Below are 452559 nucleotides of genomic sequence, written 5' to 3' on the forward strand. Positions count from 1 at the left end.
AGTTCTCGCGTCCCGCACGGTCGAGGCCGAGGATGCCGATATGCCCGACGTGGTGATGGCCACACGAGTTGATGCAGCCCGAGATCTTGATCTTCATCTCGCCGATCGTCCGGGCATAGGCCGGGTCGGCGAAATGTTGGGCGATGTCCTGCGCGATCGGAATCGAGCGCGCGGTGGCGAGCGCGCAGTAGTCGAGGCCCGGACAGGCGATGATGTCGCCGATCTGGCCCGCATTGGCAGTGGCGAGTTCCACCTCGCGCAATGCCGCGTGGACGGTCGCAAGGTCGCGGCGGGCAACGTGCGGCAGGATGAGGTTCTGTTCGTGGCTGACCCGCAGTTCGTCGTGCGAGTACCGCTCGGCCAGATCGGCGACGACGCGCATCTGGTCGGCGCTCGCATCGCCCGGAATCGCGCCGACGGCCTTAAGGCTGATCGTGACGATGCCGTAGCCCGGAACGCGGTGCTGGGCGACGTTGCTGTCGCACCAGGCGGCGAATTCGGCGTTTTCGGCATACGCTGTGGCGAAATCGGCATCGTGCTGGGCGAATTCCTCGAACGCGGGCGGGGCGAACGCGGCTTCAATCCTCGCGACGACCGCCGGATCGGGCACGAGCGAAGGTCCGCCGCCGAGTTCGAGCAGGCTCGCGAACTCGGTCTCGACCTGTTCGCGGAAGGTATCGAGACCTTCTTCCTTGACGAGGATCTTGATCCGCGCCTTGTACTTGTTGTCGCGCCGACCGTGGAGGTTGTAGACGCGCAGGATCGCCTCGAGATAGGCGAGGAGCTGCACCTTGGGCACGAAGTCGCGGACCACGACGCCGACCACCGGCGTCCGGCCGAGGCCGCCGCCGACGATCACCTCGTAGCCCGGTTCGCCCGCATCGTCGCGCACCATCCGGAGCCCGATGTCGTGCGCCTTGGTCACCGCTCGGTCGTTGGGCGAGCCGGTCACCGCGATCTTGAACTTGCGCGGCAGGAAGGCGAATTCCGGGTGGTCGGTCGACCACTGGCGGATGAGCTCGGCAGTCGGGCGCGGATCCTCGATCTCGTCGGCCGCGGCGCCGGCGAAATGGTCGGCGGTGACGTTGCGGATGCAGTTCCCGCTGGTCTGGATCGCGTGCATCTCGACGTCTGCCAGCGCATCGAGAATGTCTGGCAGGTCGGCGAGCTTGGGCCAGTTGTACTGGATGTTCTGCCGTGTGGTGAAATGGCCGTAACCCTTGTCCCACCGCTCGGCGATCATCGCCAGCTGACGCATTTGGGCGGAACTGAGCGTGCCGTATGGGATGGCCACCCGCAGCATGTAGGCATGCAGCTGAAGATAGATGCCGTTCTGCAGGCGCAGCGGCTTGAACTCGTCCTCGGTCAGCGCGCCCGAGATGCGGCGGGCGACCTGGTCGCGGAAGGTCGCGACCCGCGCCTTAACATAGGCGCGGTCGAACTGGTCGTATTCATACATGGTAGGAGCTTCCGTCGAATTGCTGCGCGTCGTGGGCTGCTTGCCGACCAAGGTCGGGGCGCACGGTCGGCCCCCGGTCGCGGATGATTTCGCGCAGTGCCGTAGGGCGCGGGGCTTCGCCGTCGTCCAGCGCCACGTCGATGAGAGCCACGTCGATAACTTGCGGTTCGCGCGGGGCAGCCGCGATCAACGCCTCCAGTTCGTCCGAGTCGTCCGACACGGCGGCGAGGCTGCGATCGAGGCCCCAGGTGCCGTTGCGTTGGAGATAGACGACCTGCCCGCCCAGCAGGTCGTTGGCGCTCGCGATCTTGGGGCTAGCGGCTTTGGGCATGGGCCGGGTTCCTTTGGCTGGGCTCGGGGCGGGCGGCGTTGCTGCGAACGCTGCGCGGCGCGATGCCGAGATAGAGAATGGCGGGGCCGACGATACCGGCGGCGGCCATCGTTTCGGGAAGGTCGGCCAGTGTCGCGACCGCTTCGCGCCGGTCGGCGCGCGAGATGTTCTCCACCACGGTGACGGGGGTTGCCGGATCGGCGCCGTGCATCAGCAGCCGCCCCTGGATGAAGCGTGCCGCGCGGACGCCCATGTAGACCGCCGCGGTCGCCCCGGGGGCGGCGAGGCCGCGCCAGTCGTGTTCGGCGAACCCGTCGATATCGTGTCCGGTGAGGAACCTAAGGCTCTTGTTCCGCCCGCGCCGGGTGAGCGAAAGGCCGAGCTCCGCCGCCCCGGCGACCGCGGCGGTGATGCCGGGGACGACCTCGAACGGGACGCCGGCTGCGTCCAGCGCCTCGACTTCCTCGTCGAGCCGCCCGTAGACGCCGGGGTCGCCCGATTTCAGGCGGACGACGACATTGCCCGCCTGCGCCTCGGCGACGATAAGCGCGTTGATGTCCTCCTGCTTCCAGCTGGGGCCGAACGGCATCTTGCCCACCGGCAGGAAGCGTGCGTCCCGGCGCGCAAGATCGAGCACTTCGGGTGAAACCAGCCTGTCGTAGACGATCACATCCGCCTCGCGCAGCAGGCGGTGGGCCTTGCGGGTGAGCAATTCGGGATCGCCGGGTCCGGCACCCACCAGCGCCACGCGGCCGGTTACAGGGGCGGTCTCTTCTGCGAGCATCCGGTCGAACGCGCCGATTACCGCATCGCGCCCGCCGCTGCGCCATGCAGTTGTACCTGCGGCGCCGAAGAACCGCGCCCAAAAGGCACGACGGCGCGCGCCCGCGGGCACGGCGGCGGCGCGGCGGCGCAACGTACCGGCAACGCGCGCGAGCGGACCGGTCTCGGCGGGTAGCATGTCCTCGATGTCGGCGCGCAGGCGCGTCGCGAGCATCGGTGCGGTTCCCTCGCTGCCGATCGCCACGATCACCGGATCGCGGTCGACGACTGCGGGGGTGAGGAAATCGCACTCCTCCGGCGCGTCCACCACATTGACCAGTGTGCCATTGGCCCGCGCAACCTCCAGCGCCGCGCGTGTACCGGGATCGGCGGTCTCGTCGGCGAGGTAGATCGCCTTCGCGCCGTCCACGTCCCCTTCGGAAAGCGGCCGGCGGTGGAGCGTCAGCACGCCGCCGGCTTCCCACGCGAGAACGTCGGCTCCCGGCTCGGCATCGAACACCTCGATCGCAGCGGGCGTTTTCAGCAGCAGGCGCAGCTTGGCCACGGCCGCCGGTCCGGAACCGGCCACGACGACGCGGGCACCGTGCATATCGAGGAATACGGGGAGATAGCGCATCGCAGCGATATAGAACCATATCCCATATCCTTCGACCTGACTGGTCAAAGAAGGAAAATTCTCCTAAGAACGGAGGCTCACCGCAACCGCTATCTACAATTCGATCGGAAACCGGAATGCCCGTCAGGATCGATACCCTCGACCGGAAGATCCTCCGCCTGCTGCAACAGGACGCAACGCGCCCGCTCGACGAGATTGCGCAGGAGGTGGGTTCTTCGAAGACCCCCGTCTGGAACCGCATCCGGAAGATGCGCGAAGCTGGCGTCATCGACCGGCAGGTCGCGGTTCTCGATCCGGCCAAAGTCGGGCTGGGAAGCTGTTTTTTCGTACTGGTGCGCACCGCACGGCACGACGCGGAATGGCTCGCATCGTTCACCAGCGCGCTCGAAGCGCGGCCCGAAATCGTCGAGGCGCACCGGCTAGCAGGAGAGATCGACTACCTGATCAAGGTCCGCGTGGCGGACGCGGCGGCATACGACCGGTTCTACCGCGCGCTGATCGAGGACGTGAGCATCTTCAGTGTGACCGCGCTTCTGTCGATGGAAGAGATGATTGCCACCACCGCGCTACCGCTGGGCGAACCGGAGGGCTGAGAACGCAAGAGCCGACGTTCGGGTCGCGAGACATGCGGATTCCTATCGGGCCTGCGGCGCTGGTCTGGCCGATGCCTGAGGCGCCGGCCCCGCCCGGTTGGCCCGCGTGATGCTCCAGACCGTATTCGATACGTCGTCGGCCACCAGCAGTCGCCCGCGCGGAGCGTCGTAAAGCACGCCCACGGGGCGGCCCCGCGCTTCGCCGTCCTTCAGGAAACCGGTGAGGAAGTCGACCGGGTCGCCTGCCGGCCTTCCGCCGCGAAACGGCACGAAGACGACCTTGTAGCCGGACCGGTCGTTGCGGTTCCAGCTACCGTGCTCGCCCACGAAGGCGCCTTCGGCGAACTGCCCGCCCATTCCGCCGTCATTCGTGAAAGTGAGACCCAGCGCGGCAACATGGCTGCCAAGGGCATAATCGGGCTTGATGGCCTTTGCGACCATATCGGGTTTCTGGGGATGGACGCGCGGATCGACGGTCTGGCCGTAATAGCTGTAAGGCCAGCCGTAGAACCCGCCTTCGCGCACCGATGTGAGGTAATCGGGCACGAGTTCGGGGCCCAGTTCGTCACGCTCGTTGACGACCGACCACAGGCGATTGCCCCATGGATCGAACGCAAGCGCGGTGGGGTTGCGGATGCCGCTGGCGAAGATGCGGCTCGAGCCGTCGGCAGGATCGACCTCCCAAATGACCGCGCGATCCTCTTCGGCATCCATCCCGCGTTCGCCCACGTTGCTGTTGGAGCCGATGCCGACGTAGAGCCGGCTGCCATCGGGGCTGGCGGTCAGCGCCTTGGTCCAGTGATGGTTGATCTTCGCAGGGAGGTCGGTGACCTTTTCGCCCGGCGCGGTGATGGCGGTCGCACCCTCGGTATAGGGGAAACGCATTAGGTCCCCCTGGTTGGCGACGTAGATTGCCCCGTTCACGAACGCAAGGCCGTAAGGCGCGTCGAGGCCCGATATGAAAGTGGTCTGGAGATCGGTCCGCCCGTCGCCATCGCTGTCGCGCAGCAGGGTGATGCGATCGCCGCCCTTGACCGGGCTCTTGCCTCGGCTCTTCAGGAAACCCGCGACGATGTCCTTCGGCCGCACCTTGGGCGCGTGGCCGCCAGACCCTTCGGCCACCAGCACGTCGCCGTTGGGCAGCACGAGCATCTGACGGGGGATCTTGAGGTCCTGTGCGATGGGGGTGACTGTGTACCCTTGCGGAACCGTCGGCAGTTCGCCGTTCCAGCCGGTCGGCGGCGCGATGGCGATTGCGGGTATCAGGCTGTCGGCCTGCTTCGGCAGGGTGGGCGACTGGCCGGTCTGGTCGAGCCCCCGGGACGACGGCGAACAGGCTGCGACGAGAGCGATCAGCGGCAGGGCCGCGAGCGACAGGCGGTTCATGTGCGGGTCTCCCGAACTGTGGTTCCGGAATGGAGCAGGAAGGCTGCCACGATGGCGAGGATGGCGCAGACGGCCGACATGACAACACCCGCCGTACCGACCGACGCCCACCCGTCCTTGGAATGCTGGAAGGCGTTGATCACCCCGACCACGAACATCACCGCCACGACGACGAGGTACAATGAGCCCCTCCCCCGGGCCCGGCGTGCTTTACCGAAGAAAAACGACACGAGCGCCCATGCCAGCAGCAATCCCGCGAACAGATCGGCACCGGCTATCAGCCACTGCGAAAAGTTGGTCCACTGGATCACCGACGTACGCAGATACGTGATGTCGGAAATCAGTGCCGCGGGATACAGGGCGACGGGGAAAGCGAGAAGGATCGCGTGGATCGGGCTGGCAAGCGAGGCGGATTTCGCTCCGGGGTCTGGCATCGGAAACTCCGGTTGAGTGAGTACCTACGCAATGAACCCGCGAAGAGCCGGAAAGGTCCGCGCGCGGACGTCAGCCGACCGCGGCGGGAATACTGCCGAAGATTACAGCGACGGCCGCAATGCCGACGGACGAGGCGAAGATACGGCCGGCGCCCTTTCGCGATCGCCACCGCCACAGCAATGCCAGCGCGGCGAGGGCCCCGAGAGTTGCGACGAGGGCGACCAGTCTCGCCGCGTCGTCGCCGGGAAAGATGCTGCTCGATCCCCAGAGGATGGAGAAATGCAGCGCCCAGACGACAAACGCCCATGCCGTGCCCGGCCAGTCGGTCGTTTCGCTGTAATCGTCGGCCATCGCTACGCCCCCGGCACGAACCGCACGATCAGCGCGGTCGCGAAACCCTGCACCGCGACGTAGCCGATGAACCGCGTCACGATGTCGAGCGTGACATTGGCGGGGCCCGACACGAGCCCCCGTCCGCTGCGATAGCCGAGATAGAGGGCCATGATGACCGCGATCGCGGCGCATACGCCTTGGAAGGCGACGAGTGCGAAGACCGTTGCGCCCTGGCCGGTTGCAGAAGGTTCGAGCCCGACGTCGGACCACCCGCTCCAGTCGAGCCATGCGCCCGCAGCCAGCGCAGCGCTGGCAACCGCACCGAGCAGCCAAGGGCCCTGTCCTGGGAACACGCCCTTCGCCGAACGCGCGAGCATCATGCGCGAACCCCGCGCCAGCAGGAATGCGGCGACAGCGGAACCGGTGACCAGAGCGGTCTGCCACAGCGGCGGCGGGGCGATCCATACCTCGGGGTGGATGCCGTAGAGGTAGAGGTAGCCGAACACTGCCATGAAGGCGATCATGCCCATCACCACCATCAGCGTGTTGAGCGCCCACCAGCCGTGGCTGGAAGGGCCGGTGATGGCGACAGGCAGCACGATCCCCGCGCCCACGTCCGCCTCCTCGTGCTTCAGCGGGCGATCGGTCTCCCACAGCCAGCGCAGCACGCAGGCAATGGCGACAACGCCGCAGAACAGCGAGAAGCCGTAGGCCTGCACCGTTAGCGACAGGAAGTGCAGGGCGGTGCCAACCGCGGCCGCCAGCGGCCAGGGCGAGGGGCCGGGCATGATCTGGAGATACTGCGGCTCGGCATTGATCGGGCTGGTGATCAGCGTCTCGCGCAGGCCCGTGGCGCTGCCGGGAAGGAAGTAGCGCCCTTCCTCCACTCGCCGGGCAAGACCGGGATCGTGCCACAGCGGCTCGCGGCTGTTCACGAGCGGGATCGAGCGCGTGGAATAGAGTCCCGTCGGCAGCCATTCCAGCGTGCCGCCGCCATAGACGTTGCCCGCCTCCTCCTCCGCCGAGAAGCGGAAGTTGCGAAAGAGATCGACGATGAACAGCAGCACGCCCGCCGCGATGACGAAGGCGCCGACGGTGGAGACGAGGTTAAGCAGGTCCAGCCCGCGATCGGGCAGATAGGTATAGACCCTGCGCGGCATTCCCATGAGGCCCGTCAGGTGCATCGGCAGGAAGGTCACGTGGATGCCGGCAAAGATCAGCCAGAAGACCCAGCGGCCCACACGCTCGCTCAAGGGCCGCGCGCTCGTCATGCCGAACCAGTAGTAGAACGCGCCGAACATCGGCAGCACCATGCCTCCGATAAGCACGTAGTGGAGATGCGCGACGATGAAGTAGGTGTCGTGCGCCTGCCAGTCGAACGGCACCATGCCCACCATGACGCCCGTTAGCCCGCCCATCACGAAGACCAGCAGCCCGCCGACTACGAACAGCGCAGGCACGGACCAGCGGATCTTTCCGCTCGCCAGCGTGGCGATCCAGCAGAAGACCTGGATGCCGGCGGGAAGGCTCACCGCCATGCTCGCCGCGCTGAAATAGCCGGTGGAGACGCGCGGCATTCCGGTAGCGAACATATGGTGCGCCCACACACCGAAACTGATGAAGCCGGTGGCGATGATCGCCAGCACGTTGAGCCGGTATCCGACCAGCTCGGTGCGCGCAATGGTGGCCACCATCATGCTCATCAAGCCCGCCGCGGGGAGGAAGATGATGTAGACCTCCGGATGGCCGAAGAACCAGAACAGGTGCTGCCACAACAGCGGATCGCCGCCGCGCGTGGGATCGAAGAACGGCCAGTTGAAGGCCCGCTCCAGCTCCAGCAGCAGGGTGCCGAGGATGACGCTCGGGAAAGCGACCACGATCATCACCGCGAAGACCAGCATCGCCCATGCGAACACCGGCATCCGCGACAGCGTCATCCCCGGCGCGCGGGTGCGCAGGACACCAACGATGATCTCGATCGCGCCGGCGATGGCGGAAATCTCGATGAAGCCGATGCCCAGCAGCCAGAAGTCGGTGTTGATTCCGGGGCTGTAGGCGATGGAGGTGAGCGGCGGGTACATGAACCAGCCGCCGTCGGGCGCAAGGCCCACGAACAGCGAACAGAAGAACAGGAGGCCGCCTACGAAATAGGCCCAGAAGGCATAGGCCGACAGACGCGGGAAGGGCAGGTCGCGGGCGGCCAGCATCTGCGGCAGCAGCAGCACCCCGATCGCCTCTACCATGGGCACCGCGAACAGGAACATCATCACCGTGCCGTGCATGGTGAAGAACTGGTTGTAGGTATCGACCGGCAGGAATTCCTGCATCGGCGCGGCCAGCTGCACCCGCATGCCCAGCGACAATACGCCCGCCAGCACGAAGAACAGGAAGGCCGTGCCGACGTAGTAGATGCCGATGTAGTTGTTGTTGACCGCGGTCAGCAGCTGCCAGCCGGTGGGCTTGCACCAGATGCGTTCCAGCTCCTCCAGCTCGCCTTCGGGGCGAGGGCCTTCGGTCGGGAAGCGGTCGTAGAGAGAGTGATCGAAACCCGTCTCGCTCATCGCGGCGTGTCCAGCCAGGCGGCGATGGCCTCAACCTCTTGCGCGGACAGCATGTCGTAGCTCGGCATCCGGTTGCCCGGCTTCACCGCCTGGCTGTCGGTAATCCAGCCCTGCAACGTGCCCCGATTGTTAGGCAGAACCCCCGCTCCCAGGGTAAGCCTGCGCGAGACGTGGGTGAGGTCGGGGCCGGACAAGCCATTCGCCGCAGTGCCCTCTACCCGGTGGCAGGCGGCGCAGCCGTTGGCGAGAAACAGCGCCCCGCCATTGGCGGCGGCCGGAACTGGCCCGGCGGCTGTCCTGCGCTCCAACGCGGGCAGGCTGCCCGGGACCTTCTGCTGTTCGGTGAGCAGCGGCGCGCCGATGCGCTCCCCGCCAAGAAAACGGCGATAGTCCGCATCGTCGTGCGCGGCGACGACGAATCCCATCAGCGCATGCGGCCCTCCGCAGAATTCCGCGCACACGCCGCCGTATCGCCCGGCCTTGTCCGCCTGCACCTTGAGGAGGTTGGTGCGGCCCGGGATCATGTCCTCCTTGCCCGACAGGTTCGGCACCCAGAAGCTGTGGATGACGTCCGCACTCTTCAATTCGAGGACGACCGGGCGGCCCACCGGCAGGTGCAGTTCGTTGGCATCGCGCAGCACGACGCGGCCTGCGGCATCGAGGTATTCGACGTCCCACCACCACATATGCCCCGTCACCCGGATACGCTGTTCGTCGCCGCGAATGGGATCGGTCAGCGAGGCGGTGAGGGTCAGCCCCCAGACCAGCAGCCCGGTCAGCACCACGCCGGGAAAGGCGACGCCCATGATCCAGATCAGCTTCTCCCCGCCCAGTTTCGCCTTCCACTTCGCGGGTCCCGCCAGCGCCACGTACAGCGCCGCCGCCACGATCGCGGTCACGATGGCCCCCATCGCAAACAGCGCCCAGGCAAGCACCGTCACGCTTTCGGCGTATGGACCTGCTGGATCGAGAACGGGCGGCGGCCAGCCCCACCATGCGTCGAAAGCGGTCGAAGCGTCAGTCATCGGAGATACCATAGAGATAGGCGGCGACATCGCGCGCCTCGGATCGGGAAATCGGCATGGCGGGCATCGTGCTGCCGGGCTTGGCGACGGGCGCGTTGCGGACGAACGCGGCGAGGTTGGCCGGCGTGTTGGGGAGCGCGCCGGCGATGGGCCCCCGTCCGTCGAAGGCCGTCAGGTCCGGGCCCGCGCGCCCCTTGGGCCAGTCTATGTCGGGAAATGCGTGACACGCCGCGCACCCCGCCGCGGCCACGACCGTACGGCCACGCTCGATGGCCGCGGGTTCGAAGTCGTGCCGGCCTTCGGGCGGCGGCTTGCATCCTGCCGCGGCGGCTGCCAGCAATACGGCGATGGCGAGCTTCACCCACTGCGGGCGGGCCGGACAGTCAGGAGGTGGGAAACCGGTTCGATGAAGCGATTGTCCTGTCTTGCCGCGCCGTTTTTCGTCCTGACGACAAGCGCGTGCTCCTCGCCCGCGATCACCGCCGATCTGTTCGCTGCGACCGGCGAGACGATCGCTTTCAGCGGCGGTGCGGCCGGGGCGGCGGGAGCGTGCTCCACGTGCCACGGGACGCGCGGAGAGGGCGACGGCAACCTCGCGCCGCGAATCGCGGGGCTCGACCAGGGTTACGCGCTGCGCCAACTCGAACACTTTGCCTCCGGCGCCCGCCGGCACCCCCAGATGCAGTGGATCGCCGGTCGGCTCGATGGAGACGCCCGCGAGAAAGTCACCGCTTACTACGCGCAAATGGACTGGGCTACGCTGGACGCGCTGGAAGGGGCCGCGCCATGTGCGGGGGCGATCCTCTATCACGAGGACCTTCCGCCCAAGGGCGTCGCATCGTGCGCCAGCTGCCACGGCGCCGACGGGCTCGGCAACGCGGGCAATCCGCCGCTTGCGGGGCAGAGTGCGGCGTATCTGGAACGCCAGCTCGATGCGTGGGCGACGGGCGAACGGTACGGCGACGGCGGGGCGGCAATGACAGCCATCAGCCGGTCGCTCCATCCGGCCGATCGGCGAGCGGTGGCGGCGTATGCCGCGAACCCAGCGGGTGCTGGCGATGGTCGGTCAGTTCCGGAAACATGCCTTCGAGCACGTCGTCCCGATCGATGAAATGATGCTTGAGCGCCGCGAGGGCATGCGCGGGGACGAGCAGGGTGAGCAGGATCACCGCAGCGACGTGGACGTCCATCGACCAGTCGAGCACGCGGAACTGCCACGCCCGCGACAGGTCGTAGAACGGCATCGGCGGGACGGGGATGAGACCCGCCAGATATAGCGGACGCGCCGGCTGGATCGCCGACCACATCGCCCAGCCGGACAGTGGCAGGATCGTGAAGAGCGCGTAGAACACGCCGTGTGTCAGATGCGCGATGTTCGAGGGCAGGCCGGGCTTGTCCGCGTCGTTGATCGGACCGGGAACGATCAGGCGCCAGAGCAGCCGCAACACCCCCAGCACGAGCAGCGTGAGCCCGATCTGCGAATGGAGCGCATAGGCAGCCAGCTTCTCGCCCCCGACGAGATAGCGCTGGATCCACCATCCCGTGCCGAGCTGAAAGATCACCACCGCGGCCATGATCCAGTGGAACGCGACGCCCACAGGCGTGTAGCGGCCGCGGCTGCGATAGCGCTGCGCCCATGCCCCCAGCCTGCTCGTCATGCGGCGCGGGGCTGCGGATCCGGGCCGAGGGCCCGCCATAGCCTGGCCGAGGCGAACAGGAGGTAGAAACCGCCGCCGACGACCCACATCACCAGTCCCGCGATTTGCTGATCCTCGAGCGGCGTCAGGCCCCAGGCGGCAATCGTGCCAAAGTGCGGTGCGTAGAGCGCCCGTCCTGCGAAGACGAGCAACGCACCCAAGACGCCCATCTGGACCATCTGCGCCAAAAGGCTCGCTCCCGCCTTCAGCGCGCCCGACCGGCGCACGGCCGCCCACCATGCCGCCGCGCTGGCGGTGATCGTCACCTGCATCGTCCAGAACACCGCATCGTTCGACATGGCCAGTTCGTAGAGAGTCGGCAGGTGCCATGCCCAGAACACCGCCGCCTGGACCAGCGTGGCCGCCCCGAGCGGCAGGGGCGGATAGACCTTCTTGCCGACGGCAGCGACCAGCAGCGGCGCAAGCACGAACGCCAAAGCCAGGTGATGGACCGACCGCGCTACGAACAGCGCCGATCCGAGCGCGCACAGGGGAGTCACGAACAGGATGACCATGGCTCCGACGAAACCGACTTGGCTGCGCATCGTGCGGGGCGAGTATCTCGCTCCCGCGACGATCAAGGCGGCCAGCATCGCCAGCAGAACCGGGTCCCAGTTCCAGTGCATCAGCCAATGCGCCGGGCTTGGCGCCTCCCCGCAATACGGGCTCCAGCTCGTCGCGTGCGCGGTGGGCGTCGTCTCCATCCCCGACTGATTACCCGATGGCGCGCCTCGTTCAATTCCTTCGTCCACGGATTCTGGATCTAACGGGAATATATCCGAGCTACCGTGGAAGGGATTACAATCCTCTCAAGCGCCCTACATCATGGTCCAGATCGGACATCGGCCAACGAAAAGGAAAACGGGTCGAGTTTTCGCAGCTGTGGCTGAAAACCTTGATCCACTGGTCGGGACGAGAGGATTCGAACCTCCGACCCCCACACCCCCAGTGTGATGCGCTACCAGGCTGCGCTACGTCCCGAGACCAGTGGAGCGCGGGCCTATAGGGTCGGGTTTTGGGCATGGCAAGCGCCGAGGCGAGCGTTGCCTCGCGGCCACACGTCCGCCTCGATTGCTCTCGCCCGGCGATGCTGCTAGGCGCGCGGCCATTGCCGGGGGCGGGTTCGCGCCTACCTTCCGCCTATCCTTCCCTTCGTTCGAACGGACCGAACAGACGATGCTCGATATTCTCGCCGCCGCCACCACCGCGGCCGCGCCTCCGGTTTGGATCAGCTGGCTGCCGATCGTCGGCATGATCGCGATCTTCTGGTTCCTGCTGATCCGCCCGCAGATGCGCCAGCAGAAGGCGCACCAGGCCAAGGTCGCGGGACTGAAGCGGGGCGACCAGGTGGTCACCGCCGGCGGTCTCGTCGGCAAGGTCGTGCGGGTGGACGAGCACTACGTCGATCTCGAACTGGCGCAGGGCGTCAAGGTGAAGGCGGTCAAGGCCACCATCGGCGACGTCATCGCGCCGGGCGGCACCGCCGCCGCGAACGACTGACGGCGGAGACCGACACCCCATGCTCGATTTCCCGCGCTGGAAGAAGGTCTGGCTGTGGAGCCTGATCCTCCTCGTCTCGATCGCGTCGCTGCCGTCGATCGCCTCGCTGTCGGGGCTGAACTGGCCCGATGAACTGCCCGATCCGGCGGTCAATCTCGGCCTCGACCTTGCCGGCGGTAGCCACATCCTGCTCGAGGCGGATGCGCGGCAGCTTTCGATCCAGCGGCTCGAAACGATGGAAGAGTCGGTTCGCACCGCGCTGCGGCAGGCGAAGCCCGCTGTCCGTATCGGCGACGTGTCGACGCAGGGCAATCGCCTGAGCTTCATGGTCGAGAGCGCGGCCGACGTCGACCGGGCGCGCGAGGCGATCCTGCCGCTCGTCAACGGCACCGGCATGACCCGCGAATGGTCGCTGAGCGTCATCGACGAGACACGCTTCGTGCTGACCCCGACCGAGCAGGGCAACACCGCCGCGCTCGACCAGGCGATGGACAGCGCCAAGGACGTTATCGACCGCCGCATCAACGCCATCGGCACGCTGGAGCCGACGATCATCCGCCAGGGCGACGACCGCATCGTGGTCCAGGCCCCGGGGCAGGAAGACCCCGAGGCGCTGAAGGCGCTGATCGGCCAGACCGCGAAGCTGGAATTCAAGCTCGTCGACGAGAACGCCCTGCCGAGCGACATCGCCGCAGGCAACGCGCCGGCGGGCAGCCAGATCTTCCCCTTCGCCGACGGTACGCCGCAGGCGGGGCAGGGCATCGCCGTGCGCCGGCTGGGCGGGATCAAGGGCGACAGCCTGACGAACGCGCAGCAGGGTTTCAGCCCGCAGGACAACAGCCCGGTCGTCAACATCACCTTCGACCAGCAGGGCGCGGCCAAGTTCGCCCGCCTGACCACCCAGAACGTCAACAAGCCCTTCGCCATCATCCTCGACGGCAAGGTCCTGTCAGCACCCAACATCAACGAGCCGATCCGCGGCGGTACCGCGCAGATCAGCGGCGGCTTCACCGTCGACGGCGCGAACCAGCTCGCGATCTCGCTGCGTTCGGGCGCGCTTCCTGTCGACCTGAAGGTGATCGAGGAACGGACCGTCGGGCCCGATCTCGGCGCCGATTCGATCCGCAAGGGCCTCGGCGCGATGGCTATCGGCACCGGGCTGATCCTCCTGTTCATGGTCGTCACCTACGGCCGCTTCGGTGTCTACGCGAACCTCGCGCTGGTGCTGAACGTGCTGATGATCCTGGGCATCATGGCGGCCTTCAACGCCACGCTGACGCTGCCCGGCCTTGCCGGTTTCGTGCTGACCATCGGTGCGGCGGTGGACGCCAACGTGCTCATCAACGAACGCATCCGCGAGGAACGACGACGTGGGCGAAGCGTGGTGGCTGCGGTGGAAACCGGCTACAAGGAAGCCAGCCGCGCCATCTACGACGCGAACATCACCAACGTCATCGCCGCGACGCTGCTGTTTCTGTTCGGGCAGGGCCCGGTGAAGGGTTTTGCCGTCGTCCTCGTCATTGGTGTGATCACCTCGATGTTCACCGCCGTCACCATCACCCGCATGTGGGTCGCCGGTTGGCTCCGCCGCACGCGCCCGACCGACATCAATATCTGAGGAGGGCGCGGACATGAAACTGCTCAAACTCGTTCCCGACAACACCAACATCCACTTCCTGGGATGGCGGGTGCCGTTCTTCGTCGTCTCGGCATTGCTGATCGTGGCAAGCTGGGGCCTGGTGCTGACGCAGGGCCTCAACCTCGGGGTCGATTTCGTCGGCGGACAGATGATCCGCGTGACGTTCGTGGGCAAGGCCGACGCGCCGGTCGGTGCGATGCGGACCGAGATCGAACGGCTCGGCTACGGCGACCCCATCATCCAGCGCTTCGGTCAGCCCAACGAGGCCTCGATCCGGATGAAGCTGCCGGAAGGGTCCGACGCGCGCCCCGATCTCGCGAACACGATGGCGGAACGGATTACATCCGCGCTCAAGGCCGCGCATCCCGAGGTGCGAATCGACGGCGTCGATTCGGTTTCGGGCAAGGTATCGGGCGAACTGTTCCGCACCGGCCTGCTGTCGCTGCTGGCGGCGATGGTTGCGATCTCGATCTACATCTGGATCCGGTTCGAATGGCAGTTCGGTGCGGGCGCATTGCTGGCGCTGTTCCACGACGTGTCGCTGACTCTGGGGTTTTTCGCGCTGACCCAGCTCGAATTCGACCTCAACATCGTGGCCGCGATCCTGACCATCATCGGCTATTCGCTCAACGACACGATCGTCGTCTACGACCGCATCCGCGAAAACCTGAAGAAATATCGCAAGATGCCGCTGCCCGAACTGCTCGACCTGTCGGTCAACGAGACGCTGGCGCGCACCGTGATGACCTCGCTGACCCTGCTGGTCGCGCTGGTCCCGCTGGTGCTCTTCGGGCCGGCCAGCCTGTTCGGCATGGCTGCGGGGATCACGCTCGGCATCTTCGTCGGCACCTACAGCTCGATCTACATGTCGGCGCCGCTGCTGGTCTGGTTCGGGGTGCGGGGCGACAGCTTCGTTCCGGCCGAAACCAAGGTGGACCGGGCCGAACAGATTGCCCGCGGCGAAGCCTGATGGGGGCGGCTCAGCCCGGCAGGGTTTCGTAATAGGCAGCCAGCGCGGCGGCGTTGCTCTGCCAGCTGAACCGGTCCGCCATCGCCGCCGTCGCCTGCCGTAGCGGGGGGTCGGAAATCACCAGCCCCACGCCTTCCGCGATCGCGGCGGGGGTGCGCTCGACAATCACGCCAGCTTCGGGAGCGGTTACGACCTCGCGTGCGCCGCCGGCATCCGTGATGACCAGCGGCGTGCCGCAGGCGAGAGCTTCCACCCATGCGTTGGCAAGGCCCTCGCTCGCCGAAGGCAGGACCATCGCATCGGCCGCCGACAGCACGAGCGGCAGAAGATCGTGGTCGAGGCTGCCGAGGAAATGCACCCGCCCGGCAACGCCCCGTTCGGCGGCGAGGGACCGTAAAGCCGCCTCGTCGTCACCCCGGCCGACCAGGACCAGCTGCGTATCGGGGGGCAGGCCGTCCAGCGCCTCGATCACCAGTCGCTGCCCCTTGCGCGGGATGAGTGCGCCCACCGTAGCGAGCACCGGGGCATTGTCGGGCAGGCCGATCGCAAGTTCTCGCGACAGGCGGCGGCGGAGCTGGGTATGCTGGAGGGGGCGGAAGCGATCCCGGTCGAGCCCGGTGTAGTGAAGCGCGATCTTGTCGGCGGGCAGGCCCAGTGCGGCCATGTCTTCGGCGAGCGCGCCGCATACCGCGAGGAGGCCCGCTGCCTGCTTTCCGGCGGCCAGGATCTGCGGCCGGGTGTCGGCGCGGGCGCCCCAGTAATGGATGTCCGCCCCGCGTGCCTTGATCGACAGCGGCAGGCCGAGGTCGGTAGCTACGCGGGCGGCAGCGGGCCCGTCGGGATAGAAGAACTGCGCGTCGACGACATCGAACGGCGTTTCGGCATGGAGGCGGCGGGCGAGCGGCAAGATTTTGCGCACGATGAGCCCCGGATTGTACCGGGCGCCGAACCGGGGGATCGTGCGGAAAGTCGGGCGGTGCACCGCAACGCCGTTCTCCATCCCTCCGGTCGCGGCCTCGCGCGCGGCCTTGTACCGGCCCAGCGCCACGGGGGGCAGGGCGATCGGGTTGATCACGGTCACCGCCCAGTCGCCGCGTTTCGCCAACGCTTCGAGACTGCGCGCGACGAAAGTGCCGAAGCGCGGGTTCGCCGCGTTGGGATAGAGCGTGGAGATCGAAAGCGCGCGGCGCATCGCTCGGTCCCTACAGCTTGCGCACGAGCATTTCGGCGACTGCGATCCACGCCGGATCGTCGACCACCTGCTGCTTCTGCCCGGCGCCCACCGGCAGTACGCCGAAGCGTCCGCCCTGCCGGTCGATCAGCCTGCCGAACGCGAACCGCCCGCCCTTGCGCGGGACGAGGACATCGCGGTTGATCGCCTGCCCGGCGTTCGCAGGCGCGATCTGGCGAAGCCATAGCTGGTCGCCCGCCCGGTATTCGCCCGCGCTGGTCTCGATCGACAGCACGACGCGGATCTCGTCGCCGCCGAGTTCGGTCGGCAGCAGCGCATCGCGCGGGGCTGCGAGCGCATCCGGCCCGCCGTCGCCCAAAGTCGCGACGATCTGCGCGCGGGCGTTCGCCTCGGCACGGATTAGCGTTTCCGGATCGACGCCGAGCGCGGATGCGATGCGGTCCATCCATCTGATCGACAGGTTGCGCATCCCGGTTTCCAGCCGGCCGATGGTTTGCGGCGTCGTCGGCGGGTCGCACGCCTCGGCGAGTTCGGCGAGAGTCATGTTCTTTTCGCGGCGAATGTCGCGAATGCGGTTGATCATCGGGCACCTGTAACCAAATCGGTTTTCTCTTTCCTACAGGTAATCCGCTTTGGCAAGACAGGTTTCGTAGCCGAGGAGAACACGATGCGCGAACTGGTTGAACGCGAACTCACCCCCGAGGGTCCCCGCCGCTGCGGCGGAGTCGGGAAGGGCGGGCGTTCGGTGACGGTCAACCTCGCCGGATCCCCGATCGCATGGCTCCATGCCCGCGGCCATCTCGACGACCGCCTGTTCGATGCGGGCGAGCGCCTGCGCGCCGATTACGAACGGGCGCAGATGGCCCCCAGTGTCACGATGCGGTGGGACCCGGTGCGGGTGAGGACGACGGGCGATGCCGGCCTCACGCCGGGCGAAAGGCAGATCGCCGCTAAGGCGCGGTTCGACGGCGCGCTAGCCGCGGCGGGGCGCGGGCTCGAGGACGTGTTGTGGCGGGTCGTGTGCGCCGGCGAGAGCCTGCCCGACGCCGAACGTTCGCTCGCGTGGCCCGCGCGGAGCGGCAAGCTGGTGCTCCGCCTCGCGCTCGACCGGGTGGCCGAGTTCTATCGCATTTCCTGATCCCGCCGGGCCGCTGCGTCGAGCGCGGCCATGCGCCGCGCGGCGGCGATCGTCTGGATCATGAACACCGCGACCATCACGATCGCCGCCGCCCCGAAGATGTAGTCGAACGGTCCGAGCCCGGCGAACCAGCGCGCGTCGGGGCCGACGATCCACATCGCGATCGTCAGCGCGATCAGAATCAGGCGCAGCTCCGTCGGCCCGGCGCCGAGGTGCGACATGGGGAATTCGCCCGCGACCTTGGCCATGATGAACGTGTGCGCCATGAGCATGAAATAGGCCGCCGTCGTCAGCAGCGCGACCTCCGCTTCTACGTACGGGCTGAAACCGATGCCGACGAACATCACGAGCGCGCCGAACACGTCGGCACTGTGATCGACGAGGTAGCCGTAGCGAGGCCGCTCGATCCGCCGGAACCGCGCGATCGACCCGTCGAGCGAGTCTCCGAACCAGTGGACGACATAGCCACCGATAGAAAGCGCGAGCCAGCCAACCGCGAACGTGCTCATCGCATAGCCGAAGCCGATGCACAGCGTGGCGAGGATCGCCAGCCCGGTCAGCCCGTCGGGCGTCACCCAGGCCGGAAGCCGCGGGCAGATCCACGCCAGCAACCGCTTCTCGCTGGCGGCAAGAAGGTTCTGCTGGATGCGCTTTGGCGGCGGTGACACTTTTGTCATCGACCCGCCCCTGCGCCCTGCAGGCCTCATGGGCAAGGGGTTTGACGCCGGAACCCGCGCCGCCCCTCGCGGCTTGGTCCTTCGAAAGGACCTGTCATGAAGCTTTACTATTCCCCCGGCGCCTGCAGCCTCGCCAGCCACATCGCCCTCATCGAAGGCGACGCCGACTACGAGGCGGTGAAGGTCGACCTGAAAGCGCACAAGACCGAATCCGGCGAGGACTACTACGCCATCAGTCCGCGCGGATATGTCCCCGCCATCGAGACCGAGGACATGGGCCTCGTGACCGAGAACCCGGCGGTGCTGCCCTATATCGCGCAGCAGACCGCGCGCCTGCCGCAGGGCAAGGACATGTTTCGCCTGCTCGAGTGGATCGGCTTCGTCGGTACCGAGATCCACACAGGCTATGGCCCGCTGTTCGGCGGCGCGGGCGACGACGAGCAGGCCGAGGCGAAGGAGAGCCTGGCGAAAACCTATCGCCTGGCGGACCGGCTGATGGACGGCAACGATTGGCTGGTGGGAGACGCGCCGACGGTGGCCGACAACTACCTGTTCGTAACGCTGCTGTGGGCCGACAAGTTCGGCATCGAGGTCCCCGAATCGCTCGCCGACTACCGCAAGCGCAACCTGGAACGCCCGGCGGTCAGGCAGGCGATGAAGGACGAGGGATTGAGCTAGCCCTCGACCGCCTCGGCGAGTTCCAGCCAGCGTTCCTCGGCCGCGTCCTTTTCGGCCCGGGCATTGGCCACGCCCTGGCTGATGTTGGCGAACCGCTGCGGGTCGCTGGTGTAGAGCGCAGGGTCGGCGAGGATGTCTTCGCCCTTCGCAATGGCCCGCTCCAGTTCCTCGATCCGGGCCGGCAGCAGTTCGTAGTCGCGCTGGTCCTTGTAGCTGAGCTTCGCCGCGCGCGGGGGCGGCGGGGGAGGGGGCGGCGGCGCGGCATCCGCCCGCGCGGACCTCGCCGCCGGCGCGTGCCGTTCGCGGCGGCGGGCCACCCAGTCCTCGTATCCGCCGGCGACCACGTCCACCGTCCCGCTGCCGTCGAGCCCAAGCGTGACGGTGACAGTCCGGTCGAGGAAGTCGCGATCGTGGCTGACGATGAGGACGGTGCCGTCGTAGTCGGCGATCACTTCCTGCAGCAGGTCGAGCGTTTCGAGGTCGAGATCGTTGGTCGGCTCGTCGAGCACGAGGAGGTTCGACTTGCGCGCGAATTCGCGGGCCAGCAGCAGCCGGCTGCGCTCCCCGCCCGACAGCGTGCCGACCTTCGCATCGACGATGGCGGGGTCGAACAGGAACTCCTTGAGATAGCCTTGCACATGCTTCTTGCCGTCGCCGACCTCGATCCAGTCGCCGCCTTCGGCCACCACATCCCGAACGCTCTTTTCAGGCGACAGCAGGCTGCGCTGCTGGTCGATCATCACACCGGTCAGCTTCTGCGAGATGTCGATGGTGCCGCTGTCTGGTTCGAGCCCGCCGGTCAACATACGTAGCAACGTCGTCTTGCCGGCGCCGTTCGAGCCGACGATGCCGATCCGGTCCCCGCGCTGGATGCGCAGCGAGAAATCGCGGATGATCTTCCGGTCGCCGAAGCTTTTGGACACCTTGTCGGCGACGATGACCGACTTCGACTTGAACTCGGTCTCGGTCGCGAGCTGGAGCTTGGCGGCACCCTGCGGGCCCATCATCGAAGCGCGCTGGGCGCGCATCTGCCACAGCTTTTCCAGACGGCCCTGGTTGCGCTTGCGCCGCGCGGTGACGCCGCGTTCCAGCCAGTGCGCCTCGATCTTCAGCTTCGCGTCGAGCCGTTCGGCGTTGCGCGCTTCTTCGGCGTATACCTGTTCTTCCCACGCCTCGTACCCGCCGAATCCGACATCCTTGCGCCGCATCGCGCCGCGGTCGAGCCACATCGTGGTCGTGGTGAGGCGCTTGAGGAACGTGCGGTCGTGGCTGATGACCACGAAGGCGCCCTTGTACCGGCTCAGCCAGTCCTCCAGCCAGTCGATCGCGCCGATGTCGAGGTGGTTGGTCGGCTCGTCCATCAGCAGCAGGTCGGGATCCTGCGCCAGCGCGCGGGCGATGGCCGCCCGGCGCTTCTCGCCGCCGCTGGCGGTCGACGCTTCGCGTGCCATGTCGATGCCGAGCTGGCCGGCGATCGCCTCCACCTCGTGCACCGCAGGCGCATGCTCCCCCGAAAGCGCCCAGTCCATCAGAGTCGCATGGCCGGCGAGATCGGGCTCCTGTTCCAGCAGCACGATGCGGGTGCCGGGCTTGACCTTGCGCAGGCCGCGGTCGGCCTCGATCCGGTCGTCGATCAGCTTGAACAGCGTCGTCTTGCCCGCTCCGTTGCGGCCGATCAGCGCGATGCGGTCGCGCGGTCCGATGTGGAGGTCGAGGTCGCTGAACAGCCAGCGCCCGCCCTGTTGCAGGCCCAGGCCTTCCCAGCTGAGGATCGGAGGTTGTGCCATGGCGGGCGCGGCCTAGCCGCACCGGGTTGGCGGAACAAGTCGGTTCACCGGGGCGTAACCGGGGGCAAGGCACCTGCACCGCCAAAGGAGACCCACCCACATGATCCGTACCATCGCCTCGACCCTCGCCGCCGCCACTGTCGCCGCCGCCATCGCGGCGCCTGCCGCCGCCGCCGACGTACAGGTCGCCTCGCAAGGGCCGGTGGTCGAACTGTCGGTGACCGAGACGGTCAAGGCCCGGCCCGACATCGCCAACGTCAGCGCCGGAGTCACCACCAACGCTCCGACCGCGGTCGCCGCGATGGCGGCCAATGCGCAGGCGATGGACGCGGTGATCGCGCGCATCAAGGCGCTGGGCGTGCGGGCCGAGGACATCCAGACCGCCGGCATCAATCTTGGCGCACAATACGATTACGACCAGGCCGAACGGCGCCAGGTGTTCCGCGGCTATCAGGCATCGAACCGGGTCAGCGTGACCTTGCGCGACGTGAAGCGCACCGGGCCGGTGCTCGATGCGCTGGTCGCCGTCGGTGCGACCGACATCGGCGGACCGGATTTCTCGATCGACGACGACACCGCCCCGCGCGCGCAGGCCCGCAAGGCCGCCTTCGACAAGGCGCAGGCGCAGGCGACCGAGTATGCGCGCTGGGCCGGCTACACCGGCGTGCGTGTGCTGTCGGTCAGCGAAGCGGTCAATCCGGGGCGCCCGATGCCGCAGATGATGGAGGCGCGCGCCGTGTCCGCCGATGCCAAGAGCACGCCCGTGGAGCCGGGCCTCGTCGGCACCGCCGTCACCGTTTCGGTGACATTCGAGATGACGCGCTGATCGCCTGAACGGGCAGCGGGGCCCACATTCACGGGTTGTTCAATGCGCCGTGGCTAGGCACGAAGTCGTCATGAAGAAGATGGTCGCACCCTTCGTATCGGCGGTTCTTGCCGCCACCCTGGCGCTCCCCGCGTCGCCCGCGCTCGCCCAGCGCAACGATCAGGGCGAAGCGCGCAAGGAGATGCGGGCGGGCAACGTGCTCAGCCTGCGCCAGATCGAAGGGCGCGTGCTGCCGACGATGCCGGGCAGCGAATATCTCGGCCCGGCCTACGATTCGACCGCGATGGCCTACCGCCTGAAATTCATCAAGGATGGCCGGGTGACCTATGTCGACGTCGATGCGCGGACCGGCCGGGTGCTCGGCGTATCGCGATAGGCGGTCTTTCGGAAACCGCCGGCTCGGTTGACGCGTTCATCTTGCGCGCCCACATCCGGGCCGGAAGATAACGGGGACCACTCGCCCATGCGCATCCTGATCGTCGAGGACGAACCGCCCCTCGGCAAGCAGCTCAAATCCACGCTGGAGCAGAACGGCTATGCCGTCGACCTGTCGACCGACGGGGAGGATGGGCATTTCCTCGGCTCGACCGAGGAATACGATGCGGTGATCCTCGACCTCGGCCTGCCGGAAATCGACGGGCTGACGGTGCTGGGCATGTGGCGCAAGGAAGGGCGCAAGTTCCCCGTCCTCGTGCTGACCGCGCGCGACAGCTGGTCCGACAAGGTCGCCGGGCTCGATGCCGGCGCGGACGATTATCTCGCCAAGCCGTTCCAGACCGAGGAACTGATCGCCCGCCTGCGCGCGCTGATCCGCCGGGCCAGCGGCAACACCAGCAGCGAGCTCACCGCCGGCCCCGTCCGCCTCGACACCCGTTCGGGCCGCGTCACGCTGGACGGCGAACCGGTCAAGCTGACCGCGCAGGAATACAAGCTGCTGAGCTACCTCATGCACCACAAGGGCAAGGTCGTCAGCCGCACCGAACTGATCGAACATATCTACGACCAGGATTTCGACCGCGATTCGAACACGATCGAGGTCTTCGTCACCCGCATCCGCAAGAAGCTGGGTGCGGACGTCATCACCACCATCCGTGGCCTCGGTTACAGCCTCGACGACCCCGACGAACAGCCGCGCGCCAACTGATCCGGCAGGCCCCGCCGCGGCACCCGCCGCGGACGGCCAGCCGGTGACGGTCGCCGCGGCTGCTCCGACGCCGGGCCCGGGCCATACCGGTAGCCTGACGCGGCGCATCATGCTGATCGCGTTCGGCTGGATCGCGATCCTGCTGCTGGCCGGCGGTTTCGCGCTCGACCGGACGCTGACCAACCTCGTCGAAAAGAACTTCGACGACCAGCTCGGCTACATGCTCACCGCGATGATCTCGTCGGTGGAGATCGTTCCCGACGGGTCGGGCGAGGTCTATTTCATCCGGCCGTTGGGCGACCAGCGTTTCCTCGAGCCCAACAGCGGCCTCTACTGGCAGATCACCGGCAAGGGGCAGGACGACTACCTCAGCCGCAGCCTGTGGGACCGCACGCTGAAGGTCCGCGCCGAACCCGGCAACGCGGACACGCAGATTTACGATTCCGACCAGTTCGCGGGCGAACCGCTGCGGATCGCGGAACGCGCGATCATGCTGCCCGGCAGCGATACGACCTGGACGTTCGCCGTCGCCTCCAGCCGGGGCGAGCTCAATTCGCAGATCGCCCGCATCCGCTCGATCCTGTACTGGAGCTTCGCGGTGCTGGGCTTCGGCCTGTTCGCGATGGCGATGGCGCAGACGTGGTACGGCCTCGGCCCGCTGCGGCGCGTTCGCAAGGCGATCCAGACGATGCGGGTCGGCGGGTCCAACCGCGTCACCGATCCGCTGCCGCTTGAGGTGCAGCCGCTGGTCGAGGAACTGAACGCGCTGCTCGCCCACTCCGAACGGCAGGCGGAAGAGGCGCGTACCCACGCCGGCAACCTCGCCCATGCCCTGAAGACCCCGCTCACCGTCATCAACAACGCCGCCACCGCCCGGGCCGACGACCTGTCGGAGACCGTCATCCGCGAATCGGGCACGATGCGCCGTCACGTCGACCATCACCTCGCTCGCGCGCGCGCCGTGGGTCGCCGGGCGGTGGGCCATGCCAACACGCCCGTCTGCGAAAGCGCGGAGGCGGTGCGCCGCGCGGTGGAGCGGCTCTATCCCGACGTCCGCTTCGACATCGCCGGCAATCGCAAGGCCGCCGTCGCGATCGAGCGGCAGGACCTCGACGAAATCCTCGGCAACCTCATCGAAAACGCGGCCAAGTACGGCGGCGGCAGCGTCTTCGTCACCGTCGATGCCGAACCCGAGGCCGCCGAGTGCGCGATCTGGGTGGAGGACGACGGCACCGGCATTCCCGAGGCGGAGCGCGTCCGCATCTTCGATCGCGGCGCGCGGCTCGACACCGGCAAGCCCGGCACCGGCCTCGGCCTCGCGATCGTGCGCGACGTGGCGGAAATCTACGGCGGCTCGGTCACCCTGGGCGAGAGCGAGGATTTGGGTGGATTGATGGTCCGGCTCGGTTTGCCCCGCGCGGGGGCGGGGGTATAGGCGCCGCCTCCTGACCCGGGCGGAGATGTTGGCATGAGCGATGCGATGCGCCGGACGATACCGGTCGCCGTTCTCGCCGCCGCCATCGCGATCCTCGGCGGACTGTACCTGTCGGGCCAGCACGGCGCGTTCGCATGGATCATGCGTCACTGGCTGGTCATGTTCGACATGCCGCCTTTCGCCGACGCGGAAGGAATGCTGGGCGCGATCGAGTGCGAGCGGGCGGGGATCGAGACCTATCTCGGCAACCCCTGCGATCCGAAGGCGCGGCCGTTCGTCTACACCCCGACGTGGAAGCTGCTGACCGCGCTGCCGGTGACCCGCGCCTGGACGCTGCCGGTGGTCGCGGTGTCGATCCTCGCGTTCCTCGCCGCGCTGTGGGCGCTGCCGCCTGCGAAGGATCGCCGCGGGCTGGCGTTCCGCATTGCCGCCGTCCTGTCGCCGAGCACGCTGATGGCGATCGAGTACGGCAACAACGAGATGCTGATCTTCGCCCTCGCGGTCGCGGGCGCGATTCTTGTTGCTCGGAGCTGGACGGCGCGCGTGGCCGCCTACGCGGTCTTCTTCCTACTCGGGCTGCTGAAGTACTTCCCGTTCACCGCGCTCGCCCTCGCGCTACGCGAGCGACCGGCGCGCCTGTTCGCGGTGAGCGCCGCGACGGCGCTCGGTCTCGCACTGTTCGCCGCTCTTGCGGGCGAGCAACTCCGCCTCAGCCTCGCGAACATCCCCAGCATGTCGGCCATGAGCTACGTCTTCGGGGTCAAGAACTTCTCCGACCTGATGACGGCCTCGGGTGTGACGGGACCGGTGCCGGTTTTCGTGCGCGGGATCCTTACCGCGATCGTCGTGGGCGGGGCGGTGGTGTTAGCATTGAAGGCCGAAGTCCGTTCGGCGGCCGGGTCGCTCGACGAAGGCACGCGCATCTTCCTGTTGGTGGGCGGCATCCTTACCGTATCGGCCTACCTTCTCGCGCAGAACGTCGCCTACCGGCAGGTGCATATGCTGATGGTCCTGCCCGCCCTCCTCGCCATCGCCGCGCGTGAAGGGAGCGACCGGCGCTGGCGGGCGCTGCCGTGGATCGCGGTCGGCCTGATGTACGCCTTCACCATCCGCATGGGCATCCGCGCCCCGTTCGGCGAGGACACGCCCGCGTTCGCGATCCTGACCCTCGCGGGCTTTTTCGCGCGCGAGCTTGCGTGGCTGGTGCAGGCGACCGTCGTGCTCGCGCTGGTGATCGCTGCGTTTCCGCCCGTGCCCTTGCTCGAGCGACTGCGGACCTTGCGCCCGGTGCGCTAGCCGCCTGCCGGCCGGCCTGCGCGATTATGATGCCGGATCACCTCGTCGATCACGAAGCGGATGAATTTCTCGCTGAATTCGGGGTCGAGGTCCGATTCCTCGGCCAGTTGACGGAGCCGGGCGATCTGCGCCGCCTCGCGCGCGGGATCGGCGGGGGGCAGGGCGTTGGCGGCCTTGTGACGGCCGACCGCCTGGGTGATCCGGAACCGTTCGGCCAGGATGTGGATCAGCGCCGCGTCGAAATTGTCGATGCTCTTGCGATAGGCGGCGAGGGTCGCGTCGGAGGCGGCCGCGGCGGACGGTGTGTCGGGTTGCTCGGTCATCCGCCGGGCACGATAGCGGCGATTCCGTGCTTGCCAAGCAACCCGCGCTTTCGCATGGCCAAGCGGTGACTGCCGATATCGTCCCGCTCAAGCGCCGGTCCGACCGTGCGCCGTCGCTCGATCCGATGCTCGCGCTGACCGCGCAGGGCATGAACGCGGTGAACGCGGTCATCCTCGACCGGATGCAGTCGAAAATCCCCCTCATCCCGGCGCTCGCGGGCCACCTGATCTCGGGCGGGGGCAAGCGGCTGCGCCCGATGCTGACGCTCGCCGGGGCGGAGCTTGTCGGGTATTCGGGCAATCGCCATCACAAGCTCGCCGCCGCGGTCGAGTTCATCCATACCGCGACGCTGCTGCACGACGATGTCGTCGACGGCAGCGACCTCAGGCGGGGCAAGGCGGCGGCCAACATCATCTTCGGCAATCCCGCCACCGTGCTCGTCGGGGATTTCCTGTTCAGCCGCGCGTTCGAGCTGATGACCGAGGACGGCAGTCTCAAGGTCCTGCGCATCCTGTCGAACGCCAGCGCGGTCATCGCGGAAGGCGAGGTCGACCAGCTGACCGCGCAGCGCCAGATCGAAACCAGCGAGGAACGCTACCTCTCGATCATCGGGGCCAAGACCGCCGCCCTGTTCGCCGCCGCCAGCCGCATCGCGGCGGTCGTGGCCGAATGCGACGAGCGGGCCGAGCAGGCGCTCGACGACTACGGCCGCAACCTGGGCGTGGCGTTCCAGCTCGTCGACGATGCGATCGACTACGATTCGGATGCGACGACGATGGGCAAGGCGCGCGGCGACGACTTCCGCGAAGGCAAGATGACCTTGCCCGTAATCCTCGCCTACGCGCGCGGAGACCAGGACGAACGCAAGTTCTGGCAGGACGCGATATCCGGCCGCCGCGAGGGCGACGATGCGCTGGCGGAGGCGACCCGCCTCATCGCGCGCCACGACGCGGTCGAGGCGACCCGCGAGCGCGCCCGCCACTTCGCCGCCCGCGCGATCGACGCGCTGTCGATCTTTCCCGACGGTAACGCCCGCCGCGCGATGGCCGAAGCCGCCGAATTCGCGGTGGCCCGCGGGTACTGACTTACGCTTTCCTACCGCCCGCGCAATGTGGCAGGCCAGGCCGATGCACCGTCGTGTTCTTTCCCTGCCCCTTATTCCTGCCATGCGCGGGGACGAGGACAGCGCGATGGCTAAGGTGACAAACGCGACAGCCCGAAACGCTGGTTTACAGATGATTCAGGCGGGTCAGGGTTTGCGGAAAAGCACCCCGATCAGTGTGACACCGTGACCGACCTGCCCATCCACGCGGTTCTGCCGGACCTGCTAGCCGCGCTGCGCGAGGCCACCGGAGCGGTGCTGATTGCGCCGCCGGGGGCGGGCAAGACGACCGCGGTCGCGCCGGCGCTGATCGGCGAGGCATGGTGCGCCGGTCAGGTCATCGTCACCTCACCCCGCCGGGTCGCGGCCCGCGCTGCGGCCGAACGAATGGCGGACCTGCTGGGCAAGAAGGCGGGGCAGACGATCGGCTACGCCACCCGCATGGACACCCGCCAGTCCGCCGCCACCCGCGTGCTGGTCGTGACCGAGGCGATCCTCGTCAACCGGTTGCTCGACGACCCCGAGATGGCGGGCGTCTCCGCGATCCTTTTCGACGAAGCGCACGAGCGGCATCTCGACGGCGATCTGGGGCTGGCGCTCGCGCTCGAAAGCCAGGCCGTCCTGCGCGAGGATTTGCGCGTGCTGGTGATGAGCGCCACCATCGACGGCGCGCGGTTCGCGCGGATGCTCGGCCCCGATGCGCCGGTGATCGAGAGCGCGGGCAAAGCCTATCCGCTGGATATCAGGTGGTTGGGTTCGGACCCGCGCAAGCGCACCGAGGACGCGGTGGCCGATGCGGTCGCGGTCGCCTGGCGCGAAGAGGACGGCGATGTCCTGGCGTTCCTCCCCGGCGTCGGCGAGATCGAGCGGGTGCGGGAGCGGCTGGAGGGGCGGCTGCCGGACACCGCGATCCTGCCGCTGCACGGGCAGGTGGATCCCGCCGGCCAGCGCGCCGCGATCCGGCGCGACCCGAACGGGCGGCGGCGGGTGGTGCTGGCGACGAGCATCGCGGAAACCTCGCTCACGCTCGACGGCGTGTCGGTGGTGGTCGACAGCGGCCTTGCCCGGCGCGCCGAGTTCGACAAGGCGGCGGGGACCACGCACCTCGTCACCGGCCGGGCGAGCCAGGCTGCCGCGGCCCAGCGCGCCGGGCGGGCGGCGCGGCAGGGGCCGGGCGTCGCTTACCGATTGTGGGAGGAAGCCGCGCACCCCGGCCGCCCGCCCTACGATCCGCCAGAGATGCTGACCGCCGATCTTGCGCCGCTGGTGCTATCGCTGGCGCGCTGGGGAGCGGGCGATCCGGCGGCGCTCCCGTGGCTCGACCCGCCGCCCGCCGCGAGTCTCGCCGCAGCCCGCTCACGGCTGCAGGCACTTGGGGCGCTGGGAGCGGACGGGCGGATCACCGACCGCGGACGCCACCTCGCCGCTCTGCCGCTCGACCCGGCGCACGCGGCGATGGTCCTGGCCGGCGCGCAGGCCGGGGAAGGGGAAGCCGCCGCGCGGCTGGCCCTGCTGCTGCAGGAACGCGGCCTCGGCGGGCGGGGGGAAGACCTGGACGCGCGCCTGCGCCGCTGGTCCGCCGATCGCTCGCCCCGCGCCGAGGCGAGCCGCAAGCTGGCCGCCGGCTGGGCGCGCAAGGCCGGCGAACTCGTCGGAAAGGCTCGGGAGGAATGCGCTCCGCTCGCGGTCCACCTGCTTGCCGGGCTGCCGGACAATCTCGCGCGCCGCCGCGATCCCTCGGGCGAGCACTGGCTGTCGGCCGGCGGGCGCGGCTACCTACTCGATCCGGCCAGCCCCCTCGCGCGGGCGGAGTGGCTCGCGATCGGCGACGCGCAGGGTTCGGCCCGGGGCGCGCGCATCACCGCCGCGCTGGCGCTCGATGGGGCCGACGTGGAGCGCTGGCTGGCCGGGCGGATTGAACGGCGCAGCGTGCTGTCGTGGACCGGCAGCCGGGTGGACGCACGACTGGAACGGCGCATCGGGGCGATTACGCTCGCCAGCGGGCCCGACCCGTCTCCAGACGGCGGGGCGGTTGTCGACATGCTTGTGGACAAGGCGCTGGAAAACCTGTCGACGATCGTTCCGCGCGACCTCGCCGCCCGGGCGCGGTTCGCGGGGCTGGATGCACTATCGGACGCGGCCTTGCGCGGCAGCGCCGATCTCTGGCTGCGGCCTTTGCTGGAGGGGCGCCGCGATCTCGATCTGCCGCGCGGCAGGGTGGTCGATGCACTTCTCGGCCTGCTCGACTGGGACGCGCGGCAGCGGCTCGACAGGCTGGCCCCGCGCGAGTTCGTCTCTCCGGCCGGAACGTCGCACGCGATCGACTACGCCGGCGACGATGCCCCGGGCGTGGAGGTCAGGGTGCAGGCGCTGTTCGGGCTCGACCGGCAACCGATGATCGGCAGCACGCCGCTGCTGCTCAAACTCACCAGTCCGGCCGGTCGCCCCATCCAGTCGACGCGCGACCTGCCCGGGTTCTGGCGGGGCAGCTGGCGCGATGTCGTGAAGGGCATGAAGGGCCGCTATCCCCGGCACCGCTGGCCCGACGAGCCGTGGACCGAAAAGCCGAGCCTCAAGACCAAGAACGCCTTTTCCCGCTCCGAAAGCTGATTTAAGGGACCCGCCATGGCCGCACGCATCTATCAACGCCCGAAAACCGCCATGCAGTCCGGCAAGGCGCTCACCGACCAGTGGATTCTCGAGTTCGAGCAGTCCGAGGCGCGCGAGGCCGATCCGCTGATGGGCTGGACCGGAAGCGGCGACACGCAGGCGCAGGTCGTCCTGCGGTTTCCGAGCAAGGAAGAAGCGGTCGCCTACGCGATCAAGTACGGCATCGCCGCCCGGGTCCACGCCACGCCGCCCAAGACGCTCAAGATTCAGGCCTACGCCGACAATTTTCGCTGATTGATTTTGGCGCGCGCCGCCGCCATATGCCGGCCCGGGAGTCGGTCGGACGTTTGCGTTCGCTCACCGGGTCAGGTCCGGAAGGAAGCAGCCCAGGTGGATTGCGACGGGTCGGCCGGCTCCTATTCCTCATGACATTCCGCGCGCCAGTCCCTAGCTTCAGGGCATGACCGATTCCGGGGACATGTTCGGCGACAGCCCCGCCGAGGAACAGGACGACGCGCCCACCGCCGCCGAACTCGAGGCGGCAGGGCAAAGCGCGATGTTCGGCGACCCCGCGCACGCGCCGACCCCTGCGCCCACACCGGCGGCGGCGCCGGTTCCGCAGGCGGAAGCCGCTTCGAACCAGCCTTACCGGGTCCTTGCTCGCAAGTACCGGCCGCAGACTTTCAGCGAGCTCATCGGGCAGGAGCCGATGGTCCGCACGCTCGCCAATGCGATTAAGCGCGACCGGCTGGCGCACGCGTTCCTGATGACCGGCGTGCGCGGGGTCGGCAAGACGTCCACCGCGCGGCTGATCGCCAAGGCCCTGAACTGTATCGGACCGGACGGGCAGGGCGGCCCGACGATCGATCCGTGCGGCCAGTGCGAGCCCTGCCGCGCCATCGCGGAAGGTCGTCACATCGACGTGATCGAGATGGACGCCGCTTCCAACACCGGCGTCGACGACGTGCGCGAGATCATCGAGGCGGTGCGCTACGCCGCGGTTTCGGCGCGCTACAAGATCTACATCGTCGACGAAGTCCACATGCTGTCACGCAACGCGTTCAACGCGCTGCTCAAGACGCTCGAGGAACCGCCGGCGCACGTGAAGTTCCTCTTTGCTACGACCGAGGTCGAAAAGCTGCCGGTTACCGTGCTCAGCCGGACCCAGCGGTTCGACCTGCGCCGTATCCCCGCCGAGCTTCTCCAGCAGCATTTCGCTAGCGTCTGCCGCCAGGAAGGCGTCGAAGCCGAGGACGAGGCGCTGCACCTCATCGCCGGCGCGGCGGAAGGCTCGGTTCGCGACGGGCTGTCGATCCTCGACCAGGCGATCGCGCATGCCGATCTCGATACCGACGGCAAGGTCACCGCGGAGCGTGTGCGCGAAATGCTTGGCCTCGCCGACAAGGGCGCGCAGCGGAGACTGTTCGCCTGCCTGCTCGAAGGCGATGCGAAGGGGCTGATGGCGGCGCTAACCGACCAGTACGCGCTCGGCGTCGAACCGCTCGCGCTGATGCGGTCGCTGATGGACCTTACCAATCACATCGCGGTAACGCAGGTCGGCGGCAGCGGCGCTGATGCGCCCACCGCCGAAGAGCGCGCCACGATCGAGGAATGGGCGGGTCGCCTGTCCCCCGGCCAGATCCACCGGCTGTGGCAGCTCCTGCTCAAGGGCTATGACGAGGTGAAGGGCGCGCCCGACCCGCTCGTCGCCGCGCAGATGGCCCTGCTGCGGGCGCTCCATGCCGCCGACATGCCGGATCCGGGCGGGCTGGCGAAGAAGCTCGAGGAACTGGCCGCGCGCGCCGCCGCGACTGCTGCAGCAGCTGCGCCGGCATCCGGTGCCGCCGCCGCCGTCGACGACACGCCCCCGCCGGCCGCCGCGATCGACTGGGCCGAACTCGTGGAGCGGATCGAGCGCGAGACCGGTTCGCTCCATCTCGCCTCCCGCCTCCGCATGCAGGTGCGACCCGTCGAGGTGATGGAGGGCAAGGTCGTCTACGCCCAGCCGGGCAGCTTCGCCGACGACCTGCAACCCGAATTGAAGCAGGCCCTGCTCGAACTCACCGGCCACCGCTGGCAGGTCGAGAAGGTCGCCGAAGGTGGCGAGCCCACGCTCGTCGAACGCCAGCAGGCCGTGAAGGCCGATGCGGAGGCGAAACTGCGGGCCCATCCGCTGGTGGAAGCGACCTTCGCCGCGTTCCCCGACGCCGAAATGCTGCCCGACGATGAGGGCGGCACCCAATCAGTCCCATGGAGACGAAACGCATGAAATCGATGGAAGAAATGCTCGCCGCCGCGCAGCAGGCCGCCGAAACGATCCAGCAGCAGATGGGCGACGCCCAGGCCAAGCTCGACAGCATGGAAGTCGAAGGCACCGCAGGCGGCGGCCTCGTGAAGATTCGCGCCACCGCCAAAGGCCGCATCCTTGGCGTCAGCATCGACGATTCGCTGATCGTGCCCAACGACAAGGGCATGCTGGAAGACCTCGTCGCCGCGGCCTTCAACGATGCGCGCGGCAAGGCCGACCGGGTTGCCGGCGAAGAGATGGCCAAGATCCAGAGCGGCATGGGCCTGCCGCCCGGTCTCAATATCCCGGGACTCGGCTGACGCGCCTGCGCGTGGTACGGGTAGCGAAACGAAACTCGAGAGGACTGGCGCGATGGCTACGATGATGAACGACAATGCGGCGGGCAACGATGCCGACATCCGTGCGCAGGTGTCCGACGAGGAATGGGCGGTCCGCGTCGACCTCGCCGCCGCCTATCGCCTCGTCGCGCACTACGGGTGGGACGACCTCATCTTCACCCACCTGTCGGCCCGCGTGCCGGGGCCTGAACATCATTTCCTCATCAACCCCTACGACATGATGTTCGAGGAGATCACCGCCTCCAGCCTCGTCAAGATCGACACCGAGGGGCAGCCGGTGATCCCGACGACCCATCCGGTGAACCCGGCGGGCTTCACGATCCATTCGGCCCTGCACATGAACTGCGAAGATGCCCACGCGGTGATGCACCTCCACACACCCGACGGGCAGGCGGTGAGCGCGATGTCGGAAGGGCTGCTCGAACACACTCAGACCGGCATGATCGCGCGGCACGACATCGCCTACCACGACTACGAAGGCATCGCGACCGACCTCGAGGAACGCGAACGGCTGGTCGAGGACATGGGCGACAAGCACGCGATGATCCTGCGCAACCACGGCACGCTCGCCATCGGCCGGACGGTCGCCGAGTGTTTCCTGCGGTTGTACTTTATCGAACGCGCGTGCACGGCGCAGGTGCGGATGCTGAGCGCCGGGCGGGAGAACCTGAACAACCCGCCGCAGGGCACGCCGGAAAAGGTCAGCCAGCAAAGCGCTGCGCCCGGCATGAACGCGGTCGCCAACATCCTCGCGTGGCCGGCTCTTCTGCGCAAGCTCGACCGGCTCGATCCCTCGTTCCGCAACTGATCGGGGTTAAACCGTTCCTAATCCGGACCCGCGTGGTTAACCGGATGTAACCGGCGGCGGGTTCGCGCCATGCAGTGCGCATGGCGCTTTCGCTGCTCATCGCCGCGCTCGCAGTTACAAATCCCTCGGGAGATGGGGAGGCGCGGGGCGTCGTGCAGGTATCGCTGCAGGTGATGGCAGTCTGCCGGGTTTCCGTCGCAACGGTACCGGCGGAAGGCCTGCCGACCCGGCGCCCGGCGGTCGCGTGTCCGGACCGGGTGCCCCGCACCCTCACCGTAATCGAGCCGCCTCCGCCTCGACCGATGGTCATCCGCGCATCGCTGGCGAACCCGTACGCAGCCCCCGAGCCGCGCATCGTCGCGGTCGATTTCTAGGCGTCCACAGCCCCGCCCCGGGCGGCCATTGCACCCCTGCGGCGACGACCCCATATCCTTCCGCCAAGGACGGATATTCACCCATGAACCAGCTTTTTCCCCTTCTTCCCCTGCGCGATATCGTGGTCTTCCCCGGCCAGGTCGTCTCGCTCTTCGTCGGCCGCGACAAGTCGGTCGCCGCGCTCGAGGCGGCTATGGAAGGCGAGAAGGACATCTTCCTCGTCGCTCAGCTCGATCCCGGAACCGACGATCCTTTGGACGACGACCTGTACGATACCGGTGTCGTCGCCCAGGTGCTCCAGCTCCTGAAGATGCCCGACGGCACCGTGCGCGTTCTGGTCGAGGGCACGGCGCGCGCCGCGCTCGTCGCCATGCGCGCCGAAGGCAACTTCGTCGTCGCCGAGGTGGAGCGCAAGGAACCCGAAACCGCCGCCGGAAGCGAAGTCGTCGCGACGATGCGGCAGGTCGTCGAACAGTTCGGCGACTATGCCAAGCTCAACAAGAAGCTGGGCGAGGGGGCCGGGCAGGACCTCGGCGACATCGACGATGCGGGCGAGCTTGCCGATACCATCGCTGCCGCCCTGCAGGGCAAGGTCGCCGACAAGCAGGCGTTGCTGGTCGAACGCGACCCGCTGAAGCGGCTGGAAATGGTCATGAGCTTCATGGAGGGCGAACTCTCCGTGCTGCAGGTCGAGCGCAAAATCCGCGGCCGCGTGAAACGGCAGATGGAGAAGACGCAGCGCGAGTATTACCTCAACGAACAGTTGAAGGCGATCCAGAACGAACTGGGCGGCGGCGACGGCGAGGACGGCGACGAGATCGCCGAACTGACCGACAAGATCGCCAATACCAAGCTCAGCAAGGAAGCCCGCGCAAAGGCGGAGAGCGAGCTCAAGAAGCTCAAGACCATGCAACCGATGAGCGCCGAGGCGACCGTCATCCGCAACTATCTCGACGTGCTGCTCGGCCTGCCGTGGGGCAAGAAGAGCAAGGTCAAGAAGGACATCGCGAAGGCGCAGGCCGTTCTCGACGAGGACCATTACGCCCTCGAGAAGGTCAAGGACCGCATCGTCGAATATCTCGCGGTGCAGGCGCGGACCAACAAGCTGAAGGGGCCGATCCTGTGCCTCGTCGGCCCGCCGGGTGTGGGCAAGACAAGCCTCGGCAAGTCGATCGCCAAGGCGACGGGCCGCGAGTTCGTGCGCCAGTCGCTTGGCGGCGTGCGCGACGAGGCCGAGATCCGGGGCCACCGCCGCACCTACATCGGATCGCTGCCGGGGAAGATCGTCTCGAACCTCAAGAAGGCGGGGACGAGCAATCCGCTGTTCCTGCTCGACGAGATCGACAAGCTGGGTCAGGATTTTCGTGGCGACCCCGCCTCGGCGCTGCTCGAAGTGCTCGATCCGGAACAGAACTCGAAGTTCCAGGATCACTATCTCGAGCTCGATCTCGACCTAAGCGACATCATGTTCGTCACCACCGCGAACAGCCTGAACCTGCCGCAGCCCCTGCTCGACCGGATGGAGATCATCCGGCTGGAAGGGTACACCGAAGACGAGAAGGTCGAGATCGCCCAGCGCCATCTCGTCGCCAAGCAGGTCGACGCGCACGGACTCAAGGACGGCGAATTCACGCTGACCGAAAACGCGCTGCGCGACCTCATCCGGTACTACACGCGCGAAGCCGGCGTCCGGACCCTGGAGCGCGAGATCGCCCGGTTGGCGAGAAAGAGCCTGCGCCGTATCCTCGAAGGCAAGGACACGGCCGTCACCATCACGCCGGATAACCTGGGCGAGTTCGCGGGCGTCCGGAAGTTCAAGCACGGCGTTTCGGACACCGAGGCGCAGGTGGGTGCGGTCACCGGCCTCGCCTGGACCGAAGTCGGCGGCGAACTGCTGTCGATCGAGAGCGTCACCACGCCGGGCAAGGGCGAGGTCAAGACGACCGGCAAGCTGGGCGAGGTGATGAATGAAAGCGTCGCGGCGGCCTTCAGCTTCGTGAAGGCCCGCAGCCCCGCCTACGGAATCAACCCGCGCATTTTCCAGCGCAAGAACATCCATATCCACCTGCCCGAAGGTGCCGTCCCCAAGGATGGACCGAGCGCCGGTATCGGCATGGTGACGTCGATCGTCTCCACCCTTTCGGGGGTCGCCGTGCGACCCGACGTGGCGATGACCGGCGAGGTTACCCTGCGCGGCCGGGTCCTGGCCATTGGCGGCCTCAAGGAGAAGCTGCTCGCGGCCCTGCGCGGCGGCATCAAGACGGTCCTTATCCCGGAGGAGAACGTCAAGGATCTGGCGGAGATTCCGCAGGCCATCCGCGACGGGCTCGAGATCGTTCCTGTCAGCCATGTCGACCAAGTGCTCGAACGCGCGCTGGTCGCGCCGCTCGATCCCATCGACTGGACCGAGGCGGACGATCTTGCCAGTCAGCCGGTGCCGCCTGCCGGGGGGGAAGGCGCGACCGCGCACTGAAATCGACCCGACGCTACGGAAACGGCATCCGACGCGCGAAATCGTCCGGATACCGTCCAAGCCGGGATTTGCCTTTGACTCGGGACTGAAATGCCTTTCAAGTCCTGCGCTTTCATAGCGGGCCGATTCTGGGCAGGCATCGCCTGGCGAACGGTCGACGCCAAGGGGGCAGGAATGAACAAGAACGATCTCGTGGCGGCTGTCGCGGAAACAGCCGGTCTTTCCAAAGGCGACGCGGCCAGCGCGGTCGAAGGCGTGTTCGACGCCATTACGGGTGCGCTGAAGAAAGGCGACGAGGTGCGACTGGTCGGCTTCGGCACGTTTACCGTGGCGCGCCGCAAGGCGTCGACCGGGCGCAATCCGCGCACCGGCGAACCGATGAAGATCAAGGCGTCGAACCAGCCCAAGTTCAAAGCCGGCAAGTTGCTCAAGGACAGCGTGAACTAGCGTATCGCGCTGGGGACGCGATCGGCGTTCCTATGCGGTGCGGCTGGCTACCGCGTAGAGCGCCACGGCGGCGGCGTTGGAGACGTTGAGGCTTTCCATCACTTCCGCAATAGGTAGCCGGGCGAGCGCATCGCAGTGCGCGGCGATGTTGTGCCGCATCCCTTCTCCTTCCGCCCCCAGAACCAGCGCGACCTGGCCTGCGGGCAGCGCCTCGGCCAGTGTCACATCGGCTTCGCCCGCGAGACCGATGCGCCAGTAACCGGCCTCGGCCAGTTCCTCGAGCGAACGGGCGAGGTTCACCACGCGGACCCACGGCACGATTTCCAGGGCGCCGCTGGCGCTCTTGGCCAGCACGCCCGATTCGGGCGGGGCATGCCGGTCCTGCGTCACGATCGCCGCCGCGCCGAACGCCGCGGCCGAACGCAGGATCGCGCCGACATTGTGCGGATCGGTCACCTGATCGAGCACGAGCACCGGTCCGGTATCGTCATCGAGCACATCGGCCAGGAACACGTCCTCGAGCGGAGCGCATTCCAGAACGAGGCCCTGATGCGGTGCATCGCGAGTGACGAGACGGGCGAGGTCGGCACCGTCGGCCCATTCGACCGGAAAATCGCTCGGTAGTTCGCCGTCGAGCGACGCGACCCCTTCACGGGTCGCCCACAGCTTGCGATGCTGCCGCTCGGGGTTCTTGAGTGCAGCCTCGACCGCATGGCGGCCCCACAGGCGAACCTGCCCGGTGCTCGCGCGTCCCGATCCGCGACCGCCCTGCATGCGGCCCGCCCGTCCGCGCATCGCGCGTTTCTGTTGTCCCTTCGCCATCGTCGGCGCCCTGCCAGCAGGGCGGTTGACAGGCAAGCATCGCTTCGCCATTGCGCGCGTCTCTCGGCCGGCCGGCCCCTGCAAGGGGGTCATCCCAAACGATCCGGCAGGCCCTGTGTGGACAGGTGGCCGAGTGGTTAAAGGCAGCAGACTGTAAATCTGCCCGCGCAAGCGTACGCTGGTTCGAATCCAGCCCTGTCCACCATATCTTTTCCGCAGATGGGCGGCTTTACTTGCCGCCGGCGGGTGGGGGCGTGCAGAAACGGTTATGGACAAGAAGATACCGACATCTCAGGCGGGGCGGGCCCGAGAAACGCGGCGTCAGCGCAAGCTGTCGCGCATGGCGAAGGGCGGGGTTGCGGCCGTCACCTTGATCACGACAGCGATGTGGGGATATCTGTTCCTCGTCAACTAAAGGACGATCTAACCAGATCGATTGCACCGACGAGCGAGTTTCGCGTTCGCCTTCCGCCTACGTGGCGACTAGGAGCCACAAGTCATCATGCTAGGCGCAATTCGACCATTCGCTAACGAGCGCATCACGAAGGATCAGTCACGCTACTTCGATGCGTGGCGGGGTGGCTCGGCCATTGCCGTCTTGCTTGGTCATATCGTCCCGCTCTATTTCGATGGCGAACGTCTTTTTCCGGCGATGGCTGGCGCTGCCGTCATGGCCTTCTTCTGCATCAGTGGCTTTTTCATTCACAAGTCGATTGTGAGCAAGCTGCGTGCCGATGGTCTGGATTGGCGCAGCTATGGTGCCGCGCGCATCAACCGTATCGTTCCGACATTCGTTTTCGCTCTCGTGATAACCTGGGTTTGTTGGGCGATCGCCCCGTATGTATTTGCCAGCGGCACGCGTGCATTCGTCAATCCCACGGTCCGCGAGGTCATCTCTCTCGAAGGGTTCTGGCGAACCGCGTTCTTCCTCAACAATTTCCTCGGGTATACGGTCTCGGCCAACGGCCCCTTGTGGTCGCTGTCGTACGAAGTCTGGTTCTACTTCGGGGCGGCAGCGCTGGCTGCGGGGCTGGCCGGGAATAGGATGGCTTATGCGGCCCTTCTCGTCATCGTGGTTCTGATCATCCTCAACCCACTGTTCATCGTCTGGGGCTTTTTCTGGGGCATGGGGGGAGTCGTCTCGATCCTTCATGCAAACGACAAGCTGCCAGCTGTGTCCGGGCGCTTCTCGGCGGCGGTCGCGTTGCTGCCGGCGATCGGGATCGTGGGCGTGATCCTTGCTCCCGACGATCTTGCCTACTGGGCAACCCCTGTCTTCCAGATGTTGTTCGGTGTGTGGTTTATCGTCCACATGGTTCGGGCCTTGACCGTCGCTGCGCTGCCCAAAGCTCCTCGTATGGTGGCAGCAGCGGCTTACTCGTACACCCTTTACGTGATCCATTTTCCACTGACATTGCTTGCTTACGGCATCAACGAAAGTCCGTGGTTTGCCGTGATTGCAGGCATTGCCATTTTGGGTTTCGCGGCTTTGGTGGGCCCAAGGATTGAATCTATCTCCATCCTGCGCCGACGGCGGCCATCCCCCGTCGTGTCGAGCTAGAGAGGCTCGCCGTTCGACGAATTGCACCATCCTTCGTCGACGGTTGACCTTGTCCCAGTGCTGGCTCGAGACTAATCCGCGACGATGACCAATCCCGTCATCTCGGCCACCGGCCTCTTCACTCCGCCAGAAACGATCTCGAACGAAGAGCTCGTCGCAAGTTACAACGCCTATGCCGAGCGGTTCAACGCCGAGCGGCATGCCGAGATCGAGGCGGGCGAGACACAGGCGCTGGAGCCGAGCTCCGTCGAATTCATCGAGAAGGCGAGCGGCATCAAGGCGCGGCACGTCATGGACAAGGCGAGCGTGCTCGACCCCGAGACCATGTGCCCGCGCATCCCGGAGCGGGCCAACGACGAACTGTCGATCATGGCGGAAATCGGGGTGGCGGCGGCGACCCAGGCGCTCGAAGCGGCTGGGCGCGCGCCCTTGGAGGTCGATGCGGTTCTGTGCGCCGCGTCGAACATGCAGCGCGCCTATCCCGCTATGGCGATCGAGATCCAGCATGCGCTGGGGATCGACGGATTCGGGTTCGACATGAACGTCGCGTGCTCGTCGGCCACTTTCGGCATTCAGACGGCCGCCGACTACATTCGTGCGGGCAATGCGCGCAGCGTGCTGGTCGTCAGCCCGGAGATCACCAGCGGCCACCTCAACTGGCGCGACCGGGACAGCCATTTCATCTTCGGCGACGTCGCGACCGCCGTATTGGTCGAAAGTAGCGACATGGCCCCGGCCGGGCACTGGGACATTCTCGGCACGAAACTGAAGACCGTCTACTCCAACAATATCCGCAACAACTTCGGCTTCCTCAATCGCACGGCCCCTGGCAGCAGCGACACCGCCGACAAGCTGTTCGTCCAGGAAGGACGCAAGGTGTTCAAGGAGGTCGTGCCGATGGTCGCGGCGATGATCGTGGAGGAAGCGGAGCGGCTCGGCATCGATCCGCACACCCTTCGCCGCCTGTGGCTTCACCAGGCGAATGCGGGGATGAACCGGCTCATCGCGCAAAAGGTGCTCGGGCACGAGGCGACGGCCGACGAGAGCCCGACCGTGCTCGACACGTACGCCAACACCTCCAGCGCCGGTTCGATCATCGCCTTCCACAAGCATTCGTCCGACCTTGCGGCGGGCGACACGGGCCTCATCTGCTCGTTCGGCGCGGGGTATTCCGCCGGCACCGTCTTCGTGCGCAAGGCGGCTTAGGCTTGTGAGCGGCTGCGCGACGACCTAAGCCTTCGCCGATGGCCGGAGAGATACTCGACAACAAGGGTCGCGGCGACGCGCACTGGCGCTGGCCTTCGGTTCATCCGGAAGGGCGCAAGTTCGCGCTGATCACCGGCGCGGCCAGTCTCGTCACCGCCGTCCTAGCATGGGAAACGATCGCGTGGCCGCTCGCCTTCCTGATGCTGGGCGTGCTTGCGTTCTTCCGCGATCCGGAACGGGTCGTGCCGCAGGGCGACAACCTCATCGTGTCGCCTGCCGACGGGCTGGTGTCGCTCATCGCGGAGGTCGAACCTCCGGCCGAACTGCGGATCGACGACGGCAGCGGCGCCCCGGGTCTGGGAGCGGGACCGGTTACCCGCATTTCCATCTTCATGTCGGTGTTCGACGTCCACATCAACCGTACCCCCATCGGCGGGACCGTGAGGCGGGTCGTCTACATCCCCGGCAGGTTCATGAACGCGGACCTCGACAAGGCGAACGAGGAAAACGAACGCCAGCACATTCTGGTCGAGCGGGCGGATGGTATTGCGGTCGGGTTTACCCAGATCGCCGGTCTGGTGGCGCGAAGGATCGTGCCGTTCGTCAAGCCCGGCGACATGGTCGCAGCCGGGCAGCGGGTGGGCCTGATCCGCTTCGGCAGCCGGGTGGATGTTTATCTCCCCGCCGGGACCAGCGCGAAAGTCGTACTGGGTCAGACGGTGGTCGCGGGTGAAACGGTGCTTGCGGAAAGCGGCACGCAGATACTGATCGAAGGGGTGAGCCAGTAATGCCGGACGAAACGCCGAGGATCGGCCCGAAGGCGGCAGAGGATGAGATTCCGCTGCGACCACGCGGCAGGTCTCGCGGGCTGGCCATGCGGGGCGTGGTACCCAACGCGATCACCGCGGCGGCCATGTGCGCCGGGCTGACCGGTATCCGGTTCGCAATCGGCGGAATGTGGAAGGAGGCCGTTTTGGCCGTCGTCCTTGCCGGCGTGCTGGACGGGATCGACGGGCGAATGGCGCGGCTGCTCAAGGCACAGTCGCGGTTCGGGGCGGAGCTCGACAGCCTCGCCGATTCGCTCAGCTTCGGCACGGCGCCCGCGCTGATTCTGTTCCTCTGGTCGCTCGGCGATCTGACCCGGCTCGGCTGGTTTGCCGCACTGGCGTTCGCAATCGCGGGGGCCCTGCGGCTGGCACGCTTCAACGCGCAGATCGACGTGAAGGAGCAGCCGCACAAATCGGCGGGTTTCCTGACCGGTATTCCCGCGCCGGTGGGGGCGGGGCTGGCGTTCCTGCCGGTCTACCTGTGGCTGGCGACTGGCGAGCCTCTGTTCCGCGATCCGCGCCTCGTGGCGCCGTGGACCGCGTTCGTCGGATTCCTGATGATTTCCAATCTCGCCACGCTCAGCTGGGGGCGGATGCGTCCGCGCAGCGACGTGCGGCTGGCGGTAATCGCGATCGTCGGTCTGGTGTTCGCGGCCCTGTTGCTGGAACCGTGGTGGACGTTGTCGGCGATCTGCCTCGGCTATCTCGCCACGATGCCCTGGTCGATCGCGCGTTATGCGCGGATCAAGCGGCAGCGCGCAGCGGCCGCGAGACCTGTGCCCGAACCGTTCGACGCTGCGACGCGCGATTTGCACTGACGGGGCGAAGGACCGGCATCGCCGCATGCCCGGCGACATCGGCGAACGTCACGGTAATCCGCCGGTCGCTCGCCAAACGAACCATGTCGCCCCGAAACAGCCGGAATGCATTCCGGCCGCGAATAGCTGCGTCCGCAAGCGCGAATGCACTGGCGACGGCGACGGTAGCGAGCAAAGCGATGGACAGGACGGCGATCATCGGACGGTACCTTCTTGGCGACCCCGGCTGTTCGTCACGATGTTGACAGCCTGTGGACGACTAGTGGAAAACCTCACGTCGAGGGCGGTTCCCGCGACTCGTTCCAATGTTCCCTTTTTGTTCCCCTCCGTCAAGCGATTACGCGCCAGGCGAAGGCTGATGTGCGACGAAACGAGGGTGGATTTTTCCCTGCGCGGTCGCTAAGTGCCCCGCCGTCGTCGGCGAATCCCCTTGGATCGCAGCAGGCAAATCCACATGGAGAGCACCATATACCGGTGCCGCGCGGCGGGATCACCGCCCCGGTTCCAGCTCTCCAGAGGTTCAACCGGAAAGGAATTACCTATGGCGGCTCCGACCGTCTCCATGCAGCAACTCATCGAGGCCGGCGCGCACTTCGGCCACCAGACCCACCGCTGGAACCCGCGGATGAAGCCGTACATTTTCGGCGCCCGCAATGGTGTGCACATCATCGACCTGTCGCAGACCGTGCCGCTGATGGCGCGCGCGCTCGACTTCATCCAGGATACCGTTCGTTCGGGCGGCAAGGTCCTGTTCGTCGGCACCAAGCGCCAGGCGCAGGAGCCGATCGCCGAGGCCGCCCGCCGTTCGGGCCAGCATTTCGTCAACCACCGCTGGCTGGGCGGCATGCTCACCAACTGGAAGACGATCTCGGGCTCGATCCGCGAACTGAAGAACCTCGAGGAAATGCTTTCGGGCGACACGAGCGGCCTCACCAAGAAGGAAGTGCTCAACCTTACCCGCAAGCGCGACAAGCTCGAGCTCTCGCTCGGCGGCATCCGCGACATGGGCGGCGTGCCCGACGTGATGTTCGTGATCGACGCGAACAAGGAAGACCTCGCGATCAAGGAAGCCGGCGTGCTCGGCATCCCAGTCGTCGCGGTGCTCGATTCGAACGTCGATCCCAGCGGCATCGCCTTCCCGATCCCGGGCAACGACGACGCTGCGCGCGCGGTGCGCCTCTACTGCGACGCGGTCGCCGAAGCGGCCAGCACCGGCAAGGGCAAGGCCACCGTAGATTCGGGCGAGGACATCGGCGCGATGGCCGAGCCCCCGGCCGAAGCCGCCGCTGCCGAAGCGTAAGAAGCGCTTCCCACACCTGACCAGGCGCGCCGGGACCCAGCGTCCCGGCGCCGCAACCGTTTAAGAAGGAATACGATCATGGCCGCTTTCACCGCCGCCGATGTCAAGAACCTGCGCGAGAAGACCGGCGCGGGCATGATGGATGCCAAGAAGGCTCTCGAAGCCTCCAACGGCGACATCGAGGCCGCGGTCGACGCGCTGCGCGCCAAGGGCCTTGCCACCGCCGCCAAGAAGTCGAGCCGCACCGCGGCCGAGGGTCTCGTCGGCGTGGCCGTCGAAGGCACGAAGGGCGTGGCCGTCGAAGTGAACTCGGAAACCGACTTCGTCGCCAAGAACGACCAGTTTCAAGACTTCGTCCGCAAGACGACCGAGGTCGCGCTGAACGAAGGCGCTGCCGACGTCGAGGCGCTGAAGGCAGCCGCCTATCCGGGTGGCGGCACCGTCGCCGAGAAGCTGACCGACAACGTCGCGACCATCGGCGAGAACCAGCAGGTCCGCCGCATCAAGCACGTCGAAGTGTCGAACGGCGTCGTCGTGCCTTACGTCCACAATGCCGCCGCGCCGAACCTCGGCAAGATCGGCGTGCTGGTGGCGCTCGAAAGCGAAGCCGATGCCGCCACGCTCGAGGCGCTCGGCAAGCAGCTCGCGATGCACATCGCCGCCGCGTTCCCGCAGGCGCTGAATGCCGACGGCCTCGACGCCGAAGTCATCGAGCGCGAGCGCAAGGTCGCTGCCGAAAAGGCCGCCGAAAGCGGTAAGCCCGCCGAAGTCCAGGCCAAGATGGTCGACGGCGCCATCGCCAAGTTCGCCAAGGAGAACGCTCTCCTCAGCCAGCTGTTCGTGATGGACAACAAGACCTCCATCAGCGACGTCGTGGCCAAGGTAGGCAAGGACGCCGGTTCGCCTATCGTGCTGAAGGACTACGTCCGCTTCCAGCTCGGCGAAGGCATCGAGAAGGAAGAAAGCGACTTCGCCGCCGAAGTCGCCGCGGCGGTCAAGGGCTGATCGCTCGGGCGCTGCGCCCTCGATCTTTGCTACCGTTCACGGCCGCCGGAGCGATCCGGCGGCCGTTTGCGTTGCGACAGGACGCACGTCGATCACCCATATCTCGGGCTGGGTGAACAGGCGAAACGGCAGTACGCTCGTTCCCAGGCCGGCGCTCGTGACGAGGGTGTTGCCGCGTTCGCGTATGACGCCGCAGGCATATTTGCCGCCGTATCGCGAGTTGGTGACCGGCGCGCCGCCCCACGGCCAGCCGATCTGTCCGCAGTGTGTGTGTCCGGCGAGCATCAGGCCCGTGTCCGCCGAGAGGCGCGGGAAGGGATCGGGACTGTGGCTGAGGACCACGCCGCCGCGCCCCATTCTGGCCAACTGTCCGGCGACCCGCCCGACCCGGGCATGGCCGGTATAGGCATCGTCGATCCCTGCCACCAGCAGGCCGCCGACGTTGGCGACCTCGTTGCGCAGCGTGCCTATGCCGATGCGCGCCAGTTCGCGTTCCAGTTCGCCTGCATCGCGCCAGTGGTCGTGATTGCCCGGCACCGCGAGCCGCACCGTGCGCCGGTCGAGACCGGCCAACGGGGCGACAGCCGCGCGGGTCGAATAGCGACGGGTGGCGAGCCAGCGATCGGTGACGAAGTCGCCTGCAAAGAGCACGAGATCGGGCTTCATCGCGTCGACCTCCGCCGCGATCCGCGCGAGCCGCGACGGCGGCATGTCGGGCGCTGCAACGTGCAGGTCGCTGAGGAGGACGATCCGGCGCGGATTCGCGGGACCGGCCGCCATGGGGACGGCTACAGACAGATGGCGGGTCACTGGGTCGCGCATCGTGTCGTGCCAGGCCCTCGCGACCAGCGTAACGGCAATCGCCGCGACGAGGACAGCCCAAAACCGCCATCCGGGCTTTCCCTTTGCTTGCCACATGCTTCATGGCTAAGGAGCCGCAACCCCAGTCGCAACACGGAAAAATCACGCCCCATGGCCTTGCCCCCGATGAAACGCGTGTTGCTCAAGCTTTCGGGCGAGGTGCTCATGGGCGGGCAGCAGTTCGGGATCGACCCGTCGTTCGTCATGGAACTGGCGAAGGAAGTGAAGGCCGCGAAAGAGACCGGCCTCGAAATCTGTCTCGTCATCGGCGGGGGCAACATCTTCCGCGGCATGGCCGGGGCGGCGCAGGGCATGGACCGCGCGCAGGCCGATTACATGGGTATGCTGGCCACCGTCATGAACGCGCTCGCGATGCAGAGCGCGCTCGAACAGCTCGGCGTGCAGACCCGCGTGCAGTCGGCCGTGCAGATGGACACGGTGTGCGAACCGGTGATCCGCCGGCGCGCCGAAAGGCACCTCGAGAAGGGGCGCGTGGTGATCTTCGCGGCCGGTGTCGGCGCCCCCTATTTCACGACCGACAGTGGCGCGGCGCTGCGCGCGGCCGAGATGCGCTGCGACGCGCTGCTCAAGGGCACCAGCGTCGACGGGGTGTACGACAGCGATCCGAAGACGAACCCGCAGGCGCAGCGTTTCGAAACCGTCACTTACGACAGGGTGCTGGCAGACAATCTCAAGGTGATGGACGCTTCCGCCGTCGCGCTGTGCCGCGACAACGGCATCCCGATCGTGGTCTTCTCGATCCGCGAACAGGGCAATCTGGCCAAGGTGCTGGAGGGGCGGGGTGTCCAGACGATAGTGCAAGGAAGCTGATCATGGCGAAATACGACAAGTCCGATATCGAACGCCGGATGAAGGGCGCGGTGGAAAGCCTGAAGGGCGACCTTTCGGGCCTGCGCACCGGGCGCGCGAATACCAGCCTGCTCGATCCCGTGGTGGTTGAGGTCTACGGCGCGATGATGCCGCTGAACCAGGTGGCGACCGTCTCCACGCCGGAGCCGCGCATGCTGAGCGTGCAGGTGTGGGACAAGTCGAACCTCACCGCGGTCGAGAAGGGGATCGCCAAGTCGAACCTGGGGCTCAATCCGATGATCGACGGCCAGACTCTGCGCCTGCCGTTGCCCGACCTCACCGAGGAGCGTCGCAAGGACCTCGCCAAGATCGCCGGCGAATACGGCGAGAAGGCCAAGATCGCGATCCGCAACGTCCGGCGCGACGGGATGGAAGCACTGAAGGACGACGAGAAGAAGAAGGACATCTCCGAGGACGACCGCAAGCGGTCGGAGGACGAAGTCCAGAAACTGACCGACGCGCACGTCGCCGACACCGACAAGGCGGTCGAGGCGAAGGTGAAGGAAATCCTCTCGCAGTGACGCGGCGGGGAATCGGAGACGGTTGATGGGCGAGGGGGCGGAGGGCGCGCGCCACGTCGCCATCATCATGGACGGCAACGGTCGCTGGGCGAAGGCCCGGCACTTGCCGCGCGCCATCGGCCACCAGCGCGGGGTGGAGGCGGTGCGCAAACTCGTGCGCAGCCTCAAGGACACATCGATCGAGTGCCTGACACTCTATGCCTTCAGTTCCGAGAACTGGAAGCGCCCGGAGGACGAGGTCGGCGATCTCATGAACCTGATGCGCAAGTTCGTGAAATCGGACCTGCCGGAGTTCATATCGAACGATGTGAAGCTGCACATTCTCGGGGATTGGCGGGGACTTGCGCCCGATATCGTCGAAATGCTCGAGGATGCGCTGGAACGCACCAGCAACGGGTCGCGCACGCTGGCGGTGGCCCTCAACTACGGCTCGCAGCAGGAGATCGCGCGGGCCGCGAGCGCCGCGGCGCGGGAAGGCGACATCACGCCCGACGCCATTGCGCGGCATCTCGATACCGCGGCGCTGCCGCCGCTCGACCTGCTGATCCGAACCAGCGGGGAGGTGCGGCTGTCGAACTTCCTGCTATGGCAATGCGCCTATGCCGAGATGATGTTCGTCGATACGCTGTGGCCCGATTTCACGCCCGCTCATCTTGCGGAAGCGCTCGAACAATTCGCGGGTCGGGAGAGACGATATGGCGGACGTTGAGCCGGCAGAAACCCCCGCTCCGGCGAAGAAGAGCGACCTTCCCGTTCGGCTGGCTTCCGCCATCATCATGCTGGCGGTGGCGGTCACGGCGCTGGTTTTCGGCGGCAGGATCTTTGCCGGTTTCGTCGTTTGCGTCACTCTTGCGGCATTCGCCGAATTTGTCCTGCTCATCGTCGGGGCGACCCGCAACATACCCTACCGGCTGGCGGCCATCGTGGCCGGCGCGCTCTATTTCGCGGCCGCGGCGGGCGTGCTGGCGGGGGCGGGCGATTTTCTCGTCGTTCTCATAGTCGGCGCAGTCGTCTTCACCGATACCTTCGCCTATTTCGTCGGTCGCGCCGTCGGCGGACCCAAGGTCGCCCCGTCGATCAGCCCGTCGAAGACATGGGCTGGCCTTTTCGGCGGCATGGTCGGCGCGGCGCTCTGGGTCGTCCTGTGGGTGGTGTCGATCGACGGCGGGATCGTCGGCCCGCGGTTCGAACTCGGCTTGGCACTGAGCGCAGAAAATTTGGGGTACGCGGCATTGCTGGGCGCCGGGCTCGCGATACTAGCGCAAATGGGCGACTTTTTCGAAAGCTGGCTCAAGCGCCGTGCGGGGGTGAAGGATTCCTCGAAGCTCATCCCCGGTCACGGCGGCGTGTTCGACCGGATCGATGGGATGATTCCCGTCGCGATCGCGGTCGGCATCCTCGGCTGGATGTGGGCCAACTGATGCGGACGCTGACCGTTCTGGGCGCGACCGGTTCGGTCGGGGCATCGACCCTCGACCTAGTTCGTCGCAACCGTGATCAATGGCGTGTGGTCGCGCTGACCGCGAACTGCAATGTCGAGGAACTCGCCGCGCTCGCACGCGAATTCGGCGCCGCCATCGCGGTCGTTGCCGACGAAAGCTGCCTGCCCGCCTTGCGCGAGGCGCTTTCGGGCACCGGCATCGAGACGGCCGGCGGCGCGGAGGCGCTGGTGGATGCGGCATCGCGCGAAGCGGACGTCACCGTCGCAGCAATCGTCGGCTGCGCTGGCCTCGCCCCGACGATGGCGGCGATCGAGCAAGGACGCACGGTCGCGCTCGCCAACAAGGAGGCGCTGGTATCCGCGGGCGAGGTGATGACCGCCGCCGTCGCGAAGCACGGCGCGATTTTGCTGCCGGTCGATAGCGAGCACAACGCGATCTTCCAGTGCCTTGCCGGAAACCGGATCGAGGACGTGCGCAGGATCACCCTAACCGCCAGCGGCGGGCCCCTGCGGACATGGAGCCAGGCCCGGCTCGACGCGGCGACCCCGGCTGAGGCCGTCGCCCATCCCAACTGGGACATGGGCGCGAAGATCAGCGTCGATTCCGCCACCATGATGAACAAGGGGCTGGAATTCATCGAGGCGCACCACCTGTTTGCGGTCGGCCTGGAAAAGATCGGCATCGTGGTCCACCCGCAAAGCGTGATCCATTCGATGGTCGAATATCGCGACGGGTCCACGCTCGCGCAGCTCGGCCCCAGCGACATGCGGGTTCCGATCGCGAGCTGCCTGGCATGGCCCGGCCGGATGGACACGCCGATGGACCCGCTCGACCTGGCGGCCATCGGCAGCCTGACGTTCGAGGCACCCGACGAGGTTCGCTTCCCCGCGACGCGCCTCGCGCGCGAGGCCGCGCAGGCGGGCGGCGCGGCGCCGGCGGTACTCAACGCCGCGAACGAGATCGCGGTCGCCGCTTTCCTCGCCGGCAAGATTGCGTTCACCCGGATCGCCGTAACGGTCGAGCGGACCTTGGATCGCTCGCTCCCTTCCGCGCCGCAGACGCTCGACGATGTGCTCGCCGTCGATGCCGAGGCGAGGGCATGGGCGGGCGCATTGCTGGAGACGACCTGACTTGATCGAATCGCCGCCTTTCTGGCTCTACATCGTCGGGTTCCTGTTGCTGCTGGGACCTCTCGTGACGGTTCACGAATTCGGACACTACCTCGTCGGCCGGCTGTTCGGCGTGGGGGTGGAAGCGTTCTCGGTCGGCTTCGGGAAGGAAGTCGCGGGCTTCACCGACCGGCGCGGCACCCGCTGGAAGCTGTCGCTGCTGCCGCTGGGCGGATACTGCCAGTTCAAGGGCGACATGAACCCCGCCAGCATCCCCGATGCCGACGCGATTGCAGCGATGGGGCCGGGCGACCGGGACGGCAGCTTCCATCATGCCCCGCTGTGGCAGCGCGCGCTCATCGTGGCCGCCGGACCGGTGACCAACCTGATCGTGGCGCTCGCCATTTTCGCCACCTTCAACGCATCGTACGGCCGGGTGGAGGCACCGCCGGTGATCGACCGCTTCGCTGAAGGGTCGGTGGCCCAAGCCGCCGGGCTCCAGATCGGCGACCGCGTGGTCGCGCTCGACGGCGCCCCTGTGGACGACTTCATGACCATCAAGCAGGAGGTCGCACTCTATCCGGGCAAGCGGATGGTGCTGACCGTCGAGCGCGACGGGGCAAGGCAGGACATACCTCTGACCACCGGATCGACCACGGTCAGTGACAAGTTCGGCAACGAATCGCGCATCGGCCTTCTGGGCATCTATGCGGTCGAACCGCGGATGGTGCCGATGGGGCTGGGCGAGGCGGTGAGCCATGCATTCGTTCAGAGCGGTCAGGTCATCGATATGATGATCGTCGGCGTCGGGCAGATCGTCACCGGTCAGCGATCGGTCGAAGAATTGGGCGGGCCGATCAAGATCGCGAAGTATTCGGGCGAGCAGCTCAGCCTCGGCCCGCAGGCGTTCGTATGGTTCGCCGCGCTGATCTCGCTTAATTTGGCATTCATCAACCTGTTGCCAATTCCTGCCCTCGACGGAGGACACCTGGCTTTCTACGCGGCCGAAGCGGTCCGCCGGAAACCCATCGGTGCTCGCGGTCAGGAAATGGCGTTCCGTGCCGGCGTGGCGGTAATCCTCGCGCTGATGCTGTTCGTTACGATAAACGACCTGCTGTCGCTGCCGATCTTCGGCCGGTAGCGGGCGAAACACGAGGATCGCTCGCGGGCACAATACCCTTGCGCCGCTTGATCGGGGACCTGCTATCGGGCAAGGGGCGGCGCACCTGCCGCCGGACGCCCGGTGCGGCAATCGGCGCACGGCACATCTATTCCCGCGCACGACTAAAACTGGATTTGGACGGAGTCCCTTCTCGATGATGGCACGCGACGCTGACACCCCTCAGGGGGCCGGCACAAGCACCCGCCCGGCGGCCAGGCTCATGCTGGCGCTACTCGGCGGAACGGTGCTCGGCGGAATGCCGACGCCCGCCGCGGCGCAGGATACCGCGCCCGCCACCGCGGCTCCGGCTCCGGTCGCGCCGGCAGCCGCGACCCCGCAGGGCGATACAATCCGCACCATCGGCGTATCGGGGGCCCAGCGGCTCGAGCCCCAGACGATCATCAGCTACATTCGCCTGCGCCCGGGTCAGGTCTACACCCAGGCCGCCGCCGACCAGGCACTGAAGGATCTGTACGCGACCGAGCTGTTCTCGAACGCGAGCATCGTGAACAACAACGGCGAAGTCGTGATAACCGTGGTCGAGAACCCGGTGATCAACCGCATCGTGCTGGAGGGCAACAAGCGGCTGAAGGAGGACAAGATCCTCCCCGAGATCCGCCTCGCCCCGCGCCAGATCTTCACCCGGTCGAAGGTTCGTGCCGACGTGGCGCGCATCGTCGAACTCTACAAGCGGCAGGGCCGCTTCGCCGCGACGGTCGAACCCAAGATGGTCGAACTGTCGCAGAACCGCGTCGATGTGGTTTTCGAGATCGACGAGGGTCCCAAGTCCAAGGTCCGCCAGATCAACATTCTCGGCAACGAGGCGTTCTCCGACGGCGAGCTGCGCAGCGAGATGGTGACGAAGGTGTCGAGCCTTCGCAATATCCTGTCGTCGGGTACCAGCTACGATCCGGATCGCCTCGCGTTCGACCAGCAGAAGCTGCGCCAGTTCTACCTGACCAACGGCTACGCCGACTTCCGCGTCGTGTCCGCCGTCGCCGAGCTGACGCCCGACAAGCGCGACTTCATCATCACCTACGTGGTCGAGGAAGGCGAGCGATACAAGTTCGGCGATCTCGCCGTGAAGAGCGAGCTGCGCGATTTCAATCAGGACGCGCTCGAGCGCAACCTTCCGATGAAGACCGGCGACTGGTACGATGCCAAGTCGGTCGAGGACACCAGCGAGCAGTTCACCGAGCTGGCCGGTACCTTCGGCTACGCCTTCGCCGACGTCGAGCCCGAGTTCCGCCGGAACAAGGAAGACCTCACGATGGACGTTACGTTCGTCCTGAAGGAGGCGCCGCGCGTCTATGTCGAGCGGGTCGACGTCAACGGCAACACGCTGACGCAGGACAAGGTCATCCGCCGCGAATTCCGCATCCTGGAAGGCGACGCGTTCAACTCGCTGCAGGTGAAGCGGTCGGAAAACCGCATCAGGTCGCTGGGATACTTTCAGGAGAACTTCGAGATCGCACAGCGGCAGGGCACCACGCCCGACCGCATCGCGCTCGAGGCCAACGTGGAAGAGCAGGCGACCGGCCAGCTGCAGCTGTCGGCGGGCTTCTCCTCGATCGAGAGCTTCATCCTCGCCGCCTCGATCCAGCAGCGCAACTTCCGCGGCCGCGGCCAGACGGTCGGCGCGGGCGTGAACTACTCGCGCTATTCCAAGAGCGCGAACCTGAGCTTCGCCGAACCCTACGTGTTCGACCGCAACATCTCGGCGGGCGTCGACATCTACCGGCGCGATCTCAACAGTTTCAACTACCTCAACAACGATCGCAACACGACCTTCCAGCAGACCACCACCGGCGGCCAGCTGCGGCTCGGCGTGCCGCTGACCGAGTACATGTCGGCGATCGGCAGCTACACGCTGAACTTTGACGACGTGTCACTCGACCAGTCGCAGTTCTTCACCGACCGGCAGACCCCGGGCCTGCTGGAATGCGATCCACTGCTGGCGGGCCGCTACCTGTGCGAAGCGGTGGGCAAGCGCACCAGTTCGATCCTTGGCCTGACGCTGGCCTACGATTCGCTCGACAGCCGCCTGCGCCCGACGAGGGGCCGCTCCGCCTCGATCACCGGCGAGTTCGCCGGGCTCGGCGGGTCGGTGAAGTACGCCCGCGTGCGCGCCAACGCGGCGCAGTACTTCCCGCTCGGCAAGGGGTTCATTTTCGGGCTCCGCGCGGAAGGCGGCGCGATCAAGGGGCTGGGCGGCGACAGCGTGCAGTTGACCGACCGCTTCTTCCTCGGCGAACCGCAGATGCGTGGTTTCGACATCCGCGGCGTCGGCCCGCGCGTGCTGCGCCAGCCGATCGTCGATTCGGATGGCGACGGGGTTCCCGAGATCATCACCGATCGCAACCGGGTGTCGGACGACGCGCTGGGCGGTAATTACTACTACCTCGGCCGCGCAGAACTTGAAATTCCGCTCGGAAGCTCGGTCAAGGAACTCGGCCTTCGTCCGTCGGTCTTCGTCGATGTCGGGGCGTTGTGGGGCGCGCGCAATCCGCAGCTCCAAAACAGCCCGTTTCCGGGCGGGATCAACTTCGCCCAGCGCGACGCAGCGGGCAATCCGCTGTTCACGCAGGTCGTTACGAACGCCGACGGCACGACCTCGACCACGATCGTGACCACCCCGACGGCGCCGAACGGCACGGCGAACACGCCGCTGCTCAACAACATCGCGCCTTTCCAGGAAGTCTATCTCGGCGACACGCCGTCGCCGCGCGTTTCGGTCGGCATCGGCGTCAACTGGAATTCGCCCTTCGGTCCGTTCAGGATCGATTTTGCCCAGGTCCTGTTGAAGCAGCCCGGTGACGACACCAAGCGCTTCACGTTCAACGTAGGAACTCAATTCTGATGAACACCTTCACCAAGTCCCTCCTCGCCGCCGGCGTCGCAATCGCCGCCGTCTCGCCGATCGCCGCAGCGCCCGCCGCCGCGCAGGTGGTCAAGGGCATTGGCGTCGTCAGCCTGCCGGCGGTCGTCGCCAACTCCAACGCTTACAAGACCGCCGAGCAGCAGCGCCCGGTGACCTACAAGGCGCAGTACGACCAGGCCGAGGCGCGCCGCAACGCCATCGCCGCGCAAATCCAGCCGCTGATCACCAAGTTCAACGCCGACCGGCAAGCGAACGCCAACAACCCGGCGCTCGCCAATCAGGCGCAGGCGATCCAGCAGATCCAGCAGTCGGGCCAGCAGGAACTGCAGCAGCTCGTCCAGCCCATCGCGCTCAGCCAGGCCTACGTGACCGAGCAGATCGAGGACAAGCTCGACGCCGCGGTGCAGAACGCCGCGAAGCGCAAGAACATTCAGCTGATCCTCGACCCGACGCAGGGTGCTGTGCTCTATGCTGACGCGGCGTACAACATCACGCAGGACGTGCTGAACGAACTCAACACCCTGCTGCCGAGCGCGCAGCTCGTCCCGCCGCAGGGCTGGCAGCCGCGCCAGATCCGCGAACAGCAGGCCGCCGCCGCTGCCGCCACCGGCACGCAGCCAACCGCTCCGGCGACCAATCCGCCGGCCGCCACCGGCCGCTAAGCCGCGAAGACGGGGGCAGGGCCAATGAGCGAGGACAAGGCGGGCAGCCCGGATACGGGCGGCTACGACATCCGCAAGGTGCTCAAGGCCCTGCCGCACCGCTATCCGCTGCTGCTGGTCGACCGGGTGAAGTCGATCGACCTGGGCGAGCGGATCCACGCGGTGAAGGCCGTCTCGATGAACGAGCAGTTCTTCCAGGGACACTTCCCGGGCCGACCGATCATGCCGGGCGTCCTGCAGATCGAGGCACTGGCGCAGGCCGCCGGCGTTCTCGGCATCGAGACGTTCGAGCTTGCCGGCACGGGCAAGTTGGTCATCTTCATGGCCATCGAGAACGCCAAGTTCCGCAGCCCCGTCGAGCCGGGCTGTCTGCTCGACCTCGAGGTGGAGTTCACCCGCAAGTCGACCCGCGTCTGCAAGTTCAAGGGCCGCGCGAGCGTCGACGGCAATACGACGTGCGACGTCGAGTTCACAGCGATGATCGCGGACGCGCCGGCGGATTGACGCGGCTTGCTTTTCCTGCGCGCCCCCGCTAACCGCGCGCCTTTCCCACCACAGCTGGACCGGTCGGAACCGTTCCGAGGCTACGGAGACTTGCGATGAAGACCGAGGGTCACCCCGACTACCACACCATCACGGTCAAGATGACCGACGGCACCGAGTTCCAGACGCGCTCGACCTGGGGGTCGGAAGGCGACGTGATGACGCTGGAAATCGATCCGACCAGCCACCCGGCCTGGACCGGCGGCAAGCAGCAGCTTCAGGAAGGTGGCCGCGTGGCCGCGTTCAACAAGCGCTTCGGCGGGCTCAGCCTCAAGAAGTAAGCGGCGCTTGCGGCGAATCGAACGGGGCGGTCCTGCGGGGCCGCCCTTTTCGTTTCATACCGGCTCCAGGGGGCGGCGCGGGCCTTCGGGCAACCGGATTTCGATCATATCACCCCTCGCGATCAGTCCGCCTGTCTCGACGATACCCATCACCCCGCACTTGCGCACGAGCGAACCGTCGGACCGTTTGTCGATCATCTGCGCGAGCAGCCCTGGCATGAACGCTTCGATCTGCCGGCAGGGGTTGCGCAGTCCGGTAATGCGAATCACCGCGCCACCGATTGTCAGGCGGGCACCCTCTGGCAAACCCAACAGGTCTATCCCGCGCGTCAGCACGTTTTCGCCGAGGTCTCCGGCCCGCAACGCGAACCCCTTGGCGGACAACTCGTCGAACAGTTCGGCATGGATCAGGTGTACTTGGCGCAGGTTCGGCTGGGTGGGATCGATCCGTACCCGCGAAAGGTGCTGGACGGTTGCGCCTTCGTGCGCATCACCCTCGACCCCGAGCCCCTCGACGAGCGTCAGGTGGTCGCACGGCTCCTTCGAGAACCCGTGCCGGCCGCTCATCGCAAGTCCGGCGACATGGGCGCCCGTCACCATCCCCACGGCTTTTCGCGATACCATTTCGTGATGACGTACTTCACGCCCTTCCGCACTTTCATGCCATGGTGGAGGGTGTTGGGATTGGGGCGGCCATCGGGGCGCATGTTGTTCCACGCCAACAGCTTGCCCGCTTCGGGCTGGACGATCTTCTTCACGGTGCCGAATCGGGTGCCGCCGCCGGCCTCCACCTCGTTGAGGTAAATCATGAAGGTCCAGGTCCGTTGTCCCGCGACCGAGCAGTACTTATGCCAGTCGGCGCCGCCGGGCTCGAAATAGTCGGTGTGTGCCTTGAATTCCTGCCCCACGGCGTAACGCTGGCCCTGCACGGGCTCGCCATAGGCCGGATCGATGCGATTGAACGCGACGAGTCGCGCTTCGAGGTCCTGCACCGCCGGTTCGGCCGGATCGAGATCGCAGGTTTCGCTGGTCCGGAAGTACTGATCTCCGTTCGCATCGGCGATCGTCGAGGGGCGGCGGTTCGCATCGATCAGCTCGATCAGGCGCGCACAGGTCTCGGTTGGCAGAAAGGCGCGCTGCTGGAAGAGTTCGAGTTTCGCGAAGGGCGAGCGCTGCACGCCGGGCGAGGCGAGCAGGATGGCAGCGGAAGATTCGCCGGGGCCGAGCATGGCCGCGCGATAGGACAGTTGGCCGCGCGAAACAATCTTGCGTCGGCGAGTGTCTGGCGCAGTTTTCGCTTTGCAAATCGCCTGCTGCGTGCAACAGGCGCTCGCCCCTGTCGGAACCGCCTTGACGGACCGAAACGCGCGTCTAAGGCCCAGCGCCTCATGGCATGCCCGGGGCATGTGGCGATCGTAGCTCAGTTGGTTAGAGCGCCGGTTTGTGGTACCGGAGGTCGCGGGTTCGGATCCCGTCGATCGCCCCATTTTCCCCGTATTTGCCGCACGATAGCAGCGCGATACGGGGCGACATTTCCATGACGGCTTTCTGGACCGAAGCGGATTACGACGATCACGAACTGGTCGAGGTCGTACGCGACGCGAAATCCGGCCTGACCGCGATCGTCGCGCTGCATTCCACGCATCTCGGCCCCGGCGCTGGCGGCACCCGGTTCTGGCATTACCCCGATCCCAAGGACGGCCTGCGCGACGCGCTGCGGCTGAGCCGCGGGATGAGCTACAAGAACGCGATGGCGGGGCTCCCCATGGGGGGCGGCAAGGCCGTGATCCTGGCGGACGAAGACCGGACCAAGACGCCCGAGCTGCTCGCCGCGTTCGGCGACGCGGTCGATGCGCTGGGCGGCAAGTACGTGACCGCCGAGGACGTGGGCATCAGCGAAGCCGACATGGTCGCCGTGTCGCAGCGCACCAGTTATGTATCGGGCCTGCCGGTGGGTGAGGGGCAGGCGGGCGGCGATCCGGGCCCGTTCACCGCGATGGGCATCTATCACGGTATCAAGGCGGCGGTCGCGCACAAGATGGGCCGCGACGATCTGGGCGGCGTGCGGGTGGCGCTGCAGGGTACCGGTAGCGTCGGCGGCGGTGTGGCCCGCCTTCTGGCGAAAGACGGCGCGAAGCTCGTCGTCGCCGACGTCGACGAAGCGCGGGCGAAGACGCTGGCAAAGGAAGTCGGCGGCGAGGCGGTGGCGCCCGAACAGATCATGTCGGTCGCCTGCGACGTGTTCAGCCCCAATGCGCTGGGCGCGATCCTTGACGAGGAAGGCATCGCCCGGCTCGACTGCACCATCGTGGCGGGCGGGGCGAACAATCAGCTCGCCCGGCCTCAGCACGGCAAGCTGCTGGCGGAGCGCGGCATCCTCTACGCTCCCGACTACGTCATCAACGCCGGCGGCATCATCTCGGTCGCGCTGGAGTACCTATGCCGGACGGACGGCAACCCGTGCGACATCAACGAGGTGCGCAAGCGCATCGCGCTGATCCCCGAGCGGTTGAAGGCGATTTGGCAGGAAAGCGACGAAACCGGCGTGTCGGCCGATGTCGTCGCCGACCGGATGGCCCAGAAGCTGATCGGTCGCTAGAAACCGCCCGATCGCGGGCCGCGGGGGCCGGTTATCCTTGCCCCTGTCCGGGGCTGCCCGTAAGGCGGCACCGACGGTCATTCGATGCACGGTTTTGCCAATCCCACCCGCTTCCTGAAGCTCGCCCGGCCGCTGACGCCGTGGCTTCTGGGTGCGGGTCTCCTGCTCGCGGGCGGAGCCCTCGCGTGGGGTTTCGCGGCTGCGCCGGCCGAACGCCTGCAGGGTGAGACGGTGCGCATCCTATACGTTCACGTACCTGCCGCCTGGCTGGGCATGGCGGGATGGACCGCGATCGCCGGCGCGAGTCTGGCCGAGATCGTCTGGCGCCATCCGCTGGCCGCCATCGCGGGCCGTGCTGTGGCAGTGCCGGGCGCATTCTTCGCCGCGCTTTGCCTTGCCACCGGATCGTTGTGGGGCCGGCCCGCGTGGGGCACGTGGTGGGAATGGGACGGGCGGCTGACCAGCATGCTGGTGCTGCTGTTCCTGTACCTGGGCTACATAGCGCTGGCGGGCGCGACCGCGCGCGAGGGCGGGTCGAGCCGGATACCCGCAATCTTCGGCATCGTGGGCGTGGTGAACGTCCCGATCATCCATTTTTCGGTCCTGTGGTGGTCGTCGATCCACCAGCCGCCCAGCATCTCGACCGGCGGGTCCGCGATGGCAGCCGAATTCCTTGTGCCATTGCTCGTCGCCACGCTCGGCTTCACGCTGCTGTTCGCGGCTGTCGTGCTCATGCGGATGCGCGCGCTGATCGCCGAGACACAGGCCGAGGCGCGGCTGCGCCGCCGCGCGCGGGACGCCGGCTGATGCGCGAGATGCTCGACCCCTGGCCGTTCGTGTGGGCTGCCTATGCTCTCGGCATCGCGGGCACTCTGGCGCTCGTCGGCTGGAGCTGGTTGGCGATGCGCCGCGCCGAACGCCGCCGGGACGGAGAACGCCGATGACCGCCGCAGAGCGCCGTCTCGCCCCCAAGCACCAGCGTCTGGCGCTGGTCGTCGGCGCGCTCGTGGTGCTGATTTTCGCCGCCGTGCTCGCCACATGGGCGCTGCGCAGCCAAGCGAGCCTGTTCTACGTGCCCAGCCAGATCGTGAAGGACCCGCCCGCCGCAGGGCACGCAGTGCGCCTCGGCGGGATGGTGGAGACGGGATCGCTCGTCACCCGCGAAGACGGGGTCACGATCGACTTCGTGGTGGGCGACGGCACGGCCCGCGTGCCCGTGCGCTATTCCGGCATCGTGCCCGACCTGTTCGTGGAAGGCTCGGGCGTGGTCGCGGAAGGCCGGATGCAGGCGAACGGAACGTTCTTCGCCGATACCCTTCTCGCGAAGCACGACGAGAACTACGTGCCCCGGGAACTGGAAGACATGACCGCCGCCCAGAAAAAGGCCATGGTGGCCGAGACTACCCGGTGATCGCCGAGTTGGGTCTCGCCGCACTGTGGATGGCCGCGGCGCTCGCCGCGCTGCAACTGGTGTCAGGGGTCCTTGCGGCCCGGTCCGACAATCTCGAAATCGCCGCGACGGTCCGGCCGGCGGCGGTGATGCAGGGCGTCCTCTGCGCGTTTTCGTTCGCGATGCTGGTGTGGCTGTTCGCGCGCACCGACCTGTCGGTGAAACTGGTGGCGGCCAATTCGCATTCGCTGAAGCCGATGATCTACAAGCTCGCCGGATCGTGGGGCAACCACGAAGGCTCGATGCTGCTGTGGGTCACGGTAATGGGGGCGGCCGGCGGTCTCATCGCCCTGCTCGAGCGGCGGTTGCCCGAGCGTACGATGCAGGCGACGCTGGCGACGCAGGGTTTCGTCGCACTGGGTTTCTACGCCTTCCTGTTGTTCAGCTCCAACCCGTTCGAGCGGTTGCCGATGCCCGCGGTGGAGGGCAATGGCCTCAATCCGCTGCTGCAGGACATCGGCCTCGCGTTCCACCCGCCCACGCTCTACCTCGGGTATGTCGGGCTGTCGGTGGCGTTCAGCTTCGCGGTCGGCGCACTGGTGACGCGGGCGGTGACGCCGGACTTCGCCCGCGCGATGCGGCCATGGGTGCTGGGGGCATGGATTTTCCTCACCGTGGGCATCACGGCGGGGAGTTACTGGGCATACTACGAGCTCGGCTGGGGCGGCTGGTGGTTCTGGGACCCGGTCGAGAACGCTAGTCTGATGCCATGGCTGGCAGCGACCGCGCTGCTCCATTCGGTCTCGGTCCTCGCGGCGCGCGATGCATTAAGGGCCTGGACGATCATGCTGGGGGTCGTCGCGTTCTCGATGAGCATGGTGGGCACCTTCCTCGTGCGCTCGGGCATCCTCACGAGCGTACACGCCTTCGCAGTCGATCCGGAGCGAGGCACGTTCATCCTCGTGCTTCTGGCGATCTATATCGGCGGGGCGCTGGCGGTCTTCGGCCTGCGGGCGGGCACGATCTCCGAAGGCGAACGGTTCGCGCTGGTGAGCCGCGAGGGCGCGCTGGTGGTAAACAACGTGCTGTTGTCGGCGATCCTCGGCGTCGTGCTGCTCGGCACGCTCTATCCGCTGCTGACCGAGGCGTTCGGGGTGCGGGTATCGGTCGGTCCGCCCTATTTCGATCCGGTAGGCGCGCTCTTCGTGGTGCCGATGCTGCTGGTCATGGCGGCCGGGCCGTTCCTGCGCTGGCGGCGCGACCGCGTGGGCCGGGTGCAGAAGCCACTGATCTTGGCGGGCGTCGTCGCGATTGCAGCGTTCGTCGCTGCCATCGCGAGCGGTATCGGCGTGCTGCCCATCCTCGGGCTGGCTCTGGGTGCAGGCTTGGCGGTGGCAAGCGTATTGCCCCTGCGCGGACGCAATCTGCGGCGATTGCCGCTGGCCACATGGGGCATGGTTATCGCACATCTCGGCATCGCGCTGTCGCTGCTCGGCATGGCGAGCGACAGCGCCTATTCGCTGGAGAAACTGGCGGCGGTCGCGGTCGGCGATGTTACGGGAGTGGGCCCGTGGCAGATCCAGCTTGCCGCGGTCGAGCCAGTGTCTGGCCCCAACTGGACCGCGCTCGAGGCGAACCTCCTCGCCAGCTATCGCGGCGGTGAGCCGATCACGCTCGCACCGCAGGCGCGCAGTTTCTGGCAGCCCGTGCAGGAAACCACCGAAAGCGCGCTGGCTACGCGCTGGAACGGCCAGCTCTACGCCGTGCTCGGCAAGGCGGCGGAGGGCGGTCGCTGGCAGGTGCGCTTGTGGTGGAAGCCGTTCGTGACGCTGATCTGGCTGGGCGGCATGATGATTGCGCTGGGCGGGCTTCTCGCGCTGCTCGGCCGCCTGCGCGACGACCTGCGCCGGCGGACGGTCCAGCGCAAGGCGGCGGAGCGGCGGGCCGACCGGGCGGAGTTGACGGCATGAGGGGATGGCGCTTCTTCGTGCCGCTGGGGCTGTTTTCGCTGTTCGTCGGCATCGCCGGATATCAACTGACGCAGCCTCGTGAAGAGTTCGTCGAATCGGCGATGATCGGTCAGCCGATGCCGCAGTTCGCCATGCGCGCTGCCGTTCCGGATCGCCCGGGCGTATCGCTGGCCGATCTGAAGGACGGCAAGCCCAAGCTCGTGAACATTTTCGCCAGCTGGTGCGTCCCGTGCGCTGCCGAGGCGCCGCAACTCGCCGCACTCGAGGCGCGCGGTGCGACCATTGTCGGTATCGCGATCCGCGACCGGCCGGAAGACGTCGCCGCGTTCCTGCAGCGCTACGGCAATCCCTACACCCGCATCGGCGCGGACGACGTCAGCGAACTGCAACTCGCCATCGGCAGTTCGGGCGTGCCGGAAACCTTCGTCGTCGATGGCAATGGGATCATCCGCTTCCAGCACATCGGCGACATCCGTGAGAACCAGGTCGACATGATACTGGAGAAACTGCGCGAGGCGGGCGCGTGAGGGTCGCCGCGGCGTTCTTCCTTGCCGTCGCAGCGCTGCCGCTGGCGGCGCAGGATTCGATGCCGCCAGCGCCCTATGCCTATCGCCAGCTCGACGACCCGGGGCTGGAGGCGCGGGCGCAGGGCCTCATGGAATCGCTGCGTTGCCTCAAGTGCCAGTCGCAGAACATCGCCGACAGCGATGCCCCGATGGCGGGCGATATGCGTCACCAGGTCCGCACCCGCATCGCGGCCGGTGAGGAACCGGAGGCGATCCGCGCGTGGATGATGCAGCGCTACGGCGACTATGTCAGCTACGCACCGGTCGTCAGCCGCACGACCTGGCCGCTGTTCGCGGGGCCGATCGTGTTGTTGGTGCTGGCTGGCGGTCTGCTTTGGCGACGGTTCGGGACGCGGCGATGACGTTCGTTCCCGTTATCGTGCTGGCGGCGCTGACCTTCGCTTTCGCGGCGCTCGCCCTGCGGCTGCCAAAGAGCGGCTGGGCGCTGACCGGGGCGGCGCTGCTCGCGGGTCTTGCGGGATACGCCCTCCAAGGATCGCCGGGACAGGCCGGGGCACCGAAGGCCGCGGTCCGCAACCTTTCGCGCGAAGGCGAGACGCTCGTCGAGACCCGGCGCGCGCTGTTCGGGCCGATTCCGGACAATCGCTTCGTAACCGTGGCCGACGGGTTCGCCCGCCGTGGCCAGTTCGGCGATGCGGCGGGAATCCTGCGCGGTGCGATCGACCGGTCGCCGCGCGATCCCGAAGCCTGGCTTGCGCTCGCCATCGCGCTGACCGAACAGGCGGACGGGCGACTGACCCCCGCCGCGCTGTTCGCCTACGATCGCGCACAGCGCTTCGCACCCGGCAATCCGGGGCCTAGCCTCTTCCTCGGCGTGTCGCTTATCCGGTCGGGCCGTTTGCCCGAGGCGCGGGTGCTGTGGGCCGAGATGCTGGCCAACGCCCCTGCCGATGCGCCATGGCGCGCGGCCATGCAGGAGCGGCTGGACCGTCTCGACAACCTCCTGGCTGAAACCGGCGCCCGGTAACATGGCGCAATTTGCGCGTGATTGCGGGCCGGAGTTGCCGGTGCTAAGCGCCGCCGCCTTCATGGCAGGGATCGATTCCTAAATGAGCCAGCCGCACTTGAACGGTGCTGGGGGCGAGAAGACCGCTAGCGCCAAGGTAAAACTGGCCGTCGGCGCGATCGGCATCGTCTTCGGCGACATCGGCACGAGCCCGATCTACGCTTTCCGCGAAACCTTCGTCGGGCATCATCCCCTGACGCTCGACACGCTGCATCTGATGGGGGTGGTCAGCCTGATCTTCTGGGCGATGACGATCATCGTCTCGATCCAGTATGTCACGATCCTGATGCGCGCCGACAACAAGGGGCAGGGCGGCACACTGGCGCTGGTCGCGCTGATCTCCCAGAAGATCGGCGGTACGAGCCGCGGATGGATTGCGATCATGCTGGGCGTCTTCGCGACCGCGCTGTTCTACGGCGACAGCATGATCACGCCGGCGGTGTCGGTGCTGTCGGCGGTCGAAGGCCTGACGACGGTGGAATCGAGCCTTGCGCCTTTCGTGATCCCCATCGCGCTCGTGCTGCTGATCGCCCTGTTCCTGCTGCAGCGGCGCGGAACCGGCACCATCGGCAAGCTGTTCGCACCGATCATGCTGACCTACTTCGCCACGCTGGCGGGGCTCGGCATCTATCACATATCCGGCAATATCGGCGTGCTCGAAGCGCTGAACCCGTGGTACGCGGTGCAATTCTTCATGACCGACAAGCTCCTCGGTTTCCTTGCGCTGGGATCGGTCGTCCTTGCTGTCACCGGGGCCGAGGCACTCTATTCCGACATGGGGCATTTCGGACGCGGTCCCCTGCGCATCGGCTGGTTCGGCTTCGTCATGCCCTGTCTGCTGCTCAATTACTTCGGCCAGGCGGCGATGATCATGAATCTCGAAGCCTCGGCCGCGGCGGAGGCGATCAAGAACCCCTTCTTCGTCATGGCGAGCGAGAGTTTCCGACTACCGCTGGTTCTGCTGGCGACTTGCGCCACCTTCATCGCCAGCCAGGCCGTCATCACCGGTGCGTTTTCGGTGACGCAGCAGGCGATCCAGCTCGGTTTCATCCCCCGCTTGTCGATCCTTCACACCAGCGAGACCGAGCATGGCCAGATCTACATCCCGTTCGTGAACTGGGTGCTCATGATCGCGGTCATCCTGCTCGTCGTCACCTTCCGCAATTCGTCGAACCTTGCGAGCGCGTACGGTATCGCGGTGACGGGCGCGATGCTGATCGACACCTGCCTGATGGCGGTGCTGTTCGTGGCCGTATGGCGGTGGAAGCTGTGGTCGGCGCTCGCGGTGGCGGCAGTCTTCTTCCTGGTCGACGGCAGCTTCTTCGGTGCAAACCTGCCCAAGGTGCCCGACGGCGGCTGGTTCCCCCTGCTGGTCGGCGCCATCGCGTTCACCCTGCTGACGACATGGGCGCGCGGGCGCAAGCTGATGCGCGACCGGATGAGCGAGGTGGCCCTGCCGATCGCGATCTTCGCAAAGAGCGCGCGCAATTCGGCGACCCGCGTGCCCGGGACGGCGATCTTCATGGCGTCCACCAGCGGCGGCGTGCCGAGCGCGCTGCTCCACAACATCAAACACAACAAGGTGCTGCACGAGCGTGTCGTCATCCTGACCGTGCAGATCGCCGACGTGCCCTATGTCGATCCGGCCGAACGGTTCGAAATCTCTTCGGTTGGCGACGGCCTCTACCGCGCGATCCTGCACTACGGCTTCATGGAGGAGACCGATGTGCCGGCCGCACTCAAGGGCATGGATCAGTGCGGCGGCATGTTCGACATGATGCAGACCAGCTTCTTCCTCAGCCGCCAGACGCTCATCGCCAGCAAGCGGCCGGGCATGGCAATCTGGCGCGAGAAGCTGTTTGCCTGGATGCTGCGCAATTCGGCGACCGCGATGGCGTTCTTCCGGCTGCCGTCGAACCGGGTGGTCGAACTCGGTAGCCAGGTTGAAATCTGAATCGAACCGCCGCCTAGCCGGTGGGCGGGGGCGTTTCCTCTTCTTCCTTCAGCCCCTCGGCAGCGAGGCCATGCCGCATCAGCATGGGGATCTGGCTGAAGGTAAAGAGGAACGACAGCGGCATGAACACCCAGATCTTGGCCCACAGCCAGTCTTCGAAGCTGATTGTCAGCACGAGCGCTTCGTTGAGCGCGGCGAGGAAGAGGAAGAACACGCCCCAGTTTCGCGAGAGCTTGAGCCAGCCGGCCTGATCGAGCCCTTCGAAGGCGGCTTCCAGCAGCACCTGCAACATGGCGCGCCCCCGCGCGTAGCCGACAAGCAGGATTACGCCGAACGCGACGTAGAGTACGGTCGGCTTGGCCTGGATCACCCGCTGGTCGCCGGTCCAGATGGTGATGCCGCCGAACACCACGATAAGCGCAGTCGAGAGCCAAAGCATCGGCGAGACCTTGCCGAACCGGAACTTCGAGAACAGCAGTGCGGCGACAGCGGCGACCATGAACGCACCGGTGCTCTTGACCACCGCCGCGACCTGCCCGGCAATATTCTCGCCATCGGGTTTCGACCACATGTAGACCGCCAGGAAGACGAGCAGCGGCCCGTAATCGACCGCGACGTTGAGCCAGCCGGACGGCTTCTTCGCAGGCTCGCTCATGCCACCCCCGCAATCACGCGCGCGACGAGGTCGGGGTCGAACGGGCGCAGGTCGTCGATCTTCTCGCCAACGCCGATCGCGTGGATCGGCAGGCCGAACTGTTCGGCCGCGGCGACCAGCACGCCGCCGCGCGCGGTCCCGTCGAGTTTGGTCATCACCAGCCCGGTCACCCCGGCAACCTCCTTGAAAATTTCGATCTGCGAGAGCGCATTCTGGCCGTTGGTCGCGTCCAGTACCAGGATCACGTCGTGTGGCGCCTCGGGGTTGAGGCGGCCGAGCACGCGGCGTATCTTGGCCAGCTCGTCCATCAGTTCGCGCTTGTTCTGCAGGCGCCCGGCGGTGTCGACGACTAGCGCGTCGATGCCTTTGTCGGTCGCTTCCTTCACCGCATCGAACACGATGGAGGCGGGATCGCCGCCTTCCGGCCCCTTGACGATCGGCACGCCGACCCGCTCGGACCATGTGGCGAGCTGGCCGATCGCGGCGGCGCGGAACGTGTCACCGGCGGCCAGCATCACGCCATAGTCGTCCTCGGTCAACCAATGCGCGAGCTTGGCGATCGTCGTCGTCTTGCCGCTGCCGTTGACGCCGATCACCAGCACGACCTGCGGGCGGGGGAAGGCGGTGATCTCGAGCGGCTTGGCAACCGGGCGCAGGATCGCCGCGATTTCCTCGGCCACCGCTTCCTTCAGTTCGCGTTCGGTGACGTTGAGGCCGAAGCGCTGTTCTGCCAGCTTGTCGCGAATGCGGCGCGCGGCGGCGGGTCCGAGGTCGGACATGATCAACGCGTCCTCGACATCGTCGAGAGTCGCCTCGTCGAGCTTCGCGGTGCCGACGACGCCGGTCAGGTTCTGGCCGAGCCGTTCGGAGGTCTTGCGGAAACCCCCGAAGAGCCGTTCGGACCAAGTCGGTTCGCTCATGCGAGCAGGCCTTCCTCGATGCGGGTGGGAGTGATGGTGACGATCGTGCCGGGGCGTGTGCCGGTCGGCAGGCGGACGCGCGCGAACTCGGGCGAATGGCCAGTCCCGTCCCTCTCGGCCAGCACCGAAAGCGGCGTGCCGACCAGGCCGGCGAGCCAGCGCGCGCGCTCTTGCGCGACGGCCGCCCGCAGTTCGGCGGCGCGGGTGCGAATGGTCTCGTGCTCGACCTGCGGCATCCGGGCGGCGGGGGTGCCGGGGCGGGGGGAGTAGGGAAAAATGTGCCCGTGGACGATGGCGAGGTCACGCACGGCCGACAGGTTCGCCGCATGGTGATCGGAGGTTTCGGTCGGGAAGCCGGCGATGAGGTCCGCCCCGATAGCGATCCCCGGGCGCGAGGCGCGCAGCCTTTCTACGAGCGCGACGGCATCTCCCCGCAAGTGCCGCCGCTTCATGCGCTTCAGGATGAGGTCGTGGCCGTGCTGCAGGGAGAGGTGGACGTGCGGCATCACGCGAGGCTCGTGCGCGATGCGTTCCTCCAGCACCGGATCGATCTCGATCCCGTCCAGTGAGGAAAGCCGCAGCCGCGCCAGTGTTGGAAAGGCATCGAGAATTGCCGTGACGAGCCTGCCGAGCCGTTCTTCGCCGAGGTCGTGGCCCCAGCTCGTCAGATCGACGCCCGTGAGCACGATTTCCGCAGCGCCGCGCGCCAGGTCGGCCTCGACCGCGCGCAGCACGTCCGCGACGCCGATCGAACGGCTCGGTCCGCGGCCCTGCGGTATAACGCAGAACGTGCAGGCGTGGTCACAGCCGTTCTGGACCGCCACGAAGGCGCGGGTGTGGGCGCTCGTCGATGTCGGGGCGCTTGCGGACGCGTTCCATGCCCGGGGGTCGAGCTTCGCCGCATTGGCGACGAGACCGTCGACTTCGGGCATCGCGGCGATCGCCTCGCGCTCGATCTCGGCGGCGCAGCCGGTCACGAGCAGGCGCGCATCGGGCCTGGCCTTGCGCGCCTTGCGAATGGCTTGCCGCGTGTGCCGCACCGCCTCCGCCGTGACAGCGCAGGAATTGACGACGACCGTATCGGTCTCGCCCGCCAGCATTCCCCGGATGCGCTCGCTTTCGGCGAGGTTCATCCGGCAGCCGAGGGTCACCACTTCGACGCTCACGCGAAGTCGCCCCAATCGAAGGAGCCACGGAAGCTCTCGGCAGCCGGCCCGGTCATGGCGATGCGTCCGTCCTCGCCCCACTCGATCTCGAGCGGTCCGCCGGGCAGCGTTACGACCGCCGCGCGCCCCTCGACCAGGCCGCGGCGAATGGCCGCGACCGTCGTGGCGCAGGCACCGGTTCCGCACGCACGCGTCAGCCTCGCGCCGCGTTCCCAAACCTTGAGCGCAATCTCTGCAGGGCCGGTCACCTGCGCGACGTTGACGTTGACCCGGGCGGGAAACAGCGGGTCGGTCTCGATCAGGGGGCCGAGCCTTTCGATCGGCACGGCTTCGAGGTCGTCCACGAAGAACACCGCGTGGGGATTGCCGACGTTGACCGCGACCGGAGCCTCGAGGCCTTCCCATCCGACCGGCATCGCGAGCGTATCCACCGCGTAGGCGAGGGGGATCGCATGCCATTCGAAACGCGGCACACCCATGTCGATCCGCGCACCGTGACCGGTGGGTTCGACCCGTATCGTGCCGCCGGCGGTCTCGACGGTTGCCGGTTCGCCATGAAGAAGGGCGACCGCGCGGCTGGCGTTGCCGCACGCCTCCACCTCGCCGCCGTCGGCGTTGAAGATGCGCATCCGGAAATCGGCGACAGCGGCGGGTTCGAGCAGGATCAGCTGGTCGCAGCCGATCCCCGTTCGCCGGTCGGCCAGTGCAGCGGCAGAGGCGCGCGAGATCGGCGGGATCGCCTGCTCCCGCGCGTCCAGCACGACGAAGTCGTTGCCGAGGCCGTGCATCTTGATGAAGGGGACCCGCATTGCGGGGGCGGCTCTATGCGGGGCCGGCTGCCCTGTCGAGTGGCGCGATGCCCGGCTCCTGGCGGGCGAGAGCGGTCAGCCGGTCTTGCGAGCGCGATCCGCCAGAGCGGTTTCGGCCGCGATTTCGGCTTCGCGCGCGGCAAGCAGACCCGCTTGCGACAAACGCTCGCGTACGGCGTCGGCCGTTTCGGGCTGGCCATAGAGATAGCCCTGGCCCTTGAGGCGACCCATCAGCTTCAGCTTCTCGAGGATCTGCGGATCCTCGATCCCTTCCGCCGTGATGGGCAGACTCAGCCCGTCCCCGATGGACACGATCGCGCGCACCAGCTTGTCGCTGATTGTCCCGTCCTTCAGCTCGGACACGAAACTGCGATCGATCTTCAGCCGGTCGAAGGGCAGGGTACGCAGTTGCGCGAGGCTGGAATACCCGGTGCCGAAATCGTCGAGGCTGATCGATACGCCTTGGTTCTTGAGGCTCGTAATGAGCGAGCGCACGACGCCCACGTTGTCGTGGAGGCAGCTTTCGGTGATCTCGATGTCGAGCCGGTGGGGCGGGAAAGCGTGCTTAACGAGCAGCTTGAGGATCTTCTGCGAGAACCACGGATCGCGCAGCTGGAGCGGCGAGATGTTGACCGACAAGGTCAGTCGGGGGTCCCAGCCTTTCGCCTCGGCCAGCGCCTGGTCGATGAGACATTCGCTCAACGTCCCGATCACGCCGATTTCTTCGGCGACCGGGATGAAGACGTCCGGGCTGACGAGCCCGAGCCGAGGCGAGTTCCACCGCGCCAGCATCTCGAAGCCGGTGAGTTCGCCGGTTTCGAGGTCGATTTGCTGCTCGAAATAGGGAACGAATTCGCCGCCGGCGATGCCCTTGCGGATGCCGGTCTCCAGTTCGCTGCGGAAGCGCAGTTCGCTTTCCATCGGTTCCTCGAACCAGAAGTAGCGGTTCTTGCCCTGCTTCTTGGCGTGATACATCGCGATGTCGGCGCGGTGGACCAGCGCCTGCGCGTCAGCGGGCGGGCCGGGCTGGGCCGGATCGGGGGCGTTTCCAGCGATCCCGACCGACACGGTGACATCCATCGACAAGCCGTCGTGTTCCAGCGGCTGGGCGACCCGTTCGATCAAAAGGGCGGCGAACTGGTCGATCCGGTCGGGGCTGCCGGCGTCGTACGGCACGACGCAGGCGAATTCGTCGCCGCCCAGCCGCGCCAGCAAGCCGTCGCGCGGCAGCAGCGCCGCGATGCGCGTTGCCGTCACCTTCAGCAGCGCATCTCCCGCGCCGTGTCCGTTGAGATCGTTCACCGTCTTGAAGTTGTCGAGATCGACCATGATGAAGGCGATTGAGCGCCCGTCCGCGGTGGTCGTGGCGACGAGCGCGTCGGTCGCGGGAGCGATGCTGCGACGGTTGAGGCTGCCGGTCAGCGGGTCGGTCTCCGCGAGCTGGCGGGCGAGTTCCTCCGCCTTCCGCCGCTCGGCGATCTCTTGAGTGAGATCGGAATACCGCCGCCAGCCGAAGATCACGAGCGCGATGTTGAGCAGCAGTGCGTTGACCAGAAGCGGATCGGGCGCTTTGCCCGTGCCCATCAGCGAATGGACCGCCTGGGGCAGGACCATCCCGCCGGTGCCAACGAACAGCAAGATGGCGGCGACCGCGATACCCAGCGCGACGAGGTCTCGCTGGGCCTTGTCCATCGGCTGCAACGGGTCAGTCCGCTCAGTTTGTCCGTTGTCGGTGCCCGGCACCCATACCCCCTCGGTGTTGCGAAGGGCGGCGTATCGCCTATTGCGCTGAAAAATCCGTTAAGCCCGCTTCGGGCCGAACGAGAGGAACCGAGACTTGCCGCGCTACTGGCTGATGAAATCCGAACCCGACGCCTACAGCTGGGACGATTTGGTCGAGGAAGGGGAGGGGACGTGGGATGGCGTCCGCAACTACCGTGCGCGCAACAACCTCGCCGCGATGGAGGTGGGGGACCGTGCGTTCTTCTATCATTCGAATATCGGCAAGGAGATCGTCGGCATCGTGGAAATCAGCGTTGCGGGCAGCGCCGATCCGACCGATGAAACCGGCAAGTGGGCGGCGGTGAAGGTTAAGCCGGTGGAGAAGCTGGCGCGGCCCATTACGCTCGCCGAGATCAAGGCCGACCCCGCGCTCGAAAGCATCGAACTGCTTCGGCTGTCGCGCTTGTCGGTCGCGGAATTACGCCCACAGGAATGGGACTACATCGTTGCGCTTTCTCGCAGGCAAGGTGGAACCGGCCCCGCATGACATTCGATGTATGATCGAAGCCAACGACATCATGTCGCGGCTACGAGAACGAAGGAGAATGATCATGGGTGAACTCACCGACAAGGCGAAGGGTCTGGCCAACGAAGCGGTCGGCAATGCGAAGCAGATTTCGGGCAACGAACAGACGAAGGCCGAAGGCGTCGCGCAGGAGCGCAAGGGCGAAGCCCAGCAGGCCAAGGGTAGCGTGAAGGGCGCTTTCGGCGACAAGGTCTGATCTCTTCCTATTAAACGAACGGGGCCGTCCTTCGGGGCGGCCTTTTTCGTATGCGCGTCCACGGAGCGGGGGATTATCCACAGGGCCGGATGAACGAACACCCTTAATGTCCCGCGTCGCAACAGTGCCGGCGACGCGGGGAGCGCGATGGTTACCGATGCGTTAAGACCGCATCATGCGACGCTCTCTCGTACTCACTGACGAACAGGCCCGGCATCCCTTCAGGGCCAGCCTTCCCCCCCACGTCTGCCGAGGCGGCGAAGTGGCGATGCTGCGACCGTCCTGGATCCTGACGCGGGACGACGTGCAAGGGTTCGTCGGCGCCTATTTCGCGAGCCTTGCCGCGGTCGCGGTCTTCATCGCCTAGACCGGCTGCGCGGTCCGCTCCGCGCGCAGCAACAGCCAGCCGAGCCACGCTGAAAAAAGACACATCGCCGCACTGAGCAGCAGGTGGTGGACGATGTCGACACCCAGCGCCGACAACCCGGTCGCCAGCAACGAGCCCATTACCATCGCGCCGGAATTGACGATGTTGTTCGCCGCGATCGTCCGGGCAGTCTGACTCTTGGGTACGAACGTGGTGAGGAACGCGTAGAGCGGGACCACGAACATGCCCCCCGCGATCGCGATGCCGAGCAGGCAGACGAGCAGCGGAACGGCCATAGGATGCGCGATGAAGGCTGGCACGTCGAGCAGGGTGCCCGGCGGCTCGGCCGGCCAGGCACGGCAGACGAAATAGAACGCCAGCACGAACGCCCCCATCGCCACCACCGATACCGGCGAATAGCGGGCCGAAACGGTGCCCTTGAGCAACGCGTTCACCGAAACCGAGCCGATCGCGACACCGATCGAGAAGATCACCAGAAACAGGCTCGCGACTTCCTTCGAAGCGGTCAGCACGTTCTTTGCCAATGGGGGAAACTGGATGAACAGCACCGCGCCGATGGTCCAGAAGAAGCTGATCGCCATGATTGCGAGGAAGACCCGCCGGTCGTGGCTGGTGTTGCGCACCAGCGCGATCGAGCTTCGCAGCACGTGGTAATCCAGCGGCTCGACCTCCCCTTGCGCGGGGGCGGGCGGGACATGGCGCGAGACGAGGTAACCGACGATGGCCGTCGCCACCACGCCCACTGCCGCGGCCTCTACCGGGATCCATCCTGCCAGGATCGTCCCGAACAGGATCGCGATGTAGGTTCCGGCCTCGACCAGTCCGGTGCCCGCCAGCACCTCGTGGTCTTCCAGGTGCTGCGGAATGATCGCGTACTTGATCGGGCCGAAGAAGGTGGAGTGCACCCCCATCGCGAAAAGCGCGACCATCAGCAGCGGAATGGCGAACGCCTGCACCGCGATCCCGCGCCACGCGAGGTAGAGACCTGCCGCGCCCACGGCCATAATACCGATCTCGGCCGCCTTGATGATACGGATGATCCTGGCCTTGTCGCGCATGTCGGCAAGCTGCCCGGCCAGCGCCGACAGCAGGAAGAACGGCAGGATGAAAATCCCGCTCGCGACCGCGCTGAAGGTCCCCTCCGCGCTTTCGGAATTGTAGACGCTGTAGACCACGAACAGCACCATCGCGGTCTTGTAGAGATTGTCGTTGAAGGCGTTGAGCAGCTGGGTGACGAACAGCGGCAGGAAATGCCGGCGGCGCAGCATGTGCGTTGTAACGGTCATGCGGGTCCTTCGGCCATCTCGTCCGGGCGCGGTCTAGCGGCTGGCTTCGGCGCGGCAAGGACAAAGGCGTATCCGCCCTGCGATCGGGGCGCGGCGTCACACATACCGCTCCCTTTTTTTGCGATACGACGCGGGGGGTGATTGCCCTCGGCAGGAAGGTCGTTTCGGGTGCCGAAAATGTAACCTTCCGCATGACGGTCCGATCGGTCCGCCAGCCGGTGGACCCCTTGCGGGCAAATCAGGGGCGGGGGATGCGCAACCATGACCGGTCCATCGCAAATCCGGCTTCTGTAGGAAAATCGATTTCTTGCCGCTAAGGACCGGCGCGATGCTGACGCTGCCCAACCTCCTGACCCTCAGCCGCATCTTCGCGGTGCCGCTGCTCGCGTTCCTGCTCTGGTGGCCCGAATGGCGCGTCGGCTACGGGGTGGGGTTCGTCCTCTACTGCGTGATCGGGTTCACCGACTACCTCGACGGCTATCTCGCCCGGGCGCAGGGTACGGTGTCCAAGCTCGGCCAGTTCCTCGATCCCATCGCCGACAAGATCATGGTCGCCGCGGTGATCCTCGTACTGGCGGCGCAGGGCTATATGCGCGGGCCTTACGTGGGCGATCTCCACGTGATCGCCGGGCTCGTTATCCTCATCCGCGAGATTGCCGTGTCGGGCCTGCGCGAATTTCTCGGGCCCTTGCAGGTCTCGATGCCGGTATCGCGTCTCGCAAAATGGAAGACGACGTTCCAACTCGTCAGTCTCGGCGCGCTGATCCTCGGCGGTGCGGTGCATGGCCCGCCGTGCCATTCACTGTTCGAGAACTGCGGGACGATCGGCCGGAACTGGATCCACCTCGTCGGGCTCGTGACCCTGTGGGGTGCCGCAGCGATGACTCTCGTCACGGGCTGGGACTATTTGCGTGTGGGCCTCAAACACATGGATTGACCGCCGGCGCGGCGGTCCGGGACTTGTCCGCGACGAAATCGCGTTAACACCTATTGGCTAACCCCGCGCCGGTTTGCTTGGGCGTGCAACATGTCCGGCAAGACCCATCTCGACCCTATCGTCAGCCCGCGAACCTTCGAGGTGCTCGGCGTGGTCCTTGCGCTCATGGGACTGCTGTTCCTCGTCTCCGCTCTGCGGATCGGATGAGCTAACCTGCGCGCAATTCGTCGGCGAGCAGGCGAAATTCGTCCGCCCGCGGGGAGTTCTTGCGCCACACCAGCGCGATCTCGCGGCTGGGCGCCTTGCCCTTGAGCGGCCTGGCGACGACTTCGGTATCGTGCAGGATGCCGGCATCGATCGCCATTTCCGGCAGCATCGTGAGGCCGAGCCCGTTGTCCACCATCTGCACCAGCGTGTGGAGCGAGGTGCCGATCATCGTGGCCGATCCGCGCAGTTCGGGCCGGTTGCACGCGGCGAGCGCATGTTCCTTCAGGCAATGCCCGTCTTCCAACAGCAGCAGGCGCCCCTCGTCGATCGAGGCCGGCGCGATCTCGGCGGGTGGATCGCGCGGGTCGTTCTTGGGAAACGCGACGAACAGGCGGTCGTCGGCGATGTGCGCGGTCTCGACCTCGCCCGTGGCATAGGGCAGCGCCATCAGCACGCAGTCGGCACGGCCGTGGTGGAGGCTTTCCAGCGCATCGCCGGTGGTCTCCTCGCGGAGGAACAGCTTGAGGGCGGGGCGCTCCTTGCGCAACCGGGGCAGCATGCGCGGCAGCAGGAACGGCGCGATGGTGGGGATCACGCTCATGCGGAGTTCGCCCGACAGCGGCTTGCCGCTCGCCTGGACGAGGTCGGACAGCTCCTCCGCCTCGCGCAGCAGCCGGTGGGCCTTGGCCACCACCTGTTCGCCGAGCGGGGTGAAACGCACGACCCGGCGGCTGCGCTCGACCAGCGTCACGCCGAGCAGCGATTCCAGTTCGCGGATGCCGGCGCTGAGCGTCGACTGCGACACGAAGCTCGCCTCCGCCGCGCGACCGAAATGGCCATTTTCGTGCAGCGCGACGAGGTACTGGAGCTGCTTGATCGTGGGGAGGTAGGTGGTCACTCGGCCGAGACGGCTTCGGTGGAGGAAGCGGCGGGCTCTTCCTCGATCCGCGTCATCTTGAGCCGGCCTTTCTCGACCCCGAAGCCGAGCCGCCCCTCGACCAGTTCGAGCGCGTCCTTGCCGAACACCTCGTAGCGCCAGCCCTGCAAGACCGGCAGGTCGCGGGCTCCGGCGGCCAGCGCTTCCATTTCGTCGCTGCGGGTGAGCAGGCGGGCAGCGACGTCGATCTCGCGGGCGCGGATTTTCAGCAGCAGCTTGAGGAGGTCGGCCACCAGCGCGCCTTCCTTGCCCAGCGGCGCGCCGCGCTTGGGCTTGTCGGGCATTTCGTCGGTGGGCAGCGGCTCGGCCTTTTCGAGGACTTTCATCAGCCGCTTGCCGATGTCGTTGTCCTTCCACGCCGCGCTGAGCCCGCGGACCTTCACGAGGTCGCCCTGCGCCTTGGGCGGGTGGCTGGCGAGATCGGCCAGCGTCTCGTCGCGCATGATGCGGCCGCGCGGGATGTTCTTGTGCTGGGCTTCGCCCTCGCGCCACGCCGCGAGCGCCTTGAGGCGGCCGAGTACCGTGGCATTGCGGCTGGGCGCGCGGATGCGCTGCCACGCCTCGTCGGCGTTGTTGGCGTAGTTCGCGGGATCCGCGAGCTTCTCCATCTCGGCATCGAGCCACACGCCGCGGCCGGTCTTGAAGAGTTTCTTCAGCAGCTTGGGGAAGATCGCCGAAAGGTGCGTGACGTCGCCGATCGCGTATTCGATCTGGCGGTCGGTCAGCGGGCGGCGGCTCCAGTCGGTGAAGCGCGCACCCTTGTCGACGGTGAAGCCCAGCCAGCTTTCGACGAGGTTGGCATAGCCGATCTGTTCGGACTGGCTGACTGCCATCATCGCGATCTGCGTGTCGAAGATGGGGTGCGGGGTCTTGCCGGTGAAGTTGTAGACGATTTCCACGTCCTGCCCGCCGGCATGGAAGACCTTCAGCACATCCTCGTTGTCGCACAGGAGATCCCACAGCGCGGTGAGGTCGATGCCGTCGGCCAGCGGGTCGATCGCCGCGGCCTCTTCCGTATTGGCGATCTGCACCAGGCACAGTTCGGGCCAATAGGTGTTCTCGCGCATGAATTCGGTGTCGACGGTGACGAAATCGCTGGTGGCGAGTCGTCCGCACAGGTCTTCGAGCGCGGCGGTCGTGGTGATCAGATCGTGTATCTTCATCGTTCTTTTCTCTGGTCGGGCGGAGTACCGCCCCCGAGACCGCTGCTCGGCTTGACAAAGCCGGAGCGTTCCCCTGTTAGCGCGCGCTGTTTTTGCCTAAGGGCCAGCGCGCGACGCGCCCCTAGCGCCTTAGCCCCGAAATTGGAAAGATTTTAGATGCACGCCTATCGTACCCACAACTGCGGCGCCCTTACGAAGGATGCCGTCGGCGAGACCGTCCGTTTGTCGGGGTGGGTGCACAACAAGCGCGACCACGGCGGCGTGCTGTTCGTCGACTTGCGCGACCATTACGGCATCACGCAGGTGGTGGCAGACAGCGACAGCCCCGCGCTGCCGGTGCTCGAGAAACTGCGGCTGGAATCGGTCGTGACGATCGACGGCTCGGTAAAGGCGCGTGCCAATGCTGCGGTAAACCCCAACCTGCCGACTGGCGAGATCGAGATCTTCGCCCGCGATGTCACCGTGCAGAGCCGGGCCGACGACTTGCCGCTGATCGTCAACAGCGCGGAGGATTATCCCGAGGAGACGCGGCTGAAATACCGCTTCGTCGACCTCAGGCGCGAGCGGGTGCACGCCAACATCGTGCTTCGTTCGAACGTGATCGCCTCGCTGCGCCGCCGGATGATCGAGCGGGGCTTCACCGAGTTCCAGACCCCGATCCTCGGCGCGTCGAGCCCCGAAGGCGCACGCGACTACCTCGTGCCCAGCCGCCTCCACCCGGGCCGGTTCTACGCGCTTCCGCAGGCGCCGCAGATGTTCAAGCAGCTGCTGATGGTTGCGGGCTTCGACCGCTATTTCCAGATCGCGCCCTGCTTCCGCGACGAGGACCTGCGCGCCGACCGCAGCCCCGAATTCTACCAGCTCGACTTCGAGATGAGCTTCGTCACGCAAGACGACGTCTTCAACGCGATCGAACCGGTGCTGGCCGGCGTGTTCGAGGAATTCGCGAACGGTAAGGCGGTGACGCCCGCCGGCAGCTTCCCGCGCATTCCCTACCGCGAGGCGATGCTGAAGTACGGCAGCGACAAGCCCGACCTGCGCAACCCGCTGATCATCGCCGACGTTTCGGACCACTTCGCGAGTTCCGGCTTCGGCCTGTTCGAGAAGATCGTCGGCACCGGCGGCGTGGTCCGCGCGATCCCCGCGCCCGCGACCGCCGACAAGAGCCGCAAGTTCTTCGACGAGATGAACGATTGGGCCCGCCGCGAGGGGTACGCGGGCCTCGGCTACGTCACCCGAAAGGGCGGCGAGTTCGGCGGCCCAATCGCCAAGAACCACGGGACCGAGGGCATGGAGAAGCTCTACGCCGAACTGGGCCTGGGCGAAGACGACGGCCTGTTCTTCGCCGCGGGCAAGGAAAAGGACGCGGCCAAGCTCGCCGGTGCCGCGCGCACCCGTGTGGGTGAACTGCTCGATCTCATTCCCGACGACCGTTTCGACTTCTGCTGGATCGTCGACTTCCCGATGTACGAATACGACGAGGACGCGAAGAAGGTCGACTTCAGCCACAACCCGTTCTCGATGCCGCAGGGCGAGATGGAGGCGCTGGAAACCAAGGACCCGCTCGACATCCTCGCCTGGCAGTACGACATCGTGTGCAACGGCTACGAACTGTCGTCGGGCGCGATCCGGAACCACAAGCCCGAGATCATGTACAAGGCGTTCGAGATCGCCGGCTATTCGAAGGACGATGTCGACGCGAACTTCTCGGGCATGATCGAGGCGTTCAAGCTCGGCGCCCCGCCGCACGGCGGCTCGGCGCCCGGCATCGACCGCATCGTCATGCTGCTGGCCGACGAGCCCAACATTCGCGAGGTCATCGCATTCCCGCTGAACCAACGGGCGCAGGACCTGATGATGGGCGCGCCGAGCGTGGTGTCGAACAGACAGCTGCGCGACGTGCACGTCCAGCTCGACGCCAAGGCGCGCGAAGCGGCGACGGCGGCTCCGGCGGGCGAGGCGACCGACATGAACTCCACCGCCACCGACCGCGACGAAACGCCGCAGGGCGAGGGCACCTGATCCGTCCCGGACCGCAACGCCGGGCACTTGCGCTCCCCATCGCCGTTCATTAGGGCGACAGGCAACCAACCACTCCCCACGGAAGAGGGCACTTTTATGAGCGATACCGCCGAACGCGTGCAGAAGATCGTCGTCGAGCATCTCGGCGTCGAGGCCGACAAGGTCACCCAGGAAGCCAGCTTCATCGACGATCTGGGCGCCGACAGCCTCGACATCGTCGAGCTGGTCATGGCCTTCGAGGAAGAATTCGGTGTTGAGATTCCCGACGACGCGGCCGAGAAGATCAGCACCGTCGGCGACGCGACCAAGTACATCGAAGAGCACAAGGGCTGATTGCCCATCCCGCCGTGCTCGCCTGACGGCAGTCGGCGGGGCAGGAACAGGCTCGACCCCTCGCGGGGTTCGGGCCTGTTGCGTTTACGGAGAGAAGCATGCGCCGAGTGGTCGTAACCGGACTGGGCCTCGTCACCCCGCTGGGTGCCGATGTCGAAACCACGTGGGACAACCTGATCGCGGGCAAGAGCGGGATCGGTCCGATCACCCGCTTCGACGTCAGCGACCAGAAGGCCAGGATCGCCGGCGAGGTGAAGCCGGCCGACCACGAATGGGGCTTCGATCCCAACAAGCGCGTCGACCACAAGGTCCAGCGCCAGGTCGACCCGTTCATCGTATATGCGATCGACGCCGCCGGCCAGGCGATCGAGGACGCGGGTCTCGAGGACATGTCCGACGAGATGAAGGAGCGCGCGGGCGTATCGATCGGTTCGGGCATCGGCGGCCTGCCGGGCATCGAAAGCGAATCGCTGGTGCTGGCCGAAAAGGGCCCGGGCCGCGTATCCCCGCACTTCGTCCACGGGCGGCTCATCAACCTCACCAGCGGGCAGGTCTCGATCAAGTACGGCCTCATGGGCCCCAACCACTCGGTCGTGACCGCGTGCAGCACAGGCGCGCACTCGATCGGCGACGCGGCGCGCATGATCAAGGACGACGACGCCGACATCATGCTGGCCGGCGGGGCGGAATCGACGATCAATCCCATCGGCATCGCCGGCTTCGCGCAGGCGAAGGCGCTCAACATGAGCATGAACGACGATCCGACCCGCGCCAGCCGCCCCTACGACAAGGGCCGCGACGGCTTCGTCATGGGAGAGGGTGCGGGCGTGATGGTGCTGGAGGAATACGAGCACGCCAAGGCGCGCGGCGCGAAGATCTACGCCGAAGTGGTCGGTTACGGCCTGTCGGGCGATGCCTACCACGTCACCGCCCCCCATCCCGAAGGGAAGGGCGCAGAGCTTGCCATGAAGATGGCGCTGCGCAAGGCCGGGATGGGACCGGGCGACATCGACTACGTCAATGCGCACGGCACCAGCACGATGGCCGACACGATCGAACTGGGCGCGGTGAAGCGCGTGCTGGGCGACGACCTGGCGGGTGCCTCAATGTCGTCGACCAAGAGCGCGATTGGACACCTGCTCGGCGGCGCCGGCGCGGTCGAGGCGATCTTCTGCGTGCTGGCGATCCGCGACCAGGTCGTGCCGCCGACGCTCAACCTCGACGACCCGGACGAGGGTACCGAGGGCGTCGATCTGGTGCCGCACCACGCGAAGAAGCGCGAGGTCGAGGCGGCGCTGTCCAACAGCTTCGGTTTCGGCGGCACCAACGCGAGCGTGATCTTCAAGAAGGTCGACTGAGGTGAAACGCCTCGTCATCGCGGGGGCAATCGTGGCCGCGCTTGCGCTCGGCTGGTTCGCGTACGGATGGTACGGCTCGTCTTCCGTCGAGAAGCCGACTGCTTTCACGGTGCCCGACGGGGCGACGCTGACCTCGGTCGCGGGCAAGCTGGAAGAAGACGGGCTGATCGGTTCGAAGAGCGGGTTCCTGCTGCGCGCCAAGATCCTCGGCAGCGGCGACCCGGTGCAGAAGGGCGAGTTCGAGATACCTGCCGGCGCCAGCGCGGCGACGATCCTCGACACCCTGCAGCACGGCATGACCATCCGCCGGTTCGTCACCGTGCCCGAAGGGCTGCCGTCGATCATGGTCTACGAACGGTTGATGGCCGAACCGCTGCTGACCGGTCCGATCCCGGTGCCGGAAGAAGGCACGGTTCTGCCCGACACCTACGACTTCGAGCGCGGCGAACCGCGCGTGCGTGTGCTCGCGCGGATGCAGGCGGCGATGAAAAGCTACCTCGCCGAGGCGTGGTCGAAGCGCAAACCCGGCATAGCGGTCTCGACCCCGCAGGAGACGGTGACCCTGGCTTCCATCGTGGAGAAGGAAACCGGCGTCGCCAGCGAGCGGCGCATGGTCGCCGGGCTTTATTCCAACCGCGTCAAGCAGGGGATGCCGCTGCAGGCCGACCCCACGATCATTTACCCCATTACCAAGGGCAAGCCGCTGGGCCGCCGCATCCGCCAGTCGGAGATCGCCGCGGTCAACGGGTACAACACCTACACCATGAGCGGCCTGCCCAACGGGCCGATCACGAACCCGGGCCGCGAAAGTATCGCGGCGGTGCTGGATCCGGCGCCGACGCAGGCACTGTACATGGTGGCGAACGGCAAGGGCGGGCACGTGTTCGGCAACACGCTGGCCGAGCACAACGAGAACGTGCGCAAGTGGTTCGAGATCAGGCGCGCCCGCGGAGAGCTCGACTGACCGGCGGCATGGACCACGCCGCGCCCCTGATTGTCACGGCGGAACTGCCCGAGGCCATCCAGTCCCGCGCCGACCAGCTTCGCACCGCGCATTTCCCGCCGGACCGAAACCACCTCAGGGCGCACGTCACCCTGTTCCACGCCCTGCCGCCGAGCGCCGAGGCCGAAGTGCGCGATGCGCTCGCCGCCGAAGCGCGGGCGAAGCCGGTCCCCGCCCGGCTCGACAGCGTGATGAACCTGGGGCGGGGGACGGCGTTCAGGATCGAGAGCCCACAGATGCTCGCCTTGCGCGAGCGGCTGGCGGACCGGTTCCACGGGCTGCTCACCCCTCAGGACGAGCACAAGCCGCGGTTGCACGTGACCGTCCAGAACAAGGTCGCTCCGTCGGAGGCCAAGGCGCTGCAGCAGCATCTTGCCGCCGGGTTCCAGTCGCGCGATTTCGCCTTCGCGGGCCTCGCCTTGCATTACTATCGCGGCGGACCGTGGGAGACGGTCAAGCGCTGGTCATTCCGCGGTTGACCGGCGGGAAAGCCCGACCTAAAGGCGCGCCCTGCCCGGAAGGGTGAGGACTGGCGGAGTAGCTCAGCCGGTTAGAGCAGCGGAATCATAATCCGCGTGTCGGGGGTTCGAGTCCCTCCTCCGCTACCAGTCCTTCTTTCACCGATCCCCGAATTTCGGCGCGCGTCTGCCGAGAAACGCATCGACCGCCTCGACATGGTCGGCGGTGTGATGGCTCAGCGCCTGGTAGGCCGCGGCCATTTCCAGGTGCGTCGGTAGTTTTTGGTCCATGCCTTCGCGCATCAGGCGCTTGGCCATGCGGGTCGCGTGACCGGGGTTGGCGGCGATGGAGCGGGCGATCTCCTGCGCGCGGGGCAGCACCTCGCTTGCCGGCACGACATCGCCGGTGAGGCCGTAGCGCATCGCGGTGGCCGCATCGATCGTCTCTCCGGTCAGCGTCATGCGGCTGGCATTCGACAGTCCGACCACCCGCGGCAGCAGCCACGCGCCGCCCCCGCCTGGGATGATGCCGAGCTTGACGTAGCTTTCGGCCACGACCGCGTCGTCCGCCATCACCCGCACGTCGCACATCAGCGTGATGTCGAAGCCGAGCCCGATGGCGTGCCCATTGATGGCCGCCACGACCGGCACCTCCAGTTCCCACAATGTCTTGCCGATGGTCTGCACCGTTGTGCGATAGTGGGTGCGCTGATCGAACGGAGTGCCCGCGAAAAGGCCGGTCTTCTCCTTCATCGACTTGACGTTGCCACCCGAACAGAACGACTTGCCCGCGCCGGTCAGCACCATCGCCCGCACGCTGCGGTCGCGCGCCAGCCGCTCACCCAGCGCGACGAACTCGGCGCTCTGTTCGGGATCGGTGATCGCGTTGCGATCCTCGGGGCGGTTCATGGTGACGGTCAACACCGCGCCGTCTTGTTCGATGGTCAGGAAATCGGCCAAGTCTGCTCTCCTCTGCCCGCGACGCTAGGGGGCTGGCGCACGCGCTGGCAACGGGTATTGTCGCCGCCGTGTTCGCCAGCTTCACCTTCGCGCGCATTCCCGCCGACTACGAGGACTTGCGGGCGACCGCGCGGCGGCTGGCGAAGGAGGCGGTGGCCGACCGGCCGATGGACGTGTGCGCGCGTTCGTGGTCGGGATACGATGCCGAGTTCAGTCGTAAACTCGGCGCGGCGGGCCTGCTCGGGCTCACCCTGCCGAAGGAATACGGCGGCGGCGGGATGGGGCCGTTCGCGCGGTTCGTGGTGGTCGAGGAATTGCTGGCGGCGGGCGCGCCGGTGGCGGCGCACTGGATCGCCGACCGGCAGAGCGCGCCGCTGATCCTCAACTTCGGCACAGAGGCGCAGCGGCACGCGTATATCCCGGCGATCTGCCGCGGCGAATCGCTGTTCGCGATCGGGATGAGCGAGCCGGGCTCGGGCTCCGATCTCGCTTCGGTGCGCACCCGCGCCGAACGCCGCGGAGACGGCTGGCGTCTCAACGGCCAGAAAATATGGACCAGCGGCGCGATGCATGCCGACCGCATGATCGCGTTGGTCCGCACGTCGGGCAGTGCGGAGGACCGGCATCGCGGGCTCTCGCAAGTGATCGTCGACCTGCATGCCCCGGGCGTCACCGTGCGCCCGATCAAGGACTTGGCGGGGGACGCGCATTTTGCCGAAGTGTTCTTCGACGACGTCGCGCTGCCGTCCGATGCGCTGGTGGGCGAGGAGGGTCAGGGGTGGCAGCAGGTCACCGCCGAACTCGCTTTCGAACGCAGCGGGCCGGAGCGGATATACTCCAGCGTCGTGCTGCTGGACGGCTGGCTGGCTCACCTGCGCAGCACCGGGCGCGCGGACGCGGCGACGACTGCGCTGGTCGGCGGGATGATCGCCCGGCTGGCCACGTTGCGCGCTATGTCGATCGCCTGCACCGCGCTGCTGGAGGCGGGGGAGAGCCCGGTGGTCGAGGCCTCAATCGTCAAGGACCTCGGCACTGCGTTCGAACAGGACTTGCCCCTTGCGATCGCCGACAATCTCGCCTCGCATCGGGACGAGCCGGTGTCGGACGAACTGAGGCGCACGCTCGAATACGTCACGCTCGTCGCGCCGAGTTTCTCGCTGCGCGGCGGCGCGCGGGAAATCCTGCGCGGAATCATCGCGCGCGGGTTGGGGCTACGGTGATGGACCGGTCGGAACTTGCCCAACCGTTCGAGCGGATGATCGCCGGCCTTTTCCCGCCGGGACGCGTGCGCGAAGGCAATGGCTGGGACGCCGAGCGGCGGGAGATCGAGGCGTCTGGTTTCCTCGACCTGCTCGCCGGTGACGATGCGCTGGCCTTCGACCACGCGGTGCCCTTGTTTATCGTACTCGGCCGCCATGCCGCGCCGCTCGGTATCGGGCGCGAGATGATCGCGCGGGGCGGGCTGGGCGATGGGGCCGAGGCGATTCTGCTCGCCGCCGCGATCGCCGGGGCGGGGGAGCGGGTGCTGGAAATGGCGGTTGCCTACGCCAACGACCGCGTGCAGTTCGGCAAGCCGATCGGCAAGCAGCAGGCGGTGCAGCAGAACCTGGCGCTGATGGCCGAACACGTCGTCGCGGTGCGGCTGGCGGCCGAGCTGGCGGCGGCGGACTTTCCGGACGGCGGCGCGATGAAGGCGGCGGTGGCCAAGGCGACCGCGTCCGAACTCGCCCCGCGCATCGCCAGTGCCGCCCACGCGGTATGCGGCGCGATGGGCATCGGGATGGAGCACGATCTCCAGCTGTTTACCCGCCGCCTGCACCAGTGGCGGGCGGAGGCGGGGTCGGAAACGCTGCACTCTCGCGCGCTCGGCATCGCGGTGCTGGCGGATGATCGCAGCGCGGTCGACTGGGTACGGGCCGAGGTATTCCGCGAGGCTTAGCCGTATCGGCCCTTCTTCGGACCGAGATAGCCGAACAGGTACGCCGCCACTTTCCGCATCTGGATTTCCTCCGACCCTTCGGTGATGCGATAGCGGCGGTGGTGGCGGTAGATGTGCTCGAACGGCTTGTGCCGCGAATAGCCGATGCCCCCGTGAACCTGGATGGCGCGGTCCGCCGCCTGCCCGACCAACCGGTTCGCCCAGTAATTGCACATGCTGATCTTGTCGGAGATCGTCTTCTCGATCTCCTTGTGCGGGATGTTGTCCATCTCCCACGCGGTCTTATAGATCAGCAGCCGCAGCATCTCGATCTGCGTGGCGAGTTCGACGAGCGGAAACTGGATCGCCTGGTTCTTCGCCAGTTCCTCGCCGAATGGCTTGCGCGCCCTCGCGTACTTCACGCTTTCCTCGACGCAGAATGCCGCCGCGCCGAGGCTGCTGGCCGCCTGCCGGATGCGGTTCTGATGGACGAAACTTTGGGCGAGGCTGAGCCCGCGACCTTCCTCGCCGAGGATCGCACTGTCGGGCACCCATACGTCGGTCACCGACAGACGCGGATGGTCGGTGGGCATGTTGAAGGTCCACATCCACTCCTCGATCTCGAGGCCGGGGGTGGGGTTGGGCACGAGGAAACACGTGATGCCCCGCGCATCGCCGTCCTCGCCGCTGGTGCGTGCGAACATGGCGCAGTGGGTGGCGACGTGCATCCCGGTGATCCACATCTTGCTGCCGTTTATAAGCCATCCCGGTTCACCGCCACGCTCTTCGCGAACCGCACGGGTTTCCATCCATGTCGCGTCGCTGCCGTGGTCGGGCTCGGTCAGGCCGAACGCGACGCGCCGGGTGCCCTCGAACCCGCCAAGGATGAACTCCTGCTTCTGCGCCTCGGTGCCGAACTCCTCGAACATGGCCACGAACGGGAAGTTGCCGACGATCGAATGTTCGTTCTGAAGGTCGTTGTGGAGGCCAAGGCCGCGCGCCGCGAAGCGATCCCGGATGACCGCCATGGCGAGATTGCTGCCGTCCTTCCCGCCGTACTTCTTCGGTGCGGAGAAGCGCCAGTGACCCGCCGCGTCGGCCAGCTTGCGGCTCTCGCGCAGCAGGTCTTCCCAATCGTGCCGAGGCAGGCCGCCGGCTTCGAAATCGGTTCGCGCGTATTCCCGCCGGTGATCGAAGAACCGCATGTTGTCGCCCGCGTTCTGCAGCGGCTCGATTTCCGCTTCGACGAAAGCGACGAGTTCGGCATAGTAATCCTCGATCTCGCGCGGGATGGTGAAATCCATTATCCTCTCTCCTCTGTCCGCGAGGCTGAACCGCGGGGGCGGATCATGCAAGGGTCGGTTGCAGGGGAAAACCGGTAATGCGTCACGTCGAATGGAAGCGGATGGGGCACGGCGGGCTGGAGCTCTTCGCGCAAGGATGGTTGCCGGACGGCGAGGTGCGCGACGTGATCGCCATCGCGCACGGGTATGCCGAGCATGGCGGGCGCTACACGAACCTCGTCGATCGGCTCGTGCCCGCCGGCTACGCGCTCTACGCGCAGGATCACCGCGGGCATGGTCGCAGCGCCGGCCGCCGCGCGCTGGTGGACCGGATGGGTCACGTGATCGAGGATTTCCACGGCTTCGTGGACGACGTACGGGCGCGCCACGACGGGATGCCGGTCAAGCTGCTCGGCCATTCGATGGGCGGCAACGTGGCATTCGGATACGCGCTGCGCTGGCCCGAGGATCTGTCGGGCCTCATCCTCAGCGGGCCGTTGATTGGCGGAAGCATGCCGGCGGTACAGCGCTGGGTGCTTTCGGCGCTGTCTGCTGTCGCACCCCGTACCGGCATGATCGCCCTGCCGCCGGAAGGGGTTAGCCGCGATCCGGCGGTGGTGGAGGCATACGTGAACGATCCGCTGGTCACGACCGGCAAGGTCGCCGCGCGGACGGCGCACGAGATGTTCTCGGCGGTGGCGCGTTACCGCAGTGCCGCGCCGGGAATGCAGGTGCCGGTGCTGATCCAGCACGGCGATGCCGATGCGCTGGTGCCGATCGCCGGGATGCGGGAGGTCGCAGGCATCATCGGTTCGCCCGACAAGACGGTGATCGAGTATCCCGGCCTGTACCACGAGATCTACAACGAACCGGAGAAAGACGCGGTTATCGGCGACCTGCTCGATTGGTTCGAAGCGCATCCTAAACAAGCGTGAATGCGTTCCGCTCCTCGCCGTCGTTGGTGAGGGTGACAGCCCTGCCGAGCGGATCGTCGGCCACCATTGCGGCCACCGTTTCCGAATCGTCACTGCGGGCGATGAAGCGGCGGCCGTCGGGCAGCGAGCCGATGGCGATGGCGTAGGTCGGGCCCTGCTTGCCGTAGACCACGGTGTAGGTGTCGATCGTGCCCGGACCTTCGACCAGTCCGGCGACCTCCGGCGCCCCGTCGTCGGGGCGGGGCGCGTCGCTCCAGCCCGGAAAGTCCGCCGGGTCGGTGGAGAGCACCATCGCGGCGTACTTGCTCTGAAACCCGCCGTTGGCGCCGACGAGGCCATAGCCCCCCGGCTGCTCGCGCAAGCGTTCGACCATGCTGGCGATCGCGTGGCTCGAATACCCGTTGCCCGCCCCGCCGAAATACGGGAGCCCGCCGGTCACCGTCAGTCCGCGCGGGTCGTCCTGCGACAGGTCGAGATGATCGATCGCGGTGGAGAATACCGCGACCGGAAAGCAGGAGTAAAAGTCGAGCGCGGCCATGTCGGCCACCGCCTTGCCGCTCGCCGCCAGTGCCGCATCGAGCGCGGCGGCGGCGGCAGGGTGGGCGCCCGGATCGGCGCGCTCGAGGATGTCGGGCTCGGACGCCTTGGCCGCGCCGTGAATGTAGACCCACTTGTCCTCCGGCACCCCGGCCTCGCGCGCGGCCTTCTCCGACATCACCAGCATCGCGGCGCCCATGTTCACCTGGTCGCGGGCGACCACTTTAAGCGGGAAGGGATCGGCGATCATCCGGTTCTTCGGCGTGATCATGGCGATGTCCTCCCCGCTCAGCGGATCGCTCGCCGCGCTTGAGTACGGGTTCTCCGCCGCCACCGCGCTGAACGGCGCGAACAGTTCGCCCATCGCGGCGCGGTAGTCCTCGCGGCTCATGCCGAGCCGTGCACGGCGGGCGTTCTCCTGCACCGCGTAGGCGATCGGCGCGCTGACTATACCGTGGACGATGCCCTGCCGGGTGAGCATCCGTTCCGGCCCCCGGTCCTCCATTTCGCCGTCGTCGGTCTCGGCCCAGTCGCGGGTTTCGCCCTGCGAAGTGAGGTGGCGGGTGTTCGAGATCGCCTCCGCCCCGAACACGATTCCCGCCGCGATCTCTCCGTTGGCGACCCGTCCGGCCATCTCGACCAGCGCGGTCACTGGCGACTGTCCGCCGACCGCTTCGAGGATGGCCAGCTTCAGCGTTACCCCCACCCGCCGTGCGACCGCGAGGGGAAACTTGTCGGGCTTGCCGAAGGGGGAGGGCGCCGCGCCCGAATCTTCGAAGGTGCGGATCGCGTGTGCGACCTCAATCAGCGGGCGCAGGTCCACCGAAGCGCCGGCATCTTCCAGCGCGGTTTCGGCCGCCGCGGCGGCCAGATCGGCGGCGGACAGGCCCTGCCAGCCTTCCTCGCCGATCCGTTCGACCACCTGGCCGACGCCGACGATCACGGGGGTGAAGTTCTCACTCATGTCACGCTGTCACACGGTCCAGGGGGAAGAGCGTCGCCTTGGGCGCTTTCGCGTCGCCTTGCGGCGCAAACTGCCGCCTTGGCAGGCAAGGTGTCGCCTTCGGTCGGGGGGAGCGGGCGGGCATGCGCATGTCATGCCACACCCGCCGCCCGGTAGGAAAGCGCGCCGCCCCGATCAGGCGAACTTGCCCGCCTTCGCCTTTTCGCGCAGGTAGTCGCTGACCGGCAGGTCGTGCTTCTCCAGCCCGCTGACGACCGTGTCGAGCCCGATGGTCTCGGCCCAGTGCATCGGGCCGCCGGTGTAGAGCGGCCAGCCGTAGCCGTTGATCCACACCACATCGATGTCGCTGGCGCGCTGGGCCATGCCCTCTTCCAGGATCTTCGCGCCTTCGTTGACCATCGGATAGAGCAGTCGCTCGCGAATCTCGTCCTTCGAGATGTCGCGCGCCTGCTTGCCTTCCTTCGCGGCGAAGTCGGCGATGATGCCCTTCACCTCGTCCGACGGCGTGCGGTTGCGCGCCTCATCGTAGTCGTAGAAGCCCTTGCCGTTCTTCTGGCCGAACCGGCCCGCGGCGCACAGCGCCTCGCGCACCGTGGTAACCTTCGACGGGTCGCGGTGCCAACCGATGTCGATGCCGGCAAGATCGCCCATCTGGAACGGACCCATGGGGAAGCCGAATTCCAGCAGCACGTCGTCGACGTCCCAGTAATTCGCGCCTTCCATGATCAGCGCGTTGGCCTGTTCCTGCCGCTTCGACAGCATGCGGTTGCCGATGAAGCCCGGGCACACACCCGACACCGCCGCGACCTTGCCGATCTTCTTGGAGAGCGCCATCGAGGTGGCCAGCACGTCGTCGCGGGTTTCGCGCCCGCGCACGACCTCCAGCAGCTTCATCACGTTGGCGGGCGAGAAGAAGTGGAGGCCTATGACGTAGCCGGGCCGCTTGGTCGCGGTGGCGATTTCGTCGATGTCGAGATAGCTGGTGTTGGACGCGAGGATCGCGCCCTCCTTCACCACCTCGTCGAGCTTGGCGAAGACCTCCTTCTTCACGTCCATGCTCTCGTAGACCGCCTCGATCACGAGGTCGCAGTCGGCTAGGTCGGCGTAGTCCAGCGTGGGGGTGAGCAGCCCCATCGCGCCTTCCACCTGTTCGGCGGTCATGCGCCCGCGCTTGGCCGTGTTCTCGTAGTTCCTGCGCATCGTGCCGGTGCCGCGATCGAGCGCGTCCTGCTGCATCTCGAGGATGGTGACCGGGATGCCGGCCGACAGGAAGTTCATCGAGATGCCGCCGCCCATCGTGCCCGCGCCGATCACGCCCACCTTTCTGATCGGGATCAACGGGGTATCGGCGGGCACATCGTCGATCTTGTTCGCGGCACGCTCGGCGAAGAAGTAGTGGCGCATCGCGGCGCTCTGGGTGCCGGTCATGAGCTTCATGAACAGCTCGCGTTCCTTCTTCACGCCTTCGGCATAGGGCATCTCGCCCGCCGCCTTCACCGCCTCGATCGCGGCGTTGGGCGCGTCGAAGCCGCGGATCTTTCGCGCCTGCTTGTGGCGGAAGTCGTCGAACAGGGCGGGGTTCTTCACGCCGTCCTGGTTCGCGGTGCCTTCGCTGGCGCGCGGGACGGGCTGGCCGACCTTGCTGCGCGCGAAGGCGACCGCGTCGGCTTCCAGGCTGTCCTCGCCGACGATGGCATCGACCAGACCGATCGCTTCGGCTTTCTTCGCCGAGATCGGATCGCCGCCGACGACGAGGGGGAGGGCAGCTTCGGCCCCGACGAGGCGCGGCATGCGCTGGGTGCCCGCGGCGCCGGGTATGAGGCCGAGCTTCACCTCGGGCAGGCCCAGCTTCGCGCTCGGCACCGCGACACGGTAGTGGCACGCAAGCGCGACTTCGCACCCGCCGCCCAGCGCCGTACCGTGGATCGCGGCGACGACCGGCTTGTCCGATGCCTCCATCGCGTCGAGCGTTTCGGGCAGGCTGGGGCCCATCGGCGGCTTGCCGAATTCGGTGATGTCCGCGCCGGCGAAGAACGTGCGCCCATCGCAGCGGATGACGATGGCCTTCACACCGTCGTCGGCAAGGCCCGCTTCGATCTCGCGCTTGAGGCCGGCGCGGACCGCCTGGCCGAGCGCGTTCACCGGCGGGTTGTTCGATACGACGACGAGGACGTCGCCCTCGCGGTGGGAGGTGATGGGGTCGGACATGTGTGCTCTCCTCAGGCGCGGCTGTCGGTGATAGCGGAATTGATCAGCGTGCGAAGCTGGCGTCGGATGGGGTAGGCGCTGGAGGGATAGACCTGCGTCATGAAGACCATCGTCACCTTCTCGACCGGATCGACGTAGAACGCGGTCGAATATGCGCCGCCCCAGTAGTATTCGCCCATGCTGCTGGGCACGAGGGTCCTGGCCGGATCGATCACGGTGGCGAAGCCGAGGCCAAAGCCCACGCCCGCGTTGTTGCTTTCCGAAAACAGGCTTTGCGACAGCTGGGTCAGGTCCTGGCCGCCGGGCAGGTGGTTGGCGGTCATCAGGTCCAGCGTCTTGGGCCCGACGATCCACTTGCCGCCGGCCTCGCCGCGATTGACCAGCATCGTCACGAACTTCTGGTAGTCGGCGATCGTCGATACGAGCCCGCCGCCGCCGCTGTCGAACTTGCCCGGGCGGCCGAGGTTGCTGGTGGGCCCGGCGTCGATCATCTTCGCCGCCTTGCCGGGGACGTACTGGTAGGCGTCGACCAGCCGGTCGAGCTTGTCCTCCGCCACGCCGAACGCGGTGTCGTCCATGCCCAGCGGGTCGAAGATGTGCGCCTTGAAGTATTCGCCCAGCCGCATGCCGGACAGGCGCTCCACCGCGACGCCGAGCACGTCGGTCGAGACCGAGTAGTTCCAGCGTTCGCCGGGCGAGAATTCGAGCGGGATCTGGCTGAGCCGCGAGACCCATTCGTCCGATTCGAGATGCGCGCGGGCGAAGTCGAAGTTGTTCTTGCGATACGCCGCGTCGACGTTGGTGCGGTTCTGCAGGCCGTAGCTGAAGCCCGACATGTGGCTGAGCAGGTGCGCGAAGGTCATCGTCCCGGCCGCCTTGCCCGGCGCGAACGGCATATCGCTGCCGCCGCCGCCCGCGAAGACCTGCAGGTTGGCAAATTCGGGAAAGACCTTGGTCACGGGGTCTTCCAGCGCGACCTTGCATGCTTCGACCAGCTGCATGAACGCGATCGAGGTGACCGGCTTGGTCATGCTGGCGATGCGGAACAGGGCATCGTCGCGCAAGGCCTCGCGCCCTTCGCCCATCGTGCCGAGCTTCGACTGGAACACCGGCTCCCCGTCACGCGCCACGACCAGCTGCGTCATCGGCAGCTTGCCCTTCGATACGTATGCCTCGTCGAGGAACCGTTCGATCCGCGCGAGGCGGTCCTCGTCGAATCCCGCGCCCTTGGCGCTACCCAGTCCGAACACCGGCATTCTCCCGATTCTTGTCGTTGCCCGCTGACATACCCGCCTTTCCGGCAGCCGCAACCGCCCTGTTGTGCGGGGCGGCATACCTTTCTTCGGAATTTGCGGTTGCGCGCGGAGGGCTAAGGCGTAATCTCCCGTTCGAAAAGACATAGCCGGAGAGGGCGCTTATGACTGAACAGACCTTGGCGGACGCGATCGGCTTCGTCCCGCCCCCGGGATTTCCCGCGGCGAGCCGCGCCGAAATCCGCGACCGACTGACGGCCCCGGGCGAGCGGTTCGAGATGGAGACCGTCGAGATCCGCGGCGTACCGACGCGCGTCTGGAAGAACGCGCCCGACAACCTGCGCGCGCTGATGGCGCTCGCTCGCATGCACGGCGACACGCGCGAGGCGTTCGTCTACGAGGCCGAGCGCGTGACCTACGCCATGTTCCACCGGGCAGTGGCGAAACTGGCGCACGAAATGCGCGAACGCGGGGTGGCCAAGGGCGACCGCGTCGCCATCGCGATGCGCAACCTGCCCGAATGGCCGGTCGCGTTCTTCGCCGCGGTGACGCTGGGCGCGGTCGCGGTACCGCTCAATGCGTGGTGGACGGGGCACGAGCTTGCCTACGGCCTCGCCGATTCGGGCACGAAAGTGCTCATTTGCGACGACGAGCGGTGGGAGCGGATCGCGCCGCACACGGCCGAAATTCCCGACCTCGCGCATGTTTTCGTCACCCGCGCGGATGACCACCTCGCCGCCCCGGCAGAACGGCTCGAAACGCTGATCGGTGCGCCTCCGACGTGGTCCGGCCTGCCCGACGACGAAATCCCTCACGAGGATATCGCGCCCGAGGACGACGCGACGATCTTCTACACCAGCGGCACCACCGGCCAGCCCAAGGGCGCGCTCGGCACGCACCGCAACCTCGTCAGCAACATCTTTTCCAGCGGGTATGGCGCGGCGGTTGCGGTCCTGCGGCGTGGTGACGAAATACCCGAGCCTCAGCCGCGCACGACGCTGACGGTCATCCCGCTGTTCCACGTCACCGCCTGTTCGGCCGGCCTGATGGGGCTGGTCGCGGGCGGCAGCAAGATGATCTTCATGCACCGCTGGGAGCCGGAGGAGGCGATGCGCATCATCGAGCGCGAGAAGGTTAACGCCACCGGCGGCGTGCCGACGATCGCCTGGCAACTGCTCGAGCATCCCAACCGCCACAAGTACGACCTCTCCAGCCTCGAGGCGATCGCCTACGGCGGCGCGCCCTCGGCGCCCGAGCTCGTCCGCAAGATCCGCGAGGAATTCGGCGCGCTGCCCGGCAACGGCTGGGGCATGACCGAAACGATGGCCACCGTCACCGGCATCTCCAGCGAAGACTACCTGATGCACCCCACCAGCTGCGGTCCGGCTGTCGCGGTGGCGGACCTCAAGATCATGTCGGAGGACGGCAGCCGCGAACTGCCGGTGGGCGAGGTCGGCGAGCTCTACGCCCGCGGGCCGATGGTGGTGAAGGGCTACTGGAACAAGCCCGAGGCGACGGCCGAGACATTCATCGACGGATGGGTCCGCACCGGCGACCTCGCGCGGCTGGACGAGGAGGGGTACTGCTACATCGTCGACCGGGCCAAGGACATGATCCTGCGCGGGGGCGAAAACATCTACTCGTCCGAGGTCGAGAACGTGCTCTACGACCACCCGGCCGTCACCGACGCCGCGCTCGTCGGCATTCCGCACCCCACGCTGGGCGAGGAACCGGCCGCCGTCGTCCACCTCGCGCCCGGGACGTCTGCCACCGAGGCCGAGCTGCAGGCATGGGTGGCCGAGCGGCTCGCCCGCTTCAAGGTGCCGGTGCGTGTGGTCTTCGTCCACGACACCCTGCCGCGCAACGCCAACGGCAAGATCCTGAAGAAAGACCTGAAAGCATTGTTCGAACCGGAACCGGCGGTTACCTAGGGTCTTATGGCGGGGAGGGGACAGGCGAAGGGGGAAACCCGGCGGTACGAACGCCGGCGCGAGGACGTGATCCACGCGGCCTCCGCGCTTATCAACGAGTTCGGGGTCAAGGGCACGACCTTCGCCGGCCTCGCTCGCGCGGTGGGGCTCAACGCCACCAGCATCACCTACTACTTCGATCGCAAGGACAAGCTGGTCGTCGCGGTCTACGAGGCGACGCTCGACTGGCTGGAGGACGCCGCCCGGACGGCCGCGGCCGAAGCCGATCCCGCCGCCCGCCTGCGCGCGTTCATCGCCGCGCATGTCGCACTGCGCAAGCGCATCCGCGACGGCGAGAAGGGGCTCATCACCTCGCTCAGCGAAATCCGCACGCTGGACGAGGAGGCGCAGGCCCCGCTGCTCGACCGCTACGGCCGCATCGTTCAGACAGTACGCGGATTTTTCGGCGGGGATGGCGACGACGGGCGGCGCACCGGGCCGCAGCGCGCGCTCGACACCGCGCGGGCACACGTGCTGCTGGAAGCGATGTTCTGGTGGCCGGTCTGGGCGCTGAGCTACTCGGTCAACGATTTTGCCCGGCTGGAGGCGCGGATGTTCGACATCCTGTCTCGCGGCCTCGCGGCGAATGCGGGCGAATGGGCCCCCCGCGCGCTCGACCGCGCGGAATGGCGGACGCAGGAGGGTGACGGCGACACGGTCGAGGCGTTCCTGCGGTCGGCGACCGTGATGATCAACCAGCGCGGCTATCGCGGGGCATCGGTCAACCGCATCGCCTCCGCGCTCGGCGTCACCAAGGGCAGCTTCTACCACCATCACGAAGCGAAGGACGATCTCGTCTTCGAATGCTTCGAGAAGAGTTACGACCGGCTGTCGGCGGTGCAGATCGCCGCGCGCGACGGCGATGCTTCGGCCGGCGGTTCGGACGGGTGGACCCGCATTGCCAGCGCGCTGGCCGAACTGATCGACCTGCAGTTCCGCGACCCAACCCCGCTGCTGCGCACCGCCGCGTTGCAGGCGCTGCCGATGGGCGAGCGGGGCAGCGTGGTCGTCCGGTCGAACCGGCTGGCCAACCGCTTTGCCGGAATGATCGCCGACGGGATCGCCGACGGCAGCGTGCGCGCGGTGGACCCGATGGTGGCGAGCCAGATCATCATGCCGGCCTTGAACGGCGCCTACGAGGCCCGGGCCTGGGCCGCGCGCCAGCCCGACCCGGCGACCGCCGTGCGGCTCTACGCCTGGACGCTGTGCGCGGGCCTGTTCGCCGACCCGCCCGAGCGGGGCTGACCCCGAACCGGGCTGACCTAGGCTCGGGCTGACCCCCTTCGATCGGCGAAACGAGAAGGGCCGGACGGTTTCCCGCCCGGCCCCTTCCGTCATGCTCGTCCGATCAGAACGCCTGCGAGATCGCCACCTTGGCCGTGAAGCCGAGCGGGGTCGCGGTGAACGGATCGTAGTTCTGGTCGAGACGCGCGAACGGCGGATCCTCGTCGAGGATGTTCTGCAGCGATACCGCCAGCGTGGTATCGGTCGGCAGGGTCAGACGGTAGGTCAGGTCGACGGTGGTGAAGGGCTTGATCTCCTTGCCCGTCGTCACCGAAGCGCCTGCCAGCGCGCCCGGGTTCGGCCCGAAGATCGCCGCACCGCGCTGGTCGGTGTAACCGTCGATGTAGTTGACCTGCGCCCGCAACGACTGCCGTCCGAAGTCGGCCTGGAGGAACGCGTTGCCCTTCCATTCCGGCAGCGGATAGGCCGTGGTCTGGTAGTTGAGCAGGCCGACCGCATCGAACGCGGGCTGCACCAGGATGCCTTCCACGGTCACGTCGCTGGTCTTGTATTCGATCACGTAAGTGCCTGCGACACCGGCGGTGATCGAACCATCGCCCGCAAACGGGAGGCTGTAGCTGGTCTGGAAGTCGATGCCCGACGTGCGAATCTTCGACGAGTTGACGATCTGGGTCCGCAGGCGCTGCACGTTGCCGATGCCGCAACCCGCCGCCGTGAAGGTGAAGCGCGATTGCAGGGCGGCATATTCCGGATTGTTGCAGTTCGCGCTGCCGGTCGCGCCGAACAGGGCGTTGACGATGCCCTGCACCGGTTCGCCTTCGATCGGCCCGTCGAGGTCGTAGCGGAAGTAATCGACCGTCGCCTTGAACGCGCCGGTGTCGACGATGACGCCGGCGTTGTAGGTCGTCGCGCTTTCGGGTGCGAGGTTGGGATTGCCGCCCACGTCGATCGCGCGGAACGACGAGCCGATGATCTGCAGCGAGGTGAGGTTACCGGCCAGCTGCTGCGACGGCGGACCGCGGAACGTGGTACCGGCACCGGCGCGCAGGGCGAGCCAGTCGGTGACCTGAAACTTCACGCGGCCCTGCGGGTCGAAGGTGGACCCGACGTTGCCGCCGTAATCCTCGAACCGCGCGGCGAGCTGGACCTGGATGCGATCGGTGACGGGGAGCTGCAGCTCGCCGAACGCCGCCCAGATGTCGCCGGAGGACGATCCGTTGCGGTTGGTGCCGAGGAAGCCCAGTGCACCCGTCTGCTGGGAACAGATCGCGCCGGTCGTCAGGGCCGAGCCGGGGCAGGGGAAGAAGTCGAGGTTGCTGACGTAGTTGTAGCGCCGCTGATAATCGTTCTTGCGGTACTGCCCGCCGATCGCGAATCCAATTCCGCCGCCCGGCAGGGTGATGCCCGTCTGGCCGGAGAGGACGACGTCGGCGACGATCTGTTCGGTAATCGCCCGCGTGCCGGTATCCTGGAAGAAGTTGTCGATGGTGCCGAGGTCGTTGATGAGACCTGCGCCCGGGGTCAGGTTGAACCCGGCGGGGTTGCGCGTGCCGGCGTAATTCGGATTGGTCTCTCCGGTCGCGGCGTTCACTTGAATAGCGGTCGAGAACGGGTTGTAGAACGTGCACCCGTTCGTTCCCGCCAGTGCGGCGAGCTGGGCGGCGGTCAGCCCCGCGCGCGACTGAGGCGATGCGTAGGCGCACGCTCCGCCGAACCCGGCCAGCGCGTTCTGGAACAGGTCGCCGAAGGTGTCGGTGCCGCCAAAGAAGCGGTCGTACTGGCTGTAGGTGCCGCTGACGGTGAGATCGAGCGAGGGGGTGAGTTCGGTGCGGAACTCGGCGCTCAGAAGGACTTCGTCCGAAATACGCGGCGATGTTGCCGAGCCGCGTTCGTTATCGCCGAAGAACAGCGGGTTGCCGCCGAGCAGCGCGGGACGGAACAGGACCGGGAATGCGGTGGCCGGCTGGCCGGGCGCGCAGCCCGCGGTAGCTCCGTAGAGGGCGCAGTAGTCGCGCAGCGCCGGAGAGTAAGCCGGGATGACGAACAAACCGAGGCCCGCTGCCTGCGCCGGGGTGGTGATGCCGCCCGCCGGAATGCTGGTCAGGCCGTTCGCGGCGTAGCCCGAGGGCGGCAGCGTCGGCAGGTAGCTCGGCGAAGTGGTGATCTGCGTTTCCGAATGACCCCACAGCGCGTTGAAGCGCAGCTTGGAGCTCGATCCGATGTCGAATTCCACGTCGCCGAAGAACTGGAAGCGCTCTTCCGGTTCGACCAGGTTACCGAACAGGCCGTACTGGTTGAAGCAGCGGTCGGTGGTCGAACCAGGCAGGCTGCGGAAGCCGCCTAGCGCGACGCAGCCTTGGTCGGCGGAGAACACGTTGCCGCCGACGAACGGACCGTTGAAGTCGAAGTTGCCCGGGTTGCCGCCCCCGGTCCATCCGCCCTGCGGGTTGTTCGGATAGGGCTGGATCACGAAGTCGCGGTCGAGCGTCTGCAGTTCCGACCGGCGCTGGTAGCCGGCCGACACGAAGAAGCGCAGCCCATCGACATCCTTGCCGAAGCTGACCGCGCCGCCGTAGTCGCCCTTCGACCCTTCGATGTAGCGATAGTCGCCCGAAACGAGGAAGCCGTCCTGGTTGGTCTTGGTGATGAAGTTCACCACGCCGCCGATCGCATCGGAACCGTAGGTCGCCGCCGCGCCGTCCTTCAGCACTTCGATCCGGCCGATCGCCGCGCTCGGGATCAGGTTGACGTCGACGATGGGGATGCCGCTGCCGCCCGAAGGCACGATGCGGCGGCCGTTGAGGAGGACGAGCGTGCGCTGCGGGCCTAGACCGCGCAGGTTGACCGAAGCGACGCCTTCGTTGCCCTGTGCGCGCGCGTCGAACTGGTTCGCGTCGCCGATGATGCCGTTCGAGGTGGGGAGGTTCTTGATGAGGTCGATGACGCTGGGCGACCCTTGCTTCGCCAGTTCCTCGGAACTGATGACGTCGATCGGGGCGGGCTGGTCTTCGGTGTTGCCGCGGATGAGCGTGCCGGTGACGATGATTTCCGGTTCCGCCTGGGGCGGCGAATCGTCGTTGGCCGCGGTACCGACCTGTGCGTATGCCGGCGCCGCCGCGAGCCCCATCGCGAGTGCGAAACCGGCACACGTGTGGCGCAAAGATGTCTTGATCATCAGGTCCTCTCCCATACGAACGGTTGTTTGTGGCGCCTTGTGGCGGCCAATACCCGTTTCTCGAAATTGAATGGCAGTTGAGTGCTGCTGTCAAGCAACAATCGAAGGTTTTACGTAGGGGAACATACGATTTGCACCGGTCTGTTGGCATGCAGACACGCCAGACCCCGATCAACTAACTTCCGATATGCCGTCCGCGCGGTTCGCGCACCGCGAAGATCATCAGGCCGAGCGCTCCGGCGAGCGATGCCAGCACGAAAGCGAACAGCGGGCCGAACCCCGCCGCGGCCACCAGCAAACCCGCCAGCACTGGTCCGATCGCCGCCACCGCGCCTTCGGCCGTGGTCACGAAGGCGAGGCGCATCGGGATGTCCTCGTGGGCGCCGAATTCGAGGACGATGGTCGTCGCAGCCAGCATCCAGCCCGATCCGCCGAGCCCGAGCAGGGCGAAGGCGGCGTAGAACATCCACGGCGCGCCCGCGACGATCAGCAGCACGACGCCCGCCGTCACCGCCACCAGAGACAGGATATAGACGATCCGGAAGCCCAGCCGGTCGCCCATCGGCCCCCAGAGGAGATTCGAAAGTGTATCCGCGCCGAGGAACGCGAAGCTGAGCGCGCCGACCAGCGCGCCGCTGAGCCCCAGCTTGGCGCCGGCGTAGATCGTCCAGAACGGCCCGCCGATACGGATCGAGGTGGCCAGCGCCTGCGCCGCGATGAAGCGGGCGAAGTCCCGGTCCTCGAGCAATTGCGGAAACTGGCGGATGCGTTCCTTCAGCGGGATGACCGGCCGGCTGGCGGGGGCAGGGGGCTCGCGGATCATGAACTGGAGCACCAGCAGCCCGGCGCTCGTAAGGAGGAATGCGAAGAGGAACGTGGTCGAATACCCGTTGCCGAGCCATTCCTGTTCGATGAACCAGTGCCCGGCGACCCAGGCGAGGACCGCGGCGATCGTGCCGCCGGCCATGTTGCGATAGCCCTGCAGCCGCCCGCGCCGCTCGATCGGGATAACCTTGGCCATGATCATCTGGAAGGCGACCCGCTGCGCCCCGTTGAAGAAGCCGAGGACCAGGAACAGCCCCAGCGTCACCCACACCAGCGCGCTGCCGGTGAGCGTCCACCCGGCGATCGCCATGCCGAGGATCGCGAGCCGCATCATCGAACCGACGCGGATGGAGTAGGGCAGGATATAGCTGCGATGCTCGATCCGTGCGCCGCTGAGGATCGGGCTGACCGTGGCGCCGGCCTGGAGCAGCGCGGTGCCGAGCCCGACCGCGGCCGGGTTGCCGGTGATCGCCATCAGGTAGGCGGGGATGATCGTGGGCGCGTAGATGAGCCGGAACCCGGTCATCCCCAGCACGCCGTGGACGAAGTTGGCCGTGTAGTTCTTCTTGAGGTTCGCCTGCACGAACGCCGCGTGCTGCGCGAACGCGTCCCCGCCGCCGACGACCCGTGTGCCGCCGGGGGCGAGGACGCCGTCCTCGATCGGTTCGACCGGGGTCAGTAGCCCGCCAGCGACGCGAACCGGTCGCGCAGGTAGCTGGTCGAACCCCAGCTAGCCTCGAGCACGCGGGCGCGCTTGAGGTAGAAGCCGATGTCGTATTCGTCGGTCATGCCGATGCCGCCGTGAAGCTGCACGCCCTCGCGGCTCATGGTGTGGAGCACGCGATTGGCCTCCGCCTTGGCGACGCAGGCGGCACGCGGGATGCCGTGGCCGCTGTCGAGCGCCTCGAGACCACCTTCGACCGCGCTGCGCATCATCGCAAGGTCGCCGAACAGGTCCGCCATGCGGTGCTGCAACGCCTGGAAGCTGGCGAGCACCTGGTTGAACTGCACGCGCTGCTTCAGGTAATCGAGCGTTACGTCGAAGACCTGCTGCGCCATGCCGAGCATCTCGGCCGCGGTGAGGATGCGCGCCCGGTCGAGCACCTTGTCGGCGAGGTCGTCGCCGCCGTCCGCCAGTTTGTCAGCCGCTGCACCGTCGAAGGTGATGGTGGCATGGCTGCGCATGTCGGTGAGCTTGCGGTCGGACAGAGTCACGCCGTCGCCCTTCTCGACCAAATAGAGTCCGTCGGCCGCCGAAACGACGAACAGCGAGGCACCGTGCGCTTCGTGCACGAAGGCCTTGGTGCCGCTGAGCTTGCCGTCCGAAACCGAAGCCTCGGTCTTGCCGCCGTGGTGCGCGCCCTCGTCGAAGGCGAGTGTGCCCACGACTTCGCCGCTGGCGAGCTTCGGCAGCCATCTGGCCTTCTGTTCGTCCGATCCGCCCAGCACGATGGCGCTGGCGGCCAGCGTCGTGGCGACGATGGGGCTCGCCGTCATGGTCTTGCCGAGTTCCTCGACCACCAGGCCTGCGCTCATCCAGCCGAAGTCGCTGCCGCCGTGTTCTTCGGGGATGACGACGCCGGCCCAGCCCATCTGGGCCATCGTGTTCCACGCGTCGGGAGAATACCCCTCGGCGGGCTTTTCGGTGCGGACCTTGCGCCAGGCGGTGACGGGGCTTTCGTTGGTCGCCCAGTCGCGCGCCATGTCGCGCAGCATTTCCTGTTCTTCGTTGAGAATGGCCATTTCGCGCGGCTCCTTACTGGTGGTCCAACATGCCGAGCACGCGCTTGGCGATGATGTTGTTCTGGATTTCGGTGCTGCCGCCGTAGATCGTGGTCGCCTTGCCGAAGAGCCACGCACGCACGCCGGCGAGTTCGGCTTCCTCGAAGCCGTCGCCTTCCCAGCCCAAACCTTGCAGGCCCATGATCTCGATCATCAGTTCGCTGCGTTCCTGACCGAGCTTGGTGCCGAGCTTCTTCAGGACCGAGCTGATCTCGCTGACGCCGCCGGCCGCCTTGCTTTCCTCGACCGCGCGCTTGGCGGTGAGGAGGAAGCTCTGCCAGCGGATCTCGAAGTCGGCGATCCGGTCGCGCAACACGGGATCGGCGATCTGGCCGTCGTCGCCGGTTTCGGCATACTTGCGGGCCGCGTCGGCAAGGCTCGAACCCATCAGGCGGGCCATGCTGCCGCCGCCCGACAGGTTGGTGCGCTCGTGCTGGAGCAGGCGCTTGCCGATGGTCCAGCCCTGGCCTTCCTTGCCGACCAGGTTTTCCTTGGGCACCTTCACGTCGGTGAAGAACGTCTCGCAGAACGGGCTCATGCCGCTGATCATCTGGATTGGGCGAACCTCGACACCCGGCGCGTCCATGTCGATCAGCATGAACGAGATGCCGTTGTGCTTGTCGGATTTGTCGGTGCGGACGATCGCGAAGCACTTGTCGGCCCACTGGCCCCCGCTGGTCCAGGTCTTCTGGCCGTTGACGAGGTAGTGGTCGCCCTTGTCCTCGGCGAAGGTCTGCAGGTTCGCGAGGTCCGAACCGGCGTTGGGCTCGCTATAGCCCTGGCACCAGCGGATCTCGCCCTTCGCGATCGGCGGGATATGCTCGCGCTTCTGCTCCTCGCTGCCGAATTCCAGCAGGGTGGGGCCGAACATCATCACGCCCATGCCGCCGATGGGGTTCCAGGCGCCGGCGCGGGCCATTTCCTCCTGCAGGATGCGGGCCTGCTTGCGGTCGAGGCCGCCGCCGCCGTATTCCTTGGGCCAGGTGGGCACGCCCCAGCCTTTCGCGCCCATCGCCTCGCGCCAGGCCTTTTCGGCCGGGCCTTCCTGCGCCGGTCCTTCGACGGTGGCGAGGGCGTTGCCCTTGCCCTTCAGTTCGGGGGGGAAGTTCTTCGCGATGAACTCGCGCACTTCCTCGCGGAAGGCGTCGTCGGTATTCGCTTCGCGGGGTTCGGCCAGGGTCGCCATGATGTGTCTCTCCTCAGGTCGTCGGACGGGCGGTCAGCGGGCGGGCGCGCCAAGCGGCGCGTCCTGCATATCGCGGGCTTTTGCCTCGGCTTCTCGTGCGCGCAAGCGTTCCACGTTGGCAAGATGTTTCGCCTCGTTGATCGGATAGAACCAGATGATCAAGCAGCCGATCGCCCACAGGCCAATGACCATCGGTACGTAGTGCGCGATCAGGCTGTCGGTCATAGCGCGGGTGACGAGCGACGGATCGACCCCGGCAGGAAACTGCGAGGTTTCGAGCACGAAGCCGGCGGCCAGGATGCCCAGCCCGCCCGCGCACTGCGTGGCGAAGCTCGACGCCGCGAAATAGATGCCCGCGTTGTGCCTGCCGGACGTGACCGCGTCGTCCTCCACTACGTCGGCCAGCATGGCGGCGGTCATCATCAGACTGAGCGCAACCATCGTGCCGTAGACCGCACCGATCAGCAGCAGCGTGGGCAGCAGCAGCGGGTGGCCGGGCGGGAAGAACAGGTCGAAATAGGTCAGCCAAAGCGGACTGGTGCCGAGCGTGATGCCGATGAGCGCCATCCACAGCGAGGTGTTGCGCTTGCCGAACCACTTCGTGACCTTCGGCGCGAGCGGCAGCGCGATGCACACCGCCAGGAAGCTGTCGAGAGTGAGCAGGGCGAGCTGGCCCGAGCTGAGCTGGTAGACGTAGGTCCCGAAATAAAGCGAGGTAGCGCCGTAGAGGCCGATAGCGGTCCATTTGAGGACGGCGAACCCGAACACGGTCAGGAACGCGCGGTTCTTGAATGCGGTGCCCATTTCCTTGAGATGCGACAGCAGGCTGCCGCCCGCCTCGCGCGCATCCGCCGTGCGGATGTAGGGGATGCGCGAGCGCGTGCCCCATGCGCAGACAAGGATGCTCACCAGCATCAGCAGCGCGCCGGTGATTGCGAACGGGACGTAACCGGCCGGATTGAGCTGGCCCTTGGGATATTCGGGCGTCGCCACGAAATAGAACTTCAGCGCGAAGGCGGTGAACGCGAAGGTGCCGGCATAGGCAAACCAGTAACGCAGGCCATAGAGCTTGCTGCGTTCGTTGTAGTCCTGCGTCAGTTCGCTGCCGAGTGCGTTAGCGGGAACCTGGTACATGCTCATCGCGGCACGGGCGAGCGCGGCGAAGCAGAAGATCCAGACACCCATCGCGAAGTCGGACAGGCCTGCCGGCGGGAACCAGGTCATGCCGAAGAAGAACGCCGCCGGCACGGCGGCGGCGTAGATGTACGGGTGCCGCCGGCCGTGCTTGGATCTGGTAAGGTCGGATATCCGCCCGATCAGCGGATCGACTACCGCATCGACCAGCAGCGTGAGCGCGATCGCGGTCGACACGACCGACGCCGACACGCCCAGGACCTGGTTGAAATAAAGCAGCAGGTAGGTCGAGAACGCCGCGCTCTTGATGCCGTCGGCGATCGAGCCGAACCCGAACGCGACCCGGGTGCCGCGCTTGAGCGGCGGAGCTTCGGCGGGGAATTCGGCGGCGGCGGCGGCGGCGGTTGCGGGGGCGGTGGTCGCGGTCATGCCGCCATCTCCGCGGCATCGGCAATGTCGCCGACGGGGTCGGGATAAAGCTCCATCGCCAGCGCGCGGCGTTGCAGCAGCGAATAGTCGGGGAACATGGGATCCTTCACGTCGCGGTAGGCTTTGAGATGCTGTTTCGCGACGGTGACCTTGTGCACTTCTGTCGGACCGTCGGCGATGCCCATGACCATTGCGGCGATCAGCCCGCCGACGAAGGGCATCTCGTTCGACACGCCGAGGCTGCCGTGGATGTGGATGCACCGCTTGGCGATATCGGCGTAGACCTTGGGCATCAGCGCCTTTATTGCGGCGATGTCCTTGCGCACCCGGCGATAGTCGTTGTGCCTGTCGATCGCCCACGCGGTCTTGAGCACGAAAAGCTTGAACTGTTCCAGTTCGATGTAGCTGTCGGCGATGTCGAATTGCACGCCCTGGTAATCGGCGAGGGTGCCCGTGCGGGTGGTCCGGCTGACCGCGCGGCGGCTCATCTTGTCGAGCAGCTTCCGGCAATTGCCGACGGTGCGCATCGCATGGTGCACCCGCCCGCCGCCGAGGCGGGTCTGCGAGATCGCGAACGCGCCGCCGCGTTCCCCGAGCAGGTGGTCGGCTGGCACGCGCACGTCGGTGTAGCGGACGTAGCTCTCGCTGCCGTTTTCCTGTCCGTAGACGCCGACGTTGCGGACGATCTCGACGCCGGGCGTGTTGATCGGCACGATGAACATGCTCATCCGCTCGTGCCGGGGCGCGTCGGGATCGGTGACGGCCATCACGATCAGGAATTCGGCCCACTTGCCGTTGGTCGAGAACCACTTCTCGCCGTTGATCTTCCAGTGGTTTCCATCCTGTTCGGCGCGCGTGACGAAATTGGTGGGATCGCTGCCGCCTTGCGGTTCGGTCATGGAAAAGGCGCTGACGATGCGATTGTCGAGCAGCGGCTGGAGATACTGCTCCTTCTGTTCCGGGGTGCCGTAGTGCGCGATGATCTCGGCATTGCCGGTGTCGGGCGCCTGGCACCCGAACACGATCGGCGCGAACGTAGCCCCGCCGATCAGCTCGTTCATCAGCCCGAGCTTGACCTGGCCGTAACCCTGTCCGCCGAGTTCGGGGCCGAGGTGGCAGGCCCACAGGCCCGCGTCCTTCACCTCCTGCTGCAACGGGCGGACGAGCGCGTTCCTCCGCTCGTTCTTCACGTCGTAGGGGTGGATGCCGAGATGGCCGAGCGGCTCGACCTTCTCGGCGATGAATTCTTCCATCCAGTCGAGCTTGGACTGGAATTCGGGATCGGTTTCGAAATCCCAAGCCATCAGGTTCTCTCCTGCGTCGGCACTTTCGTGCGCCGATCGCGAATCGAGCATACCCGTTTTTGGAAAAGCCTCAAGCGTCTCCGCTCAGACCGTCGATCCGCCGTCGACCACCATCGTCTGCCCGGTCGTCCAGCTCGCTGCCGGGCTGCACAGGTATACTGCAAGGCCGGCGATATCGTCGGGCTCGCCCAGCCGGCCCATGGGCGTGCGCGCGACGGCAGCCTTGGCGGCTTCCGGATTTTCATAGAGAGCGCGGGCGAAATCGGTCTTCACCAGACCCGGCGCGATGCCGTTGACGCGGATACCGTGCTTGCCGTTTTCGACCGCGTAGTTGCGCACGAGCTGGATGTCGGCCGCCTTCGTGATGGCGTAGGCGCCGAGTACGGGAGTACCGCGCAGTGCGCCGATCGAGCTGATCACCAGGATCGCGCCGTCCTGCTTTGCGCGCATGTCGGGCAGGGCGAGCTGGATCAGCCAGTGGTTCGAGACCACGTTGTTCATCAGCGTCTTCTGGAACACCCCGTCCTCGATCGTATCGAGCGAGCCGTAGTGCGGGTTCGATGCCGCGTTGCAGACGAGGATGTCGATCGAGCCGAGCATCTCGCGCGTTTTCTCGACGAGGTTTTGGAGCGCCTCCTTCGACGAAATGCTCGCCGCTATCGCCACCGCGCTGCCTTCGCCGCATTCGGCATTGATTGCCGCGGCCACTTGCTCGCACGCATCCTGGTTGCGGCTGGAGATGACGACCTTCGCGCCGCGCTGCGCCAGCCGTTCGGCGATGGCCTGACCGATCCCGCGCGAGGAACCGGTGATGATGGCGACCTTGCCGGTGAGGTCGAACGGATCGTTCATGGCGTCTCTCCCTTTTTATCGAGAGATACCATGTGTTCGAATTGCCGCCCGCGCAAGGCCGCCGTCATTGTCAGGCGGCGACGACTTCCTGTTCGATCTTGCCGAAGATCGAATGGCCGTCGGCGTCGCGCATCTCGACCGAGACGGTGTCGCCGGGTTTCATGAACGGTGTCGTCGCCTCGCCGCCGGCGATCGTTTCGATCATGCGGATTTCCGCGATGCAGGAATATCCGGCGCCGCCCTCGCTCACCGGCTTGCCCGGACCGCCGTCTTCGCCCTTGTTGCTCACGGTGCCCGACCCGATGATCGAGCCGGCGCACAAGCTGCGCGTTTTCGCGGCATGGGCGACGAGGTCGGCGAGACTGAAGGTCGCCTCCTGCGCGGCGTTGGCTCGGCCGAAGGGCTGGCCGTTGTAATCGACCATCAGCGGCAGGTGGATGACGCTGCCGGACCACGCCTCGCCCAGTTCGTCGGGCGTCACCGCGACGGGGCTGAAGGCGCTCGCGGGCTTCGACTGGAAGAAGCCGAACCCCTTGGCGAGTTCGCCCGGGATCAGACCGCGCAAGGATACGTCGTTCACAAGCATCAGCAGCTTGATGTGACCCGCGGCATCCTCGGCGGACACGCCCATCGGCACGTCGTCGACGATGACGGCGATCTCGCCTTCCATGTCGCAGCCCCATGCCGTGTCCCCGAGCGGGATCGGATCGCGCGGGGCGAGAAACCCGTCGCTGCCGCCCTGGTACATCAGCGGGTCGTGGTAGAAGCTCTCGGGCACCTCGGCGCCCCGCGCCTTGCGCACCAGTTCGACGTGGTTGATGTAGGCGCTGCCGTCGGCCCACTGATAGGCGCGGGGCAGCGGGCTCATCGCGTCGTGTTCGTGAAACCGCCCGCACGGCACGCTCCAGTGCTCGACATCGCGGTAGAGCGCCTCGAGGTAGGGCGCCACGCGCTCCCAGTCGTCGAGCGCGGCCTGCATCGTGGGCACGATGTGTTCGGCCGAGGAATAGCGGGTGAGATCCTTCGAGACGACGACGAGCCTGCCATCGCGGCCGTGCTTCAATGATGCGAGTTTCATGCGGGCCTCGTTCCTTCGGGATTGTCCGGCTGGTTGTCGGGGTGCGCGCGCCGGAACGCGGGCAGGGTGAGGCATGCGGCCTCGATGCGGGAGATGTGGGGGTAGGGTGCCATGTCGTAATCGAACCGGCGCGCGTTGTAGACTTGCGGCAGCAGCACGACTTCGAACAGGCCGGGTGCTTCGGTCACGAAGTCGCCGGTGTCGATCTGGGCCAGCCGCGCCTCGACCGGGGCGAACGTCCGCTCGAGCCAATGGTGGTACCACGCGCCGACCTGATCCTGCGAAGCGCCGAACTCGGCGGCGAGGTACTTGAGCACCGGCAGGTTGTTCACCGCGTGTGTTTCGGTCGCGATCGCGTAGGCGAGTTCGCGCACCGTAAAACGGTCCTCGATACGGGCGGGCAGCAGCGGCGGCTGCGGATAGGCTTCGTCCAGCCATTCCAGCTGTGCCATCGATTGCGCCCGCTCGCGCCCGTCCGCTTCCAGCAGCGGGACCGAACCGAACGGATTGTGCGCGAGGTAGCCTTCGTCCTTCTGCTCGGCCTTCACCAGGTTGACCGGCAGGTATTCGTAATCGAGGCCCTTGAGGTTCAGCGCGATGCGCAGCCGGTAACTGGTCGAACTGCGGAAATAGCCATGCAGCTTCATCAAAACGCCGCGATCCCCGTGATTGCGCGGCCGAGGATCAGCGCGTGAACGTCGTGCGTGCCTTCGTAGGTGTTGACTGTTTCCAGGTTCACCATGTGGCGGATCACCTGATACTCGCCGGAAATGCCGTTGCCGCCGTGCATGTCGCGGCTCTTACGGGCGATATCGAGCGCCTTGCCGACATTGTTGCGCTTGACGATCGAAATCATCTCGGGCGCGAAGGCGTGCTCGTCCATCAGGCGGCCGACCCGCAAGGATGCCTGCAAGCCCAGCGCGATTTCGGTCATCATGTCGGCCAGCTTGAGCTGGTAGATCTGCTTGCCGGCCAGCGGGCCGAACTGCTGCCGGTCGAGCCCGTACTGGCGCGCCGCGTGGTAACAGAACTCCGCCGCGCCCATCGCGCCCCACGAAATGCCGTAGCGCGCGCGGTTGAGGCAGCCGAACGGTCCTTTCAGGCCCTGCACGTCGGGCAGCAGCGCATCGGCGCCGACCTTCACCTCGTCCATCACGATCATGCCGGTCGTGCTGGCGCGCAGCGAGAGCTTGTTGTCGATCTTCGGCGCGGAGAGGCCCGCTATGCCCTTCTCGAGCACGAACCCGCGGATACCGCCGCCGTGTGCCTCGCTCTTGGCCCATACCACGAAGACATCGGCGAACGGGGCGTTCGATATCCAGGTCTTGCTGCCCGAGATCGAGTATCCGTCGCCGTCCTTCTTCGCGAAGGTGCGCATCGAGCCGGGGTCCGAACCGGCATCGGGCTCGGTCAGGCCGAAGCAGCCGATGAGGTCGCCGCTGGCAAGGCCGGGAAGATACTTCCTGCGCTGCTCTTCCGAGCCGTAGGCGTGGATCGGATACATTACGAGGCTGGACTGCACGCTCGCCATCGAGCGGTAGCCGCTGTCCACCCGCTCGATCTCGCGCGCGATCAGGCCGTAACTGACGTAGTTGGCGCCCGCGCCGCCGTACTCCTCCGGCACCGTCGCACCGAGCAGCCCGGCGCGGCCCATCAGGGGGAACAGTTCGGGCGCATCGACCTCGTTCGCAAAAGCCTCGATCACGCGGGGCTGGAGTTCGCTCTGCGCGAAGGCGTGCGCGGCATCACGGATCATCCGCTCGTCCTCGCTCAGCTGCGAGTCGAGGTCGAACGGGTCTTGCCAGTCGAATGGTTTCATCGCGCCAGCCTTTGCAGGCCTGACGGCGCGATGCAAGCGGCCCAAGTCGGGTGGCGGCGTCAGGCGGCGGCCAGGGCCTCGCGCATGGTTGCGATGATCTCGTTCGGCGGGCACGGCTTGGACAGCGCTCGCGCCTGCGGATAGCGGCCGCTGACCTCGCGCGGGGTCACCTCGCCCGAATGGAAGATCACCGGAACGTTCGCAGCGAAGAGCCTGTCGGCTAGCGGATAGACCACGCCGTCGTCCAGCCGGACGTCGAGAATCGCGAGGTCCGGACGGCGCCGCTCGAGCGATTCAAGGGCCGAACTTGCGGTGTCGTAGGGCCCTTCGACCTCGTAGCCGGCTTCCTCCACGGTGTCGCACAGGTCGACCCCGATGATGAGTTCGTCTTCGGCGACAAGGACGCATTGAAGGGACATGGGCGGCTCCGGTTCGATGGGCGGGGATATGCGATTAACCGAGACTAACCTCCGTCAGGCCATTCAGTTCCCGCTTGCCGGAATGTCCGTCATTGCGCGCCGAACTGCGCTTCGTAAGACGAGCGGTCACCTTCCTCGAGGAGGCGCGCCTGCTCCACCCAGCGATCCCGCCGGATGCGGCCCTGAAACCGGCCGAGCTGTCCGTCGATCCGGTCGATGTCGCTGTCGGTCCACGCCGCGATCTGGGCGAGAGAGGTCACGCCGAGTTCGTTGAGGGTCGTTGCAAGTTTCGGGCCCAAGCCCTTGATCTGAGTCAATTCCTGCGCTGTGTCCTGCCGTTCGCGCGCGCTTCCCGCCGCGGCCGCGACGGCAGCGCCGGCACCGCCGATGGCGCCGGGCACCGCAGGCACCACGACCGCCTCGCCGGCGACCGGTGCGGCATCGATCAGCGCCTGGTTGCGGGCGGCGGGGGCAGCCCCTTCATCCAGCGTGTCGCGGCGATCCACCGTCACCCGGGTCTTGCGGTTGGCGAGCAGGAACCACCAAAGCAGCGCCAGCGTGAGGACCGCGCCGATGACGACGTAGAGCCCATTGGTGGACAGGAAATCGTTCATGTCTTCAACTCCGTAGAGGAAATGTCTTCGACCGGGTCGAGGTTGCGGCGGAATAGCTTGCGGTCTTCGGGCCCGAAACCGTAGCGCCAGATCACGAAGCCGTAGGCGGCGAGGATGGCAGGGATGCCGAATGCCAGTTCCGCCCATTCCGGCAGACGCACCACCAGCCATCCGACCACGATCGCCGGGGCAGCCGCCCAGACCAGCGCCCAGCGCCAGTTGTTGATCGGCTGTCCGAGAATGCGCGCAAGCAACCGCGACTTCACCAGCGATGCCGCGCCCAATGCCAGCATCAGCGCGGCGGCGGCGCCTGCGGCCTTGTACGTCTCGGGAAGGCCCAGACGCTCGATACCGAGCATCGCCGCGATCGTCAGCGCCGCCTGCAGTGCGATCGTGGCGACCGAGATCGCGAGGTTGCGGACCCGCGCGACGTAGATCAGCGCCGCTTCCGATACCACCGCCGTGGCCGCCACGACCTCGGCCGCGAGGAGGAAGGCGAGCGCCCCCGTACCGCCCACGAAGTTCGGCCCGACGAGGCCCATGACCCCTTCGCCCGGAATGCCGAGCGCGAGCGCGATACCGGCCTGCGCGGCGGTGATCCAGAAGCCGACCTGGCATACCTGCTGCGCGATCGCGGCATAGTTCTTCGTGCGCAGGTTGCGGGTGATGACGGGGCCGAGGATCGGCTCGAAACTGGTCTTCAGTTTCTGCGGCAGCGAGGCGACCTGCTGCGCCACGTAGTAGACGCCGACCGCACTCGGCGCGGCGAACAGGCCGAGGATGAAGATATCGAGCCGCCGCGTGCCCCACTCGATTGCATCGGCAGTGGCGAGCGGCAGGGCGCGGGCGGTCAGCCGCGCCATCTCGCGCAGGCGGGGCCGCCACTGCCGCGGCAGGCCGTACGTCTTCAGGAATGACCACAGGCCCGTCGCCAGCCCCGCGTAGATCGACACGAGATAGGCCAGCGACAGCCCCGATCCCGGAATGACGAACCAGAACGCCAGCGCCGACAGCGACAGTGTCCACGGCAGCACGATCGAGCGGGCGCGCACGGTCGTCGCGATGTCGAAGCGATAGGCCTGCGCCGCCAGCACGATCTCGGTCAGCGCATAGGCCGGGATGGCCAGCACGATGAGCTTGTCGATGCGGGTGTACTCACCGCTCGGGAACATCGGCGCCGGGACCAGCCAGAAGAACGCCGCCACCACCAGCCCGCTGAGAGCGGCGACCAGCATCCCGTCGAACACGAGGTTGGCGGGCCGTGCGTCGGGATCCTCTGTCAGGCGCTGCGCGAGGCCGCGCTTCTCGCCCATCGAGCAGACCAGCCCGGCGATCTCCACCACCACCAGCGCCGAGGCGTAGCGGCCGAGTTCCGCCGCGCCGTAGAGCCGGCCGGCGATGAACAGGAACGGCAGCATGCCCGCCAGCCGGACCACGAAGCCGAGGAAGTTCTGCCGCCCGCCCTTGGCAAGGGCCGCGATGTCGTCGCGGTCTCCGCTGCCGGGTTCGGGTTCCGGCGCCGGCGGGGCGGCGCGTGCCGGGCCGCTCAAGCGTCGGTCTCGGCGGTCAGCGGGCGGGCGAGGAGGCCGGCCACGATCTCGCCGGCGGGCGCGCCGCCGAGCAGGCGATAGACCGCCGCGACGATGGGCATGGCGACCCCATGACGGGCGGCGAGTTCGGTCAGCACGGGCGCGGTATGCGCGCCTTCGGCCACGGTGCGCCGGTCGGCCATCAGCGTGGCCGCGTCTCCCCCTTCCCCGAGTGCCTTGCCGAGGCTGAAGTTGCGGCTGGCGGTGGAGGAACACGTCAGCACGAGGTCGCCGAGCCCGCACAGGCCCGCCAGCGTCTCGCGTTCCGCCCCCAGCGCCTCGCCGAAGCGCAGCATCTCGGCATAGCCGCGCGCGATCAGCGCGGCGCGGGCATTCTGGCCGAGGCCGAGCCCGTCGACCACGCCGCAGGCTATGGCGAGGACGTTCTTCACCGCGCCGCCGATCTCCGCCCCGGTGACGTCGTCGGAATAGTAGGGGCGGAACGCCGGGCGGGCGATCACGGGGTGCAAGCGTTCCCACTGTGCCTCGCCCCCGCCGCAGGCCAGCGTGACGGCGGTGGGAAGGCCGGCGGCGACCTCGTGCGCGAAAGTCGGGCCGGAGAGGACCGCGATCGCGCTGTCCTTCGCGGCATCGCGCGCGACGTGGTTCATCAGCCGCCCGGTGCCGGCCTCGATCCCCTTCGAACACAGCACGATATCGGCCGGATGCGCGGGCATCGCGCCGAGCACGGCGGCCAGATGCTGCGCCGGTGTGACGGCGAGGAGCACGTCCAGCCCCGCCATCTCGGCCAAGTCGCCGGTCGCGCGAATCGTGGGCGAGAGGGCGGCCGAGGGCAGGAACAGGCTGTTGGAGTGCCCGGTGTTGATCTCGGAAACGAGTTCGTCCTCGCGCGCCCAGATCAGCACGTTGCGTCCGTCGCTGGCGAGCATCTGCGCCAGCGCCGTACCCCACGCACCTGCACCCAGAACGCCGACGGTCCCGTTCCCGTTCATGCCTTGTAGCCCGCGCCGCGCACCGGTTCCGCGTGCGGGTCGAGCGGCCAGCGCGGCCGGGCGGCCATATCGAGCGGGGCGAATTCGGCGCCCGTGGCCAGCCGTTCCTGCCCGGCCCACGCGATCATCGCGGCGTTGTCGGTGCATAGCGCCGGGGGCGGCGCGGAGAACGCCATGCCGTGGCGCGCGGCAAACGCTTCGAGCGCCGCGCGCACCGCCGCGTTCGCCGCGACCCCGCCGGCCACTACCAGCGCGGGACAGGAGGGTCCGCTCTCGAGCGCGCGGTCGAGCCGGTCGATCACGCAGTCGATCGCCGCCTGCTGGAAGCTCGCGGCGATATCGGCGGCGGCGTACCGTCCGCTTTTGTGCGCGCGCAAGACCGCGCTCTTCAATCCGGCGAAGCTGAAATGCGGTTCCGCGCTGCTCTTCAGCGGGCGGGGCAGGGGCACGGCGACCGGATCGCCCGCGCGCGCCAGCCGCTCGACCGCCGGGCCGCCGGGGAACCCGAGGCCGAGGATCTTGGCGGTCTTGTCGTATGCCTCGCCGAGCGCGTCGTCGATCGTGGTCGCGAGACGGCGGAATTCCCCGACCCCCTCCACGCGCAGGATCTGGCAATGCCCGCCCGACACCAGCAGCAGCAGGTAGGGAAACCCGAGCGCGGGATCGGCCAGCCGGGGCGACAGCGCGTGCCCTTCCAGATGGTTGATCGCCAGCAGCGGCACGTTGGCCGCCATCGCCAGCGCCTTGGCGCTGACCAGCCCGACCATGACCCCGCCGATGAGGCCCGGCCCGGCGGTGGCGGCAATCGCGTCGAGGTCGGCAAGCGCCACGCCGGCATCGGTCAGCACCCCTTCGATCATCGGTGCGAGCCGTTCGGCATGGGCGCGCGCGGCGATTTCCGGCACCACCCCGCCATAGGGGGCGTGCGCCTCGTCCTGGCTCGCGATCCGCTGGGCAACGATCGTGCGGTCGTGCGCGACCAGCGCCGCCGCGGTTTCGTCGCAGCTCGATTCTATCCCGAGGACCAGTCCCATCGCGGGTTTTCCTTAGCCCTTTGCCCCGCTACGGCAAGCGTGCCGCATGTCCAGTACCGTCCAGCTCCGCCTCGGCACCCGCCGCTCCCCGCTCGCCATGGCGCAGGCCGAGGAGGCGCGCGCCCGCCTGTGCGCGGCGCATGGGTGGAGCCAGGAGCAGGTCGAACTGAAGCCGGTGACCGCCAGCGGCGACCGGGTGCAGGACCGCCCGCTGGCCGAGATCGGCGGCAAGGCGCTGTGGACCAAGGAACTCGACCAGTGGCTGGCCGAAGGGTGGATCGATGCCGCGGTCCATTCGCTGAAGGACGTGGAAACGGTCCGACCCGATTTCCTGTGCATTTCCGCCGTGCTGCCCCGCGCCGACGTGCGCGACGTGCTGCTCGGCGCGGCAAGCGTGAACGCCATTCCCGAAGGCGCGCGGGTAGGCACCAGCGCGCCGCGCCGCGCCGCGCAGATGCTGCATCGGCGGCCCGATCTCGAAATCGTCGGCTTTCGCGGCAACGTCGCCACCCGCATGGCCAAGCTGGCCGCGGGGGAAGCCGACGTGACTTTGCTGGCGGCGGCCGGGCTCGATCGGCTGGGCAAGACCGGCGTCGGCCATCCGCTGGAAGTCGACGACTGGCTGCCCGCCCCGGCACAGGGGGCGATCGGCATCGAATGCCGCAAGGGCGATGCCCGCGTGCGCGAGGCGCTGACCGCGATCGACCATGGCCCCAGCCGCGCAGAGGTGATGGCCGAACGGGCACTGCTGCGGGCGCTGGGCGGCAATTGCCACTCGCCGATCGCGGCGCACAGCCGCACGTCCGACGATACGATCGCGCTGCGCTGCGCGCTCTACAGCGGCGACGGGGCGGAGCGGGTGGAGGGCGCGATGACGCTGGCGGTTGGCGACACCGATGCGCCTGCACGGCTCGCCGCGGACCTGCTGGCACGGGCCACGCCGGGCATCGCTGCGCTATTCTCGCCGCCGAATTCACCCGATACCGTAATGGGCGGATGACCCGCCCGCTGGTGATCGTCCGGCCCGAACCGGGCTGTTCGGCCACCGTCGCCGCCGCCCGGGCTGCCGGTCTGGAGGCGATCGCCTCGCCGCTGTTCGAGATCGAGCCCGCCGGCTGGACGCCGCCCGATCCTGACCAGTTCGATGCGCTACTCGCCGGAAGCGCCAACGCGTTCCGGCACGTGAGCACGGGACTGTCGCGGCTTGCGGCACTGCCGGTTTACGCCGTCGGCGAGCGGACATCGGAGGCGGCGCGCGAGGCGGGCTTCACGGTGGCCCGGACCGGGAACGGCGACATGCAGGCGCTGGTCGACGCGCTTTCGCCGCCGCTCAGGCTGCTGCGGCTCGCGGGCGAGGTGCGGACCGAGATCGCAAGTCCTCCCGGCATCGAGGTCGCCGAGTGCGTCCTGTACCGCGCCGCACCGCGGGTATTGGCCGAAGAGGCGGCGCGTGCCCTTAGGGAGGGGGGCTGCGCCGCGCTCCATTCGGGGGAGGCCGCGCGCCGCTTCGCGCACGAATGCGACCGGCTGGACATACCTCGCACTGACGTCGCGCTCGTCGCCCTGTCGCCGCGTATCGCCGGGGCGGCGGGGGCGGGTTGGGGGGCCGTCCGCACGGCGCCCGAGGTGTCGGACGCGGCCCTGCTGGTCTTGGCCGCGCAGTTGTGCCAATGACGGCGACGGGATTGTGCCCGGTGGGCACGGGGTCGTAGAACGGAACCGAATGCAGGATTACTCGCCCGAAATTTCGGCGAAGGACCGGCGCGGCGCGTCGCCTTCGCTCAAGCCAGTGCTGATTGCCGTCCTGGCATCGTTCGCGCTGGGTGCCGCGGTGGTCGGATACTTCGCCTGGAACGGCTATTTCGCACCCGCTGCCGAGGCGCCCGCACAGCTGGCTTCCGAACCGACGTCGGCATCGTCGGCAATGCCCGCGCCGAGCCCCACCCCGAGCGCGAGCGAAGTCGCCCGTGCCGACGCCGCGGTGCAGCGGGTGGAGGAGACCCAGGGCGGGCTCGACCAGCGCATCGCCGCCGCCGAGCAGCGGATCGCCCGGCTAGATTTGCAGGCGCAGGCCGCCTCCGGTAATGCCGCGCGCGCCGAAGGGCTGCTGATCGCCTTCGCCACCCGCCGCGCCATCGAGCGCGGGGCGGAGCTGGGCTATCTCCGCGATCAGCTGCGCCTGCGGTTCGGCGATGCGCAGCCCAACTCGGTCCGCACCGTGCTGGATTTCGCGCGCAATCCGATCACCCTCGACGTGCTCGTCGCCCGGCTCGACGGGCTGGGGCCGCAATTGCGTGCCTCGGACAGCCGGCCCTCGCTCGCCACGCTGCGCCGCGAGATCGCGAGCCTGTTCGTGATCCGGCGCGAGACGACCCCGTCGCCGATGCCGACGCGCCGGTTGGAACGGGCACGATATTTCCTCGAAAGCGGCCGGGTGGACCGGGCGATCGGCGAAGTCGAGCAGCTGCCGGGTGCCGATGCCGCGCGCAGCTGGATCGCCGATGCCACCCGCTATGCCCGCGCGCAGGAAGCGCTCGACCTGATCGAGACCGCCGCCGTCAACGAACCGCGCCGCCTGCGCAACGGAGCGGGCGAGGCGATCGAACAGCTGTCGCCGGTGCAGGCCGCGGCCGACGGCGAGAGTTGAAGCCCGAAGGTCGGATCAGCCCGCGAGTAGTTCGGGGAGCTGCCCCGACACGCCGCGCGCCTCGTCCATGAACCACGTCTTGAGCGGAGCGGCACGCTGGACACCCGCCATGCCGAGGCGTCGCACCGCGCTCGCCGTCCTGCCGGGCACACCGAACAGGCGGGTGAGCCCATCGGTCGCCATCGCCACCATCATGCTGTCGAGCCCGCGCCAGCGTTCGTAGCGGGCCAGCACCTGCGCATCGCCCGGTTCGAGCCCGAGCCGCATCCCCTCCGCCATGCATTCGACCAGCGCGCCCACGTCGCGCAGGCCGAGATTGAGGCCCTGTCCCGCGATCGGGTGGATGCCGTGCGCCGCGTCGCCGACGAGGGTGAGGCGGTCCTCCACGATCCGCGCGGTGTGGTGGAAGCCCAGCGGAAACGAACTGCGCGGCCCGATGTCGCCGACCGCGCCGAACACGTCGCCCATGCGCTTCACCACTTCGGCATGAAATGCCCGGTCGCCGAGCTTGAGGACGCCGGCGGCATCCTTCTCGTCGACCGTCCACACGAGCGCGCTGCGGTGGCGGCCCTCGGCATCGTCGCGCATCGGCAGCAGCGCGAACGGGCCGGCGGGCCAGAAGATTTCCCACGCCACGCCGCCGTGCGGGCGTTCGTGCGACAGCCCGGCAACGATGGCCCGGTGGCCGTAGTCCCACTTGGCGATGCCGATGCCGGCCTCCTCGCGGGTTGGCGAGCGGCGCCCCTCGGCCGCGATCATCAGGTTGCCCGCCAGAATGCGTCCGTCCGCGAGCGTGACGGTCACGCCGTGCGGTCCGCGATGCCGGTTGGCGATTTCGGAATGGGGATGGAAGGCGATCAGGGGCTCGCCCTCCGCCGCCTCGTACAGCGCGAGGCGCAGGCGGCGGTTCTCGAACATCCGGCCGAGCGATCCCTCGTGCGGGTCGGGCTCGAAATCGATGCGCCCCGGCTTCAACTGGTCGCTGACCGCGATCTTCGCGATGGGACTGGCGAAGGGTTCGAGCGAGGGGTGGAGGCCGATGTTGCCGAACAGGTTCCAGCTGGCGGTCGAGATCGCGCTCGCCCGCCCGTCGAAGCCTTCGGCCACCAGATCGGCCGGATCGGCGCGGTCGACGACGTGGCTCGAGATGCCCTTCTTCGCCGCGGCGAGCGCGAGCGTCATGCCCACGAGCCCGCCGCCGAGGATCACGAGATCCCTGCGGTCCGTGTCGCCCGCCGCGCTCATGCCGGGCATGTGCTGGCCGCGCCGCCGTCGAGGTCGATGCAGCGGCCGTCCATCTCGTCCGCCGGGATCGGCAGGCCCAGCACCGCCATCAGCGTCGGCGCGATGTCCACCGTGCGCGCGGGCAGCGGCTGTTCGAAGTGGGTCAGCCCCTTGCGCCAGAACAGGATCGGCACGCGGCGGTCGTAATCCCACGGGCTGCCGTGGGTGGCGACATAGCCCGGGCCGGGACGCGGGATCGGCGTGATCATCGGCTGCAGCACTACGACGAGGTCGCCCGAACGGCCGGGCATGTAGGAGGCGCGCACCCGCTCGATCACCGACCATGCGCGCGGATCGCGGGCGGTGGGCAGCGGCGTGGCGGCCAGCTCCTCGCCGGTGAAGACGGCAGCGATATCGCCGCGCCCCGCGCGTTCGTGCAAGGCCGCCACGACCCGCGCGCGGTCCGCGGCGGGAAGGGCGGGGTCGAACCAGACGTCGCCCGATGCCGAACCTTCGGCGAAGATCGGCCCCGCGATGCCGAGCTCGGCCGTGAGAGCGGCGGCGAGCTTCGACGGCGTCCATTCCTCGCCCACGCGGTGCGCGTCGGGCTGTCCCTGCTCGCTCGCGCGCTCGGGCAGGTCGAGCCCGCCATGATCGGCGGTAAGCACGACTACGTAGTCGGTCCCCCGCGCATCGAGGAACTGGAAGAATTCACCCAGCATCGTGTCGAGCGCGGCGACCTGGATGCAGGTTTCCACGCCGTTGGTGCCGAAGGAGTGGCCGATGTAGTCGGTCGCCGACAGGCTGACCGACAGCACGTCGGGCACCGCATCCGCGCCGAGCTGGTGATTGTCGACCATCTTCTCCGCGAGTGCGATCGTCGCTTGGTCGAGCCGGGGGGAGCGCACCCAGCCATTGCCGTCGCCCGGCTGGAAGGCGAACTTGCCGTCGCCCACCGTCATGGAGCCGACCGGGATTGCGCGATCATGGCTGGTGCACCACGCAGGCACCTCGAACGGGCCGGCCCCTTGCGCCACCAACGCGGCGACCGCATCGCTCGCGGCCTGTGCGTCGGGCTCCATCGTTCGGCCGGCGAGGGTGGCGAAGCCGTTGCCCTGCCGCCAGTAGACCGCGTCGGTCGCGGTGCCGCCCATCATCAGCGCGCCGCGATCCTTGCCTGATACCGCGACGTTGCGGCTCGTGGGCCAAACTTTCTTTAGCCTTTCGCCCAAGGTCGGCACGAGCAGGTGGACGGGCGAGGCGGTGTAGCCTTTCTCGGGCCGGTTGCCCACGTCCTCGGCACAGTAGACATCGCCCAGCTTGCCGTCGGCACCCCTGGCCAGCCAGCTGTTGGCGATGATCCCGGTGCGCGCGGGGTTGGCGCCGGTCAGCAGGGTCGAGTGGCCCGGGCAGGTTTCGGTCGCGGCGTGCGCCTGGTAGCCGGACGGGAAGACCACGCCGCCCGTCAGCCGCGCGAGCCCGCCGGTGTAGTGATCGCGGTATTGTTCGAAGATGTCGGACGAGAACTGGTCGACCGAGATCGCGACGACGAGCCGCGGCGCGGTCGGCGAAACGGGCGCGGCGGCGGCCGCCTTCGCGCGCGGGGCGGCCGCCTTTTGCTTCGCCGCCACCGGCGATGCGCTCGCCATCAGGGCGGCGAGGGCGGCAGCGATCGGGGCGAGGTGGCTGAGGCGCATGGGCTTCCTTCGAACGAGGCGAGTCGCGCCGCTGGACGACGCGGGGGTGCCCCATTAGAGCGGCATTGACCGCGCGCGCAACGCCCGCGGTCGAGCCAGGGAGCCGCTTTGCCGATGATCGCCTGCCGACGCCTGCCGGTGCTGGTGTGCGTGCTGGCGTGCCTGATGCTGCTCGCCGCGATCGCGGCGGGCTCGCCCGCGGCGGCGCAGGGGCGCCCACCGCACATCGCCGCGCGGCTGGTGGCCGAAGGACCGGCGGTGCCCGGCCAGTCGCTGACGCTGGCCATCGCCTTCGACCCGGAGCCCGGCTGGCACGGATATTGGAGCAACCCGGGCGACGCCGGCTACGGCATGACGCTGGACTGGGACCTGCCCGCCGGATGGACCGCCGGCGCGCCGCAATATCCGGTTCCGCAAAAGCTCCTGATCGGCGGGCTGATGAACCACGTCTACGAAGGGCCGTACGCGGTGCTGGTCGACGTGGCGGTGCCCGCTGGCACCACCGTCGGCGGCGCGGAGCGAATCGCGGTCGATGCCAACTGGCTCGAATGCACAGACACGATCTGCGTGCCTGCGCAGGCGCGGCTGACGCTGGACATCCGGACGGCGCAGCGGCCCGAGGCGGCCTTCGACGGCTGGCGCCGGGCGATTCCCGCGCTGCTCGACCGCGAGGTCGATTATGCGATCGAGGGCAAGCGGTTGCGGATAGCGATTCCGCTGCCGGCTTCGTTCGACCTGCCCGATCCGCACGTGTTCGTAAGCTCTCGCGACGTCGTCGATTACGCCGCCCCCCAGGTCTTTCGCCGCGACGGCAACATGCTGGTGGCCGAAATCCCGCTCGGCGAAACCATCGCGCCGCCGGCCGAGTTCGGCGGCATCCTGTCGTTCGGCAACGGCAACGGGGTCCGCTTCACCGGAACGCCCGGAGCGGTGCCGGGCGGCGGGACGCTGATCCAGGCGGGCGGCGCGGCGGACACCGGCCCGCTGTGGCTGCTGCTTCTGGGCGCGCTGGCGGGCGGGCTGCTGCTCAACGTCATGCCCTGCGTGTTCCCGATCCTCAGCCTCAAGGCGCTGAGCCTCGCGAAGAGCGGCGAGAGCAATGCGCGGGCGCGCAGCGAGGGGCTGGCTTATACCGCGGGTGTCATGGCCGCGACGCTGGCGCTGGGTGCGCTGCTCTTGGCCCTGCGCGCAGCGGGCGAGCAGGTCGGCTGGGCGTTCCAGTTGCAGGAACCGGCGGTCGTCGTCGCGCTGCTCGTGCTGGCGACCACGATCACCGCCAATCTTGCCGGGCTGTTCGAACTGCCGAGCCTGTCGGTCAGCCGCGGGGGCAAGCCGATGGGATCCTTCGCGACCGGGTTGTTGGCCGCCTTCGTGGCGACGCCGTGCACGGGGCCGTTCATGGCCGCCGCGATGGGCGCGGCGCTGCTGCTGCCGTGGGCGCAGGCGTTGCTGCTTTTCGCGATGCTTGGGCTGGGGCTGGCGCTGCCGTTCCTGGCTCTCGGCTTCGTCCCGCCGCTGCGCCGGATGCTACCGAAGCCGGGCCCGTGGATGGAGCGGTTCCGCCGCGTGCTGGCGGTGCCGATGGGCCTGACCGCGCTGGCGCTGGTATGGCTGTCTTGGCGGTTGGGGGGACCGGTGTTTGCGTTCAGTGCGGCGGTGCTGGCGCTTGCCGTCGTCGGGATCGCAGCCGCGCGACGCGGCAATTTCAAACTGCCGGGCGGCAATGCCGCGATCGCCTCGCTGGGCATCGCGCTGCTGATGGCGGGGCTCGCCTACAAGAGCTTCGAGCCACCCCGTCAGGCGGCGGAGAGCGGGCTTATCGCCGCCCAGCCGTTCACCGAAGCGCGGCTTGCCGAAGCCCGTGCCTCGGGCAAGCCGGTGTTCGTCTGGTTCACCGCAGACTGGTGCCTGACCTGCAAGGTCAACGAAGCCGCCGCGATCGAGCGCGAGGCGACCAGGGATGCGTTCGAGAAGGCCGGCGTCGTCGCGCTGGTCGGCGACTGGACGCGGCGCGATCCGGCCATCACGCGCTTCCTCTCGGCGCGCGGGGCGGCCGGGGTGCCGCTTTACCTCTGGTACGCGCCGGGAGGTGAAGCGGAGGTCCTGCCGCAAGTGCTCACGCCCGACATGCTCGTCAGCCGGGCGGCGGCACCGGCGAAGGGGTCTGCGGCGCAGGAAGCTGCGGCGACGGTTCCACCAGCGGCTCCAGCGCGGACGGCTGCCCGCTAGCTTCGGGCGAATCGAGGCGGCGGCACCGCTCGATCAGTTCGCCGGGCTTGCCGCTGCCTTGCAGCACCAGCGTGCCCGCGCCGGGGATCGTCAGCTCCAGTTTGCGCGTACCGGTCAGCGCGTCGAGCCGGGGGTCGGCGGGGGTGTAGTGGCCCTGCCACAGCCAGCCCCGACCCGCGTCGTGCGCGTCGATCATCAGGCGTTCGACATGGCCGTTGCCGACCAGCGCCATCATCCCCTTGGCGTGCGGGTCGGTCCGGGCGAAACGGGTGACCGACAGCATTCGCTGCGGCCCGTCGCCCGTGCATTCGAGCGCCAGCAGCGGCGCCTGTCCCGGCTGGCCGAAGACGATCCGTTCCGGGCCGCCGCTGCCCGCCCAGATCGCGCCTTCGACCTGCGGCGACTGCATCATCACCGCGGGCCCTTCGGCCGCGCCGCCGAGCTCGATGCGCTCGACATAGCGGTCGCTCGCCGGGGGGCGGCAGGAGGCGAGTGCCGCCAGCGCGGCCGCCGTCAGGATCGCGGACCGTCTCACCGGGCGCGGATGAAGGCGCGCACGTCCTGCGACAGCTTGCGCCGGTCCTCGTCGCGGACGTACATCATGTGGCCCGCGTCGTAGTACTTGTACTCGATCCGGTCCTGCGGGAAGCCGGTGCGGCTGAGCGCGTATTCGGCGGCGAAGAACGGCGTCGCGAAATCGTACCACCCCTGGCCCACGAATATGCGCAGGTCCGAATTCTCGCGCATCGCCTTGCCGAGATAGGGCGCCACCGTGAGGTAGGCGTTGCTGTCCCGCCCGCCGGCGAGCTTCCAGTCCCACGGCCCGACGTTGCCGATGGTGACGTATCGCTGGTCGGTGACGTAGCCGATGTCGTCGCGCATCCACGCGTTGATCGCCGCGGCATAGCCGCCGTCGATGCCGTAGAAGCTGGGATCGTTGTCGGGCGTCTCGCCCGCGCTGTCGTAGTCCGTGCCGGTGTAGCGGCTGTCGAGCCTGCCGACGGTCAGCCCGCGGTCGCGCAGCAGTTCCTTGTAGAACCGCCCGCTGGTGACGCGCAGGTCCGCGCGCTCGAGATAGTCTGGCGACAGGCCGGTGAAGCGGGCAAGCTCGGGCAGGATCGCCGCGCGTTCGGCGGCGCTGGCGTTCTGGCCCTTCAGCAGGAACGAGGCGTAGGGGCCGATGGCGAACCGGCGGGCGTCCTCGACGAACTGGCTTACCGACGGCGCGGTCGCCTTGCCGTGATAGAGCGCAGTCGCCGCCATGCTGGGAAGCGTGGTGACGTAGCCGAGTTCCGCCCCTTCGGTCTCCGCCCCTGCGCCGAAATCGAGCACGGTGGAGATGAGGATCACGCCGTTCAGCGCGACGTCGTTGTATTCGCCTTCCAGTTCGTTGACGACCGCGGCGCTGCGGGTGGTGCCATAGCTTTCGCCGCCGAGGAACTTGGGGCTGTTCCATCGGCCGTTCTTGTCCAGCCATTGGCGGATCACCTGGGCGACCGATTTGGCGTCCTTGGTCACGCCCCAGTATTCGCTGCCCTTGGTATCGCCGATCGTATGGCTGAAGCCGGTGCCAACGGGATCGATGAAGACGAGGTCGGTGACGTCGAGCAGCGAGTCCGGGTTGTCGAGGATGGGATACGGCGGCCCGCCGTCGTCCTTTGCATCCGAGGGGATCGCGACCCGCTTGGGCCCGAACGCGCCCATTTGCAGCCAGACCGAGCCCGAACCCGGGCCGCCGTTGAACAGGAAGGTGACGGGCCGCGACGGATCACGCGGCTCGGCGATGTAGGCGGATGTGACGATCGCCGCCTTGGCCGCGCCGTCTTCGCCCTTCAGCACCTGTTCCTCGACCGTGGCGGTATAGCGGACGGTGCGGCCGCCGAACGTGCCGGTGAAGGTCTTGGCCGCGCTGTTGGGCACGTAGGCTTCGGGGGCTTCGGGCGCCGCCCTGGATTTGTCCTCGTCGGCGGCGGAGGCGGGCAGGGCCAGCGAGAGCGCGGCGACGGCCGCAAGCGTACGTGCGAACATGGCCGCGCTATGGCAGCGGCGGGGCGGGGCGGCAATCGGCTTGCCCGGTTACCGACAGCTTACGGCTTCCCGCCCATCCGCTTGTAGCGTGTCTTGCCGAAGCGGTCCTTGCGCGTGCCCGGCTTGCCTTCGTTGCTGCGGCCGACGATCGGCGCGCGCTTTTCGGCGTCGGGAATGCCGAGTTCGTCGCTCTCAAGACGCCGAATTTCATCACGCAGGCGACCCGCTTCCTCGAATTCGAGGTCGGCGGCGGCATTGCGCATCCGCTTTTCGAGATCCTGGATGTAGGCGCGCAGGTTGTGTCCGACGAGGTTGTTGCGCTCGGCATCGCCGGTCGAAACGGTCACCCCGTCCTGCGCCGCGGTGTGGGCGACGATGTCCTGGATGTTGCGGATGATCGTGGTTGGGGTGATGCCGTGCTCGGTGTTGTATTCTTCTTGCTTCGCCCGCCGCCGTTCGGTCTCGGCCATCGCGCGTTCCATGCTGCCGGTGATCCGATCGGCGTAGAGGATGACCTTGGAATCGACGTTGCGCGCGGCGCGGCCGATCGTCTGGATCAGCGAGGTTTCCGAGCGCAGGAAGCCCTCCTTGTCCGCGTCGAGAATGCACACCAGCCCGCACTCGGGAATGTCGAGCCCTTCGCGCAGCAGGTTGATGCCGATGAGCACGTCGTAGACGCCGAGCCGCAAGTCGCGGATCAGTTCGATGCGTTCCAGCGTCTCGACGTCGGAGTGCATGTAGCGCACGCGCACGCCCTGTTCGTGCATGAACTCGGTCAGGTCCTCCGCCATGCGCTTGGTCAGCGTGGTGACGAGGGTGCGGTAGCCCTTCTGCGCGGTCGCCTTGCACTCGGCGATGCAATCCTGGACCTGGTCCTCGACCGGGCGAATCTCGACCGGCGGGTCGATCAGGCCGGTCGGGCGGATGACCTGTTCGGCGAAGACGCCGCCGGTCTGGTTCATCTCCCAGTCGCCCGGAGTGGCGCTGACCGCGAAGGTTTGCGGGCGCATCGCGTCCCACTCGTTGAAGCGCAAGGGGCGGTTGTCGATGCAGCTCGGCAGTCGGAAGCCGTATTCGGCCAGCGTCATCTTGCGGCGGTGGTCCCCCTTGGCCATCGCGCCGATCTGCGGCACCGTCTGGTGGCTTTCGTCGACGAACAGCAGCGCGTTCTCGGGCAGGTATTCGAACAGAGTCGGCGGCGGTTCGCCCGGAAGGCGGCCGGTGAGGAAGCGGCTGTAATTCTCGATGCCGGCGCAGCTGCCGGTGGCGGCAATCATCTCGAGGTCGAAGTTGGTCCGCTGTTCCAGCCGCTGGGCCTCCAGCAGCCGGCCTTCGGCGTGCAGTTCCTTGAGCCGCTCCTCCAGCTCGAACTTGATGGCGGCGCTCGCCTGTTTCATCGTCGGGCCGGGCGTGACGTAGTGGCTGTTGGCGTAGACACGCACGCTGTTGAGGCTCGCGCCCTTCTGGCCGGTCAGCGGGTCGAACTCCGAAATCTCCTCGATCTCGTCGCCGAAGAAGCTCACCCGCCAGGCCATGTCCTCGTAGTGCGAGGGGAAGATCTCCAGGCTGTCGCCGCGCACGCGGAAGTTGCCGCGCTGGAAAGCGGCGTCGTTGCGCTTGTACTGCAGCGCGACGAGCTTGCGGATGATCTCGCGCTGGTCCTCGCTCGCGCCCTTCTTGAGGTCGAAGATCATCGCCGAGTATGTCTCGACCGAGCCGATGCCGTAGAGGCAGCTCACGCTCGCGACGATGATCACGTCGTCGCGTTCGAGCAGCGCGCGGGTGGCCGAATGGCGCATCCGGTCGATCGCCTCGTTCACCGAGCTTTCCTTCTCGATGTAGGTATCGCTGCGTGGCACGTAGGCTTCGGGCTGGTAGTAGTCGTAGTACGAAACGAAATACTCGACCGCGTTGTTCGGGAAGAAGCTCTTGAACTCGCCATAGAGCTGCGCGGCGAGGATCTTGTTGGGCGCGAGGACCAGCGCGGGGCGCTGCAGTTCCTCGATCACCTTGGCCATCGTGAAGGTCTTGCCGCTGCCGGTCACGCCGAGCAGCACCTGCGTCTGTTCACCGTCGCAGGCGCTGGCGGTCAGCTCGGCGATCGCGGTCGGCTGGTCGCCGCTGGGCGTGTATTCGCTCACCAGTTCGAACCGCTTGCCGCCCATCGATTTCTCGGGGCGCTGCGGCTTGTGGGGGACGAATTTGTCGGAGGTATCGGGCTCTTCGAGGCCACGACGGATGACGAGCTCGCTCATGCGGCGGATATGGGGAACGGATGCCGAACGGGCAAGGCGATTGGCGAGAGCGGCGCGAATTGCTAGCGAGGCCGCCAGCCAACCGGAGATACCCTGCCATGTCGAAGCCGCTCGCAGCCGTCGCTGCCGTCCTCGCGCCCCTGTTCGTTCTGGCCGCCTGTGGCAGCGAGAGCGAACCTCGTACCGCGGAAGAGGTCGTCGCCGAGGCGGGCAAGCTCGAGAAACCGCGGCCGGGGCAGTACGAAACGCAGGTCGAACTGCTCGAATTCTCGGTCCCGGGACTGCCGCCGAAGCAGGCCGAACAGCTGCGTTCGATGATGGGCAACGTGCAGGAAAAGGCGTCGTCCTACTGCCTGACCCAGGCCGAGGCGGACAAGGGCTTCGAGGACTCCATCCGCAAGATGACCGAAGGCACCGGCGGGATGAAGTGCGAGTTCGACAAGTTCGATGCCGGGGGCGGCAAGCTCGACGCCGCGCTGTCGTGCACCGGCGGTCAGGGGCTCAATTCGACGATCACGATCGACGGAACGACCGGGGCCGAGGCATCGACGATGAACGTGCGCATGGCGCAGAAGGCGCCGATGATACCCGGCGGCGAGGTGGTGATGCGGATGCGCATGGATTCCAAGCGCACGGGGGATTGCCCCGCCTGACGGGCAGCGCCGTGTGAAACCCCGGCGGACGACCTGCGTTCATGTGGAACCACTAGGCTCCCCGGACATGCAAACACTGGCTCCACGTTTCGACTACGCCGCGGCACGGCACGAACTGGCCCGCCGTATCGACTTGGCGCGCGAAGCCGGGCCGGACGATGTGGCAGGCCCACCAATCCGGCGGTTCATCGGCGAGTTGTCGGTCGTCGCCGAGCCCTTCCGCCGCGTTCTGCGAAAGCATCCGCAGGTGAAGGCCGCCCGGCCGCGCACCGTAATGTTGCTTCCGGGTTTCGCGACCCATCCCGTACGCATGCGCTACATGGCGCGGCGGCTGGAGGCGGCGGGGCACACCGTGAAACGCTGGGGCCTCGGCTTCAACTGGGGGCCGAGCGAGGACAACGTCGCGGTCCTCGAAGACCGCCTCGAAAGCCTCGCCGAGCGGCACGGCGGCCCGGTCCATCTCGTCGGCTGGAGTCTGGGCGGACTGTTCGCGCGGGAGATCGCCAAGCGCCGTCCGCACGCGGTGGCCAAGGTCGTGACGATGGGCTCGCCGTTCTCGTACAGTCCGCGGGCGAACAACGTCTGGCGGGCGTATCACTTCGTGACCGGGCATCGGGTGGAGGAGCCGCCGATGGAGATCGAGCTCGCCGGCAAGCCGCCGTGCGAGACGGTAGCGCTGTGGAGCCCGCGCGACGGGATCGTGCATCCGCGCGCCGCCAGCGGCCGCCCGGGGGAACGCGACCGCGCGGTGGCCCTGCGCTGCACGCATATGGGTTTCGCGTGGGACCCGCAGTCAATTTCGGCGGTGTTGCGGGAACTCGACAATTCCTGAATAGCTGTCCCCTGTGATGAACACGCCGACAGGGGGGGCAGCGAACAGGCCGATGACGGTCGATACCGAACCGTTCGACGAGATGCGCGACCCCGCCGGGGCCGTGCGTTCGGCCTATGCCGGATACGCAGGCTGGTACGACGAGCAGGACCAGAAATGGCTCCAGCGCAAGCACCAGGAAGCCGAAGGCGTGTTCCGCCGCACCGGCATCACCTTCAACGTGTACGGCGAGGATGCGGCAGAGGAGCGGCTGATCCCGTTCGACATGGTGCCGCGCATCGTCTCGGCCGCCGAGTGGCGCAAGCTCAGCCGCGGCATCGAACAGCGGGTCCGGGCGCTCAACGCGTTCATCCACGACCTCTACCACCGGCAGGAGATCATTCGCGCGGGGCGGGTGCCCGAACGCCTGTTCCGCGACAACGAGGCGTGGCTGTCGGACATGGTCGGGTTCACCCCGCCGGGCGGCGTCTACACCCACATCGTCGGCATCGACCTCGTCCGGACGGGACCCAACGACTTCTTCGTGCTGGAGGACAACGCCCGCACGCCCAGCGGCGTCTCGTACATGCTCGAGAACCGCGAGACGATGATGGCCATGTTCCCCGAACTGTTCACCCGCGTGGCGGTGGAGGCGGTTTCGGACTATCCGATGCGGCTCGCCCGCAGCCTTGCCGCCTGCGCGCCCGACAAGACGCAAGGCAAGCCGCGCGTCGCGGTGCTGACGCCGGGCATCTACAACAGCGCCTATTACGAACACGCCTTCCTCGCGGACCAGATGGGCGCCGAACTGGTCGAGAGCGCGGACCTGCGCGTCATTGGCGGCCGCGTGGCGATGCGCACGACCGGCGGGTACGAACCGATCGACGTGCTCTATCGCCGGGTCGACGACGAGTATCTCGACCCGCTGAGCTTCAATCCCGACAGCATGCTGGGCGTGCCGGGCATCATGGACGTTTATCGCAGCGGCGGGATCACGATCGCCAACGCGCCGGGCACGGGCATCGCCGACGACAAGGCAATCTATTCGTTCATGCCCGACATCGTGGAATTCTACACCGGCGAGAAGCCGCTGCTTCCCAATGTCGAAACCTGGCGCTGCGCCGATCCCGAGAGCCTGAAGTACGTGCTCGACAACCTCGCGGACCTCGTCGTCAAGGAAGTGCACGGATCGGGCGGCTACGGCATGCTGGTCGGCCCCGCCGCCAGCCGGCGCGAGCTTGCCGATTTCCGCCGCAAGCTGGAAGCGCGGCCCGACAACTACATCGCGCAGCCCACGCTTGCGCTGAGCACCTGTCCCGTCTTCGGGCGCAAGGGACTGACGCCGCGCCACGTCGACCTGCGCCCCTACGTGCTGGTCTCGCCCGACCGGGTGGAGATCACACCGGGTGGGCTGACGCGCGTCGCGCTGAAGAAGGGCAGCCTGGTGGTCAACTCGTCGCAGGGCGGGGGGACCAAGGATACCTGGGTGCTGAAGGACTGATGGCCGGGGATCGCACATGCTAGGGCGCACCGCCAACGGACTGTTCTGGATGTTCCGCTATCTGGAGCGGGCGGAAAATACCGCGCGCCTGCTCGACGCCGGATTCCGCATGGCGCTGACCCGCGACATCGTGAGTGCGGAGGAGGAATGGCGGTCGGTCATCCACGCCGCCGGGCAGAACCAGGCCTACCGCGCTAAGCACGGCACCTTCACCGGCATACAGGTGTGGAACCATATCCTGCGCGACAAGGACAACCAGGGCAGCGTGCTCGAGATGATGCGCTCGGTCCGCACCAATGCGCGGATGGTCCGCAACGCGATCTCGGGCGAACTGTGGACCGCGGTCAACGAAAGCTGGATGGAGCTCGACAAGGCGCTGTCGAGGCCGGTTACCCAGGGCACGGTCGGCGAGGTAATCGCGCTCGTCCGCCGGGCCGGGACGCTGGCGCACGGCGCGATGGTGGGCTCGATGCTGCGCGATTCCGGATACCATTTCGCCCGCGCCGGTACGCTGGTCGAGCGGGCGGACAACACCGCGCGCATCCTCGACATGAAGTATTACCTGCTGCTGCCGTCGCTGAGCTACGTCGGCACCGCAATGGACACGGGTCAGTGGGACCAAATCCTGCGTTCGATCTCGGGCGACCGGGCCTATCGCTGGCTCAACGGCGGGCAGAGCGATCCGCGCGGCATCGTGTCGTTTCTCGTCTCGGACGGCCGCTTCCCGCGCAGCCTCGCCTACAGCCACACGATGCTGCGCGACAATCTCGACGCGCTTGCCCGAATACACGGTCAGGACATGGAATCGAGCGCGCTGAGCGGCGCATCGGCCAAGATGCTGGCGGAACTCACGATCGAGCAGATCTTCGACCAGGGGCTGCACGAATTTCTCACTGGCTTCACCCGCGCCAACGCGGAAATCGCCCGCGCGATCGCCGACGACTACCGGTTCCTGCGGTGAGCGGGAGGGAGACCCCATGAGACTGGCGATCCGCCATACCACGAGCTACCGCTTCGCGGACCCGGTCAGCCACGCCTTGCAGCGCCTGCGGCTGACGCCGAAAACCACGCAGGGTCAGTCGATCATCTACTGGTCGATGGATTACACGAACGCGAAGGCGGAACTCGAGTTCGAGGACCAGCATCACAACACGGTGACGCTCATCTCGGTCGACGAGGGCGCGCGCGAGGTCACCGTCACCTGCCACGGCACGGTGGAGACGAGCGACCACGCCGGCATTATCGGTCGCCATGCCGGCCACCTGCCGCTGTGGAGCTTCCTGTCGCAGACGCCGCTCACCCGGCCCGGGCCGCGGATCAGGGCACTGGTGCGCGAACTCGACTTTTCCGACCAGCGTCGCCTCGAATTCCTCCATTCCCTGTCGTCGAAGATACGGGACGAGGTGCACTACGTGACCGGGCGCACCGGGGTCCGTACCACGGCCGAGGAAGCCACGGTCGCGCGCAACGGGGTCTGCCAGGATCACGCGCACATCTTCATCGGTGCCGCGCGCAGCGTCGGGGTGCCGGCACGGTATGTTTCGGGTTATCTCATGATGAACGACCGGATCGACCAGGAAGCGACCCACGCCTGGGCCGAGGCACACGTCGACGGGCTCGGCTGGGTCGGGTTCGACATATCCAACGGGATCAGTCCCGATCCCCGCTACGTGCGCGTCGCCACGGGCCGCGACTACCGCGATGCGGCACCGATCACCGGCATCAGCTACGGCGCGGCGACAGAGGATCTCCACGTCGATCTGGCGGTCGAACAGCAAAAGCAGGACCAGCAATGACTTATTGCGTGGGCATGGTGCTCGACAAGGGGCTCGTCCTCATGAGCGACACCCGCACGAACTCGGGCGTCGACAACATCTCGGTGTTCCGCAAGATGATGAGCTGGGAGGGGCCGGACCGCATCATCACCGTGATGACCGCGGGCAACCTTGCCACGACGCAGGCCGTCATCAGCCAGCTGGAAGAACGCACCAAGACGCCGGGCGAACGGCGCAACACCGTGTTCGACGCGCCGACGATGTTCCAGGTCGCGACCGAGATCGGCCGGCTGCTGCACGAGACGATCGACGACCGGCAGGTCGCCAACGGGGCAGACGGGCGCGGCCGCTTCACCGCCTCGATGATCGTGGCGGGCCAGATCAAGGGCATGGAACCGCGGCTGTTCCTGATCTATCCCGAAGGCAACTTCATCGAGGCGAGCTGGGACACCCCGTTCTTCCAGATCGGCGAGACCAAGTACGGCCGGCCGATCCTGATCCGCGCCTACGACCGAACGATGAGTTTCGAGGATGCGGTCAAGCTGCTTCTCGTGAGCTTCGATTCCACGCTCAAGGCGAATCTGTCGGTAGGCCTGCCGCTCGACCTCATGGTCATCGAACGCGACAAGTTCACTGCGACGCATCAGCGACGGATCACGCACGAGGACACGTATTATCAGGCCATATCGCAAGGGTGGGGCGAAGCGCTGAAAAACGCTTTCACCGAACTGCCCGATTATACTTTCTATAGCGGCGCATCATCCGAAAATTCTTAATTTACGTAAAAGACAATTTTGATTTGTTCATATTCATCGAGACGCATCCAGTACGGAGTTAGATGTATTGGGTTAACTTCGGGTCTATCCGAAGTTTTACCTAGGTATAAACATCCATTTCGGTGTTCGACCGCAATTGATCCAGTGCGATGCTGCGGCATCATAGGCGGCATGAGGGAACGCCACATCATCCATTTCGTCGACCCCGATGTCCGCTTTCGCGCCGAACTGGCCCGGACCGCGTTCACGATGGGTCATCACGCAGAAGTCTACGCCGATCTGGACGAACTGTGCGAACATCCGCCCCAGCGCGGCGTGGTTATAGTGCGGGACCGCGCCGGGAGCGACGCAGCGGAACTGCTGGACGTGCTGTCACGGGCCGGGATCTGGCTTCCGCTCGTACTGATGGACGACGCGCCGCGAACATCCGCCGTGGTCGCCGCGATCAAGGGCGGGGCGCTCGATTACCTTCCGCTGCCCCTGCGGCAGGACCGGCTCGAAGCCATCCTTGCGCGCATCGGAACCGAAGCGCAGGAGCACGCCGAGGCGCGCCGCCGCATGATCGAGGCGCGCAGCCGGATCGACAACCTGTCTCACCGGGAACGCGAGGTTCTCGACTGGCTGGCGCTCGGCAGCAGCAACAAGGCGATCGCCCGCGAGCTCGAAATCAGTCCCCGAACCGTGGAAATCCATCGGGCCAACATGATGACCAAGCTGGGCGCGCACCATGCCGCAGAGGCTGTGCGGCTGCGGATCGAGGCGCGACTGGGCTAGGAACGATCTATCGGCAGAAGCCGCTGCCGGTCGCTTCCAGATGGAAATGGTCGCGGTGCGCGGCGTTGTAGCCGGGGCCGAGGATCGTGCCGAAGCGTTTGCAGGCGCTGGCGTGGACCGTCCGCAGGAAACGCTGCTCGTCGAAACTGCCCTCGCTCCAGTCCCCGAGCACGCTCACGCGCCGTCCGTCGGCGAGGATGAAGGCAGAGACGTCCACCGCCTGCGCGGTCGCGTGGGCCGACAGGCGGCTGCTGCCCGCGACCGTGCGACACGAATAGCTCCCCATCGTCTCGATCCGCACGAGCGGGCTACCGAGCACCTCGCGCGCTGCGCGGTCGACGCCGAACCGGGCCCAGGCGGCCAGCGTATCTGCAAGCGGACACGATACGGGGCCGAGGTTGGTCACCTGGAAGCGCGCGTCGTCGCCCTGCAGCCCGGTCAGGCTGACCGTGCCGACATTGGCGCAGCCGGCCCCGAAATACCGATCGGGGAGCGGAGTGAACGACGCGTTGCGCGCGCCGAGCTCGCCCAGGCACACCCGCGTGTCGGGACTTGGTGCGAAGGCCCGCGGTGTCGCCTGGGCGACGGGGCGGGTGGGCGCGCGGCCGTCTGGCACCACCGATCCGCATGCGGCCAGCGCGAGCAGGACGAGGGGGGCAAGGCGGCGCAGCATGGCCGCACTCTCCGCCACCGATGGTTAACAGGGGCCTAAGCGGTCCGGACGGGTTCCGCGGGTACGCTATCGCGCCGGGTCGCCATGCTGACGGCGACGATCGCGATCCAGGCCGCGATGAACCCGGGAATGATCTCGTAGATACCTTCCCCGCCCATGAACGAGGCGTCCCAGCCGTTGGCGATCCACACGATCACGACCACCGCGCCGGTCACCAGGCCCGCAAGCGCGCCCGCGCCGGTCATCCTGCGCCAGGTGAGGGCGAGCAGGATCATCGGGCCGAACGCGGCGCCGAAACCGGCCCAAGCATGGGCGACGAGGTCGAGGACCTTGCTCTCGGGATCGGAGGCGATGACGATCGCGGCAAGCGCCACCAGCGCGACGCACACGCGCCCGACATTCACCGCCTCGCGCTCGCTTGCGCTCTTGCGGAGGAACAGGCGGTAGAAATCCTCCGTCAGCGAGGACGATGAGACGAGCAGTTGCGAACTGATCGTGCTCATGATCGCAGCCAGCAGCGCGGCATAGAGGAAGCCGGTGACGAGCGGATGGAACAGAAGGTTGGCGAGGAGCACGAAGATCGTTTCGGGATCGTCCAGAACCAGGCCGTTCCGGTCCACGTAGGCACGTCCCGCCAGACCCAGGCCGACCGCGCCGAGCAGGCAGACCGCCATCCACGTCATGCCGATGTTTCGCGCGGTCGCGACTTCGCGGACCGAGCGGATCGCCATGAACCGCACGATGATGTGCGGCTGTCCGAAATAGCCCAGTCCCCACGTCACCGCGCTGAGCCACCCGAGGGCGGTGACCCCTTGCGAGAAGCTCAGGAACCCGGGCTGCGCTACGGCGGCGATGCTCTGGCCCGAGCTTCCCCCTTCGCCGAACATCACCACCAGCGGCATGATGACGAGCGCGAGCAGCATGATTACGCCTTGCACGAAATCGGTGAGGCTGACCGCGAGGAAGCCGCCGATCATGGTGTAGGCCAGCACGACCAGCGCCGTGATCCAGATGCCGGTAATGTACCCGCCGCCGATCGCATCGGAGAACGCGCTCACGAACAGCTTGCCGCCACCGACCAGCCCCGCCGCGGTGTAGACGGTGAAGAACGCCACCACGATCACCGCGCTCGTCACCCGCAGCGCGACGGCATGGCTGGGAAATCGATTTGCGAGGAATTCGGGGATCGTAAGGGCGTTGCCCAGTTCCTCGGTCTGCTTGCGCAGGCGGGGTGCGACGACGATCCAGTTGACGAACGCACCGACGAACAGCCCGATGCCGATCCACGCTGCGCTCAGCCCGGTGAGATAGAGCGCCCCCGGCAGGCCGAGCAGCAGCCATCCTGACATGTCGCTGGCGCCCGCCGACAGCGCCGCGACCGCTGGCGACAGGCTCCGTCCCGCCAGGAGATAGCCCTCGCTGTCCGCCGTCGACTTGCGCCAGGCATATACGCCGATGGCAAGCATGAGAGCGAAATAAAGGACGAGGGAAACGAGGACGCCGGTCTGCATGGCGCGAGGTGTTAGCGCCGCGCGGAAAGGCTGGCTAGCCGCGGACCGGTTCGGCACTATGCCGACGCGAGGGGGTGGCGCGCGGTCGTCTCGAGCGTTTTTCCGGTTGCCATCGCGTGCGTCCGGGAGCGCGGTTGACCCCGCCCGCCCGATCCCTATGCACCTCCCCATGACCGATCCGGCCGAGCTTTCCCCGCCGCCGCCGCTCGCAGACCTCGCAGCCCGCGGCCCTGTGGCACTATTCGTCGATTTCGACGGTACCCTGATCGACATCGCGCCAACGCCGCAGGGCATTGCCGTTCCCGAGACCCTGGCTAAAGATATCGCTCGGCTATCGGACCGCCTCGGCGGCAGGCTGGCGATAGTCAGCGGCAGGTCGATCGACGATCTCGAACGCCACCTGGGACCGATGGCGGTGGCCTGCGCCGGATCGCATGGCGCGTCACGGCGGTTGGCCGACGGAACTATGCTCGGGGCTGAAGCCGATGAATTTCCCCTGGTGGTCGCCGATGAAGTCGCTGCTTTCGCCGCCGCCAACGGGGTCGACTACGAGCGCAAGATCCATGGGGCCGCGCTCCATTCGCGCCTGATGCCTTCGATGGAGGTGCGCTGCGCGATTTTCCTCGACGAACTGGCGGAACGCCATTCGCTCGACGTGAAACGGGGCAAGATGGTGGCAGAGCTCGTCCGCCCGGGAGCCGACAAGGGTTCGGCTGTACGGGCCTTTGCCGCCGTCGCGCCGTTCGCCGGGGCACAGAGCGTATTCATCGGGGACGATGTCACTGACGAAGACGGGTTTGCCGCGTGCGAGGCCATCGGGGGCTTCGGCATCGCGGTCGGCAGCCGAGATACGGCGAATGCACGTTACGCCCTTGCCGATCCCGACGCGGTCTACCAATGGCTGGGCCTGTGATGGATACGCATTCAAGTCTCGAACTCTGGCCCGTCGGCAACTGTCAGGTCTCCGGTCTGATCGACGATCGAGCCGGTCTTGTGTGGGGTTGCATTCCGCGGGTCGATGGAGACCCGGTGTTCTGCGCGCTGCTTGGCGGCGAGAGGCAGGACCAAGGGGTGTGGCGGTTCGAACTCGACGGGCAGGTTTCCGCGACGCAATCTTACGTACGCAACACTCCGATCCTGGTCACGCGGCTGGAAGCGGATGATGGCAGCGCTGTCGAGGTCAGTGATTTTGCTCCCCGGTTCGAACGATCGGGCCGCATGTATCGCCCGGTCGCGTTCGCGCGCATCGTTCGCCCGGTCGCGGGATCGCCCCGGCTGAAGGTCTCGCTGAAGCCGATGCACGGCTACGGGGCGCAAGTCGCAACCACGACGAGCGGCACCAACCACGTCCGTTATCGATGCGGCGATGAGACGATGCGGCTCTCTACGGACGCTCCGGTGGGATATGTGCTGGAAAGCCGGAGCTACCGGGTCGAAAGCGACCAGCATTTTTTTCTTGGTCCCGACGAGCCGTTCGTCGGCAACCTGCGCGCCGAAGTTCGCGCGATGGAAGAGCAAACCCGCAAGTACTGGCAGTTGTGGGCTCGCGGCCTCGCCACGCCGCTCGAATGGCAGGACGAGGTCATCCGCTGCGCGATCACGCTCAAGCTGTGCCAGCACGAGGAAACCGGCGCGATCGTTGCCGCACTCACCACATCGGTACCCGAGGCATCCGGATCGATGCGCAACTGGGATTACCGGTTCTGCTGGATTCGCGACAGCTATTACACCGTGCAGGCCCTCAACCGTCTCGGTGCGCTCGACGTACTGGAAAAATACCTCGCGTATCTGCGCAACATCGTCGACGGGGCGCAGGGCGGACGCATCCAGCCGCTCTATTCCGTCATGGGCGAGAGCGAGCTGGACGAGGGGTTTGCCGAGCATCTCGGTGGCTATCGCGGCATGGGTCCGGTCCGGGTGGGCAATGCTGCCTACATGCAGGTCCAGCACGACTGCTACGGCCAGGTCGTCCTGCCGACGGCGCAGGCCTTCTTCGACCGGCGTCTGCTGCGCATGGCCGACGAGCGCGACTTTGCCAGCCTCGAGCAAGTGGGCGAAATGGCCTGGAAGATGCACGACCAGCCAGACGCTGGCTTGTGGGAATTCCGCACCCGTCAGGAAGTGCACACCTATTCAGCGGTCATGAGCTGGGCGGCGTGCGACAGGCTTGCCAACGTCGCACGGCACCTGGACAAGGACGAACGGGCAGAGTTCTGGTCAGCCCGGGCCGATGCCATCCGCACGAAGATCGACGCCGAAGCGTGGGTCGATGACGGTGAGGACGGCGGTCACTACGGCGCCAGTTTCGAAAGCGACTACCTCGACGCCAGCCTGTTGCAGCTCGCCGAACTGCGCTTCTGCGATCCGAGCGATGCCCGCTTCAAGTCGACATTCGCCCAAGTGGAAAATGCGCTGCGCCGGGGCGAGCACATGCTGCGCTACGCCAAGGAAGACGACTTCGGCACCCCTGAAACGGCGTTCAACATCTGTACTTTCTGGCTGATCGACGCGCTCGCGCGAAGCGAGCGGACCGAGGAAGCGCGCCGGCTGTTCGAAACAATGTTGGGTCATACGACCGCATCGGGCCTTCTGTCGGAAGACATGGATTTCGAAACGGGCGAGCTTTGGGGCAACTTCCCTCAAACTTATTCGCTCGTCGGCGTGATAAACTGCGCTGGGTTATTGTCGAAAAGCTGGAATACGGTTCGATGACCGTATCGTGAGTCGTCTTGTCGTCATCTCCAACCGCGTCGCAGTGCCGAACGCACGCGGAGCGGCGGGCGCTCAGGGAGGGCTGGCGGGCGCGCTCAATGCGGCGCTGAAGGATGCGGGCGGTCTGTGGTTCGGATGGTCTGGGGAGGAGGTCGACGAGCCGTCGACCGACCCGCATGTTGCCACGTACGATGGTGTCGAGATGGCGACGATCGACCTGTCGCCGCAGGATGTCGAAGAATACTATTTCGGCTATGCGAATTCCACGCTGTGGCCGCTGTTCCACTACCGGATCGATCTGACGAAGTTCGAGCGCGAAACCGGACGGGGATACGAACGGGTCAACGAACGCTTCGCTGCCAGCGTGGCACCCCTGTTGCGCGCCGACGACCTCGTCTGGGTTCACGACTACCACCTCGTGCCGCTTGGCGACCGCCTTCGCAGCCGGGGGTGCGGCAATCGGATGGGTTTCTTTCTCCACATCCCCTGGCCGCCGACCCGCTTGCTGGTGTCGCTCCCCTACCATAAACGACTGGTGCGCAGCCTGCTGGCGTACGACGTCGTCGGGTTCCAGTGCGACGATTGGCTCGACAGTTTCCTGCACTACTGCCGTACGGAACTAGGCGCGGAGGTCGACGTGGAAACCGGACGGATCGCGATCGACGGTCGCGAAACCATCGCGCGGGCATACCCCATCGGGATCGACTTCGACCATTTCACTGCCGAGGGTCGGACTGGCGAAGCGCGCCAGATGGAACAGCGGGTGATATCGAGCACGCGGCGCCGGACGGCGATGATCGGCGTGGACAGGCTCGATTATTCGAAAGGCCTTCCCGAACGGCTAGACGGGATCGGCCGCTTCTTCGATCGCTATCCCGAACGTGTGCAGGATCTCGTCTTCATCCAGATCGCGCCCCCCAGCCGGATCGACATCGAAAGCTATCAGCACATCCGCGCGGAGCTGGAACGGAAGACCGGACAGATCAACGGCGCGCGAAGCCGCGTCGATCTCGTCCCTATTCGCTACGTCAACCAGGGCCACACAATGGCCGAACTGTACGGTGCCTATCGCGCCAGCAAGATCGGCCTCGTGACACCGCTGCGCGACGGGATGAATCTTGTCGCGAAGGAATACGTCGCTGCGCAGGATGCGGACGATCCGGGCGTGCTGATCTTGAGCCGGTTCGCCGGTGCGGCCCAGCAGCTCGGCATTTCGACGACCGGCGCGCTGCTCGTAAACCCGCACAGCGCCGACGAGATCGCCGATGCCATTCGCGATGCGCTTGCGATGCCCCTCGATGAACGCAAGGCGCGCTGGCGGCCGATGTTCGAGTGCGTACGCGACGAGAACGTAAAGGCGTGGACCGCCGACTTTTTGCACGACCTCAAGCGAAACTGACTTCGGGCCGCGCCACTCGCCGGCGGCGTGTCAGCCCGCCTTGCGGCTGGCCTTCTTGCGCTCGTGCGGATCGAGGATCGCCTTGCGGAGGCGGATGCTCTTCGGCGTCACCTCGACCATCTCGTCGTCGTCGATGTACGCGATCGCCTGTTCCAGCGTCATCACGGTCGGCGGGGTCAGGCGGATGGCGTCGTCCTTGCCGGTCGAACGGAAGTTCGTCAGCTGCTTCGACTTCATCGGGTTGACTTCGAGATCGTCAGGCTTGGCGTTTTCGCCGATGATCATGCCTTCGTAGATCTTCGCCTGCGGACCCAGGAACAGGATGCCGCGTTCTTCGAGGCTGTTGAGCGCGTAGCCCACCGCCTCGCCGGTGCCGTTGGAGATCAGGACGCCGTTCTGCCGGCCCTCGATCGGGCCCTTGTAGACGTCGTACTTCTCGAACAGGCGGTTCATGATGCCGGTGCCGCGGGTGTCCGACAGGAATTCGCCGTGGTAGCCGATCAGGCCGCGGCTGGGCGCCGAAAAGCTGATGCGGGTCTTGCCGCCGCCCGACGGGCGCATCTCCGTGAGCTCGGCCTTGCGGCGCTGCATCTTCTCGACGACCGTGCCCGAGTGCTCGTCGTCGACGTCGATCACGACGGTCTCGTACGGCTCCATGCGTTGCGTGCCATTGGGGCCGTCTTCCTCGCGGAACAGCACGCGCGGGCGGCTGATGCCGAGTTCGAACCCTTCGCGGCGCATCGTCTCGATCAGCACGCCGAGCTGGAGTTCGCCGCGCCCGGCGACCTCGAAGCTGTCCTTGTCGGCCGCCTCGGTCACGCGGATCGCGACGTTGACTTCCGCCTCGCGCATCAACCGGTCGCGGATCATGCGGCTCGTCACCTTGTCGCCCTCGCGGCCCGCGAGCGGAGAGTCGTTGACGGCGAAGCGCATCGACAGCGTCGGCGGGTCGATCGGTTGGGCGGCGATGGGCTCGCTCACCGAAGGATCGGCGATGGTGTTGGCGACGGTCGCCTTTTCGAGGCCCGCCAGCGCGATGATGTCGCCGGCCTCTGCGCTGTCGACCGGCACCCGGTCGAGCCCGCGATAGGCGAGCAGCTTTGTCGCGCGGCCGGTTTCCAGCACGTTGCCGTCCATGTCGAGCGCGCGGATCGGGTCGTTGACCTTGATCGAACCCGACTGGACCCGGCCCGTGAGCACGCGGCCCATGAAGTTGTCGCGATCGAGCAAGGTGGCGAGGAAGGTGAACGGTCCGCTCTTGTCGAGCGAGGGCGGCGGCACGTGTTCGACGATCTTCTCGAACATCGGCGTCAGCGTGCCTTCGCGGCGTGCCGGATCGTCGCTGGCGTAGCCGTTGCGGCCCGAGGCGTAGAGCACCGGGAAGTCGAGCTGCTCGTCGTTCGCGTCGAGGCTCACGAACAGGTCGAACACCTCGTCGAGCACTTCCTGGATGCGTTCGTCCGGGCGGTCGACCTTGTTGACCACGACGATCGGACGCAGGCCCAGCGCGAGCGCCTTGCCGGTCACGAACTTGGTCTGCGGCATCGCGCCTTCGGAACTGTCGACCAGCAGGATCACGCCGTCGACCATGCTGAGGATGCGCTCCACCTCGCCGCCGAAGTCGGCGTGGCCGGGGGTGTCGACGATGTTGATGCGGACATGCTCGTCCGAACCTTCCGGCGCCCACTCGACCGAAGTCGGCTTCGCAAGGATGGTGATCCCGCGTTCCTTTTCCAGGTCGTTCGAATCCATCGCGCGCTCTTCGACGCGCTGGTTGTCGCGGAAGGTGCCGGACTGGCGGAACAGCTGGTCGACGAGCGTGGTCTTGCCGTGGTCGACGTGGGCGATGATCGCCACGTTGCGGAGGTTCATTGCGATGTCTCTTGTGGTCGGCGAGCGAACGGGTGGCCCGCAAATTCGGCGCGCCCCTAGCCGAGCACGCGCGTGAGGGCAACCGTCCGGCGTGTGTCGTTGCAGCCACACTTCGACGGGGGACAGGATGAGACCGACGAGCGTGCTTGTGCCGCGCGGTGAGCCCCATTAGTGACTCGCGTGTCAGCAAGCGGGCGGACGCCGGCGCGAAAAGCGTCGACGGCGCCCGAAGTACGGTAGAGGATTGACGCTTCCCATGATCAAGAATTCCGCACGCGCCGGTTCGGCACGCTATGTCCTGCTCGCCGGTGTCGCCGTGCTGGCGATGCCTTCGCTCGCCCACGCTCAGAATGCCGAGGCGCAGGCCGAAGTGCAGGAACAGGTCGACAGCGATCGCGACAACGTCGACGACGCGCGCGACGCCCAGACCGGCAACGAGATCGTCGTCACCGCGACCAAGCGCGAACAGACGCTGCAGGACGTGCCCGTTGCGGTCAGCGTGACCACCGCCGAAACGATCGAGCGCGCGCAGATCCGCGACATCGCCGACCTCGCCTCGGTCGTGCCCTCGCTGAAGGTCAGCCAGAACCAGAGCCAGTTCGCCACCCGCTATTCGGTCCGCGGCTTCGGCACCGACGGCAACAACCTCGGCCTCGAACCCTCGGTTGCCATGTTCGTCGACGGCGTCTACCGCAGCCGCGCGGTCGCGCAGATCAGCGACCTTCCCGACATCCAGCGTGTCGAGGTCCTGCGCGGTCCGCAGTCGACCCTGTTCGGCAAGAACGCCAGCGCCGGCGTGATTTCGATCGTCACGCGCGAGCCGAGCTTCCGCCTGCGCGGCAACGTCGAGGCGAGCTACGGCAACTACAACGCGGTCGTGGTCAAGGGCTACCTCTCGGGCCCCATCACCGACACGATCGCGGCCAGCATCGCGGCCGGCTACAACCGCCGCGACGGTTACCTGACCAACGCCTTCAACGGCGATGACGTCAACAACCGCAACCGTTACTTCGTGCGCGGCCAGATGCTGTTCGAGCCGAGCGACGCGCTCAAGTTCCGCCTGATCGCCGATTACGACGCGATCGACGAGAAGTGCTGCGGTGTCGTCAACCTGCGCCAGTCGGCGGCGACCAACGCCATCCGCGCGGTCGGCGGCAACGTGAACGATCCGAACCGTCCGTTCGACGACATCATCTTCTCCGACGTCGTCCCCGACAGCAAGGTCCGCAACTACGGCATCTCGGGCCAGCTCGACTACGACTTCGGTGGCATGACGCTGACCTCGATCACCGCCTATCGCCAGACCAAGCTGAACGCCGATCAGGACGTCGACTTCACGAGCGCCCGCTCGGCTTCGGGCGCGAACGTGGGCCAGGCCAAGCTCAAGACCTTTACTCAGGAACTGCGCCTGGCGAGCGACTTCGAGGGGCCGTTCAATTTCCTTCTCGGCGGCTACTACTTCGACGAGAAGGTCGATACCGCTGACCAGATCATCTACGGCGAGGATTTCCGCGAGTACGCGAACATTCTCATCGGCGGGCCGGTCACCTCGCCGCCCAACGACTTCGCGGTCGATGCGCTCGAGGCACAGTTCAGCGCGCTGACGGGCCGGAATCTGATCAACCAGTTCTTCCAGCCGGGGCAGGGGTTCTTCAACCGCATCGAGCAGAAGGACCGCGCCTACTCGATCTTCGGTAACGTCGATTTCGCGTTCACCGATGCGATCACCCTGACGCTGGGCGCGAACTACACCAACGACCGCAAGAGCATCGTCACCAATTCGCAGAGCACCGACGTGTTCTCGGGTCTGGACCTCACGGCGATCCGCAACACGGCGACGTCGTTCGGCATCGCGCAGACGATCGGCGGCATCCTGGGCGTTCCGGGCGGCATCGCCTCGGCCGCGCAGGTGGCCGGGTTCGCCGGCTTGCAGCCTGCCGCGTTCGCGGCGATCCAGGCCGGAGCCGCCGCCGCGACGGCACCGATCCTGGGCCTGCGCCCGCTGCAATTCCTGCCGCCGTTCCAGAACTGCCCGAACGCTGTCGAATCGTGCAGCTTCAAGGATGGCGACTTCAGCTACAGCGCCCGACTGGCGGTCGAACTCAGCAACACGCTGAACGCCTACGCAAGCTACGCCACCGGCTACAAGGCGGCGAGCTTCAACCTGTCGCGCGACAGCCGGCCGACCGCGGCGGATGCCGCTGCCTTGCGTGCGGGCGGTCTTGCCGTGACCAACCTCGCCTCAGGTTCGCGCTTCGCCGAGCCCGAGGATTCGGAAGTCTACGAAATCGGCCTGAAGGGCAACTGGGGCATCGCCGCGGCCAACCTCACCTTCTTCCGGCAGACCATCAAGAACTTCCAGACCAACGTGTTCACCGGCACCGGCTTCATCTTCTCGAACGCCGACAAGCAGCGCACGACCGGTGTGGAATTCGACGGCTACGTCCGCCCGACCGACGCGCTGACGCTGAGCCTGGCGGTGACCTACCTCGATCCCAAGTACGTCAGCTTCGTCAATTCGCCGTTCGGCGATCTGTCGGGCCGCGAAGTGCAGGGCATCGCGCGGCTGTCGTCGGTTGTCGGCGCACAGTACGACCTCGAGATGGGCAATGGAGACAACCTGATCTTCCGCGGCGACTTCAGCTACGCCTCGCCCACGCAGGTAGTCGAAGGCCTGCCCGGCTTCATCACGACGAACGCGAACGGCACGCGCAACTTCGAGACCGGCCGTGCCGCCGCCCGTCCGTTCCAGACCGAGGTCAACGACCTCAACGCGTCGATCACCTATGCCTTCGACATGGGCCTGGAACTGAGCGTGTGGGGCCGCAACCTGCTCGACGACCGGAACATCACGACGATCTTCGATTCGGTCGCGCAGGCCGGCTCGATCTCGGGCTACACCAACCAGCCGCGCACCTACGGCGTCAGCGGCCGCTTCCGCTTCTGATCGCTGCGCTTCAACGGCAACGAAGGAGGGCCCCGATCGCGGGGCCCTTTTTTGTTGCGCGGTGACCGGCGTTGTGGTCGTCTTCGTCGCGGGGTGCCGGAGGGGCGGCACACGAACGGGGGGTCGATCATGCGTCTGGGCGTATCGCAAATCATGTCGGAAACGTTCGCCATCGCGCGGCGGCGTTTCTGGAGCTTGCTGGGCATGCAACTCACGTGGTTCGCGATCCTGATCGGGCTCATGATCGTATCGATGATCGCCATCGGGGGCGGGGCGGTGGCCTTCGGAAGTCTCCTGTCCGATGCCGAGATTGTCGGCCCCGGGGCGGGCATCGGGTTCCTGTTCGGAATGCTGGTCCTTTACGCCGGCTACCTCCTGATAGCCTGCGCGCAGTATGCAGCGATGTGCACGCTGGCTTCGCCGTTGCGACGTGGCGGTTTCGGCGATGCATTTTCCAGCGGCATACGGTCGGCCCCGACGTTGCTCGTGGTCTTCATCGTGATGATCGTCGGCTACTTCGTCGTGGCCTTCGCCCTTTCGGCGGTTGGAGCGCTCTTCGCGGCGCAGAATTCGGCGCTGTCGCTCGTATTCGGCCTGCTGGTTCTCGCCGTCTTGATCTGGCTCGGTTCGCGCCTCGGCATCGTCCTGCCGATCGTGCCGGTGGACGGGGTGCGCAATCCGATTCGCGCGATCGGCCGGGCCTGGTCGCTCACCCGCGGTAATGCCGTGCCGATCTTCCTCGCGTTCCTGGTGTTCGTGGTCGTCGCCGTGGTCCTGATCGCCCTTGCGACGGTGCCTTTCATGGGGACGCTCGCCGCGCTCGGGCTGGACGGCAGCGGCATGCCTTCGGACGCTGCTGTCGGCGGCGGGGTGGTCGCGATGTTTCTTCTGCTGATGCTGGCGGGCGTGGTGATCGCAATCCTCTATGCCGCGCTGCTCTCGGCGATCCACGGGCTGCTCGCCGGCGGGACGCAGGCGGCCGAGGTCTTCGAGTGAGCTAGAGCGCGCGGAGCGCCTGCGCCGGTTTCGCCCGCAACAGCGGCAGCGCACCGGCGACGGCGAAGGCGACCACCAGCGCCAGACCGGCGCCGAGCACCGCGGCGACCCAACCCCAGGCGGGCAGCCATTCGAACTCGAACAGCTGCGTGACCACGTACCACGCCGCCCCGAGCCCGATCGCCAGCGCCACGCCGGCGAGTATCAGCGCCAGCGCGCCGTATTCGGCCAGTGCCAGCAGCATGACCTGCCGCCGGCTCGCGCCCAGCACGCGCAGGACGACCGTGTCGTAGGTCCGCTGCGCACGCGCCGCCGCGATCGCGCCCAGCAGTACCGCGAGCCCGGCCAGCACCGCGACCGAGGCCGCCGCCAGCGTGGCCAACCCGACTTGGGAAAGCAGGTCGCGCGCCTGCCGCAGGACCGGACCGGTCTCAATCACGCTGGAGGAAGGAAAGGCGCGGACGAGATCGCGCAAGAGCGTGCCTTTCACGGCCCCGCCTGCACCGTCGGGCAGCTGGATCGTCGCTGCCATGTTGTGCGGCGCGTCGCGCAGTGTGTTGGGGCTGAACACGAGGACGTAGTTGAAGCCCATCGTCTGCCAGTCGATCCGCCGCAGGGACGCGACCTTCGCTTGCCGCTCCACCCCGAGCACACCGATGGTGAGGTAGTCTCCGACCTTCAGCCCGACCGCGTCGGCGAATTCCTCGTCCACCGACACCAGCGGCTCGCCGTCGTAGAACGGACCCCACCATTCCCCCTCGATCACGGTATTGCCCGGGGGAACGTCGTCGGCATACGTCAGGCCGCGCTCGCCGCGCAGCGCCCACGCCCCTTCGGGCAGGTCGTCGCCCAGATCGGCGACGCGGGTCATGGCGTCTTTCGGTCCGTAGGCGAGGATCGCGCCGCGCAGCGCGGGCACCGCACGCAGGCCTGCGCCGGGGGCACCCTGCTGCACGATCGTGTCGAACTCGCGCAGGCGATCCTTTGGCAGGTCGAGCACGAAATAGTCGGGCGCCTGCGCCGGCACGCGCTTGGCAATCGTGCCGTCGATGCTGGTCTGCACCGCGGCCAGGAGGACGAACGCGCTGAGGCCGAAGCCGAGCGCCGTCACCAGCGTGCCGGTCGCCGCGCCGGGGCGGTGGAGATTGGCGAGTGCCGCGCGCCACAGCGGGTCGCGCGGGCGGGGGAGGCGGGCCGCCCCGCGGCGGATCGCCCAGCCGATCCCCGCGAGAAGGGCGAGCGCGCCCGCTGCCCCGGCCAGGAAACCGGCGGTGAGCATCGGCTGCCGCGCGGTCCCGAGCGCCAGTGCGACGATCGCGGCAAGGCCGCCGAGCACGGGGACCAGCGCCGCGCGGTCGCGGGCAAGCGGGCTCACCCGCTGGCGCATCAGCGCCATCGCTGGGAAACTGCGCGCCCGTACGAGCGGCGGCGCGGCGAAGACGAGGGCGACGAGCAAGCCGTAGGCCAGGGCGGTGAGCAGCGCGACCGGCGCGAAGACGATCCCGGTGCCCACCGGCAGCAACCCCTCCAGAGCCTTTGCCAAGAGAGGTGTTATGGCGACACCCGTCGCGATGCCGGCGAAGCTGCCGACCAATGCCGCTGCGCCGATCTCCATTGCATAAATGCGCGCGATGTCGCGGCTCGTGGCGCCCAGCACCTTGAGGGTGGCAATACCCTGTCGCCGGGCATCGAGATACGAGGATACGCCGCCGCCGATGCCGATGCCGGCGATCACCAGCGCGGCGAGGCCCACGAGCGTCAGGAATTCGCCCATCCGCCCGACGAAGCGGTCGGCGCCGGGGGCCCCGCGGTCGCGGGTGCGGATTTCGAACCCGGCGTCGGGAAAGCGGGCCTTGAGCGCGTCCTCGGCGACCTGCGCATCGCGCGTGCCGGAAAACGCGACGTTGGTCTTGGTCCGGTACATCGCCCCCGGCGCGGTGAGGCCGGAGGCGGCGGGCACGTCGGCTCGGACGATCACCGTCGGGCCGAGCTGGAATCCTTCGCCGAGCCGGTCCGGCTCCGTCTCGAGTATGCCGCCGACGGTGAGATCGCCGGTCCCGATCGAGAACCGGTCGCCGGGTTTCACGCCCAGGCGGTCGGCCGCCCCTCGCGCCAGCCACGCCTGCCCCGGCGGCGGTGCGCCGATCCGTTTGCCGTTCGCGAGCGTGGCCGTGCCGAAGAGCGGCCAGCGATCGTCCACCGCCTTCAGTTCGACGGGGGCGGCGGCTTCGCTGGTCGAGGCCATGGCCTGCATGCGCGTGCCCTGGCTGACGGTGCCGAGGTCCCGCAGCGCGGCGACCTCCTCGGGCACGAGCGGGCGTTGCCAGACCGCCACCTGCAGATCGCCTCCGAGAAACTCGCGGCCGCGGTCGGTCAGTTGCCGTTCGATGGTCCCGGTCAGCGTGCCGATCGCGGCGAGCGCGCCCGTTCCCAGGAACAGGCAGACGAGCAGCAGGCGAAGGCCGCGAAAACGAGCCGACAGGTCGCGGCGCGCGATCCGCCAGGCGGCAGTCCAGGTCATCGGCGCGGGCTCACTTCGCGACGTCGCTCGCGATGCGGCCGTCGGCAAGGGTGATCACCCGGTCGCAACGCTCGGCGAGTTCGGGATCGTGGGTGATGACCAGCAGGGTTGCGCCGGTTTCCGCGCGGCGGGCGAGCAGCAGGTCGACGATCGTGTGCCCGGTCGCGCCATCGAGGTTGCCGGTCGGCTCGTCGGCAAAGATGAGGGCAGGGCGCGGCGCGGTGGCGCGGGCGATCGCGACCCGCTGCTGCTCGCCGCCCGAAAGCTGGGCGGGATAGTGGTCGAGCCTGTGGCCGAGCCCGACCGCTTCCAGTTCGGCGCGGGCGCGCTCGCGGGCGTCCGCCATCCCGGCCAGTTCCATCGGCGTGGCGACGTTCTCGACCGCGGTCATCGTGGGCAGGAGATGGAAGGCCTGGAGCACGATGCCGATCCGGCCCCGCCGGGCGTGCGCGAGACCGTCCTCGTCCATGCCGGTGAAATCCGCACCCCCGACCTCCAGCGAACCGCCGCTCGCGCGTTCGAGGCCGGTCAGCACCGCCATCAGGCTCGACTTGCCCGATCCCGACGGACCCAGCAGGGCGACGACCTCGCCCGCCGCGACATCGAGGTCGATACCCTTGAGGATCTCGACCGGCGCCGCGGCGCTGCCGAGCGTGAGGGTGAGATCGCTAGCCGAAATCGCCGCGCGGGGACTTGTGGTGGGTTCGGGGGTTGTCACTGGCATGCGATGGCATAGCTGGGGCTTTATGGCGAGAATGCGAAGGGATTTGTCGATGCGAATGGGCCGTTTGCCGATGGTAGTGGCGACGTTGATGGCCGGTGGCCTTGTCTCGGGGTGTAAACAGGACGCTCCGGCGGAGCCCGTGACGACGATATCCACCGAGCCGTCGGCCCCTGTGGCAAAGCCCTCTGCCAGCGAGACGGCAGGGGAGGAGCTCACCGTCCTTGCCTTCGGCGATTCGCTTTTTGCCGGATACGGTCTCTCCGATCCCGGCAGGCTCAGCTACCCGGCGAAGCTCGAGGCGGCGCTGGATGCGAAGGGTCGCAACGTGCGCATGGTGAACGCCGGCGTATCGGGAGACACCACGGCGGCCGGGCGCCAGCGGCTCGCCTTCACGCTCGACAGCCAGAAGACAAAGCCCGACCTGGCGATCCTGGAACTCGGCGGCAACGATCTGTTGCGCGGCCTGCCGCCCGAACAAACGCGGGCGAACCTGGCCGCCATGCTCGATACGTTCAGGCAGCGGGGCATCCCCGTGGTCCTGTTCGGACTGGAAGCGCCGCCGAATTACGGGCCGAAGTGGCAGGAACAGTTCGATGCGGTCTACGGCTCGCTCGCGCGCGAATACGACGTGCCGCTGGTGCCGTTCGTGACCGAGGCGGTCTTCGCCCGGCCGATCCTGCTGCAGGCCGACCGCGTCCATCCGACCGCCGAGGGGGTGGACCAGCTCGTATCCCTGACGGCGGACCGGATCGCGGCCGCGCTGCCGGATCGCGACTGAGTGCACCTGGCATTCCTCGCGATCGTCGTCGCCGCGCGCCAGCACGGCGAGACGGCGGTGATCGCGCGGATGCTGAGCGAGGACTACGGCCTCGTCGCCGGGTACGTGGCGGGCGGGCGCGGGCGTCAGCTTCGCCCCGTCGTAATCCCCGGCAACCGCGTGGCGGCCGAGCTGAGCGCGAAGAGCGATAGCCAGTTGCCCTTTCTGAAGCTCGAACTCGTCGAAAGCCGCGGACCGTGGCTGGGCGAACCCTTGCCCGCCGCCGCGATCGCATGGGTCACCGCGCTTACCGCGCTCGTACTGCCCGAACGCAACCCGTATCCCCGGCTCTACGCGGCGCTCGGCGCGACGCTCGATGCGATCTGCCACGCCCCGTCGGCAAGGGGGTGGCTGCGCGCGGTGATCGCCTACGAGGCGCTGGTGCTGCGCGAACTCGGTTACGGCGGCGTGGCCCCACCGGCGGAAGCCGAACTTGACGCTCTGTTGCAAATCTTTGCCCGGCAGGCTGCGCCGCTTTCACGCTACCTGCTTGCCGACCGCAAGGCCGATGGTATGGCCGCCCGCGCCATGCTGGGCGAGCGGCTGGAGAAACTGAGGGCATGAAAATCGCGGTGTTTCCCGGCGACGGGATCGGTCCCGAAGTGACGCGCGAAGCGGTGCGCGTGCTGGAGGCGCTCGACCTGCCGGGACTGACGCTGTTCGAAGGCGACGTCGGCGGCGCGGCCTATGCCCGTCACGGCCATCCGCTGCCGCCCGAGACGCTGGCCATGGCGCGCGAGGCCGATGCGGTCCTGTTCGGCGCGGTCGGCGATCCGGCGTGCGACGGGCTGGAGCGGCACTTGCGGCCCGAACAGGCTATCCTGGGCCTTCGGGGCGAACTGGGGCTGTTCGCCAACCTGCGCCCGGCCACATGCCAGCCGGGGCTCGAGAACATGAGCGCGCTGCGCCCCCAAATCGCGCGGAGCATCGACCTCCTCATCGTGCGCGAGCTCAACGGCGACGTCTATTTCGGCGACAAGGCGCTCGAAACCCTGCCCGACGGTCGCCGCCGCGGATGGGACATGATGTCCTACGCCGAGGACGAAGTCCGCCGCATCGCCCATGTCGCGTTCCGCGCGGCGCAGGGCCGCAAGGGCCGCCTGTGCTCGATCGACAAGGCCAACGTCCTCGAAACCAGCCAGCTCTGGCGAGACGTGGTGAGCGAGGTGGCGGGCGAATACCCAAATGTCGCGCTCGACCATATGTACGTCGACAATGCCGCGATGCAGCTCGTGCGCGATCCCGGCAGGTTCGACGTCGTCGTGACCGGTAACCTGTTCGGCGACATCCTGTCCGATCAGGCGAGCATGTGCGTGGGATCGATCGGCCTCCTCGCCAGCGCCTCGCTGGGCGAGCGGGCGACCGGGTACGGGACCTTCGGTCTCTACGAACCGATCCACGGCAGCGCGCCGGACATCGCGGGCGAGGGGCGGGCGAACCCGATGGCGACGATCCTGTCGGCCGCCATGATGCTGCGCCATTCGTTCGGGCGTGAGGCGGAGGCCGCGCGGGTCGAGGCGGCGGTGGCGCGCGCCTTGGCGGACGGGGTGCGCGGCGCCGACCTCGGCGGCAAGGCGGACACGGTGAGCATCGGCGACGCGGTGATCGAACGCCTGTGACCCTGCAACTCGGCATCGTCCTTCCCACCTACAACGAACGCGGCAACCTCGCCCGGTTGATCGCGCGCCTCGACGTGGCTCTCGTCGGTATCGGCTGGGAAGCGATCGTGGTCGACGACAACAGCCCCGACGGCACCGCCGACGAAGCCCGCGGCATCGCCCGCGAGGATCCCCGCATCCGCGTACTCGAGCGGATCGGACGGCGCGGACTTTCGTCGGCCGCGATCGAGGGGATGTGCGCCACCGCCGCGCCGGTGGTGGCGGTGATGGACGCCGATCACCAGCACGATCCCGCGCTGTTGCCCGCAATGCTGGCCGCGATCGAGAGCGGGGAGGCCGACCTCGCCTACGCCTCGCGCTTCGCGGAAGGCGGCTCGGCCGCCGGGCTGTCGAGCCGGCACCGCGAGAAGGGCAGCCGCATCGCCAATCGCATCGCCAACAAGGTCACCGGCATCGAGCTGACCGATCCGATGAGCGGCTATTTCATGCTCCGCAGCGCGACCCTGCGGCAGGACGCGCACCGGCTGTCGGGCGTGGGTTTCAAGATCCTGCTCGACATCCTCGCGACGATCCCCGGCCCGCTGCGGGTGCGCGAATTTCCCCTGCGCTTCGCCGCGCGGGCGGAAGGGGAAAGCAAGCTCGACCGGACGGTCGTGTTCGAATTTCTCGTCGGGCTGTACGACAAGTGGCTGGGCAAGATCATTCCCACGCGGTTCGCGCTGTTTGCGACCATCGGCGGGCTGGGCGTGTTCGTGCACATGGCGGTACTCGCTACCGTTCTCGCCGCGCTCGGCCAGCAGGCGGAATTCGGGCGCTGGATCACCGCGTTCGACGTGGGCCAGACGATCGCTGCGCTCACTGCGATGAGCTTCAACTTCGCGCTCAACAATGCGCTGACCTACGCCGACAAGCGGCTGGTCGGGGCGCGGGCGGTTCTCGCCGGATGGCTCCGATTCGCGCTGACCTGTTCGGTCGGTCTGCTCGCGAACATCGGGGTTGCGGCGCTGCTCGTTCGGATGGGGTTCCACCAGTATCCCGCCGCTCTCATCGGGATCGTGATCGGATCGGTGTGGAACTACGCGCTGTCGAGCCGCTTCGTCTGGGGCCGCTTCTGACCTAGCGCCAGCTGTCGACCCACATCCATTTTTCGAACCCGCGCGCATCCGGCAGCGGCGCGGCGCTGAGGATGGGGTAGAACCAGGCGAACATGGCGGCGGAACCGGCCAGCACCGTCCACGAGAGCCAGCCCCAGCCCTTCCGGCGCAGCGCGTCGAGCGCGATCGCCAGCGCGGCGAGCAGCGCCATGCTGGGCACGAAGTAGTGATAGTAGAACTGGATCGGCTTGGCCGCGACGATCCAGAACCCCAGGCTGGCGGCATAGATGATTGCAACGGCGAGCGCGTCCCACCGGCGGTGCGCGATGCCGGCCCAGGCACACCAGATCACGGCCGGGAGCCCGGCCAGCATCGTCAGCGGATTGCCGATCAGCAGCACCCCGCGCTGCGCGCCGTCGACCGCTTCATAGAGGTACCAGATCGCCCGGCGGTCGACGATCCAGTCGCTCCAGATGCTCTGGTAGGGATGCGGCTTGACGACCGATTCCTGCATCTTGAGCATCATCTGATGCAGGCCGACGAACCCGCCGTCGGGCAGGTCGGCCGGAGCGATGAGCCATGCGGGAAGGTACGTCAGGGCATAGACCGCAAGCGGAACCAGCCCGAGCCATACCGCCGCTTCGGGCAGGCGGATGCCGGGAACGGGCGCGCCGCGCCTGCCGACAAGCCCGCTCCAGCCGCAGGCGTGAAGGCGAATTGCGAGAAACGCGAGTCCCGGCAGGGGCGCCAGCGGGATGGCGTTCCACTTGGTGCCGAGCGCGAGACCCAGCGCGATGCCGGCGAAGGCGAGGCTGCGGCGGCCATGCTCCGGCTCGCGCACCGCGGCGGCCATTTGCCAGAAAGCGACCGCGAGACAGGCGACCATCACCGCATCCAGCATCGCGATACGGCCGTGGACGAAGAGCATGAAACCCGTCGCGAGGAGAATCCCGTAGGCGAGGGTCGCGAACCGCGACTGGCCCGCGAACCACAGCGCGCGCATCGCGGCGAACAGCGTGAGGGTCGCTGCGAGTGCGGCGGGAAGCCGCCAAGCCCAGGGGGAATCGCCGAATGCCTCGATGCCGGCCGCCAGCACCTCCTTGCCGAACATCGGGTGTTCGCGATTGAGCCAGTCCGACCCTGCCAGAATGGCCCGCGCGGCAGGCAGGTAGTGGATTTCGTCGAAGTAGGGCTTGGTCGGAATGCCCAGCCGAATGGACAGCAACGCAAGGAATGCGAACGCGATCGCGGCGCACCAGCCGATGGGATCGAGGGGGCGGTGCAATCTGTCGGTCATCGGGAAAAAGCGGTTAGTTTGGCATCCTTAGGCGCGCAACCTCTGACCGGCGGCATCGGACGAATGCGATGGTTTACAGCTGATTTGCGACGAATTGTGTGGAATTTGGAACCGATTGTGGCATAGCGGCTTCTACCGGCATCGAAATCGTCACGGATTTCGTGAATACAGTTCGTGCCGGCGATTCGACTGTTGGGATCCAACGCGTTCTCGGCGATCGAGTCGAAGAAGAGTTTCAGAAGGGGAATACAATGTCGTTTCGCAAACTTTCGCTTGCCACCGCTGCGGTTGGCCTGGCGATCGCGCCGGTCGCCGCGCAGGCTGCTCCGGCTCGCACTGCCGCTCCGATCGAAGAAGCCAGCGACATGGGCGGCGGCACGCCGACCTTCGCGATTATCGCCGCGCTGATCATCGTCGCGCTCGCGGTCGTCGTCGCCACCAAGGACGGTGACGATCCGGTCAGCCCGTAAAGGGTACTGTCCGACGCGAACGGATATTTCGAAAGCGGGGCCCCAAGGGTCCCGCTTTTTCGTTGTGTCTGGCTTGTGCGCGATCGCGCGCGGTCCGCGGGTCGAGAGTCCTGCGCCTTCGCGGCTGCAAAGCCGGTTTTGTTTGCGCCGCCACGCACGCACGCTCTAGACGCGCCGCCATGAAGAAGACGAGCGGAACCGACCGCACCGTGACGCGCCATTGGCGCCCCGCCACCCGCGCCGTACGCGGCGGGACATGGCGCAGCGAACATGGCGAGACGAGCGAGGCGCTGTTCCTCACCTCGGGCTACACCTACGACGATGCCGCCACGGTTGCCGCGCGCTTCGCCGGCGAGGCGGACGGCATGACTTATTCCCGTCTTCAGAACCCGACCGTCGCCATGCTGGAAGAACGCATCGCGCTGCTGGAGGGGGCGGAGGCCTGCCGCGTGCAGGCGAGCGGAATGGCGGCCATGACAGCCGCATTGCTGTGCCAGGTGTCGGCCGGAGACCACGTGGTCGCGGCGCGCGCCGCCTTCGGCAGCTGCCGCTGGCTCGTCGATCACCTGCTTCCCCGCTTCGGGGTGGAAACCACCGTTATCGACAGCGCGGTCGACGGCGAATGGGACGCCGCGATCCGCCCGAACACCAAGGTTTTCTTCTTCGAGACACCGGCCAACCCGACACTCGACGTCGTCGACCTCGGCTACGTCTGCGACCTTGCGAAGGCGCGCGGCATCGTCACCGTGGTCGACAACGCGTTCGCCTCGCCCGCGTTGCAGCGCCCGATGGAATACGGCGCCGACGTCGTCGCCTACAGCGCGACGAAATTGATGGACGGGCAGGGCCGGGTGCTGGCCGGCGCGGTATGCGGTTCGCAGCAGTTCGTCGACGACGTCTTGCTGCCCTTCCAGCGCAACACCGGGCCCAACCTGTCGCCGTTCAACGCGTGGGTCGTGCTGAAAGGGCTCGAGACCCTTGCCATGCGGGCGAAGGCACAAAGCGTCTCGGCGCTCGAGATCGGCAAGCTGGTCGAGCCGCGCGTCGCCCGCATCCTCCACCCCGGCCTGCCGAGCCACCCGCGTCACGAACTCGCCGTGCGGCAAATGCCCGACGGTACCGGACCGATCTTCGCGTTCGAGGTACCCGGCGGACGCGAGCAGGCCTTTGCCGTGCTCGACGCGCTCCAGCTGGTCGACATATCGAACAACATCGGCGATTCGCGCAGCCTGATGTGCCATCCGGCCAGCACGACCCACGCCGGCCTCAGTGCCGAAGCGCGCACCGAGATGGGCGTCACCGAAGGCTTGCTTCGGATAAACATCGGGCTGGAGGACGTCGCCGACATTGCCGAAGATCTCGACCAGGCTCTGTCGGCAGCGGGGCTCTAGGGCGTTCCAACGACTGCCGTAAATCGGCTGTGGCGAACCACCGCGGCTAAATCCGCCGCACGGCCGCGCGACTCAGGCACGCAAACGGGCTCGCGCCACCCAGCGCGACTTCGAAACCATGGTCGGTACGAGCGGTCGGCAAGCGGATCGCCATGATACGCAGCGCATCGTTTATAATGCTCGCAGGTCCCGGATCTGCGCCGGGTCCCCGCAATCCCGCTTGCCAGCCGCGCTGTAGCACGGCAGGTTGACGCAAACGTAAAGCGGGAGACGAAAGCGATGGCCTTCAAGACGCGGATCACCGAGATGTTCGGGATCGAGACCCCGATCATGATGGGCGGGATGACGGGCGTCGGCTACGGCGAACTCGTCGCCGCGGTTGCGGAGGCCGGCGCGCTCGGTTTCATCACCGCGCACATGTTTCCCAGCGGGGCGGCCCTGAAAGAGGAGATCGAGAAGGTCCGCGGTCTCACCGACAAGCCGTTCGGCGTGAACCTGACTCTGCTGCCGTCGATCAACCCGATCCCCTACGACGAATACCGCGAGGCGATCATCGAGAGCGGCCTCAAGATCGTGGAGACGGCCGGTCGCGCGCCGACCGATCACCTGCCCGCTTTCAAGGAAGCGGGCGTGAAGGTCATCCACAAATGCACCAGCGTGCGCCATTCCGAAAGCGCGGTGCGCAAAGGCGTCGACGTGATCAGCATCGACGGCTTCGAATGCGCGGGACACCCGGGCGAGGACGACGTCGGCCTTGTCGTGCTGCTGCCCGCCACCGTCGATGCGCTGCCCGACACGCCGATCGTCGCCAGTGGCGGCATGGCCGACGGGCGCAGCCTCGTCGCCGCGCTCGCGCTGGGGGCCGATGCGGTCAACATGGGCACACGCTTCTGCGCCACGCAGGAAGCGCGCCTTCATCCCAACGTGAAGCAGGCGATCGTCGACAACACCGAACTCGACACGGTGCTGGTCGGGCGCAACCTGCGCAACACGGCCCGTGTGGCGCGCAACAAGGTGTCGGAGGAAGTCGCCACGATCCAGCGCGACCCGTCGACGACGTTCGACGACGTGAAGCACCTCATGTCCGGCGCACGCGCGCGCGAAGCGGTGGACCAGTACGGCGACATTCACGGCGGCATCTGGTCGGCAGGGCAGAGCCAGGCGCTCGTCCATGACATCCCGACGTGCAAGGAACTCGTCGCCAACATCATGGCGCAGGCCGAAGCGGTGAAGGGGCGGCTGGACCGCGCGGCGGCCTAGAAAGGGCTGGCTGGGGCGGCAGGATTCGAACCTGCGAATGCCGGTACCAAAAACCGGTGCCTTACCACTTGGCGACGCCCCAGCAGCGAGGCGCCCCTATAGCTGCGTTGTGGCTTAAGAAAAGACCCGGTTCGGATTCGCAGCCGCGAAGAGGCGAAGAAGGCTCGCTGGCGAGCGAATCCTGCCGCCCCAGCCAGTTTTTCCTGCCGACGCTCCCCTTCAGTCGTCGGCAGGCTCCAGCGACCGCCAGCGAACTTTCTCGAGCACCGACGGATCCTCGATGGCGTCGAAGTCGGCGGCGGAATGACGTTCGGCCATCTTGCCGGTGTTGACGATGCGGCCGCGGCGGACGGCGGGGCGGTCCTCAAGCAGGCGGACCCAGCGCGCGACGTTCTCGTATTCGTGCATCGACAGGAACGTCGCCGCATCGTTGTAGGCATCCCCGCGTATCAGCGCGCCGAACCAGCCGTAGCTCGCCATGTCGGCGATCGAATACTCGTCGCCGCCGAGGTACTCGGTCTCGCCGAGGCGGATGTCCGCAACCGAAAGAATGCGCTTCGTTTCCATCGCGTAGCGGTCGATCGGGTATTCGAATTTCTCGGGCGCGTAGGCATAGAAGTGGCCGAAACCGCCGCCGATGAAGGGGGCGGTGCCCATCTGCCACATCAGCCAGCTCAGCACTTCGGCCCGCGCGAGGTTTTCGCGCGGCAGGAACGCGCCAAACTTTTCCGCCAGGTGGATGAGGATCGCGCCGCTTTCGAAGACGCGGAACGGTTCGGCGCCGCTGCGGTCCTCCAGCGCCGGGATCTTCGAATTGGGATTGAGCGCGACGAAGCCGCTGCCGAACTGGTCGAGCGCGCCGATGTCGATCTTCCAGGCATCGTACTCCGCACCGGAATGGCCCGCGGCGAGCAATTCCTCGAACAGGATCGTCACCTTCTGACCGTTGGGGGTGCCGAGCGAATAGAGTTGGAAGGGATGCTCGCCCACGGGCAGATCCTTCTCGTGCCGCGCGCCGGCGGTCGGCCGGTTTATTGCGGCGAAGCGTCCGCCGTTCTCCTTGTCGTGCGTCCAGACCTTGGGCGGGGTATAGGCGGCATCGGCCATCGGCATCGCATCCTTTTTAACGAGATAACGCCTGCCAAGGTGGCCGGGGGAGAACGGAACCGCAAGCGCGCATCGCCGTTCATCGAATGATGGTCGCCAGCAAGCTCATCTATGTCGACGATAATATGCCGGGCATCACCCGCAAGAAGAGCGGGCGCGGCTGGTCCTATTACGACGCCAAGGGCAAGCTGATAACCGATCCCGACGAGCGCGACAGATTGAACAGGGTGGCGTTGCCGCCGGCTTACACAGACGCTTGGTTCTGCCCGGGTGGCAACGGCCATATCCTCGCGACCGGCATCGATGCCAAGGGCCGCAAGCAGTATCGCTACCACCCCGAGTTCCGCACCGCGCGCGAGAGTGAGAAGTTCGACGGCTGCGTGAGTTTCGGCAGCCTGCTGCCGCTCGTGCGAAAGAGGGTGGAGGACGATCTCAAGGTGAAGTCGCTGACGCGAGAAAGGGCCATTGCCAGCGTCGTGAGATTGCTCGACCTCGGCGCGATCCGCATCGGAAACGATACGTACGCCAGGACGAACAAGAGTTTCGGTGCCACGACGCTGACGCAGAAGCATGCCGTCGTGAAGGGTCACACTTTGCGCTTCCGCTTCCGGGGCAAGCACGGAGTGGAACGCGACCTCGTCCTCAGCGACCGCAACCTCAGCCGCGTCGTGCGCGTTATGCAGGATTTACCGGGCCAGCGCCTGTTTCAGTACGAGACCGACGACGGGGAGCGACGCTCGATCGGATCGAGCGACGTCAACGAATACTTGTGCGAAACGATGGGTGAACACTTCACCGCCAAGAGCTTTCGCACGTGGCATGCCAGCGTCCTCGCATTGAAAGTACTGGCCGAGGCGGAGGGGCAGTTGACGCTGAAGGCGCTGCTGCAGGAAGTCGCCGATCATCTCGGCAACACTCCGGCGGTCACCCGGCGCAGCTATGTTCACCCCGCGGTGATCGCGTTGGTCGATGGCCAACAAAAGTGGCGCGACAGCCTCAAGATGCCGCGCGAAACGAAATGGCTGAGCCGGGAAGAGAGAGCTCTGATCGAACTGCTCGAAAGCGGACCCAAGGCTGCCAAGCTGCTCGCTGCCGCCTGATCATCGGATGGTATCGCAAAGCGAAGTCGATGGATGATGCGCGACGGTTGGCGGTCGAGGACGGACCCGTAACGGCAAACCATGGCGAAACTGGCGGCCCTGATGCACATCTCAAGCAGCCGCTCGCGCAACAGACGCATGCAATGCATACTGTCCCGCCAGTCCGCTCGGCCACGCTGGCGAACTGAAGCAAGTCGAACGGTCCTGAGTCCGATTGCACTTCCCTCCGCCGCGCATACCGGCTCGTGTGTAGTTCGTGGCACAGTATGGTACTCGCCAAATTCGAGGAGCGTGGCCGAACCCTATGACCAGTCCATTCACCGCCGAAACGTTCGAATCCGCCATTCCGCATGCGACCGCGGCACGCGCGAAGGCTGTCGTCGATCGGGCGCACGATCGCGGAATGTCTCTTGCCAGTGCCGAAAGCTGCACCGGCGGCATGCTCGCAGCGCTACTGACCGATATTCGCGGACGAAGTCACGTCTTCGAATGCGGGTTCGTCAGCTATTCGGACCGGGCGAAGACCGATCTGCTCGGGGTGGACGCCGCGATACTGGCTACCGACGGCGCCGTCAGCAAGGCGGCCGCCATAGCCATGGCTACCGGCGCGCTCGATCGAAGCCGTGCGGATATTGCCGTGTCGATCACGGGATTTGCAGGGCCCGGCGCTCCCGATGACGAGGAGGGACTCGTTCATTTCGCCTGCGTGGTTCGAGATGGTCGATGCAACCACAGGGAGGAGCACTTCGGCCCGATCGGCCGGCCTGGGGTGCGCATCGCGGCGCTTGATGTGGCACTTGCGATGTTGGATGAGGTTCTATCCCTATGACCGAATCCCATCCGTTCTATTCGCTCCACACGCATGGCATGGTCCGCGTGGCCGCCAGCACGCCGCAGGTCCGCACCGCCGATGTATCCTTCAATCGCGACGCAATCGTGGCGGAGGCGACGCGGGCGCACGAGGCGCACGTCGACCTGCTCGTCTATCCCGAACTGTGCCTGTCGTCCTACGCGATCGACGATCTTCATCTGCAGCGCGCGATGCTCGATGCGGTCGAGCGGGCGGTCGGCGATGTCGTCCCCGCGAGCCGCGATCTCCGTCCGCTCCTGCTTATCGGTGCGCCGCTGCGCCACAACGGGCGCATCTACAACTGCGCGCTCGCGATCCATCGCGGACGGCTGCTGGGTGTCGTGCCCAAGAGTTTCCTGCCGAACTACCGCGAGTTCTACGAGAAGCGCTGGTTCGCCAATGGCCGGCAGATACAGGGGATGGCGATCGAGGTGGGCGGCGACACGGTCCCGTTCGGCACCGACCTCATCTTCGCGGCGGAGGAACTGCCGGGCTTCCGGGTGGGCGTTGAAATCTGTGAGGATTTCTGGGCGCCTATCCCGCCTTCGACCTACGCCGCGCTGGCCGGGGCGACGATCCTCGCCAACCTGTCGGCCAGCAACATCACCATCGGCAAGTCGGACGAGCGGCACCTTCTCTGCCGGGCGCAGTCGAGCCGGGCAGTCGCGGCCTACATCTACTCCGCTTCGGGCCACGGGGAGAGCACCACCGACCTCGCGTGGGACGGGCAGGGCATGGTGTACGAACTGGGCGACCTCATGGCGACCAGCGAACGTTTCGCGTTGCAGCCCGAACTCTGCATCGCAGACGTCGATTGCGATCGCATCCTGTCCGATCGTATGCGGATGCAGACGTTCAACGATGCGGCCGAGGAAGCCGGCCGCCCCGAGGACGTATTCCGGATCGTTTCCTTCTCTCACGAACCGACCTTCGCCGATGTCGGCCTCGTTCGCCCCGTCCGCCGGTTTCCCTTCGTGCCAAACCGGCCCGAGAAGCTCGACGAGGACTGCTTCGAGGCGTTCAACATTCAGGTCGACGGGCTCATGCGGCGCATCGAGTCGACGAAGTCCAGAAGCCTCGTCATCGGCATAAGCGGCGGGCTCGACAGCACCCATGCGCTGATTGTCGCGGCGAAGGCGTGCGACCGGCTCGGCCTCCCGCGGTCAACCATCCGGGGCTACACGATGCCCGGCTTCGCGACGTCCGAGGGGACCAAGTCGAACGCCTGGCGGCTGATGCAGGCGATCGGCATCACCGCCGACGAGATCGACATCAAGCCTGCCGCGACCCGTATGCTGGAAGATATCGGACACCCTTGGGCCGACGGCGAACCGGTCCACGACACGACGTTCGAAAACGTGCAGGCTGGCCTTCGCACCGACTACCTGTTCCGACTCGCCGGTCAGCATGGCGGCTTCGTGATCGGCACCGGCGATCTCAGCGAACTGGCGCTCGGCTGGTGCACGTACGGCGTGGGCGACCAGATGAGCCATTACGGGGTCAACTCCGGCGTGCCCAAGACGCTGATCCAGTATCTCATCCGCTGGACCGCACGCACGGACCAGTTCGATGCGGAGACCGACGCGGTGCTGGAGGATATCGTCGGCACCGAGATCAGTCCCGAGCTCGTTCCCCCCGGAGCCGACGGCGCGATGCAGAGCACCGAGAGCATCATCGGACCTTACGAACTCAACGACTTCTTCCTCCACCACACGATCCGGTGGGGACAGACACCGTCGAAGGTCGCGTTCCTGGCGTACCACGCCTGGCGCGATGCGAGCCGGGGCCGGTGGCCGCTGGCGTTTCCGGACGAAGCAAAGCACGAATACGATCTCGCGACGATCCGGCACTGGCTGGAGAATTTCCTCCGCCGGTTCTTCGGTTTCAGCCAGTTCAAGCGGAGCGCGCTGCCCAACGGGCCGAAGGTGAGTGCGGGCGGTGCGTTGAGCCCGCGCGGCGACTGGCGCGCACCGTCCGACGCGGTGGCCGATGTCTGGCTCGACGAACTGCGCGAAAATGTGCCGGCGGGTTGAGCCGTCCGGCACGAATCGCCGTATGTTCCGTTGAGTTGCCAATGAACACCGGACCCGCCTGACATGGCCACGCTCACGGCGATTGCGACCGCGGTGCCCGATCTCGACTTCGAGGCCGACTATCGCCGCTGGGCGGTGGGCAAGCTCGAATCCACGCGCGAGGCCAGGCTCTACGAGCGGATGGCCGACCGTTCGGGTATCGAGCATCGCTGGTCGGTACTCGCCGAAGAAGATGCGCGGCTGGGCGAGGGCGTGGGTTTCTACGGCGGGGATGCGCCCACCACTGCGGCCCGAATGGCGATCTATGCGCGTGAAGCGCCCGAACTGGCGCTGCGCGCCATCGCCGGCCTGCCCGAACTCGGCGACCCGACCCATATCGTGGTGGCGAGCTGCACAGGGTTCGTCGCGCCGGGCATCGATCAGATCATCGCCCGCCGACTCGGTCTCGGCGACGATGTCGAGCGGGTGCTCGTGGGCTTCATGGGCTGCTACGCAGCGGTGACCGCGCTCAGGACGGCGCGGCATATCGTTCGGTCCCAGCCCGGCGCACGCGTCCTCGTGGTGACGGTCGAGCTGTCGAGCCTGCATCATCAGGACGAGGTCCAGCTCGAACCGTTGCTGATGGGCGCGCAGTTCGGCGACGGCGCTGCCGCCGCGATCGTTACCGATCGCGAACCCGGCCTCGCGCTCGGCGACGGCATCTCCGCCGCGCTCGAGGACAGCGACGAGCTGATCACCTGGCGGATCGGCGACACGGGTTTCCATATGCGCCTGTCGGGCGAGGTACCCGGCCGCATCGCCGCGGCGCTCGCCCGCTCCGAAGTGCGCGCGCGCGTGACCGGCGGGGCGGACCCTGCCGAAATAGAGGCATGGGCGGTCCACGCGGGTGGCCGCTCGATCCTCGATGCGGTGGAAAAGGGACTGCACCTCGCCCCCGACGCACTCGACGATTCGCGCGAGGTTCTGCGCACGTGCGGGAACATGAGTTCCTCCACACTCATGTTCGCGCTGAAGCGGATCATGCGGCGCGAGCCGGCCAGCGGCGTCGCGCTCGCGTTCGGACCCGGCCTTGCGATGGAGGGGTTCCGCTTCGGCCACACCGGCGGGTGAGCGGGCGTGCTTGAACAGCGCGCCATGGCCGAAGAGCTGATGGACGACCCCGCGCTCGACGCGGGTACCTATACCGACGTTCTCCGCGATCTGGCGCAGGTCAACACGTTGACGATGGCGCGGCGGCCGACGCTCGCCTTCCTCGAGCGAGCCATCGGATCGCGCACGTCGTTCGCCCTGCTCGATGTCGGTTTCGGCGATGGGGACATGCTGCGCGCCATCGCGCGCTGGGCCGGGCGCTGCGGCATCGTCGCCCGTTTGGTGGGCGTCGACCTCAATCCGCGCAGCGTTGCCGCGGCGCAAGCCGCCACGGCCCCGGGCAGCGGCATCGAGTACCGCGCCGGCGACTACGCCGACCTCGCTGGCGAGGGGTGGGACTGCGTGGTCTCCAGCCTCGTCGCGCATCACATGACGCGGGCCCAGCTCGTCGCCTTCCTGCGATTCATGGACCGCGAGAGCGCGCACGGCTGGCTGGTCAACGATCTTCACCGCCACGGTTTTGCATATGCGGGCTGGCCGTTGCTTGCTGGGCTGATGCGCTGGCACCCCATCGTGCGGCATGACGGTCGGTTGTCGATCGCGCGCTCCTATCGACCGGCGGAATGGGCGCCGATCCTTGGCGATGCGGGCATCGACGGCGCGCGGGTCTACCGGCAATTCCCCTTTCGCCTATGTGTCGAGAAGCTGCGACGATGACGCCCATCGTTCTAGGTGCCGGGCCCGCGGGCAGCATGGCGGCGATCCACCTCGCTCGCCGGGGCACCGCACCGATCCTCATCGACCGCGACGCGGCGGTCGTCGATGCGCTGTGCGGCGGCTTCCTCAGCTGGAAGACGGCCGAGCGGCTGCGCGCGGTGGGCATCGGGCCGGTCCAGCTGGGCGCGCATCCGGTCGATACGCTGGCGCTTATCGCCGGCCGGTCGGAAGCGACGGCGGATCTCCCGTCCCCCGGCTTCGGCCTGTCGCGGCACGCGCTCGATACCGCGCTGCGGCGCCGGGCCGTAGGGGAGGGGGCAAAGCTCGAGATCGATCGCGCCCGTTCGGTCGCCCATGGCGTGGTGGAAGGCGAGGCGCGCGAATGGCGCTCCGACGCGATATTCCTCGCCAGCGGCAAGCACGACGTTCGCGGGTCAACCCGGCCGCGCGAGGACGGCGATCCCGCGCTCGGCCTGCGCATTCGTCTGCCCGCCCACGAACGGCTGCGAGCGCTGCTGAAGGGACGGATCGAACTGCACCTGTTCCGCGGCGGCTACGCCGGCATCGTCCTGCAGGAAGACGGCAGCGCCAACGTGTGCATGGCGCTGCGCAAGTCGCTGCTGGCCGAAGCGGGCGGCGGACCGCGCGCGCTGTTCGGCCGCCTCGCCGATGCCAATCCGCATTTTGCCGAGCGCATGTCCTTCGCGCCGGACGATGCGCAGATCGATACGGTCGGTTCGGTGCCCTACGGCTGGATCGCGCACGATACCGATCCCGGCCTCTGGAGGCTGGGTGACCAGGCGGCGGTGATACCTTCGCTGGCCGGCGAGGGCATGGCGATCGCGATGGCGAGCGGCGAGGCCGCCGCTGCAGCCTTCCTCGCCGGCGAGGATGCGCGGACCTTCCAGCGCGACTTCGCTCATCGCGCGGCCCGGCCGGTGGGTACGGCCAAGCTGGTGTGGCGCGTCGCCGAAACGGGGCCGGGTGCGCGCGTCCTCGGCTGGGCCACGCGCGCGGTGCCCTCGCTTGCCCGCGCCGCGATGGCGCTGACGCGGATCTAGAGCTTCATCACCCAGCCGTGCGGATCGGGCGCTTGCCCGCGCTGGATCGCCACCAGCCGTTCGCGCAGCTTGCCGGTGAGCTGACCGGGGCCACCCGAACCGATCGTGAATTCTCCCTCGGGTCCCTCGACCCGGCCGACCGGTGTGACGACCGCGGCTGTACCGCAGGCCATTGTCTCGATCAGCTTCCCGCTCTGGGCATCGGCGCGCCATTGGTCGATCGAATAGCGTTCCTCGCGGATCGTGAGGCCTTCGTCCCGAAGCAGGCGGATCAGACTGTCGCGAGTGATGCCAGGCAGGATCGTGCCGCCCAGCGGCGGGGTGACCACGCTTCCGTCGTCGAACACGAAGAACAGGTTCATGCCGCCCAGTTCCTCGATCCACTTGCGTTCGACCGCGTCGAGGAAGACGACCTGGTCGTGTCCCTTCTCGATCGCTTCGGCCTGGGGGACGAGGCTGGCGGCATAGTTGCCGCCGGTCTTGGCCGCGCCCGTACCGCCCGGCGCCGCGCGCACATAGTCGCGGCTGACCCAGATGCTGACCGCGGGAACGCCCGACTTGAAATAATTGCCCGCCGGGCTCGCGATCACGAGGAACTTGTATTGCCTGGCTGGCCGCACGCCGAGGAACGCCTCGGACGCGAACATGAAGGGCCGCAGATACAGCGATCCGCCATCGACGGTGGGAAACCAGTCGGCGTCTTTCAGCACCAGCTCGCGGCAGGCGGCGACGAACAACTCTTCGGGCATGTGCGGCATCGCCAGTCGGTCGGCCGACCGGTTCATGCGCGCGGCGTTCTCCTCGGGCCGGAACAGCGCGAAGCTGCCGTCGGGATGGCGGTAGGCTTTCAGCCCTTCGAAGATTTCCTGCGCGTAATGGAGCACCGCGCAGGCCGGGTCGATCGACAGCGGCTCGCGCGGGCCGATGCGGGCGGAATGCCAGCCTTCGCCGGCGGTATAGTCGACCGTCACCATGTGATCGGTGAAGACGGTGCCGAAGCCCGGGTCGGCGATCGCCTGCGCGCGGGTTTCGCCGGGCACTGGGGCGGGGTGGGGCAGGTGTTCGAAGTCCATCCGCGGCGGTTAGGACCGCCGGCCCGCGTTCGCAAGCCGGGCAATCGCGAGCGTTGCAGGACGCGCAAAATGAGAAGGGCGGCTTGCGCCTTGCGCAAACCGCCCTTCGCATGGTCAGCGGCCGGTGCGGCCGCCCACGAAGCCTCTATCGGCGTTGGAGACTACCGATAATGCTCCGCGAGAGTCGTCACCGACCTCCCTGCTGAACCATGAGACATCGGATCACCTCCTTTCGCGCTTAGAAAGCCAGACCGCCGTTTCACCGGGGCCGAGTGCCGCGTGGGTCGCTGGCCTCGAGGAGGAATGTGAGTTCTTCGCCGCTTCAACACAAGCCTTGAAAATAACTTTTTCACTGTCAGTATCGAGCCTTCCGGCCCGCCAGATTTGCGGGCCGTTTTGCTATCCGCGGCAGTCCTCAATCACGCGCGTGATCTCGGGCCAGCTGGGCAGGTAAAGCGCAGGCTGACCGGCGACCTCGACCGCGAAGCGTCCTTTCGAAAACGCGATGGCATCGAGAAGCGGATCGCTGGCCCCGAGGGTTGCGACGAGCGAGGGCAGGTCGCCCCCCGGGGTCGCCGCTACCGCGCGGGTGGCCGTTTCCGTGCGGATGGTCATCGGAACCGGGCCGCTCGCGGCACCTGCGCGGGCCAAGGTCACCCGGCGCTGGCCGAGCTGGCAGGTGACCGCGAAACGCGCATCGGCACCGGGCTCTCCGAACAGTGCGCGCGTGGTGCCGCCGCCGGTGCGGTAGTACCAGTCGCCGGGCGTCTGCGGCGCGTCCATCCACGTATCGAAGGTCGGCACCGGTGTCGGCACGGCGACGGGCGGCGGCGTCGGGCGTGCCGCCGGCGGGGCCGGAGTGGGCTCCGGCGCGGGCGCGGTGCACGCCGCGGCGGCCATCGAGGCGAGCGCCACGAGGGGCCATTTGCAGTCGGTGGGGCGAAAACGCATGATATCTCCCGGTTCCACGAGGGTCCAACGCACGCTAGGCGACGAAAGGTCCATGGGAAAGAAGCGCCTCGACCAGTTGCTCCACGAACGCGGCCTGGCGGAAAGCCGGAGCCGCGGGGCCGCGCTCGTCATGGCGGGCGTAGTGTTCTCGGGCACGCGCAAGCTGGAGAAGCCGGGACAGCAGATTGCCGAGGATGCCGAGATCGACGTGCGCGGGCGCGATCATCCGTGGGTGAGCCGCGGGGGGATCAAGCTGGCGCATGCGATCGAGGCGTTCGGGCTCGATCCGGCAGGTGCGACGGCGATGGACATCGGCAGTTCCACCGGCGGCTTCACCGATGTCCTGCTGCAGGGGGGCGCGGCGGGCGTCTTCGCGGTCGATTCGGGCACCAACCAGCTCGCCTGGAAATTGCGGCAGGACCCGCGCGTGACCGTGCTCGAGCAGACGAGCGCCCGCATCCTCACCGCCGACCTGATCGACGCGCAGTGCGATTGGGTCGTGTGCGACGCGAGCTTCATCGGCCTTGCCAAGGTGCTCGAGGTGCCGCTCGCTCTCGCGGCGCCCGATTGCCGGCTGGTCGCGCTTATCAAGCCGCAGTTCGAGGTGGGGCGCGAGGAAGTGGGCAAGGGCGGCGTCGTGCGCGACCCCGCGCTTCATGCACGGACGTGCGACGACGTGCGCGCCTGGCTCGAGCAGAAGGGCTGGGCGGTCGACGGAATCGTGCGCAGTCCCATCACGGGACCGGAAGGCAATGTCGAGTTCCTGATCGTCGCGCGGCGCGGTACCGTTGCGCCCGCCTCGCTCGTCGGTCACACATCGGGCGACGATTCGGCTTCGATGGAGTCTCCATGACCGCTCTCGCATCGCGTGGCCAGTTGCGCGCCAGTTTCATTCGCTGGGCGCTGTTCACCGTGCCGCTGGTCCTGCTGCTCGGGTTCCTGTCGGGCCAGTTCGGCGGCGATGCACGAAGTGCGTGGTTCCAGTCGCTCGACAAGCCCGCGATCTTCCCGCCACCGATGTGGTTCGGGATCGTCTGGTCGATCCTTTACGTGATGATGGGTCTCGCCCTCGCGATCGTCTGCGCCGCGTGGGGCGCGCGGGGGAGGACCACGGCGATCGTTGCTTTCGCCGCCCAGCTGCTCGTCAACCTCGCCTGGTCGCCTGTGTTCTTCGGCCTGCACGACATTCGCGCGGCGATGATCGTGATCGGTGTGCTCGACGTGCTGGTGATCGTCACCATCGTGCTGTTCTGGCGGGTGCGCCGGTCGGCGGCGCTGCTGCTGCTGCCGTATCTTGCGTGGATCCTGTTTGCGACCGCGCTGAACTGGCAGTTCCTAGAGCTCAACCCCGATGGCGGGACCGATGTCGAGAACGGCGCGCAGCAGCGTTACGAATTCTGACTTGCAGGGGCCGCGGGCGCGCTCCACATAGCGTGCCATGCAGAGCGAAAACCCCATCATCGCCGATCTCGTGAAATTGGCGAATGCCGCCGCCGGAACCGTCGCGGGCGTCACACGCGAAGCGCGCGAGGCGGGCCGCGAACGCGTGAAGGAAGCGCTGGGCGGGATGGACTTCGTCAGCCGCGAGGAATTCGACGCAGTGAAGGACATGGCAGCCCGGGCGCGGTCCGAGGCCGATGCCTTGTCCGCCCGCGTGGCGATGCTCGAAGCGCGCCTCGCCGCGAAGGACTGATCGCGCTCGCAGCGCTGGCCTGATAAAAGGCAGTTCGCGGAACCCGTTTCCTTCCCGCCGCTTGATCGGTTGGAAGGATCGTTCGCGATGTTCACCCAGCTCAATCCGCCGATGCCGCTTCACGTTCTCGACAAGGGGGACGGGCTGGCGTTTGGCGTCATCGACTACGGGCCGGAGCACAACCTGCTCTGGATCACCGCCATCGACGCTACCGGGGAAATCTGGTGCGCGCCCAATCCGCAGGTGCGGATGCAGGCGAACTGGAGCCTGGGGCGCGGCAGAAGCCCGGCGGTCGCCGCCTCGAAGGACCGAATGGCAGCCAAAAATGCCGGTCTGACAGAGATCTGCGCCGATTGCTCCGACGTGATGGAGACGGCCACCTAGCCCTCCCTCGTTGCGGCTCCGTCGGCCACTCGCCACACGGCGGCGCGGCCCAGGATCGGTTCGAACGGAGCGGTCTCGGTGCCGGTGAACCACACTTGGGCGCTGCTCGCCGCTAGCCGGTCGTAGAGCGTTTCGCGGCGTACCGGATCGAGGTGAGCCGCCACCTCGTCGAGCAGCAGCACCGCCGGTCGGCCGCGCGAGGCAAGCCCCGCGTGCGCCAGCGTGATCGCGATCAGCAACGCCTTCTGCTCGCCGGTCGAGCACAGTGCCGCGGGCTGGTTCTTGCCTGCCATCGTGACCACTAGGTCGGCCCGGTGCGGCCCCTCCAGCGTCCGTCCGGCGGCGCGATCGCGCGAGCGGGCGGCGCGCAGGGCGTCGGCGTCGATCGAGCCACCGGGGGCCAGCGCCAGATCGGGACGGGCGAAAGGCTCGGACGGCAAGTCCGCGAGTTCGCCGGACAATGCCTCCACCAGCCGGGATCGTCCCGCGGCGAGCATCGTGCCGGCTTCGGCCATCTGCGCCTCCACACCCTCGAGCCACAGCGGGTCGGACGCTTCCTCGGCAGCCAGCAGCCGGTTGCGTTCGCGCAAGGCAGCGTCGTACCGGGTCGCGCTGCGAGTGTGCCCGGCGTCGAGCGCGACCGCCATCCGGTCGAGCCAGCGGCGGCGGTCACCCGCGCTACCGGTGAACAGGCCGTCCATCGCCGGGGTGAGCCATGCCAGCGCCAGCCACTCGCCCAGGGCGACCGCGCTCGCCTCGGCCCCGTTTATGCGAACCTGCCGCCGGGCGGGCCGCGCGGGATCGGTGAGGGTGCCGAGCCGCACGGGCTCGCCGCCCTCCGCCGCGAGGGAGGCGCCGATGGTGAACCCGCCGGCGCCAGCGCTCGACGCCATCTCGCCGATCGGTGCGCGCCGGAGCCCGCGCCCGGGGGCGAACAGCGACAGTGCCTCGAGCACGTTGGTCTTGCCCGCGCCGTTGTCGCCGACGAGCAGGTTGAACGCCGCCGTGCCGCCCAACGTCGTGGCAGAATGATTGCGAAAGCTGGAAAGAGTGATGCGATCGAGGGCCATGAATTGGCTCGTTTCCTAGCCGCGCGTCGGCGGTTGCGACAGCCGCGAAATCGCCGGTCCCAATGGTTCGGAAAATTTCCCAACCTTGAGCGAAGCATTCATCGCACGTTTATCGTTGCGTATGTGGAAACCGCGGAAATCCGCCATTCTCGCGAATTGGCACGGTGCTTGCGAAGTTTGTTGCATCGGAAGGATGGTCCTCCCGACACCGATTGAACAAGGAAATTACCATGTCTCTTCACAACAAGCTCGCCGCCGGTTTCGCTTCGGTCGCCTTCAGCGTCTTCATGCTCGCCTTCGCCATCGCGCCGGTGATGCAGAGCTCGGCGATCGTCGCGGGAAACCTGGCATGAGCAATCTCGACCGCCAGCGCCCTGCCGTTGCACCGTCACGGCAGGGCTTCCGCCTCGACAAGGGCAACGGCAAGGTCTTCGGCGTCTGCGCCGGAATCGGCGACTATTTCGGCATAGAGCCGATGTGGGTCCGCATCGGCTTCGCCGCCGGTACGATCCTCGGTTTCGGGACCTTCGCCCTGGTCTACCTGGCGATCGCGCTGATCGCCGACTGAGGGAGCCCTTCCGGGGGCTCCCTCCACATTTCACATCGCGCTGATGCCGCCGTCGAGCTTGAGTTCGGCCCCGGTCATGAAGCTGGACTCGTCGCTGGCGAGGAACAGCACGCCATCGGCGATTTCCCGCGGAACGCCGACCCGCTTCAGCGGAATCTGCCGCGCCAGTTTGCTCATCACCACATCCTTCGGATGGCCCGAGCTTTTCGTAATGCCGTCGAGGATCGGCGTGTCGACGAACGTGGGGTGGACCGAATTGCAGCGGATGTTCCAGCCCATCTTGCCGCAGTAAAGCGCGACCGATTTGGACAGCATCCACACCGCCGCCTTGCTGGCGTTGTATCCCGGCATGGTGTCGCTGGCGATCAGGCCGGCGATCGAACTGATGTTGACGATGCTGCCGGGCTGGTGATCCTTCATCAGCGGCAGCGCCTTCTGGCAGCCGAGAAAAACCGAATCGACGTTGATCGCGAAGCCGCGCCGCCATTCTTCGAGCGTGCATGTTTCGATGTTGCCGCGCACGCCGACGCCTGCGTTGTTGACCAGGACGCTGAGACCGCCGAGCTCGTCGCGCGCCGTTTCTATGGCAACGTCCCAGTGGTCGGGGTTCGTGACGTCGTGCTGCATGGCGAAGGCCGTCCCCGCGCCGTGGGCGCGGTTGATCCGCGCCGCCGTTTCCTCCGCCCCCGCACCGTTGACGTCGGTGCAGAGTACACGCGCGCCTTCGCGCGCCAGCGTTTCGCAATGGGCCGCGCCCAGGCCCTGCGCCGCACCCGTCACCAGGGCCAGCTTGCCCGCTACCCGTCCTGCCATCCGTTTTCTCCCGCCAGCAGCAGACCCATTATTCGAACGTCGATGCCGAGGCCTGCTTTCCTGCGGTCTTCGACGAAACCGGCCAGCCCGGCAAGGGGGACGCGCCGGACGGTGATGTCCTCGCCTGCCACCCCGCCGCCGGGGCCGACACGGCGGAGCCCGGTCGCACGCACCAGCGTGAAGCTCTCGCTGACCATTCCGGGCGAGGAATAGAATTCGCCGCCATCGATTAGGCGGTCGGCGCGCCAGCCGGTTTCCTCTTCCAGCTCGCGGCCCGCGGCGGCGAGCGGATCCTCGCCCTCGCTGTCGTCGTGATCGCCGATGAGGCCGGCGGGCAGTTCGAGGCACACTTTGCCGAGCGGCACGCGGTATTGTTCCACCAGCAGGACGTGACCGTCTTCGATCGCCAGGATCACCGCCGCCCGGATGTTGCGCGCCCGGGCGACGTATTCCCACCGTCCGCGCTTTTTCGCGACGACGAACCGGCCTTGCCAGACGATCTCCTCGGGCTCGTCCCGGTCGGCGGTCATACCTCGATCAGCCGGTCGGGCAGTTCGTTGACGTCGTTCTCGTGGCGCACCGCGTGTTCGGCGAGCACTGTACCGACATCGGCGATCCCGGCGGTCAGCCCCTCGGCGATGCGCCCTTCGCGGATGTGGACGAGCATGTCGGCCATCGCATCGCCCCAGACGTCGGCGGAAACCTTTTCGGCAATCGCTTCGTCGGCGACGATCTCGGCGCGGCGCTCGCGCATGGACAGGTAGATCAGAACACCGGTGCGACCATGCGTGCGGCGTTCTGCCCCGACCTTGAAGTGCCGGACCGCCGCGTCGCGCACGCGGGCTTTCTTGACCGGCGGGGGGACGAGGGCGAACCGCAGGGGCTGCCACATCTGGACCAGCCAGACCGCGGCAAGCTTGGCCACGACCACCAGTAGCGCGAGGCCGAGGAGACCCCTTTCGGTCCACTCGCTGTTCCAGTCGCCCAGCAGCCAGTCGACCCTTGCCAGGAAGAAGTTTGGGAAGGCGGTCAGCAGGGCGAGGGCGGTCGTCGCCGCGACGATCGCCCAGCCGAGCTGGATGTCGCTGTAGCCGTCCGACCGTTCGGCAAGCACCGTCACGATCTCGCCCGCGGTATGCTCCTCCGCCGCGGCCACCGCGGCCGAGACCGCGTCGTGCTCGGCATCGCTGAGGTATCCCATCGTCATCGGTCGCTCACCATCCACCGCTCGCACCGCCGCCGCCAAAGCTGCCGCCGCCGCCCGAAAAGCCACCCCCACCCCCGCCGAAGCCGCCGCCGCCGCCCCAGCCGCCGCCGCGCGAACCGCCGCCGAGGATGGACTTGCCCGCTTCCCACACCACGATGTCGCCGATGGTGCTGCCGGTCAGCGTGCCGTTGTGCCGCCGCCCGCGTTTGCCCCCGCGCATCAGCGGCAAAATGAAGAAGAACAATATGAAGGCGATCCAGATAATCATGCCGAACGGAATGCCGTCGCTTTCCGCCGGGGCGGTCGCTTCCTGCGCGACGCGAGCCGCCTCTTCCGCCGGCAATTCGAGTTGCTTAATGATCTCGTCGGCGCCGGCGACGATGCCGCCGGGCAGGTCGCCTTCCTTGAACCTGGGCAGGATGGTGTTCTGGACGATGAGGGTCGAATATCCGTCGGTCAGGTAAGGTTCGAGGCCATAGCCGACCTCGATCCGCACCTTTCGGTCGTTGGGCGCCACGAGGAGGATCACCCCGTCGTTCCGTTCCTCGTCGCCGAGGCTCCAGTAGCGACCGAGCCGGTAGCCGTAGTCGGCAATGTCGTAGCCTTCGAGGCTCGGAATGGTCGCGACCACGAACTGGCGCTGTGTGCGCCGGTTGAACTGGTCGAGCTTGTCCGACAGCGCCGCTTCCGTTGCGGGGTCGAGTACGTCGGCATTGTCGAGGACCGACGCCGTGCCCCGCTCGGGAAACGTCTGCGCGAACACGGGCGACGCGAACAGCGCCGCCCCGAGCATCGCCAGCGAGGCGAGGAAGTGCGCCACCGCGCGCATGATGGGCTCAGCGGGCCGCCGTGGCGGACCCGTTGGGCGTCATGTCGAGGGTTGGGGCGACTTCGGCGCCGGGCGTAACGGACTTGTAGGGGACCAGCGGCTCGCTGCCGTAGATCACGTTGGCGCCGATCGCGCTCGGGAAGGTGCGGATCTCGGTGTTGTAGTCCTGCACCGCGGCATTGTAGTCGCGGATCGAGATGCGGACCTTGTTCTCGATCCCCTCGAGCTGGCCCTGCAGCATCTGGTAGTTCGTGATCGACTTCAGGTCCGGATAGGCTTCGAAGTTCGCGAGCAGTCTGCCGAGCCCGGCGCCGAGCTGGTTCTGCGCGGCCTGATATTCGGCCATCTTGGTTTCGTCCGTCAGGTCGTTCGCGTTGATCTGGACGCTGGTCGCCTTCGCGCGCGCTTCGATCACGTCGGTCAGGATGCCGCGTTCCTGTTCGGCGGCGCCCTTGGCAACCTCGGCGAGGTTGGGGACGAGGTTGGCGCGTTCCTGGAACGTCGCCTCCACGTCGGCCCAGCGCGCCTTGGCGGCTTCTTCCTTGGTCGGGATCGAGTTGATCCCGCAGCCTGAGAGCCCGGCGGCGGCGAGCGCCACGATTCCGGCGCGGCGAATGGCGGTGAAGGTCATTGCGGCAAACCCCTTTGTCACAAGAACGCCGGACGGTGCCGGCCTGTATTGCAGCCCTAGCACACCGGCTTGCGCTTGCAACACGGACGCGTATCACAGACGATGTCGAAGATTGGATAGCGGGGGGCGAATGCTACAGGAATTTCGCAAGTTCATCGCGAGGGGCAATGTTCTCGATCTCGCGGTCGGGGTGATCATCGGAGCGGCCTTTGGGAAGATCACGACATCGCTGACCGAAAGCATATTGATGCCCCTGATCGGCTGGATTTTCGGCGACGTGGATTTCTCCCGCTTCTTTATCCGGCTCGGGGAAATCCCGGCGGATTATAGCGGCGATCCCGGCAACTATGCGCAGTTGAAGGAAGCCGGTGTGGCGATGATCGGCTACGGCGATTTCATCACCCAGCTGATCAACTTCCTGATTATCGCGTTCGCCTTGTTCCTCATCGTGCGCAGCGCGAACAAGGTGATCGAGGATATCGAGGCCAAGCAGAAGGCGGCCGACGATACTTCGCAAGTGCCGGACGTACCGACCAACCCGGAACTCGACGTCTTGAAGGAAATCCTGGCCGAGATGCGCAAGGACGATCCAGCCACTTCACATTAAGCCGCCATCCCCTATATCGGATCGTGCCGGCTTCGGCCGGCTATGGCGATAAATTGCGGTGTGCAATAGATACAGCGGACCCGGGGGCAGTACCCGGCGGCTCCACCAAATCCTCGATTGTCGCGGGGATCATGGGGCCGAACCAGGATCGACGTGTATTGAAAAGCACTGTTTTTGCTCGGGCTGAGTAACCCGCAAATAGGCTCACAACACACAAGTGCCAACGACAACGAAGCACTTGCTCTCGCTGCGTAACCTGACGGCCTAACGGCCTGATCTTACAAAGCGTTGAGCACGGTTCGGACCGAACCGGGTAACAGAATCGGAAACCGGGGGCCCGGGGCGGGCCTAGCAACAGAACCGCCCCACCTTATTCTCATCGACGGGTCGGGACGGGGCGCCAAGCTAAGTCGCGACGATGTCTGCCTCGCGTCTTTCCTTCTCGTAGCGCAGGCAGTCGAAAATCTTGGCCCCGGCCAGGAACACCGATCCTGTCGCCGTGAGGAACAGTATCTTGCCGCCGAAGCCCGGGAATTGGTCGAGGTAATGCATGCCGCGCTCGCATGCGCCCAGCGCCAGCGCGAAGATCACGAGGCACGCCTCGAACCGGGTCTTGATGACGAACAGGCGGCCTAGTTTCTTGAGCATGAGTCCCGGCAGATTTCCTTAACGAGGCGAGGAGCAAAACCCGTGCCATCGGCGGGTTCGCGCGCCTCGCGACGGTTAACGCATCCGGGAGTGTAAACGAGGCCGACGATGTGTCGAGCGCGTTAACCGAGTTCGTGCAGGCCCAGCGCTTCGAGGAGCGCGCGGCGCGCACCCACGACTGTCTGGACGAGCGACGCGCGCCCGAGATCGGCGGGATCGATCTGTTCGGGCCAGGTCTCGGCGATCGTCTTCTCGATCGCATCCGCCTTCGCGGCGTCCAGCAGGAAGCGCGGATCGATCGTCGCGAGGTCGGCGACGACGCGCAGCCGCAGACAGGCCGGGCCTCCGCCATTCGCCATCGACTGGCGGACGTCCACCGGCAGGACCCGACGGATCGGGCCGTTGCCGGCGAGCATGGCCTCGCACCAGGACCAGACGGCGGCGCTGGCGCGGCATTCGGACGGCACGATCAGCGCCTGTCCGCCGTCGGGCAGGGTCACCAGCTGCGCGTTGAAGAGATAGGTCCGGATCGCCTCCTCGAGCGAGACGGCGGCGGACGGCACCTCGACCACCTCGAGCGCAGGGAAAGCCGCCCGCATCGCCTCGTAAGCCGCCGCCTGATCGGCGAATGCCTCGGCATGGGTGAACAGCACCCGCTCGTTGGCGACCGCCACGACGTCGTTATGGAACGCTCCGGCGGCGATGGCGGCAGGGTTCTGCTCGACGAAGACGGTGCGCGCCGGTTCGAGGCCGTGCAGGCGGGCGACCGCGCGGCTGGCCTGTTCGTGCTGGCGGGCCGGGAAGGCGCCGCCGGTGCGGCCGTAGACGAACACCTCGACCCCTTGGGCATCGTGAGATTCGCACAGGCGCATGTGGTTGGCGGCGCCCTCGTCGCCGAAACTCGGGGGGACCGGATCGTGCAGCGCGAAATGTGCCCGGTCCGCGAACGCGAGCGCAAGCTGGCGGGCCGTGTCGCGCCACTCCTGCGCCCGGTGCGGCATCGTTACGAGATTGGCCGGCGTGATGTGGCACCGGCCATCGGTAGTGTCGGGCGCAGGGCTGACGGTCGCCGCATTCGCAGTCCACATCGCGCTCGCCGACCACGCCGCCGCGGTCAGCGCGGGATCGGAATTCCCGCCGCTCGCGCCCATGCGCCGCAAGTAATCGCCGTTGGGCCGGGGCAGGGGAACGAGGAAACCCTGCGCCAGACCGAGCGCCATGTTGTGGCGCATCTTGGCGAGACCCTGGAGGGCCGCGGCACGGGGGTAGCTCGTCTCGCCGGCGTTCTTGGTCGCGGCGAGGTTGCCGAGGCTGAGCCCGGCGTAATTGTGGCTCGGCCCGACGATCCCGTCGAAATTGATCTCGACAAGGCCGCTCACCGCGCCACGCTCCAGACCTCGTCGCCGTCCCCGACACCGAGCGCGGCCGCGGCCTTGCGATCGATCGCCACGGTGCCGTCCGGCCCGAAGTCGCGCATGCCGTAGGCTGCGCGGAAGTCGCCGAGAGTACCGGTCGCGATGATCGCGCGCTCGCCGATATCGAGGTTGGCGTCGGTCACCCGGCCCGGCCGCGCGTCGCGGATCGACTTCACGTCGTCGGTCCGCGCGGTCATCGTCGGGCCGCCGTCGAAAATGTCGACGTAGCCGTCGAACCGGAATCCCTCGTTCTCCAGCATCCGCATGGCCGCACGCCCCGTGGGGTGGGGCATGCCGATCACGTCGCGCGCATCGTCGTCGAGCATCGCGACATAGACCGGGTGCTTGGGCATCAGGTCGGCAATGAACTGGTTGCCGTTGATCGCGTTGAAATAGTCCGCTTCCTGGAAAGTCATGCCGAAGAAACGCCCGGCGACACCGTCCCAGAACGGCGATCCGCCGCGCTCGTCGATGATGCCGCGCAGTTCGGCCAAGATCCGGTCGGCGAAGCGCTGGCGATGCATGCGGATGAACAGGTAGCGGCTGCGCGCGAGCAGCAGGCCGAGCCCGCCCGCGCGCTCGTTGGGGTGCAGGAACAGCCCGCCGACCTCGCACGACCCCTCGAGGTCGGTGACGAGGCTGAGGAGGTCCGCGCGCACCGTGCGTTGCAGTTCCTGCGATTGCTGGGTGAGGGTATTCTTGCGGTAGGAATAGAATGGCCAGCGCTGGCCCACCTGCGTCATCAGCTGGCAGGTACCGCGCACGTCGCCGGTCTCGCTATTCTCGAGCACCAGGACGAACTGTTCGTCGGCGAGCGCGTCGTCGGTGCGGGCGAAGGCAGCCTCCGCCCGTTCGAGCTTCCCGCCGAGGGAGGCGCGGTCGGCGGGCAGGTTGGTGAAGCCGCCGCCGGTAAGCTTGGCCATCTCGTACAGCGGTTCCAGGTCGTCGACGCGGGCGGCGCGAAGGCGGAAGGTCAAACGGTTTCTCCCGAAGCGATGCGAGCGAGGACGAGCGCCGACAGCGCGGCCCGCTCGGCCAGGCTGGGCACGATCATGAATTCGTCGGGCGAATGGATGGCACCGCCGCGCACGCCCATCGTGTCGACCACCGGCACGCCGCAGGCCGCGATGTTGTTGCCGTCGCATACGCCGCCGGTCGATTTCCAGCCGATCTCCTGGCCGAGTTCCGCTCCGCAAGAGCGCACGAGATCGAACAGGCGCTGGGCGCGTTCGTCGACCGGCTTGGGCGGGCGGGTAATGCCCCCGTGGAGGTGGATGCCGACTTCGTGCTGCGCCTCGATGCTGCGCAGCAAAGCGTTCAGATCGCTTGCGAACGTCTCCGCGGCCTCGACCGATTTCGGACGTATGTTGAAACGCAGGACCGCGTGGTCTGGCACCACGTTGTTGGCCGATCCGCCGTCGATCTTCGCCGGGTTCACCGACAGCGCATCATGCGTCATCGCCTTCAGGCGGACGGCAAGGTCGGCGGCGGCCACGATCGCGTTGCGCCCGTCCTCGGGATTGCGGCCCGCATGGGCGGACTTTCCGGTCACGATCACCGAATAGTTGCCGCTGCCGCCACGCGCATGAGCGAGCGTGCCGTCGGGCAGGGCGCTCGGCTCGTAGGTGAGGGCGGCGTACTTGCCCCGGGCCAGCTCCGCGATGAGGGCCGACGACGACAGGGACCCCGTTTCCTCGTCGGAATTGATCATCACGTCGTAGCCCAGCGACTGGCCCGCGCGGGTCGCTTCCAGCGCCTTCAGGGCATGGAGGATGACCGCGATGCCGCCCTTCATGTCGGCGAGCCCGGGGCCGTTCAGCGTCTCGTCGTCGAGCCACTGCTGGTCCTGGAACGGGTGATCGGCCGGGAACACGGTGTCCATGTGGCCGGTCAGGATCACGCGACGCTCCGCATCCGGGCGCACGCGCAGCACGAGGTGCTGGCCGTGTGCCTTCTCAACTTCGCTCCCATCCGGGGCGACCGCGGTGACCGGCGCGGGGTCGACCATCTCGATCTCGCCGGGGAGGGCGGAGAAGGCATCGGCCAGCATTGCCGCCTGCCGGGCCAGTCCGTCCAGATTGGCAGTGCCGGTGTTGACCGCGCTCCATGCGCAGGCATCGGCGAGCATCGCGTCGCCGTCGATGGCGTCGGTGAACAGGGCGGGAGAAGGTTTCATCGGCAACGGTCCCTAGCGAGCCGCCGCCCGGCGTCCAACCCCCCGGTTGCAAAGTGCGGAGGGCTTGGCCATAGGCGCGGCTCGTTTCCTCCCCGGACGACCGACCAGACCCGCGCGCCGTTCCACCGCGAACGCGCGCCCGAAGAGTGCGAGGGACGAATGATCGACAAGTGCGGTTTGCAGGTGGACGCGGCGCTCGCGGCGTTCGTCGAGGAAGAAGTGCTGGCCCCTCTCGGCGGCGATCCGGACGCGTTCTGGCAAGGTTTCGCCGACCTTCTCGCCGAGTACGCCCCCCGCAACCGCGCGCTGCTGGAAAGGCGCGAGGAACTGCAGGCGCAGATCGACGACTGGCATCGCGAGCGGCGCGGACAGCCGCACGATGCGGCGACCTATCGCGCGTTCCTGGAGGAGATCGGCTACCTCGTACCCGAGCCGGGCGAATTCGAGATCGGCACCCGCAACGTCGATCCCGAGATCGCGACGATGGCGGGTCCGCAACTGGTGGTGCCGGTCCTCAACGCGCGCTTCCTGCTGAACGCGGCGAACGCGCGGTGGGGCAGCCTGTACGACGCGTTCTACGGCACCGACGCGCTGGACGCACCGCCCGCGAGGCCGGGCGGCTACGACAAGGCGCGGGGCCAGGCGGTGATCGACCGGGTGCGCGCGTTCCTCGACGAGACATTTCCGCTCGAGGGCGGGCGCAGCTGGCGGACGATCTCCGGCCAGCAGGACGTAATGCTGGCCGACCCTTCGCAGGCGGCGGGCACCACCGCACGCGGGCTCATGTTCGTCCACAACGGCTTGCACGTCGAGGTCGTGTTCGATCGCGACACGCCGGTCGGCCGCGAGGATGCCGCGGGCATCTCCGACGTGGTGCTCGAAAGCGCGCTGACCACGATCGTCGATCTGGAGGATTCGGTCGCGGCGGTCGATGCGGCGGACAAGCTTGCCGCCTACCGCAACTGGCTCGGCGTGATCCGCGGGGACCTCAGCGAGACGTTCAAGAAGGGCGGCAAGAGCATGACCCGCCGCCTCGCCGACGACGTGCAGGTGGGCGACCGGACGTTGCCCGGCCGCAGCCTGCTGTTCGTGCGCAATGTCGGGCACCTGATGACCAACCCGGCGATCCTGCTGCCCGACGGCAGCGAGGTGCCGGAGGGGATCATGGACGCGGTGATCACCAGCGCCATCGGTGCGCACGACGTGCGGGGCCTCGGCAAGTGGCGCAACAGCCGTGCGGGAAGCATCTACATCGTGAAGCCCAAGCAGCACGGGCCGGAGGAATGCGCGTTCACCGACGACCTGTTCGATGCGGTCGAGGACCTGCTCGGGCTCGAGCGGCACACGATCAAGGTCGGCGTGATGGACGAGGAGCGGCGCACCAGCGCCAACCTCGCCGCGTGCATCCACGCGGTGCGGAACCGGATCGTGTTCATCAACACCGGTTTCCTCGACCGGACCGGCGACGAGATCCACACCTCGATGCAGGCCGGCCCCATGGTCCGCAAGGCGGAGATGAAGGCGAGCGACTGGCTCGTCGCCTACGAGGCGCGCAACGTCGCGATCGGCCTCGCGCACGGCCTTTCGGGCAAGGCGCAGATCGGAAAGGGCATGTGGGCCGCGCCCGACATGATGGCCGACATGATGGACCAGAAGATCGGCCACCTGAAGGCGGGCGCGAACACGGCCTGGGTACCCAGCCCCACCGCCGCGACGCTCCACGCGCTGCATTACCACACGATGGATGTGTTCGCGCGCCAGAAGGACCTGCCCGAGGCGCCGGGCCTCGACGCGCTGCTGACCATTCCGGTCGCCCGCGGCACCAACTGGTCGCAGGACGAGGTGCGCGAGGAACTCGACAACAATGCGCAAGGCTTGCTCGGCTACGTCGTGCGCTGGGTCGATGCGGGCGTCGGCTGTTCCAAGGTGCCCGATATCCACGACGTCGGGCTGATGGAGGACCGCGCGACCCTCCGGATTTCGAGCCAGCACATGGCCAACTGGCTGCTCCACGGGGTCTGCACGCGCGAACAGGTGATGGAGTCGCTGCGCCGCATGGCGGCCAAGGTGGACGAACAGAACGCCGGCGATCCGGGTTACGTCCCGCTCGTCGGGAACGAGGACGGCCCGGCCTTTCGCGCTGCGATGGATCTCGTGTTCAGGGGCGTGGAGCAGCCGTCGGGTTATACCGAACCGTTGCTGCACCACTGGCGGCAGGTCGCCAAGGCTAGTTGAGTAGGCGGGCCACCGCGACGAATTCGGCCACGCTCAATGTCTCGGCCCGGCGCTGCGGATCGATCCCGAGCATGTCCAGCGCATCCAGCGCGCCGGGCACGCCTTTCAGGCTCTGGCGGAGCATCTTGCGACGCTGGCCGAAGGCGGCTTCGGTTACTCGTTCGAGAATACGGACCGAAACCCCCGCCGGCATCGCTGCAGGTTCGACGTGGACGATCGCGCTCATCACCTTGGGCGGCGGTGTAAAGGCGCTGCGGTGAACCTTCATCGCGAGAGCGGCGGCACTGCGCCACTGCGCGAGGACGGCGAGCCTGCCATAGGCGCCGGTGTCGGGAGCCGCGACGACCCGCTGGGCGACCTCCTGCTGGAACATCAGTGTCAGGCTGGTCCAAAAGGGGGGCCAAGGTTCTCCGCCCAGCCAGCGCACGAACAGCGCGGTACCGACGTTGTAGGGCAGATTCGCGACGACGGCGTAGGGCTCGCCCATCAGCGCGTCGTGGTCGAGCGTCATCGCATCGCCTTCGATCACTCGCAGACGGCCCGGGAAGGACGCTTCCAGTTCCGCGAGGGCGGGGAGGCAGCGCTTGTCCATCTCGATCGCCGTCACCCGAGCGCCCGCCCGCAGCAATGCCCGGGTAAGGCCGCCGGGGCCGGGCCCGATCTCGAGCACAGCCTTGCCCGCCAGATCTCCGGGGATGGCGGCGATGCGGTCGAGCAATTGCTCGTCGAACAGGAAGTTCTGGCCGAGCGCCTTGCTGGCAGACAGGCCATGGCGCGCTACGACTTCGCGCAGCGGTGGAAGGGAGGGCGCCGGTTCAGCCACGGGCCGCCCGCCGGACCGCGCAGTCGCCCGCCATCCGGATCGCCGCGATCGTCGCACCGGCGCTCGCGCGGCCGGTCCCCGCGATGCCGAAGGCGGTGCCGTGATCGGGGCTGGTACGGATGATCGGCAGGCCGAGCGTGACGTTCACCCCGCTGTCGAAATCGAGCGCCTTCAGCGGGATCAGTGCCTGGTCGTGATACATGCACAGGGCGACATCGTAGTCGCCGCGCATGTGGGGCGCGAACATGGCATCGGCCGGATGCGGACCGGTGGCGTCGATCCCGTCGGCTCGCAGCGCCTCGATCGCCGGGCGGATGGTGCGGGCTTCCTCGTCGCCCATGCGGCCATCCTCGCCCGCGTGGGGGTTGAGCGCGGCGATGGCGATGCGCGGGTGCCGGATGCCGAAGTCGCGGGCCAGCGCTTCGGCGGCAATCCGCGCGCGGCGGCGGATGAGGTCGACGGAAACCATGTCCGGAACCTTCGCCAGCGCAACATGGACGGTAAGCGGGATGGTCCGCAGCTGCGGTCCGGCCAGCATCATCACCGCGTCCTGCGCTGCGATGCCGCAGGCCTGCGCGACGAACTCGGTCTGGCCGGGATGATGGAAGCCGACCGCGGCCAGCCGGGCCTTGGCGATGGGCCCGGTGACGAGTGCGCTGGCTTCGCCCGAGACCGCGAGCGCCGTCGCCGCTTCGAGGCTGGCCAGGGCGAGCGCGGCGCCGTCCTCGTCCGGTTCGCCGGGGCGCCAGGCGCCGTCGAGGCTGCCGAGCACCGGCAGCGCGCGCGGAAAGACCTCGGCCACTTCGGCCAGCGATGCGATCGGCTGGATGGGCAGGGCGAGCCCGCGCGATGCCGCCGCGCCCGACAGCAGGCGAACTCCGCCGACCACGGCGAAAGGCGCCAGCCCTGCGCGTGCAGCCTGCGACCAAGCCTCGGCAACCAGTTCGGGCCCGACGCCCGCCGGATCGCCGAGCGATACGGCGATGGGCGCGCCGGGACGTGCGGGGGTCAGTTGTATTCGATCACCGCGTCGTTGCGCAGGTCGCGCAGATAGCGCTGGGCGCGCTTGCCGATGCGCTCGTCCTCGAGCTGGTTCATCAGTTCGTCGAAGTTCGGGCCGGTGGCGACCTGCGGATCGTCGCGACCGCACAGCATGAGGACGCTGACGCCCTCCTCGATGCCGCCGAAGGGCGCGGTCGTCTGGCCGATCTGCAGGTCCGCAACGAGCGACTGGATGCCCTCGGGCAGCGAACGCAGCACGATGCCGTCGCTGCTGGCGACCCGTGCACCCATCGTCTCGCCGACCTGCTCGGCGCTGGCGCAGCCGCGCATGGAGCGCACGCCGTCGATGAACTTCGCGAGTTCCGTCTGCGCCTCGCGCTCGGAAATGCCCTTGGGGAATTCGTACGAGATCTGCTTCAGGCTCAGCACCGCATCGCGCGGGTCGGCGGTCAGCACGGCCTTCTTGTCGATGAGGTAGAGGATGGAATAGCCGCCCGAGTTCTCGATCGGGCCGACGAGCTGGCCGGGCTGCATCTGCCGTGCCGCGACGGCCAGTTCGCTCGGCAGCATTTCCAGCCGCACGAAGCCGAGATCGCCGCCCGCTGCCGCGGTCGAGCTTTCGGAGAACTGGCGGGCGTAGCCGAGGAAGCTGCCGCCCTGCTTCAGCTGCTCGATGATGCGCGCCATGTTGGCGAGCACCTGTTCGCGAGTGTCGGGGGTGGCCGACAGCCAGATTTCGCCGAGACGGAATTCCTCGGTGCCGCGGCTCGCCTCGAGGCGGGCCATCATCTCGTTGACCTCCTCGCTCGAGACGTTGACGAACGGCGCCACGTTGCGGCGCAGCAGGCGCTGCCACGACATTTCGCCCAGGATTTGCCGCTTGAGCGACGTCGGCGAGGAGCCGATGCCGGTGAGGTAGGTGTCCATCGCAGCCACGTTCTGGCCGAAGTTCTGTGCCGCCACGCGGGCGTAGGTCTGGTCGACCTCGGCCGCCGGAACCTCGATCTCCTGCGCCCTGGCTTCCTGAATCTGCAGCGTCTCGTCGATGAGGTTGCGCAGCACCTGCACGCGCAGGCGCGCCTTTTCCTCGTCCGAGATCTGGCCCTTGGATGCCGCCACCAGCAACGCGATGCGCTGGTCGACGTCGGTCCCGGTCACGATCTGGCCGTTCACCACCGCGGTCGGCTTGCGCACGTTGGGATCGCCGGGCCCGAGGATCGCGGCGTTGGCGGGCAGGTCGAGCTGCGTACTGCCGACCTCGGCCCCGGCGCCGACGGACGCCGCGTCCTGCGCGGAAGCCGCGATCGGCGCGGTCGCGAGAGCGAGGGTGGCGATGCTGCCGAGAAGTCTGGAAGCGAAAGTATCGATCACGCGTGGGTCCGTTTTGCGATGGTGCGCGCAGGCACCGGCCGATTTCCGCCGGTTGGGACCGGACGGCTTAACCGTAGCTGAGTGTTCGCGCAGCGTTAGCGCCTCGCGTGCGAAGTGCCAACTACCTGAAACCGAGGTTCCTGAGGGCGAAGTAGAACTGGAAGGTGTTGCCCTTGCGCGCGTCGCCCTGGTCCAGATAGTCGCGCCGCCACGTCGCCCCCAGTTCGAGGCAGTCGTCCTGGTAGGCGACGCCGAGCCGGGTGCGGACCGGCTGGAAGCCGTCCGACGTCAGCCGCGGATCTTCTTCCCGGTCGGTCAGGTTGAACACGCCCGAGCCGAAGACCGACCAGTATTGCGCGAATGCGAAGCGGCCCGCCAGGCGCAGTTCCTCGCGGTCGCGCAAGTCCTCGATCAGCGGCGAGATGTCGCGGTTGAGGCGCAAGTATCCGGCCTCGATATACGTCCGCTGCGATCCCACCGTGGCGTCGATCTCGTTGCGGCGCACGGCGAGGCTGTCCTTGTCGAGCCGGAAACGGTGGGTCAGCTTGATGAAGTCGCGATAGCGCACGTCGGTGCGGCCGACGAAGTCGCTGACCCGTTCGCTGAGACCGGTGCCGTCGGGCAGAATGCTTTCGCGATTGTTGAGACGGTAGGACTGGCCGATGGTCGTATCGATGCGCCAGTTGGGGAAGGTGAGCTGCCAGTCCACGCCGTAGGTGATGCGCGGCCGGTCCTCGATCCGATCGTACCCGGGAAAGCGGTTGAGTGCGAAGAGGTTGGTGTCTTCCAGATCGACGGCGCGGGCGTCTTCGTTGGGAACGGCGAGGTTCTTGATCGGCGGGCTGAGGACGAGCTGCACCCGCGGTGTGAGAACCTGCGTGCCGCCGAAGGCCGGGCCGACGAAGGGCCACTCGATGTCCGCCGCAGCTAGCGCCACGCCGCGCGTTTCCCAACCCGGATTGCCGCGATAAATCGCGGTGGAGGTGAGGAAGTTGTCGTCGGAATGATAGATGTCGCCGCGCACCAGCGCGGTCAGCGTCAGCAGCTGGCCGAGGCCGGTGACGCGCCGCAAATCCCACTTCGCCCCTGCGAACGCACGCTGCGTATCCTGCCCGTCGGGCCGGTGCAGCGCGAGTGTGTTGGCCTGTATCTCCACCTTGCCGCCCGCCAGGAACGGCGTGTCGAACCGGCGGCGGTAATCGATCAGCGGCAACGCCACCGGAACCTGACCCTGGGGGACCCCCAACCGCAGGGTCTGGGTCGAGAAACCCGATATGCCGAGATAGGAATCGGCGTCGATTCGCTCGACCTCGATCATCGAGCGCAGGCGGTCGTCGCGGCTGATGTCGTACCGGCGCAGGAAGGTCCGGTCGGACGCGCGGCGGATCGAGTAGTTGGCGCTCCAGTTGGGGGTGAGCTGAAACCGGCCGTTGGTGAAGATGTACCCGCGCAGCGCGTCGTTCCCGCTGGCGGTCCCGCCGAACGGGTCGAGCCGGCGGCTGTAGGTGAGGTAGCCCGTTGCCTGATAGGCGCCGTACCGCGTCAGGTGGCGATACTGCCCGCTCACCATCGGCGGCGCGCCGGTGAACAGGTAGGCGCCCAGCGTCAGGTCCTGGTTTTCGGCGAAGTTGAAGTAGTAGCTGCCCGAGATCTCCAGCCCGTTGTTGCGCGAGTACTGGAGGTCGGGAACGAGGAAGCCCGAAACAGGCCGTCCGTCCGTGCGGATGGCGAGGCCGGGCAGGGGAATCAGCCGCGCGCCGAACAGTTCGAGGTAGGCCCCCGAAAAGCGCACCCGCTTGTCGTCAGGCGAATAGACCACCCGGTCGGCGGTGATTCGCCAGCTCGGTTCCTTGGGACAGCCTTCGGTGTCGACCACTTCGCACCCGGTATAGGCGGCGCGCACGAGATCGAGCGTACCGTCGGCCATGCGCGAACCGCTCGCCGCGGCGAGACGCCCGCCTTCGCGCAGCGCGAGAAGCAGATCCTCCATCGCGCCGGCTTCGAACTGGTCGGTCAGCTCGATGCGGCTGGTGAAGAGCTGGTTGCCGTCCTCGTCCACGAAGCGGACATCGCCGGTGCCGACGATCTGCCCCGTCTCGCGGTTCCACGTCACGTTGTCCGCGCGGACCGATTTCTCGTTGTTGCGCAGCACCACGTTACCGCTGGCCGTGACGGTGTTCGAATTGTCGTTGTATTCGAGGGCGTCGGCCTCGAAGTTGATCTGGCGCTCGCTGCCCGAAGGCGGCGGCGCGCCGGTTTCGCTGATCGGCGGGATCGGCGTCGACAGCTCGGGCGGGGTCCCTTGCGGATTCTCGGTCGTGCCCATGCCGGCGGCAGGGCCAAGCGGACCTTCGGCATCCTGTGCGCGGACCGGGGAAGCCGTAGCGAGCGCAAGCGCGAGCGCGGCCCCGCTCGCAGCCCAAACGGGCAGGCGGCGTGCCAAAGCCTGCTGCGGTCCTCTGATCGCGGGGAGCATCGCTTGCCTATCGCAGCACTGCCGCCTAATCGCAATCGCCATCCTGACACTCCAGCGCACGCAAATGCGCTTTTGCCGCGACCGTCGCGGCCAGACCGAATCCGGAGAGCCCATGCAGATCGAATTCGCCGCCACCCGTCCCGACACCACCCCGATCCTCGCCCGCATCGTCGCGCAGGACGACCTGCCTGGCGATCTTCCCGCGACGGTCGCCGAAGGGGCAAAGGCCGCGCGCTTCAAGGGGCGGCCGGGGCAGGTGTTCGACGGGTTCGCCGAACACGAGGGCTCGGTGGTGCGCGTGGCGCTCGCCGGGGCGGGCAAGCCAGGCGACGAGGCACGGATCGCCAACCTCGAGAAGGCGGGCGGCGCGCTGTCGGCCAAGTACGCCGCTTCGGGTGCGGACAGCATCGCGGTGGACCTTGCCGGCTTCACCGCGGAGGAAGCCGCCGCAGTCCTGATGGGGTTGCGCCTGCGCACGTGGCGGCACGATCGCTACCGCACCAAGATGAAGGACGAGCAGAAGGTCACCCTGCAGAGGGTCGTCGCGGTCGGCGCGCCCGACGGCACCGAGGCGGCCTGGGCCGATGCGAGCGCGCTCGCCGACGGGATCGAGCTCACCCGCGAGCTCGTGACCGAACCGGCGAACGTGATCTATCCCGGCAGCTTCGTCGACCGCGTCCGCCCGCTCTACGAAGCGGCGGGGCTCGAAGTGACCGTTCTGGGCGACGCCGAGATGGAAGAACTCGGCATGGGCGCGCTGCTCGGCGTGGGCTTGGGCTCGGAGCGCGAATCGCGGCTGCTGGCGGTGAAATGGAACGGCGGCGAGGCGGGCGCACGGCCGATGGCCTTCGTGGGCAAGGGCGTTACGTTCGACACCGGCGGCATATCCATCAAGCCGGGACCCGGCATGGAAGACATGAAATGGGACATGGGCGGCGCCGGTGCGGTCGCGGGCGCGATGCTGGCGCTGGCGAAGCGCAAGGCGAAGGCCAACGTCGTGGGCGTCATGGGCCTCGTCGAGAATATGCCCGACGGCAAGGCGATGCGCCCCGGCGACGTGATCACCAGCATGAGCGGGCAGACGATCGAGGTGCTCAACACCGATGCCGAAGGGCGGCTGGTGCTGTGCGACGCGCTCCACTGGGTGCAGGAGGAACACGATCCGGTGGCCGTCGTCGACTTCGCGACGCTGACGGGGGCGATCATCGTTTCGCTGGGGCACGAGCACGCCGGGCTGTTCTCGAACGACGACACGCTGGCCGACGCGCTGACCGCCGCGGGCCGGGAATGCGGCGACAAGCTATGGCGGATGCCGCTGGCCCCGGCCTACGACAAGATGATCGATTCGCCGATCGCCGACATGAAGAACATCGGCGGGCGCGATGCGGGCTCGATCACCGCGGCGCAGTTCCTCCAGCGCTTCATCGGCAAGGACGCATCGGGCAAGGATCGGCCCTGGGCGCACTGCGACATCGCGGGCACCGTGTGGTCCGCCAAGCCCGGGGCGACCCACGAGAAGGGCGCGACCGGCTTCGGCGTGCGCCTGATCGACCGCTACGTCCGCGACGTGCTCGAGAGCTGATGCGCTCGGCGCCCCAAGCAGCGAAGCGATAGGGCGCGAGCGGTGCCCAGGATGCGCAAGAAGGCCGACCTGCCGAGCAAGAACTGCGCGGCGTGCGGCCTTCCCTTCGCCTGGCGCAAGAAGTGGGAACGGGACTGGGACAACGTGAAGTACTGTTCCGACCGCTGCCGCAAGGCGAAGGCCGCCGCTTCGCCCTCGAGTAGCGAAGCGGCTGGCCCCGAAACATCATGAAGCTCGATTTCTGGCAACTGTCGCGCGATCCGGTCGAGGCGGTGGTAGCCCGCATCGCGCCGCGCGTGCTGGATGGCGGCGACCGGCTGCTGGTGGTGGACGGCGATGCCGAGCGCCGCGCCGCGATCTCGCGCGCGCTGTGGGCGGAAGGCGGCTTCCTCGCCAACGGCGAAGACCATGCCGCGCGCCAGCCGATCCTCCTGTCCGGCGAATGCACGGCCGCGAACGGCGCGCGGACTGCGGTGTTCGCCGACGGCACCTGGCGCGAGGAGGGGGCGGGCTTCGAACGCACTTTCCTGCTGTTCACGGCCGCTCAGGTCGCTGCTGCGCGCACCGTCTGGCGGCAGTTCGACGGACGGGACGACGTGACCCGCAGCTATTTCGAACAGGACGGCGGCAAGTGGGTGAAGCGCGCCTGAGACGGCTCGCGCTTGCGCGCCGGGCGGGGCGGGGCTAGGGGCGCGCGCAAATCCCCCACCATTGCAACCCGAGGACAATCCCATGGCGGTTACCCGCACCTTTTCGATCATCAAGCCCGATGCCACCCGCCGCAACCTGACCGGTGCGGTCACCAAGATGCTGGAAGACGCCGGCCTGCGCGTCGTTGCGTCGAAGCGCATCCAGATGACCCGCGAACAGGCCGAAGGCTTCTACGCCGTGCACAAGGAACGCCCCTTCTTCGGCGAACTGTGCGAATTCATGACCAGCGGCCCGGTGGTCGTGCAGGTTCTCGAAGGCGAAGATGCCGTGAAGCGCAACCGCGACGTGATGGGCGCCACCAACCCGGCCGACGCCGACGAGGGCACCATCCGCAAGACCTTCGCCGAAGGCATCGAGGCGAACTCGGTCCACGGATCGGACTCCGAAGAGAACGCCAAGATCGAGATCGACTACTTCTTCCAGCCCGACGAAATCGTCGGCTGAGCCGGCGCGAAGCGGCGCTTCGCGATGCTGGCAGAAATGTTGAGCCGATAGGACTCGAAACCGCCCCCGACCCCGTGGTATGCACCTTGCATGCTCTGGGGAAGGGGTCGCAAGTGCAAGGCACTCGCCGAGCGGTTCGCCGCTGCCGCGAACGCGCGCGACATCGATGCCATGCGCGGCCTTGTTACCCCCGATTTCACCTACATCGACAGCTGGCGTGAAGGCGTCGAGGGGCGCGAGATATTCCTCGCCGCGGCGCAGGCGCTGTTCGCCGCCGATCCCGACTTCCGGATCGAGATCGAATCAATCAGTTTCAGCGATCCTTACGTCCTGATGCGCGGCTGGGCGAGCAGCGGGATCGCCGAATACGGCCGCCGCCGCGCAGTCTGGCGGGCGCGCTGCGAAGACGGGCTGCTGGGCGAATGGCAATCGTGGGCCGAAGGCGGGCCCCCGGCAATGAGCCGCGCCTATTCACCCGCCAAGGTCGTCGATCTGTCGGCCCGGGCATCGGAAAAGCCAGCCGCCCCGTGATCGCGCGCCTGCTGGCCGAGAAGGGCTTGTTGCCGCTCGGCCGCCGGCGCCGTCGCCTCGCCTTCGCCCGCAGGTATGTCGCGGCGTTCAACGACCGGGACTGGGTGCAGGTCGAACGCATGCTGGCGCCGGAATTCCGCCACATCGACACTGTCGGCGACGTCGTCGAAGGGCCGGCACGCTATATCGAGGCGAGCCGGCGACTGGCCGAAATCGCGCCGGACGTCTCGATCGTCGTCGACGACATGGCCGTCGGGCGCGACCAGCTCTACTTGCGGGGCAGACTGGTGTCCGCCATCGCAAAGCTCGACGAGGCGACCGTATGGCAGGCCGAATTCGCGGGCGAACGATTGCGGACGCTGCGCCTCACCCGGCCGCACAACACAGTGCCGCTTTCGCGTCTGCTTGCCGACTAGCGTGGACCCCTCGAGCCGGTGTCCGCCGGCTACGGCCTCAGGTCTCCGCGAACCGTCGCAACATCGCCGCGTGGTTGCGGTGGTCGGCGTCCCGGTCGAGCGAGCGTTCGCGTTCCATGCCCGCCAGCGCGGCCGGGCTCAGGCGCAGGCCGAGGGCGGTGTAGGTCGCTGCGATGGCCTTGCGCCAGTCGGCATTGAGCGCCTCGAACCCGGTCACCGCGACCGGTCCCTCGAACGCCCGCAGCGCTTCCGCCATCCGCTCGTCGCGCAGGGCGATCTTGCGATGCCATTCGGCCTCGATCGCGGCGAGGTCGGCATGGTCCGACTGGAACGCCGACTGGCTGGAGACGAGCGACACGCTGCTCGCCCAGACGCCGCTTTCGTCGCGGTCCGACGCGGCAACGCGCGCACCGGGCAACTGCGCGAGGAGGTCCGGCAGATCTTCGGTGAATTGCGGGCACTTCAGCACGCGCGGCCGGTCGGTATTGCCGCGTGTCGCCGCATCGGTGCGCAGGATGCGCGCGAATTCGCGGTAGACCGGCACCGCGCCTTGCGCCTCGCTCCACGCGACGTAGCCGGGAATCCGCCACTGCGCCTCGAACGCGCAAGGGTTGAGCGCGGCGGAAAGCCAGCCGATCTCTTCGTCCGCCCGTGTCGCGCCGAAGGGATGCAGCGTGTCGAGCCAGGGGTTGATCCGGCGCGCGACCATCAGCGCCGCCGTTCCCTTCAAAGGGCGCAGGTCGGGCGAGCGCGGGACCGGATCGAAGCTGTCGCAGAAGCGGGTGCCCGCATGCGCCGGATCGGCTGCAAGCAGGCGGTGGAGCCGGGTGGTGCCGCTGCGCATCTGGCCGACCACCACGATGGGCGGCGCGATCTCGGTGCGCGCAAGTTCGGGCCGCGTGCGCCAGAGCCGGCCGAGCGCATGGCGCTTGCGGATCGCGGCGGTGAGCTGGCCGTAGGCGAGGGTATGGCCGAGCGGGTTGAGCGCCGCTTCCTCGCGCAGCGACCGGCACAACCGGTCGAGCCGATCGCGGAAATCGGCCACGTCCTCCGCACTGCGCTCGCCGCTTTCGTCTTCGGGTGCGAAGCCCCGGCTGCCGATACGCCAGAGATAGTCGGGGTCGAGCGGCGGCTTCTCGTCGATGCCGAGACGCCAGATGGCGGCGATCGCTTTGCGCGCGAGACGGGCGGTCCGCGAGACCGCGAGCGGGTGGGAGCGCATCAGAACGGGTCGGCCGCGTCCATCAGCGCGGTTAGTTTCTTCGGCGCGACCGCGCGCCAGCTGCGCGCGATGCGTCCCTCGACCGCGTCCCAGTCGGTATCCCCCAGGTCCAGCCGGGCGGCGATCCAGTCGTCACCGAAATAGGCGGGGCGGAAATATCGTTCGGGGTCGTTCTCGATCAGCTGCGCCTGTTCGTCCGGCCCGCCAATCTTGGTCAGCAGCGCGATGCGCCCGTCGCCATGACGATCGACCGAGACCCAGGCGAACTTCTTGCCATTCTCGATGCCGAAGCACGGCATCCCGTGGCTCGTCGTTTCTTCCGCGCGGGGCATCGCCATCGCGCGCTCGCGCACCTTGTCCACCAGCCAGTCGGCATCGAACGGGCGCGAGACGTATGCGGCGAGGACGCGCGGGTAGAGCTGGTGCTCGGCGATGCGTACCCGCTCGGCGAGGCTCGCTTCGGTATCGCCCGGCATCACCGCGACCCGCGCCTGGCCCAGGACCTCGCCCGCGTCGAGTTCATCGGTGACGAGATGCACGCTGCATCCGGCATGGCTGTCGCCCGCCTCGATCGCGGCGCGATGGGTATGAAGGCCCCGGTATTTCGGCAGGAGCGAGGGGTGGATGTTGAGCATCCGGCCCTCCCACGCGCGGACGATGTCGGATCCCAGCACCCGCATATATCCCGCCAGCGCGACGTACTGCGCGCCCGCCTCGCGGATCGCGGCATCCATCGCGGCATCGTGCGCGGGCCGGTCCATGCCCCGGTGCGACAGCGCGAAGGTCGCCGTCCCCTCGGCCCCGGCGAGCGCGAGCCCGGCGGCGCCCGGATCGTTGCTGGCCACCAGCACGATCTCGAACGGGGCGTCGGGCTGACGGCTGGCATAGAGCAGGGCGGCCATGTTGGTGCCGCTGCCCGATATCAGCACGGCGACCCGCGCCTTCCTCACCGTCATCGTTCGAAACCCTTCGCGCGGAACCGATTGTTCCGGTAACGGCTTGTGGCAGCACATGGGACCCCCGCTCAAGCCCCGCCCGGAAGATATTCCGTATCTCCGCAGACTCGGGTGGACGATCGCGATCGCCGCCGCGCTGCTCGTCGTCTGGCGCGCATCCGACCTCCTGCTGCTCGCGTTCGGCTCGGTAATCGGGGCGGTGGTGTTCCGCAGTGCCGCGGGGCTCTTCCGCCGGTTCGGCATCCGCAATCACGGCGCGTCACTGGTGCTCGGGGTGCTGATGTCGCTCGGCATCCTGGGCGTTCTCGTCTACCTCATCGTGGTCCAGTTCGGGACCGACATCGCGCAGATGATTGACAACCTGCCGCAGATCATCGCGTCCATCGAAGCGACCATGAGCACGACCCCGGTGGGCGAGGCGATCGTCCGCGCGGTGGAGGCGGCCGTCGCCGGCAGCGCGATCGCCGACCGGCTCGGCACGCTGGCGGCGGGCACGGCCGAAGTGCTGCTGAACTTCCTCATCGTCATCATCGGCGCGCTGTTCCTCGCGGGCAATCCCGGCCCCTACAAGCGCGCGGTCGTGCTGCTCACCCCGCCCGCGGGGCGCCCGATGATGGAGCGCGCGATCGGGAAGATGAGCATCGCGCTGCGCCTGTGGCTGAAGTCCAAGCTCATCTCGATGACCGCGATGGCGGTGCTGATCGGGGGTTCGCTGTGGCTGGCGGGGCTGGAGAACTGGGCGGCGCTGGGGCTGCTCGGCGGCCTCAGCGAGTTCATCCCCTACGTCGGCCCGGCGGTCGCCATGCTGCCCGCCATCGGCCTCGCCGCGGCGCAGGGCGGGGACGTTCTCACCTATACGTTGATCGCCTTCGTCGCGGTGCGGGTGATCGAAGCGTGGCTGATCACGCCGTTCGTCAACAAACAGGTGGTCGACATTCCGCCCGCGCTGACGCTGTTCACGATCCTGGGAGCAGGCGCGGTGTTCGGCATCTACGGAGTGTTCTTCGCCGGGGCGCTGCTCGTGGTGGCGTTCGTGGGCGTGCGCGAGATCTATTTGCGCGACACGTTGGGGGAGGACATCGACGCGATCCCGGAGGATGCCGCGACCTGATCCGGCCGCTCAAGCGGTGTGAACGGCCTCCCAAGCCTCGCGCGCCGACCATGTTTCGGCCGACCCGCGAACGGTGCACCCGCGTGGCCCCTCGATAACCTCGCCGATGCGGATCACGCTTTCGCCGTTGGCTTCGAGATCGGCCGCGACCTCGCGCGCCATGTCGGGCGCGACGGCGAGGACCATCCCGATCCCGCAGTTGAAGGTGCGGGCCATTTCGCCCGGCTCGATATGGCCCTGCGCCTGCAGGAACGCCATCAGGCGCGGTTGCTCCCACGCGTCGGCGTCGATCACCGCGTGCGCGCCTTCGGGAAGCACGCGTGGAACGTTCTCGAGCAGGCCGCCGCCGGTGATGTGGGCGAGCGCGTCGATTTTCCCTGCGCGCACCAGCGGCAGCAAGCTCTTCACGTAGATCTTCGTCGGCGCGATCAGTGCGTCGATCAGCAGGACTTCGGGGTCGAACAGGGCGGGGCGGTCGAGCCGCCAGCCCATGTCCTCCGCGAGCCGGCGGACGAGCGAGTAGCCGTTCGAGTGGACCCCCGAACTCGCCATCCCGAGAAGGACGTGCCCGGGCCCGACCCGGTCGCCGGTCAGCTGCTCGCCTCGCTCGACCGCGCCGACGCAGAACCCGGCCAGATCGTAGTCGCCGGCCGCATACATCCCGGGCATCTCGGCGGTCTCCCCGCCGATGAGCGCGCAGCCTGCCTGCCGGCATCCCTCGGCGATGCCCGCGACGACGCGCGTCGCGACGCCGTTCTCGAGCTTGCCGGTGGCGAAATAGTCGAGGAAGAACAACGGCTCCGCGCCCTGGACGATAAGGTCGTTCACGCACATCGCAACGAGGTCAATGCCGACGGTGTCATGCCGGTTCGCCTCGATGGCGAGCTTGAGCTTGGTGCCCACTCCGTCGTTCGCGGCGACCAGCAACGGATCGCTGTAACCGGCCGCCCGCGGATCGAAGAACCCGCCGAAACCACCAAGCTCGCTCGTCGCGCCGGGGCGGGCAGTGCTCTTCGCGAGCGGCCCGATGGCGCGGACGAGAGCATTGCCCGCGTCGATCGACACCCCGGCCGATTCGTAGGTATAGGATTTGGGCGCATTGGATTTGGGCGGGGGACCGTTCGATGCCATGCGCCCGCACTGACGCATTCGCGCTTGGATTTCCATGCCCGTTTGGGCAAAAGGCCGCCAGTTTTCCCCATGACCGCCACCGTCACCCTCCTCCGCGACCCGCGCCGCGCCCTCCTGATCGGAACCGTCGGGCTCGCGTCCGCAGCGATCCTGGCGCTCGCCGGACAGGCGCTGGTGGCGCAGGTGGCGGGCGACCGGGGCATCGCGGCGGTGGCCTCCTCCGGCGACATCGTGATCGGGGGGGTCGAAGTCGACGTGACCGGCAAGAGTGCCGAGGATGCGCGCGACGAGGGCTGGCGCGAGGCGATGAAGCTTGCATGGAAGAAGGCCGGCGGTCCGGCCATTCCCGACGGCCAGCTCTACGGCCTCGTATCCTCGGTCGTCATCGAGCACGAGGAACTGGGGCCCAACCGCTACATCGCGCGGCTCGGCGTGGTGTTCGACCGCGCGCGTGCCGGCGGCCTGCTGGGGCGGGGCGGCACGGTCACCAATTCGGCGCCGATGCTGCTCGTGCCGGTGCTGATGACCGGCGGGGCCAATACCGTCTACCAAGTCCGCAACCCATGGCAGCGCGCCTGGGCCGAATACCAGCCCGGCGCGAGCAGGGTCGACTATGTCCGCCCGTCGGGCGCGGGCGGCGATTCGCTGCTCATCACCTACGGCCAGACTGGCCGCCGCAGCCGCACATGGTGGCGCAACGTGCTCGACCAGTTCGGGGCGAGCGACGTCCTCGTAGCGATCGCGCATCTCGACTATGAGTACCCGGGCGGCCCGGTGAAGGGGCGCTTCACCGCGCGCTACGGGCCCGACGACGAGTATCTCGGCACCTTCACCATGACCGCGCCCAGCCAGGCCACGCTCCCCGCCATGCTGGACAAGGCGGTGCTGCGGTTCAATTCGATGTACGAGGCCGCGCTGGCCGACGGCCGCCTGAAGCCCGACGCCACGCTGAACCTCGGCGCGCCGCAGATCGACCCGGCGATCCAGCAACTGATCGAGATGGGCCGCGCGGCCGAGGCGCAGGAGCGCGCCGACCGCGCCGCTGCCGCCGCCGCGCGCGCAGCGCGCGATGCGCCCGCGCCGACCGCCGTGCCGTCCTCCGACACGGCGCCCAACGCCCCGGCCGCGAACATGGGAAGCTACATCGTCCAGTTCGCGACGCCCGATGCGGGCGCGTTCGATGCCTCGCTCGCCGCCGTGCGCGCCGCGCCGGGGGTGCGCGCGGCCGCCGCGACCAGCACCGCCATCGGCGGCACTTCGCTGATGAGCGTGGTCTACAGCGGGACGGCCGCCGACCTCGCGGCCGCGCTGCGCTCGCGCGGGTTCACCGTGCGCCAGTCGGGCAACGCGATCTCGATCAGCCGCTGATGGCCGGGCAGATCGCCCTGCCGCTGCCGATGCGGCGGGCGGACGATCCGTCGCGCATCGTCGTCGGCAATGCCAACCGCGCCGCGGTCGACGCCCTGGCCGACCCTTCGCAGTGGCCCTTCGCGACCGCGATCCTCGCGGGCCCGCCCCGCAGCGGCAAGACCCTGCTCGCGCGGTGGGCTGGGCGAACGGATGGGGTAGAGGTCGTCGACGGCGCCGATGCGGCCGACGAGACCGCTTTGTTCCACCGCTGGAATCGCGCGCAGGAAAGCGGCACCGCGCTCCTCCTCGTCACCGATCGCGACCCGTGGGATATCGCGCTTCCCGACCTGCGCAGCCGGCTGGGCGCAGCGCTCCACCTCGCCATCGGCGTGCCCGACGACGACATGGTGGCCGCCCTGATAGAAGCGCATGCCGATGCCCGCGGCCTTGTCTTGGGCGAAGGCGCGCTTACCTATCTCGTGCCGCGGCTCGAACGCAGTTTTGCCGGGATCGAGGCGGTCGTCACCGCGATCGACCGGCTGACGCTGGAGCGCAAGGCGCCGCCGACGCTGTCGGTCTGGCGCGATGCGCTCGACGCGGTGCAGGGGGCCGAGCAGCCCCGCTTGCTTTGACGGCCGGTTGGTGGGAGATTCGCGGACAATGTTCGATGCGCTGACATCCTACCTGGATTCGATCCGCGCGCGCGATCCCGCGCCGCATTCCCGGTGGGAGATTCTGCTCTATCCCGGCGTCCTCGCGCTCGGCCTGCACCGGGTCGCGCACTGGCTGTACGAGGCGAAGCTCTATTTCCTCGCCCGGCTGGTCAACCATTTCAGCCGCTTCCTGACCGCGATCGACATCCACCCCGGCGCAAGCATCGGGAAGAACTTCTTCATCGACCACGGCTTCACCGTGATCGGCGAGACCGCGGAGATCGGCGACAACGTCACGATCTACCAGTGCGTCACGCTGGGCGGCACGAACCCTGCGAACGGCATCCCGGGCAAGCGGCACCCGACCATCGGCGACAACGCGATCATCGGCTCGGGCGCGCAGGTGATCGGGCCGATCGTGGTCGGCAACCGCGCGCGGATCGGCGCCAACGCGGTCGTGACCGACGACGTGCCCGAAGGCGCGACGATGATCGGCCTGAAGGCGCGCAGCACGCTCGTCCCGGCGGAGGAGTGGATGCGCGAATTCCTTCCTTACGGCACCCCGTGCGAGGACCCGTGCGCCCCCAGCCGCGACGGGGTGGAGAAACTGGAGAGCGAACTGGCCGCCCTGCGCGCCGAGATCGCGGAGATGAAGGCGGCGCTCGCCGCGTCCGCGCCCACGCCAGCACGCCAGCCCGCCAAGCGCAGCGGAACCAAGCGCGGATGAGCGCCGGCAGCCGCGGTGCGGTCGTCCTCTTTCCCGGTCGCCGCCCCAACCAGGTGGGGTTCGAACGCGAGGAACTGATGCGCATCCTCGACCTCTACGGCCGGATGGTCGCGGCGGGCGAATGGCGCGACTACGCGATGGACTTTACGAAGGATTTCGCCGCCTTCGCCGCCTTCCGCCGCACAGCCGAACGCCCGCAGGCGCGGATCGAAAAACGGCCTGCCCTGCGCAACCGGCAGGGCATGTGGACCCTGTTCGGCGAACACGGCCAGATCTTGAAACGCGGCCACGAACTCCCCGGCGTCCTCGCCCCGATGGAACGCCGTCTCGTGAAGGCGGTCGACTAGCAGTCCCGCAACGAAAAACCCCGCGCACTCGCGTGCACGGGGTTTCTCGTAACTCTCAAGCTATAAAGGCGGGCCTCAGCCCCGGGTCGAGCTCGGCGCGGCGTCGCCCATGACGGCCTGCATGGCCTTCAGGATCGCGCCCGACTGTTCGCCGCCGTTGTTCGGGGCGTGGAGGCCTGTCTGGGCGCTGATCTTGTCCCAATTGGCCGCGAAGCCTTCGACGGTGCGCTCGTCTTCCGGCAGCCACACGGCGTCGTTCATCATGACCCACGCCGAATGGAAGCCGCCCGCACCCGCGCCCACGATGGCGTTGGTCGGCGCGTCCTCGGATACGAGGAAGAGCGCGGCGGGGACCACGTTCTCGGGGCCGAACATCTTGAACGCCTGTTCGGGGAACAGGTCCTCGGTCATGCGCGTGCCCGCGACGGGGGCCAGCGTGTTGACCTTGATGTTGTACTTCGCGCCCTCGAGCTGGAGGGTCTTGGTGAGGCCGGCGAGGCCGAGCTTGGCCGCGCCGTAGTTCGCCTGGCCGAAGTTGCCGAACAGGCCGGTGGAAGACGCGGTCATCAGGATGCGGCCATAGGCCTGCTCGCGCATGGTTTCCCACGCCGCCTTGGTGACGAACGCGCTGCCGGTGAGGTGCACCTTCAGCACGAACTCGAAATCGTCCGGCGTCATCTTGGCGAATGTCTTGTCGCGCAGCACGCCGGCGTTGTTAATGAGGACGTGGACGCCGCCCCACTTCTGCTTGGCGTCCGCGACCATCTTTTCCATCTGCTCGAAGTCGGTGACCGAGCCGCCGTTCGACACAGCCTCGCCGCCGGCCTTCTCGATTTCCTCGACGACCTGGAGGGCGCTGTCGGAATGGCCGGTACCGTCGCGCGCGCCGCCGAGGTCGTTGACCACGACCTTTGCGCCGCGGCGGGCGAGTTCGAGCGCGTATTCGCGGCCCAGGCCGCCGCCTGCGCCGGTGACGATGGCGACCTTGTCCTTGAACGAAACGGTCATGCGAAATGCTCCTGCTGGCTGGGGCGCGGTTTACGCGCGCGTAAAGTGTGCGGCGGCAGTGGCACCATCGCGCGGCCGTTGCAACAGGCGGCGGGGCAGCCCGCCATTCCGTAAGGTCAGAGCGTTTCGAGCACAGGAACCAGCTGGTCGAGCGAATCGACGACGGCGTCCGCCCCCATCGCGAGCGGGGCGAGGTCGTGGTAGCCGTAGGTGACGGCGACAACCGGCACACCCGCCGCGCGCCCGGCCTTCATGTCGTAGGAACTGTCGCCCACGAATGCGAGCCGCCCGCCGCCCAGCCGATCCCGTGCGGCCCAGATGAGGTCGGGCGCGGGCTTGGCCCTCCCCTTGCCGAGGCTGTCGCCGCCGAGGACGAGGTCGATCCGGTCGTGCATTCCGAGCTTGTCCAGCACGCCATTGGCAAACTCGAAGAACTTGTTCGTCACCACCGCCAGCCTGACCCCGCGACCGCGCAGTTCGTCCAGCACTTCCAGGGCGTGGGGGTAGGGGCGGGTGTAGTCGGCGTAATGCTCGCCGTAATAACGCAGCATCGCCTTGTAGAGCTCGCGAAAGCGGCCTTCCTCGACGCCGCCCTGCGCGTCGAGAGCGCGGCGCAGCATGATCTTGGCGCCGCCGCCGATGAGGTCGGTCGCGCTTTCGATCGGGACCACCGCGAACCCGCCCAGCGTGAGCGCGTGGTTGACCGCGGTGCCGAGGTCGCGGTGCGTTTCGAGGAGGGTGCCGTCGAGGTCGAAGGCGACGATGTCGAAGGGAAAATCGGCCATTGCGCAACGAGGTAGCGCGGATTCTTCCCACGGCAACCATTCGGTGGCATTGGCGCGGGCATGAGCACTCGCGAATTCGCCGCCGTCATCCTCGCCGCGGGCAAGGGCACCCGCATGAAGTCGGACCTGCACAAGGTCCTCCATCCCATCGGCGGGCGCGCGATGCTGCATCACCTGATGGCGAGCGTCGACGAACTCGGCCCGTCGCGGACGGTCGTGGTCGTGGGCAGCGGGCGCGAGCAGATCGAGGGCGCGGTGAGCGGGCGGGCGGCGACCGCGCTGCAGGAACCGCAGCTCGGCACCGGTCATGCGGTGCAGCAGGCTGAGGCCGATCTCGCGGATTTTTCGGGCGACGTCCTCATCCTCTACGGCGACGTGCCCTTCGTGCGGCCGGCCACCATGCGCCGGATGCTCGACCGCCTGCACGAAGACGACGCGCCCGCCGTGGTCGTCTTGGGGTTCGAGCCCGACGACACGCTGCAGTACGGCCGCGTGATAGCGGGCGCGGACGGCACGATCGAGAAGATGGTCGAGCACAAGGATGCCAATGAGGCGGAGCGCGCGTGCCGCCTGTGCAATTCTGGCCTGATGGCCGCGCGCGGAGCCGACCTGTTCGACCTGCTGGCGCGTGTGGGCAACGATAACGCGGCCGGCGAATACTACCTCGTCGACGCGGTCAACGTGGCACGGGCCGACGGCCGCAAGAGCGCGGTCGTGGTCACCGACCATGCGGCCGAGGTCGCCGGGATCAACAGCCGCGGCGAACTGGCCGAGGCCGAAGCGCAATGGCAGGCCTTCCGCCGCGAGGAAGCGATGGCCGAAGGCGTCTCGCTGCGCGCGCCGGAGACGGTCTTCTTCAGCTACGACACGAAGCTGGGGCGCGACGTGACGGTGGACCAGAACGTGGTCTTCGGTCCCGGCGTGACCGTGGCCGACGGCGCGCATATCCGGGCTTTCTCCCACCTCGAGGGTGCGAGCGTCGGCGAAGGCTGCGAAGTCGGTCCGTTCGCCCGCCTGCGCCCCGGTGCGGTGATGGAGAAGGGGGCCAGGGTCGGCAACTTCGTCGAGATGAAGAAGGCGGTGCTCGGCGAAGGGGCCAAGGCGAACCACCTCACGTACCTCGGCGATGCGGAGGTCGGCGCGGGCGCGAACATCGGTGCGGGCACGATCACCTGCAACTACGACGGGTACTTCAAGCACAGGACGGTGATCGGCCCGCGTGCCTTCATCGGGTCGAACAGCGCGCTGATCGCCCCGGTGCGGATCGGGGCCGACGCCATCGTGGCGGCGGGCAGCGCGGTCAGCCGCGACGTCGGCGACGGCGAACTGCGGATGGTCCGCGCCGATCAGCTGGTGAAGCCGGGCTGGGCCGATCGCTTCCACGACGCGATGAAGAAGAAGAAGGCGGCCGGGAAGGGGTGATCGGGCGCGTCGCCCTTTGCGTGACGGCAGCCTGCGCGCTCGCGGCGTGCGGCGTTGCTGGGCAGCCGGAACCGGGCGGCGAACTGGCCGATGCGCCCGCAACGGCGGCGGCGGCCTCGGCGCCGGCGACCACGGCGACAGAGACGGCGAACGGCACTGGCTGCCGCGCAGGCGAAACGGCGATCTTCCAGTGCCGCACCGGGACCGGCGAGACGATCGCCGTGTGCTCTGCCGGCGGCGGGACTGCGCGCTACGCCTTTGGGCGCGCGTCGCCCGAGATCGAACTGACGGGAGGCCGCTGGGCGCGGATCGGCTATTCGGGCGGCGGCGAATTGCAGATCGCCTTTGACAACGGCCCGGTGCGCTACGTCGTGTTCAGCCGGACCGTGCGCACCAACTTCGCCGCCGGGGAGCCCAACGACCCCGCGATGAGCGACGGCGTCGTCGTGCTGCGGGACGGGCGATTTGACGGGATGCAAACCTGCACCGGCGGCAGCGCTGCGGACTATTCGGACAGGACGGAGGCCGCCCTGCAGACGCTGCCGCAGTCGGACGACCTGTTCACCGACGAGACCTACCGGGCCGATCGGCCGGCACCGCGTTGAGCGATGCGGCGGTGGTGTGCTGGCTGTGCCACCGCCCGTTGGGGCGCAAGGTCCAGCAGCATCACACGGTCCCCAAGGCCAAGCGCGGGCGCGACACGGTGCCCGTCCACCCCATCTGCCACCGCGCGATCCATGCGAACTTCACCAACGCGGTCCTCGCCCGCATCGGCGACGACCGCGCCGCGCTGCTTGCGAACGAGGCTCTGGCGAAGTTCGTGGCCTGGGTCGCCGACAAGCCGCCCGATTTCCATGCGCCCACCCGGCGGCCGCGCGGTTAGGGGAACCGAACGGCGCGCGGACCATCTCTCCGGCAAGGTTTGAGGAGACAGGTGCGTGACACGAACGAAGATGGCTCTCGCCGGCGCGGCGACCGCGCTGATCGGCGGGGCAGCGGCCTATTACCTCCACGAACGCAATACCGAGCGCCCCGACTACGACACGCTGCGCGAGGAAGGGCGGTTCTCGCTCCGCGCCTATCCCGAACTCACGACCGCCAGCGTCGTGCTGACCGGCACCCGCGACAAGGCGCTGCGGCGCGGTTTCCAGCGGCTTGCCGACTACATCTTCGCCAGGGACCGCGCCGGCGAAGAGATCGCGATGACCGCGCCGGTGCTGCAGGAAGAGGGCGGGTCGCCCGAGACCTGGCGGGTCCGCTTCGTCATGCCGAAGGACCGCGCCGCCGATGGGCTGCCGACCCCGGCGACCGGCGTGGCGATCGACACGATCCCGGCGCGCCGGGTGACGGCGGTGCGCTTTGCCGGCAGCGGCAAGTCGGCGGATTTGCGCCGCAACGAGGATGCGCTGCGCCGCTGGATGGAAAAGGAAGGCCTGCAGCCGGTCGGCCGCTTCGAATACGCGTTCTACAATTCGCCGTTCGTCCCGCCCTTCCTGCGGCGGAACGAGGTCATAGTCCCGGTCGCAGGCTGAGGGGCGTTCCGGTCAGGCGAGCTCGCGCGCCTTCGTGCGGGCGGCCTTGCGATCGACCTGGTCTTCCCAGCTCTTGAACTCGCTGCGGCTGAGCAGGTAGCGCCAGCGCGCCTCGTCGAACGTGATCAGCTTGTCGCGCACCGCATGGACCACGTCGGCCTTGCGCTGTTCGCTCCAGTGGATGTCGTGATCCTTGGGCAGGCCGGCGCGCTTGATCGCTTCCGAAACCGTGCTGTTGTATGGGTAAGCCATTGGGTTTGCTCCTGAACCGGTGCCCCCTGTACAAGTGCAAATTCGGCCCGGAAAGTTAATTCGGGCTTGTCGGGAATGGTTAAGGCGAGGTTGTGCATCCGGGCCGTTGCGGTTGCGCGACGAACCGAGTTCAGAGGCGGGGCAGCACCAGCCGGGTCGCACATAGCGCGCCGACCGCAGCACCGATGTCGACTATCCAGTCCATCAGATCGCAGTCGCGATTGAGGGCTGGGATCGCCTGAAACAGCTCGATCGCCGCGCCGAAACCGGCAAGCCATGCGAGCAGGGTCACCAGCCGCCGTTCGCGCCAGCCGGCGGCGGCGAGTACTGCCAGGGTGGCGAAGGCCATCATGTGCTGGATGCGGTCGCCCGGTTGCAGGGGGAGGGCGGGGGGCTTGGGCAGCAGAGCCATCACGAGGGCGAACGCCGCTGCCACGAAAAACGCGCGCCGCAGCCACAGCTGCGTGCGCGCGTCATCGAGCCATCTGCGGATGGCCGAACCCTCCGTCAGGCCGCGTCCTCACCGGCATGCTCGGCGAGCACGGTCAGGCCCGCATCGCCGACTTCGGCGAAACCGCCGCGAACCTCGATGCTCTCCGGCTGGGCGCCCTGGGTCGCATAAATCTGGATCGCTCCGTCGCGGACGGTCGACATGAAAGGCGCGTGGCCCTCCAGCACGCCGAAGTCGCCTTCGGTACCGGGGACGACCACCATGTAGACGTCCTCGGACCGGACCAGCTTCGCCGGGGTGACGAGTTCGAAGTGAAGCGCCATCGCCTCAGGCGTCCTCGGCCAGCTTCTTGGCCTTCTCGACCGCTTCCTCGATCCCGCCGACCATGTAGAACGCGGCTTCGGGCAGGTGATCGTACTCGCCGTCGACGACCGCCTTGAACGAGGCCACGGTGTCTTCGATCTGCACGAACTTGCCCGGGATGTTGGTGAACACCTCGGCCACGTGGAACGGCTGGCTGAGGAAGCGCTGGATCTTCCGCGCGCGCTGGACGGTCAGCTTATCCTCTTCCGACAGTTCGTCCATGCCGAGAATGGCGATAATGTCCTGCAGGCTCTTGTACTTCTGCAGCGTCTCCTGGACGCGGCGGGCGACCGAGTAATGCTCCTCGCCCACGACGCGCGGTTCGAGCACGCGGCTGGTCGAATCGAGCGGGTCGACCGCCGGGTAGATGCCCAGCTCAGAGATCGCGCGAGAAAGCGTCGTGGTGGCGTCGAGGTGCGCGAACGAGGTCGCCGGCGCCGGGTCGGTAAGGTCGTCCGCGGGAACGTAGATCGCCTGCACCGAGGTGATCGAGCCCTTGGTGGTGGAGGTGATGCGTTCCTGCAGGTTGCCCATGTCGGTCGACAGGGTCGGCTGGTAGCCCACTGCCGACGGAATGCGGCCGAGCAGTGCCGACACTTCCGACCCCGCCTGCGTGAAGCGGAAGATGTTGTCGACGAAGAACAGCACGTCCTGCCCTTCCTGGTCGCGGAAGTATTCGGCCATGGTCAGGCCCGACAGCGCGACGCGGGCACGGGCGCCCGGGGGCTCGTTCATCTGGCCGAACACGAGGGCGACCTTGGAACCTTCCGAAGTGGCGTTGCCTTCGGCATCCTTGGCGATGACGCCCGCGTCGAGGAATTCGTGGTAGAGGTCATTGCCCTCGCGCGTGCGCTCGCCGACGCCGGCAAACACCGACACGCCGCCGTGGCCCTTGGCGATGTTGTTGATAAGTTCCTGGATCAGCACGGTCTTGCCGACGCCCGCGCCGCCGAACAGGCCGATCTTGCCGCCCTTGGCGTAGGGGGCGAGGAGGTCGATGACCTTGATGCCGGTAACGAGGATCGACGCGTCGGTCGACTGGTCGATGAAGAGCGGAGCCTCGGCGTGGATGGGCGCGCGCATCTCGGCGTTCACCGGGCCGCGCTCGTCGATCGGCTCGCCGATGACGTTGAGGATGCGGCCGAGCGTCTGCGGGCCGACGGGGACCGAGATCTGCGCGCCGGTGTTGCGCACCGGCTGGCCGCGAGTGAGGCCCTCGGTCGCGTCCATCGCGATCGTGCGGACGGTGTTCTCGCCGAGGTGCTGGGCGACCTCGAGCACGAGCCGGTTGCCGTTGTTGTCGGTTTCCAGCGCGGTCAGGATCGCCGGCAGCTCGCCTTCGAAGGCGACGTCGACGACGGCGCCGATGACCTGGGCGATGGTGCCGCCGGCAGCTTGGTTGGGGGTGGTCTGGTTCAGAACGGGGGCGGTGGCCATGATGTGGGTTTCCTAGTGGCTCAGGAATCTACGTGGTGGGAATTGTGCTCGGCACAGATCGTGGCGGCGTCGACGAGTTTCCACTCGCCGTTCTCGGCCATCAGCGAAGCCTTGTGGCGCAGGTTCTCGTCTTCGCCGACCCCGAATTCGCAATCGACGGTGTCCGAACCCATGCCGGCGCGCTTGCAGACAGAGGTTGCGACCTTTTCCGCATCGGGGCAGGTCTTGGCGAAGACTTGCGCGAACAGACCCTCGTTCGGCGGGGGCAGCGCCGGCTCGGCGGGCGCTGCAGCGACGGTCGGGGTGGGTGCCGGCTCGGGTTCGCCCTGGCCACAAGCGGCGAGGGCGAGGGTCGCCAGCGAAAGGACGACGGCAAGCTTCTTCACAGCGCTTCGGCCCCTGCGATGATCTCGATGAGTTCGGTGGTGATCGCGGCCTGGCGACTGCGGTTGTACTGGATTGTCAGCTTGTTGATCAGCTCGCCCGCGTTGCGCGTGGCGTTGTCCATCGCGGTCATCGAGGCGCCCTGTTCCGAGGCGGCGTTCTCCAGCAGCGCGCCGAAGACCTGCGTCTTCAGGTAGCGCGGTAGCAGTTCGGCAAGGATTTCCTCTTCGTCCGGCTCGTACTCCACTGCGGCGGTGTTCGCCGTATCGACCGCGGTCTTGGCGGGCGCGGGGACGGGGATGATCTGCAGGCGCGTGGGTTCCTGCGTCAGCGCCGACTTGAACTTCGAGAAGAACAGGTGCGCGACGTCGAACTTGTCGGCCTCGTACATGTCCATCAGCTCAGCGACGATCTGCTCGGCCTGCGCGTAGCCCGGATCGCGGACGTCGGTGGTGTCGAACATCTGCGCGATGTTGCTGGGGTGCGCGCGGCGGATCGGCGCGCGGCCCTTTCGGCCCACGAGATAGAACGAGACGTCCTTGCCCTCGGCCTTCAGCTCGCGCGCCTTCAGCAGCGCGGCGCGCACGATGTTCGAGTTGAAGGCGCCGGCCAGCCCCTTGTCGCTGTTGGCGACGACGAGGAGGTGGCGCTGGTCCCGGCCGGTGCCGGCCAGGAGCTTGGGCGCGCTGTCCCCGGTCACCTTGGTGGCGAGGCTTGCCATGACCGCACCCAGCCGTGTCGCATAGGGGCGCGCGGCCTCGGCCGCGGCCTGCGCCTTGCGCAGTTTCGCGGCCGCGACCATCTGCTTGGCCTTGGTGATCTTCTGGGTCGACTTGACCGAGTTGATCCGGCCCTTGAGTTCCTTCAGCGAGGCCATTTCGGCTCCCTAACTAGTCTCTTCGGGGGCTCAGGCGTACTGCTTGGCGAACGCGTCGAGAGCGGCCTTGGTCTTGTCGGCGACCTCGCCCTCGAACTTCTGGCTCGAGCGGATTTCCGCCAGGACATCGGCGTGCTCGGCCCGCATGAAGCTCAGCATCTTGTCCTCGTAGTCGGTGACCTTGTCGACCGGCACGGTGTCGAGATAGCCGTTGGTGCCGGCGAAGATCGACACGGTCTGCTCCTCGAACGGCATCGGCTGGAACTGCGGCTGCTTGAGCAGCTCGGTCAGGCGCGCACCGCGGTTGAGCAGCTTCTGGGTCGAGGCGTCGAGGTCCGAACCGAACTGCGCGAACGCAGCCATCTCGCGGTACTGCGCGAGCTCCAGCTTGATCGAGCCCGACACCTTCTTCATCGCCTTCGTCTGCGCGGCGCCGCCGACGCGGCTGACCGACAGGCCGACGTTGATCGCCGGGCGGATGCCCTGGAAGAACAGGTTGGTCTCGAGGAAGATCTGGCCGTCGGTGATCGAGATCACGTTGGTCGGGATGTAGGCCGACACGTCGCCCGCCTGCGTCTCGATGATCGGCAGCGCGGTGAGCGAACCGCCGCCGTTGGCGTCGGACATCTTCGCCGCACGCTCCAGCAGGCGGCTGTGGAGGTAGAACACGTCGCCCGGATAGGCTTCGCGGCCCGGCGGGCGGCGGAGCAGCAGCGACATCTGGCGATAGGCGACGGCCTGCTTGGACAGGTCGTCGTACACGATCACGGCGTGCATGCCGTTGTCGCGGAAGAATTCGCCCATCGCGCAGCCGGTGTAGGGCGCGAGGTACTGCAGCGGCGCAGGCTCCGAAGCGGTCGCGGCGACGATGATGGAATATTCCATCGCGCCGTTTTCCTCGAGCGTCTTGACGAGCTGCGCGACGGTCGAGCGCTTCTGGCCGACCGCGACGTAGATGCAGTAGAGCTTCTTGCTCTCGTCGTCGCCGGCGTTGACCGTCTTCTGGTTGATGAAGGCGTCGATCGCGACGGCCGACTTGCCGGTCTGGCGGTCGCCGATGATCAGTTCGCGCTGGCCGCGGCCGACGGGCACAAGCGCGTCGATCGCCTTGAGGCCGGTCTGCACGGGCTCGGACACCGACTGGCGCGGGATGATGCCCGGGGCCTTCACTTCGACGCGGCGACGCTCGGTGCTGTCGATCGGGCCCTTGCCGTCGATCGGGTTGCCCAGCGCATCGACGACGCGGCCGAGCAGGCCCTTGCCCACGGGGACGTCCACGATGGTGCCGGTCCGCTTGACGTTGTCGCCTTCCTTGATCTCGGAGTCCGAGCCGAAGATCACGACGCCGACGTTGTCGGCTTCCAGGTTCAGCGCCATGCCCTGCACGCCGTTAGCGAACTCGACCATCTCGCCCGCCTGGACGGTGTCGAGGCCGTGGATGCGGGCGATGCCGTCACCGACCGAAAGCACACTGCCGACTTCCGAGACTTCCGCCTCGGTGCCGAAGTTGGCGATCTGGTCCTTGATGACCTTGCTGATTTCTGCGGCGCGAATTTCCATGATTCTGGCTACCTTATGGAAGACGGGCTGACGCCCTTAGGCCTTCATGGCCTGGGCGAGGGAGTTGAGGCGGGTGCGGATCGATCCGTCGATCCGCTTCGATCCGACGGTGACCACGAGCCCGCCGAGCAGGTCCGGGTCCACCTTCGTGGACAGTTTGACGGTGCGACCCTCGCGCGCGGTCAGCTTCTGGCGAAGCTGTTCGACCTGCGAGTCGGTCAGCGCGTGGGCGCTGGTGACCTGGGCGGTTACCTCGCCCCGCTGGGCGGCGGCGATGGTGTGGAAGGCGCGGGCGACGTCGCCCATCTTGGACAGGCGGCCGTTGGCGGCCAGCGTGCCGAGGAACTTCTTCGTCAGGTCCGACAGGCCGAGCTGGGCGGCGACCGCCTCGATCGCCTTGCCCTGCGCCTCGCGCCCGACGAGCGGGTTGGTCGCAAGGTCGCGCAGATCGGCCGATTCGGCGAGCGCGCGTTCGAGTGTGTCGAGGTCCGATTCGACGGCCGTGACGGTCCCCGCCTCGGCGGCGAGCTCGAACAGCGCCGAGGCGTAACGCCCTGCAAGGCTAGCCTGAATACCGGCGGAAATATCCACGCGCGATGGTCCTCTTGGATCCGGAAAGAACGGTTTTGTCGCCGAGCCGCTGGGTGGGCAGCCGCAAGGCTCCCCGGCAAGGCTGGCGCGCCCCTATCACCGCCCTTGCCGCGATGCAACCGGACCCGGCGCCTTACCGCCAGGCGGACGCCGAAATGCGCGCAATGGCTCGACTTATGGCGGAACGCGGCGTTAAGGGGCGGGCATGACCGAGCCCAAAACGAACGCCGACTGGCAGGCCCTCGCCCAGAAGGAAACGAAGGGCGCGGACCTTTCCTGGCAGACGCCCGAAGGCTTCGCGATCCAGCCGCTCTACACCGCCGATGACGTGCCCGCCGACGGGCCGGGCCTCCCCGGTTTCGCGCCGTTCACGCGCGGGGTGAAGGCTTCGATGTACGCGGGCCGCCCGTGGACCATCCGCCAGTACGCGGGTTTCTCGACTGCCGAGGAATCGAACGCGTTCTACCGCCGCAACCTGGCGATGGGGCAGAAGGGGTTGTCGGTCGCCTTCGACCTTGCGACCCACCGCGGCTACGACAGCGACCACCCGCGCGTGGTCGGCGACGTCGGCAAGGCAGGGGTTGCGATCGACACCGTTGCCGACATGGAGATCCTGTTCGACCAGATCCCGCTCGAGACGATGAGCGTGTCGATGACGATGAACGGCGCGGTGATCCCGGTGCTGGCGTTCTATATCGTGGCGGCAGAGCGGCAGGGCGTGGCGCAGGACCAGCTGTCGGGGACCATCCAGAACGACATCCTCAAGGAGTTCATGGTCCGCAACACGTATATCTACCCGCCCGAACCTTCGATGCGGATCGTGAGTGACATCATCGCCTACACCTCGGCGAACATGCCGAAGTTCAACAGCATCTCGATTTCCGGCTACCACATGCACGAAGCCGGGGCGACCGCGGTACAGGAACTGGCCTTCACCATCGCCGATGGCAAGGAATACGCGACCCGCGCAATGGCCGCCGGGCTCGACATCGACGCCTTCGCCGGGCGCCTCTCGTTCTTCTTCGGCATCGGCATGAACTTCTTCATGGAAGTCGCCAAGCTGCGCGCCGCGCGCACGCTGTGGTGGCGCACGATGGACGGGCTGGGCGCGAAGTCCGAACGCTCGAAGATGCTCCGCACCCACTGCCAGACCAGCGGCGTGAGCTTGCAGGAGCAGGACCCCTACAACAACGTCATCCGCACCACGATCGAGGCGCTGGCATCGGTGCTCGGCGGCACGCAGTCCTTGCATACCAACGCACTCGACGAGGCGATCGCGCTGCCGACCGACTTTTCCGCCCGAATCGCGCGCAACACCCAGCTGGTGCTGCAGGAGGAGACGGGCATCACGAACGTCGTCGATCCGCTCGGCGGGTCGTACTACGTCGAGGCGCTCACGGCCAAGCTGGTCGAGGAAGCCGAGGCGCTGATCGCCGAGGTCGACGCGGCAGGCGGGATGACCGCCTATGTCGCCAGCGGCAAGCCCAAGGCCGCGATCGAGAGCGCGGCGGCCGCCAAGCAGGCCAGCGTCGACCGGGGCGAGACGGTGATCGTCGGGGTGAACAAGTACCGCAAGGCCGAAGAAGACCCGATCGATACGCTCGACATCGACAACCACGCGGTCCGCGATAGCCAGATCGCCCGCCTGAAGCGCGTGCGCTCGACACGCGACGAGGCGGCCTGCCGTGCGGCGCTGAAAGCGCTGACCGCAGGCTGCATCGAGGGCGGCAACCTCCTCGCGCTCGCGGTCGATGCCGCGCGCCACGACGCCACGCTCGGCGAGATCTCCGCTGCGATGGAGGAGGCGTTCGGCCGCTACGGCACCAACCCGACGCCGGTGAAGGGCATCTATTCCGCCGCCTACGAAGGCGACAGCCGCTACGCGCAGGTGGTCGATGGGGTGAAGGCCGTCGAGCGCCGCCTCGGCCGCACGCCCAAGGTGCTCGTCGCCAAGATGGGACAGGACGGCCACGATCGCGGCGCCAACGTGATCGCCAGCGCCTTCGCCGACATGGGCTTCGACGTGGTCAGCGGTCCGCTGTTCCAGACCCCGGCGGAAACCCGCGACATGGCGCTCGAACACGAAGTGGACGCCATCGGCGCGAGCAGCCTTGCCGCCGGACACAAGACGCTGATCCCCGAACTGATCGGGCTGCTGCGCGAAGCGGGGCGGCCGGACATCAAGGTCGTCGCCGGCGGCGTTATCCCGGCCTCCGACTACGATTTCCTGCGCGAGGCGGGGGTACAGGGCATCTACGGCCCGGGCAGCAACGTCGTCGAATGCGCGGCGGATATGCTGCGCCTGCTGGGGCATAACATGCCGCCTGCCGGGGAAGAGCTGGAGGCGGCGGAGTAGTGCCGACCGTCCTGCGGATTGGGGCGTTCCGGTTCTATTTCTACAGCCACGAACCGAACGAGCCGCCGCATGTCCACGTCGATCGCGGCGATGCGACGATCAAGGTCTGGCTCGACAGTTGCGAAGTGGCGAAAAGCCGGGGCTTCCGGGCACACGAGATAGGTGACATTGTGAATCAGGTAACATTGCATCGCGAGATGCTGACGGAGGCGTGGCATGAATATTTCGGCTAAGGTAACCGATGAACGCGTCCTCGACGTGCGCTTCGACGATGCCAGCCTGATCGTCGACCTGATGGACGGACGGACGATTTCGGTCCCGTTGGCATGGTATCCCCGCCTGCTTCGTGCATCGGCGAAAGAACGCGCGACGTGGGAGAAGGCCGGTGCCGGCTACGGAATTCATTGGCCGGGCATTGACGAGGACCTGAGCACCGAAGGCCTGCTGCGCGGCGCTCCGGCCCCGAGGGCGGCATGAACCCCGAACCGACCAGCGTCCGCACCGACTGGACGCGCGAGGAAATCGCCGCGCTGTTCGACCTGCCGTTCACCGAGCTGCTGTTCCAGGCGGCGAGCGTCCACCGCGCAAACCATCCGCCCGCCGAGGTCCAGCTGTGCACGCTGCTCTCCATCAAGACCGGCGGCTGCCCGGAGGACTGCGGCTATTGCTCGCAGTCGGTGAAGGCGGATAGCGGGGTCGAGGCATCGAAGCTGATGGACGTGCGCAGCGTCTTGCAATCCGCCGCGCAGGCCAAGGACAACGGCAGCCAGCGGTTCTGCATGGGCGCCGCCTGGCGCAACCCCAAGGACCGCGACATGCCCGCGATCGTCGAGATCGTGAAGGGCGTCTCCGCGATGGGGCTGGAAACCTGCATGACGCTCGGCATGCTGACGCCGAAGCAGGCCGACATGCTCGCCGAGGCGGGGCTCGACTACTACAACCACAACATCGACAGCAGCCCCGAATACTACGAGCGCGTGATCACCACGCGCACGATGGGCGAGCGGCTCGACACGCTGGGACACGTGCGCGCGGCGGGGATCAACGTGTGTTCGGGCGGGATCGTCGGCATGGGCGAAACGCGCAGCGACCGGGTCGGCTTCGTTCACACGCTCGCCACTCTGCCGCAGCATCCCGAAAGCGTGCCGGTCAACGCGCTGGTTCCGGTCAAGGGCACGGTGCTGGGCGACATGCTGGCCGACACCCCGCTCGCCAAGATCGACGACATCGAGTTCGTCCGCACCGTGGCGGCGGCGCGGATCACGATGCCGCTGTCGATGGTACGCCTCTCGGCCGGGCGCGAGAGCATGAGTGAGGCGACCCAGGCGCTGTGCTTCCTCGCCGGCGCGAACTCGATCTTCACCGGCGACAAGCTGCTGACCGCGCCGAACGCCGGCGACGACAGCGACGCCGCGCTGTTCGCCAAGCTGGGGCTGACGGCGCTGAAGGGTGAAGAGCCGCTGCGGGCGTGCCACGTGGCGGAAGCGGCGGAGTGAGTTTCGCTGATCGTCCGACTGTTTCTCTGACGGGGAAGCTTGGTTGCCTTGTCTATATTCTTGCGGCCACTCCGATCGCAATGTTTTCGCTTGGCACCGTCCTCCTCGGACGGTGCGATCCCGATGGGGGATGTTATTCATACCCCATCTTCTTCCTCATATTCCCAGGCTTCATGCTCCTACTCGCCGTCGGCGGGTTCGTGCTGCTGAGGTGGGTAACTCGGACAACTCATGATGTTCTCTAAAATACTCATCGCCAACCGGGGCGAGATTGCGTGCCGGGTCATCAAGACCGCGCGCCGGATGGGTATCGCGACCGTCGCGGTCTATTCGGATGCCGATGCGCGCGCGCCGTTCGTGCGGATGGCGGACGAGGCGGTGCACATCGGCTCGGCGCCGGCGGGGGAGAGCTATCTCGTCGCCGACAAGATCATCGCCGCCTGCAAGCAAACCGGGGCTGAGGCCGTGCATCCGGGCTACGGCTTCCTGTCCGAGCGCACCAGCTTCGCCGAGGCGCTGGCGAAGGAGGGGATCGCCTTCATCGGTCCGCCGATGAATGCGATCGCCGCGATGGGGGACAAGATCGAGTCGAAGAAGCTGGCGAAGGAAGCGGGCGTGAATGTCGTCCCCGGCTTCGTCGGCGAGATCGAGGATACCGAGCACGCGGTGCGCATCTCGAACGAGATCGGCTACCCGGTGATGATGAAGGCCAGCGCGGGCGGCGGCGGCAAGGGGATGCGCCTCGCCTACACCGAAACCGACGTGCGCGAGGGCTTCGAAAGCGTGAAGCGCGAAGGCCTGAACAGCTTCGGCGACGACCGCGTCTTCATCGAGAAATTCATTCTCAATCCGCGCCACATCGAGATCCAGATCCTCGGCGACCAGCACGGCAACATCCTCTACCTCAACGAGCGCGAGTGCAGCATCCAGCGCCGCCACCAGAAGGTCGTCGAGGAAGCGCCGTCGCCCTTCGTCACGCCGCAGATGCGCAAGGCGATGGGCGAGCAGTGCGTCGCGCTGGCCCGCGCGGTGGGGTATTACAGCGCCGGCACGGTCGAACTGATCGTCAGCGGCGCGGACCCGACGGGGGAGAGCTTCTACTTCCTCGAAATGAACACGCGCCTGCAGGTCGAACACCCGGTGACCGAAGCCATCACCGGCATCGACCTCGTCGAACAGATGATCCGCGTGGCGGCGGGCGAGAAGCTGGCTTTCACGCAAGCCGACATCGGCATCGACGGCTGGGCGATCGAGAACCGCGTCTATGCCGAAGACCCCTATCGCGGGTTCCTGCCGAGCACCGGGCGGCTCACCCGCTACCAGCCGCCGGTCGAGGGCTGGACCGATGACGGCGACGCCAACGGCCGCCGCGGCGTGGACGGCGTGCGCGTCGACGACGGCGTGTACGAAGGCGGCGAGGTCTCCATGTTCTACGACCCGATGATCGCCAAGCTGGTGACCTGGGGCGCGACCCGCGACGAGGCCGCCGATCTGCAGGTCGCCGCGCTCGACGCGTTCGAGATCGAGGGGCTGGGCCACAACGTCGATTTCCTCTCCGCCATCATGCAGCACCCGCGCTTCCGCAGCGGCGAACTCACCACCGGCTTCATTGCCGAGGAATACCCGGAAGGCTTCCAGGGCGCCGAGACGGACACGCGCACCGTCGGCGTGCTCGCCGCAGTGGCGGGCGCGATCGCGACTGCCGACGCCGACCGCGCGCGCCGGATCGACGGCCAGCTCGGCGACGAGAGAGCCGCGCCCGGCGACTGGTCGGTCCGCGTTGGCAAGGAGGACCATGTTGTCGCTTTGGAGGAGGACGCGATCACCGTCGACGGCCACCCCGTCGCGATCGCGATGGAATACACCCCCGGCGATCGCTTCGTTTCGGTCGAGCTCTACGAAACCAACGACGACGATGAGGCGGAGCCGCTCGAGACCTACGGCATTCAGCTCAGCCCGAACCGCACCGGCTACCGGATGACCACGCGCGGCGCGAAGCACGATGTCCGCATCCTGCCCGCCCACGTCGGCGGGTACGCGCAGCACATGATCGAAAAGGTGCCGCCGGACCTCAGCAAATTCCTCATCTGCCCGATGCCGGGCCTGCTGGTTGCGCTGCATGTGTCGGAGGGCGAGGAGGTCCAGCCCGGCCAGCCGCTCGCCACGGTGGAGGCGATGAAGATGGAAAACATCCTGCGCGCCGAGAAGTCGGGCACGGTCAAGACCATCAACGCGGCGCAGGGCGATAGCCTGGCGGTGGACGAGGTTATCCTCGAACTCGAGTAGCTTGCGCCCTATATCGGACAGATGGCGACGATCTTCACCATCGGGTACGAGCAGGCGACGCAGGCCGCGCTGGTCGCGGCGCTGGCGGGGGCCGGGGTCGAGGTGCTGGCCGACATCCGTTACCTGCCGCTGTCGCGGCGGCCGGGGTTTTCGAAGTCGGGCCTGAAGGCCGCGGTCGAGGAAGCGGGCATCGCCTACCGCCACTTCCGCCACCTCGGCACACCCGCCGAAGGGCGCGCGGCGGCACGGCGCGGGGACCACGGCGAGCTCGCGCGCATCTATGCCGGGCAACTCGAACTGCCCGAGGCGCTGGCGCAGATGGCGGAAATCCGCGACCTCGCGGAAACGAAGCGGGTCGCGCTGCTATGCTACGAACGCGCCGCAGCCGAGTGCCATCGGTCGCTGTTGTTCGACGCGCTGTTCGCCGATTTCAAGCGAGTCGACCTCGAACCGGAACTCGTCGTCTAGCCGGGCCGGCGCTCAATGCGCGCGCAGTTCCTCGTCGAGGAACGCGGCGATATCGGCAAGGTCGACGTTCTTCGCGAGAAACGCATCGCCGATCCCTCGCAGCAGTACGAAGGGCAGGGTCCCTGCATCCATCTTCTTGTCGTGCAGCATATGGTCCGCCAGCCGCCGCCCGTCGCAATCGAGACCCAGCGCCGCGATCTCGGACGGCAATCCCGCCGCATCGACCGCGCGGGTCACCGCCGCCGCATCGTCGATCCCGACGAGGCCGATCCGTTCCGAATAGCGGGCGGCCAGCACCATCCCCAGCGCCACCGCCTCGCCATGCAGCAGGCGGTCCGAGAACCCGGTTTCCGCCTCCAGCGCATGACCGAAAGTATGCCCGAGATTGAGCAGCGCCCGCCGACCCGTCGTCTCGCGTTCGTCCTCGGCCACGATCGCGGCTTTCATCGCGACGCAGTGGGCGACTGCGCGTTCGAGCGGGTTTTCGCGCAAGGCGAGCGCATCGCTGCCGAATTCGGCGAGCCAGGTGCAGAATTCGGCATCCCCCAGCACGCCGTATTTCAGCACTTCGGCGTACCCGGCACGCAATTCGCGCGCCGGCAGGGTCTCGAGCGTGGCAAGATCGGCCAGCACCAGCGACGGTTGATGAAACGCCCCGACGAGGTTCTTGCCCGCCGCCGTATTGATCGCGGTCTTGCCCCCGACCGAGCTGTCGACCTGTGCCAGAAGTGTGGTCGGCAGCTGGACGAAACCGCACCCCCGCTTGAGGATGGCGCAGGCAAAGCCGGTGAGATCGCCGACGACCCCTCCGCCCAGTGCCAGCACATGGTCGCCGCGCTCGACACCATGCGCGAGCAGCCAGTCGACGAGCGATGCAAGTCCCTCCCAGCTCTTGGAGTTTTCCCCCGGCGCGACTTCATACACCGCGGCCGTCCGGCCGGTCGCGGCAAGCCCCGCCTCCAGCCGTCGGCCGTGCATCGCCCACGCATTCGCGTCCGCCACGACCGGCACATGCTCCTTGCGCAGGAACGGCGCGGCGAGATCGCCCGCCTGCTCCAGCAGACCGCGCGCCACGTGCACGTCGTATCCGCGTCCCGACAGGGCAACCGGGATCACAGCCATCGGTCGATCGCCTCCACGATGCGCAGCGCCGTATCGAGATGCGGACCCTCGTCGCTCGTTACCCGTATCGGCGCCTCGGCGTATAACGGCTCCCGCTCAGTCTTGAGACGGCCGAGAATTTCGGCCGGGTGCCCGGTATTGAGCAGCGGGCGATGGGACTTGCGGGAAGTGCGCGCGACGAGGGTATCGAGATGCGCGTCGAGCCAGACGGCAACCCCCTGTTCGAGGATCAGCGCCCGCGTTTCCGGATCGACGAAAGCCCCGCCGCCGGTTGCGATCACACCGCGGCGTTCCTCCATCAGGCGCGCGATCACGCGCCGTTCTCCGTCGCGGAAATACGCCTCGCCGAAGCGTTCGAAGATCTCGCCGATGGACATCGCCGCCGCTTGCTCGATCTCGGCATCCGCGTCGACGAAGTCGCTCTTCAGGAGGGCGGCGAGTTTCTTGCCGACCGTGGACTTGCCGACACCCATCAGGCCGACCAGCACCACCGGCCGGTCGAGCCGGCGGGCGAGGGCGGCGATCTCGGTATCGCTTGGCCCCGGATGTCCTGCGGATGCGGCGGAGTGCATTGCCGCTCGGCCTATAGATGGGCTAGGGCGCGTGCAACCATGCATACGGGCACGCAATTCGGTCGGGAAGGGTCGCGCTGATGGCGCTGGAGAAACGGCGGATCGGCTGGATCGCGGGCACAATCGTCGTCGCGCTGCTCGCCTATGCCTGGGTCGACGGCGGGGAGGAGCCGCTGCGCCCGATCGTCGAGCCCGTACCCGTTCCGGAGCACGTGCGATGAAATTGTTGCATCTGGCCGCGGGCGCCGCCGCGCTGGCTCTCGTATCGGGGCTGGCCGTGGCGCAGAGCGCGCCCGAATCGATCCTGCCGCCGGGTTACGACAACCCCGCACCGGCACCGGCGCCCGCACCCACGCCCGCGCCGCGGCCGACCCCCGCACCGCGGCCCGCCAGCCCGGCACAGGACCAGGCTCCGGCGACCACCTCGAGCCCTGTCGTCCAGCCGATCCCGCGCTCCGGTTCCGCCTCGTCGGCGCCCGCCGCGTCCGCAGCCTCGACGGCTCTGGGACGCGACCTGCCGACGCTGGCCGAGCTGGAGCGAATGTCGACCGACGAGCTCGACGAACTGCTCGGCCTGAAGCCCAAGGTCGACATTCCGCCCGCCGCGCGCCGCTCGCTCGCCGAAGTGGGCATACTTTCGCCGGCCGAGGGCGGGCTGCCGACACGATCGCTCGCCAATCAGCCGGCGTCCCTCGTCCGCGCGGCGCTGAGCGGCACGACCCGGCCGCTCGTCTCGCGCTGGGGCCACATCCTGCTGCGCCGCGCGCTCGCCAGCCGGCTCGCCGCCCCGCAAGGCATGGACCCAGCCGAGTTCGCCGCGCTGCGCGTCGCCGCGCTCAATGCGATGGGCGAATTCGTCGCGGCGCGCGCGGTGGCGCAGGACGTCGATACCGCGAACTGGAACCCGCGGCTGACCGCGGCTGCGCTCGACGCGTATATCGGCACGGCCGATCTCACCGGCGCCTGCCCGGCGGTACGGCTGCAGGGCAACGTGCGCGAGGACGGCAACTGGCGCCTGTTCCAGGGCATCTGCAATGCCTATTCGGGCGAAGGCGCGCGGGCCAAGGCCGATCTCAACCGAGTGCGCAGCCGGGGCCAGGCAGCCAGCATCGATGCGCTGCTGGCGCAGCGTTTCGCGGGCGCCGCGGGGCGGGGCCGCAATGCCGTGACCATCGAATGGAACGGGGTGGAGGAACTCACGCCGCTGCGCTTCGCGCTGGCGAACGCGGTGGGCGAACCGGTGCCGGAAGGTTTGCTCGAGAACGCGAGCCCTTATTACAGCCGGGTGATGGCGACGGCCCCGATGCTCGGGCTGCCGCAACGCATCGCGGCGGCTGAACGGGCAGGGCGCGAGGGCATCCTGTCGTCCTCCGCGATGATCGACCTTTATTCCCAGCTTCATGCCGAACAGGTTGTCGAAGGACCGGCCGCCACCACCGCCGACCGCTTGCGCCAGGCCTACGTTGGCGCGGACGCCGCCGCACGGCTGGCTGCGATCCGCGACGTTTGGAACGGGACGGGCGACACGGCCGGGGCGAACGGCGGCGGCGCGGCGGGGGCCATCGATTACGCTCGGCTGGTCCTCACCGCCTACGCCTCGGCGCGGCTCGAACCGAGTGATGATTATGCCGACGACGCACCAAACCTCATCGCCGCGATGCTCGCCGCCGGGCTCGAGCGCGATGCGCTGCGCTGGGGCGAGGTGGTTCCGCAAGGGGGGCAGGCCTGGGCGCAGCTGGTCTTCGCCGCGCCCGGACGCCGCGATGCGGTGTCGGACGGGGCCATCGACGATTTCGTCGGCGACGACGGCAGCGCCGACAAGCGCAAGTCCCAGTTTCTCGTCGCCGGGCTGGCTGGCCTCGGCCGAATGGACGAGGGTTCGGTCGCCGGATATTCCAGCGACCTCGGCATGAGCCTAGGGTCGCAGACGCGCTGGACACAGGCCATCGACGCGGCCGCCGCGGTGGACAACCAGGCGCTGGTCGCCTTTCTCGCCGGCCTCGGCATGCAGGGCGAGGGGTGGGATCGGATGACCGCCCGACACCTCTACCACATCGTCGCGGCGCTGAACCGCGTGGGCCTCTCCGCCGAGGCGCGCATGATCGCGGCGGAGGCCGTGGCGCGCGGGTGATCGCGCGAAAAGGCCGCGTCCGGTGACCGCCATCGACGAGTTCCTGTCGATGCTCGCCGCCGAGCGCGGGGCGGCAGCGAACACGCTTTCGGCCTATCGGCGCGATCTCGAAGGGGCCGAAGCGGCGATCGGCGATCTGGCTGCGGCCGACGGGACGGCGCTCGCCCGGCTGGGGCAGGCGTGGTCGGAGTTGGCCCCTTCGACGGCGGCGCGCAAATCGTCGGCTCTCCGCCAGTTCTACGGCTTTCTCGTCGACGAAGGTCTGCGCGAAGACGACCCGGGCTCCGCCCTGCCGCGACCCGCCCCCCGGCGACCGTTGCCCAAAGTCCTGACCCATGCCGAGGTGGAGGCGCTGTTCGGGCGTGCCGAGGACGAGGCTTCTGGCGATCGCCCGGCGGCGATACGGCTGCTGGCTTTGCTGGAACTGCTCTACGGCTCGGGCTTGCGTGCGACCGAACTGGTGTCGCTACCCCTGTCCGCCGTCCCGCGCGATGCGCCGCTGCTGACCGTGACCGGCAAGGGCGGGCAGGCGCGGATGGTGCCAGTCGGGGGGCGCGCCCGAACGGCCCTTTCGCGGTGGCTGGCGGTGCGGCCCGCGGGCGGACGCCATGTGTTTCCCTCGACGGCCAAGTCGGGCCACCTTTCGCGGGTGCGCCTGTTCCAGCTCGTCAAGGAACTCGCCCTGCGCGCCGGCATCGCGCCGGAGCGGGTGAGCCCGCACGTCCTGCGCCACGCGTTCGCGACCCATCTGCTGGAGGGCGGGGCGGACCTGCGCGTGTTGCAAACCCTGCTCGGCCACGCCGACATCGCGACAACGCAGATCTACACCCACGTCGATTCGGCCCGGCTGGTGGCGCTGGTCAACGAACGCCACCCGCTTGCGCGCGGCGGCGCACGCGCCTAGCTGCCGCCGGATGCAATCCTATCTCGAATTCGAGAAGCCGGTCGCCCAGCTCGACAAGCGGATCGAGGAACTGCGCGCCGCGTCCGAGGGCGACGATGTCGATATCTCGGCCGAGCTCGCTCGCTTGGAGGCGAAGAGCGCCGAGCTTCTTGCCTCCACCTACGCCTCGCTGACCCCATGGCAGAAGACGCAGGTCGCCCGGCATCCCGCGCGCCCCCACTTCCGCGATTTCGTCGAGCATATCTTCGACGAATTCGTGCCGCTCGGCGGAGACCGGCTGTACGGCGACGACCAGGCGATCATGGGCGGCCTCGCCACGCTGGGCGATCGCAAGGTCGTGCTGATCGGCCACGAGAAGGGTCACGATACCGAGACGCGGATTCGCCACAACTTCGGGATGGGCAAGCCCGAAGGATACCGCAAGGCGATCCGCCTGATGGAACTCGCCGGGCGCTTCGGGCTGCCAGTCGTCACGCTGGTCGACACCTCGGGCGCGTTTCCGGGCATCGAGGCGGAAGAACGCGGGCAGGCCGAAGCCATCGCTCGCGCGACCGAGGCATGCCTTGCGCTGCCGGTGCCGATGGTCGCCGCGATTGTGGGCGAAGGCGGATCGGGCGGTGCGGTCGCGCTGGCGAGTGCCGAGCGGGTGCTCATGTTCGAGCATGCCGTCTATTCGGTCATCTCGCCGGAAGGGTGCGCGTCGATCCTCTGGCGCACGGCCGAGAAAGCGCCCGAGGCGGCCGAGGCCATGAAAGTCACTGCGCAACATCTCGAGCGGCTGGGCGTGATCGACCGGATCGTGCCCGAGCCGGTGGGCGGCGCTCATCGCAATCCCGCCGCGGCCGCCGCGGCGCTCGGCGAAGCGATCGGCGAGGAACTGGATGCGCTTGCCGGACTGGGTCCTGACGCCCTCCGGCGCCTGCGCGAGGAACGCTTCCTGACCATCGGCGGCAACTGAGTACAGCGACCCCGCTTAGGGGAACCAAGCCCGCCCCGAACGGGTTTCCAAGGCCATACATGCAATCTCGCGGCGAGGGGTGGACCGCCGCATGGCCCTTGGAGACAGTTCCCATGAAACGATTCGTACCCGCGCGCCACGCCGCGCTATACCTCAGTGCGGCAGCCCTAGCCGTCGGCGGTTGCGCGACGACGGGTCCGGCCGTGGCCCAGTCGAACACCGGGATCACTGCTGCCGAAGCACGTCAGGGTGCCGAGGCGAACCCGCAGCTGTTGCAGGAGTTCGGCGGCCGGATGACCGGCCCCCAGGCCCAGTATGTGGAGCAGGTCGGCAAGAACATCGCCATCCAATCGAGCCTGTCGAACGCGCGCGACGCCTTTACCGTGTCGCTCCTCAACAGTTCGGTGAACAACGCCTTCGCGATCCCCGGCGGCTACATCTACACCACGCGCCAGCTGGTCGCGCTGATGAACAACGAGGCGGAACTCGCGGGCGTGCTCGGGCACGAGGTCGGCCACGTGGCAGCCCGCCACTCGCAAAAGCGCCAAAGCCGCGCGACGCAGAACGGCATCCTCGGAGTGCTCGGACAGGTTCTCGGTTCGGTCGTCGGTGGCGGCTTCGGCAACCTGATTTCGCAAGGGTCGCAGTACGCCACGCAGTACTACACCCTCAAATTCTCGCGCAGCCAGGAGAATCAAGCCGATGCGCTCGGTGTGCAGTACCTGACCCGCGCGGGGTATGATCCGCACGCGATGGCGACCGTCCTGCAGAGCCTCGCGAACCAGAACGCGCTCGACGCCGCGCTGCAGGGCCGGGGTGCCAGCAGCACACCGGCGTGGGCCTCCACCCACCCCGATCCGGCGAGCCGGGTGCGGACGGTCAACAACCTTGCGGGTAGCCGCACGGGCATCACCAATCGCGACACCTTCCTCGCGCGGATCGACGGGCTTACCTATGGCGACGATCCGCGGCAGGGCGTGATCGAGGGCAACCAGTTCATCCATCCCGACCTGCGGCTGAGCTTCAGCGCCCCGTCGGGCTTCTACCTGATGAACGGCACCGATGCCGTGTCGATCAACGGGCAGAGCGGGCAGGCGCAGTTCAAGGGAGGCGCCTACAACGGCAACCTCGAAACGTACGTAAGGCAGGCGTTCGCAGGGCTGAGTCAACAGCAGCAGATCGCGCCGCAGAACCTGCAGCGCACCACGATCAATGGCATTCCCGCCATGATCGGACAGGCACGCGTCAATTCGGGCAACGGGCAGGTAGACGTGACCGTGGTCGCCTACGAGTTCTCGAACAATCAGGCGTATCACTTCGTCACGATCAGCCAGGCGGGTCGTTCGGCCGTCTTCAACCCCATGTTCCAGTCGATGCGGCGGATCACGTCGTCGGAAGCAGCGCAGGTGATCCCGCGGGTCATCGACGTGGTGACAGTCGGCAGCAACGACACCGTCCAGTCGCTGGCGGCGCGGATGGCCTATACCACGGCGCAGGAGCAGCGTTTCCGGGTGCTCAACGGCCTGAGTTCGGCCGAGCGCGTGGTGCCGGGACAGAAGGTGAAGCTCGTCGTACGCTCGCGCTGACGGCAACCGGCGTCGCTCCGGCGGCGCCGTTTCCGGCAATCGCCCAAACGAAAAAGGGCGGCGGGATCGCTCCCGCCGCCCTTCTCTTGTTTCGGTCGTGACCGATTAGCAGGCGGTGCCCGTGCCGGCCATGCAGGTCGAAACCTTGGTGAAGGTGCCGGTCAGCTGATTGCCGAGGCCCTGCATCGCGGCGATCGCGGCAACCGCGATGAGAGCGGCGATTAGGCCGTATTCGATGGCGGTCGCGCCGTTTTCGTCACGGGCGAGAGTCTTGATGAACTGCATGTGATGTCTCCTGTTTGATCTTCGCATTACCCCGCCCTTGCCGCACCCAATTAACGGCTTCGGGCTATCGTGCTTTTACGGAGAGGTGATTGAAAATTTCCTAACCGCAAAACCCAATCACTTGGTCGTGGCCTTCTGCATCTTGTCCGCCGTGTCATTCCACATGTTGGTCGTGACATTTCCGAAGTTCTGGATTGCCGCGACCATCGCGAGGAAGATGAGGGACAGTATCAGGCCATATTCGACGGCGGTCGCGCCCGAGATGTCGCTGGCAATGGCCCTTATGAGCTTGCGCATCGGCATTGGTTGTTCCCGTTCCATCGGCTACTGCCCGACGAGCGCCGTTTTGGGTCCGACCCGTTAAGAAAAGGTTGCAGCAAGGCCTCGAAGTGGAAAAACCTCCGACAATTCTGATGGTCGTCGCGGTCGCGCTGACCAACGGTGAAGGCCGGTTCCTGCTGCAACGGCGACCGGCCGGAAAGCAGCACGGGGGCCTGTGGGAGTTTCCCGGCGGCAAGGTCGAACCTGGCGAAACCCCGCGCGCTGCGCTCGTCCGCGAGGTTAACGAGGAGTTGGGCATCGCGCTTGACCCGGGCGCGATCCAGCCGGCTGCGTTTGCCGACGGAGCTGCGGCGACACACGAGGGCGGCATCGTCATCCTGTTTTACAGCTGTCGGCGCTGGCAGGGAAAACCCGTAGCAACGGATGGGGCGACGATCGGCTGGTTCGCGCCAGGCGAGGCGGCCCGGCTCGCGATGCCGCCACTCGATATCGAACTCCTGGCCCAGTTGTCGGGAGGCGGCGGATAGGTGTTGCCAAGCCGGTTTCGCCTGCCTATGTGCCGCCCTCCAGTGCGCGCCCGTAGCTCAGCTGGATAGAGCATCAGACTACGAATCTGAGGGTCGGACGTTCGAATCGTTCCGGGCGCGCCAACATTTCAGGCCGGTCTCCATCGCGGAGGCCGGCCTGAAATGTTTCAGGGCTGCCGCTTGCGCCGTTCACCCCGATGCGTCAGGCAGCGGTGATCCGCTGTCTTTCGGAACCTTGCGCGGCATCGCGAGGTTCCTCTCGGCAGCCGCAGAGGCAAGGGGGGGAAGATTGGCCCAAGAGCCAAAGTCCGAAATCGAATTCGACGACGAATCGACCGAGAAGGGGGTCTGGCGGTTCGCCAGGGCCGAGCGTGCGAGCGTCATCATCGATGCGGAAGATTACTTCGCCCTGATGCAGCAGGCGATGTTGAAGGCGAAGCTCCGCATTTTTCTAGTCGGATGGGACTTCGATACCCGCATCCATCTTGCCGTCGGAAGGCGCTGGTTCAGCCGCCTGTTCCGACGCAACCATCCGCGCCGTCTCGGCAGCTTCCTCATGTGGCTCGCGCGAAAGCACAAGCCGCTCGAGATCCGCATCCTCAAGTGGAGTTTCGGCATCTTCCAGTTCGCCAAGCGCGGATACATGCTGATCGATATCCTCCGCATGGCCAGCTATAAGGGGATCACGTTCAAGTTCGATACCCATCACCCTGTGGGCTGCAGCCATCATCAGAAGATCGCCGTTCTCGACGACCGGCTGGCGGTCTGCGGCGGGATCGACATGACCCAGGATCGCTGGGACACGCGCGAGCATATCGAGCACGACCGGCGGCGGCGTCGTCCGCACGGGTTCAAGTACGGCCCGTGGCACGACGCCACGATGATGATGGAAGGTGAGGTCGCACGGCAATTGGGCTGCCTCTCCCGCGAACGCTGGCATCGCGCCGGCGGCGAGCAGCTGAACGAGGTCCAGATTCCGGACGACAGCCTCTGGCCGGAAAAGCTGCCCGTCATGTTCGAGAATGTCGAGATCGGCATCGCGCGCACGCGGGCGAAGTACAAGGAACTGCCCAAGGTCGACGAGATCGAGGACCTGCTGCTCGCCCAAATCGCCGGCGCGAAGAAGTTCATCTACTCCGAGAACCAGTACCTCACCTCGAACAAGATCGCCGACGCGCTGGCCAAGCGCCTCGCGGAGGACGACCCGCCAGAGATCGTGCTGGTCCAGCCGATGACGGCCGACGGCTGGCTCGAACAACAGGCGATGGATCACGCCCGCGCCTGCCTGCTTCGCGGCTTGCACGAATGCGACCACAAGAATCGCTTTGGTTTGTTCGTGCCGCATACCGGCGAGAAGCCGATCTACGTCCACGCCAAACTCACCATTTTCGACGACACCATCCTCCGGATCGGCTCGGCGAACTGGAACAACCGGTCGATGGGGCTCGATTCGGAGTGCGATGTCTTCATCGACTGCGAGAGGCCCGGCAACGCCGACGCATGCCACCAGATCGCCGCTGTTCGTCGTTCGCTTCTGGCGGAGCACTGCGGAATGGAAGAGGACGAGGTGGAGCGCTTGCTCACCGCCGATCCGTCGATGCTCAAGCTGATCGCCGAGCACGGCCAGAAGAACAGCCGCACCCTGCAACCTTTTCAGATCCCCGAGCTCAACGAGATCGAGGAAACGCTGGCAGGCTCGCAGCTTCTCGATCCGGAGGAACCCGACGAGATGTTCGAACCGTTTGCCGGCGGCGGCCTGCTTAAGAAGGGCAGCTTTATCGGCCGCGCCTACAACCGCGCGAAGAAAGGATTCCGCAAATGAGCAGTCTAGTCGGACCCGACGAAGACGATCCCGTATCCCGCGATGGTACGACGAAACCGCCGGTGCCGGAACACGTGCAGGCGGCGATCCGGACGCTCATCGAATGGGCTGGCGACGATCCGGCGCGGGAAGGCCTGCTCGATACGCCCAGCCGCGTCGCGCGGGCGTGGAAGGAATACTGCCTCGGCTATACCGAAGACCCGTCGATCTATCTCGGCCGGGTGTTCGAGGAGGTCGGCGGCTACAACGATATCGTGCTGCTCAAGGACATCCCGTTCCAGAGCCACTGCGAACATCACATGGCCCCGATCATCGGCAAGGCGGCAATCGCCTACCTGCCGACCGATCGCGTGGTCGGCATCAGCAAGCTCGCGCGTGTGCTCCACGGATTTGCCCGCCGGTTGCAGGTTCAGGAACGCCTGACCGCCGAGGTCGCCGACTGCATCTGGGACCATCTGCAGCCGCAGGGCGTCGCGGTGGTGATCGAGGCGAGCCACGCGTGCATGACGGCGCGCGGCGTGCGAACGCCGGGCGTCTCGATGATCACGAGCCGGATGATGGGCACGTTTCTGGAAGATCCCCGCAGCCGCGAGGAAGTGCTCAAGCTGATGGGTTACTGAGCGAACGCACTCGCGCCGGGCACATGGGCGCACGCGGCGGGCGCGGTTGCCGCCAGCGCGAGATTGGTCGCCATCAGACAGGTCAGCGCCGCCATGCAGGCCAGCGCGCACAGTTCGACGCGGCGGGCCGCGCGGGGTGCCAGCATCGCTATAAGCAACCGGGTCGCACTGGCGATGACGGCAGCTTGCAGGAAACCGCCGGCGATCGCCGTGTCGCCGAGAAGAGCGGAAACGACCGCGCCGATCAGCGCGGCCGCCGCCATCCCCGTCCACGCGACCGGAGCCGCGAGGCGAGCGGAAAGCGGGAGGGCGGGGCGATCGAGATACAGGCCGGTCATTCTCCGGCGCATAGCCCGCACGGGTTAAGGAACCGTTGCTCCGCGCCTCCCGCTCGTCGTCAGAGCTGTCCGAGCATGTGGTCGGCGCTGGATACCGAGAAATCGCCCGGGGCCTCGACGTTCAGTTCCTTGACCACGCCGTCTTCGACGATCGCCGACCAGCGCTGGCCGCGCTTGCCCATGCCGAAGCCCGATCCGTCCATGGTGAGCCCCATCGCCTCGGCGAATTCGCCGTTGCCGTCGGCCAGCATCGTGATGTCGTCGGATCCCGTCGCCTTGTTCCAGGCGCCCATGACGAACGCGTCGTTGACCGCGGTGCCGACGATCTCGTCGACGCCCTTCGACTTCAGGTCGGCTGCCTTTTCCACATAGCCGGGCAGGTGGCGCGCCGAACAGGTCGGGGTGAAGGCGCCGGGCACGGAGAACAGGGCGACCTTCTTGCCCTTGAAATATTCGGCGCTCTGCACCGCTTCGGGGCCGTTCTCGGTGGCCTTGACCAGCTTCACGTCGGGCAGGGTGTCGCCCACTTGGATCGTCATCGAAGAATTCCTTTCGCTGTCCCGTCCGTCCGCCGCCCGAGATAGCGAAGCGCGACTTGCGCGCAAGGTCGGGCGCGCCTGGCGGCACATATAAAGGAAGCTTTATATTTGCCTTGGCGGGATACCGGCGCTAGGGCGCGGGCAACCTGAATTCCCCGGAGACAAGACCAGTGGCCACTACCGCCGAAACGACCGCCCGCGACTATGTCATCAAAGATATAGGCCTTGCCGACTACGGCCGCGACGAGATCGCGATCGCCGAGACCGAGATGCCTGGCTTGATGGCGCTGCGCGAGGAATACGGCGCGTCGCAGCCGCTCAAGGGCGCGCGTATCACCGGCAGCCTGCACATGACCATCCAGACCGCGGTGCTGATCGAGACGCTTGTCGCGCTGGGCGCCGAAGTGCGCTGGGCGACCTGCAACATATTCTCCACCCAGGACCACGCCGCCGCCGCGATCGCTGCGCAGGATATCCCCGTCTTCGCCGTGAAGGGCGAGAGCCTCGCCGAATACTGGGACTACGTCGGCCGCATCTTCGACTGGTCGAGCGAAGGCGATCCGGATCTCACCTGCAACCTCATCCTCGACGACGGCGGCGACGCCACGATGTTCGCGCTGTGGGGCGCGCGGGTCGAGGCGGGCGAGGACCTGTTCGAGCCCTCGAACGCCGAGGAAGTCGAATTCGTTCGCGCGCTGAAGGCGTTCCTCAAGGCGAAGCCCGGCTACCTCTCCGCCAGCGTCAAGGCGATCAAGGGCGTTTCGGAAGAGACGACCACGGGCGTCCATCGTCTCTATAGCCTCGCCAAGCAGGGCAAGCTGCCGTTCCCCGCGATCAACGTGAACGACAGCGTGACCAAGTCGAAGTTCGACAACCTCTACGGCTGCCGCGAATCGCTGGTCGACGCGATCCGCCGCGCGACCGACGTGATGCTGTCGGGCAAGGTCGCCTGCGTTGCCGGCTACGGCGACGTCGGCAAGGGTTCCGCCCAGAGCCTGCGCAATGGCGGTGCGCGCGTGCTGGTGACCGAGATTGATCCGATCTGCGCGCTGCAGGCGGCGATGGAAGGCTACGAAGTCGTGACGATGGAGGAAGCGGTGACCCGCGCCGACATCTTCGTGACCACCACCGGCAACGAGGACGTGATCACCGCCGAGCACATGAAGGCGATGAAGCCCATGAGCATCGTGTGCAACATCGGTCACTTCGACAGCGAGATCCAGATCGGCGCGCTCGACAATTACGAGTGGAAGGAAGTGAAGGCGGGCACCGACCTCGTCACTTTCCCCGACGGCAAGCAGATCATCGTGCTCGCCAAGGGCCGGCTCGTGAACCTCGGCTGCGCCACTGGCCACCCGAGCTTCGTGATGAGCTGCAGCTTCACAAACCAGACCTTGGCGCAGATCGAGCTGTTCACCAAGGGCGGCGAATACGGCAACGACGTCTATGTCCTGCCCAAGCACCTCGACGAAAAGGTCGCAGCCCTGCACCTCGACAAGCTGGGTGTGAAGCTGAGCAAGCTGACGAAGGAACAGGCCGATTACATCGGCGTGCCGGTGGAAGGGCCGTTCAAGCCCGATCATTACCGCTACTGACGCTGCCGGCCGAGGTTGCATCGGCGCGGCAGCGCGCATAGCTGCCGCGCATGCAGTTCACCCCCACCGCGCTCGCGCTCATCGGCCTCGTGCTCGCGGCGTGGGTCGCGGGGGCGGCCTGGCTGATGATCGCCGCCGGCGCCAGGGCGCGGGCGGCCGAAGCCTCGCGCAAGGCCGCGCGCCGGATGGCGCGGATGATCGACGAGGCTCCGGCGATCCCGCTGCTGGTCCGCGCTGACGGGAAGATCGAAGGCAGCGAGCGGCTGGCCGGCTGGCTCGGCCTGCCGAAACTGCCGCAATACCTGTCCGAGCTCGGCGGTAGCCAGGGCGGGGGGAAGGGTCTTTCGGCCGAACAGCTCGCGACGCTGACCGATAACGTCGTGCGCGCGCAGAAGACCGCCGCGCCGTTTCGCATGGCGCTGACTCCGCCGGGTTCGCGCCGCAGTCTCGCCGTGCGCGGATCGCTTGCCGATCCGCAGGTGTCCCCCGGCGGCGCGGCGCTGCTGTGGGTGTTCGACTTTTCGGAAAGCGAGAACGAACTGACAAAGCTGCGCGCGGAGGCGAGCCGGGCGCGCAGCGACTTCGCCGCGCTGGTCGGTCTGATCGAGGCGGCCCCCATGCCGATGTGGTTCCGTGGCCCCGACGGGCGATTGAAGCTCGTCAACCGCGCCTACCTCGCCGCGGTCGGGCGCGACAGCGCCGAAGCGGCGGTGGCCGACCAGGTCGAACTGATGGAATCGGTCGACGGACTCACCGCCGCCGAAGTCGCGATTCAGGCCGCTCAACAGAAGACGCCGGTCGAACGGATCGTTGCCGCGACCATCGACGGGGCGCGTCGGAGCCTCAGGGTCAGCGACCTGCCGTTGGGCGACGAAGGCATCGCCGGCTACGCGGTCGATATCGAGGAGATGGAAGAGCAGGCGCGCAGCTTCCGCGCGTTCCGCGAGGCGCAGCGCCAGATGCTCGACCAGCTGTCGGTCGGCGTCGCGCAGTTCGGCCCCGACCGGCGCCTGCAATCGGCCAACCAGCCCTTCCGCCGTGCATTCTCTCTGCGGCAAGGCGCGGGCGAGATCGAGTTCGAACGTTTCCTGCGCGAATCGCGCGAGGCCGGGCGGACGCCCGAGGTGCGCGATTTTCCCGCCTGGCGCGCCGAGCGCAGCGAATGGTTCCTGGCCGATGCGCCGGTCGAGGAAGCATGGCCGCTGTCGAACGGCACGCACCTGCGCATCGTGGCGCAACCGATGCCCGACGGGGGCCTCGTCCTCATCGCGGAGGATCGCACCGAAAGCCTCGCACTGTCCGCCAACCGCGATACCTTGCTGCGCACCCGCACGGCGACCTTCGACAGCCTGTTCGAGGCGCTGGCGATCTTCGCGCCCGACGGACACATGCAATTGTGGAACCGCCGGTTCGCCGCCGCATGGGGACTGGCCGAGGACGACCTCGACGGCCATCCCACCGCGGACGAACTACTGGCCAAAGTCGGTCCCCTGCTGGCCAAACCCAAACAGGCCAAGGCGATCGGCGAGATCGTGCGCGGCGCCACGCTCGATCGCAAGCAGACCGGCGGGCGCGTGCTGCTCGGCGACGGACGCACGCTCGAGATCGCGGGCGTGCCGCTGCCCGACGGCAACGGCCTCCTTACGATCCTCGACATCACCGATTCGCAGATGGCCGAAGATGCCTTGCGCGAACGGGCCGAGGCGCTGGAGGCGGCGGACGAGTTGAAGACGCGCTTCCTCGCCAACATGAGCTACGAATTCCGCGTGCCGCTGACCTCGATCGGCGGGTTCGCCGAATTGCTGGAGGCGGGGGTCGCCGGCGAGCTGACCGAACAGGGTCAGGAGTACGTCGCGGCGATCCTCGAATCGGTTCGCAAGCTGACCGACCAGGTCGAGAACGTGCTGGACCTGTCGCAAAGCGAGGCAGGCCTGCTGCCGCTCGCGACCGAGCGGCTCGATCTGCTCCCGTTCGTGACGCAGGTCGTGCGCGACCGCGAGGCGGCGATCGTGGCCGCAGGCCTTGCGCTCGATTTGCGCGGAGGCGGCGCGGCCAAGGTGGAAGCCGATCCGCGCCAGCTCGGCCGGGCAATCGGGCAACTGCTCGACAACGCCATCGCCGCGACGCCGGAGGGCGGCAAGCTGCTGGTCGATCTGTCGCGCAGGAACGATGGCGTGCGGATCGTCGTGTCGGACAACGGGCGCGGCATGACGAAAGACGAACTACGCCGCGCACTTGAGGGGCTGACCACCGGTCCCGACGGGCGGCCGGAACGGCGGCAGGGCCTTGGCATTCCGCTCGCGCGGCAGCTGGTCGAGGCGCACGGCGGCACGCTCGATATCGTGTCCCGGCGCGGCGAGGGCACCTTCGCGACGATCTGGCTGCCGTGACGGTCGACCTGCCGGACCTTGCCGCGATGGACGCGTTCGGCGCGCGGATTGCGAAATGCGTGCGGGCTGGCGACGTCGTTGCGCTGTCGGGCGGGCTCGGTGCGGGCAAGACCACTCTTGCGCGCGCGGTCCTCCGGGCGCTCGGCCACCCGGGCGAGGTGCCGTCGCCCACGTTCACCATCCTCGAAACCTACGACGACCTCGATCCTGCTGTCGTCCACGCGGACTTCTACAGGTTGCGCGATCCGGGCGAAGTCGCGGAACTGGGGCTCGACGATTATCGCGAAGGCGCGGTGCTGCTGGCCGAATGGCCCGATCACGCGGGCGGCTTCGCGGGAGAGGCGCAATGCCTCGAAATCGCGCTGGAAAGCCGTGGGCAAGGGCGCAGGGCCGTTGTGCGGGGCGGGGCCGATTGGCTAGGGCGGATGCCATGAGCGAGCTACCGCCCGGATGCCCCGAGGGCCTCACCGATTTTCTCGACCGTGCAGGCTGGCGTGCTGCAGAGATCGATACGATCCCCGGCGATGCCTCGTTTCGTCGCTACTTCAGGGTGCGGGACGGGGACCGCAAGGCGATGCTGATGCACGCTCCGCCCCCGCACGAGGATCCGCAGCCGTTCCTCGATGTCGCGGGCTGGCTGACCAGCCACGGGCTGCGCGCGCCCGGCATCTTCTCGTCGGAAGCCGAAGCAGGCTGGGTCCTGCTCGAAGATTTCGGCGACGACCGGATGCGCGACTGGCTCGACGTCAACCCCGGCGGCGAGACCGGGGCCTACGCCGCGGCGATCGACGCGCTGGTCGAGCTCCGCACGATGCCGCCGGGTCCGTTCTCGCCTTACGACCTTGCGACCTACCAGCGCGAGACGGCGCTGCTGACCGAATGGTATGCGCCCGCCGCGGGGCTGGACGTCGACGTGGCCGGGTACGAGACGGCGTGGTTCGCGGTCCTCGGCCCGCTGATCGAGCGCCAGCAACCGGGCGTCACCGTGCTGCGCGACTACCACGCCGAGAACATCATGCTGCTCCCCGGCGGTCAGCAGGGCCTTATCGATTTCCAGGACGCGCTGGTCGGCCACCCTGCCTACGATGTCGTGAGCCTGCTGCAGGATGCCCGGCGCGAGGTTTCGCCCGAACTCGAACGGGCCATGCTCGACCGCTACATCGCCGCGACGGATGCCGGGCCAGATTTCGAGGCCGACTACGCCCGGCTCGGCGCGCAGCGAAACGCAAAGATCGTCGGGATCTTCACGCGGCTGTACAAGCGTGACGGGAAACCGCGCTATCTCGAGATGATCCCGCGGGTGTGGGAGGCGATGGAACGCGATCTCGCGCACCCCGCACTCGCGCCCGTGGCCGCGTGGTTCGATGCGAACATCCCGCGCGCTCTGCGCGAAGCGGGCGGCGGGACGATTTCGTGAAGGCCGGCGGATGAAGCTCGCCAGCGACACCGCGATGGTCATGGCCGCCGGCCTCGGCAAGCGGATGCGGCCGCTCACCGCGACGCAGCCCAAACCGATGGTGCGGGTGGCGGGCAAGCCGCTCATCGATCACGCGCTCGACCGGTTGGCGGAAGCCGGTGTCGAGAAGGCGGTCGTGAACGTGCACTACCTCCCCGAACCGCTGGAGGCGCATCTCGCCCTGCGCGACATGCCCAGGGTCGCCGTGTCGGACGAACGGGCGCAGCTGCTCGAAACGGGCGGAGGGATGACCAAGGCCCATGCAGCCGGGCTGCTGCCCGATCCGTTCTTCTGCCTCAACGCCGACAACATCTGGCTCGACGGGCCCCGCAACGCTTTCGCCGACCTGTCCGCGCGGTGGGACCCGGACGCGATGGACGCGCTGCTGCTGGTGGTGCCGCACGCCCGCGCGCTCAATTTCCGGGGCGAAGGCGATTTTCACATGGACACCCTCGGCCGGCTGAGCCGTCGCAAGGCGGGACACATCGCGCCGTTCATCTACACCGGCATCCAGCTCGTATCGCATCGCCTGCTGCGCGACGCGCCGGTGGGCCCATTCAGCACCAACGTGCTGTGGCAGCGGGCGATCGAGGAGGGGAGGCTCTACGGCGCGGTCTTCACCGGCCAGTGGTTCGAGGTCGGCACGCCGCAGGCGATCCGCCCGACCGAGGACGCATTGCGGGGTGGCTGAAGCGCGCACGCCGGCGGTCTATTCCATCGCGGCGCACCGAGGCTTTGCCGATGCGCTGGTCGCCGGCCTGATCCCGCGTTACGCGGACGCGGATGTCGGCCTCGCCCGGCTGACCCTGCTTCTGCCGTCGACCCGCGCGGCGCGCACCGTGCAGGAAGCGTTCGTGCGCGCGTCGGACGGCGGGCTGCTGATGCCGCGCATGGCGGTCGTCGGCGACCTCGATCTCGACGAGACGCTGGGCACCCTGCTCGACCCGCTGGGAGCCGCGGACATCGCGCCGGCAGTCGATCCGACCCGGCGCTGGCTGCGCCTGGCGCAGTTGCTGGCCGAGGAAATGGCGGCGACGGGGCGCGACGTGCCGCGCGGTGCGGCACTGCTGTCGCTGGCGCGCGATGTCGCGCGCACGATGGACCGTCTGCTGGTGGAGGACATCGGGCCCGAAGAACTGCTCGAACAGCGCGTGCTCGACGCGGTGGAGGACCAGTCCGAACATTGGCAGCGGGCGATCCTGCTGTTCGCGCGGGTCCAGGCGCGGTGGCTCGCCGAACTGCAGGCGAGCGGGCGGCTCGACGCGGCAGCGCGGCGCAACCGCCTGTTCGAACATGCGGCACGGCGCTGGCGGCACTCCCCGCCGGCGACCCCGATCGTCGCCGCCGGCGTCACCAGCGCGGCCCCGGCACTGGCAAACATGCTGCGCGTCGTCAGCGAGTTGCCGCAGGGCGCGGTGATCCTGCCCGATCTCGACCTCGCAATGCCGCAGGCGGTCTGGGACGAACTAGGAGCGGCGGGGGCGAGCGACAATCCGGGCGATCCGCCGTTCGCGCGCGGCGATGCCGTCACCCACCCGCAGTACCACCTCAAGCTCCTGCTCAACCGGATGGGTGTGAACCGGGCGGAAGTGCGCCCGTGGCACAGGCGCGGGATCGGCGCGGCGGAGCCGGAGCGGAGCCACGCGATCTCGAACCTTTTCCTGCCCCCGCAGGCGAGCAAGGCCTGGGTCGATCTGCCCGCGGACAAGCGCCGGCTGTCGGGCGTGCGCCTGATGGAAAGCGCCAATCCGGAAGCCGAAGCGCAGGCCATCGCTCTCTTGATCCGCGAGGCGGTCGATTTGCCGGAGCGGCGCGTGGCTCTCGTCACGCCCGATCGCGGACTGGCGCGCCGGGTGGTCCAGCACCTGCGCCGCTGGAACCTGGAAGCCGACGATACCGCAGGGCGCGCGCTGTCGGATACAACCGCCGGGCGGCTGTTCCTCCAGCTGGCCGAATTGGCCGCCGAACGCGCCGCACCGGTCGCGCTCGTCGGGGCGCTCGCGAACCCCCTCGTCCGTCGCGATGCGGGGCGGCGCGAATGGCTGGAGTCCTTGCGCCGGTTCGAGAAGCGCCTGCGCGGTCCCCGGCCAGAGCCGGGCCTCGCGCCGTTGCACGCCACGGCGACGGAAGCGCGCGTGGAGGATTGGTGGAGGGAGGCCGCGGCTGTCCTCGGCCCGCTCCTGTCCGACGATGCACTGCCGCTCGCCGACTGGCTCGATCGCCTGTCGGCGGCGGGCGAGGCGCTGGCCGGTTCGGCGCAATGGGACCGCGAGGACGGGCGGGCCCTGGCGCAGTTCGTGGAAGGCCTGCGGCTCCATGCCCGCGAGATCGGTACGATGGTGGAGGCAAGCGATCTCCACGCGGTCCTGCGCGATGCGATGGAAGGCATCGCGGTGCGGCCGCCCTACGGCGGGCATCCGCGCGTTGCGATATACGGCCTCATCGAATCGCGCATGGCGCGCGCTGATCTGGTTATCGCGGCGGGGCTCAACGAAGGAACCTGGCCCGCACGCCCGGCGACCGACCCGCTCCTCGCCCCGGCGGTGCTTCGGGCGCTCGGAGTACCGGGCGCCGATTTCCGCATCGGGCTCGCCGCGCACGACCTGGCCGCGGCGATGGGCGCGCCCGAAGTCGTGCTCAGCCGATCGCGCCGCGACGAGAGTGGGCCGGCGATCGCGAGCCGGTTCCTCCTGCGGGTGCAGGCCCTGCTCGGCGAACTCGGCCCGGCGCACCGCGAGGACGAAGCGCCGCGCCTTGCCGCCGCGCTCGATTATGCCGATCCCGCGCCGCCCTATCCGCGCCCGCATCCGATGCCGGACGCATCGCAGCGCAAGGTGGCGCTGTCGGTCACCGGGCTCGATCGCCTGCGGGCCGATCCCTACCAGTTCTACGCCTCGAGCATTCTGCGACTGTCCGAGCTCGACGGGCTCGATGCCGAACCCAGCCCCGCCTGGCAGGGCGAGGTGGCCCACGCCATTCTGGAGAAGTGGCACAAGGAAAGGCGCGCGCTCGCGGAAATTGCGGAGGAGGAACTGCGCGCCATGAACGCGCATCCGCTCGTGCGCGCGCTGTGGCGTCCGCGGCTTTTGAAGGCGCTGCGCTGGGTCGAGGAGGCAATCGCCGCCGAACCCGGCCGGGTGCCCGAGCTCGTCGAGGAAAAGGGCGAGCTCGAGTGGCGCGGCGTGACGATCCGGGGGCGCATCGACCGGCTGGACAGGTTGGCCGACGGCACGGTCGCGGTCGTCGATTACAAGACCGGCCGTCCGCCCAGCGGCGCGCAGGTGCAGGAAGGCTACGCGCTGCAACTCGGTACGCTGGGCCTCATGGTCAAGCGCGGCGCCTTCGGTCCGCCCGCGTCGCCCAGCCGTTTCGAATACTGGTCCCTTGCGAAGAACAAGGACGGCGGCTTCGGTTACATCGACACGCCCGTCCTCGAAGGCCGCAAGCAGAAAGGCATTCCGCCCGAGGATTTCCTGCCCGAAGCGAAGCGTTTTCTTGATGATGCGCTCGACCGCTGGGTACTCGGCGATCAGCCGTTCACCGCGCGGCTGAACCCGGATGCGCCGGGCTACGACACCTACGACCAACTCATGCGACTCGACGAATGGGTGCGGCTGCAGGACGACGAAGCATGAGCGGCGAGGTTTTCCCCCTGCAGGACAATCAGGCCCACGCGGTCGCCCCGGCGCGCAGCGTCTGGTTGTCGGCATCGGCGGGGACGGGCAAGACCCAGGTGCTTTCGGCGCGCGTGCTGCGGTTGCTGCTGCGGCCCGACGTCTCGCCCTCGGCAATCCTGTGCCTCACTTTCACGAAGGCCGGCGCGGCGGAAATGGCAGAGCGCGTGAACTCCGTCCTGGCGAGCTGGGTGCGGATGCCCGACACCTTGCTCGGCAAAGACCTCCTCGCCATCGGAGCGCCCGGCGATCCGGAAACGCGGGACCGCGCGCGCACGCTGTTCGCCAGCGTGCTCGACTGTCCGGGGGGCGGCCTGCGGATCGATACGATCCATGCATTCTCGCAGTGGCTGCTGGCGGCATTCCCCGACGAAGCCGGGCTGATTCCCGGCAGTCGTCCGATGGAAGACCGCGACCGCGACGTCCTCGCGCATCAGGTCCTTGCCGCGATGGTCGCCGATGCGGAGGCCGCGGGCGACACCGCCGTGCTCGGCCCGCTGGGCATGCTCAGCGAGCGGATGGGGCCGGGCGAGGTACCGGGATGGCTGATGCGGTGCGCTGCCGCGCGCGAGCTCTGGACCGGACCCGCCGGGTGGCAGCCGCCGATGCGCGACCGCGTGCTGGCCCTCTTCGGCCTGCCAGCCGATGCCGGCGAAGCGAGCCTCGCGGAACTATGCGCGGACGGCGTGTTCGATTGCGCGGCGCTGGGGCGGATGCAGGCGGCGAACGCGGCCTGGGGCACTGGCACCGCGCAGACTTCGCTAACAGCGATCGGCGACTTTCTCGCCGCGAGCGGGCTGGGCCGCGTCACGGCGGCCGACACGCTTGCCGCAGCGCTGTTCACGCAGAAGGGGGAGCCGCGCGCGCTCAAGAGCCTCGAGAAGCACGACCCCGACTATGCGCTGCACGCCGAAGCGGTGCTGGCTTCGCTCGCCGCCCTTCGCGACCATCGCTCTCTGCTCGACCTCGCCGGCTTCGTCGCCCCGGCGCTGGAGGTCGGCCGCCGGTTCGCGCTGGCGTGGGACGAGGCGAAGGCGCGCGAAGGACTGATCGATTTCGACGACCAGATTCGCCGCGCAGCCGCCCTGCTGCGCGACCCCGCGCTGTCGGGCTGGATACGCTACAAGCTCGACCGCCGGTTCGATCATGTCCTCGTCGACGAGGCGCAGGACACGAACCGCGCGCAGTGGGATATCGTGCGCGCCGTCACCGACGATTTCTTTTCCGGCGACGGCCAGAAACCCGGGGTCCAGCGGACGCTGTTCGTCGTTGGGGACTACAAGCAGGCGATCTTCGGCTTCCAGGGTACCAGCCCGCGCAACTTCGCCGATGCCAAGCGGTACTATGCCGACCTCATCGACAGGCTCGCGAACGAGCAGCCTGATGTCGAGCGATTGCAGGACCTTGGTCTCGGCCGGTCGTACCGTACTTCCCAGCCGGTGCTCGATTTCGTGGACGACGCGATTGCCACGATCGGCCCCGAAAAGTTCGGACTGGATCCGGCCGAAGCGCTCGATCCGCACAAGGGATACGACCGACCCGGCCTCGTCACGTTGTGGCAGCCGGTAAGTGGCCATGCCGATGCCGACGATGAGGCGGCGGACGAGTGGCTGTCCGAACCCGAACGCGAGATGGCGAACCGCATCGCCGCCGAGGTGGCCGGCTGGATGCGCGACGGCTTCCCGCTGACGAAAGGGCGCAACGCGGGGCCGGGCGACGTGATGGTGCTGGTGCGCAAGCGGCGCGATCTCGCCGGGCTCATCGTTGCGCGCCTTCACGCGGCGGGCGTGCCGGTGGCCGGCGTGGACCGCCTGCGGCTGGGCGCGCCGCTGGGTGTCAAGGACCTGATGGCCGCGTTGCGTTTCGCCGCCCAGCCGCTCGACGATCTCAGCCTTGCCGGTCTGCTGGTGAGCCCGCTGATGGGATGGACGCAGGAAGACCTGCTCGCATACGGCTGGCGGGAAAAAGGATCGCTGTGGCACCATCTGCGCGATGGTTCGCACCCGCGCCAGCGCGAGACGGCGGACCGCCTGCGCGACCTGCTGGCGCGCGCGGATTACGAACTGCCCCAGGCCTTGCTGCACTGGATGCTGGTGGGACCGTGGCAGGGCCGCAAAGGCCTCGTCGCGCGGCTGGGCAGCGAAGTGAACGATCCCGTCGACGAACTGCTCAATGCGGCAGCCGCTTATGCGGCGACCCACACCGCTAGTCTGGCCGGGTTCATCGCCTGGTTCGATGCGGGCGACGGCGAACTCAAACGCGAGAGCGAGGGCGGGGCGGGGCAGGTCCGAGTGATGACCGTGCACGGCAGCAAAGGGCTGCAGGCACCCATCGTGATACTGGCGGATGCGGCGGGCAATCCCGATCGCTCGCCCCGGCGCGACCTGTCGCTGGTCGAACAGCGGATCGGCGGGGGCGGGGCGCCGGTCCCGCTGCCCGCGCTGCGCAAGGAAGAGAAAGCCGGTCCCGTTGCCGAAGCCGAGGCCGCCGCCAGGGCCGCCGAGCGCGAGGAACACTGGCGCCTGCTCTATGTGGCGATGACCCGCGCGGAAGAGGCGCTGTTTATCGGCGGCGCGCTGGGCAAGCGCGAAAAGGAACCGAGCGAGAATTCGTGGTATGCGAAGCTGCGACCGCTGTTCGCGGGCGACGAGCTTGCCGATCCGGTCTGGGGCGCGCGACTGGAGCGCGGGACGAGGGCCGCTGTTGCCGAACCCGCGCCTTCCACTGATGGTCGAACCGCCATCGATTTGCCCGCATGGGCGGTCACGCCGATCGGGCCGGAGCCGCGGCCTCCGCGTCCGCTCGCGCCGTCGTCGGCTGGAACGGATACCGCGGCCGACCCGCCGCTTTCGCCCGACGTGGCGCGCGTTGCGGCGCGGCGCGGCGTTCTCATCCATGCCCTGCTGGAGCGGCTGCCCTCCATCGGTCCGGACGAACGCGAGGCGGCGGCAAGTCGGTGGCTGGAACGGCAGGCGCCAGACCTCACGCCCGGCGATCGCGCCGAAATGCTCGGCAGCGCGCTCGCCGTTCTCGCCGAACCCGAATTCGCGCCGGTATTCTCCTCCGCCGCGCTCGCCGAGGTGCCGCTCGCCGCGACCGTTGACGGGCAGGTTATCGCGGGCACCGCCGACCGGTTGCTGGTGGAGCCCGGCAAGGTCACCGTGGTCGATTTCAAGACCGCGCGCCGGCCGCCAACATCGCTGGCCGAAGTACCGGAGGGGACGCTCCTCCAGATGGCCGCCTATGCCGCAGCGCTGGCCGCGATCTATCCGGGGCGGGAGATCGCGGCGGCGCTACTCTATACGCAGACCCCGCAGCTGATCCGGGTCCCGGCTGCCGAACTCGCCGCGCGCAAGGCGCTGTTGTCCGCCAAATCGGAAAGCTTTCCGCCGCCGCCCGTTGAGTGATCGCGCACACGCCCTACATGTCAGGGCAACGAACAGGAGATACCCATGCCGACCATCGCCGTCACCGACGCCAGTTTCCAGTCCGACGTCCTCGACGCCGACAAGCCCGTACTCGTCGATTTCTGGGCCGAATGGTGCGGTCCGTGCAAGATGATTGGCCCCTCGCTCGAAGAGATCGCCGACGAATTGTCCGACAAGGTGACCATCGCCAAGATGGACATCATGGAGAACACCGGCGTTCCCGGCGAAATCGGCGTCCAGTCGATCCCGCTGATGGTCCTTTTCAAGGACGGCAAGCCGGTGGCCCAGAAGCTCGGCGCGGCGCCCAAGGGCGCGCTCAAGCAGTGGCTCGAAAGCGAGCTCTAATCGCCTCCGGGCCGGTACCCCGACCGGTCGAGCCGGGCGACGAATTCGTCCCATAGCTGCGCGGTGGCGGCGGCAATCATGCCCTTTCGGTCGGTATCGACGCGGTAGGGGCTGCCGTCCTGCCGCGCGCAGCGGCCGCCCGCTTCGGCGAGGAAAAGGGCGCCCGCCGCGTGGTCCCACGCCAGCGTGCGTTCGTAGATCGCAATGTCGTGATCGCCGAACGCGACCAGCGGATACTGCTCCGCAGCGCACCCGGGCGCATCGGCCGGGGTGTAGTGCGGCAGGATGTCCCGCTCGAACAGGTCGCGCTGATCGGGCGCCATGAACTTCGTCATCGCCGCCAACGCGGGCGGTGCAACACCGCTAGGGCTCGTCCAGATGCGTTCGCCATCCACGAACGCGCCTTCGCCCCGCCGCGCGCGGCACAAGCGGTCGCGGCGGGGATCGTAGATCCAGCCCGCGATCGCCTCGCCCCCGTCGGCGAGTGCGATCATCGTCGCGAAATGGCCGCTGCCTTTCGCGAAGTTGCCGGTGCCGTCGATCGGATCGACGATCCAGCAGGCACCCGAGAGCGCGCCCAGCACCGCCGAATCGGCCGCCGCGGCTTCCTCTCCCACGACCGCCACGCCGGGGGCGAGGCGGGTGAGCGCTTCGGACAGGAACGCCTCCACCTCGCGGTCGGCGATCGTCACGAGATCGTCCGTCGCCTTTTCCTCGACCTCGCCTTCGGCGAGATTGCGCCAGCGAGGCATGATCGCCTTTCCCGCCGCGAAGCGCAGGAGGGCGAGGATCTCGTCGTCAAGCGCGGAATTCACGAGTGCCACCGCTCATGCTGAGCCTGTCGAAGCGTCACGAGCGATAATCGGCGTTGATCGAGATGTATCCGTGGGTGAGATCGCATGTCCACACGGTGGCGTGGCCTTCCCCGAGGCCGAGTTCCACATCGATGCGCACTTCGTCACCCTGCAAATGGGCCGCGACCGGCGCTTCGTCGTAGTCGGCGAGCGGCTGCCCGTCGCGCGCGGCCCAGGTGCCTCCGAAGCCGATCGACAGCCGGTCGCGGTCGGCCGGCTCGCCCGCCTTGCCAACCGCCATCACCACGCGGCCCCAGTTTGCGTCCTCGCCCGCGATGGCGGTCTTGACCAGCGGCGAGTTCGCCACCGCGAGGCCGATGCGGCGCGCGCTTTCATCGCTGTCGGCGCCGGTCACCGCCACTTCGATGAACTTCCTCGCCCCTTCGCCGTCGCGGACGACGAGGTGCGCGAGCTGGCGGCAAACGTCGTGCAGCGCGGCAGCGAAGGCATCCGCGCCGACGTCGTCAGATGCGGCGAGCGCTGCATTGCCGGCGGCCCCGGTCGCGAAGGCGAGGACGGTGTCGCTGGTCGACGTATCGCTGTCGACGGTTATGCAGTTGAACGTGGCATCGCTCGCGGCCGACAGCACCGCCTGCAGAAACGCAGGCTCGACCGCAGCGTCGGTGAAGACGTAACCCAGCATCGTCGCCATGTCGGGCGCGATCATGCCGCTGCCCTTGACGATGCCGACCAGCGTGACTTTCGTTTCGCCGAGCATCGCGGTGGCGACGGCCCCCTTGGCGAACGTATCGGTCGTGCCGATCGTGGCGGCGGCTTCTTCCCACGAGCACGGCTCGGCCGCGAACACCGCGTCGAGACCGGCCTGTGCCTTGTCCACCGGCAACGGCACGCCGATCACGCCGGTGGAGGATACGAAGACGTCGCTCGGGGCGCACCCGAGGTGGGCGGCGACCTGTCCCATGATCGCCTCCACCGCTTCGCGCCCGCGATAGCCGGTGAAGGCGTTCGAATTGCCTGCATTCACCACCAAAGCCCGTGCGCGGCCTAGCCGCACCTGCTCGCGCCCCAGCTCGACCTCGGTCGAACAGCAGACATTGCGCGTGAAGACGCCCGCCACGCTCGTCCCTTCGGCCAGTTCGACGTAGGTCAGGTCGCAGCGACCCCAGTCCTTGTAGCCAGCGCGGGCGATGCGCGGAACCGCGCCGGCGATCGGCGGGGCGTCAGGGAAGGGCCGGGCAAGGGGGGAAACGCTATCCATCCTCTGTCACCTACGAAGGTCGACCAGCGAGAACAATGCGGTTTCTCGGCGGGGGTGGACGCGGCGCGCGCGAAAGCATATCTACCTGGCGACATGCTCGCACGCATCCTTGCAGCCTTTGCGCTCATCACCGGGCTCGCCGCAGTCGGCGCTCCGGCGGAAGCGCGGCTGTTCTCGGCGCTCAGCCAGCCGGCCGATGCCCCGTCTTCGGGGAGCCAGCAGGGCGGGGCGCAGCAGCCGTGTCCGCTGCCGACATCGAAGCCCAGCCTGGCTAGCAAGACGGAAGTCCAGCCCGGCTGCCGCCAGCGCAAGCCGGTGATCATCTACATCCCGACGATCCAGTTCGGTCCCGACCGCGCGCACGAATAGCGCGCCCACCGCTCATACCGTCATCTCGACGCCGCCCGGGCCCATGCGCCCCGGCGGGCGTTCCGCCATATGAATTCCTGCCCCGGGGGCATCCATGATCAACAACATCGCCAAGGCCCTGTTCGGGTCGTCCAACGACCGTTACGTCAAATCGCTCGACAAGATCGTCCGCCAGATCAATGCGCTGGAGCCGCAGCTCCAGGCGCTGTCGGACGACGAGCTCGCCGCGCAGACCGCCAAGTTCCGCGAGCAACTCGCCGGCGGCAAGACCCTCGACGATATCCTGCCCGAAGCATTCGCGACCGTGCGCGAGGCTTCGGTCCGCGTGCTCGGCATGCGCCACTTCGACGTCCAGATGGTCGGCGGCATCGTGCTGCACCGCGGCGAGATCGCGGAAATGCGCACGGGCGAAGGCAAGACCCTCGTCGCGACGCTGGCGACTTATCTCAACGCGATCGAGGGCAAGGGCGTCCACGTCGTCACTGTGAACGACTATCTCGCCAGCCGCGACGCGGGCTGGATGGGCCGCATCCACAAGTTTCTCGGCCTCACGGTCGGCGTGATTGTGCCCAACCTCAACGAGTTCGAGCGGCGCGAGGCATACGGCTCCGACATCACCTACGGCACGAACAACGAGTTCGGCTTCGACTACCTGCGCGACAACATGAAGCACGAGCGCGGGCAGATGGTGCAGCGCCCCTTCAACTACGCGATCGTCGACGAAGTCGATTCGATCCTGATCGACGAGGCGCGCACCCCGCTGATCATCTCCGGCCCGACCGAGGACAAGACCGATCTCTACGTCTCGATCGACGCCATCGTTCGGGAGATCGACGAAAGCTTCTACGAAGCCGACGAGAAGTCCAAGAACATCACCTGGACCGAGGAAGGCGCCGAAAAGATCGAGGAGCTGCTCGCCGGCACCGGATTGCTGACGACGCCCAACCTCTACGACGTTGAGAACACGCAGGTCGTCCACCACCTCGACCAGGCGCTGCGCGCGAACAAGATGTTCAAGCGCGACATCGATTACATCGTAAAGGACGACAAGGTCGTCATCATCGACGAGTTCACCGGCCGCATGATGGACGGCCGCCGCTGGTCGAACGGCCTGCACCAGGCTGTCGAGGCCAAGGAGGGCGTGAAGATCGAGCCCGAGAACCAGACGATGGCCTCGATCACGTTCCAGAACTATTTCCGCATGTATCCCAAGCTCTCGGGCATGACCGGCACCGCCGCCACCGAGGCGAGCGAGTTCTGGGACATCTACAAGATGAACGTGGTCGAGATTCCGACCAACCTGCCCGTCCAGCGCATCGACGAGGAGGACGAGTTCTACAAGAACACCGTCGACAAGTTCCAGGCGATCGCGAAGTCGATCCGCGAGAAGCAGGAAATCGGCCAGCCGGTGCTCGTCGGCACGGTGTCGATCGAGAAGTCGGAACTGTTGTCGGGCTTCCTCGAGAAGGAGGGCGTCAAGCACTCCGTCCTCAACGCCCGCTTCCACGAGATGGAGGCGCACATCGTCGCCCAGGCGGGCCGGCTGGGCGCGGTGACGATCGCCACCAACATGGCGGGGCGCGGCACCGACATCCAGCTCGGCGGTAACGCCGAATTCCGCATCGAGGACGAGCTCAAGGACTTGGCAGAGGACGATCCCAAGCGCCAGCTGGAGGTCGACCGGATCAAGGCCGAGGTGAAGGCCGAGCGCGAGAAGGTGCTCGCTGCCGGAGGCCTGTTCGTGCTCGCTACCGAACGCCATGAATCGCGGCGTATCGACAACCAGCTGCGCGGCCGGTCGGGCCGCCAGGGCGACCCGGGCCTCTCGAAGTTCTACCTGTGCCTCGAGGACGACCTCCTGCGCATCTTCGGACCCGACACGCTGTTCTCGCGCATGATGAACAGCAACCTTGCGGACGGCGAGGCGATCGGTTCGAAGTGGCTGTCGAAGGCGATCGAGACTGCGCAGAAGAAGGTCGAGGCGCGCAACTACGACATCCGCAAGCAGGTCGTCGAATACGACGACGTGATGAACGACCAGCGCAAGGTCATCTACGAACAGCGCGCGGAGATCATGGATTCCGAGGCCGTCGACGATGTCGTGGTCGACATGCGCCACGACACCGTCAACACGCTGGTCGGCGAGGCGTGCCCCCCGGGCTCGTACCCCGAGCAGTGGGACGTGGCCGGTCTCAAGGAACGGGTCGCCGACGTGCTCGGCCTGACGCCGCCGATCGACGACTGGCTGCAGGAAGACCATGTCGAACCCGAGCTGATCGAGGAACGCCTCGCCGCCGAAAGCGACGCGGTGATGGAGGCGAAGATCGCCGAAGTCGATCCGGCCATGTGGAAGCGGCTTGAAAAGCAGATCCTGCTCGAACGGCTCGACCACCACTGGAAGGAACACCTGAGCACGCTCGACGCGCTGCGGCAGGTGATCTTCCTGCGAGCCTACGCACAGAAACAGCCGATCAACGAGTACAAGCGCGAAGCGTTCATGCTGTTCGAGCGCATGCTTGACACGTTGCGCGAGGACGTGACGGCGATCCTGCTGAAGAGCCAGTTCCGCTTCAACCAGCCGCAGACGCTCGCGTTGCCGGACCTGCCCGATTTCCTGACCGGACATATCGATCCCCTGACGGGCTTCGACAATTCCGACGACGGCGACGGGTCGGAAGGGAGGGCGGAGCTGTTCGGTTCACTCGCCGGCTCGCCGCGCGCCGCGGCCGGTCCGGGGGGTGTCGCCGACAACCCCTTCGCCGGCGAGGACATCAGCCGCAACGCCCCGTGCCCGTGCGGGTCGGGCAACAAGTACAAGCACTGTCACGGGGCGGTAGGCGCCAAGGCGGCAGGCTGAACCGACGGCCTTCGGCGCGGATCGCGACCCTTACCGTCTTGCGATAATAGCCGCATCCGATGCCGTTACTCGTTGCCGCCTTCGCCCTGACCGCGCTGCTCTATGCCGCGGTCGGGTTCGGCGGAGGATCGACCTACAGTGCCCTGCTGGCGCTGTCGGGCGTCGATTTCCGCCTGCTGCCGGTAATTTCGCTGCTGTGCAACGTGGTTGTCGTCGCGGGCAGCACCATCCGCTTTGCGCGGGCCGGCGTCACCCCGTGGCGCGGCGCGATCGTGCTCACCGCGGTCGCGGCGCCGGCGGCCTTACTCGGCGGTCTGACGCCGATCAAGGAGAGCGCGTTTCTCGGGATACTCGGGGCCAGTCTCGTCCTGACGGGAATGACCCTTCTGGTACCCCAGACGGCTACCCGCGCTGCGCAGAATGGCGAGCCGGAAGGGGCGGGCCGGTTCGCCCGCTGGATGCCGCTGTTGGCAGCGCCGATCGGCTATCTGGCGGGGCTGGTGGGCATCGGCGGCGGCATCTTCCTTGCGCCGTTCTTGCATCTCGTACGCTGGAATTCCGCGCGCGCGATCGCGGCGACGGCGGCCCTGTTCATTCTTGTGAATTCGCTGTTCGGCCTGGCGGGCCAGCTGATCAAGAACGGCCCCGACATGATCGGGACGGCGTTCGCCTTCGGCCTGCCGCTGCTCCTCGCGGTGGCGGTGGGCGGCCAATTCGGCAGCCTGCTGGCGGTCCGCTTCCTGCCCCAGAAATGGATCCGCTGGATGACCGCCGCACTCACCATCTGGGTGGGGGCGCGGCTGCTGCTGGGCAGCTAGCGGCGGCCGTGCGGTAGCGGAAAAGTGGCTCCCCGAGTTGGATTCGAACCAACGACCAAGTGATTAACAGTCACCTACTCTACCGCTGAGCTATCGGGGAGCAGCCGTATCGGCAGGAGCGCGCCTATATGGGCGGCCCACCGGCTTGGCAACCCCGTTTCAGGCGCGATCGTGCATCAAACCGCGAACTGTTCGGCGACGATGCGTTCGTCGAGCGAATGACCGGGGTCGAACAGAAGCGTGAGCTGGCGTTCACGGGCGATCTCGATGTTCACTTCGGCGACGTCGCGGAACTCGCGCTGGTCGGCGACGACCGAGACCGGCCGCTTGTCGGGCTCGATGACGCGGAAGCCGACGCGGCTGCGTTCGGGCAGCACCGCGCCCGACCACCGGCGCGGGCGGAACGGACTGATCGGGGTGAGCGCGAGGAGTTGCGAATCGAGCGGCAGGATCGGCCCGCTGGCCGACAGGTTGTAAGCGGTGGATCCCGCGGGCGTCGCCACCAGCACCCCGTCGCAGACCAGTTCCTTCAGCCGCGTCTTGCCGTCCAGCACGACTTCGATCTTCGCGGTCTGGCGGGTTTCCCGCAGCAGCGAGACCTCGTTGATCGCCCAGGCGACGTGGGTGTCTCCGCTGCGTCCTTCCGCCTCCATTCGGAGAGGGGCGATGTCGAACCGGCGCGCCTTGGCGATGCGCTCGATCAGCTTGGCGGGACTGCGGTGCCGGTTCATCAGGAAGCCGACCGTGCCGCAATTCATGCCGTAGGCGGGCAGCACCCGTCCGTCATCGAGCATCTGGTGCAGCGTCTGCAGCATGAACCCGTCGCCGCCGAGCACGACGACGGCATTGGCGTCGTCCTGGTCCACGAATGCATGCAGGCCGCGCAATTCGTCGGCGGCAGCCTGCGCGCGTTCGGTATCGGAGGCGAGCAGGGCTAGCCGCCCGGCGTCGATCTCGGTGTTCACGCGTGTCCTTTCCACCCCGCCCCGTGCGGTAACCATCGCTAAGGGCGGCCGTCCCATTTGGCAACGCGCGTCGCGGCAGGGGCGCGGGGACCGACGCGATGCGCTACGACGTGCCATGGCATCGATCGTCGAGACCATCCGCGCATACGGCCGCGACCCGCTAACGGGTCTGGCGGAAGGCGACACCCTGCTCGGGACGCTCGCCCGTTGGCGCGCGGAGGCGGGCGAAGGAAGGGCCGCGCCGGTCCACGCCCTCCTGATCGGACTGGGCCGGTTCGATGCGGTCAACCTCGCCTATGGGGAAGCGACGGGCGACGGCGCATTGCTCGAGGTCGCGCGTCGCATCGGCGCCTTCGCGGCGGACGAGTTGGAAACAGGCGAATGGCTTGCCGCGCGAGTAGGCGGGGGCAAGTTTGCCGTCGTCGCGCGCGAAGCGATGAGCCGCGAACGCTGGCAATGGCTGGGCGAAGCGCTGGGGGATGCGATCGCCGCCCCGATCGCGGGCCTTGCCGGTACGGGATCGGTCCGCCTGTGGCCGCGCGTGGCCTTGCTGCGGGTGCTGCCCGGCGAGCAACCCGGCCACGTCGCAGACCGTCTGGCAGCCACGCTGGAACGGGCGCACGACAAGCCGGGGGCCCGCATCCTGTGGGCGGACCGCTTGCGCACCCCCGCCGGCATCCGGCAGGCGCAGCTGGAGGCCGACCTGCTTGCCGCCATCGACGCGCGCGAGATCGAGGTCGTCTACCAGCCGCAATACGTATTCGCGGGCGACTGCCTGTACGGGGCAGAGGCTCTCGCGCGCTGGCACCATCCCAAGCTCGGCCTGCTGGGCGCCGCGGCGCTGTTCGCGATCGCCGAGCGCGCCGACCACGTCGCGCAGCTTTCGCGGCACATCGCCGAATGCGCCCTGGCCGAGGCGGCGCAATGGCCGGACGATGTGCACCTCTCGCTCAACGTGACCCCCGCCGACCTCGCCAGCGCCGACTTCGCCATTCAATTCGGTGCGCTCGTCGACGAAACGGGCATCGATCCGCGCCGGCTGACCCTGGAGATTACCGAGCAGGTGCTGCTGGGCGATCTGGAGAGCGCCGCGGCGACCTTGCGGGCGCTCGATCGACGCGGAATGCGCGTCGCGCTGGACGATTTCGGCGGCGGTTTCTGCAACTTCCGCTATCTCAAGCTGCTGCCGCTGTCGGCGCTCAAGCTCGACCGGTCGATGATCGAAGGGATCGAGGACGATGCGCGGGACCGCGCCGTCCTGCGTGCGATAGTCGCATTGGCCCGGGCACTGGGGCTGTCGGTCGTGGCCGAAGGGATCGAGAGCGAAGCGCAGCGCGCCATCGCCGCCGAGGAAGGGTGTGCGCTTTACCAGGGTTTCCTGCGGTCGCGGCCGTTGCCGGCGGAGGAATTTCGCGCCCTGATCCGGACCGGTGGGAAGGCGCGCACGGATGCGTGACGGGGGCGCGGCGCTGCGCTAGACGGCGTGCAATGCTCGTTCGCCTGACCATCCGCAACATCGTGCTGATCGAGGCCCTCGACCTCGATTTTCGCGGCGGACTGGGCGTGCTCACCGGCGAGACGGGGGCGGGCAAGTCGATCCTTCTCGACGCGCTCGGCCTCGTGCTGGGCGACCGCGCCGACACCGGCCTGGTGCGCGCGGGCGAGGACCGCGCTAGCGTTGCCGCGACTTTCGAATTTCCCGCCTTGCCCGCGCCCGTGCACGATGCGCTCGACGCCCTCGATATCGAGATCGAGCCGGGGGAGCCGCTCATTATTCGCCGCGCTTTGAAGGCCGACGGTGGCAGCAAGGCCTTCGTCAACGACCAGCCGGTGGGCGTCGCCCTGCTGCGCGAGATCGCGCCTGCGCTGGTCGAACTGCACGGTCAGCACGACGACCGCGGCCTCGCCAATGCGCGCGGGCATCGCCTGCTTCTCGACCGCTACGCCGGCGGGGAGGGCGGCGGGGTCGCCCGCGCCTGGGCCGAATGGCGCGCGGCGGAGGACCGGCTGTCCGCGGCCCGGGAGCGAGTCGAAACGGCGCAGGCCGACCAGGATCTGCTTCTCGCGCATCTTGCCGAACTGACCGCGCTCGAACCGCAGGCGGGCGAGGAAGCGCGCCTCGCCGAAACACGTGCCGCGATGCAGAAGGGCGAGCGGCTGTCGGGCGATCTCGAAGAACTGCGCCATATCTGGGAAGGCTCCGATTCGCCGCTTGCAGCGCTGCGGGTGGCGGCCCGCAGGCTCGACCGGATCGCCGAAGAGCACCCCCTGCTGGCCGAGGCCCTATCCGCGCTCGACCGTGCGGTGATCGAAGCGGGGGAGGCGGAAGACCGGCTGACCGCCGCGGCCGAAGCGCTGGTCCACGACCCGCTGGCGCTCGAACGGGCGGAAACCCGGCTGTTCGATTTGCGGGCGATAGCGCGCAAACATCGCTGCGAGGTCGACGAACTGCCCGACCGGATGCGCGAATTCCGCCTCGCGCTCGACGCGATCGAGGGCGGCGAGGCGGAACTCGATTCGCTGGCGCTGGCGACGAAAGAACTGGGCGAGACCTATCGCCAGCGGGCGCGGTCGCTCCATGAGACCCGCGTCGCGGCCGCCGGACGGCTCGACGCGGCGGTCGCCGCCGAACTCGCTCCACTCAAGCTCGACAGCGCCCGCTTCCGAACCGCCGTGACCGAATTGCCGGAGGACCGCTGGGGTCCCCACGGGATCGACGCGGTCGAGTTCCTGATCGCGACCAACCCAGGCGCGGATTTCGCCCCGCTCAACAAGATTGCCAGCGGCGGCGAACTGAGCCGATTCATCCTCGCGCTCAAGGTCGCCCTCGCCGAACGGGGCGGGGCGGCGACGATGATCTTCGACGAGATCGATCGCGGCGTCGGCGGCGCGGTGGCGAGCGCGATCGGCGAACGGCTCGCGCGGCTGGCCGAAGGCGGGCAGGTGCTCGTCGTCACCCACAGCCCCCAGGTCGCGGCGCGCGGGCGGACGCATTACGTGATCCACAAGTCGAGCGACGGCACGGTGACACGGACCTCGGTCGCCTTGCTCGGCACCGGCGAGCGGCAGGAAGAAATCGCCCGGATGCTGTCGGGCGCCGAAGTCACCGACGAAGCGCGGGCGCAGGCGGACCGGCTGCTGGAGGGCGTGTGAGGATCGCTGCCTGCATACTGGCGCTCGTCGCGCTCGCCGGGTGCAGGAACGACGCACCGGAGGAAACGATGATCGAAACGCCCGAGCAGTCCGGCGCCAATGGCGCGATGTGGGGCACCGATGCGAACGTCGCGCCGTCCAAGCCCGACGCCGTGCTGCGCTATGCCGATCATCCGCGCGGGTTCGCCGAACTGCGGCTGCCTGCGGGCGACGGGCCGTTTCCGCTCGCGGTCCTCTTCCACGGGGGATGCTTCAAGTACGGCATCGCCGATCAGGCCTACATGAGCCCGCTGGCGACGCAGTGGCAGAAGGCGGGCATCGCGACCCTCAACGTCGATTACCGCGAGGTCGGCGACGGCGGCGGTTGGCCGGGCTCGTTCGCCGATTGGGCAGCGGCGGCGGCCCTTATCGACCGCGCGGCCGAGGCCTACCCGATCGATCGGTCTCGCGTCACCCTCGTGGGGCACTCGGCCGGGGCGCTGCCGGCGTTGTGGCTGGCCGAGGATCAGGATGCGCGGGGACCGGTCGGCGCGCGTTCGGCGACCTCTGCGCGCGCGGCGATCGTGCTCGACGGGCCGGGCGATCTCGGGCGCGAGGCCGGTGCGTTCGACGCCCTGTGCGAGTTTTCCTCGATCGCGCCGTTCATGGGCGGCAACCCGTTCGCCCCCATCGCGCCCCGGCCTCGCGTGTCGGAAGTTCTTTTCGTGCAGGCCAAGCTTCCCGCGCCGCCGCCTTCCTCCCTCGCCGAGGTTCGTAGTGCAGGCGCCGCGGCCACGGTCCGGGAAAACGCGGGTGCGAGCCACTTCTCGATCATCACCCCGGGCGATCCCGTCTACCTCGCCAACGAACCGGCGATACTGAAAGTGCTGAGGGGGCGATGAGCGACATCACGGAAGCCGACGCCGCCAACGAACTGATGCGGCTCGCCAAATCGATCGCGCACCACAACCGGCTCTACCATGCCGAGGACGCGCCCGAGATCACCGACGCCGAATACGACGCACTCGTGCGGCGGAACGCGGAACTGGAAGCCGAATTTCCGCACCTCGTTCGCGGCGATTCGCCGTCGCAGGCGGTGGGACACGAGATTGCCGCTTCGCCGCTGTCGAAGGTGACGCACGCGGTTCGGATGATGAGTCTCGACAATGCGTTTTCCGACGAAGAGGTCGCCGAATTCGCAGCGCGGGTTCGGCGGTTTTTAAACCTGCCGGACGATGCGGCTTTAGTCTTCACGGCGGAAGACAAGATCGACGGGTTGTCGTGTTCGCTTCGCTATGAGGATGGCAGGCTCGTGCGCGCTGCTACGCGGGGCGACGGGCAGGTGGGGGAGGACGTCACGGCGAACGTCGCGCATGTTCCCGATGTGCCGGAACAGCTGCCCGCCGGGGTACCTTCGCTGTTCGAGGTCCGCGGCGAGATATACATGTCGAAACAGGACTTTGCCGCGCTTAATGCCGCGCAGGAAGCGGCTGGCGGAAAGGTCTTCGCAACGCCGCGCAATGCGGCCGCCGGATCGCTGCGGCAGAAGGACGCGGGCGTCACTGCCCGGCGTCCGCTCGGGTTCTGGGCCCACGGATGGGGCGCGGCGAGCGAGGTGCCCGAAGATAGCCAGTACGCCATGATGCAGCGGCTGGCGGAGTGGGGCTTTCCGGTCAGTCCCGACCTCATCCGGTGCGGTACCGTCGAGGAATTGCTGCAGCATTACCGCAGCATCGGGGACCGGCGTGCGAAGCTGCCCTACGATATCGACGGGGTCGTTTACAAGGTCGACGACCTGGCGCTGCAGGCGCGTCTGGGCGCTGTCGGCAAGGCTCCGCGCTGGGCCATCGCGCACAAGTTTCCGGCCGAGCGCGCCGAAACGACGCTCGAGGCGATCGACATCCAGGTTGGGCGCACCGGCAAGCTGACGCCGGTCGGCCGGCTCGCGCCGGTACTCGTCGGTGGGGTAACGGTAACGAACGTCACGCTGCACAACCGCGACGAGATCGCGCGGCTGGGCGTGCGGCCGGGCGACCGGGTGGTGATTCAGCGCGCCGGCGACGTGATTCCGCAAGTGGTCGACAACCTGAGCCGTGACGAACGGCGGGCAGCCTACGACTTCCCCGATCGCTGCCCCGTCTGCGGAAGCGAGGCGGTGGCCGAGGAGGGCGAGGTCGACGTGCGCTGCACCGGCGGGCTCGTGTGCCGCGCCCAGCAGTTCGAGCGCCTGCGCCATTTCGTCGGCCGTGCCGCGCTCGATATGGAGGGTCTGGGCGAGAAGACCATCGCCGAGTTCATGGATCTTGGCTGGCTGTCGCGAGGGCCGGCCGACATCTTCCGCCTGAAGAACCACCGCGATGACCTTATCGGGCGTGAAGGATGGCAGGAGAAGTCGGTCGCCAGCCTGCTCGCCGCGATCGAGGCGAAACGCGCGCCTGACGCGGCACGACTGCTCTTCGGACTCGGCATTCGGCACGTGGGCGCGGTGACTGCGCGGGACCTGCTTAAACGCTTCCACGACCTGCCGACGATCCGCGATCTCGCCGAGCGGGCGCACGCCGGCGACGGAGAGGCCGCCGCGGAACTGACGGCCATCGACGGCGTCGGCCCCGTCGTGGTCGAGGCGCTGGGCGGTTTTTTCCACGAGGACCACAACAAAGCGGCCTGGGACGACCTCTTGAGTGAGGTTTCGCCGCCGCGTTACGAGGTCGAGACGACCGCCAGCGCGGTGAGCGGCAAGACGGTGGTCTTCACCGGTAAGCTCGAAACGATGAGCCGCGAGGAGGCGAAGGCACAAGCCGAACGGCTGGGCGCAAAGGCGGCCGGTTCGGTCAGCGCGAAGACCGATCTCGTCGTCGCCGGGCCTGGTGCGGGAAGCAAGATCAGGAAGGCCGCCGAACTGGGTATCGAAGTGATCGACGAAGCCGCTTGGGCGGAAATCGTTCGCTCTGCGGGCTGAGGGCGACACGGGTCCTGCGTCAGCGGGTGGGTAGCCGCGGTATCCACTTCATCACACCGCCCGCAAACGGCGTCCAGCGCCCGATCCGCACGCCTGCCGCGGCCAGCGTGTCGGACGTCCACTGGTTGCAAGTGTTGCCCGCGTGATAGCGGCCCGGCGCATCGTAAAAGACGTCCCAGTCCTCGTATCCGACGTGGATCGTACGTCGCCCGGGCGGCAGGACCTGCCGCTCGATCGCGGCGACGAGACGCGCGTATTCGGCCGGGCGAAGGCGGACGATGCGCGCGGTATCGCTCGGTGCCGGGCGAACGTAATGCGCGACATGGAGCAGGCCGCCTCCGCCCGTTACCGCGCCGATCGCGGTAGGAGGGGAAAGGTCGGACCACGTCGGCGTATCGAGGAACACCTTGCGCTCCCCCCAGCTTACCGAAACATGAGTATAGGGGCGCGCGGGCTGTCCCAGGTGTGCGGCAGGGAAGTCGCCGCGCCAGTCCTTCTGCGGAGTGACCAGCGGCATCACGATCGCGGTGTGGATCCCGTTCGTTTCCACCATGATCGGCACGCCGGCCGCAGGCTCGGTCCAGCTGCGGTTTCGCGGAAGGCTGCTGCCGACCCACGCCGCGAGCATGAATGTGCCGACCAGCAGAGCCAGCCCCGCCAGCGTGTGCCGGGCCAGCTTCAGCGCGCGGATCGCCGCCGGAGCCACAGGATTGACCAATCGCCCCGCACCATCCGGGCCGCGAGGCGGAAGCCCGCCTTGCGCCCCGCCCTCCGCACCGCGAGTTCCTGCGTTTCGAGCAGGCCCGCCAGCACCATGTGACCCCCGGGCACCACCGCCGATCCGAAATCGCCGGCGAGTTCGACCAGGGGACCGGCCAAGATGTTGGCGATCAGGAGATCGTAGGGTCCGCGCGCCTGCAGGAGGGGGTCGTCCATGCCGTCGGCGATCGCCATCGTCAGCGCGCCCCGGCCGGCGCCCATCGCCACGCCGTTCGCTTCGGCGTTCGCCTCGACCACGCCCGAGCAGACCGGGTCGATGTCGCTCGCCGTCGCAACCGCGCGCGGCCACAGCGCGAGGGCAGCGAAGGCGAGCAAGCCGGTCCCCGTGCCAATGTCGGCGAGATTGCGCACGGTGACGCCGCGGTCCTTCATCGCAGCGAGCATCGCCAGGCATCCGGCGGTCGTCGCATGGTGCCCCGTCCCGAACGCCTGACTTGCGGGGATTGCGAAATCGATCGCGCCTTCCTGCCGCGAACGATCCGGGGTGCGGACGTAAAAGGGGCCGACCACGATCGGCTCGAGCCCCGCCTGGCTTTCGACCAGCCAGTCGCTTTCCGGCAGTTCCTCGGCCGTCAGTCGGGGCGCCTTCCCCTCGAACAATGCGGCCACCATGCGCCGGTCCGCGGCGGTCGGCTTGCGGTTGAAGTACGCGTCGAGCCGCCAGTCGTCGGGTCGGTCGTCGGCAAGTTCGAACCCGGTGAGCGTGACGTCCCACGGCCAGTCGGCGGCATCCTCCTGCGCCAGCAGAGCCGCCTGGACGATCGGCTTATCCGCGAAGGCGGTCAGCTTCCAGCTATCCGCCATTGCGTTCTTTCGCGAGCCGCGCGTTGAGCCGCAGGGCCACCCCATCGGCATAGGCCTTGCAGCCGCCGGGATCGAGGAGAGGTTTCTCGCCGGACAATCTCTTGCGCAGATCGACGGCCCCGGGATGCGGAGCGAGCACGATATCGCAATCCGCCGCGGCGACTGACGCGATGCCTTCGCGGAAGGCGGCGACGAGCGCCGGATGATCGGAGAAGCGATAGCTGTCATCGCTGATGGGGTTCATGCTGTCGGCGTAGACGATAGTCGCGCAGCGGCCCCCCACCTCGCACGCGCGCCAGCTCCAGCTTGTCGCGCCGATGGTGTGGCCGGGCGTGTCGATCGCCGTGAACGCGGCACCACTGAAACGCACCGGACCGAGGCTCTGCAAGGCGGTAATCGGTCCTTCGACGGGCGCAAAGGGCGGGTGCTCGGATCCGGCCTGCGGATCGTCCGGAGAAGGCCTGCCGCTTCGCAGCACCGCCGCCGCCGCGGGGGTTGCGACGATCGTTGCCCCGGTCGCCTTCTGCAATCGGTCCATGCCGCCGACGTGGTCGAAATGCTCGTGGCTCATCAGGATGGTTTCGACGTCGCGCGGATCGAAGCCGAGCGCGCGGATGTTGGCGAGCACCGCTTCGGCGCCCGCATCGGTGCCGCTGTCGATCAGCACGTGTCCGTCTTCCCCGGCGACCAGCAGCGAGGTGATGCCGCACGTTCCCACGTAGAAAGTCTGTCCGTAGACGCGGAACGGCGGGCCCGGCTTGTCCCAGTCGTCGAAATCCTCGCATTGCTGCGCCCAGGCGACTTGCGCCGGCCGTAGGTCGCCTTCAGGTGCCGGCCTGTCGCCAGCGGTGGTGCAGGAGGCCAGCGCCGCGGTCAGCACGGCGGCAAACTTAGCGGACATAGCTCGCCCCGTTGGCATCCAGCGTGGCGCCGGTCATGCTCGGCGGGGCGTCGAGCGCGCAGAACGCGACGAGCGTGGCGATCTCTTGAGGCGTTGCGACCCGGCCCAGCGGAATGTCTGCGAGCAGGCCCGGGCCGCCGCGGCTGGCGAGATAGTCGCCCGCCATGTCGGTGTCGGTGAAGCCCGGCGCGATCGCATAACTCAGGATGCCTTCGCCCGCGTATTGGCGGGCGATGGTCTTGTGGAGGGCCAGCATTCCCCCCTTGGCCGCGGCATAGTGCCAGTGCGCCGGCGAATCGCCGCGGTGCCCGGCGCGGCTGGCGACGTGGACGATCCGGCCCTCGCTGCCCCGCTCCTGCCAGTGGAGCACCGCGAACCGGCTCAATTGCGCGGCGCTGGTGAGGTTGATGCGTAGTGTGTCCTCCCACGCATCGAGCCACGCGATATCGCTGGCACCGAGCGCGCTGGCGGAAAAGAGCCCGGCGTTGTTGACGAGGACGTCGATCGTGCCGCCGGCTTCTTCCAGCGCGGTTTCCCACAGTATTAGCGGGGCCTGCGGCTCGGCGAAGTCGGCCGCGATCAGGCCGTCGGCGGCGCGGGTCGCTTGTCCGATCACGCGGCAGCCCCGCGCTTCGAGCGCGCTGCGAGCCGCGGCACCGATCCCGCGCGAAGCGCCGGTGAGGAGAATGGTGGTCATCCGTTCCTTTCAGCGCATCATGGCTTGCGTGTCGAGCGCTTGCACCGCGATGCCAAGGCGTTAAGGGGAGGGCACCTCAAACCCGGGACATTCCACCGCATGGCCGACCGCCCGTTATCGCCGCACCTGCAAATCTGGAAATGGGGACCGCACATGGCGGTATCCATCCTCCATCGCATCACCGGCGATGGAATGGCGCTCGTGGGGCTCGCCGTGCTGGTCTGGTGGCTGGTCGCCCTTGCGAGCGGGCCGGAAGCCTATGGCGACTTCCAGGCACTGGCGGGATCGCCGGTTGGGCTGATCGTGCTGGTCGGGCTGTCATGGGCGTTCTTTACCCACATGAGCAGCGGCATTCGCCACTTCGTGCTCGACATCGGCGCGGGCTACGAGTTGGCGACCAACAAGTTGTGGTCGATGCTCGCACCGCTGATCGGCCTTCTCCTGACCGTGGCCTTCTGGGCCGTGATCCTGCTGAAGTGAGGACCTGACGATGGGTAACGGAACCGAGATCGGCAAGGTGCGCGGGCTGGGCCCGGCGCATCACGGATCGCACCACTGGATGCTGCAGCGCTTCACCGCGATCGGCAACATCGTGCTGGGGCTGTTCTTGGCGCTCGGGCTCGCGCTCCTGCCGAACTACGACTTCGCAACGGTGCGCGACTGGCTGGCGCAACCGATCCCGTCCGCGGCGCTGGCGATCTGGATCGTCGACGTATTTTGGCACGCCCGCCACGGCCTGCAGATCCTCGTAGACGATTATGTCCACGAACGCGGCAACCACCTCGCCGTGACGATCGCCCTCAACATACTCGCGGTCGGCGGAGCGGGCTTCGCGCTCTTCTCCATTCTCCGCATCGCCCTTTCCGGAGCCGCCTGATGGCCGAGAAGATTACCGATACCGCCGCCGCCAACGCGCGCGACACCGCGCCCCCCGAGGCGCCGCCGGAGGAAACCCGGACCGGGGCCGGCACCCCCCACGGCCGGACCGAGCGAAAGAACGAATACAAGATCATCGACCATACCTACGACGTCGTCGTCGTGGGTGCGGGGGGCAGCGGCCTTCGCGCCACGATGGGGGCGGCCGAGGCGGGCCTGCGCACCGCCAACATCACCAAGGTCTTCCCCACCCGCAGCCACACCGTGGCGGCGCAGGGCGGCATCGCGGCGAGCCTCGGCAACAACACGCCGGACCACTGGACATGGCACATGTACGACACCGTCAAGGGGTCGGACTGGCTCGGCGACCAGGACGCCATCGAATACATGGTGCGCGAGGCGCCCGCCGCGGTCTACGAGCTTGAGCACGCCGGCGTGCCCTTCAGCCGCAACGACGACGGCACGATCTACCAGCGCCCGTTCGGCGGCCACATGCAGAACATGGGCGAAGGACCGCCGGTCCAGCGCACCGCCGCCGCGGCGGACCGCACCGGCCACGCTATGCTTCATGCGCTGTATCAGCAGAGCCTGAAGTACGACGCGGACTTTTTCATCGAATACTTCGCCATCGACCTCATCATGCAGGATACGCCCGCCGGCAAGGTCTGCCGCGGCGTCGTCGCGATGTGCATGGACGACGGCACGATTCACCGCTTTCGGGCGAAGGCCGTGGTGCTGGCCACCGGCGGCTACGGTCGTTGCTACTACACCGCGACCAGCGCTCACACGTGCACGGGCGACGGCGGCGGCATGGTGCTGCGCGCGGGTCTGCCGCTGCAGGACATGGAGTTCGTGCAGTTCCACCCGACCGGCATCTACGGCGCCGGCGTTCTCATCACCGAAGGCGCACGGGGCGAGGGCGGCTACCTCACCAATTCCGAAGGCGAGCGGTTCATGGAACGCTACGCCCCGTCGGCGAAGGACCTAGCCAGCCGCGATGTCGTCAGCCGTTCGATGGCGCTGGAAATCCGCGAGGGGCGGGGCGTGGGTTCGGACAAGGACCACATCTATCTCCACCTCGACCACATCGATCCCAAGATCCTGGCCGAACGGCTTCCCGGCATCACCGAGAGCGGCAAGATCTTCGCCGGCGTCGACCTCACGCGCCAGCCGCTCCCGGTGGTTCCCACCGTGCACTACAACATGGGCGGCATCCCGACGAACTATCACGGCGAAGTCGTGACGATCGGTGCGGATGGCAATCCGGAGAAGGTCGTCCCCGGGCTCTTCGCGGTGGGCGAAGCGGCATGCGTGTCGGTCCACGGCGCTAACCGCCTGGGATCGAACAGCCTCATCGACCTCGTGGTGTTTGGCCGCGCGACCGGCCACCGTCTCAAGGAACTGATCACCCCGGGCACGTCGCACGACGAACTGCCAAAGGATGCGGGCGACCTCGCGCTCGACCGGCTCGATCACTTCCGCAATGCCAGCGGCGGGTCGCCCACCGCGTCGATTCGCAAGGCGATGCAGCAGACCATGAGCCGTCACGCGGCCGTCTTCCGCACCTCCGACCTCCTGTCCGAAGGCGTCGACGAGCTCGAGAAGATCTATCGCCGGATGGAGGACATCAACGTGTCCGACCGTTCGCTGATCTTCAACAGCGACCTCATCGAGACGCTGGAGCTCGACAACCTCATTGCACAGGCCACCGTGACGATGGCGAGCGCGGAGAATCGCAAGGAAAGCCGCGGTGCCCATGCGCACGAAGATTTCCCCGATCGCAACGACGGCGAATGGATGAAGCACACCGCCGCGTGGTTCGACGGGTGGGGCGGCAAGGGCGGCACCGTCCGCATCGACTACCGCCCGGTCCACGAATACACGCTGACCGACGACGTCGAATACATCAAGCCGAAGAAGCGGGTGTACTGACCTGGAGCGGAGTTACACGATCCCCGCGATGAGGCCGCGTTCGGCGGCTTCTTCGCAGGCGATGTACCAGTTGTCTGGCGCCTTCTGGCGAACCTCCGCGAAGCCGACATCGCTCCCGGCTACGATGGAGCGGAATCCGTCTTCCTCGATACGGATCGAGAATTCGATTTCGTTGAGCGTTGCCCTGAGCTGATCGATGCAGCTCTTCAGCGGACCGACGAGGCGGACCGTCCTGTCGATCTGCCTTTCGTGCAACAGCAGGCTGGAATTGCGGGTGAAGTACCGGGCCTCGACCGGAAAGCCGGCCATGAAGGTCGCGCCGGCCGAATACACCGCGGCCTTGCCCAGAAAATAGATTTCGCGCCCGGCTTCGCGCAACAGGCGCACATCATCGGCCATCGCCCGGGCAATTTCCGGATTGCCGCCCAGTGTCGTCAGTGAAACGACGAGGGGGCCGCTTTCGGGCGCGGCGGCGAGCTGCTTGCGAAATTCGGCATACATCGCCTCGTCGACACTGCCGACCAGCCGCAATTGCGGCGCAGCCCTGATCTTGTCGGACATATCCTGGCCGGACATCGATTACCCCCGCTTCGTTGCCGAGAGGGAGCGCTTCGTCCGCTAGTCGGTTCCGGACTGGCGACAGGTTTCAGCAGAAATCTCGCCGCGGAATGAACGGATGCGGGGTGTTTGGTTGCTTCCTTCGTCAGTGTAGACCCCTGCGGTATGACAACTGCTCGCCTTTCGATAGTGGCCGCCTCGCTCTTCCTAGCGGGGTGTTCGACATCGGTCGCGGCTGAAACCGGCGGCTTCTACACGCAGCATCGCGATGCGGGCGGGATACCGGTGATCGGGTCGGCGATGGTAAAAGCCGAGGCGCTCGACACGGCGGCGGGGCTCGTGCGCCAGATGCTGGCCCCGCGACCCGATCTTGCGCGCTGGCTGGCCGGCAACGGCTACCGCGTGGCGATCATGGCCGAAAGCGAGGCGACCACCGACCTGCCCGAGCAGGCGCACTGGACCCGCCCTACGCGCAACGATCCGCGCCTGACCCGCTGCGAGCACAAGCATTACGATGCGCGCATCGGCGCGATGAGCGACCGCGAGTACTGGAACGGGCGTGCCCGCGGGATGGCCGGGCCGTTGACCAGCGGATCGGAGGAGGACGTGCTGGGCCTCCGCTCGAGCCGGTATTGGGGCGAGACGATCCTCGTCCACGAGTTTTCGCATAACGTGCTGGCCGCCATTCGCGCGGTCGATCCCGCATTGGCGGGGCGGGTGGACGATGCCTATGCCGCCGCCTTGCGCGACGGGCGCTGGAAGGACGAGTACGCCTCCACCACCGTCGACGAATACTGGGCCGAAGGCACGCAGTTCTGGTTCGATTCGAACCGGCTGGCGGTATTCGACGGGCGGCGGATCCTGAATCATCAGGATCTCGCCGCTTACGATCCTGCGCTCTACGCTGCCTTGGGCGAAGCCTACGGACCGGGTCACCGGCTTGCCGGCGACCCGTTCTGGCAAAGCCCGGCGCGCGTACCGCCCGGGCCCGTCCCGCGCAATACCGCGGAGGTGTGCTAGGCTGCGATTTGCTCCCGCGCGGCCCGGCGGAACAGCGCCGCCGCGCCGAGCCACATGGCGGCGAAGAAAGCGTCGATGATGGGGGTCGGCGTGCCGTTGACCGCGTGGAGGATCGAGAACAGGACCTGCAGGCCGGCCACGGCGACCATCGCAGGGGCGAGAACACGCACCTTGCCCAAGGCCGCGACAGCACCGACGATGGCGGCGAACACCACCGCGAAGTAGGTCCAGTTGGCCGGGTTGTCTTCGCTGCCGATGATTCCGACCGCGAGATTGATCCAGATCTGCAGGAACGCGCAGGCGACGGCCAGACCCGTGCCGAGGCGAAAGGCGAGGTTGGCGCTAGCCCGCGCGGCGAGTTCGAACACACCGCCCACGATCGCAAAGATCGTCGCCGCGAACACGAAGTCGGACGCGGTCCACGAGACGCCTTCGACCCCGGCGAGCATCGCGATGGCGGGAAGGGCAAGCAGGCAGGCGGCGACTGTCCATCCGGCGATCCGGAGAATGCGCGTCGAACGCGGGCTCATGTCGGTGGCGGTCATCATGGCAACTCTCCTCTGTGTCTGGAGCTGCCCGTATCCCCGCTGTACGCACTGACCGTCATGAGGAGGGGATGAGGAACCGCTGAAATCGCCCTAGTCGCGGCGCCCCATGCGTTGCCAAGCGATCATCGCGGCAATCACCCCGGTCACGAACAGCGTCGCTTCCGCCACGGTCGCCGCGGCGAGCATGGGGGGCGGGAGGACCGCGATTTCCAGCTTCGAATCGGGAAACTGCCGGGCCGTCTCTACGAGTGTGCCCGCAAGCAGGCGGCCCCCGGCAATCATGATCACGATCCCGGCCGCCGTTCCGCTTGCGATAGCTGGGAGTATCCGGCGTGCCGTCGGCCAGTCGCGGAGCCGGGCAGCCACGCCCCAGGCCAGCCCGGCGGCCGCGCCGATCACCAGGCCTTCGAGCGGGCCGGTGGGCGAAGCGGGAGCGCGGCCGAACAGCAGGGTGAACAGATCCATGCCCACCATCCGGCCGATCGCGCCCACCAGCAGCCCGCCGAGCGCGCCGCCGATGCTCACCCGCCAGACGCTCGCCGTGCGTCCGGCCAGCGCGATGCCGCCGCCGACGAAGGCGCCGCCGACGAACCCGAGGACCAGCGTCACGCTGACGAGCACGACGAGCGCGGAGGCGGTGCCCATGCCGCGGGAAACGATGCCGAGCGACAGATAGCCGAGCCCGCCGACGATGCCCGCGCCGCCGCCGCCGAGCGCTGCTGCCAGCGCCGAGGCAGGCACGTGCCCGAACCGGGAGGCAACCGGCGGAGAGGTAATGCCGTCGGGGCGGTGCGCGTCGCTGCCCGCGGCGACGGTTTCCACCGGCATCAGCAAGCGGTAGCCATGACGCGGAACCGTCTCGATGACCCGCGGGTTGGACGCATCGTCGCCCAGCGCCTTCCGCAAGGAGCGGATACACTGCGTCAGCGCTTCATCCGTGACGGGCACGCCGCGCCAGACCTCGTCCATGAAGCGGTCCTTCGTGACGAGCCTGCCATCCTCCGCCACGAGGAGAGCCAGCGCGTCGAGGTAGCGGCCGCTCACCTCGAGCACCTCGCCGCCGCGCGTCAGCCGCCGTTCGGCCGGGTCGAGCCGGAAAGGGCCGAATTCATAGGGTCCGCCGTCCATCTTTTTAGCCGATAAGGCGAAACAGCGCACGATGCCACCGGCCCGTGCAGGGCGAGGGCTCAACGGCGGCGGAGCACGTCGCGATTCAGCTCGGCGACCGACTTCACCCCCATCAACCGCATTCCGCGGGCGATCTCGTCGCGCACGATGGTGACGGCGCGTTCAACCCCGTCCTCTCCCGCCGCGGCGAGCGCGTAGAGATAGAGCCGTCCGCCGGAGGCCGCGGTCGCCCCCAACGCCAGCGCCTTCAGCACATGCGTTCCGCGCCGGACGCCGCCGTCGCAGATCACCTCGATCCGGTCGCCGACCGCGTCCACGATCTCTTCCAGCTGGTCGAACGGGGCGCGGCTGCCGTCGAGCTGTCGGCCGCCGTGGTTGGACACCATGATCGCGTCGCAGCCGATATCGGCCGCGCGGCGCGCGTCGGTCGTGCTCATCACGCCCTTCAAGCAAAACTTGCCGCCCCAGTCGGCGCGCAGCCTCTCGACCGCCGCCCAGTCCATGTCGGGATCGAGCATCTCGTTGAAATAGTCCTGGATCGAGATGGCCTTGCCGCTGCCTTCCGCGACATGGGTTTCCAGGTTCGGCAGGCTGAACCGTTCGCGGAAGAGGAAGTTCAGCGCCCAGGCGGGCTTCGTGGCGTAGGACATGAAGCTCGACGGGGTGAACCGGGGCGGGGTGGTGAACCCGGTGCGCTTGCACCGCTCGCGGTTACCCGAGACGATCGTGTCGACCGTCAGCGCGATCGCATCGAAGTTCGCAGCCTTCGCTCGCTCGACCAGCGCGGCGTTGAGACCGCGGTCCTTGTGATAGTAATACTGCAGCATCTTGGGCCCGGCGTAGTTCGCGCCGATCTCCTCGATGCTCACGCTCGACAGGCTGGAAATGCCGAACCAGAGGTTGTGGCGCTCGGCCACGCGGGCCACCGCGCGCTCGCCGTGCCAGTGGAACAGCCGCTGGAGGGCGGTGGGACTCAGCATCAACGGCAACGAGGTCTTGCGGCCCATGATCGTCGCCGACGTGTCGATCTCCGCCACTCCGGCGAGGACGTTCGGCACGAGGTCCACGTCGTCGAATGCGGCCGTGTTGCGCGCTTTCGTCACCTCGTCGTCGCCGGCCCCGTCGATGTAGTGAAACACCGGATAGGGCAGCCGCCGGTGCGCCAGCGCGCGAAAGTCCGCGACGTTGTGGCAGTCGGTCAAAGACCGGACGCGGTGCGGAACGGAAAAATCGAAAGCCATCGCCAAGACCCTACCGGCCCGCGCGAGAGCGGGGAAGTCGTTCGTCGATCCCCGGCTTGCCTATGTCGCGCGAATCGATTACAAACGTAGACAATAAGCGAATGAGGAGAGCGGAGTGGCCGACGACGGCGAAAGCGCACCGGAGCGTATCAGCGAGGCGGAACTCGCGGTTATGGAAGTCTTGTGGGACAAGAACCCGCTCGCCGCCAGCGATGTGTGCGACAAGGTCTGCACCGAGCGCGACTGGTCGATCCCGACGGTGAAGACCCTGCTCGGTCGGCTGGTGTCGAAGGGGGCCGTAGAGACTGCGCCGGATGGTCGCCGGTTCCTTTATTCGCCGCTCGTCGAACGATCCGAATATGTCGGCAGCGAATCGCGGCGGCTCGTGGACCGGCTGTTTGGCGGACGGGCCGCGCCGCTCATCGCTCATCTGGCGGAAGCCGAAGCGCTCACCGACGAGGACCTGTCGGAAATCGAACGTCTGCTGAGGGAGCTTCGCAAATGATCTGGCTCGTCGACACGCTCGTGTGGACGGGCGCGTTCATCGCGCTCGCATTGCTCGCCCGCCGGCCGGTCGCCCGTCATTTCGGGGCGCGCGCGGCATACGCTTTGTGGGCGCTTCCGCTCGTCCGGTTGGTGCTGCCGCCAATAGAACTGCCGGCGTCGTTCGCGCCGCTCGTGAAACCGCTACCGATGGCCCCGGTCGCGCCGGCTCTTGAGGTCTCCTATGTCGCTTCCACGGGCGTGATCGAGGCGCCGGCTGCGATCGTACCTTCGGTGGAAAGCATTTGGCCGACGATCCTGTTCGCGATCTGGCTGGGCGGCGCCGCGATCTATCTCGTTACGCGACTGGCTGCCTACTTCCGCCTGCGCGACACGTTGCTCGCCTCGGCCCGAACGGTCGGCGAGGCAGGGACCGTACGCTTCGTCGAGACGCCTGCGACGCTTTCGCCGATCGCCTTCGGTGTGATCGACCGGGTGGTGGCGCTGCCGCCGGGCTTCATGGCAAGTCCCGATCGCGCCGCGCGAGACCTCGCGCTGGCGCACGAGCTTGCCCACCACCGGGCGGGCGACCTTGCAGCGAATTTCGCCGCGTTGCCGCTGTTCGCGCTGCACTGGTTCAACCCGCTGTCCTGGCTCGGCTGGCGCGCGATGCGGCGCGATCAGGAGGCGGCCTGCGACGCGCGGGTCATCGCGAATCGTGGCCGTGCCGAACGCGCAACCTATGCCTCCGTCATCGCGCGCGCAGCGACGACTGCGCCGCGCGGCGGATTCCAGCCCTCGCTTGCCGCACCGATGGCTTGTCCGGTGCTGGGCGATGCTTCCATCGTCGATCGTTTGAGGACCCTGACCATGACCGATCCAACCATTCGCCGCCGCCGCGCCGGAATGTTGCTGATAGGAGCCGCCGCGCTGGCGCTGCCGCTGACGGCGTCGATCTCCTACGCCGCCGACGAGGCCCCGGTACCGCCCGCGCCGCCGGAGGCACCGCAAGCCCCGCCGGTGGTACCCTCCGCTCCGTCCGCACCCGCCGCACCCCTCCCGCCCGAAGCGCCGTATGCACCTCAACCTGGCGAAAGCCGCATCGTCGTCGAAGGCACCTCGCCCGACGGTAGTGCACGCGAGCGCAGCGTCACGGTGATCCGGACGACCGGCGCCGAACAGGCCCCCCAGAGGCGTCTCATCGAGATGCGCGATCATGTCCCGCACGGCCTCGAGCCCGATAGTCCCGAGTTCGAACGGCATATGAAGCGGATGGAGCGCGATCTCGAACGGATGGGCAGGGAAATCGAGCGCTCCGTTCGCATTGACGAGAGGCGAATTGCTGCGGTCGCCGCGCGGGCAAGCGCCAGTGCCCTTGCCGCCGCCGACCATGCGAAGATCGCCGCAATGGCCGCAGCCCGCGCCCCGCGGGTGGTCGAGGATTGCGAGGGGACGCAAAGCGTTCGGGAAAGCAGGAGCGCCGACGGCAAGCGCGTGATCCGCATCTGCCATTCGGGCAAGGGGCAGGCCTTGAGCAGCCTCCGCCATGCGCGGGCTTCGATCGCCAGCAACCGCGACATGCCCGAGCAAGCCCGAGCCGAAGTCCTCGCCGAGCTCGAAGCCGAGATCGCGGAACTGGAAGCAGGCAACTGAGCGCCAGGGCCTGAAAACAGTCAGTGGGTTGAAAGGGGGGCGGCTCGTTCGCCCCCCATCGGTCATTCGCGGCAGCTAACCGACCTGCGTATAGCGATCGCAAACCGTATCGTCGGCGCTTTGCAGGCCGGCGCGCAGGGCTTCCGAACGCTGGGCGCTGGTGCCGTGGGTAAAGTTCTCCGGGCTCACGCGGCCTTGCGTCAGGCGGTCGTCGCCGATCGCGCTGGCTGCGGTCATGCCTTCCTCGAAGTCGCCGGGATCGATGAGGTTGCGGTTCTTGCCCGCCCACACCCCGGCGTAGCAGTCGGCCTGCAGCTCCATGCGGACCTGAAGCTGGTTCGCCGCGCGCGGGTTCTGGCTCTGCGCGCTGCGGATGGCATCGGCGACGCCGGTGAGCTTCTGAATATGGTGGCCGTATTCGTGGGCGATCACGTAGTACCGGGCGAAATCGCCGCGCGCGCCGAGCTGGCGGGCCATCTGGTCGTAGAAGCTGGTGTCGATGTAGATGCCCTCGTCCGCGGGGCAGTAGAACGGACCCACGGCAGCCGAAGCACTGCCGCACTGCGAGTTCACTTGGCCGGAATAGAACACGAGTTCGGGCTGCTTGAACGGGATGTTCGCCTTCCGGAACTCCGGCTGCCAGGTCTGGTTTAGAGACTGGAGCGCGTTGCAGGCCTCGGTCGCGTATTCGTTCTGGGTGCACAGCTGTTCGACCGTCTGAGGCGATCCGTCGCCGCGCGGCGCGACCTCCTGCCCCTGCTGCGCGTTGTTGACCGCGCCGATCGTCGACATAGGATCGGCCCCGAACACGAAGTAAGCGATCGCCGCGATGACGAGCGTGCCGCAGCCGACGCCGCCGCCAGTGCCGCCCGGAAAACCGCCGCCCCCGCCGCCGCGCACATTGATGCTGGATGGATCGAACCGATTGAGCCGCATGTGCTTCCCCCCTTGAAACCTGACGCCACGCAACCGCTCGCGTTAGCGCTGGACACCGGGCCGCCCGCGCCGCAACAGCGGGCACAGTGGCCATCTTGGCCGAACAATCATCGAAGGAGGCCAAATGTTCCTGTCCGGCAAGCGCGCCCTCGTCACCGGATCGACCTCGGGCATCGGTCTCGCCATCGCCCGCGCGCTTCGGGCCGAGGGGGCCGAGGTCGTCCTCAACGGGTTCGGCGACGAGGCGGAGATCGCGAAGCTGCGCGAGGAACTCGGCGCCATCCATGTGGGTGCCGACCTGACCACGCGCGAAGGCTGCGAGGAGCTGATGGCGGCGGCAGGGCCTGTCGACGTTCTGGTCAACAACGCCGGCATGCAGTACGTCAGTCCGGTCGAGGACTTTCCTGTCGGCAAATGGGACGCGATTATCGCGCTCAACCTCACCAGCGCGTTCCACACCATCCGCCTCGCCGTTCCGCACATGAAGTCGGCAGGCTGGGGACGCATCATCAACACCGCCAGCGCGCACTCGAAAGTCGCCTCGCCGTTCAAGAGCGCATACAACGCCGCCAAGCACGGGCTCGACGGGCTCACCAAGACCGTGGCGCTGGAAGTCGCGACCGACGGGATCACCTGCAACTGCATCAGCCCCGGCTACGTCTGGACCCCGCTGGTCGAAGGGCAAATCCCCGACACGATGGCGGCGCGAGGCCTTTCTCGCGACGAAGTCATAAATGATGTCCTTCTCGTGAAGCAGGCGACGAAGAAGTTCGTTCAACCTTCCGAGATCGGCGCGCTCGCCGTGTTCCTGTGCCGCGACGAGGCGCAGAACGTGACCGGCGCGAACTGGAGCATCGACGGCGGCTGGACCGCGGAATAGCCGTCACGCAAGGGAGACACGGGGGCAATGCAGGTGCGGGTCCAACGTCTGAGGACTGGGCTGGCGACCGCGTTCGCGGCGGGGCTCGTGGCCCTGCTGGCCGGTTGCACCACGGTGCCGCGCACCGCGCCGCCGCCCGGCGCCCTTTCGGCGATCGAGGCATCGCTCAGGACCCACATCGACATTCTCGCCAGTGACGAGTTCGGCGGACGCCGGCCCGGTACCGACGGCGAGGGCAAGACGCTGCGCTACCTCGCGCGCGAATTCCAGGGGATGGGGCTCGAATCGGGAACCAACGATCCCTCCAATCCCTGGTACGCCCCGGTCGAGCTTGCTTCGATTACCCCGGCGCAGAGTTCCGCGCGGTTCTTCCGCTCGGGCCGGCCGGTGGCGATGCCCGGCGGCGGGGTAGCCGTGTTCTCGGCCGGCAGCCGTGGTCTGATCGACCGCGCACCGGTCATGTTCGTCGGCAACGCGGGCGAGCGTCTCGACGGGGCGGCCGTCGCCGGGCGTGTCGTGCTGATGCTGTGGGACCACGAGGGCCATACCGAGCAGCGCGACGCCCTGCTGCGCGAAGGGGCTGCCGCGGTCATCGCCATCGTGCGCGACGAGGACGAGTACGCCTCGATGGTCGCCGCACGCCGGCGCGGCAGCTATCGCCTCGCATCGGTCGACGGCGGCAATGCGATCGACGGTTTCATGACGCTGGACGCCGCGGCTGCGCTGATCGGCGAGGCCCGGTTCGCCGACCTGCTCGCCCACGCCCAAGACCCTGCCGCAAAGCCGCGCGGCATCGATGCGGTCGCCACTCTGGAGGCGACGTCGACCCCCGGCACCGTCAAGACGCACAACCTCATCGCGCGTCTGCCGGGGCGGGTGCCCGGTTCTGGCGCAGTGCTGGTTCTCGCACATTGGGACCATTTCGGCACCTGCGCCGCGCCGCCCGCGATCGATACGACCTGCAACGGCGCCGTCGACAACGCGAGCGGCCTTGCGGTCATGACCGAGCTTGCCCGCCGCCTCGCCGCCGGACCGCGCCCGGCGCGCGACGTCTATTTCCTCGCCACCACGGCGGAGGAATGGGGGCTTTTAGGCGCGCAGGCCTTTGCCGAGAACCCGCCGGTTCCGCTCGATTCGATCGTCGCGGCATTCAATCTCGACACCGTGGCGGTCGCGCCAGCGGGCGGTCCGGTGGCGATCGTGGGGAAGGGGCTGACCCCGCTCGATCCCGGCATCCTGTCGGTGCTCAAGGCCACAGGCCGCGTGGAGGGGACCGAGGAATATGCCAGCGCATACGTCCGCCGGCAGGACGGCTGGGCGCTGATCCAGCGCGACGTTCCGGCCGTTTCGGTCACCAGCGCCTTCGCGCAGGAAGGGCCGCTCGCGCGGTACATCACCGAACGGTATCACCAGCCCGCCGACAAGCCGACCGGCATCGAACTGGGCGGGGCGGCGGAAGACCTGCTCCTCAACCTCGCGCTGGTGCGATTCTTCGCCGATCCCGCGAAGTGGACCGCGACCGCGGGGAAATCGGTGGCCGCCCCCTAGCCGCGCAGGGCCTGTGCCGTTAGAGGGGGCCGCCACGACTCTCCCGCGGAAAGCACCCAAAGTGGCACACGACGACATCCCCCTCGGCCTCACCTTCGACGACGTGCTGCTGCGGCCGGGCGAAAGCGACATCCTGCCCTCGATGGCGGACACCCGCACCCGGCTGACGCGCGGGATCGCACTCAACATCCCCGTAATCTCCGCTGCGATGGATACGGTGACCGAGGCCGACATGGCGATCGTCATGGCCCAGATGGGCGGCATCGGGGTGCTGCACCGCAACCTCGAGATCGACGAACAGTGCGCCGCCGTACGCGCGGTCAAGCGGTTTGAGAGCGGCATGGTCGTGAACCCCATCACCGTTCGGCCCGATGCCACGCTGGGCGAGGCGCAGGCATTGATGACGGCGAACCGCATCAGCGGAATTCCCGTGACCGACGCGGCGGGCAAGCTGTGCGGCATCCTCACCAATCGCGACGTGCGCTTTGCCGAAAATCCAGGCCAACCGGTGCGCGAGCTAATGACCAGCGACAACCTCGCCACCGTCCCCTTGGGCACCAGCGGCGAGGACGCGCGGCGGCTGCTGCATCAGCGGCGGATCGAGAAGCTGATCGTGGTCGACGATGCCTACAAGTGCGTGGGCCTCATCACGGTGAAGGACATCGAGAAGGCGGTGACCTATCCCGATGCGACCAAGGACGAAACCGGCCGCCTGCGCGTCGCGGCGGCCAGCACCGTGGGCGACAAGGGTTTCGACCGCACCCGGGCGCTGATCGAGGCGGAGGTCGACGTCGTCATCATCGACACCGCGCACGGCCACAACAAGGACGTGAGCCGCGCCGTCGAACGGGCCAAGACGCTGAGCAATTCGGTCCAGATCGTGGCCGGCAACGTCGCCACGGCCGAAGCGACCCGCGCCCTGATCGATGCGGGCGCCGATGCGGTGAAGGTCGGCATCGGGCCGGGCTCCATCTGCACCACGCGCGTCGTAGCCGGCGTCGGCGTGCCGCAGCTCACCGCCGTTCTCGAATGCGCCGAGGAAGCCGCGAAGTCCGGCGTGCCCGTCATCGCCGACGGCGGCCTGCGGACGAGCGGCGATGCGGCCAAGGCCCTTGCGGCGGGCGCGAGCTGCGTCATGATCGGGTCGATGCTGGCCGGCACGGAGGAAAGCCCGGGAGAGACGTTCCTCTACCAGGGGCGCAGCTACAAGGCCTATCGCGGCATGGGCAGCGTCGGCGCGATGGCGCGGGGAAGCGCCGATCGGTATTTCCAGCAGGATGTCAGCGCACTGAAGCTGGTGCCCGAGGGGATCGAGGGTCAGGTGCCCTACAAAGGGCCGGCGAAGGACGTGATCCACCAGCTCGTCGGCGGCATCAAGGCAGCGATGGGCTACACCGGCAGCGCGACGATCGGCGACCTGCGCGAGCGGGCACGCTTCGTGCGCATCACCAACGCGGGCCTTGCGGAAAGCCACGTCCACGACGTCGCGATCACGCGCGAGGCACCGAACTACCCCACTCGGTGACAACGGCATGACCCCGTCCGCACGCGTACAGGCGGCCATCGAAATCCTCGACGCCGTAATCGATGCCGCGCGAGGGGCGGGCGCGCCGGCGGACCGGCTGGTCTCGGACTATTTTCGCACCCGGCGCTATGCGGGGTCGAAGGACCGGCGCGCCGTCCGCGGGCTGGTCTACGATGCGATCCGGGCCTGCGGGCCGATCCCTGCCGACGGGCGGGCGGCGATGCTGCGTCTGGGTCAGGATATGCCGGATCTGGCGAACTTGTTCGACGGATCGCCGCACGGGCCTGCGCCGATCGGACCGGCCGAAGTTGCGACACCGGGCGGGCTCGCACCCGAGTGGCTGGAACGCGAACTGGCTGCGTCCGGCATCGAGGGGGATGACGCGGCGGCGTTGCTCGGCCGCGCGCCGCTCGACGTGCGGGTCAATACGCTCAAGGCGTCCCGCAACACCGTCAAACTGCCCGTACCGGCACAGACAACCGAGGCGCCGAACGGGCTGCGTCTCGAACCGGGTACGCCGGTCGAACAGTGGGACGCATTTCGCGCCGGCCTGATCGAGGTGCAGGACACCGGCAGCCAGCTCGCCTGCATGGCGGTCGGGGCGATGCCGGGCGAAACGGTGGTGGACCTGTGCGCGGGGGCGGGCGGCAAGACGCTGGCGCTGGCCGCCGCGATGGACAACCGCGGCAGGCTGGTCGCGACGGACACCGATCGTGCGCGCCTGTCGCGACTGGCGCCGCGGGCGGAGCGGGCAGGGGCGGGCCTGATCGAGAGCCGCCTGCTCGATCCGGGCCGCGAGATGGAGGCGCTCGGCGATCTCGAAGGGCTGGCCGATGCGGTGCTGGTGGACGCGCCATGTTCGGGCACGGGCACCTGGCGGCGCAATCCCGAAGCGCGCTGGCGGCTGACGCCCGAGCGGCTGACGCGCTTCGTCGCGGCCCAGGATCACGTGCTTGATCTCGGCGCGCGGCTCGTGCGGCCGGGGGGGCGGCTCGTCTACGTGACCTGTTCGCTGCTCGATATCGAAGGGGCGGACCGGGTCCAAGCCTTTCTCGGTCGCCATGGCGGCTGGGCCGCCCGCCCGCCCTCACTGCCGCTCGGCGACGCGCGAGGGCAGGGCTGGCGCCTCGCACCGTTTCGCGACGGGACGGACGGATTCTTCATCGCCTGTCTATCTCGCGCGTGATAGCACGGCCCGATATGCCCGAGCCACGCCCTGCCCGGACACCCGCACTCAAGGAGTTGCTGATGCGTTTCGCCGCCCCCGCCGCCGCCCTCGCCATGGTTCTTGCGATTACCGCAAGCGTGGGTTCGGGTGCCGAACGGGTAAGCGACCCGCGCGCGGCCGCGCTGGTGGCCGAAGGGCGGGCGGCGCTGGCAGCTGGACAGCCGGAGAAGGCGGTGGATGCGTTCGAGGCGGCCCTTACGGTCGATCCGGGCGACACCGGCATTGTGCTCGAACTGGCGGAAGCTGCCCGCCGCAACGGATTGCAGGGCAAGGCAATCCGCTACTACCGCTCGGCGCTCGCCCGCGATCCGGCAAATCTCGCCGCCCTGTCGGGCGAAGGGGCGGCGCTGGTCGAAAAGGGTGCGGTCGACAAGGCGAAGCGCAACCTCGCCCGGCTGCAGTCGATGTGCGGCGACGGGTGCGCCGAGACCCGCTCGCTGGCCGCAGCGATCGCCAAGGGACCGCAGGCGCGGGTGCTGACGGCCGAGGCCGTGCTGCCCGACGCGACCGTCACACAGCAGAACTGATTGCGGCCGCGGGCGCGCACGTCAGATCAGGTCGCGAAATCCTTCGACGACAGTGCGATAGACGCGCTTCTTGAAGGGTACGATGAGGTCGGGAAGGTCGTCGGGATCGACCCAGCGATACTCGCAGAACTCGGCGGGGTCGTGCGCGTCGAGGTCGATGTCGTCGTCGCTGCCGGAGAACCGCAGCAGGAACCAGTCCTGCTCCTGTCCCCGGTACTGTCCGCCCCACAGCTTGCCGATCAGCTCTTCGGGCAAATCGTATCGCAGCGGTTCGTCGAGCTGCTTGATTATCTTTGCCTTGTCAGAAGTTACGCCCGTTTCCTCATGCAGCTCCCGCATGACGGCCGCGGTCAGATCCTCTCCCGGATCGACGCCGCCTTGGGGCATCTGCCACCAATCGCCTTCCTTGTTGTCGATCCGGCGGCCGACGAAGACCTTGCCGTCGGCGTTGACGAGCATAACGCCCACACAGGGGCGGTAACCGCGTTCGGTCACGTTGGCGTTCACGTAGTTGTCCTCAGGTATGGCGCTGAAGCATCAGTTTCACCGCGTCGATCAGCGCCTCGACGTCGGCCTGTGCGCTCGGCACCGCCTTGCGTAGCGTAATGAAGCCGTGAATGTTCCCGCGCGCCTCGATGTAGGTGACGTCGACTCCGTTCTGGATCAGGTGCGCGGCGTACTCGCGCCCCGAATCCCGCAGCGGGTCGAGCCCGGCGGTTATCAGAACGGTCGGCGGGGTCTGCGCATGATTTTCGTGCAGGATCGGATAGTTGCGCTTCGAACCTTCGTCGGCGGCGTAGCTCCGGTTGAAGAATCCCATCGACCGGGCAGTGAGCAGGAATCCCTCGCCGAAGCTCTTGTAGCTCGCGGTATCCTCGATCGGGCCGGCGATCGGGTAGATCGGCGCCTGGACCAGCACGGGCACTGCGGCGGGTTCGTCGCCGAGCGCCTGAGTGACCACGATCGTGAGGTTTCCGCCCGCACTGTCGCCCGTGGTGACGAGGCCGGTCACTTGGCGGCCCAGTTCCGCCGGGCTGCCCGCGACCCAGCGGGTCGCCGCTTCGCAGTCGTCGGGCGCGGCGGGGAAGGGGGCCTCGGGCGCAAGGCGGTAGTGGACCGCCACCACCGGCAGGTCGAGCCCGTGGGCCAGTTCGGTGCAGATGGCGTTATGCGTGTCGAGATCGCCGATCACGAAGCCGCCGCCGTGGTAGAACATCACCACAGGTCCCGCCTCGCGGTTATCGCGCGCATCGTAAAGGCGCAGCGGGATGTCGCCAGCCGGCCCCGGGCAGGTGAGGTCCTTCACCACCGCCAGGTCGCGCTCGGGCGCCTCGGCCAGGCCCTTCATCGCGACGTATGTTCCGCGCGCCTGTTCGATGGGCACTTCGTCCATCTCGGGGCCGGCCATCGACTTCAGGAAATCGAGGAAGCCGCGCACGTCCTCGCGCACGTAGTGTTCGGTATCGGCCATTGGCGGTCTCCCTCGGTTTCGAATCGATACGATTAATGGCCGCGCTTTCGCATTTCCACTCGACTTTTGTAGGCATGGGGCAGAAAAACTTGATTGTGGGAGGGGGGCGCCATGCCTAGCTGCCCCGCTCCACGAAGCAGCGCCCCGTGCGGCGCGTGACAAGGATGCCCGATGGCCTCGACAGCCGCCGATACCCGCGACGCCGCGGTCCGCCCCGACAATCCCGAGGCCATGGTCGTGCGCTTCGCCGGCGATTCCGGCGACGGCATGCAGCTGACTGGCGGGCAGTTCACGCTGTCGACGGCGTTGGCCGGCAACGACCTCGCCACCTTCCCGGACTTTCCGGCAGAAATCCGTGCGCCGCAAGGAACGCTGTTCGGCGTCAGCGCCTTCCAGATCAACTTCGGCAGCCGCCAGATCGACACCGCAGGCGACGCGCCCGACGTGCTGGTGGCGATGAACCCGGCGGCGCTGAAGACCAACCTGCAGGCGGTGAAGCCCGGCGGGCTGGTGATCGCGGACACCGGCGAGTTCACCAAGCGCAACCTCGACAAGGCGAAGTACGACGTGAACCCGCTCGAGGACGGCAGTCTTGCGAAGTGGGACGTGCTCGCCTTCGATATCAGCGCGCAGACGGTCGAAGCGGTGAAGCCCTTCGGCCTCGGCAACAAGGATGCCCTGCGCTGCAAGAACATGTGGACGCTGGGCCTTGCGCTCTGGATGTTCGGCCGCGACCGCGAGCCCTTGCGCGATTGGCTGCGCCAGAAGTTCGCCAAGGCGCCCGAACTGGCGGAGGCCAATATCGCCGCGCTCGACGCCGGCCATGCCTATGGCGAGACGGCGGAGCTTTCGGGCCCGCTGCGGCAGGTCACCGTCGATCCGACGCCGAGCGAACCGGGCCTCTACCGCACGATTACCGGCGCGGAGGCGGTGGCGCTGGGCCTCGTGGCGGGCGGCCAACTGATGGAGGTACCGCTGTTCTTCGGCGGCTATCCGATCACTCCGGCCAGCGCGATTTTGCACCACCTCGCGCGGCTGAAGGAATTCAACGTCACGACCTTCCAGGCGGAAGACGAGATCGCCGCGATCTGCGCGGCCATCGGCGCAAGCTATGCCGGGCAGCTCGGCATCACCTCGTCGTCCGGCCCCGGCATTGCGCTGAAGGGCGAGGCGATGGGCCTTGCCATCATGACCGAACTGCCGCTGGTGATCGTCAACTCGCAGCGTGGCGGGCCCTCGACCGGGCTACCAACCAAGACCGAGCAGAGCGACCTCTATCAGGCGGTCTACGGCCGCAACGGCGACGCACCGATGCCGGTGATCGCCGCGCGCAGCCCGGCCGACGTGTTCGAATGCGCGATCGAGGCGTGCCGCATCGCGGTGCAGTACATGACCCCGGTCATGCTGCTGACCGACGGCTACATCGCCAATGCCGCCGAACCGTGGAAGGTGCCGGACCCGAGCGCGTTCGAACGCGCGCCGGTTCAGTTCCTCGAAGAGAAAAACGCGGGCGACGTGCTGCTGCCGTTCAAGCGCGACGGCAAAGGCGCGCGGCCGTGGATCAAACCCGGCACGCCCGGCCTCATGCACCGCATCGGCGGCATCGAGAAGGCGGTGGACACCGGCCACATCGACTATTCGCCCGGTAATCACCAGGCGATGACCGATGCGCGGCGGGACAAGATCCTGGGTGTCGACATGCCCGACCAGCAGGTCGAGCTCGGCTCGGACGATGGGAGCTTGGGCGGCAAGCTTGCGGTCGTAGGCTGGGGCAGCACCTTCGGCCCCATTCACCAGGCGGTGATGCGCAGCCGGAAGAAGGGCATGGACGTGAGCCATATCCACGTGCGCCACATCTGGCCGCTGCCCGCCAACCTCGGCGATCTGCTGCGCGGTTACGACCGGGTGCTGGTGCCAGAGATGAACACCGGCCAATTCAAGACCGTGCTGCGCGACCAGTATCTCGTCGATGCCCAGCCATTCACCAAGACCAGCGGCCAGCCGTTCCAGATCGCCGAGCTCGAAGCCGCGATCGCGACCTATTTCGACGGCGTGCCCGGCAACGCGGGCGGCGATGAAGTTCCCGCAGACGACACCCAGCTGCCCAATCCGGAGGCGGGGCATGACGATGGCTCCCTGCCGCGGCATCTGCGCCTGCATCACGACCGGGACAACTGACATGAACGACATGACCCCCATCCAGACCACGCTGAAGGACTGGGAGACCGACCAGGAGGTGCGCTGGTGCCCCGGGTGCGGCGACTACGCGATCCTGAAGGCGGTACAGCGGACGCTGCCGCAACTCGGCTGCGATCCGGCGAAGACCGTGTTCGTCAGCGGCATCGGCTGTTCGAGCCGGTTTCCGTACTACATCGAAAGCTACGGCTTCCATACCATCCACGGCCGCGCACCGGCGGTGGCGACGGGGGTGAAGCTCGCCAATCCGGAACTCGACGTATGGCTGGTGACCGGCGACGGCGACGGGCTGTCGATCGGCGGCAACCACCTGATGCACGTGCTCCGCCGCAACGTGAACATGCAGATCATGTTGTTCAACAACGAGATCTACGGCCTCACCAAGGGCCAGTACTCGCCCACCAGCCGCGAGGGGACGCGCAGTCCGTCGACGCCCTACGGTTCGGTCGACCATCCCGCGCGGCCGGCGGCGTTCGCGCTCGGCAGCGGGGCCCGCTTCGTTGGGCGGGGGTTCGACGTCAGCAAGAACCTGCCCGAAGTGCTCAAGGCCGCACACGCCCATCAGGGCGCGGCATTCATCGAGATATTCCAGAACTGCATCGTCTATAACAAGGATGTGTTCGACGATTTTGCCGCGCCGAAGGGGGCTGAGGATCGCCAGCTCTGGCTGGAAAACGGCGAGCCGATGCTGTTCGCCAAGGGCACGAAGGGCATCGCGCTCGATCGCGACGCGCTGCAGCTCAAGGTCGTCGACGTGGTGGACGGCGAGTGGGAAGCGGCGGGCGTCATCGTTCACGACACCCGCAACCGCTCGATCGCGCATATGCTCGTTGAAATGCCGTTCGGCCCGTTCCCGATGGCGCTGGGCGTGCTCTACGACGATCCGGCACCGACCTTCGAAAGCGCAGTAGCGCAGGAGCGCGCGAAGGCGACGAGCGGCAAGACCGCCGACCTCGCGAAGCTGCTCGCGACCGGCCAGACCTGGACGGTGGGCGATACCGCCGAGGATCCCGTCAGCAGCCGCCCGCCAGGGCAGGGCGCGCCGAACGCGGACGATCCCCGCTGACGGTTACGCAAAACGCTGTCCTACAGGCTCGTAGTCATGCCATCGCAACCGCATGACTGCGAACGCTGGTTCTCTCATCGCGAGCCAATCCCACTCCGTGGAAACGTTCGAGCGGGAGGACAAGGCGACAAGTCACCCTGGACACTGTGACATGTGTGACATCGCCTCCGTAATGGGCGCCCGATGGACAACCTGACGCACAGTCTCGTCGGCGCGCTGATCGGGCAGGCCGGGCTCAAGCGGAAGACCGGCCTTGCGATGCCCGCGCTGATAATCGGCGCCAACGTGCCCGACATCGATGTCGGCTGCTTCGCCTGGCTCGAGGGGGTCGAGCATCTCGCGTTCCGCCGCGGCATCACTCACGGGCCGATCGCGTGGGTGCTGCTGCCGCTGCTCGTAGCGGGCGGCCTCTGGTGGTTCGATCGCTGGCAGGCGCGGCGCGGCAAGCGGCCGGAGGGGCGGACAAGGGTCGATTTCGGTTGGCTCTACGTGCTCTCGTTGCTCGCCACGCTGACGCACCCGGCGCTCGACTGGCTCAACGTCTACGGCGTCCGCCTGCTCGAACCGTTCTCGCACCGGTGGTTCTACGGCGACGTGCTGTTCATCGTCGACGTGTGGCTGTGGTTGCTGATGGGCACGGCGACATGGTTCTCGCTGCGACAGGAGAAGCGCGGCGGAAACTGGCGCGCGCCCGCACGGGCGGCGCTGGCGGTCGTGCTTGCCTACATCGGCGTCAATGCCGCGATCACCCGCTCGGTCGAACACGGCAGCGGCAGCGCGCCCACCGGTAGCGGCGTCGTCATCGCCAGCCCGCCGCCCCTGCTGTCGTTCGCGCGCCAGCGGATCACCGGCGGCGACGGGCTTTACGCGGTGGACGGCGTTGTCCTTCCCGGGGTTCCGCTGTCACGTTGCAACCTTGCGGAAATAGCCGGGCGCGATCCGCAGGTGCGCGCATTCCTGTTCTGGAGCCGAACGCCGCTCATCGAACCGGGGCAGGACGGCGTCTATCGCCTGCGCGACGCGCGCTATTACGACCCGAGGGCGCGCGACCGCTTCACCGTTCCCCTGTCCGGGCTCCGCTGTTCGGCGGGATAGCGGGGTGGGGATCGGTGCTATCGGCCGCGGCCCGGGCCGGACGGTAGAGCAGTGCCGCCGCGAGAAACGCCCACCCGGCACCGCCGAGCCAGCCGGCGGTCACATCGCTCGGGAAATGAACGCCCAGCATCACACGGCTCCAGGCGATCATGGCCGACAGCACCATCGCGCTGCCGACGATCGTGTAGCGCACCGAATGCCGCGCGCTGAGCGATGCGAAGGCCAGTGCCATCGCGATGTAGACAACTGCGGAATTGAAACTGTGGCCGCTGGGAAAACTCATGCCGCCGGCCTCGGTCAGGTGGGGCACGATCTCGGGGCGGGGGCGGCCGACCAGCGCCTTCATGCCGCTGTTGACGATCCACCCCGTCGCGACGGTCGCGGCGAACAGCACCGCCTCTCGGCGCAGCTTGAGGAACAGGAGCGCGACGACCGCACCGATGGCGAACAGGTTGCGCAGCAGCACGCCGCCCAGTGCAGTGATGTCGCGCACCGATTCGGCGACCAGTTCGGGGCCGCTCAGCGCGGTGAGGTCGCCGCTCCGGTTGATCATCAGGCCCCAGCGGTCGAAATGGGTCGTGCGACCGGTCGTCACCGCCCAGACGATCACGGCGAAACCCGCCCACAGCACCGCCGCCGCGATCAGCGCCTTCGTGCGGTCGATCGTGAAGCCGCGAGTCGGCAGACGGACGGTCTCGGCCGGAACGGGTGGCTCTTCCGGGTTCACTGTATCGGTCGAAGTCATGGCGAGGGAACCGGCATGCGCTGCCTCGGGTTCCGGATGGGATGACCGCTCCGCATATCGTCTGGCTTCGCCGCGACCTCCGCCTCGCCGACCAGCCCGCCTTCCACGCCGCCGCCGAAGCCGGACCGGTGATCCCGGTCTATGTCCTCGACGACGACGCGGCCGGCGACCACGCGATCGGCGGTGCGGCCCGGTGGTGGCTGCATCACTCGCTCGAAAGCCTCGGTGCCGATCTCGCCAAGCACCGGTCGCGCATCGTCCTCCGGCGAGGCGATGCGGCAACGGAGATCGCGAAGATCGCCGAGGAAACCGGGGCAGCCTCGGTCCACGCGGTGCGTCACTACGAACCGTGGTGGCGGAAGGCCGAGGATGCGCTCGCCAAGGACGTGGACCTGGCGCTCTACGACGGAAACTACTTGATGCCGCCCGGGGCCGTGACGACGGGGTCAGGCGATCCGTACAAAATTTACACCCCGTTCTCCAAGGCGATGCTCGACGAGATGCCGCCGCGCGATCCGCTGCCCGCTCCCCAGACGATCCACGGTCCGGACGAGTGGCCGGACAGCGACGATCTGGCCGACTGGGACCTGCTGCCCACGAAGCCGGACTGGGCGGGCGGCATGCGCGATTTCTGGCATGTCGGCGAATCGGCGGCGCACGACCGCCTGGCCGAATGGGAGGACATGGTCGCCGATTATGACGACAGCCGAAACCTGCCCTCAAGGGACGGCTCGAGCCGCCTGTCGCCGCACCTGCACTGGGGTGAGATCAGCCCGGCGCAGGTTTGGCATGCCTTGCAGGGGCGGCGGGGCCGGGGCTGGGCGACTTTCGGCAAGGAACTCATCTGGCGCGATTTCTCGCAAAACGTGATCGCGCAGTTTCCCGACTATCCGAAGGAGAGCTACCGCGACTACGACGAGCGGGTGCTGTGGCGCAATCCGGACGCCGGCCATCTCATCGCCGAAGACCTCGCCTGCTGGCAGAAGGGCATGACCGGCTATCCGATCGTCGATGCCGGAATGCGGCAGTTGTGGCAGACCGGGTGGATGCACAACCGCGTGCGCATGATCGCCGCCAGCTTCCTCGTGAAGCACCTGCTCATCGACTGGCGGCACGGCGAGCGATGGTACTGGGATTGTCTCGTCGATGCCGACTACGGCAACAACGGCGTCAACTGGCAATGGATCAGCGGCACCGGGGTGGACAGCAACATGTTCTCCCGCATCATGGCCCCCCTGACGCAAAGCGAGAAGTTCGACGCCGCGGACTACATCCGCGAATACGTGCCCGAACTCGCCGACTTCGACGACGAGACGATCCACGATCCGCCCGACGACCGGCGCGGCGACTATCCGGTCAAGATGATCGGGCACAAGGAAGCGCGCGAACGGGCACTCGCGGCCTATCGCAAGGCGCGCAAGTAGACGGTTGCGCTCCCGCGCGGGCCGGGTGCATAGGCGCGGCATGCGGGCAGAGGGTATCGAGCGGGGGACACCCCTGTTGGCGGCGGGCGCACGGTTCGAGCGCAGTCCCGGACCCTTCGCGCGGCTGATCGCGCCGGGCTTCCACAAGGTTCTCGACCGCATCGACGCGGGGCTTGAGACTGGCTCGATCCTCGGCCACCTGCCCGACGGCACGAGCCGCCTGCTGGGCGGTCGCAATCCCGGATTCGAGGCGGAAGTCCACTTGCGCGACTGGCGCGCGCTCGTCCGGCTGGCGACCAACGGGTCGATCGGGTGGTACCAGGGGTGGGAAGCGGGCGAATGGGACAGCCCCGACCCCGTCCCCGTCTTCGCGCTGTTCATGGCCAACGGCGAAACCTTGGGCGATACCGGCCGCGCCAGCGGACCGTTCCGCTGGGCGGCGAAGTTCGCGCACTGGCTGAACCGCAACACCCATGCCGGGGCGCAGCGCAACATCCACGCGCACTACGACCTCGGCAACGACTTCTACGCGGCATGGCTCGGGCAATCGATGTGCTATTCCAGCGCGATCTTCGAACCTTCGTCCGCGCCGTCGCAAGTCCAGCAGATGCTGACCGAGCTCGACTACGCCCAGCTCGGCAAGGTCACCGCGATGCTCAACCGGGTGCGCGCGCAGGAGGCGGATAGACTGCTCGAGATCGGGTGCGGCTGGGGCATGCTCGCCCATGCTGCCGCAGCGACCGGGACGACGCGGGTCGACGCGATCAGCCTGTCGGACGAGCAGCTGGAGTATTGCCGGGCAAAGGGCGAAGGGTCGCATCACCAGCCCCGCTTCCTCAAGCAGGACTACCGCGACACGCACGGCCGCTACGATGCCATCGCCAGCGTCGAGATGGTCGAGGCGCTGGGTCGGGAGTACTGGCCCGACTTCATGGATTGCATCGCCCGCAACCTCGCGCCCGGCGGGCGGGCCGCGATACAGTTCATCTCGATGAAGGACGAACTGTTCGACTGGTACGCCGCCAGCGCGGATTTCATCCAGGCCTATATATTTCCCGGCGGACTGCTGATCCGGACGAGCGAGTTCCGGCAGCTCGCCGAAGAGCGAGGTCTCAAGTGGACCGACCAGGCCGATTTCGGCCTCGATTATGCCGAAACCCTGCGCATCTGGCGCGAGAACTTCGATGCAGCGGTTGCCGAAAACCGCCTGCCCGCCGGTTTCGACGAGCGGTTCGTGCGGTTGTGGCGATATTACCTGATGTATTGCGAAGGCGGTTTCCGGGGGCGCGGGATCGACGTCCATCAGGTGACCCTCATTAAGGAGTGACGATGCGCGGTTTCCTGGTCTCATGCGCCGCACTGGCGCTGGCATCGTGCGCGGCAGTTTCGGCCGAACCGCCGGTTCGCACGACAACGCCTTCGCAAACGATACCGGTCGCCGACCAGCAAGTGCTGTTCTGGGACGATGCGACCCGGTCCGACCGCTTCCGCCGGATGGAGGATTTCTTCGTCGGGTACGACACCGCGCCGGCACCGAAGGTCCGCGCATTGCCGGCGGGGACCGCGTTCGATGCAGCCACGATCGGCGCGCTCGATGCCTATCTCGCCGACAGCGATGCGGCGGGAATCATGGTGGTGCAGGACGGTCGAGTCCGATACGAGAAATACAGGCTGGGGTTCGGACCGACCGGCCGGTGGACGAGTTTTTCGGTCGGCAAGAGCTTCACCTCCACGCTGCTGGGCGCAGCGGTGAAGGACGGGTTCGTCGCGTCGCTCGACGATCCGGTTACGCGCTACCTGCCGCGACTGGCGGGCACGGCCTACGACGGGGTGACCGTCCGCCAGCTCGCCACGATGACGTCGGGCGTGAAGTGGAACGAGGACTACACCGACCCCGATAGCGACGTCGCCCGGATGCTCCAAGTCGCACCGGTAGAGGGCGAACCGCAGGCGGTCACTTACGCCCGGCAGCTGACGCGCGAGGCGCCTGCGGGGCAGAAGTGGGTCTACAAGACGCTGGAGACGAACCTGCTCGGCGATCTGGTGGCGGCGGCGACGGGGCAGTCGCTCGCAGCCTATGCGAAGGCCAAGATCGTCGATCCGGCCGGTTTCGAGGGCGGCTTGTTCTGGATGGCCGACCTCACCGGCAACAATATCGGCGGGTGCTGCATCTCGATCCGGCTTTCCGACTATGCACGCATGGGGCAATTCGCACTGGAGGGAGGGCAACCGTCCGTGCCGGTGGGCTGGTTCGCGAGCGCGGGCGCGCCGCAGGTCGAATTCGGCGAGCGATATCCGATGGGGCCGGGCTACGGCTACGGCTATCAGTGGTGGGCTTATCCGCAGAGCAACTACGGTGCGCAGGGCATCTTCGGGCAATCGATTACTGTGGTGCCCGCGAGCCGGATGGTGATCGCGATCGTGTCGAACTGGCCGACGGCCACCGCACGCGAGCGTACGGCGGCGCGCAGCAAGCTGATCGACCGAGTGATCGCGGCGGGCAGCCGCTAACTGCCCGACTTCTCGTGCCGCTCAGGCCAGCGGCCGGTACACGGTGCCGCCGGTGTAGCGGGCGAGGATGTTGTCGTGGACGATCGGGCTCAGCAGTTCGGCGAAGGCACACCCGACGACGCTGTTGTCCCACCAGACCACCTCGGCCTGCAGCGATTCGAGGCCCGGGAGCGTCAGCCAGCACAATTGCCCGATGTGCATCCGGTTGATCGCGGCGGCCGAGAAGCCGGAAATCGACAGATCGTGAACCACCGTGCGGAACGGTCGCCCGCCCGAGGCGCGGAGCTGTCCGGGGATGCTCAGCCTGGTTCGCGGAGCGCAACGGTCTTCCTGCGCGGCGAGGGCGTAACGGTCGGTGGTGTTGATCATCTCGGCGGGCCCTTCGCTCTGTCGTTCACGATCGACCCGGCGCGCGACCTGTGCGTCCGGGTTGAGCGAAGTGTGCGCCGATGCGGTTTCCGGACGCTTGCCGATAATGGTTAAGCGATTCCTGCGCCGTGCTAAGGACGAGTCCGTCAGGCGCGCGACCGATGCCGCGTTTCGAAGTCGCTTTGGACGAGATCCACAATGTGACGAGCAACGTCCTCCGGCGGCTTGACCGTCACCGGATCCTCTCCCGGATAGGCGCGGGCGCGCATCTGGGTGCGGGTGGCGCCGGGGTCGACGATCGCGACGCGCGTATCGCCGAGCTTCTCGATCTCGGCGGCATAGCAGTCGAGGATCATCTCGAAGGCCGCCTTGCTCGCGGCATAGGCCGACCAGAACGCGCGTGGCTGGCTACCGACCGAGCTCGTGAGCCCGATCACCCGCGCATGGCCGGCCCGCTTGAGCAGGGGGTCGAGCGCGGCGATCAGCGCCTGCGTGGCGAGCACGTTGACCGTCATCGCCTGGCTGAACTGCTTGGGTTCGATCTGCGTGACGGGCGTCAGCGTGGGCAGATAGGCCGCGCTGATGACGAGGATGTCGAGCTTGTCGAAGCGCTGGGCGATGGCGGCGGCAAGACGCGGGATACCGTCCTGTTCGGACAGGTCGAGCGGAGCGATCGTCGACCCGCCACCGGCGGCGTAGATCTCGTCCTCGATGTCCTCCAGCGCCTTCACGTCGCGCCCGGTCAGGACGACGTGCGCACCGGCGGCGGCCAGCGCCTTGGCGGTGGCGGCACCGATCCCGCGGCTCGATCCGGTGACGAGCGCGATGCGCCCCATAAGCGGCTTGTCGTCGTCGGCCATCAGGCAACCTTGTGTACGGGGAAACTGAGCTGGTCGTCGCCCTTCTCGCGCGCGGCGAGGTCGGTGAGCGAGGTCGGATAATCGCCGGTGAAGCAGGCGTCGCAGAATTGCGGCCGGGCATTGTTGCGCGGCTGCTCACCGACGGCGCGATAGAGGCCGTCGATCGAGATGAACGCGAGGCTGTCGGCCTTGATGAAGTCGCGCATCGGCTCGACATCCATCCGTGCGGCCAGCAGCTTGGATCGTTCGGGTGTGTCGACGCCGTAGAAGCACGAATGCGCGGTCGGCGGGCTGGCGACGCGGAAGTGCACCTCGGTCGCGCCCGCGTCGCGCATCATCTCGACGATCTTCATCGACGTCGTCCCGCGCACGATCGAATCGTCGATGAGGACGATGCGCTTACCCTCGACGAGGCCGCGGTTAGCGTTGTGCTTGCGCTTGACGCTCGAATGCCGCTGGCCATCACCGGGCTGGATAAAGGTGCGCCCGACGTAGTGCGAGCGGATGATGCCGAGTTCGAACGGCACGCCCGATTGCTGCGCGTAGCCGATGGCTGCGGGTACCCCGCTGTCGGGCACGGGCACGACGAGGTCCGCGTCGATCGCACTTTCCATCGCCAGCTGCGCGCCGATTGCCTTGCGCGCTTCGTAGATGGAACGGCCGTCGAAAATCGAATCGGGCCGGCTGAAATAGACGTGCTCGAAAATGCACGGCCGCGGGTGGCGATTGCCGAAGGGATGCAGCGAATCGACGTTGCCGTCGAAATCCACGCGAACAATCTCGCCGGGTTCGACCTGGCGCACGAAATCGGCGCCGACCACGTCGAACGCCACCGTCTCGCTCGCGAACACGGTCGCATCGCCCAAGCGGCCCATCTGGAGCGGGCGGATGCCGAGCGGATCGCGGCAGGCGATCATGCCTTCCGGCGTCATGACGATCAGCGAGTAGGCGCCTTCCACCAACCGCAACGCGTCGATCAATCGGTCGATGGTGGTGGGGTAACGGCTGGTGGCGACGAGGTGGATGATGACCTCGGTGTCGCTGGTCGACTGGAAGATCGCGCCCTTACGGACGAGTTCATCGCGCAGGACCTGCGCGTTCGAGATATTGCCGTTGTGCGCCACCGCGAAGCCGCCGGCGGCAAGATCGGCGTAGAGCGGCTGTACGTTGCGCAGGCCGGAGCCGCCCGTGGTGGAATAGCGGACGTGCCCGGCGGCCATGATGCCCGGCAGCTCGGCAATCGCCTCGGGCGAGGAGAAGTTCTCCGCCACGTGCCCGGTGCCGCGGCGGGAGTAGAATTCCTGTCCGTCGAAACTGGTAATGCCGGCGGCTTCCTGCCCGCGGTGCTGCAGCGCGTGGAGGCCGAGCGCGGTCACTGCGCTGGCATCGCCGGTGCGGATTGCGCCGAAGACGCCGCACTCCTCGCGGAGCTTGTCGCCGTTGTCGGCGTGAAACGGATGGTGCGTGATCATGCGGCTGTCGGGGGCCTCGCTGCTCGCGGCGCTCAATGGCGATGTTGCCGTTCAAAGACAAGTGGCGGCAAAGACAAGTGGCGGGAGCCCGCGCATTGCCTTGCGCCGCATCGCCGCCCCCCGTAAGGCCGCCGGCATCACGAAAGCCTGAACGACACCACCTTGTTTCTATCCCCCTTCGAATGGACCATCGCCAAACGCTACATGCTTCCGGGCAAGGGGGAGGGCTTCATCGCGCTCGTCGCCGGCATCAGCGTGGGCGTGGTCATGCTGTCGGTCGCCCTGCTCGTCGTCGTGATGAGCGTGATGAATGGGTTCCGCGCCGAACTGCTCGACAAGATCGTGGGCCTGAACGGCCATGCCATCATCCAAGCCTACGGCGGCCGGCTGGATAACTGGCAGAGCGTTTTGCAGGAAGTTCGCCAGACGCCGGGCGTGAAGCGAGCGAGCCCGCTCATCGAACAGCCGCTGCTCGTCACCTTCAACGGCCGGGTCGAGGCGATCCTGGTGCGCGGCAACACCGCGCAGGACATCGACCGGCTGCGCGACAAGGTGGTGGCCGGCAGCCTCAATCCGCTGAAGCCCGACGCGAGCGAAGTAGCGATCGGCGCCCGGCTGGCCGAGAACATCGGCGCGCAGGTCGGCGATACGATCACCATCATCAATCCCGCGGGCCGGTCGACGCCGTTCGGCACGGTTCCGCGACAGGTCGGCTACCGCGTTGCCGCCATCATCGAGATCGGCATCTACGATTACGACCAGTCGTTCGTCGTCATGCCCATTCCCGATGCCCAGACCCTGATGCTGTCGGGCGACACGATCGGCATGATCGAGGTCACGACCGACGATGCCGACAAGGCGAAAGAGTATCTCGAACCGCTCGCGCAGAAGCTGTCCGGGCAGGCAGTCGTGTCCGACTGGAAACAGATCAACGCCTCGCTGTTCGAAGCGCTGGAGGTCGAGCGGGTGGCTATGTTCTTCGCGCTGTCGATGATCGTGCTGGTGGCCGCGTTCAACATCCTGTCCAGCCTCGTGATGCTGGTTCGCGCCAAGACGCGCGACATTGCAATCATGCGCACGATGGGTGCGACAAGGCAGAGCCTGCTCAAAATCTTCGTGACGACCGGCTTTACGATCGGCGCCGTGGGAACCGTCGCCGGCCTGCTGCTCGGCGCGCTGATCCTCTATTTCCGGCAGGGTATCGTGAACGTGATCCAGACCGTGACCGGCCAGGAACTGTGGGATCCCTCGGTCCGGTTCCTCTCCACCCTGCCGTCGCGCGCCGATCCGTTCGAGATCGTCGGCATTGCGCTGCTGGCGCTCGTCCTCAGCTTCCTCGCCACGCTGTATCCGGCATGGAAGGCGGCGAGCACCGATCCCGTGCAGGTGCTGCGTTATGAGTAGCGAACCCGTCGTCCGGCTGACCAATCTCGCCCGTTCGTTCGAACAAGGCGGGGTGAAGATCGATGTCCTGCGCGGCGTCAACCTGCAGATCGCGCCGGGCGAGATCGTCGCGCTGCTGGGCCCGTCGGGTTCCGGCAAATCCACTATGCTCCAGGCCGTCGGCCTGCTCGAAGGCGGCTTCCGCGGCAAGATCGAGATCGCCGGCGTCGATGCCAGCGCGTTGCCGCCCGAAGGGCGCACGGCGCTGCGCCGCGAGCATCTCGGCTTCGTCTACCAGTTCCATCACCTGCTGCCCGATTTCAACGCGATCGAGAACGTGGTCATCCCGCAGCTCGTTCATGGCACGGCGCGCGACCGGTCGGAGGAGCGGGCGAGTGCGATTCTCACCTCGCTGGGGCTGGGGCATCGCCTGTCGCACCGGCCCAGCCAACTGTCGGGCGGCGAACAGCAGCGTGTCGCGGTCGCCCGCGCGCTCGCCAACCGGCCGCAGCTTGTGCTTGCGGACGAGCCCACCGGCAACCTCGACGAGAAGACAGCCGACGTGGTCCTCGACCAGTTCCTCGCGCTTGTGAGGGGGGAAGGGAGCGCCGCGCTCGTCGCCACTCACAACGAACGGCTGGCGGCCAAGATGGACCGCGTCGTCCGCCTGCACGAAGGGCTGCTCGAATGACCACGATCGCCGACTTCACCGTCCAGCGCCCCGACGGAACACCGCTCGACCTGTCGGAAAAGGCGGGCAAGATCCTGCTGGTCGTGAACGTCGCTTCCAAATGCGGTTTCACCCCGCAGTACGAAGGGCTCGAAGCGCTGCACCGCAAGTTCGCCGACCAGGGTTTCGAGGTGCTCGGCTTCCCCTGCAACCAGTTCGGCGCGCAGGAACCCGGCAACGCCGAGGAGATCGCGAGCTTCTGCAAACTGACTTACGACGTCACCTTCCCGGTCCTCGGGAAGATCGAGGTCACCGGTGCCGGCGCAAGCCCGCTCTACGACTGGATGAAGGCCGAGGCGCCGGGCCTGATGGGATCGAAATCGATCAAGTGGAACTTCACCAAGTTCCTCGTCGACCGCGGCGGCAACGTCGTGAAGCGCTATGGCCCTGCCGATACGCCGGCCGCGATCGAAAAGGACATCGCGGAGCTTCTCTGACCCCTGTGGACAACTAGGGCCGCGGCCCTCTTCCGAATCGGGGTCGGAGTCCTAATCTGGCCGTTATGCCATTCGCCCCGTTTGTACCGCTTCGCGTCATGTCGAGCTACTCGATGCTCGAGGGGGCCATCGATCCGAAGGCCATCGCGCGCCTGGCCAAGGACCGCGGTTTTCCAGCGATCGCGATCTGCGACCGCAACGGTCTCTATGGCGCAGTCGCCTTCGGCAAGGCGTGTCTCGAGATGGGCGTCCAGCCGATCATCGGCACCCTGCTCGGTGTGGCGCGCGACAGGTCGGGCGACACGATCGATTACCTCCCGCTCTTCGCGCAGGACGACACCGGCTACGACAACCTCTGCCACCTCGTCAGTCGGGCGCACCTCGACCGGCCGATGGAACGGGAGGCGCATGTTCATCTCGATGACCTGCAGGGGCGGACCGATGGCCTGATCGCGCTGACCGGCGCCCACGAAGGGGCCCTGACGCGCCTAACTTCGGACGGGCGTCACGACGATGCCGAGGCGATGCTGGACCGCCTCGCGAATCTCTTCCCCGGCCGGCTCTACATCGAGATCGCCCGGGCTGGTTCGCCAGTCTGCGAGGCGGCGGAAGAGGCGCTGATCGAGCTTGCCTACGCCCGCGACATTCCGCTCGTCGCGACCAATCCGGCCAATTTCGGCGAGCCGCATTTCCACGCGGCGCACGATGCCATGCTGTGCATCGCGCATTCGACCCATGTCGACGCCCCCGAGCGCCCGCGATCCAATCCCGAATCCTACGTCAAGTCGGCCGAGACGATGGAGGAGACCTTCGCCGACCTGCCGGAAGCGACCGCGAACTCGATGGTGATCGCGCAGCGATGCGCCTTCACGCCGCCCAATCGTAATCCGATCCTGCCGAGCCTTGCGGGCGACCTCGAGGGCGAGGCGCGGATGCTGGCCGAGGATTCTCGCCGCGGCCTCGCCGCCCGGCTCGAACGCTACGGCGAACTCTCGGACGACGAGCTTCGGGTCTATATGGACCGGCTCGAATTCGAGATCGGGGTCATCAACCAGATGGGTTTCCCCGGCTACTTCCTGATCGTCGCCGACTTCATCAAGTGGGCGAAGGACAACGGCATCCCCGTGGGCCCGGGGCGCGGGTCGGGCGCGGGCAGCGTGGTGGCATGGGCGCTCACCATCACCGATCTCGATCCCATCAGGCTCGGCCTGCTGTTCGAGCGCTTCCTCAATCCCGAGCGTGTGTCGATGCCCGACTTCGACATCGACTTCTGTGAAACCCGGCGCGGCGAGGTCATCCGCTACGTGCAGGCCAAGTACGGCCACGATCACGTTGCCCAGATCATCACCTTCGGCAAGCTGAAGGCCCGCGCTGTGCTGCGCGACACCGGGCGCATCCTCCAGATGAGCTACGGGCACGTCGACCGGCTGTGCAAGATGGTGCCCAACCATCCGACCGATCCGTGGACCCTGCCGCGTACGCTGAACGGCATCAGCGACTTCAAGCGCGAGTACGACAACGACGACGAGGTGCGCCGCCTGATCGACCTCGCGATGCAGCTCGAAGGGTATCCGCGCAACAGCAGCACCCACGCTGCGGGCGTCGTGATCGGCGACCGGCCGCTCGCAAAGCTGGTGCCGCTTTACCGCGATCCGCGGTCGGATATGCCGGTGACCCAGTTCGACATGAAGCACGTCGAGTCGAGCGGCCTGGTCAAGTTCGACTTCCTCGGCCTCAAGACCCTGTCGGTACTGCAGAAGGCGGTCGAGCTGCTGGAGAAGCGGGGTATCGGGATCGATCTCAGCGCGCTGCCGCTCGACGATCCGAAGGTCTACGACCTGATGAAGAGCGGCAACACGGTCGGCGTCTTCCAGCTGGAATCCGAAGGTATGCGCCGTACGCTCACGGCGGTGAAGCCGACCAATTTCGGCGACATCATCGCGCTCGTCTCGCTTTACCGGCCCGGCCCGATGGACAACATCCCGCTGTTCGGCAAGCGCAAGGCGGGCGAGGTGGCGATCGAATATCCGCACCCCAAGCTCGAAGGCATCCTCGCCGAAACCTACGGCATCTTCGTCTACCAGGAACAGGTCATGCAGGCCGCGCAGATCCTGGCCGGCTATTCGCTCGGCGACGCGGATCTGCTGCGGCGCGCGATGGGCAAGAAGGTGCAGGCGGAGATGGACGCGCAGCGCCAGCGCTTCGTGGATGGCTGCAACGCGGTGTCGCAAATCCCGGCCAAGCGCGCGAACGAACTCTTCGACCTGATCGACAAGTTCGCCGGCTACGGCTTCAACAAGTCGCACGCGGCCGCCTACGCGCTGCTCGCCTACCAGACCGGCTGGCTGAAGGCGCACTATCCGGAAGAATTCTACGCCGCTTCGATGTGCTTCGACATGCACCAGTCGGAGAAGCTGGCGGTCTTCGTCGACGATGCGAGGCGTGCCGGGATCGAGATCGCGCCCCCGGACGTGAACCGGTCCGAAGCCGAGTTCACGGTCGAACGGACCGACGACGGTTACGCCGTCCGCTACGCGCTTGCCGGCATCCGCAACGTCGGTGAAAAGGCAATGGAGGCGCTCGTTGCCGAGCGCGAGGCGAACGGATGGTTCGAGACCATCGAAGACCTGTTCCAGCGCCTGCCCAAGGGATCGATGAATTCGCGCCAGCTCGAAGGGTTGATCGCGGCGGGCGCGCTCGACCGGTTGGAGCCGAACCGCGCGAAGCTGGCAGCCAACATCGACCTCCTGCTGGCGCTGACCGAAGCCGCGAATCGCGAGCGCGACAGCGGGCAGGCCGCGCTCTTCGGCGGGGACGCCGCGCCCGAAAGCGGCCTGCGTCTGCGCGATGCGGACGACTGGCCGCGCGCCGACCGGATGGCGAAGGAACGCGACAACTTCGGGTTCTATTTCTCGGCCCATCCGGTCGAGCAGCACCGGGCGATCGCATCCGCGAACGGCGCGCGCAGCTATGCCTCGCTGATGGATGGCGGCGGCCCGGCGGGCGGCCGTTCCGCGGCGGTGATGGCGGCGATGGTCGAGAAGGTGAACAAGGGCCGCACGCGCAAGGGCAAGGACTTCGTTCGCGCCGACTTCTCCGACAGCAGCGGGCAGTTCACGGCCGCCTGCTTCGAGGAAAGCCTAGTCACCAGCTTCGTGAAGTGGGCGGAGGAGGGGACCTGTATCCTCCTCAACGTCGAACTCGACAGCCCGAGCCCCGACGAACCGCCGCGCATCACCGTGCGCGGGGCCCGGCCGTTGGCCGAGGTAAAGGCGGGCGCGCGCATGGTGCTGTCGTGCGACGTCGTGTCACCCGACGGCATCGCTGCGCTCAAGGACCAGCTCCTGATCGGTGCGGACGGGCGAGGCGAAGTGCGCGTTCGGCTGCGGACCGGGGAAGGGCGCGAGCCGACGATGCGGCTCGGCGGCAGCTACCAGTTGGACGGAGAGCTCGCCGAACGCTTGGCAAGCGTGGAGGGACTTGCCAATGTGTCGCTGACTGTCCAGCGCGGGCCGAACCTGCGACTGGTGGCCTGACGCCGCTCCATCCCGCGGCCGAGAGGCGTGGAGAGGAGATACGGATGTCGGCAAATGCAGGCGGTGCGAACGCCTTGGGCGCGATGCAGGATTGGGATCTGGTCGTCACGCACCTGATCGATCATGCGGCCCGCGAGTACGGACATCGCGAGCACGTGACCCGGTGGGCCGACGGCAGTGAAACCCGGACGACCTGGGCCGGGGTGCGGCGCGATGCCCTGAAGATGACCCAAGCGCTGCGGGCGGCGGGTGTCCGGACAGGCGACCGGATCGCCACGCTGGCGATGAACCACAGCCGCCATCTCGTCACATGGTACGGCGCGGTGGGCGTGGGCGGGGTGCTCCACACGATCAACCCGCGCCTGTTCGAAGACCAGCTCGAATACATCGTCACGCACGCCGAGGACAAGGTGATGCTCTATGACGCGGTGTTCCAGCCGATCGTCGACAGGATGCGCGATCGCTGGCCCTGCATCGAAACCTACGTGTGCTTCGATTCCGCAGAGAACGCTCCGTCGTTCGAGGACTGGATCGGCGCGTACGACGGCGACACGCAATGGGCCGAAGTGGGCGAACGCGACCCGTGCATGCTGTGCTACACCAGCGGCACCACGGGCAATCCCAAGGGCGTGCTCTACGAACACCGCAGCACGCTGCTGCACGCGATGGCCGGGGTGCAGCCGAACCTTTTCGATTTCGATAGCCGGGCCGTGATGCTGCCGGTCGTCCCGATGTTCCATGCCGCCAGCTGGGGCCTGCCGTGGTCGGGCACCATCCCGGGCATCAAATTCGTCTATTCCGCGGTCAATGACCCGGCGGTGTTGTGCGAACTGATGGAACGCGAGGGTGTGACGCACTCCGCCGGCGTGCCGACGGTCTGGCTCGCCATGTTCAACTATCTCGATTCCATCGGCAAGGACGTGAAGGACGTCGGCAAGCTGGAACGTGCGATCATCGGCGGGTCGGCGGCGCCGCGCTTTATGATCGAGCGGCTGATGAACAACGGCGTCAGCGTCGCCCACGCCTGGGGCATGACCGAAACTTCGCCCATCGGCACGACGGGTTCGGAACCGTGGAAATGGGACGACATGTCTTTCGGCGAGCAGCTCGACATGGTCCAGAAGCAGGGCCGCCCGGCATTCGGCGTCGAACTGCGCTGCGTCGACCTCGACGATCCGGCGAAGGTCCTTCCGCGCGACGGGGAAACGTCGGGCGCGCTGCAGGTGCGGGGCCCGTGGGTCATCAAGCGCTATTTCAAGGCCGAGGAAGATGCGGTCGATGCGGACCAGTGGTTCGATACCGGCGATGTCGGCCTGATCCATCCCGACGGTACTTTGCAGCTGACCGACCGGACGAAGGACGTCATCAAGTCCGGCGGCGAATGGATCAGCTCGGTCGAGCTCGAGAATGCGGCCGTCGGGCATCCGGCGATCGCCGAGGCGGCCGCGATCGGCATCGCACACCCACGATGGGACGAACGCCCCATCCTCGTCTGCGTCGCGAAGGACGGCGCCGAGGTCACCGGAGCCGACGTGATCGAGCATCTGAGGGACAAGGTCGCCAAATGGTGGCTGCCCGACGCCGTCGAATTCGTCGACGACATCCCGCACACCGGTACCGGCAAGATCAGCAAGAAGGACTTGCGCGACCGGTTCGCCGACTATCGGTTCGAGGATGCCGGATGACCGTGTTCATCGACCCGAGCCGTGCGAACTTCGAGGCGTTCAAGGCGTTACCGCGCGACGAGCCGATTCACATGCTGAACCTGCTCCGCTATCGCGAGATGGCCGATTATCCGGAGGGGCATCCGAGCGCGGGACAAGGGTGGAGCGGCCGGCGAGCATACGAGGAATACGGCAAGACCAGCGGTCCTGTCTTCCGCCGCGTGGGCGGCGCGATGATCTGGCGGGGCGCATTCCAGACGATGGTGACCGGCCCCGACGATGAACGCTGGGACGACGGCTTCATCGCGAGTTACCCGAGCAGCGCGGCGTTTTTCGAGATGATCAAGGATCCGGACTACCAGGCGGCGGTCGTCAACCGCACCGCCGCACTCGCCGACAGCCGCCTCGTCCGGTTCGCCCCGCGAGAGGGCGGCGAGGGGTTCTAGGGCCGGCTCAGAACTTCGTCGAACAATGCGTGCATCGCCGACCAGCTCTGCCGGTCGGCGCTGGCATCGTATGCCGGGTTTTCAGTGCCATCGAGCATGCACGGGTTGGTGAAGCCGTGCGCCACGCCGGCATAGCTGTGGAAGTGCCAGTCGGCGCCGACGGCATCCATTTCCTCCCAGAACCCGATCACCTGCTCGCGCGGAACCAGCGTATCGGCGTCGCCGTGGCAGACGAGGATGCGCGGGACGATGGGCCGGTCGGCCCGGGCCTCCGTATCGAGCAGGCCGTGGAAGCTCGCGACCGCCAGCAGGTCCGCACCGTCGCGGGCGAGTTCCAGTACGGCTTGCCCGCCCATGCAGAATCCGATGGCGAGCATCGGAAGGCCTGGCGTATGCTGGCGCAATGCGCCGAGACCTGCACGCAACCGGCGGCGGAACGCTGCGGCATCGCCGCGCATGGCCCCGCCCATGGCGAAAGCTTCCGCCATGTCGGTGGGCGCGCGGCCGTAGAAATCGCAAATGAGCGCCGCGTAGCCGGCATCTGCCAGCGCAAGCGCCTTCGCCTCGACCCCAGGGGTCGTGTTGAAGATCGTCGGAAAAACGGCGACCGCCGCGCGCGGGGTACAGGTCGGACGGGCCAGCAGCCCGACGAGCGCGGTGTCGCCGTCGCGATAGGCGACTTCCTCGAAACCGGTCCGGCTCACTCGGGCAGGAAGTCCGGCACCGAGAGGTACCGTTCGCCGGTGTCGTAGTTGAAGCCCAGCACGCGTGCCGCAGGATCGAGATCGGGCAGCTTCTGCCTGATCGCCGCCAGCGTCGCGCCGCTGGAGATGCCGACGAGGATGCCTTCCTTCGCCGCGCACTGGCGGGCCATGTCCTTGGCATCCGTCGGGTCGACCTGGATAGCGCCGTCGATCGCCCCGGTGTGAAGATTGGCGGGGACGAAGCCGGCACCGATGCCCTGAATCGGGTGCGGGCCGGGATCGCCGCCGCTGATGACGGGCGACAGGGTGGGTTCCACCGCCCAGGCCTGCATGCCGGGCCATTCCTTCTTCAACACTTCCGCGCAGCCGGTCAGGTGACCGCCGGTGCCGACGCCGGTGATCATCGCGTCGATGGGGCTGTCGGCGAAGTCCGCCAGTATTTCGCGCGCTGTCGTGCGGGCATGAACCTGCCAGTTGCTTTCGTTGTCGAACTGGCTGGGCATCCAGGCCCCGTCGGTTTGGCCGACGAGTTCCTGCGCGCGCGAGATCGCGCCCTTCATGCCGCCTTCCTTGGGGGTGAGGTCGAAGGTCGCGCCATAGGCCAGCATGAGGCGGCGGCGCTCGATGCTCATGCTTTCCGGCATGACGAGCACGAGCTTGTAGCCCTTGACCGCCGCGACCATCGCCAGGCCGATGCCGGTGTTGCCGCTGGTCGGTTCGATGACCGTGCCGCCGGGTTTCAGCGCACCCGATTTCTCGGCATCCTCGATCATCGCCAGCGCGATGCGGTCCTTGATCGAGCCGCCGGGGTTCGTGCGTTCGCTTTTTACCCAGACTTCGTGGTCGGGAAACAGGCGCGATAGGCGGATGTGCGGCGTGTTGCCGATTGTGGCGAGGACGCTGTCGGCTTTCATGGGGTGGCCTCCTGGGCTTTGCGTTCGTCGAGATGTTGGGGAGGGTCGAAGGTCTTGGCAAGCCTCAGTTCGGGAAAGAGCCGGGCCCAATAAAGCGTGACCGCGATCGCGGCGACGCCGCCGGCGACGACCGCCGCGACCGGGCCGATGACCGATGCGAGCAGACCCGACTCGGTTTCACCGAGCTCGTTCGAAGCTGAGATCGTCAGCGCCGAAACCGCGCCGACCCGGCCGCGCATCTCGTCGGGCGTGTGAAGCTGGATCAGCGATTGCCGGACGTAGACCGACACCATGTCGGCCGCCCCCGCCACGACGAGCGCGACGAGGCTGAGCCAGAAATAGCGCGACAGGCCGAATGTCACGATCGCGACCGCAAACAGCAGGACGGCACCCAGCATCTTGATCCCGACGTCGGTCTTCATCGGAAAGATGGAGAACCAGATCGACGCCCCGGTCGCGCCGATACCCATGCCGGCCGCCAGGATCCCGAACCCGTCCGCGCCGACGCCTAGGATATCGCGGGCGAAAACCGGCAGGAGCGCCGTCGCGCCTGCGAACAGCACGACGAACAGATCGAGCGTGATCGTCGCCATGACGAGACGGTTGTTACGCACGTAGCTGAACCCGTCGACCACGCGCTGGATCGGCCGACGGTCCTTCTGAACGGCCGGCTGCGGGACCGGCGAAATCAGGAAGATGAGAACGAGCGCGGCGGCAAACATCGCGGAGATCGACGCGTAGGCGACATCGGGGTGGATGGCGTAGAGCACACCGCCCACGCTCGGTCCCGCGATGGTCCCCACCTGCCAGGCCATGGAACTGACCGCGATGGCGGTCGGCAAGACTTCGCGCGGAACCAGATTGGGAGCGAGCGCGGAATATGCGGGGCCGGAAAACGCGCGCGCGACGCCGACGAACATCGCCGCGACGAACAGGAACGGCAATGTCAGCCCGTCGCTCCAGGTCAGGTAACCCAGCATCGCGGCGTTGATCGTAAGCAACAGTGTCGTCCAGCGTACGATCCAGCGCCGATCGTAGGTGTCCGCGATCAGGCCGACGACCGGCGTCAGCAGGAACAGCGGGACGAACTGGACGAGCCCGATAAGGCCCAGCAACAGCGCCGATTCCTTGATGTCCATCGTCAGGCGGGCGAGGCTGTAGACCTGCCAGCCGATGATGATGGACTGGGCGCTGATCGCGATCGTGCCGAGCAGCCGGGACAGGAAATATGCCCGGAAGTTGGCGATCGTGATGGGATGGCGGAGCGCGCTCACCATCCGCCGATGGCAGCGCCAAGCGCGCTTGCCAAGCAAGGGCTGCCCGTCAGCGGTGGAGCAAAACTTTGGCGCGCCGAACCGGCGCCGAAAAAGAGAAGGTCAGCGCGACCGGCGCAAGCGCGGATTGGGCTGCAGCGATTCGATGATGCGCATGAAATCGTCGAGCCGGATGATCCGTTCGAACTGGAAACCCGCCCGTTCGTCGCGCGTCCAGATGCAATAGGCTTCGATCCGCCCGATCTCCGGCAAGCGGATGATCACCCGGTCTCCGCGCGCGATCGTGTCGGCTCCGTCGACCATGAAGCCGTGTGCCGACAGGTTGGCGACGTGCATCTTGATGTCGCCGCGCTCGTGATGTTCGGCGATCACCGGATAATCGACCGGATGCCGCGCCGCACGACGCAGATCGGTGACCGACAACTGAGCTCCGACAGACACGCTCCACGACCCTCCCTGGTTGGTGGAGCGGTCATATCGCCGAATAAACGCTGATATTGGGTTAATCCGCAGCGTCCCAATTCGGGACAATGCGCTGAAACCATTGATAATTCAGCGGAGCACGCCGTGCTTTTTCTTGCCGAGGCTGATGCGGCCCGCCCGCGCCGGAGCGGCAGGATCGGTGACCGGCTCACCGTCGATCTTCACCGCGCCCTCGGCGATCTTGCGCTTCGCTTCGCCGTTGGAAGCGGTGAAACCGAACGCTGTCAGCGCGGATGCCCAGTTCGTGCCCGCATCAAGCACGAGCGTCGGCAGATCCTCCCCCGCGCCGCCCGCGAACGTGGCCGAGGCGGTGCTCTCCGCCGACCGCGCTGCTTCCTCGCCCCGCACCAGCGCAGTCACCTCGTTGGCGAGCACGACCTTGGCGGCGTTAATCTCGGCACCCTGCAGGTTTTCCAGGCGGGCGATCTCGTCCAGCGGCAGGTCGGTGAAGAGGCGCAGGAAGCGGCCGACGTCGCGGTCGTCGACGTTGCGCCAGTATTGCCAGAAATCCCACGCCGGCAGTTGCTCTTCATTGAGCCATACCGCGCCTGCAGCCGTCTTGCCCATCTTGCCGCCGTCGGCGGTCGTGAGCAGAGGCGTGGTGAGACCGAACAACTCCGCCCCGTCCATGCGCCGGCCGAGTTCCACCCCGTTGACGATGTTGCCCCACTGGTCGCTGCCGCCCATCTGCAGGCGGACGCCCATCTCCTTCGAAAGATGGCGGAAGTCGTAGCCCTGCAGGATCATGTAGTTGAATTCGAGGAACGTCATCGGCTGCTCGCGATCCAGCCGCAACCGGACCGAATCGAACGTCAGCATCCGGTTTACCGTGAAGTGGGTACCCACCTCCTGCAGCAGTTCGATGTAGCCAAGTTCGCCGAGCCAATCGTGGTTGTTGACCATCACCGCGTCGGTCGGACCATCGCCGAAGACGAGCAGGCGATCGAAAGCGGTGCGGATGCCGGCGATGTTGTCCGCGATCGCTTCGTCGGTCAGCATCTTGCGGCTCTCGTCGCGGCCGGTCGGATCGCCGATGCGGGTCGTCCCGCCGCCCATCACCACGATCGGCTTATGGCCCGTCTGCTGGAGCCGACGAAGCATCATGATCTGCACGAGGCTACCGATGTGCAGCGATGGCGCCGTCGCGTCGAAGCCGATGTACCCGGGCACGATCTGGCGCGCGGCGAGGGCGTCCAGCCCCGCTGCATCGGTCGTCTGGTGGACATAGCCCCGCTCTTCGAGCAGGCGCAGCAGATCGGATTTGGTCTCGCTCATGGCGGCGGGCGGTTAGCACGGGGGGCGAGCCATGCAAACGCATCGATTGACGGCCCATCCTTCCCGGCCGCCGCTTGCGGTGACCGCGGTGGAGGCCAAGGTAATCGGGCACACGGCCGACTGGCTGCGTGTGCGCTGGCGGGTGGAAGGCAGCGGCAAGCTTGTCGTCCCGCCGTTCGCCGGTCGGGGGCGCGCCGACGAGCTTTGGCGCACGACCTGTTTCGAACTGTTCCTGCGACCGGTGGGCGGCGCGGCCTACAGCGAATTCAACCTGTCACCGTCGGAGCGCTGGGCGGCATACGACTTCGCCTCCTATCGCGAGGGCATGACCGAGCGGCCCGCCTCGCGCGAGCCCGACTGCGCGATGCGCCAGGGAAGCACGTTCGCCATTTTCGATGCGGCCATTCCGGCCGACCTCATCCCCTTGGGGCGCTGCGATGCGAACTTCGCGGCCGTCGTGGAGGAGGAGGGCGGGGCCGTCAGCTACTGGGCGCTGGCGCATCCCGAAGCCAAGCCCGACTTCCACGACCCGTCTTGCTTCGTCGCCGAGGTTGGGCCACCCGACGGATCATGAAATTCGGCATCGACCGGCTCTTGGAAGAGCCAAGCCTTCTTGCGCAACTCAAAGGCCGCCGCGTCGCGCTCGTCGCGCACCCGGCGTCGGTAACGGCGGATCTGACGCACAGTCTCGACGCGCTGGTCGCCGCTGGGGTGAACGTCACCAGCGCGTTCGGTCCGCAGCATGGGTTGAAGGGCGACAAGCAGGACAACATGGTCGAGACCGCGGACGAGACCGATCCGCAGTACGGCATCCCAGTATTCAGCCTTTATGGCGACGTGCGCCGTCCCAGCGGCCAGATGATGAGCACCGCCGACGTGTTCCTGTTCGACCTGCAGGACCTCGGCTGCCGGATCTACACCTTCGTCACCACGCTGCTCTACCTGCTCGAAGCGGCGGCGCAGCACGGCAAGGAAGTCTGGGTGCTCGATCGCCCGAACCCGGCCGGTCGCCCGATCGAAGGGACACTGCTCGTTGGGGGGCAGGAAAGTTTCGTCGGTGCGGCGGAAATGCCGATGCGGCATGGGCTGACGATGGGCGAGATGGGCCACTGGTTCATCCGCCGGTTCGGGATCGACGTGGCATACCGTGTCGTCGAAATGGATAGCTGGCGGCCCGACGATGCGCCGGGCTTCGGCTGGCCGGAGGATCGGGTATGGATAAATCCCAGTCCCAACGCCGCCAGCCTCAACATGGCGCGCGCCTATGCCGGGACGGTGATGCTGGAGGGGACCAACCTCAGCGAAGGGCGGGGGACGACGCGGCCACTCGAGGTGTTGTTCGGTGCCCCCGACCTCGAACCACTGGCGGTCCTACGCGAGATGCGGGACTTCGCGCCCGACTGGCTGGCCGGTTGCGCGATCCGGCCGTGCTATTTCGAGCCGACGTTTCACAAGCATGCAAAGACGCTGTGCGGCGGCTTGATGATCCATGCCGAACACGCGTTCTACGATCACCACGCATTTCGCCCGTGGCGTTTGCAGGCGCTCGCATTCAAGGCGATTCGCCGCCTGCACCCGGACTACGACCTGTGGCGCGACTTCGCCTACGAGTACGAATTCGGCCGCCTCGCAATCGATGTCATCAACGGCGGTCCGGCCCTGCGCGCGTGGGTCGACGACCCCGCATCCGTGCCGGACGATCTCGAAACGGTCGCCGGTACCGACGAGGCGGCGTGGCGCGAACAGATCTCCCCGGTTCTGCTGTACTGAATTTTCTAAAAAGGCGCGTAACCGGTTGACGCGCGCCGGTTAGTCGCAGACCTTCCGTTCCGAAGCGGCCCTCGACGGCCGCAACGGAGAGGACATAGATGGCGACTGCCCCGGCCCAACAGGCCACCCGGCGCGGCGTGACCGCGACAATGTGGATCCTGCTGATCGTCTACATCTTCAATTTCATCGACCGGCAGATCGTCAACATCCTTGCCGAGCCGATCGCGAAGGATCTTAACCTCTCCGACACCCAGATCGGGTTGATGACGGGCCTCGCGTTCGCCCTGTTCTACACGGTGCTCGGCCTGCCCATCGCCCGGTATGCCGACCGGCCGCAGACGAGCCGGCCGCGGTTGATCGCGGTAGCGCTGGCCACCTGGTCGGCGATGACCGCCATCTGCGGTATCGCACAGAATTTCTGGCAACTTCTCCTGGCGCGTATCGGCGTCGGAGTGGGGGAAGCGGGATGCACTCCTGCGGCGCATTCGCTGATCAGCGACATCGTACCCAACGAACGGCGCGCTTCGGCTCTTGCGTTCTATGCGCTGGGTATCCCGGTCGGAACCCTGCTCGGCATGATCATCGGCGGCCAGCTCGCCGACGCGGTCGGCTGGCGCATGGCGTTCGTCATCGTCGGACTTCCGGGTGTGATCATGGCTGTCGTCGTGTGGACCGTCCTGAAGGAGCCCCGCTTTTCGGACGTGTTCCGCGAGCGGGCGGCGGCGCAAGCGGCCCAGCAGGCCGACGAACCCGTGCTTCCGCTGATCCCGCGTATCCGCGCGATGCTGAAGCCCATCCTGGGCTCGCGCGCGATGGTCCTTCTGCTGGTCGCAGCCTCCAGCGCGGCCTTCCTCAGCTATGGCAAGACGACCTGGGCGACGATCTTCTTCCAGCGTACGCACGGTCTTTCTCCGGGCGAAGTCGGCCTGTACTTCGGTATCGTCAACGGTATCGCCGGCATCCTTGGCACATGGCTGGGCGGCAAGATCGCCGACCGCTGGGGGGCCATCAATCGCCGGCATGTGCTGACCGCGCCGGCGATCGGAATGGCCGTTGCGATCCCCATCGCCTACCTCGGGTATGCGGCCGAAGACTGGCGTATCGCGCTTGTCCTCCTGTTTCTTCCCACCGTCCTCAATTCGCTCTACTACGGGCCGGTCTATTCGAGCGTGCAGGGGCTTGTCCCGATCCGCTCGCGCGCGATGGCGGCCGCAGTGCTGCTGTTCTTCCAGAACCTCATCGGGCTGGGCTTCGGACCACTGCTGTTCGGAATGCTGTCGGACGCAATCAAGCCGAGCTTCGGCGAGGACAGCGTGCAGGTGGTTCTGTACACCGCAACTCTGCTGGGGCTTCTGCCGGCATTCTTCTTCTGGCGCTGCAGCCTGCGACTGAACGACGAACTCGACCGGCAATAACGGCCGGGGGTCAGCGAGCAGGCTGGAGCTTCGGATCGTCGGTAGTTTGCGGGATTGGCCGCATGTCGTTGACGTCGCCTTTCATTTGCATGACCGCACATCCGTCGACCCGCTTGTCGACGGCGGCGATCAGCAGAGGTTTGTCGGCGTTCGCCGGCTCGCGATCGAGCTTCGGCTGGCCGAGTTCCTCGCGGACCAACTCGATCCTGTCGCCGCAGAGGTCCACCTTGCGCTCGACTTCGTCGCTCCGGAAAGCGATGGTCGCCGCGGTCGTGGCCGACGCCGCAAGCGCCATCGCATAAACGCGTTTCATCGGCGTCCCTCCAATCAGCCGTGCTTCCGGCTCAGCTCCCGCATGGCGTCGTCGAGCCCGTCGAGCGTGAGCGGGTACATCCGGTCGTTAACCAGCTGCTTCATCACCTTGGTCGACTGCGAATAGCCCCATTGCTGTTCGGGCACCGGGTTCAGCCACACGGTCGCGGGATACGTGTTCGTGACCCGCTGCATCCAGGTCGCCCCGGCTTCCTCGTTCATGTGCTCGACGCTGCCGCCCGGATGGGTAATTTCGTACGGGCTCATCGCCGCGTCGCCCACGAACACGATCTTGTAATCGTGACCGTACTTGTGGAGCACGTCCCAGGTCTTCGTCCGTTCCGCCCAGCGGCGGCGGTTGTCCTTCCACACGCCTTCGTAGAGGCAGTTGTGGAAATAGAAGAACTCGAGGTTCTTGAACTCCGCCGTGGCGGCGCTGAACAGCTCCTCGACGAGCTTGATGAACGGGTCCATCGATCCGCCCACGTCGAGGAAGAGCAGCAACTTGACCGCATTGCGCCGTTCGGGCCGCATGTGGATGTCGAGCCAGCCCTGCTTGGCCGTCCCCTCGATCGTCGCGTCGAGATCGAGCTGGTCGGCCGCCCCCTCGCGCGCAAACCGGCGCAGGCGGCGGAGCGCCATTTTGATGTTGCGGGTGCCCAGTTCGCGCGTGTTGTCGAGGTTCTTGAACTCGCGCTTTTCCCAGACCTTGAGTGCGCGCTTGTGTTTGCTCTCTCCACCGATCCGCACGCCCTCGGGATTGTAGCCGTCGTTGCCGTACGGGCTGGTGCCGCCGGTGCCGATCCACTTGTTGCCGCCTTCATGGCGCTTCTGTTGTTCCTCGAGCCGCTTCTTCAACGTCTCCATGATCTCGTCCCACGAGCCGAGGGACTTGATCTCGGCCATTTCCTCCTCGGTGAGGAACTTCTCGGCGACCGCCTTCAGCCAGTCGGCGGGGATGTCGACCTGCTGCTGGCCGTAGTCCGTCAGAACGCCCTTGAAGACCTTCTGGAAGACCTGGTCGAACCGGTCGATCAACCCTTCGTCCTTCACGAAGGTCGCCCGGCTGAGGTAGTAGAACGCTTCGGGCGTCTGTTCGATCACGTCCTGCTCGAGCGCCTCGAGCAGTGTGAGGTGTTCCTTGAAGCTGGCGGGAATGCCCGCCGCGCGCAGCTCGTCGACGAAGTTGAAGAACATGGAAACGGGCATACCCCGCATTGGACCCGCGCGCCAGCACCGCGCGGGCGAGATTGTCGGTCCCGGCTTTACAGTTCGCTAACCATGGACCCCGTATCGCCTTCCGGACGGCTTTTTGGAGGCCGGGGGGACACATGAAACTCAATTCGATCGACATCGCCGCCGGTCACGGCATCGACCGCATTTCCGCCAGCTGCGGCGAAGTCACCGTCGGTTGCACCGACGTGGCCGGCATCATCGAATCGGTGATGGTAAGCTCGGAAAAACTGCGGGCCGAACATTCGGCGCTGCAGGAAACCGTCTCCGCGCTAGAGAAGGACCAGATGCGCGTCGCACAGGCGAGCGACGAGGCGCGCCTGCTGTCCGAACGCGCAATCGAACGGCTGAGCGAGGGGTCGAGCCTGATCTCATCGTCGCTCGGCCAGATCACCGACCTGCTCGAACTCGTCGAGACGCTGACCCAGCACGTCACCGGCTTCGCCGCCGCGATGGCGCAGGTGCGTTCGAGCGCGCAGGAGATCGACCAGATCGCCGAGACGACCAATATCCTCGCCCTCAACGCCACGATCGAGGCGATGCGCGCGGGCGATGCGGGCCGGACCTTCGCGGTCGTGGCGAACGAGGTGAAAAGCCTCGCCAGCGATACCCGCCGCGCGACCGAGGAGATCGGGCGCACGATCGACACGCTGGGCAAGGAAGCCGACGAGGTCATCTCGAAAATCGAGAGCGGCGCGAAGTCGAGCGCGGAGGCCAAGCTGTCGGTCGGTCAGATCCAGCACACCATGCGCTCGGTCAACGAACTGATCGTCGAGGTCGACGGGCAGAACGACAGCATCACACGCGCCACCGCGACCATCAGCAACCATGTGCACGCGGTGCAGGACGTGCTCGAATCGTTCGACCGCGCGGCGATCGAGAACGAACATCGCCTGTCCGGTGCCCATGCCAAGATCGAGGACCTCGAACTCACCGCAAGCGCCATGTTCGACGAACTGGTGAAGGCCGGCCTCTCGCCCGCCGACAGCGCGATGGTGGACAAGGCGCAGAGCTACGCCCGCGAGATCGTCGCTCGTGCAGAAGAAGCGGTCGCCGCGGGCGAACTGACGGGCACCGACCTGTTCGACCAGTCGTATCGCGAAATCCCCGGCAGCAACCCGCCGCGGTTCAGGACCGGTCTCAGCGACTGGGCAGATCGCAACTGGCGGCCCGTCAACGACCGCGTCGTCGCGGAAGGCGGGCCGATCAAGATGTGCAGCCAGGCCGACATGAAGGGCTTCCTGCCCACCCACGTGTCGGACCGCAGCCGCCAGCCGACCGGCGACATCGCGCACGACACCAAGTATTGCCGCAACGGCCGCATCCTGTTCGATGCGATCGACCGCAAGGCCAAGACCAGCGACGCGCCCTACATGATGGCCGTCTATCGCCAGGAAGGCGACGGCCGGACTTACGAGATCGTTCGCAACGTCTATGTGCCGCTGGTCATCAACGGTCGGCGGTGGGGGGACTTCGAGCTCGCCTACGTCCTCTGACGAACCGCGCCTACTGGCGGCTCAGTCGCAGGCGGATGTGGTCGAACGTCGGGCCGTAGAGCTTGCTGTGGAACGCGACGCCCACGTAGCCGCCTTCCTGCCAGCGGATCGTCGCGGGGAAGGGGCCCAGCGTCTCGATCTTCAGGCTGATCTCGGCACCCGGCATCAGGCTGGAGAACTTGTCGTAGAACTTGGCTCCGCTCTCGGAAAGGTCCTTGATCGGCACGTCCCGCTTGCCGCCGTTCGGCGTGCGGTAATGCCCCCATACTTCTACGGAATGTCGTTCGCTTTCGCGATCCTGGACCATTGGTTCCTGCCTTTCGATGCAGGTTTGTTTGCGACTGCCGGCCTTATTCCAGATTGAGGCCGGCGCGAAAACCCCCCCGGACTTGTCCGTAAGCCCGGCGTAAACTAAAGGTTAACGCCTGTCAGGAGTCGTCGGGGAAGCGCTGGTGCGCGCAATCGCAGGATGTTTGTTCGTGATGACGGCCTGGTTTCCGCTCGCGAGCATGTCCGCGCCGCGCATCGAAGCCCAACCTGTCCTGCTGGAAGCCGCGCCCGTCGCGGCCGAACTTGACCTCCCTCCGCCGGCTCCGCCCGTCCCCACGGTGCAAGACATGATGGCGGACGGCGTGGTCATCGTGGTGAGCAAGCCGTCGCAGCGGATGTTCGTCTTCCGCGACGGCGAGCTGTGGAAGGAGAGCCCGGTTTCCACCGGCAAGAAGGGGCACACGACACCTTCGGGCGTGTTCGCGATCCTGCAGAAGCGGGTGAAGCACCGTTCCAACATCTACAGCAACGCGCCGATGCCGTTCATGCAGCGCCTGACGTGGAGCGGTATCGCGCTTCATGCCGGCCACCTGCCGGGGTACCCCGCCTCGCACGGCTGCATCCGCCTGCCGCGCGCGTTTGCCGCATCGCTCTACCAGCTGACGAAATTCGGTTCGACCGCCGTGATCGTGACCGACGCTCCGTTGATCCGCTCGTCCGCGGCCGCGACGCTGGCCGGTCTGGTCGATTCGCCCGTGCCAGACGACGGGACGTTGCCCGGGGCCGAACCCGTTCGCCTGGCGGCGGCCGCGATGGAACGGATGCCATCTGCGCTCGCAGCACAGGCCGCCGCGCCGGAGCGTGCCGGGCCGGTGCGGCGGGGCGGGGGGCAGACCATTCAGCTCGCCGCGGCGACGTCGCCGGGGGAGGCGACGGCGCACTGGAGCCGGCTCGTCCGGGCGCGGCCCGACCTGGCCGGTCTTGACCGCACGATCGAACCTGCGACCGTCAATTCGAAGCGGTACTACCGGTTGCGCGTGACCGCTCCGGGCGCGCATGCATTGTGCGGCACCCTCAAGCGATCCGGTATAGACTGCTTCGCGGTAAGCTAGCGGGTCAGTTCTGCCGCCGCGCCATGAAGGCGAGGCGTTCGAACAACATTACGTCCTGCTCGTTCTTAAGCAGCGCACCGTGCAGCGGCGGGATCGCCTTGGTCGGATCGCGGTCCTGCAGGACTTCCAGCGGCATGTCCTCGTTCAGCAGCAGTTTGAGCCAGTCGAGCAGCTCGCTGGTCGACGGCTTCTTCTTGAGGCCGGGCACGTCGCGGATTTCGTAGAAGACGTCCATCGCCTTGGTCACCAGCATCTTCTGGATGCCGGGATAGTGCACCTCGATAATCTCGCGCATCGTGTCGCGATCGGGGAACTTGATGTAGTGGAAGAAGCACCGGCGCAGGAAGGCGTCGGGCAATTCCTTTTCGTTGTTCGAAGTGATGACGACGATGGGCCGTTCGTTCGCGGCGATCGTCTCCTGCGTTTCGTAAACGTCGAACCGCATCCGGTCGAGTTCCTGCAGCAGGTCGTTCGGAAACTCGATGTCGGCCTTGTCGATCTCGTCGATCAGCAGCACGGGCAGCTGCTCGGAAGTGAACGCCTCCCACAGCTTGCCGCGCTTGATGTAGTTGCGGATGTCGTGGACCCGCTCCTCGCCGAGCTGTCCGTCGCGCAAACGGGCGACCGCGTCGTATTCGTAAAGGCCCTGGTGTGCCTTGGTGGTGGACTTCACGTTCCACTCGATGAGCGGCGCGCCGACCGCCTTCGCGATCTCGTAGGCGAGCACCGTCTTGCCGGTGCCCGGTTCGCCCTTCACCAGCAGCGGACGGCGCAGCGTCACCGCCGCGTTCACCGCGACCTTGAGGTCCTCGGTGGCGATGTAACTGCTGGTGCCCTCGAACCGATCGACCATACCCGTTTCTCCAAACAACTTGACGCTTGCGTAAGCGGGCCGGCTGGCAAGGGCAAGTGCGGGCGCGCGTTTGCCAGCCCTGGCGCCGAATTTCGGCGCATGTGCGGGCGCCGAATTCGGCAGTTACGGCGGTTCGGGCGCCGCCGGCCCGCCGAACCTCAGGCGTCGATCATCTCGCGGTCGAATTCGCCGGCGTTGTTCTGGATGAAGTTGAACCGGTTTTCCGGATTGCGGCCCATCAGCTGGTCGACCAGTTCGCGGATCGCGTGGCGCTGTTCGTGTTCGGCCGGCAGGGTGATCCGGATGAGGCTGCGGCTGGCAGGTGCCATCGTGGTTTCGCGCAGCTGCTGCGGGTTCATTTCGCCGAGCCCCTTGAAGCGCGAGACCTCGACCTTCTTCCCCTTGAACACGGTGGCCTCCAGCTCGGCGCGGTGGGCGTCGTCGCGAGCGTATGCACTCTCCTTCCCGGCGGTGAGGCGGTAAAGCGGGGGTTGGGCGAGATAGAGCGCACCCTGCCGCACGACGTCGGGCATTTCCTGGAAGAAGAACGTCATCAGCAGCGTCGCGATATGCGCGCCGTCGACATCGGCGTCGGTCATGATGACGATGCGGTCGTAGCGCAACTGGTCGGCGTTGCAGTCCTTCCGCGTGCCGCAGCCCAATGCGAGGGTGAGATCGGCGATTTCCGAATTGGCGCGAATCTTGTCGGCGCTGGCGCTGGCGACGTTAAGGATCTTGCCGCGGATCGGCAGGATCGCCTGCGTCTTGCGGTCGCGTGCCTGCTTGGCGCTGCCGCCGGCGCTGTCGCCTTCGACGATGAACAGTTCGGTCTCGCCGTCGCCTTCGCCGGTGCAGTCGGTCAGCTTGCCGGGAAGCCGCAGCTTCTTGGCGTTGGTCGCGGTCTTGCGCTTGACCTCGCGTTCGGCCTTCCGGCGCAGGCGCTCGTCCATCCGCTCCATGACCGAGGCGAGGAGGGCGCGGCCGCGCTCCATGTTGTCGGAGAGAAAATGGTCGAAGTGATCGCGCACCGCGTTCTCGACCAGTCGCGCGGCTTCGGGCGAGGTGAGCCGGTCCTTGGTCTGCGACTGGAATTGCGGATCGCGGATGAAGACGCTGAGCATCACTTCCGCGCCGGTCATCACGTCGTCGGCCGAGATGTCCTTGGCCTTCTTCGCGCCGGTCAGCTCGGCGAAGGCGCGCAAGCCCTTGGTGAGCGCGGCGCGCAGGCCCTGTTCATGCGTGCCGCCGTCGGGGGTGGGCACGGTGTTGCAGTACCAGCTGAACGACCCGTCGGACCACAGCGGCCAAGCGATCGCCCATTCGACCCGGCCACCCTCGTCCGGAAAGTCCTGCCGCCCGGCGAATGGCTGGCTGGTGACGCACTCGCGCCCGGCGACCTGTTCGGCCAGGTGATCGGCTAGGCCGCCGGGGAATTGGAACGTCGCCTCGGCCGGCACGTCGTCCGCGGCGAGCGAGGGTGCGCATTTCCAGCGGATTTCGACCCCGGCGTAGAGATACGCCTTCGACCGGGCGAGCTTGAACAGGCGCTTCGCGCTGAACAGCCGGTCGCCGAAGATTTCCGCGTCGGGGTGGAAGGAGACGGTCGTGCCCCGCCGGTTCGGCGTGCCGCCCAGCTTCTGGATCGATCCGGTCGGCGCGCCTTTTGAGAATTCCTGCGCGAAAAGCTCGCGGTTGCGGGCGACCTCGACCCGGGTGTGGTCGCTGAGCGCATTGACCACGCTGACGCCCACACCGTGGAGGCCGCCGCTGGTGGCGTAGGCCTTGCCCGAGAACTTGCCGCCCGAATGGAGCGTTGTGAGGATCACCTCCAGCGTGGACTTGCCGGGAAACTTGGGGTGCTCGCCCACCGGAATGCCGCGCCCGTTGTCGCTGATGGTGAGGACGTTGCCTTCGCCGAGTTCCACCTCGATACGGTTGGCGTGGCCGGCCACCGCTTCGTCCATCGCATTGTCGAGAACTTCGGCGGCGAGGTGGTGCAGCGCGCGGTCGTCGGTCCCGCCGATGTACATGCCCGGCCGCCGGCGGACGGGCTCGAGCCCCTCCAGCACCTCGATCGAGGAGGCGTCGTAATCGCCGCTGGTGGCGGGCGGATTGGCGAACAGGTCGTCGTCGGGCATCGGGCGGGGTATATGCCGCGGCTTCGCGGCCCTTCAAGCCGGGGGGCGAGTTATCGTCAGTCGTCGAACGTGGCTGGCGCGGGATCGACGATCACCACGCGGCCGTCGCGCACCTCGCGCACTTCCATCGCCCGTTCGACCACGCCGCTGCGGCCGAAGCGGAACGCGCCGTCGAGGCCGAGGAAGCCGCCTTCGTCGCGCAGCTTCGACACCGGGAAGTTGCGCCCCGGTCGCCAGTCGCGCGCGATGCGCAGCGCCAGCAGAACGGCATCGTAGCCGAGCGTGGAGACCCGATAGGGCTGCGCGCCGAAGCGGCCCTTGTAGCTGTCGGAGAACCGCTTGAACCGCCCGTCGGGTATCGCCGAGAACCATGCGCCGCGAAGGGCGGGGGCGCGGGTAATCTCGCCTTCCCCACTCCACAGCTCGGTGCCGAGGATCTTGAGCGGACCGGTGCCGCGCGGGCGCAGGACGTTTGCCGCCTGGACCGCGAGGCGCGAACTGTCGGCGACGAGCACGGTGTCGAAGCCGCCGCGCTGCTGGAGCCGGGTCGCCGAACTGACGATCGAGGTGTTGCCGCGTGCATACGTCTCGATCCCCGCCACCGCGCCGCCGGACCGCGCGACCGCCGCCCGGAAGGCCGCCGCCGCCCGCTGGCCGTATTCGCCTTCGGGCACGATGGCGGCGAAGCGGGCGCCGCCGTTGCGCCGGGCGAAGCCGACGGTGCGATCGATCGACTGTTCGGGCGCCTGTCCGATCACGAAGACGTCCGGGCCGGCGACGGCGCTGTCGTTGGAGAACGTGATCAGCGGGACGCCGGCGGGGCGGGCGGCGGCGAGCACGGCGGGTACGTCGTCCGACAGCAGGGGGCCGAGGATCAGCTTGTTGCCTTCGGCCACCGCGCGCTGCGCCGCGCCGCGCGCGCCGCCGGCCGTGTCGTAGGTGGTGATGCGCAGGTTGTCGGCGTTGGTATCGAGCAGCGCCATCGTGGTGGCGTTGGCGATCGACTGGCCGACCGCGCCGTTGCCGCCCGACATCGGCACCAGCAGCGCGACGCGGTGGCGGTCGGTGTCGGTCGGCAGGGGCTGCACGACGGGGCCGGGCGTGGGGGTGGGCACCGGCGGGGGAGCCGTGGGCGCGCCGCCGCCCGGAATGATCTTGCACCCCGCCAGCAGCATCGCGCCGCCCAGTGCCACGACCGTCCGCCGGTCGAACCGGTTCCTATTCATGCTTGCCGCTCCCCGCGATACTCGTCCATGAGGCGCGCCGTGTCCCACCAACCGCCAGCGCCGCTTCTTCCGGGACTCTATATAGTCGCGACCCCGATTGGCAATCTCGGGGACATAACCGTTCGCGCGGCCGACGTGCTGCGCGCCTGCGACGGCGTGGCATGCGAGGATACGCGGGTCACCGGCAAGCTGATGCGGCACCTCGGCGCGTCGAAGCCGCTGTGGCGGTACGACGATCACGCCAGCGAGCGCGACCGGGCGCGGCTGGTCGAATCGATGCATACCCGCGCGGTGGCGCTGGTGAGCGATGCGGGCACGCCGCTGGTCTCCGACCCCGGATACCGCCTCGTGCGCGAGGCCCGGGCCGCGGGGATACCGGTCACGACCCTGCCCGGGCCGTGCGCGGCGCTCGCCGGCCTCACGCTCTCGGGCCTGCCCAACGACCGGTTCCTGTTCGCGGGCTTCCTGCCGGTGAAGGACAAGGCGCGCTCCGACATGCTGGCCGATCTTGCGCGGGTGCCCGCAACGCTCGTGTTCTACGAGACCGCACCCCGCCTGACGAAGGCGCTGGCGGCCATCGGGCGCGTGCTGCCGGGCCGCGAGGTGGCGGTCGCGCGCGAGCTGACCAAGCTGCACGAGGAGTGCCGCACCGGCTCCGTGGCGGACCTCGCCGACCATTACGCCGCACATCCGCCGAAGGGCGAAATCGTCCTGCTGGTGTCGCCGCCCGTGGAGCGCGAGGAAAGCGTCGATGCCGACGCGATGCTGCGCGAGGCGCTGGCGGACCAGAAGCCGTCGCAAGCCGCGGCGCAGGTGGCCAGGGCGACCGGGCTCGACCGCAAGGCGCTTTACGCACGCGCGCTCGAACTGCGCGGCGAATGAAGCGCCAGCGCGCGGAACGCGAAGGGCGCAAGGGTGAGCTCGCCGCCGAGCTTTTCCTGCGCGCCAAGGGCTGGTCGATCGTCGACCGCCGCCGCAAGACCCCGGTGGGCGAAATCGACCTCGTTGCCCGGCGCGCCGGCACGGTCGCCTTCATCGAGGTGAAGTGGCGGCGCAAGGCGGACGATCTCGACTTCGCGATCGACGAATACCGCCTGCGCCGCGTCGCCGCGGCAGCCGAAGCGGTCGCGCACGAGTACGCGCGGGAGGGGGAGGACCTGCGGGTGGACGTCGTCCTGCTTGCGCCGGGGCGCCTGCCGCATCACATCGTCAACGCCTGGCAGCCATGACCTTCGGTAGGCTCAGGATGATCGGAGAATGACATGACCTTGCGCGTCGCGGTCCAGATGGACCCGCTTGAAAGCATCAACATCGCCGGAGACTCCAGCTTCGCGCTGATGCTGGGCGCGCAGGAACGCGGGCACGAGGTGTTCCACTACGACGTCGGCAGCCTGACGCTGGACGCCGACGACCGCCTGATCGCCCACGCCCGTCCCGTGACGGTCCAGCGGGTTGCGGGCGATCACTTCTCTGCGGGCGAAAGCCGCCGGATCGACCTGGGGCGGGACATCGACGTCGTGCTGATGCGGCAGGATCCGCCGTTCGACATGGGCTACATCACCGCCACCCACCTGCTCGAGCGGATCGAGGGCGAGACGCTGGTCGTCAACAATCCCCGCAGCGTCCGCAACGCACCCGAAAAGGTGATGGTGCTCGACTACCGCGCGTTCATGCCGCCGACGCTGGTGACGCGCTCGGTCGAGGAAGTGCGCGCCTTCCAGCGGCAGCACGGTGCGGTGGTGGTGAAGCCGATCCACGGCAACGGCGGCAAGGCGATCTTCCGCGTGCCGGCGGACGGCGACAACCTGTCGGCCCTGTTCGAGGTGTTCAACCAGACCTGGCCCGAACCGCACATGGTCCAGCCCTTCCTTCCCGAGGTGGCCGAAGGCGACAAGCGCATCGTGCTGGTCGATGGCGAAGTGACCGGCGCGATCAACCGCAAGCCGGGGGAGGGGGAGTTTCGCTCGAACCTGGCCGTCGGCGGCAGCGCGGAGTCGACCCAGCTCTCGCCGCGGGAGCAGGAAATCTGCGCCGCGATGGGTCCGCGGCTGAAGGAATTGGGCCTGATCTTCGTCGGCATCGACGTGATCGGGGGCAAGTGGCTGACCGAGATCAACGTCACCAGCCCGACCGGGATCGTGAAGATCGACGAATTCAACGGGACCGATACCCCGGGCCTGATCTGGGACGCGATCGAAGGCCGGCTGGCATAGAAAAAGGGCGCGGACCCTGCGATCCGCGCCCCTTTTTCTTCGGTCGGCGAGAAGCCTCAGGCTTCGTCGGCGGCTCCGCTGCGCTCTTCGAGCAGGTCGGCCGGGATTTCACCGGGCTCCAGCGTCGGGTCGACGGCTTCGGTAAAGCCTTCGCTCTCGGCGCGGTCGTCTTCGGCCATGCGGCCGATCACGTCGACGCCCTGACGCTGCAGTTCGGCTTCGTCGTCCGAGCGGGCGACGTTCGCCTTCACCGTCACCTGCACCTCGGGGTGCAGCGCGATGGTGACGTCGTGGATGCCGAGCGTCTTGATGGGGTGGCCCATCACGACCTGCCGCTTGTCGACCGAGTGGCCGGCGGCTTCGAGACCCTGCACGACATCGCGCACGTTGACCGAGCCGTAGAGCTGGCCGGCGTTCGACGACTGGCGGATGAGGACGATTTCGGTCCCGTCGAGCTTGCCGCCCGCGGTCTCGGCATCGCCGCGACGTTCCGCGTTTTCCTTCTCCAGCCGCTCGCGGTTGGATTCGTAGACCTTGCGGTTCGCGTCGTTGGCGCGGAGCGCCTTCTTCTGCGGCAACAGGAAGTTGCGCGCGTAGCCGTCCTTGACGGTCACGACGTCTCCCATGGCGCCCAGGTTCGCGACGCGTTCGAGGAGGATGATGTCCATCGGTATTCTCCTCTTACTTCACGATGTAGGGCAGGAGGCCGATCTGGCGCGCGCGCTTGATCGCGGTGGCCAGCTCGCGCTGCTTCTTGCCGGAAACGGCGGTGATGCGGCTCGGGACGATCTTGCCGCGTTCGGACATGAAGCCCTGCAGCAGGCGCACGTCCTTGTAATCGATCTTCGGCGCGTTCTTGCCCGAGAACGGGCAGGACTTGCGGCGGCGGAAAAACGGGCGGGCCATCAGTCGCGCTCCTCGCGGTCACGGCGCGACTTGCGGTCGCGGTCGCCCTTGCGCATCATCACGCTCGGGCCTTCCTCGTGCTCGTCGACGCGCACGGTCATGTAACGGATCACGTCTTCGTTGATCCGGGTCTGGCGCTCCAGCTCGGCAACGACTTCGCCCGGACCGTCGATGTTCAAGAGCACGAAGTGCGCCTTGCGGTTGCGGTCGATCTTGTAGGCGAGGTTCTTGAGACCCCAGGTCTCGGTCTTGGTCACCTTGCCGTCGAGCTTCTCGACGATCTCGGTGGCCGTCGCGGCCAGTGCATCGACCTGAGCCTGGCTCAGGTCTTGGCGCGCAAGGAAAACGTGCTCGTAGAGAGCCATATCTCACGTCCTTCGGTTGTGCCGATCGCTGGCTTGTCCGTCCGGATGACGGGGCCCCTCCGGCTTTCTTCGTTTCCCCGGCCGAAGCCAGCGAAGGCGCGCACATAGCGCCGCCGGCGGCAAAAGCAAGGCTTGTGCGGCCGCGCGGCGGCGGGCAGGGCGGCGCACCCATCAAGGAGAATGCGATGCCCGGCGGACTGGTTGCCCTGCTCGACGACATTTCGGTCATCGCCCGCGTCGCGGCGGCTTCGATCGACGATGTCGGCGTCGCGGCCGGCAAGGCGGGGACGAAGGCGGCGGGCGTGGTGATCGACGATGCGGCGGTGACCCCGTCCTACGTCACCGGGCTCGATCCGTCGCGCGAGCTGCCGATCATCTGGCGCATCACGCTGGGCAGCCTCAAGAACAAGCTGCTGCTCCTGTTGCCGGGCGCGCTGCTCTTGAGCTGGCTCCTGCCGCAGGCGATCACCTACATCCTCATGCTCGGCGGCAGCTATCTGGCGTTCGAAGGGGCCGAAAAGGTCATCGAGAAGCTCGGCGGCGAGAAGCACGGCAAGACGCTGGACGACGCGATCAAGGACCCGGCGGCATTCGAGAAACAGCGAATCGCCGGCGCGATCCGCACCGACCTCATCCTGTCGGCGGAGATCATGGCGATCTCCTTGAACGAGATCGCGACGATCACCGACAGCTTCGTGACGCGCGCCGCCGCGCTGGCTGCGGTAGGCATTGCCATCACGGTGATCGTCTACGGCGCGGTCGCGCTGATCGTGAAGATGGACGACGTGGGCCTGCACCTGACGGGACGTGCGTCGGGCGCGGCGCAGGCCACCGGGCGTTTCCTGCTAAGGGCAATGCCGGTGCTTCTCGTCGCGCTGTCGTTCATCGGGACGATCGCCATGCTTTGGGTCGGCGGCGGCATCGTGCTTCACGGACTGGAGGAGATCGGCCTCCACGCCCCGGCCGACATCGCCCACGGCATCCAACACGCGGTGGAGGAGGCGACCGGCCCCGCCAGCGGCATATTCGGCTGGCTGACCTATGCGACCATCTCGGCAATCTTCGGCCTCCTCCTGGGCTTCGTCATCGTGTTCGTGATGCACAAGGTGCTGCGCATCGGACACGGCGCGGGCGAGCACGCCGAAGCGCACTGATCCCCGGCGTCCAGGGCCCCGGCGCTCAGGGCCCCGGCGTTCAGGTCCCGACGGTCAGGAAAGCCGCGCGAACAGTTCTTTCGCGAATTCGGTCAGGGTGTCGTCGCGCGCGCCCATGACCACGATCCGGTCGCCGGGCCGCGCCAGCGAGACCAGCCGGTCGGCCACCGCCTTGCGGTTGGGAATGTAGTCGGCGCGGCCGCCGGCTCCCTCGATCAGGCGGACGACCCGCTCGGCCCCATCGCTGCGATCGACGGTCCCGCCGAAATAGACCGGATCGCACAGGATCGTGCGGTCGTCGGCATCGAGTTCGCGGGCGAAGGTCTCGGCCAGTTCGTCGCCCATCTGGCGCAAGGGCCCGAACCCGTGCGGCTGGAAGAAGGCAAGCACGCGGCCCGGCGTCTGCTTGAGGGTGCGCAGGGTCGCGGCGCATTTTTCGGGGTTGTGCCCGAAATCGTCGATCACGGTGACGAGCGCATGGGTGGTGCCGATCACGTCGAACCGGCGCGCCAGGCCGGCAAAGCGGGCGAGGGCGGCGACCGCTTGCCCGACCGGAACGCCGGCCGCGCGGGCGCCGGCGATCGCGGCGAGCGCGTTCGACAGGTTGTGCCGCCCCGGCATCTTCAGCTCGAGCGGATGGGTGTCCCCGCTCGCCGTCTCCACCACGGTTGCCGAGAGCCCCGCGGCGGTGTGCGCGACCGAGCCCTCTGCGATCGTGAGGTCGGCAACCGGGCTGTCGATGCCGAACGTGACCGCGCCGAGACCGGCCGCCAGCGCGGCGCTTTCGGCATCGTCGACGTTCACCACGCGTTGCGCCGAAGCGGCGAGATAGTCGCCGAACAGCCCGCGCAGTTCCTCCAGGCTCTTGTGATCGAGGCTGACGTTGAGAAGCACCCCCACGGTCGGCCGGTAGAGCGCGATCGAGCCATCGCTCTCGTCGACCTCGCTGACGTACGTGCCGCCGTCGCCCACCTGCGCGCTGGCATAGGGGTTATCGGCGGTGACGAAGTTCTTCATCACCGCCCCGTTCATGATGGTCGGCGCGCGGCCCGCCTCGTGGAGTATCCAGCCGAGCATGGCGGTGACGGTGGACTTGCCGCTGGTGCCGGCGACCGCGATCCGCTCGTCCGCCCGGTTGAACAGCGCCGCGTTGAGGTCGGCGCGCGACATCCGCCGGCAGCCCAGGTCCTTCGCCCGCGCGATCTCGGGCACGCTGTCTTCCACCGCCGCGCTGGCGACGAGTACCTGCTCGGGCGAGGTCACGCCGCTGCCGTCCTGCGGGAACAGCGCGATGCCGCGACTTTCCAGCCAGTCGAACTTCTCGGGCGTGCGGCCCTGGTCGTTGCTGCGGTCGGAGCCGGCGACCGTGCCGCCCATGCCGTGGACGATCTGCGCCAGCGGCAGCATCCCCGATCCCCCGATGCCGCAGAAGAACCAGGGGCGGGCGGCGGGGTCGGGGCTTTCGTGCATCCGGCGGGTGCTAGGGAAGGAGTGGCCAATTGTGAAGCCGGTGCTAGAGCCCGATGCCATGCTCCGCATCGCCATTTGCGCCCCCGGCAAGCCCATCCTCCGCGACCGCGCGGCGGCGGTGGAGGCGCTGGCCGCGGAGGAATTCCCCGACGTGGACCTGCGTTTCCACCCGCAATGCTTCGCCGAAGCCGGTCATTTCGCGGGCGACGACGCCACCCGGCTGGCCGCCTTCCTCGATTGCGCGAACGACCCGGCGGTGGACGCGGTGTGGTTCGCGATGGGCGGCTACGGCGCCAACCGGATCGCGCGCGAGGCCGTGGCGAGGCTGGGGGAGGCGGCGCGCGGCAAGACGTTCCTCGGGTATTCGGACACGGGCACCCTCCTCGGCGCGCTCTATCGCAGCGGGATGGGCCGCCCCGTCCACGGTCCGCTGGCGGGCGATGTGCGGCGCGACGGCGGCGCCGATGCGGTGCGGCGCGTGCTGCACTACCTCTCGGATGGCCGAACGGGGCTGGAGCCGTCGATTGGCGGCCGTCCGGTGGCGGCGTTCAACCTGATGACGCTGGCGATGCTCGTCGGCACCGAATTCATGCCGGACCTCGCGGGCCATGTCGTGATGGTCGAGGAAGTGGCCGAGCACCTTTATGCCGTCGACCGGCTGATGTTCCACGTCACCGAGAACCTGCGGGGCATCGCGGGCCTGCGGATGGGCCGGGTAAGCGCGGTGCCCGACAACGACCGCCCCTTCGGCGCCGACGAGGTCGCCATCGCGCGGTACTGGTGCGAGCGGACCGGCATCCCCTACCTCGGCCGCGCCGACATCGGCCACGACGCGGCCAACAAGATCGTCCCCTTCGGTCTTGCGGGGCACGCCGCCGCGACCTAGGCGCGGCGCCTGACAAGGAGAGGTACATGAGAGCGTTCGTTTTCCCGGGGCAGGGCAGCCAGAAGGTCGGCATGGGCGTGGAACTCGCCGCCGCCAGCCCCGCGGCCCGCGAAGTGTTCGAGGAAGTCGACGACGCGCTGGGGCAGAAGCTGAGCGCGATCATGGCCGAAGGGCCCGACGACCAGCTTACCCTCACCGAGAACGCGCAGCCGGCGATCATGGCGCACGCCATCGCGGTGCTGCGGGTGCTGGAAAAGGAAGGCGGCATCGTGCTGACCGGCGCGGCCGACTGCGTCGCGGGCCACAGCCTAGGCGAATACACCGCCCTGTGCGCGGCGGGCGCCTTCTCGCTCGCCGATACGGCGCGGCTCCTGAAACTGCGCGGGCAGGCGATGCAGGCGGCGGTGCCGGTGGGCGTGGGCGCGATGTGCGCCCTGATCGGGGCGGACCTCGAGAAGGCGCAGACGCTCGCCGATGCTGCGGCCGAGGGTCAGGTCTGCCAGGTCGCCAACGACAACGATCCGACGCAGGTCGTGCTGTCGGGCCACCGCGAGGCGATCGAGCGGGCGATCGGCATGGTCAAGGACCACGGTATCAAGCGCGGCGTGCTGCTGCCGGTATCGGCCCCGTTCCACTGCGACCTGATGCAGCCCGCCGCCGACGCGATGGCCGAGGCGCTGGAGAAGACGCCGCCCCGCGCCTTCCGCCTGCCGCTCTATGCCAACGTCACCGCCGCGGCGATGGAGGATCCGGCGCAAGAGCAGCGCTTGCTGGTCGAACAGGTCTGCGGCCGCGTTCGTTGGCGCGAAAGCGTGCTCGCCATGCGGGCGGCGGGCGTGGAGCATTTCGTCGAACTTGGCGGCAAGGTTCTGGGCCCTATGATCGGCCGGATCGACAGCGAGACAAAGGTGACGAGCGTGATCTCGATGGACGACATCGAGGCGCTGGCGAAGGAGATCGGCTGATGTTCAACCTCGAGGGAATGACCGCGCTCGTGACCGGCGCGAGCGGCGGAATCGGATCGGCGATCGCCACGTCGCTCGCACGCCAGGGCGCTCGCATCGCGCTGTCCGGCTCCAACGGCGAGAAGCTGCGCGTGTTTCGCGAACAGCTCAATTCCGAGATCGGCGGCGACCATGTCGAGATCACCTGCAACCTGTCCGATACCGCACAGGTGGAGGAGCTGGTGCCCGCGACGGTCGACACGCTCGGCAAGCTCGACATCCTCGTCAACAACGCCGGGGTCACCCGCGACAACCTCGCCATGCGGATGAAGGACGAGGAGTGGGACGCGGTGATGAAGATCAACCTCGAGGCGGCGTTCCGCCTCATGCGCGCCGCCGCCCGCCCGATGATGAAGGCGCGCTCCGGCCGGATCGTCACGATCACCAGCGTGGTCGGCACCACCGGCAACCCCGGCCAGATGAACTACGCCGCGGCGAAGGCGGGGCTCGTCGGCATGTCGAAGAGCCTGGCGCAGGAACTCGCCAGCCGCGGGGTTACCGTGAACTGCGTCGCGCCCGGCTTCATCCGCACCGCGATGACCGAGGTGCTGCCGGATGCGCAGAAGGACGCGCTCAACGCGCGCATCCCGATGGGCCGGATGGGGGAGGGCGAGGAGATCGGCGCCGCGGTCGCCTATCTCGCGTCGAAGGAGGCGAGCTACGTCACCGGGCAAACGCTGCACGTCAACGGCGGCATGGCGATGATCTGATTGCCCCCGGGGTTATCCCCAAGGAATCGGGTGCGGGCGGGCTTCGTCCTTGCCCAGCATGGCCCCGCCGCTAAGGATAATTCATGTTTTCCGGCGCTCGCCAGCGATTCCGGTCCCGGAATCGCAAGGGTGGGGCGAGAGGGGTGAAAGTAAGGACCGATGAAGGCCACGATCGAACGCGCCACGCTGCTGCGGTGCCTGTCCCACGTGCAGTCGGTGGTTGAGCGCCGCAACACCATTCCGATCCTGTCGAACGTGCTGATCGATGCCGGCGACGGCGGCACGGTGAAGGTGATGGCGACCGACCTCGACCTGCAGGTGGTCGAGAACATGGCCGCCGCCAGCGTGGAGAGCCCGGGCGCGGTGACCGTTTCGGCGCACCTCCTGTTCGACATCGCGCGCAAGCTGCCCGACGGTAGCCAGGTCAGCCTGGAAACCGCCGACAACCGCATGACGGTAAAGGCCGGGCGCAGTCGCTTCTCGCTGCCCACACTGCCGCGCGACGACTTCCCCGTCATCGTGGAAGGCGACCTGCCTACGAGCTTCGAGATTCCGGCCAAGACCCTGTCGGAAATCATAGCGCGCACCCGCTTCGCGATCTCGACCGAGGAAACGCGGTACTACCTCAACGGCATCTTCTTCCACGTTTCGGACGAGGATCAGCCGGTGCTGAAGGCCGCGGCGACCGACGGCCACCGTCTCGCCCGCTTCACCATCCCCCGGCCCGACGGCGCGGAAGGGATGCCCGACGTGATCGTGCCGCGAAAGGCGATCCAGGAACTCGCCAAGCTGCTGGAAGAAGCGCAGGACGCCAACGTCCAGGTCGACCTGTCGGCCAGCAAGATCCGCTTCACGCTGGGCGGCGAGGGCGGGGTGGTGCTGACCAGCAAGCTGATCGACGGCACCTTCCCCGATTACAGCCGGGTGATCCCCACCGGCAACGACAAGCTGCTGAAGCTCGACCCGCGTTCGTTCTACGAAGGCGTAGACCGCGTCGCGACGATCGCCACCGAGAAGACCCGCGCGGTCAAGATGGGCCTGGAAAACGACAAGGTCACGCTGTCGGTCACCAGCCCCGACAACGGCACCGCGGCCGAGGAAGTCCCCGCCGACTACCGCGCCGACGGGATGGAGATCGGCTTCAACGCCAACTACCTCAAGGACATCCTCCACCAGATCGAAGGCGATACGGTGGAGCTCCACCTCGCCGACCCCGGCGCGCCCACGCTGATCCGGCAGGACGACAAGAGCCAGGCGCTCTACGTGCTGATGCCGATGCGGGTGTAAACGCGGGCCTGCGCCCGCTTACGAGGAGAGGGCCATGCCACGTATCGTCGAAGTCGACCGGACCAATCTTGGTCAGTCGCGCATCGTCGAACGCGATGCCGCGCCGCTTGCCGAGAGCGAGGTGCGGCTGCGGGTCGACAGCTTCTCGGTCACCGCGAACAACGTCACGTACGCCGTCGCCGGCGACGCGTTCCGGTACTGGGATTTCTTCCCGGCATCGGACGGCTACGGCGTGGTGCCGATGTGGGGGCACGCGACGATCGCGCAGAGCAACCATTCCGACCTCGCGGTGGGCGAGCGCGTCTACGGTTATCTGCCAATGGGCGAGGAACTGGTGGTGCAACTGGCCGGGGTGACCCCCGCCGGATTTTCCGACGGCGCTGCGCACCGCCAGCCGATGAGCCCGTTCTACAACCAGTACGCGCGGCTGGCGAACGATCCCGAACACGATCCTGCGCGCGAGGCCGAGCGGATGCTGTTCGGGCCGCTGTTCAAGACCGGGTTCCTCATCGAATCGTTCATGCGCGGGGAGGGCTGGTTCGGCGCGCAGCAGGCGGTCCTCACCTCCGCCTCGTCGAAGACCGCGATGGCTCTGGCGAGCGTGATGCGCGCGAAATCGCCGGGCATCCGCCGCATCGGGCTGACATCGGCAAGCAATGCCGAGTTCGTGCGCAGCGGCGGGTTCTTCGATGCGGTGCTGGCCTACGATGCAATCGCCGATGTCCCGGCGCAGCCGTCGGTCTCGGTCGATTTCGCCGGAAACGCCCCTGTCCTCCACACCATCCACACACATCTCCGAGATGCCTTGCGCTATTCCTGCACGGTGGGGGCGACGCACGTGGGGCAGGGCTTCGGCGGACCCCAGCGCGACATTCCGGGCCCGAACCCGACGCTGTTCTTCGCACCGACCCACGCGATGGAAGCGATCAAGAAGGTCGGCGCGAAGGCTTTCGGGCAGGACGTGGCCGAAAGCTGGCGCACCTTCGTCGGCGAAGCGGCGGGTGCCTTGCGGATCGACGAGCGCCGTGGGCTCGAGGCCGCGCGCGACGCCTTCGCCGACACGCTCGGCGGCCGGGCCGATCCCGCCGTCGGGATTATCGTGAAGCCCTAGATCGCGATCGAAATCTTGCCGAAGTGCTTGCCGCCGATCTGGTGGCGGAACGCATCGGCGAGGTCGGCAAGGTCGAAGGTGTCGCTGATGACGGGGCGGATGCCGTTCGCTTCGCACGCGGCGATCATGTCGCGCTGCATTGCGCGGCTGCCCACCGTCAGTCCCTGCACCTTCAAGTTGCGGCTGAACAATAGCGCGGTGCTGACCGGCGCCGATACGCCCGTGAGCACGCCGATCATCGCCACGTGCCCGCCGATGCGGGTCGCCAGCATCGACTGGTCGAGCGAACCCGCGCCGCCGATTTCGACCACGGTATCGACCCCCCGCCCGCCGGTCAGCTTGAGCGCTTCCGGCCCCCAGGCCTCGATCTCGCGGTAGTTGATCGTCTCGTCCGCGCCCATTGCGCGCAGGCGCCCGATCTTCTCGTTCGAGGAACTGGTCGCGATGACGCGCGCGCCGGCGGCCTTGGCGAACTGAAGCGCGAATATGGAGACGCCGCCGGTGCCCTGCACCAGCACGGTATCGCCGGGCTTCGTCTGCGTGTCGACGAACAGCGCGCGCCACGCGGTGAGGCCGGCGCAGGTGAGGGTGGCCGCCTCGGCATGGCTCCATCCCGCGGGCGCCCGGGTGAAGGCGTGAGCGGGCATCGTCACGGTTTCGCGCGCGAACCCGTCGATCCCGTCGCCCGGCACGCCGCCGAAGCTGGCGGGCGGGGGGCCTTCGCTCCAGTCGGGGAAGAACGTGCTGACCACTGCGTCGCCGACCGCGAATTCGGTGACGCCTGGGCCTACCGCGGTCACCTCGCCCGCGCCGTCGGACATCGGGATCCGGCCCTGCGGGGCGGGAATCATGCCGGCGACGACCGCATAGTCGTGGAAGTTGAGGCTGCTCGCGCGCACCCGCACGCTGATCTCGCCGGGACCGGGCGCGAATGCGTCTGGCAGGTCGGACAGGGTCAGCGCATCGAGGGTGGAGGGGGCGGCGCCGGTGCGGATCGCCCTCATTCGGCGGCCTCCAGCATGTCGGCCCGTTGCGGTCCGCGGATGAGGCCGCCGGGAGTCTCGCCGGTCCATTCGCCCTCGCGGAAGGTCACGACGCCGTTCTTGATCGTGGCGACGTAGCCTTCGGCCTTCTGCAGCAGGCGCTTGCCGCCCGCGGGCAGGTCGAACGCCAGCCACGGCTTGCCGAGCCTGAGCCGGTCCATGTCGATCACGTTGAGATCGGCGAGATAGCCGGGCGCGATCACCCCGCGATCTTCGAGGCCGTAGAGCCGGGCGGTGTCGAGGCACTGGCGCTTGACCGCGTGTTCCAAACCGATGCGGTTGCCGCGCTTCCGGTCGCGCACCCAGTGCTGGAGCATGAAGGTGGGGCTCGCCGCGTCGCAGATCGTGCCGCAATGCGCGCCGCCGTCGCTCAACGAGTTCACCGTGTCGTCGGCCGCTTGCAGTTCCTCGAGGAAATCGAGGTTGCCGTCGGCGTAGTTGAGCAGCGGCAGGTAGATGAAGCCCTTGCCCTCGTCGCGGCAGAGGAGGTCGTAGGCGTACTCCTCCGGGCTCACGCCCGCCGCCGCGGCGCGGGTCATGATGCTGGCGTCGGCCTGCGGTTCGTAATCGAAGTCGGGGCCCATCTCGAACTGCATGGTCCAGCCGCCGCAGACGACCATGATGAGGCCCATTATGTCCTGGTTGACCTCGGAAAAGTCGTGCTCTTCGGCCAGCAGCTTCGCCTTGAAGCCAGGGTCGAACAGCTTTGCTTTCTGCTCCTCCCGCCCAAGCTCGGCGATCTCCTTCCAGCTCGGTTTCAAGCGGAAGGGGTGGACGGTGCCCTGCCACGCCATCACGATGCCGTTGCCCCGCAGCGCGATCTGGGCAACGATGTTGGCGCCGTTGTCGTTCTCCGCGCGCATCGTGGCGATCTGTTCTTCCAGCGGAAGTTCCTTGGCGATCGACTGCAACGCGGCGTAAGTGACGGGTAGGCCGGTCTCGCGGCTGATCTGGCCCATCCAGCCGAACTCGTTCCATTCGCGCATCATGTCGCTCGCCATCTCGAACACGCCGTGCCCGGCGCGGCCCATCGCGCGGCCGATCTCGACGAGTTCTTCCGCGGTGGCGGTCGTGCCGGGCACCACCTCGCCGTCCACCGAACGGTGAAGCACGGTGCGGCTGGTCGAGAAGCCGAGTGCGCCTGCGCGCACCCCCTCCTCGACGATGGCGGCCATCTTCGCGATGTCGTCTTCGGTCGGGATCGCGCCGGGGCGTTCGCGGTCGCCGAGCACGTAGGCGCGCACCGCGCCGTGCGGCACGTGGGTGCCGACATCGACCGTGCGCGGCAGTTCCTCCAGCGCGTCGAGGTATTCGGGGAAAGTCTCCCAGTTCCATTTCATGCCTTCCGCGAGTGCGGTGCCGGGAATGTCCTCCACCCCTTCCATCAGGCTGATGAGCCATTCGTGCCGTTCGGGCGCGGCGGGCGCGAAGCCGACGCCGCAGTTGCCCATCACCACGGTCGTCACGCCGTGCCAGCTCGACGGGGCCATCTCTTGGTCCCACGTCGCCTGCCCGTCGTAGTGGGTGTGGATGTCGACGAAGCCGGGGGTGACGATCATGCCGGCGGCGTCGATTTCCTCCGCGGCGTTGCCGGACACTGCGCCGACCTGCGCGATCAGGCCGTCCTTCACTGCGACGTCGCCGGTGAAACCGGGCCGTCCGGTGCCGTCGACGATTGTGCCGCCGCGGATGATCAGGTCGTATGTGGGCATGGCGATGCTCCTCTCTCCGGAAGAGAAGGTCTCACATCGCAACCGGTGTGTCGAGTCCGTCAGCCGCGGGCGCGGATCATGCTCTCGATGTCGACGAACTTCTCGCGCGGGGCACCGTCGCGAGCGGCGCGGTTCTCGGCGTCCTCGATCTTCTTCCAGTCGCGGAAGGTGACGACGTCCAGCCCCCGCTCGGCGGCAAGCCGGTCGAAACCCGCGCGGCCTTCCTTCGCGCCGCCCCCGATCGCACCGCTGGCGATATCCTCGGCGATGCGCTCGACGATGCCCTGTCCGTCGGGGCGGTTCGTGCCGATGGTGCCGGTAGGCCCGCGCTTGGCCCAGCCGACCGCGTAGAGGCCGGGCAGGATGCGCCCCTCGTCGTTGGCGAAGCGGCCCATCCGTTCGTCGAACGGCACGCCGGGTATCGGCGAACTGCGATAGCCGATGCAGGCGACGACGATGTCGGCGGGGATCACGTACGTTTCGCCCGTTCCGATGGCGCGGCCGGCCTCGACCCGGGTGCGCTCGACCTCGACACCGGTCACCCGGTCCTCGCCGATCAGGCGGACGGGGCTGGCGAACATGTCGAAGTCGATCTCGATCGCCTTGTCCGCGCGCTCGCTCTCGGGGATCGCAGCGAAGCTGCGCAAGTGCCCGACCGACTTGCGCAGGCCCGGCTCGAGCATCGCGTCATCGGCCGCGGCGGGCAGGTCGGCGGGGTCCACGCGGGGGCTCGCGCGCTCGAGGTGCATGAGCTCGCCCAGTTCCTTCGGCGTCATCATGATCTGGTGCGGCCCGCGGCGGCCGACGATGGTGACGGTGTGCACGTGCGAGGCGCCCAGCGCATCGAGCGCGTGGGCCACGATATCGCTGCTCGCGAATTCGGCTTCGGTCTTGGACAGGATGCGCGCGACGTCGAGCGCGACGTTGCCCATGCCGATCACCGCCGCGGATGCGCCCGACAGGTCGGGATCGAGCCCGGCGAACTGCGGGTGCCCGTTGTACCAGCCGACGAACGCCGCGCTGCCGAAGACGTTGGCGAGATGTTCGCCCGGAATGCCGAGCGGCCTGTCGTGCGGCGCGCCGGTGGCGAACACGACCGCGTCGTAGAGCTGCTGCAGCTCCCCGACCGAGACGTCGGTGCCCACCGTCACGTTGCCGACGAAGCGGACGTTCTCGCTGAGCGCGGTCGTCTCGTAGCGGCGGCTCACCCCCTTGATCGACTGGTGATCGGGCGCGACGCCGGTGCGGATGAGGCCGTAGGGCACGGGCAGGGTGTCGAACACGTCCACCCGGATATCGTCGCCCCACAGCTTCTGCGCGGCTTCCGCCGTGTAATACCCCGCGGGCCCCGAGCCGACGATCGCGAGGTGGCAGGTCATGCGGCTTGTCTGGCCTCCTCGTCGCGGTCGAGGAAGGCGCGGATCGCGCTCACCGACTGTTCGCGGTGGCTGAGGAGGAACAGGTGCCCGCCGCCTTCGAAGATCTCGAGCTCACTGCCCGGGATGAGCGTGTTCAGGAGCTTGCCGTTCGCCAGCGGCACGATCCTGTCCGCGTCGCCCATCATGATCATGGTCGGCGCCTTCAGGAAGGGCAGGGCGGGCGCGCTCGTCCAGCCGAGCATGGCGAGAAGCTGGTACATGTAGCCGCGCGTGGACGGCGGCTTCAGCCGGGCCATGTGCGCCGCGCGGTCGGGCGACTTGCCGAGACCGCCGCCGTAGAGCGTGGTGAAGTGCTTCTGCATGAAGGCCGCGTCGACGAAGCGGCGCGGGTTGGCCATCTTGCTAAGCGCGGCCGGGGTGCCGGGGATCATCACCATTCCCGCGCTGGTCGCGCACAGGATCAGCTTGCGCACCCGGCCGGCGTGCTGGAGCGCGAAGTGCTGCGCCATCGCGCCGCCCCAGCTCACCCCCATCACGTCGACCTGTTCGAGGCCGAGTTCGTCGAGCAGCCTGGCGCTCGTCCAGGCCATCGTGAACGGATTGTAGGGCACGGCCGGTTCGGGCGACCCGCCGATGCCGGGCATGTCGAAGATCACGAATCCGCGATCGGGCAGCGCCTCGGTCAGCGGGGCGACGGCCTCGATATTGGTGCCGATGCCGTTGAAGAACAGCAGCGGCAGATGGTCGGACGGCATGTCGAGCCGCCATGTCGCCACGCGCAGCACACGGCCGCCCACGGTCATCATGCGGACGGATGCGGTCTTCATGGGATCGGTCAAATCGGTGTCCTTCACGCCTGTTCCAGCACGTAGAGCCCGGGGGCCGGATCGCCCGCCTCGAAACCCTTGCCGCCCAGCTTCTTCGGGGCGGCCTTCCTGTCGCCCGAACGGCTCTGTACCCATTCCATCCAGAACGGCCACCAGCTTCCGGCGACTTCCTGGGTTCCCTTCAGCCATTCCTTGGCGGTTTCGGGCAGCGCGCCGCCGCCCTTCTGAACGTAGTATTTCGCCTTGGGGTTGCCGGGCGGGTTCAGGATCGCCTGCATGTGGCCCGACTGGCTGAGGACGTACGTCACGTCCTTCGACCCGAAGAGCTGGGTCGACCGGTACGTCGCGCGCCACGGGGTGATATGGTCGGTCACCCCGCCCAGCACGAACAGGTCGGCATCGACCTTCGACAGATCGAGCATGTGGTCGGCGATCTCGACCTCGCCCTTCTTCGTGAAGCCGAGCGTTTCGAACAGTGTCAGGAAATCGCCCATCAGCGTCGCCGACAGGTTCGTGGCATCCGCGTTCCAGAACAGCACGTCGAACGCCGGCGGGTCGTCGCCCATCAGGTAGTTGTTGACTACGTAGTTCCAGATGAGATCGTTCGGGCGCAGCCATGCGAAGCCCCGGCTGAGGTCGTCGCCCTTGATGATGCCGGCCTTCGACGCGCGCTTCTTCGCGAGGTCGAGGCCGTTCTCGGTCATCAGCGAGCCGGCCTCGATGTCGCCCTGCCGGGGATGGAGGACACAGACCATCAGCGTCAGCGTGCCGAGGAGGTCGCTGCCGTCGGCGGCCAGCTTGCTGGCCAGGACGGACGCGGTCTGCCCGCCCGAACAGCCGGCCGACACGTTGACCTTGTCGCTGCCGGTGATCTTCGCGACCGCTTCCATCGCCTCGCGGCAGCTGGCGACGTATTCGGCCATGCCCCACTTGCCCTGATCCTTCGTGGGGTTCTTCCAGCTGATGACGAACGTCTGGATGCCGTTGTCGAGCTGGTACTTCACGACCGACTTTTCCGGGCTGAGATCGTTGATGTACATCTTGTTGATCTGCGGCGGGATCGTGAGCTGCGGGACCGCGTAGACCTCGTCGGTGGTCGGCGCGTACTGGATCAGCTCCATCATCTCGGTCCGCAGGACCACAGCGCCCTTCGACGTCGCGACGTTCTCGCCGATCTTGAACGGTCGCTTGTCGACTTGGCTCACCATCCCCTTGTTGTGGACCATGTCGTTGTAGGCGTTCCTGAGGCCCTTGATCACCGACAGGCCGCCGCTGTCGACCAGCCGCTTCTGCGCGGTGGGATTGCCCAGAAGGGTGTTGGTGGGCGCCATCGCGTCGATGATCATCTGGCTGATGAAGTTCGCCCGGTCGCGCTCGATCGCGTCGAGCTCGAGTTCCTCCAGCCAGTTCTTCATGCCCTTCTGCACGGCGAGGTAGTATTGCGCGCCGGCCCGGAGGAACGGGTTGTACTGCCACGCCGGATCGCGGAACCGCTTGTCCTTGGGGTCGGGGGCGAGATCGGACCGGCCGGTCATGATCCTGACCATGTCCTCGCCCATCGCGGCCGCGTGCTTCATCGTGCGGCCCGGGTCGCTCGCCGTCTCGCGCAGCAGCAGGGCGACTGCACCGGCAAAATCCTCGCGCACCAGGCCGACCATCGGGCCAAGCGCGGAGGTGGACTGCGCGGCTTCGTTCTCGAGCTGTGTGCTCATCGGGTTCTCCGGCTTCCTCTCCCGTTCCGGTTCATGCACCCCGGCCCGGTCCTTGGCAAGCAAGCCGAAGGTGGCACGCCGGCAAGCCCGCATTAACCCTTTCGGGAGCGTTCCGGCCTCCTGACGAGGCGGCTTCGGCGCAGGCTCGTTCTTAACCGAATTTCAAGCGGGCATGGGCAGAAGCCCGCCATGGCCGTCAAGCGCGTCCGACTACCCTCAGCATCCGAAAACGGGCCACCGCCCGGCGATGTTGCGCGCCATGCAGAAGCGCGGGTGTCCCGGCGGCCGGCCAAGCCTGGCTCCCACGAACAACCCGCACCGATCCGGTCGCAAACGGCGCGCCGCCAGCGCGACCGTGGCCGTGCCGAAGAAGCGTTCCAGCGCTCTGCCGCCAAGGCGCTGTTCCCGCCCAACTGGAACCGGCTGGCGATATTCAACGTCAGCGCTCTCGTCTTCGCGACCGTGGCAGGCAGTTCGGTGCCGCCGGTGTTGACGATTGCGTGCACAGTGCTGTCCAGCGCAATCGCGATCGGCGCACAGCGCTTCATGGCGAAGCACCCGCGCCTGTGCATAGGAGCGGCCGGGCGTAACGCTTTCATCATCGGGGCGATCGTGCTGCCGATGATGCTTTTCTCGGTCGGTTTTTCGTACTGGATGCTGGCGGGCAGTCTGAGTTACCACTGGGGTATCGCCGCGCTCATCTCGTTCACTGCGGTCACCACCGCGCTGCTCGGCAACCGGCTCGTCCCGGTGTTCGCGGGAAAGGCGGCGGTCTGGGCGATCTACGCACTGTTCGACGGCTCGCTGTTCGCGCTGGGCGCGTTCGGGGCATCGTGCATCGTGCTGGTGCTCGTCGCGCGCTATCATTCGCGGATCAACCGCGAGGAGGACGAGCGCCAGCGGCTGCTCGAACGCGTACGTAACCGCGCCGAGGATATCCTGCGCGATTATGAGGAAACCGGGCAGGGCTGGTTCTGGGAAACCGACCGCCGCGGCCAGTTGGCTTACGTTTCCGAGAGCGTCGCCGAAGCCGTGGGGCGGTCGAAGGAGCAGCTCGTCGGACGGCCGTTTACCGAACTGTTCGACCTTGCCAGCGACAACCGCGATGGCGAACGGACGCTTCTGTTCCATCTCTCGGCGCGATCGGCCTTTACCGAACTCGCCGTCCGGGCCGCAAGCGAGGAGGAGCGCTGGTGGTCGGTCAACGGCCGGCCGGTCTTCGATGAGTTCCGCAATTTCTGCGGCTTTCGCGGGTCCGGCACCGATCTCACCGAGAAGCGGAGGAATGCAGAGAACGCCTCGCGTCTCGCGCATTTCGATTCGCTCACCGGGCTCGCCAACCGGCTGCAGATGTCGCAGAGCCTCGAGAAAATCCTCGCTGCGCCGAGCGAACGGCACCGCGAGTGCAGCGTCTTCCTGCTCGACCTCGACCGCTTCAAGCACGTGAACGACACGCTCGGTCATCCGGCGGGCGATGCGCTGCTGAAGCAGGTGGCGCAGCGCCTGCTGCGGTCGGTCGGCAAGATGGGCCGCGTGGGGCGTCTGGGCGGCGACGAGTTCGAGGTCATCGTCCCCGGTCGCCACGAACGCGATCGGCTTGGGACGCTTGCCAAGGACATCATCGCCTCGCTGTCGCAGCCCTATTCGATCGAGGGCACGCGGGTCGTGATCGGCGCCTCGCTCGGCATCGCCTGTTCGCCCGATGACGGCACTAGCAGCGAGGAACTGATCCGCGGCGCGGACCTTGCGCTCTACGCCGCGAAGGACGGGGGGCGGGGGCGCTATCACTTCTATTCGGCCGACCTGCACTCGCAGGCCGAGGAACGCGCCCGGCTCGAGGAGGATCTGCGCAATGCAATCGCCAACGGCGAGCTCCAGCTGTACTATCAGCCGGTCGTCCACGCCGCGACCGAGAAGATCGCCGGCTTTGAAGCGCTGCTGCGGTGGGAGCACCCGCAGCAGGGGTGGATGTCGCCGGCCAAGTTCATCCCCATCGCCGAAGAAACGGGCCTGATCGGGACAATCGGCGAATGGGCCATCCGCACGGCCTGCGCCGATCTCGCCACTTGGCCCGAAGATGTCCGCTGCGCGGTCAACGTCTCGCCGGTGCAATTCTCGAACCCTAACCTGCCGGCGATCCTCACCAGTGCGCTCGCGCACGCGCAGGTCGATCCCTCCCGGCTCGAGTTGGAGATCACCGAAAGCGTCTTCCTGTCGGACGACGAGGGGACGGACGCGATGTTCGCCGCGCTGAAGGCCGTGGGCGTACGGCTGGCGCTCGACGATTTCGGCACCGGTTACTCGTCGCTCGGCTATCTGAAGAAGGCGCCCTTCGACAAGATCAAGATCGACCAGAGCTTCGTGCGCGGCGCGACCGAGCCCGGCAGCCGCAACGGGGCGATCATCGCCTCCATCACCAGCCTCGCGCAGGCGCTGGGCATGGACACGACCGCAGAGGGGGTGGAGACTCTCGACGAGCTCGACCTCGTCCGGATGTACGGTTGCAGCCACGTCCAGGGCTACATCTACGAGCGCGCGCTCGATGCGCGGTCCGCGGCGGAACGGCTGCGGACGGGTCTCAATGTGGTAGCCAAGGGTCCGCGGTCCGCGCGGGCCGCGCGCCAGACGACGCTGCGCAAGGTCGTGCTCGAACACGGCAGCCAGTTCTACAGCGGTACCGTGCGCAACGTCTCGGCCACCGGCGCACTGGTGGAGGGGCTGTGGAACGTGCCGGTGGGCACGATCTTCCGCATCGCGTTGTCGGAAGCGCTCAACGTCACCGCCACGACCCGCTGGTGCACGGGTGATCGCATGGGCGTCGAATTCGCCGCTCCTCTGGAACGCGACGGGGCGGGCACGATCGCAGGGCTGGCGGCCGAGCCGCATATGCCGGACCGGCGGGAGCTTCGCCGTTCCGCCTGATGGTTAGCACAAGTTTCATCATTTCGACGTATGTCGCCAGTTCGGCGGTCATGGGGCTTCCGGATTGAGGGTTGATCCCGCACGATGGGCATGCGCAATCTCTTTTCGCGCCAGAGCGGCGCGACCGGCACCGAGGCTCGCGTGTCCGGCGAAATGGAGGCGCGCGAGCGCCTTGCCTTGCTCGACCAGTTCGAACAGGCGGCGCTCGGCTGGTTCTGGGCGACCGATGCCGACAATCACCTGATCTACCTGTCCTCCAGCGCCGCCAGTCAGCTCGGCAGGGCGCAGGGCGAACTCCTGGGTACTTCGCTGTCGGCGATGTTCCTGCCAGACAGTTCCGATGAGGATGGACTTGAAGCACGTCCGCTCGCCTTTCAGTTCAGCGCGCGCAATTCGATATCGGACATGCCGGTTCGCCTCGCCGTCGACGGCGGCGAGATATGGTGGTCGATCAGCGCTCGCCCGCAGATCGACGGCGAAGGCAACTTCCTGGGATACCGAGGCAGCGCGAAGGACATTACCGCGGTCCGCCAGAGCCAGCGCGACGCCTCGCGCCTCGCGCAATACGATTCGCTCACCGGGCTCGCCAATCGCCACCGGATGACCAAACGGCTAACGGCGACGCTCACGGCCTACAAGTCGGCCAAGCGCAGCTGCGCGCTACTGATGCTCGATCTCGATCGCTTCAAGGCGGTCAACGACACGCTCGGCCATCCGGCGGGCGACGAGCTGCTGAAGCAGGTCGCACAGCGGCTGGAGCGCATCGTCGGGACGCGCGGCGAGATCGGGCGGCTGGGCGGCGACGAATTCCAGATCATGCTGCCCGACATCGACGACCGCGGCCGGCTGGGCGAGATCGCCAACAGCGTCATCCAGATGGTGTCGCAGCCCTATTCGCTGGACGGCAGCCGGGCGATCATCGGGACGTCCGTCGGTATCGCGATCGCGCCTTACGACGGCATCGAGACCGACGAACTCGTGAGCAGCGCGGACCTTGCCCTGTATGCGGCGAAGGGCGGCGGCCGGGGCCAGTACCGCTTCTTCTCCAGCGAACTGAAGGACGGCGCCCGGCTGCGTCGGCAGATCGAGGAGGATCTGCGCGACGCGATCCAGACCGATCAGCTCGAACTGCATTTCCAGCCGATCGTCAGGGCGTCCGATCACACGGTGACCTGTCTCGAGGCGCTGGTGCGGTGGAACCACCCCGAACGCGGCTTCATCAGCCCCGGTGAATTCGTCCCGGTGGCCGAGGAGACCAACCTTATCAACGCGCTGGGCGAATGGGTCATGCGGCGTGCCTGCATGGACGCGATGCAGTGGCCCGAACCCTTGCGCGTCGCAGTCAATGTCTCGGCCATCCAGTTTTCGGGCACCGACGTGCCCAAGGTCGTGCGGACCGCGCTCGACCGGTCCGGCCTCGACCCTGCGCGGCTGGAGCTTGAAATCACCGAAAGCGTCTTCCTCGGCGATCCCGAGGGGACGGGCCGGATGCTCAAAGATCTGAAGAAGATGGGCGTGCGTCTCGCGCTCGACGACTTCGGCACCGGGTATTCGTCGCTCGGCTATCTGAGCAGCGCGCCCCTCGACAAGATCAAGATCGACCGCAGCTTCGTCAACGGGCTGACCGAGGACGAGAACAACAACGCGGCGATCATCACCGCGATCGTCAGCCTGGCCGGTGCGCTCAAGATGGAAACCGTGGCCGAGGGGGTGGAAGCGCTCGACGAACTGGCGACCATCACCGAACTCGGCGCCAGTCACGTGCAGGGCTACGTGTTCTCGAAGGCGCTCGACCAGAGTGGATTGATCGAGCGGCTGGAAACCGGGGGTCTGAAGTTCGAACCCCACGGTCCCGCGCGCCACCGTGCCGACCGCCGCTCGACCTATCGCCGGGTAGGCGTCATTCACGGTGATCATCGCTACGACGTCGTGATGAAGAACCTGTCGAAATCCGGTGCGGGCATCGAGGGAATGCTGGATGTGCCGCTGGACACGCCGCTCGTCCTCGATCTCGGCGGCGGGCAACTCGTCGTATCGCGGGTCGTGCGAAGCGAGGGCTACGCGCAAGGGCTGGAGTTCGAACAGAACCTCATCAGCGACGGGGCCGACGGGCTGTGTACCCGGCACCGCATCAGCCCGTATGCGCTGGCCTCGGCCGGCATGCCGCTCGCGGCCCTGCCGCCGGGATCCTACCTGCCGGCCATGACACCCGACGCGCCGCGTTCGAAACCGCAGTTCCTGCAGGTCGACCTTTCCCACGCGAACAAGGCGGCATAGCCAATCGCGGCTGCTGACAGGCGTTCGCGGGGCCGCTAAGGGCGCTCGCGACATGACCGACCTTCAGCGCATCCGCAACTTTTCGATAATTGCACACATCGACCACGGGAAATCCACGCTGGCCGATCGCCTGATCCAGGCGACCGGTGGGCTGAGCGACCGCGAGATGTCCGAGCAGGTGCTCGACAACATGGACATCGAGAAGGAGCGCGGGATCACCATCAAGGCGCAGACCGTGCGCCTCAACTACACCGCTAAGGACGGCGAGACCTACGAGCTCAACCTCATGGACACGCCGGGCCACGTCGACTTCGCCTACGAGGTCAGCCGCTCCCTCGCCGCGTGCGAGGGCGCGCTGCTGGTGGTCGACGCGGCGCAAGGGGTCGAGGCGCAGACGCTCGCCAACGTCTACCAGTCGATCGAGCACGACCACGAGATCGTCCCCGTCATCAACAAGATCGACCTCCCCGCCGCCGAGCCCGAGCAGGTCCGCAAGGAGATCGAGGACATCATCGGCATCGACGCGTCCGAGGCCGTGCTCACATCCGCAAAGTCCGGCATCGGCATCGCCGACACGCTGGAGGCGATCGTCGCCAAGATCCCCCCGCCGAAGGGCGACCGTACCGCGCCGCTGAAGGCCATGCTGGTCGACTCGTGGTACGACCCCTACCTCGGCGTCGTCATCCTCGTGCGGGTGATCGACGGGGTCCTGAAGAAGGGCCTCAGCGTCAAGTTCATGCAGGGCGGCACCGAACACCTCATCGACCGCGTCGGCGCCTTCACCCCCAAGCGCATCGACCTGCCCGAAATCGCCGCGGGCGAGATCGGCTTCATCACCGCGCAGATCAAGGAGGTGGAGCAGGCCCGCGTCGGCGACACCATCACCACGGTGAAGGGCGGGGCGGCCGAGGCGCTGCCCGGCTACAAGGAAGTGCAGCCGGTGGTCTTCTGCGGCCTGTTCCCGGTCGACGCGGCGGACTTCGACAAGCTGCGCGAGAGCATCGCCCGCCTGCGCCTCAACGACGCGAGCTTCTCCTACGAGATGGAATCGAGCGCGGCGCTGGGCTTCGGGTTCCGCTGCGGCTTCCTCGGCCTGCTGCACCTCGAGATCATCCAGGAACGCCTCAGCCGCGAATACGACCTCGACCTCATCACCACCGCACCGAGCGTCATCTACCGCATCCAGCTGCGCGCCAGCCGGACCGACGACGCGCGCGAGATCCTGCTCCACAACCCCGCCGACTATCCCGACCCCAGCCGGATCGAGAGCATCGAGGAACCGTGGATCAAGGCGACGATCTACACGCCGGACGAATACCTCGGCTCCATCCTCAAGCTGTGCCAGGACCGGCGCGGCATCCAGACCGGCCTCACATATGTGGGCGGCCGCGCGCAGGTGAGCTACGAGCTGCCGCTGAACGAGGTGGTGTTCGACTTCTACGACCGGCTGAAATCGATCAGCCGCGGCTACGCCAGCTTCGACTACGAACAGATCGGCCTGCGCGAAGGCGACCTCGTGAAGATGAGCATCCTCGTCAACAACGAGCCGGTCGACGCGCTTTCCCTGATCGTCCACCGCTCGGTCGCCGAGGCGCGCGGGCGCGGCATGTGCGAACGGCTGAAGGACCTCATCCCCCGCCACCTGTTCAAGATCCCCATCCAGGCCGCGATCGGCGGCAAGGTGATCGCCCGCGAAACCATCGCCGCCCTGCGCAAGGACGTGACCGCCAAGTGCTATGGCGGCGACATCAGCCGCAAGAAGAAGCTGCTGGAGAAGCAGAAGAAGGGCAAGGCGCGGATGCGGGAGTACGGGAACGTAAGCATCCCGCAGGAGGCGTTTATTGCGGCGTTGCGGATGGGGGAAGAATGAAGCCCCGCGCCTAGCGCAGGCGTTTGCGCAGCAAGCGGCAAGCTAGAAGCGAGAGGCTGTAATTCCGGCCGGGGGCCGGCGGGCCTCAGCCCGTCCGAGCCCTTCGACGACGAAGCTGCGGCTTTGCCGCGGCTGGAGTGTCCCGCATCTGTGCAGCGCATGCATATCCTGAATGAGAAGATGCTCGAAAGATAGATTCAGTCATGCAACTAGATACTGTGACAACTCACTCATGCTCAAATCACTATTGTCCGAAATCTTCTTTAATTCGATATTTCCCGCCGTGTTTCTGCCATCTTGCCAACACCGCTTAGTCCAGTAATTTCCTTTTGCTGTCGTCAGGTCTGCATACTCAAATTGGAGAACCGCAGCGCCGATATGATCTTCCGAATCCGTAATCGCTCTGGTCGGGTTTTCTTGCCTGTAAGTGTAAGTGAGGTCGTAGCTGTCCGACCTTTCATCCCGTTCTATGCCTGTTGACATCGCACAGGACTTAGAATCAGTGTTAGACTGATAGCTAACAATCCGAATACCGAAGACCGTGCATTTAATTTGAATAACAATGGGGCTGGGCTTCAGTTCAAGTTCAAACAAATCCTCCAAGTTCATTGCGGTATTCTCGCTTGCAGCGCTCCTAAGGCGCTCGATAGCCGCCCAGTTCGATCTCGCGGTCCCGACCCAGACTCCGTTTAGGTCGGGAAAAAGCCATCGATTTAATGCTGGTGCGGTACGCCAGACAATACGCCAAGGCGAATATCTGGCATGACTGGCAAAAAACGCGCTGAGAGCCAGAATTGCGACGCTTGCCGCGCTCGAGGCCAAGCGGAGCGCTGGGACTTTGATGCCAAGTGGCTCGAGAATCTTGGTCGAGGACAAGAGAACCAATCCAAAGGCAAACAGGCTCATCGTCCACAGCCATTTAGGGATCACGCGTTGCATCGGTTCCTCTTTGTCCCAAGCTAAGCCTTGTAGGTTAGAGTGGCGGGATCTATCTTTGATGTCCAGCGGACAGAGGCAGAGCATGTTTGACTATTCCAAGAAAATAACGCGCTTCCATGATGATCATGTCACCCTGACCATGTCCCTCCGGAGGGACATGAAGACCCGGCGCGACAACAACAAAAAGCGGATTGTCGATGGGTTGGGCGAATTGGAAAAGCCCAGTGTCATCGAATGGATCAACCAAGGGGGCTATGCTCAGCAAACGATGACCCAGCCTCCGGAGGGCGATGAGGAAAGTCGTTACGACATCGATATGGGCGCGGTGTTCGCCGAGGGTGAATCGAAAACTCCGACCACCACGAAGAATTGGGTTAGAGACGCCATCGCCACCAAGGCGACGAATATGAAAAATGATCCAGTCTCGAAGCCTAAATGTGTTCGAGTGGTTTACGCAGATGGATACCAATGTGATTTCCCTGTCTTTCGAACGGCGCCAGCAACGACGGAAGGATATGAGCTGGCGGCCGGCGACACTTGGGTAGCATCCGACCCAAAAAGCATGAACGCTTGGATCGATGAGCGCGTTTTGACGCTCAGTCCGGACAGCTCCGGCGTTTGCCAGCTACGTCAAGTGATCAGACTGACAAAGTATTTCTCGAAGGTGAAATCCTTCAAAAAGGGGCTTAAATATCCTTCAGGGCTTCTGGCGACAGCTATCGCCATCGAGTGCTATACCTCGTCTGAAGGGAGACTCGACCATGCATTTCGTGAAACCCTGCGGTGCATTTCACTCCGCTCAAAATATTCGGCGGTTTTCGCCAACGGCATTCAGATATCTGATCAAAAGGACGCAGACCGCATTCAGCGGTTGATTGACAGCGCAAAGGATGCGGTGTCACACCTAGACGGATTGGAAGACGATGTGCCGGATGAGGAAGTTGCTAGAAAGGCGTGGAAGAAGGTCTTCCAGCATTCATTCTTCAATGAAACTGAATTTAAGTCGGCTGCGCTTGCTGCAAGCGGTGCAGCATTTGGCATTTCTGCAGGGGAGCAAAAAGCTCACGCGCTCTCCGCAGCATCTTCGATGAAGAACGAAGGTATCGCATCTAAACCTTATGCCAGTGACTACGAGTAAGCCCAACCAACACGATGCCCTATTTGCCGAGATCAGGGAGGCGCTCAACGCTCATCAGCCTCAGTTGGAAGCTACCCTCGATAAGGACTGTATAAGAATCAAAGGTACGTTCGTTTGTTTCGACGGTAACTACCCTTTTGATCAATATCAGATAGAAGTAGTGGTGCCGTGGCTTTTTCCGGAAAAGGAGCCTGGAGTTTGGGAAACCGAAGAACGAATTCCCCGGACGGTAGACAGGCACATTTATCCTTCCAGCGGACGCTGCTGTTTGGGACTATGGGAAGTCTGGCTTGTTAAAAATCCAACGCCTACGTTTGCCCGATTTTTGACCACCCATATGCACTCGTACTTTGTTGGACAGACAGTTTTCGAATGCACCGGTGAATGGGTATTTGGCGAGGAGTCTCACTCACCCGAGGGGATCGCCGAATCCTATTTTGAGGCGATCGACTTCCCAGAGGAATCTGATCGAGGCCATTTTTTTAGGCTGCTTACAGCACCCCTCCTGCAACAAAACCCAAGGTGCCCTTGTGGGAGCGGAGAGCGCTTGAGTAACTGTCACAAATCGTATCTGAGGGACTTACGGCGCCGAATTCCAGCAGCAGTGCGTAAGGCAATGCACAAGCGGCTAGAAACGAAGTCGCTAAACAAGCGCTGAGTTTGCCGCCCCAGCGCCGCCACGCGCCGCTCCGCGATTGCGGTGCAATCGCTTCGTCCGTCCCATGACGTCGAACGGGTCGGCTGCGCCGCCCGCCGGCCGGCTCGCTCAATGCGCTGCGCGCACCGGTTCGTAACGCGTTGCTTGGCTAGCCAAGCTTTGGCGTTACTCGCCTTCTAGCGACCTCCAATCATCCTCCCCTGCATCAAACGGCTCCAGTTCCTCAACCGGGTCGCCGTCGCCGTTGACGTCCATGCAGTCGCCGACGGGGGACCAGTCCTTGTCCGGGGGCATTATCACGAAGTCGGTGAGTGGGTCGTCCTCGGGCTTGCCGTCCTGCTCGGCGCGGTGCCAGGCGGCGAGTTCGGACAGCTTGGCCTGCATCGCCTCGATCTCGGGCAGGGTCATCGCCACCGGATCGAAGTGTTCGATCATCGCGGCGTTCATGTCGTCCTTCTCGGCCTGCGAGTGGACGGGCATGGTGATGGACATGGGGTTCCCGGAGAGCCGATCCGCGCCCGGGTCGAAGTAGCTGGCGGAGAGGCGGCGGCCGTCCTGCCCTCGCATGTTCATCCGCAGGCAGAACATCAGTAGCCGGTCGTTCTTCACGCGGCGGAAGCCTTTCAGCTTGCCGCCGACGAACACGGGGGAGAGCTGGCCGTTCAATGCGCGGTCGAACGCCTCGTCCTTCAGCCGCTGGACTCCGAAGTCCAGCGCGGCCTCCCATGCGCGGCGGAAGCTCTCGCTGCCGCGCTGGCGGCGGAGGTAGTAGGCGCCCTCGGGGCTCATGTTGACGTGCATCGCGGCGCGCTTGACCGATCCCGTGTCGGCGAGTGCCCCGATGAAGGCGCGCTGGCGCTCGGGCGTCCAGCCGTCATGCCGGAACTTGCGGGGGACGGGTTCGAAGGTGGGAGGTGGTGGCCGGCGGCCTCCATCTCGGCGATCGGGGTGCGGGTTTCGCGCGGGTCTTTCCGGCGGGTCATCGGCGTCTCCTGAAGGCAACCCTTCAGGGTGGAGCAGATTTCGGCCGTGTAGGAAAATCGCCCGCGCTCAAGCAGCGCGACGGAAACTCAGTTCACCTTGGCGTATTCGGTCTCGACCTTCTTGAACTGGCTGTTCGTCTGCTGGCCGAGCAGCAGGAACGCGCCGATCGCCGCGATCGATATGACCGAGGCGATGATGGCGTATTCGACCGCGGATGTGCCGGCGGTATCGGCGATGAGCTTGCGGAACATGCGGGGGCATCCCTTCCCTGGATACGCTCTTTTAGCGCGCACAGGGTAAGGAAGCGGTTAACCACGGCCCCGGGGCGGTTACCTGCCGGGCGGTTGCGGGCGGGGGAGGGGGCCGCCAACTTCACTTTGCGTTCACGCGGGCGGCGGTTATAGGCGCAGCCCTATGCAGACACCCGCCCACGCCGCCGTCTCCGCGCGCGCGCCCGCCCGGATCGCTCCCACCCGGCTCGTCATGGCCGCCGCCGTCCTCGGTGCCTCGCTTGTCGTCGCCGGCTGCGCGGGCAAGGGCGGGGTGCAGGACACCGCCTACGTCGCGCGCGATGTGGAAACGCTCTACGCCTCGGCGAAGGACCGGCTCGACCGCGGCCAGCCCAAGGTCGCCGCCGCCCTGTTCGACGAGGTGGAGCGCCAGCATCCCTACTCGCCGTGGGCCCGCCGCGCGCAGCTGATGAGCGCGTTCAGCTATTATGTGGCGGCCGATTACGACAAGGCAGTGCAGAGCGCGCAGCGCTTCCTGTCGATCCATCCGGGCAACAAGGACGCGCCGTACGCGTACTACCTGATCGCATTGAGCTACTACGAGCAGATCAGCGACGTGACCCGCGACCAGAAGGTGACCGAGCAGACGCGGACGGCGCTCAACGAACTCGTCCGCCGCTATCCCGCGACCGAATACGCGAGCGATGCCAAGCTCAAGCTCGACCTGGTGGAGGACAACCTGGCGGGCAAGGAAATGGAGATCGGCCGCTTCTACGAACGCAGCGGCAACTGGCTGGCGGCGCAGATCCGCTTCCAGAACGTGGTCGACAACTTCCAGACCACCAGCCACGCACCCGAAGCGCTCTACCGCCTGACCGAGACGAGCCTGGCGCTGGGCATCCCGACCGAGGCGGTGAAGTACGCGGCGGTTCTGGGGACGAACTACCCCGGCAGCGAATGGTACGAGAAGGCCTACGCCCTCGTGCAGAAGAACGCGAGCGGGGTTACGGCAAGCTAAACCTTTGGGCGACGCAGTGCCGGGCGAAACCCGGCGTTAACCGCGTTCGCAGGATGAAATTAACCATGAAAAGCGCGCGTTAGCGCCGGTCACCGCGGGCTTTCCACAGGCCATGGTTACGATTTCTTTTTGATTCGGTCCGATATGGTGCGGTGACCACGGGTTATCGCAGAGGAGCGTCGCACGCTTCGTATGGGCCACACGGCTGACAATATCGCAAGAGTGGAACGCGTCGGCGACCGCGATTTCCTCGCGCGTCTGCGTGGCCGGCTGCCGTGGGGACGGCGGGAGAAGTCGGAAAAGACGCGGTCGCCGGCCGCTCTGCGGAAGCGGATCGCGATATGGGCGATCGGCATCGGACTGGTCGCGGGCGCGATCGATTTGCCGAGGCCGCTGGAGGATCTGTACCGCCTGGCCCGCTTAACCGCTCATCCTCAAGACGCAGATGGCAGAACGGTGATCGTGGCTATCGACGATCGATCCCTTTCGGAATTGGGAACGCGCGATCCCTTGCGGGGCGACGACGCCCGCCTGATCGATCGACTGGTGGCAGACGGCGCCAAACGCGTGGTCTTCGATCGCGCCTTTGCCGATCTGTCCACACCGGCCGAAGACGCCAAGCTCATTGCTGCGCTCGATCGTCATCGGGGGCGCGTCTTCATCGGATCGACCCCGGAAGTGGAAGTCGGTCTCGTGCAGGCCGGCGAGCAGTTGATTACCCATGAACGCTTCCGCGAAAAGGCGATCATGGTGTCCATGATGGGGCGACAGGGGCCGCTGGGGTTGGCCTGGAAGCTTCCGACGTCGTCGATGATCGACGGCAAAAAGCGGAAATCCATCTCCGCCTTGCTCGCGGAGACGGATCGCGAGACCGAATACTATCGGCCCGACTTTTCCATACGAGCTGACACCATCCCGATGTATTCGTACATCGATGTCCTGCGGGGCAAGGTCGATCGGGCAGACATAGCCGGCCGCGATATAATCGTCGCTCCAGCAAATCTTACCTCGCCCGACCGCTATTACATGCAACTCATCGACTCGATCCTCGGATCGCAAATCCATGCCATCGGTGCACAGACCCTCAGGGAGCGCTTTCCGATCGACCTCGGATGGTTGCCGGGGTTCATCATCGCTGGCGCATTTGTCGTCTGGCAGTCCCGGCAGAAACTGCGCACTCGCAAAAGCTCTGCGCTCGTAATCGGTTTGCTCGCGGCTGCGCCCTTCGCTGCGGACCTGGCGAACATCAACTTCGAGGTGATGCCGGGGTTGGTGTGCATGTTGTATGGCTCGATCCGCCATGCCAGCCTCGTCCGCCGGACATATCGCGGCGACACGCACTTGCTTCGCATCGAGCAGTTGCATTCCGCCCGCCACGAAGCCGATTGCGATGTCATCGCCCTGAAGCTTCGCAATTTCGCGACGATCAGCACGATCCTGTCTCCGAAGGAAATCGAAACCCTGCTGGAAAAAGTGCAGGGGATGCTGAAAGCGGCGGAAGGAAGCGCGCAGCTCGCATTCGACCGGGATACGATCGTCTGGTTGCGTCCGGCATTGCGCCGTGACGAGCGGGAGGATCACTTGCGCGGTCTTCATGCCCTTTTCCGGACGAGCATTCCGGTCGGTAATCAGATGCCCGCCGTCGCCACCGCAGCAGGCCTGGATGCCAATTACGAGTTGCCGTTGCGCGAACGCATCGAAGGGGCAATCCAGAATGCCGAAGACGCCTCGACCCACGGCAAACTGTTTATAATCGGCGAAGGCGAGGCAGGGGAGGACCGGGCCTGGCGGTTGGGGTTCTTCGCCGAGTTGACCAATGCGATGGACACCGGCGACATCGAGGTGCGGTTTCAGCCGAAGGTCCGTCTCGCTACCGGAGAGATAGTGGGAGCAGAAGCACTTCTGCGCTGGAACCACCCCACGCGGGGCGCGATCGATCCGACGGAAATCGTTTCGTTCGCCGAAGACCACAACCGCATCGATGTGGTGACACGATACGTCCTCGACCAATCGCTTTCGCAGGCGAAGGCGGCAATCGCGCGCGATCCGGCATTCAAGATCGCCGTCAATGTGTCGGCACTGGACCTGCGCGATCCGGGGTTTGCGCGCGATGTCGCCAAGCGGCTGCGGATTCACGACTTCCCCGCAAGCAATCTAATCCTTGAGATTACCGAAACTGCACCGATCGACAGCAACGTGACGGCCAGTTCGGTTCTTCTAGAACTGAAACGTATGGGCGTTCGCCTGTCCGTGGACGATTTCGGAACCGGACATGCGTCGCTCCACTATTTGCGGCAGATCCCCAGTCACGAGGTCAAGATCGACCGAAGCTTCATATCGGGCATGATCGATTCTACCGAAGATCGGGCGCTGGTGAAGACCGCGATCGACATGATCCATTCGTTGGGACGGCTTGCCGTCGCGGAAGGGGTCGAGACGCAGGAAGTTGTCGACGCGCTCGTCGAACTCGGTTGCGACAAGGGACAGGGATATTTCTTTTCGCGCGCCGTTCCGATGGCCGAACTGCTGCCGAAGCTAAGCAGAGGGGCGCTCGCGGCCTAGGACTTGCAAAGTGTTTACGACCTGTTAACTATCCCTGTTAGCACATGGGGTGCGCAACAGGAGATTTACCATGTCCATTTGGAACTGGTTTGATCGAGTTCTCGGCGGTCGTTGATCACCTGATCGGCGCTGCAAAAAGCCCCGGCAATGCCGGGGCTTTTTATTTGTCCGGCGTATACGTGCGTGGTCACGCAGGCGCCCTGGCCTTCTCCGCGCGATCGACGATGCCGCTCAAGCCCTTGGTTAATTGAAATAAACCATTGAGCCGGGACTGCGGATCGTTCCAAGGGCGGGCCAGCGACAGCTTCATGTCGGGGCGCAGTTTCGCGCTTTCTCCCACCCGTCCGATCCATGCCAGCAGGCCCGCCGGATCCGGGAACTGGTCACGGTGGAAGGTCACCAAAGTGCCGCGTGCTCCCACGTCGATTCGCGCGATGTTGGCGCGAATCGCCTGATTCTTGATCTCGATCAGCTTGACCAGATTCGCCGCAGGGGCGGGCAGGGGGCCGAACCGGTCGATCATTTCGGCGGCCAGCGCCTCGATCTCGCCCTTGTCCTTCGCGTCGTTGAGGCGGCGGTATAGTCCCATGCGGACCGCCAGGTCGGGTACGTACTCCTCCGGGATCGAGATCGGCGCATCGACGGTGATCTGCGGCGACGGGCCCGCCTCGCGCTCCAGCCCCATGTCGCCCGCCTTGGCCGCCAGGATCGCGTCCTCCAGCATCGACTGGTAGAGTTCGAAACCGACCTCGCGGATGTGGCCGGACTGCTCGTCGCCCAGCAGGTTGCCCGCGCCGCGGATGTCGAGATCGTGGCTGGCGAGCTGGAAGCCGGCCCCCAGGCTGTCGAGATCGCCGAGCACCTTCAGGCGCTTCTCCGCGACCTCGCTCAACGCGGTGTCGGCGGGTGTGGTGAGATACGCGTAGGCGCGCACCTTCGACCGACCGACGCGACCGCGCAATTGGTAGAGCTGGGCGAGACCGAAGCGGTCCGCCCGGTGGATCACGATCGTGTTGGCGCTCGGAATGTCGAGCCCGCTTTCCACGATCGTCGTCGACAGCAGGACCTCGTACTTGCCGTCGTAGAACGCGCTCATCCGCTCCTCGACCTCGGTCGGCGACATCTGACCGTGCGCGCTGATCGACTTCACCTCCGGTACGTGTTTCGCCAGCCATTCCTCGATCTCGGGCATGTCGGCGATGCGTGGGACGACGATGAAGCTCTGCCCGCCGCGGTGATGTTCGCGCAGCAGCGCCTCGCGCATCACCATGTCGTCCCATTCCATCACGTAGGTCCGCACCGCCAGGCGGTCGACCGGCGGGGTCTGGATAGTGGACAGCTCACGCAAGCCGCTCATCGCCATCTGCAGCGTGCGGGGAATGGGCGTGGCGGTGAGCGTGAGGACGTGGACGTCGGCGCGCAGCTGCTTGAGCTTTTCCTTGTGGGTGACGCCGAAGCGCTGTTCCTCGTCCACGATCACGAGACCGAGGTTCTTGAACTCGGTCGATTTCGACAGGATCGCGTGGGTCCCGACGACGACGTCGATGTCGCCCGACTTGAGGCCGGCGCGGGTTTCGCCGCTTTCCTTCGCTCCGACCAGCCGGCTGAGCCGCCCGACCTTGAGCGGGAAGCCGGAAAAGCGCGCGGCGAAGTTCTCGTAATGTTGGCGCGCGAGAAGCGTCGTCGGTGCGACGACCGCGACCTGCCGCCCGCTCATCGCGGTGGCGAATGCGGCGCGCAGCGCGACCTCTGTCTTGCCGAAGCCGACATCGCCGCAGACCAGCCGGTCCATCGGCTTGCCGCTGGCGAGATCCTCCAGCACTTCGTCGATCGCGCGGTCCTGGTCATCGGTTTCCTGCCACGGGAAGCGGTCGACGAACTGGTCGAAGCTTGCGCTTTCGGTTTCCACCACCGCGGCCTTGCGGAGCGAACGGGCCGCCGCCGTGCGAAGGAGTTCGTGCGCGATCTCGCGGATGCGCTCCTTCAGCCGGCTGCGGCGGCGCTGCCACGATTCACCTCCCAGCCGGTCGAGCGGCACGGCCTGCTCGCTGCTGCCGTATCGGCTCAGGACCTCGAGATTCTCGACAGGGACGTAGAGCTTGTCGCCCCCGGCATATTCCAGCATCACGCAGTCGTGCTGGCTCTTGCCAACCGGGATCGGTTCGAGGCCCAGGTACTTGCCGATGCCGTGGTCCAGGTGGACGACGAGATCGCCGGCATTCAGCGCCTGCAGTTCGGCGAGAAAGGCATCGGCGCTCTTGCGCTTCTTCTTGCGCCGGACGAGCCGGTCGCCGAGCACGTCGGCTTCGGTAATGAGGTCGATGTCGTCGTTCGCGAAGCCGGACTCGAGCGGGAGGACGAGCGCCACGGGCTTGCCCCCACCCGACTTGTTTGGCGCGCTCAGCCCGAGCGCTTCCTGCCAGGTATCGGCCAGTTCCATCGGCGCGCCCGCTTCCCCCACGATCGAGGCGATGCGCGCGCGGCTGCCCTTGGAATAAGTCGCGAGAAGGGGGCGCTTGCCGGCTTTCGAAACCGTCTTCAGGTGATCGGCGGTGGCGGCATAGACGTTGTCACCGCGGGTGCGTTCGGGGGCGAAATCGCGGCCTGAGCGGAAACCGAAGTCGACGACGCCCGCCCCTTCCGGCTCGGCGAAGATCGACGCCCGGTGCATCGGCAGGCCGGCGAGGGCGGCGTCGAATTCGCCTTTCGACAGGTAAAGCGCATCCTCGGGCAGCGGACGGTAGGTGCCGTCCTCGCGCTGGCGATGGTAGTCGGCGATGTCCGTCAGCCGCTCGTCCGCCGCGCCGATGGCGGCGGCGTCGATGACGACTATGTCGCCGCCCGACAGGTGATCGAACAGGGTCGCCATCCGGTCCTCGAACAGCGGTAGCCAGTGTTCCATGCCCGCCAGCCGCCGCCCGTCGCTCACCGCCTGGTAGAGGGGGTCCTGCGTGGCGTTGGCGCCGAACATCTCGCGGTAGCGCGTGCGGAACCGCTTGATCGTGTCCTCGCCCAACAACGCCTCGCTGGCTGGCAGCAGCAGGTGACGGTCGATCACCCCGGTCGTCATCTGCGTGGTCGGATCGAACAGGCGCAGCGATTCGAGCTCGTCGCCGAAGAAATCGAGCCGCAGGCCGGCTTCGAGGCCGCTGGGGAAGAGGTCGAAGATCGAGCCGCGCACCGCGAACTCGCCGTGATCGATGACGGTGTCGGTGCGGCCGTAGCCCTGCCGCTGAAGCAGCGCGATGAGCGAATCATGGCCGATCTCCATTCCCGGCTTCAGCTCGCGCACCGCTTCGCGCACGCGGAACGGGGTGAGCACGCGCTGGAGCAGCGCATTGACGGTGGTGACGAGCAGCTGGCTCCCCGTCTTTCCGGCCTGCAACCGGTGGAGCGCCGCCAGCCGCCGTGCGCTGACCGACAGGGCAGGACTGGCGCGGTCGTAGGGGAGGCAGTCCCACGCGGGAAACTCGATCACCTCGAGTTCGGGCGCGAAGAACCGAGCCGCTTCGGCCACCGCGCTCATCCCCGCATCGTCGGGCGCGACGAACACCGCCCGTCCGTTCGCAGCTCGTGCGAGGTCGGCCATCACCAGCGGCTGTGCGCCGCGCGGGATCGAGGCGAGCGTCAGCGGCGCGGTGGCGGACAGGATCTTCTGAAGGTCGGGCATCGGGTTTCCTGTCTCGGTTCGCGTATCGCGGGCACGCGCGGCGGCCCCGTCCGGCGATTTTTCCGGGCGGGGCGGGGAGTTGGGTTCAGATAAGCCGAACGCCCGGCCGGGCAAGGCGTTTCCGGCGCGTCAGCCGATCTCTACGTAATCGAGCCGCTGCATCGCCGCCATCCGCTCGCCCGCGAGAGCCAGCGGGACTGGCTGTGTGCCGAGCGCCCAAGCCATCACGTCGACGTCGTCTTCCTCCAGCAGCGCTTCGAACCAGGCAAGGTCCGCCTCGCTCCAAGCGGCGGAGTAGCGGTCGAAAAAGCCGCCGATCATGTAGTCGGCCTCGCGCGTGCCGCGGTGCCAGGCGCGGAAACGGGTGCGGGCGAGGCGGGGGGCGAGGTCGACGTCGGCGGTCATGGCTCCCACGCGGGTAGGGCACTCGCGTTGCGCGATCAACACGGGTAGTGCCGCGCCATGCGCCCCGACGTGCTCAATCCGCTGTTCGCCGAGACAGAGACGCTGGACGGCGTCGGGCCGAAGCTCGCGCGCCCGCTGGAAAGGCTCGGCCTGACCCGGGTGCGCGACGTCGCCTACCACCTGCCCGAGCGGTTCGTCATGCGGCGGCCGATCGAGAATCTCGACCAGGGAAGCGTAGGCGAACAGGTCGTCCTGCCCCTCACCGTAACCGAACACCGCCCGCCGCGCAGCGGGCGGGGGCCGTACACCGTGCTCGCCACCGATGCGGTGGGCAACGTCGTCGCGCTGACCTATTTCGGGCGGGCGAGCTACACCGCCAAGAAGCAGCTGCCGGTCGGGGAAACGCGCTGGGTCGCCGGCCGGCTCGACCAGTACGGCCAGATGCTCCAGATCGTGCATCCCGATCACGTGAGCGAGGACAGCGCCGGGCTGCTCGCCACCCTCAACGAGCCGGTCTATCGCCTGTCCGAAGGGCTGACACAGCCGAAGGTCGCCGGGCTCGTGGCGCAGGCGCTGGGCCGGCTGCCAGTCCTGCCCGAATGGATCGAACCCGGCCAGTTCGCGAAGGCCGCGTGGCCCGACTGGGCCGATGCGCTGAAGCTGGCGCACAAGGGGGAGCATCCGGCGGCGAAAGACCGGCTGGCCTACGACGAGCTTCTCGCCAACAGCCTCGCGCTGATGCTGGTGCGCGCAGACAACCGGCGGCGGCGCGGGCAGGCGCTGGTCGGCGACGGACACTTGCGCGGCAAGCTCGACCTGCCCTTTCCGCTCACCGGCGCGCAGGCCCGCAGCATCGCCGAGATCGAGGGAGACCTGGCGCAGGATACCCCGATGCTGCGCCTGCTGCAGGGCGACGTCGGCAGCGGGAAGACGGTCGTCGCCCTCGAATCGATGCTGGTCGCGGTGGAAGCCGGCGCGCAGGCGGCGCTGCTGGCGCCGACCGAAATCCTCGCCCGCCAGCATTTCGAGACGCTGCGCCGGATGCTCGCGCCCACCGGAGTCGAGATCGCGCTGCTGACCGGACGCGACAAGGGGCGCGCGCGCGAATCGATCCTGATGGGGCTGCAGGACGGCAGCATCCGCATCGTCGTGGGCACGCACGCGATCTTCCAGGATACGGTCGCGTACCGGAACCTCGGCCTCATCGTGATCGACGAACAGCATCGCTTCGGCGTGTCCCAGCGCCTGATGCTGAGCGCCAAGGGCCGGGTCACGCCGCATACGCTGGCCATGACCGCAACCCCGATCCCGCGCACGCTGACGCTGGCGCAGTACGGCGAGATGGACGTCAGCCGGCTCGACGAGATGCCGCCCGGCCGCCAGGCGATCGACACCGTGGTCGTCAGCGCCGACCGGACCGCCGAGATCGTCGATCGGCTGGCCGCCCAGATCGAGGCGGGGGCGCAGGCGTACTGGGTGTGCCCGATGGTCCGCGAACTGGAGAGCGAGGATATCGCCGCGGCCGAAGCGCGCTACGCGGCGCTGAAGCAGCGTTTCGGCGACGACGTCGTGCTCGTCCACGGACAGCTACGGCCCGAGATCAAGGACGCCGGAATGGAGCGGTTCGCGTCTGGCGACGCGAAGCTGCTGGTCGCGACGACCGTGATCGAGGTCGGCGTCGACGTGCCCAACGCGACCCTGATGGTGATCGAGCAGGCCGAACGGTTCGGGCTGGCCCAGTTGCACCAGCTGCGCGGCCGGGTGGGGCGGGGCGCGAAGAAATCGGTCTGCGTGCTGCTGCGCGGCGAAGCGTTGAGCGAGACGGGGAAGGAACGGCTCGCCCTGATGCGCGAAACGCAAGACGGGTTTCGCCTTGCCGAAGAGGACCTGCGGCTGCGCGGCGGTGGCGAGTTGCTCGGAACCCGGCAATCGGGCGACACGCCGTTCCGCGTCGCCGATCTCGAGCAGATCCAGCGCCTGCTGCCGCTCGCGCACGACGACGCGCGGCTGCTGATGGAGCGCGACGGCGGGCTGACGGGCGAGCGCGGCGAGGCGGCTCGCATCCTTCTCTACCTGTTCGAACGCGACTGGGGCGTCCAGCTCCTGCGCGGGGGATGAGTGTGCCGCGGTTCAGTGGCGATCAAGCGGGGGGCGGTTAGCGCCCGGCCCGTCATGTACGACCCACGCCCGCCCCGCGCCGTTTCGGCGGCCACCTCCGCCGCGCTGACAGCAGGCGTCGTGGCGGTGCTGGTGTTCGGGTTCGGAGTGGAACAAGTCCGCAAGGCCGTGCCCGCACTCGTGTCGGTCCAGCTCGGCGATCCGCCCCCGCCGCCGCCACCCCCGCCGCCACCGAAGGAAATCCCCGAGAAGCGTACGTCCACCACCGCCGCGCCGAAGGACGAGGAGGGCGCGCGCAACCTGCGAAATGTCGCCACCCCGATCGTCGCGCCGCCGGTCGTGCCGCTCATCGTGCCCCCGCCGGTCGTCACCGCGCCGATCGCCAGCACCGGCAGCGCCGCCCAGACGGGCGCGAGTGACCTGCCGGGGCCGGGGCAGGGGGCGGGGCTCGCGGGCAACGGGCCCGGCGGCGGCGGGCTGGGCGGCGATGGCGATGGATCGGGCGATGGGCAGGCGGTGCAGGGGCCGCGCCGTACGAGCGGCACGCTGAGCTTTTCCGACCTGCCCGAAGGGACGCTCGGCTGGGGGGAGGAAGCCTCCGTCCAGCTCCTCTACACGATCGAGGCGGACGGGCGGATCAGCCGCTGCATGGTCCAGCGCCCGAGCGGGGTCGCGGCGATCGACGCCAACACCTGCCGCTGGATGCAGCAACGCTTCCGCTACCGCCCCGCGCTCGACCGTCGCGGTCGGCCGGTTCGCGCACAGATGCAGAGTATCCAGACCTTCGTCGGCGGGGAGCGATAGATCGCGCGGCCCGTCATGCAAACGCGCGTCGCCAGGTCTAGAAGCCGGCGGCCCATTTCCAAGGAGCATCCGATGATTCGACTTCCGCAGCGCCCCCGCACCGCAGCCTTCGCATTCGCGCTTCTTGCGGGTTGCACCGGAGCGGCGCAGGCCGCGCCCTACACCATGTTCCGCGACCCCGGCTGCGGGTGCTGCAAGGAGTGTGCCGCGCACGCCAAATCGGGCCTGTCACACGATGTCGTGACGCGCGAGGACGAACCGATGGGCAGCGTGAAGGCACGCTTGGGCGTCCCGGCGGACCTCGCCAGTTGCCACACGACCGTGGTCGAAGGCTACGTGATCGAAGGACACGTACCGGCGCGAGAAATCCGGCGTTTGCTTGCCGAGCGTCCCGAAGGCGTGCGGGGGCTGGCGGTCGCAGGCATGCCGATGGGGTCGCCCGGCATGGAAGCCGGCGGGCGCCAGGACCGCTACGAAGTGATCGCGTTCGGCGACGCGGGGCGGAGCGTCTTCGCGACTTATCCGAAGTAGGAGCGGGGGGCGACGAATAACCGTCCACCGGACGGTTATCTGCAGTCGAAAATGGTCGGGGAGAGAGGATTCGAACCTCCGGCCCCTGCCTCCCGAAGACAGTGCTCTACCAGGCTGAGCTACTCCCCGACCGATCGATCCCGGATCACGCGAACGCGGTCCGGGGCGAGGCAAGGCGCGCCCTATAGGAAGGGTATCGCAGGGTGGCAAGCGGCCATTTCGCACGCTACGGACGGACCATGCATTCGGCCGCCTATCATCCGGAAGACCGGCATCCGACAGACCGTCATCCGGAAGACCAGTACCTCGATCTCATGCGGCGCATCTGGGCCGAGGGGTCGGAGCGGATCGACCGCACGGGCATCGGCACCCGATCCGTATTCGGGGCGACGCTGCGATTCGATCTGGCGGACGGCGCGATGCCGCTCATCACGACGAAGCGGGTCTACTGGAAGACTGCGACGCGCGAACTTTTGTGGTTCCTGACCGGGGAGACGAACATCCGTCCGCTCGTGCAGCAGGGCGTCGGCATCTGGAACGAATGGCCGCACGCGAAATACGTGCGCGAGACGGGCGACGACATTCCGCTGGAGACATTCGTCGCGCGCATCCGCGACGATGCCGATTTCGCCGCCAACTGGGGCGATCTCGGCCCGGTCTACGGCAAGCAGTGGGTCGACTGGCCGACCTATCGCTACCGCCCCGACGGCTTGTACGAAGCGGGCGAGGGGGTGAACCAAGTTGCCGAGGTCGTGCGCAGCTTGCGCGAGAACCCCGGCAGCCGGCGGCACATCATTGAAGGCTGGAACGTCGCCGAATTGGACCGGATGGCGTTGCCGCCGTGTCACAAGACCTACCAGTTCCATGTCGCCGACGGTCGGCTCAACGGGCTGCTCTATCAGCGGAGCTGCGACGTCGCGCTCGGCCTGCCGTTCAACCTGTGGTCGGCGGCGCTGCTGCAACGGATGCTCGCGCAGCAGGCCGATCTGGAGCCGGGCGAATTCGTGTGGATGGGCGGGGACGTCCATCTCTACCTCAACCATTCGGACCTGATCGAGGAGCAGTTGACGCGGGAACCGCAGGGCCGCCCACGCCTTGAGATCGTGCGGCGACCGGACACGATCTTCGACTATCGCATCGACGATTTTGCGGTTTCGAACTACACGCCGCTCGGCGCGTTGCAGGCGCCGGTAGCGGTCTGACGGAACCCAACTTGACTCGTTAACCCGCTTTGAAATAAAATGTCGCAGTTGTAAAAGATTGCTGCAGTGCGGGAGAGCGCTCAATGGCCGACCGGCCCGATGCCACGACGACCGGCGGAAGCAACCGTCCGGCGCTTCAGTTTCACGTTCCCGAACCGAAATTCCGGCCCGGCGATGCGGTCGATTTCTCGCATATCGGCGTCAGCAAGCCCGGCGAACAGGCCCGGCCCGACGAGATGTGTGCGCCCATCGACACCACACCGCTCGCCAACGATCTCGTCCGCGTGCTGGGCGACGACAACGTCGCGCACGGCCCGTGGGACCCGCGGCTCGACGCCGACACCCTGCGCCGCATGCTCGAGATCATGGCGCTGACCCGTGCGTTCGACGAGCGGATGTATCGCGGCCAGCGGCAGGGCAAGACCAGCTTCTACATGAAGTGCACCGGCGAGGAGGCGACGAGCGTGTCCGCCGCGATGGCGCTGGCCGGCGACGACATGGTATTTCCCAGCTATCGCCAGCAGGGCATCCTGATCGCGCGCGGCTATCCGCTCGTCGAGATGATCAACCAGATCTACTCGAACCGCGGCGACAAGCTGAAGGGCCGCCAGCTGCCCATCATGTATTCGAGCCGGGCGCACAGCTTCTTCACCATCAGCGGCAACCTCGCCACGCAGACCCCTCAGGCCGTGGGCTGGGCGATGGCGAGCGCGATGCGCGGCGACAGCCGGATCGCGGCCACGTGGGTGGGCGAGGGCAGCACCGCGGAGGGCGACTTCCACGCCGCCTGCCTGTTCGCCACGGTCTACAACGCGCCGGTGATCCTCAACGTCATCAACAACCAGTGGGCGATTTCCAGCTTCAGCGGTTTCGCCGGCGGCGAGAGGGCGACCTTCGCCGCGCGCGGGCTTGGCTACGGCATCGCCTCGATCCGGGTGGACGGCAACGATCCGCTGGCGGTCTACGCCGCGACCCGCTGGGCTGCCAACCGCGCGCGCTCCAACGGTGGTCCGACGCTGATCGAGCACTTCACCTACCGCGCGGAGGGGCACTCCACCTCCGACGATCCGAGCCAGTACCGCAGCGCGCAGGAACGCAGCGAATGGCCATTGGGCGATCCGATCATGCGCCTCAAGGATCACCTCATCGCGCTGGGGGAATGGGACGAGGAGCGGCAGGAGAAGCTCGACCTCGAATGCGCCGAAAAGGTGAAGGCCGCGACCAAGGAGGCCGAGAAGAACGGCGTCCTCGGCCATGGCATGCACCACCCGTTCCACACCATGTTCGAGGACGTGTTCGAGGACCTTCCCTGGCATCTGGAAGAACAGGCCGCGCAGGCGATCCGCGAAAGGAAGATCAAGTGGCCTCAAAAGTGATGGTCGAAGACGACAGCCCGATCGGCCTCGCCGACGCGCCCAGCCGCAACATGAACATGATCGAGGCGATCAACGACGCGCTCGACATCATGCTCAGCCACGATCCTTCGGTCGTCATCATGGGCGAGGACGTGGGCTATTTCGGCGGCGTGTTCCGAGCGACCGCGCACCTGCAGGAAAAGCACGGGAAGAACCGTGTGTTCGACACGCCGATTTCCGAATGCGGGATCATCGGCGCGGCGATCGGCATGGGCGCATACGGCCTCAGGCCCGTGCCCGAGATCCAGTTCGCCGACTACATCTATCCCGGGCTCGACCAACTCATCAGCGAAGCGGCGCGGCTGCGCTATCGCTCGGCGGCGGAATTCATCGCGCCGCTGACCGTACGCAGTCCGTTCGGCGGGGGCATCTTCGGCGGGCAGACCCACAGCCAGAGCCCGGAGGCGCTTTTCACTCACGTCGCGGGCATCAAGACCGTTATCCCCAGCACGCCCTACGACGCGAAGGGCCTGCTGATCGCGGCGATCGAGGACAACGACCCGGTCGTCTTCTTCGAGCCGAAGCGCATCTACAACGGCCCCTTCAGCGGATACTACGACAAGCCTGTCGAGCCGTGGAAGGCGCACCCCGACAGCAAGGTGCCCGAAGGATACTACCGCATCCCGCTGGGCAAGGCGCGCACCGTGCGCGAAGGCGAGGCGATGACGATCCTGTGCTACGGCACGATGGTCCACGTCGTGACCGCGGTGGCGAAGGAAAAGGGTATCGACGCCGACATTCTCGATCTGCGCACGCTCGTGCCGCTCGACATCGAGGCAATCGAGGAATCGGTAAAGAAGACCGGCCGCTGCCTGATCGTCCACGAGGCGACGCGCACCAGCGGCTTCGGCGCCGAACTCAGCGCGCTGGTGCAGGAGCGCTGCTTCCACCACCTCGAAGCGCCCATCGAGCGCGTGACCGGGTTCGACACCCCCTATCCGCACAGCCTCGAGTGGGCCTATTTCCCCGGTCCCGTCCGCATCGGCGAGGCGATGGACAAGATACTGGAAGCCTGAACCATGGCGCGTTTCACATTCAACCTGCCCGACATCGGCGAAGGCATCGCCGAGGCCGAGATCGTGGCGATGCACGTCAAGCCGGGCGACACCGTCAGCGAAGACCAGCAGATCGCCGACATGATGACCGACAAGGCGACGGTCGAGATGGAAAGCCCCGTGTCCGGCACGGTGGTCGAGGTCGCGGGCGAGGCCGGCGACGTGATCGCCATCGGTTCGATGCTGGTCGTCATCGAGACGGAAGGCGAGGTCGCAGGCGACGACGCCGCGCCGAACGAGGGTGCTGCCCACGCCGCCCCGGCGCCGAAATCCGGCGAGGTGGAATCGCGGATCGAAGTCGAGACGCCAGACCCGTCCGACGTGTCGGACGCCGCCGCAGCGGTCGCGGAAGCGGCCTCTCCGCCCCCGCCGGCCGAGGCAAAACCGACTGCTGCGCCCCCGCCGGCCCCGACGCCAGTGCCGGCTCCGGCTCCGGTGACGAAGTCTTCGGTCACCAAGGTCCTCGCGACGCCCGCGGTGCGCAAGCGCGCGGCCGACCTCGCCATCGACCTTGCCGAGGTGCGGCCGGGCGAGGAAGGGCGCATCCGCCATTCCGACCTCGATGCATTCATCTCCTACGGCGCGAAGAGCGGCCACGCCCCGGCGGGTCCGACCCGCGCGGACGAAACGGTCAAGGTCATCGGCCTTCGCCGCCGCATCGCGGAGAACATGGCCGCGGCCAAGCGCACCATCCCGCATTTCACCTATGTCGAGGAATGCGACGTCACCGAGCTGGAACGCCTGCGCGAACAGCTCAACACAGGCCGCGGCGACAAGCCGAAGCTGACGATGCTGCCCTTGCTGATCACCGCGATCTGCAAGACGATCCCCGATTTCCCGATGATCAACGCGCGCTACGACGACGAGGCGGGCGTGGTCACCCGCCACGGTGCGGTGCATCTCGGTATGGCGACGCAGACCGACGGCGGCCTGATGGTCCCCGTGATCCGCGACGCGCAGGCGAAGAACCTGTGGCAGCTTGCGACCGAGATCCGCCGCCTGGCCGAGGCCGCGCGCGACGGATCGGCGAAGTCGAGCGAACTCAGCGGGTCGACGCTGACGGTCACATCGCTGGGTCCGCTGGGCGGCGTGGCAACGACCCCGGTCATCAACCGGCCCGAGGTCGCGATCATCGGCCCCAATCGGATCGTCGAACGGCCGATGTTCGTCCCCGACGGAGCGGGCGGCGAGCGCGTGGAGAAGCGCAAGCTGATGAACGTCTCGATCTCGTGCGATCACCGCGTGGTCGACGGCTGGGATGCGGCGAGCTTCATCCAGGCGGTGAAGAAGCTGATCGAGACACCGGCGCTGTTGCTGGTGAACTAGGGGGCGGGGGCGCTCAGCGCACGATCGCGCTGAACGTCATGCGGCCCTGTCTCGGCCCCGATACCTGCTGGCGGACGTGGGTCACGTCCTCGGCGGACGCGAGGCGGTCGCCTGCGCGTAAGGTGCCGAGTTCGCCCCACGTGCGGCCGCCGTCGATCGAAACTTGCGTCGCATCGCTGCCCGTGCGCTGGAAGGCGAGGGTGGCGGGGATGGCGCTCTGCACGGTGAAGCGCCGGCCGGTCCGGGGTGCGGTCCAGGCGACCACCAGAACGACCTTGTCGCCCTTGCGCAGTGTGCTGGCCGGTTCGAGCGCACGCCCGCCCGCCTCGGCCCGCTCGACATAGACCGCACGGTCGATATCGATGGCGGTTTCGGCGTGCGCGGTGCCCGCGACCATAGAGGCTGCCAGGCACGCGATCGCGGCCAAACCCTTACCGTAACGCATCGTGAATAATTCCCCCCGCCCCGTCGGCGGGGCAGGGGGAAACTGCCGCGATATGGTTAATTTTCGGTGGAGGGCACGAAGCGCAAAAAGGCGGGCGGTGGGCTGTTGACAGCCCTGTTCGCACCCCCTAGTGGCGCGGCTCCCAAGTGGCTGCGCGGGTGTAGCTCAGTTGGTTAGAGTGTCGGCCTGTCACGCCGAAGGTCGCGGGTTCGAGCCCCGTCACTCGCGCCACTTGGGAATTTTTTTCCTGCTTCGTTAGGCCCAGCGGCCGGTCTCCATCCAGATCAGGAAGCGCCTTAGCGGCAGCAGCCAGACGATCCCCAGAACGAGGTAGACCGGCGCCTGCGCGAGGGCCGGCCAACCGCCGATGAGTTCGGGGACGTAGCGCGCGACGACGAGCGCATAGCCGCCGAGCACCAGCAGCAGTCCGATGATCCCGAGCGGGATGCGCGCGGTGGGTTCGGTTCTCATCGGAATGGTCCGAGGACGCGCGTCGGGGTGACCACCAGGTCAAGCGCCATGTCGTGCGGCTCGACCGGGAGTTCGGGCACCTCCTGCACATCCCATGCAAGGCCGATGCGGACCGCGTCGGGATTCGATTCGAGCCAGCGGTCGTAATGACCGCCGCCCTGTCCCAGTCGGTCGCCGGTAAGGGTGAACGCGAGGAGGGGGACGAACAGCACGCTCGGCCGGACAGGCGCGGCATCGTCCGCCGGCTGCGGGCCGACCGGCCCGGCCGCAAGATCCTGCGCGCCGATGGGGTCGGCCCAGGTGCGGAATTCCATCGGCGCGGTGCGATCCGCGAACCAGGGCAGGGCGACTGTATTCCCGCGCTCGTGGAAGAAGCGGGCATATCCGCCCGACGGCGCTTCGTCCGGGGTCGAAACGTAGAGGCCCACCACCGCGTCTTCGGGAACGCGCGCCAGAACGGGGCCGGGCGGGCGATGCATGACGAGCGCGCGGGTGCTCGCCGGAAGCGCGGCGACGTGTTCGCCGCGCGCAGCACGCATACGGGTCCGAAGGGCGGATTTGTCGGTCAGGGGCGTTGCTCCATGGTGCAGCAGGGCCGGGACCGCACTGCTGCCGTCGCCATGGACGGAAGCGGGTGCGGGCATCGAATGTGGCGGAACCACCATGGGTCGTTTGCTGCTGATATCCTCCGACGCCTCAACGTCAGGTGGGAACCGTGTACCCCGGTTTCCTGGACGAACCAGGGCCCCAGGGCAGGGACAGCTCCCGAGGATTGCTTATAGCCCCGGGGATTATGTAGCGTGCTCGTGCCGGGCAGTCCCGCCACGCCCTATCTAGGTGGCCTGCGCCCGGCTCTCAAGCTTGTCGGCGCATTGTTCGAGCACTTCGGCGAAACGCTCGAGCGCGGGCGCCGCGTCCTCGACCGTCGCGGCGGGCTGGGCCGCGGGCGCAGGGGGCGGTGGCGGGGCAGCCTTCAGCGCATCGCGTTCCTTGCGGGCATCGAACAGTTCGCCGCGCAGTTTCGCGTTCTCCGCCTCGTGATCGGCGATCGCCTGCTTGAGTTCGGTCTGGATGCCGAGGACCTTCGCCATCTCGTCTGCCGCGCCCTTGTGCGCGCTCTGGAGGCGGCCGAGTTCCTGTTCCAGATCGGCAATGTTCGCCTTCAGCCGGTCGGTCTGGCCGCTCGCGGTGTCGGCCTCGCGGCGGGCCTCGGCCGCTTCGGCGTGCGCCGCCTCGACGCCTTCGCGCCCTTCGAGCACTTCGTCGGCCAGAAGCAGGGCGGCGAACAGCATCGCCTGTGCGTCGGCAGCGCCCGTCTTGCCCATCGCCTCGAGCTTTTCTGCGACCGTGCGGCCGAGCCGCTGGACGCGATCCTCCTCGCCCGGCGCGCAGGCGACGCGCCACGTGCGGCCGGCGATCTGCAGGGCGACCTCGCTCATTCGCCGAGTTCCCCGATCACCGCATCGAGATCGGCCAGCGCCTGCGCGACGGTTTCGCGCAGCGCCTCGTGCTTCTCCACGAGGGCGAGCACGTTGGCCGACGGCGCGGCAGCGGTGGCGGATGTGTCGGTGGTCTGCGGCACCGGCGCATTCGCGACGCGCGCGATCCGTGCGAGTGCCTGTTCGATCCGCTGTACGGCCGCTTCGGTCCGGTCCCCTGTCATGCGGCGGGGATTTATCGCGTTAATGACCGCTGTGCAAAGGGTTGCCGATGCCTGTTGATAAATGGTGCCGGGCGGAGCCGCCGTCGGAACCGGCGGGAAAGTCGCCCCGCCTCGCCTTGACCTCGCTGGGCCCGTCCGCGAAGGCGGCGGCGCGTACCCGAATCGAACCGACCAGGAGTTCCGCCGCATGAGTCTCGACACCGCCCGCCTGGCGCCCATGGCCAACGCCATCCGTGCCTTGTCGATGGATGCGGTCCAGGCGGCGAACAGCGGCCACCCGGGCATGCCGATGGGCATGGCCGACGTCGCCACGGTGCTGTTCTCGAAGTATCTCAAGTTCGATCCGAAGGCGCCCGACTGGGCCGATCGCGACCGCTTCGTGCTCAGCGCGGGGCACGGATCGATGCTGATCTACAGCCTGCTGTATCTCAGCGGCTATGCCTCGCCCACGATCGAGGACATCGCGAACTTCCGCAAGCTCGGCAGTCCGTGTGCGGGGCACCCCGAGAACTTCCTGCTCGACGGGGTCGAATGCACGACCGGTCCGCTGGGCCAGGGTCTGGCGATGGCGGTCGGCATGGCGATCGCGGAGCGTCATCTCAACGCAGTGCACGGGTCCGAAGCGGTCGATCACCACACCTGGACGATCGCGGGCGACGGATGCCTGATGGAAGGCGTCAACCACGAGGCGATCGGCCTTGCCGGTCATCTCGGGCTCGGAAAGCTGAAGGTGCTGTGGGATTCGAACCGCATCACCATTGACGGATCGACCGAACTGTCGACCTGCGAGGACATACCGGCCCGCTACCGCGCCGCCGGCTGGCATACGCTGGAATGCGACGGTCACGACTTCGCCGATATAGACCGCGCGCTGGCCGAAGCCGCGAAGCTGGACGACAAGCCGGTGCTGGTCGAATGCCGCACGGTCATCGGCAAGGGCGCGCCGAACAAGCAGGGCACCAGCGGCGTGCACGGCGCGGCGCTGGGCGCGGACGAAGTCGCAGCGGTGCGGAGCGAACTCGGCTGGCCGCACGAGGCGTTCGTCGTGCCGGACGACGTTCTCACCGACTGGCGCAAGACCGGCGAGCGTGGGGCGATGGCGCGCGCGAAATGGGAAGGGCGCGCCTCGAACAAGGACCTCGGCGTGGTCGAGGTGCCCCATGGCGTGCTCGACGATTATATCGCCAAGCTGCTCGCCGAACCCAAGACGGTCGCGACCCGCAAGGCGAGCGAGATGGCGCTCGAGGTGCTGACCGCGGCGGTGCCTGCCATGATCGGCGGATCGGCGGACCTGACCGGATCGAACAACACGAAGACGAGCTCGACCGGTCCGCTGACCGCCGGGGACTATGCGGGCCGTTACCTTTATTACGGTATTCGTGAATTTGGTATGGCCTGCGCGATGAACGGCATGGCGCTCCACGGCGGCGTAATACCTTACGGCGGTACGTTCCTGATTTTCAGCGACTATTGCCGCAACGCCGTGCGCCTCAGCGCGCTGCAGCAGACCCGCGCGATCTACGTCTTCACGCACGACAGCATCGGGCTGGGCGAGGATGGACCGACCCACCAGCCGGTGGAACAGGTCATGAGCCTCCGGCTAATCCCCAATCTCAACGTGTTCCGCCCGTGCGATACGATCGAGACCGCGGAATGCTGGGCGCTGGCTTTGGCGGATACCGACACCCCGAGCGTGCTGGCGCTGAGCCGCCAGAACCTGCCGCAGTTGCGGACCGAAGGGGGCAACCTCAGCGCGCGGGGCGCATACCGCCTTCGCGCCGCGACAGCCGAGCGCAAGGTCATCCTGATCGCGACCGGTTCCGAAGTGGAAGTCGCCGTGGCGACCGCCGAAGCGCTGGAAGCCGACGGCATCGGTGCGGACGTCGTTTCAATGCCGTGCATGGAACTGTTCGAAGCGCAGGACCAGTCGTACAAGGACGATCTGCTGCCGAACGTACCACCCGAAGACCTGCTTCGCGTCTCGATCGAGGCGGGCAGCACGATGGGCTGGGAACGCTACACGATGGCGAACGGCCTGCAGATCGGCCTCGACCGCTTCGGCGCCTCCGCCCCGGCGGAGGACCTGTTCGCGAAATTCGGCTTCACCGCGGAAGCCATCGTACCCAAAATCAAAGCCAAACTGGGCATTTAGCAGGAGTACCTCACATGGCGACGAAAGTTGCGATCAACGGTTTCGGGCGCATCGGCCGCCTTGTGGCGCGCGCGATCCTCGAGCGGACCGACCACGATCTCGAACTGGTGAGCATCAACGATCTCGCCGACACTGCTTCCAACGCGCTGCTGTTCGGCTTCGACAGCACGCACGGTCGCTTCCCCGGCACCGTCGAGACCGATGGCAACGACCTCGTCGTCAACGGCCGCCACATTCGGGTGACGGCTGAAAAGGACCCGGGCAAGCTGCCCCATGGCGACAACGGCGTCGATATCGTGCTCGAATGCACCGGCTTCTTCCAGTCGGACGAGGCGGCGCGACCGCACCTGTCGGCGGGCGCCAGGCGCGTGCTGATTTCGGCCCCGGCGACGGGCGTCAGCAAGACGATCGTCTTCGGCGTCAACCAGGACAGCCTGACCGCCGACGACGACATCGTCTCGAACGCCAGCTGCACCACGAACTGCCTCGCCCCGGTCGCCAAGGTGCTGAACGATGCGATGGGCATCGAGCGCGGCTTCATGACCACGATCCACAGCTACACCAACGACCAGCGGATGCTCGACCAGATCCACAAGGATTTGCGCCGGGCGCGCGGCGGTGCGCAGAACATGATCCCGACCACCACCGGCGCCGCGCGCGCGGTCGGCCTCGTGCTACCCGAACTGAAGGGCAAGCTCGACGGCAGCTCGGTCCGCGTGCCGACCCCCAATGTGTCGATGATCGACCTCGTGTTCGTGCCGGGCCGCGACACTTCGGCCGAGGAGATCAACGAGGCGCTGAAGGCAGCGGCCAACGGCCCCATGAAGGGCGTTCTCGACTACACCGACCAGCCGCTGGTTTCGAGTGATTTCAATCACTACCCGGCGTCTTCTACCGTCGATTCGCTGGAAACGGCGGTCCTGGAATCGAAGCTCGGCCGCGTGGTCAGCTGGTACGACAACGAATGGGGTTTCTCGAACCGCATGATCGACACCGCCGGGGTGATGGCCGGGCTGCTCTGATGGCCGCCTTCCGCACCCTCGACGACCTTGGCGACGTGCGCGGCAAGGTCGCGCTCGTCCGCGTCGACCTCAACCTGCCTATGCACGAAGGGCGCGCGAGCGACGTCACCCGCGTCGAAGCGAGCGCGCCCACGATCCTCGAACTCGCCGATGCGGGCGCCAAGGTCCTGCTGCTGGCGCACTTCGGGCGGCCGAAGGGCCAGCGCAGTTCGGTCATGAGCACGAGCATGGTCATGGGCGACGTCGAGCGGGTGCTCGGCCGCGAGATCATGTTCATTCCCGAGGTCATGGGGCCGGTGGTCGAACAGTCGGTCGGCATCCTGCGCGACGGCGACATCGGCCTGCTCGACAACGTCCGCTTCTGGCCGGGCGAGGAAGCCAACGATCCCGAATTCGCACGCGGGATCGCGGCGGTCGGCGACTTCTACGTCAACGATGCGTTTTCCGCCGCGCACCGCGCGCACGCGACGACCGAGGGGCTGGCGCATCTGTTGCCCGCCTATGCCGGCCGCGCGATGGAAAGGGAACTGAAGGCGCTCGACGCCGCGCTCGGCAGCCCCGAACAGCCGGTCGCCGCGGTGGTCGGCGGGGCGAAGGTCTCGACCAAGCTCGCCGTGCTCGAGAACCTCGTCGGGCGGGTGCAGCACCTGATCATCGGCGGCGGGATGGCCAATACCTTCCTCGCGGCGCGCGGCGTCGATGTCGGCAAGTCGCTGTGCGAACATGATCTCGCCGCGACCGCCAACGCAATCATGGACAAGGCCGATCACGCCGGCTGCACGGTGCATCTGCCCTACGACGTCGTGGTCGCGAAGGAATTCGCCGCCAACCCATCGTCCTTGCGGACCTGCAACGTCCACGAAGTCGCGGCCGACGAGATGATCCTGGACATCGGCCCCGCCGCGACCGAGTCGCTTGGCGACGTGCTCAAGACCTGCCGCACGCTGGTGTGGAACGGTCCGCTCGGAGCCTTCGAGACGCCGCCGTTCGACGAAGCCACGGTGGCGCTGGCGAAGACCGCCGCGGCGCTGACCCAGGACGGCAGCCTGACGTCGGTCGCCGGGGGCGGCGATACCGTGGCAGCGTTGAACCACGCCGGCGTGGCGGGCGACTTTACCTACGTTTCGACGGCGGGCGGCGCCTTCCTCGAATGGATGGAAGGGCGCGAACTGCCGGGTGTGAAGGCGCTGACGGCATGAGCGAGCAAGTACCCGACACGGTGACCGGGCGCGTGCCCCAGACCGAAGGCGAGTTCGCCGGCTGGACATACTGGAAGGGCGATCCCTTCGAAGACCGCGCCGGTCCGTTCTACGAACGGCAGCAGGACGATGGCAGCTGCGTCGTCGCCTTCCGGGCAGAGCCGCGCCACATGAACGGCGGCGGTTTCATGCACGGCGGGTGCCTGATGACTTTTGCCGATGGCGCGCTGTTTTCGATCGCCCGCCACGAGCTCGACGGCCATCATTCGGTCACCATGCACCTGGCCGGCGACTTCCTGTCGCAGGTGCGTGTCGGGCAGCTGGTCGAGGCGCGGGGCGAGGTCGTGCGCGGCGGCGGCAAGACGATCTTCGTTGCCGGCACCGTCACGGCTGACGGGTCCCCCGCGCTGCGGTTCGACGGGATCATCCGGAAGCTTCAGAAGCGCGACTGAGCGAGGTTGCGGGCGACCCGCAGGCTGGCTATTGGCGGCCGCGCGCATACCTATGCATGGACTTGAGGGACGACGATGAACCACGCCGAAATGACCGACCGCATCGCCACCGGGGAAGGCTTCATCGCCGCGCTCGACCAGTCGGGCGGGTCCACGCCCAAGGCGCTGAAAGGCTACGGTATCGAGGACGATAGCTGGTCGGGCGACGACGAGATGTTCGCCGCGATCCACGCAATGCGCAGCCGGATCATCGAGAGCCCCTGCTTCGGCAACGGCAAGGTCATCGGCGCGATCCTGTTCGAAAAGACGATGGACGGGGAAAGCGGCGGCCAGCCGGTCCCCGAACGTCTGGCCGAACGCGGCGTCGTGCCGTTCCTCAAGGTCGACAAGGGGCTGGAGGACGAGGCGAACGGCGTCCAGCTGATGAAGCCGATGGCCGAGCTCGAGGCGCTGTGCACCCGGGCAAAAGCCAAGGGCGTGTTCGGCACCAAGATGCGCAGCGTGATCAAGTCGAACGATCCCGCCGGCATCAAGGAAATCGTCCACCAGCAGTTCGCCGAAGGCGCGCGCATCCTCTCGACCGGGCTCGTCCCCATGCTCGAGCCCGAATACGACATCCACGCTGCTGACCGGGCCGAAGGCGAGAAGGTACTGCGCGACGCCATCCTCGAAGGGCTGGACGCGCTGCCCGAAGGTCAGCAGGTCATGCTGAAACTTTCGATCCCGGTCGAGGCGGACCTCTACCGCCCGCTGATCGAGCACCCGAAGGTGCTGCGGGTGGTCGCGCTGTCGGGGGGATATTCCACCGACGAGGCTTGCGAGAAGCTGGAGCAGAACCCCGGCATGATCGCGAGTTTTAGCCGCGGACTGCTGCAGGACCTGCGCCACCAGCAGAGCGACGACGAGTTCGACACGACGCTGTCGAACGCGATCGACCGCATCCAGGCAGCCTCGATCGCCTGACCGGCACGGTCCGCCCTAGCGGCGGGCCTCGAACGTGAAACGGTAGTCGCGCGCGGGAATCTCGCCCGCTTGCGTGGTCTTGTCCGGCCGCACGCCGACCAGCGCGAGCATCCGGCCGTTCGTGCCGTACGGTTCGCCCAGCGTGAGGTCGGCGGTGTCGGAGAACCCCGGCCCCTGTATGCGGGTCGTCACCACCACGCGGCCCGCCCATACGCAGCGCGCGTTCATCGGGCAGCGGCTGTCCTCCACCAGTTTCTTCGGCGTCACCGACATGTCGCCGACCTGTACCGGCACACCGAGCGGGACGGCATACCCCTGCGGCTGCGGCGCCACCGTTTCGGGCGGTGGCACGAGGATGCATCCGGCGAGAGCGCCGAGGAGAACGGGCGGAGCGATGAACGCTGCAATGGTCTTCATGACTCGCATAACGCGCCGCGCCCCCTTGCGGCCCCCTGAATGGCCGCTACCTGTCGCGCGATGACCACCAGCGAGCTCTATCTCATCTCTCCGCTCGACGTCGGAAGCGACTTTCCGGACCGTCTGGAAGCAGCGCTCGGCGGCGGACCCGTGGCGGCGTTCCAGTTCCGGGTAAAGGACGTCGACCAGCACGAGGCGGCGCGCCTCGCCGTGCCGTTGCAGGATATCTGTGCGGCACACGACTGCGCCTTCATCGTCAACGATTCGGTCGCGCTGGCGAAGCGGATCGGAGCGGACGGGGTGCATTTGGGGCAGGGCGACGGCGACCCGCGCGAGGCACGCGAAATCCTGGGGCGAGAGGCGCAGATCGGCGTGACCTGTCACGACAGCCGCCATTTCGCGATGGAGGCCGGCGAGGCTGGGGCGGATTACGTCGCCTTCGGCGCGTTTTTCCCAAGCTCCACGAAGGCCAGCGAGCATCGGCCCGGGCTCGACATCCTCGAATGGTGGCAGTCGATCTTCGAGATTCCCTGCGTTGCGATCGGCGGGATCACACCGGCCAATTGCGGCCCGCTGGTGACCGCCGGTGCCGACTTTCTGGCGATATCGGCTGCCGTGTGGACCGGCGATCCGGCAGCTAACGTCGCGGCCTTTCACCGGGCGATCGCCGAAGCCGCGCCCCGGCCGGACTGATCGTCAGGATATTTTCGGCGCATCGTCCGTTTGCGCTAGCGAGGGACGGGTCGCGTCCCGACAGAGGGGACTTTTCGAATGCGCACTTTCATCGCCGCCGCTTCGCTCCTGGCGCTCGCCGCCTGCGGCATGAACGGCACGGATCGCTACAACGACGACGAGGCCGCGGCTGATCGTTCGGCGAACTCCACCACCGAGAACATGGCCGATTCGATGGCCTCGCGCGACGGTGCGGATGCCGCCGCGTCGGATATTCCCGACATCAAGGATACCGAGGAACGCCCGATCATGCAGGCGCAGGTCGTGCTCGACCGCCAGGGCTTCGGACCCGGTGTGATCGACGGCAAGATGGGAATGTCGACGACGAATGCGCTCGAGGGCTTTCAAGAGGCCAACGGCCTCACCGTCTCGGGCGAACTGGACGAAGCGACGAAGGCCAAGCTGGCGCAGTGGAACACGATTCCCGCCACGCGTGTCGTGCGCATTCCTGCCGGATGGGGCACCCTCGAATACAATCGCACCCCCGCCGATGCGGAAGACCAAGCCAAGATGGAGCGGCTCGGCTACCAGAGCCTCGACGAAAAGCTGGCCGAGCGTTTCCACACCACGATCGACGTGCTGAAGATGCTCAATCCCAACGGGCAACCGGCCGGAATGACCGCCGGTCAGCAGGGCATGGCGGGTGCCACCCCGGCGCATTCCGGCTCGGCCAGCCCGGCGCCGACCGCGAGCGCCTCTGCCAAGCCGACGCCGACTCCCTCGGCATCGTCGAACGATGCGAAGGGCTTCACCCCGCCGCCGGCCAACCCCTCGACGTTCAAGGCCGGACAGCTGGTGCGCGTGCCCAATATCGGCGGCGATCGCATCGCGCCGGGCGCCGTGGACGATCCGGACTGGCAGCAGACGCTCCAGATGCTGGGCGTCGGTACCGAGCAGCCCAAGCTCGCGCGGATCGTCGTCAGCAAGTCGGGCGACACGCTCAAGGGATATGATCAGGCCGGCAAGCTCAAGGTGATGTTCACCGTCAGCTCGGGGTCGAGCGAATTCCCGCTGCCGATCGGCAACTGGAAGATCCTCGGCATCGGACACAACCCCACGTTCGCCTACGATCCCGAAGTCCTGACCGGCGGCCGCAAGAGCGGCAAGAGCTACGACCTGCCGCCGGGGCCGAACGGCCCGGTCGGGGTCGTGTGGATCGACCTCAGCAAGGAACACTACGGCATCCACGGCACGCCCGAACCCGAAACCATCGGCCGTGCGCAGAGCCACGGGTGCGTGCGCCTGACGAACTGGGACGCGGCGCGGCTTGCCCAGATGGTCGATACGTCCACCAAGGTCGAATTCGTCAAGTAGCCCGGCAGTCAGCCATGGCCCTTACCGCTCTCGATCGTGCGCTGACCATCGTCGTCACGGCCACGCTGACCAGCGCGGTGTGGATCGTGGCGGGCGGCACTTTGATGGAGCGGGCGGACGGCGCGAGCCAGATCGGCAAGACCCGTCCTGCCGACGCCGCGCCGAGCCCTGCGCCCACCATGGCGTCGGGCACGGCGCGCGCGCCCGCGCTCGATACCGTAAGCCAGTCGATGCCCGATGAAGGGGAACTGAGGACCCTGCAGATCCCCGTAATGGGCATCGGCGTCGCGGACCTCAGCGACACGTTCACGGCCGCCCGGGGCGGGGGCACGCGCATACACGATGCGATCGACATCATGGCGCCGGAAGGGACGACGGTCACTTCCGCCGCTCCCGGCACAGTTGAGAAGCTGTTCTTGTCCGATGCCGGCGGCAAGACGATCTACGTCCGGTCGGACAATGGGCGCACGATCTACTACTACGCCCATCTGGCCGAGTATGCGCAGGGCCTTCAGGAAGGGCAGAAACTACGCCGCGGTCAGCGGATCGGCACGGTGGGCTCCACTGGCAATGCCAGCCCCGATGCGCCGCATCTCCACTTCGCGATCATGCGCACGACGAAGGATGCCGAGTGGTGGGAACCGGCGACCGCGATCAATCCCTACCCCTTGCTGGGCGGGAGGTAAGACAGGGCCCGGCTAGGACGCGCTGCGCCCGGTGCGCACGCAGCGCAGGTCGGCCATCTTTCCGGTCAGGTCCGTGCGCTCCAGCGCGCGCTGCCCGGTCCGCACGAAGCGGGCGCCCTTCATCGGGCCGCGCGTGAAGACGACCGTCTTTTCCGTCAGCAGGTAGGTTCCGGCGCCGCCCTCGGCCCTGTAGCTCGAGGCGTTGACGATATCGAACCACGCGCTCGGCACCGGTATCGACGCCGGACCGGTGGCATCGCCTGGCAATTCGCACAGGTAGCGGCCCTGCGGCAAGGTGCCGAGGCGGCCTTCGGCATGGGCCGGTACGTGGGCAAGTAGCGCGGCAGACGCGGCGAGGGAGAGTGTGCGAGCGACCATGACCGCCGCCATACCACCTGCGCCGCCGCGCCGCCACCCGCCTTGCCGCGCGGCGGGCTTGCCGCTATGGGCGCGCCATGGTGCGATCGCCCGGCGGCGATACGCGCGAATTCCTGCAACAAGGCTCTTTCCCCCATGAAGATCTCCGGCGTGGACATCCGTCCCGGCAACATCCTCGAATACGAAGGCGGCATCTGGAAGGTCGCCAAGATCCAGCACACCCAGCCGGGCAAGGGCGGGGCCTACATGCAGGTCGAGATGAAGAACCTGCAGGACGGCCGGAAGACCAACGTCCGCTTCCGCAGTGCCGACACGGTCGAGAAGGTGCGGCTGGACACGAAGGACTACCAGTTCCTCTACGAGGACGGCGACATGCTCGTCTTCATGGACAAGGACACTTACGAGCAGATCAACCTGCCGTCGGACCTCCTGGGCGACGCGCGCCCGTTCCTGCAGGACGGCATGGAAGTGATGCTGGAACTGTGGGACGAAAAGCCGATCTCCGTCGAGCTGCCGCAGCAGGTCGAGGCCACGATCGTCGAGGCCGACGCCGTGGTGAAGGGGCAGACCGCCTCGTCCAGCTACAAGCCCGCGATGCTCGACAACGGCGTGCGCATCATGGTCCCGCCGCATATCGAGAGCGGCACTCGGATCGTGGTCGACGTCTACGAACAGAGCTACGTCGGCAAGGCCGGCTGAGCGCGTCATGGCTGCCATTTCCGGGATCATTCGCGTGATGGAGAAGGCCGCGCGCAAGGCGGGCGGCAAGCTGCGACGCGACTTCGGCGAGGTCGAGCACCTGCAGGTCAGCCGCAAGGGCCCGTCGGACTTCGTGTCGAAGGCCGATCGCCAGGCCGAACGCGCGATCTGGGACGAGCTCAAGGTCGCGCGCCCGGGTTGGGGCTTCCTGATGGAAGAAGGCGGCGAGATCGACGGCGACGAAGGCAAGCCGCGCTTCATCGTCGATCCGCTCGACGGTACGAGCAACTTCCTGCACGGCATTCCGCATTTCGCGGTGTCGATCGCTGTCCAGGAACCCAAGCTCGACGGTTCGGGCTGGGGCGAGGTGACCGCCGGCGTGGTCTATCAGCCGATCACCGACGAAACCTTCTGGGCCGAAAAAAGCCGCGGAGCGTGGCTGCACGACGGCCGCCTGCGCGTGTCGAGCCGCGGTCGCATGTCCGACGCGCTCGTCGCGACCGGCATCCCTTATGGCGGGCACGGCGATTTCGGCGAGTGGGCGCGGATATTCGGCGCTATCGGCCCGCAGGTCGCCGGCATCCGCCGGTTCGGTGCCGCGAGCCTCGACCTGGCATGGGTCGCCGCGGGTCGGTTCGATGCGTTCTGGGAAAGCGACCTGTCGCCGTGGGACAGCGCGGCAGGCTGCCTGCTGGTGCGCGAGGCCGGCGGCTTCGTGACCGACTACCGCGGGCGCAGCCTGCCGATCTGCGACAGGCAGGTGCTGGCAGCGAACGACGGATTGCATTCCAAGCTGCACAAGGCGCTGGTCACCGCGCTCAAGTAGCGAAGCGGTAGCGCGACGGGAATTACCGCGCTCAAGTAGCGAAGCGGTAGCGCGACGGGGCATTACCGCGCTCGAGTAGCGAAGCGGTAGCGCGACGGGAAATCACCGCGCTCGAGTAGCGACCCGTCGAAATGGTTGCTCCAAGTGGAGGCGCTCGCTAACGACGCGCTTCCTCCCGGGGCCCCTGTGGTGGAATTGGTAGACGCGCTCGACTCAAAATCGAGTTCCGAAAGGAGTGCCCGTTCGAGCCGGGCCAGGGGCACCACCATTACCGCAGCCGGGCGATAACCGCTTGTATTCCGCCGCGCGCAATGGGACGGACCGGCTTCGATGATCGACGCTCCCAATCCGCACGCGCTCGGCGCGATGATCGTCACGCTGGCGATGTTCGTCGCCTTCGCCCGCGGGCGGATGAGCGTGGAGATCGTGTCGCTGCTGACCATCGCGGTCATCGCGGTCGGCCTGTATTTCTTCCCGCTGCCTGGCACCCAGCCCACCGACGGGCTCGGCCTCGCGTTCTCCGGGTTCGGGCACTACGCCCTCATCACGATCTGCGCGCTGATGATCATGGGACGGGGGCTGGTCGTGACCGGCGCGCTCGAGCCGTTTTCGCGCATCCTCGAGCGATTGTTCAAGTTCAACCAGCAGGTCGGCCTGCTGGTTTCCTTGCTCTTCGCGCTGGTCCTGTCGATGGCGGTTAACGACACGCCGGTGCTGGTTCTGCTGCTGCCGGTCTTCGTGGGCCTCGCCTCGCGCGGGGGGATGCCGGCCTCGAAGACCCTGATGCCGCTCAATGCCGCGGTGCTGATCGGCGGCATGGCGACCACGATCGGCACGTCGACCAACGTTCTCGTCGTGTCCATCTCGCGCGATCTCGGGATGCCCGAGATGAGCGTGTTCCATTACACGCCGATCGTCCTCGTCGCGGCGCTGGTCGCGTTGCCCTATCTCTGGCTCGTCATGCCGCGGCTGCTTCGCGACAACACCAGCGCGGCGGCATTCGAGCCGCGCCGGTTCACCTCGCGGCTGCGGCTGGGGGCGGGCAGCATGATGACCGGGCAGGAACTGGCCGAGATCATGCCCCGGCTGCCCAGCGAGATCGAGTTCCACGACCAGCCGACCGGCCCTCTCGGACCGGAAACGCGCCTTACCATCTCGGGTACCCACTCCGCACTCGAGGATGCGATGCGGACGCTGAAGGGCGAGGTCGCGCCTGCGTGGGTGATCGACAAGATTCGCCGCAGATCCAGTGAAACGCGCGAGGACATCGCGGTGGTCGAGATGACCGTGACCGCCGATTCCCGATTGATCGGGCGCACGCTGCCGACCTCGGGCGTGGCCGACCTTCACGGGGTGGCGATCCTCGGCATTCATCGTCCGCGCCCGATGCTGGCCCAGCGCGACCAGTATTCCGAAGGCGGCGACCTCAGGATCGCGGAAGGCGACGTCCTTCTCGTCATGGGGCTTGCCGACAGCCTCCAGTCCTTCGCCCGGGCCGACAGCCTGCTGGTGCTCGAAGGGGTGCGCGAGCTTCCCCGCCGGTCGAAGGCGGTGCTGGCGGCGGCAATCATGCTCGGCAGCGTGGGTTTCGCTTCGGTCGGCCTGCTCCCCATCGCCATCAGCGCGCTGGCGGGGGCCATCCTGATGTTCGTGACCGGCTGCGTGAAATTCGACCGGGTGGGACGCGCGCTGTCGGCGAAGGTCATCGTCCTCGTCGCGGCGAGTATCGCGATCGGCCGGCTGGTCGGCGACACCGGCGCCGCGTTGTGGCTGGGCCAGGCGCTCGCCGAAGGTCTCCAGCATCTCGTGCCCGCCGCGATCCTCGCCGCCATCATGCTGTTCGTGACGCTGCTGACGAACTTCGCCAGCAACGCGACGGCGGCGACCGTCGGCACGCCCATCGCGTTCAACATCGCGCAGCAGCTTGGCCTGCCGCCAGAGCCGCTGATTTTGGCTGTGCTGTTCGGCTGCAACCTGTGCTACGCCACGCCCATCGCCTACCAGACGAACATGCTGATCATGGCGGAAGGGGACTACGAGTTCCGCGACTACATCCGTACCGGCGTGCCGCTGGTGCTGCTGATGGTGACGACGCTGTCGATCCTGCTGGTGCTGACCTACAACTTGCGTTGACGCATTTCGAAGAGGGGGAGCCGATGAGGAAGTATCTCTTGCTGGCCGCTGCGGGCCTCGTCGCGGCAACACCGGCTCACGCGAACGAACTGCGCGATGCGATCGCCGCCGACATGCCGGGGCTCACCGCGATCTACCGCGATCTTCACCAGCATCCCGAGCTCTCGTTCCAGGAAGTCCGGAGCGCGAAGATCCTCGCCGATGCCGCGCGCAAGGCGGGATTCACCGTGACCGAAGGCGTCGGCAAGACCGGCATCGTCGCCGTCATGCGCAACGGCAAAGGGCCGACCGTGCTCGTACGCACCGACATGGATGCGCTGCCAGTCGTCGAGCAGACCGGGCTTCCCTATGCGAGCACCGTGCGCGCACAGGCGGCCGGCGGCGAAACCGGGGTCATGCACGCCTGCGGGCACGATACCCACATGACCGCCTGGATCGAGACCGCGCGGCTGATGGCTGCGCGCAAGGATCGGTGGCAGGGCACGCTCGTGATGATCGGCCAGCCCGCCGAGGAGACCGGGCAGGGCGCCGATGCGATGCTGAAGGACGGGCTCTACACCCGCTTCCCCAAGCCCGACGCGGTGCTGGCGTTTCACGACATGTCGGGATCGCCGGCGGGCAAGATCACGTATGCCTCCGGACCCGCGATGGCGAACGTCGACAGCGTGGACATCGAGGTGAAGGGCGTGGGCGGCCACGGCGCCGCGCCGCATACGACGAAGGATCCGATCGTGCTGGCGAGCGCGATCGTGATGCGGTTGCAGACGCTGGTCAGCCGCGAGAACGACCCGCTCGATCCGGCGGTCGTGACCGTCGGCAGCTTCCATGCCGGGTCGAAATACAATATCATCGGCGACAGCGCGCATCTCCAGCTCACCGTCCGCAGCTTCAGCGATCAGCAGCGCCAGCGCCTGCTCGACGGCATCCGCCGCATCGCCAAGGGGGAAGCGATCGCGAGCGGGGTTCCCGACGATCTCCTGCCGGTGGTCGACACGGGCGAGGGTTTCACCCCCACCCTGTACAACGATCCCGGGTTCGCCGCCGAAGTCGCGGCGCGTTTCGCCCAGCGGTTCGGCGCAGACCGCGTTGCGGTGGCGCGGCCGATCATGCCGGGCGAGGATTTCTCACGTTACGGGCGCGAGGATCCGCAGGCGATCCGCTCGTTCCTGTTCTGGGTCGGCGGGGAACGGCCCGAGGTTATCGCGAAGGCCAAGGCGGAGGGGACGGTGCTGCCGTCGCTCCATTCGCCGTTCTGGGCGCCCGATGCGGAAAAGGTGATCGCCACCGCCGCCGAAGCGCTGACGTCCGAGGCCATGGCCCTGATGCCGCGAGGTTGAGCGCGACAGCGCGGATCAGCTTGGTAGGCCGCTTGAACCACCAGATCGAGCGCGCGATGCCGCCATCAGGTCGTCGATCTGTCGCGCGCGTTCCGGCCGCGCAGCCGCGGCCCGTTCGGCCTCGACCTTTGCTATAACGGCTTTCTTCTCGTCCTGCGTCAACGATGCCCAGATCTCAGGTAAAACGCCGTAATCGTCGCCGTCCGTCGTAACAGGCACTGGGGCGGCCTGATCGATCCCGGCGAACGACCCGGACCGCTGCGGCGCGGCGCCGACAGCGTCCATCGGTTGGCCAAACGACGCGTCGAAGCCACCGCCCCCGGCAGACTGCCCGGGGGGTGCCGCGTGAGGGCTGCGGCGGAAAAGCTTGTTGTTATCTGCCTGCGGTGCGGGCTTCGCTGCTTCCACCTCGCGGGCCACTGCCTCGCGGTTCTCGCCGTTTGCGAACATGGCCAGCGCCGCGGTCGCGGCAAGCGTCGCAACCGCGAAATGACGATACATCTGCGCGGTGACCGGTTCGGTAGCGTTTCGGCGGCCCATATCGCACGTTTAGGGCGGCCGGGCTAACGCACGGCAATCATCGTTGGTTGCGAATGTATTGACGGCCGCCGGGGAGGGTGCCCCCCGGCGGCCGTCTCTCCTCCCCAGGAGATCTGTGTCCGGTCAAGTGTAGGTGCCGAGCCGGTGGTGCAGCGCATTGATCTTCGCCAGTTCCTCGCGGTCGTCGACCGAGCGGGCATAGGCGGTGAGCGCGGTGCGCAGCAGGCGGAAGTCGGCGGTCGAAAGCAGGGCACGGGCGCGGCCCGGTTCGACCTTTTCGGTTTCCTCGGTCATCGTCGTCATCCTTTCTCTCCTTACGCCGCGGCGAACTGGTTCATTGTGTTGTGCTCGCCGCCCGCCTTCAACGCCGCTTCGCCGGCGAAGTATTCCTTGTGGTCGTCGCCGATGTCGCTGCCGGCCATGTTCTGATGCTTCACGCAGGCGATACCCTGGCGGATTTCCTCGCGCTGGACCTGCTTGACGTAGCCGAGCATCCCTTCCTCGCCAAAGTAGCGCTTGGCGAGATTGTCGGTGCTGAGCGCGGCGGTGTGGTAGGTCGGCAGCGTGATCAGGTGGTGAAAGATGCCGGCCTGTGCCGCGCTGTCGCGCTGGAAGGTGCGGATGCGCTCGTCGGCTTCGGCGGCGAGATCGGTGCCGTCGTAGTCGATGCTCATCAACCGGTCGCGGTCGTAGGCGGACACGTCCTTGCCATCGGCGACCCAGGCATCGAACACCTGCTGGCGGAAATTCAGCGTCCAGTTGAAGCTGGGGCTGTTGTTGTAGACCAACTTGGCATTGGGAATGACCTCGCGGATGCGATCGACCATGCCGCCGATCTGGCCGATGTGCGGCTTCTCGGTCTCGATCCACAGCAGGTCCGCGCCGTTCTGCAGCGACGTGATGCAATCCAGCACGCAGCGGTCCTCTCCGGTACCGGCGCGGAACTGGTAGAGGTTGCTCGGAAGACGCTTGGGGCGCAGCAGCTTGCCATCGCGGCTGATCAGCACGTCGCCGTTGCCGAGGGTGGAGGCATCGACCTCCTCGCAGTCGAGGAAGGCGTTGTACCGGTCGCCGAGGTCGCCGGCTTCCTTGCTGAAGGCGATCTGCTTCGTCAGGCCCGCGCCGAGGCTGTCGGTGCGCGCGACGATCACGCCGTCGTCGACACCGAGTTCGAGAAAGGCGTAGCGGACCGCGCGGATCTTCTGGAGAAAGTCCTCGTGCGGCACGGTGACCTTGCCGTCCTGGTGGCCGCACTGCTTCTCGTCGGAGACCTGGTTCTCGATCTGGATCGCGCAGGCACCCGCCTCGATCATCTTCTTGGCGAGGAGGTAAGTCGCCTCCGGATTGCCGAAGCCCGCGTCGATGTCGGCGATGATCGGCACGATGTGGGTCTCGTGATTGTCGATCGCCTGCTGGATGCGCTTGGCCTCGACCTCGTCGCCCTTGTCGCGGGCCTTGTCGAGTTCGCGGAACAGGCCGCCGAGTTCGCGCGCGTCGGCCTGGCGGAGGAAGGTGTAGAGCTCCTCGATAAGCGCCGGGACCGAAGTTTTCTCGTGCATCGACTGGTCGGGCAGGGGGCCGAATTCACTGCGGAGTGCGGCGATCATCCAGCCCGACAGGTACAGATACCGCTTCTTGGTCGTGCCGAAATGCTTCTTGATGGCGATCATCTTCTGCTGCCCGATGAACCCGTGCCAGCAGCCGAGCGACTGGGTGTAGGCGGCGGGATCGGCGTCGTAAGCCGCCATGTCCTCGCGCATGATCTTCGCCGTGTAGCGCGCGATGTCGAGGCCGGTTGGGAAGCGGTTCTGCAGCTTCATGCGTGCCGCGCTCTCCGCGTCGATCGCGTTCCAGCCGTTGCCTGCGCCGTCTATCGTGCGGCGGAAGTCGGAGATGCTCGTCTGGTAGGTCATGATCGTGTCCCTTGTGAGGAGGTGTGACCCCACCGTGTGATCGCAGACGTGACATTGCACGGGATATTTACTGGATTTGTTGTATCCATGCGTCTAAATCAGCTATTCGGTCGGTCAAGCTGTAAAGGAATTGACAAACCATGGCTGACGCTGCCCTGTTCGCCGGACCGGCACTGCGCCGTCTCCGCAAGCGCGAAGGTCTGACGCAGTCCGCGATGGCAGGCCGGCTCGCAATCTCGCCGAGCTATCTCAATTTGCTCGAACGCAATCAGCGGCCCCTTTCGGCCCGCGTGGTCGTGCAGGTGGCGGAGCAGTTCGACTTCGATCCCCGCAACTTGCGCGAGGACGAAACGATCGGGGGGATCGACGGGCTTGCGCGGCGCATGGCCGACGAACGCTTTGCCGATCTCGGGATCGATCGCGACGAGCTGGCCGAGTTTCTATCCGCCGCCCCCCATGCCGCGGCGGCCTTCGCGCGGCTCTACGACAACGCCGCCCCCGCCGATCGCCGCGACGATCCCGCTCGGGCAGCGCGGCGGGAGATCGAGCGCTGGCGCAACCATTTCGCCGATCTCGACACGGCAGCCGAAACGCTGGCCGACGAACTGCGCCTCAGCCGCAGCGATACCTATGCCGCGCTGGCGGAACGGCTGCGCGAGCGGCACCAGCTCGCGATCCGCATACTGCCCCGCGAAGTCTTGCCCGAGGCCGTGCGCCGGCTCGACCTCCATGCTCGGCAGTTGCAGCTGAACGAGATGCTCGGTCCGGCGAGCCGCACCTTCCAGGTCGCGATGCAGATCGCGGCGCTCGAATTTCGCGACGACATCGCTTCGCTCGGCGCGGGGGCGCAGTTTGGGGAAGAGGGCGCGCGGCGCCTGTTCGAACGGCATCTCACCGCATATGCGGCGGCCGCGCTGGTCATGCCCTATGGCCGTTTCCTGCGGGCCTGCGACGCTACGGGTTACGACCTGCCCGTCCTGATGCGCCGGTTCGGGGTGGGGTTCGAGGCACTCGCCCACCGGCTCACCACGCTGCAACGCGTCGGCCAGCGCGGCCTGCCGTTCTTCATGGGCCGGATCGACCGGGCAGGGCAGTTTTCCAAGCGATATTCGGGTGCGAGCGGTGCGACTTTTCTGGAAGCAGATGCGAGCTGCCCGCTGTGGGACGTGCACCGCACGTTCGAGAGCGCGGGCGAATTCGTGGTCCAGCCGATACGGGTCGACGGCAGCGGAGCGGCGCCTTCCCACTGGCTCACGATGGCGCGCACCGTCGATGGCCGCGCCGCCGCCGATGCGTCCGCCCGGTTCGCGGTCGTACTGGGCATCGAGGCGCGGCTTGCCCGCGATCTCGCGGCCGCCCGCGGCGTGTCCCTGCGCGAAAGCGACGCGACCGTCACGGGCCCGGGCTGTGCGGCCTGCCGGGTTCAGGGGTGCATCCAGCGCTCGCTCCCCCCGCGCGGTGCTGCGCTCCAGTTCTCGGCGATCGAACAGGGGATAACGCCGTTCCGTTTTTCCGGCTGATCGCAGACGGTTAACCAACGTCTCCGGAACCGCGACCGTCCATGGCACGTTTTCGCCGCATTCCATGAGGGAGACATCGCAATGACCGAAGAACGCATCACCGAAACCCGCGACCCGGCCACCGGCGACACGCATACGACTCACACTGTTATCACCGATGGCGAACCGCGCAGCAGCGGTGGCGGATCCGGCTGGCTGATCGCCATCGTGCTGGTGATCGCGGTCATTGCCGGCATCATGATCTTCTCGAACATGAGCGGTTCGGAAGTCGCGAAGGACAACGCGATCGCCAATGCCGCCAACGATGTCGGCGATGCTGCCAAGTCCGCGGGAAGCGCGGTCGAGGATGCGGCCAACAACGTTACCAACAACAACTGATCGGTTAACCCCCACATCCTGCGGCCGGGCCCGGTTTCGCGGCCCGGTGTAAAATTTACCGACATTTCACCTCTCGGCCCTAGGCACTCCGGTCAAGGAGCGCCCGGGCCGAGACGATGATCCGCCTATTCAAGCACTACATCCCGCATGCGGTCATGCTGCTCGGGATCTTCGATCTCGTGCTGCTGGTCGGCGCGGGCGAGGCTGCGTGGCACATCCGGGCGACGCAGATCGGATCGAGCGTGGGCCCGATCGCAGACCGAGCGGGCATGCTGGCTTTGTTCGCCGGAGTCGTGTGGCTCGCCATGATCGCGGTGGGCACCTACGGCGCCGATGCGCTGCGCTCTATGCGCTATGCCGGGGCGCGTTTGCTGGTGGCCGTCAGCCTCAGCATCATTGCGCTGTCGGTGATCGATTTCGCGCTGCCTGGTAGCACTTTCTGGCGATCGACGCTGCTCTATGCGATGTTCCTCAGCATAGGGCTGCTGGTCGCAGACAGAATGCTGGTCGGCAGCGTGATCGGCACCTCGGCATTTCGCCGCCGAGTGCTGGTGCTGGGCGCGGGAGAGCGTGCGAAACGTTTGAAAGCCTTGTCGGAGCGGCCCGAAAGCGGCTTCGCCGTCGTCAGCTTCATCGGGATGAACGAGGGCACCCAGGTTCTCGAAGAGGCGATTCCGCGCGGCGCGATCCACGACCTCGGCCGGTTCGTCGAGAACATCGGCGCGAGCGAGGTCGTTCTGGCGCTGGAGGAACGGCGCAACTCGCTGCCGCTCAAGGACCTGCTGCGGATCAAGACGCACGGCGTCCACGTGAATGATTTTTCCAGCTTCATGGAGCGCGAGACCGGGCGCGTCGATCTCGACACGCTCAATCCCAGCTGGCTGATCTTTTCCGACGGCTTCAGTTCGGGCCGGATGCTGTCGAGCGCGGCGAAGCGTGTGTTCGACGTCGCCGCGAGCGGGCTCCTGCTGGCGCTCACCTTTCCGCTCATCGCGCTTTTCGCGCTGCTGGTGAAACTCGACAGCAAGGGGCCGGCGTTCTTCCGCCAGACCCGGGTCGGCCTCTACGGTCAACCGTTCACGGTGCACAAGCTGCGCTCTATGCGGACCGACGCCGAGGCGGGCGGGGCGAATTGGGCGGAGAAGAACGACCCGCGCGTGACCCGGCTCGGCAAGTTCATCCGCAAGGTGCGGATCGACGAGTTGCCGCAGGTCTGGACCGTGCTCACCGGCCGGATGAGCTTCGTCGGACCGCGCCCCGAAGTGCCGCCGTTCGTCGCCGATCTCGAAGACAAGCTGCCGTATTACGCCGAACGGCACATGGTGAAGCCCGGCATTACCGGCTGGGCGCAGATCAACTATCCGTACGGCGCGAGCGTCGAGGACGCCCGCTGCAAGCTCGAATACGACCTTTATTACGCCAAGAACTACACGCCCTTCCTCGACCTGCTGATCCTGCTGCAGACCTTGCGAGTGGTCCTGTGGCCGGAAGGTGCGCGCTGAGATGGGCGCTGCGGCGACCTGGGCGCTGACAGGCTACGTCCTGTCGCTGGCCGGGGCGATCGCGGGCGCGATCGTGGCGGCATGGCTGTTCGGGCATCCCGATCCGGCCCGGCGCGAGCGGCCCGCGGTCGTCGCGGCGCTCGCGATCACCGCGCTGTGGTGCGTAACACTGGCGGCCTGGGGGCCGGGCTCACCGCTTTCCGCGTTGCTCGAGACGGCGCGCAATCTCGCTTGGATAGTGGTGCTCTACCGCCTGTTCGCCACCGACGGCCGCGACCAGAGCCTCGCCCCGATCCGCCCGCTGGTCATCGTGCTGGCGGTCGTCGAGTGCCTGCAGCCGGCGATCCTCGTGGTCGACCTGCAGTTCGGCGGCGTCGGAGCGGCGCATCAGGTCGCGTTCTCGGTCGAGGCTCTGTTGCGAGCGCTGGTCTCGGTTGGCGCGCTCGTGCTGTTGCACAACCTATATGCCGGGGCCTCGGCGGCGGCACGGCAGGTGCTGCGCTGGCCGGCTGCGGCGCTGGCGGGCATCTGGGCCTACCAGCTCAACCTTTACACCATCAGTTGGATTGCCGGGAGCATACCCGTCGAACTGACGGCGCTGCGCGGCCTCGTTTCGGCGGCCGCCGCGCTGCTGTTTGCCATAGGTGCCAATGCCCGCGCGGCGGACCTGCGGCTGATGCCGAGCCGCGCGGTGGCGTTCCAGTCGCTATCGCTGCTGGTCATCGGCGCATACCTGCTCGCGATGGTCGTGCTCGCCCAGTCGCTGAGCCTGCTGGGAGACGGCATCGGCCGCCTCACCCAGGTCGGGTTCGTGGCGCTTGCCGCGATCCTGGGCATTCTGTGGCTTCCTTCGCAGCGGCTGCGCGGCTGGCTGCGGGTGACGGCGTTCAAGCACCTGTTCCAGCACCGTTACGACTACCGGACCGAGTGGCTGCGCTTTACCGAGACGATCGGGCGACCGGGCGCGGGCGGGCGTGCCTTGCCCGAGCGCGCCGCGCAGGCGCTGGCCGAGATCACCGACAGCCAGGGCGCCGCGCTGTTGCTACCGGCGGAAGACGGCAGTCTCGACCTCGCGGGGCACTGGCAATGGAGCGAACTCGACCTGCCGACCGGTGCCTGTCCGCCCGAATTCGCGGCCGCGCTGGAGCGGACGGGCGCCGTAATCGAGCTCGACGAAGTGCGCCGGGGGGCCGATGCGTTCGGCGAGCAGGCGAGCGTGCCTGCCGCGCTGCGCGGCGATGCGAAGGCATGGGCGGTGGTGCCGCTGATCCATTTCGACCGCCTTGTCGGCGTCGTCGTCCTCGCCCGTCCGGTCGTTCAGCGCCGGCTCGACTGGGAGGATTTCGACCTGCTCAAGGCGGCCGGTCGCCAGCTCGCGAGCTATCTCGCAGAACAGGCCGGGCACGCCGCGCTGCTGGAAGCGAACCGGTTCGACGAGTTCAACCGCCGCATCGCGTTCGTGATGCACGACATCAAGAACCTCGCCAGCCAGCTATCGCTGCTTGCGCGCAACGCCGAACGGCACGCCGAGAATCCGGAATTCCGCAAGGACATGCTGGTCACCATCACCAAGAGCGCCGAGAAGCTCAATGCGCTGCTCGCCCGGCTCGGGCGCTACGGCGCCGGCGGCAATGCCGCGCGCGAGCCGGTCGATCTTTCCCGGGTCGCGCGGCGTGTGGCGGGCCGGTTCGCCGACCTCAACCTCGTCGAACTGACACGCGCTGATCGCTGCGTGGTTCTCGCCAACGCAGAGGGGCTGGAACAGGCACTGGTTCATCTCGTCCAGAACGCCCTCGATGCGAGCGCGCCGGACGTACCGGTCAATCTCGACGTGTCGTGCGACGGACTTCAGGGCCGCATCGAAGTGGTCGATTCGGGCGCGGGCATGAGCGCGCAGTTCGTCCGCGACGGGCTGTTTAAGCCGTTCGTTTCGTCGAAGGACGGGGGCTTCGGCATCGGCGCGTTCGAAGCGCGCGAACTGGTCCGCGCGATGGGTGGACGGCTCGACGTCCAATCCCGGCCCGGGCTCGGCACGCGCTTTGCCGTCGTCCTGCCGCTTTCGGCAACGGCGGGCTTCTTCGGCAACCACACCCCCGAACGCGAGGTCGCATGACGAGCAAGGCCAAACCCAAACTCCTCGTGGTCGAGGACGACGAAGGCCTGCAGGCCCAGCTCAAGTGGGCCTACGAGGATTTCGACGTCGTTATTGCGGGCGACCGCGACAGCGCGCTGGCGGCGCTGCGGGCCGACGAGCCGGCGGTGGTCACGCTCGACCTGGGCCTGCCGCCCGAACCCGACGGCACGCGTGAAGGGTTTGCCGTGCTCGACGCGATCATGGCGCTGAAGCCCGACACCAAGGTGATCGTCGCCAGCGGACACGGCGCCCGCGAAAGCGCGCTGACCGCGATCGACCGGGGCGCCTACGATTTCTACCAGAAGCCGGTCGATATCGACGCGCTCGGCCTCATCGTCCGCCGCGCTTTCGGTCTACACGAGATCGAGGCTGAGAACCGCCGGCTGGCGGCCAGGGTCGGCGAGGACAAGACTGTGCTCGGCAGCATGATCACCGCCGCGCCCGAGATGGCGAAGGTCGCCCGCACGATCGAGCGTGTGGCGAACACCAGGGTCTCGGTCATGCTGCTCGGCGCAAGCGGAACGGGCAAAGAATTGCTGGCGCGCGGGGTCCATGATACGAGCGACCGGCGCGGCCGCAATTTCGTCGCGCTCAACTGTGCGGCCATTCCCGAAACGCTGCTGGAAGCCGAACTGTTCGGCCACGAGAAGGGCGCATTCACCGGCGCGGTGGCGCAGAACAAGGGCAAGATCGAACAGGCCCAAGGCGGCACCCTGTTCCTCGACGAGGTCGGCGACATCCCCCTGCCGTTGCAGGTGAAGCTGCTGCGGTTCCTGCAGGAACGCACGATCGAGCGCATCGGCGGGCGCACCGCGATCCCGGTCGATACGCGGATAGTGTGTGCGACCCATCAGAACCTTGAAGCTATGATCGCTGCGGGGACCTTCCGCGAGGACCTGTTCTACCGGCTGGCGGAAATCGTCGTGAAGGTTCCGGCGCTGTCGGAACGTCCGGGCGATGCAGTCCTGCTCGCCAAGCATTTCCTGCACCGGTTCGCCGCGGAGATGAATCCGGCAGTCAAGGGCTTCGCGCCCGATGCGCTGGCGGCGATCGACGGCTGGCACTGGCCGGGCAACGTGCGCGAACTGGAAAACCGGGTGAAGCGCGCCGTCATCATGGCCGACGGAAAGCTGGTGGGTGCGGGCGACCTCGACCTCGCCGCCGGGGCGGAGGACGAGGGCACCGAGGCGCTCAACCTCAAGAGCGCCCGGGAGCGTTCCGACCGCGCGATGATCCGCCACGCGCTTGCCAGGAGCGAAGGCAACATTTCGAGCAGCGCCAAGATGTTGGGGATCAGCCGCCCGACGCTTTACGATCTCATCAAGCAGTATGACCTGCAAACCTAGGTTGCTCCTGCTGCCCGCCCTGCTGATTCTGGCGGCATGCGGCGGGGTCGGGGGCGGGGACAGGGAAGGCCACGCCGGCGACTGGCGCGCGATGCTGCGCGCGGGCGACGGGGTCGGGGCGGAAGTGGCGCTCCGATCGGAGCTCGCGGCGGGCGGCGACCGGCGCAGGTTTGCACCGTATCTCGGCGAGGCGGAACTTCTCCAGGGCGACACGGCTGCCGCCGTTGGCTGGCTGGCCCCCGCAGATTTTGCCCCCGATGTCGCCGCGCACGGCTATCACATGCTGGGCCGGCTCCGGATGCAGCAGGGCGATTTTCCGGCCGCGGGGCGGGCTTTCGACCGCGCGCTCGGCGAGAAAGGCGACCAGCCGGACCTGTGGGTCGACATCGGGCGCCTGCGCTGGCGGGGCGGCGAGCAGGTTCAGGCGATCGAGGCGTCCACGCGTGCTCTCGAACTCGGGCCGGACGACCCCGCCGCGCTGCTGTTTCGCGCACAGCTGGTGCGCGATGCACGGGGCAACGCCGCCGCTCTCCCGCTGCTGCAGCGCGGATTTCAAGCCGCGCCACGCGATCCCGGACTGCTCGGCGAATATGCCGCGACGCTGGGTGAACTTGGGCGCAATAGCGAGATGCTTGAGGTCGTCCGCGTTCTTGCGGAGGTCAATCCTTTGCATCCCAAGGTTCTGTGGCTCCAGGCCGTCCTGGCCGCCCGCGCCGGCGATGCCGATCTCGCGCGCAGCCTCCTCCAGCGGGGCGGCGATCTCGATCGCGAGATACCGGCGGCGAAGTTGCTGCTCGCGCTCATCGACATGGACAACGGCAATTACGAAAGCGCCGCGCAGGGGCTCGACCGATTGCTGAGAACACAGCCCGACAACACGCGTATTGCGATGCTGCTAGGGCGCGCGCTCATGCTGGGAGGCAACAACCGCGAACTGGTAGCCCGGTTCGCCGATCGCGCCGATGCACCCTACTTCGCCATGCTCGTCGGCCGCGCGCACGAGGCGCTGGGAGACCGTGCGAAGGCGGCGCGCTACCTCGACCGGGCGCGGACGTCGGGAGCCATGACTCTGCGCGTCGTTCCATCAGGAACCGCGGCCGATGGCGCCGCCGCGGGTGGGCGGTTCGACGGGGCGACGGTGGTGAGGGAAGTGCGCGCCTCGCTGACGCAGGGAAGGTCCGATGATGCCCGCCGGAAAGCGCAGGCATTTCTGAACCGGGTGCCCGGCTCCTCCGACGCCGCGGCACTGGCTGGCGATGCCGCTTTCGAAGCGGGGGATGCCCGCGGCGCACTGGCGCTATACCGCCAGGCAGCGTCGGTGCGGAAGCTGTGGACCCTGACGAAGCGGATGGCAGCGGCTTATGACCGGTCGGGGCGTCCGGCCGAGGCGACTGCGCTGATCGCCTCCCATCTGGAGGGCGAGCCCCTGAACGCTGATGCGGCGGTCGTCCTCGCGCGGCGGCTCGTCGATCGGGGCGAGTTGGCGCGGGCACGGACACTGGCGGCGCGGGCGCGCACGCTGGGCCGCAACGATCCGCTGCTGGACGGGCTGGAGTAACGGGTGATTCCTCGACAACCCACACCGGGCGCGCCAAGGGCAGCGCGATGAAGCTGTTGTCCCGGATCGACCCGATGGTGCGCCTGCTGGTCGTTGCCATCGCGCTTGCCAGCATCGTGCCCGCTACCGGCGCTGCGAGACCGGTGGTGCAGGGCGTGTCGAATGCGGCGATCTTCCTCCTTTTTCTGCTCAATGGCCTCCGGCTGCCGCGGGCAGAGGTGAAGCGGGGTATCGGCCATGTGCGCTTTCTGCTGCCGCTGGCGCTGTGGTGTTTCGGCGGAATGGCACTGGCGGGGAAGGGACTGTCGGTCGCACTGGAGGGCAGCCTGCCGTATCTCGTCGCATTGGGGTTCCTCTACCTCGGCGTCCTGCCGTCGACCGTGCAATCGGCGACCGCCTATTCATCGCTGGCCGGCGGAAATGTTGCCAGTTCGGTGGTGGCCGCCGCGTTGCTCAACGTGGCCGGCGTATTCGCGACTGCGCCGCTGTTTGCCGCGCTGGGCGGCGGGGCGGCGGTCTCGATGGGTGCGGGGGGACTGGCGAAGGTCTTCGCGATGCTGATCCTGCCCTTCGCGATCGGGCAGGTTTTGCAGGTGCGGCTGGCGGACTGGACCGCGCGGCACAAGTCGCTGGTAACCTGGATGGACCGGATATCGATTGCGATCGCGGTCTATGTCGCGATGTCGGGCGCGGTGGAACAGGGGCTGTGGACGCGGGTCTCGCCGCTCGATTGGGCAATCCTGCTGGGCGGGGTGATCGTATTCCTTGCGGCGGGGTTTGCCGGCGCATGGCTGCTGTCGGGCGCCGCGCGGCTCGAGCGGCCGGACCGGATCGCGTTCCTGTTCGCGGGCGGGCACAAGAGCATCGCGATGGGAGCGCCACTCGCCGCGATCCTGTTTCCGCCGGCGGTCGCCGGGATGGTCCTGCTCCCGCTGCTTGCCTACCACCTGCTGCAACTGGTCGCCTCGGCCCCGCTGGCTAACCGGCTGGCTGCTCGCTCGCAGATGTCGCAGGCTCCGGATTCGCCCGGTTGAAGCGGACCGACCACCACAGCGATAGCCCGATCAGGATTGCACCGATGAGGCCGGTGATCGTTTCGGGGATATGCCAGCGGGCCGACAGCAGCATGATTGCGCCGAGCACGATGATCGCCCAGAAGGCGCCGTGTTCGAGATAGCGGTACTGCGCCAGAGTGCCCTTCTCGACGAGGTGAATGGTCATCGAGCGCACGAACATCGCGCCGATCGACAGGCCCAGCGCAATCACGATCATGTTGTTCGACAGCGCGAACGCCCCGATCACGCCGTCGAAGCTGAAGCTGGCGTCGAGAATGTTGAGGTAGATGAACCCGCCCAGGCCGCTGCGTACCGCTGCGCCGACGACCCGCTGTTTCTCCTCGTGCAGTTCGAGCAGCGTCGAGACACCCTCGACCGCGATGAACGTGACGATACCCAGGATGCCGGCGACGACGAACGTCAGCGCTTCGGCATCGGGGAGAAGCAGGGAGATGCCCCAGATCGCCAGCAGGAGCAGGCCGATTTCGGCGGCCGGCAGCGCCGCAAACCGACCGAGGAAACGTTCGAAGGCGCCGATCCAGTGGACGTCCTTCTCCCCGTCGAAAAAGAACTTGAGGCCGACCATTGCGAGGAACGCCCCGCCGAACCCGGCGATGCCCACGTGCGCGCCGGAAACGAGCCGCTCGTACTGGGCCGGGTCGTCAAGCGACAGGCGGATCGTCTCTACCGGTCCAATCCCCGCCGCGATCGCGACGATCGCGAGCGGAAAGACGATGCGCATGCCGAACACGGCGAAGGCGATCCCCCAGGTGAGGAACCGCTTTTGCCATACCCGGTCCATGTCCTTGAGGACGGACGCGTTCACGACCGCGTTGTCGAAGCTGAGCGAGATTTCGAGGACCGACAGCACCACGATGATCCACAGCATCTGCGCGGTTCCGCCGATGCTGCCGGTGCTCGAAAGGCCGTACCAAACCCCGAGACCGAGGCAGACGAGGGTGAAGATCAGCGAAAAGCCGTAGAAGCGCTTGAGCGTCTGCATGGGAAGGTTAGGCCTTGGGCTGGTAGGTCTGGTCGGACGTCGGGAAGCTGCGGTCGCGCACTTCGGCGGCGTATGTTGCGGCGGCCTTCGAGATGACGCTTGCCATGTCCTCGTAGCGCTTCACGAAGCGGGGCACGCGCTCGAACATGCCGAGCATATCCTCGGTGACGAGGACCTGTCCGTCGCACCGGGCGCTCGCGCCGATGCCGATGACGGGGATGGTCAGCGCGCCGGTGAGTTCGATGGCGATCGGCTCGATCACCCCTTCCGCGACGACCGCGAAGGCGCCGGCATCCTGTACCGCCTTGCCGTCGGCCATGATCTTGGCGTGTTCCTCGTCGCTGCGCCCGCGCGCGCCGTAGCCGCCCAGGGAATTGACCGCCTGGGGAGTGAGGCCGACGTGCGCCATCACCGGGATGCCGCGCCCCGAGAGAAACGCGATCGTTTCGGCCATCGCCGCGCCGCCTTCCAGCTTGACCGCGGCGCAGCCGGTTTCGGCCATGATCCGGCTTGCGCTCACAAACGCCTTCTCGGGGCTCGCCTCGTAAGTGCCGAACGGCATGTCGACGATGACGAGACTGCGATAGCTTCCGCGGACCACCGCCGCCCCGTGCGCGACCATCATGTCCAGCGTCACCTGCAGCGTGCTCGGCAGACCGTAGATCACCTGCCCCAGCGAGTCCCCGACCAGCAGCATGTCACAGTGCTGGTCGAGCAACTGTGCTTGGCGGGCGGTGTAGGCGGTCAGCATGACCAGCGGATCGGCGGTCTTCCCGTCGGCCTTGCGCCCCTTGATTGCGGGTACGGTGAGCCGCCGCATCGGCTGCGGCGTGGGGTTGGCGCGGCTGGTCGCGGTGTCGAGCTGGAAGGTGGTGGACATGGAACGCCGCTCTAGCGAGGCGCGCAAGGCGGGGAAAGGGCGGACATTACGGCTTGCCATGCCGCGATTGTCCGTTAGCTTCCCGCGCCATTGAGGGAGGCAGGCCGCGGACGGCCGCCTGACAAGAGGGAAACGGGTCACATGTTGTTAGACCGCGTCAAGCCGCTCGACGCCATATTGGCGACGGCGGAGAAGAAATCGCTGAAGCGGACGCTGGGCGGGTTCCAGCTCATGCTGTTCGGCATCGGCTGCATCATCGGTACCGGCATTTTCGTGCTGACGTCGGCCGGCGCGCAGAAGGCGGGCCCGGGCCTCATGCTGGCGTTCGCTATCGCCGGTGCGGTCTGCATCGTCGCGGCGCTCTGCTATGCCGAAGTCGCGGCGATGATCCCGGTCGCGGGATCGGCCTATACCTATAGCTATGCCTCGGTCGGCGAGTTCCTGGCGTGGACCGTGGGTTGGGCGCTGATCCTCGAATACGCGGTCGCCGCGAGCGCGGTCTCGGTCGGCTGGTCGGGCTATTTCTCGGGGACGATTCTCAACGAATTCTTCGGGATAACGCTGCCGCCGTGGCTAGCCGCGGGTCCGCTCGCATTGGGCGGCGCGCCGGGCGGGTTCATCAACCTGCCGGCGCTCGTGATCGCGATGCTCGTGACCTGGCTGCTGATGATCGGCACCAGCGAAAGCGCGAAGGTCAATGCGATCCTCGTCGCGATCAAGGTCGCGGCGCTGACCGCCTTCGTGGCGCTGACGCTGACGAGCCCCGAATTCGATTCCGCGAAGTTCAACCCCTTCCTGCCCGCCGGCGTGTTCGGCGGCTTCGGCACCGGGCTCGGCGCGGTTGGCGCGGCGGCGACGATCTTCTTCGCCTATGTCGGCTTCGACGCGGTTTCCACCGCGGCCGAGGAAACCAAGAATCCGCAGAAGAACGTTCCGTTCGGCCTGATCGGGTCGCTGCTGTTCTGCACCGTGTTCTACATCCTGGTTGCCGCGGGCGCGATCGGCACCATCGGCGGTCAGCCGATCATGGGGCCGGATGGCATTCCGTTCCCGGCCGGATCGGCAGAACTGGCCCGCCAGTGCGCGATGCCGCAGTATGCCGACGCGCTCGTCTGTTCGAACGAGGCGCTGGCCCACGTACTGCGTCAGATCGGCTTCTCGGGCATCGGCAACATGCTCGGCATCGCGGCGTTCCTGGCGCTGCCGTCGGTCATCCTCGTCCTGATCTTCGCGCAGACCCGCATCTTCTTCGTAATGAGCCGCGACGGCCTGCTTCCCGAAGTTCTGAGCCGGGTGCATCCGAAGTGGAAGACGCCCCACGTGGTGACGCTGTTCACCGGTCTGGTCGTGGCGCTTGGTGCCGCGTTCATGCCGGTGGGCCTGCTGGCGGACTATGCCAATGCGGGTACGCTGTACGCGTTCTTCATGGTCGCCGTGGCAGTGATGGTGCTGCGCAAGAAGGATCCGGAGCGCAAGCGCGCCTTCCGCCTGCCGGGCGTGTGGATCGTGGCGCCGCTAACGATGGCGGGATGCCTGTTCCTCTATCTCAACCTGCCGCTGATCGCGATCCTCGTCCTCCCCATCTGGGGCGCGATCGGGCTGGTCGTGTATTTCCTCTACAGCCGCAACCGCAGCCACCTCGGCCGCGGCATTGTGGAGGTCGTGGACGACATCGGCGGCGAGGAGACGATGATTCCGATCGATCCGCCCAAGAGCTGATCGGTTCCGACCAAAGGAAAGGGCCGCTCCTCTCGCGAGGGGCGGCCCTTCTTCTGTGCGATGCCTGTTTCTAGAGCGCCGTATCCTTCACGTGCTGCTCTTCCGCTTCCGGCTCGACGTACATGCCGAGCGCCATCTTGGCGGTGTTGAGCAGGCCGATATCGCCGTTCCAGATTTCGGCGGTGCCGAGGTCCATGCGCAGGAACAGCAGGTCCGGATCGTCCTTGCCGCCGTCGTACCAGGCTTCGACGAAGTTGTTCCAGAACTGGTCGAACCGCTCCTGGCTGGTTTCGACCGAAAGGGTGCCGTCGAAACGGGCGAACATGTCGTGACCCTTGCCTTCGAAGATGGCGGTCACCGGGCCGAGATCGGCGAAGTCGCTGTTCTTGTGACTGAAGAACCAGATCTCGCTGTTGGCGTCCTTGTCGAGCTGCGCGCTCATCGGGACGGCGGTGTCGCTGCGACCGGTCTTCTGGAGGAACAGGAAAGGCGAGTCGGCGAGCGCCTTCCAGAATTCCTTTTTCAACTTGTCGGGATCGGCGGCGGGCTGGTTGTGATGCATGGGTTCGTCTCCTTCGGTTTCGGAACGGCGGGGGAAGGGTGCGGTTCCGCCATTGCGAATCGACCGGCGTGGGAACATAAGAAGAACAGATGAGTCGTTTTCCCGCCATGACTTCCCCGAACGCGCTGCTGCAGGCCTCCGAACTCGCCCACCTGTCCTCCCGCGCTCCGCGCTGGCGACCGGGGTCGGCAGCGGCGCACCCGCATCACAGCGAGGTGTTCGCCGGAACCCGCGAAGCGAGCGGTGCGGCCGCTGCGCTGGCCCTGGCGGCCGACGCGCTGGCCGCCGCCGATCTCGTCCCCGGTACCGAGGCCGAGGACCGTAGGTCGCTGCTGTGGGTACAGGACCGGGAGGCGTTGAGGCGGGGCGGGCGGCCCTATCGCCCAGGCCTGCCGCCCGGCTTCCGCCACCGGCTGATCCACGTCGCCTGCGACAAGCCGGAAGACGCGCTGTTCGCACTGGAGGAAGGGTTGCGATGCCGCGAAATCTGCGCGGTGATCGGCGAGATCGCGGGCAATCCGCGTGCGCTCGACTTCACCGCCTCGCGCCGGCTGACGCTGACGGCCGAAAAGCACGGGGTCCCGCTGTGGCTCGTCCGCCTCGACGCGCGCCGCGACCTGTCCTCGGCGCGCATGCGCTGGGACGTGCGCGCCGCGCCGTCGCCGCGTCCGCGGTGGAACGCCGACGCCCCCGGCACGCCCGCCTGGCAGGCCGAACTCTTCCGCGCCCGTGCGCATCCCCCCGGTACATGGACCCTGCGCGATGACCCATCCGGTCTCGTCGCCGATCCTTTCGCCGCCGCAGACAGGCCGCCGTATCCTCTCGGTCTGGCTTTCGCGGCTGGCGATCGATCGCTGGCGGCTGTCTGAAGGCCTGGCGCCGGGGGAGGGCGCCGATGCCGCACCGACAGCGCTGATCACCGAAACCGCGCACGGCCCCCGGATCGACGCGGCCAACGCCGCGGGTCTCGCGGGCGGCGCGCGCAGCGGCATGATGCTGGCCGATGCGCGCGCGCTGTGTCCCGAACTCGCCGTCGCGCCCAGCGATCCGGCGGGAACGTACGACTTCCTCGAAAAGCTGGCGGTATGGGCGTTGCGCTGGGGCCCGTGGAGCGCAATGGACGCGCCCGACGGCCTGCTGGTCGACGTGACCGCGGTCGCCCATCTGTTCGGCGGCGAGGCGCGGCTGCTGGCCGATGCGCGCGACCGTTTCGCACGGCGCGGGCTGGCCGTCCGCCTTGCCATCGCGCCGACAGCCGGGGCGGCGTGGGCGCTGGCACACTACGGAAACGGGGCGCCGATCCTGCCCGGAGGGGGGGATGTCGAAAGCGCGCTTCACGACCTGCCCGTCGCCGCGCTGCGGCTCGATCAGGACGTGCTCACGGTGCTGCGCCGCCTCGGGCTCAAGCGGATCGGCGATCTGACCGCGCGGTTCGGCGAGCACGCGGGGCGCGATGCCCTCCACCGCCGTTTCCGCAACCGCAAGTCGCCAGCCGCGAACCCGCTGATCCGCCTCGACCAGCTGCTGGGCCGGGTGCCCGAGCCGCTGCTGCCGGTGGTCCCGCAGGAGATGCCGCTCGTTCAGCGCCGCCTGATGGAGCCGATCCGCCACCGCGACCTCCTCGACCAGGTGCTGGGCGACCTTGCCGCCGACATTGCGCGCGAGCTGGAAGGCAAGGGGCAGGGCGCACGCCGGCTCGAACTCGGCCTGTGGCGGGTCGACGGCGAGGTGGTGATTCGCCGGCTCGAGATGGCCGCCGCCACGCGCGAGGCGGCGCACATCGTCCGGCTGTTCTCGGCGAAGCTCGACGACGTCGATGCGGGCTTCGGGATCGAGACGGTGCGCCTGCGGGCGAGCTGGGCCGAGCCGCTTGCACTGGCGCAGGCGGATATCGAGGCGGCGGCCGAAGAGCATGGCACGTCGCTGGCCGCTTGCATCGACCGGCTGACCGTCCGCCTCGGCCCGCGGGCGGTGACGAAGCCGGTGCTCCACGCCAGTCACATCCCCGAACGCGCGCAGCGCTGGCAGCCACCGCTCGAACCCGAACCGGCGGCGCAGGGCGAACTCGCCTTTCACGCGCGCCCCCTGAAGCTGCTCGACCGGCCCGAGGCGATCGCGGTGCTCTACGCCAGTCCCGACGGCTACCCCCAGCGCTTCCGCTGGCGGGGCGAGGTGCACGAGGTGGTTCGGGTCGAGGGGCCGGAGCGGATCGCGCCGGAATGGTGGCGCGAAAAGGGATCGGCTCGCCTGCGTGATTACTACCGGATCGAGGACCAGGCCGGTCGCCGCTACTGGATCTACCGCGCCGGCCTGTTGGGCGATGGCCGGGGCGGGGTGCCCGACTGGTTCCTGCAGGGGCTGTGCGCGTAAGTCACGCCGCGCGCAGGAACGCCGGTCGGTCCTCTTCGTCGTTCGCGGGCCGCCGCGAAGTCTTCCTGCTCGCGCTACGTTTGGTTCGCGGACGTGCACCGCGGCCCTTGCGCAGACCCAACCACCGCGTACCGGCCTGGACGCGCGCAGCGGCCGCGAGCGTCGTGACCGCGACGAAGGCATCCACGTAAACGGCCAGATCGACGGCGAAGGCCATCACGGCATGAGGTCCGCCGAGAACGAGCACGTACTCTCCGCCCAGCAGAAGGATGCCGGTCGCGATCGCCCACGCCATCATCTCGATGCGGCTGCGCCGGAGAATCCAGGCAGCCGGCCGTACCGCAAGCAGGTCGTGCAGCGCGCGCGATACGGGAAGGTTCGGCGCCGTGCGCATCAGGAGCACCGCGCCGAGCATCATTGCAACGAAGATCGTCATCCGTTCTCCCCTTGGGGGCAACATAGAAAACGCCGCCGAAATTACATCAGCGTTCCAGCGATCCCGTGCGGCGATACCGTGCGAACAGGCCGGCCAGGGTCTGAGTCTGGCCGGTGGATGGCGTGCCCAGTCCGCCCGCCCGCCCGAAACCGGAACCATTCTCGGCCACGGGGAGGCATGGTTCGCTTTCGGATATGGCGTCCGCCGACGAAGGTGCGGCCTCGCCTTCGCCATCCGGGGCGCGCTTGAGAAAACTCATCGAGCGCTTGCGCCCCTGGGTGATGTTGCCGACGCTGGCGATCGGCAGTTCGAGCACCCGGTCGAGCGCGGCCGTCTCGGCGACCAGTTCGGGGGCCAGCGGCGTCTTGAACCACACCCCGCACGCGCCGTCGTCGTGCCAGATGATCGTGCAGACCGCCTCGTGCGCACCCCACTTCAGAACGGCGGTCGCGCCCTTGCCGGGCGGCTCGGCAGCCTCGAACCGGGCGCCGGTCTCGGAGATGTCGCCGAGAATGCCCTCGGTCATCGTGGTCATCGTCTGCAGCGTGGCCGGGCAGGTGACCCTGATGCGGCGCGAGGCCCGGCGATCCGCATGGGCAACGTCGTCGGCGATGCGGAGCGGTTCGGACACGGCGGCAGACTTCCGCCAATGCGGTGAATTCGCGGTGCCCGGATATGGTAAACGGGCGCGCCACTTTCGCAGCGCGCCCGCTCGATTGGCCAGTGCCTCAGGCGGGTTGCGAGCCGCTGTTCTGGCCGAGGAAAACGACGAGGTCGTTGGCAAGCCGGTCGGTCTGCGTTGCGAACACCGCGTGCGGTTCGCCGTCGTACTCGATGAGCGTCGCGCTCGGCACCGCTTCGGCCACCGCGCGGCCCGTCGCGTCTATCGGCACGGTCACGTCCTTGGTCCCGTGAATGACGAGTGTCGGCACCTTGAAATGCGGCAGGTCGGGGCGGAAATCGGTGGTGGCGAAGGCCGCCGCCGATTGCAGCGTGGCATACTGGCTGGCGTGCATGGCGGTCATCCATGCCCAGTCCTTTTCTTCCTGGCTCACCTTGTCGGTCAGGATGCCGTCGCCGTAGAAATCCTCGAAGAAGCCCGTGAAGAAGTGGCGGAAGTCCTTTTTCATGCCGTCGGTCATCTGGTCGAAAGTCGACTGCGGCACGCCGTCGGGGTTGTCGTCGGTCTTGAGCATGTACGGTACGACCGAACTGACGAGGACGGCCCGGCTTACGCCCTTGCCGCCATGCCGGCTCATGTAGCGGGCGATCTCGCCGCCGCCCATCGAGAAACCGACGAGTGCGACGTCGGTCTCGGCACCCGTTTCCTTCATCACGTCGGCAAGATCGTCGGCGAAGGTGTCGTAGTCGTAGCCGGTGGGCGCATGGTCCGAATGACCGAAGCCGCGCCGGTCGTAGGCGATAGCGCGGTAACCGCTGTCCGCCAGCGCCATCATGATCGGATCCCAGCTGTCGGCGCTAAGCGGCCAACCGTGGATCAGGACGACCGGACGCCCTTCGCCGAGTTCCTTCCAGCGCAGCTTCGTTCCGTCCTTGGTGGTGGCGTACGGCATTGGTTTTCCTTTTCGTATGGTGTGTTCGGGAAACCGCAGAGGCCCGCCGCCGTTCCTTCGGGGTAATCGCCGCTACCACGCACCAGAGTTACCCCTTGGCGAATCCGGTATAAGAACATATAAGGAACGAATGGGCGCGCAGACCACCATCGAGAAGCTGGAGATTCTCGCCGACGCGGCAAAGTACGATGCCTCGTGCGCGTCGTCCGGTACGGCCAAGCGCAACAGCGCCGGTGGCAAGGGGATCGGTTCGACCGAGGGCATGGGCATCTGCCATGCCTACGCGCCCGATGGCCGGTGCATCAGCCTGCTCAAGATCCTGCTGACCAATCATTGTGTGTTCGACTGCCACTATTGCGTGAACCGCAAGAGTTCGAACGTGCGCCGCGCACGGTTCACGCCGCAGGAGGTCGTAGACCTGACGCTGAGCTTCTACCGGCGCAATTATATCGAGGGGCTGTTTCTTTCGTCGGGCATCGTCAAGAGCTCGAACCATACGATGGAGCAGCTGGTCGAGGTCGCGCGCATCCTGCGTGAGGAGCACGATTTTCGCGGCTATATCCACCTCAAGACCATTCCGGAAGCCGACCCCGAGCTCGTGCATCAGGCCGGGCTCTATGCCGACCGCGTCTCAATCAACGTCGAACTGCCGACCGATGCCGGCCTGACGCGTCTGGCGCCGGACAAAAGCGCGCGCCAGATCGAAGGGGCGATGGCCGGGGTGAAGGCCGACATCGTCGAGGCGAAGGACAACCGGAAGCGGTTCAAGCACGCGCCGCGGTTCGCCCCCGCCGGCCAGTCGACGCAGATGATCGTCGGGGCCGATGCGGCGACCGATGCCGACATCGTGGGCAAGGCCAGCCGCCTCTACGACAACTTCCGCCTGCGCCGCGTCTATTACAGCGCGTTCAGCCCCATCCCCGATGCGAGCGCGGTGCTGCCGCTGAAGCGCCCGCCGCTGATCCGCGAGCATCGGCTGTACCAGTCCGACTGGCTGATGCGGTTCTACGGCTACCAGCCGGGCGAGGTGATGCAGGCGACCGAGGCCGACGGCAACCTGCCGCTCGACATCGACCCCAAGCTCGCCTGGGCGCTGAAGTTTCGCGAGCGGTTTCCGGTCGACATCAATCGGGCGAGCAAGGAAGAACTGCTCCGCGTGCCCGGGCTCGGCGTACGGGCGGTGGGGCGTATTCTCGCCAGCCGCCGGCACCGGACGATGCGGCTGGAGGATGTCGCCAAGCTCACCGTCTCGATCGCCAAGGTCCGCCCGTTCATCGTGACCGCCGACTGGCGCCCGGTATTGCTCACCGACCGCGCGGATCTGCGCGCACTGCTCGCGCCCAAGCAGGAGCAGCTCGAGCTGTTCGCGGCGTGAGGGGGCGGGCGTGACTTCCCTCCAGCACGTCAAGCTCGGTACGTACTACGTCGTTGCCTTGCCCGAAGCGGACGATTTCGACTTCTGGCGCGAACGGGCACGCGGGCTGGTGCAGTGCGACGTGCCGCCCGACCGGGTGGCGTGGGTCGAACCGGGCGGATCGGGTAGCCTGTTCAGCCACGGCGACCGGCGCATTCCCGTGCCCGCCGCCGATGCCCCGCCGGTCCGTGCGAGCAAGGCGTTCGTGAATCTCGCCAAGAGCGCGATCTGCCATTCCGATCCCGAACGCTTCGCGCTGCTCTACCGCCTGCTGTGGCGGTTGCAGGCCAATCCGCGGCTGTTGGAAGACGGCGCCGATCCCGAGGTTCGCAAGCTCGACGAACTGGCGCGCACCGTGCGGCGCGACATCCACAAGATGCGCGCCTTCGTCCGCTTCCGCCTCGTCGAAGGGGAAGCGGACGGGGAAGAGCATTACGTCGCCTGGTTCGAGCCCGAGCACCACATCCTGCGCACGAACGCCGGGTTTTTCGTGCGCCGGTTCGCCAACATGAAGTGGTCGATCCTGACGCCCAGCGGATCGCTCCACTGGGACGGGCGGGTGCTGGAAGAGGGCCCGCCCGCGCAGCGCAGCGACGCGCCTCAGGGCGACGCGACCGAGGATTTGTGGCGCAAGTATTATGCATCGATCTTCAATCCCGCGCGTTTGAAGATCGGGGCCATGCTCAAGGAGATGCCTCGCAAATATTGGAAGAACATGCCCGAGGCGGCGCTCATTCCCGAGCTGGTCGCCGGGGCGCAATCGCGGGAGTCGCAGATGGTCGCCGCCGGTACGCTGGAGTTCGAGGAACGGCCCGACACGCTCGAGGCGATCGACAAGGCGATCCATGCCTGTCGCAAGTGTCCGATCGGCCAGCTCGACAACCATGCGATGATGGGCGAGGGGCCGCAGGATTACGCCAAGGGTTTTTCGGGTCTGATGATCGTGGGCGAACAGCCGGGCGACCAGGAGGACCTGGCGGGCCGCCCCTTCGTGGGACCCGCCGGGCAATTGCTCGACCGGCATCTGGAACGCGCCGGGATCGACCGTCGCAGTGCCTACATCACCAACGCGGTCAAGCACTTCAAGTTCGTCAACCGGGGCAAGCGGCGGCTGCACCAGTCGCCGACCGCCAAGGAGATCGACACCTGCCGCTGGTGGGTGGAGGGGGAGCGGGCGATCGTGCAGCCTAGACTGATCCTCGCGATGGGCGCGAGCGCGGCGCGCGGGATGCTCGGCAAGACGGTGAGCATCACCAAGGCGCGGGGTGCCCCGATCGCGCTGGAGGACGGCAGCGAACTGTGGGTGACCGCGCATCCCAGCTACCTGCTGCGCCTCGACGGTGCGGCGCAGGAAGAACAGTCGCGCCTGTTCGATGCCGATCTCGCCGCGGTGAAGGAGCGGCTGGCGGAACTCGCCGGATGACATGCCCGAGAACGATCTCCTTATCCCGCGCCGGCGGATCGAACTCGACGATCCGTCTGCGGTAGCCGCGCCGCCGCGCGCGCCGTTCGTCGAGCTGGGGCTCGTCAGCAATTTCAGCTTCCTGCGCGGTGCTTCGGATGCGGTGGACATGGTGCTGACCGCCCATGCGCTGGGCTACGATGCGATCGGGATCGCCGACGCCAATTCCATGGCCGGCGTGGTGCGGGTCCATACCGAGGCAAAGACGCTGAAGATGCGGCCCGTGATCGGCTGCCGCATCGAGACGGTCGAGGGCCTTGCCTTCCTCGCCTATCCGACGGACCGTGCCGCCTATGGCCGTCTGTGCAGGCTCATCAGCGCAGGCCGCATGCGGACGCTCGATGGCGAATGGCAGGTCAAGGGAGCGTGCGACATCGACCTCGCCATGCTGGCCGGGCATGCCGAAGGGGTGCAACTGGTGCTCCTGCCGCCAGGCGACCTGTCGGCGCGGTTCGTCGTCCCGGCCTGGGCAAGCAACGTCGTCACGCTGGAGCGCGAGCAGGTCCAGGATGCGGTCGGCGGGCAATTCCTGCAACTTGTCGGGCACTTGTCGGCGGGTCTTCCCACGCTTCGTCACATTGCCGCAAGCTATCTCAACGCGGGCGACGACATCGCGCGGATCGATAGGCTCGATGCGCTGGCGAAGGAGCATGGCTTGGCCCTGCTCGCCACGAACGACGTGCACTACCACACACCCGAACGCCGCCCGTTGCAGGACGTGATGGTCGCGATCCGGCACAAGACCACGGTGGCCGAGGCCGGACACCTGCTGTTCGGCAATGCTGAACGGCACCTCAAGTCGCCGGCCGAGATGCAGGCTCTGTTCGCCCGCTGGCCGCACGCCATCGCCGCCGCGCGGGAGGTGGCCGACGCCTGCGATTTCTCGCTCGACGAACTGCAGTACGAGTATCCGCAGGAGATCTATCCCGACGGCATGACGCCGCAAGCCTTCCTCGAAACCGAGACGTGGAAAGGCGCGAAATGGCGTTATCCCGGGGGTTTACCGGATACGGTTGCTAATACGATCGAACGCGAACTCGTGCTTATCGGGAAGCTCGACCTTGCCCGATATTTCCTGACCATCAAGGACATCGTGGACTACGCGCGCGGGGTCGATCCCCCGATCCTGTGCCAGGGGCGCGGCTCGGCGGCGAACTCGGCGGTCTGCTATTGCCTCGGCATCACCAGCGTCGATCCCGCCAAGCATGCGCTGCTGTTCGACCGCTTCATCTCCGAAGAGCGCAAGGAGCCGCCCGACATCGACGTCGACTTCGAACACGAGCGGCGCGAAGAGGTGATCCAGCACATCTATCGCCAGTACGGGCGAGAGCGCGCGGGGCTGTGTGCCACCGTGATCCACTATCGCCCGCGCATGGCGATCCGCGAGGTCGGCAAGGCGATGGGTCTGTCGGAGGACGTGACCAGCGCGCTCGCCCGCACCGTGTGGGGCGGGTGGGGCAAGGAGATCGGCGAGGCCCATGTCGCCGAGACGGGCATGGACGTGACGGACCCCCACTTGAGGCGTGTTCTCAAGCTGACAGAGCAAATGATTGGGATGCCAAGGCATCTCAGCCAGCACGTGGGCGGGTTCATCCTTACCGATGGACCGCTGACCGAAACCGTGCCGATCGGCAACGGGGCGATGCCGGACCGCAGCTTCATCGAATGGGACAAGGACGATATCGAGGCGCTGGGCATCCTCAAGGTCGACGTGCTCGCGCTGGGCATGCTGACCTGCATCAGGAAATGCCTCGATCTGCTTGAAAATACGCACGAACGCACGCTCACGTTGGCGACCGTTCCGCGCGAGGATCCCGAAACCTATGCGATGCTACGCAAGGGGGATTCGCTCGGCGTATTCCAGGTGGAAAGCCGGGCGCAGATGAACATGCTGCCCCGCTTGCGCCCGCGCGAATTCTATGACCTCGTGATTCAGGTCGCCATCGTCCGCCCCGGGCCGATTCAGGGAGACATGGTGCACCCTTACCTGAAGCGGCGGCGCGGGGCGGAACAGGTGGTGATCCCGGCGCCTGCGCCCGAACACGGCCCGCCGGACGAACTCAGCAGCATCCTCGAACGGACGCTGGGCGTGCCGATCTTCCAGGAACAGGCGATGAAGATCGCGCTCGACGCGGCCAAGTTCTCCAGCGCCGAGGCGAACCGGCTGAGGAAGGCGATGGCGACCTTCCGCAGCCGCGGCATGGTCGACGAACTGCAGGACATGATGGTCGAACGGATGGTCCATCGCGGCTACGACCGCGAATTCAGCCAGCGCTGCTTCAACCAGATCCGCGGCTTCGGCGAGTACGGCTTCCCCGAAAGCCACGCGGCGAGCTTCGCGCACCTCGTCTACGTGTCGAGCTGGCTGAAATGCCATTTCCCCGCGGCGTTCGGATGCGCCCTGCTCAATTCGCAGCCGATGGGCTTCTACGCCCCGGCGCAGATCGTTCGCGACGCCGCGGAGCATGGCGTCACGGTGCTGCCCACCGACGTCAACGCGTCGGACTGGGATTGCACGCTCGAAGTCATGGGGGAAGCTCGCGGGCGGCAGGACAGCGCCGATACCGATCGCGGCCGCCTCGACCGTCATGTTGCGCTACGCCTCGGCCTGCGACAGATCGACGGCTTGCCGGCCCACGTAGCCGCACGGCTCCTGGCCGAGCGGGGGGAGCGCGGGGCCTTCGACAGCGTGTCCGCCCTTCGCGACCGTGCCGGACTGTCGCCCGCGCATATCGAGCGGCTCGCCAGCGCCGACGCCTTCCAGTCGATCCACCTTCCGCGGCGGCAGGCGCTGTGGGATGCGCGCAGCCTGGTGGGTGGGCCGGACCTGCCGCTGTTCGCCCACGTCGAAGCGCGCGACGAAGGCCGGGAAGCCCGACCTACCGCGCTTCCCCGGATGCCACTGTCCGAAGAAGTCGTCGCCGACTACCAGACCACCCGCCTCAGTCTGAAGGCTCACCCGATGGCCTTCCTGCGCGCCAGCCTCGCCGAACGCGGTTTCGTGCGCGCCTGCGACCTGCGCGCGCGCAAGTTCCGGTCCATGGTGCAGGTCGCCGGCGTGGTGCTGATCCGCCAGCGGCCCGGCAGCGCCAAGGGCGTATGCTTCATCACGCTGGAGGACGAGACAGGGGTCATCAACCTCGTCGTCTGGCCCGACCTCAAGGAGAAGCAGCGCAAGGTCGTGATGGGCAGCCGCCTGATGGAAGTGCGCGGCCGGGTCGAATACGACGACGAGGTGATCCACGTGATCGCGAGCCACATGACCGACGCGACGCACGAACTCCACCGCCTCAGCGACGATTTGCTGAAAGCCCCGATCGCGCGGGCGGATCATTGCAACAATCCGCTTCCCAGCAAGCTCAACCCCCGCGACGACCTGCGGACCGGGGCCGACGACCCTTACCAAAAACCGCCGGTGGAACCGTGGGAGCCGCCGCCCGCCAACAACCGCGAGTGCGGGTTCCACGGCCATCCTCGCGACACGCGCATCGTGCCGAAGCTGATGCCCCTGCCGCCGAGCCGCGACTTCCATTGACGACGTCTCGATCCGGGGCGGCGGGGAAGGGGCGAGTGCATTGAGGCACACAAGGTGGTACCGACGGCCCATGCGCATCCTGACCGCCGCCGCCGCCGTGCTCTCGCTGTCCGCCACCGCCGCGGCTGCCTACGATCCCATCGTTCTCGAACGTGGCTGGTGGAGGGTCGCCGCTTTCAAAGGCGGGGACTGCACGGGCGAAGTCGGGACCAACGGCAAGTACACCGTGATCTCCGCCCGGGGCCTCGTCCCGGGGGAGCGTGCCGTTCTCACCATATCCAACGGCGACATGAAGCCGATCGTCCGAGCTGTCCGTGCCGATGCGTACGGACGTTGGCAGGACTATTACATCCCCTTCCGCTACAATCGCGAAGGCGGGCTGGTTACGGCCACCGTTGCCGGAAGCAGCTGCGCCGTGCCGCTCGCTTTTGCGTGGACACCGGCGACGGGATGGGAAGAACCCGCACCCCTGCAGCCGCGCTGATTGCGCGTTCCGAGCTGCTGTCGTCCGCCTCGACCGCGTGATCGACCCCGAGCGCCTTGCCGCTTTCGCTGCGATGACCGCTGTCACCAGCCTGGTGCCGGGTCTGTCGATGCTGTTCGTCATGGCGCAGACCGTGGGGCGCGGATGGCGCGGCGGGGCGGCCGCGCTGGCAGGCATGCAGGTGGGGTACATCGTCTGGTGGGTTCTCGCCGCGCTGGGCCTCGGCACATTGGCGGCGGCGTTCCCGCTGGCCTTCACCGCTCTCGCAATCGGAGGGGCAGCCTACCTCGCCTGGCTCGGCATTGCGGCGCTGCGGCATGCGCTGGCGGCGGGACGGGACATCGCTGATGGAGCGCGAACGGCACGTCCTTCCAAGGCAGCGTTCCGCGACGGCATTCTCGTCGCGATCAGCAATCCCAAGTCGCTCGTCTACATGGTCGCGCTGCTTCCACCGTTCATCGACCCGGACGCGGCAATCGTGCCCCAGATCGGCGTCCTCGCCATCACGGGCCTCGCGATCGACGTCGGCGTCGGTGCTGCCTACATCGCGGCGGGCAACAGGCTGGCCGGACGGATGCACGAACCCCGCATCCGCCGCCGTGTCGACATTGCCGTCGGTGCGACCTACTTGTTGATCGCCGTGGGAATTCTTGCCGACATGTTGCTGCGATGAGCCGCCGGCTCCCTCGCATGCGATTTTCGCCGTTCGACAACCTTGCCTTGCTCGCGCTGGTAGCCGCGGCGGTGCTGCTGGCCGGGAAGGGCTGGCTCGATGCGCATCCCGAGAGCAATCCGTGGGCCCCGCTCGATCTGCGCGATCCGCCGGGATGGGCGACCGCGCGCAAGATTGCCGACTTGCGTGGCAACCCGGCGGAATGTCGCGCGGTGCTGGAGCGCAGCGACGTCGCATTCCGTGCCCTCGATCCAGCCGGCGAAGGAGCATGCGCGCGGCCCGACCGGACGGTTCTCAGCGACTATCCGCTCGCTCCCGGTCGGCCGCCGACGACCTGCGTGGTCGCGGCGGGGCTGGAGTTGTGGCTGGACCGCTCGGTCCGGCCGGCGGCGGAGGAACTGGGGTCGCCCGTCGCCCGCATCGAGCACTACGGTGCTTATTCCTGCCGGCGTCTGTACGGTCGCGACAGCGGCCCTTGGAGCGAGCACGCGACCGGGAACGCCATCGACATCGCCGGCTTCGTCCTCGAGGACGGGCGGCGCGTGTCGGTGCTGCGGGATTGGGAGGGCGACGATGCCGAAGCGATCTTCCTTCGCCGTGTACGCGACGGCGCCTGCCAGTCGTTCGGCACCGTCCTCAGCCCTGACTACAACGCCGCGCACCGCGACCACTTGCATCTCGACCAGCAGGCGCGGGGTTTCGGCGGCGTCTGTCGCTAGCTAGCCATCCGCGAGAAGGCGCTCGAACGATTCGCGCGCAGCACGTGACTCGGGACACATCTCGCCGGTTTCGCGGCAGTGCGCTTCCATCGCCTCCACGCCCTTCCTTTGTTCCTGCACGAAGAACGGATCGCGGCGGACCCTGGGCGAGAACACCGCCCGGCGGTCGCGTTCGATCCGGTCAGTGTCGCGCAAATCCGGGGCAGCTGCCTCGCGGCCGATGAATTGCGCGATGCCCAGGCCGGCGGCGAAGGCGAGGACGAGCAGCGCCACGAGGGCGAGCGGGTTTACGCGCACGACATCCCGGCCGAGCAAACCTGCGCGATCATCCTTCCAGCGAATAACCGGCGCTGCGGACGGTGCGGATCGGGTCCTTCGCTCCGTCGATCGCGATCGCCTGGCGCAGGCGGCGAATGTGGACGTCGACCGTGCGCAGCTCGATCTCGCTTTCGGTGCCCCACACGCCGTCGAGCAACTGGCCGCGGCTGAACACCCGGCCCGGGCTTTCCATCAGGAACTTCAGGAGGCGGTACTCGGTGGGGCCAAGGTGCAGGGCCTGTCCACGCCGGGTGACGCGGTGGGCCACCGGGTCGAGCGACAGTTCGCCGACCGCGATGCTTTCGCCGGCGAGCGCGGGGCGAATTCGGCGCAAGACGGCGGCGACGCGGGCGAGGAGCTCGCGCGGAGAGAACGGTTTGGTCAGGTAGTCGTCGGCGCCGGTTTCCAGCCCGCGGATCTTGTCGTCCTCGGTCTCGCGCGCGGTGAGCATGATGATCGGCACGTGCGCCGTCGATTTGTCCCGGCGCAGGCGGCGGCAGACTTCAATTCCGCTCGTGCCTTCGATCATCCAGTCGAGGATGATGACGTCGGGCAGCTCTTCTGCGGCCAGGAGCAGCGCCTCGTCGCCGTCGGACGTGGCGCGAACCGCGTAGCCCTCGTTGGCGAACCGGTATTCGAGCAGCTCTGCGAGCGCGGGATCGTCTTCGACGAGAAGGAGCTTTGCGGCGGTCATCGAGCGTTACCAGACACCCGGAATGTTACGCTTTCACGACCACAATGCGTCGCCCTTACCGTCAATCGTCGACATCGGCCGGATACGAACCGGTGGCGGCAAAGTAGACCATTTCGGCGACGTTGGTCGCATGGTCGCCGATGCGTTCGATGTTGCGGGCAACGAACAGCAACTGCGCGGCAGAGCTGATGGTCGAGGGGTTCTCGACCATGTGGCTCACGAGATTGCGAAAGATCGATTCGTAGAAGTTGTCGACCTTGGCGTCGGCGGCGATGACTTCGCGGGCGAGGTCCGCATCGCGAGCGGCGTAGGCGGTCAGGACGTCGTGGACCATCTCGGCGGCAAGCTCACCCATTGCGGGGACCAGCGTGAGGGGGCCGAACTTCTTGCGGTCCTCGATCTTGCGCGCAGCCTTGGCGATGGCCTTCGAGTAGTCGCCGATGCGCTCGACCACACCGGCGATCTTCAGCGCGGCGATCACTTCGCGCAGGTCGTCGGCCATGGGCGCACGCAGCGCGATGATGCGCACCGCCAGCTTGTCCACTTCCGATTCGATCGCGTCGATCTTCTTGTCGTCGGCCACGATCCGGTCGGCCAGCGCGTCGTCGCCGGTTACGAGCGCGTCCATTGCGTTCTGGACCGCGAGCTCCGCCATGCCGCCCATCTCGGCGATGAGACCGCGCAGCCGGGTGATGTCCTCGTCGAATGCCTTGACCGTATGTTCCATGTGCCTGTCGTCCCTCAGCCGTAGCGGCCGGTGATGTAATCCTTTGTCCGGGTTTCGAACGGATTGGTGAAGATGTCCGACGTCCGCCCGTATTCCACCATGTCGCCAAGGTGAAAGAACGCGGTCCGCTGGCTGACCCGCGCGGCCTGCTGCATCGAGTGGGTGACGATGACGATCGCGTAGTTGCCGCGCAGTTCGTCGATCAGTTCCTCGATCTTCGCCGTCGCTATGGGGTCGAGCGCGGAGCAGGGTTCGTCCATCAGGATGACCTCAGGGTCGACCGCGATGGCGCGCGCGATGCACAGGCGCTGCTGCTGGCCGCCCGACAGCGCGGTGCCGCTGTCAGTCAGGCGGTCCTTGACCTCTTCCCACAAACCCGCGCGGCGCAGCGACCGTTCGACGATTGCGTCGAGTTCCGCCTTCCCTTCGGCCAGGCCGTGGATGCGCGGACCGTAGGCGATGTTCTCGTAGATCGTCTTGGGGAATGGATTGGGCTTCTGGAACACCATGCCCACCCGTGCGCGCAGTTGCACGACGTCCATCTTCGACCGGTAGATATCCTCCCCGTCGAGCTCGATCGTCCCTTCCACCCGGGCGGAAGGGATCGTGTCGTTCATGCGGTTAAGCGTGCGCAGGAAGGTCGACTTGCCGCAGCCCGACGGGCCGATGAAGGCGGTGACGTACTTCGACGGAATGTCGATCGAGACGTTCTTGATCGCCTGCTTCGCGCCGTAGAACACCGACACATCGGTCGCGCGGATTTTCGCGTCGGTCTTTTCTAGGTTCTGATGGACTACGGTCACCACGTTTTCTCGAACTTGTTGCGCAGGTAGATTGCGAGCCCGTTCATCACGAGCAGGAACAGCAGTAGCACGATAATCGCCGCGGATGTGCGCGCGACGAAGCCGCGGTCGATTTCGTCGGACCACAGGAAAATCTGCACCGGCAGAACCGTCGCCGGCGAGGTGAAGCCGCTGGGCGGTGTGGCGACGAATGCGCGCATGCCGATCATCAGGAGCGGCGCGGTCTCGCCCAGCGCGCGGGCCATGCCGATGATCGTGCCGGTCAGGATGCCGGGCAGGGCAAGCGGCAGGACGTGGTGGAACACGACCTGCACCGGGCTTGCGCCGATGGCCAGCGCGCCGTCGCGGATGCTGGGCGGTACCGCCTTGATCGCGTTGCGGCCCGCGATGACGATGACCGGCATCGTCATCAACGCCAGGGTCATGCCGCCGATCAGCGGGGCGGATCGCAGGTTCGGGAAGATCCACAGGAATACCGCGAGCCCCAGCAGGCCGAAGATGATCGAAGGCACCGCGGCGAGGTTGTTGATCGATACCTCGATAAGGTCGGTCCAGCGGTTCTTTGGCGCGTATTCCTCCAGATAGAGCGCGGCCAGAACACCGATCGGGAAGGCGAGCAGCAGCGTGACGAACATCGTCAGCATCGAACCCTTCAGCGCGCCCCAAATGCCGACGGCCTGCGGATCGGTCGCATCGGAACGGGACAGGAAGCCCGGATCGAACGCGCGCTTCAGCTTGCCGTCGTTTTTCAGTTGGGCCGCGAGTGCGCGGTCCTGCGGCGAGCCTTCGCCGTCGAGGCCGGCGGCAAGATCGGACCCTGCGGGAAGGGCCAGCGTCTCGGTCCGGCGGAGGAGCGATGGATCGTCGATGATCGCCGTGCCCACTTCGCGCCACGCATCGCCCGACAGTTCGGACGCGGCCTGTTCGCCGAGCGACTTGGCCGCGAAGAATTCGACGACCTGTGGCAGACCCTGACCTTCGAGACTGCGCATGATCTCGGCCTGGTCGGAGGCGGTCGGGTCGATGCTGAGACCTGCCTGCGTGAAATCGATCGGGACTTGGACCTCGGCGCGCTGGAAACCGCTGGCGCCGTTGACGACCATCGTCGTCAACAGGAACAGCAGCACGGCGACCGACACCAGAATGGCGCCGAGGCCGAGCCACTTGAAACGCTTTTCGGCGCGGTACCGCTTCTTCAGCCGAGCTTCGAACGCGGGCGTACGGGTCGGCGTGCGCGAAGGGGGGAGGGGGGCGGCGTCACTCATAAGCTTCGCGGAACCGCTTGACGACGCGCAAGGCGACGAAATTCAGCGCCAGCGTCACGAGGAAAAGGACGAACCCGAGCGCGAAAGCGCTGAGCGTGGCGGGATGGTCGAAGCTGCCTTCGCCGGTCAACATCGCGACGATCTGGACGGTAACGGTCGTCATCGAATCGAGCGGGTTGGCGCTGAGGTTGGCGGCCGTCGAAGCGGCCATCACCACGATCATCGTTTCGCCGATGGCCCGGCTGACCGCGAGCATGACGCCCGCGACGATACCCGGCAGAGCGGCGGGGATCAGGACGCGGCGGATCGTCTCCGACTTGGTGGCGCCCATCGCCAGGCTACCGTCGCGCATCGCCTGCGGCACGGCGGCGATGCTGTCGTCGGCCATCGAGGATACGAAGGGGATGATCATCACGCCCATTACCAGACCCGCCGCGAGAGCGCTTTCCGAACTGGCGTTGGCGACACCCAGCGATTGGGCGGCATCGCGGATCGCCGGCGCAACGGTCAGTGCGGCGAAATAGCCGTAGACCACCGTCGGCACGCCCGCGAGAATCTCCAGCGCCGGCTTCAGCCATTTGCGGTACGAAGGCTTGGCATACTGGGTGAGGTAGATCGCGCTCATCAACCCGAGCGGGATGGCGACGATCATCGCGATGATCGCGCCGATGAAGATCGTGCCCCAGAACAACGGGATCGCCCCGTATCGTGTGCCGTCGGCGGATTCGGCGGCGGCCATCGGATCGGGTGCCCAGTGGGTGCCGAACAGGAAGTCGATCGGCGAGATCATGCCGAAGAACCGGACCGTCTCGAACACGAGGCTGGCGAGGATGCCGAGCGTGGTCAGGATGGCGACCAGCGAGGCTAGCAGCAGGATCGCGAGCACGATCCGCTCCACTTTCGTGCGCGCGGTGAATTGCGGCTTCAGCCTCAGGAACGCGAATGCCCCCGCCGCGACGGCGATACCGAGGGTCGCCAGGATCCCGATCAGGCGAAAGCGGGCGATCGCCGCCCGGTATGGCTCGACCAATGCGGCGGCATCGGGATGCGAGACCATCCCCGACGCGCCGGTCGCGACGGCGCGCGCCTGCGCCAGGATAGCGTTCCGCTGGAAGTCGAACGCAGGGAGGTTCGCTGCGGCTGGATCGGTGAGCACTGCCTGCGTAACCAGGCCGGGAGCGAACGCGCTCCACAGAGCGAGAAAGACGAGAAGCGGCACCGCGATCCACAGCGCCACGTACCACCCATGATAGTTCGGCAACGCCGCCAGCCGCTGCGCGCCGTTTGCCGAGCGGAAGCTCCAGGCACGCGCACGGCCGGCGAGCCATCCCGCGAGCGCGAGCCCGATCGTCAGCAGAAGGAGAAGCGAGGCGGACATGAAATCAGGGTTCGGAACTTCGGTCGTGAACGGGAATCGCCGCGGAAGCGCGCATCGACAGTGCGCCGATGCGTAGTTTGCATGACAGGTTCATGACAACCCTTCGCTGTCGCTCGTGTGCAGCGGAATGCGGACCGCCACTGTCGTGCCTTCGCCTACAGCGCTCTCGATGTCGAGCCTGCCGCGGTGACGCTCCACGATATGCTTCACGATCGCGAGGCCCAGACCCGTTCCGCCCGATGCGCGGCTGCGGCCGGGATCGGTCCGATAGAATCGGCGCGTGAGGTGCGGCAGATGCTCTGCCGGGATGCCTTCGCCTTCGTCCGCAACGGTCAGCCGGGCGGTATCCTTTTGCCCCAGGGCCAGAGTGACGAGGACGTTGCCGGTTTCCGCCCCGTACTTGAGTCCGTTGTCGACGAGGTTGCGGACGAGCTGCTCGAGCTGCTGCGCATCGCCCCGCACAACGAGACCGGGTTCCGTTTCGAGAACCAGCCGCCCGGTCCTCTCGGCTCCGGCGGCATCGCGCGCGGCTCGTTCGACCAGCGGTGCCAGGTCTATTTCGTCCGACGGCTGGTCGTGCTTCTCCGCCTCGATGCGGGAGAGCGACATCAGATCGTCGACCAGCCCTTTCAGGCGCCGCGATTCGCGCAGGATCGTGCCCAGGAACCGCTCGCGCATGGCCGGGTCGCCCGACCCGTTCTCCTCGGCCAGCGTCTCGGCATATCCAATGATCGAGGCAAGCGGGGTACGCAGTTCGTGACTGGCATTCGCCACGAAGTCGGTATGCGCCCGGCCGATGTCGGCCTCGGCGGTATGGTTGATGAGTTCGATCACCGCCATGTCGCGCGTGAGCGGCTGGCGGCTGACACGCCAGATGTCGTTGCGGCGAGCGAGACCTTTGACGATGGTGGCGTCGGGGCGGGGCTTGTCGATCAGGGCGACCGCGGCGGGGTGTCGCAGCGCCACGCGGACATCCTGGCCTAGGATATGGGAGCCCAGCACCTCGCGGGCCGCCTGGTTGGCGATCGCGATTCGCCCTTTTTCGGTCAGCAACAACGGCGTGCCGGAGTGTTCGATGAGTTCGCCCATCGAATCGCGGCTGAACCCTGGATTGGGGTCGACGGGCGCGATCGGGGGTGGCTCAGCGATGGCGAGCCAGAGCGATCCGAACCAGAGAAGTAGCACGGCCAGCGCCAGCCACGGCTGTTCGCCGAGGATGAGCATGCCCAGGGCGCCAACGACCGCGAGCGCGATGCCCGGAAGGGGGAGGGGGCGGCGGGGCTCCATCGCGCGCGGCCCTAGCGATGCAATGAGGCACACGCCAGTCTCTTGCGCACCTGTCACAAACGACGGGAAGCCGGCGATGGGAAGGTGGTGACCCCTACGGGAATCGAACCCGTGTTTCAGCCGTGAGAGGGCCGCGTCCTGACCGCTAGACGAAGGGGCCATGCCATGGGCGATGCCATGCCGAATGGCACGCCCCCGGTGGTGACCCCTACGGGAATCGAACCCGTGTTTCAGCCGTGAAAGGGCCGCGTCCTAACCGCTAGACGAAGGGGCCGCCTCGGGAGGCGAGGCGCGCACTTAGGGGCGGTCGCGGGCGCGGTCAAGCCTCGGGTGAACGCAAGCGGGACCGCCGCCCGATCAATCGGCCCAGGCAGCATCCTCGAGGTGCAGTTCGGCTTGTGGACGGTCGCCCCAGTCGTCGATCTTTGCGCGGCCTGCCAGCCACAGGCTGCGTCCGCGCGATCCATGCAGAAGTGCCTGTCCGAGCGGAGTTTCGGCCGCGCGGAAGGCGATGGCCTTGAAACTGCGCCCGTCGTTTCCGGCCGCGATGGCGCGTACATGGTCGGCGCCCACGACGTCGGCCTTGACCAGCCGTACCGGGCCGATTGCGACGCGCGGCCCCGGCCATCCCATGCCGAAGGGACCTGCCGCATCGAGTGCCTCGACGAGATCGGGGGTCAGCCCACCGGGCGCCAGCGCCAGATCGAGAGGCATTGTTTCGCCCTCCTTGGCGCGCGCCACCGCCGCGCCGAGGCGCGAATCGAGCCAGTCGGCGAGGGCGGCCATCTTGCCCGCCTCGACGGTGAGACCGGCGGCCATGGCGTGTCCGCCGCCGGCGACCAGCAGGCCTTCCTCGCGCGCCGCGATAATCGCCGCACCCAGGTCGACACCGGCGATCGAGCGCCCGGATCCCTTGCCGGTGTCGCCGTCGAGCGCGACGATCAGCGAAGGCTTGCCGGTCTTCTCCTTGATCCGGCCCGCGACGATGCCGATCACGCCCGGGTGCCAGCCACGACCCGACAACACATGCACCGCCCGGTTGTGCTGGCCTTCGAGCATGGCCTCGGCCGCAGCCTGCACCTCGGTTTCGATCGCGCGGCGCTCGTCGTTGAGCTGCGACAACTGCGCGGCGATGTCGGCAGCCTCGTCCGGATCGTCGGTCGTCAAGAGGCGCACGCCCAGCGTCGATTCGCCGACGCGGCCGCCGGCGTTGATGCGCGGGCCGAGCGCGAAGCCGAGATCGCTGCAGGCCGGCGCGCGCTTCAGTCGGCTCGCATCGATGAGGGCCGCCATGCCGGTATTGGCCCGGCGCGCCATGACCTTGAGACCCTGCGCGACGAAGGCGCGGTTCAGGCCGCGGATCTGAGCGACATCCGCCACCGTGCCCAGCGCCACGAGATCGAGCAGCGCCATCAGGTCGGGTTCGCGCCGGTCGCCCGCGAAGAAGCCGCGCGCGCGCAGGGTCCGCACCACGGCTACTGCCAAAACGAACGCGACGCCGACCGCGGCCAGATGGGCATGGGTCGCGCCTTCGTCACTCTCGTCCAGGCGATTGGGATTGACCAGCGCGGCCGCGATCGGAAGCTCGGCGCTGCATTTGTGGTGATCGACGACGATCACATCGACACCGGCAGCATGGGCCTGTGCCAGCGCATCGTGCGCCATCGCGCCGCAATCGACGGTGACGATCAGGCTCGACCCCTCTTCGGCGAGGCGGACGAGGGCTTCGCCGCTCGGCCCGTATCCTTCCAGCAGGCGGTCCGGAATGTAGTAGCGGGCCGAATGGCCGAGATCGCGCAGCAGGCGGACGAGCAGCGCCGCGCTGGTCGCGCCGTCGACGTCGTAGTCGCCGTAGACCGTCACGGTCTCGCCGCTGACGACCGCCTGCGCGATCCGCTCCGCCGCCGCGTCCATGTCGCGAAAGACGCTGGGATCGGGCAGGAATGCGCGCAACGTCGGCGAGCGGTGGCGGTCGAGGTCCTCGCGCGCCACACCGCGCGACAGCAGGAGCTGGGTAACGACATCGTCCATCGCGCCGGTAGCATTGCCCAGTTCCATATTGCCGCCGCGCCACCGCCAGGCCTTGCCGGACAGGGAGCGCGCGACACCGAAGACCGGGCTGAGCGATTGGGTTGCCATCCTGCCAGCCTAGCCGACCGCCGCCTCGCCGCATACCCGCGCGCCATTGACAATCGACAGGGCACCGCGATCCTCGCAGGCATGAATCGCCCGCTCCTCATCGTCTGGTACAGCCGCACCGGAGCGTCCGAGGCGATGGCACGTGCCGCTGCGGACGGTGCCGGCGATCGGGCGCGGCTGATGCGTTGCGACACCGTGGAACCGGCCGACCTGCTCGGCGCGGCCGGTTATCTTTTCGTCTGCCCGGAAAACCTCGCTTCGATGAGCGGGCTGATGAAGGAGATGTTCGACCGCTGCTATTACCCGGCGCTCGGGCGGATCGAAGGCCGTGCGTATGCAACGCTGATTGCCGCAGGCTCCGACGGCGAGGGGGCGCAGCGGCAGATCGATCGCATCGCGACCGGGTGGCGGCTGCGACGGGTGGCGGAACCTGTCATCGTCGGAACGGAAGCGCAAGGTCCCGACGAAATCATGGCGAACAAGGTCGTGCCTCCCGCTCGATTGCAGGAATGTCGCGAACTCGGGGCGGCCCTTTCCGAAGGACTGACGCTGGGACTGTTCTGATCGCGCACTGATTTGTGTCCGATCCGGATACGCTGGCCTGTGGAGGACTCGACGAACCGGTTGTTTCGGGGCAGGTTTTCTTCTCAACCCGCGTACATCGGAACCACGCCCATTTCTGACTGCGACGACCAGGCAAGCGGTGCCGCAACCGGTGCGATCGTGCTGCTGTTCGCGCGCGGGTCGCGCCCCGATGCGCTCGGCGTGGCCGAGGCCGTAACGGCCATCCCCCGCGCATCCGCCAGCCACGAACTGGATGTCGTGGACGGCGTACCGCACGGTCTCGAGCTACTGCGCGACGGAATGACCTTCGACCTGCAGGGTCTTGCCCCCGGTGACGGCGCGACCTTCGCGCCGCCGCGGCACCGGTTCGGCATCGCCGGCGACGCTGCTTCGGAAGGGTGGGAAGCGGTAACCCTGCGCCCGGGACCGCACATTGCGGCAGGGGCCCGGACCATTCCGGTCGTGCGAACGTTGGCGGGTCTTGCAGCCGAACTCGGCGCGCGGCTCGTGGCCGCAAGCGGCGTCGCTTGGTCGCCGGCGGGGTCGGTCTCCGGGCCCGCCTTCTTTGCTTCCACCGTCCGCGCATGGCTCGATGGCGGAGCTTTCCCGGCGCTTGGTCTCACCGCATTTGCGCCGGACGAGAACGACCGGCTTTGCAGCGAAGGTCTGGCATGGTTCACCGGACAGGAAATTGTCCTGACGGGACCGCTGGCCGACGACCGCGCCGCGGCGATCCGGCTCGGTGTGCATCTCATCGACCAGTTGATCGGACGCGGTCCCCTCAAGACAAGTGAAGCCATCGTAAGCCCTTACAAAGATCGCCTTATTCTCGAGCCCGCAGACGGAGGCACGGTGATCGCGGTTCGCCGCGGTTGAGGGCGAGGCTGCTACCTGCTTACGGCGTCTTGGCGGCGAGCTCCGACAGGGCGGCCTGATACTCGGCCTCGAGCCGGTCGACGCGGGTCGCCACGCTTTCGACCTTGCCGACCATGCCGACGCCTTGGCCAGAGCCCCAGATGTCCTTCCATGCCTTGGCCTCGGTGTTGCCGCCGCTGCCGAAGTTCATCTTGCTGGGGTCGCTGACCGGAAGGTTGTCGGGATCCATCCCGTTCGCTTCGATCGAGCTGCGCAGGTAATTGCCGTGCACCCCGGTGAAGAGGTTCGAATAGACGATGCCGTCCGCCTTCGCCTCGACGATCGCATCCTTGTAGCGCTGGTCGGCGTTGGCTTCCTCGGTGGCGATCCAGGGGCTCCCGATGTACGCGAAGTCCGCCCCCATCGCCTGCGCGGCCAGCACCGAACGGCCGTGCGCGATCGAGCCCGACAGGGCGACGAGCCCGTCGAACCAGGTGCGGATTTCCTGCAGCATCGCGAACGGGCTGAGCGTTCCGGCATGCCCGCCCGCACCGGCTGCGACGGGGATGAGGCCGGTCGCGCCCTTCTCGATCGCCTTGTGCGCGAAGCGGTCGTTGATCACGTCGTGGAGGGTGATGCCGCCCCATCCGGCGACCGCCTTGAAGACATCCTCCTGCGCGCCCAGCGAGGTAATCACCATCGGCACTTGCCACTTGGCACAGACCGCCATGTCCTCGTCGAGCCGGTTGTTCGAGCGGTGGACGATCTGGTTCACCGCATAGGGCGCCGCGGGCCGGTCGGGGTTGGCGCGGTTGTGTTCGGCCAGCTCCTCGGTGATGCGGTGGAGCCATTCGTCGAGGACGCCACTGGGCCGCGCGTTCAATGCCGGGAAGCTGCCGACGATGCCCGCCTTGCACTGCGCGATGACCAGTTCGGGGCCCGAGACGATAAACAGCGGCGACCCGATCACGGGCAGGCGCAGGCGGTCGAACGGGGCGGGCAGGGTGGTCGGCATCGTCAGCTCCGGTTTTGGTTTGCAACCGGACTAGAGCAGGTGCTCGATGCCGTAAACCCGCGCCGCGGTGCCGGCGAACACGTCGCGCTTCTCGCCGTCCGACGCGCCGTTAGCGAGGCGTTTGAAGGCGTTCCACAGGACCGGGTAGCTCGCGCCCCAGCGGTCGACGGGATAGTTGCTTTCGAACATCGCGCGGCTCGGGCCGAAGGCTTCGATGCAGGTCTCGATGTAGGGCTTCCACATCGCCGCCAGTTCCTCGCTTCCGAGCCCCGCCGCGGGGCCGCGATCGGGCAATTGGCAAAACGCCATGGCGAGCCCGCCCAATTTGACGGTAACATTCTCGCACTCGGCGACCGCGCGGATGCTGGTGCGCCAGCGGTCGAAGTTTTCCTCCAGCTTGCCGCGATAGCTCGCGATGCCGAGCGGGGTTCCGCAGTGGTCGAGGACGATCGGCTGGTCGGGGAATGTCTTCGCAAGGTCGATCAGGTCGCCGAGTTGCGGTTCGAGCAGCCATGCGTCGAAAGTCAGGCCGCGGGAGGCGAGCTCGGCGAACCCTTCGCGGAACTTGTTATCCAGGTACAGACCGGCGGGATGGTGGAACGGAGGGCCCAGCACCTCCGGATCGGCGTCCCATGCGGCGGCATGGCGGATGCCGACGAAACGGGGCGAGGCGGCGCTGAGCGCGTCGAGCACCATGCCCGCGCCGCTGCCCATCGTGAGATCGGCATGGCCGACGATCGCCGCGCATGGGCGGTAGTTTCCGTATAGCCCGCTTGCGCCCTGCGCCGCGACGCCGTTGACGAACTCGACCTCGCCGACGGTCTTCAGTTCGTCGCCGCGGCTAGCGTCGTAGAAGGCGCCGCATTCCATGAATACCGTGCCGACGACGTTGTGGCCCGACTGCGTATCGGCCTGCAATTCGTCGAAGGTGTAGTACGCCGCACCCACGATCGCCTCGAGGAAATCGTGCCGCGGTTCGGGAAAGGCCCCCACCAGCGGGCGCAGATCCCACAGGTGGTGATGCGGATCGATGATCGGCAGATCGGGTTCGAGGATCGTTTCGGTCATCTGGCGCTCTCCCGCAGGGCCTCGTTTGCTTCAGGGCATGTCACACTTGTCACAGTGTGCAGAGGGATGGAAGGCGGGCTGGGTGGAGGCTGACGCCGATCGTAAGGTTGAAAGAGGAGTTGCCGCTCATCCGAATGGTTTATGCGACACGATAGGCTGTAGGAAAGCGTAACGTGGGCTTCCCAACCTCACAGCAGTCTTTTCCCAAAATCTCGCGGGGAAGATAGCGGGACCCCGGGTCGAGCCCGGGGTGACGTCGAAACGCGGGCGAGGCCCTCAAATCATAGTCGCCCCGGCCTAGAGCCGGGGTCCCGCTTTTATTGCGGCGTGGCGTCAGTGCAGAACCTTGAACAGATCGTCCCACTCCGGATTGGTGCGCTCGATCAGGTCGAATTTCCATTCCCGGCGCCAGCGCTTGATGCGTTTTTCGTGGGCGATGCAGGATTCGATGGAGTCGCTTGGGTCGGCCCAGACCAGCCGTGTGGCCGTATCGTGCGCAGAAGTCGGAGCCCCTCCCGGTGCGGTGCTGGTGGATACGGACGGCGAGGTCGGAGGTAACGCCGACGTACATCGTGCCACGGTAGCGGTCGGCCATGATGTAGACCCGTCCGCCGCGTATTTCCCGGTCCATGGGTGCTGTGAAGGTGAAGCGGGACCCCGGGTCGAGCCCGGGGTGACGTTGATGGAGAGAAACTCATTTCACTTCCTCGTCGCCCCGGCCCCCGAGCCGGGGTCCCGCTTACCTTGACGCAACCGCCGAATTCGCCGCGCTGAGGATCGCGCGCACGCTCGCGGTCGCGACGTCCTCGTCGATGCCGCAGCCCCAGATCGTTCGGCCATCCCCGGTAGCGCACTGGACGTAGGCAGCCGCGCGGGCGTCGGAACCCTTGGAAAGTGCGTGTTCGGAGTAGTCGAGCACTTCGAGGTCGATCCCGAAGGCATCCTTCAGAGTCGCGACCACCGACGAGATGAGGCCGTTGCCGCGCCCGCTGACGCTCTGCGCCTTGCCTTCGACCTCGATCGTCCCGGCGAACACGCGGGTCCCGTCGCTGGCGCGGGTCTCCTCGTAATCGACGAGCTGGAACCGCTTGCCCGAGGTTTGCACGTGGTAGGTTTCGCGGAAGGCCTGCCAGATGTCGGCGGCGCCCAGTTCGCGCCCCAGATCGTCCGCCATGCGCTGAACGGCCTTCGAAAAGTCGGCCTGCATGGCCTTGGGCAGCTTGAGGCCCTGGTCCTGTTCGAGCACCCAGGCGAAGCCGCCCTTGCCGGACTGGCTGTTGACGCGGATCACCGCTTCGTAGCTGCGGCCGAGGTCGGCGGGATCGATCGGCAGGTAGGGGACACGCCAGCGCTCGTCGTTCTGCGTACGTTGCGCCTCGAACCCCTTCTTGATCGCATCCTGGTGGCTGCCCGAAAACGCGGTGAACACCAGCTCGCCGCCATAGGGGTGACGCTGGTGGACGGGGATCGCGTTGCAGTATTCCACCGTCTCGATCACCCGGTCGATGTCGGAGAAATCGAGGCCCGGATCGATTCCCTGCGTGTACATGTTGAGCGCGACGGTCACGAGGCAGCAGTTGCCGGTGCGCTCGCCGTTTCCGAACAGGCAACCCTCGACCCGGTCGGCACCCGCCATCAGGCCGAGCTCCGCCGCCGCAACCCCGGTGCCGCGATCGTTGTGGGTGTGGAGGCTGATCACCACGCTCTCGCGGTTCGGCAGGTTGCGGCAGAAGTATTCGATCTGGTCGGCGTAGATGTTGGGCGTCGCCGCCTCGACCGTGGCGGGCAGGTTGAGGATGATCGGGCGCTCGGGGGTGGGGGCCAGCACCTCCATCACCGCCTCGCAGACCTCGATGCTGAAATCGAGTTCGGCGGTAGAGAAAGTCTCCGGGCTGTACTGGAAGTGCCACTCGGTGCCGGGGCGCTTGGCCGCTTCGTCGCGCATCACCTTCGCGCCCGCGACCGCGACGCCGATCACCTCAGGCTTGCTCATGCGGAACACGATGTCGCGCCACGCGGGACTGACCGCGTTGTAGAGGTGGACGATCGCCGCTCGCGCGCCGTCGAGGCTGGCGAAGCTGGTGCGGATCAGGTCCTCGCGGCTTTGCGTGAGGACCTGCACGGTCACGTCGTCGGGGATGCGGCCCGAGTGGACGAGGCCGGCAATGAAATCGAACTCGGTCGCGCCGGCACTGGGAAAGCCGACCTCGATCTCCTTGACGCCGATCTCGACGAGCAGATCGAAGAAACGGTTCTTCTTCACCGCGTCCATCGGGTCGACGATGGCCTGGTTGCCATCGCGCAGGTCGGTGCTGAGCCAGCGGGGCGGGGCGGTGATCGTGCGGCCGGGCCATTGGCGGTCCTGCAACGGAACCTGGGGGAAGGCGGCGTACTTGGCGCTCGGGCTCTTCAGCATGGGGGTACTCGCGGTCGATCTCTGCTTCGGTGGGGCGGCGGTCCCTTGGGCGCGGCGCGCGCCGGTCAGGCAGCGCGGCCGGTCACGCCCAAGGGCGGGTAAGTCGAAGCGGTAGAAGGGCCGCGCTGCGGATCATGCCCCTCCCATGCGCGATGCGCGCGGGAGGGGCAAATGTTTCAGTTGCAACTGGTGGGCGGGTGCCCGTCAGCCGCAGCGGGCCGAACGGATGATGTCGGATCCCTTGTCGATACTCACATTGAGGCGTTCGACGCGGTAGTCCTTCGTCACGATGCTGTCGGGGTAGAGCCAGCGGATCGTCCCCGCGCCGGTCGCCTTGCCGACCGCGGTGCGGACAGCCGGGGTCGCGGCCTTGCCGATCCATGGCTGCACCTTGTCGGCGTTGCAGGCGTTGGGGCCCGGGTCGGGGCGGGCCTGCGGTTCGCCGGCTTCCTTCTCGAACGCCGCGGTGAGATTGAGCTCCACTTCGTCCGACACCAGCGGCAGCGCGCCGTTGATCCCGAAATCGGAGCGACGGATGAGGGCGCGGCCGGAGAAACCGACCGTTTCCGTCCCCCGCATCGCGCCCGCGCCGGTGAAGCGCGCCTGGATCGCCACCGGCTTCGTGACGCCGTTCAGCGTCAGGTTGCCGAGGATGTAGGCGCCCATGCCGTCCGCGCTCGGCTGGACCGAAGTCGAGACGTAGCGCGCGGCCGCTTGGTCCGGACCGAAGAAATCGGGCTTGCCGCCGTCCTTGCCAGGGCGGACGAGATGCTCGTTGAGCCCGGCGCTGGCGGTCACCGGCTTGATCGGGATCGTCACGTCGAGCTTCGATCGGGCGGGGTCCGCCTTGTCGAGTATGAGCGTCCCGGTCACGTCGCCGAACAGGCCGAAATAGTCGGAGAACCCGAGGTGATCGACGGTCCACCCGACGAGGGTGTGATTGGGATCGGCGGTGTAGGTCCCGCCGCTGACGCGGGCGGGGTCGGCACTGCCGGGCTTTTCGGTGGGCATCTGCGCGATGGCCGCGACCGAGGCGAGCGCGAGGGCGCCGCCAATCCAGAATTTAGCTGTCATGTCCGCTCTCCTGTCTGTCCGGGATAGTGCGGGCAGGCTACTAATTGACCGCCTTGTCGACCAGCTTGTTCTTGCCGATCCACGGCATCATGGCGCGCAGCTTGGCACCGACCTGTTCGATCGGGTGGGCCGCGGCGGCCTTGCGGCTGGCCTTGAGTTCGGGCTGGCCTGCGCGGTTGTCGAGCACGAAGTCCTTCACGAACCGGCCCGACTGGATGTCAGCGAGCACGCGGCGCATTTCGGCTTTGGTCTCGTCGGTGATGATCCGCGGGCCGGTCTTGATGTCGCCGTATTCGGCGGTGTTGCTGATCGAGTAGCGCATGTTGGCAATGCCACCTTCGTACAGCAGGTCGACGATCAGCTTGGTTTCGTGGAGGCACTCGAAGTAAGCCATTTCGGGCGCGTATCCCGCCTCGACCAGCGTCTCGAACCCCGCCTGGATCAGGTGGGTGATGCCGCCGCATAGCACCGCCTGCTCGCCGAAAAGATCGGTCTCGCACTCTTCCTTGAAGTTGGTCTCGATTACGCCCGACCGGCCGCCGCCGACGCCGCTTGCATAAGCGAGCGCGATGTCGTGCGCGTTGCCGGTCGCGTCCTGGTGGACCGCGATGAGGCAGGGCACGCCGCCGCCCTTCTGGTATTCGCTGCGCACCGTGTGGCCGGGGCCCTTGGGCGCGATCATGATGACGTCGATGTCGTCGGGCGCCTCGATCAGGCCGAAGTGGACGTTGAGGCCGTGGGCGAAGGCGATGGCGCTGCCGGATTTCATATTGCCCGCAAGATCGTCGTTCCAGATCGCGGCCTGGTGTTCGTCGGGGGCGAGGATCATGACGATGTCGGCCCACCGAGCCGCCTCGGCATTCGACATGACCGTAAAGCCGGCCGCTTCGGCCTTTTTCGCGGTGGCCGAGCCTTCGCGCAGCGCGATAGCGACGTCCTTCACCCCGCTGTCGCGCAAATTCTGGGCATGGGCGTGGCCCTGCGATCCGTAGCCGACGACGGCGATCTTCTTGTCGGTGATCAGGTTCAGGTCGGCATCGGCGTCGTAGTAGACTTTCACGTTCAATCCTCACGTCATCCCAGCGGAAGCCGGGATCGGGTGCCGCAAGCGCGCACCCGGTTGCAAGCGATCCCGGCTTTCGCCGGGATGACGATATCTTTCAGGCCCCTTCGGCCCCGCGCATCATTCCGACGATACCGGTCCGGCCGACCTCGACCAGCCCCAGTTCGCGCATCAGCGCAATGAAGCTGTCGATCTTTTCTGGCGCGCCGGTGATCTCGAAGATGAAGCTCTCGGTGGTCGTATCGACCGGTTTCGCACGGAACACGTCGGCGAGCCGCAGCGCCTCGACCCGGTGTTCGCCGGTGCCGGCGACCTTCACCAGGGCCAGCTCGCGCTCCACGTGCGGGCCTTCCTCCGTCAGGTCGACCACGCGGTGTACGGGCACCAGCCGTTCGAGCTGGGCGTGGATCTGGTCGATCACCGCCGGCGGTCCGTTGGTGACGATGGTGATCCGGCTTACCGCATGGTCGGTGCTGATGTCGGCCACCGTCAGGCTGTCGATGTTGTACCCGCGCGCGGTGAAGAGCCCGGCGATCTTGGCGAGGATGCCGGCCTCGTTGTCGACGGTGATGGCGAGCACGTGGCGCTCGGCGCTCTGTTCCTTGATATGCATTGCGCCGGCGCCCCTAGACCAGTGCCTTGGCTTCGTCGTCGAGCGTGCCCGCGACCATATCGCCGTGCAGCAGCATGTCGGTGTGCGCCGCGCCGCTGGGGATCATCGGGAAGCAGTTGGCCTCCTTGCTGACGAGACAGTCGACGATCACCGGGCCGTCGTGGTCGAGCATCGCCTGGATGCCGGCGTCGAGCCCGGCCTCGTCGGCGATCCGGATGCCCTTCCAGCCGTAGGCTTCGGCGAGCTTCACGAAATCGGGCAGGCTATCGCTGTACGAATTCGAGTAGCGGCTCTCGTAGGTCAGCTCCTGCCACTGGCGGACCATGCCCATGTATTCGTTGTTGAGGATGAAGATCTTGACCGGCAGCCGGTACTGGCTGGCGGTGCCGAGTTCCTGGATGTTCATCTGGATGCTCGCCTCGCCCGCGATGTCGATGACGAGGGCATCGGGATTGCCGAGCTGCGCGCCGATCGCGGCGGGGAGGCCGTAGCCCATCGTGCCGAGCCCACCGCTCGTCAGCCACTTGTTGGGGCCGAAAAAGCCGAAATACTGCGCCGCCCACATCTGGTGCTGGCCGACCTCGGTGGTGATGATGGGGTCGTGCTCGCGGGTGAGGGCGAACAGCCTCTCGACCGCCTTCTGCGGCATGATCTCGGTGCGCGATTCGGGATAGGCGAGGCTTTCGCGCGCGCGCCATCCGGCGATGCGCGCCTTCCATTCGCCGAGGTCCTGCCCCTTGCGGTTGCCCCACGCGGCGACGAGCTGTTCGAGCACCGCCGCGCAATCGCCGACGATGCCGAGGTCGACGGGCACGATCTTGTTGATGCTGGCCCGGTCGATATCGATGTGAATCTTCTTGCTGTCCGGGCTGAACGCATCGAGCCGGCCGGTCACCCGGTCGTCGAACCGCGCGCCGATGTTCACCATCAGGTCGCAGCGGTTCATCGCCATGTTGGCTTCGTAGGTGCCGTGCATGCCCAGCATCCCGAGCCAGTCGGGATGGTCGGCAGGCAGCGCGCCGAGGCCCATGAGGGTGCTGGTAACGGGCGCGCCGGTGAGGTCCTGCAGCTTGCGCAGCAACTCGGTCGCGCGGGGCCCGGAATTGATGATCCCACCGCCGGTGTAGAAGACAGGGCGCTCGGCCGCGGCGATCATCTCCACCGCCTCCAGCACCTCGTCGAGCGGACCGGTCGAGGGGGCTGCGTATCGGGCCGAAGGAAGCGGGGCGGTGTCCTGCCCGTCCCAGCTGGCGTTCGCGATCTGCACGTCCTTGGGAATGTCGATCAGCACCGGGCCGGGCCGGCCGGTGGTGGCAATGCGGAACGCTTCCTCGATCGTTGCGCGCAGGCGGGCGGGATCCTTCACGAGGTAGTTGTGCTTCGTGCAATGGCGCGTGATGCCGATGGTGTCGGCTTCCTGGAAAGCATCGGTTCCGATCAAGGCGGTCGGCACCTGCCCGGTGATGACGACCATCGGGATCGAATCCATGTAGGCGTCGGCGATGCCGGTCACCGCATTGGTGGCCCCCGGGCCGCTCGTCACGAGCACGACGCCCGGCTTGCCGGTGCTGCGCGCGTAGCCTTCGGCGGCGTGGGCCGCGCCCGCTTCGTGCCGGACGAGAATGTGGCGGATGCCGCCCTCACCCTTGTTAGCTTCCGAAAACAGTTCGTCGTAGATCGGCAGCACGGCGCCGCCGGGATAGCCGAAGACGAATTCGACCCCTTCGCGGGCGAGGCATTCGATCAGGATCTGCGCGCCGCTGCGCTCTTCCACGGTAAGCTTCCTTCGTTTCGGCCCGTTGCCATGGCCATCAATAAAACGACCCGGCGCGGAGGGGGGATCGCGCCGGGTCGGGTCTCACTTGGAGATCGACCGCTAAGCGACATTAAATGTCATGTCAACATCAATCAGGACAATAAACTTTCAACTGCATCGTCCCTTTCGCAATCTTCCGCTCCGATCCGGGGCCAATCCGCTGGGGGCTGGTGCCGGAACCAGGTCGCCTGCCGCTTTGCATAGCGCCGCGTGGCGAGTTGGCCCGCAACGATTGCTTGGCTTTGCGAAAGCTCCCCGCGCAGCCATCCGGCAAGCTCGGGCACGCCGATCGCGCGCATGACGGGACGGGACGGGTCGAGCTTGCGGGCGAGCAGCGCCTCGACCTCGGCTACGGCGCCGCCTTCCACCATCGACGCGAACCGGCGATCGCAGCGTTCGGCCAGCCATTCGCGCTCCGCGGTCAGGATCAGCGGACGCAGTTCTACAAACGCGCCAATGCCGCCCTCGCGCCGCGCCTGCCAATCGGCAAGCGACCGGCCGGTCGAGCGCACGACCTCGAGCGCGCGGGCGACGCGCGTGGTGTCGGCGGGGGCGAGACTGGCGGCGCGCGGCGGATCCTCGCGGGCAAGCGCGGCGTATGCCTCGGCAACCGGCAACGCGCGCACCGCCTCGCGAACCTCCGGGTCGATCGGCGGTACGGGCGCGATCCCGTCGACAAGGGTGCGCAGGTACAGGCCCGTCCCGCCCACCAGGATGGGCAGCTTGCCATCGCCGTGTGCCGCGTCGATCTCGCGCCGGGCCGCAGCGGCCCAGTCGGCGGCCGAACACGCGGACGCCCCGACCCACGTGCCGAACAGGCGATGCGGCACGCCCCGCATCTCGTCGGCGGTGGGCCGCGCGCTCAGGACCGCGAGGTCGGCATAGACCTGCGCGCTGTCGGCGTTGATTACCACCGCATTGCCGTGTGCGATGGCCAGCCGGACGGCGAGATCGCTCTTGCCGCTGGCGGTCGGCCCTGCAATGAGCGCGACCTTCGGTTTCCCGCCCTCGTTCGGAGATTGCACCGTGCTCATCGCGCGCCTGATAGCAGACCCCGCGACGCTTGAAACGCGGCTCGACGCCGCTATCGCCGCGCTGGAGGGGCAAGGGCTGCGCGTGGCGATGGCCGGGATGCTCGATTTCTGCGGCGACGTACTGCAGGTGAGCCTGCCCGAAGGCGATCCGGCCACCCTGCGCCGTCTGCTGGACGCTCACTTCGCCCCCGCCGACCTGTTGGTTGCGACCGACGAGATCGCGGTGCCGCATCTGTTCGTGTCCGACATGGATTCCACCATGATCGGGCAGGAGTGTATCGACGAACTGGCCGACTTCGCGGGGCTGAAGGACCGCGTCGCTGCGATTACGGAGCGGGCGATGCGGGGTGAACTCGACTTCGCAAGCGCGCTGGCGGAACGGGTCGGGCTGCTGGCCGATCTGCCCGAGGAGACGATCGCGACCTGCCTTGCCGATCGTATCCGCCCGAACGATGGTGCGCGGACGCTGGTGGCGACGCTGAAGGCGCGTGGGTGCCGCACGGTGCTGGTCACCGGGGGCTTCCACCATTTCGCCGATCCGGTGGCCGAAACGATCGGTTTCGAACGGGTGGTCGGCAACCGGCTGGCGGTGGCGGACGGCAAGCTGACCGGAATGCTCGCGGGCGGAATCACCGACAGCGCGGTGAAACAGCGCGTGCTGGAAGAGGAAGCCGCGCGCATCGGCGACCACGCCGTTTCCCTCGCCGCCGGAGACGGGGCGAACGACATTCCGATGCTGCAGGCCGCGACGTACGGCATCGCCTACCGTGCGAAGCCCAAAGCCCGGGATGCGGCCGACGGCTGGATCGATCGCGGCGATCTCACCGCGGTGCTGTCGCTCCTCGGCATCCCGCGGGAGCAATGGGTCACGGCGTAGTCCCTTTCCAGTTGCGGTTCGCAACGCTATATTGACAGTTCTGTCAGTAGAGCGAGCCGACATGACCGACCAGCAAGCCATCCCGCCCGCCGATCCGAACCTCGCCTGCGCGCCCGACGGAACCGTGTTCCGCAACCCGGCGCGCCCGCAGCCGAAGCGGAACGTGCGCAAGGCGCTCCACAATTTCCGCGAGCTGATCAAGGACAAGGAAAACACCGCGCTGGTGTTCGGCATCTACGAGGCGCTGCCTTCGAAGGCGTTCCTTCCGCGCGCCCGCGAGTTGACGCTCAGCGAGACGGGCCAGGCGCTGCGCGCGGCGGAGCCATTCCTGCCTCCGATCCTCGACGACCATGCGGAACTGCGCAAATTGCCTGCCGGATCGGTCGCGCATGCCTATTGCGACTTCATGGAGCGCGAAGGGCTGTCGGCGGCGGGGCTGGTGGCCGAATCGGAAAAGGCGGGCCGGCCGCAGTACGACGATCTCATCCAGTGGTACGGGTTTCGCCAGCGCGATACCCACGACCTGATGCACGTGCTGACCGGGTACGGCCGCGACGCGCTTGGCGAACAGTGCGTGCTGCTGTTCACTCACGGCCAGCAACCTGCGCCCGGGCACCTGCTGCTCGGCTATGCCGGGGCGCTCAACATCGTAAAGCAGGTCAAGAGCAAGGCGCCCGTGTTCAAGGCGGTGCGCGAGGCGCATCGCATCGGCAAGGCCTGCCCGCCGCTCGTCGCGATGTCGATCCGCGATCTCCTCGCGATGGACCTAGTCGAAGCGCGCAAGGCGCTCGGGATCACGCCGGCGAAGTGGTACGCCGAGTGCCACCGCGTCTGGAAGAGCGAAGGGGTCGATCCCTACGACCTGCTGGGCAAGCAGATGCAGGAGCAGAAGCTGGCTGCCTGATCGCCTGGCGAGCGGGATCTACCTCAGTTCGCCATCCAGTCGTGGAAGAAGCTGTCGCTGGCCTCGCGCAGGTCGGCGAGGGACACCGAGTCCGTGCCCACCGTCAGCGAATCGCCGCCGGTCGTGCCGATCTTCTCGAAGGGCACCGCCGCACGATCGAGTTCGACCTCTGCCGCGACGGTCACGATATAGCGGCCCTGGCTTTCGTTGAAGGCGAACGCGGTATCCATCGCGTCGATCGTGGCGCCGATGCCGCCCGCCAGCGCCATCTCCGCCAGCGCGACGAGGAGGCCGCCGTCGCTCACGTCGTGCACGGCCGTCACCTTGCCCCGGGCGATCAGATCGCGGACGATCTCGCCGAGCTTGCGCTCCTCGAACAGGTCGACGCGGGGGGCATCGCCGTCCTCGCGTCCGTGCAGTTCGCGCAGGTAGAGGGACTGGCCGAGTTCGGGGTAGTGCGCGCCCAACGCAAGCACGGTCTCGCCCTCCGCCTTGAACCCGATCGTCGCCATGTGCGCGTAATCCTCGATCACGCCCACTCCGCCGATCGCGGGGGTGGGCAGGATCGCGCTGCCGCCGCCGGTCGCCTTGCTCTCGTTATAGAGGCTGACGTTGCCGCTCACGATCGGGAAATCGAGCGCGCGGCAGGCGTCGCCCATGCCTTCGAGGCAGCCGGTCAGCTGCGCCATGATCTCGGGCCGCTGGGGGTTGGCGAAGTTGAGGCAGTTGGTCACCGCCAGCGGCTTCGCGCCGACCGCGCAGAGGTTGCGATACGCCTCCGCGATCGCCTGCTTGCCGCCTTCGTAGGGGTCGGCATAGCAGTAGCGCGGGGTGCAGTCGGTGGTCATCGCCAACGCCTTGCGCGTGCCGTGGACGCGCACGACGGCCGCATCGCCGCCCGACAGCTGAAGCGTATCGGCACCGACCTGGCTGTCGTACTGCTCCCATATCCACCGGCGGCTGGCGAGGTCGGGGCTGGCCATCATTTTCAGAAGGTCCGCGCCGATGTCGGTGCTCTCGGGCACCTCGCCGAGCGGTGCGACCCTGGCCCATGCCTTGTAGTCCTCGCGGCTCATCGCCGGACGATCGTAGAGCGGCGCGTCGGCGGCGAGCGGACCCAAGGGAATGTCGCACACGACCTCGCCCTGCCATTCGAGCACCATGTGGCCCGTGTCCGTGACCTCGCCGATCACCGCAAAATCGAGCTCCCACTTGCGGAAGATCGCTTCGGCTTCCGCCTCGCGGCCGGGCTTGAGGACCATGAGCATCCGCTCCTGGCTCTCGCTGAGCATCATCTCGTAGGGGGTCATCCCCTCTTCGCGGCAGGGGACGTTGTCCATCACGAGGCGGATGCCCGCCTTGCCGTTGGTCGCCATCTCGACGCTTGAGCTGGTGAGGCCCGCCGCGCCCATGTCCTGGATCGCGACGATCGCGTCGGTCGCCATCAGTTCGAGGCAGGCCTCGATCAGCAGCTTCTCGGTGAAGGGATCGCCGACCTGCACGGTGGGCCGCTTCGCCTCTGCATCGTCGCCGAAGTCCGCGCTCGCCATCGTCGCGCCGTGGATGCCGTCGCGCCCGGTCTTGGAGCCGACATAGACGATCGGATTGCCGAGCCCGGTCGCAGCAGAATAGAAGATCTTGTCCGCATCGGCGACGCCGACGGTCATCGCGTTGACGAGGATGTTGCCGTCGTAGGCCGGGTGGAAGTTCGTCTCGCCGCCCACGGTCGGCACGCCGACGCAGTTGCCGTAGCCGCCGATGCCCGCGACGACGCCCTGCACCAGGTGCTTCATCTTCGGATGGTCGGGCCGGCCGAAGCGCAGCGCGTTCATGTTGGCGACGGGGCGCGCGCCCATTGTGAATACGTCGCGCAGGATGCCGCCCACGCCGGTCGCCGCGCCTTGATACGGCTCGATGTAGCTCGGGTGGTTGTGGCTCTCCATCTTGAAGATGGCGGCCTGGCCATCCCCGATGTCGATCACGCCCGCGTTCTCGCCCGGGCCGCAGATCACCCACGGCGCTTCGGTGGGCAGCTTCCTGAGGTGCAGGCGGCTCGACTTGTAGCTGCAATGCTCGGACCACATGACCGAGAAGATGCCGAGCTCGACGAGGTTGGGCTCGCGTCCCATCGCGTGGAGGACGCGCTCGTATTCCTCGGGGCTGAGGCCATGGGCCTCGACGACTTCGGGGGTAATGTCGGCCATGCGCGCGCCCTTAGCCGCGCAGCGTTCGGGGGGCTAGCCCCGCCGGTACCGCGACGGACGACGTTTCCCCAGCCGCGCCCCATGCGGAGCCGCGCGGCAGCGGCAGGCGGCTTGACCGTCCGCGTGCGCAGCGTCAATGCAGACGGCGATGGCAGAGGAAACCCCCGACATTTCGGCGATGACGTTCGAGGACGCGCTCCGCGCGCTCGAGGACGTCGTGCGCAAGCTGGAAGGCGGCGAAGTGCCGCTCGACCAGTCGATCTCGCTCTACGAACGCGGCGAGGCGCTGCGCAAGCATTGCCAGGCCCGGCTCGATGCGGCGCAGGCACGGATCGAGAAGATCGTCGCCGGCCCCGACGGCGCGCCGAGCCACACGGTCCCCTTCGACAGCGATGGCTGACATGGCGACCGTGGACGGCGGCCTGCTCGCCGGCGCGCTGGCGCGGATCCAGCAGGACGCCGATGCCGCGTTCGACGCCTTCCTTCCCGTCCCCGACGATACCCGCGCGCCGCTGGTCGAGGCGATGCGCTACGCCGCGATCGGCGGGGGCAAGCGGCTGCGGCCGCTGCTTACGGTGGCGGTGGCGTCTATGCACGGGGTTGCCCACGACGCCGCCGTCAGAGCCGGATGCGCGGCCGAGGCGATCCACGTCTATTCCCTGATCCACGACGACCTGCCATGCATGGACGACGACGACCTGCGCCACGGCAAGCCGACGCTGCACAAACAGTTCGACGAAGCGACCGCCGTGCTGGCGGGCGATTCGCTGCACGCGCTGGCCTTCGAGATCCTCTCGATGCCGGAAACCGCCGGCGACCCCTTCGTGCGCGCCGAACTCGTCGCCGCGCTGGCGGGGGCGAGCGGATGGGGCGGAATGGCGGGCGGCCAGATGATGGACATCGCGGCCGAAAGCGGCGGCGACCACGACCTCCACACCATCACCCGGCTACAGCAACTGAAGACCGGTGCCCTGCTGGGCGCGTCGGTGGAAATGGGCGCGATCCTCGGCCGCGTGCCGGAAGAAGGGCGCGGGGCGCTGCGAAACTACGCGCGCGACATCGGCCTCGCCTTCCAGATCGCCGACGACCTGCTCGACGTGGAAGGCGACGAGGAGATGGCCGGCAAGGCACTGCGCAAGGATGCAGGCGCCGGCAAGGCGACCTTCGTCGAACTGATGGGGGTGGAGGCGGCCCGTACGCAGGCGACCGCGCTGGTGGAACAGGCGATCGGCCATCTGGCCGGTTACGGCGAGGAAGCCGACCTGTTGCGCGAACTGGCGCGCTACATCGTCGAAAGGGATCACTAGGTGGCGGACCGCATCGGCATATATCCCGGCACTTTCGATCCGATCACGCTCGGCCACATGGATATCATCGAACGCGGCGCGAAGCTGGTCGACCGCCTGATCATCGGCGTCACGACCAACATGGCCAAGTCGCCGATGTTCTCCGACGAAGAACGCATCGAGATTGTGAAGCGCGAGACCGCCGGCATCGCCAACGCCGAGGTGATGGGGTTCAATTCTCTGCTGGTCGATTTCGCCGGAAGAATGGGCGCGGCGACGATCATCCGCGGCATCCGCGGCGTGACCGACTTCGAATACGAGTACCAGCTGACCGGCATGAACCGCCAGCTCAACGAGGACGTGGACACGATCTTCCTGATGGCAGACGTCAGCCTGCAACCCATCGCGAGCAGGCTGGTCAAGGAAATCGCCATCTACGGCGGCGACATCTCGAAGTTCGTCACACCGGCGGTGGAAACGGACGTGCTCGCCCGGGTGCCGGCGCGCGGCTAACCATTCATTGTAACGACAGTCCGCCGCAGCTAGAGGCGCGGGCCAAACCGACACGCAAATTGCCATGGGACTTCGCATGCTGAACCGACTGATTGCCGCAGGCGCTCTCGCCGCGCTCGCGCTCGGCGCCGCCACTCCGGCTTTCGCCCAGGATGCCGCCGCGGGCGAGACGCAGGCCGCGGTCCAGACCGAAGCGACCGCCGCGGCTCCCGCCGGTCCGCGGGTCTACAAGCTCGTCGACTTCAACGTCGCCGAGGATCCGGAGAACATCCTGCTGCTCGACCTGTCGAACGGCAAGCGGGTGGCGATCCGCCTGATGCCCGACTGGGCGCCCGCCCATGTCGAGCGGATCAAGGCGCTGACCCGCGCCGGCTTCTACGACGGCGTGATCTTTCACCGGGTGATCGAAGGGTTCATGGCGCAGACTGGCGACCCGACCGGGACGGGGCGCGGCGGGTCGGAGCTGCCCGACCTCAAGGCCGAATTCAATCCGATGCCGCACGTGCGCGGCACCGTCTCGATGGCCCGCGCGGCGAGCGACGATTCGGCCAACAGCCAGTTCTTCATCGTGTTCTACCCGCGCTTCAGCCTCGATCGGCAGTACACCAACTTCGGTCGCGTGATCGCCGGAATGGACGCGGTCGATGCGATCAATCGCGGCGAACCGCCGGCCGATCCGACGACCGTGGTTCAGGCCTCGATCGCATCGGACGGCAAGCCGCAGAAGTTCGCTCCGGTCGCCGCGCCCGCCTCCGCGATCACCGCCGACATGCTGAGCGCGCCCCAATCGAACTGACAGGCTAGGGGGCGCGTCGATGCGCGTCGACCTTTTCGATTTCGAGCTTCCGCCCGAACGAATTGCGCTGCGTCCGGCGGTGCCGCGCGATTCGGCGCGCATGCTCGTTGCTGAGGGCGGAGTAATAGCCGACCGGCTGGTATCGGACCTGCCCGCGCAACTGCGGCGCGGCGACGTGCTCGTCTTCAACGATACCCGCGTCATTCCCGCGCAACTCGAGGGGCGGCGCGGCGAGGCGAAGATCGGCGCGACCCTGCACAAGCGGATCGACCTGAGGCGCTGGCAGGCCTTCGTCCGCAACGCCAAGCGTCTGCGGCACGGCGACGAGGTGGTGTTTCCCGCCGGCGTGACGGCAACCGCGGAAGAGCGGCATGCCGACGGATCGTGGACCCTTGCCTTCGCCGGTGAGGAGCCGGTCGAGGTGCTTCTCGAGCGGGCGGGGACAATGCCGCTGCCGCCCTACATCGCGGGCAAGCGCCCGACCGACGAGCGCGACCGCAGCGATTACCAGACGATGTTCGCCCAGCGGGACGGCGCGGTCGCCGCGCCCACTGCGGCCCTTCATTTCACGCCCGGCCTGATCGCGGCGCTGGATGCGGCGGGCGTACTGCGCGAAACGCTGACGCTCCATGTCGGCGCGGGGACCTTCCTGCCGGTGAAGGCCGAGGATACTGCGGACCACGCGATGCACGCCGAATGGGGCCGGATCGACGCCGCCACCGCCGACCGGCTCAATGCCGCGCGAGCGGCGGGGGGCCGGGTGATCGCGGTCGGCACGACTTCACTCCGCCTGCTAGAAAGCGCGGCAGACGACCGCGGCATTCGCGCGTTCGAAGGCGACACCTCGATCTTCATCACGCCGGGCTATCGCTTCCGCGCGATCGACGGCTTGATGACGAATTTCCACCTGCCGAAATCGACGCTGTTCATGCTGGTCAGCGCCCTGATGGGCCGCGAAACGATGCAGGCGGCCTACGCCCACGCAATCGCGGACGGGTACCGCTTCTACAGTTACGGGGACTCGTCACTGCTGCTGCCCTGACGCGGGATCAGCGTCTGCGTATCGAGCAATCGGTCGATCAACCCGTCTTCGGGCGCCAGCCGTCCGTCCAGCATCAGCATCGCTATACCGTGTGCGATGGCCCAGGCCCGCAGCGCCAGCGTCTCCGCAGCAGGACCGCCGCCCGTCAATTCAACGGTCGTGCGCCGCAGGAGGTCGCTCGCGGGATCGCTCGCCTTGCTCGGCGAGGGGAAGGCTGGTCCATGGGCAAAGACCAGCCGAAAAAGCGCGGGGTGGGCGAGGGCGAAGCGGACATAGGCCCGGCCCGTTCCGGCGAACCCCGCGATCCCGCCGCCGGCTTCGTCGTATGCGCTCTGCTGCGCAGCGCCCAGCATGTGGACCCCTTCCTCGCCGATCGCCGCCAGGAGCGCGTTCTTGTCCGGGAAGTGGCGATAGACCGCCGCGGGCGAGACCCCCACGGTGCGCGCCAGTTCGCGCAGGCTCGGCAAGGTGCCGTCAGCCCCTTCAATGGCCTGCATGGCGGCGCCGAGCAGAGCCGAACGAAGCGATCCGTGATGATAGGCGGTTTCCGATGTTGACACTGTTTACTTCGCTGCTATGTTGACGCTGTTCACTTCCAACTAGAAGGGCGTTCCGACTATGGCAAGCGTACTGGAAAAGACTATCCGCTCAGCGGTCACCGCCGGCGTCGGTGCGGTCGCGGGGCTGAACCGCAAGCGGCTGGACGGCGAAAACGCCTTCATGCGCGGCATCCACACGCCGATGGCCGAAGAACTCACGCTGCAAGACCTGCCTGTCACTGGGACCATTCCCGCCGAACTCGACGGCCGCTACGTCCGCATCGGGCCCAATCCGCACTACGGCGAGGCGAAGGGCCATCACTGGTTCGTAGGCGACGGCATGGTTCACGGAGTGAAGCTATCGGGCGGCCGGGCCGAATGGTACCGCAACCGCTACATCCGTTCCAACCGGATCGAGGAACGCGCCGGCCTGAAGGCCGCACCCGGACCGCGTCGGGGCATGAGCGATACGGTCAATACCAACGTCGTCCAGTTCGCGGGCCAGACGCTGGCGATGGTGGAGGCCGGTTCCTACCCCGCCATCCTGTCGGACGAGCTCGAGACGATCGCCTACAGCGACTTCGGCGGCGGCCTCGCCGGATCGTTCACAGCCCATCCGCACGAGGACCCGGCGACGGGCGAATTCCACGCGATCTGCTACGACGCCACGCAGCCCAAGCGGATCACACACGTCGCGCTCGGCGCCGACGGCAAGGTCTTGCGCGAACTGCCGATCGCAGTGGAGAACGGCCCGTCGATCCACGACTGCGCCGTGACCGAAAACTTCGTCCTGATTTTCGACCTGCCGGTGACGTTCTCGATGAAGGCGCTGATCGCCGGGCAGCAGTTCCCCTATCGCTGGAATGCCGCCCACCGCGCCCGCGTCGGCCTGCTCCGCCGCGACAGCGACACGGTGAGCTGGCACGATGTCGATCCGGCCTACGTCTTCCATGTGGCCAACAGCTACGAAGAAGATGGGGGCCGGGTCGTGGTCGACGTCTGCGCCTACGAGACCATGTTTGACGGCGACATGGCCGGACCATTCGGCAAGCCGCTGGGCCTCGAACGCTGGACGATCGAACCGGCAAGCGGCGCCAAGGTCGAGCGAGCGCCGATCGACACCGCCCCGCAGGAATTCCCGCGCTGCGACGAGCGATTCTTCGGCCGCCCCTATCGCTTCGCATGGTCCACCGGCTTGCCGCAGGAAGGCGATGAGGAGTTCTTCGCCGCCGCGCCGCTCATCCGCCACGACCTGGAAACGGACGAGAAGACCGAACGCAATCTCGGCGAACACGCGGTGCCCGGGGAGTTCGTCTTCGTCGCGCGGTCGGCGGATGCCGAAGAAGGCGACGGTTGGCTGATGGGCTACGTCATCGACCGAGCGTCGGGCACCACCGACCTCGCTATCATCGATGCCACCACTCTGGCCGATGTCGCGCGGGTGCATATCCCGCATGTCGTCCCGCCGGGCTTCCACGGCAACTGGATGCCTGCCTGACGGGTGTTCCCCGTTGCCCGGCGTTCATGAAACCAGCGTGCGCGTCGTCCGTTGGACATCCATCAGGACGAACGACCGAGGACGAAAGCCATGAAGACGTTTCTCATCGCCAGCGCCGCCGCGGCGGGCCTGCTCGTCGCGGGTCCGGCCGTTGCCAAGCCCAAGCATGCCGGCAAGCCGCAGCACAGCCAGAAGTACGAACGGGACCGCGACCGCGACCGTGACGGGTATCGCGAACGCCTCGGCTACCGCACCGGGGACCGGTACCGCGACTGGGACGATCGCCGCGCCGCCTATTACGGCGACGGACGCGGGTACTGGAACGACGGCAACTATTATCGCGACGGCCGCTATTACGGCAGCAACTGCCCTCCGGGCCTCGCGAAGAAGAATAACGGTTGCCTGCCCCCGGGCCAGGCGAAGGCGCGTTGGCAGGTCGGCCAGCGCCTCCCGACGGCCTACCAGAACTACTACATTCCGCAGCAGTACCGCGATCGGTACACCGACGGCACGTACCGGTATTACGACGGCTACGTCTATCGCGTGGACCCGCAGAGCTACGTGATCCAGCAGGTGATCGGCGCGCTGCTGCGCTGACCCGGACATACGAACAGGATGCGGGAGGATCGCGTTGTGCGGTCCTCCCGTTTTCTTTTGCCACTTGCCATCGGCCTTCGCACGCACGAGATGGGCGGCGGTGGCCGAAACGATCCTCGACATTCGCGACCTGACGAAGGTCTATCCCGGCGGCCTCAAGGCGCTGGACGGCGTCGACATGCAGATCCGCCGCGGCGAAATCTTCGCGCTGCTGGGACCCAACGGCGCGGGCAAGACGACGCTGATCGGCGCGGTTTGCGGTATCGTCCGCATTTCGGGCGGCACGATCTCGGCCTTCGGCAAGGACATGGGCCACAGTTGGCGCGACGCGCGCAGGCGCATCGGCCTGGTGCCGCAGGAACTGGGCTTCGACATGTTCGAAACGGTCGAACGCGGAGTGCGCTACTCGCGCGGACTTTTCGGGCTCGCCCCCGATCCCGCGCGTATCGAGGAGGTGCTGCGCAGCCTCAGCCTGTGGGACAAGCGCAAGGAGCAGATCCGCGCGCTGTCGGGCGGCATGAAGCGCCGCGTGCTGATCGCCAAGGCGCTGGCGCACGATCCCGAACTGCTGTTCCTCGACGAACCGACCGCCGGGGTCGATGTCGAGCTGCGACGCGACATGTGGCGCCAGATCGCCGCGCTGCGCGGACGCGGCACCACCGTGATCCTCACCACGCACTACATCGAGGAGGCCGAGGAGATGGCCGACCGGGTGGGCGTGATCGACAAGGGCCGCATTCTGCTCGTCGACGACAAGGCCGCGATCATGGCGCGGCTCGGCCGGACCGAGGCGCGTTTCCGCCTCGCCACTCCGCTCGGCGCGGTGCCCGATTCGCTGTGCGCATACCCGCTGGTGCTGGAGGACGATGGCGCGACGCTCGTCTACCGGGGCGGCGACGGGACGGGGAAGGGCAAGGCCGAGGTCGCCGCACTGGCGCAGGCGCTGGCCAAGCAGGACATCGCGTTCGTCGCGCTCGACCAGAAGGAAAGCTCGCTCGAGGACATCTTCGTCGATCTCGTCGAAGAGAAGCAGCGGGCGGCCGCGGCATGATCGGCTGGCGTTCCACCTACGCGATCTATCGCAACGAACTCATGCGCTTCCTGCGTACGGCATTCGGCTCGCTCGTGGCACCCGTGCTGACCACCAGCCTGTATTTCATCGTCTTCGGCGCAGCCATCGGCGGCCGGATGAACGACATCGGCGGGGTCGATTATGGCGCGTTTATCGTGCCCGGCCTGCTGATGCTGACGCTGCTGTCCGAAAGCACGAGCAACGCCAGTTTCGGCATATATATGCCGCGCTTCACCGGTGCGATCTACGAACTGCTGTCGGCCCCTGTGGGGGTGGTCGAGACATTGCTCGGCTTCGTGGGTGCGGCGGCGACCAAGAGCCTGATCCTCGCCGCGATCATCCTCCTCACCGCGACGCTGTTCGTCGATTACCGCATCGAACATCCGGTGTTGGCTTTGCTGTTCATCGTGCTGGTCTCGGCCAGTTTCTCGCTGCTCGGCTTCATTCTCGGCGTGTGGGCCGAAGGGTTCGAGAAGCTGCAGATGGTCCCCCTGCTGATCCTGACGCCGCTGACCTTCCTCGGCGGGACGTTCTATTCGATCAACATGCTGCCCGAACCGTGGCGGACCGTCGCGCTGTTCAACCCGATCGCCTTCCTGGTGAATGGCCTTCGTTGGACTTTCTACGGCGAGGCCGACGTCAGCATCGGCGTCTCGCTCGGGCTGACGCTCGGATCCCTGGCGGTATGCATCGGCGTCATCGCATGGATATTCCGCACCGGGTGGCGCCTTCGCGGCTGAGGCGCTAGGCGGCGGGCATGCGCCTGCCGATCGTTATCGCCGCCATTTCGCTCGTGTCCGCCGCTCCCGTTTCGGCCGCCTTGCCGGAACCGGTGGAGGCCATCATCCGCGCCGCGATCGACAGCGGGGATGCGAAGGCAGTGGCGACCGTCGTCGACCTTGCCAAGGCGACCAATCCGACCGAGGTCGACACCATCGACGCCCTCTATGCGGGCTTTCGCGACGAGCAGGCGAAGCTGGCCGCCCAGACACGACGCAAGGAGGAAGCGGCGATTCGCGGCGCCGGACTGTTCGACCGATGGAAGGGAGCGGCCGAACTGGGCGGCTTCCGCTCCACCGGCAATTCGGACCTTCTCGGGCTGACCGGGTCCGTTGCCATCGCGCGCACCGGCATCGACTGGAAGCACAAGCTCGACCTGCGCGCCGACCTGCAGCAGAGCGGTGGGCGCACGACGCGCCAGAAGTTTTTCGCCGCCTACGAGCCCCGTTACGACGTGCGCGACAACCTCTTCGTATATGGCCTCGCTCAGTACGACCGTGACCGGTTTCAGGGCTACGACGGGCGATATGCCCTGTCGGGTGGGGTCGGCACGAAGCTGGTCGAGGAAAGCGACATGAACCTGTCGGTAAAGGCCGGCCCCGCGCTCCGCGTTACCGAGGCGACCGACGGCACCACCGATACGCGTCTTGCGGGCCTCCTCGGCGTGGAATTCGACTGGGCGCTGACCGACCGGCTGAAGTTCACGCAGACCGCCAGTGGCGTGGCCGAAACCGGCGGGGTCGCGGTGGCCCTGATCGATTCGCGATCGACCACGGTCAATCTCGTCACGGGGCTGGAGGCGCGGGTGAGCGACCGGTTGAGCACGCGGTTCTCCTATGCGCTCGATTACGACAGCAACCCGATCGCCGGGAAGCTCGGGACCGACACGACCTCTCGCTTTAGTCTCGTCTACGGCTTCTGACCGGCATGACCCGCTTCCGGTTCCAGATCCACGCCACCGACGGCAAGGCGCGCACCGGCACGGTCGCCATGTATCGCGGCGAAATCCGCACGCCCGCCTTCATGCCGGTGGGGACCGCCGCCACGGTCAAGGCCATGAAGCCGCAGACCGTGCGCGCGACCGGCGCGGACATCCTGCTCGGCAACACCTACCACCTCATGCTGCGCCCGGGGGCGGAGCGGGTAGCGCGGCTGGGCGGGCTGCACCGGTTCATGAACTGGGAGCGCCCGATCCTCACCGACAGCGGCGGCTACCAGGTGATGAGCCTGGCGTCCCTGCGCAAGCTGACCGAGGATGGCGTCCGCTTCCGCAGCCACATCGACGGGTCGCAGCACATGCTGACCCCCGAACGCTCGATGGAAATCCAGCGGCTGCTCGGCAGCGACATCGTCATGGCGTTCGACGAATGCCCGCGTGCCGACCGCCCGATGGCGGAGATCGAAGCGAGCATGGAACTGTCGATGCGCTGGGCGCAGCGCAGCCGCGACGGTTTCGATGCGGGCGGGGAGCACGCGGCCCGCTCCGCCCTGTTCGGCATCCAGCAGGGCGCGCTCGACGAGGGCCTGCGCGCTCGTTCGGCCGAAGCACTGCGGGCCATCGGGTTCGACGGATACGCGATCGGCGGCCTCGCGGTGGGCGAGGGACAGGAGGCGATGTTCGCCACGCTGGACTTCGCGCCCGGTCAATTGCCGCAAGACGCTCCCCGTTATCTCATGGGGGTGGGCAAGCCCGACGACCTCGTCGGGGCGGTGCTGCGCGGGGTCGACATGTTCGACTGCGTGCTGCCGACCCGTTCGGGCCGCAACGGACAGGCCTTCACCTGGGCAGGGCCGGTGAACCTGCGTAACGCCCGCCATGCGGAGGACACCGCGCCCCTCGACCCGAGGTGCGGCTGCGAGGTCTGTGCCACCTACAGCCGGGCCTATCTGCATCACCTGACGAAGGCGGGCGAAATGCTGGGGGCGATGCTGCTGACCGAGCACAACCTGTCGTTCTACCAGGCGTTGATGCAGGCGATGCGGGACGCGATCGGGGAAGGGCGCATGGATGCGTTCGCCCGGACCTTCGCCGCCGACTACCGGCGCGGCGGATGACCTGGAAGCGGGCCATCGTGCTGGGCGCATCCGGCGGCATCGGCGGCGCGCTTGTCGATGCGCTCGGTGCTGCCGGTACGCAGGTTATCGCGCTCGCCCGCCCCCAGATCGACCTTACCGACGAGGCGACGCTGGCGCGTGCCGCGAGCGAGATCGGCGAGGGCGGGCCCGTCGATCTGATATTCGTCGCCAGCGGCATCCTCGCGCCCCCGGGCGGCGGTCCGGAGAAAAGCCTGCGCGAGGTGGACTCCGCTGCGATGGCCGAAGTCTTCGCCGTGAACGCCACCGGCCCGCTGTTGGCGGCGAAGCATTTCGTGCCGCTATTGCCCCGGGCCGGACGGTCGGCGTTCGTCGTTCTTGGCGCGCGCGTCGGCAGTATCTCCGACAACCGCCTCGGCGGGTGGTACGCCTATCGCGCGGCGAAGGCGGCGCTCGCAATGAACGTGAAGACGCTTTCGGTCGAGCTCGCACGAACCCATCCCGATTCCGTTTGCGTCGCCCTCCACCCCGGCACGGTCGAAACCCGGCTCAGCGCGCCGTTCGTGCGCTCCGTTCCCGGCGACCGTCTCTTCACGCCGGAGGAGAGCGCCGGTCATCTTCTGACAGTACTCCGCGATCTCCGACCGCTCGACAGCGGAGGCCATTTCGCATGGGACGGGACCCGGATCGAACCGTGACGCCGCCCACAAAATCTGCCAATCGACAGGAAACCCGATGACGCTTGCCCCAGACGATTGCACGACGATGGCCGAGGTCCGCGCAGGGGTCGACGCGACCGATCGCGAACTCGTTGCGTTGCTCGACAGGCGCTTCGGCTACATGCGCGCGGCCGCCCGGATCAAGCCGGAGCGGGGTCACGTGCGCGACGAGGATCGCAAGGCGGCGGTCATCGAGGCCGTGCGCCGCGACAGCGCAGCACGGGACCTGCCGGCGGACGATCTGGCGCGGATCTGGGAGCAACTCGTGGAAGCGTCGATCGCCTACGAACTTGTCGAATTCGACCGCTTGCGCGTATCCGACTAGCGGATCAGGCGAAGTCGCGTTCTTCCAGCTTGTGCCCGCATAGGCCACGAACCGTCCAGTCAGCCGGTCGAGGAACCCGGCACCGATCGCGTTGGCGAAGGCTTGGGCCTGGGCGAGACTGGAATACCACTTGCCGTTGCGGCGCGGCGTAACAAAACGATAGCGGTTCATGATATTCACTCAATAGCGCAGCACGATCCCGGTTCCAATCTTGCCGATTGATAAATCGCGCATCGTCGTTTTTAGCGTATGCGCGACGATGCGAAGCGCAGCGCGCGCCACAGGATCACAGCAATCAGACCGGTAATGCCGGCCCCCCAGGCCCAGTAGGGCAGCACGAGAACGTCAGCGATCGCCTGCGTGTCGGAGGCCTGGAAACGGCCGCCCACGTAGCCACCGGCGCTGAAGAGGTAGCCGAGATCCCGCCAGACGCCGACCATCGCCTGCACTCCGAGAAATTCGATGGTCAGGCGCCGTGCCTTGTCGGATCCTCGTGCCGCGATCGCGATGGCAAGCAGGCCGATGGGCGGGAGCACGATCCACCCGGCGACCGAGCGGACCCAGACCAGCGTCGACACGAGCAGCGCACCGCCGAGCAGCCAAAGCCCGGCCTTGGTCAGACCACGCGAACGCGAAGCTACGATCAGTGCGGCACCAGCAACGGCAGGGCCGAGCAAACCGGCGGCCGCGGTCAGCGCATGGAACAGGCCGGGTGAATCGCCTGCCCATGACGACATTGCAAAGCCCGATCCATCGGGGAAGATCACCAGCCGCTCGAACCGGGCACCGAGCAGCATCGAGGCGAGGCCATGGCCCATCTCGTGAAACCATGTCGCGAGGATCGTGAAGGGATAGAGCAGGGTCTGGCCGAACGGGAACTGCCATACGACCACCGTCGCGATCGCTATCAACGCCAGATAGCTGCGCTGCGCCTCGCTCCGGTTTGCCGCAGGCAGGGACCAGCGGGCCGGCTCGGCCGTCTTGGCGGGGCGTGTCTTCCAGCGCATCGTCGCCGATGTAGCGAGCGTCACGGCAAACAAAAAGGGCGGCCGTTGCGGGCCGCCCTCTTGTTCAGGATCGTGGATCGATCAGCGCGAGTAGAACTCGACCACCAGGTTCGGTTCCATGGTGACGGGGTAGGGCACCTCGTCGAGCGTTGGCACGCGGGTGAAGGTGACCTTGTCGGTGCCGTCGGTGCTGACGTAGTCGGGTATGTCGCGCTCGGGCAGGCTCTGCGCTTCGATGATCAGCGCCATTTCCTTGGCCTTGTCGCCCAGGCTGATCACGTCGCCCGCGTTCACGCGGCGGCTGGCGATATTGCACTTCACGCCGTTGACGCGGATGTGGCCGTGGCTGACGATCTGGCGGGCGGCGAAGATCGTCGGCGCGAACTTGGCGCGGTAGACGATCATGTCGAGGCGACGCTCGAGCAGGCCGATCAGGTTCTGACCGGTGTCGCCCTTCATCTTCGACGCCTGCTGGTAGGTCGCCTTGAACTGCTTCTCGGTGACGTCGCCGTAGTAGCCCTTGAGCTTCTGCTTGGCGCGCAGCTGCAGGCCGAAGTCGCTCATCTTGCTCTTGCGACGCTGGCCATGCTGGCCCGGGCCATACGAGCGGCGGTTGACGGGGCTGCTGGGGCGACCCCAGATGTTCTCGCCCATCCGGCGGTCGAGTTTGTGCTTGGCGCTCTTGCGCTTCGACATGTGTCGTTCCTTCGATTTGCTGGACTACCCTGACGGCAGTCGTTCAACCCGGCTTCGCCCGGCTGGCCGAAATGCCAGCCGCGATCGCCGCTTCACCGGGGTGCGGGATCAAATGCGAAGCGCGCCGATAGCAGGACGGCGCGAGAAATCAACCCCGGGGGCCGGGTTTCGCCAAGCTGCTGAGTACCCCGCGCAGCGTGCGCACCTCCAGGTGGTTCCAGCCTGGTTTGGTGAGCAGGGATCGCAGCGTTCGCGTAGTCGCCGCCCGGCGGCTCTCGGGCCGGAAATACCCGCGCGGTTCGAGCATGGTTTCCAGCTGTGCGATCATGCCGTCGAGCTCGTCCTGCTGGGCGGGCGGTAGGAGGTCTTCGGAGGGCGGGCTGGCGAGGGTCTGTCCCTTCGACCACTCGTAGGCCAGCAGGATCACCGCCTGTGCCAGGTTCAGCGAGCCGAACCCGGGGTTGATCGGAACGGTGACGATCGACCGGGCGAGAGCGACGTCTTCGGTTTCCAGGCCCGACCGCTCGGGTCCGAAGAGGATCGCAGACTTGCCGGCCTGCGAATGAATGTCGCGCGCGACGCGCTCGGGCGTGAGGACGGGTTTGGTCACCCCGCGCTTGCGGACAGTGGTGGCATAGACATGCGCGCAGTCGGCCACCGCTTCGCCGACGCTGCCGAAGACTTGCGCGCGTTCGAGTACGACATCCGCCCCCGACGCTGCCGGTCCGGCGGACGGATTGGGCCACCCGTCGCGCGGTGCCACCAGGCGCATTTCGGTCAAACCGAAGTTGAGCATCGCGCGCGCGGCCTTGCCGATGTTCTCGCCGAGCTGCGGACGCACCAGGACGATAGCCGGCGCTGCCGCATCCCGCGCCGCGGGTTCATCGGTCTGCACGGTCAATCGCCGCGTCCGGCGTCGCGCACGTTACCGGCAAACTCTTCGAAATCGCGCGCTTCGGCGAAATCGCGATAGACCGAGGCGAAGCGGATGTAGGCCACACTGTCGAGTGCGCGCAGGCCTTCCATCGCAAGCTCGCCGATGCGGGCGGCCGGCACCTCGCTTTCGCCCGAGGTTTCGAGCTGTCGCTGGATTCCGCTGATTAGCTGGTCGAGCCGCTCCTGCTCGATCCCGCGCTTGCGGCAGGCAAGGCTGAGCGATTGTTCCAGCTTTCGCCGGTCGAACGACTGCCGCGTGCCGTCGGACTTGATAACGCCCACCTCGCGCAATTGCACTCGTTCGAAGGTTGTGAAGCGTGCTCCGCAGCCGTCGCATTGGCGACGGCGGCGGATCGCCGTGCTGTCTTCGGTCGGGCGGCTGTCCTTGACCTGCGAATCCTCGTGCGCACAGTAAGGACAGCGCATCCCCGGGGCCGCTTACTTCTTGACGCGGTTGTAGAGCGCAATCCCCGCGCCGGCGGCGAGGCCGAGCGGAAGCGAGACGAAGGGCAGCAGCAGGCCGGCGACCGCGCCGATGCCGGCGCCGGTCAGCACGGGCTTGGTGGAGGGATGGTGCATCCCTTCCTTCGCCATGCCGCTGACTTCGTTCTTCAGGTCGCCGACCCAGTCCTGACCGCGGGGGTTGCGGTCGAACCTGTTCGGATCGTTGGGGTCGTTGTAGTCCATGGATCTTACCTTCCGGGATAGACGGGAAATTTCCCGCACAGTTCCTCGACGCGGCGCTGCACGGATTGTTCCACCTGCGCGTCGCCATCCTCCCCGTTGCGGGCGAGGCCGTCGACCACTTCGGCGATCAGACCGCCGATCGTGCGGAACTCGTCGGGCCCGAAACCGCGTGTCGTGCCGGCCGGCGTGCCAAGGCGAATGCCGCTGGTCACGAAGGGGCTGCGCGTGTCGTACGGGATGCCGTTCTTGTTGCAAGTCAGGTACGCGCGGTCGAGCCCGTGTTCGGCCGCCTTGCCGGTCACGTCCTTGGGGGTGAGATCGACCAGCATCGAATGGTTGTCGGTGCCGCCCGACACGACGCGCAGGCCGCCGGCCTCGACGCCCTCGGCGAGTGCGCGGGCGTTCTCGACGATCCGGCGCGCATAGTCCTTGAAGTCGGGACGCAGCGCCTCGCCGAACGCGACCGCCTTCGCCGCGACGACGTGCATCAGCGGCCCGCCCTGCATTCCGGGGAACACCGCCATGTTGATCGGCTTCGACAGCGCTTCGTCGTTCCACAGGATCACGCCGGAGCGGGGCCCGCGCAGGCTCTTGTGCGTGGTGGTGGTCACGACGTGGGCGTGCGGCACGGGGGAGGGGTGCGCCCCGCCCGCGACGAGGCCCGCGATGTGGCTCATGTCCACCATCAGGTACGCACCGACCTCGTCCGCGATCTCGCGGAACGCGGCCCAGTCCCACACGCGCGAATAGGCGGTGCCACCGGCGATGATCAACTTCGGCTTGTGCTCGCGCGCCGTGTCGCGAACGGCGGCCATGTCGATCTGTTCGTCGTTCCGGCGCACGCCGTAGCTGACCGGATTGAACCACTTGCCGCTCATGTTGACCGGCGATCCGTGGGTGAGGTGCCCGCCCGAATTGAGGTCGAGACCCATGAACGTGTCGCCGGGCTGCAGCAGCGCGAGGAACACGGCCTGGTTCATCTGGCTGCCGCTGTTGGGCTGCACGTTGGCGAACCGGCAGCCGAACAGTTCCCTGGCCCGTTCGATGGCGAGGTTCTCGACCACGTCGGCGTATTCGCATCCGCCGTAGTAGCGCTTGCCCGGATACCCTTCGGCATATTTGTTGGTGAACACGCTGCCGGTCGCCTCCAGCACCGCACGACTGGTGATGTTCTCGCTCGCGATCAGTTCGATGCGGTTGCGTTGGCGGGCGAGTTCGTTCGCGATGGCTTCGGCCACCACCGGATCGGCGGCGGCGAGGTCGTCGCCCCAGAAGCGGTCGAGCGGCGTGGCCGCAGAAGCGGAACGGTAGAGGGTGGCAGCGGTGCTCATGCCATGTCCTTTGCGGCGGGCGGGTTCGAAAGCTTGTCGACGCGGCGCTGGTGACGGCCACCGCCGAATTCGGTCGAGAGGAACGCGGTGACGCAGGCCTTGGCCATGTCGATACCGGTCAGCCGGCTTCCCATCGCCATCACGGTCGCGTCGTTATGCTCGCGCGCCAGAGTGGCCGACAGCGGTTCGGACACCAGCGCGCAGCGAACGGCGGGGTTGCGGTTGACCGAGATCGAGATGCCGATCCCCGAACCGCACAGCGCGATCCCGCGCTCGGCAGTGCCTTCGGCGACGACTTCGGCCAGCTTGTAGCCGTAGTCGGGATAGTCGACGCTGTCGTGGCTGTCCGGGCCGAGGTCGGCGACCTCGTGTCCTTCGTCGATCAGCCACGCGTGCAGGGCGGCCTTGAGGTCGACGGCAGCGTGGTCGGAAGCAATTGCGATACGCATGGCCGCGCCCATAGGCGAGGGGGGCGATTCGCGCGACCCTGCACGATGCCTTTTTCCCGGGGCAATCCTGATGGACGCAAGGAAAAGCCCCGGCACCACGGGGGTGTCGGGGCTCCTGAAAACATCGGCGACAAGTCGTCGACGCTTCGGTGTCTCGCGAGTGTTTCATCGTCAGACAGTTACACAACGGCCAATCGCCAATACGGTTCCCACATTGAAGGCGAAAACCAAACGCGTGCCTACTGATCGAGGAAGCTGCGCATCTTCCGGCTGCGGCTCGGGTGCTTGAGCTTGCGCAGCGCCTTCGCCTCGATCTGCCGGATGCGTTCGCGGGTGACCGAGAACTGCTGGCCGACTTCTTCCAGCGTATGGTCGGTGTTCATTCCGATGCCGAAGCGCATGCGCAGCACGCGCTCCTCGCGCGGGGTGAGCGAAGCGAGGACGCGGGTGACCGTTTCCTTGAGGTTCGACTGGATCGCCGCGTCGACCGGGATGATCGCGTTCTTGTCCTCGATGAAATCGCCGAGGTGGCTGTCTTCCTCGTCGCCGATAGGGGTTTCGAGGCTGATCGGTTCCTTGGCGATCTTCATCACCTTGCGAACCTTTTCGAGCGGCATCGACAGCTTCTCGGCCATCTCTTCCGGCGTCGGTTCGCGGCCCTGGTCGTGCAGGAACTGACGGCTGGTGCGGACCAGCTTGTTGATCGTCTCGATCATGTGAACCGGGATGCGGATCGTGCGCGCCTGATCGGCGATCGAACGGGTGATCGCCTGGCGGATCCACCACGTGGCATAGGTGCTGAACTTGTAGCCGCGGCGGTACTCGAACTTGTCGACCGCCTTCATCAGGCCGATGTTCCCTTCCTGGATCAGGTCGAGGAACTGCAGCCCGCGGTTGGTGTATTTCTTTGCGATCGAGATCACGAGCCGAAGGTTCGCCTCGACCATTTCCTTCTTGGCGATGCGCGCCTCGCGTTCGCCCTTCTGGACCATGTTCACGATGCGCCGGAACTCGGTCAGCGACATACCGGTGTTCGCCGCGATGTCGGCGATTTCGGCGCGGATGCGCTCGACCGCGTCGGCCTCGCGCTCCGCGAATGCGGCCCACTTCTTGTCCTTGCGGGCGTTCTCGGTGAGCCAAGTGTCGTCGAGCTCGTTGCCGATATAGACCGACAGGAAGTCCGCGCGCTTCACCTTGTGCCGTTCGGCGAGACGCAGCATCTGTCCGCCGAGCGCGGTCAGGCGCCGGTTGAAGGCGTAGAGGTTGTCGACCAGGAATTCGATCTTGGTCGCATGGAACTGCACGCTCTCGACCTCGGCGGTCAGCTGCTCGCGCAGGTCCTCGTACTTCTTTTCCTTGGCCTTCGGGAATTCGTCGCCTCGGCCCAGCACGTCGACGCGCTCGGCCTGCAGCTTCTCGAACTTCTTGAAAAGGTCGGTGATGCGGGCGAAGGTTTCCAGCGCCTCGGGCTTCAGCGCGGCTTCCATCTGGGCGAGGGAGAGGGTGTTGTCCTCCTCCTCTTCCTCTTCGCGCTTTTTGGAAGACGAACCCTCGCCGTCCTCGTCGTCGTCCCCGTCGGCCGATTCCTCTTCCTCGTCGTCCTCGTCTTCCTTGTAGGACGGGCCGGCGGTGGCTTCGGAGATTTCGCCGTCGTCGTCGTCGTCCTCGGCATCGTCGGTCATCTTGTCGACCGGCGGCTCCTTCGACAGCATCGCGTCGAGGTCGAGGATTTCGCGCAGCTGCATTTCCTCGGCGTTCAGCGCCTCGGACCACTGGATGATCGCGTGGAAAGTGATCGGGCTCTCGCACAGGCCCATGATCATCATGTCGCGCCCGGCCTCGATACGCTTGGCGATGGCGATCTCGCCCTCGCGGCTGAGGAGTTCCACCGCGCCCATTTCGCGCAGGTACATGCGCACCGGGTCGTCGGTACGCTCGACGGTTTCCTTCTTCTTGACGGCGGCACCGGCGGATTTCGAGACCGGACGAGATTTGCCGTCATCGTCGTCGTCGTCGTCGTCCGACGCGTCGGCGCCGATCTCGTCGGGGCCGGCGCCCTCTTCGTCGGCGTCGGCTTCGCCCTCTTCGTCGTTCTCGACGATTTGGACGCCCATTTCGCTGAGCGCGGTCTGGATGTCCTCGATCTGGTCGCTGCCCAGATCCTGCGGCAAGGCTTCGTTGAGCTCGTCGTAGGTGACGTAGCCCTTGCGCTTCGCCTTCGCGATCAGCTTCTTGATGCTCGCCTCGTTGAGGTCGATCAGCGGGGCATCGTCCTTGCTGTCGGTGTCTTCCTGGGTCGCCATGTAGTCGTCTGTCACTCGCTGTCCTCGCCGGTGCCGGCTTCCGCCACCGACAAGTCTAAATCAGGTTGGGCTGCGCCTGCGGCCCTGCGGCTGGCCATCTGCCCCAATCGCTTGTCGAATGCCAGCTTTCGTTTGAGCAGACGCTGCTGCTCGGCAAAGGCGGCTTCGGGGTCGGATTCGAACCGCGCAGTGGCGGCCGCGAGGGCGGCTTCCAGCGCGGGCCGCTCGACCAGCAGCGACACGGCTTCGGCCAGGTCCTCGCGCGCGGCTCGCGGATCGGCGCCTTCAAGGAGAAAGGCATAGCGATTACTGTCCGGCGGCGGGGCGAAGCCGTGTGGAGCGGATATGGGCGCGCTTTCGCCGGGGTCAAGCATCTCGGCCGCCTCGATCAGCGTTTCGAACGCCGGCCCGGTCCGCGTATCCGCGCGGGCGAACCGCGACAGCGGCTCGGCGTGTATCATGATCTGGTCGGGAAAACGCAGCAACCCGGCCACGACCGCCCCGGCCAGACCGTCGCGTGCGCCGTCGCCGGCCGCCCGGCGCAGGCGGGTCGCCGCCTCGGGCGACAGGCTCGGCGTGGCTGGCTTGGCGAAACCGCTCTTCCATTCGCGGCGGGGGCGGGGCGGATAGGCGAACGCCGAGAACTTCTCGAGCAATTCGCGCCGATAGAGCGAACGGATATCCGGGTGCTGAATTGCCTCGGTATGCTCGATCAACCGTTGTTTCAGCCCGGCCTTGTCCTCGGGCGTGCGGAGCGGCGCGGCGGCTTTTTCGAACTCCCACAGCGTGTCGAGCAGACTGGCAGGCTCGGCCAGCAGCGCCTCCATCGCCTGTGGCCCCTGCCGCTTGACGAGGTCGTCGGGGTCCATACCCGGCGGCAAGCGGACGATCGACAGCGTCTTGCCTGGTGCCAGCAGCGGCAGCGCGCGCCCGATCGCGCGCATCGCCGCGCGCTGGCCGGCGTTGTCGCCGTCGAACGCCAGCACCGGCGCATCGACCAGCCGCCACAGCAGGCCGAGCTGGTGTTCGGTGAGCGCCGTACCCATCGGCGCGACCGCGTCCTCGAACCCGGCGGCAGCCATCGCGACGCAGTCCATCTGGCCTTCGACGACGATCATCCGGTTCGTCTTGCGACTTGCCGGCCCCGCGCGGTGCAGGTTGAAGAGGGTGCGCCCCTTGTCGAACAGCGGCGTGTCGGGGCTGTTGAGATACTTCGGCGCGTCCTTCTTGTCCGCATCGAGGATGCGCGCGGCGAACCCGATGACCCGCCCTCGCGGATCGTGGATCGGCATCGTCAGCCGGTCGCGGAAGCGGTCGTAAGGCTCCTTGTCGTCGACGGCGATGCGCATGCCGGCTTCGACCAGCATGGCCTCGTCGAATTGACCGAGTGCCGCTTTCAGCGCCTGCCGCGCGCCCGGTGCGTAGCCGAACCCGAAGCGTTCTTTCGTATGGGCGTCGAACCCGCGCGAATCGAGATAGGCGCGGGCTTTCGCACCTTCTGGCGCGTCGAGACTGCGCCGGTAGAATTCCTGAGCGGCCTCGGTGACGTCGGCGAGGCTTGCGCGTTGCTCGGCCGCGCGGGCGGCGCGCGGGTCGGGGGCGGGGACTTCCATCCCGGCCTCGCCCGCCAGTTCCTTCACCGCGTCCATGAATTGCAGACCGCGCTGGTCGGTCATCCAGCGGATGATGTCGCCGTGGGCGCCGCATCCGAAGCAATGATAGAACCCCTTTTCGTCGCTGACGGTGAAGCTCGGCGTCTTCTCGTCGTGGAAGGGACAGCACGCCTTCCATTCGCGCCCGGCGCGCGTCAGCTTGGTCGTTCGTTGGACGACCGAGGACAGCGTCACCCGCGCGCGCAGTTCGTCGAGCCATTGCGGGGATAGCGCCATGGCCCCTCAATGCGGGCGAATCGGCTCGCGATGCAAGCTTACGCCCGCACCCGGTTTACGAAAGGCAGGCGTTGCGCACACCGTCCTTCGCTGCCGGGTAGGGACCGCTGCCGATCGCCTCGGTACCGTCGGCATCGAAGGCATAATAATTCATCGCGCCTGCCGGTGGCAAAGTGGATTGCCAGTAGAAGGTCAACGGTTCCTTCTGTTCCCACTGGTCGCCGCCGTCGCCCGCGCTCACGGTCCAGACGAGCTTGCCTGCATCGCAGGTGATGACGACGTCGGCCTTGGGTCCGATGGCGGCCAGCGCCTCGGGCTTGGCGTAGCCGGCATTGCCGGTGAAGCCATGAACGGGGTGGACGGTGCGGAAACTCGTGCCGCGCTCGATGTCGCTGACGGTGTTGCCTGCCGCCACGCCCCGGTCGCCGCGATTGTCGCCGCCGGGATAGACGACGAGCACATAGGTATAGACCGTTCCCGCCGGAGCCGTCTTCGGATCGCAGGTCGTCATGCCCTTGGGGCAGGCGACGTAGCTGCGCAGGTCGGCAAAGTTGCCGGCCTCGTTCTTCATCGGGCGGGTCGTGCCTTCGGCCTTGTCTTCGCCCGCGACGTGCGCGCCGAGGGTGAACTCGGTCATGTCGCCGGCGGTGAGCGCCTTGGCCATCGCACCGGCCTTGCCGTCGGTATCGGCCGAATTGAGGTCGGTCACCTCCTGCCGCTCGGTATCGGCGGGGGCGGGATCGGCCGAGCACGCGGCGAGCGCGAGCGCCAAGGCCGATGCGGTGAAAAGTACCCTCATTGCAGTGCCTCTCTGACCAGCCTGCTGGCCATTTGCATGTCGAGCACAGTGCCGTGACGGGCCTTTAGTTCCCCCATCACTCGGCCCATATCCTTAATGGATTCAGCGCCAAGCGTTGCCTTGATGTTGGCGATCGCGGCCTTCGTTTCGTCTTCCGACAGCTGCTGCGGCAGGAACTCCTCGATGACGGCCAGTTCCTTGCGCTCCTGCTCGGCCAGTTCCTCGCGCCCACCGTCAACGTACATGGTTATCGACTCGCGGCGCTGCTTCGCCATTTTCTGCAAGGTTTCGACCACCAGCGCGTCGTCGTCGGGCTTCTGGGCGGCGGTCCGCAACTCGATGTCGCGGTCCTTCAGCTTGGCGAGGATCAGGCGGACGGCGGCGAGCCGTTCCTTGTCCCCGCCCTTCATCGCGTCGATCTGGGCTTTCTTGATGGTGTCGCGGATCATCGCGGGGTCTCTCCGGTGGGGGTGCTGGTGGGTTCGGGCGGGGTAGCTGGCGGAAACGGGCCGGTCGCAATGCCGGACTTGCCGTCCGCTTCGAGGCGGTAGGCCCTTGCCGGCCCCCCGGGCGCGAACTTGCTCTGCCACCAGAACGTGATCGTGGTGCCGGGCTTCCACGCCTGGCCCTTGGTTACGCGCCAGACCAGCCGGTCGGCGTCGACCTGAGTCTGGATATCGTTGTCTGGGCCCAGCGCCGCGGCAGCCTGCTCGCGCGAGTAGCCGATCGCGCCGGCGAACCCGGTTACCGGCCGCCGGGTGGAGAACAGCAGCGGCTGCGGCATCGTGGGCGCGGCCGATGGCGTGGAGGTCGCACCGGGGGCTGCGTCCGCCAGCGTGACCTCGTGGACGTAAGTGTACTTCAAGTCCGCCGGCAACGTCGCCGGATCGCACGGATCGATGCCCGCTGGGCAGGCGACGTAGCTGACGATCTTGGCAAAGGCGCCGTCGTCGGTGAATTCCGATTCGATCTGCGGCCCCTTCGGCCCGACGATCCGCGCGCCGAGCGAGGCGGGGTCGAAGTCCGAGGACACGAGCGTGCGCGGCGCGGGCGCCACTTGCGAGGTCGGCGTCGGCTCGGGCGCGGGCGGGGCGGGGTCGGTCCCGCAGGCGGCCAGCCCCAGCACGATCGGCGGCAACAGGGCGAAGAGGGCGGGGGTAGGGCGCATCGGGTCCTAGCGATGGGAGCAAAGTCGATTGCCCCTTACCCGCATAAATCGCCGCTGCACAGGTTGACGGGTGCGGGACGCGGCCCTAGCGGCTGGGTCTTAGCGACATCGCCGGAAAACCCCTGACTCGGAGAGCCCCATGGCCATCCCCGCCACCACGCCTGCGCAACCTGACGGAGCGACGGGCGTTCTGGTATTGGCCGACGGCACGGTCGTCTGGGGCAAGGGCTTCGGCCACGTCGGCGAAGCGGTCGGCGAGGTGTGCTTCAATACCGCGATGACAGGATACCAGGAGGTGATGACCGATCCCTCCTATGCCGCGCAGATCGTCACCTTCACCTTCCCGCACATCGGCAACGTCGGCGCGAATTTCGAGGACGTGGAGAGCAAGGTCGACGGCGCGGTAGGCTGCGTCGTGCGCCATTCGGTCACTCCCAGCAGCAACTTCCGCGCCGAGCAGGAATTCGGCGACTGGCTGGCCGCGAAAGGCCGCATCGGCCTGTCGGGGGTGGACACCCGCGCGCTCACCCGCCGCATCCGGATGCAGGGCGCGCCCAACGCGGTGATCGCGCATGCGCCCGACGGGAAGTTCGACATTCCCGCGCTGCTCAGGCGCGCGCAGGACTGGCCGGGGCTGGAGGGCATGGACCTCGCCACAAAGGTCAGCCGTCATGCGCAAGAGGATTGGGGCGGCGGCTACTGGGAGCTCGGCAAGGGCTACGGCAGGGCCGACGACGATACGGCCAAGCCGCATGTCGTTGCGATCGACTACGGCTCGAAGGACAACATTTTCCGCAACCTCGTGAAGGCGGGCGCACGTGTTACCGTGGTGCCCGCGCAGACTTCACTCGAAGGCATCGAGGCATTGAAGCCCGACGGTGTGTTCCTCTCGAACGGCCCGGGCGATCCGGCGGCAACCGGCGAATACGCGGTGCCGACGATCCGCGCGCTGCTGGACAAGGACATGCCGGTGTTCGGCATCTGCCTCGGCCACCAGATGCTCGGCCTCGCCGCGGGCGCGCGGACGAGCAAGATGCACCAGGGCCACCGCGGTGCGAACCACCCCGTCAAGCGGCTGGCCGATGGGGTGGTCGAGATCACCTCGATGAACCACGGGTTTGCCGTGGATAACACGGCTCTCCCGGAGGGCGTCAAGGAAACCCACGTCAGCCTGTTCGACGGCTCCAACTGCGGGATTTCGGTCAAGGGCAAGAAGGCATTCGGCGTCCAGTACCACCCCGAGGCGAGCCCGGGCCCGCAGGACAGCTTCTACCTGTTCGAGAAGTTTGTGGGGATGCTGGAGAAACCGGAATGATACGATTCCTAGGGATTTTTCTGCACCCCTTCGCGCTGACGTTGCTTCTTGCCGGGTGCGGGGAAGACCGCCCCGTATTGTCTATGGAGGCTCTTGTCAGCGCAGCTCGGCAATGCGGCGCAGCTGAACTGGAATTCGTACGGCCGGCAAAGGATCGGGAACTACCGTCATTCAGTTATCTCGATGCCGGACCGATGCCGCAGGGTAAGCCGACTCCGACCTCGGAATGCATGGCAAAGGCGCTGGAGGGGTATCGCTTCCAATCCATGACGATCCGATTGTCAAATGACAGGACTCCCAATCCCTAATGCCCAAACGCACTGACATCTCCTCGATCCTCGTCATAGGCGCGGGGCCCATCGTTATCGGGCAGGCGTGCGAGTTCGATTATTCGGGCACGCAGGCGATCAAGGCGTTGAAGGAGGAGGGGTACCGGGTGATCCTGGTCAACTCCAACCCCGCCACCATCATGACCGATCCCGAGTTCGCCGACGCGACTTACGTCGAGCCGATCACGCCCGCGATCGTCGCGAAGATCATCGAGAAAGAGCGGCCCGACGCGCTGCTGCCGACGATGGGCGGGCAGACCGCGCTCAACACCGCGCTGGCGCTGTTCAACGACGGCACGCTCGACCGGCTCGGCGTGCAGATGATCGGCGCCGATGCCGATGCGATCGACAAGGCCGAGAACCGCCAGCGGTTCCGCGAGGCGATGGACAAGATCGGCCTCGAATCTGCGCGCAGCGGTGTTGCCAACACCGTCGCCGAAGCCTTTGAAGTTTTGGAAAGAACCGGTCTGCCCTCGATCATCCGCCCGAGCTTCACGCTGGGCGGCACCGGCGGCGGCATCGCCTACAACCGCGCCGAGTTCGAGAAAATCGTCCGCGAAGGTCTCGACGCCAGCCCGACCACCGAAGTCCTCATCGAGGAATCGCTGCTCGGCTGGAAGGAATACGAGATGGAAGTCGTCCGCGACCGGAACGACAACGCCATCATCATCTGCTCGATCGAAAACGTCGACCCGATGGGCGTCCACACCGGCGATTCCATCACCGTCGCCCCGGCGCTGACGCTGACCGACAAGGAATATCAGATCATGCGCTCGGCGAGCATCGCCGTGCTGCGCGAAATCGGCGTAGAAACAGGGGGGTCGAACGTGCAGTTCGCAGTCGACCCAAAAACCGGGCGGCTTATCGTCATCGAAATGAACCCGCGCGTGTCGCGATCCTCGGCACTTGCCTCCAAGGCCACCGGTTTCCCCATCGCGCGCGTCGCGGCGAAGCTCGCGGTCGGCTACACGCTCGACGAGATCGAGAACGAGATCACCGGCGCCACCCCGGCCAGCTTCGAGCCGACGATCGACTACGTGGTCACCAAAATCCCGCGTTTCGCGTTCGAAAAGTTCAAGGGCGCGAAGAACGAACTCGCCACCGCGATGAAGTCGGTCGGCGAGGTCATGGCGATCGGCCGTAACTTCCAGGAATCGATGCAGAAGGCGCTGCGCGGGTTGGAAACCGGGCTCGACGGTTTCAACCGCGTCGTCGAACTGGAAGGCAAGCCGCGCGAGGAAATCACCGCTTCGCTCAGCAAGCGGACCCCCGACCGCATCCTCAAGGTCGGCCAGGCTTTTCGCGAGGGCATGTCGGTCGCCGACATCGCCGGGATCACCGGATACGATCCATGGTTCCTGCGCCAGATCGAAGAAATCATCGCCTGCGAGAAGGTGGTGATGGAGCGCGGGTTGCCGAGCGACGCGCCGCAGCTGCGCCGCCTGAAGCGCATGGGCTTTTCCGACAAGCGCCTGGCCACGCTGGCGGTGCGTTCGGTCGGGGTCGCGGGCGGCCTCGGCGAAACGCAGGCGCGCCGCAGCGGGCTGCTTCACGACGCGATGCGTGCGATGGCCGGCGCCACGAGCGAAGAGGAAGTCCGCGCGCTCCGCCGCAAGCTGGGCGTCCACCCCGTCTTCAAGCGCATCGACAGCTGCGCCGCCGAATTCGAGGCGGTGACGCCCTACATGTACTCGACCTACGAAGCGCCGAGCTTCGGCGAACCGGAGGACGAAGCGCAGCCCAGCGATCGCCGGAAGATCGTCATCCTCGGCGGCGGGCCCAACCGGATCGGGCAAGGTATCGAGTTCGATTACTGCTGCGTCCACGCCTGCTTCGCGCTCAGCGAAGCCGGCTTCGAGACCATCATGGTCAACTGCAACCCGGAAACGGTCAGCACCGACTACGACACCAGCGATCGGCTCTATTTCGAACCGCTGACGGCGGAGGACGTGCTGGAGATCCTGCGCGTCGAACAGCAGGCCGGCGAACTCGTCGGCGTAATCGTCCAGTTCGGCGGCCAGACCCCTCTCAAACTCGCGCAGGCGCTGGAGGACGAGGGCATCCCGATACTCGGCACGAGCCCCGACGCGATCGACCTTGCCGAAGATCGCGAACGCTTCGCCAAGCTGGTGAGCAAGCTCGACCTCAAGCAGCCGAGGAACGGCATCGCCCGCAGCCGCGACGAGGCCGCCGCGTGGGCCAACCGCATCGGCTATCCGGTCCTGCTGCGCCCCAGCTACGTGCTGGGCGGACGGGCGATGGAGATCGTCGATAGCGAAGCTCAGCTCGACGATTACATCGCCACCGCGGTGCAGGTCAGCGGCGACAGCCCGGTGCTCGTCGACCAGTATCTGCGCGACGCGATCGAATGCGACGTCGACGCGCTGTGCGACGGCACCGAGGTGCGCATCGCGGGCGTGATGCAGCACATCGAGGAAGCCGGCGTCCATTCGGGCGACAGCGCCTGCACCCTGCCGCCGTATTCCCTCTCGCCCGAGATCGTGGCCGAGATGGAGCGCCAGGCCGAAGCGTTGGCGCTCGCCTTGGGCGTCAAGGGCCTGATGAACATCCAGTTCGCGGTGAAGGATGGCGAGGTCTATCTCATCGAGGTGAACCCGCGCGCCAGCCGGACGGTGCCCTTCGTCGCCAAGGCGATCGGCCAACCGGTCGCCAAGATCGCCGCACGCGTCATGGCGGGTGAGCCGCTTTCGAAGTTCCCACCATTCAGGCGCGAATTCGACTACATGGCGGTGAAGGAGGCGGTGTTCCCCTTCGTCAAGTTCCCCGGTGCCGATCCGGTCCTCAGCCCGGAGATGAAGTCCACCGGCGAAGTCATGGGAATCGACCGCGACTTTCCCACTGCCTTCCTCAAGAGCCAGCTTGGCGCGTCGAGCGCCTTGCCCGAAATGGGCGTCCTGTTCGTCAGCGTGAAGGACAGCGACAAGCCGGTGATCGTGCCCGCCGTGAAGGCGCTGCTCGATTACGGGTTCTCGGTAATCGCCACCGGCGGCACACAGAGGTACCTCGTCGACCAGGGGCTGGACGTCGCCCGCGTGAAAAAGGTGGCCGAAGGCCAGCCACACATCGTCGACCGTATCGTAGACCGCGAAATCGCCCTGATTTTCAACACCACCGAGGGTTGGCAATCGCTGGAGGACAGCAAGTCGATCCGCGCCGGCGCTCTCGAGGCACGCATTCCGTACTACACGACCGCAGCCGCCAGCCTTGCAGCCGCCCGTGCCATAACCGAGGTTTCGGCGAGCCAGCTTGAAGTCAGGCCCCTGCAGGACTATTATAGCGCCTGACAGACACGCGCATTTCCCGACATCGTGATCCGTGTTCGTCGTCCCCGGGGGCGGCGGGGGGTCGAATTGTCGCCGATTGCATACGACGAGAAAGAAGAACGGGATGGCTACGATGGAAAAGGTGCCGATGCTGGCCGAGGGCTACGAGCGGATTACCGCCGACCTCAAGGTCCTGCGCGCCGAACGCCCCAAGGTCGTCGACGCGATCGAGGAAGCGCGCGCACACGGCGATCTGTCGGAAAACGCCGAATACCATGCCGCGAAGGAACGTCAGGGCCAGATCGAGGCGCAGATCGCCGATCTGGAAGATCGCATCAGCCGCGCGCAAATCATCGACCCCGCATCGCTGTCGGGCGACCGCATCGTGTTCGGCGCGACGGTGACCCTGCTCGACGAGGACGACAAGCCGGTGAAGTATCAGATCGTCGGCCAGACCGAAGCCGACGCGAAGCAAGGGCGCATCAGCTACAATTCGCCGCTCGGCCGCGCGCTGATCACCAAGAAGGTCGGTGACGAGATCGAAGTGACCGTGCCGTCCGGCGACAAGTTCTACCTGGTCGAGAAAATCGAGTTCATCTGACGGGGGCCGGACTGCGGGGCAGAGGATCAGTTCCCCTGCGCGCCCGGATCGAGCAGCTTGTGCAGGTGGACGATAACGTACTTCATCTCCGCATCGTCGACCGTGCGCTGCGCGGCGCTGCGCCACGCGTCGAGCGCGCTCGGGTAGTCGGGGAATACGCCGACTAGGTCGAGCGCTTTCAAGTCGGCGAACTGAAGCGTTTGCGGATCGGTTACGCGCCCGCCCATCACCAGATGGGGAAGCTGCTTCTTCTCGGTCATTTTTCGTGTCCTTGGGGAGGAAATCGGCGCGGCCCATAAAGAAGGCGGCGCCGCAGGCCAACCCCGCTGCGCCGCCTTTTTTAACGTCCGGTGCTTTATCGACCGGGCAACCCGCTCAGTGCGTGACGCGATTCTTGAGGTCGCGAATGGTCCGGCCGGCCTTCTTCCCGGTATCGCGGGTCAATGCGCGAGCGCTGTCGGCAACGGCACCGGCAAAGTAACCGGTTTCGCGGCGAAGACCGCGCGAACCGTCGGCCACGCTGTCGCCGAGATCGCCAAGGCGATCCTTACCGGAACGCGCGACGTCCTCAGCGCCAGCCAACAGTTCGCTTCCGTACTTCACAGCAAGATCCGCAAGGGCGCCGGCGAGAACCGCACTGCGGGCCGAAGCCTTCTTGCGCATCCGACGGCCCGGCCCGGGCACGACGGCCGCGACGAGAACGCCCAGCGCCACGCCGCCGAGTACGGTTGCGATCGGGTGTTCTTTCACGAACGCGGTGGCTTGATCGCCAGCGTCGCGCGCATAGTCGGTAAAGGAGCGTTCTTCGTTGCGAGCCTGTGCGGCCGCGACCTTCTCCTGCAGTTCGGCGCGTTTCTCTTCATTCGTCATTTTGCTTATCCTTAAATATCGTCGTCCGACCAACGGTCACCTTCGTCGTCCTGTTCCGCTTCTTCGTCGCTCATGCCGACCATGCGGCCGAGCGGATGGCGCGCGAACCAGATGACGATTGCGGCGATCAGCGTGGCCAATACTCCCTTGTGATCCTCGGCCACTTCGACGGCTTCCTCGAAGACGTCCGCTGCGCCCTCACTGAAGCGGCCGAAGATGCGACTGGATATGGACCGCCCTGACAGGCTCGTTCGAAGATGGGCCATATCGGCGTCCACGAGAGCGCGCGCGGCGTTTCGCAGCGCGCGATCCTCACGAAGCTGCATTTCGAGATCGACGGTCACGCCTTCGTCTCCCGAAATGCGGCCGCGAGTGCGGCGAACCTTCGTTTCGCCGAAAGCGCGAGCGCGATCCCGCCGATAGCGAGCAGACCGACCACGATGATGGTCGCAAGCCACGGGCCGACGACGGGAGTAAGGGCGATTACCAGCCCAACGACCAAGGCAACGAGAGCCAAGTGAAGCAACGCCAGAGCGCCGATGCCGTAGACTATGCCAGACTTGCCCCGGTCCGCCGCGAAGGCGACCCGGGTCTTCTGGTACTGGATCTCGCTCTGGATGTATGTCTTGCCGTCGTCGAACAGAGCGAAGACATCGTCGGTCAGGGACCGGTCTTCGGGCACGACTTCGTCCGCCACCGCATCGGCGATGGCGGACGAATCGAGATTGGGATCATGCGTATTCAAGTGCGACCCTCCCGGTCAGGAGAAAATCAGTCGTTCGAACCGCGGAACAGACGTGCAAGCATGAAACCGCCGACCGCCGCGATGCCGACCGCGAGGCCGGGGCTCTTGCGGACGAACTCGGCCGCGTCCTCGCCGATTTCCTCGACGGTCTTGGCGTCGAGCCGTGCGGACGTTTCCTGCAGGCTGCGCGACGCCGAACGAGCGTAGTCGCCATACTTTGCGCCGAGCTTCTCGTCGACGGTGGGCGCGGTGTCGAAGATCGCGCGGCCGAGCGCGGCGATACCTTCGGCGAGCTTGCCCTTGCCATCGACCGCGAGTTCGCCGGCCTTGCCCTTGGCCTGGCCGCCGTAGTCCTTCGCCTGCGCGACCCAGTCCTCACCTTGGGTGCGAGCCTGGCTCTTGTAGGCAGCAGCGCGTTCGCCCGCCTCGGTCTTGAGAGCGGCGGCGCCGGCCTTGGCTTCTTCGAGCGCGGCATTGAACCGGCTCTTCGCCTCGGCGGTGTTCGCACTGCCAGCTGCGGAAGTCGCGGTGTCCGCGGTCGTCGCGGCCGTGGAGGCGAAGCCGTCGGTGGCGGGGGTGGTGGTGGTCGCCGTGGTCGCGCTGGTCGACGAGGTCGTCGGAGTGGTGGAATTGATGGGATCGGCCATGAGTGGTGTCCTTCTTGCCCTCAGGTATCGTAACGGGTCGTCCGATCTCGGACGGGGTCGATGTTGCAACGCAACTTGCGCGGCATTGTTCCGCCGCTTACGGGCCGGCGAACTCCCGTCACGGGAGTGCACCAGCTACCCAGCAAGCCAGATACCGGAGCACCTCCCATGACCGCGATCATTGACATCCACGGCCGCGAAATTCTCGACAGCCGCGGCAATCCGACGGTCGAAGTCGACGTTCTGCTCGAGGACGGCAGTTTCGGGCGGGCCGCGGTGCCGAGCGGCGCAAGCACTGGTGCTCACGAGGCGGTCGAACTGCGTGACGGCGATGCAGGCCGCTATCTGGGAAAGGGCGTGACGAAGGCGGTCGACGCGGTGAACGGCGAAATGCGCGACCTGTTGGTCGGCTTCGATGCCGAGGACCAGCGCGACATCGACATCGCGATGATCGATCTCGACGGCACGGAGAACAAGAGCCGCATCGGCGCGAATGCGATCCTGGGCGCCAGCCTAGCGGTGGCGAAGGCCGCTGCGGATGCGCGTGGGCTTCCACTGTACAGCTATGTGGGCGGGGTCGCGTCGCACGTACTGCCGGTGCCGATGATGAATATCGTCAACGGCGGCGAGCATGCCGACAATCCGATCGACGTGCAGGAGTTCATGATCATGCCCGTCGGCGCCAACAGCCTGGCTGAGGCGGTGCGGTGGGGCGCGGAGGTATTCCACACGCTGAAGAAGGCGCTTCACCAGAAAGGTCTGGCGACCGCGGTGGGCGACGAGGGCGGGTTCGCGCCCAACTTGTCGAGCACGCGTGCAGCACTCGACTTCGTGATGGGCTCGATCGAACAGGCCGGTTTTCGCGCCGGCAAGGACATCGTCCTCGCTCTCGATTGCGCGGCGACCGAGTATTTCCGGGACGGCAAGTATGAAATGACGGGAGAGGGCATCTCGCTTTCGCCCGAAGAAAACGCGGCGTGGCTCGCCGATCTGTGCGACGCCTATCCGATCCGCTCGATCGAAGACGGGATGGGCGAGGACGATTTCGAAGGCTGGAAGGCGCTGACCGAACGGATCGGCAATCGCGTACAGCTTGTCGGTGACGACCTGTTCGTCACCAATCCCGAACGCCTGGCAATGGGCATAGGACGCGGGCTCGCCAATTCGCTTCTGGTAAAGGTCAATCAGATCGGCACTCTCACCGAAACGTTGGAGGCAGTCAGCGTCGCGCAGCGCGCCGGCTATACCGCGGTGATGAGCCATCGCTCCGGCGAAACCGAAGATGCGACGATCGCCGACCTCGCTGTCGCGACGAATTGCGGACAGATCAAGACCGGCAGCCTTGCCCGCAGCGACCGGCTGGCCAAGTACAATCAGCTCATCCGCATCGAGGAAGAGCTT

At 67.2% G+C, this 452559-nt stretch carries 429 protein-coding genes, 12 tRNA genes, 3 other RNA genes and 2 pseudogenes (2 of these 446 running past the window's edge); 249 read left to right on the forward strand and 197 right to left on the reverse strand.

The features are described 5' to 3' along the window. The 3 genes in view from D4766_RS11395 to cysG are tightly spaced (each overlapping or abutting the next) and all read right to left on the reverse strand, a layout consistent with a single transcriptional unit that may run on beyond the window. A protein-coding gene (locus D4766_RS11395; RefSeq protein ID WP_120717555.1) for a nitrite/sulfite reductase crosses the window boundary here: on the reverse strand, nucleotides 1-1459 show its 5' portion. It extends 230 nt beyond the left edge of the window; 1459 of the gene's 1689 nt are visible here — the first part of the coding sequence; its start codon is at nucleotides 1457-1459; its stop codon lies beyond the left edge, outside the window. Continuing rightward, nucleotides 1452-1790 (reverse strand): DUF2849 domain-containing protein, encoded by a 339-nt coding sequence (locus tag D4766_RS11400; RefSeq protein ID WP_120717556.1) that lies wholly within the window; start codon nucleotides 1788-1790, stop codon nucleotides 1452-1454. Before D4766_RS11400 ends, D4766_RS11395 begins: the two co-directional genes overlap by 8 nt. Then, nucleotides 1774-3189 (reverse strand): siroheme synthase CysG, encoded by a 1416-nt coding sequence (gene cysG, locus D4766_RS11405; RefSeq protein WP_120718205.1) that lies wholly within the window; start codon nucleotides 3187-3189, stop codon nucleotides 1774-1776. Before cysG ends, D4766_RS11400 begins: the two co-directional genes overlap by 17 nt. A gap of 116 nt (nucleotides 3190-3305) precedes the next feature. Between cysG and D4766_RS11410 the strand changes: the two genes are divergently transcribed. Then, nucleotides 3306-3782 (forward strand): Lrp/AsnC family transcriptional regulator, encoded by a 477-nt coding sequence (locus tag D4766_RS11410; protein ID WP_120717557.1) that lies wholly within the window; start codon nucleotides 3306-3308, stop codon nucleotides 3780-3782. 42 nt (nucleotides 3783-3824) lie between these two features. On the opposite strand, the gene D4766_RS11415 is transcribed toward D4766_RS11410, so the two are convergent. The 6 genes from D4766_RS11415 to D4766_RS11440 form a co-directional block, all read right to left on the reverse strand. After that, the gene (locus D4766_RS11415) at nucleotides 3825-5168 is read right to left on the reverse strand and encodes a PQQ-dependent sugar dehydrogenase (RefSeq protein WP_120717558.1); all 1344 of its coding nucleotides are present in this window, start codon (nucleotides 5166-5168) and stop codon (nucleotides 3825-3827) included. Beyond that, nucleotides 5165-5602, reverse strand: coding sequence for a DUF2231 domain-containing protein (locus tag D4766_RS11420; RefSeq protein WP_120717559.1), 438 nt, complete (start codon nucleotides 5600-5602; stop codon nucleotides 5165-5167). The genes D4766_RS11415 and D4766_RS11420 overlap by 4 nt, the downstream gene beginning before the upstream one ends. 70 nt (nucleotides 5603-5672) lie before the next feature. Next, nucleotides 5673-5954 carry a hypothetical protein gene (locus D4766_RS11425; RefSeq protein WP_120717560.1) on the reverse strand — a complete coding sequence of 94 codons (282 nt, stop codon included), beginning with the start codon at nucleotides 5952-5954 and terminating at the stop codon, nucleotides 5673-5675. 2 nt (nucleotides 5955-5956) lie between these two features. Next, a complete protein-coding gene (locus D4766_RS11430; protein WP_120717561.1) occupies nucleotides 5957-8497 on the reverse strand; it encodes a cbb3-type cytochrome c oxidase subunit I in 2541 nt (846 codons plus the stop codon). Next, nucleotides 8494-9522, reverse strand: coding sequence for a cytochrome c oxidase subunit II (locus D4766_RS11435; RefSeq protein ID WP_199798087.1), 1029 nt, complete (start codon nucleotides 9520-9522; stop codon nucleotides 8494-8496). The genes D4766_RS11430 and D4766_RS11435 overlap by 4 nt, the downstream gene beginning before the upstream one ends. After that, nucleotides 9515-9883, reverse strand: coding sequence for a c-type cytochrome (locus D4766_RS11440; protein WP_120717563.1), 369 nt, complete (start codon nucleotides 9881-9883; stop codon nucleotides 9515-9517). Before D4766_RS11440 ends, D4766_RS11435 begins: the two co-directional genes overlap by 8 nt. A gap of 384 nt (nucleotides 9884-10267) precedes the next feature. Here D4766_RS11440 and D4766_RS14245 point away from each other — a divergent pair. Further along, nucleotides 10268-10495 (forward strand): annotated as a pseudogene (locus tag D4766_RS14245) (c-type cytochrome); the annotation flags it as partial. Between the two features lie 13 nt (nucleotides 10496-10508). Here the strand turns inward: D4766_RS14245 and D4766_RS11450 are convergent. The 3 genes from D4766_RS11450 to D4766_RS11460 form a co-directional block, all read right to left on the reverse strand. After that, a complete protein-coding gene (locus tag D4766_RS11450) occupies nucleotides 10509-11180 on the reverse strand; it encodes a cytochrome b (RefSeq protein WP_234024796.1) in 672 nt (223 codons plus the stop codon). Further along, entirely contained in the window at nucleotides 11177-11923 is a 747-nt protein-coding gene (locus D4766_RS11455) for a cytochrome c oxidase assembly protein (RefSeq protein WP_120717565.1), read from the reverse strand. Before D4766_RS11455 ends, D4766_RS11450 begins: the two co-directional genes overlap by 4 nt. 200 nt (nucleotides 11924-12123) lie before the next feature. Continuing rightward, nucleotides 12124-12200, reverse strand: a tRNA-Pro gene (locus D4766_RS11460). A 195-nt stretch (nucleotides 12201-12395) separates the two neighbouring features. Between D4766_RS11460 and yajC the strand changes: the two genes are divergently transcribed. The 3 genes from yajC to secF are packed head-to-tail and all read left to right on the forward strand — an operon-like array spanning nucleotide 12396 to nucleotide 15328. Further along, nucleotides 12396-12719, forward strand: a complete 324-nt coding sequence (gene yajC / locus D4766_RS11465; protein ID WP_120718206.1) for a preprotein translocase subunit YajC — start codon at nucleotides 12396-12398, stop codon at nucleotides 12717-12719. 19 nt (nucleotides 12720-12738) lie between these two features. Further along, nucleotides 12739-14337, forward strand: coding sequence for a protein translocase subunit SecD (secD, locus tag D4766_RS11470; protein ID WP_120717566.1), 1599 nt, complete (start codon nucleotides 12739-12741; stop codon nucleotides 14335-14337). 13 nt (nucleotides 14338-14350) lie between these two features. Continuing rightward, nucleotides 14351-15328, forward strand: coding sequence for a protein translocase subunit SecF (gene secF / locus D4766_RS11475; RefSeq protein WP_120717567.1), 978 nt, complete (start codon nucleotides 14351-14353; stop codon nucleotides 15326-15328). Between the two features lie 10 nt (nucleotides 15329-15338). Here the strand turns inward: secF and D4766_RS11480 are convergent, their stop codons facing one another. After that, nucleotides 15339-16520 (reverse strand): glycosyltransferase, encoded by a 1182-nt coding sequence (locus tag D4766_RS11480; RefSeq protein ID WP_120717568.1) that lies wholly within the window; start codon nucleotides 16518-16520, stop codon nucleotides 15339-15341. A 10-nt stretch (nucleotides 16521-16530) separates the two neighbouring features. Next, nucleotides 16531-17103 carry a helix-turn-helix domain-containing protein gene (locus tag D4766_RS11485; protein WP_120717569.1) on the reverse strand — a complete coding sequence of 191 codons (573 nt, stop codon included), beginning with the start codon at nucleotides 17101-17103 and terminating at the stop codon, nucleotides 16531-16533. Between the two features lie 84 nt (nucleotides 17104-17187). Between D4766_RS11485 and D4766_RS11490 the strand changes: the two genes are divergently transcribed. After that, nucleotides 17188-17658: a DUF6456 domain-containing protein gene (locus D4766_RS11490; protein WP_120717570.1), complete on the forward strand. Its 471-nt coding sequence runs from the start codon at nucleotides 17188-17190 to the stop codon at nucleotides 17656-17658. Here D4766_RS11490 and D4766_RS11495 read toward each other — a convergent pair. Then, on the reverse strand, nucleotides 17643-18335 hold the full coding sequence (locus tag D4766_RS11495) for a CDP-alcohol phosphatidyltransferase family protein (protein ID WP_120717571.1): 693 nt from the start codon (nucleotides 18333-18335) through the stop codon (nucleotides 17643-17645). The two genes, D4766_RS11490 and D4766_RS11495, sit on opposite strands and share 16 nt — an antisense overlap. A gap of 96 nt (nucleotides 18336-18431) precedes the next feature. On the opposite strand from D4766_RS11495, the gene D4766_RS11500 reads away from it, so the two are divergent. Next, on the forward strand, nucleotides 18432-19013 hold the full coding sequence (locus tag D4766_RS11500) for a glutathione binding-like protein (RefSeq protein WP_120717572.1): 582 nt from the start codon (nucleotides 18432-18434) through the stop codon (nucleotides 19011-19013). Here the strand turns inward: D4766_RS11500 and D4766_RS11505 are convergent. Further along, nucleotides 19010-20800: an ABC-F family ATP-binding cassette domain-containing protein gene (locus D4766_RS11505; RefSeq protein WP_120717573.1), complete on the reverse strand. Its 1791-nt coding sequence runs from the start codon at nucleotides 20798-20800 to the stop codon at nucleotides 19010-19012. The two genes, D4766_RS11500 and D4766_RS11505, sit on opposite strands and share 4 nt — an antisense overlap. Before the next feature lie 100 nt (nucleotides 20801-20900). Between D4766_RS11505 and D4766_RS11510 the strand changes: the two genes are divergently transcribed. The 5 genes from D4766_RS11510 (at nucleotide 20901) to D4766_RS11530 (ending at nucleotide 25501) form a co-directional block, all read left to right on the forward strand. Next, nucleotides 20901-21626 carry an SIMPL domain-containing protein gene (locus D4766_RS11510; RefSeq protein WP_120717574.1) on the forward strand — a complete coding sequence of 242 codons (726 nt, stop codon included), beginning with the start codon at nucleotides 20901-20903 and terminating at the stop codon, nucleotides 21624-21626. Nucleotides 21627-21705: 79 nt separating this feature from the next. Beyond that, the gene (locus tag D4766_RS11515; protein ID WP_407701515.1) at nucleotides 21706-22002 is read left to right on the forward strand and encodes a PepSY domain-containing protein; all 297 of its coding nucleotides are present in this window, start codon (nucleotides 21706-21708) and stop codon (nucleotides 22000-22002) included. 87 nt (nucleotides 22003-22089) lie between these two features. Continuing rightward, nucleotides 22090-22770, forward strand: a complete 681-nt coding sequence (locus tag D4766_RS11520; RefSeq protein WP_120717576.1) for a response regulator transcription factor — start codon at nucleotides 22090-22092, stop codon at nucleotides 22768-22770. 109 nt (nucleotides 22771-22879) lie between these two features. After that, nucleotides 22880-24205, forward strand: coding sequence for a sensor histidine kinase (locus D4766_RS11525; protein ID WP_120717577.1), 1326 nt, complete (start codon nucleotides 22880-22882; stop codon nucleotides 24203-24205). Nucleotides 24206-24238: 33 nt separating this feature from the next. Next, on the forward strand, nucleotides 24239-25501 hold the full coding sequence (locus D4766_RS11530; protein WP_120717578.1) for a hypothetical protein: 1263 nt from the start codon (nucleotides 24239-24241) through the stop codon (nucleotides 25499-25501). Here the strand turns inward: D4766_RS11530 and D4766_RS11535 are convergent. Beyond that, complete coding sequence (locus tag D4766_RS11535) at nucleotides 25498-25824, reverse strand: chorismate mutase (RefSeq protein ID WP_120717579.1); 327 nt, start codon at nucleotides 25822-25824, stop codon at nucleotides 25498-25500. The genes D4766_RS11530 and D4766_RS11535 overlap by 4 nt on opposite strands. 65 nt (nucleotides 25825-25889) lie before the next feature. On the opposite strand from D4766_RS11535, the gene D4766_RS11540 reads away from it, so the two are divergent. The 10 genes from D4766_RS11540 (at nucleotide 25890) to D4766_RS11585 (ending at nucleotide 36286) form a co-directional block, all read left to right on the forward strand. Then, on the forward strand, nucleotides 25890-26909 hold the full coding sequence (locus tag D4766_RS11540) for a polyprenyl synthetase family protein (protein ID WP_120717580.1): 1020 nt from the start codon (nucleotides 25890-25892) through the stop codon (nucleotides 26907-26909). Nucleotides 26910-27113: 204 nt separating this feature from the next. Then, entirely contained in the window at nucleotides 27114-29537 is a 2424-nt protein-coding gene (gene hrpB, locus D4766_RS11545; RefSeq protein WP_120717581.1) for an ATP-dependent helicase HrpB, read from the forward strand. Nucleotides 29538-29552: 15 nt separating this feature from the next. Then, a complete protein-coding gene (locus D4766_RS11550) occupies nucleotides 29553-29831 on the forward strand; it encodes an ETC complex I subunit (protein WP_120717582.1) in 279 nt (92 codons plus the stop codon). A gap of 34 nt (nucleotides 29832-29865) precedes the next feature. Beyond that, an RNA gene (gene ffs / locus D4766_RS11555) (signal recognition particle sRNA small type) lies at nucleotides 29866-29960 on the forward strand. A 37-nt stretch (nucleotides 29961-29997) separates the two neighbouring features. Continuing rightward, the gene (locus D4766_RS11560; RefSeq protein ID WP_120717583.1) at nucleotides 29998-31806 is read left to right on the forward strand and encodes a DNA polymerase III subunit gamma/tau; all 1809 of its coding nucleotides are present in this window, start codon (nucleotides 29998-30000) and stop codon (nucleotides 31804-31806) included. Next, nucleotides 31803-32144 carry a YbaB/EbfC family nucleoid-associated protein gene (locus D4766_RS11565; RefSeq protein ID WP_120718207.1) on the forward strand — a complete coding sequence of 114 codons (342 nt, stop codon included), beginning with the start codon at nucleotides 31803-31805 and terminating at the stop codon, nucleotides 32142-32144. The genes D4766_RS11560 and D4766_RS11565 overlap by 4 nt, the downstream gene beginning before the upstream one ends. Nucleotides 32145-32196: 52 nt before the next feature. Then, nucleotides 32197-32991 carry a class II aldolase/adducin family protein gene (locus D4766_RS11570; protein WP_234024797.1) on the forward strand — a complete coding sequence of 265 codons (795 nt, stop codon included), beginning with the start codon at nucleotides 32197-32199 and terminating at the stop codon, nucleotides 32989-32991. A gap of 80 nt (nucleotides 32992-33071) precedes the next feature. Further along, on the forward strand, nucleotides 33072-33365 hold the full coding sequence (locus tag D4766_RS11575) for a hypothetical protein (protein ID WP_120717584.1): 294 nt from the start codon (nucleotides 33072-33074) through the stop codon (nucleotides 33363-33365). An 83-nt stretch (nucleotides 33366-33448) separates the two neighbouring features. Beyond that, nucleotides 33449-35839: an endopeptidase La gene (gene lon, locus D4766_RS11580; protein ID WP_120717585.1), complete on the forward strand. Its 2391-nt coding sequence runs from the start codon at nucleotides 33449-33451 to the stop codon at nucleotides 35837-35839. A 174-nt stretch (nucleotides 35840-36013) separates the two neighbouring features. Beyond that, entirely contained in the window at nucleotides 36014-36286 is a 273-nt protein-coding gene (locus D4766_RS11585) for an HU family DNA-binding protein (RefSeq protein WP_120717586.1), read from the forward strand. A gap of 30 nt (nucleotides 36287-36316) precedes the next feature. Here D4766_RS11585 and rlmB read toward each other — a convergent pair whose 3' ends face one another. Further along, on the reverse strand, nucleotides 36317-37108 hold the full coding sequence (gene rlmB, locus D4766_RS11590) for a 23S rRNA (guanosine(2251)-2'-O)-methyltransferase RlmB (RefSeq protein ID WP_120717587.1): 792 nt from the start codon (nucleotides 37106-37108) through the stop codon (nucleotides 36317-36319). A gap of 119 nt (nucleotides 37109-37227) precedes the next feature. Between rlmB and D4766_RS11595 the strand changes: the two genes are divergently transcribed. The 8 genes from D4766_RS11595 to tsf all read left to right on the forward strand — a co-directional run bounded on the left by D4766_RS11595 (nucleotide 37228) and on the right by tsf (nucleotide 43825). Continuing rightward, a tRNA-Tyr gene (locus D4766_RS11595) sits at nucleotides 37228-37313 on the forward strand. 63 nt (nucleotides 37314-37376) lie between these two features. Next, the gene (locus tag D4766_RS13880) at nucleotides 37377-37523 is read left to right on the forward strand and encodes a hypothetical protein (RefSeq protein WP_162935758.1); all 147 of its coding nucleotides are present in this window, start codon (nucleotides 37377-37379) and stop codon (nucleotides 37521-37523) included. 87 nt (nucleotides 37524-37610) lie between these two features. Continuing rightward, nucleotides 37611-38669 (forward strand): acyltransferase family protein, encoded by a 1059-nt coding sequence (locus D4766_RS11600; RefSeq protein WP_120717588.1) that lies wholly within the window; start codon nucleotides 37611-37613, stop codon nucleotides 38667-38669. Between the two features lie 84 nt (nucleotides 38670-38753). Further along, on the forward strand, nucleotides 38754-39875 hold the full coding sequence (locus D4766_RS11605) for a beta-ketoacyl-ACP synthase III (protein WP_120717589.1): 1122 nt from the start codon (nucleotides 38754-38756) through the stop codon (nucleotides 39873-39875). A 38-nt stretch (nucleotides 39876-39913) separates the two neighbouring features. Continuing rightward, on the forward strand, nucleotides 39914-40663 hold the full coding sequence (locus tag D4766_RS11610; protein ID WP_120717590.1) for a phosphatidylserine decarboxylase: 750 nt from the start codon (nucleotides 39914-39916) through the stop codon (nucleotides 40661-40663). Beyond that, nucleotides 40663-41520: a CDP-alcohol phosphatidyltransferase family protein gene (locus D4766_RS11615; RefSeq protein ID WP_120717591.1), complete on the forward strand. Its 858-nt coding sequence runs from the start codon at nucleotides 40663-40665 to the stop codon at nucleotides 41518-41520. The genes D4766_RS11610 and D4766_RS11615 overlap by 1 nt, the downstream gene beginning before the upstream one ends. Before the next feature lie 541 nt (nucleotides 41521-42061). Then, complete coding sequence (rpsB, locus tag D4766_RS11620) at nucleotides 42062-42820, forward strand: 30S ribosomal protein S2 (protein ID WP_120717592.1); 759 nt, start codon at nucleotides 42062-42064, stop codon at nucleotides 42818-42820. Nucleotides 42821-42898: 78 nt separating this feature from the next. After that, complete coding sequence (gene tsf / locus D4766_RS11625; protein ID WP_120717593.1) at nucleotides 42899-43825, forward strand: translation elongation factor Ts; 927 nt, start codon at nucleotides 42899-42901, stop codon at nucleotides 43823-43825. Nucleotides 43826-43861: 36 nt separating this feature from the next. On the opposite strand, the gene D4766_RS11630 is transcribed toward tsf, so the two are convergent. Further along, entirely contained in the window at nucleotides 43862-44743 is an 882-nt protein-coding gene (locus tag D4766_RS11630) for a metallophosphoesterase (RefSeq protein WP_120717594.1), read from the reverse strand. 54 nt (nucleotides 44744-44797) lie between these two features. Between D4766_RS11630 and pyrH the strand changes: the two genes are divergently transcribed. From pyrH to rpmE, 10 genes are all read left to right on the forward strand, one after another. Continuing rightward, nucleotides 44798-45517: a UMP kinase gene (pyrH, locus tag D4766_RS11635; protein WP_120717595.1), complete on the forward strand. Its 720-nt coding sequence runs from the start codon at nucleotides 44798-44800 to the stop codon at nucleotides 45515-45517. A 2-nt stretch (nucleotides 45518-45519) separates the two neighbouring features. After that, entirely contained in the window at nucleotides 45520-46077 is a 558-nt protein-coding gene (frr, locus tag D4766_RS11640) for a ribosome recycling factor (RefSeq protein ID WP_120717596.1), read from the forward strand. Between the two features lie 25 nt (nucleotides 46078-46102). Then, entirely contained in the window at nucleotides 46103-46786 is a 684-nt protein-coding gene (uppS, locus tag D4766_RS11645) for a polyprenyl diphosphate synthase (RefSeq protein ID WP_120717597.1), read from the forward strand. Then, nucleotides 46773-47498: a phosphatidate cytidylyltransferase gene (locus D4766_RS11650; RefSeq protein WP_120717598.1), complete on the forward strand. Its 726-nt coding sequence runs from the start codon at nucleotides 46773-46775 to the stop codon at nucleotides 47496-47498. Before uppS ends, D4766_RS11650 begins: the two co-directional genes overlap by 14 nt. Further along, nucleotides 47498-48649 (forward strand): 1-deoxy-D-xylulose-5-phosphate reductoisomerase, encoded by a 1152-nt coding sequence (locus tag D4766_RS11655; RefSeq protein WP_120717599.1) that lies wholly within the window; start codon nucleotides 47498-47500, stop codon nucleotides 48647-48649. Before D4766_RS11650 ends, D4766_RS11655 begins: the two co-directional genes overlap by 1 nt. 1 nt (nucleotide 48650) lies before the next feature. Continuing rightward, nucleotides 48651-49769: an RIP metalloprotease RseP gene (gene rseP / locus D4766_RS11660; RefSeq protein WP_234024798.1), complete on the forward strand. Its 1119-nt coding sequence runs from the start codon at nucleotides 48651-48653 to the stop codon at nucleotides 49767-49769. A 175-nt stretch (nucleotides 49770-49944) separates the two neighbouring features. Next, nucleotides 49945-52650, forward strand: a complete 2706-nt coding sequence (gene bamA / locus D4766_RS11665) for an outer membrane protein assembly factor BamA (RefSeq protein ID WP_407701494.1) — start codon at nucleotides 49945-49947, stop codon at nucleotides 52648-52650. After that, nucleotides 52650-53333 carry an OmpH family outer membrane protein gene (locus tag D4766_RS11670; protein ID WP_120717601.1) on the forward strand — a complete coding sequence of 228 codons (684 nt, stop codon included), beginning with the start codon at nucleotides 52650-52652 and terminating at the stop codon, nucleotides 53331-53333. Before bamA ends, D4766_RS11670 begins: the two co-directional genes overlap by 1 nt. A gap of 24 nt (nucleotides 53334-53357) precedes the next feature. Then, nucleotides 53358-53837 (forward strand): 3-hydroxyacyl-ACP dehydratase FabZ, encoded by a 480-nt coding sequence (gene fabZ / locus D4766_RS11675; protein WP_120717602.1) that lies wholly within the window; start codon nucleotides 53358-53360, stop codon nucleotides 53835-53837. Nucleotides 53838-53932: 95 nt separating this feature from the next. Continuing rightward, on the forward strand, nucleotides 53933-54157 hold the full coding sequence (gene rpmE, locus D4766_RS11680) for a 50S ribosomal protein L31 (RefSeq protein ID WP_120717603.1): 225 nt from the start codon (nucleotides 53933-53935) through the stop codon (nucleotides 54155-54157). A 54-nt stretch (nucleotides 54158-54211) separates the two neighbouring features. Here rpmE and D4766_RS11685 read toward each other — a convergent pair whose 3' ends face one another. Then, complete coding sequence (locus D4766_RS11685) at nucleotides 54212-54757, reverse strand: MOSC domain-containing protein (RefSeq protein ID WP_120717604.1); 546 nt, start codon at nucleotides 54755-54757, stop codon at nucleotides 54212-54214. Next, nucleotides 54751-55386, reverse strand: a complete 636-nt coding sequence (locus D4766_RS11690; RefSeq protein WP_120717605.1) for a prolyl hydroxylase family protein — start codon at nucleotides 55384-55386, stop codon at nucleotides 54751-54753. The genes D4766_RS11685 and D4766_RS11690 overlap by 7 nt, the downstream gene beginning before the upstream one ends. A 180-nt stretch (nucleotides 55387-55566) precedes the next feature. Between D4766_RS11690 and D4766_RS11695 the strand changes: the two genes are divergently transcribed. The 10 genes from D4766_RS11695 to D4766_RS11740 all read left to right on the forward strand — a co-directional run bounded on the left by D4766_RS11695 (nucleotide 55567) and on the right by D4766_RS11740 (nucleotide 63663). Then, nucleotides 55567-55643 (forward strand) — tRNA-His (locus D4766_RS11695). A 51-nt stretch (nucleotides 55644-55694) separates the two neighbouring features. Beyond that, nucleotides 55695-56756: a Glu/Leu/Phe/Val family dehydrogenase gene (locus D4766_RS11700; protein ID WP_120717606.1), complete on the forward strand. Its 1062-nt coding sequence runs from the start codon at nucleotides 55695-55697 to the stop codon at nucleotides 56754-56756. Nucleotides 56757-56840: 84 nt separating this feature from the next. Then, a complete protein-coding gene (gene ccmC, locus D4766_RS11705) occupies nucleotides 56841-57563 on the forward strand; it encodes a heme ABC transporter permease CcmC (protein ID WP_120717607.1) in 723 nt (240 codons plus the stop codon). Further along, a complete protein-coding gene (locus D4766_RS11710) occupies nucleotides 57563-57700 on the forward strand; it encodes a heme exporter protein CcmD (RefSeq protein ID WP_120717608.1) in 138 nt (45 codons plus the stop codon). The genes ccmC and D4766_RS11710 overlap by 1 nt, the downstream gene beginning before the upstream one ends. Next, nucleotides 57697-58167: a cytochrome c maturation protein CcmE gene (ccmE, locus tag D4766_RS11715; RefSeq protein WP_120717609.1), complete on the forward strand. Its 471-nt coding sequence runs from the start codon at nucleotides 57697-57699 to the stop codon at nucleotides 58165-58167. Before D4766_RS11710 ends, ccmE begins: the two co-directional genes overlap by 4 nt. Continuing rightward, nucleotides 58164-60116, forward strand: a complete 1953-nt coding sequence (locus D4766_RS11720) for a heme lyase CcmF/NrfE family subunit (RefSeq protein WP_120717610.1) — start codon at nucleotides 58164-58166, stop codon at nucleotides 60114-60116. The genes ccmE and D4766_RS11720 overlap by 4 nt, the downstream gene beginning before the upstream one ends. Beyond that, entirely contained in the window at nucleotides 60113-60643 is a 531-nt protein-coding gene (locus tag D4766_RS11725; protein ID WP_120717611.1) for a DsbE family thiol:disulfide interchange protein, read from the forward strand. Before D4766_RS11720 ends, D4766_RS11725 begins: the two co-directional genes overlap by 4 nt. Nucleotides 60644-60702: 59 nt before the next feature. Beyond that, nucleotides 60703-61044, forward strand: coding sequence for a cytochrome c-type biogenesis protein (locus tag D4766_RS11730; protein ID WP_120718210.1), 342 nt, complete (start codon nucleotides 60703-60705; stop codon nucleotides 61042-61044). Continuing rightward, nucleotides 61041-61670, forward strand: coding sequence for a tetratricopeptide repeat protein (locus tag D4766_RS11735; protein ID WP_120717612.1), 630 nt, complete (start codon nucleotides 61041-61043; stop codon nucleotides 61668-61670). The genes D4766_RS11730 and D4766_RS11735 overlap by 4 nt, the downstream gene beginning before the upstream one ends. Before the next feature lie 82 nt (nucleotides 61671-61752). After that, entirely contained in the window at nucleotides 61753-63663 is a 1911-nt protein-coding gene (locus D4766_RS11740) for a potassium transporter Kup (RefSeq protein ID WP_120717613.1), read from the forward strand. A gap of 13 nt (nucleotides 63664-63676) precedes the next feature. On the opposite strand, the gene D4766_RS11745 is transcribed toward D4766_RS11740, so the two are convergent. From D4766_RS11745 to D4766_RS11765, 5 genes are all read right to left on the reverse strand, one after another. Further along, nucleotides 63677-64318, reverse strand: coding sequence for an inner membrane-spanning protein YciB (locus D4766_RS11745; RefSeq protein WP_120717614.1), 642 nt, complete (start codon nucleotides 64316-64318; stop codon nucleotides 63677-63679). After that, complete coding sequence (gene ftsY, locus D4766_RS11750; protein WP_120717615.1) at nucleotides 64315-65238, reverse strand: signal recognition particle-docking protein FtsY; 924 nt, start codon at nucleotides 65236-65238, stop codon at nucleotides 64315-64317. Before ftsY ends, D4766_RS11745 begins: the two co-directional genes overlap by 4 nt. Then, nucleotides 65235-66404 (reverse strand): MiaB/RimO family radical SAM methylthiotransferase, encoded by a 1170-nt coding sequence (locus D4766_RS11755; RefSeq protein WP_120717616.1) that lies wholly within the window; start codon nucleotides 66402-66404, stop codon nucleotides 65235-65237. Before D4766_RS11755 ends, ftsY begins: the two co-directional genes overlap by 4 nt. After that, the gene (gene dapF, locus D4766_RS11760) at nucleotides 66401-67213 is read right to left on the reverse strand and encodes a diaminopimelate epimerase (RefSeq protein ID WP_120717617.1); all 813 of its coding nucleotides are present in this window, start codon (nucleotides 67211-67213) and stop codon (nucleotides 66401-66403) included. Before dapF ends, D4766_RS11755 begins: the two co-directional genes overlap by 4 nt. 75 nt (nucleotides 67214-67288) lie before the next feature. Continuing rightward, nucleotides 67289-68905, reverse strand: coding sequence for a putative bifunctional diguanylate cyclase/phosphodiesterase (locus tag D4766_RS11765; protein ID WP_120717618.1), 1617 nt, complete (start codon nucleotides 68903-68905; stop codon nucleotides 67289-67291). A gap of 163 nt (nucleotides 68906-69068) precedes the next feature. Between D4766_RS11765 and D4766_RS11770 the strand changes: the two genes are divergently transcribed. The 3 genes from D4766_RS11770 to D4766_RS11780 all read left to right on the forward strand — a co-directional run bounded on the left by D4766_RS11770 (nucleotide 69069) and on the right by D4766_RS11780 (nucleotide 70084). Beyond that, nucleotides 69069-69482, forward strand: coding sequence for an EVE domain-containing protein (locus D4766_RS11770; protein WP_120717619.1), 414 nt, complete (start codon nucleotides 69069-69071; stop codon nucleotides 69480-69482). Between the two features lie 64 nt (nucleotides 69483-69546). Next, nucleotides 69547-69717 carry a CsbD family protein gene (locus tag D4766_RS11775; RefSeq protein ID WP_120718211.1) on the forward strand — a complete coding sequence of 57 codons (171 nt, stop codon included), beginning with the start codon at nucleotides 69547-69549 and terminating at the stop codon, nucleotides 69715-69717. 175 nt (nucleotides 69718-69892) lie between these two features. Continuing rightward, complete coding sequence (locus D4766_RS11780; protein WP_120717620.1) at nucleotides 69893-70084, forward strand: hypothetical protein; 192 nt, start codon at nucleotides 69893-69895, stop codon at nucleotides 70082-70084. On the opposite strand, the gene D4766_RS11785 is transcribed toward D4766_RS11780, so the two are convergent. Further along, a complete protein-coding gene (locus D4766_RS11785) occupies nucleotides 70081-71391 on the reverse strand; it encodes an MFS transporter (protein ID WP_120717621.1) in 1311 nt (436 codons plus the stop codon). The two genes, D4766_RS11780 and D4766_RS11785, sit on opposite strands and share 4 nt — an antisense overlap. Nucleotides 71392-71719: 328 nt before the next feature. Here D4766_RS11785 and pgsA point away from each other — a divergent pair, with 328 nt between their 5' ends. Beyond that, nucleotides 71720-72328 carry a CDP-diacylglycerol--glycerol-3-phosphate 3-phosphatidyltransferase gene (pgsA, locus tag D4766_RS11790; RefSeq protein WP_120717622.1) on the forward strand — a complete coding sequence of 203 codons (609 nt, stop codon included), beginning with the start codon at nucleotides 71720-71722 and terminating at the stop codon, nucleotides 72326-72328. 208 nt (nucleotides 72329-72536) lie between these two features. Here the strand turns inward: pgsA and D4766_RS11795 are convergent, their stop codons facing one another. Both D4766_RS11795 and rnd read right to left on the reverse strand, forming a co-directional pair. After that, nucleotides 72537-73433 (reverse strand): hydrogen peroxide-inducible genes activator, encoded by an 897-nt coding sequence (locus D4766_RS11795; protein WP_120717623.1) that lies wholly within the window; start codon nucleotides 73431-73433, stop codon nucleotides 72537-72539. Then, entirely contained in the window at nucleotides 73430-74635 is a 1206-nt protein-coding gene (gene rnd, locus D4766_RS11800; protein ID WP_120717624.1) for a ribonuclease D, read from the reverse strand. Before rnd ends, D4766_RS11795 begins: the two co-directional genes overlap by 4 nt. Before the next feature lie 156 nt (nucleotides 74636-74791). Here rnd and aspS point away from each other — a divergent pair, with 156 nt between their 5' ends. From aspS to D4766_RS11830, 6 genes are all read left to right on the forward strand, one after another. Beyond that, on the forward strand, nucleotides 74792-76657 hold the full coding sequence (gene aspS, locus D4766_RS11805; protein ID WP_120717625.1) for an aspartate--tRNA ligase: 1866 nt from the start codon (nucleotides 74792-74794) through the stop codon (nucleotides 76655-76657). 96 nt (nucleotides 76658-76753) lie between these two features. Then, entirely contained in the window at nucleotides 76754-76990 is a 237-nt protein-coding gene (locus tag D4766_RS11810) for an acyl carrier protein (RefSeq protein WP_120717626.1), read from the forward strand. A gap of 98 nt (nucleotides 76991-77088) precedes the next feature. Then, nucleotides 77089-78348, forward strand: coding sequence for a beta-ketoacyl-ACP synthase II (gene fabF, locus D4766_RS11815; RefSeq protein WP_120717627.1), 1260 nt, complete (start codon nucleotides 77089-77091; stop codon nucleotides 78346-78348). A gap of 1 nt (nucleotide 78349) precedes the next feature. Then, entirely contained in the window at nucleotides 78350-79312 is a 963-nt protein-coding gene (mltG, locus tag D4766_RS11820; protein WP_120717628.1) for an endolytic transglycosylase MltG, read from the forward strand. 8 nt (nucleotides 79313-79320) lie between these two features. Further along, nucleotides 79321-79830 (forward strand): 2'-5' RNA ligase family protein, encoded by a 510-nt coding sequence (locus tag D4766_RS11825; protein WP_120717629.1) that lies wholly within the window; start codon nucleotides 79321-79323, stop codon nucleotides 79828-79830. 52 nt (nucleotides 79831-79882) lie between these two features. After that, nucleotides 79883-79959: transfer RNA gene (locus D4766_RS11830), tRNA-Met, on the forward strand. A gap of 9 nt (nucleotides 79960-79968) precedes the next feature. On the opposite strand, the gene D4766_RS11835 is transcribed toward D4766_RS11830, so the two are convergent. Further along, a complete protein-coding gene (locus tag D4766_RS11835; protein ID WP_120717630.1) occupies nucleotides 79969-80769 on the reverse strand; it encodes a crotonase/enoyl-CoA hydratase family protein in 801 nt (266 codons plus the stop codon). A 68-nt stretch (nucleotides 80770-80837) separates the two neighbouring features. On the opposite strand from D4766_RS11835, the gene D4766_RS11840 reads away from it, so the two are divergent. Together D4766_RS11840 and D4766_RS11845 are read left to right on the forward strand one after the other, a co-directional pair. Next, complete coding sequence (locus D4766_RS11840; RefSeq protein ID WP_120717631.1) at nucleotides 80838-81989, forward strand: acyl-CoA dehydrogenase family protein; 1152 nt, start codon at nucleotides 80838-80840, stop codon at nucleotides 81987-81989. Then, on the forward strand, nucleotides 81989-82708 hold the full coding sequence (locus D4766_RS11845) for an acyl-CoA dehydrogenase family protein (RefSeq protein ID WP_120717632.1): 720 nt from the start codon (nucleotides 81989-81991) through the stop codon (nucleotides 82706-82708). Before D4766_RS11840 ends, D4766_RS11845 begins: the two co-directional genes overlap by 1 nt. Here the strand turns inward: D4766_RS11845 and D4766_RS11850 are convergent. Further along, nucleotides 82705-83991, reverse strand: a complete 1287-nt coding sequence (locus D4766_RS11850; RefSeq protein WP_120717633.1) for an acyl-CoA dehydrogenase family protein — start codon at nucleotides 83989-83991, stop codon at nucleotides 82705-82707. The genes D4766_RS11845 and D4766_RS11850 overlap by 4 nt on opposite strands. A gap of 77 nt (nucleotides 83992-84068) precedes the next feature. Here D4766_RS11850 and D4766_RS11855 point away from each other — a divergent pair, with 77 nt between their 5' ends. After that, nucleotides 84069-84905 (forward strand): alpha/beta hydrolase, encoded by an 837-nt coding sequence (locus D4766_RS11855; RefSeq protein WP_120717634.1) that lies wholly within the window; start codon nucleotides 84069-84071, stop codon nucleotides 84903-84905. On the opposite strand, the gene D4766_RS11860 is transcribed toward D4766_RS11855, so the two are convergent. The 3 genes from D4766_RS11860 to D4766_RS11870 form a co-directional block, all read right to left on the reverse strand. Next, a complete protein-coding gene (locus D4766_RS11860) occupies nucleotides 84892-86406 on the reverse strand; it encodes a TLP1 C-terminal extension domain-containing protein (RefSeq protein ID WP_120717635.1) in 1515 nt (504 codons plus the stop codon). The genes D4766_RS11855 and D4766_RS11860 overlap by 14 nt on opposite strands. A 174-nt stretch (nucleotides 86407-86580) precedes the next feature. Further along, entirely contained in the window at nucleotides 86581-88614 is a 2034-nt protein-coding gene (locus D4766_RS11865) for a 3-hydroxyacyl-CoA dehydrogenase NAD-binding domain-containing protein (protein ID WP_120717636.1), read from the reverse strand. Between the two features lie 11 nt (nucleotides 88615-88625). Further along, a complete protein-coding gene (locus D4766_RS11870; RefSeq protein ID WP_120717637.1) occupies nucleotides 88626-89870 on the reverse strand; it encodes a serine hydrolase domain-containing protein in 1245 nt (414 codons plus the stop codon). A gap of 161 nt (nucleotides 89871-90031) precedes the next feature. Here D4766_RS11870 and D4766_RS11875 point away from each other — a divergent pair, with 161 nt between their 5' ends. Further along, complete coding sequence (locus D4766_RS11875) at nucleotides 90032-91798, forward strand: class I adenylate-forming enzyme family protein (protein ID WP_120717638.1); 1767 nt, start codon at nucleotides 90032-90034, stop codon at nucleotides 91796-91798. 6 nt (nucleotides 91799-91804) lie between these two features. Next, complete coding sequence (locus D4766_RS11880) at nucleotides 91805-93082, forward strand: TetR/AcrR family transcriptional regulator (protein ID WP_120717639.1); 1278 nt, start codon at nucleotides 91805-91807, stop codon at nucleotides 93080-93082. A gap of 103 nt (nucleotides 93083-93185) precedes the next feature. Here D4766_RS11880 and D4766_RS11885 read toward each other — a convergent pair whose 3' ends face one another. The 15 genes from D4766_RS11885 to tsaD form a co-directional block, all read right to left on the reverse strand. Continuing rightward, entirely contained in the window at nucleotides 93186-96257 is a 3072-nt protein-coding gene (locus tag D4766_RS11885; protein WP_162935759.1) for a TonB-dependent receptor domain-containing protein, read from the reverse strand. A gap of 175 nt (nucleotides 96258-96432) precedes the next feature. Further along, the gene (locus D4766_RS11890; RefSeq protein WP_234024799.1) at nucleotides 96433-97665 is read right to left on the reverse strand and encodes an MFS transporter; all 1233 of its coding nucleotides are present in this window, start codon (nucleotides 97663-97665) and stop codon (nucleotides 96433-96435) included. Nucleotides 97666-97757: 92 nt separating this feature from the next. Then, a complete protein-coding gene (locus D4766_RS11895) occupies nucleotides 97758-98825 on the reverse strand; it encodes an acyl-CoA dehydrogenase family protein (protein ID WP_120717641.1) in 1068 nt (355 codons plus the stop codon). A gap of 13 nt (nucleotides 98826-98838) precedes the next feature. Next, nucleotides 98839-100050: an acyl-CoA dehydrogenase family protein gene (locus D4766_RS11900; protein WP_120717642.1), complete on the reverse strand. Its 1212-nt coding sequence runs from the start codon at nucleotides 100048-100050 to the stop codon at nucleotides 98839-98841. 33 nt (nucleotides 100051-100083) lie between these two features. After that, complete coding sequence (locus D4766_RS11905; protein WP_120717643.1) at nucleotides 100084-101613, reverse strand: MFS transporter; 1530 nt, start codon at nucleotides 101611-101613, stop codon at nucleotides 100084-100086. After that, nucleotides 101610-102917, reverse strand: a complete 1308-nt coding sequence (locus D4766_RS11910) for an acyl-CoA dehydrogenase family protein (protein WP_120718213.1) — start codon at nucleotides 102915-102917, stop codon at nucleotides 101610-101612. Before D4766_RS11910 ends, D4766_RS11905 begins: the two co-directional genes overlap by 4 nt. An 84-nt stretch (nucleotides 102918-103001) precedes the next feature. Then, a complete protein-coding gene (locus tag D4766_RS11915; RefSeq protein WP_120717644.1) occupies nucleotides 103002-103769 on the reverse strand; it encodes an SDR family NAD(P)-dependent oxidoreductase in 768 nt (255 codons plus the stop codon). A 70-nt stretch (nucleotides 103770-103839) separates the two neighbouring features. Then, complete coding sequence (locus D4766_RS11920; protein ID WP_120717645.1) at nucleotides 103840-104847, reverse strand: fumarylacetoacetate hydrolase family protein; 1008 nt, start codon at nucleotides 104845-104847, stop codon at nucleotides 103840-103842. Then, nucleotides 104844-105494: a maleylacetoacetate isomerase gene (maiA, locus tag D4766_RS11925; protein ID WP_120717646.1), complete on the reverse strand. Its 651-nt coding sequence runs from the start codon at nucleotides 105492-105494 to the stop codon at nucleotides 104844-104846. Before maiA ends, D4766_RS11920 begins: the two co-directional genes overlap by 4 nt. Further along, complete coding sequence (locus D4766_RS11930; RefSeq protein ID WP_120717647.1) at nucleotides 105494-106666, reverse strand: acyl-CoA dehydrogenase; 1173 nt, start codon at nucleotides 106664-106666, stop codon at nucleotides 105494-105496. The genes maiA and D4766_RS11930 overlap by 1 nt, the downstream gene beginning before the upstream one ends. 59 nt (nucleotides 106667-106725) lie before the next feature. Next, a complete protein-coding gene (locus D4766_RS11935) occupies nucleotides 106726-107085 on the reverse strand; it encodes a response regulator (protein WP_120717648.1) in 360 nt (119 codons plus the stop codon). Nucleotides 107086-107174: 89 nt separating this feature from the next. Then, nucleotides 107175-107699 carry a helix-hairpin-helix domain-containing protein gene (locus D4766_RS11940; RefSeq protein ID WP_120717649.1) on the reverse strand — a complete coding sequence of 175 codons (525 nt, stop codon included), beginning with the start codon at nucleotides 107697-107699 and terminating at the stop codon, nucleotides 107175-107177. Continuing rightward, nucleotides 107696-109249 (reverse strand): lipopolysaccharide biosynthesis protein, encoded by a 1554-nt coding sequence (locus D4766_RS11945; RefSeq protein ID WP_407701495.1) that lies wholly within the window; start codon nucleotides 109247-109249, stop codon nucleotides 107696-107698. Before D4766_RS11945 ends, D4766_RS11940 begins: the two co-directional genes overlap by 4 nt. Beyond that, nucleotides 109246-110241: an NAD(P)H-dependent glycerol-3-phosphate dehydrogenase gene (locus D4766_RS11950; protein WP_120717650.1), complete on the reverse strand. Its 996-nt coding sequence runs from the start codon at nucleotides 110239-110241 to the stop codon at nucleotides 109246-109248. The genes D4766_RS11945 and D4766_RS11950 overlap by 4 nt, the downstream gene beginning before the upstream one ends. Then, nucleotides 110238-111275, reverse strand: a complete 1038-nt coding sequence (gene tsaD / locus D4766_RS11955; RefSeq protein ID WP_120717651.1) for a tRNA (adenosine(37)-N6)-threonylcarbamoyltransferase complex transferase subunit TsaD — start codon at nucleotides 111273-111275, stop codon at nucleotides 110238-110240. The genes D4766_RS11950 and tsaD overlap by 4 nt, the downstream gene beginning before the upstream one ends. Nucleotides 111276-111321: 46 nt before the next feature. Between tsaD and hemC the strand changes: the two genes are divergently transcribed. Genes hemC through D4766_RS11970 form a run of 3 tightly spaced genes read left to right on the forward strand, consistent with a single transcriptional unit; the run spans nucleotide 111322 to nucleotide 113922 of the window. After that, nucleotides 111322-112275 carry a hydroxymethylbilane synthase gene (hemC, locus tag D4766_RS11960; RefSeq protein ID WP_120717652.1) on the forward strand — a complete coding sequence of 318 codons (954 nt, stop codon included), beginning with the start codon at nucleotides 111322-111324 and terminating at the stop codon, nucleotides 112273-112275. Continuing rightward, entirely contained in the window at nucleotides 112272-112949 is a 678-nt protein-coding gene (locus tag D4766_RS11965; RefSeq protein ID WP_120717653.1) for a uroporphyrinogen-III synthase, read from the forward strand. The genes hemC and D4766_RS11965 overlap by 4 nt, the downstream gene beginning before the upstream one ends. Nucleotides 112950-112998: 49 nt before the next feature. After that, entirely contained in the window at nucleotides 112999-113922 is a 924-nt protein-coding gene (locus tag D4766_RS11970) for a hypothetical protein (protein ID WP_120717654.1), read from the forward strand. 15 nt (nucleotides 113923-113937) lie between these two features. Here the strand turns inward: D4766_RS11970 and D4766_RS11975 are convergent, their stop codons facing one another. After that, nucleotides 113938-115167, reverse strand: a complete 1230-nt coding sequence (locus D4766_RS11975) for a UbiH/UbiF/VisC/COQ6 family ubiquinone biosynthesis hydroxylase (RefSeq protein ID WP_407701516.1) — start codon at nucleotides 115165-115167, stop codon at nucleotides 113938-113940. Then, a complete protein-coding gene (locus tag D4766_RS11980) occupies nucleotides 115164-116843 on the reverse strand; it encodes an alkaline phosphatase family protein (protein ID WP_120717656.1) in 1680 nt (559 codons plus the stop codon). The genes D4766_RS11975 and D4766_RS11980 overlap by 4 nt, the downstream gene beginning before the upstream one ends. 114 nt (nucleotides 116844-116957) lie before the next feature. Here D4766_RS11980 and D4766_RS11985 point away from each other — a divergent pair, with 114 nt between their 5' ends. Continuing rightward, nucleotides 116958-119072 (forward strand): protein-disulfide reductase DsbD family protein, encoded by a 2115-nt coding sequence (locus D4766_RS11985; protein ID WP_120717657.1) that lies wholly within the window; start codon nucleotides 116958-116960, stop codon nucleotides 119070-119072. On the opposite strand, the gene D4766_RS11990 is transcribed toward D4766_RS11985, so the two are convergent. From D4766_RS11990 to uvrB, 3 genes are read right to left on the reverse strand one after another with little or no spacing between them, the layout of a single operon-like run. After that, a complete protein-coding gene (locus D4766_RS11990) occupies nucleotides 118978-119607 on the reverse strand; it encodes a hypothetical protein (RefSeq protein WP_120717658.1) in 630 nt (209 codons plus the stop codon). The genes D4766_RS11985 and D4766_RS11990 overlap by 95 nt on opposite strands. Next, nucleotides 119604-121100: a S10 family peptidase gene (locus D4766_RS11995; RefSeq protein WP_120717659.1), complete on the reverse strand. Its 1497-nt coding sequence runs from the start codon at nucleotides 121098-121100 to the stop codon at nucleotides 119604-119606. The genes D4766_RS11990 and D4766_RS11995 overlap by 4 nt, the downstream gene beginning before the upstream one ends. Nucleotides 121101-121159: 59 nt before the next feature. After that, nucleotides 121160-123355 carry an excinuclease ABC subunit UvrB gene (gene uvrB / locus D4766_RS12000; protein ID WP_120717660.1) on the reverse strand — a complete coding sequence of 732 codons (2196 nt, stop codon included), beginning with the start codon at nucleotides 123353-123355 and terminating at the stop codon, nucleotides 121160-121162. Between the two features lie 98 nt (nucleotides 123356-123453). Between uvrB and D4766_RS12005 the strand changes: the two genes are divergently transcribed. From D4766_RS12005 to D4766_RS12035, 7 genes are all read left to right on the forward strand, one after another. Then, nucleotides 123454-124008: a DUF3617 domain-containing protein gene (locus D4766_RS12005; protein ID WP_162935760.1), complete on the forward strand. Its 555-nt coding sequence runs from the start codon at nucleotides 123454-123456 to the stop codon at nucleotides 124006-124008. 67 nt (nucleotides 124009-124075) lie between these two features. Then, complete coding sequence (locus D4766_RS12010; RefSeq protein WP_120717662.1) at nucleotides 124076-124840, forward strand: esterase/lipase family protein; 765 nt, start codon at nucleotides 124076-124078, stop codon at nucleotides 124838-124840. A gap of 52 nt (nucleotides 124841-124892) precedes the next feature. Further along, the gene (locus D4766_RS12015; RefSeq protein ID WP_120717663.1) at nucleotides 124893-126320 is read left to right on the forward strand and encodes a circularly permuted type 2 ATP-grasp protein; all 1428 of its coding nucleotides are present in this window, start codon (nucleotides 124893-124895) and stop codon (nucleotides 126318-126320) included. 16 nt (nucleotides 126321-126336) lie between these two features. Continuing rightward, nucleotides 126337-127281: an alpha-E domain-containing protein gene (locus D4766_RS12020; protein ID WP_120717664.1), complete on the forward strand. Its 945-nt coding sequence runs from the start codon at nucleotides 126337-126339 to the stop codon at nucleotides 127279-127281. A 16-nt stretch (nucleotides 127282-127297) separates the two neighbouring features. After that, nucleotides 127298-128116, forward strand: a complete 819-nt coding sequence (locus D4766_RS12025) for a transglutaminase family protein (protein WP_120717665.1) — start codon at nucleotides 127298-127300, stop codon at nucleotides 128114-128116. Further along, nucleotides 128113-128871 carry a proteasome-type protease gene (locus D4766_RS12030; protein ID WP_120717666.1) on the forward strand — a complete coding sequence of 253 codons (759 nt, stop codon included), beginning with the start codon at nucleotides 128113-128115 and terminating at the stop codon, nucleotides 128869-128871. The genes D4766_RS12025 and D4766_RS12030 overlap by 4 nt, the downstream gene beginning before the upstream one ends. Nucleotides 128872-129042: 171 nt before the next feature. After that, nucleotides 129043-129645 (forward strand): response regulator transcription factor, encoded by a 603-nt coding sequence (locus D4766_RS12035; protein WP_120717667.1) that lies wholly within the window; start codon nucleotides 129043-129045, stop codon nucleotides 129643-129645. Nucleotides 129646-129652: 7 nt separating this feature from the next. Here the strand turns inward: D4766_RS12035 and D4766_RS12040 are convergent, their stop codons facing one another. Together D4766_RS12040 and putP are read right to left on the reverse strand one after the other, a co-directional pair. Further along, nucleotides 129653-130318, reverse strand: a complete 666-nt coding sequence (locus tag D4766_RS12040; RefSeq protein ID WP_120717668.1) for an extensin family protein — start codon at nucleotides 130316-130318, stop codon at nucleotides 129653-129655. Between the two features lie 35 nt (nucleotides 130319-130353). Then, the gene (gene putP / locus D4766_RS12045; protein ID WP_120717669.1) at nucleotides 130354-131829 is read right to left on the reverse strand and encodes a sodium/proline symporter PutP; all 1476 of its coding nucleotides are present in this window, start codon (nucleotides 131827-131829) and stop codon (nucleotides 130354-130356) included. Between the two features lie 169 nt (nucleotides 131830-131998). Between putP and otsB the strand changes: the two genes are divergently transcribed. From otsB to D4766_RS12060, 3 genes are read left to right on the forward strand one after another with little or no spacing between them, the layout of a single operon-like run. After that, nucleotides 131999-132742 (forward strand): trehalose-phosphatase, encoded by a 744-nt coding sequence (otsB, locus tag D4766_RS12050; RefSeq protein ID WP_162935761.1) that lies wholly within the window; start codon nucleotides 131999-132001, stop codon nucleotides 132740-132742. Continuing rightward, nucleotides 132742-134541: a glycoside hydrolase family 15 protein gene (locus D4766_RS12055; protein ID WP_120718215.1), complete on the forward strand. Its 1800-nt coding sequence runs from the start codon at nucleotides 132742-132744 to the stop codon at nucleotides 134539-134541. Before otsB ends, D4766_RS12055 begins: the two co-directional genes overlap by 1 nt. A gap of 7 nt (nucleotides 134542-134548) precedes the next feature. Continuing rightward, nucleotides 134549-135940, forward strand: coding sequence for an alpha,alpha-trehalose-phosphate synthase (UDP-forming) (locus tag D4766_RS12060; RefSeq protein WP_120717671.1), 1392 nt, complete (start codon nucleotides 134549-134551; stop codon nucleotides 135938-135940). 30 nt (nucleotides 135941-135970) lie between these two features. Here the strand turns inward: D4766_RS12060 and typA are convergent, their stop codons facing one another. Beyond that, the gene (gene typA / locus D4766_RS12065; protein WP_120717672.1) at nucleotides 135971-137812 is read right to left on the reverse strand and encodes a translational GTPase TypA; all 1842 of its coding nucleotides are present in this window, start codon (nucleotides 137810-137812) and stop codon (nucleotides 135971-135973) included. Nucleotides 137813-138068: 256 nt separating this feature from the next. Between typA and D4766_RS12070 the strand changes: the two genes are divergently transcribed. Continuing rightward, nucleotides 138069-140759 (forward strand): TonB-dependent receptor, encoded by a 2691-nt coding sequence (locus tag D4766_RS12070; RefSeq protein WP_120717673.1) that lies wholly within the window; start codon nucleotides 138069-138071, stop codon nucleotides 140757-140759. Between the two features lie 129 nt (nucleotides 140760-140888). Further along, on the forward strand, nucleotides 140889-141755 hold the full coding sequence (locus tag D4766_RS12075) for a glycerophosphoryl diester phosphodiesterase membrane domain-containing protein (protein WP_162935762.1): 867 nt from the start codon (nucleotides 140889-140891) through the stop codon (nucleotides 141753-141755). A 1-nt stretch (nucleotide 141756) separates the two neighbouring features. Here the strand turns inward: D4766_RS12075 and D4766_RS12080 are convergent, their stop codons facing one another. Together D4766_RS12080 and D4766_RS12085 are read right to left on the reverse strand one after the other, a co-directional pair. Continuing rightward, nucleotides 141757-144276, reverse strand: coding sequence for an ABC transporter permease (locus D4766_RS12080; RefSeq protein ID WP_120717675.1), 2520 nt, complete (start codon nucleotides 144274-144276; stop codon nucleotides 141757-141759). 10 nt (nucleotides 144277-144286) lie between these two features. Continuing rightward, nucleotides 144287-145000: an ABC transporter ATP-binding protein gene (locus D4766_RS12085; RefSeq protein WP_120717676.1), complete on the reverse strand. Its 714-nt coding sequence runs from the start codon at nucleotides 144998-145000 to the stop codon at nucleotides 144287-144289. A gap of 49 nt (nucleotides 145001-145049) precedes the next feature. Between D4766_RS12085 and D4766_RS12090 the strand changes: the two genes are divergently transcribed. Genes D4766_RS12090 through D4766_RS12105 form a run of 4 tightly spaced genes read left to right on the forward strand, consistent with a single transcriptional unit; the run spans nucleotide 145050 to nucleotide 148551 of the window. Continuing rightward, on the forward strand, nucleotides 145050-145778 hold the full coding sequence (locus D4766_RS12090) for an arylesterase (RefSeq protein ID WP_120717677.1): 729 nt from the start codon (nucleotides 145050-145052) through the stop codon (nucleotides 145776-145778). Continuing rightward, complete coding sequence (gene recO, locus D4766_RS12095; RefSeq protein ID WP_120717678.1) at nucleotides 145779-146381, forward strand: DNA repair protein RecO; 603 nt, start codon at nucleotides 145779-145781, stop codon at nucleotides 146379-146381. Next, nucleotides 146378-147436: a 3-isopropylmalate dehydrogenase gene (leuB, locus tag D4766_RS12100; RefSeq protein WP_120717679.1), complete on the forward strand. Its 1059-nt coding sequence runs from the start codon at nucleotides 146378-146380 to the stop codon at nucleotides 147434-147436. The genes recO and leuB overlap by 4 nt, the downstream gene beginning before the upstream one ends. Then, nucleotides 147433-148551 carry a glycosyltransferase gene (locus tag D4766_RS12105; protein ID WP_120717680.1) on the forward strand — a complete coding sequence of 373 codons (1119 nt, stop codon included), beginning with the start codon at nucleotides 147433-147435 and terminating at the stop codon, nucleotides 148549-148551. Before leuB ends, D4766_RS12105 begins: the two co-directional genes overlap by 4 nt. A gap of 1 nt (nucleotide 148552) precedes the next feature. Here the strand turns inward: D4766_RS12105 and D4766_RS12110 are convergent, their stop codons facing one another. Beyond that, on the reverse strand, nucleotides 148553-149827 hold the full coding sequence (locus tag D4766_RS12110) for a glycosyltransferase family 39 protein (protein ID WP_120717681.1): 1275 nt from the start codon (nucleotides 149825-149827) through the stop codon (nucleotides 148553-148555). A gap of 251 nt (nucleotides 149828-150078) precedes the next feature. Here D4766_RS12110 and D4766_RS12115 point away from each other — a divergent pair, with 251 nt between their 5' ends. The 3 genes from D4766_RS12115 (at nucleotide 150079) to D4766_RS12125 (ending at nucleotide 152948) form a co-directional block, all read left to right on the forward strand. Beyond that, complete coding sequence (locus D4766_RS12115) at nucleotides 150079-150297, forward strand: hypothetical protein (RefSeq protein ID WP_120717682.1); 219 nt, start codon at nucleotides 150079-150081, stop codon at nucleotides 150295-150297. Between the two features lie 179 nt (nucleotides 150298-150476). Continuing rightward, nucleotides 150477-151688, forward strand: coding sequence for a trans-sulfuration enzyme family protein (locus tag D4766_RS12120; RefSeq protein ID WP_120717683.1), 1212 nt, complete (start codon nucleotides 150477-150479; stop codon nucleotides 151686-151688). A gap of 279 nt (nucleotides 151689-151967) precedes the next feature. After that, entirely contained in the window at nucleotides 151968-152948 is a 981-nt protein-coding gene (locus D4766_RS12125) for an NAD(P)H-dependent flavin oxidoreductase (RefSeq protein WP_120717684.1), read from the forward strand. Between the two features lie 7 nt (nucleotides 152949-152955). Here D4766_RS12125 and D4766_RS12130 read toward each other — a convergent pair. Continuing rightward, a tRNA-Gln gene (locus tag D4766_RS12130) sits at nucleotides 152956-153030 on the reverse strand. Nucleotides 153031-153167: 137 nt separating this feature from the next. Then, a complete protein-coding gene (yghU, locus tag D4766_RS12135) occupies nucleotides 153168-154055 on the reverse strand; it encodes a glutathione-dependent disulfide-bond oxidoreductase (protein WP_120718216.1) in 888 nt (295 codons plus the stop codon). Nucleotides 154056-154144: 89 nt separating this feature from the next. Here yghU and D4766_RS12140 point away from each other — a divergent pair, with 89 nt between their 5' ends. The 6 genes from D4766_RS12140 (at nucleotide 154145) to D4766_RS12165 (ending at nucleotide 160905) form a co-directional block, all read left to right on the forward strand. Further along, complete coding sequence (locus D4766_RS12140) at nucleotides 154145-155155, forward strand: DNA topoisomerase IB (protein ID WP_120718217.1); 1011 nt, start codon at nucleotides 154145-154147, stop codon at nucleotides 155153-155155. Nucleotides 155156-155459: 304 nt separating this feature from the next. Next, nucleotides 155460-155984, forward strand: a complete 525-nt coding sequence (locus D4766_RS12145; RefSeq protein ID WP_120717685.1) for a CinA family protein — start codon at nucleotides 155460-155462, stop codon at nucleotides 155982-155984. Then, complete coding sequence (locus tag D4766_RS12150; RefSeq protein ID WP_120717686.1) at nucleotides 155981-158038, forward strand: NAD(+) synthase; 2058 nt, start codon at nucleotides 155981-155983, stop codon at nucleotides 158036-158038. Before D4766_RS12145 ends, D4766_RS12150 begins: the two co-directional genes overlap by 4 nt. A 63-nt stretch (nucleotides 158039-158101) precedes the next feature. Continuing rightward, nucleotides 158102-159148, forward strand: coding sequence for a type III polyketide synthase (locus D4766_RS12155; protein WP_120717687.1), 1047 nt, complete (start codon nucleotides 158102-158104; stop codon nucleotides 159146-159148). A gap of 24 nt (nucleotides 159149-159172) precedes the next feature. Further along, nucleotides 159173-159844 (forward strand): methyltransferase domain-containing protein, encoded by a 672-nt coding sequence (locus D4766_RS12160; protein WP_120717688.1) that lies wholly within the window; start codon nucleotides 159173-159175, stop codon nucleotides 159842-159844. Next, nucleotides 159841-160905: an NAD(P)/FAD-dependent oxidoreductase gene (locus tag D4766_RS12165; protein WP_162935763.1), complete on the forward strand. Its 1065-nt coding sequence runs from the start codon at nucleotides 159841-159843 to the stop codon at nucleotides 160903-160905. The genes D4766_RS12160 and D4766_RS12165 overlap by 4 nt, the downstream gene beginning before the upstream one ends. On the opposite strand, the gene D4766_RS12170 is transcribed toward D4766_RS12165, so the two are convergent. Both D4766_RS12170 and D4766_RS12175 read right to left on the reverse strand, forming a co-directional pair. Then, complete coding sequence (locus D4766_RS12170) at nucleotides 160902-161978, reverse strand: branched-chain amino acid aminotransferase (RefSeq protein WP_120717690.1); 1077 nt, start codon at nucleotides 161976-161978, stop codon at nucleotides 160902-160904. The two genes, D4766_RS12165 and D4766_RS12170, sit on opposite strands and share 4 nt — an antisense overlap. Nucleotides 161979-162377: 399 nt before the next feature. Next, nucleotides 162378-162929, reverse strand: a complete 552-nt coding sequence (locus D4766_RS12175; protein ID WP_162935764.1) for a hypothetical protein — start codon at nucleotides 162927-162929, stop codon at nucleotides 162378-162380. A gap of 52 nt (nucleotides 162930-162981) precedes the next feature. Between D4766_RS12175 and D4766_RS12180 the strand changes: the two genes are divergently transcribed. The 4 genes from D4766_RS12180 to D4766_RS12195 all read left to right on the forward strand — a co-directional run bounded on the left by D4766_RS12180 (nucleotide 162982) and on the right by D4766_RS12195 (nucleotide 165006). Further along, nucleotides 162982-163782: a TlyA family RNA methyltransferase gene (locus D4766_RS12180; protein WP_120717692.1), complete on the forward strand. Its 801-nt coding sequence runs from the start codon at nucleotides 162982-162984 to the stop codon at nucleotides 163780-163782. Next, on the forward strand, nucleotides 163779-164330 hold the full coding sequence (locus D4766_RS12185) for a TspO/MBR family protein (protein WP_120717693.1): 552 nt from the start codon (nucleotides 163779-163781) through the stop codon (nucleotides 164328-164330). The genes D4766_RS12180 and D4766_RS12185 overlap by 4 nt, the downstream gene beginning before the upstream one ends. 37 nt (nucleotides 164331-164367) lie before the next feature. Continuing rightward, entirely contained in the window at nucleotides 164368-164622 is a 255-nt protein-coding gene (locus tag D4766_RS12190) for an accessory factor UbiK family protein (protein ID WP_120717694.1), read from the forward strand. A gap of 87 nt (nucleotides 164623-164709) precedes the next feature. Continuing rightward, nucleotides 164710-165006, forward strand: coding sequence for a hypothetical protein (locus D4766_RS12195; RefSeq protein WP_234024800.1), 297 nt, complete (start codon nucleotides 164710-164712; stop codon nucleotides 165004-165006). Here D4766_RS12195 and recF read toward each other — a convergent pair. Next, on the reverse strand, nucleotides 165003-166076 hold the full coding sequence (recF, locus tag D4766_RS12200) for a DNA replication/repair protein RecF (RefSeq protein WP_120717695.1): 1074 nt from the start codon (nucleotides 166074-166076) through the stop codon (nucleotides 165003-165005). The genes D4766_RS12195 and recF overlap by 4 nt on opposite strands. A gap of 230 nt (nucleotides 166077-166306) precedes the next feature. Here recF and D4766_RS14125 point away from each other — a divergent pair, with 230 nt between their 5' ends. Next, a complete protein-coding gene (locus D4766_RS14125; protein ID WP_267896427.1) occupies nucleotides 166307-166429 on the forward strand; it encodes a hypothetical protein in 123 nt (40 codons plus the stop codon). Next, entirely contained in the window at nucleotides 166426-166644 is a 219-nt protein-coding gene (locus D4766_RS12205; RefSeq protein ID WP_120717696.1) for a PspC domain-containing protein, read from the forward strand. The genes D4766_RS14125 and D4766_RS12205 overlap by 4 nt, the downstream gene beginning before the upstream one ends. A gap of 30 nt (nucleotides 166645-166674) precedes the next feature. On the opposite strand, the gene D4766_RS12210 is transcribed toward D4766_RS12205, so the two are convergent. Genes D4766_RS12210 through D4766_RS12230 form a run of 5 tightly spaced genes read right to left on the reverse strand, consistent with a single transcriptional unit; the run spans nucleotide 166675 to nucleotide 170124 of the window. Further along, nucleotides 166675-167457: an SDR family oxidoreductase gene (locus D4766_RS12210; RefSeq protein WP_120717697.1), complete on the reverse strand. Its 783-nt coding sequence runs from the start codon at nucleotides 167455-167457 to the stop codon at nucleotides 166675-166677. After that, nucleotides 167442-167987 carry an NUDIX hydrolase gene (locus tag D4766_RS12215; protein ID WP_120717698.1) on the reverse strand — a complete coding sequence of 182 codons (546 nt, stop codon included), beginning with the start codon at nucleotides 167985-167987 and terminating at the stop codon, nucleotides 167442-167444. Before D4766_RS12215 ends, D4766_RS12210 begins: the two co-directional genes overlap by 16 nt. Next, nucleotides 167984-168664, reverse strand: a complete 681-nt coding sequence (locus D4766_RS12220) for a TPM domain-containing protein (protein ID WP_325049085.1) — start codon at nucleotides 168662-168664, stop codon at nucleotides 167984-167986. Before D4766_RS12220 ends, D4766_RS12215 begins: the two co-directional genes overlap by 4 nt. Nucleotides 168665-168671: 7 nt before the next feature. Next, nucleotides 168672-169493 carry a TPM domain-containing protein gene (locus tag D4766_RS12225; protein WP_120717699.1) on the reverse strand — a complete coding sequence of 274 codons (822 nt, stop codon included), beginning with the start codon at nucleotides 169491-169493 and terminating at the stop codon, nucleotides 168672-168674. A gap of 7 nt (nucleotides 169494-169500) precedes the next feature. After that, nucleotides 169501-170124, reverse strand: coding sequence for a LemA family protein (locus tag D4766_RS12230; RefSeq protein ID WP_120717700.1), 624 nt, complete (start codon nucleotides 170122-170124; stop codon nucleotides 169501-169503). A 130-nt stretch (nucleotides 170125-170254) separates the two neighbouring features. Here D4766_RS12230 and mscL point away from each other — a divergent pair, with 130 nt between their 5' ends. Continuing rightward, nucleotides 170255-170731, forward strand: a complete 477-nt coding sequence (gene mscL, locus D4766_RS12235; protein ID WP_162935794.1) for a large conductance mechanosensitive channel protein MscL — start codon at nucleotides 170255-170257, stop codon at nucleotides 170729-170731. Then, nucleotides 170718-171062, forward strand: a transfer-messenger RNA (tmRNA) gene (gene ssrA / locus D4766_RS12240). Before mscL ends, ssrA begins: the two co-directional genes overlap by 14 nt. 74 nt (nucleotides 171063-171136) lie before the next feature. Here ssrA and D4766_RS12245 read toward each other — a convergent pair. From D4766_RS12245 to D4766_RS12260, 4 genes are all read right to left on the reverse strand, one after another. Then, nucleotides 171137-171379 (reverse strand): hypothetical protein, encoded by a 243-nt coding sequence (locus D4766_RS12245; RefSeq protein ID WP_120717701.1) that lies wholly within the window; start codon nucleotides 171377-171379, stop codon nucleotides 171137-171139. Between the two features lie 122 nt (nucleotides 171380-171501). Then, on the reverse strand, nucleotides 171502-172758 hold the full coding sequence (locus tag D4766_RS12250) for an N-succinylarginine dihydrolase (protein ID WP_120717702.1): 1257 nt from the start codon (nucleotides 172756-172758) through the stop codon (nucleotides 171502-171504). Further along, complete coding sequence (gene astA, locus D4766_RS12255; RefSeq protein WP_120717703.1) at nucleotides 172755-173771, reverse strand: arginine N-succinyltransferase; 1017 nt, start codon at nucleotides 173769-173771, stop codon at nucleotides 172755-172757. Before astA ends, D4766_RS12250 begins: the two co-directional genes overlap by 4 nt. Further along, the gene (locus tag D4766_RS12260; protein ID WP_120717704.1) at nucleotides 173768-174970 is read right to left on the reverse strand and encodes a hydrolase; all 1203 of its coding nucleotides are present in this window, start codon (nucleotides 174968-174970) and stop codon (nucleotides 173768-173770) included. The genes astA and D4766_RS12260 overlap by 4 nt, the downstream gene beginning before the upstream one ends. Before the next feature lie 159 nt (nucleotides 174971-175129). Here D4766_RS12260 and D4766_RS12265 point away from each other — a divergent pair, with 159 nt between their 5' ends. Next, on the forward strand, nucleotides 175130-177205 hold the full coding sequence (locus D4766_RS12265) for a malate synthase G (protein WP_120717705.1): 2076 nt from the start codon (nucleotides 175130-175132) through the stop codon (nucleotides 177203-177205). Here the strand turns inward: D4766_RS12265 and rsmA are convergent. From rsmA to lptD, 4 genes are all read right to left on the reverse strand, one after another. Next, on the reverse strand, nucleotides 177198-178028 hold the full coding sequence (gene rsmA, locus D4766_RS12270; protein WP_234024801.1) for a 16S rRNA (adenine(1518)-N(6)/adenine(1519)-N(6))-dimethyltransferase RsmA: 831 nt from the start codon (nucleotides 178026-178028) through the stop codon (nucleotides 177198-177200). The genes D4766_RS12265 and rsmA overlap by 8 nt on opposite strands. Then, on the reverse strand, nucleotides 178021-179040 hold the full coding sequence (gene pdxA, locus D4766_RS12275) for a 4-hydroxythreonine-4-phosphate dehydrogenase PdxA (RefSeq protein WP_120718220.1): 1020 nt from the start codon (nucleotides 179038-179040) through the stop codon (nucleotides 178021-178023). The genes rsmA and pdxA overlap by 8 nt, the downstream gene beginning before the upstream one ends. Beyond that, nucleotides 179037-180398 carry a peptidylprolyl isomerase gene (locus tag D4766_RS12280; RefSeq protein ID WP_120718221.1) on the reverse strand — a complete coding sequence of 454 codons (1362 nt, stop codon included), beginning with the start codon at nucleotides 180396-180398 and terminating at the stop codon, nucleotides 179037-179039. Before D4766_RS12280 ends, pdxA begins: the two co-directional genes overlap by 4 nt. 124 nt (nucleotides 180399-180522) lie before the next feature. Further along, nucleotides 180523-182877, reverse strand: coding sequence for an LPS-assembly protein LptD (gene lptD / locus D4766_RS12285; RefSeq protein WP_120717706.1), 2355 nt, complete (start codon nucleotides 182875-182877; stop codon nucleotides 180523-180525). A gap of 112 nt (nucleotides 182878-182989) precedes the next feature. Here lptD and D4766_RS12290 point away from each other — a divergent pair, with 112 nt between their 5' ends. The 6 genes from D4766_RS12290 (at nucleotide 182990) to D4766_RS12315 (ending at nucleotide 186561) form a co-directional block, all read left to right on the forward strand. After that, nucleotides 182990-184459 carry a leucyl aminopeptidase gene (locus D4766_RS12290; RefSeq protein ID WP_120718222.1) on the forward strand — a complete coding sequence of 490 codons (1470 nt, stop codon included), beginning with the start codon at nucleotides 182990-182992 and terminating at the stop codon, nucleotides 184457-184459. 51 nt (nucleotides 184460-184510) lie between these two features. After that, nucleotides 184511-184690, forward strand: a complete 180-nt coding sequence (locus D4766_RS12295) for a DUF2256 domain-containing protein (RefSeq protein ID WP_120717707.1) — start codon at nucleotides 184511-184513, stop codon at nucleotides 184688-184690. Continuing rightward, nucleotides 184687-185109, forward strand: a complete 423-nt coding sequence (locus D4766_RS12300; RefSeq protein ID WP_120717708.1) for a DNA polymerase III subunit chi — start codon at nucleotides 184687-184689, stop codon at nucleotides 185107-185109. The genes D4766_RS12295 and D4766_RS12300 overlap by 4 nt, the downstream gene beginning before the upstream one ends. 82 nt (nucleotides 185110-185191) lie before the next feature. Then, nucleotides 185192-185614 carry a nucleoside-diphosphate kinase gene (gene ndk, locus D4766_RS12305; RefSeq protein WP_120717709.1) on the forward strand — a complete coding sequence of 141 codons (423 nt, stop codon included), beginning with the start codon at nucleotides 185192-185194 and terminating at the stop codon, nucleotides 185612-185614. A 90-nt stretch (nucleotides 185615-185704) separates the two neighbouring features. Then, complete coding sequence (locus tag D4766_RS12310; protein ID WP_120717710.1) at nucleotides 185705-186145, forward strand: nuclear transport factor 2 family protein; 441 nt, start codon at nucleotides 185705-185707, stop codon at nucleotides 186143-186145. After that, entirely contained in the window at nucleotides 186142-186561 is a 420-nt protein-coding gene (locus tag D4766_RS12315) for a nuclear transport factor 2 family protein (protein WP_162935765.1), read from the forward strand. The genes D4766_RS12310 and D4766_RS12315 overlap by 4 nt, the downstream gene beginning before the upstream one ends. A gap of 37 nt (nucleotides 186562-186598) precedes the next feature. On the opposite strand, the gene D4766_RS12320 is transcribed toward D4766_RS12315, so the two are convergent. Both D4766_RS12320 and purN read right to left on the reverse strand, forming a co-directional pair. Continuing rightward, on the reverse strand, nucleotides 186599-187783 hold the full coding sequence (locus D4766_RS12320; RefSeq protein ID WP_120717712.1) for a sulfotransferase: 1185 nt from the start codon (nucleotides 187781-187783) through the stop codon (nucleotides 186599-186601). Next, on the reverse strand, nucleotides 187783-188739 hold the full coding sequence (purN, locus tag D4766_RS12325) for a phosphoribosylglycinamide formyltransferase (RefSeq protein WP_407701496.1): 957 nt from the start codon (nucleotides 188737-188739) through the stop codon (nucleotides 187783-187785). The genes D4766_RS12320 and purN overlap by 1 nt, the downstream gene beginning before the upstream one ends. Nucleotides 188740-188794: 55 nt before the next feature. On the opposite strand from purN, the gene D4766_RS12330 reads away from it, so the two are divergent. After that, nucleotides 188795-189850, forward strand: coding sequence for an AI-2E family transporter (locus D4766_RS12330; protein ID WP_162935766.1), 1056 nt, complete (start codon nucleotides 188795-188797; stop codon nucleotides 189848-189850). Nucleotides 189851-189859: 9 nt separating this feature from the next. Here D4766_RS12330 and purM read toward each other — a convergent pair whose 3' ends face one another. After that, a complete protein-coding gene (purM, locus tag D4766_RS12335) occupies nucleotides 189860-190981 on the reverse strand; it encodes a phosphoribosylformylglycinamidine cyclo-ligase (RefSeq protein WP_120717714.1) in 1122 nt (373 codons plus the stop codon). Nucleotides 190982-191050: 69 nt separating this feature from the next. On the opposite strand from purM, the gene D4766_RS12340 reads away from it, so the two are divergent. The 4 genes from D4766_RS12340 to D4766_RS12355 are packed head-to-tail and all read left to right on the forward strand — an operon-like array spanning nucleotide 191051 to nucleotide 194058. Further along, a complete protein-coding gene (locus tag D4766_RS12340) occupies nucleotides 191051-192349 on the forward strand; it encodes a heavy-metal-associated domain-containing protein (protein WP_234024803.1) in 1299 nt (432 codons plus the stop codon). Beyond that, entirely contained in the window at nucleotides 192349-192963 is a 615-nt protein-coding gene (locus tag D4766_RS12345) for a P-loop NTPase family protein (RefSeq protein ID WP_120717715.1), read from the forward strand. Before D4766_RS12340 ends, D4766_RS12345 begins: the two co-directional genes overlap by 1 nt. A 28-nt stretch (nucleotides 192964-192991) precedes the next feature. Continuing rightward, nucleotides 192992-193711, forward strand: coding sequence for a serine O-acetyltransferase EpsC (gene epsC / locus D4766_RS12350; protein ID WP_120717716.1), 720 nt, complete (start codon nucleotides 192992-192994; stop codon nucleotides 193709-193711). Beyond that, on the forward strand, nucleotides 193708-194058 hold the full coding sequence (locus D4766_RS12355; protein ID WP_120717717.1) for a DUF2794 domain-containing protein: 351 nt from the start codon (nucleotides 193708-193710) through the stop codon (nucleotides 194056-194058). Before epsC ends, D4766_RS12355 begins: the two co-directional genes overlap by 4 nt. A 75-nt stretch (nucleotides 194059-194133) precedes the next feature. Here the strand turns inward: D4766_RS12355 and D4766_RS12360 are convergent, their stop codons facing one another. Next, a complete protein-coding gene (locus D4766_RS12360; RefSeq protein WP_120717718.1) occupies nucleotides 194134-195066 on the reverse strand; it encodes an SDR family NAD(P)-dependent oxidoreductase in 933 nt (310 codons plus the stop codon). A 116-nt stretch (nucleotides 195067-195182) separates the two neighbouring features. After that, on the reverse strand, nucleotides 195183-195851 hold the full coding sequence (locus D4766_RS12365; protein WP_120717719.1) for an HAD-IA family hydrolase: 669 nt from the start codon (nucleotides 195849-195851) through the stop codon (nucleotides 195183-195185). Nucleotides 195852-195911: 60 nt separating this feature from the next. On the opposite strand from D4766_RS12365, the gene glmU reads away from it, so the two are divergent. Genes glmU through D4766_RS12385 form a run of 4 tightly spaced genes read left to right on the forward strand, consistent with a single transcriptional unit; the run spans nucleotide 195912 to nucleotide 198805 of the window. Further along, nucleotides 195912-197273, forward strand: a complete 1362-nt coding sequence (gene glmU / locus D4766_RS12370) for a bifunctional UDP-N-acetylglucosamine diphosphorylase/glucosamine-1-phosphate N-acetyltransferase GlmU (RefSeq protein WP_120717720.1) — start codon at nucleotides 195912-195914, stop codon at nucleotides 197271-197273. Next, nucleotides 197270-197878: a hypothetical protein gene (locus D4766_RS12375; protein WP_120717721.1), complete on the forward strand. Its 609-nt coding sequence runs from the start codon at nucleotides 197270-197272 to the stop codon at nucleotides 197876-197878. The genes glmU and D4766_RS12375 overlap by 4 nt, the downstream gene beginning before the upstream one ends. Beyond that, nucleotides 197875-198156, forward strand: a complete 282-nt coding sequence (locus D4766_RS12380; protein WP_120717722.1) for an HNH endonuclease — start codon at nucleotides 197875-197877, stop codon at nucleotides 198154-198156. Before D4766_RS12375 ends, D4766_RS12380 begins: the two co-directional genes overlap by 4 nt. 55 nt (nucleotides 198157-198211) lie before the next feature. Next, on the forward strand, nucleotides 198212-198805 hold the full coding sequence (locus tag D4766_RS12385) for a heme-binding protein (RefSeq protein WP_234024804.1): 594 nt from the start codon (nucleotides 198212-198214) through the stop codon (nucleotides 198803-198805). A gap of 12 nt (nucleotides 198806-198817) precedes the next feature. Here D4766_RS12385 and D4766_RS12390 read toward each other — a convergent pair whose 3' ends face one another. The 8 genes from D4766_RS12390 to D4766_RS12425 form a co-directional block, all read right to left on the reverse strand. Further along, nucleotides 198818-199057 carry a DUF1153 domain-containing protein gene (locus tag D4766_RS12390; protein ID WP_120717724.1) on the reverse strand — a complete coding sequence of 80 codons (240 nt, stop codon included), beginning with the start codon at nucleotides 199055-199057 and terminating at the stop codon, nucleotides 198818-198820. 130 nt (nucleotides 199058-199187) lie between these two features. After that, the gene (locus tag D4766_RS12395; RefSeq protein ID WP_234024805.1) at nucleotides 199188-199493 is read right to left on the reverse strand and encodes a VanZ family protein; all 306 of its coding nucleotides are present in this window, start codon (nucleotides 199491-199493) and stop codon (nucleotides 199188-199190) included. Between the two features lie 71 nt (nucleotides 199494-199564). Then, on the reverse strand, nucleotides 199565-199831 hold the full coding sequence (locus tag D4766_RS12400) for an ATP synthase F1 subunit epsilon (RefSeq protein WP_120717726.1): 267 nt from the start codon (nucleotides 199829-199831) through the stop codon (nucleotides 199565-199567). Between the two features lie 4 nt (nucleotides 199832-199835). After that, nucleotides 199836-201308 carry a F0F1 ATP synthase subunit beta gene (gene atpD, locus D4766_RS12405; protein ID WP_120717727.1) on the reverse strand — a complete coding sequence of 491 codons (1473 nt, stop codon included), beginning with the start codon at nucleotides 201306-201308 and terminating at the stop codon, nucleotides 199836-199838. Nucleotides 201309-201328: 20 nt separating this feature from the next. After that, nucleotides 201329-201694 carry a hypothetical protein gene (locus D4766_RS12410; protein ID WP_120717728.1) on the reverse strand — a complete coding sequence of 122 codons (366 nt, stop codon included), beginning with the start codon at nucleotides 201692-201694 and terminating at the stop codon, nucleotides 201329-201331. Continuing rightward, nucleotides 201691-202569, reverse strand: a complete 879-nt coding sequence (locus D4766_RS12415) for a F0F1 ATP synthase subunit gamma (protein WP_120717729.1) — start codon at nucleotides 202567-202569, stop codon at nucleotides 201691-201693. Before D4766_RS12415 ends, D4766_RS12410 begins: the two co-directional genes overlap by 4 nt. A gap of 30 nt (nucleotides 202570-202599) precedes the next feature. Next, nucleotides 202600-204129 (reverse strand): F0F1 ATP synthase subunit alpha, encoded by a 1530-nt coding sequence (gene atpA, locus D4766_RS12420; protein ID WP_120717730.1) that lies wholly within the window; start codon nucleotides 204127-204129, stop codon nucleotides 202600-202602. Between the two features lie 36 nt (nucleotides 204130-204165). Continuing rightward, complete coding sequence (locus D4766_RS12425) at nucleotides 204166-204720, reverse strand: F0F1 ATP synthase subunit delta (RefSeq protein ID WP_120717731.1); 555 nt, start codon at nucleotides 204718-204720, stop codon at nucleotides 204166-204168. A 205-nt stretch (nucleotides 204721-204925) separates the two neighbouring features. On the opposite strand from D4766_RS12425, the gene scpA reads away from it, so the two are divergent. From scpA to D4766_RS12455, 6 genes are all read left to right on the forward strand, one after another. Further along, nucleotides 204926-207076: a methylmalonyl-CoA mutase gene (gene scpA, locus D4766_RS12430; RefSeq protein ID WP_120717732.1), complete on the forward strand. Its 2151-nt coding sequence runs from the start codon at nucleotides 204926-204928 to the stop codon at nucleotides 207074-207076. Then, nucleotides 207076-207309, forward strand: a complete 234-nt coding sequence (locus D4766_RS12435) for a DUF4160 domain-containing protein (protein WP_120717733.1) — start codon at nucleotides 207076-207078, stop codon at nucleotides 207307-207309. The genes scpA and D4766_RS12435 overlap by 1 nt, the downstream gene beginning before the upstream one ends. Next, nucleotides 207293-207553, forward strand: a complete 261-nt coding sequence (locus tag D4766_RS12440) for a DUF2442 domain-containing protein (protein WP_120717734.1) — start codon at nucleotides 207293-207295, stop codon at nucleotides 207551-207553. Before D4766_RS12435 ends, D4766_RS12440 begins: the two co-directional genes overlap by 17 nt. Further along, the gene (bioB, locus tag D4766_RS12445; RefSeq protein WP_120717735.1) at nucleotides 207550-208572 is read left to right on the forward strand and encodes a biotin synthase BioB; all 1023 of its coding nucleotides are present in this window, start codon (nucleotides 207550-207552) and stop codon (nucleotides 208570-208572) included. The genes D4766_RS12440 and bioB overlap by 4 nt, the downstream gene beginning before the upstream one ends. 234 nt (nucleotides 208573-208806) lie before the next feature. Continuing rightward, complete coding sequence (locus tag D4766_RS12450; RefSeq protein WP_120718225.1) at nucleotides 208807-210858, forward strand: acetyl-CoA carboxylase biotin carboxylase subunit; 2052 nt, start codon at nucleotides 208807-208809, stop codon at nucleotides 210856-210858. Between the two features lie 21 nt (nucleotides 210859-210879). Further along, a complete protein-coding gene (locus D4766_RS12455) occupies nucleotides 210880-211326 on the forward strand; it encodes a DUF488 domain-containing protein (protein WP_120717736.1) in 447 nt (148 codons plus the stop codon). A gap of 12 nt (nucleotides 211327-211338) precedes the next feature. On the opposite strand, the gene aroB is transcribed toward D4766_RS12455, so the two are convergent. Then, on the reverse strand, nucleotides 211339-212448 hold the full coding sequence (aroB, locus tag D4766_RS12460) for a 3-dehydroquinate synthase (RefSeq protein ID WP_120717737.1): 1110 nt from the start codon (nucleotides 212446-212448) through the stop codon (nucleotides 211339-211341). Continuing rightward, nucleotides 212439-213020: a shikimate kinase gene (locus D4766_RS12465; protein WP_120717738.1), complete on the reverse strand. Its 582-nt coding sequence runs from the start codon at nucleotides 213018-213020 to the stop codon at nucleotides 212439-212441. Before D4766_RS12465 ends, aroB begins: the two co-directional genes overlap by 10 nt. A gap of 80 nt (nucleotides 213021-213100) precedes the next feature. On the opposite strand from D4766_RS12465, the gene D4766_RS13885 reads away from it, so the two are divergent. From D4766_RS13885 to D4766_RS12485, 5 genes are all read left to right on the forward strand, one after another. Then, nucleotides 213101-213241 (forward strand): hypothetical protein, encoded by a 141-nt coding sequence (locus D4766_RS13885; protein ID WP_162935767.1) that lies wholly within the window; start codon nucleotides 213101-213103, stop codon nucleotides 213239-213241. After that, on the forward strand, nucleotides 213238-215151 hold the full coding sequence (locus D4766_RS12470; RefSeq protein ID WP_199798089.1) for a hypothetical protein: 1914 nt from the start codon (nucleotides 213238-213240) through the stop codon (nucleotides 215149-215151). Before D4766_RS13885 ends, D4766_RS12470 begins: the two co-directional genes overlap by 4 nt. Before the next feature lie 22 nt (nucleotides 215152-215173). Beyond that, nucleotides 215174-216055 (forward strand): tyrosine recombinase, encoded by an 882-nt coding sequence (locus D4766_RS12475; RefSeq protein ID WP_267896428.1) that lies wholly within the window; start codon nucleotides 215174-215176, stop codon nucleotides 216053-216055. A 10-nt stretch (nucleotides 216056-216065) separates the two neighbouring features. Continuing rightward, entirely contained in the window at nucleotides 216066-217013 is a 948-nt protein-coding gene (locus tag D4766_RS12480; protein ID WP_120717739.1) for an acetyl-CoA carboxylase carboxyltransferase subunit alpha, read from the forward strand. A gap of 113 nt (nucleotides 217014-217126) precedes the next feature. Then, complete coding sequence (locus D4766_RS12485; protein ID WP_120717740.1) at nucleotides 217127-218599, forward strand: M48 family metalloprotease; 1473 nt, start codon at nucleotides 217127-217129, stop codon at nucleotides 218597-218599. A gap of 105 nt (nucleotides 218600-218704) precedes the next feature. Here the strand turns inward: D4766_RS12485 and D4766_RS12490 are convergent, their stop codons facing one another. Both D4766_RS12490 and D4766_RS12495 read right to left on the reverse strand, forming a co-directional pair. After that, on the reverse strand, nucleotides 218705-218884 hold the full coding sequence (locus D4766_RS12490) for a Flp family type IVb pilin (RefSeq protein WP_120717741.1): 180 nt from the start codon (nucleotides 218882-218884) through the stop codon (nucleotides 218705-218707). Nucleotides 218885-219001: 117 nt separating this feature from the next. Beyond that, on the reverse strand, nucleotides 219002-219187 hold the full coding sequence (locus D4766_RS12495) for a Flp family type IVb pilin (protein WP_234024806.1): 186 nt from the start codon (nucleotides 219185-219187) through the stop codon (nucleotides 219002-219004). A gap of 86 nt (nucleotides 219188-219273) precedes the next feature. Here D4766_RS12495 and D4766_RS12500 point away from each other — a divergent pair, with 86 nt between their 5' ends. From D4766_RS12500 to folE, 4 genes are all read left to right on the forward strand, one after another. Further along, complete coding sequence (locus tag D4766_RS12500; RefSeq protein WP_325049086.1) at nucleotides 219274-219693, forward strand: (deoxy)nucleoside triphosphate pyrophosphohydrolase; 420 nt, start codon at nucleotides 219274-219276, stop codon at nucleotides 219691-219693. Between the two features lie 46 nt (nucleotides 219694-219739). Next, nucleotides 219740-219816 (forward strand) — tRNA-Arg (locus D4766_RS12505). Nucleotides 219817-219982: 166 nt separating this feature from the next. Next, nucleotides 219983-221515, forward strand: coding sequence for a phospholipase D-like domain-containing protein (locus tag D4766_RS12510; protein WP_234024807.1), 1533 nt, complete (start codon nucleotides 219983-219985; stop codon nucleotides 221513-221515). After that, a complete protein-coding gene (gene folE, locus D4766_RS12515) occupies nucleotides 221512-222135 on the forward strand; it encodes a GTP cyclohydrolase I FolE (protein WP_120717743.1) in 624 nt (207 codons plus the stop codon). Before D4766_RS12510 ends, folE begins: the two co-directional genes overlap by 4 nt. On the opposite strand, the gene D4766_RS12520 is transcribed toward folE, so the two are convergent. Continuing rightward, complete coding sequence (locus D4766_RS12520) at nucleotides 222129-222473, reverse strand: hypothetical protein (RefSeq protein WP_120717744.1); 345 nt, start codon at nucleotides 222471-222473, stop codon at nucleotides 222129-222131. The two genes, folE and D4766_RS12520, sit on opposite strands and share 7 nt — an antisense overlap. A gap of 59 nt (nucleotides 222474-222532) precedes the next feature. Continuing rightward, nucleotides 222533-223012 (reverse strand): peroxiredoxin, encoded by a 480-nt coding sequence (locus D4766_RS12525; protein ID WP_120717745.1) that lies wholly within the window; start codon nucleotides 223010-223012, stop codon nucleotides 222533-222535. Between the two features lie 170 nt (nucleotides 223013-223182). Between D4766_RS12525 and ahcY the strand changes: the two genes are divergently transcribed. From ahcY to trxA, 8 genes are read left to right on the forward strand one after another with little or no spacing between them, the layout of a single operon-like run. Next, on the forward strand, nucleotides 223183-224607 hold the full coding sequence (gene ahcY, locus D4766_RS12530; RefSeq protein ID WP_120717746.1) for an adenosylhomocysteinase: 1425 nt from the start codon (nucleotides 223183-223185) through the stop codon (nucleotides 224605-224607). A 50-nt stretch (nucleotides 224608-224657) separates the two neighbouring features. Then, nucleotides 224658-226997: a PAS domain-containing sensor histidine kinase gene (locus D4766_RS12535; RefSeq protein WP_120717747.1), complete on the forward strand. Its 2340-nt coding sequence runs from the start codon at nucleotides 224658-224660 to the stop codon at nucleotides 226995-226997. Continuing rightward, nucleotides 226994-227431, forward strand: a complete 438-nt coding sequence (tsaE, locus tag D4766_RS12540; RefSeq protein WP_120717748.1) for a tRNA (adenosine(37)-N6)-threonylcarbamoyltransferase complex ATPase subunit type 1 TsaE — start codon at nucleotides 226994-226996, stop codon at nucleotides 227429-227431. The genes D4766_RS12535 and tsaE overlap by 4 nt, the downstream gene beginning before the upstream one ends. Further along, a complete protein-coding gene (locus D4766_RS12545; protein ID WP_120717749.1) occupies nucleotides 227428-228414 on the forward strand; it encodes an aminoglycoside phosphotransferase family protein in 987 nt (328 codons plus the stop codon). Before tsaE ends, D4766_RS12545 begins: the two co-directional genes overlap by 4 nt. A gap of 10 nt (nucleotides 228415-228424) precedes the next feature. After that, nucleotides 228425-229144, forward strand: coding sequence for a nucleotidyltransferase family protein (locus D4766_RS12550; RefSeq protein WP_120717750.1), 720 nt, complete (start codon nucleotides 228425-228427; stop codon nucleotides 229142-229144). Beyond that, a complete protein-coding gene (locus D4766_RS12555) occupies nucleotides 229137-232088 on the forward strand; it encodes a PD-(D/E)XK nuclease family protein (RefSeq protein WP_120717751.1) in 2952 nt (983 codons plus the stop codon). The genes D4766_RS12550 and D4766_RS12555 overlap by 8 nt, the downstream gene beginning before the upstream one ends. Then, a complete protein-coding gene (gene addA / locus D4766_RS12560) occupies nucleotides 232085-235534 on the forward strand; it encodes a double-strand break repair helicase AddA (protein WP_120717752.1) in 3450 nt (1149 codons plus the stop codon). The genes D4766_RS12555 and addA overlap by 4 nt, the downstream gene beginning before the upstream one ends. Before the next feature lie 45 nt (nucleotides 235535-235579). After that, nucleotides 235580-235900, forward strand: coding sequence for a thioredoxin (gene trxA, locus D4766_RS12565; RefSeq protein ID WP_120717753.1), 321 nt, complete (start codon nucleotides 235580-235582; stop codon nucleotides 235898-235900). Here the strand turns inward: trxA and D4766_RS12570 are convergent. Together D4766_RS12570 and argJ are read right to left on the reverse strand one after the other, a co-directional pair. After that, on the reverse strand, nucleotides 235897-236715 hold the full coding sequence (locus tag D4766_RS12570) for an inositol monophosphatase family protein (RefSeq protein ID WP_120718230.1): 819 nt from the start codon (nucleotides 236713-236715) through the stop codon (nucleotides 235897-235899). The genes trxA and D4766_RS12570 overlap by 4 nt on opposite strands. 34 nt (nucleotides 236716-236749) lie before the next feature. Further along, nucleotides 236750-237973, reverse strand: coding sequence for a bifunctional glutamate N-acetyltransferase/amino-acid acetyltransferase ArgJ (gene argJ / locus D4766_RS12575; protein WP_120717754.1), 1224 nt, complete (start codon nucleotides 237971-237973; stop codon nucleotides 236750-236752). 93 nt (nucleotides 237974-238066) lie between these two features. Between argJ and D4766_RS12580 the strand changes: the two genes are divergently transcribed. The 3 genes from D4766_RS12580 (at nucleotide 238067) to D4766_RS12590 (ending at nucleotide 242017) form a co-directional block, all read left to right on the forward strand. Further along, nucleotides 238067-238342: a hypothetical protein gene (locus tag D4766_RS12580; protein ID WP_162935768.1), complete on the forward strand. Its 276-nt coding sequence runs from the start codon at nucleotides 238067-238069 to the stop codon at nucleotides 238340-238342. A gap of 94 nt (nucleotides 238343-238436) precedes the next feature. Continuing rightward, nucleotides 238437-241199, forward strand: coding sequence for a preprotein translocase subunit SecA (gene secA / locus D4766_RS12585; RefSeq protein WP_120717756.1), 2763 nt, complete (start codon nucleotides 238437-238439; stop codon nucleotides 241197-241199). Nucleotides 241200-241258: 59 nt separating this feature from the next. Continuing rightward, entirely contained in the window at nucleotides 241259-242017 is a 759-nt protein-coding gene (locus tag D4766_RS12590; protein WP_120717757.1) for a sulfite exporter TauE/SafE family protein, read from the forward strand. A 25-nt stretch (nucleotides 242018-242042) separates the two neighbouring features. Here the strand turns inward: D4766_RS12590 and D4766_RS12595 are convergent. Then, nucleotides 242043-242117, reverse strand: a tRNA-Asn gene (locus D4766_RS12595). 76 nt (nucleotides 242118-242193) lie between these two features. Then, a complete protein-coding gene (locus D4766_RS12600) occupies nucleotides 242194-243018 on the reverse strand; it encodes an NAD kinase (protein ID WP_120717758.1) in 825 nt (274 codons plus the stop codon). A gap of 79 nt (nucleotides 243019-243097) precedes the next feature. Here D4766_RS12600 and D4766_RS12605 point away from each other — a divergent pair, with 79 nt between their 5' ends. From D4766_RS12605 to ligA, 4 genes are read left to right on the forward strand one after another with little or no spacing between them, the layout of a single operon-like run. After that, nucleotides 243098-244438 (forward strand): bifunctional diguanylate cyclase/phosphodiesterase, encoded by a 1341-nt coding sequence (locus D4766_RS12605; RefSeq protein ID WP_120717759.1) that lies wholly within the window; start codon nucleotides 243098-243100, stop codon nucleotides 244436-244438. A 32-nt stretch (nucleotides 244439-244470) separates the two neighbouring features. After that, nucleotides 244471-246135 (forward strand): DNA repair protein RecN, encoded by a 1665-nt coding sequence (gene recN, locus D4766_RS12610; RefSeq protein WP_120717760.1) that lies wholly within the window; start codon nucleotides 244471-244473, stop codon nucleotides 246133-246135. Further along, a complete protein-coding gene (locus D4766_RS12615; RefSeq protein ID WP_162935769.1) occupies nucleotides 246132-247016 on the forward strand; it encodes an alpha/beta hydrolase family protein in 885 nt (294 codons plus the stop codon). The genes recN and D4766_RS12615 overlap by 4 nt, the downstream gene beginning before the upstream one ends. Further along, nucleotides 247013-249073, forward strand: coding sequence for an NAD-dependent DNA ligase LigA (gene ligA / locus D4766_RS12620; protein WP_120717762.1), 2061 nt, complete (start codon nucleotides 247013-247015; stop codon nucleotides 249071-249073). Before D4766_RS12615 ends, ligA begins: the two co-directional genes overlap by 4 nt. Before the next feature lie 19 nt (nucleotides 249074-249092). Here ligA and D4766_RS12625 read toward each other — a convergent pair whose 3' ends face one another. The 4 genes from D4766_RS12625 to D4766_RS12640 are packed head-to-tail and all read right to left on the reverse strand — an operon-like array spanning nucleotide 249093 to nucleotide 252255. Then, nucleotides 249093-249791, reverse strand: a complete 699-nt coding sequence (locus D4766_RS12625; protein WP_234024809.1) for a DUF2459 domain-containing protein — start codon at nucleotides 249789-249791, stop codon at nucleotides 249093-249095. Then, a complete protein-coding gene (locus D4766_RS12630; RefSeq protein ID WP_120717763.1) occupies nucleotides 249752-250657 on the reverse strand; it encodes a 50S ribosomal protein L11 methyltransferase in 906 nt (301 codons plus the stop codon). The genes D4766_RS12625 and D4766_RS12630 overlap by 40 nt, the downstream gene beginning before the upstream one ends. Beyond that, nucleotides 250647-251558, reverse strand: a complete 912-nt coding sequence (gene bla / locus D4766_RS12635; RefSeq protein WP_162935770.1) for a subclass B3 metallo-beta-lactamase — start codon at nucleotides 251556-251558, stop codon at nucleotides 250647-250649. The genes D4766_RS12630 and bla overlap by 11 nt, the downstream gene beginning before the upstream one ends. Further along, a complete protein-coding gene (locus D4766_RS12640; protein ID WP_120717765.1) occupies nucleotides 251548-252255 on the reverse strand; it encodes an SDR family NAD(P)-dependent oxidoreductase in 708 nt (235 codons plus the stop codon). The genes bla and D4766_RS12640 overlap by 11 nt, the downstream gene beginning before the upstream one ends. 99 nt (nucleotides 252256-252354) lie before the next feature. On the opposite strand from D4766_RS12640, the gene sdhC reads away from it, so the two are divergent. Genes sdhC through sdhA form a run of 3 tightly spaced genes read left to right on the forward strand, consistent with a single transcriptional unit; the run spans nucleotide 252355 to nucleotide 255063 of the window. Next, nucleotides 252355-252735, forward strand: a complete 381-nt coding sequence (gene sdhC / locus D4766_RS12645) for a succinate dehydrogenase, cytochrome b556 subunit (RefSeq protein ID WP_120717766.1) — start codon at nucleotides 252355-252357, stop codon at nucleotides 252733-252735. A gap of 10 nt (nucleotides 252736-252745) precedes the next feature. Beyond that, nucleotides 252746-253132 (forward strand): succinate dehydrogenase, hydrophobic membrane anchor protein, encoded by a 387-nt coding sequence (gene sdhD / locus D4766_RS12650; protein ID WP_120717767.1) that lies wholly within the window; start codon nucleotides 252746-252748, stop codon nucleotides 253130-253132. Beyond that, nucleotides 253132-255063 (forward strand): succinate dehydrogenase flavoprotein subunit, encoded by a 1932-nt coding sequence (gene sdhA / locus D4766_RS12655; protein WP_120717768.1) that lies wholly within the window; start codon nucleotides 253132-253134, stop codon nucleotides 255061-255063. Before sdhD ends, sdhA begins: the two co-directional genes overlap by 1 nt. 12 nt (nucleotides 255064-255075) lie before the next feature. On the opposite strand, the gene D4766_RS12660 is transcribed toward sdhA, so the two are convergent. Continuing rightward, complete coding sequence (locus D4766_RS12660; RefSeq protein ID WP_120717769.1) at nucleotides 255076-255639, reverse strand: Clp protease/crotonase-like domain-containing protein; 564 nt, start codon at nucleotides 255637-255639, stop codon at nucleotides 255076-255078. 147 nt (nucleotides 255640-255786) lie between these two features. Between D4766_RS12660 and D4766_RS12665 the strand changes: the two genes are divergently transcribed. Further along, nucleotides 255787-256641 (forward strand): glycoside hydrolase, encoded by an 855-nt coding sequence (locus tag D4766_RS12665; protein WP_234024811.1) that lies wholly within the window; start codon nucleotides 255787-255789, stop codon nucleotides 256639-256641. On the opposite strand, the gene D4766_RS12670 is transcribed toward D4766_RS12665, so the two are convergent. The 3 genes from D4766_RS12670 to D4766_RS12680 form a co-directional block, all read right to left on the reverse strand. Further along, nucleotides 256638-257189 (reverse strand): hypothetical protein, encoded by a 552-nt coding sequence (locus tag D4766_RS12670; protein WP_120717771.1) that lies wholly within the window; start codon nucleotides 257187-257189, stop codon nucleotides 256638-256640. The genes D4766_RS12665 and D4766_RS12670 overlap by 4 nt on opposite strands. Nucleotides 257190-257279: 90 nt before the next feature. Then, nucleotides 257280-258317 (reverse strand): winged helix-turn-helix domain-containing protein, encoded by a 1038-nt coding sequence (locus tag D4766_RS12675; protein ID WP_120717772.1) that lies wholly within the window; start codon nucleotides 258315-258317, stop codon nucleotides 257280-257282. Nucleotides 258318-258376: 59 nt separating this feature from the next. Further along, nucleotides 258377-259558, reverse strand: a complete 1182-nt coding sequence (locus D4766_RS12680) for an alpha-hydroxy acid oxidase (protein WP_120717773.1) — start codon at nucleotides 259556-259558, stop codon at nucleotides 258377-258379. A 115-nt stretch (nucleotides 259559-259673) separates the two neighbouring features. Between D4766_RS12680 and D4766_RS12685 the strand changes: the two genes are divergently transcribed. Continuing rightward, entirely contained in the window at nucleotides 259674-260063 is a 390-nt protein-coding gene (locus tag D4766_RS12685) for a BlaI/MecI/CopY family transcriptional regulator (protein ID WP_120717774.1), read from the forward strand. Further along, nucleotides 260060-261694: a M56 family metallopeptidase gene (locus D4766_RS12690; RefSeq protein ID WP_120717775.1), complete on the forward strand. Its 1635-nt coding sequence runs from the start codon at nucleotides 260060-260062 to the stop codon at nucleotides 261692-261694. Before D4766_RS12685 ends, D4766_RS12690 begins: the two co-directional genes overlap by 4 nt. A gap of 75 nt (nucleotides 261695-261769) precedes the next feature. Here D4766_RS12690 and ypfJ read toward each other — a convergent pair whose 3' ends face one another. Beyond that, nucleotides 261770-262630 carry a KPN_02809 family neutral zinc metallopeptidase gene (gene ypfJ / locus D4766_RS12695; RefSeq protein WP_120717776.1) on the reverse strand — a complete coding sequence of 287 codons (861 nt, stop codon included), beginning with the start codon at nucleotides 262628-262630 and terminating at the stop codon, nucleotides 261770-261772. 124 nt (nucleotides 262631-262754) lie between these two features. Between ypfJ and D4766_RS12700 the strand changes: the two genes are divergently transcribed. The 5 genes from D4766_RS12700 to D4766_RS12720 all read left to right on the forward strand — a co-directional run bounded on the left by D4766_RS12700 (nucleotide 262755) and on the right by D4766_RS12720 (nucleotide 268338). Then, the gene (locus tag D4766_RS12700) at nucleotides 262755-263510 is read left to right on the forward strand and encodes a 3-hydroxybutyrate dehydrogenase (protein WP_120717777.1); all 756 of its coding nucleotides are present in this window, start codon (nucleotides 262755-262757) and stop codon (nucleotides 263508-263510) included. Between the two features lie 27 nt (nucleotides 263511-263537). Further along, a complete protein-coding gene (locus D4766_RS12705) occupies nucleotides 263538-265058 on the forward strand; it encodes a M28 family metallopeptidase (RefSeq protein WP_120717778.1) in 1521 nt (506 codons plus the stop codon). 61 nt (nucleotides 265059-265119) lie between these two features. After that, nucleotides 265120-266583 (forward strand): IMP dehydrogenase, encoded by a 1464-nt coding sequence (guaB, locus tag D4766_RS12710; protein WP_120717779.1) that lies wholly within the window; start codon nucleotides 265120-265122, stop codon nucleotides 266581-266583. A gap of 7 nt (nucleotides 266584-266590) precedes the next feature. Further along, complete coding sequence (locus D4766_RS12715) at nucleotides 266591-267769, forward strand: RsmB/NOP family class I SAM-dependent RNA methyltransferase (protein ID WP_120717780.1); 1179 nt, start codon at nucleotides 266591-266593, stop codon at nucleotides 267767-267769. A gap of 62 nt (nucleotides 267770-267831) precedes the next feature. Further along, entirely contained in the window at nucleotides 267832-268338 is a 507-nt protein-coding gene (locus D4766_RS12720; RefSeq protein WP_234024812.1) for a tetratricopeptide repeat protein, read from the forward strand. 21 nt (nucleotides 268339-268359) lie between these two features. On the opposite strand, the gene D4766_RS12725 is transcribed toward D4766_RS12720, so the two are convergent. Further along, a complete protein-coding gene (locus D4766_RS12725; protein ID WP_407701497.1) occupies nucleotides 268360-268845 on the reverse strand; it encodes an RNA pyrophosphohydrolase in 486 nt (161 codons plus the stop codon). Nucleotides 268846-268855: 10 nt separating this feature from the next. Continuing rightward, the gene (locus D4766_RS12730) at nucleotides 268856-269809 is read right to left on the reverse strand and encodes an alpha/beta hydrolase (protein WP_120717782.1); all 954 of its coding nucleotides are present in this window, start codon (nucleotides 269807-269809) and stop codon (nucleotides 268856-268858) included. Nucleotides 269810-269980: 171 nt separating this feature from the next. Here D4766_RS12730 and D4766_RS12735 point away from each other — a divergent pair, with 171 nt between their 5' ends. The 3 genes from D4766_RS12735 to D4766_RS12745 all read left to right on the forward strand — a co-directional run bounded on the left by D4766_RS12735 (nucleotide 269981) and on the right by D4766_RS12745 (nucleotide 274166). Further along, nucleotides 269981-271987: a 2-oxoacid:acceptor oxidoreductase subunit alpha gene (locus tag D4766_RS12735; RefSeq protein ID WP_120717783.1), complete on the forward strand. Its 2007-nt coding sequence runs from the start codon at nucleotides 269981-269983 to the stop codon at nucleotides 271985-271987. Between the two features lies 1 nt (nucleotide 271988). After that, complete coding sequence (locus D4766_RS12740) at nucleotides 271989-273071, forward strand: 2-oxoacid:ferredoxin oxidoreductase subunit beta (protein ID WP_120717784.1); 1083 nt, start codon at nucleotides 271989-271991, stop codon at nucleotides 273069-273071. A gap of 183 nt (nucleotides 273072-273254) precedes the next feature. Beyond that, nucleotides 273255-274166, forward strand: a complete 912-nt coding sequence (locus tag D4766_RS12745; protein WP_120717785.1) for a metal-dependent hydrolase — start codon at nucleotides 273255-273257, stop codon at nucleotides 274164-274166. Here D4766_RS12745 and D4766_RS12750 read toward each other — a convergent pair. Next, nucleotides 274126-274911 carry a phosphatase PAP2 family protein gene (locus D4766_RS12750; RefSeq protein ID WP_120717786.1) on the reverse strand — a complete coding sequence of 262 codons (786 nt, stop codon included), beginning with the start codon at nucleotides 274909-274911 and terminating at the stop codon, nucleotides 274126-274128. The genes D4766_RS12745 and D4766_RS12750 overlap by 41 nt on opposite strands. Before the next feature lie 41 nt (nucleotides 274912-274952). Here D4766_RS12750 and D4766_RS12755 point away from each other — a divergent pair, with 41 nt between their 5' ends. From D4766_RS12755 to D4766_RS12765, 3 genes are read left to right on the forward strand one after another with little or no spacing between them, the layout of a single operon-like run. Further along, the gene (locus tag D4766_RS12755) at nucleotides 274953-276335 is read left to right on the forward strand and encodes a cryptochrome/photolyase family protein (RefSeq protein ID WP_120717787.1); all 1383 of its coding nucleotides are present in this window, start codon (nucleotides 274953-274955) and stop codon (nucleotides 276333-276335) included. Between the two features lie 40 nt (nucleotides 276336-276375). Next, nucleotides 276376-277662 carry an SAM-dependent methyltransferase gene (locus tag D4766_RS12760; protein ID WP_120717788.1) on the forward strand — a complete coding sequence of 429 codons (1287 nt, stop codon included), beginning with the start codon at nucleotides 276376-276378 and terminating at the stop codon, nucleotides 277660-277662. A gap of 2 nt (nucleotides 277663-277664) precedes the next feature. Then, nucleotides 277665-278846: a serine hydrolase domain-containing protein gene (locus D4766_RS12765; protein ID WP_120717789.1), complete on the forward strand. Its 1182-nt coding sequence runs from the start codon at nucleotides 277665-277667 to the stop codon at nucleotides 278844-278846. A 21-nt stretch (nucleotides 278847-278867) separates the two neighbouring features. Here D4766_RS12765 and D4766_RS12770 read toward each other — a convergent pair whose 3' ends face one another. From D4766_RS12770 to purF, 3 genes are all read right to left on the reverse strand, one after another. Continuing rightward, on the reverse strand, nucleotides 278868-279215 hold the full coding sequence (locus D4766_RS12770; RefSeq protein ID WP_120717790.1) for a PilZ domain-containing protein: 348 nt from the start codon (nucleotides 279213-279215) through the stop codon (nucleotides 278868-278870). Between the two features lie 146 nt (nucleotides 279216-279361). After that, nucleotides 279362-280075, reverse strand: coding sequence for an SDR family NAD(P)-dependent oxidoreductase (locus D4766_RS12775; RefSeq protein ID WP_120717791.1), 714 nt, complete (start codon nucleotides 280073-280075; stop codon nucleotides 279362-279364). Further along, nucleotides 280075-281547 (reverse strand): amidophosphoribosyltransferase, encoded by a 1473-nt coding sequence (gene purF / locus D4766_RS12780; RefSeq protein ID WP_120718233.1) that lies wholly within the window; start codon nucleotides 281545-281547, stop codon nucleotides 280075-280077. The genes D4766_RS12775 and purF overlap by 1 nt, the downstream gene beginning before the upstream one ends. A gap of 162 nt (nucleotides 281548-281709) precedes the next feature. On the opposite strand from purF, the gene D4766_RS12785 reads away from it, so the two are divergent. The 6 genes from D4766_RS12785 (at nucleotide 281710) to D4766_RS12810 (ending at nucleotide 289743) form a co-directional block, all read left to right on the forward strand. Then, entirely contained in the window at nucleotides 281710-282951 is a 1242-nt protein-coding gene (locus D4766_RS12785; RefSeq protein ID WP_120717792.1) for a lipoprotein-releasing ABC transporter permease subunit, read from the forward strand. Then, nucleotides 282944-283621 carry an ABC transporter ATP-binding protein gene (locus D4766_RS12790; protein WP_120717793.1) on the forward strand — a complete coding sequence of 226 codons (678 nt, stop codon included), beginning with the start codon at nucleotides 282944-282946 and terminating at the stop codon, nucleotides 283619-283621. The genes D4766_RS12785 and D4766_RS12790 overlap by 8 nt, the downstream gene beginning before the upstream one ends. Then, nucleotides 283618-284097 carry a glutathione peroxidase gene (locus D4766_RS12795; RefSeq protein ID WP_120717794.1) on the forward strand — a complete coding sequence of 160 codons (480 nt, stop codon included), beginning with the start codon at nucleotides 283618-283620 and terminating at the stop codon, nucleotides 284095-284097. Before D4766_RS12790 ends, D4766_RS12795 begins: the two co-directional genes overlap by 4 nt. Before the next feature lie 65 nt (nucleotides 284098-284162). Continuing rightward, nucleotides 284163-287633: a DNA polymerase III subunit alpha gene (gene dnaE / locus D4766_RS12800; protein ID WP_120717795.1), complete on the forward strand. Its 3471-nt coding sequence runs from the start codon at nucleotides 284163-284165 to the stop codon at nucleotides 287631-287633. Nucleotides 287634-287677: 44 nt separating this feature from the next. After that, nucleotides 287678-289318 carry a long-chain fatty acid--CoA ligase gene (locus tag D4766_RS12805; protein WP_234024813.1) on the forward strand — a complete coding sequence of 547 codons (1641 nt, stop codon included), beginning with the start codon at nucleotides 287678-287680 and terminating at the stop codon, nucleotides 289316-289318. Further along, a complete protein-coding gene (locus tag D4766_RS12810) occupies nucleotides 289315-289743 on the forward strand; it encodes a DUF1330 domain-containing protein (RefSeq protein WP_120717796.1) in 429 nt (142 codons plus the stop codon). The genes D4766_RS12805 and D4766_RS12810 overlap by 4 nt, the downstream gene beginning before the upstream one ends. Here the strand turns inward: D4766_RS12810 and D4766_RS12815 are convergent. The 5 genes from D4766_RS12815 to tyrS all read right to left on the reverse strand — a co-directional run bounded on the left by D4766_RS12815 (nucleotide 289740) and on the right by tyrS (nucleotide 294393). Then, nucleotides 289740-290447 (reverse strand): dienelactone hydrolase family protein, encoded by a 708-nt coding sequence (locus D4766_RS12815; RefSeq protein WP_120717797.1) that lies wholly within the window; start codon nucleotides 290445-290447, stop codon nucleotides 289740-289742. The genes D4766_RS12810 and D4766_RS12815 overlap by 4 nt on opposite strands. Further along, entirely contained in the window at nucleotides 290444-291361 is a 918-nt protein-coding gene (gene cysK, locus D4766_RS12820; protein ID WP_120717798.1) for a cysteine synthase A, read from the reverse strand. The genes D4766_RS12815 and cysK overlap by 4 nt, the downstream gene beginning before the upstream one ends. Then, a complete protein-coding gene (locus D4766_RS12825; protein WP_120717799.1) occupies nucleotides 291358-292638 on the reverse strand; it encodes an MFS transporter in 1281 nt (426 codons plus the stop codon). Before D4766_RS12825 ends, cysK begins: the two co-directional genes overlap by 4 nt. A gap of 99 nt (nucleotides 292639-292737) precedes the next feature. Further along, on the reverse strand, nucleotides 292738-293076 hold the full coding sequence (locus D4766_RS12830; protein ID WP_120717800.1) for a PilZ domain-containing protein: 339 nt from the start codon (nucleotides 293074-293076) through the stop codon (nucleotides 292738-292740). A gap of 111 nt (nucleotides 293077-293187) precedes the next feature. Next, nucleotides 293188-294393: a tyrosine--tRNA ligase gene (gene tyrS / locus D4766_RS12835; RefSeq protein ID WP_120717801.1), complete on the reverse strand. Its 1206-nt coding sequence runs from the start codon at nucleotides 294391-294393 to the stop codon at nucleotides 293188-293190. 31 nt (nucleotides 294394-294424) lie between these two features. Between tyrS and D4766_RS12840 the strand changes: the two genes are divergently transcribed. From D4766_RS12840 to D4766_RS12850, 3 genes are all read left to right on the forward strand, one after another. Beyond that, a complete protein-coding gene (locus D4766_RS12840; protein ID WP_120717802.1) occupies nucleotides 294425-294967 on the forward strand; it encodes a DOMON-like domain-containing protein in 543 nt (180 codons plus the stop codon). Further along, a complete protein-coding gene (locus D4766_RS12845) occupies nucleotides 294964-296163 on the forward strand; it encodes an exo-beta-N-acetylmuramidase NamZ family protein (protein WP_120717803.1) in 1200 nt (399 codons plus the stop codon). Before D4766_RS12840 ends, D4766_RS12845 begins: the two co-directional genes overlap by 4 nt. A 98-nt stretch (nucleotides 296164-296261) precedes the next feature. After that, a complete protein-coding gene (locus D4766_RS12850) occupies nucleotides 296262-297578 on the forward strand; it encodes a spinster family MFS transporter (protein ID WP_120717804.1) in 1317 nt (438 codons plus the stop codon). 10 nt (nucleotides 297579-297588) lie between these two features. Here the strand turns inward: D4766_RS12850 and D4766_RS12855 are convergent, their stop codons facing one another. Then, the gene (locus D4766_RS12855; protein WP_120717805.1) at nucleotides 297589-297891 is read right to left on the reverse strand and encodes a hypothetical protein; all 303 of its coding nucleotides are present in this window, start codon (nucleotides 297889-297891) and stop codon (nucleotides 297589-297591) included. Between the two features lie 14 nt (nucleotides 297892-297905). After that, complete coding sequence (locus tag D4766_RS12860) at nucleotides 297906-299087, reverse strand: vWA domain-containing protein (protein WP_120717806.1); 1182 nt, start codon at nucleotides 299085-299087, stop codon at nucleotides 297906-297908. Nucleotides 299088-299221: 134 nt separating this feature from the next. Here D4766_RS12860 and D4766_RS12865 point away from each other — a divergent pair, with 134 nt between their 5' ends. Then, the gene (locus D4766_RS12865) at nucleotides 299222-300619 is read left to right on the forward strand and encodes a methyl-accepting chemotaxis protein (protein WP_120717807.1); all 1398 of its coding nucleotides are present in this window, start codon (nucleotides 299222-299224) and stop codon (nucleotides 300617-300619) included. Between the two features lie 10 nt (nucleotides 300620-300629). On the opposite strand, the gene D4766_RS12870 is transcribed toward D4766_RS12865, so the two are convergent. Next, complete coding sequence (locus D4766_RS12870; protein ID WP_120717808.1) at nucleotides 300630-300926, reverse strand: PilZ domain-containing protein; 297 nt, start codon at nucleotides 300924-300926, stop codon at nucleotides 300630-300632. Nucleotides 300927-301101: 175 nt separating this feature from the next. Between D4766_RS12870 and D4766_RS12875 the strand changes: the two genes are divergently transcribed. Further along, nucleotides 301102-302001 (forward strand): L,D-transpeptidase family protein, encoded by a 900-nt coding sequence (locus D4766_RS12875; RefSeq protein WP_120717809.1) that lies wholly within the window; start codon nucleotides 301102-301104, stop codon nucleotides 301999-302001. 4 nt (nucleotides 302002-302005) lie between these two features. On the opposite strand, the gene D4766_RS12880 is transcribed toward D4766_RS12875, so the two are convergent. From D4766_RS12880 to D4766_RS12890, 3 genes are all read right to left on the reverse strand, one after another. Further along, nucleotides 302006-302854: an AAA family ATPase gene (locus D4766_RS12880; protein WP_120717810.1), complete on the reverse strand. Its 849-nt coding sequence runs from the start codon at nucleotides 302852-302854 to the stop codon at nucleotides 302006-302008. 158 nt (nucleotides 302855-303012) lie between these two features. After that, the gene (gene parE, locus D4766_RS12885; RefSeq protein WP_120717811.1) at nucleotides 303013-304992 is read right to left on the reverse strand and encodes a DNA topoisomerase IV subunit B; all 1980 of its coding nucleotides are present in this window, start codon (nucleotides 304990-304992) and stop codon (nucleotides 303013-303015) included. 56 nt (nucleotides 304993-305048) lie between these two features. Continuing rightward, nucleotides 305049-306218, reverse strand: coding sequence for a penicillin-binding protein activator (locus D4766_RS12890; protein ID WP_120717812.1), 1170 nt, complete (start codon nucleotides 306216-306218; stop codon nucleotides 305049-305051). Between the two features lie 39 nt (nucleotides 306219-306257). On the opposite strand from D4766_RS12890, the gene rsmI reads away from it, so the two are divergent. From rsmI to gshB, 3 genes are read left to right on the forward strand one after another with little or no spacing between them, the layout of a single operon-like run. After that, the gene (rsmI, locus tag D4766_RS12895; RefSeq protein ID WP_234024814.1) at nucleotides 306258-307100 is read left to right on the forward strand and encodes a 16S rRNA (cytidine(1402)-2'-O)-methyltransferase; all 843 of its coding nucleotides are present in this window, start codon (nucleotides 306258-306260) and stop codon (nucleotides 307098-307100) included. Beyond that, nucleotides 307097-307447 carry a YraN family protein gene (locus D4766_RS12900; RefSeq protein ID WP_120717814.1) on the forward strand — a complete coding sequence of 117 codons (351 nt, stop codon included), beginning with the start codon at nucleotides 307097-307099 and terminating at the stop codon, nucleotides 307445-307447. The genes rsmI and D4766_RS12900 overlap by 4 nt, the downstream gene beginning before the upstream one ends. A 33-nt stretch (nucleotides 307448-307480) precedes the next feature. Further along, nucleotides 307481-308431: a glutathione synthase gene (gshB, locus tag D4766_RS12905; RefSeq protein WP_120717815.1), complete on the forward strand. Its 951-nt coding sequence runs from the start codon at nucleotides 307481-307483 to the stop codon at nucleotides 308429-308431. A gap of 56 nt (nucleotides 308432-308487) precedes the next feature. Here the strand turns inward: gshB and rplI are convergent, their stop codons facing one another. From rplI to rpsF, 3 genes are read right to left on the reverse strand one after another with little or no spacing between them, the layout of a single operon-like run. Beyond that, nucleotides 308488-309099 (reverse strand): 50S ribosomal protein L9, encoded by a 612-nt coding sequence (gene rplI, locus D4766_RS12910; RefSeq protein ID WP_120717816.1) that lies wholly within the window; start codon nucleotides 309097-309099, stop codon nucleotides 308488-308490. A 13-nt stretch (nucleotides 309100-309112) separates the two neighbouring features. Further along, on the reverse strand, nucleotides 309113-309337 hold the full coding sequence (gene rpsR, locus D4766_RS12915) for a 30S ribosomal protein S18 (protein ID WP_057882872.1): 225 nt from the start codon (nucleotides 309335-309337) through the stop codon (nucleotides 309113-309115). Next, entirely contained in the window at nucleotides 309337-309702 is a 366-nt protein-coding gene (rpsF, locus tag D4766_RS12920; RefSeq protein ID WP_120717817.1) for a 30S ribosomal protein S6, read from the reverse strand. Before rpsF ends, rpsR begins: the two co-directional genes overlap by 1 nt. A gap of 185 nt (nucleotides 309703-309887) precedes the next feature. Between rpsF and D4766_RS12925 the strand changes: the two genes are divergently transcribed. Beyond that, on the forward strand, nucleotides 309888-310856 hold the full coding sequence (locus D4766_RS12925) for a DUF808 domain-containing protein (protein WP_120718235.1): 969 nt from the start codon (nucleotides 309888-309890) through the stop codon (nucleotides 310854-310856). Between the two features lie 54 nt (nucleotides 310857-310910). Here the strand turns inward: D4766_RS12925 and D4766_RS12930 are convergent, their stop codons facing one another. Next, complete coding sequence (locus D4766_RS12930; RefSeq protein ID WP_120717818.1) at nucleotides 310911-312326, reverse strand: glutamate ligase domain-containing protein; 1416 nt, start codon at nucleotides 312324-312326, stop codon at nucleotides 310911-310913. Nucleotides 312327-312384: 58 nt separating this feature from the next. On the opposite strand from D4766_RS12930, the gene D4766_RS12935 reads away from it, so the two are divergent. From D4766_RS12935 to D4766_RS12955, 5 genes are all read left to right on the forward strand, one after another. Beyond that, the gene (locus D4766_RS12935) at nucleotides 312385-313212 is read left to right on the forward strand and encodes an LD-carboxypeptidase (protein WP_120717819.1); all 828 of its coding nucleotides are present in this window, start codon (nucleotides 312385-312387) and stop codon (nucleotides 313210-313212) included. A 26-nt stretch (nucleotides 313213-313238) separates the two neighbouring features. Further along, nucleotides 313239-314177 (forward strand): ACP S-malonyltransferase, encoded by a 939-nt coding sequence (fabD, locus tag D4766_RS12940; RefSeq protein ID WP_120717820.1) that lies wholly within the window; start codon nucleotides 313239-313241, stop codon nucleotides 314175-314177. Then, nucleotides 314177-314926: a 3-oxoacyl-[acyl-carrier-protein] reductase gene (gene fabG, locus D4766_RS12945; RefSeq protein ID WP_120717821.1), complete on the forward strand. Its 750-nt coding sequence runs from the start codon at nucleotides 314177-314179 to the stop codon at nucleotides 314924-314926. The genes fabD and fabG overlap by 1 nt, the downstream gene beginning before the upstream one ends. A gap of 159 nt (nucleotides 314927-315085) precedes the next feature. Continuing rightward, nucleotides 315086-316213, forward strand: a complete 1128-nt coding sequence (gene dnaN / locus D4766_RS12950) for a DNA polymerase III subunit beta (RefSeq protein WP_120717822.1) — start codon at nucleotides 315086-315088, stop codon at nucleotides 316211-316213. 34 nt (nucleotides 316214-316247) lie between these two features. Continuing rightward, nucleotides 316248-317324: a DUF2855 family protein gene (locus D4766_RS12955; protein ID WP_120717823.1), complete on the forward strand. Its 1077-nt coding sequence runs from the start codon at nucleotides 316248-316250 to the stop codon at nucleotides 317322-317324. Here D4766_RS12955 and D4766_RS12960 read toward each other — a convergent pair. The 5 genes from D4766_RS12960 to D4766_RS12980 are packed head-to-tail and all read right to left on the reverse strand — an operon-like array spanning nucleotide 317321 to nucleotide 323997. Next, the gene (locus D4766_RS12960) at nucleotides 317321-318328 is read right to left on the reverse strand and encodes a zinc-dependent alcohol dehydrogenase family protein (protein WP_120717824.1); all 1008 of its coding nucleotides are present in this window, start codon (nucleotides 318326-318328) and stop codon (nucleotides 317321-317323) included. The two genes, D4766_RS12955 and D4766_RS12960, sit on opposite strands and share 4 nt — an antisense overlap. Further along, on the reverse strand, nucleotides 318325-320079 hold the full coding sequence (locus D4766_RS12965) for an N-acyl-D-amino-acid deacylase family protein (protein WP_120717825.1): 1755 nt from the start codon (nucleotides 320077-320079) through the stop codon (nucleotides 318325-318327). Before D4766_RS12965 ends, D4766_RS12960 begins: the two co-directional genes overlap by 4 nt. A gap of 59 nt (nucleotides 320080-320138) precedes the next feature. Then, the gene (locus D4766_RS12970; protein WP_120717826.1) at nucleotides 320139-321458 is read right to left on the reverse strand and encodes an FAD-dependent oxidoreductase; all 1320 of its coding nucleotides are present in this window, start codon (nucleotides 321456-321458) and stop codon (nucleotides 320139-320141) included. Next, the gene (locus D4766_RS12975) at nucleotides 321455-322297 is read right to left on the reverse strand and encodes an alpha/beta fold hydrolase (RefSeq protein ID WP_234024815.1); all 843 of its coding nucleotides are present in this window, start codon (nucleotides 322295-322297) and stop codon (nucleotides 321455-321457) included. Before D4766_RS12975 ends, D4766_RS12970 begins: the two co-directional genes overlap by 4 nt. 11 nt (nucleotides 322298-322308) lie before the next feature. Then, on the reverse strand, nucleotides 322309-323997 hold the full coding sequence (locus D4766_RS12980) for a PHA/PHB synthase family protein (RefSeq protein ID WP_120717827.1): 1689 nt from the start codon (nucleotides 323995-323997) through the stop codon (nucleotides 322309-322311). A gap of 273 nt (nucleotides 323998-324270) precedes the next feature. Between D4766_RS12980 and D4766_RS12985 the strand changes: the two genes are divergently transcribed. The 3 genes from D4766_RS12985 to lepA all read left to right on the forward strand — a co-directional run bounded on the left by D4766_RS12985 (nucleotide 324271) and on the right by lepA (nucleotide 331066). Further along, on the forward strand, nucleotides 324271-326919 hold the full coding sequence (locus tag D4766_RS12985; protein WP_234024816.1) for an EAL domain-containing protein: 2649 nt from the start codon (nucleotides 324271-324273) through the stop codon (nucleotides 326917-326919). Nucleotides 326920-327009: 90 nt separating this feature from the next. Further along, nucleotides 327010-329196 carry a putative bifunctional diguanylate cyclase/phosphodiesterase gene (locus D4766_RS12990; protein WP_234024817.1) on the forward strand — a complete coding sequence of 729 codons (2187 nt, stop codon included), beginning with the start codon at nucleotides 327010-327012 and terminating at the stop codon, nucleotides 329194-329196. Nucleotides 329197-329248: 52 nt separating this feature from the next. After that, nucleotides 329249-331066, forward strand: a complete 1818-nt coding sequence (gene lepA / locus D4766_RS12995; protein WP_120717829.1) for a translation elongation factor 4 — start codon at nucleotides 329249-329251, stop codon at nucleotides 331064-331066. A 201-nt stretch (nucleotides 331067-331267) separates the two neighbouring features. Here lepA and D4766_RS13890 read toward each other — a convergent pair whose 3' ends face one another. Further along, on the reverse strand, nucleotides 331268-332005 hold the full coding sequence (locus D4766_RS13890; RefSeq protein WP_162935771.1) for a Cap15 family cyclic dinucleotide receptor domain-containing protein: 738 nt from the start codon (nucleotides 332003-332005) through the stop codon (nucleotides 331268-331270). A gap of 82 nt (nucleotides 332006-332087) precedes the next feature. On the opposite strand from D4766_RS13890, the gene D4766_RS13000 reads away from it, so the two are divergent. Next, nucleotides 332088-333143, forward strand: coding sequence for a cyclic GMP-AMP synthase DncV-like nucleotidyltransferase (locus tag D4766_RS13000; protein ID WP_162935772.1), 1056 nt, complete (start codon nucleotides 332088-332090; stop codon nucleotides 333141-333143). A gap of 823 nt (nucleotides 333144-333966) precedes the next feature. Here the strand turns inward: D4766_RS13000 and D4766_RS13005 are convergent. Continuing rightward, complete coding sequence (locus D4766_RS13005) at nucleotides 333967-334602, reverse strand: hypothetical protein (RefSeq protein WP_120717831.1); 636 nt, start codon at nucleotides 334600-334602, stop codon at nucleotides 333967-333969. Between the two features lie 269 nt (nucleotides 334603-334871). After that, on the reverse strand, nucleotides 334872-335036 hold the full coding sequence (locus D4766_RS13010) for a Flp family type IVb pilin (protein ID WP_120717832.1): 165 nt from the start codon (nucleotides 335034-335036) through the stop codon (nucleotides 334872-334874). A 163-nt stretch (nucleotides 335037-335199) separates the two neighbouring features. Here D4766_RS13010 and bamD point away from each other — a divergent pair, with 163 nt between their 5' ends. Both bamD and D4766_RS13020 read left to right on the forward strand, forming a co-directional pair. Continuing rightward, on the forward strand, nucleotides 335200-336033 hold the full coding sequence (gene bamD / locus D4766_RS13015; protein ID WP_120717833.1) for an outer membrane protein assembly factor BamD: 834 nt from the start codon (nucleotides 335200-335202) through the stop codon (nucleotides 336031-336033). A gap of 222 nt (nucleotides 336034-336255) precedes the next feature. Next, nucleotides 336256-338595, forward strand: coding sequence for an EAL domain-containing protein (locus D4766_RS13020; protein ID WP_162935773.1), 2340 nt, complete (start codon nucleotides 336256-336258; stop codon nucleotides 338593-338595). 187 nt (nucleotides 338596-338782) lie between these two features. On the opposite strand, the gene mfd is transcribed toward D4766_RS13020, so the two are convergent. Both mfd and D4766_RS13030 read right to left on the reverse strand, forming a co-directional pair. Continuing rightward, a complete protein-coding gene (gene mfd, locus D4766_RS13025; protein WP_120717835.1) occupies nucleotides 338783-342265 on the reverse strand; it encodes a transcription-repair coupling factor in 3483 nt (1160 codons plus the stop codon). A 129-nt stretch (nucleotides 342266-342394) separates the two neighbouring features. Beyond that, nucleotides 342395-342670 (reverse strand): FAD assembly factor SdhE, encoded by a 276-nt coding sequence (locus tag D4766_RS13030; protein ID WP_120717836.1) that lies wholly within the window; start codon nucleotides 342668-342670, stop codon nucleotides 342395-342397. Between the two features lie 57 nt (nucleotides 342671-342727). On the opposite strand from D4766_RS13030, the gene recG reads away from it, so the two are divergent. From recG to D4766_RS13045, 3 genes are all read left to right on the forward strand, one after another. Further along, complete coding sequence (gene recG / locus D4766_RS13035; RefSeq protein ID WP_120717837.1) at nucleotides 342728-344788, forward strand: ATP-dependent DNA helicase RecG; 2061 nt, start codon at nucleotides 342728-342730, stop codon at nucleotides 344786-344788. A 54-nt stretch (nucleotides 344789-344842) separates the two neighbouring features. Beyond that, nucleotides 344843-345592, forward strand: a complete 750-nt coding sequence (locus D4766_RS13040) for an energy transducer TonB (protein WP_120717838.1) — start codon at nucleotides 344843-344845, stop codon at nucleotides 345590-345592. A gap of 72 nt (nucleotides 345593-345664) precedes the next feature. Next, on the forward strand, nucleotides 345665-346123 hold the full coding sequence (locus D4766_RS13045; protein WP_234024818.1) for a DUF411 domain-containing protein: 459 nt from the start codon (nucleotides 345665-345667) through the stop codon (nucleotides 346121-346123). A gap of 52 nt (nucleotides 346124-346175) precedes the next feature. Here D4766_RS13045 and D4766_RS13050 read toward each other — a convergent pair. Then, a tRNA-Pro gene (locus tag D4766_RS13050) sits at nucleotides 346176-346252 on the reverse strand. Between the two features lie 110 nt (nucleotides 346253-346362). On the opposite strand from D4766_RS13050, the gene D4766_RS13055 reads away from it, so the two are divergent. The 4 genes from D4766_RS13055 to D4766_RS13070 all read left to right on the forward strand — a co-directional run bounded on the left by D4766_RS13055 (nucleotide 346363) and on the right by D4766_RS13070 (nucleotide 351121). Further along, nucleotides 346363-347325, forward strand: a complete 963-nt coding sequence (locus D4766_RS13055; RefSeq protein ID WP_120717839.1) for a thymidylate synthase — start codon at nucleotides 346363-346365, stop codon at nucleotides 347323-347325. A gap of 83 nt (nucleotides 347326-347408) precedes the next feature. Next, on the forward strand, nucleotides 347409-348701 hold the full coding sequence (locus tag D4766_RS13060; protein WP_120717840.1) for a 3-methyl-2-oxobutanoate dehydrogenase (2-methylpropanoyl-transferring) subunit alpha: 1293 nt from the start codon (nucleotides 347409-347411) through the stop codon (nucleotides 348699-348701). Then, the gene (locus tag D4766_RS13065; RefSeq protein ID WP_120717841.1) at nucleotides 348701-349756 is read left to right on the forward strand and encodes an alpha-ketoacid dehydrogenase subunit beta; all 1056 of its coding nucleotides are present in this window, start codon (nucleotides 348701-348703) and stop codon (nucleotides 349754-349756) included. Before D4766_RS13060 ends, D4766_RS13065 begins: the two co-directional genes overlap by 1 nt. Nucleotides 349757-349759: 3 nt before the next feature. Next, nucleotides 349760-351121, forward strand: a complete 1362-nt coding sequence (locus D4766_RS13070; protein WP_120717842.1) for a dihydrolipoamide acetyltransferase family protein — start codon at nucleotides 349760-349762, stop codon at nucleotides 351119-351121. 13 nt (nucleotides 351122-351134) lie between these two features. On the opposite strand, the gene D4766_RS13075 is transcribed toward D4766_RS13070, so the two are convergent. Then, entirely contained in the window at nucleotides 351135-351566 is a 432-nt protein-coding gene (locus D4766_RS13075; protein WP_234024819.1) for a hypothetical protein, read from the reverse strand. A gap of 154 nt (nucleotides 351567-351720) precedes the next feature. Here D4766_RS13075 and D4766_RS13080 point away from each other — a divergent pair. Beyond that, nucleotides 351721-351797: transfer RNA gene (locus tag D4766_RS13080), tRNA-Asp, on the forward strand. A gap of 24 nt (nucleotides 351798-351821) precedes the next feature. Here D4766_RS13080 and D4766_RS13085 read toward each other — a convergent pair. The 5 genes from D4766_RS13085 to D4766_RS13105 form a co-directional block, all read right to left on the reverse strand. Then, the gene (locus D4766_RS13085) at nucleotides 351822-352037 is read right to left on the reverse strand and encodes a DUF2842 domain-containing protein (protein WP_120717844.1); all 216 of its coding nucleotides are present in this window, start codon (nucleotides 352035-352037) and stop codon (nucleotides 351822-351824) included. Then, nucleotides 352034-352576: a 5-formyltetrahydrofolate cyclo-ligase gene (locus D4766_RS13090; protein ID WP_234024820.1), complete on the reverse strand. Its 543-nt coding sequence runs from the start codon at nucleotides 352574-352576 to the stop codon at nucleotides 352034-352036. The genes D4766_RS13085 and D4766_RS13090 overlap by 4 nt, the downstream gene beginning before the upstream one ends. Nucleotides 352577-352688: 112 nt before the next feature. After that, a non-coding RNA gene (ssrS, locus tag D4766_RS13095) (6S RNA) lies at nucleotides 352689-352860 on the reverse strand. A 10-nt stretch (nucleotides 352861-352870) separates the two neighbouring features. Continuing rightward, nucleotides 352871-353476 carry a cell division protein ZapA gene (gene zapA / locus D4766_RS13100; RefSeq protein WP_120717846.1) on the reverse strand — a complete coding sequence of 202 codons (606 nt, stop codon included), beginning with the start codon at nucleotides 353474-353476 and terminating at the stop codon, nucleotides 352871-352873. After that, a complete protein-coding gene (locus D4766_RS13105; protein ID WP_120717847.1) occupies nucleotides 353473-353700 on the reverse strand; it encodes a hypothetical protein in 228 nt (75 codons plus the stop codon). The genes zapA and D4766_RS13105 overlap by 4 nt, the downstream gene beginning before the upstream one ends. Nucleotides 353701-353887: 187 nt before the next feature. Between D4766_RS13105 and tkt the strand changes: the two genes are divergently transcribed. From tkt to D4766_RS13130, 5 genes are all read left to right on the forward strand, one after another. Beyond that, the gene (gene tkt / locus D4766_RS13110; RefSeq protein ID WP_120718239.1) at nucleotides 353888-355852 is read left to right on the forward strand and encodes a transketolase; all 1965 of its coding nucleotides are present in this window, start codon (nucleotides 353888-353890) and stop codon (nucleotides 355850-355852) included. Between the two features lie 14 nt (nucleotides 355853-355866). Further along, on the forward strand, nucleotides 355867-356874 hold the full coding sequence (gene gap, locus D4766_RS13115) for a type I glyceraldehyde-3-phosphate dehydrogenase (RefSeq protein ID WP_120717848.1): 1008 nt from the start codon (nucleotides 355867-355869) through the stop codon (nucleotides 356872-356874). Continuing rightward, nucleotides 356874-358073, forward strand: a complete 1200-nt coding sequence (locus D4766_RS13120) for a phosphoglycerate kinase (RefSeq protein WP_120717849.1) — start codon at nucleotides 356874-356876, stop codon at nucleotides 358071-358073. Before gap ends, D4766_RS13120 begins: the two co-directional genes overlap by 1 nt. Beyond that, nucleotides 358070-358525 (forward strand): PaaI family thioesterase, encoded by a 456-nt coding sequence (locus D4766_RS13125; protein ID WP_120717850.1) that lies wholly within the window; start codon nucleotides 358070-358072, stop codon nucleotides 358523-358525. Before D4766_RS13120 ends, D4766_RS13125 begins: the two co-directional genes overlap by 4 nt. A gap of 75 nt (nucleotides 358526-358600) precedes the next feature. Beyond that, nucleotides 358601-359488 (forward strand): fructose bisphosphate aldolase, encoded by an 888-nt coding sequence (locus tag D4766_RS13130; protein ID WP_120717851.1) that lies wholly within the window; start codon nucleotides 358601-358603, stop codon nucleotides 359486-359488. Nucleotides 359489-359503: 15 nt separating this feature from the next. On the opposite strand, the gene D4766_RS13135 is transcribed toward D4766_RS13130, so the two are convergent. Next, nucleotides 359504-359905 (reverse strand): hypothetical protein, encoded by a 402-nt coding sequence (locus D4766_RS13135; protein ID WP_120717852.1) that lies wholly within the window; start codon nucleotides 359903-359905, stop codon nucleotides 359504-359506. A 39-nt stretch (nucleotides 359906-359944) separates the two neighbouring features. Between D4766_RS13135 and thiE the strand changes: the two genes are divergently transcribed. The 3 genes from thiE (at nucleotide 359945) to D4766_RS13150 (ending at nucleotide 362637) form a co-directional block, all read left to right on the forward strand. Then, on the forward strand, nucleotides 359945-360598 hold the full coding sequence (gene thiE, locus D4766_RS13140) for a thiamine phosphate synthase (protein WP_120717853.1): 654 nt from the start codon (nucleotides 359945-359947) through the stop codon (nucleotides 360596-360598). Nucleotides 360599-360676: 78 nt separating this feature from the next. Beyond that, nucleotides 360677-361951, forward strand: a complete 1275-nt coding sequence (locus D4766_RS13145) for a L,D-transpeptidase family protein (RefSeq protein WP_120717854.1) — start codon at nucleotides 360677-360679, stop codon at nucleotides 361949-361951. A gap of 14 nt (nucleotides 361952-361965) precedes the next feature. Next, entirely contained in the window at nucleotides 361966-362637 is a 672-nt protein-coding gene (locus tag D4766_RS13150; RefSeq protein WP_194955767.1) for a M23 family metallopeptidase, read from the forward strand. 12 nt (nucleotides 362638-362649) lie between these two features. Here the strand turns inward: D4766_RS13150 and D4766_RS13155 are convergent, their stop codons facing one another. Then, nucleotides 362650-363015, reverse strand: coding sequence for a hypothetical protein (locus D4766_RS13155; RefSeq protein WP_162935774.1), 366 nt, complete (start codon nucleotides 363013-363015; stop codon nucleotides 362650-362652). 135 nt (nucleotides 363016-363150) lie between these two features. Here D4766_RS13155 and efp point away from each other — a divergent pair, with 135 nt between their 5' ends. The 5 genes from efp to D4766_RS13180 all read left to right on the forward strand — a co-directional run bounded on the left by efp (nucleotide 363151) and on the right by D4766_RS13180 (nucleotide 368010). Further along, on the forward strand, nucleotides 363151-363714 hold the full coding sequence (efp, locus tag D4766_RS13160; RefSeq protein ID WP_120717856.1) for an elongation factor P: 564 nt from the start codon (nucleotides 363151-363153) through the stop codon (nucleotides 363712-363714). Between the two features lie 7 nt (nucleotides 363715-363721). Then, complete coding sequence (locus D4766_RS13165) at nucleotides 363722-364540, forward strand: inositol monophosphatase family protein (RefSeq protein WP_120717857.1); 819 nt, start codon at nucleotides 363722-363724, stop codon at nucleotides 364538-364540. A 180-nt stretch (nucleotides 364541-364720) separates the two neighbouring features. After that, nucleotides 364721-364805 (forward strand) — tRNA-Leu (locus D4766_RS13170). Between the two features lie 65 nt (nucleotides 364806-364870). Continuing rightward, nucleotides 364871-366673 (forward strand): SLC13 family permease, encoded by a 1803-nt coding sequence (locus D4766_RS13175; RefSeq protein ID WP_194955768.1) that lies wholly within the window; start codon nucleotides 364871-364873, stop codon nucleotides 366671-366673. A 23-nt stretch (nucleotides 366674-366696) separates the two neighbouring features. Then, the gene (locus D4766_RS13180) at nucleotides 366697-368010 is read left to right on the forward strand and encodes an amidohydrolase (protein ID WP_120717858.1); all 1314 of its coding nucleotides are present in this window, start codon (nucleotides 366697-366699) and stop codon (nucleotides 368008-368010) included. A gap of 15 nt (nucleotides 368011-368025) precedes the next feature. Here the strand turns inward: D4766_RS13180 and D4766_RS13185 are convergent, their stop codons facing one another. The 3 genes from D4766_RS13185 to D4766_RS13195 form a co-directional block, all read right to left on the reverse strand. Continuing rightward, nucleotides 368026-368550 carry a hypothetical protein gene (locus tag D4766_RS13185; RefSeq protein WP_120717859.1) on the reverse strand — a complete coding sequence of 175 codons (525 nt, stop codon included), beginning with the start codon at nucleotides 368548-368550 and terminating at the stop codon, nucleotides 368026-368028. A gap of 123 nt (nucleotides 368551-368673) precedes the next feature. Then, nucleotides 368674-368853 carry a hypothetical protein gene (locus tag D4766_RS13190; RefSeq protein WP_120717860.1) on the reverse strand — a complete coding sequence of 60 codons (180 nt, stop codon included), beginning with the start codon at nucleotides 368851-368853 and terminating at the stop codon, nucleotides 368674-368676. Between the two features lie 11 nt (nucleotides 368854-368864). Continuing rightward, the gene (locus tag D4766_RS13195; RefSeq protein WP_120717861.1) at nucleotides 368865-370463 is read right to left on the reverse strand and encodes an isocitrate lyase; all 1599 of its coding nucleotides are present in this window, start codon (nucleotides 370461-370463) and stop codon (nucleotides 368865-368867) included. Between the two features lie 140 nt (nucleotides 370464-370603). On the opposite strand from D4766_RS13195, the gene D4766_RS13200 reads away from it, so the two are divergent. From D4766_RS13200 to D4766_RS13230, 7 genes are all read left to right on the forward strand, one after another. After that, nucleotides 370604-371983 carry a helix-turn-helix domain-containing protein gene (locus D4766_RS13200; protein ID WP_120717862.1) on the forward strand — a complete coding sequence of 460 codons (1380 nt, stop codon included), beginning with the start codon at nucleotides 370604-370606 and terminating at the stop codon, nucleotides 371981-371983. Nucleotides 371984-372064: 81 nt separating this feature from the next. After that, nucleotides 372065-372361 (forward strand): hypothetical protein, encoded by a 297-nt coding sequence (locus D4766_RS13205; RefSeq protein WP_120717863.1) that lies wholly within the window; start codon nucleotides 372065-372067, stop codon nucleotides 372359-372361. A gap of 116 nt (nucleotides 372362-372477) precedes the next feature. Next, the gene (locus tag D4766_RS13210; protein ID WP_120717864.1) at nucleotides 372478-373863 is read left to right on the forward strand and encodes a TIGR03013 family XrtA/PEP-CTERM system glycosyltransferase; all 1386 of its coding nucleotides are present in this window, start codon (nucleotides 372478-372480) and stop codon (nucleotides 373861-373863) included. Further along, nucleotides 373853-375976 carry an XrtA/PEP-CTERM system histidine kinase PrsK gene (gene prsK, locus D4766_RS13215; RefSeq protein ID WP_234024821.1) on the forward strand — a complete coding sequence of 708 codons (2124 nt, stop codon included), beginning with the start codon at nucleotides 373853-373855 and terminating at the stop codon, nucleotides 375974-375976. Before D4766_RS13210 ends, prsK begins: the two co-directional genes overlap by 11 nt. Beyond that, a complete protein-coding gene (gene prsR / locus D4766_RS13220) occupies nucleotides 375973-377343 on the forward strand; it encodes a PEP-CTERM-box response regulator transcription factor (protein WP_120717866.1) in 1371 nt (456 codons plus the stop codon). Before prsK ends, prsR begins: the two co-directional genes overlap by 4 nt. A 1-nt stretch (nucleotide 377344) precedes the next feature. Further along, nucleotides 377345-378901, forward strand: a complete 1557-nt coding sequence (locus tag D4766_RS13225; protein WP_162935775.1) for a tetratricopeptide repeat protein — start codon at nucleotides 377345-377347, stop codon at nucleotides 378899-378901. Nucleotides 378902-378948: 47 nt separating this feature from the next. Further along, nucleotides 378949-379935, forward strand: coding sequence for a bile acid:sodium symporter family protein (locus D4766_RS13230; RefSeq protein ID WP_120717868.1), 987 nt, complete (start codon nucleotides 378949-378951; stop codon nucleotides 379933-379935). Here the strand turns inward: D4766_RS13230 and D4766_RS13235 are convergent. Together D4766_RS13235 and panB are read right to left on the reverse strand one after the other, a co-directional pair. Beyond that, nucleotides 379880-380959 carry a DUF475 domain-containing protein gene (locus D4766_RS13235; protein WP_120717869.1) on the reverse strand — a complete coding sequence of 360 codons (1080 nt, stop codon included), beginning with the start codon at nucleotides 380957-380959 and terminating at the stop codon, nucleotides 379880-379882. The genes D4766_RS13230 and D4766_RS13235 overlap by 56 nt on opposite strands. A gap of 7 nt (nucleotides 380960-380966) precedes the next feature. After that, nucleotides 380967-381839 (reverse strand): 3-methyl-2-oxobutanoate hydroxymethyltransferase, encoded by an 873-nt coding sequence (panB, locus tag D4766_RS13240; RefSeq protein WP_120717870.1) that lies wholly within the window; start codon nucleotides 381837-381839, stop codon nucleotides 380967-380969. A gap of 141 nt (nucleotides 381840-381980) precedes the next feature. Between panB and D4766_RS13245 the strand changes: the two genes are divergently transcribed. Then, nucleotides 381981-383558 carry an amino acid permease gene (locus tag D4766_RS13245; protein WP_120717871.1) on the forward strand — a complete coding sequence of 526 codons (1578 nt, stop codon included), beginning with the start codon at nucleotides 381981-381983 and terminating at the stop codon, nucleotides 383556-383558. Nucleotides 383559-383628: 70 nt separating this feature from the next. On the opposite strand, the gene D4766_RS13250 is transcribed toward D4766_RS13245, so the two are convergent. Next, nucleotides 383629-384120 (reverse strand): pyridoxamine 5'-phosphate oxidase family protein, encoded by a 492-nt coding sequence (locus D4766_RS13250; protein ID WP_120717872.1) that lies wholly within the window; start codon nucleotides 384118-384120, stop codon nucleotides 383629-383631. An 89-nt stretch (nucleotides 384121-384209) separates the two neighbouring features. Between D4766_RS13250 and D4766_RS14085 the strand changes: the two genes are divergently transcribed. Then, a complete protein-coding gene (locus D4766_RS14085) occupies nucleotides 384210-384989 on the forward strand; it encodes a recA-like protein (RefSeq protein WP_234024822.1) in 780 nt (259 codons plus the stop codon). Continuing rightward, nucleotides 384883-386490, forward strand: coding sequence for a DUF6504 family protein (locus D4766_RS13260; protein ID WP_120717873.1), 1608 nt, complete (start codon nucleotides 384883-384885; stop codon nucleotides 386488-386490). Before D4766_RS14085 ends, D4766_RS13260 begins: the two co-directional genes overlap by 107 nt. A 1-nt stretch (nucleotide 386491) precedes the next feature. On the opposite strand, the gene D4766_RS13265 is transcribed toward D4766_RS13260, so the two are convergent. From D4766_RS13265 to D4766_RS13275, 3 genes are all read right to left on the reverse strand, one after another. Continuing rightward, entirely contained in the window at nucleotides 386492-386926 is a 435-nt protein-coding gene (locus tag D4766_RS13265; RefSeq protein ID WP_120717874.1) for a hypothetical protein, read from the reverse strand. Between the two features lie 46 nt (nucleotides 386927-386972). Next, nucleotides 386973-387557, reverse strand: coding sequence for a PilZ domain-containing protein (locus D4766_RS13270; protein WP_162935776.1), 585 nt, complete (start codon nucleotides 387555-387557; stop codon nucleotides 386973-386975). Between the two features lie 97 nt (nucleotides 387558-387654). Then, nucleotides 387655-388500 carry an alpha/beta fold hydrolase gene (locus tag D4766_RS13275; RefSeq protein ID WP_120717876.1) on the reverse strand — a complete coding sequence of 282 codons (846 nt, stop codon included), beginning with the start codon at nucleotides 388498-388500 and terminating at the stop codon, nucleotides 387655-387657. A 130-nt stretch (nucleotides 388501-388630) separates the two neighbouring features. On the opposite strand from D4766_RS13275, the gene D4766_RS13280 reads away from it, so the two are divergent. The 6 genes from D4766_RS13280 to D4766_RS13300 all read left to right on the forward strand — a co-directional run bounded on the left by D4766_RS13280 (nucleotide 388631) and on the right by D4766_RS13300 (nucleotide 396787). Then, nucleotides 388631-389875 (forward strand): putative DNA modification/repair radical SAM protein, encoded by a 1245-nt coding sequence (locus D4766_RS13280; protein WP_120717877.1) that lies wholly within the window; start codon nucleotides 388631-388633, stop codon nucleotides 389873-389875. 10 nt (nucleotides 389876-389885) lie between these two features. Next, nucleotides 389886-391337 (forward strand): UdgX family uracil-DNA binding protein, encoded by a 1452-nt coding sequence (locus D4766_RS13285; protein WP_120717878.1) that lies wholly within the window; start codon nucleotides 389886-389888, stop codon nucleotides 391335-391337. A 1-nt stretch (nucleotide 391338) separates the two neighbouring features. Next, complete coding sequence (locus tag D4766_RS13290; protein ID WP_120717879.1) at nucleotides 391339-394911, forward strand: error-prone DNA polymerase; 3573 nt, start codon at nucleotides 391339-391341, stop codon at nucleotides 394909-394911. A 70-nt stretch (nucleotides 394912-394981) separates the two neighbouring features. Further along, the gene (locus D4766_RS13895) at nucleotides 394982-395395 is read left to right on the forward strand and encodes a hypothetical protein (RefSeq protein WP_162935777.1); all 414 of its coding nucleotides are present in this window, start codon (nucleotides 394982-394984) and stop codon (nucleotides 395393-395395) included. A gap of 37 nt (nucleotides 395396-395432) precedes the next feature. After that, on the forward strand, nucleotides 395433-396068 hold the full coding sequence (locus D4766_RS13295) for a LysE family translocator (RefSeq protein WP_162935778.1): 636 nt from the start codon (nucleotides 395433-395435) through the stop codon (nucleotides 396066-396068). Between the two features lie 17 nt (nucleotides 396069-396085). Next, on the forward strand, nucleotides 396086-396787 hold the full coding sequence (locus tag D4766_RS13300) for an extensin-like domain-containing protein (RefSeq protein WP_120718242.1): 702 nt from the start codon (nucleotides 396086-396088) through the stop codon (nucleotides 396785-396787). Here D4766_RS13300 and D4766_RS13305 read toward each other — a convergent pair whose 3' ends face one another. The 10 genes from D4766_RS13305 to recJ all read right to left on the reverse strand — a co-directional run bounded on the left by D4766_RS13305 (nucleotide 396788) and on the right by recJ (nucleotide 405398). After that, a complete protein-coding gene (locus tag D4766_RS13305; protein WP_120717881.1) occupies nucleotides 396788-397102 on the reverse strand; it encodes a hypothetical protein in 315 nt (104 codons plus the stop codon). A gap of 10 nt (nucleotides 397103-397112) precedes the next feature. After that, a complete protein-coding gene (phoB, locus tag D4766_RS13310; RefSeq protein WP_120717882.1) occupies nucleotides 397113-397799 on the reverse strand; it encodes a phosphate regulon transcriptional regulator PhoB in 687 nt (228 codons plus the stop codon). Between the two features lie 61 nt (nucleotides 397800-397860). Next, nucleotides 397861-398526 (reverse strand): phosphate signaling complex protein PhoU, encoded by a 666-nt coding sequence (phoU, locus tag D4766_RS13315; RefSeq protein WP_120717883.1) that lies wholly within the window; start codon nucleotides 398524-398526, stop codon nucleotides 397861-397863. Nucleotides 398527-398540: 14 nt separating this feature from the next. Beyond that, entirely contained in the window at nucleotides 398541-399329 is a 789-nt protein-coding gene (pstB, locus tag D4766_RS13320) for a phosphate ABC transporter ATP-binding protein PstB (RefSeq protein WP_120718243.1), read from the reverse strand. Then, nucleotides 399326-400594: a phosphate ABC transporter permease PstA gene (gene pstA / locus D4766_RS13325; protein ID WP_120717884.1), complete on the reverse strand. Its 1269-nt coding sequence runs from the start codon at nucleotides 400592-400594 to the stop codon at nucleotides 399326-399328. The genes pstB and pstA overlap by 4 nt, the downstream gene beginning before the upstream one ends. Further along, nucleotides 400587-401972 carry a phosphate ABC transporter permease subunit PstC gene (gene pstC, locus D4766_RS13330; RefSeq protein ID WP_120717885.1) on the reverse strand — a complete coding sequence of 462 codons (1386 nt, stop codon included), beginning with the start codon at nucleotides 401970-401972 and terminating at the stop codon, nucleotides 400587-400589. Before pstC ends, pstA begins: the two co-directional genes overlap by 8 nt. A 90-nt stretch (nucleotides 401973-402062) precedes the next feature. Continuing rightward, the gene (locus D4766_RS13335) at nucleotides 402063-403259 is read right to left on the reverse strand and encodes a sensor histidine kinase (RefSeq protein WP_120717886.1); all 1197 of its coding nucleotides are present in this window, start codon (nucleotides 403257-403259) and stop codon (nucleotides 402063-402065) included. A gap of 85 nt (nucleotides 403260-403344) precedes the next feature. Further along, a tRNA-Glu gene (locus D4766_RS13340) sits at nucleotides 403345-403419 on the reverse strand. 39 nt (nucleotides 403420-403458) lie between these two features. Next, nucleotides 403459-403533, reverse strand: a tRNA-Glu gene (locus D4766_RS13345). A gap of 83 nt (nucleotides 403534-403616) precedes the next feature. After that, nucleotides 403617-405398, reverse strand: coding sequence for a single-stranded-DNA-specific exonuclease RecJ (recJ, locus tag D4766_RS13350; RefSeq protein ID WP_120717887.1), 1782 nt, complete (start codon nucleotides 405396-405398; stop codon nucleotides 403617-403619). An 81-nt stretch (nucleotides 405399-405479) separates the two neighbouring features. Between recJ and D4766_RS13355 the strand changes: the two genes are divergently transcribed. Both D4766_RS13355 and D4766_RS13360 read left to right on the forward strand, forming a co-directional pair. Beyond that, complete coding sequence (locus D4766_RS13355) at nucleotides 405480-405962, forward strand: flavodoxin family protein (protein ID WP_120717888.1); 483 nt, start codon at nucleotides 405480-405482, stop codon at nucleotides 405960-405962. 159 nt (nucleotides 405963-406121) lie between these two features. After that, the gene (locus D4766_RS13360; protein ID WP_162935779.1) at nucleotides 406122-406838 is read left to right on the forward strand and encodes a hypothetical protein; all 717 of its coding nucleotides are present in this window, start codon (nucleotides 406122-406124) and stop codon (nucleotides 406836-406838) included. Nucleotides 406839-406857: 19 nt separating this feature from the next. Here D4766_RS13360 and D4766_RS13365 read toward each other — a convergent pair whose 3' ends face one another. The 9 genes and pseudogenes from D4766_RS13365 to miaA all read right to left on the reverse strand — a co-directional run bounded on the left by D4766_RS13365 (nucleotide 406858) and on the right by miaA (nucleotide 416916). Then, nucleotides 406858-407832 carry an NAD(P)H-dependent flavin oxidoreductase gene (locus D4766_RS13365; RefSeq protein ID WP_120717890.1) on the reverse strand — a complete coding sequence of 325 codons (975 nt, stop codon included), beginning with the start codon at nucleotides 407830-407832 and terminating at the stop codon, nucleotides 406858-406860. A 30-nt stretch (nucleotides 407833-407862) separates the two neighbouring features. After that, nucleotides 407863-408900, reverse strand: coding sequence for an amidohydrolase family protein (locus tag D4766_RS13370; protein ID WP_120717891.1), 1038 nt, complete (start codon nucleotides 408898-408900; stop codon nucleotides 407863-407865). Nucleotides 408901-409233: 333 nt separating this feature from the next. Continuing rightward, a pseudogene (locus D4766_RS14090) lies at nucleotides 409234-409531 on the reverse strand (GIY-YIG nuclease family protein). A gap of 108 nt (nucleotides 409532-409639) precedes the next feature. After that, a complete protein-coding gene (leuA, locus tag D4766_RS13380; protein WP_120717892.1) occupies nucleotides 409640-411316 on the reverse strand; it encodes a 2-isopropylmalate synthase in 1677 nt (558 codons plus the stop codon). 204 nt (nucleotides 411317-411520) lie between these two features. Beyond that, a complete protein-coding gene (locus tag D4766_RS13385) occupies nucleotides 411521-412390 on the reverse strand; it encodes an I78 family peptidase inhibitor (protein WP_120717893.1) in 870 nt (289 codons plus the stop codon). Between the two features lie 40 nt (nucleotides 412391-412430). Next, nucleotides 412431-413450: a ketol-acid reductoisomerase gene (gene ilvC, locus D4766_RS13390; protein WP_120717894.1), complete on the reverse strand. Its 1020-nt coding sequence runs from the start codon at nucleotides 413448-413450 to the stop codon at nucleotides 412431-412433. Between the two features lie 100 nt (nucleotides 413451-413550). Then, complete coding sequence (ilvN, locus tag D4766_RS13395; protein WP_120717895.1) at nucleotides 413551-414066, reverse strand: acetolactate synthase small subunit; 516 nt, start codon at nucleotides 414064-414066, stop codon at nucleotides 413551-413553. A 13-nt stretch (nucleotides 414067-414079) separates the two neighbouring features. Continuing rightward, the gene (gene ilvB, locus D4766_RS13400) at nucleotides 414080-415840 is read right to left on the reverse strand and encodes a biosynthetic-type acetolactate synthase large subunit (RefSeq protein ID WP_120717896.1); all 1761 of its coding nucleotides are present in this window, start codon (nucleotides 415838-415840) and stop codon (nucleotides 414080-414082) included. 134 nt (nucleotides 415841-415974) lie between these two features. Next, nucleotides 415975-416916, reverse strand: a complete 942-nt coding sequence (gene miaA, locus D4766_RS13405; RefSeq protein WP_120717897.1) for a tRNA (adenosine(37)-N6)-dimethylallyltransferase MiaA — start codon at nucleotides 416914-416916, stop codon at nucleotides 415975-415977. On the opposite strand from miaA, the gene serB reads away from it, so the two are divergent. Next, on the forward strand, nucleotides 416909-417793 hold the full coding sequence (serB, locus tag D4766_RS13410; RefSeq protein ID WP_120718244.1) for a phosphoserine phosphatase SerB: 885 nt from the start codon (nucleotides 416909-416911) through the stop codon (nucleotides 417791-417793). The two genes, miaA and serB, sit on opposite strands and share 8 nt — an antisense overlap. A gap of 61 nt (nucleotides 417794-417854) precedes the next feature. Continuing rightward, complete coding sequence (locus tag D4766_RS13415) at nucleotides 417855-418697, forward strand: Coq4 family protein (RefSeq protein WP_120717898.1); 843 nt, start codon at nucleotides 417855-417857, stop codon at nucleotides 418695-418697. Nucleotides 418698-418720: 23 nt separating this feature from the next. On the opposite strand, the gene purL is transcribed toward D4766_RS13415, so the two are convergent. After that, nucleotides 418721-420901: a phosphoribosylformylglycinamidine synthase subunit PurL gene (purL, locus tag D4766_RS13420; RefSeq protein WP_120717899.1), complete on the reverse strand. Its 2181-nt coding sequence runs from the start codon at nucleotides 420899-420901 to the stop codon at nucleotides 418721-418723. Nucleotides 420902-421049: 148 nt separating this feature from the next. Between purL and D4766_RS13425 the strand changes: the two genes are divergently transcribed. The 5 genes from D4766_RS13425 to queA all read left to right on the forward strand — a co-directional run bounded on the left by D4766_RS13425 (nucleotide 421050) and on the right by queA (nucleotide 424538). Further along, nucleotides 421050-421301, forward strand: a complete 252-nt coding sequence (locus D4766_RS13425; protein WP_120718245.1) for an exodeoxyribonuclease VII small subunit — start codon at nucleotides 421050-421052, stop codon at nucleotides 421299-421301. A gap of 1 nt (nucleotide 421302) precedes the next feature. Further along, the gene (locus D4766_RS13430) at nucleotides 421303-422208 is read left to right on the forward strand and encodes a polyprenyl synthetase family protein (RefSeq protein WP_407701498.1); all 906 of its coding nucleotides are present in this window, start codon (nucleotides 421303-421305) and stop codon (nucleotides 422206-422208) included. Then, nucleotides 422209-422700: a pantetheine-phosphate adenylyltransferase gene (gene coaD / locus D4766_RS13435; protein ID WP_120717901.1), complete on the forward strand. Its 492-nt coding sequence runs from the start codon at nucleotides 422209-422211 to the stop codon at nucleotides 422698-422700. It begins immediately after the preceding gene. A 76-nt stretch (nucleotides 422701-422776) separates the two neighbouring features. Continuing rightward, a complete protein-coding gene (locus tag D4766_RS13440) occupies nucleotides 422777-423496 on the forward strand; it encodes a peptidylprolyl isomerase (RefSeq protein ID WP_120718246.1) in 720 nt (239 codons plus the stop codon). Between the two features lie 19 nt (nucleotides 423497-423515). Continuing rightward, nucleotides 423516-424538 (forward strand): tRNA preQ1(34) S-adenosylmethionine ribosyltransferase-isomerase QueA, encoded by a 1023-nt coding sequence (gene queA / locus D4766_RS13445; RefSeq protein WP_120717902.1) that lies wholly within the window; start codon nucleotides 423516-423518, stop codon nucleotides 424536-424538. On the opposite strand, the gene D4766_RS13450 is transcribed toward queA, so the two are convergent. Then, the gene (locus D4766_RS13450) at nucleotides 424508-425098 is read right to left on the reverse strand and encodes a TetR/AcrR family transcriptional regulator (RefSeq protein ID WP_234024823.1); all 591 of its coding nucleotides are present in this window, start codon (nucleotides 425096-425098) and stop codon (nucleotides 424508-424510) included. The two genes, queA and D4766_RS13450, sit on opposite strands and share 31 nt — an antisense overlap. A 58-nt stretch (nucleotides 425099-425156) precedes the next feature. On the opposite strand from D4766_RS13450, the gene D4766_RS13455 reads away from it, so the two are divergent. From D4766_RS13455 to D4766_RS13490, 8 genes are all read left to right on the forward strand, one after another. Then, entirely contained in the window at nucleotides 425157-426575 is a 1419-nt protein-coding gene (locus D4766_RS13455; protein WP_120717904.1) for an 8'-apo-carotenoid 13,14-cleaving dioxygenase, read from the forward strand. A 90-nt stretch (nucleotides 426576-426665) separates the two neighbouring features. Then, nucleotides 426666-427172 carry a hypothetical protein gene (locus D4766_RS13460; protein WP_120717905.1) on the forward strand — a complete coding sequence of 169 codons (507 nt, stop codon included), beginning with the start codon at nucleotides 426666-426668 and terminating at the stop codon, nucleotides 427170-427172. Nucleotides 427173-427272: 100 nt separating this feature from the next. Further along, a complete protein-coding gene (locus D4766_RS13465; RefSeq protein WP_120717906.1) occupies nucleotides 427273-428223 on the forward strand; it encodes an ABC transporter ATP-binding protein in 951 nt (316 codons plus the stop codon). Then, nucleotides 428220-428984 (forward strand): ABC transporter permease, encoded by a 765-nt coding sequence (locus D4766_RS13470; RefSeq protein WP_120717907.1) that lies wholly within the window; start codon nucleotides 428220-428222, stop codon nucleotides 428982-428984. The genes D4766_RS13465 and D4766_RS13470 overlap by 4 nt, the downstream gene beginning before the upstream one ends. A 17-nt stretch (nucleotides 428985-429001) precedes the next feature. After that, entirely contained in the window at nucleotides 429002-429946 is a 945-nt protein-coding gene (locus tag D4766_RS13475; RefSeq protein WP_120717908.1) for a DUF481 domain-containing protein, read from the forward strand. Nucleotides 429947-429951: 5 nt separating this feature from the next. Beyond that, nucleotides 429952-431079 (forward strand): tRNA guanosine(34) transglycosylase Tgt, encoded by a 1128-nt coding sequence (tgt, locus tag D4766_RS13480; RefSeq protein ID WP_120717909.1) that lies wholly within the window; start codon nucleotides 429952-429954, stop codon nucleotides 431077-431079. Beyond that, complete coding sequence (locus D4766_RS13485) at nucleotides 431076-431756, forward strand: SDR family NAD(P)-dependent oxidoreductase (protein WP_120717910.1); 681 nt, start codon at nucleotides 431076-431078, stop codon at nucleotides 431754-431756. The genes tgt and D4766_RS13485 overlap by 4 nt, the downstream gene beginning before the upstream one ends. A 37-nt stretch (nucleotides 431757-431793) precedes the next feature. Continuing rightward, complete coding sequence (locus D4766_RS13490) at nucleotides 431794-432102, forward strand: chorismate mutase (protein WP_120717911.1); 309 nt, start codon at nucleotides 431794-431796, stop codon at nucleotides 432100-432102. Nucleotides 432103-432344: 242 nt separating this feature from the next. Here D4766_RS13490 and D4766_RS13495 read toward each other — a convergent pair whose 3' ends face one another. The 12 genes from D4766_RS13495 to D4766_RS13550 all read right to left on the reverse strand — a co-directional run bounded on the left by D4766_RS13495 (nucleotide 432345) and on the right by D4766_RS13550 (nucleotide 443367). After that, on the reverse strand, nucleotides 432345-433109 hold the full coding sequence (locus D4766_RS13495) for a M50 family metallopeptidase (protein ID WP_120717912.1): 765 nt from the start codon (nucleotides 433107-433109) through the stop codon (nucleotides 432345-432347). An 81-nt stretch (nucleotides 433110-433190) separates the two neighbouring features. Then, nucleotides 433191-433805 (reverse strand): 30S ribosomal protein S4, encoded by a 615-nt coding sequence (gene rpsD / locus D4766_RS13500; protein WP_120717913.1) that lies wholly within the window; start codon nucleotides 433803-433805, stop codon nucleotides 433191-433193. A 148-nt stretch (nucleotides 433806-433953) separates the two neighbouring features. After that, the gene (locus D4766_RS13505; protein ID WP_194955770.1) at nucleotides 433954-434700 is read right to left on the reverse strand and encodes an RNA methyltransferase; all 747 of its coding nucleotides are present in this window, start codon (nucleotides 434698-434700) and stop codon (nucleotides 433954-433956) included. A gap of 2 nt (nucleotides 434701-434702) precedes the next feature. Further along, the gene (nrdR, locus tag D4766_RS13510) at nucleotides 434703-435167 is read right to left on the reverse strand and encodes a transcriptional regulator NrdR (protein WP_120717915.1); all 465 of its coding nucleotides are present in this window, start codon (nucleotides 435165-435167) and stop codon (nucleotides 434703-434705) included. A gap of 12 nt (nucleotides 435168-435179) precedes the next feature. Continuing rightward, nucleotides 435180-435428 (reverse strand): hypothetical protein, encoded by a 249-nt coding sequence (locus D4766_RS13515; RefSeq protein ID WP_120717916.1) that lies wholly within the window; start codon nucleotides 435426-435428, stop codon nucleotides 435180-435182. Between the two features lie 5 nt (nucleotides 435429-435433). After that, nucleotides 435434-436759 carry a serine hydroxymethyltransferase gene (gene glyA / locus D4766_RS13520; protein ID WP_120717917.1) on the reverse strand — a complete coding sequence of 442 codons (1326 nt, stop codon included), beginning with the start codon at nucleotides 436757-436759 and terminating at the stop codon, nucleotides 435434-435436. Continuing rightward, nucleotides 436756-437208, reverse strand: a complete 453-nt coding sequence (gene rpiB, locus D4766_RS13525) for a ribose 5-phosphate isomerase B (protein ID WP_120718247.1) — start codon at nucleotides 437206-437208, stop codon at nucleotides 436756-436758. The genes glyA and rpiB overlap by 4 nt, the downstream gene beginning before the upstream one ends. A gap of 239 nt (nucleotides 437209-437447) precedes the next feature. After that, complete coding sequence (gene rpoD / locus D4766_RS13530) at nucleotides 437448-439511, reverse strand: RNA polymerase sigma factor RpoD (RefSeq protein ID WP_120718248.1); 2064 nt, start codon at nucleotides 439509-439511, stop codon at nucleotides 437448-437450. Nucleotides 439512-439522: 11 nt separating this feature from the next. After that, nucleotides 439523-441400, reverse strand: a complete 1878-nt coding sequence (dnaG, locus tag D4766_RS13535; RefSeq protein WP_120717918.1) for a DNA primase — start codon at nucleotides 441398-441400, stop codon at nucleotides 439523-439525. A gap of 55 nt (nucleotides 441401-441455) precedes the next feature. Continuing rightward, a complete protein-coding gene (locus D4766_RS13540; RefSeq protein ID WP_120717919.1) occupies nucleotides 441456-442199 on the reverse strand; it encodes a hypothetical protein in 744 nt (247 codons plus the stop codon). Next, complete coding sequence (locus tag D4766_RS13545) at nucleotides 442196-442648, reverse strand: GatB/YqeY domain-containing protein (protein WP_120717920.1); 453 nt, start codon at nucleotides 442646-442648, stop codon at nucleotides 442196-442198. Before D4766_RS13545 ends, D4766_RS13540 begins: the two co-directional genes overlap by 4 nt. After that, nucleotides 442645-443367 carry a hypothetical protein gene (locus D4766_RS13550; protein WP_120717921.1) on the reverse strand — a complete coding sequence of 241 codons (723 nt, stop codon included), beginning with the start codon at nucleotides 443365-443367 and terminating at the stop codon, nucleotides 442645-442647. The genes D4766_RS13545 and D4766_RS13550 overlap by 4 nt, the downstream gene beginning before the upstream one ends. A gap of 139 nt (nucleotides 443368-443506) precedes the next feature. On the opposite strand from D4766_RS13550, the gene carA reads away from it, so the two are divergent. The 3 genes from carA to greA all read left to right on the forward strand — a co-directional run bounded on the left by carA (nucleotide 443507) and on the right by greA (nucleotide 448896). Further along, nucleotides 443507-444682 carry a glutamine-hydrolyzing carbamoyl-phosphate synthase small subunit gene (gene carA, locus D4766_RS13555; protein WP_120717922.1) on the forward strand — a complete coding sequence of 392 codons (1176 nt, stop codon included), beginning with the start codon at nucleotides 443507-443509 and terminating at the stop codon, nucleotides 444680-444682. A gap of 307 nt (nucleotides 444683-444989) precedes the next feature. Next, nucleotides 444990-448316: a carbamoyl-phosphate synthase large subunit gene (gene carB, locus D4766_RS13560; protein ID WP_120717923.1), complete on the forward strand. Its 3327-nt coding sequence runs from the start codon at nucleotides 444990-444992 to the stop codon at nucleotides 448314-448316. A 103-nt stretch (nucleotides 448317-448419) separates the two neighbouring features. Then, nucleotides 448420-448896, forward strand: a complete 477-nt coding sequence (greA, locus tag D4766_RS13565) for a transcription elongation factor GreA (protein ID WP_120717924.1) — start codon at nucleotides 448420-448422, stop codon at nucleotides 448894-448896. Between the two features lie 26 nt (nucleotides 448897-448922). Here greA and D4766_RS13570 read toward each other — a convergent pair whose 3' ends face one another. The 5 genes from D4766_RS13570 to D4766_RS13590 all read right to left on the reverse strand — a co-directional run bounded on the left by D4766_RS13570 (nucleotide 448923) and on the right by D4766_RS13590 (nucleotide 451158). Then, nucleotides 448923-449156, reverse strand: a complete 234-nt coding sequence (locus tag D4766_RS13570) for a DUF4170 domain-containing protein (RefSeq protein ID WP_120717925.1) — start codon at nucleotides 449154-449156, stop codon at nucleotides 448923-448925. 115 nt (nucleotides 449157-449271) lie between these two features. Beyond that, nucleotides 449272-449799: a hypothetical protein gene (locus D4766_RS13575; protein WP_162935780.1), complete on the reverse strand. Its 528-nt coding sequence runs from the start codon at nucleotides 449797-449799 to the stop codon at nucleotides 449272-449274. Then, complete coding sequence (locus tag D4766_RS13580) at nucleotides 449778-450110, reverse strand: hypothetical protein (RefSeq protein WP_120717927.1); 333 nt, start codon at nucleotides 450108-450110, stop codon at nucleotides 449778-449780. The genes D4766_RS13575 and D4766_RS13580 overlap by 22 nt, the downstream gene beginning before the upstream one ends. After that, nucleotides 450107-450511 (reverse strand): phage holin family protein, encoded by a 405-nt coding sequence (locus tag D4766_RS13585; protein WP_120717928.1) that lies wholly within the window; start codon nucleotides 450509-450511, stop codon nucleotides 450107-450109. The genes D4766_RS13580 and D4766_RS13585 overlap by 4 nt, the downstream gene beginning before the upstream one ends. A gap of 26 nt (nucleotides 450512-450537) precedes the next feature. Beyond that, the gene (locus D4766_RS13590) at nucleotides 450538-451158 is read right to left on the reverse strand and encodes a hypothetical protein (RefSeq protein ID WP_120717929.1); all 621 of its coding nucleotides are present in this window, start codon (nucleotides 451156-451158) and stop codon (nucleotides 450538-450540) included. Nucleotides 451159-451326: 168 nt separating this feature from the next. On the opposite strand from D4766_RS13590, the gene eno reads away from it, so the two are divergent. Next, nucleotides 451327-452559, forward strand: the 5' portion of a protein-coding gene (eno, locus tag D4766_RS13595) for a phosphopyruvate hydratase (RefSeq protein ID WP_120717930.1). 54 nt of this gene lie beyond the right edge of the window; the window shows 1233 of its 1287 coding nt (coding positions 1-1233); it begins with the start codon at nucleotides 451327-451329; its stop codon lies beyond the right edge, outside the window.

The sequence above is a fragment of the Tsuneonella amylolytica genome, assembly GCF_003626915.1.
In the GTDB taxonomy this organism is placed as follows: Bacteria; Pseudomonadota; Alphaproteobacteria; order Sphingomonadales; family Sphingomonadaceae; genus Tsuneonella; species Tsuneonella amylolytica.

Bases quoted from the DNA above. Each gene is read 5' to 3' on its own strand.
- rpsF (WP_120717817.1), bottom strand. From the start codon at position 309,702: ATGGCTCTCTACGAGCACGTTTTCCTTGCGCGCCAAGACCTGAGCCAG.
- D4766_RS11430 (WP_120717561.1), bottom strand. From the start codon at position 8,497: ATGAGCGAGACGGGTTTCGATCACTCTCTCTACGACCGCTTCCCGACC.
- D4766_RS12265 (WP_120717705.1), top strand. From the start codon at position 175,130: ATGATCGACAAGTGCGGTTTGCAGGTGGACGCGGCGCTCGCGGCGTTC.
- recJ (WP_120717887.1), bottom strand. From the start codon at position 405,398: ATGGCAACCCAATCGCTCAGCCCGGTCTTCGGTGTCGCGCGCTCCCTG.
- recN (WP_120717760.1), top strand. From the start codon at position 244,471: ATGCTCGTTCGCCTGACCATCCGCAACATCGTGCTGATCGAGGCCCTC.
- D4766_RS13245 (WP_120717871.1), top strand. From the start codon at position 381,981: ATGTTGTTAGACCGCGTCAAGCCGCTCGACGCCATATTGGCGACGGCG.
- D4766_RS13590 (WP_120717929.1), bottom strand. From the start codon at position 451,158: ATGGCCGATCCCATCAATTCCACCACTCCGACGACCTCGTCGACCAGC.
- D4766_RS12465 (WP_120717738.1), bottom strand. From the start codon at position 213,020: ATGCACTCCGCCGCATCCGCAGGACATCCGGGGCCAAGCGATACCGAG.
- D4766_RS12855 (WP_120717805.1), bottom strand. From the start codon at position 297,891: ATGAAACGCGTTTATGCGATGGCGCTTGCGGCGTCGGCCACGACCGCG.
- D4766_RS12170 (WP_120717690.1), bottom strand. From the start codon at position 161,978: ATGGACTTCGAACACCTGCCCCACCCCGCCCCAGTGCCCGGCGAAACC.
- D4766_RS11700 (WP_120717606.1), top strand. From the start codon at position 55,695: ATGACGGCTTTCTGGACCGAAGCGGATTACGACGATCACGAACTGGTC.
- D4766_RS13440 (WP_120718246.1), top strand. From the start codon at position 422,777: ATGCTGAACCGACTGATTGCCGCAGGCGCTCTCGCCGCGCTCGCGCTC.
- ypfJ (WP_120717776.1), bottom strand. From the start codon at position 262,630: ATGCGGCTCAATCGGTTCGATCCATCCAGCATCAATGTGCGCGGCGGC.
- D4766_RS11725 (WP_120717611.1), top strand. From the start codon at position 60,113: ATGAGGGGATGGCGCTTCTTCGTGCCGCTGGGGCTGTTTTCGCTGTTC.
- D4766_RS11930 (WP_120717647.1), bottom strand. From the start codon at position 106,666: ATGAAACCATTCGACTGGCAAGACCCGTTCGACCTCGACTCGCAGCTG.
- D4766_RS11865 (WP_120717636.1), bottom strand. From the start codon at position 88,614: ATGTCCGACCCCATCACCTCCCACCGCGAGGGCGACGTCCTCGTCGTC.
- sdhC (WP_120717766.1), top strand. From the start codon at position 252,355: ATGGCCGACCGCCCGTTATCGCCGCACCTGCAAATCTGGAAATGGGGA.
- D4766_RS11435 (WP_199798087.1), bottom strand. From the start codon at position 9,522: ATGACTGACGCTTCGACCGCTTTCGACGCATGGTGGGGCTGGCCGCCG.
- D4766_RS13430 (WP_407701498.1), top strand. From the start codon at position 421,303: ATGGCGACCGTGGACGGCGGCCTGCTCGCCGGCGCGCTGGCGCGGATC.
- D4766_RS12755 (WP_120717787.1), top strand. From the start codon at position 274,953: ATGACCGCTCCGCATATCGTCTGGCTTCGCCGCGACCTCCGCCTCGCC.
- D4766_RS11495 (WP_120717571.1), bottom strand. From the start codon at position 18,335: ATGACAAAAGTGTCACCGCCGCCAAAGCGCATCCAGCAGAACCTTCTT.
- D4766_RS12750 (WP_120717786.1), bottom strand. From the start codon at position 274,911: ATGACTTCGACCGATACAGTGAACCCGGAAGAGCCACCCGTTCCGGCC.
- D4766_RS12010 (WP_120717662.1), top strand. From the start codon at position 124,076: ATGCAAACACTGGCTCCACGTTTCGACTACGCCGCGGCACGGCACGAA.
- D4766_RS13060 (WP_120717840.1), top strand. From the start codon at position 347,409: ATGGCCGACCGGCCCGATGCCACGACGACCGGCGGAAGCAACCGTCCG.
- D4766_RS12980 (WP_120717827.1), bottom strand. From the start codon at position 323,997: ATGAGCACACAGCTCGAGAACGAAGCCGCGCAGTCCACCTCCGCGCTT.
- nrdR (WP_120717915.1), bottom strand. From the start codon at position 435,167: ATGCGCTGTCCTTACTGTGCGCACGAGGATTCGCAGGTCAAGGACAGC.
- D4766_RS13130 (WP_120717851.1), top strand. From the start codon at position 358,601: ATGAACCACGCCGAAATGACCGACCGCATCGCCACCGGGGAAGGCTTC.
- D4766_RS11965 (WP_120717653.1), top strand. From the start codon at position 112,272: ATGACCCGCCCGCTGGTGATCGTCCGGCCCGAACCGGGCTGTTCGGCC.
- D4766_RS11995 (WP_120717659.1), bottom strand. From the start codon at position 121,100: ATGTTCGCACGTACGCTTGCGGCCGTCGCCGCGCTCTCGCTGGCCCTG.
- D4766_RS13300 (WP_120718242.1), top strand. From the start codon at position 396,086: ATGCGATTTTCGCCGTTCGACAACCTTGCCTTGCTCGCGCTGGTAGCC.
- dnaN (WP_120717822.1), top strand. From the start codon at position 315,086: ATGAAGGCCACGATCGAACGCGCCACGCTGCTGCGGTGCCTGTCCCAC.
- miaA (WP_120717897.1), bottom strand. From the start codon at position 416,916: ATGAGCACGGTGCAATCTCCGAACGAGGGCGGGAAACCGAAGGTCGCG.
- D4766_RS12765 (WP_120717789.1), top strand. From the start codon at position 277,665: ATGCGCGGTTTCCTGGTCTCATGCGCCGCACTGGCGCTGGCATCGTGC.
- D4766_RS13885 (WP_162935767.1), top strand. From the start codon at position 213,101: ATGGCGCTGGAGAAACGGCGGATCGGCTGGATCGCGGGCACAATCGTC.
- prsR (WP_120717866.1), top strand. From the start codon at position 375,973: ATGACGAGCAAGGCCAAACCCAAACTCCTCGTGGTCGAGGACGACGAA.
- D4766_RS12075 (WP_162935762.1), top strand. From the start codon at position 140,889: ATGCGTCTGGGCGTATCGCAAATCATGTCGGAAACGTTCGCCATCGCG.
- D4766_RS12795 (WP_120717794.1), top strand. From the start codon at position 283,618: ATGACCACGATCGCCGACTTCACCGTCCAGCGCCCCGACGGAACACCG.
- D4766_RS11875 (WP_120717638.1), top strand. From the start codon at position 90,032: ATGACTGAACAGACCTTGGCGGACGCGATCGGCTTCGTCCCGCCCCCG.
- D4766_RS12080 (WP_120717675.1), bottom strand. From the start codon at position 144,276: ATGACCTGGACTGCCGCCTGGCGGATCGCGCGCCGCGACCTGTCGGCT.
- pgsA (WP_120717622.1), top strand. From the start codon at position 71,720: ATGCTGACGCTGCCCAACCTCCTGACCCTCAGCCGCATCTTCGCGGTG.
- D4766_RS13230 (WP_120717868.1), top strand. From the start codon at position 378,949: ATGAAGCTGTTGTCCCGGATCGACCCGATGGTGCGCCTGCTGGTCGTT.
- D4766_RS12090 (WP_120717677.1), top strand. From the start codon at position 145,050: ATGCGAATGGGCCGTTTGCCGATGGTAGTGGCGACGTTGATGGCCGGT.
- D4766_RS11550 (WP_120717582.1), top strand. From the start codon at position 29,553: ATGGCCGCACGCATCTATCAACGCCCGAAAACCGCCATGCAGTCCGGC.
- D4766_RS13135 (WP_120717852.1), bottom strand. From the start codon at position 359,905: ATGAAGACCATTGCAGCGTTCATCGCTCCGCCCGTTCTCCTCGGCGCT.
- dapF (WP_120717617.1), bottom strand. From the start codon at position 67,213: ATGCGGGTCCCCTTCATCAAGATGCACGGCCTCGGCAACGACTTCGTC.
- D4766_RS12495 (WP_234024806.1), bottom strand. From the start codon at position 219,187: ATGCCGATGCGCAAGCTCATAAGGGCCATTGCCAGCGACATCTCGGGC.
- tkt (WP_120718239.1), top strand. From the start codon at position 353,888: ATGAGTCTCGACACCGCCCGCCTGGCGCCCATGGCCAACGCCATCCGT.
- lepA (WP_120717829.1), top strand. From the start codon at position 329,249: ATGACCGACCTTCAGCGCATCCGCAACTTTTCGATAATTGCACACATC.
- pyrH (WP_120717595.1), top strand. From the start codon at position 44,798: ATGGCCTTGCCCCCGATGAAACGCGTGTTGCTCAAGCTTTCGGGCGAG.
- D4766_RS12850 (WP_120717804.1), top strand. From the start codon at position 296,262: ATGGCGACTGCCCCGGCCCAACAGGCCACCCGGCGCGGCGTGACCGCG.
- D4766_RS12330 (WP_162935766.1), top strand. From the start codon at position 188,795: ATGGGACCCCCGCTCAAGCCCCGCCCGGAAGATATTCCGTATCTCCGC.
- ftsY (WP_120717615.1), bottom strand. From the start codon at position 65,238: ATGAGCGAACCGACTTGGTCCGAACGGCTCTTCGGGGGTTTCCGCAAG.
- D4766_RS13385 (WP_120717893.1), bottom strand. From the start codon at position 412,390: ATGACAGCTAAATTCTGGATTGGCGGCGCCCTCGCGCTCGCCTCGGTC.
- D4766_RS12580 (WP_162935768.1), top strand. From the start codon at position 238,067: ATGCTCGCACGCATCCTTGCAGCCTTTGCGCTCATCACCGGGCTCGCC.
- D4766_RS12055 (WP_120718215.1), top strand. From the start codon at position 132,742: ATGGATACGCATTCAAGTCTCGAACTCTGGCCCGTCGGCAACTGTCAG.
- D4766_RS13210 (WP_120717864.1), top strand. From the start codon at position 372,478: ATGATCCGCCTATTCAAGCACTACATCCCGCATGCGGTCATGCTGCTC.
- D4766_RS12840 (WP_120717802.1), top strand. From the start codon at position 294,425: ATGCAAACGCATCGATTGACGGCCCATCCTTCCCGGCCGCCGCTTGCG.
- D4766_RS12085 (WP_120717676.1), bottom strand. From the start codon at position 145,000: ATGCCAGTGACAACCCCCGAACCCACCACAAGTCCCCGCGCGGCGATT.
- D4766_RS11605 (WP_120717589.1), top strand. From the start codon at position 38,754: ATGACCAATCCCGTCATCTCGGCCACCGGCCTCTTCACTCCGCCAGAA.
- D4766_RS12155 (WP_120717687.1), top strand. From the start codon at position 158,102: ATGGCCACGCTCACGGCGATTGCGACCGCGGTGCCCGATCTCGACTTC.
- D4766_RS13120 (WP_120717849.1), top strand. From the start codon at position 356,874: ATGGCCGCCTTCCGCACCCTCGACGACCTTGGCGACGTGCGCGGCAAG.
- sdhA (WP_120717768.1), top strand. From the start codon at position 253,132: ATGGCCGAGAAGATTACCGATACCGCCGCCGCCAACGCGCGCGACACC.
- D4766_RS12550 (WP_120717750.1), top strand. From the start codon at position 228,425: ATGAAGCTCGCCAGCGACACCGCGATGGTCATGGCCGCCGGCCTCGGC.
- efp (WP_120717856.1), top strand. From the start codon at position 363,151: ATGAAGATCTCCGGCGTGGACATCCGTCCCGGCAACATCCTCGAATAC.
- D4766_RS12605 (WP_120717759.1), top strand. From the start codon at position 243,098: ATGGCATCGATCGTCGAGACCATCCGCGCATACGGCCGCGACCCGCTA.
- D4766_RS11530 (WP_120717578.1), top strand. From the start codon at position 24,239: ATGAGCGATGCGATGCGCCGGACGATACCGGTCGCCGTTCTCGCCGCC.
- ccmC (WP_120717607.1), top strand. From the start codon at position 56,841: ATGCACGGTTTTGCCAATCCCACCCGCTTCCTGAAGCTCGCCCGGCCG.
- dnaE (WP_120717795.1), top strand. From the start codon at position 284,163: ATGCCATTCGCCCCGTTTGTACCGCTTCGCGTCATGTCGAGCTACTCG.
- D4766_RS12390 (WP_120717724.1), bottom strand. From the start codon at position 199,057: ATGGCTTACCCATACAACAGCACGGTTTCGGAAGCGATCAAGCGCGCC.
- purL (WP_120717899.1), bottom strand. From the start codon at position 420,901: ATGGCCGACATTACCCCCGAAGTCGTCGAGGCCCATGGCCTCAGCCCC.
- D4766_RS12320 (WP_120717712.1), bottom strand. From the start codon at position 187,783: ATGCGCTCCCACCCGCTCGCGGTCTCGCGGACCGCCCGTCTCGCGCGC.
- uppS (WP_120717597.1), top strand. From the start codon at position 46,103: ATGGGCGAGGGGGCGGAGGGCGCGCGCCACGTCGCCATCATCATGGAC.
- D4766_RS11980 (WP_120717656.1), bottom strand. From the start codon at position 116,843: ATGCGCCTCAGCCACCTCGCCCCGATCGCTGCCGCCCTCGCCGCCCTG.
- D4766_RS11655 (WP_120717599.1), top strand. From the start codon at position 47,498: ATGCGGACGCTGACCGTTCTGGGCGCGACCGGTTCGGTCGGGGCATCG.
- atpD (WP_120717727.1), bottom strand. From the start codon at position 201,308: ATGGCCACCGCCCCCGTTCTGAACCAGACCACCCCCAACCAAGCTGCC.
- D4766_RS12600 (WP_120717758.1), bottom strand. From the start codon at position 243,018: ATGGTTACCGCACGGGGCGGGGTGGAAAGGACACGCGTGAACACCGAG.
- carA (WP_120717922.1), top strand. From the start codon at position 443,507: ATGGCCATCCCCGCCACCACGCCTGCGCAACCTGACGGAGCGACGGGC.
- D4766_RS12145 (WP_120717685.1), top strand. From the start codon at position 155,460: ATGACCAGTCCATTCACCGCCGAAACGTTCGAATCCGCCATTCCGCAT.
- D4766_RS13180 (WP_120717858.1), top strand. From the start codon at position 366,697: ATGAGGAAGTATCTCTTGCTGGCCGCTGCGGGCCTCGTCGCGGCAACA.
- D4766_RS11670 (WP_120717601.1), top strand. From the start codon at position 52,650: ATGAACACCTTCACCAAGTCCCTCCTCGCCGCCGGCGTCGCAATCGCC.
- D4766_RS11400 (WP_120717556.1), bottom strand. From the start codon at position 1,790: ATGCCCAAAGCCGCTAGCCCCAAGATCGCGAGCGCCAACGACCTGCTG.
- D4766_RS11630 (WP_120717594.1), bottom strand. From the start codon at position 44,743: ATGTGGCAAGCAAAGGGAAAGCCCGGATGGCGGTTTTGGGCTGTCCTC.
- D4766_RS12415 (WP_120717729.1), bottom strand. From the start codon at position 202,569: ATGGCCTCGCTGAAGGAACTCAAGGGCCGGATCAACTCGGTCAAGTCG.
- D4766_RS12310 (WP_120717710.1), top strand. From the start codon at position 185,705: ATGCTCTGGGGAAGGGGTCGCAAGTGCAAGGCACTCGCCGAGCGGTTC.
- D4766_RS12175 (WP_162935764.1), bottom strand. From the start codon at position 162,929: ATGCGTTTTCGCCCCACCGACTGCAAATGGCCCCTCGTGGCGCTCGCC.
- tgt (WP_120717909.1), top strand. From the start codon at position 429,952: ATGACCCGCTTCCGGTTCCAGATCCACGCCACCGACGGCAAGGCGCGC.
- D4766_RS13370 (WP_120717891.1), bottom strand. From the start codon at position 408,900: ATGACCGAAACGATCCTCGAACCCGATCTGCCGATCATCGATCCGCAT.
- yajC (WP_120718206.1), top strand. From the start codon at position 12,396: ATGCTCGATATTCTCGCCGCCGCCACCACCGCGGCCGCGCCTCCGGTT.
- frr (WP_120717596.1), top strand. From the start codon at position 45,520: ATGGCGAAATACGACAAGTCCGATATCGAACGCCGGATGAAGGGCGCG.
- D4766_RS13455 (WP_120717904.1), top strand. From the start codon at position 425,157: ATGGCAAGCGTACTGGAAAAGACTATCCGCTCAGCGGTCACCGCCGGC.
- D4766_RS12865 (WP_120717807.1), top strand. From the start codon at position 299,222: ATGAAACTCAATTCGATCGACATCGCCGCCGGTCACGGCATCGACCGC.
- D4766_RS13235 (WP_120717869.1), bottom strand. From the start codon at position 380,959: ATGCAGACGCTCAAGCGCTTCTACGGCTTTTCGCTGATCTTCACCCTC.
- D4766_RS11600 (WP_120717588.1), top strand. From the start codon at position 37,611: ATGCTAGGCGCAATTCGACCATTCGCTAACGAGCGCATCACGAAGGAT.
- D4766_RS13280 (WP_120717877.1), top strand. From the start codon at position 388,631: ATGGGCGCGCAGACCACCATCGAGAAGCTGGAGATTCTCGCCGACGCG.
- mfd (WP_120717835.1), bottom strand. From the start codon at position 342,265: ATGCCCGACCTTCAGAAGATCCTGTCCGCCACCGCGCCGCTGACGCTC.
- pstC (WP_120717885.1), bottom strand. From the start codon at position 401,972: ATGTCCGCCTCGCTTCTCCTTCTGCTGACGATCGGGCTCGCGCTCGCG.
- D4766_RS12965 (WP_120717825.1), bottom strand. From the start codon at position 320,079: ATGCCCACATACGACCTGATCATCCGCGGCGGCACAATCGTCGACGGC.
- D4766_RS12005 (WP_162935760.1), top strand. From the start codon at position 123,454: ATGTCGAAGCCGCTCGCAGCCGTCGCTGCCGTCCTCGCGCCCCTGTTC.
- D4766_RS11565 (WP_120718207.1), top strand. From the start codon at position 31,803: ATGAAATCGATGGAAGAAATGCTCGCCGCCGCGCAGCAGGCCGCCGAA.
- panB (WP_120717870.1), bottom strand. From the start codon at position 381,839: ATGTCCACCACCTTCCAGCTCGACACCGCGACCAGCCGCGCCAACCCC.
- tyrS (WP_120717801.1), bottom strand. From the start codon at position 294,393: ATGAGCGAGACCAAATCCGATCTGCTGCGCCTGCTCGAAGAGCGGGGC.
- D4766_RS11420 (WP_120717559.1), bottom strand. From the start codon at position 5,602: ATGCCAGACCCCGGAGCGAAATCCGCCTCGCTTGCCAGCCCGATCCAC.
- D4766_RS12230 (WP_120717700.1), bottom strand. From the start codon at position 170,124: ATGACCTTCACCGCCATTCGCCGCGCCGGAATCGTGGCGCTCGCCGCC.
- addA (WP_120717752.1), top strand. From the start codon at position 232,085: ATGAGCGGCGAGGTTTTCCCCCTGCAGGACAATCAGGCCCACGCGGTC.
- D4766_RS12400 (WP_120717726.1), bottom strand. From the start codon at position 199,831: ATGGCGCTTCACTTCGAACTCGTCACCCCGGCGAAGCTGGTCCGGTCC.
- D4766_RS13355 (WP_120717888.1), top strand. From the start codon at position 405,480: ATGAATCGCCCGCTCCTCATCGTCTGGTACAGCCGCACCGGAGCGTCC.
- D4766_RS13275 (WP_120717876.1), bottom strand. From the start codon at position 388,500: ATGCCGTACGCCACCACCAAGGACGGAACGAAGCTGCGCTGGAAGGAA.
- tsf (WP_120717593.1), top strand. From the start codon at position 42,899: ATGGCCGCTTTCACCGCCGCCGATGTCAAGAACCTGCGCGAGAAGACC.
- D4766_RS12165 (WP_162935763.1), top strand. From the start codon at position 159,841: ATGACGCCCATCGTTCTAGGTGCCGGGCCCGCGGGCAGCATGGCGGCG.
- D4766_RS13365 (WP_120717890.1), bottom strand. From the start codon at position 407,832: ATGCCGACCACCCTGCCCGCCCCGTTCGACCGCCTGCGCCTGCCCGTG.
- D4766_RS11480 (WP_120717568.1), bottom strand. From the start codon at position 16,520: ATGCGCCGCGCGCTTTCGATCTCCACGCTCTATCCCAACGCGGCGAAC.
- D4766_RS11920 (WP_120717645.1), bottom strand. From the start codon at position 104,847: ATGAAACTCGCATCATTGAAGCACGGCCGCGATGGCAGGCTCGTCGTC.
- D4766_RS13090 (WP_234024820.1), bottom strand. From the start codon at position 352,576: ATGCGTGCTGCGCGCGGCGAACACGTCGCCGCGCTTCCGGCGAGCACC.
- D4766_RS12455 (WP_120717736.1), top strand. From the start codon at position 210,880: ATGGCGACGATCTTCACCATCGGGTACGAGCAGGCGACGCAGGCCGCG.
- D4766_RS13415 (WP_120717898.1), top strand. From the start codon at position 417,855: ATGACCGACCAGCAAGCCATCCCGCCCGCCGATCCGAACCTCGCCTGC.
- glmU (WP_120717720.1), top strand. From the start codon at position 195,912: ATGAGCACTCGCGAATTCGCCGCCGTCATCCTCGCCGCGGGCAAGGGC.
- ligA (WP_120717762.1), top strand. From the start codon at position 247,013: ATGAGCGACATCACGGAAGCCGACGCCGCCAACGAACTGATGCGGCTC.
- D4766_RS12245 (WP_120717701.1), bottom strand. From the start codon at position 171,379: ATGCTCAAGAAACTAGGCCGCCTGTTCGTCATCAAGACCCGGTTCGAG.
- D4766_RS11560 (WP_120717583.1), top strand. From the start codon at position 29,998: ATGACCGATTCCGGGGACATGTTCGGCGACAGCCCCGCCGAGGAACAG.
- D4766_RS13075 (WP_234024819.1), bottom strand. From the start codon at position 351,566: ATGCGTTACGGTAAGGGTTTGGCCGCGATCGCGTGCCTGGCAGCCTCT.
- D4766_RS13165 (WP_120717857.1), top strand. From the start codon at position 363,722: ATGGCTGCCATTTCCGGGATCATTCGCGTGATGGAGAAGGCCGCGCGC.
- D4766_RS12875 (WP_120717809.1), top strand. From the start codon at position 301,102: ATGACGGCCTGGTTTCCGCTCGCGAGCATGTCCGCGCCGCGCATCGAA.
- D4766_RS14125 (WP_267896427.1), top strand. From the start codon at position 166,307: ATGTCTCTTCACAACAAGCTCGCCGCCGGTTTCGCTTCGGTCGCCTTC.
- sdhD (WP_120717767.1), top strand. From the start codon at position 252,746: ATGGGTAACGGAACCGAGATCGGCAAGGTGCGCGGGCTGGGCCCGGCG.
- D4766_RS12700 (WP_120717777.1), top strand. From the start codon at position 262,755: ATGTTCCTGTCCGGCAAGCGCGCCCTCGTCACCGGATCGACCTCGGGC.
- D4766_RS12810 (WP_120717796.1), top strand. From the start codon at position 289,315: ATGACCGTGTTCATCGACCCGAGCCGTGCGAACTTCGAGGCGTTCAAG.
- D4766_RS11935 (WP_120717648.1), bottom strand. From the start codon at position 107,085: ATGTCCCTTCAATGCGTCCTTGTCGCCGAAGACGAACTCATCATCGGG.
- D4766_RS11515 (WP_407701515.1), top strand. From the start codon at position 21,706: ATGGTCGCACCCTTCGTATCGGCGGTTCTTGCCGCCACCCTGGCGCTC.
- D4766_RS12025 (WP_120717665.1), top strand. From the start codon at position 127,298: ATGAGACTGGCGATCCGCCATACCACGAGCTACCGCTTCGCGGACCCG.
- D4766_RS12345 (WP_120717715.1), top strand. From the start codon at position 192,349: ATGGCCGGGCAGATCGCCCTGCCGCTGCCGATGCGGCGGGCGGACGAT.
- D4766_RS11970 (WP_120717654.1), top strand. From the start codon at position 112,999: ATGCAGGATTACTCGCCCGAAATTTCGGCGAAGGACCGGCGCGGCGCG.
- D4766_RS11780 (WP_120717620.1), top strand. From the start codon at position 69,893: ATGCGACGCTCTCTCGTACTCACTGACGAACAGGCCCGGCATCCCTTC.
- purF (WP_120718233.1), bottom strand. From the start codon at position 281,547: ATGATCACGCACCATCCGTTTCACGCCGACAACGGCGACAAGCTCCGC.
- D4766_RS12665 (WP_234024811.1), top strand. From the start codon at position 255,787: ATGACAACTGCTCGCCTTTCGATAGTGGCCGCCTCGCTCTTCCTAGCG.
- D4766_RS13065 (WP_120717841.1), top strand. From the start codon at position 348,701: ATGGTCGAAGACGACAGCCCGATCGGCCTCGCCGACGCGCCCAGCCGC.
- D4766_RS11740 (WP_120717613.1), top strand. From the start codon at position 61,753: ATGAGCCAGCCGCACTTGAACGGTGCTGGGGGCGAGAAGACCGCTAGC.
- D4766_RS11685 (WP_120717604.1), bottom strand. From the start codon at position 54,757: ATGGTGACGGGCGCCCATGTCGCCGGACTTGCGATGAGCGGCCGGCAC.
- glyA (WP_120717917.1), bottom strand. From the start codon at position 436,759: ATGAGCACCGCTGCCACCCTCTACCGTTCCGCTTCTGCGGCCACGCCG.
- D4766_RS12220 (WP_325049085.1), bottom strand. From the start codon at position 168,664: ATGACGATGGGATACCTCAGCGATGCCGAGCACGACGCGGTCTCGGCC.
- D4766_RS13460 (WP_120717905.1), top strand. From the start codon at position 426,666: ATGAAGACGTTTCTCATCGCCAGCGCCGCCGCGGCGGGCCTGCTCGTC.
- D4766_RS13000 (WP_162935772.1), top strand. From the start codon at position 332,088: ATGTTTGACTATTCCAAGAAAATAACGCGCTTCCATGATGATCATGTC.
- secA (WP_120717756.1), top strand. From the start codon at position 238,437: ATGATCAACAACATCGCCAAGGCCCTGTTCGGGTCGTCCAACGACCGT.
- D4766_RS13005 (WP_120717831.1), bottom strand. From the start codon at position 334,602: ATGCACGTCAACATGAGCCCCGAGGGCGCCTACTACCTCCGCCGCCAG.
- D4766_RS11985 (WP_120717657.1), top strand. From the start codon at position 116,958: ATGATCGCCTGCCGACGCCTGCCGGTGCTGGTGTGCGTGCTGGCGTGC.
- rplI (WP_120717816.1), bottom strand. From the start codon at position 309,099: ATGGACATCATCCTCCTCGAACGCGTCGCGAACCTGGGCGCCATGGGA.
- D4766_RS12720 (WP_234024812.1), top strand. From the start codon at position 267,832: ATGCGTTTCGCCGCCCCCGCCGCCGCCCTCGCCATGGTTCTTGCGATT.
- D4766_RS12195 (WP_234024800.1), top strand. From the start codon at position 164,710: ATGTTCACCCAGCTCAATCCGCCGATGCCGCTTCACGTTCTCGACAAG.
- putP (WP_120717669.1), bottom strand. From the start codon at position 131,829: ATGCAGACCGGCGTCCTCGTTTCCCTCGTCCTTTATTTCGCTCTCATG.
- D4766_RS12825 (WP_120717799.1), bottom strand. From the start codon at position 292,638: ATGGTGAGCGCGCTCCGCCATCCCATCACGATCGCCAACTTCCGGGCA.
- D4766_RS12070 (WP_120717673.1), top strand. From the start codon at position 138,069: ATGATCAAGAATTCCGCACGCGCCGGTTCGGCACGCTATGTCCTGCTC.
- greA (WP_120717924.1), top strand. From the start codon at position 448,420: ATGGCTACGATGGAAAAGGTGCCGATGCTGGCCGAGGGCTACGAGCGG.
- D4766_RS13155 (WP_162935774.1), bottom strand. From the start codon at position 363,015: ATGGTCGCTCGCACACTCTCCCTCGCCGCGTCTGCCGCGCTACTTGCC.
- bioB (WP_120717735.1), top strand. From the start codon at position 207,550: ATGAACCCCGAACCGACCAGCGTCCGCACCGACTGGACGCGCGAGGAA.
- D4766_RS13260 (WP_120717873.1), top strand. From the start codon at position 384,883: ATGACCCATCCGGTCTCGTCGCCGATCCTTTCGCCGCCGCAGACAGGC.
- D4766_RS11895 (WP_120717641.1), bottom strand. From the start codon at position 98,825: ATGGCCATTCTCAACGAAGAACAGGAAATGCTGCGCGACATGGCGCGC.
- D4766_RS12290 (WP_120718222.1), top strand. From the start codon at position 182,990: ATGCAGATCGAATTCGCCGCCACCCGTCCCGACACCACCCCGATCCTC.
- rpmE (WP_120717603.1), top strand. From the start codon at position 53,933: ATGAAGACCGAGGGTCACCCCGACTACCACACCATCACGGTCAAGATG.
- D4766_RS12190 (WP_120717694.1), top strand. From the start codon at position 164,368: ATGCAGAGCGAAAACCCCATCATCGCCGATCTCGTGAAATTGGCGAAT.
- D4766_RS12640 (WP_120717765.1), bottom strand. From the start codon at position 252,255: ATGACCACCATTCTCCTCACCGGCGCTTCGCGCGGGATCGGTGCCGCG.
- D4766_RS13475 (WP_120717908.1), top strand. From the start codon at position 429,002: ATGCGCCTGCCGATCGTTATCGCCGCCATTTCGCTCGTGTCCGCCGCT.
- fabG (WP_120717821.1), top strand. From the start codon at position 314,177: ATGTTCAACCTCGAGGGAATGACCGCGCTCGTGACCGGCGCGAGCGGC.
- D4766_RS12160 (WP_120717688.1), top strand. From the start codon at position 159,173: ATGGCCGAAGAGCTGATGGACGACCCCGCGCTCGACGCGGGTACCTAT.
- D4766_RS12295 (WP_120717707.1), top strand. From the start codon at position 184,511: ATGCGCAAGAAGGCCGACCTGCCGAGCAAGAACTGCGCGGCGTGCGGC.
- D4766_RS11535 (WP_120717579.1), bottom strand. From the start codon at position 25,824: ATGACCGAGCAACCCGACACACCGTCCGCCGCGGCCGCCTCCGACGCG.
- D4766_RS13150 (WP_194955767.1), top strand. From the start codon at position 361,966: ATGGCCCTTACCGCTCTCGATCGTGCGCTGACCATCGTCGTCACGGCC.
- lon (WP_120717585.1), top strand. From the start codon at position 33,449: ATGAACCAGCTTTTTCCCCTTCTTCCCCTGCGCGATATCGTGGTCTTC.
- phoU (WP_120717883.1), bottom strand. From the start codon at position 398,526: ATGGAACATACGGTCAAGGCATTCGACGAGGACATCACCCGGCTGCGC.
- D4766_RS12490 (WP_120717741.1), bottom strand. From the start codon at position 218,884: ATGCAGTTCATCAAGACTCTCGCCCGTGACGAAAACGGCGCGACCGCC.
- D4766_RS12120 (WP_120717683.1), top strand. From the start codon at position 150,477: ATGAAGAAGACGAGCGGAACCGACCGCACCGTGACGCGCCATTGGCGC.
- leuA (WP_120717892.1), bottom strand. From the start codon at position 411,316: ATGCTGAAGAGCCCGAGCGCCAAGTACGCCGCCTTCCCCCAGGTTCCG.
- purN (WP_407701496.1), bottom strand. From the start codon at position 188,739: ATGACGGTGAGGAAGGCGCGGGTCGCCGTGCTGATATCGGGCAGCGGC.
- D4766_RS12925 (WP_120718235.1), top strand. From the start codon at position 309,888: ATGCCCGGCGGACTGGTTGCCCTGCTCGACGACATTTCGGTCATCGCC.
- D4766_RS12365 (WP_120717719.1), bottom strand. From the start codon at position 195,851: ATGGCCGATTTTCCCTTCGACATCGTCGCCTTCGACCTCGACGGCACC.
- fabD (WP_120717820.1), top strand. From the start codon at position 313,239: ATGAGAGCGTTCGTTTTCCCGGGGCAGGGCAGCCAGAAGGTCGGCATG.
- D4766_RS11940 (WP_120717649.1), bottom strand. From the start codon at position 107,699: ATGAACGATTTCCTGTCCACCAATGGGCTCTACGTCGTCATCGGCGCG.
- D4766_RS13105 (WP_120717847.1), bottom strand. From the start codon at position 353,700: ATGACAGGGGACCGGACCGAAGCGGCCGTACAGCGGATCGAACAGGCA.
- rpsD (WP_120717913.1), bottom strand. From the start codon at position 433,805: ATGTCGAAGCGCAAGAGCGCCAAGCACAAACTCGACCGCCGGATGGGC.
- D4766_RS13145 (WP_120717854.1), top strand. From the start codon at position 360,677: ATGCGCACTTTCATCGCCGCCGCTTCGCTCCTGGCGCTCGCCGCCTGC.
- D4766_RS11770 (WP_120717619.1), top strand. From the start codon at position 69,069: ATGAAATCCGAACCCGACGCCTACAGCTGGGACGATTTGGTCGAGGAA.
- phoB (WP_120717882.1), bottom strand. From the start codon at position 397,799: ATGACCGCCGCAAAGCTCCTTCTCGTCGAAGACGATCCCGCGCTCGCA.
- D4766_RS12210 (WP_120717697.1), bottom strand. From the start codon at position 167,457: ATGGCAGGACGGGTAGCGGGCAAGCTGGCCCTGGTGACGGGTGCGGCG.
- D4766_RS12115 (WP_120717682.1), top strand. From the start codon at position 150,079: ATGTCGTTTCGCAAACTTTCGCTTGCCACCGCTGCGGTTGGCCTGGCG.
- ilvN (WP_120717895.1), bottom strand. From the start codon at position 414,066: ATGCATATCAAGGAACAGAGCGCCGAGCGCCACGTGCTCGCCATCACC.
- D4766_RS11575 (WP_120717584.1), top strand. From the start codon at position 33,072: ATGGCGCTTTCGCTGCTCATCGCCGCGCTCGCAGTTACAAATCCCTCG.
- D4766_RS12900 (WP_120717814.1), top strand. From the start codon at position 307,097: ATGAAGCGCCAGCGCGCGGAACGCGAAGGGCGCAAGGGTGAGCTCGCC.
- secF (WP_120717567.1), top strand. From the start codon at position 14,351: ATGAAACTGCTCAAACTCGTTCCCGACAACACCAACATCCACTTCCTG.
- D4766_RS13540 (WP_120717919.1), bottom strand. From the start codon at position 442,199: ATGAGGGTACTTTTCACCGCATCGGCCTTGGCGCTCGCGCTCGCCGCG.
- D4766_RS12205 (WP_120717696.1), top strand. From the start codon at position 166,426: ATGAGCAATCTCGACCGCCAGCGCCCTGCCGTTGCACCGTCACGGCAG.
- D4766_RS12035 (WP_120717667.1), top strand. From the start codon at position 129,043: ATGAGGGAACGCCACATCATCCATTTCGTCGACCCCGATGTCCGCTTT.
- dnaG (WP_120717918.1), bottom strand. From the start codon at position 441,400: ATGGCGCTATCCCCGCAATGGCTCGACGAACTGCGCGCGCGGGTGACG.
- D4766_RS12545 (WP_120717749.1), top strand. From the start codon at position 227,428: ATGAGCGAGCTACCGCCCGGATGCCCCGAGGGCCTCACCGATTTTCTC.
- rpsB (WP_120717592.1), top strand. From the start codon at position 42,062: ATGGCGGCTCCGACCGTCTCCATGCAGCAACTCATCGAGGCCGGCGCG.
- D4766_RS12020 (WP_120717664.1), top strand. From the start codon at position 126,337: ATGCTAGGGCGCACCGCCAACGGACTGTTCTGGATGTTCCGCTATCTG.
- D4766_RS12705 (WP_120717778.1), top strand. From the start codon at position 263,538: ATGCAGGTGCGGGTCCAACGTCTGAGGACTGGGCTGGCGACCGCGTTC.
- fabF (WP_120717627.1), top strand. From the start codon at position 77,089: ATGCGCCGAGTGGTCGTAACCGGACTGGGCCTCGTCACCCCGCTGGGT.
- D4766_RS12880 (WP_120717810.1), bottom strand. From the start codon at position 302,854: ATGGTCGATCGGTTCGAGGGCACCAGCAGTTACATCGCCACCGAGGAC.
- D4766_RS13890 (WP_162935771.1), bottom strand. From the start codon at position 332,005: ATGCAACGCGTGATCCCTAAATGGCTGTGGACGATGAGCCTGTTTGCC.
- D4766_RS13470 (WP_120717907.1), top strand. From the start codon at position 428,220: ATGATCGGCTGGCGTTCCACCTACGCGATCTATCGCAACGAACTCATG.
- argJ (WP_120717754.1), bottom strand. From the start codon at position 237,973: ATGGATAGCGTTTCCCCCCTTGCCCGGCCCTTCCCTGACGCCCCGCCG.
- queA (WP_120717902.1), top strand. From the start codon at position 423,516: ATGCGCGTCGACCTTTTCGATTTCGAGCTTCCGCCCGAACGAATTGCG.
- D4766_RS12340 (WP_234024803.1), top strand. From the start codon at position 191,051: ATGACCGCCACCGTCACCCTCCTCCGCGACCCGCGCCGCGCCCTCCTG.
- D4766_RS11570 (WP_234024797.1), top strand. From the start codon at position 32,197: ATGGCTACGATGATGAACGACAATGCGGCGGGCAACGATGCCGACATC.
- D4766_RS13335 (WP_120717886.1), bottom strand. From the start codon at position 403,259: ATGGAGCCCCGCCGCCCCCTCCCCCTTCCGGGCATCGCGCTCGCGGTC.
- uvrB (WP_120717660.1), bottom strand. From the start codon at position 123,355: ATGAGCGAGCTCGTCATCCGTCGTGGCCTCGAAGAGCCCGATACCTCC.
- D4766_RS12730 (WP_120717782.1), bottom strand. From the start codon at position 269,809: ATGGCCGATACCGAACACTACGTGCGCGAGGACGTGCGCGGCTTCCTC.
- D4766_RS13550 (WP_120717921.1), bottom strand. From the start codon at position 443,367: ATGCGCCCTACCCCCGCCCTCTTCGCCCTGTTGCCGCCGATCGTGCTG.
- D4766_RS12740 (WP_120717784.1), top strand. From the start codon at position 271,989: ATGAACGACATGACCCCCATCCAGACCACGCTGAAGGACTGGGAGACC.
- D4766_RS11975 (WP_407701516.1), bottom strand. From the start codon at position 115,167: ATGAGCGCGGCGGGCGACACGGACCGCAGGGATCTCGTGATCCTCGGC.
- D4766_RS12990 (WP_234024817.1), top strand. From the start codon at position 327,010: ATGCGCAATCTCTTTTCGCGCCAGAGCGGCGCGACCGGCACCGAGGCT.
- D4766_RS12470 (WP_199798089.1), top strand. From the start codon at position 213,238: ATGAAATTGTTGCATCTGGCCGCGGGCGCCGCCGCGCTGGCTCTCGTA.
- D4766_RS12110 (WP_120717681.1), bottom strand. From the start codon at position 149,827: ATGACCGACAGATTGCACCGCCCCCTCGATCCCATCGGCTGGTGCGCC.
- D4766_RS11585 (WP_120717586.1), top strand. From the start codon at position 36,014: ATGAACAAGAACGATCTCGTGGCGGCTGTCGCGGAAACAGCCGGTCTT.
- D4766_RS13570 (WP_120717925.1), bottom strand. From the start codon at position 449,156: ATGACCGAGAAGAAGCAGCTTCCCCATCTGGTGATGGGCGGGCGCGTA.
- D4766_RS12745 (WP_120717785.1), top strand. From the start codon at position 273,255: ATGGACAACCTGACGCACAGTCTCGTCGGCGCGCTGATCGGGCAGGCC.
- D4766_RS12485 (WP_120717740.1), top strand. From the start codon at position 217,127: ATGAAACGATTCGTACCCGCGCGCCACGCCGCGCTATACCTCAGTGCG.
- D4766_RS11900 (WP_120717642.1), bottom strand. From the start codon at position 100,050: ATGGCGACCCTGGCCGAACCCCGCGAAGCGAATACCGACGACGCCTTC.
- D4766_RS12870 (WP_120717808.1), bottom strand. From the start codon at position 300,926: ATGGTCCAGGATCGCGAAAGCGAACGACATTCCGTAGAAGTATGGGGG.
- D4766_RS13185 (WP_120717859.1), bottom strand. From the start codon at position 368,550: ATGGGCCGCCGAAACGCTACCGAACCGGTCACCGCGCAGATGTATCGT.
- D4766_RS13175 (WP_194955768.1), top strand. From the start codon at position 364,871: ATGATCGACGCTCCCAATCCGCACGCGCTCGGCGCGATGATCGTCACG.
- maiA (WP_120717646.1), bottom strand. From the start codon at position 105,494: ATGAAGCTGCATGGCTATTTCCGCAGTTCGACCAGTTACCGGCTGCGC.
- yghU (WP_120718216.1), bottom strand. From the start codon at position 154,055: ATGGCCGATGCCGCCTATACCCCGCCCAAGGTCTGGACGCACGACAAG.
- D4766_RS11505 (WP_120717573.1), bottom strand. From the start codon at position 20,800: ATGGCACAACCTCCGATCCTCAGCTGGGAAGGCCTGGGCCTGCAACAG.
- D4766_RS12960 (WP_120717824.1), bottom strand. From the start codon at position 318,328: ATGAGGGCGATCCGCACCGGCGCCGCCCCCTCCACCCTCGATGCGCTG.
- D4766_RS14085 (WP_234024822.1), top strand. From the start codon at position 384,210: ATGAGTCGTTTTCCCGCCATGACTTCCCCGAACGCGCTGCTGCAGGCC.
- D4766_RS13055 (WP_120717839.1), top strand. From the start codon at position 346,363: ATGCATTCGGCCGCCTATCATCCGGAAGACCGGCATCCGACAGACCGT.
- D4766_RS12535 (WP_120717747.1), top strand. From the start codon at position 224,658: ATGCAGTTCACCCCCACCGCGCTCGCGCTCATCGGCCTCGTGCTCGCG.
- D4766_RS11775 (WP_120718211.1), top strand. From the start codon at position 69,547: ATGGGTGAACTCACCGACAAGGCGAAGGGTCTGGCCAACGAAGCGGTC.
- D4766_RS11520 (WP_120717576.1), top strand. From the start codon at position 22,090: ATGCGCATCCTGATCGTCGAGGACGAACCGCCCCTCGGCAAGCAGCTC.
- D4766_RS11860 (WP_120717635.1), bottom strand. From the start codon at position 86,406: ATGAGTGAGAACTTCACCCCCGTGATCGTCGGCGTCGGCCAGGTGGTC.
- D4766_RS12675 (WP_120717772.1), bottom strand. From the start codon at position 258,317: ATGGACGGCGGACCCTATGAATTCGGCCCTTTCCGGCTCGACCCGGCC.
- D4766_RS11710 (WP_120717608.1), top strand. From the start codon at position 57,563: ATGCGCGAGATGCTCGACCCCTGGCCGTTCGTGTGGGCTGCCTATGCT.
- D4766_RS12180 (WP_120717692.1), top strand. From the start codon at position 162,982: ATGGGAAAGAAGCGCCTCGACCAGTTGCTCCACGAACGCGGCCTGGCG.
- D4766_RS12970 (WP_120717826.1), bottom strand. From the start codon at position 321,458: ATGACCTGCCACCTCGCGATCGTCGGCTCGGGGCCCGCGGGGTATTAC.
- D4766_RS12030 (WP_120717666.1), top strand. From the start codon at position 128,113: ATGACTTATTGCGTGGGCATGGTGCTCGACAAGGGGCTCGTCCTCATG.
- recF (WP_120717695.1), bottom strand. From the start codon at position 166,076: ATGGCCCTCGATCGCATCACTCTTTCCAGCTTTCGCAATCATTCTGCC.
- D4766_RS12715 (WP_120717780.1), top strand. From the start codon at position 266,591: ATGACCCCGTCCGCACGCGTACAGGCGGCCATCGAAATCCTCGACGCC.
- D4766_RS11910 (WP_120718213.1), bottom strand. From the start codon at position 102,917: ATGGCTTGGGATTTCGAAACCGATCCCGAATTCCAGTCCAAGCTCGAC.
- lptD (WP_120717706.1), bottom strand. From the start codon at position 182,877: ATGCTCCCCGCGATCAGAGGACCGCAGCAGGCTTTGGCACGCCGCCTG.
- rnd (WP_120717624.1), bottom strand. From the start codon at position 74,635: ATGAAGATACACGATCTGATCACCACGACCGCCGCGCTCGAAGACCTG.
- bamD (WP_120717833.1), top strand. From the start codon at position 335,200: ATGCAGACACCCGCCCACGCCGCCGTCTCCGCGCGCGCGCCCGCCCGG.
- D4766_RS12860 (WP_120717806.1), bottom strand. From the start codon at position 299,087: ATGTTCTTCAACTTCGTCGACGAGCTGCGCGCGGCGGGCATTCCCGCC.
- D4766_RS12775 (WP_120717791.1), bottom strand. From the start codon at position 280,075: ATGGCCGACGACGACAAGCCGCTTATGGGGCGCATCGCGCTCGTCACC.
- rpoD (WP_120718248.1), bottom strand. From the start codon at position 439,511: ATGGCGACCCAGGAAGACACCGACAGCAAGGACGATGCCCCGCTGATC.
- D4766_RS11500 (WP_120717572.1), top strand. From the start codon at position 18,432: ATGAAGCTTTACTATTCCCCCGGCGCCTGCAGCCTCGCCAGCCACATC.
- rlmB (WP_120717587.1), bottom strand. From the start codon at position 37,108: ATGGCGAAGGGACAACAGAAACGCGCGATGCGCGGACGGGCGGGCCGC.
- D4766_RS11850 (WP_120717633.1), bottom strand. From the start codon at position 83,991: ATGGATTTCACCATCCCGCGCGAGATCGAGGATTACTATGCCGAACTC.
- D4766_RS12140 (WP_120718217.1), top strand. From the start codon at position 154,145: ATGGTCGCCAGCAAGCTCATCTATGTCGACGATAATATGCCGGGCATC.
- D4766_RS13490 (WP_120717911.1), top strand. From the start codon at position 431,794: ATGACGCTTGCCCCAGACGATTGCACGACGATGGCCGAGGTCCGCGCA.
- ndk (WP_120717709.1), top strand. From the start codon at position 185,192: ATGGCGGTTACCCGCACCTTTTCGATCATCAAGCCCGATGCCACCCGC.
- D4766_RS11765 (WP_120717618.1), bottom strand. From the start codon at position 68,905: ATGGACAAGGCCCAGCGAGACCTCGTCGCGCTGGGTATCGCGGTCGCC.
- D4766_RS11950 (WP_120717650.1), bottom strand. From the start codon at position 110,241: ATGAACGGGAACGGGACCGTCGGCGTTCTGGGTGCAGGTGCGTGGGGT.
- cysK (WP_120717798.1), bottom strand. From the start codon at position 291,361: ATGAAAGCCGACAGCGTCCTCGCCACAATCGGCAACACGCCGCACATC.
- D4766_RS12040 (WP_120717668.1), bottom strand. From the start codon at position 130,318: ATGCTGCGCCGCCTTGCCCCCCTCGTCCTGCTCGCGCTGGCCGCATGC.
- fabZ (WP_120717602.1), top strand. From the start codon at position 53,358: ATGAGCGAGGACAAGGCGGGCAGCCCGGATACGGGCGGCTACGACATC.
- D4766_RS12440 (WP_120717734.1), top strand. From the start codon at position 207,293: ATGAATATTTCGGCTAAGGTAACCGATGAACGCGTCCTCGACGTGCGC.
- recG (WP_120717837.1), top strand. From the start codon at position 342,728: ATGCGCCCCGACGTGCTCAATCCGCTGTTCGCCGAGACAGAGACGCTG.
- D4766_RS13030 (WP_120717836.1), bottom strand. From the start codon at position 342,670: ATGACCGCCGACGTCGACCTCGCCCCCCGCCTCGCCCGCACCCGTTTC.
- D4766_RS11450 (WP_234024796.1), bottom strand. From the start codon at position 11,180: ATGACGAGCAGGCTGGGGGCATGGGCGCAGCGCTATCGCAGCCGCGGC.
- D4766_RS13040 (WP_120717838.1), top strand. From the start codon at position 344,843: ATGTACGACCCACGCCCGCCCCGCGCCGTTTCGGCGGCCACCTCCGCC.
- D4766_RS13495 (WP_120717912.1), bottom strand. From the start codon at position 433,109: ATGCGCTGGAAGACACGCCCCGCCAAGACGGCCGAGCCGGCCCGCTGG.
- tsaD (WP_120717651.1), bottom strand. From the start codon at position 111,275: ATGGGACTGGTCCTCGGGATAGAATCGAGCTGCGACGAAACCGCGGCG.
- D4766_RS11485 (WP_120717569.1), bottom strand. From the start codon at position 17,103: ATGATCAACCGCATTCGCGACATTCGCCGCGAAAAGAACATGACTCTC.
- D4766_RS13190 (WP_120717860.1), bottom strand. From the start codon at position 368,853: ATGACGACGATGACCGAGGAAACCGAAAAGGTCGAACCGGGCCGCGCC.
- D4766_RS12930 (WP_120717818.1), bottom strand. From the start codon at position 312,326: ATGCACGAAAGCCCCGACCCCGCCGCCCGCCCCTGGTTCTTCTGCGGC.
- D4766_RS11855 (WP_120717634.1), top strand. From the start codon at position 84,069: ATGCGTCACGTCGAATGGAAGCGGATGGGGCACGGCGGGCTGGAGCTC.
- rpiB (WP_120718247.1), bottom strand. From the start codon at position 437,208: ATGCGTATCGCAATTGCTTCCGACCACGCTGCCGTCGACCTCAAGGCC.
- bamA (WP_407701494.1), top strand. From the start codon at position 49,945: ATGATGGCACGCGACGCTGACACCCCTCAGGGGGCCGGCACAAGCACC.
- D4766_RS11455 (WP_120717565.1), bottom strand. From the start codon at position 11,923: ATGGAGACGACGCCCACCGCGCACGCGACGAGCTGGAGCCCGTATTGC.
- D4766_RS13085 (WP_120717844.1), bottom strand. From the start codon at position 352,037: ATGAGAACCGAACCCACCGCGCGCATCCCGCTCGGGATCATCGGACTG.
- D4766_RS11810 (WP_120717626.1), top strand. From the start codon at position 76,754: ATGAGCGATACCGCCGAACGCGTGCAGAAGATCGTCGTCGAGCATCTC.
- D4766_RS11915 (WP_120717644.1), bottom strand. From the start codon at position 103,769: ATGAACGATCCGTTCGACCTCACCGGCAAGGTCGCCATCATCACCGGT.
- D4766_RS11745 (WP_120717614.1), bottom strand. From the start codon at position 64,318: ATGAGCGAGCCTGCGAAGAAGCCGTCCGGCTGGCTCAACGTCGCGGTC.
- D4766_RS12890 (WP_120717812.1), bottom strand. From the start codon at position 306,218: ATGAATAGGAACCGGTTCGACCGGCGGACGGTCGTGGCACTGGGCGGC.
- epsC (WP_120717716.1), top strand. From the start codon at position 192,992: ATGTTCGATGCGCTGACATCCTACCTGGATTCGATCCGCGCGCGCGAT.
- D4766_RS13195 (WP_120717861.1), bottom strand. From the start codon at position 370,463: ATGACCTACCAGACGAGCATCTCCGACTTCCGCCGCACGATAGACGGC.
- hemC (WP_120717652.1), top strand. From the start codon at position 111,322: ATGTCCAGTACCGTCCAGCTCCGCCTCGGCACCCGCCGCTCCCCGCTC.
- D4766_RS13290 (WP_120717879.1), top strand. From the start codon at position 391,339: ATGCCCGAGAACGATCTCCTTATCCCGCGCCGGCGGATCGAACTCGAC.
- D4766_RS12360 (WP_120717718.1), bottom strand. From the start codon at position 195,066: ATGACCGTTTCGTTCAAGGACAAGGTCGCCATCGTCACCGGCGCAGGC.
- D4766_RS13070 (WP_120717842.1), top strand. From the start codon at position 349,760: ATGGCGCGTTTCACATTCAACCTGCCCGACATCGGCGAAGGCATCGCC.
- pstA (WP_120717884.1), bottom strand. From the start codon at position 400,594: ATGAGTGACGCCGCCCCCCTCCCCCCTTCGCGCACGCCGACCCGTACG.
- D4766_RS11410 (WP_120717557.1), top strand. From the start codon at position 3,306: ATGCCCGTCAGGATCGATACCCTCGACCGGAAGATCCTCCGCCTGCTG.
- aspS (WP_120717625.1), top strand. From the start codon at position 74,792: ATGCACGCCTATCGTACCCACAACTGCGGCGCCCTTACGAAGGATGCC.
- D4766_RS13425 (WP_120718245.1), top strand. From the start codon at position 421,050: ATGGCAGAGGAAACCCCCGACATTTCGGCGATGACGTTCGAGGACGCG.
- D4766_RS12355 (WP_120717717.1), top strand. From the start codon at position 193,708: ATGAGCGCCGGCAGCCGCGGTGCGGTCGTCCTCTTTCCCGGTCGCCGC.
- D4766_RS12520 (WP_120717744.1), bottom strand. From the start codon at position 222,473: ATGACCGGCCTGTATCTCGATCGCCCCGCCCTCCCGCTTTCCGCTCGC.
- D4766_RS13485 (WP_120717910.1), top strand. From the start codon at position 431,076: ATGACCTGGAAGCGGGCCATCGTGCTGGGCGCATCCGGCGGCATCGGC.
- secD (WP_120717566.1), top strand. From the start codon at position 12,739: ATGCTCGATTTCCCGCGCTGGAAGAAGGTCTGGCTGTGGAGCCTGATC.
- D4766_RS12735 (WP_120717783.1), top strand. From the start codon at position 269,981: ATGGCCTCGACAGCCGCCGATACCCGCGACGCCGCGGTCCGCCCCGAC.
- D4766_RS12015 (WP_120717663.1), top strand. From the start codon at position 124,893: ATGACGGTCGATACCGAACCGTTCGACGAGATGCGCGACCCCGCCGGG.
- D4766_RS13265 (WP_120717874.1), bottom strand. From the start codon at position 386,926: ATGACGATCTTCGTTGCAATGATGCTCGGCGCGGTGCTCCTGATGCGC.
- D4766_RS12805 (WP_234024813.1), top strand. From the start codon at position 287,678: ATGTCGGCAAATGCAGGCGGTGCGAACGCCTTGGGCGCGATGCAGGAT.
- D4766_RS13250 (WP_120717872.1), bottom strand. From the start codon at position 384,120: ATGCATCACAACCAGCCCGCCGCCGATCCCGACAAGTTGAAAAAGGAA.
- D4766_RS13010 (WP_120717832.1), bottom strand. From the start codon at position 335,036: ATGTTCCGCAAGCTCATCGCCGATACCGCCGGCACATCCGCGGTCGAA.
- bla (WP_162935770.1), bottom strand. From the start codon at position 251,558: ATGTCCGCTAAGTTTGCCGCCGTGCTGACCGCGGCGCTGGCCTCCTGC.
- D4766_RS11730 (WP_120718210.1), top strand. From the start codon at position 60,703: ATGCCGCCAGCGCCCTATGCCTATCGCCAGCTCGACGACCCGGGGCTG.
- leuB (WP_120717679.1), top strand. From the start codon at position 146,378: ATGAAAATCGCGGTGTTTCCCGGCGACGGGATCGGTCCCGAAGTGACG.
- D4766_RS12690 (WP_120717775.1), top strand. From the start codon at position 260,060: ATGATCTGGCTCGTCGACACGCTCGTGTGGACGGGCGCGTTCATCGCG.
- parE (WP_120717811.1), bottom strand. From the start codon at position 304,992: ATGCCCGACGACGACCTGTTCGCCAATCCGCCCGCCACCAGCGGCGAT.
- D4766_RS12845 (WP_120717803.1), top strand. From the start codon at position 294,964: ATGAAATTCGGCATCGACCGGCTCTTGGAAGAGCCAAGCCTTCTTGCG.
- D4766_RS11425 (WP_120717560.1), bottom strand. From the start codon at position 5,954: ATGGCCGACGATTACAGCGAAACGACCGACTGGCCGGGCACGGCATGG.
- D4766_RS13045 (WP_234024818.1), top strand. From the start codon at position 345,665: ATGATTCGACTTCCGCAGCGCCCCCGCACCGCAGCCTTCGCATTCGCG.
- cysG (WP_120718205.1), bottom strand. From the start codon at position 3,189: ATGCGCTATCTCCCCGTATTCCTCGATATGCACGGTGCCCGCGTCGTC.
- D4766_RS11615 (WP_120717591.1), top strand. From the start codon at position 40,663: ATGCCGGACGAAACGCCGAGGATCGGCCCGAAGGCGGCAGAGGATGAG.
- D4766_RS12955 (WP_120717823.1), top strand. From the start codon at position 316,248: ATGCCACGTATCGTCGAAGTCGACCGGACCAATCTTGGTCAGTCGCGC.
- D4766_RS13895 (WP_162935777.1), top strand. From the start codon at position 394,982: ATGCGCATCCTGACCGCCGCCGCCGCCGTGCTCTCGCTGTCCGCCACC.
- D4766_RS12225 (WP_120717699.1), bottom strand. From the start codon at position 169,493: ATGCGCGCGGTGGCGCACTTCCTCGCCTCGCTGGCGATGCTCGGGGCG.
- otsB (WP_162935761.1), top strand. From the start codon at position 131,999: ATGACCGATCCGGCCGAGCTTTCCCCGCCGCCGCCGCTCGCAGACCTC.
- D4766_RS11785 (WP_120717621.1), bottom strand. From the start codon at position 71,391: ATGACCGTTACAACGCACATGCTGCGCCGCCGGCATTTCCTGCCGCTG.
- D4766_RS12660 (WP_120717769.1), bottom strand. From the start codon at position 255,639: ATGTCCGGCCAGGATATGTCCGACAAGATCAGGGCTGCGCCGCAATTG.
- D4766_RS12770 (WP_120717790.1), bottom strand. From the start codon at position 279,215: ATGATCAACACCACCGACCGTTACGCCCTCGCCGCGCAGGAAGACCGT.
- D4766_RS11905 (WP_120717643.1), bottom strand. From the start codon at position 101,613: ATGACCGCGACCACCGCCCCCGCAACCGCCGCCGCCGCCGCCGCCGAA.
- carB (WP_120717923.1), top strand. From the start codon at position 444,990: ATGCCCAAACGCACTGACATCTCCTCGATCCTCGTCATAGGCGCGGGG.
- D4766_RS12680 (WP_120717773.1), bottom strand. From the start codon at position 259,558: ATGGCTTTCGATTTTTCCGTTCCGCACCGCGTCCGGTCTTTGACCGAC.
- D4766_RS12590 (WP_120717757.1), top strand. From the start codon at position 241,259: ATGCCGTTACTCGTTGCCGCCTTCGCCCTGACCGCGCTGCTCTATGCC.
- D4766_RS12300 (WP_120717708.1), top strand. From the start codon at position 184,687: ATGAAGCTCGATTTCTGGCAACTGTCGCGCGATCCGGTCGAGGCGGTG.
- D4766_RS12630 (WP_120717763.1), bottom strand. From the start codon at position 250,657: ATGGCGGATAGCTGGAAGCTGACCGCCTTCGCGGATAAGCCGATCGTC.
- gap (WP_120717848.1), top strand. From the start codon at position 355,867: ATGGCGACGAAAGTTGCGATCAACGGTTTCGGGCGCATCGGCCGCCTT.
- D4766_RS12760 (WP_120717788.1), top strand. From the start codon at position 276,376: ATGCGGGCAGAGGGTATCGAGCGGGGGACACCCCTGTTGGCGGCGGGC.
- D4766_RS11510 (WP_120717574.1), top strand. From the start codon at position 20,901: ATGATCCGTACCATCGCCTCGACCCTCGCCGCCGCCACTGTCGCCGCC.
- D4766_RS11650 (WP_120717598.1), top strand. From the start codon at position 46,773: ATGGCGGACGTTGAGCCGGCAGAAACCCCCGCTCCGGCGAAGAAGAGC.
- D4766_RS12935 (WP_120717819.1), top strand. From the start codon at position 312,385: ATGCTCCGCATCGCCATTTGCGCCCCCGGCAAGCCCATCCTCCGCGAC.
- mscL (WP_162935794.1), top strand. From the start codon at position 170,255: ATGCTACAGGAATTTCGCAAGTTCATCGCGAGGGGCAATGTTCTCGAT.
- D4766_RS12525 (WP_120717745.1), bottom strand. From the start codon at position 223,012: ATGACGATCCAAGTGGGCGACACCCTGCCCGACGTGAAGCTGGTCAAG.
- D4766_RS11880 (WP_120717639.1), top strand. From the start codon at position 91,805: ATGGCGGGGAGGGGACAGGCGAAGGGGGAAACCCGGCGGTACGAACGC.
- D4766_RS12185 (WP_120717693.1), top strand. From the start codon at position 163,779: ATGACCGCTCTCGCATCGCGTGGCCAGTTGCGCGCCAGTTTCATTCGC.
- thiE (WP_120717853.1), top strand. From the start codon at position 359,945: ATGGCCGCTACCTGTCGCGCGATGACCACCAGCGAGCTCTATCTCATC.
- D4766_RS11610 (WP_120717590.1), top strand. From the start codon at position 39,914: ATGGCCGGAGAGATACTCGACAACAAGGGTCGCGGCGACGCGCACTGG.
- gshB (WP_120717815.1), top strand. From the start codon at position 307,481: ATGACCTTGCGCGTCGCGGTCCAGATGGACCCGCTTGAAAGCATCAAC.
- D4766_RS13200 (WP_120717862.1), top strand. From the start codon at position 370,604: ATGGCTGACGCTGCCCTGTTCGCCGGACCGGCACTGCGCCGTCTCCGC.
- zapA (WP_120717846.1), bottom strand. From the start codon at position 353,476: ATGAGCGAGGTCGCCCTGCAGATCGCCGGCCGCACGTGGCGCGTCGCC.
- D4766_RS11490 (WP_120717570.1), top strand. From the start codon at position 17,188: ATGCGCGAACTGGTTGAACGCGAACTCACCCCCGAGGGTCCCCGCCGC.
- D4766_RS11870 (WP_120717637.1), bottom strand. From the start codon at position 89,870: ATGCCGGTGTTCGGACTGGGTAGCGCCAAGGGCGCGGGATTCGACGAG.
- D4766_RS11525 (WP_120717577.1), top strand. From the start codon at position 22,880: ATGCTGATCGCGTTCGGCTGGATCGCGATCCTGCTGCTGGCCGGCGGT.
- D4766_RS12260 (WP_120717704.1), bottom strand. From the start codon at position 174,970: ATGAAACCTTCTCCCGCCCTGTTCACCGACGCCATCGACGGCGACGCG.
- atpA (WP_120717730.1), bottom strand. From the start codon at position 204,129: ATGGAAATTCGCGCCGCAGAAATCAGCAAGGTCATCAAGGACCAGATC.
- D4766_RS11735 (WP_120717612.1), top strand. From the start codon at position 61,041: ATGACGTTCGTTCCCGTTATCGTGCTGGCGGCGCTGACCTTCGCTTTC.
- D4766_RS11885 (WP_162935759.1), bottom strand. From the start codon at position 96,257: ATGATCAAGACATCTTTGCGCCACACGTGTGCCGGTTTCGCACTCGCG.
- D4766_RS12215 (WP_120717698.1), bottom strand. From the start codon at position 167,987: ATGACCGCCGACCGGGACGAGCCCGAGGAGATCGTCTGGCAAGGCCGG.
- D4766_RS11415 (WP_120717558.1), bottom strand. From the start codon at position 5,168: ATGAACCGCCTGTCGCTCGCGGCCCTGCCGCTGATCGCTCTCGTCGCA.
- purM (WP_120717714.1), bottom strand. From the start codon at position 190,981: ATGGCATCGAACGGTCCCCCGCCCAAATCCAATGCGCCCAAATCCTAT.
- ccmE (WP_120717609.1), top strand. From the start codon at position 57,697: ATGACCGCCGCAGAGCGCCGTCTCGCCCCCAAGCACCAGCGTCTGGCG.
- folE (WP_120717743.1), top strand. From the start codon at position 221,512: ATGAGCAGTCTAGTCGGACCCGACGAAGACGATCCCGTATCCCGCGAT.
- D4766_RS12150 (WP_120717686.1), top strand. From the start codon at position 155,981: ATGACCGAATCCCATCCGTTCTATTCGCTCCACACGCATGGCATGGTC.
- D4766_RS12790 (WP_120717793.1), top strand. From the start codon at position 282,944: ATGAGTAGCGAACCCGTCGTCCGGCTGACCAATCTCGCCCGTTCGTTC.
- scpA (WP_120717732.1), top strand. From the start codon at position 204,926: ATGACCGAGCCCAAAACGAACGCCGACTGGCAGGCCCTCGCCCAGAAG.
- aroB (WP_120717737.1), bottom strand. From the start codon at position 212,448: ATGGCTGTGATCCCGGTTGCCCTGTCGGGACGCGGATACGACGTGCAC.
- D4766_RS13515 (WP_120717916.1), bottom strand. From the start codon at position 435,428: ATGGACTACAACGACCCCAACGATCCGAACAGGTTCGACCGCAACCCC.
- rpsR (WP_057882872.1), bottom strand. From the start codon at position 309,337: ATGGCCCGCCCGTTTTTCCGCCGCCGCAAGTCCTGCCCGTTCTCGGGC.
- typA (WP_120717672.1), bottom strand. From the start codon at position 137,812: ATGAACCTCCGCAACGTGGCGATCATCGCCCACGTCGACCACGGCAAG.
- D4766_RS11825 (WP_120717629.1), top strand. From the start codon at position 79,321: ATGGACCACGCCGCGCCCCTGATTGTCACGGCGGAACTGCCCGAGGCC.
- D4766_RS13880 (WP_162935758.1), top strand. From the start codon at position 37,377: ATGGACAAGAAGATACCGACATCTCAGGCGGGGCGGGCCCGAGAAACG.
- trxA (WP_120717753.1), top strand. From the start codon at position 235,580: ATGCCGACCATCGCCGTCACCGACGCCAGTTTCCAGTCCGACGTCCTC.
- D4766_RS12670 (WP_120717771.1), bottom strand. From the start codon at position 257,189: ATGATGACCGCCACCGACATGAGCCCGCGTTCGACGCGCATTCTCCGG.
- D4766_RS12450 (WP_120718225.1), top strand. From the start codon at position 208,807: ATGTTCTCTAAAATACTCATCGCCAACCGGGGCGAGATTGCGTGCCGG.
- D4766_RS12480 (WP_120717739.1), top strand. From the start codon at position 216,066: ATGCAATCCTATCTCGAATTCGAGAAGCCGGTCGCCCAGCTCGACAAG.
- D4766_RS12125 (WP_120717684.1), top strand. From the start codon at position 151,968: ATGGCCTTCAAGACGCGGATCACCGAGATGTTCGGGATCGAGACCCCG.
- D4766_RS13125 (WP_120717850.1), top strand. From the start codon at position 358,070: ATGAGCGAGCAAGTACCCGACACGGTGACCGGGCGCGTGCCCCAGACC.
- D4766_RS11690 (WP_120717605.1), bottom strand. From the start codon at position 55,386: ATGCTCGGCCCCGGCGAATCTTCCGCTGCCATCCTGCTCGCCTCGCCC.
- D4766_RS13205 (WP_120717863.1), top strand. From the start codon at position 372,065: ATGACCGAAGAACGCATCACCGAAACCCGCGACCCGGCCACCGGCGAC.
- D4766_RS13545 (WP_120717920.1), bottom strand. From the start codon at position 442,648: ATGATCCGCGACACCATCAAGAAAGCCCAGATCGACGCGATGAAGGGC.
- D4766_RS11845 (WP_120717632.1), top strand. From the start codon at position 81,989: ATGGACCGGTCGGAACTTGCCCAACCGTTCGAGCGGATGATCGCCGGC.